The following is a 446,394-nucleotide window of genomic DNA, read 5'->3' on the forward strand; positions in this document are numbered from 1 at the left end:
TCATAAGGTTCTGAAAGGAGCTCTCAGCTCTACACCGCCGAGGCCATGGGGCTCGGCGGTGTCGTGTCTGGCGTCCAGAAGCAGAGGGAGGAGCGATGGGGCGTTCTTGGGCAATGTTTGGACAAAAATAAAAATATAGATATTTTTAAGGATGGTCAGCATCTCCCCCCGGCCCATGGAGACCCAGTCATGAGCTTGCTGTTCCGGTTTTCTTTCGTCGCCATGCTGCTGCCCGCTGCATCATCGACTCTGGCCAAGCGACCTGAGTTATTTACCAAACGGGTGGTTAATCACCCGGGACCCGACATCTACAAGGTGTCGCGATGACACGAGAAGACGGAGCGCCGAGCCATGGTGTCGAGGGAGTTGTTCCGGGCAGCCCGCGAGAGCGCCTGAAGGGCTTGGTGCAGGAGTACCATCAGCCGTTCGAGCCAGAAAAACAGGCGGCCTGAATGAACTCAGAGGCGACAGATTCCTTGACAACTACCGCTGTGGATATCGACCTCCCCTGTGAGGACGAGATGCCCGACCGCTACTGGACCATGCCCGCCAAGCAGATCAGGCTCACGCCCCGCCGGCTCAGCGATACCCGGCAACGTGAGCTCTACCGGGATCACGTTCACGGCATCGCCTTTCGCGTGCTGGGCGGGGTGTTCGCGCGCCTGCCCGCTGTGCAGGAGGCGAAGATCTCCGGCTATCGCCAGATCACCGACCCGGCCACCGGCGGCGAGCGCGACCAGTACTTGTTCAGCGTCACGGTCACTCGCGAGCAGTGGAGCAGGATCCACTTCGACAGGCTGGACCAGGTAGACCTGGTAGCGGCCATGGAGGCTTTCACCCTGCGCCGCGACATGACCAAGACCGGCATTTTCCGTGACATCGAGCCGTTCAAGCTGGTGTAGAACGGCACCAGTCTTTGGATCAGTTCAGGTCCACCGCGCAGCGCTTGAGGTCCTCCAGGCGGCACTGCGTCAGCGCGGCCTGATGGGTGGCCTGCAGAACAACGCGCGGCGCCCGTCCCGCCGCGAACGCTTCCTGCCAGCGGCCAGCGCAGAGGCACCACCGGTCGCCCGGCCGGAGACCGGGAAAGCCAAACTCGGGACGGGGTGTCGAGAGATCGTTGCCCTGCTGCTGAGTGAAAGCGAGGAACTCCGCGGTCATCTCTGCGCAGACGGCGTGTACCCCCAGGTCGTCTGGCCCCACCCGGCAGCAGCCGTCGCGGTAGAACCCTGTGACCGGGTCTTGGCCGCAGGGCTCCAGGGGCTGGCCCAGTACGTTGAGGGCGTCGGTCGTGTCCTGCATGGCGTCACCTCCTGAGTGCCTCGGCGCTTTGGACATACGAACAAACTATGCTGCCCGTCGCTGTCGGGCAACCACCGCGGTTCCGGCGCATGGCCCGCCGCGCTTCCCGTCCGGAGGCCCCTGTCTGGATACGTGGCGACGGCAGCCGGCGGGCGCCTTCTATGGTGTGAGGGCGACGTCCCGGGAGAGCCGCGGCGAGTGCGTTCAGCGCAGCCGCGGCAGCTCGTCCCAGCGCGTGGTCCAGCGCGGCGTGCGGTTGGCGCAGCGCAGCTGCCAGGCGGCCCTGGGCGAGGCGCGCCCGAAGGTGACGGTGCCGCGCCCCATCCGCTGGTTGAGCGTATCCAGCGTTGCCATCAGGCGCTCGCGGCGCTCGCGCCTGGCCTGGCTTTCCGGCGTGTCGAGCAGCGAGAACTGGGCCCGGTTGGCATCCACCAGGTCGACCAGCATCACGCCGGCCTTCATGAAGCGGTAGCGGGGCCGGTAGATGGCCGCGAACGCCTGGCTGGACGCCTGCAGGATGTCGCGGCTGTCGTCGGTGGGGCAGGGCAGTTCCACCACGGCGCCGGGGGAGTACTGGGGCAGGTCGGGGCGATGGCGATTGGTCTTGAGGAAAACGTAGACGGCTCGGGCCAGGCTGCCCTGCCCGCGCAGTTTCTCGGCGCTGCGCTGGGCAAACTGCCGGATGGCCTGGTGAATCTCCTCGCGGCTGTCGGTCATCCTTCCGAATGAGCGCGACGTCATGATGCGCTGACGAGACTCGCCAGGGTCCTGCATCTCGAGGCAGGGAGTGCCCTTCAGTTCCAGGCAGGTACGCTCCAGGGTGACCGAGAAGCGCCGGCGAACCCGCTTGGGGTCGGCCTGAGCGAGATCCCAGGCGCTGTGAACGCCCATCAGCGCCAGACGCTCCGCCAGCCGGCGACCGACGCCCCACACATCGCCCAGCTCGACCTGACGCAGCAGCGGCTCGTATATCGCGCCGTCGGGCCTCAGCACGCAGACGCCGCCATGGCGTAAGGCGCCATCGTCCGGCAGTGTCTTGGCCGCGCGGTTGGCCAGCTTGGCTCTATACTCCAGAGTGGACTCTTTCTCATCAAAGCTACTGTAGTACAGTCATCGGACATGTGCAGGTAGCAACAGTATTCTTGGCTCTGGGGAGGTAACCGTTTATGCCGGTTTATCGAGTCCTGCATGCCGAAGGTTGCTATCCCTTTCATGTGGTGGATCGCGATGGGTTACCGCACCCGGAGCTGACCCTCTATGCCTGCCTGTCCGTGCGTCATCATGCATCGCTGACGGCAAGAGCCTACACGAGGGAAGTGGTCTCCTTTGCTTCCTGGGCGGCAGATCATCCCGTCGTGCTTCGACAGGGTTGGCAGTTGCTTGGTCCACCTACTCAGGTGCGGGCACTGTTGGCTTTCTTCCTCGCTTCGGAAATGAAGTGCATCGTGGCGTTGGGTCGAGATCGCTGCGGATTCGAAACCCGTCGGATCGAACCGACTTGGCAGACTGGCCGGCGCCTGGAACGGCTCCTGGCGGCGCTGAGATCGTTCTACACGGTACTGCATGAGCACGGTCGCTATCACCATGGCAATCCGATGGATGCCGACGGTGCCCGCCGATACATCGAGGAGGAGCGCCGCCGGCAACTCCAGGTGTTTGTCGATGCCCATGGTCGAATGCCCATGCCGGCTGACAGTGGCGTAGACGGCGTTCGAGAGATGCGCCTTTCCGCCAGTTACTTCCGGCTGAAGGGGAATCAATGGTTACCCGAGATCCTGGATGAACCGGCCCTGATGAACAGGGTCATGTCAGCTGGTGAGCAGTGGGGGTGGACACTACGCGAAACCGGCCTGGTACGTATCCTTTTTGATACCGGCTGCCGTGTGCACGAGGCTTGTCAACTCAGCGTGGCGGACTGGGTGCAGAGTGGTTTTATGCGAGAGATGTTGTCGATCAGCAAGGGAAGTCATGGACGCCGAGTGAAAAGGCTGTTCATTACCGACCGCACGGCCAAGGTCCTGCGACACTATGTGGACGAGCAGCGTGCTCGGCTAGATCCCCGAGGGTATGGGCTGGCGGAACTCACTACACTGCCTGTGGAAGCTCTTCATCACCTTCCGCTGTTCCTGACTCGACGTGGCACATCAATGAACCCGGACCACTTCCGCCGCGACTATTGGGCACCGGCTCTCAACGCCGCCGGCCTACAAGTGCGTTGCCATCAGGTCCGCCACTGGTTCGTGACACAGGCGCTCAACGACATCCACCAGCGTGCCCGATCCGCTGAGGAACTGCTGAGCCTGCGTGGTGCCCTACGTGAACTCATGGCCTGGAAAAGCGACATGCTGCCAATCTATGACCAAGCTATCTGCCGACATAATCTGCCGGAGCTGGCTCATCGCATTCATGCTCGCATCGAACGTGAGCACCGGCATGATCGCGCTCGCCGTTCCCAGCCGGCTTCTCCCCCCGAGTCACTTACCGAGAGCCAGCGAATGTTAGATGAGATGCTGAAACCATGACGCCGCCGGCCCGGCAACACCGCGCCAATCCGGAGCATCGGCGGCTTACGATACGTGCCGAGCTTGATCGTCGACGCGAGCGGGGTGAGGCCTTCGTGAATCGGGAGGTGATGGCGGTTACCGGCTACGATCGCAAGACGATCAGTGGCGTTACCCAGCGTTATGTTCGTGACCTGGCAGCGGAGTTGCTGCAGACGGTGGTCGAGAACCGAGAGGCTCATGAACGCTGGGTACGTGACTACCGCACCTTTCGCCCCTTTATTACGCGCACAACAAGTGGTCCGGTGCTGTTCCGACGCTTTGTGCGGCTGGTCATCGAACAACTGCATCGCGAGAACACGTTGATGACGGTGAACGCAGTTGAAGCCATTACGGGAGGGCGAAGACGGATCCTCAATGAGGAGTTGGTTCTCTGGGAGCAGGAGACCGGTCATCAGGTAGCGCGCACGGTTGCCTGGAAATCTCTCGACACCTACGGTACCACCGTCCTCGTGGGCGAAAATCATGCGCTGAACCAGCGAAACGAATCGATCACGGCGGAACTGGACCGTCGTCGCCGGCTCGGCACTCCCTTCAAGCTGGCCGATATCAGCCGGTGCCTCGGGTACAGCGTAGCCACCGTGTCGGGGTATTCGCGCCATTACGTGGCAGCATTGGCCGATGAACTCCTGAGCACCCCGGTCGACAGTCGTGAGGCCTATGAGGGCTGGCGTCGGGACTTCAATACCTTTCGCTATTCGCTTCCCAATACGCGGCGTTCACGTGAAGTGCTCACGCGGCTCACACGTCTGACCATTGAGCACCTACACCGCGAGGGACATACGGTAGCCTACAGCGAGGTACTGCGGATTTCCGAGCACAATGATCGTCACATTAAACAAGAAATCCGGCGTTGGGAAGAAGAGACGGGGCATCAGGCCAGGCCATTGCGGGTATGGAAGGAGATCACTCTGGAGATGGTGCTTGACAGAGTAACACCGGCACTCCACCACCTGCCGCTGACCTTTCTGGAATCACCGACCATGGGGCGGCCCTTCAATGAGTCCCAGCGCCGAATGATCCACTCCATTTCGCAACCGAAACTACGGGATGTGGCATTCTTCGTCATGACCTTCGCCGATGGCAACCGACGTAACGACATCACCTTCTTTGCCAGCATGTCGCGCTATCTAAAACGGTTGGAACTTGCAGATATCGATGAGCTGGACCCCGAGGCGTTCTATCAAAGATACCATGATGGTGAGGTATTGCCGGAAGAGGGTACGCCCAAGCGCGGCCGATTTCTGCAGACCTATTTCCGCTTGCTGCGCAAACAAGAGGATTACCTACTCAAGTTGACACCCGAGCAGCGCCGGGCCGTAGCGCCTTGGAAACTCATTGCTCTGAAGGATGACCACTTCTGGCACCGCTCCACTATTCATAGAGAAGTAAGAGCCGAGCAGAGGATGCGCCGTAAGGCCGCTACCGCCGTTGTACATGATCGCTTCTATCTGCTCCGTGATATAGCCGAGCGTCGATGCATTCAGGTCGAGCGACTGTACACAGCCTTCCGAGATGCCATTGCCCATCATGAACGGAAGGGAGAGGCCCTGCCGATATCATTCTCGATCACCGATGAGACGGTATCGGCCTCAGGCCGCACTCGACCGACACAGCAGCATTTCAGGCTCTGGGACGCAGCGACATTGCGTTCTGTGCATGAGCCCGTGGCAGAAGACTTCTACTATCATCAGGATCAGCGTCAGCGCATGCGTGCGGCGGTATGCGACCAGGCAGGTTACTTCCTGAGCTATGAGGGCGGCCATGCCCGTGATGACGCTGATGCTGTAGAGCCCTATTGGTTCATCGAACTGCTGCAGGCGAATGTGCTGCGCTCTCAGGTTGTCGATCCTGATTTTCTGACGCGAAATGGCTACTCGAGAAGCTCATTTCAGCTCCCTCCACAATCGACTTGGGGAGCATCAACCAATAACTGGTTGGAACGTATCTCGCGAGATATTGGCATGCTCTTTATTCCACTTGATGCGCTCAAGCTTGGCGCTCTCGTCGGGCATGCGGCCATTCAGATCATGACCAAGACCGGGGCTCGCATGAACGAGTTCCTGCAAATCAGGTTGAGTCAGGAGCATCTATCACGAGTGCTGCTCGCCAAGGGCCGTGAAGCGATCGCCTTTCGCGCAATTCCCAAGGGACGCCGGGCAGAAGAGCCCTACTATATTGACGAGCGCTGCATGAGAGCGCTACACGCTTGGTGGAAGTTCCAGCGAGAGCGGGAGCAGAGCCTGGAGACCATCCCTGCTACTAGGAATTTGCGGCATAAACTTCGACCGGCGCCCTACTTATGGCAGCACGCCGGAAGACATTTCAGCCATAAGGACATCAATGCGACGATGTCCATCATGCTGCACGGTATCTCGCTGCAAACGCCTGACGGTGAGGCCGTGCGGGTCACTTCCCACCTGCTGCGTCACGGCTTTGCCACGGAGATGCGGGCGTTGAACACGCCTGTGGATGTGATCGCACTCCTCATGAAGCAGCGAGATATACGAGTGACCGAATACTATTCCCAGCCGACGCCGGCCAGGCTGGTGGAGCTGCAACGGAAGATCTTTGAAAGCCGTGTGGACCTGTCCCGTACCCACATACGATCCCCAGCGCAAATCCGGCGGCAGGTCGAAGCCGCGCAGGAGCAGGTGGGTGCACTGATCCCGGTTATCGGTGGACGTTGCACAGTGGCCAGTCAGTGTCCCATCAAGTTCGCCTGCATCGGCTGTGCCGGGAATGCGCCCGACTGGCGCAAGCGTGACCAAGTCATCATCTACCGGCAGGCCTGTGCGCAGATGGCGGAAATGGCGGAAGCACAGAATCTGCCCGCTGAAGAGCGCAAGGCAAAGGAAGCCATGGCGAGCTGCAATGATGTGCTGGCCGAGATGGAACTTCTTGAGCGAGCTGATCAGGCGGCAGCAGACCCCGTCATACTGACCATCGGGAGGAAGGAGGGATGACGCGACAATCCAGTAAGGCACGTTCCGAGGCTGCAATGGCCGGTTTGAAACGCAGTCATCAGCAACGTCGCAATCGAAGCGTGGCGATCGTGCGTCAAGCAATCAGCCGGCTACAGGAGACCGGCAGTCCTGTGACGCTGGGACGGATTGCGAGAATGTCGCGTGAACTCTCCGATACGGGAATGGGGATTTCCGAATCCACCATTCTTCGAAATCCTGAATGCTGCCAATTATACGAGGAAGCTGCTCAACCCGTTCGAAGGCGGCGTACCATTGGACGCCTACTGAACAGCGATGTGGAAAGACCCACCGATGCGGAGCGGCGACGTATGCATTATTTGATGCGCCTGACAAAGGCTGAGCTGGCCGCTCGCATTCTCGCTGTTGAGCGGAAGCTGGCTTTATCGGAAAAATCGAATGGCGTCCTGCGCGATCAGATTCTTCGGGAAAACTTGGGTCTATAATCACCTTTTCAATACGGGTATCCGGATTATCTGGTTGGTATGCGAGAGAGAAAGGTGGCCGACAAACTCAACCCACAACGGATTAGCTGGTTGATGGCTCGCTCAGTACGCTCACTTGCTAGAGAGCAGATACTTCACCAAACAGGCGATGCCCAGGACCAGCAGCAATAGTAGGGCAATTCCGATCACTGGCATTATCCAGCCCATCGCCCCCATCATCCCGCAATCGGGTAGTGTCGTGTTCATCGTGACAGAGCTCCCTGTGGTGTCCATGCCCAAAACCCGTGGTGCCGCCGCCCAGTGGCACCACGGTCGCGCTCATATCGTTCACCCGGCACAGCAGGACAACTGCGTCACATCCTTGGTGAAAGTCTGGGCACAGAGCTTGAGCCCTTCCACCATGGTCAGGTAGGGAAATAGCTCATTGGCGATGTCGTGTACGGTCATGCGTGCGCGTAGCGCCATCACCGCCGTCTGGATCAGCTCACCGGCTTCCCCCGCCACCGCCTGCACCCCCAGCAACCGGCCCGAGTCGCGTTCGGCCACCAGCTTGATGAAACCACCGGTGTCGAAATTCACCAGCGCACGCGGCACGTTTTCCAGGTCCAGCTCGCGGGTATCGACGCTGAAGCCTTGCTCGATGGCCTCGGCTTCCGTCAGGCCGACGGTGGCCACCTGGGGGTCGGTGAAGATCACCGCCGGCATGGCGCTCAGGTCCAGGGTGGCTTCGCCCCCGGTCATGTTGACGGCAGCCCGGCTGCCCCCGGCGGCGGCGACATAGACGAACTCCGGCTGATCGGTGCAGTCACCGGCGGCATAGAGCCCCGGCACCGTGGTGTGCAGATGCTCATCGACCAGAATCGCCCCACGTGCGGTTTCCACGCCGAGGCTCGCCAGGTTCAGGGCCTCGGTATTGGGTGTCCGTCCGGTGGCCACCAGCAGTTGATCCGCCCGCAAGGTGCCGGCGTTGGTGTCGACAATGAATTCATTGTCGGTGTAGTCCACGCGGCTCGCCTGGGTCTGCTTGAGGACCTCGATGCTCTCGCGGCGAAACGCCGCCTCCACCGCATCCCCTACCGCCGGGTCTTCCTGGGAGAGCAGGCGGCTGCGGGCCAGCACCGTGACCCGGCTGCCCAGCCGGGCGAAGGCCTGGGCCAGTTCCAGGGCCACCACCGAGGCGCCGATCACAATCAGCCGCTCGGGAAGGGTGTCCAGGGCCAGCGCACTGGTAGAGGTCAGGTAGGGGGTGTCGGCAAGACCCGGGATCGGCGGTACTGCCGGTCGGGCGCCAGTACCGATTAAGGCGCGGTCGAAGTGGACGACCTGCTCGCCGCCCTCGTTCAGCTTGACCATCAGGCTATGGGCATCGATAAACCGGGCCTCGCCGTGCAGGACCGTGATGGCCGGGTGGTCGCGCAGAATCCCCTCGTACTTGGCGTCACGCAGTTCCTCGACACGTCGCTGCTGCTGCTCGAGCAGCTTGGCCCGATCCACCACCGGCGCCTGGGCGCTCAGGCCTGCATCGAAGGGACTTTCCGTACGCAAGTGGGCAATATGGGCCGCGCGAATCATGATCTTCGAAGGCACACAGCCTGTATTGACACAGGTACCGCCGACGGTGCCGCGTTCGATCAGGGTGATCCGGGCGCCGCGCTCGGCGGCTTTCAGGGCCGCCGCCATGGCGGCGCCGCCGCTGCCGATCACCGCGATGTGCGGGGCGTCTTCATCACGGCCCTTGGACACCGATGCGCCTGCCGGGGAAGTGGGCCCACTGTTGGCCAGTCGAGCTTGGTAGCCAAGTCGGGTCACGGCAAACGTCAACGCCGAGGCCGGTGTCTCCGGATCAACGGCTACCGATGCCGTCCCCTGAGGATAGGATACCTCCACCGACTGCACGCCGGGCAGCTTCTCCAGGGCTTCCCTGACATGATCCGCACAGCGGTCACAGGTCATGCCACTCACGTTGAGTTCAATCATCACGTTTCTCCGAGTCTTCATTAGTAAAGCCGGCATCCTGCTTCCGCTTGTGGTATCGCGCGTAGAGAGGTAAGCCGATGGCCAGGGCGGCAAACAGCAGGTAATCGAGATAGCCTGCCAACGCGGCCAGGCCCGCCGTACCGAATAGCACCAGGGCGATTGGCGCGGCGCAACACAGCACCATCAACCCGGTGCCAAGCACGACGCTTAAAAATTTCTGCGAATCTTTCACGCTTATTCCTTCACCGTGGCGGGCAAGCTCGTAAACAACTCACCCGATGACCGCGATGTGCAGCTGCTTGATGTCACTCAGGGGGCGTATTCCTTGATTTGATAGAGCCGTTGTCACAACAGGCGTCGAACTGCTTCTTACGCCAAATCGCATAAATGGTCAGGCCGATGAAGAAGGCCAGGGCCGGCAATAACACAACGTCGAGATAGCCCGTCAGCCCCGCCAGGCCCACCGTGCCAAGCAGGATCACCAGGATCGGCGTAAAGCAGCACAATGCCACCAGGACGGTGCCGATCACGCTCACGCGCAGCAGGGGCTTGGGATTCTTCATGATCACTCTCGATCCGCTTGCGAGGATGTCGGGGTTGATGGATACCCAGCGTTGATGGTGGCCTCGGTCAATGCCTCCACCGACGTTCGGGCGTCGTCAAAGGTGACCACGGCCTCGAGATCCGCGTAGCTCACGTCGACTTGCGAGACGCCGTCCACCTTGTTGAGGGCGGCCTTGACGGTGATCGGGCAGGCGGCACAGGTCATGCCCGGCACCGACAGCGTCACGGTCTGCAGGGCCGCTAAGGCGGGCGTGCTGAGCAGGGCGAGTAGCGCGATGAAGGCGAAACGAGCTTTCATGGTAGATCTCCTTTTAATAGAACAGGGGCAAGATGTAGGGGAATACCAGGGCGATTAGCACCAGCAGCGATACGAGCCAGAAGATCGCCTTGTAGCCCGTCCTGACCCGTGGCACGGCACACACCTCTCCCGGCTGGCACTTTTCCACTGGCCGAAAGACGCGACGCCAGGCGAAGAACATCGCCACCAGCGCGACGCCGATAAAGAGCGGGCGATAGGGCTCCAACGCCGCCAGATTGCTGATCCAGGCGCCGGAAACGCCCAGCGTGATCAGCACCAGCGGGCCGAGGCAACACGCCGAGGCCAGGAGGGCCGCGACTCCTCCGGCGGCCAGGGGCCCTCGCCCCGTTTTAGATGTCCGCATTGACGATTCTCCTTTCGGGATGGGGGGAGCTACGATAAGGTTACTTCCGTAGCTTGGTACGGAGTCAAGCATCATGAAGAGACATGCAGATAAAGTGGCGGACACCATGACCATTGGCGGCCTGGCCAAGGCGGCCGGCGTCAATGTCGAGACAATCCGCTATTACCAGCGACGAGGGCTATTATCGGAGCCCGAACGCCCTCCCGGAGGTATTCGACGCTATAGTGCCGCCGATATCGACAGGTTGACGTTCGTGAAAACGGCGCAGCAGCTGGGCTTTAGTCTGGATGAGATCAGTGACCTACTTCGGCTGGAAGATGGCGCCCACTGTCAAGAAGCCAGTGCTCTCGCAGAGCACAAGTTAGGGGACGTTCGCGAGAAGATCGACAGGCTTGAAAGAATTGAGAAGGTGCTGAGCGAAATGGTCGACAGATGCCATGCACAACAAGGCAATATCACTTGCCCGCTAATTGCGTCATTGCATGAAGGGCTCAGAGAAGCAGAAGACCCAAGGGAGTAACTCACCTTCAGTTCGTTGAAAACAACGCGGTCAAAGAGTCGCGATCATCTATGGACCATGTCGACAAGGAAAGTTTGCATGACTAGCTTGCCTGACAACATCCTTCACCTTCCCGAGTACCACGTCCTAGGCACCAAGATGGAAGAGCATGATCTCCACTACCAGGTCGAAGCTCCTGAGCCTCTAGCTTGCGAGGAATGCGGCGTTGAGAGTGAGTTTGTCAGGTTCGGCAAGCGCGATGTGGCCTATCGCGACCTACCCATCCACGGAAAGCGGGTCACCCTCTGGGTGGTCCGTCGCCGCTACACCTGCCGGGCGTGTGGAAGGACGTTCCGGCCAGCTCTTCCGGAAATGGTAGACGATCACCGCATGACGCGGAGGCTTTACAACCACGTCGAGAAGGAAGCCTTCAATCACCCCTACGCCTACGTGGCTGATACCACGGGCCTCGACGAGAAGACTGTCCGCGAGATATTCAAGAAGAAGGCTGAGTTCCTGGCAGCCTGGCATCGTTTCGAGACACCCCGCTGCCTGGGGATCGACGAGCTGTACCTGAACCGCCGCTACCGCTGCATCCTGACCAACCTGGAGGAGCGTACCCTACTGGACCTGCTGCCCGGTCGCCAGCAGGACGCGGTGACGAGGCGCCTCATGAGCATGACCGAGCGCCACCAGGTCGAGATCGTCAGCATGGATATGTGGAAACCCTACCGCCGTGCTGTCCAGGCGGTACTGCCGCAGGCTCGCATTGTGGTCGATAAGTTCCATGTGGTGCGGATGGCCAACGAAGCCCTGGAGAAGGTGCGTAAGGGACTCAGGAAGGATCTGAAGCCAAACCAGCGGCGGACCCTCAAGGGCGATAGGAAGATCCTGCTGAAGCGTGCCCACGACGTTTCAGATCGCGAGCGGCTTATCATGGAGACATGGACAGGGGCCTTCCCTCAGCTCCTGGCGGCCTACGAGCACAAGGAGCGGTTCTACCACATCTGGGACAGCACCACCCGGCGTGATGCCGAAAAGGCGCTGGCCCGCTGGATTGACGACATTCCACAGGGGCAGAAAGAGGTGTGGAAGGATCTCGTCAGCGCCGTCAGCGGATGGCGCGAGGAGGTGCTGGCCTACTTCGAAACCGACACCCCAATCACCAACGCCTTCACGGAGTCGATCAATCGGCTGGCCAAGGACAAGAACCGCGATGGCCGGGGCTACTCATTCGAGGTGATGCGGGCCCGGATGCTCTACACCACCAAGCACAAGAAGAAGGTGCCGCAGATCAAGGAATCCCCCTTCCTGGGCAAGGCCACCATGACCTACAGCATGGGTCTTCCCGAGCCTGAGAAAAACTACGGCGTCGATCTATCAACCTTCTGGGAGAGTTAAGGGTTCGAAGGAGCAAGGGGGCTCCATCTACCACTTAATCCGGATACCCTTCAATACTTAGACCCCACAGCTACTCACTTTGCATCGGAAATGAGGCTCCCTCGCTTTCTTCCGCCTGATGACGTTGTTGCTCTGGCGTCCATAGCGTCTTGAGGTAATTAATTACGGAGCGGATCTCGGCAGGGGTGAGCACGTCCTCGAAGGCCGGCATGGTCAGTCGTTCGGTCTCGTTCCAGGGGTCGCGCCACCCTTCGGAGACCATCCGATACAGCATGGCATCGGAGTGCTTCCAGGTATGCCCTTCTGGCCCATGTGGTGGGGCCGGCAACTCACCCATCGCATTGGGTCGCTGCCAGTTCGGCATCCCCTCGCCATCGATGCCGTGGCAGCTGGCACAATGCTGCTGGTAAATCTGCTCCCCCTCTATCGGCTGAGAGGCATCGTGCGAAAGAGGGGCATCATCCGCCATGGCCTGCCCGGCAGTACTTAACAGCAGCCAGGTTGTGACGAGGACCCCGCGGTTACGCATCGGGAATCGCCCTCCAGTTCCGGCCTTGGTCATTACTGCGCACGAGTTCCCCCACGCGATCCAAACCATAGAGGGTACCTTCTGGCGCCAGAGTGATCGCGACGAGTTCAGGAGCGTCGCCTTCTATCCGTAGCCACGCCTTGCCACCATTGTCGCTGACCCACAGGCCTCGATCCGTGGCCACATAGACACGTTCGGGCTCGTCGAACTCGTAGGCCACATCGTAGACGGTATCGGCATCGAGCTCTCCGGTCGGTCGCCAGCCGCAAAAGCAATCCATCGACAGGCGCACCGCATCGTCAGACACCGCATAGAGCCAACCGGTCTGCATGCTGCCCTCCATATCGGAGTGGACGAGCCGGCGAACAGGTTGGACAGGGCCGCTATCCTTCTTCCGCCATGATTCGCCGGCATCGTCACTTTGGTAGATGCCGTCGTCAGCGATCTTGGCGTAGAGCGTCTCGACTTGATGTCGGTGGGCACTGAAAGCGATGACGTTCCGGCTGGGCAGGCCCTCATCGACCCGGTACCAGCTGTCGCCATTGTCGTCGCTACGCTGCACTCCAATCGATGGGCCGGCGATATAAAGCGTCTGCTCAGCGGCAGCCGGCGCCACCACCAACTGCCCGGTCCTTACGGCCTCGGGCAACGGGATGGCCTGCCAGGAGTCGCCACCGTTCGTGCTTTCAAACAGCTGGCTGGAATTCACCTTGAGCAGACGAGCTCCGGTCAGGTCATACTCCAGCGCCGGCAAGACATCTTCGGCCGCTGCGGCCACGGAGGCGATGCCAAGGCCGATGATGGCCCCGCTCGTGATTGATAGGGTATGCCAGAAGCGACTCATCATTTTTTTCATATCACTATTTCCCTGGATAACGGTTAGCCGATGGCACCTAAGGCGGGAAAGGTGCGCAATAGCCAATACGAGAGCTCGGTCAGTTTTCCGGTCATCATCAAGATGCCCATCAGGATCATGATCAGTCCTGCCGCCAGGTGCATGGCTCGGCCCCAGCGGCGCAAGAATTTCTGGTGGTGCAAGAAGCGATCGAGCGAAACGGCGCTCAGCAGGAAGGGCACCCCCAGGCCTAGCGAATAAATGCCGAGTAACGCCATGCCGCTCGAAGCATTGGCCGTCGAGGCGCTGACGGTCAGGATGGCGCCCAGGATCGGGCCAATACAGGGGGTCCAGCCGAAGGCGAACGCCACGCCCAGCAGATACGCCGCACTACGCCCGCCACCCTCTGCCTTGAGCCGGCCGATAAAGCGCCACTCTCGCTGTAGCCCATGCAGCGGGATGAGGCCGGTCATGAAGGCACCAAACAGGATGACGATGATACCGCCGACCAGATTGGCTTCCTGGCGATAGGCCAGCAGCAAGCGACCGATGGCCGTGGCACTGGCGCCCAGCATCAGGAAGACCGTAGAGAACCCCAGCACGAACCATATCGACTGGGTCAACACCCGGAACCGTTCGCGCCGGTCCGCTTCCTGTAGCTGCCCCAGCGAGCGGCCGGCGACGAAGGAGAGGTACCCGGGTACGAGCGGCAAGACACAGGGCGACGCGAATGAGATCAGGCCTGCCAGAAACGCCGTGATCAGGCCGATGTTGGCGACTTCCCACATCCCTCCTTATCCCCCTCCTTATCCCGCGGCTAGGCTTGAAGCTTGGACAGGGGGTGCTCTGATGATGACACCTGCTGGTCAGCTTCGTGGGGAATAGCGGCTTCCGCTTGCTTGGGCGCTGCCGGATAGGCTTCTACCTCGGCTTGTATTTCAGAGGATTCCGCCTTGGCCTGTACGTTGGAGACTTCGCCCTGGTCGGTCGCTTTCCCTTTCTTGTCCTGGCATTTCATCATGCACAGCCCCAGCCCACACATGATGAGGCAGGGCAGTAGGCTCACCAGCAGGGGGGCGATACCCAACAGGACCAGTTGCTCCCAGCCCATGGCCAGGCCAGCGAGAACTCCCAAGGCAGTAGGTAGCCCAGAGCAACGTCGAGGTCAATAGCCCTTCCCTCCCCAGAATCGGTATGCCAAAAGCAAGCCTAGGAACCTACCGTTCCATGCGGCAAGGTGGGGCTATAAACGCAACGCCAATGGTCATGTAGAGCGCTATAGATCCTGGATCAGCCACGACCGAATACCCAGTGTCACGAGACCGACAAGACTCGCCTTGTCGTTGTCATAGTCTGCGCAGCGCGATTTCTGCGTAGATCCCCTTGTAATCAGTATCATGCGTTTTATCCGGCTCCGGCCTGGGATTCAGGGCTACTATTCGATCGCTGGGATCATTCAGCAGGCCGCGAAGCTGTTCATAATCGAAGCTCCAGCCCTCGGCCTTGCGCTGGTTGAGGCGTGTGACGGTCTCTACCAACGTGGACATGCTGTGCCCCTCTCCCTCCAGAGGCGAGAATGCCTGAATCAGCGGTTGCCCTTCATACCAGCCGATCTTGATGGGCTGGTTGACGATTTGGACCTGGGTGCCGGCGGGCACGCGGTCGAAAATCGACTCGATGTCCCCAGGGAACATGCGAATACAGCCACGGCTGGCACGCATGCCGATACCATCCGGCTGGTTGGTGCCATGGATCAAGTAGCCATCGAATCCAAGGATAATGGCATGGTCTCCCAGCGGATTGTCCGGGCCTGGGGGCACTACACTGGGTGCCTCTTCACCGCGTGCCCTGGCTTCACGCTGCACCGACTCGGGGGGATACCAGGCGGGGTTCTTGATATTCATGGTGGTCTTGGTCACCCCGAGGGGGGTATCGAAGCCCTCGCGACCGATGCCGATAGGATAGGTCTCGACACGTGGTGTCTCGTCGTCATCCACCTCGGGATAGTAATATAGGCGCAGCTCGGCGATGTTGATGACGATGCCAGTGCGCTCTCCGGCGGGCAGGATGAAGCGCCCGGGTATGGTCACCTCGGTACCCTCGCCGGGAATCCAGATGCTCACGTCCGGGTTGGCGCGCACGATCTCCCTGTACCCCAGGTTGTGTCGCCTGGCGATATCGAGCAGGGTATCTTCTCGATCCTCCACCGTTATGCGGTAGGTGTCGCCGATCACATTGCCTTCCTCAGGCAATGGATAGTGGCCGCGGGGCCACTCGTTCTCCTCCTGGGCCTGAGCAACGCCGATGAGCGCGAGCCAGCCTGCCAGCACTCCCACCAGTGTGCGTGTTCGGAGTTGCCACAACGAAGCTTCCCCCGCCGTACCTGAGTGAGGTTTCGACAACGCCATCATCCTCTCCCTTTTCGGCTGGACCCTTATCATCCAGACCGATGTGTGTTGAATCGCCATCCAAGCAGCACCAGTAAGGCGGCCAACAGCCAGGTCGGCCAGCTACCGGTTCGGGTGAACGGCGTGTTTCCCACCATGGGCATCACCTCGCCGCGAAGGCTCGTCGCCTGGAACTGTGGTGCGCGGGCCGTGACGCGGCCCTGAGGATCGACGATGGCGGTCACGCCGTTGCTGGTGGCGCGGATCAGGTACCGGCCGTTCTCCAGGGCGCGAAGGCGGGCCATCTGCAGATGCTGCAGGGGGCCGATGGAACGGCCGAACCAGGTGTCGTTGGAGACCGTCAGCAGTAGCTCAGCATCGCGCGCCTGCTCGGCGACCCGGTCGGCATAGATGATCTCGTAGCAGATGGCGTTGCCGATGGTGGTCCCGGCGGCGTGGATCGGCCCCTGAGCCTCGGGCCCGGGCGTCATGGTTGGCATGGGCAGGTCGAAGAAGGCAATGGTACCGGCGAGCAGACGATCAAGCGGCAAGTATTCGCCGAAGGGCACCAGGCGCGCCTTACGATACTGGCCCTCGGCGTTCCCCAGGCCGATCACGCTGTTGTAGTAGTCGCCTCCGTCGCGCTGCAGAATGCCGGTGAGCAGGGCGGTGTCGGGCGCGAGATTGGACTGCACCCGCTCGAGGATCGGTCGCGCCTCTTGCTCGAACATCGGCAGGGCCGCCTCGGGCCAGACAACCAGGTCGAGGTCGCCGGACTGGGCAAGGGTCAACACCGTGTAGATACTGGCCGCCTCGCGCTGGCCCTCGGGCGTCCATTTGATCGCCTGATCCAGGTTGCCCTGCAGCAAGGCGACCCGCAGCGGCTCGCCGGCCGGGGAGGTCCACTGGGCCGGCAGGGCCAGGGGAGTCAACCAAAGAGCGGCGATGGGCACTATGGCCCACCAGCGTCGGCGCAGAAACTCCACGCCCAGGGTGCCGGTCAGCGCAGTGATCAGCGATAGCAGGTAGACCCCACCGACCGGAGCCCAGGCCGCCAATGGCGAGTCTACCTGGGAGGTGCCCAGCAGCAGCCAGGGAAACCCGGTAAACAGCCAGGTGCGCAGCCATTCGCTCAGCACCCAGACGCCGGCGAAGCTGAGGAAGGCCAGCCGCCGGCCCGTTATGCGACGATAGAACCAGAAGGGCACGGCAAAGAACAGCGCCAGGCCGGCCACGAACAGACCGGTGAGGAAGAGCGCTAGGGGCGCCCCGGTATAGCCATAGTCGTGGATCGCGACGAAGACCCAGGAGGTCCCCGAGCCGAACAGGCCTACCCCATAGCACCAGCCGCGAAGGGCGGCCTGAGAGGGTGTCAGAGCATGGATGCCGACATAGACGAGGGCCACCGCTATCGGGCCCAGCCACCACAGCGCGAAGGGCGCGGCGCTCAGGGTGGTCAGCCCTCCGGCGACCAGGGCCAGCAAACAGCCGAGAGCCGGCGTGACCCGTCCGGCAAGCGTCTTGTGCGGGACTGACAGGTTGTCTGCAACCATGCCGTCACTCAGACAATCTGGAGGAGGGACGCTCACGCAAGGTCGTAATGGCGAAGGCCACTACGCCCAGGAACAGAGCGATATCCGCCAGGTTGAAGGCGGGCCAATGCCATTCACGCCAGTAAACGTCCAGGTAGTCCACCACATACCCTCGTGCCAGGCGGTCGATGCCATTACCCAACGCGCCACCCAGCATCAAGCTGTACCCCAGCGCCTCCAGACGGGGCCTGGGCCGGCACAACAGGATGGTCAGAACGATAGCCACCATCCCCGTCAGGCCCAGGAAAAGATAGCGCTGCCAGCCACCCGCATCGGCGAGGAAGCTGAAGGCTGCCCCCGTGTTCCACCAGTGACCCCAGTTGAAGAATGGGGTCAGCGGGACGGTCTGGCCATACGGCATCAGCGCCTGCACCAGCCACTTGATGACTTGGTCGGCCAGGCCGACCAGGCCCGCCAGGGCCAACCAGTACGGGCCCTGACGCGCCATCGCTATCCGTTTCGTTCTCATGACGTGGCTTCCTGGTAGCGCGGGCTTGCCGAGCCACTCGTGGCGGTGACGGGCGAGAAGCGATAGCCCAGCAGCCGCATGGCGTTCAGGGTCACCAACACGGTGGCGCCGGTATCCGCCATCACCGCGATCCACATGCCGGTAATGCCCAATGCCGTGGTCACCAGGAAGATGGCCTTCAGACCCAGCGCCAGGGCGACGTTGGTCTTGACGTTGCGCAGCGTGGCCCGAGACAGGTCAATCAGCTCGGCGATGCCGGTGACGCGGTTCTTGAGCAGGGCCGCATCCGCCGTTTCCAGTGCCACGTCGGTGCCGCCCCCCATGGCGATGCCGACATCGGCTGCTGCCAGCGCCGGGGCATCGTTGATCCCGTCACCCACCTTCCCTACAGGCCCCCGGCCGGCGGCCTGCCACGCCTGCACGCGCCGGGCCTTGTCCTCGGGCATCAGCTCGCCATACGCCTCGATGCCGAGAGAGCCACCGATGGCAGCGGCGGTACGTGCATTGTCACCGCTGAGCATCACCGCCTGCACGCCCAGGCGTGACAGCGCCGTCAGCCCCTCCTGGGCGTCCTCACGCGGCTCATCGCGTACTGCGATCAGCCCCAGCGGACGCTCGCTCTCGACCAGCAGGGCGAGACTCTTGCCGGCGTGTTCCAACTCGGCGATCCGGGCGCTCAGATCGTCATCGAGTGCAGCCTGCTCTGTCAGTTGCCGGGGGGAGACCAAGCTCAGCTCACGCCCCTCGACCTGACCAGCGACGCCACGTCCCGAAAGGGCTCGGTTGCCGTTCGTCTGGGGGATGGAAAGGCCCAGCTGCTGTGCATGCGAGAAGATGGCGGTGGCGATGGGATGACTGGAGTCACGTTCCAGCGCGGCGGCCAGCCTCAGGATCTCCTGCGCGCCCTGGCCGGTGGCCCAATCCTCCACGTCGGTGACCTTGGGGGTACCGGCGGTGAGGGTGCCGGTCTTGTCCAGCGCCACCGTTCGGAGCTTACCCAGCTGTTCGAGCACCGCGCCGCCCTTGATCAGCAGCCCACGGCGGGCGCCCGCCGAGAGGCCGGCAGCGATCGCCGCGGGGGTCGAGATCACCAGGGCACAAGGACAGGCGATCAACAGCAGGGCCAGGGCGCGATAGACCGATTCCGACCAGGCCATGGTCGAGACCAGCGGCGGCACCACCGCCATCAGCAGGGCGAGCCCCACCACCGCCGGCATGTAGTAGAAAGCGAAGCGATCGATGAAGCGGGCCACCGGTGCCTTGGCGGCCTGGGCCTCCTCCACCAGGCGGATGACCCGGGCGATGGTGTTGTCCTCGGCACCGCGGGTTACCTCCACTTCCAGGGCGGCATCGAGGTTGACCGTGCCGGCGAAGATGTCGTCACCCGGGGCACGCGAGCGGGGCACGGACTCCCCATTGATCGGTGACTCATCCACATCGGACTCGCCGGTCAGGATACGCCCATCGCAGGGGACGCGGTCGCCCGGTCGCACCAGGACTCGCTGCCCGGGCGTAAGCGTGGCGGCCGAGACCTCCCGGATTTCCCCATCCTCCATCAGCCTCGCCGTGGACGGGGTGAGGTCCGCGAGGGCCGAAATGCTGCGTCGCGCCCTTGAGGCGGCCACCCCCTCCAGCAATTCGCCCACGGCGAACAGGAAGACCACCACCGCCGCCTCGGCGGCGGCATCGATGGCCAGGGCGCCCAGGGCGGCGATGCTCATCAGCATCTCGATGGTGAAGGGGTTGCGCATCTTCAGCGCGCCCCAGGCACTCTGTGCGATGGGCACCAGCCCCACCAGGGTGGCGGCGACGAAGGGCCAGTTGCCCAGGGCCGGCCAGGTCAGGCGGAGAACGAAGGCCAGAGTCAGCAGGCCCCCGGTGACGATTACCAGGCGTCCCTTGGCGGTCTGCCACCAAGAGGCTGGGGAGGCATCCGACTTACCTCCCTCATCCTCGCCGGCAAGGCGGTAACCGAGCTCGTTAAGGGTCCGCTCGATCGCCTCATGAGAGGACCTCGTGCTCTGCTGAGGGTGAATCGTCACCGATCCGGTGACCGAGCTGGCCGACACCTCCTCGATGCCCTCCAGGCGGCCCAGCGCAGCTTCGACCTTGCGCTCGCACCCACCACAGTCCATGCCTTCCACCCGTAGCGTCGAGGCTGTGGCCGTGGCTATGGGTGCTGAATTCTTCATGGTGACACTCCTGGCGATGCGTTATCCTTTGCAGTATAAACCTTATAGCAACTATAGATTCAAGCCATACGGGAGGAACATCAGGATGCCGGAGATTAGCCCTGCCATCGGCATCGGCGAGCTGGCACGGCGCGCCGGCTGCAAGCCTGAAACGGTGCGCTACTATGAGCGCATCGGGTTGGTGGGCGATGCGTCGCGCACCGTGGGTGGGCAGCGACGCTACGGCGAGGAGGCTGTCAGGCGGTTGACCTTCATTCGCCATGCCCGGGACTTCGGCTTCTCGGTGGATGCGGTGCGTGAACTGCTGGCCATGTCAGACCAACCCGACATGCCGTGTCAGGAGGTCGACGCCATTGCCAAGCACCACCTGGAGGAGATCGAGGCGCGGCTGCAGCGGCTCTCCGCTCTGCGTGACGAGCTCAGACGGATGGTGAGCCAGTGTGCCGGGGGGAAGGTCGAAAGCTGCCGGATCATTGAAGTGTTGGGCGATCATCAGCTTTGTATCAGCGACCAGGCCCACGGAGGCGCTCACGATCTGGGGTAGGCGCCTGGACGGGTCGGCATGCTAGCCCAGCGAGACATCCAGGAACAGCATGAGTACCAATCCCACCGAGAGCCCCAGCGTCGCCTTGTTCTGGTGGCCGCTTCGGTGGGTCTCGGGAATGATCTCATGGCTGATGACATAGAGCATGGCGCCGGCGGCGAAGGCCAGCCCCCAGGGGAGCAGCACTTGCGACATGCTGACGACTCCCGCTCCCAGCAGGCCACCTAACGGCTCGACCAGCCCGGTGAGGGAGGCAATGGTCCAGGATCGCCAGCGTGAATACCCCTCACCCAGCAATGCCACTGCCACCGCCAGGCCTTCCGGCGCATTCTGCAGGCCGATACCGATAGCAAGGGGAAGTCCCCCTTCGCTTCCCCCTGCTCCGAAGGCCACACCCACCGCCAGACCCTCTGGCAGGTTGTGGATCGTGATGGCGAAGATGAATAACCAGATTCGGCGCAGCGATGCAGCCTCCGGCCCTTCACGCCCCTGTTCGAAATGTTCGTGGGGGAGTCGCTCATTCAGCAGGGCGACCAGTCCGATCCCCATCAGTATCGACGCGCAGGCAATGGCGGCAGGCAAGACGCTACCGCCATAGCGCAGTCCAGAGGCTTCCAGGGAGGGAATGATCAGTGAAAAGAAGGACGCCGCCAGCATGACACCGGCGGCGAATCCGAGTGCCAGGTCGCGAACGGCACGATCGGGCGCCTTGCTGATCAGGACAGGTAGCGCTCCGATGGCGGTCATCGAACCGGCGGCAAGACTACCCAGGAACCCCAGTGTGACCGGAGAGACACCTTCCATAGACCCTTCCCTTCTGGAGGATTGGTACTGCAGGGAATGTTGTGTCACACGACAATAGCCATTACATGGCCACCGATGCGTGTCATACAACAAGCCTGCCTGTCGGCCTATCGATTATCCAAGGCGACCAGACCGGACGTACCGATGGCTTTTTGCAGACGACCACGAGCCTCGAAGAGCACGCTTCGATAATCCTGGGGTGCCGGTGACTCCCCCAGAATGATGCGCTGCCCCTCCTCCAGAGGATCGACAGGTCGGTCACCCACTCTCACTTCGTAGTGCAGGTTGGGACCCGTGGTGAGTCCGGAGGCCCCGACTTCCCCCAGCGTGTCGCCGGCATTGATGACGTCCCCGACCGACAGACCGGAGGCGAAGCGGCTGAGATGCGTATAGCGGCTGAGGGTGCCCATCTCGTGCTCTACCTCCACGACACGACCATAACCTCCACGGCGACCGATGAAGGAGACCCGCCCCGGCGCCGTCGCCATGACCGGGGTGCCGCGAGGCGCGGCAAGGTCGACGCCGTCATGACGACGTACCCCCCCGTATACGGGATGGCGTCGATTGCCGAAGGCGGACGTCAGGCGTGCGCCGACCACCGGGAACCGCTTCGTCTCCACAAGGCTACCGTCCTTGTAGAGCATCACGGTGGCTCTCTGGTCCGCTGGCCATACCATCTCCAGTCGTGCCGACTGGTCAGCCAACCCCATATAGGTCAGACGGGGAGGCCCAACTCGCGTGCCATCCTCTCGGCGATCCTCTTCCCACAGTAACTGCAGGCGCTCCGCGCCCGAAATATCTCGGGCTGTGTCCATGAGTCCGCCTAACAGCACCTCGAGGTCCACGGCGAAACGCGTGGGTATCCCCTCTGCCGCCAAGGCGGCATAGAGTGACGTTTCGACGTCCACTTCACGGCCCAGAGTCAGGGTGTCGAGACGAGGCGGGACAATCCGCGTCGACGGCCGCTCCCCAAGCGTGACGACGTATTGAATACCCGAATCACGCTCGATGGTCACCGACACCGGCTGTCCGGTCGTCAGAGAGGTGAAAGTGAGACGGTCTCCAGGCCGCAAGCGTCTCGGGTCGAACCTCTCCGCCAGCGATTTCGACGCTTGGGTGCGCGTGTCGGAATCCGCGCCAAGCTGCTGCAGCAATGCATTCAGGGTATCCCCTGGTGCCACGGTTAGCTCTTGGGCGACGCGCTCGGGCGGCTGAACAGCCGAGGGTGATGATCCCTCCTGCGGGATAGCTTGTGCCCTGGCCGATGTCGGCTCGCTCGGTGATAGCGAGGCATTGTCTTGCCAATGGGCTTCGGCCAGCAGAGGGCCCAGCCCCATCAACCCTACCAGCATCCAGCGTCGCGTCATGACGCATCGTCCTCGCCAGAGGCCTCGGTCACCTCACGATTGACGGCGTCGACCAGCTCCTGCATGCCGAAGGGGTCCACCAGCTCGCCATTGACGAAAAAGGTCGGCGTCTGGCGGATCTGATTGGCCTTGACGTCAGCCTTGTCCTGGTCGAAGACCGCTTGTACCTCGGGTGAATCAAGTTGTTCCTCTGCTGCAGCTCTATCTAGACCGGCCTGGCTGGCGATATCCAGAATAGCAGCTTCATCGAAGCTGCCATGAGCCGCCCACTGGCTCTGGCGGGCCAGCAACGCCTCCAGCACCGGCTGGAAGACGTCCTGGTGCCTGGCGACTTCCAGCACGCGAATGGCGGTTTCGGACACTTCTCCGTGGAAGGGCGTGTAGCGCACCACCAGCCGCACCTGGTCGGGGTACTCTTCCAGGATGCGCTTGGTCAGCGGGTAGAAGGCACGGCAGGCCTCACAGGCCGGGTCGAAGAACTCCACGATGGTCACCGGTGCTTCTTCCGGCCCCAGAATAGGCGAGTGTGAGCGCACCAGAGAGTTTTCGACCTGAGCTCCATCCTGGTTGGCCGCCTCGGCGCCCATGCCCAACAGCGAGGGTCTCGATACGATCACGATGATGGCGATCAGCATCAACGCACCGGCCAGGATAAAAGTCGCTTTTTTGTACATTTACTTCTCCAATTCAAATGGTTAAGCGAAAAGCACGACGAGAGGACTGCTGAGTGGATCTCAACCGCTGATGGGTGCCCAAGTCGGCGAATAGTGGCGTGTTATCCATGCCCATAAAGATTGGCTCCCTGATGCGCATGATCAATATGCTCGAATTCCAAGCTGGAGTGGCCAATGTCAAAGCGTGCTTTGATATCCGCCTTGATCGCCTCGAGCTGCTGCCAGCCTTCTTCCGTCGTCACCACGTGGCAGTCAAGTGCGGCGGTATTCTCCTGCATTTGCCATAGGTGAACATGATGCACATCCTCAACCCCTTCGACGCTACGCAGGGCATCAATGACTGATTGACCATCGACATCGGGTGGCGAGCTCAGCATCAGTGTCCGGATGGGGCCACCTATCTCCGTAAAGGCAAGATAGAGAATATAGAGTGCAATACTGATCGTAATCGCGGGGTCTACCCAGCGCATGTCGTATAGCAGAATCAGCGAGCCGCCAATGATCACAGCGATGGACGCAAACGCATCAGACAGGTTGTGCAGGAAGAGAGCCCGAATGTTGACGCTATGTTTTTGCATCGACCAGGTGAGCAAGGCCGTTAGCGCATCGACAAGAAGAGCGACAATGCCGATGATGACGACTATCCAGCCCTGAATCTCTGGCGGGTCGATCATGCGCATCACGCCTTCATAAATTAGATAAAACCCAACGAGAATGAGGGTCGTGTAGTTGATCAGCGCTGCGACAATCTCGATTCGCCCATAGCCGAACGTCATCTGAGAGTCTGGCGGCCGTCTCGCGATCTTGCGGGCAGCAAATGCAATGATAAGGGCAGCCATGTCGGAAAGTTATGCAGCGCATCCGCGATCAGCGCGAGGCTTCCCGCCAGGATACCCCCAACGATCTGAGCAACAGTCAATATCCCGTTGGCCCAGATGGCGATGCTCATCCGACGGTCACCAGAGGTGGGGTCAAGATGGGGATGATCGTGATGATGTCCCATGCGTCATCCTAGTGTCACCTGATGACCCAGCAGTATAAAACCTATAGCAACTCAAGATTCAAGCCCGAATTCTAATGAAGACCGAGCCGGGGCTAGGCGTATGGAACTTTGCGTAGTGGGCGCCGTACCAAACACGGTTACCATGTTCCATGCCCCGGAAGGAGCCCATTTTGATACCCAAGCCGCACTCGCACGCCTGGCTGATGAGCCTAGCTTTACTATTGATGGTGACGCCAGCCCTCGCCGAGCCACGACTGCCAGACTTCACGGAGCTGGTCGACAAGGCCGCGCCGGCCGTCGTCAACATCTCGACCTCCCGGGAAGTCGAGATGTCCATGACGTCCTCTCGGCAGTTTGGGGGGCAGGAGATACCGGAGGTCTTCCGTGAGTTCAATGGTGACTGACCGCGACTGAGCAAGATCACTGTTTCCCTACCTGACCATGGTGGAGTGGCTCAATCTCTGCGCTCAGACTTTCCCCAAGGACGTGACGCAGTTGTCCTGCTGTGCCGGGTGAACGGCCAGGACAGGATACTCTATTGAATATCACTACTTGCACAAGTCAGGAAACAGACTTGATCGAGCTTCCAGCCAGGTTTGCTTTTCTACGGATAAGGCCAGGGTACGCGTCGGCGCAATCCCCACGCTGACCGGAATGTGCGTGAAGCGCCGTACCTTGGTGAACAGCTCCTGGGCGTGACGGTGCATCTGCTCCGGGGCAAAGCCGTCGAAGCGCACGAACATCTCGTCGATGGAGTAGGGCTCCACCCCGGCAGAGAACTCCTCTAGCACCTGCTGCACCCGGGAGGACATATCCCCGTAGAGCTCATAGTTCGACGACAGCAGCGCTATGCGCCGCTGACGGAGCAGCGGCTGCAGCTCGAAGGCCGGCGTGCCCATGGCCACGCCCAGCGCCTTGAGCTCGTTGGAGCGGGCGATCACGCAGCCATCGTTGTTGGAGAGCACGCCCACGGGCACGCCCTCAAGCCGCGGCTGGAAGGCCCGCTCGCAGCTGACGTAGAAGTTATTGCAGTCGATCAGTCCGATCATGGGCCCGGCCCCGGCTAGACGGCGTACTCGTGAACCACCGCGCGTACCACGCCCCAGGCCTGGCACTCCAGGTCCGCGGCGGGGATGGGGCGGTAGGCGGGGTTCGCCGAGGTGAAGTAGGGGCGGTTGCCGATCAGCTCGTAGCGTTTCACCACCAGCTCCCCCTCCACCGTGGCGACCAGGATGTGCCCGGGGCGCGGCTCGATGGCGCTATCCACCACCAGCAGATCGCCCTCCGCGATGCCCAGCGCCTCCATGCTGTCGCCGGTGACGGTCATGAAGAAGGTCGAAGAGGGGCGCTTCACCAGCCGCTCGTTGAGATCCAGGGTGCGCCCCTCGTAGTCCTGGGCCGGGCTCGGAAAGCCCGACAGCCCGGCCCGCGTCAGGGGTAGAGGGAAGGGCAAGGGCTGCGCCGGCGGCGCCGGCTCGGCGGGGATGAGCTTGGCGTGTGGCATGGTGGGCTCCTTTCGATACCTGATATTCATACAGTATCGACCAGGAGGCCCGGCCTGCCAAGCCCATGCGCTACGAAGTGTGCCGCCGGCGGCCCGCTGTCACGCCAGCTGCCGCCACAGTGCGGCTGCCAGTACCCCGCCGGCGATGGCCGGCAGGGGTTTCCTGAGCGTCAGCATGATCACGGCGGTGGTGAGAAGGGCCAGGCGCGCGGCGTTGTCGCCGGTCACCGCCAGGGGAGCGAGCAGGGCCACCAGCACCGAGCCGGACATGGCGTGGATGAATTGCCGCACCCGGTAGCCGATGGGCACGAAGGACATCACGAAGACGCCGCCCCAGCGGGTCGCCAGGGTCACCGCGCCCATGGCCAAGATGATGAGCAGGGCTCCCAGGCCGCCGGTCTCGAGGCTCATTCGCGCTTCCCCCACACCAGGCCCACCAGGCCGCCGGCAAGGGCGCCCACCACCACATGGCTGTTCTCCGGCAGGTGGTAGAAGGCGACCAGCGAGGCGCCGGCGGCCACCGCCCAGATCAGCAGCATGCGCAGGTTCTTCTCGCCGCCCACCACCATGGCGAGCAGAAAGCAGCCCATCACCATGTCGAGCCCCAGGCTGGCGGGGTCCTGCACGGCACCGCCCACGTGCAGGCCCAGCCAGGTGCCGAGCACCCAGAAGCCCCACAGGGCAATGCCGCCGCCCAGCAGCAGGCCCAGCCCCGGCTGGCCGCGGCCGAAGGCCTGCATGGCCATGGCCCAGTTGGCGTCGGAAGCGACCACCATGATGCCGTAGCGCCGGGCCGGCGAGAGCGGCTCCAGCCAGGGGTAGAGGGTAGCGCCCATCAGCAGGTGGCGAGCATTGATGGCAAAGACCGTCACCAGCAGGGTGAAGACGGGAATCTGCGGTCCCCAGAGCTCGAGGGCGGCGAACTGGGAGGCACCGGCGAAGACCAGGGTGCTCATCAGCACGATCTCCAGGCCGCCAAGCCCCACCTGAGCCGCCGCCAGCCCGAAGGCGATGCCGAACACGATCACGAACAGCGATAGCGGCAGCAGCGTCTTGAACCCCTCCCATACCAGCGCCCGGTCCAGGCGGTATGGGCTCGTTTCCCTGGTCGTCATGTCATGCTCCCTTGTGCCCGATCGTTCGGCGCTGCCGATACAGTGAATCCGCCAGTTCGCCATGCCCTGCGGAGGGAATCAAGTCTGCCCTGGGCAGGTGGGCGGTGCTCAGGGGGCCATCGGCGCGCAAGACGCTAGTCGCTTGTCCCGCCGCTTCCGAATCGGGCCCGGTGCTGGCTGGGTGAAAGGCCCGTGTGCTTGATGAACATCTTGCGAAAGGCGCTGGTGTCCTCGTAGCCCACCGTCAGGGCGACCTGTTCCACGCTGTCACGGCGGTTTTCCAGCAGCTCCCTGGCGCGCTGCAGGCGAAGCTGCTGGAGGTATTCGCCGGGGCCGAACCCGGTGGCCTGTCGGAAGCGGCGCATCAGGGTACGTTCGCCGAGGCCCGCGGTGGCGGCCATCTCGGCGGTGGTCTGGCGGCGGGTGAAATGTGCGTGCAGGTGGTGCTGGAGCCGCAGGATCGCGCGGTCGCCGTGGGCCATCTCGGGAGTAAAGGCGCGGTAGTAGCGCTGCTGGCGCTCGCCGGTGTCGATGACCAGGAAGCGGCCCAGCGACTGCACCACGGAGGGCGGCACGTGGCGTGCAACCAGGTGCAGTCCGAGGTCCATCCAGGCCATGACGCCGCCTGCCGTCACCAGATCGGCCTCCGGCACCAGCAGCGCGTCGGTATCCAGGGCGAGGTGAGGGTAGTGGGCCCGAAACTGTGCTTCGAGCTGCCAGTGGGTGGTGGCCCGGCGTCCCTCGAGCAGGCCGGCCTGGGCGAGAAGGAAGGCGCCCGCGCAGACGGAGCAGACCACCGTGCCGGCGGCGTGCCACTCACGCAGCGTCCGGCAGAGTTGGGGCTGGGCGCTCAGGTAGGCGTCACCCTCCAGGATCGGCGGCACGATGGCGATCTCGGGTCGCACGGTGGGCGTGCTGTCCGTCGGCAGCAGCTCCACGGCGAAGCTCACCCCGGGCGTTGACTGCAGCTCCTGCAGGATGCGGTTGGCGGTACCGAACAGGTCCTGCAGCCCATAGAGAGCCGATTGGGCGCTGCCCGGCAGGGTCGGGATCGCGATCCGGATGCGGCGGGGCCGCGTGTCATTTCTTGCCTGCATTGTGTCACTCCTGCCACCCGACCCCATGGCCGGGGCCTGCCATGATGCAGTCTCCATTCCCTGAGGAGAACTCCCCATGAGCCAGACCGCCCTGATGATCGTGGACCTGCAGAACGACTACTTCCCCGCCGGCAAGTGGCCGCTGGTGGGCATCGAGCAGGCTGTCGACAATGCCGCCGGCGTGCTCGCCCACTTCCGCGAGCGGTCGCTGCCCATCGTGCATATCCGCCACGAGTTCCCCTCCGAGGAGGCGCCCTTCTTCGTGCCGGGGAGCGAGGGAGCGCGCATCCATGCCTCCATGGCGCCGCAGGAGTCCGGAAGCGAAGCCGTGATCCTCAAGAACAGCGTCAACGCCTTCCTGGGCACCTCGCTGCATGAGCACCTGCAGGAGCAGGGCATCGAGCAGCTGGTGGTCGTCGGTGCCATGAGTCATATGTGCATTGATGCCGCCACCCGGGCCGCTTCCGACCTGGGCTATTCGGTCACGGTGCTGCAGGACGCCTGCGCGACCCACGACCAGGAGTTCAACGGCCAGACGGTGCCGGCCGCCCAGGTGCACGCGGCCTTCATGGCCGGGCTCGGCTTCGCCTATGCCGAGGTCACCGATACCGCCGCCTGGATCGATCGGCACAGGTAATGTCGTTGGGGAAAAGCCGTAGATACCCCACGATACTGGATGCTGTTCGCGGCGCTGCGCCGCTCACGGCACCAGCCACTGCCCCGCCCAGCCGTCGGCGCGCTCGAAGCGGGCGCGCCGATGGTGGGCGCGACCCAGGTGCAGGGCGTCGATGGCGCTGACGGTGAGGCGCAGCCGCGCGAACGCGGCCGGGTCGGGCGTCTTGGTATAGGCCAGCGCTTCGGGGATCGGCCGGCCCGGCGTGGCGGTGCTGCTATAGGCATAGCGAGAGGGCTCGGGCACGCTTGCCCAGACGTCGGCGACTCCGGGTCCCGTCTCGATGGCGACCTCGGCCTCGATGCGGATCTGCAGGTGGGCCGCGGCGTCCCAGACGTGCAGCGCCGCCAGGGGGTTGGCCCTGAGCTCGGCCACCTTGGCCGAGTGCCGGTCGGTGTAGAGCGACAGGGTGCCGGCTGCGGCATCGGCGCCGCGCAGCACCACGGTCCGCGCCTGGGGCCGGCCGGTGGCGTCCACGGTGGCGAGGGTAGGGTGGCGCGCCGGGGCGCGCCGGTCGTGCACGCCGCGGGTGAGCCGGGTCCAGATCTGGGCGTGCAGCGAGTCTATCTCGGCGGCCCAGGGGTGGGGGTCAGTCGTCATGGCGCTCTCCGCCGGTGTTCTTCTGTGCGTGGGCGATCTGCTGCATCTCGTCGGCGGCGCGCTGCAGCACTCCGGCCATCTGTGCCATGGGGCCGAGCCGGGCATCGGTGTAGATCATGCCCAGGCGGCTGTCGGGGCTGTCCGGGTCGAGGTGCCGGCGAAACTGTCGCGCCTCGACCGCCTCCTCTTCCAGCTCGGCCGCCATGCGGCCCAGGGCGCGCACCAGCGCCTGCGCCTGAGCCACGCTTTCCCGGGTCGCGTCGGCGCGCTCCCGCCAGGCGATGCGCACGGTTTCGGCGTGCGTGCCGGTGGGCGGCAGCGGCGGCAGCGCTTCGGCCAGCGAGCCTCGCAGCGCCTCGAGCCCCGCGGCGGACTCCCTGAGCTGCATGATGTCCTCCGGCTGCAGGCCGTGGCGCCCCAGCGACCGGGCGATTGCCGTCAGGCTGTGGTGAAAGATCTCCAGCTTCTGCAGGGCGTCAAGCACGGCGTCGGCTTCGATGGAGACGGTCTTCGTCGCACTCACATGACCTCCGATGGTCTTCTGTTATTCTGCTGGTGACTGCTCTTCCACCCAGGAGCCGAGATGCCGATCTACACCAATATCGAAGACCTCAAGCGCCACTACGCGCGGCGCACGCCCAGGATGTTCTACGACTACGCGGAGTCCGGCAGCTGGACCGAGCAGACCTTCCGTGAAAATACCAGCGACTTCCAGCACATTCACCTGAAGCAGCGCGTGGCGGTCGATATGTCCGGACGCACCACGCAGAGCCGGATGATCGGCGAAGAGGTGGCCATGCCGGTGGCGCTGGCGCCGGTGGGGCTGACCGGCATGCAGTCCGCCGACGGCGAGATCAAGGCGGCCCGAGCCGCCGAGGCCTTCGGGGTGCCCTTCACGCTCTCCACCATGTCGATCTGCTCGATCGAGGATGTGGCCGAGCACACCACCCGGCCCTTCTGGTTCCAGGTCTATACGCTCAAGGATGACGACTTCATGCGTCGCCTGATCGAGCGTGCCCGGGCGGCCGGCTGCTCGGCGATCGTGGTCACGGTGGATCTTCAGGTGCTCGGCCAGCGCCACAAGGACATCAAGAACGGCCTCTCGGCGCCGCCCAAGCTGACGCCGCGATCGATCGCCAACCTGGCCACTAAGATCCCCTGGGGGCTGGAGATGCTGCGCACCAAGCGTCGCTCCTTCGGCAACATCGTCGGCCATGCCAGGGGCGTCACCGACCCGTCGTCACTCTCGGCCTGGACGGCCGAGGCGTTCGATGTCTCCCTGGACTGGAAGCGCATCGCGCAGTTCAAGGAGTGGTGGGGCGGCAAGCTGATCATCAAGGGCATCATGACGCCCGAGGATGCGCGGCACGCCGTGGAGGTCGGCGCCGATGCCATCGTCGTCTCCAACCACGGCGGCCGCCAGCTCGACGGCGCCGTGAGCTCCATTCGCATGCTGCCGTCGATCATGGACGCCGTGGGTGGTGAGGTGGAGGTGCATCTCGACTCCGGCATCCGCTCCGGCCAGGACGTGCTCAAGGCGCTGGCCCTGGGGGCCCAGGGTACCTACATCGGCCGGGCCTTCACCTATGGGCTTGGGGCGGCGGGCGAGGCGGGCGTGACCCGGGCGCTGGAGATCATCCACAAGGAGCTCGATGTCAGCATGGCGCTGTGCGGCGAAACCGACGTGACGCAGCTGGGGGCGCATAACCTCTATGTCCCCCGGGGCTTCGGCGACCCCACCGTCAGGCTCTGACGGCCGGCCGCCCATCCGCTCGGCGCAGACGCAGACGCCGACGCCGACGCCGACGTTGGCGTTGCGCCGGCGCAGCTACATGCCGAGCAGGGTGGGCACCAGCAGCACCCCCACGATATTGCCCGAAGGGATCCGGAAGGCGGCGTCGATGCCGATCAGGCGTTCCTTAACAATCGTCAGGTGCTGCATCGCACTGTGGGGTCTCACCTGTAAAGCAGAAGTTTTGTGATCCACTATGAATTAAATTGATGTTGGGCATGAAATTCTTAAGCTTTACTCATGATTATCTGGGCTTGATACTCTCTTCCATTGACTTGGATTCATGTCTCAGTAATCAGGATGGTGTATCCCGATGGAAAGCGATTTTACATTTTCTGTTAAGAGTATTCGTTTCGATGAGAATTATCGGCCTTCGGATAATACTCGTATCACTACCAACTTTGCCAACCTGGCTAGAGGCACGAAGCGCGAAGAGAATTTGCACAACACCTTGAGGATGATTGACAATCGCTTCAATGCTTTGGCGGATTGGGACAACCCTTGGGGAGACCGCTATGCCGTCGAGCTTGATATCATTTCTGTTGAGTTGGCCATGGGTGCTGCCTCGAAGAGTGGTGCCCTTCCTATTATCGAGATCTTGAAGACGAATATCATTGATAAGAAGAGCAATGAGAGGATTGAGGGCATTGCAGGGAACAACTTTTCCTCTTATGTGCGAGACTACGACTTCAGTCTGCTGCTGCAGGAGCACAATAAGCATCAGGAGGCATTCAGCGTTCCGGAAGATTTCGGCGTTTTACATGGTAAGCTGTTCCAGGCCTTCGTGAATTCTGATACCTACAAGGAGTACTTCAAGAAGCCCCCTGTCATCTGTATCAGTGTGTCGAGCACCAAGACCTATCACCGGACAGAAAACCATCATCCCGTGCTGGGCGTCGAGTACCTGCAGGAAGAGCGCTCACTGACTGATGAATATTTCAATAAGATGGGGATGAAGGTCCGCTACTTCATGCCTCCGGGTAGCGTGGCGCCTTTGGCCTTCTATTTTCAGGGTGACCTGCTGGTTGACTACACCAACCTTGAACTTATCAGCACCATCAGCACCATGGATACTTTTCAGAAAATATATCGCCCGGAAATCTACAATGCCAACTCGGTGGCGGGGAAATGCTACCAGCCAAGCCTGGAGAGGCAGGACTACTCGGTGACCAAGGTCGATTATGACCGGGAGGAGCGTAGTCGGCTGGCGACCGAGCAGGGCAAGTTCGTTGAAGAGAACTTCATCAAGCCCTACCGCGCTGTTCTTGAGAAGTGGTCGGCTAACTATGCCCTTTGACTGCGACTGCGCCCTTTGACTCTGCCCTTTGACTGCGCCCTTTGATTCATCCATCAGCGAGATTTTCCATCATGGCAACATTGCTACCCACCTCGACCGCCGGCAGTCTCCCCAAGCCGTCCTGGCTTGCACAGCCGGAGGTGCTGTGGTCGCCCTGGAAGCTGCAGGGTGAGGAGCTGACGGAAGGCAAGCAGGACGCCCTGCGTCTGGCCTTGCATGAACAGCAGCACGCGGGCATCGACATCGTCAGCGACGGCGAGCAGTCGCGCCAACATTTTGTCACGACCTTTATCGAACACCTCAATGGGGTCGACTTCGAGAAGCGCGAAACCGTCAGGATTCGCGACCGCTACGACGCCAGCGTTCCCTCGGTCGTCGGTGAGGTGTCTCGCCAGAAGCCGGTGTTCGTTGATGACGCCAGATTCCTGCGTGAGCAAACCACGCAACCCATCAAGTGGGCGCTGCCTGGCCCCATGACCATGATCGACACCCTGTATGATGGTCACTATAAAAGCCGGGAAAAGCTCGCCTGGGAGTTTGCCAAGATTCTCAACCAGGAGGCGCGAGAGCTGGAGGAGGCCGGGGTTGATATCATCCAGTTCGATGAGCCAGCCTTTAACGTGTTCTTCGATGAGGTGAATGACTGGGGGATCGCCACCCTGGAGAAGGCGATCGAGGGGCTGAAGTGCGAGACGGCCGTGCATATTTGCTACGGCTATGGCATCAAGGCAAATACGGACTGGAAAAGCACGCTCGGCACGGAATGGCGTCAGTACGAAGAAGTCTTTCCCAAGCTGCAACAGTCCAATATCGATATCGTCTCGCTGGAGTGTCACAACTCTCGCGTTCCCATGGAGCTCATTGAGCTTATCCGGGACAAGAAGGTCATGGTGGGAGCGATCGATGTCGCCACCCATGCCATCGAAACGCCGGAAGAGGTGGCCAACACCCTGCGCAAGGCACTTCAGTTTGTCGACGCCGAGAATTTGTATCCTTGCACGAACTGCGGCATGGCGCCTTTGCCTCGCCAGGTGGCCAGGGCCAAGCTGGAGGCATTGAGCGCCGGGGCAGAAATGGTGCGAAGGGAGCTCGCAAGATCAGCCTCCCCAAGGCTGGCGCCTAGCCTATAAGGTGTTCTGGTGTCAGGCATGCCGCGCCGACCAGCGACCGCGGCATGGCTAAGTCTTCTCACCCCCTGACCGGCCCTTCGGCCTCCACCTTCGCCTGGTCCCGGGCGAGCTCCTCGCGCAGGCTGCGTGCCCGGTAGTAGAAGGTCACGAAGGTGGAGGTGATAACGATGAACAGCGAGTACATCACCGGAATCAGCAGCATCTGCTGCTGGGTCTCGCCGGCAAACGACAGGGTAACGATCAGCACCGCCAACGGCCCATTCTGGATGCCGGTCTCCAGCGACACGGTGCGCGCCTTCTGCGGATTGAGCCGCACCGCGCGGCTGAACCAGTAACCGATCAGGAAGCCACACAGGCCCAGCCCCACCGAGGCCAGGTAGACCTCGGGGCCGGTGGTCATCAGCAGCTGCCAGTTGCGCGGCACCCAGGTCGCGATCAGGAAGACGATTACCACCACCCCGAGGATGCCGCCCATCAGCTCGGTGCAGGCGCCGACGTTGGCGTTGCGCCGGCGCAGCCACATGCCGAGCAGGGTCGGCACCAGCAGCACGCCGAGCACCGCCACGATATTGCCCGAGGGGATCCGGAAGGCGGCGTCGATGCCGCTGGTGTAGAAGGTCAGCACCAGGGGCACCATGACCACCGCCAGCAGGGTCGAGCAGACCGTCATCAGGATGGAGAGCCCGAGCAGGCTCTTCGAGAAGTAGGCGAAGATGTTGGAGGTGGTGCCGCCGGGCACGCAGCCCATCAGGATCAGGCTGACCGCCTGGATGGGGGGCAGCTGCAGGGCGCGGCCGATCAGGAAGGCGAGCAGCGGCATGAAGAGGTACTGGGAGGCAAAGCCGATGCCGATCGCCTGGGGGTGGCGCAGGGCGATGCGGAAGTCCTTGAAGGTCAGCGACGACCCCATGCCCAGCATGATCACGGCCATCATGATGGCCAGCAGGGTCTCCTCGAGTGGGCTCAGCATGATGGTCTCCCGTCAGTGGCGGCGTGCGGATGATCCTTGAGGTACTGGGCGCGCAGGTCCTTGCGCAGCACCTTGCCGATGGGGCTCTTGGGCAGCTCGTCGACGAAGGCGATCTGCTTGGGCACCTTGTAGCGGGCCAGCTGCTGCCGGCAGTGGGCCTTCACCGCGTCGCGGTCGAGCTCGCCGCGGGTGACGATATAGGCGCGCACCGCCTCGCCGGTGTCCAGGTCGGGCACGCCGATCACCCCCACCTCGTGCACGGCGTCGAGCAGGGCGATGCAGTCCTCCACCTCGTTGGGGTAGACGTTGAAGCCGCTGACCAGGATCAGGTCCTTCTTGCGGTCGACGATGCGCAGGTAGCCGTCCGCGTCCATGGCGGCCACATCCCCGGTGTAGAGCCAGCCGTCGCGCAGGGCCTCGGCGGTGGCCTCGGGCTGCTGCCAGTAGCCCTGCATCACCTGGGGGCCCCGGGCGGTGAGCTCTCCAGGCTCCCCCTGGGCCACCGGCGCGCCGGCGTCATCGACCAGGCGGACCTCGGTGCCGGGTACCGGAATGCCGATGCTGCCCGGCTTGCGCGTCCCCACCAGGGGGTTGAAGCTGATCACCGGCGAGCTCTCGGTGAGGCCGTAACCCTCCACCAGCGGGGTGCCGGTGATGGCCTCCCAGCGCTCGGCCACGGCGGCGTGCAGTGCCGTGCCGCCGGCCGCTGCGGCGCGCAGCTTGCGTGGCGGGTAGAGGGTGAACCACTCCTCGTTGAGCAGGGCATTGAAGAGGGTATTCACCCCGCTGATCCAGCTCACGGGGTAGTTCTCGATGGCCCGCTGCAGGTTCTGGATCGGCCGCGGGTTGGGCACCAGGACGTTGTGGGCGCCGTGCTTGAAGAAGGCGAGCAGGTTCACCGAAAAGGCGAAGATATGATAGAGCGGCAGGGCGGTAAGCACGCACTCCTCGCCGTCGCCGATATGCGAGCCGGCCATCGCCTCGATCTGGGCCACGTTGGCGAGCAGGTTGCCGTGGCTGAGCATGGCCCCCTTGGCGATGCCGGTGGTGCCGCCGGTGTACTGCAGCGCGGCGAGGCTCTCCGGGGCCAGGTCGCGCCAGTAGTCGGGCACGCTGATGCCCTGTGCCTGGCCCAGCCGCCGGCCCTCGGCCAGCGCCTCACCGAGGGGAGTCGCCTTGACCGGGCAGGGCGGGATCACCCGGTTCCAGTAGCGGAGCACCGCCTGCACCACGTGGCGCACCACGGGCGGGAAGAACTGGGCGAGGCTTGCCACCACCACATGGCGGATGGCGGTGTGTGGCAGCACCTCGGGGAGCTTGTCGACGAACATATCGACGATCACCAGCGCTTCGGCGCCGCTGTCGTGAAACTGGTGAATCATCTCGCCGGCCGCGTAGAGCGGGTTGGTGTTCACCAGCACGCAGCCCGCCTTGAGGATCCCGAACACCACCACCGGGTAGCTCAGGCAGTTGGGCAGCTGCACCGCGACCCGGCTGCCGGGGGCGAGACCCAGGCCCTCGCGCAGATAGAGGGCGAAGGCGTCGGAGGCCGCGTCGACCTGGGCATAGCTGAGCGCGCCGTTCATGCCGTTGGGCATGCAGCTGGTAAAGGCGCGCCGCTCGGCGAAGCGCTCGGCGCTGTCGCTGATCAGCACCGCCAGGTTGGCGTGTTCCGGGGGCGGCAGCTTGGCCGATATGCCGTCGCGGTAGTGACGCGTCCAGGGGTGAGGGGGCTGGCGGCGAGGGGTGGCGGCATCCTGCGATGACTCCATGGGGTTCCTCCCTGGGGGTCGCTTATTATTTTAGTTCTTTCTTGTTTCTTGATAGCGGGTATCGGCCGCCACTGCACCCCCCTTTTCTCGCCGCCTGGCGCACGCTCTTTCCACGCCTCGGTGGCACTGCCTCTGCCGGTGGAGACTTGCAGGGGAGTGGCGTGAGTCGACAGGGCGTGTCGGACTGCTAGGCTTGAGCAACTCAGCCGCGCATCCTACGCATCGACGCGAAGCGTGATGCGCTAGTCAAGCGGCGAGCCTTGGCGAACGCCAAGGCGAACAGTGGATAGATACCAGGTAATGGCTTAGGCTTTCTCCATGACTCGCACCATGATTCGCACGGACAAGTGGCCACTACACGCCACGACGCAGCAGCGACATCTGATGCGCTTGACGCTGGCGGAGTACCGTCAGTTCTGCCGTGCGTTGTCGGTGGTGATCCTGGCCAACTGGCCATCGCTGCAGCAGGCCCCGAGCGTTGCCGCTGCCGTCGAGCGGCTGATGCACCCGATCAAGAAGAACCCCTCGCCTCGCCACCACTACTTCGCCAAGCGTTTCTACAAGTTCCCGTCCTACCTGCGCCGAGCCGCCATCGAGTTCGTCAAGGGTCAGGTATCGAGCTACCTGACCCGCTATCGGGCCTGGCAGGCGGGAGATCGCCAGCGGAAACAGGCCAAGTCGCCGCACTTCAACCCCGTCGCCGGCTGCTATCCGGTGATGTATCGCGGGCAGCTGGTCAAGTTCGACGCTGAGTTCACCACCGCCAGCCTGAAGCTGTGGGATGGCAAGGAGTGGTTGTGGCATGACGTGGCGATCAAGGCGGTGCGTCAGCGCCATCGTCTTGGCACGGTGAAGTCGCCCACCCTGGTGCTCAACCGGCACTGCCACCTGGCGGTGCCAGTAGAAATCACGCCAGGCAGTCTCCCCGATCAACAGCGCGTCTGCGCCGTGGACGTGGGGATCAATACGCTGGCCACGGCCAGCATCGTGACACCGGACGGCACTGTCGCGGCGCGTGGATTCTTCCACCCCGCCGCGGACATAGACCGTCGTGACAAGCGCGCCACGCTGATTCGCCGCAAGGCGCGCAAGACCGCCAAGCTCTCGAAAGGGTTCGGGCGGACGTGGTATCGCAAGGCCCAGCACATCAACAAGGACATCGCCCAGCAGACCTCCCGTCGACTGGTCGACTTCGCGCTGGCACAGGGCGCCAATGTGATCGTGCTGGAGGACTTGAAAGGCTGGCGACCCAGGGCGGGCAGAAAGCGGTCGGGGCTGCGCCAGCGCTTCCATCAGTGGCTGCATCGCCGGCTGGCCACGCTGATCGAGCAGAAGATGGCCGAGGCCGGTGGTCGGGTTGTCTACGTCTATGCCCGGGGCACTTCTTCCTGGGCGTTCGACGGCTCGGGCCGCGTCAAGCGGGACAAGGTGCAATACGAACTAGCCACCTTCCCGAGTGGCAAGCAGTACAACGCCGACCTCAACGCCAGCTACAACATCGGTGCCCGCTATTGGGCTTGGAAATACAAGCTGACCCACCGCAAGGATGGGCAGTTGTCAGCGGGCAGAAGCTCCCCTGGCAAACCGAGAACACCGGTCACGCTCTCAACGCTTTGGCGGCGAGAGCCTGAAGCCCCGCATCGATGCGTCGCATGATGCGTGGGAGTGTTCACGAGCTGAACCCACAAGAATCCAAGGATTTACCATGTTGTTGAGTCGCAGCACGATATCAGGACTGGCGCTTCTGGCGATGGCCGGTGCTCCCGCCCTTGCTCATGCTGAGCCCGACGAGTGGGGGGATCATCGTCTGGTACCGAGGATCGAGGGGAGCGAGCTGCTCTCCTATGAGTTCGCCGAGTTCGAGCGTGTCGAGCTGACCTTCGGGCCTCGTGAAGACGGCGAGTATCCGGAGGCGCGGGCGCTGGAAGGCGAGCATACCCAGCTGCTCTACCTGCTGCGTAGACCGGAGGTGAGCCCACTGCAGGTCAAGCGCGCCTACCGCCAGGGGCTGGAGGACGCCGGCTTCGAGATCGAGTTTGCCGGCAGCGGCCGCGACGAGCTCGGTCGCCGCTTTCATCGCTTCGATACCTTCGACCGCAGCCGGCCCAGCGGGACCAGCGTGCACGATTATGGCTGGTCGAGCAGTGAAAGTGACAGGCACTTCCTGGCCGCTCGCCATGCCGAGGAAGAGGTCTTCGTGAATGCCTATATCCACGAGAATCGGCGCGATGGGGGCGAGCCCGTGCTGCGCGTTGACGTGGTGGAGAAGCCCGAGGAAGCCCCCACTTTGGGTGTCGTGGCCCCTGAGCCAGGAGAGCTGCCGCAGGAGCGTGATGAGATAGTGGCCGCGCACGACGCTGAAGAGCTGAGTGCTGCCGAGATAGAGGAGGGCATCGTTGCGGAAGGCAGAGTCGCGGTGCGCGATACCCTCTTCGAGTTCGACAGCGCCGAGATCATCGACGAATCCGCCGATGCCCTGGCCACCATCGCCGAGGTGCTGGATGAGAATCGCGACCTGGAGCTGCTGATCGTCGGTCACACCGACAACGTGGGCGATTTCGAGTACAACCTCAACCTCTCCATGGAGCGTGCCCAGGCGGTATCCGACTGGCTCGAGGAACGCCACGACCTGGACGGCGAGCGCCTGCAGGCCGCCGGTGCGGGCATGATGGCGCCGGTGGCCACCAACCGTGACGAGGAAGGCCGCGAGCAGAATCGGCGGGTCGAGCTGGTGGAGCTGTGAGCCAACCGGCCCTGCCGTGATGGCCTCGGGCCCCGGCTGGCAACCTCACGAGACATCCCACCCCGCGGCCCATACCGAGGGCTCCAGGCTGAGCCGGCCCACCACCTTCTCCACCAGGGAGTCGTTGCGGCCGCTGGACATAAGCCGGGCGCTGACCACCACCGCCTGGCGCTCCTCCAGGTTCTCGCTCTCCAGGCGCTGCAGCTGCATGGCGTCGCCGAGCAGGCCCTGCAGCATCAGGGCGCGGATATGCGCCTCTTCGCTCTCCCGGCAGGTCACGCTGATCTCATAGGTCCAGTCCACCTCGTCCGGGCTTGCCTCCAGCGGCTGGCGGTTGATCAGCACCGACAGCGGCCGCAGCAGGATATTCACGCCGAGAATGCACAGCGTGACCATGATGGCGGCGGCATAGAAGTCGGCGCCGGCCAGCACGCCGATGGCGGCGGAGCACCAGAGGGTGGCGGCGGTATTGAGGCCGCGAATGTTGGCGCCCTCCTTCATGATCACCCCGGCGCCCAGAAAGCCGATGCCCGAGACCACCTGAGCCGCCATGCGGGTGGGGCTGATCTCGTCGGCCACCATCATCGACATCAGGGTGAAGCTGGCTGCCCCCAGCGAGACCAGGGCGTTGGTGCGCAGGCCCGCCATGCGCTGGCGCCACTGGCGCTCTATGCCCACCAGGGCGCCCAGCACGGCGGCCAGGGCCAGCGGTAGCATCAGCTGAAGCTGCATCATCAGTGTCATCTCGAACTCTCCTGTTCGGCCGGCCCTCAGGCCGGCAGACCCAGCATGGCCGTGGCCAGGGCAAAATAGAGCACCACGCCGACGATGTCGGCGAGGGAGGTCACCAGCGGGGCCGAGGCGGTGGCGGGGTCCAGGCCCAGCCGCTCGAGCCCGAGCGGCAGCAGCATGCCGATGAGGCTGCCCATCAGCACCACCAGCACCATGCTGATGGCCACCACGCTGGCGATCTCGGGCCCGGCGCGCAGGGTGCCGATCCCCAGGATGCAGAGCGCCATGGTGAGGCCCAGCGCCAGGGCCACGGCGACCTCGCGGCCCAGCAGTCGGGCCCAGTCGCTTCGGCGCACCTCACCGGTGGCCATGCCGCGGACCATCAGGGTGGCGGCCTGGGCGCCGGCGTTGCCGCTGCTGTCCACCAGCAGGGGCAGGAAGAAGACCAGGGCGATATAGGCCTCGATGGTGGCCTCGAAGTGGGCGATACCGGCGCCGGCGAAGATGTTGGCGAACACCAGCAGCACCAGCCAGCCCACCCGCTTGCGGTAGAGCTCGAAGGGCCTGGCCGTGCGCACCGAGCCCTCCAGCCTGGCGATGGACATGCCCTTGTGCATGTCCTCGGTGGCCTCCTCCTCGGCCACGGTCATGGCGTCGTCGTAGGTGACGATACCCACCAGGCGCCCGTCTGCCTCCACCACCGGCAGGGCCAGCAGGTCGTAGCGCGAGATCATCTCCGCCACGCCTTCCTGGGGCGCGGCGACCTCCAACGTCAGGACGTCGCGGGTCAGGTAGCCGGCGAGGGGGGCGCTTGGCCTGGCGAGGATCAGCTTGCGCAGGGAGATGGTGCCGACCAGCTGCCCCGACTCGTCGAGGGCATAGACCTGGTAGATGGTCTCGGCCTCATCGGAGTGCTGCTGCAGCACCTCCAGCACCTCCTGAACGGTGGCGGTCTCGGGCACCGCGACGCACTGAGGCGTCATCAGCGCGCCTGCGGTGCCCTCCGGGTAGCTCGCCAGGCGCTCGAGCTCGCGCTGCTCTTCCGCCGTCAGGTAGCGCAGCAGGCCCTGGCGACGCCCCGCCTCGACCTGCCTGAAGAGATCGGCCCGGGCGCCCGGTGCGAGGCTCTCCAGCAGGTCGCCGAGCTCCTCCTCGGTCATCAGCTCGGCGAGGCGTCGCTGGCGCTCCGGCGGCAGCTCGGTAAAGGTGGCCGCCCGGGCCGCGGCGCCGAGAAAGCTCAGCAGCGCCAGGGCGGCATAGGGCATCTCGTCGCGGCAGATCTCGGCCAGGTCGACGGGATGCAGCTGGCTCACGCAGGCGCGAATGGCCTCGGCATCGCTGGCCCGCATGGCCTGCTGGAGCCGCTCCTGAGGGCTTGCCTTGTGCGCTGTCATGACGGCCTCAGCCCGGCAGGCCCAGCACCGCGGTAGCGATGGCGAAGTAGATCAGCACGCCCACGCCGTCGGCGATGGAGGTCACCAGCGGGGCGGAGGCGGTGGCCGGGTCGAAGCGCAGGCGCTGCAGCAGGAAGGGCAGCAGCATGCCGATCAGGCTGCCCATGATCACGATCAGCACCATGCTCATGGCCACCACCATGGCGATCTCGGTGCCGGCGCGGAAGATCCCCACCACGGAAACGGCCAGCGCCATGGTCAGGCCGAGGCCGATGGCGACCGCTACCTCGCGGCCCAGCAGCTTGGCCCAGTCTCGGGTTCGCACGTCGCCGGTGGCCATGCCGCGTACCATCAGGGTCGCCGCCTGGGAGCCGGCGTTGCCGCCGCTGTCCACCAGCAGGGGCAGGAAGAAGACCAGGGCGATATAGGCCTCGATGGTCTCCTCGAAGTAGGCGATGCCGGCGCCGGAGAAGATGTTGGCGAAGACCAGCAGCACCAGCCAGACGATGCGCTTGCGGTAGAGATCGAACAGGCTGGCGTTGCGCAGGCTGCCCTCGATCTTGCCCACCGAGACACCCTTGTGCATGTCCTCGGTGGCCTCCTCCTCGGCCACGTCCATGGCGTCGTCATAGGTCACGATGCCCACCAGGCGGTCGCCGCCGTTGGTCACCGGCAGGGCCATCAGGTCATAGCGCGAGATCAGCTTGGCCACCTCTTCCTGAGGGGTCTCCACCTTGGCCACCACCAGCTCCTCGGTCATCAGGCTCGCCAGGGTGTCCTTGGGGTTGGCCAGGATCATCTCGCGCAGCGACAGGGTGCCCTGCAGGCGGCCCTCGTCGTCCACGCAGTAGATCTGGTAGATGGTCTCGGCGTTGGGGCCGGTGCGGCGCACCTTCTCCAGCGCCGTCGCCACGTCCGCCTCGGCGGGCACGGCCACGTACTCGGAGGTCATCAGGGCCCCGGCGGTGCCTTCCTCGTAGCTGGCCAGCTTGCGGATGTCCTCGCGCTCGGCGTGGGCCAGGCGGCGCAGCAGGCCCTGCTGGCGGCCTTCATCGAGCATGTTGAAGAGGTCGGCACGCTCGTCGGCATTCATGAAGTGCATCAGCTCGGCGAGGGTGGCGTCCTCCATCTCGGCGGCAAGCGCACTCTGGGTCTCCTCCTCCAGGTAGCCGAAGGCGCTGGCCCGCTGCTCCATGGGCAGGTAGTCCAGCAGGGAGACGGTGGTGTCCTCCTGCTCGTGCTGGATGAACTCGGCCAGGTCGGCGAGCTGCATCTCGGCGACCAGGTGGCGGATGGCGTCGGTGTCCTGACGCTGAAGGGCGCTGCGCAGGGAGGCAGCGAGAACGGCATAGCTCATGGTATGGCTCCTTGGCGCGCGTCGCTGTGGGCGCGCAGGAGCCACGGCCTAGCGGATAGGCAGGGGCAGGCTCCGGCGCACCACGACGTTCGACGCGGCGCGTTCGATCAGATTATCGGTCGTGTAGTGGCGACTCGGAGGTTCCATTGATTCCTCAAAGGGGTTTCGCTGCCATGCAGCAGCAGGGCGCATATTAGCGGGCGACTTGACCCAGGTAAAGTTTCATGGAGAGCCCTGGCGCGACGGCATCGTCGGTGAGTGCCTGCGCGCTTGTCGATCGACCCGCCCAGCATTCACGGCGCCTCTGGGAAGAGATCCACCGCCACCGGGTCATGGTCCGAGGAGCGGAAGGCGTCGGGCCGGATGAGCCCTGCGGCGCTCTCCGGGCCGTCGTAGCCGAGGAAGGGGGGCTCGTCGGCGTTGATGGGCCAGGGGTGCACCGCCGCCACGGCCGCGGCCAGTTCGGGGCTCGCCAGGGCGTGGTCCAGGTAGCCCGATTCGCCGCGGAAGACGTAGGTGTAGCGCTGCTCCGGCGGCAGCTCCCGGGCGATCAGGTCGACCAGGCCGGTATCGGTCAGGGTGCGGATCGGGTCCTCGGCGCCATAGGCGTTGAGGTCGCCGACCAGCAGCAGCTTCTCGCTTCCCTTGGTGGCGAGCCGCTCGAGGAAGGCCGCCATGGCTTGCGCCTGGGCCACCCGGCGCTCGTTCCAGCAGCCCTGGCCGCGGTCGATATCGCCCCGGGCGGGGCAGCCGGTCTTGGACTTGAAGTGGGCGGTCACCACGCCGAAGGGCTCTCCGCCCTCCTGGCCGCGGAAGAAGGCCGCCAGCGGCGGGCGATGGTGCACCGGGTCATTGTCGGCATGGAGCTCGCTGATGGCCTCTACCCGGTCCGGCCGATAGATGAGGGCGAGCTTGATGGCATCGGAGCCGCGGTCGGCGCTGCCGCCCACCGCCCGGTAGCTCACGCCGGTGCGCAGGCTCAGCTGCTCGACCAGGTCGGCCAGCGCCCCCGGAGTGTTCTGAACCTCCACCAGTGCCAGGATATCGGCACTCAGCCCCGCCACCGCGGCGGCGAGCTTGGCCCGCTGGCGCTCCAGCTCCTCGGCGTTGGCCGCGCCGCGCTGGCCCAGGGTGGTGAAGTAGTTCTCGACGTTGAAGGCCGCCACCCGCAGCCGCTCTCCCGGCTCGTCCAGCGGCGCCGGGCGCGGGTTGGCATCCAAGAAGCGCGGTGTCTCGGTGGGGTGCAGGCGCCAGGCGTCGAAGGCGTGGGTCAGCACCCCGGTCAGCCCCGCGACCCGGCTGCCGACGCGTCGGGTGCCGTCGTCGTTCAGGTAGGGAATGGGGCTCGGGAAGGCACGGTAGCTGCCGTCGTCGAGCATCAAGACGGCGCGCTCCTGGTCATGGTCCGGCGCATTGGTAGGGCGGAAGAGCCGCTCATTGGCGAGCCTCAGGGAGCCATAGCGCCCCAGCTCGTAGTTGCCGGTAACGGTGAGGGGCTCAGGGAAGGCGACCAGCCGCCCCTCCAGCCGGGAGAGCGCCTCCTCGTCCAGGGGCCAGGCCAGCGCCTCGGGCTCCGGCAGTTGGTCGCGGGCGCAGATCTCGACGCGCTCGACCCGCTGCAGCTGAATCTGCCCGCGGTATTCGCCGGTGCGGGCGTGGAGCTGGACGTGCTTGCCCGGCACGAGGCGTTCGGCGTCACGCTCGGTGGCCCCGGGCATGTAGACGAAGAGCCCCACCGGGCCCTGCTCGGTGGCCTGCTGCAGGTAGAAACCGTTGAGGCGGTCGCGGCCCAGGAAGGCGCCGGTCACCACGCCCTCGGCCACCACCGACTCGCCCTCGGGCAGGGCCTGGGTGTCGCCTATCCCCTTGATGGTGGCCAGGTCGGCGCTGGAGGTCTCGGGGCAGCTGGCCGCCGCCGGCGCGGCCGAAAGCATCAGGGCCAGCAGGCCGGAGAAGAGGGCGGTCAGGGCGGGGGACTTGGGCATGAGATAACGCCAGCAGGGTGTTGAGGGGAGAAGAGTATGCCTCGCCGCGGCGCCATGGGCACGCCGGTCGACACCGGCAGGGCGCTGTGCTGTCGGGTGGCTGCTGGAGTAGCACTGGGCAGTCTGCGTATCATGGGGCCGCGTTTGCCGGCATGCGCCGGCGCTGCCTCATGAACCCGAAAATACGCCGGGAGCCAAGGTGCAAGAGAGCCTGGGAGTCTTCAATCTGCTGCTGGTGGCCGTGGGCGGAGCCCTGGGCGGCATGGGCCGCCTGGCGGTCACCAACCTCTTCAGCCACTGGCTGGGGACGCGCTTTCCCTGGGGCACCCTGGCGGTCAATCTGAGCGGCGCCCTGGTGGCGGGCTGGTGGGCCGCACGGCTGGGGATTCCCACCACCCTGGATCTCTCCTCGGCCTGGCTGGCGCTGGTGGTGGGGCTGCTGGGCGGCTACACCACCGTCTCCTCCTTCAGCCTGCAGACCCTGACCCTCTGGCAGAGCGGCCATCCGCGCCGCGCCGTGGCCAACGTGCTGGCCACCTGCCTGGCGGGCCTGGCCATGGCGGCGCTCGGCTGGTGGCTGGCGGGAGGTGGCGCATGAGTCGGCGCTACTCTGCTCTGGTGCCCTACGCGGCGGTGGGGCTCGGCAGCGCTCTGGGTAGCCTGCTGCGCTATCTGGTCTCGCTGAGCTCTCTGACGCTTTTCGGCTCGCTCTTCCCCTGGGGAACCCTGGCGGTCAATGTCGTCGGCTCCTGGCTGATCGCCTGGCTGGCCACCCTGGGCGGACGCTACGCCCACGGCCGCGTGGCGCGCTGGCAGCCCTTTCTGGTGGCCGGCTTCTGCGGCGGCTTTACCACCTTCTCGCTGTTCAGCCTCGAGACCCTGCACCTGCTCACCCTCGGCCGCCCCTGGCTGGCCGCGGCCTACGTGTCCATAAGCCTGCCGCTCTGGTTCGCCGCCGCCTGGCACGGGCAGCGGGTGGCTCATCGAATGGCGCGCTAGCGCGGCTTGTACTGGGTGGGGCAGTGGGCCCGCTCCACTCCGGCCGGGCGCAGCGCCCGGTGCTTGGTGGCACGTCCGGTAACGCGCTGACGCCAGCGTCGGAAGGCGGCCGGCTTCAGCGCGCGGCGCATGATCGCCACGGTATCGGCCTCGCTCAGGCCGAACTGCGTCTCGATCGCCTCGAAGGGAGTGCGATCCTCCCAGGCCATCTCGATCAGGCGCGAGCGCTCGTCGGCAGGCAGCCGGCGGTAGCGCTCGAGAGCAGAGCGGCGCATGGGGACTCCTTGTGCGGTCGGCGTATGGAAAGGGGGCTGGCGGAGGCTGAGACAGCGCCGGGGAGCAAAGGCTCCCCGGCGGATGGCGTCTCGGAGGCGGTACCGGGCCGCCGGCACTCAAAAGAACTGGCGCACCCCGACAAAGGCGCGGCGCCCCGGCTCGCTGCCCAGCTGGTCATCGATGCTGGCGTTGAAGAGGTTGTCGACCCCGCCGAACAGCTCGGTGTTGCCCAGGGGCGGTGGCAGGGTCAGGCGCTCAGGCGCCTGCGCCGTTCCATCAGGTGCCGGATCAGCAGGCCCGCCAGGTAGAGCAGGGCGGCGCAGAGCACGATGGTGGCGCCGGCCGGCAGGTCGCCGGCATAGGCGGTTGCCAGCCCCACGCTCACCGCCAGCAGGGCCGCACCGCAGGCGGCAAGCATCATGCCGGGCAGGCGGGCCGTACCCAGCCGGGCGGTGGCGGCCGGCAGGGTGACCAGCGCCATGACCATCACCAGCCCCACGGTGTGGACCAGCACCACGACCGCCAGCGCCACCACGATCAGAAAGCAGGCGTAGAGCAGGCCGGTGGGCACGCCTCGCAGGGCGGCGAATTCCGGGTCGAACAGGGTGGCCGCCAGCGGTCGATAGCTCAGCCACAGCAGCCCCAGCATGAGCGCGTTGAGGCCCAGCATCAGCATGACCTGGTCGCGGGTGGCCATCAGCAGGCTGCCCAGCAGGTAGCTCATCAGATTGACGCTGTAGCCGGGGGCCTGGGCCAGGGCGATGATGCCGACGGCCATGCCCACCGCCCAGAGGGCGCCGATCAGCATGTCCTCGTTCTCCCGGATGCGCAGGCTGGCAAAGGCGATCAGCAGCGCCGAGGCCACGGCCGCCAGCAGGGCGCCGAGCAGCGGCGGGGCGCCCAGCCAGTGGGCGATGCCCAGGCCGCCCAGCACGCTATGGGCAATGCCGCCGGCCATGAAAGCGAGGCGCCGTGAGACCACCAGCGGGCCGACCACGCCGCTGGCCACGGCGCTCGCCAGGCCGGCCAGCATCACGATCTGCAGGAAGGGGTAGTGCCAGAGGGCTTGCAGGAAGGTCATCGGTGGCCGGCCTCCCGGTGCGCAGTCGGATGAGCGGTCGGGTGAATGTCGGGTAGCGTCAAGGAGCGTCGCGACAGGCAGCGCTCCACGTGGAGCAGTTCGCCCAGATGGGGCCAGGCCTGCTCGAGGTCGTGGGTGACCATGAGAATCGGCAGCCGCTGCGCCAGCGCCGCCAGGGTGGCCATCAGGGCGTCGCCGCCGGCTCGGTCCAGGTGGGCGCAGGGCTCGTCGAGCAGCAGCATGTCGGGATTCGCCGCCAGGGCCCGGGCAATCAGCATGCGCTGACGCTGGCCGCCGGAGAGCGAGCGCGGCGTGCGCCCCTGCAGCTCGGTGATCTGCAGGGCGGCGAGCGCCTCATCGATGCGGGCGTGGTCGTTCCTTCCCAGGCGGCGCCACCAGCGCGCATCGAGGCGGCCCTGGGCGACGATGTCGCGCACGCTGAGCGGCGTGTCCGCCTGCAGGGTGGGGTGCTGGGCCACGTAGCCGAGCCGGTGGCGCTGCTGTGACACCGTGCCGCCCAGCAGCTCGATGTTGCCGCGGGAGGGTGTCAGCAGGCCGGCGATCAGGCGCAGCAGGGTGCTCTTGCCGCCGCCGTTGGGGCCGCTGATCGCCACCAGGCGCGGGGCGTCCAGGCAGTAGCTGACGTCGCTGAGTATCGGCGTGCCGTCGGCATAGCCGAAGGCGACCCGCTCCAGGCGCAGCAGCGGCGGGGTTAGAGCCACCTTGCCAGCTCCTCGGCAATATGGCGCATGTTGTCCAGCACGTCCTCGGCCAGGGGGTCGATGGCGACGACTTCCGCGCCCACCGCATCGGCGACCGCTCGCGCCACCTCCTGGTTGAACTGGCGCTGCACGAAGATGACGCGTACCTCCTCGGCGAGGGCCGTCTCGATGGTGGCCTGCAGCGCCCTGGGGCCGGGCTCGCGGCCGTCCACCTCGATGGGAATCTGACGCAGCCCGTAGTCCCGGGCCAGGTAGCCCCAGGCCGGATGAAAGACCATGAAGGCGCGACCTTCGACGCCGCTCAGCGTCTCGGCCATGTCGCGGTCCAGCGCCTCCAGCGCTGCGACATGGCGCGCCGCTCCGGCCCGAAACTGCTCGGCATGTTCCGGCAGCAGCCGAGTCAGGGCGTCGCGCACGCTACGGGTCTGTTCGATCATGCGGCGCGGGCTGACCCAGATATGCCGATCCAGGCGCTCCGGGTTCAGCGTCATGCCGTCGGGTACGGCGTGCAGGTGCTGGGCGATCGGCAGCAGCTCGATCCCCTCACGGGTATCTACGAAGGTGACCTGCGGGTGCGCCTGCTTCAGGCGCGGCAGCCAGGTGTCCTCGAAGGGCACGCCGATGGAGAAGTAGGCCAGCGCGTCGTTCAGCCGAGTCATCTGGCGGGGGCCGGGTTCGAAGGTGGCCGGGCTCTGGCCCGGTGGTACCAGCACCTCGACACGGGCCAGGTCGCCGGCCACGGCCTCGACCATGGACTTCTGGGGCAGGATGCTGACGAACAGCGTATGGGGTGCGGCGGCGGCCGGCACGGCGAGTGCCAGCAGGCAAGCGGCCAGCAGCAGGCCGCCCAGGCTGCGCCGTCGAAGCATCGAGGCGCGTTGGAAATGGTGGCGCATGGCGGAGCCCGTCCCTGATGTCGTGGGTAATTACATGAGTAATTACGTTATAACATAACGACATTGCGGCGGGAGGGCGGCAGGTTGCCGCAGCGCGCGACGGCGTGCGCTGCGGCTCGGCGAGTCAAGGCGGACGGCCGGATTAACCGACGTCGTTGCCCAGGGACTTGAGCCTGTCGGGGCTGAGGGCCAGGTCGTCGTTGCGATTGACGCCCACGCCTCGCTCGATGATGCCGCGGGCGATCGCCTGGGCCTCTTCCAGGGAGTGCATCTGATAGGTGCCGCACTGGTGCTCGTTGAGCTCCGGAATGTCCTCCATGCGCTTGACCTCCAGCACGTCGCGCATGGCGGCCAGCCAGGCGTCGGCGACGCTCTGCTCGCTCGGGCTGCCCAGCAGGCTCATGTAGAAGCCGGTGCGGCAGCCCATGGGCGAGATGTCGATGATCTCGACGCTGTCGCCGTTCAGATGCTGGCGCATGAAGCCGGCAAACAGATGCTCCAGGGTATGGATGCCCTTTTCGCCCATCATGTCCTCGTTGGGCTTGTTGAAGCGCAGGTCGAAGACGGTGATGACGTCGCCGGAGGGGGAGCGCATGGTCTTGGCAACGCGCACCGCCGGGGCATTCATGATGGTGTGGTCTACGGTAAAGCTGTCGAGAAGCGGCATGTCGACTCCTGCAGGTCAGGGGGAAGGGCGCGGCGGCACGGGCCGCGCCCGGTGCCTGCATGGTATCTCGCCGCGCCGCCTGTTCGCCAGCGCCGGACGTTTGACGAAGGGCCGGCGCTGGACTATCGTAACGTCATTACATGGAGTTTTGGAATGAAGGCAGCGCAAGGAATGGAGAAAACGCAGGGAATGGAAAAAACGCAGGGAATGGAGAGACAGCATGGACACCTGTGACGCCCACGACCATCGCTCGGCCCCGCCCCGCTCGGTGCCCGACGAGCAGCGCCTGGCCCGCACGGCGGGGCTCTTCAAGGCGCTGGGCGACCCCGCCAGGCTGGCGCTGCTGTACCAGCTTCGAGAGGGCGAACGCTGCGTCGGCGACCTGGTGGCGGAGGGCCAGAAGCTCTCCACCGTGTCCGCCAGACTTCAAACCCTGTTGAATGCCAGGCTGGTGGTCAGGCGTCGCGATGCCAAGCACCTTTTCTATCGCCTGGCGGACCAGCATGTTGTCGAGCTTATCGAGAACGCCTTGGCGCATGCTGACGAGCTGACGTCCGCGGGTTCGGGTCAGGCCCACCCGAGCGACGTCTAGCCCCCGAGAAGTGACTACCCCAGGAGGTCACCATGAGCTGCAAGATTCATCACGATCATCCCCATGAGCACGGCCCGGACTGCGGCCATACCCGCATCGTGCACAACGGCCACGTCGACTATCTCCACGATGGCCATCTGCATCACCCCCACGATGACCACGTGGATGAGCACGTCATCGAGGTGTCCGACAAGAACCCCGATGCCTGCACGCCGCACCATCAGTGCCAGGGCCATGACCCCGACCACGTGCACGGCCCGGGATGCGGCCACGAGCCGGTACCGCACGGCGATCACATCGACTATCTGGTGGACGGCCACCTGCACCATCCGCACGGCGACCACTGCGACGATCACGGGCCGATCGACGTCGTGCGCTGATCGCCGCTGACGGCTCGCCCCGGTGAGCCGTCAGGCCCGTCACCTCCCGACACCCCCCGGCGCTTGCGCCGGGGGGTGTTGCGTCAAGGGATCTCCAGAAAGGCCATGGGCGCTCCCTGAGGGCGTCCGACCAGCGCCTCGTCGCGGACCACTGCCTGGCCGCGTACCACGGTGGCGATCGGCCAGCCGGTCACCGCCTGGCCATGGTAGGGCGTCCAGCCACTGACGCTGGCGATCCAGTCGTTGGTGATGGTGCGCCGGGCGGCCAGGTCCACCAGGGTGAGGTCGGCGTCGAAGCCCGGCGCGATGCGCCCCTTGCCCTCGATGCCGAACACCCGGGCCGGCCCGGCGCTGGTCAGGTCCACCAGCCGCTGCAGGCTGAGCCGGCCCTGATGCACGTGGTCGAGCATGACGGGCACCAGGGTCTGCACGCCGGTCATGCCGCTGGGAGAGTCCGGGTAGGGCCTGGCCTTCTCCTCGCGGGTGTGGGGGGCGTGGTCGCTGCCGATCATATCCACCACGCCGTCGCGAATCGCCTGCCACAGCCTCCGGCGGTGGGCCTCGTCGCGCACCGGCGGGTTCATCTGGGCGAGGCTGCCCAGGCGCTGATAGCACGCCGGGGCGCACAGCGTCAGGTGGTGGGGCGTTACCTCGACGCTGACGCGGCGCTTGTGGCGGGCCAGATAGGCCATCTCGTCGGCGGTGGAGACATGCAGCACGTGAAGTCGGCGGCCGCTCTCGGCGGCCATCTCCACGATGCGCCGGGTGGCCATCAGCGCGCTCTGCGGATCCCGCCAGCGGGGGTGGTCGCAGACGTCGCCGCTGGCCTCCACCAGGGCGCGGCGCTCGCGCAGCCGCGCCTCGTCCTCGGCGTGCACCGCCAGGCGGCGCCGGCCGTGGCTCAGGATGCGCCGCAGCACGGTGTCGTCGTCGGCCAGCAGGTCGCCGAAGGAGCTGCCCATGAACACCTTGACGCCGGCACAGCCCGGCAGCCGCTCCAGTTCGGCGAGGCGTTCGGCGTTGACCGCCGACCCGCCCATGTAGAAGGCGTGGTCGCACCAGGCGCGGCCGCGGGCGCGGTCGAACTTGGCCGCGAGGTCTTCCGGGGTCAGGGTCAGGGGAGCGGTGTTGGGCATCTCGAAGACGCCGGTGACGCCGCCCAGCACGGCGCCGCGGGTGCCCGCTTCCAGGGTCTCCTTGTGGGTCAGGCCCGGTTCGCGGAAGTGCACCTGGGTATCGATCACGCCGGGCAGCACGTGCAGGCCGGCGGCTTCCAGAGTGCTCTCGGCGGACCAGTGGCCGCGCAGCTCGCCCAGGGCCACGATGCGCCCGCCGAGGCAGGCGAGGTCCAGACGCTGGATGCCGGAGGGCGTGACCACCTCTCCGTCGAGCACCAGCAGGTCGGCGTGGCGATGGGCCAGGCGCGCGTCGAGGTCGTCGGTCGAGCTCATGCGGAAGCCTCCGCGGCGCTTGCCGAAGCGCGCAGGCGCGCCAGGCGAGCCGCCTGGTCGCGGCGCCGAGCCCCCCGGTCGGGGGCCTGGCACTCGGCCTGGAGCCGGGCGATGGCCTCCTCCACGTCCAGGGTGCCGAGATCGCTGCCGTCCCGGTGGCGCAGGGTCACGCGGCCCTCGGCCGCCTCCCGGCCGCCGACGATCAGCAGGAAGGGCGTCCGCTGCAGGGTCTGCTCGCGGATCTTGTAGCCGATCTTCTCGTTGCGCACGTCGGCCTCGGCGCGCAGCCCGGCGCCGCACAGCGCCTCGCAAAGCGCCTCGGCGTAGCCCGCCTGGGCCTCGGTGATCGACATCACCACCGCCTGCTGCGGCGCCAGCCAGGCGGGCAGCTTGCCGGCGTGATGCTCGATCAGGATGCCGAGGAAGCGCTCCAGGGAGCCGAACAGCGCGCGGTGCAGCAGCACGGGGCGCTGGCGCTGGCCCTGTTCGTCCACGTAGTCGAGCCCGAAGCGCTCGGGCAGGTTCATGTCCACCTGCAGGGTGCCGCACTGCCAGTCGCGGCCGATGGCGTCGCGCAGCACGAACTCCAGCTTGGGCCCGTAGAAGGCGCCCTCGCCGGGGTTGAGCTCGTAGGCCAGCGCCATCGTCTCCAGGGCGTCGGTCAAGGCCCCCTCCAGGCGGTCCCAGACGGCCTCGCTGCCCATGCGATTCTCCGGCCGGGTGGAGAGCTTGAGGCGCACCTCCTCGAAGCCGAACTCCCGGTAGATATCGAGCACCAGCGCCACCACCCGGCGGCACTCCGCGTTCATCTGCTCCGGCGTGCAGTAGATATGGGCGTCGTCCTGGGTGAAGTGGCGCACCCGCAGCAGGCCGTGCAGGGCGCCGGAGGGCTCGTAGCGGTGGACCTTGCCGAACTCGCCCATGCGGATGGGCAGGTCGCGGTAGCTCTTCAGGCCGTGGCGGTAGAGCAGCACGCTGCCGGGGCAGTTCATCGGCTTGAGGGCCAGGGAGCGACCATCCTCCGTCTGGGTGGTGTACATGTGCTCCTGATAGTTCTGCCAGTGGCCCGAGGTCTCCCAGAGGCCGCGGTCCATGATGTCCGGCGTGTTCACCTCCACGTAGCCGCCGGCGGCCTGGCGGCGGCGCATGTAGGCGATCAGGGTCTGCAGCACGGTCCAGCCGCCGGGGTGCCAGAACACCGCGCCGGGGGCCTCCTCCTGGAAGTGAAAGAGCCCCAGCTGGCGGCCCAGGCGGCGGTGGTCGCGCTTCTCCGCCTCCTCCAGGCGCTTGAGGTAGGCCTTGAGGGCCTTGCGGTCGGCCCAGGCGGTGCCGTAGAGACGCTGCAGCTGGGCGTTGCGGGCATCGCCCCGCCAGTAGGCGCCGGAGAGCTTGGTCAGCCGGAAGTGCTTGAGAAAGCGGGTGTTGGGCACGTGGGGGCCGCGGCACATGTCCACGTACTCCTGGTGAAAGTAGAGCCCCAGGGTGGCTTCGTCGGTCATCTCCTCGATCAGCCGCCGCTTGTAGCTCTCGCCGCGCTCGCGGAAGATCCGCAGGGCCTCTTCCCGGGGCACCCGCCGCTTGATGACGTCGTACTCCTGGGCGATCAGCGCCTTCATGCGCGCCTCGATGGCCGCCTGATCCTCCGGCGTGAAGGGGCGCTCGAAGGCGATATCGTAGTAGAAGCCGTCGTCGATGACCGGGCCGATCACCATCTCGGCATCGGGGTAGAGCTGCTTGACGGCGTGGCCCACCAGGTGGGCGCAGGAGTGGCGGATGATCGCCAGCCCTTCGGGGTCGTCTGGCGTGATCACCTGCACCCGGGCGTCCCGGGTGATGGGGTCGCAGGCGTCCACCAGCTCGCCGTCCACGCGGCCGGCCAGCGCCTGGCGGGCCAGGCCGGGGCCGATGGCGGCGGCGATCTCCGCCACGCTGGTGGGGGACGCCAGCGTCAGCTCGCGCTCGTCCGGCAGGGTGATGGTGAGGGTGTCGCCGGCGGCGGGGGAGGGCGTCTCGGTCATGGCGTCGTTCTCATGGGGTTCTCGGGGAGATGGGGCGCAGGAGATAGGGCGCAGGAAATAGAGATCAGGCGCTGCCGGTGGCGAGGGTCAGCGGCGCCCAGCGGGGACCTTCGGGCGTGTCGCGCACCTCGGCACCCAGCTCGGCCAGGGCGTCGCGCAGGGCGTCGGCGCGGGCGAAGTCGCGCTGCCGTCGTGCGCTTTCGCGTTCGGCGACCAGCGCCTCGATGCGCGCCACCGGCAGGTCGGAGCGCCGGGGCGACAGCGCCGCCAGGGCCTCGGCGGGGGGCTGTTGCAGCAGGCCCAGTAGCCTGGCCGAGGCCAGCACGGCACCCTTGGCGCGGGCGCGCCCGGCGTCGTCGGCGGCGGCCTTCAGGTCATCCACCAGCCGCTGCAGGCGGGTCAGCGCCTCGGCAACGTTGAGGTCCCGGCGCAGCGCCGCCGTAAGCTCGGCATCCGGCGGCGTCGCGGGGTCCGCCTCGAGCCCCTCCACCTCGGAAAGCGCCCGATAGTGGTCGATCAGGGTGCGGCGGGCGCGCATCAGGCGCTCGCTGTTCCAGTCCAGGGGGCGGCGGTAGTGGGTGGCGAGCAGGGCCAGGCGCACCGCCTCCCCAGGGGCCTGGTCGAGCAGGTCGCGCACCAGCAGCACGTTGCCCAGCGACTTCGACATCTTCTGGCCGTCCACGGTGACGAAGCTGTTGTGCACCCAGGTATGGCAGTAGCGGGCGCCGTGGGCGCAGGTGCCCTGGGCGATCTCGTTCTCGTGGTGGGGAAAGATCAGGTCCTGGCCGCCGCCGTGGATGTCGATGGTGTGGCCCAGGTGCTCGCCGATCATGGCGGTGCACTCCACGTGCCAGCCGGGGCGTCCGCGCCCCCAGGGGCTCTCCCAGCCCGGCTGCTCGGGCGCGGAGGGCTTCCACAGCACGAAGTCCAGCGGGTCGCGCTTGTAGGGCGCCACCTCCACCCGGGCCCCGGCCAGCATCTCCTCGGGGCGGCGCCCGGAGAGCTGGCCGTACTCGGCGAAGGAGCCGACCTGGAAGAGCACGTGCCCCTCGGCCTCGTAGGCGTGGCCGCGCTCGATCAGGGTCTCGATCAGCGCGATGATCTCGGGCATGTGCTCGGTGACCCTGGGCTCGAGGTCCGGCGGCAGCACGCCCAGCGCCCGCATGTCCTCGTGGTAGGCGTCGATATAGCGTTCGGTGATGGTGTGGATCGGCACCCCGGCGTCGGCCGCCGCGGCGTTGATCTTGTCGTCCACGTCGGTGAAGTTGCGCGCATAGACCACCTGTGAATAGTCCTGGCGCAGCACCCGCGCCAGCAGGTCGAAGACCACCGCCGGGCGGGCGTTGCCGATATGGGCGTAGTTGTAGACCGTGGGGCCGCAGACGTAGAGGGTCACGCGGTCCGGCCGTTCGGTGCGCAGCGTCTCGCGGCGGCGAGTCAGGGTGTTGAAGAGTTGCATCGTGCTCCCATGGGTGGCGTTGGCGTTACCGGCTCGGCGGCGCGGTGATGACCTCCACCGCGTCGTCGCGAATGGCGTTGTAGAAGCAGTTGGGGCGGCCGGTGTGGCAGGCGGGCCCCTGCTGGTCGACCCGCAGCAGCACCGCATCGCCGTCGCAGTCCAGCCGTGCCTCGACCAGTCGCTGGCGGTGCCCGGAGCTCTCGCCCTTGCGCCACAGGGTCTGCCGCGAACGCGACCAGTAGCAGACGCGCCCGGTGGTCAGTGTCTCCAGCAGCGCCTCGCGGTTCATCCAGGCCAGCATCAGCACCTCGCCGCTGTCGTGCTGCTGGGCGATGGCGGTGATCAGGCCGTCGGCGTTCCAGGGAATGGCGGCCACCACTTCGGCCAGCGCATGGCGCTCGCCGCGCTCGGCCTGCTCCAGCTGCAGCCAGATACTCATCACGTCTCCTGCCAGTTCCACTGGCTGCGCGCCACGGCGTCGTGGGCGTGCAGGCTCTCGGCGTGCACCACGCGCAGGGAGAAGCCCTCGAGGCCGGGCTGGTCGCGCAGGGCGTGGTGCAGGCGCCGGGCGGCATCCTCGCAGAACATCAGGTTCTGGCCGTTGGCCAGGGCGAAGGCCTGCTCGTCCACGCGCTTCACGGCGGTCTGCAGGGCGGTGCCCAGCGCCTGCTCCACGCGGTCGACCAGCGCCAGCAGCGGCAGCGCCGCCTGGCCGGCGTCGAGGCGCACGGCCAGGTGCGCCTGGCTGCGCTGGCTGTGGGGCGTGGCCAGCACGCCCTGGTCGCTGCCCAGCCAGGCCCTGACCGACTCGCGGGTCACCGGCATCTCGGTAAAGTCCTCGTCGAAGGCCTGCTGGATCAGCTGGCGGGCCAGGGCCGCCGAGCAGGGGCAGGTGGAGGAGTAGCCCACGCTCAGCTCGAGGATGGCGTGCAGGCCCTGGGCATCACGGCGGCAGCGCAGGGTAAAGGGGTAGGTCTTCCAGCCCGACAGGGGGCTGATCAGCGCCGGGCGGCGCAGCAGCGCTTCCCCCTCCAGGTCGAGAAAGGCGCGCTTGGCGAGCCCCTCGTGGCTCTCCAGAAAGGCGTCGAGCACCGCGGCCACCCGGGGCAGCGAAAGCTCCTGATCTTCCAACTCGGCCAGCGCCAGGTAGAGGCGCGACATATGGATGCCGCGGGCGGTGGGATCATCGAGGCTGACGCCCGCCGAGGCGCGGCCGGCGATGGCCTGGCCGGCCACCTTGAGCGGCAGGGCGATGCCCTCCATGCCCACCCAGCTCAGGGTGCCGAGGCGGGTGGAGGGCGAGGCCGCGATATCTTCCAGAGGTTGCTTGTTCATGAAGGGCTCATTCGGTGATTGCGGCTGTAAATGTTATAACATAACATTTTGCATCGACCGATCACCAGTCAAAGGCCTACCCGAGGTACACCATGTCGCGTCACGCCAGCTCGCTTCCTTCGTCTGCCGATCCGGCCGGCGGTTTCCACCGGCTGAGAGGTTTCCTGACCCGCCACCGATGGCGGCTGGGCGGTCTGGCGCTGCTGGTCATCGTGGCCGCGCTGCTGATGCAGCTGGGCGTGATGCGCGGCCTGAGCCTGCAGATCCTGGCCTGGCAGCGCGAGCTTCACCGGGCGCTCACCCTGGCGGTGAGCGGCTGGTCCGAGACGCCCAGCTGGGCCACCGCCGGCTGGCTGCTGGCGCTGAGCTTCGGCTATGGGGTCTTCCATGCCGCCGGTCCCGGCCACGGCAAGGCGGTGCTCTCCACCTACCTGGTCTCCCAGGGGGGTGGCCTCAAGCGCGCCCTGGGGCTCTCGTTCAGCGCTGCCCTGCTGCAGGGCATGATGGCCATCGCCATGGTGCTGGTGCTGGTGCAGGGCCTGGGCTGGCTGACGCGCCGGGCCGTGGGCAGCGTGGCGAGCCTGGAGCTGGCGAGCTTTCTGATGGTGGCGCTGCTGGGGGCCTGGCTCTGCCTGAGGGCCTGGCGGCTGCTGCGGCGCACGAAGGCCAGCGGCGATCACGGCCAGCAGGATCACCGCCACGCCCACCGCCACGCTCACCACCATGATCACGACCACCAGGGGGCTCACGGCCATGCGCACGCTCGCCGCCATGCCCATGCCCATGACCACAGCCACGCCCATGACCACAGCCATGAACATAGCCATACGCATGATCACGGCCACGCTACGCATGATCACGGCCACGCCCATGGGCACGCTCACGGCCATCAGCACGATGGTTGTGGCTGCGGGTCGCGCCACCATATCGCCCCGGAGGAGGTCGGCAACTGGCGCACGGCGCTGGCCACGGTGGTGGTGATCGGCCTGCGCCCCTGCACCGGCGCGGTGCTGATGATGGGGGCGGCCAGCCTCTTGGGCCATGCGGCCCTGGGGGCCGCGGCGGTCATGGTGATGGCGCTGGGCACGGCGATGACGGTCTCGGCCCTGGCGCTGGCCAGCGTGCTGGCCCGGGACTGGGTCATGCGCCACTACGGCCGCTTCGCCGGCGGCGGTGGCGCGGCGCGCCTGGGGCGGCTAAGCGGCTGGCTGGCCATGGGAGGCGGCCTGGCGATTCTGTGGCTCGGCGCCTCGCTGGCCTGGCAGGTCGGCAGCGCGCCGACGGGCGGACTGCCGCTGCTCTCCTGAAGGTGCCGGGACGCCGCGTTGACGCCTAGATGGCTTATATTGTTATGATATAACGTATATATAACCAGAGGAAGCAAGCAAGTGATCAAGAAGAACGTAAAGGGAACCCTCGCCGGCCTGACCACGGCCGCGCTGATCATGCCGACGCTGGCAATGGCAGAGAGCGGCGGAGAGCGCGACTGGGACATCGATGTCTCGCTGATTCTGGAGGGCTTCTATTTCAACGAAGTCTCCAGCGGCAACCAGACGCCGGCAGGCTTCTCGGACCACGACCACGGTCATGACCACGGGCACGATCACGACCACAGCCTGAGCGATGGTTTCAATCTCGGGCACTCCGAGCTGGTGATCGAGTCGCGCCTCGGCGACCTGCTGGACGGCACCCTGCTGATCGGCTTCGACGAGGACCATATCGAGGTCGAGGAGGCCTATCTGGTCACGCGGGCGCTGCCGGCCGGCTTCCAGCTCAAGGGCGGTAAGTTCCTCTCCGACGTGGGCTACATGAACAGCCGACATCCCCACGACTGGGACTTTGCCGACCGGCCGCTGGTCAACCGCTTCCTGTTCGGCGATCACGGCCTGCAGGAGACAGGGCTGCAGGCCAGCTGGGTGGCGCCGACGCGCACCTTCACGCGCTTCGGCGTAGAGGTGCTGCAGGGCGATAACGGCAGCTTCAACCGCTTTATGGCCGCGGGCGGCGGCCACGGCAATGGCCACGACCACGATCATGGAGGCGGGCACGACCACGGCCACGATCATGGAAACGGCCACGACCACGGCCATGATCATGGAGGCGGGCACGACCACGGCCACGACCATGGAGGCGGGCACGACCACGGCCATGACCATGGAAGCGGGCACGACCACGACCACGACCACGACCACGGCCATGGACACGGCGGCGCGCCTTACTCGCAGCAGAGCGCACCGCGCCTGTTTACGGCCTTCGTCAAGACGGGTCCCGACCTCGGCCCGGACCATGCCCTGCAGCTGGGGGCCTCCACCGGCTATAACCGTCAGGTCTCACGCGTGGAAGACCATGGGCATCACGCCCATGCCCTGGAGGGCGATGCCTGGTTTGCCGGCCTGGACCTGGCCTACCGCTACGACGCCGGCCGCGCCTATGGCCAGGGCGACTGGCGTGTGACCAGCGAATATTTCCACGTCTGGCGCAATCTCGACGAGCACGTCGAGCACGGCAGCTGGGAGAAGCGGGAGAGCCACCGCGAGCGCCAGGACGGCATGTACCTCGAGGCGGTCTACGGGGTAGCGCCTCGCTGGCAGGCGGGCCTGCGCACCGAGGCGCTGGGCCTGACCAACAAGGTGGTCGACTTTCACCCCACCGAGGTCGAGTCCCTGAGCACCTCTTATCGGCACAGCGCCCAGGTGACCTTCCGCCCGGTGGAGCCGGTGTTCCTGCGCGCCCAGCTGAGTCAGAACGACTTCGCGGCCGCCGGCGGGGAGCGCGATCGCGGGCTGGAGCTGATGTTCCAGGTCAATGTGGCACTTGGCGCTCACGGCGCCCACCGCTTCTAAGGAGTATTAGATGCGATTCATGCGCAATCGCGGCGTCGGGGCCCTGGCCCTGGCGCTCCTGCTGAGCCTGCCGCTGCCGGCCCTGGCGGCGCTGAACATCGTGGCGACCACGGCAAGCCTCGGGATGCTGGCCAACGAGGTGGGGGGTGAGCAGGTGTCGGTCACGGTGCTGGCTGCGCCGGACCGCGATGCCCACTACCTGGACGCGCGCCCGAGCTTCATGGCGGCGCTGCGCCGTGCCGATATGCTGCTGGAGGTCGGCGCCGGGCTGGAGGAAGGCTGGCTGCCCGCCGCCCAGCGTGGCGCCGCCAATCCGGCGGTCAACAGCGGCCGGGAAACGCACTTCGTCGGTGCCAGCATCCTGCCGCTGCGGCGCTCCATCACCATGGATGGCCCGAACGTGGGGCACGTGCATGCCGAAGGCAACCCTCACTTCAACGTGGATCCCATGCGCATGGCGTCGCTGGGCGAGGCGCTGGCGCGGCGGCTGGCGCGTCTCGACCCGGCCCATGCCGAGGCGTATCACGCGCGTGCCGGCGCCCTGGCGGAGACCCTGCGCGAGCAGACCCGGCAGCTGGCCGAGGGCGTGGCCGAGCAGCGCATCGTGGTCTACCACGAGGACCTCGACTACCTGGAAGAGTGGCTGCCCGTGGAGGTCGTCGGCTATCTCGAGCCGGCGCCGGGCATTCCGCCCAGCGCCCGCCACCTGGGCGAGCTGGTCGGCAAGCTGCAGGGCACCGAGGGGCGCGTTCTCTATGCCAGCTTCCAGCCTGCCAAGGGGGCGGAGTTCCTGCAGCGTCAGCTGGGCTGGCCGGCGACCAGCGTAGCGCTGGAGCCGCAGACGCCGACGCTTGAGGGCTATCTGGCCCTGATGCGGGACTGGGTCGATGCGCTGGACGCGCGCTGAATGGCCAGCGGCAGCGAGGTCGTGGCGCTGGAGCGTGCCTCGCTGGGCGTTGCTCGGGCTCTGGTCGGCCCTCTGAGCCTGAGGGTCTCGGCGGGAGCCCGGCTCGCCATCACCGGCCCCAACGGCAGCGGCAAGTCGCTGCTGCTCAAGGCGATTGCCGGCCAGGCGACGCTGTTTTCGGGTCGCCTGCGCTGCGCTCCGGGGCTGACGCTGATGCTGCTGGCCCAGGAAAGCGCCCGGCGCGAGCCCTGGCCGCTTTCCGGCCACGACTGGTTCGCCGCCATGGAGGTGGTGCCGCCCGCGCTGCCGCGCCTGGCAGCGCTGCTGCCCAGGCGGCTGGATACCCTCAGCGGCGGGCAGTGGCAGCTGCTGCGGCTGGCGGCGGCGCTGTCGCCGCCGCCCGGCGCGGAAGGGCGGGTGCCCCACCTGGTCATGCTGGACGAGCCGGCCAACCATCTGGATCACGCCGTCAAGGAAGCCGCCGTGGAGCTGATGACGGCGCTGGACCCGGGCGTCACGCTGCTGATGACCGGCCACGACAGCGGCATGATCGAGGCCTGTGGCGCGACCGCTCTGCCTCTGGAGGCCTGCCTGGATGCCGCCTGACCTTCTCTGGCTGCCGCTGCTGGCCGGCACCGGCATGACCCTGCTGCTCGCCCTTGCCGGCGTCGGCCTCTTTCTGAAGGGCTCCGCCTGGCAGGCCCTGGCGCTCAGCCAGTGGGCCGCCGTGGGCGGCGTGGCGGCATCGGCGCTGACCTGGCCGGTGCTGCCCCTGGCGCTGGGAGTGAGCGGGGGTATGATGTGGCTGCTGCGCCTGCAGCGACAGGGCGAGCATGCGGCGCTGGCCAGCTTTCTGGCTGGCCTGGCCCTGGTGACGCTGCTGGCGGCCAACGCTCCCCAGGCGAGCCTGGCAGCGGCCCGCTGGGCCGAGGGTCAGCTCTACTTCGTGGCGCCGGCCGACGCCTGGGCGGTTGTCGGGCTGACGCTGTTCTCCCTGCCGCTGCTCCGGCCCCTCAAGCGCATCTGGTTGCGCTCACAGCTGCTGCCCAACCTGGCCTCCTGGGCGGTGCCAGGCCTGCCCATGCGCCTGGCGGAGGCGGTGTGGCTGGTCGCCGTGATCGTCATGGGCGCCATGGTGTTTGGCGTGCCGGCCGCGCTGTCGACGCTGCTGTTTCCCGCCTGGATCAGCGCGCTGCGGGCGCGCCACCTGCAGCACTGCCTGCTTCACGCCGTGCTGCTGGCGCTGGTCGCCTTTATGCTGGCCTGGTGGCTCAGCCTCTGGCTGGACCAGCCCTTCGCCCCCGTGCTGATCGTGACCCACGTGGCGGCGGGCATCACGCTATGGGCGCTGCGCTCCGTTCCCTCTTCAACTCGACGATCAACCCCATGACATCGACTGTGACAGGCTCCGCTTCAATTCCGTCTCGCGCCACTGCGCCCACGTGGCGGCGGGCATCACGCTATGGGCGCTGCGCTCCGTTCCCTCTTCAACTCGACGATCAACCCCATGACATCGACTGTGACAGGCTCCGCTTCAATTCCGTCTCGCGCCACTGCGCCTTCCGCCGATGCCGGCGCCTCGCGCACGGCCTCGCCGATCTTCCGCACCATCGAGGCCCTGCAGGGCAGCCAGCCCTGGGGCAGCTTTCTCGATGCGGGCACCGGCTACAACTCGCTGCGCTGGGTCTCCTCGCTTGAGACCGAGCGCTGGGCCGCAGTCACCGCCTCGGCCGGCATGGCGCGCACCGCCAAGAAGGCGGCGGGGGAGCGCATGCGCCCTCAGGACCGCGTGCTGGTGGCCAACTGGATCGCTCCCGAGCTGTTCTACGGGGAGTGCTTCGACACGGTGCTGCTGGACTACTTTATCGGCGCCATCGAGGGCTTTGCGCCCTACTGGCAGGAGCAGGTGCTGACGCGCCTGAGGCCCCACGTAAAGGGCAGGCTCTATATCGTTGGCACCGAGCCCTATGTTCTGGATGCCCCCGATACCCGGGAGGGGCGCATCGTTCAGGCCATCGGCAGGCTGCGCGACGCCTGTCTGCTGATGGGCAACGGGCGCCCCTACCGGGAGTATCCGGCCTCCTGGGTGCTGCGCCAGCTCGGCATTGCCGGCTTTCGCGTGCTCGAGGTGCGCCAGTTTCCCATCCGCTACCGGGAGCGCTTCGTCAATTCGCAGCTCGACATGTGCCTGAAGCAGCTGGATCAGCTGAAGGACCCGGCGCTGGCCGAGGCGCTCCGGGGGCGCATCGAAGCGCTGCGCGCCGAGGCGCTACCCCTGGCGCGCAGCGAGACGGGGCTGCCCTGCGGTGCCGACTATGTGATCGCCGCCGAGCCTCTGGGGCCTGAACACCATGCGCTGCCGGCAGCGCAGTCTCGGTCGGTTGACTCGCCGTCGGCGGCCCTCGAAGAGGGTGCCGCCGACCGATAGGCGGCACTCAGGCTGTCCAGAGGGCGGTGCGGCAGGTCATGGCGAGTGCGGCGCCCGAAAGAATTCGAACAGCCGGGTCACGGCTTCGGGCGCCACGCCATTGGTGATAAAGACGAAGCGCGAGACCCCGTCCGGGCAGGCCGCCATTGGCAGTGTCACCGGGGAGTGGAAGATATGCTGCACGCCGTGCAGGGCCAGGGGCTGCGCCTGCCCCGCCACGTTTACGATGGCTTTGACGCGCAGCATCTTGTCGCCCAGCAGGCTCATCAGCAGATCCAGCCAGTCCTCCAGCACCTCGGGGGCGATGGGCGCCTCCACGCTGAAGCAGAAGGAGCGGATCTGCTCGCCGTGCCGGCTGAGCGGGGCCGTGGCCGCAGGCGCCAGCAGCGGGGCGGAGGCCTCGGCGGGCGTCGGGGTCAGCCCCGGCTGGAGCGACACCTGAGCGTAGGAGGCCGCACCCAGCCAGCCCTCGGCCTGCTGGCCCGCCCTGCCCGCGGCGGGCAGGCGCCGCGCGGTCAACCGCTCGGCGTCCAGCTCGCCCTGGCGCACGTCGAGCTGTTCGGCGGCGGGGTTGACCTCGGTGAGTCGCTCGCGCAGCCGGGCCAGGCGGTCGTCGTCGACAAGATCGGCCTTGGTGATCAGCAGGCAGTCGGCGATGGCGGCCTGGCGCTGGGATTCCCGGTGGGCGTTGAGGGTCGAGAGGCCGTTGGCCGCATCTACCAGGCAGGCCACGCCGTCCAGGCGAAAGCGCTGGGCGAGCCAGTGGTCGGTCATCAACGTCTGCAGGATGGGCGCCGGATCGGCCAGGCCGGTGGTCTCGATGAGCATCCGCGAGATCGGCCGGCCCCCGTCGCGCGCAATCGCCTCCCAGGCCTGCTGGACGCTCTTGCTCAGGTCGCCGCGGATGGTGCAGCAGAGACAGCCGCTGCTCATCTCCACCACGCTGTGCTCGTCGCCCTCGGCGACCAGCCGGTGGTCGAGGCCGATATCGCCGAACTCGTTGATCACCACCAGCGCATCGCGCATGGCGGGCTGGCGCACCAGGCGGTTGAGCAGGGTGGTCTTGCCGCTGCCGAGAAAGCCGGTCAGCACCGTGACCGGCGTAAGGTCTGCGTCGCGCATGGCTTACTCCCAGGCGGGGAAGGGGTCGGGCAGCGCCTGCCAGGCCTCCTTGCCGGCGAGCAGCTCCTCTTCGCTGAGCAGGCAGGCGTCCAGGGCCTGGCGGATGCGCGCCTCGTCGAGGTTCTGGCCGATGAAGACCAGCTCCTGGCGCATGTCGCCGAAGGGCTCCTGCCACTTGTCGAGGATGGCGGCGCGATAGTCGGGGTCCTCCGGCCAGCGCGACTCGGGTACCGCCTTCCAGAACATGCCGGCAAAGCCGTAGTGGGCGATGCCGCCGGCCTGGCTCCACTGGCCGGCGAACTGCGGTCGGGTGGCCAGCCAGAAGAAGCCCTTGGAGCGCAGCAGCTTGCCGCCGAACCAGTCGCCATGCAGCAGCTCGAAGAACTTCTGCGGGTGGAAGGGGCGCCGGGCGTGGTAGGCGAAGCTCGAGATGCCGTACTCCTCGGTCTCCGGCACGTGCTCGCCGCGCAGCTCCTTGAGCCAGCCCGGCGCCTGCTGGGCGCGCTCGAAGCTGAAGCGGCCGGTGTCGAGCACCTTCTCCAGCGGCACCTGGCCGTGGGTGATGGGGATCAGCTCGGCCTCGGGGTTGAGCGAGCGCAGCACCGCGGCGAGCTCGTCGAGCTGGGCGAAGGTGAGCAGGTCGCTCTTGCTGATCAGCAGCACGTCGCAGAACTCGATCTGGTCCACCAGCAGGTCGGCGACGTTGCGCTCGTCCTCCTCGCCGAGGCTCTCGCCCGCCTCGGCCAGGGACTGCGCCTCGCGGTACTGGGTAAGGAAGTTGGCGCCGTCGACCACGGTGACCATGGTGTCGAGGCGAGCGACGTCCGAGAGGCTGCGACCCTCTTCGTCGGCGAAGGTGAAGGTCTCGGCCACCGGCAGCGGTTCGGAGATCCCGGTGGATTCGATCACCAGGGTGTCGAAGTGCCCCTCTTCGGCGAGCCGGCGCACCTCCACGAGAAGGTCTTCGCGCAGGGTGCAGCAGATGCAGCCGTTGCTCATCTCCACCAGCCGCTCCTCGGCGCGGTTGAGGGTCACCTCCTCGTCGCCGGGGGTGCCGCGCACCAGGGCGGCATCGATGTTGACCTCGCTCATGTCGTTGACGATGACCGCCACCCGGCGGCCCTCGCGGTTGGCGAGAATATGATTGAGCAGGGTGGTCTTGCCGGCGCCCAGGAAACCGGAGAGCACGGTCACCGGCAGGGGCGTGTGCAGGGATGTCATCAGCCTTCACCTCGGGTCTTGCGGTAGTGGTTCTCGCGCTGTTCCTGGCGCTCCTTGGCCTCCAGGCAGAGCTTGGCGGTGGGGCGCAGCAGCAGCCTGGGGAGACCGATCGGCTCGCCGGTCTCCTCGCAATAGCCGTAGTCGTCCGCGTCGATGCGGCGCAGGGCCGCCTCGATGTTGGCCAGCAGGCGGGTCTCGCGGTCGGCCTGGCGCAGCTGCAGGCGCAGCTCCTCCTCGAAGGCCGCCTGGTCCAGCTCGTCGCTGTCGCGCTCATGGGAGGCCATGGCGGCGCGCACCTCGCGCAGGTGTTCTTCCACCTGCGCCTTCTCCTCGAGCAGTCGCTCGCGAAAAAAGGCCAGCTGCTCGTCGTTCATGTAGTCGTCGTCGGGCATCGCCAGCAGGCGCGCCTCTTCGGGGGTATAGGGCATGGTGGTCTCTTGCTGGCGTCAGGCGGGGTCGATGGTCAGCAGCAGGCGCTTCTGCCCCTCGGTCAGCGCGGGGCTGCGGTGCACCAGGGCGCGCTGTTCGTTGCCCTCCCAGCCGCCCCCCTTGAGCAGGGCCAGGTCGCCCGCCACGAGCCGCTGGATGGCTCCGGGGTCGCGCACGATCTCGGGCTTCTCCGCCGAGGGGGCGCCCAGGCCTTCGCGGTTGACGGCCTCCTCGGGAAGCCATTCGCTGCCCGGGCCGTGATAGGTGGTCACCAGGCGCACCGGCAGGTTGTCGACGTGGAAGCGCGGGCACATGGCGGCGTCCAGCAGGCGCAGGCGGATGCCCACCGTGTCGGTATCGAACAGGTAGGCCATGGCCTCGGCCAGCAGCTGGACGTCCTCCACCAGCGCCTCGGCCGCCTCGGCGGCGGGCAGCCGCTTGAGCAGGTCGGCGCGCAGGTCGTCGCCGGGCTGGCCTAGCCAGGCCAGCTGCCAGGCACGCTCGGCCTGGCACTGGGCCAGAACGCTCTGCTGCAGCGCCGCCGAGAGGCGCCGGCGCATCACGGCGATGTTGATATCGTCCTCGAAGATGCGCGGCAGGACGTCGATCTCGTCACCCAGGGCCAGGTGGCGGGCCAGTTCCGTATCGGAAAGGGGAGCGGAGAGGGCGGGCAACGACATGCAGGATCTCCCGTGGGGTTCTGAGAATGTTATAACATATCTATTGGGGCGGCCGTTGTCATCTCCAGTCGTTATTCAAGGGAAAGCAAAACTGGGGCTCAGCGCTCCACCCAGCCGCGGCTGATCAGCGGGGCGAACAGCAGGTGATATAGCCTTCTTGCCACATGGTGATAGAAGGGCAGGATCAGCCAGCCGCGGCTGATGCCGACCAGCGCGGCCACGCCGGTGGCCAGCAGCAGGGCGCCCAGCATGTCCTGGGGGAAGTGCACACCCAGATAGACCCTCGACCAGGCGACCGGCAGGGCCAGCAGTAGCAGGTAGCGGCCGATGCGCCGGGTGCCGCCGTGAAGCATCAGGCTGAAGGCCATGGTCAGCATGATGGTGGCATGGTTGCTGGGGAAGGCCGCCGTGGGCGCGTGCTCCAGAAAGGTCTGCCCCACCGGTACCATGAAGGGGCGCGGCGTGTGCCAGAGGGCGCCGATCAGCCAGCTGGCTGCCAGAGCCAGCAGGGTAGCGATGAAGGCTTCGAGCAGCGGGCGCTTCAGGCGGTCGCTGCCGCGCAGCCAGCCGATGACCAGCAGGGCGGGCACCAGCCAGATCAGGTAGACGGCGAAAACCTCCGCCATCAGCAGCAGGCGAGGGTCGCTGTCGGGAGCGGCGTTGAGGTAAGCGAACAGGGCGAGGTTCAACGAGTTATTGTCCATGAGGCAGGGGTCTTGTGACAGAAACATGACGGCGTGCCCGGACTCTATCGGGGTTTGCCCCCTGTGCCTACACCGTTGGCCCCGTTTTCTTCGGTGTAAATGCCTCTCCGGCCAGGGTGACCAGGTTGCCGAGGGCCGGGGAGTCGTTGCCTGTGCGCCAGGCCAGCCAGAGCGGCATGTCGCAGCGGGCCAGCTCCTCAATCTCCAGGAAGCGAATTCCCGGCATGGGCAGGCAGGCGCTGGCGGCGGGCACGATGGCGACCCCCAGGCCGGCGGCCACCATGCTCAGGATGGCGGTGTTGTCGGCGCCGAACTGGACGATCCGGGGGTGAAAATCGAGGCGCTGGAAGTGGGCCATGACCCTGTCATAGTAGACCGGCGAGACGCTGCGAAAGCCCCAGATGAAGTCCGCCTGTTCGAGCTCATGGAGGCGCCGGGGCGGTGAGGTAGCCCAGGATGACGGGGTGGGCACTGCCAGGATCAGGTGGTCGTTCTGCAGCTGCCGGGTCTCGAGGCCGTGCTGCTCGGCGCTGTCCAGGTAGAGGATGCCGGCATCCAGGGTACCTTCGCGCAGCCGCTCGAGCTGGGGGCCGGAGAGCAGCGGAAAGACCTCGAAGCCCACCTGGGGGTAGCGCTGCCGGTAGCGGTGCATCAGCCCGGCCACTTCCGGCATCCAGAGGTGGGTCACCGTGACCCCGAGGCTCAGCTTGCCGGTCATGCCGCTGCCCAGCGCCGAGAGTCGCGCCTTGATCTGGGTGCGGCGGTCCAGCAGCGCTACCGCCTCCTCGTAGAGCGCCTGACCCGCCACCGTCAGGCGCACGCCTCGGGCATGCCGCTCCAGCAGCCGGGTCTCCAGGTCCTCCTCCAATAGTCGTAGCTGGCGGGTCAGTGCGGGCTGGGCCACGTGCACGCGGTGGCTGGCGGCGGAGATCGAACCGGTCTCTGCAATCGCAATGAAATAGCTGAGTTGGCGGAATTCCATGGGGCTCACGGCATCGGGCGGAGAGGGCTGCCACTCTACCCATATCAATTCAGCATGTCAGCTATGCAAAAGCTATATTTTTTCTATCGAAAGGGGCGTTTCATAGTGGGAGAACAACCCATAACAAGCCTCGCCCCGTGCGAGCCGGACGACCCCTGGACCTTCGCGATGACCAAGACCTATCACCTTTTGACGGGACTGCACTTTGCCCTGTGCACCCTGGCCATGATCTGGCCCGGCGCCCTGATCGCCAACCGTATCGAGCCCACTGTGCTGGGGCTCCCCTTCCTGTTCTTCTGGTACATCCTCTGGATGCTGGTGCTCTTTGCCGGCATGTGGGTGGCCTTCGTGGTCCGTCACGGAGGTGGCCGCCATGACTGATTCGCTGATCGTCGTCGGTATCACTCTGACCTATCTCCTCGGTGTGCTCTGGGTCGGCCTGCGCGCCCGGGGCCAGGAGAACTCCAGCCTCGAGGGCTATGTGGCCGGGGGACGCCACGTCGGCGTGGTGATCCTCTTCTTTATCCTCGGCGCCGAGATCTTCTCCGCCTTCGCCTTCCTGGGCGCACCCGGCTGGGCCTATCAGCACGGCGCACCGGCCTTCTATATCCTTGCCTACCTGTCGCTGGTGCCCATCACCATCTGGGCCATGGGGCCGCGGGTGGCCTCCCTGGGGCGCCAGAAGGGCTATCTGACCCAGGGCGACATGATCGCCGACCACTACCAGAGCAGGTCGCTGGGTATCCTGGCCGGGGTCATCGGCGTGCTGGCGCTGGTGCCCTACCTGACCATCCAGATCGCCGGCGCCGGCCTGCTGTTCCAGGCGGCCACCGACGGCCTGATTCCCTTCTGGCTCGGCGCCCTGCTGGCCTTCGTGGTGGTGGCGGCCTATGTCTTCACCAGCGGCCTCAACGGCATCGGCTGGACCAACCTGATCCAGGGCATCATGATGATCGCCATCGCCTGGTTCCTCGGCCTGTCGATCTCCGAGCGCCTCTATGGCGGGGTGGGCGAGATGTTCAGCCAGATCCAGCTGACCATGCCCGAGTCCCTGACCATGCCCGGGGCCACCGGCATGAACTGGGGCTACTTCAGCACCGCCGTGCTGGTCAGCGCCTTCGGTGGCGCCATGTGGCCGCACCTCTTCATGAAGTTCTACTCCGCCGACAGCGGCAGGACCCTGCGCAAGGTCAGCGTCTTCTATCCTCTCTACGCCTACCTGCTGGTGCCGCTGCTGTTCATCGGTTTCGCCGGCATCCTGGTGTTCGCCGATGAGCCCCTGGTGCGCTCCGATACCGTGCTGCTGCGCATGGTCATGGACGTGGCCAACTTCTCGCCCTGGGTGATCGGGCTGATGCTCTCCGGTGCCCTGGCGGCGGCCATGTCCACCGGGGCCAACCTGGCGCATACCGCGGCGATCGTGCTGGTGCGCGATGTGATGAGCCCGACGGTCATGAAGGGGGCGAGCGAGCAGAGCGTCGTCAAGGCGACCCGCTGGAGCGTGCTCGGGCTGTCGCTGATCGCCTACCTCTTCGCCCTGGCCAATCCCGCTTCCCTGGTGCTGCTGCTGCTGGGGGCCTATGGGCTGATCGTCCAGCTCTTCCCCATGGTGCTCGGTGCGCTCTTCCTGCCGCAGCTGCGCCGCGCCAGCGTGATGGCCGGTGCCCTGGTGGGCAGCCTGGCCTACCTGCTGATGGATTTCGTCTGGAGCTCGCCGCTGGGCTGGCACGCCGGCGTCTGGGCCATGCTGCTCAACGTGGCGGTGGTGGGGGCCTGGCAGCTGCTGGGTCGCACGTCTCGGGACGGCCAGGCCCTGGCCGGCAAGAGCGTCTAAGGCAAAGGAGGCCAAGATGACAATGCAACTCGACACGCCCCGCCTTGCACACCCTGATCGCCGGGCCGCCATCGGCGGCCAGGTGGAGGCCGCCTTCGAGAGGGTGCAGGCGCTCTATCGTCAGCTTCACCAGTTTCCGGAGCTGCCCTTCCAGGAGCACGAGACCAGCGCTCGCCTGGCCGAGGCCCTGGAGGCCCTGGGCTATGCGGTGACTCGCGGCGTCGGCGGCACCGGGGTGGTGGCCCTGCTCAGGAACGGCGAGGGTCCCACCGTGATGCTGCGCGGCGACATGGACGCGCTGCCGATCGAGGAGAAGACCGGGCTCGACTATGCCAGCGTGCAGACCGCGGAGAGCAACAGCGGTCAGGTGCCCCTGATGCACGCCTGCGGCCACGACCTGCACAGCAGCTGCATCGTGGGAGCGGCGGCGGTGATGGCCGGGCTTCGGGAGCAGTGGTCCGGTACCCTGATGCTGATCTGCCAGCCCGCCGAGGAGATCTTCGGCGGCGCTCGGGCGATGCTCGACGACGGCCTCTACGAGCGCTTCGCACGGCCCGATGTGATCCTCGGCCAGCACAACATGCCGGCGCTTGCCGGCACCGTCGGGCACATCGCCGGCGGCGCCATGGCCGCCTGCACCAACCTGGCGGTGACCATCCACGGCGCCGGTGGCCACGGCTCTATGCCGGCCCAGGCAGTGGATCCGGTGGTGATCGCCGCCCACGTGGTGACCCGCCTGCAGAGCATCGTCTCCCGGGAGGTGCCGCCGGAGGAGACCGTGGTGGTGACCGTCGGCAAGCTGCATGCCGGCACCCAGGCCAACATCATCCCCCACGCGGCGGAGCTGGAGATCAACGTGCGCAGCTTCGACAACGCCCTGCACGCCCGGGTGGTCGAGAGCATCGAGCGCATCATCCGCGCCGAGTGCGAGGCGGGGCGCTCGCCCAGGCCCCCAGAGTTCCGGGTGCTCAACGAGACCATCGCCCTGCACAACGATGCCGCGGCGGTGGAGCAGGTGCGTCGCGCCCATGCCGAGCAGTTCGGCGAGGCGAACCTCTATGCCATGCCGCGCCTCAACGGCAGCGAAGACTTCCCCCTCTTCGGCAGCGCCGAGGCCGGCGGCTTCGGCGGTGACGATATTCCCTATGTCTACTGGTTTATCGGCGCCACGCCGGCCGAACGCTGGGCCGAGACGCCGGGAGCGAGCGTCTCCGAGAAGATGCGCCACCTGGAGATGCCCCATTCGCCCTACTACTTCCCGGGCAACGCAGTGACCCTGCGCACCGGCATGGCGGCCATGGCCGCGGGGGCGCTGGCCTGGCTGGCGCCCTGAGGGACGCCAGGCAGCCACTCGGCTCCGACAACGCAGAAGGCCGCCCCTCGGGGCGGCCTTCCTGCGTCAGGGCTTCGGCACCCTCAGCACTCGATGGCGCTGACGGCCAGGCCCCCCGTGGAGGTCTCCTTGTACTTGGCCTGCATGTCGGCGCCGGTGTCGCGCATGGTGCGGATCACCTTGTCCAGGGAGATGAAGTGCTCACCATCACCGCGCAGCGCCATCTGGGCGGCGTTGATCGCCTTCACCGAGGCGATGGCGTTGCGCTCGATGCAGGGCACCTGCACCAGGCCGCCCACCGGATCGCAGGTCAGCCCCAGGTTGTGCTCCAGCCCGATCTCGGCGGCGTTCTCCACCTGGTCGATGGTGCCGCCCATCACCTCGGTGAGGCCGGCGGCGGCCATGGCGCAGGCGGAGCCCACCTCGCCCTGACAGCCCACCTCGGCGCCTGAGATCGAAGCGTTCTTCTTGCACAGGATGCCCACGGCGCCGGCAGCGAGCAGGAAGTTCACCACGTCGCGCTCGCAGGCGCCTTTCCGGAACTGCATGTAGTACTGCAGCACCGCCGGGATGATCCCCGCCGCGCCGTTGGTGGGGGCGGTGACCATGCGCCCGCCGGCGGCATTCTCCTCGTTGACGGCGAGCGCATAGAGGTTGACCCAGTCCATGGCCGACATCGTCGAGGCGATCAGCGAGTGGTCGTCCTCGCTGGCCAGCATCCGCTGGTAGAGCGCCCTGGCGCGGCGCTTGACCTTGAGCCCGCCGGGCAGGGTGCCCTCGGCCTCCATGCCCTTGACGATGCACGCCTGCATCGCCGTCCAGATCGTCAGCAGGCCTTCGCGAATCTCGGCTTCGCTGCGCCACGCCTTCTCGTTCTCCAGCATCAGCTCGCTGATGCCGAGGCCGCTCCTGCGACACATGGCCAGCAGCTCGTCGGCGCTCTGGAAGTCGTAGGGCAGGGTGGCGGTGTCGGTATCGAGCTTCCCCGCGGCGGCCTGGGCCTCGTCGATGACGAAGCCGCCCCCCAGCGAGTAGTAGGTGTTGCGATGGAGCTCGCCGCCATGGCCGTGGGCGATCAGGCGCATGGCGTTGGGGTGGTGGGGCAGGCTCTCCTCCTGCAGCTGCAGGTCTCGGGCCCAGAGGAAGGGCACGCTGTGGCGGCCGTCCAGGCGCAGCGCCTCGGCCTCCAGGAGCTCCTCGATGCAGGGGGCGATGAGCGCCGGGTCGATACGATCGGGCCGCTCGCCCATCAGCCCCATCAGCACGGCGCGGTCGGTACCGTGGCCGATGCCGGTGGCGGAGAGCGAGCCGAACAGCTGCACCTCGACGCGGGCGACTCGCTCGAGCAGGTCACCCGCCTTGAGCTCGCCGATGAAGTCGTGGGCGGCCCGCATGGGGCCGACGGTGTGCGAGCTCGAGGGCCCGATACCGATCTTGAAGAGGTCGAAAACGCTGATAGCCATGGGGCGTCTCCTGCGTACGGCTTGTTGTTGCGGGGCCTGGGCAGGCGGTCGGTGCCGGCGGGCGCGGGAGCGCCTGCCGGGCCGTAGCGTTACTTGCCGCGAAAGTAGCCGGGCGCGACGAAGGGCATCTTGCTGACCGTCATGGGCAGGCGCTTGCCGCGCACCTCGGCATGGACGGTGGTGCCGAGCTCGGCATGGGCCACGTCGACGTAGCCCATGGCCACCGGCTTGCCGACGCTGGGGCCGAAGCCGCCGGAGGTCACCACGCCGATCTCGTTGCCGGCCGCGTCGAAGAGCCTGGCGCCTTCGCGCACCGGGGCGCGGCCTTCGCCGAGTAGGCCGACCCGCTTGCGGCGGTGATCCTTGGCCTCCACCTGGTGCAGGATCGCCTCGGCGCCCGGGAAGCCGCCGGGGCGTTCGCCGCCGCGACGGCGCGGCTTGCCGATGGCCCAGATCAGGCCGGCCTCCACTGGCGTGGTCTCGGCGTCGATATCGTGGCCATAAAGGCAGAGCCCCGCCTCGAGGCGCAGGGAGTCCCGGGCACCGAGGCCGATCGCTTCCACTTCCGGCTCGTCGAGCAGGCGCCTGGCCAGGGCTTCGGTCTGGTCGGCGGCCATCGAGATCTCGAAGCCATCCTCACCGGTGTAGCCGCTGCGGCTGATCCAGACGGGAATGCCGTCGATCTCGAAGTGGCCGTGCTGCATGAAGACCATCTCGCAGGCGGCGGGGCAGAGGCGCTCCATCACCGCGGCGGTCTGCGGGCCCTGCAGGGCGAGCAGGCCGCGGTCCAGCACCTCGATCTCGTGGCCGGCGGGCAGGTTGGCGCGCAGGTGAGCGACGTCCTGCTCCTTGCAGGCGGCGTTGACCACCAGGTAGAGGTGGTCGCCGGCGTTGACCACCATCAGGTCGTCGAGGATGCCGCCGGCCTCGCTGGTGAAGATGGCGTAGCGCTGCCAGCCTTCGGCGAGGCCCAGGATATCCGCCGGCACCAGGGTCTCGAGCGCCTTGGCGGGCTCCGGGCCGCGCAGCAGCAGCTGACCCATATGGGAGACGTCGAAGAGGCCGGAGGCGGTGCGGGTGTGCTCGTGCTCCTTCTTGACGCCTAGCGGATACTGCACCGGCATCTCGTAGCCGGCAAAGGGCACCAGCTTGGCGCCCAGGGCCAGGTGCAGGTCGTGGAGGGGAGTGCGGTTCAGTTCGCTCATGGGGAGTCTCCGGTCACGGCGGGAAGGGGCGGCCTGCCACAAGCATAGCGGTCGGGGCCTGGATGGTGACTAGAGTAGACGAAGTTTCCTATAAGAAACAATGGGGCCGTGAAAAATCGCCCGTCCTCCCCGGAGAGAGAGCGGGCTGTGGGGCATGAAAGGTGAATTCGACGGGCTCCGGCAAGGAATTCGGGGGGAGCTGTCGGAGCGTCACTTTCCTATTGGAAACGCGGGGCTTGGTGCTGGACTAGGAGGTCAGCGGCCCGCCGTTGATCGCCGAGAGGGCCTCGTTGGCCTCGAGGAGCTGCGCCTCGATGCCGGTGACTCCCATGCCCTCCAGGCGAGCGGTGTGCATCCGGCAGTAGGCCTCGGCGTCCGCCCGGGTGGCGAAGAGATAGACACCGCCGGCGCGTCCGGCCTGCTGGTCTTCCGTCCAGATCTTCCACAGCAGGCCCGGCTCGTCGTTGATGGAGCGGGCCAGCGGGGTCATGGCCTCGACCATGGCGTCGCCGAAGGGGCCGTCGAAGGGGAAGTGCACCTGAAGAATCGTGGCCATGGGGGCCTCCTTGTCGAGAGTGTCGGGGTCAGCCTGGGCCCAGTATCGGTCTTTCGGAGACGAGAGGCGAGTGCTCCAACGACGCGGGGCCTGCCCAAAGGCAGGCCCCGCTGGCTCGTGCAGCAGCGGACCGGCTAGAGCCGGCTGGCCACGGCGTCGAGGAAGCCGTGCATGTCGACCAGGGTCTCGCTGGCCGGATCCTGGGTCTTGCCCTTGAGGTCGCCGGTGATGATGCCGGCGTCCACGGTATCGATCAGCGCCGCCTTGAGGGCATGGGCGTAGTCGATCAGGGCGTCGTTCTCGTCGCGCTCGCCCAGGGCCTCCAGGGCGTTGGCCACGGCGAAGAGCAGGGCGGAGGAGTTGAAGTGCGCCTCCTGGCCGTCGGTCTCCAGGTACTTCAGGTAGAGGTCGTGGGCGGTGCCGTGGGGCGCCTCGAAGAGCATGGTGCCCTCCTTGCTCTCGATGATCGAGCTGGCGGTGGCCAGGCTGCCCCCCAGGGCGGCGGAGATATCGGAGAAGATGTCGCCGTCCAGGTTCTGGGCCGGGTAGAGGGCGTTGCGGGGCGGGTCGGTGATCATCTTGATGAGCTGGCTGGAGGGCCGCATGATCATGAACGACGGCGGCGGGGTGCCGGTCTCGGCGAGCTCGCGACGCACGTCGGTGATCGCCGTGCTGAAGACCTCGTCATACTCCATGTACTCGCGCTTGAGGCCGAAGTAGACCTCCTTCTCCTTGCGCGAGGCGTCGCGGAAGACCTGCAGCACCCAGTCCTTGATCGCCGCCTGGTCGTTGGACATCAGCAGGATGGGGTCGCCCTTCCTGACCCGGCGGGCGTACTTCTCCTCGCCGTCGACGATCACCTTGAGGATGCCGTCCTCCTCGGCGGGAGCATTGAAGCTGCCGTACTGGTCGCCGCCGCCGGCGCTCATGCGTGAGATGGAGACCTGGGCCTTGCGATCCGGGATGCCGTAGACCTTGAGCTGCTCCACCAGCTTGTAGAGCTTGCGGCCGGTGGTATTGTCCGGCACGCCCCAGATGGCCCGCTCCGGCGGGTTGGCCACCAGGCGCGCCGCCTGGGCATCGATCAGCTCGTAGAAGTACTTCAGCCCCAGCGACTCGACCTGTTCGCGGTAGTGCCGATCGAAGATGCCCTCGATGGCGGCGCGCATCACGCCGTCATAGCCGGCGATCACGGTGTCCTTGAGGCCCAGATAGATATCGCGCCGCTCGTCGATGGCGCGCTGGAAGAAGCGGTGCGCCCAGGCCTTGACCGCTTCCAGGTCATTGGTGGCCAGCAGCCAGGGATCGCCCTTGTTGACCTCGCGGCGGTGCAGCTCCACCGGGTCGCCGCTTTCGCCCACGAACATCAGCTTGACCACGCCGGTGGCCCGGGAGAGCTCGTTGAAGCTGTCCTTGATGCCGCCGCTCTCCATGGTGTCCACCACGATATCGCGGCCGATCCACTCCGGGCGCTTCACCTTGAGGTTGCGAAACTCGATGTCTTCCCGGGTGATATTGCCGCCGATGCCCTTGCGGATGGCGCCGTTGGGCGACTTGGTGGCCAGCGGATGAAGGCGGCTGCTGTCGACCTCGGGGTGCTTGGCGAGCAGCTCGCCGAGCTGGGTGCGGTTGACCGTCATGCCGGCGTTCTTGATCCCCACGCCGTGCTGCTTGAGCGCCTCGATCGCATCGACGATCACCTGTCCGTTGGTGACCAGGCGGTTCTCTGCCGAAAGGTCGATCTCTACCAGCGGGATCTCCAGCCGGGATGTCACGAAGGTCTCGAGGATCTTCTCGAAGGCCACCTGGGCCATCTCGTCGCCGTGCAGGATGACGAGAGGGGCATCGACATGGATTTTGCGGCTCATCACTCTTCCTTGTTTTCCAGGGATCACTCTGTGGTAATCGGTGCGCTGATCGGCAGTCTCCAAGGGTACGCTCGAGGTGCGTCGGGCGCTACGCGCAGAAAGCAGTAGGGCGAAGGGCTCGAGGCTAGGCTATCTGCGGCGGGGCGAGCGGCGCTCGTCCGGGTGCACCTCGTTGGCGGGCAGCACCGGATCATAGCCCTCGGCGCGCAGCGCCTCGATCACCTCCCGGGTATGTTCGCTGCCCAGGGTCTCGAGCGTCGCCTCCACCTCGGTGGCGCGCAGGGAGATATCGGTGAAGGTGCGCTGATGGGCGATCTGGATCACGTTGGCGCACTGCTCGGCCAGCAGCCGGGTCAGCTCCGCGAGTGCTCCCGGCACGTCGGGTATCGCCACCCGCACGCGCACGATGCGCCCGCTGCGCACCAGGCCGCGCTGAATGACCGAAGAGAGCGCCAGCATGTCGATATTGCCGCCGCAGAGGATCAGTCCCACCTTGCGCCCCCGGTAGCGCTCCGGGTCGGCGAGCACCGCGGCCAGGCCGGCGGCGCCGGCGCCCTCCACCACCGTCTTCTCGATCTCCAGCAGCAGCAGGATGGCGCGCTCGATCTCGGGCTCGTCCACCAGCACGATGTCGCTGACCCTGTCGCGCACGATGGGCAGGGTCAGCCGGCCGGGCTGCTTGACGGCGATCCCCTCGGCCAGGGTGGCGTGGCCGCAGTGGACCTGCTGGCCGGCCAGGGCCTGCTTCATGGCGGGGAAGCGCTGGGTCTGCACCCCCACCACCTCGATGCCAGGCCTGAGCTCGGTGGCGGCGATGGCGTTGCCCGCGATCAGCCCGCCGCCGCCGATGGGAATCACCAGGGTGTCGAGGTCCGGTGTGTCCTGCAGCATCTCGAGTGCGATGGTGCCCTGGCCCGCGATGATGCGCTCGTCGTCGTAGGGGTGGACGAACACCAGGTCGCGCTCCTCGGCCAGGCGTCTGGCGTAGTCGCCGGCCTCGGCAACGCCCTCTCCCTCCAGGTGCACCTCGGCGCCGAGGGCGCGGGTGTTGCTCACCTTGAGGTTCGGGGTGTGACGGGGCATGACGATGGTGGCGCGAATACCCAGCCGGGCGGCGTGGTAGGCCACCGCCTGGGCGTGGTTGCCGGCGGACATGGCGATGACGCCCCGGGCCCGCTCCTCGTCACTGAGGCTCAGCAGGTGGTTCAGCGCGCCGCGCTCCTTGAAGGCGGCGGTGAACTGGTGATTCTCGAACTTGAGGTAGAGCTCGCAGCCGGCGATACGGGACAGCGTCCGGGAGTGCAGGCAGGGGGTGCGCTCCACGCTGCCATGCAGGCGAGTGGCGGCGGTGCGGATATCGTCGAGGGTTACGCTCATCGGTGGCCATCCTGGTGCTTGTTGTTGTAGGGAACCTGGGGATTAGGGGTGGGCGGCCTCGTCGATTGAGTCGACCACGCGCCGTGCCAGGTCGAAGACATGGGGGTCGTCGACCTCCAGTTCGCGGAGAGCCTCGGCCAGGTTGAGCAGGTAGTCGCGGTTGGGGCCGCTGGGGCCGTGGGCCCGGGCGATCTGCTCGGCGATGGCATCCGGCGGAGCGTCGCCGAGGAAGGCGGCGTTCTCCTCGTCGGCCAGGTAGATCAGCCCCTCGGTGCGGCCACCGGCCGCGTCGTCGAAGCAGAGGCTCACCACCTCGCGCAGGTAGCCATTCTTCTCGCGCACATCCAGGGGTGCCAGCACCTCGGGGGTGATGCGATAGGCCATGCCATGGCAGAGGGCGGCCGGGTCGCGCACCAGGGTGGCCACGCGCCCGGGGGCCTCCGGGGTGCCTCGGTGGTCATGGGAGCCCTGCCAGAAGCGGCGCGACCAGCCGTGGATATGGGCCGGGCGCCGCTCGAGATAGGGAAAGTCGGCCTTCCAGATCAGCGAGCCGTAGCCGAACAGCCAGATCTGGTCGTGGCCGTCGAAGTGGGTCATCTGGCGATTGAGGGCGGTGGTGTCCAGGGCCATGGTCGTCGTGCAATTGGTGGTGGGCGGAAGGCCCCATGATGCGTCTCGGGGTGGCGAAAGTCTAAGGGGAGAAGGGGCGCGACGCGGCCGTGCGGGTGCGGTAGGCTGGCGGCCTGTTCATTTTCTGCTGATGGAGCCCGTCCCATGACCGTGATGATACTCGGCCTGTTGATCTTCCTCGGAGTGCACTCGGTGCGCATCGTCGCCGACGACTGGCGCGCTGCGCAGATCGAGCGCCTGGGGGCGCTGCCCTGGAAGGCGGCCTATTCGGTGGTGTCGATCATCGGCCTGGCCCTGGCGATCTGGGGCTATGGCCAGATGCGCCTCGACCCGACCTGGGTCTGGTTCCCGCCGGTGGGGCTGCGCCACGCCGTCTCGCTGCTGATGATTCCCGCCTTCATCCTGCTGGTGGCGGCCTATGTGCCGGGCAACCACCTCAAGGTGAAGCTGGGCCACCCTATGATCATCGCCGTGAAGCTGTGGGCCTTCTCCCACCTGCTGGCCAATGGGCGCCTGGGGGATATCGTCTTCTTCGGCGCCTTCCTGCTCTGGGCGGTGTTCGACTTCCGCTCAGCCAGGCGTCGCCCGGCCCCTGCAATACAGGCGCCCAGCATGGCGCGCACCGCCATCGCCGTGGTGGCGGGCCTGGTGGCCTACTATCTGTTCGCCTTCCACCTGCACGTCTGGGTCACCGGCGTGCCGGTGATGTAGGAGGGCCCGGCGCTGGCGGCATGGCGCTCTCACCAGACCTGCTCCAGCACCGCCAGGGCCTCGCCGATCACCGGCTCCTCGCCGCGGCGCCGCCGCCAGACGAAGCAGAGCGCGCAGGGCAGCCGCACCCCTTCGACTACCGTCAGGCCGCGCTCCTGACGCTCGGCCATGGCCAGCGCATCCCGGGCCAGGCTCAGCCCCACGCCGGCTCGCACCAGGTCGAGCATGCACGCTTCCTGATCCACCCGGGCCACGCCCCGGGGCGTTACGCCGAGGGGCGCCAGCGCCCCGTTGAGCAGTCGGTGGTGCACGGAGTCCGACGGCGTGACGATCCAGGGCTGTCGGGCGAGCTGGCGCCAGCCGCACCCCGACAGGCGGCTGCCCCAGCCGGCGGGGGCGATCACCTGATAGTCGAAATGGGTCAGCTCCCGACAGGCGATCTCGTCGTCGGCCTCGCCGGGGCCCTCCCCGGGCGGGGCCAGATAGAAGCCGACGTCGAGTTCGTCGCGGCGCAGGCGCGCCAGCACGCTGCCGCTCATGCCGTGGGAGAGCTCGGTCTCGAGCTGGGGTGCGCGCTCCACCAGGCGGCGCAGGAAGGCCCCCAGGCGGATGAACTCCGGGTCGACGATGGTGCCGATCCGCAGCCGCCCGCGCAGGGTGCTGTGCAGGGTGCCGGCCTGCTGCTCGAAGGCGGCCATGGCGGCCAGGGCCTTCTCGGCGGCGGGCAGCAGCGCCTGGCCGTCGTCGCTCAACGCGAGCCCCCGGGCATGGCGGTGGAAGAGCCGCAGGTCGAGGCGGGCCTGAAGCTGCTTGAGCTTGAGGCTCACCGCTGGCTGGGTCAGGTGCAGCCGTTCGGCGGCCCGGGAGACGCTGCCCTCTCGGGCCACGGTGACGAAGGTGCGCAGGGTGGGCAGGTCGGTCATGGGAAGATCCGGGCGAAGTGATATCAGTAAAATTTATATCTTGCTTTTGAAACTCTCAATTGATTCTCGCGCCCGTCGCGCTAGTCTCGGAGCTTACTGGCGCCTCCGGCGCCCCCTGATGCCCCACTAACAAGACATCGCGAGGTCCCCTCCATGAGCACTGCCAGCATCGCACATTATATCAATGGGCAAATGGCCGAAGGCCTCTCCGGCCAGAGCCAGCCGGTGACCAACCCGGCCACCGGTGAGGTCTCGGGCCGGGTGGCCCTGGCGGGCGGCGCCGACGTGGAGGCCGCCGTGGCGGCCGCTTCCGCGGCCTTTCCGGCCTGGGCCGATACCCCGCCGATCCGTCGCGCCCGGGTGATGTTCCGGTTCCTGGAGCTGCTCAACGCCCACAAGGATGAACTCGCGGAGGCGATCACCCGGGAGCACGGCAAGGTCTTCACCGACGCCCAGGGCGAGGTGGCCCGCGGTATCGATATCGTCGAGTTCGCCTGCGGCATTCCGCAGCTGCTCAAGGGGGACTACACCGAGCAGGTCAGTGGCGGCATCGACAACTGGACCCTACGCCAGCCGCTGGGCGTCGTCGCCGGCATCACGCCCTTCAACTTCCCGGCCATGGTGCCCATGTGGATGTTCCCGGTGGCCATCGCCTGCGGCAACACCTTCATCCTCAAGCCGAGCCCGCTGGATCCCAGCGCCTCGCTGCTGATCGCCGATCTGCTCAAGCGGGCCGGGCTGCCCGACGGCGTCTTCAACGTGGTGCAGGGCGACAAGGAGAGCGTCGAGGCGCTGATCGACCACCCCGAGGTGCAGGCGCTGTCGTTTGTCGGCTCCACCCCCATCGCCAACCTGATCTACGAGCGCGGCGCCCGCTACGGCAAGCGCGTCCAGGCACTCGGCGGCGCCAAGAACCACATGGTGGTGATGCCCGATGCCGACCTCGACAAGGCCGTCGACGCCCTGGTCGGCGCCGCCTACGGCAGTGCCGGGGAGCGCTGCATGGCGATCAGCGTGGCGGTGCTGGTGGGCGACGTGGCCGATGAGATCGTGCCGCGCCTGGCCGAGCGCGCCCGGGCCCTGAAGGTCAAGAACGGCATGGAGCTCGACGCCGAGATGGGCCCCATCGTCACCCGTCAGGCCCATGAGCGCATCACCGGCTATATCGAGAAGGGCGTTGCCGAGGGTGCCGAACTCGTCGTGGACGGCCGCGACTTCGATGCGGCGAACGCCGGGGAGGGCTGCGAGGAGGGCTTCTGGATGGGCGGTTCGCTGTTCGACCGCGTCACCCCGGAGATGACCATCTACAAGGAGGAGATCTTCGGCCCGGTGCTGGCCTGCGTGCGGGTGCCCGACATCGCCACCGCCATCCGCCTGATCAACGAGCATGAGTTCGGCAACGGCGTGAGCTGCTTCACCGAGAGCGGCAGCGTGGCCCGGGAGTTCGGCCGGCGCATCCAGGTGGGCATGGTGGGCATCAACGTGCCGATCCCGGTGCCCATGGCCTGGCACGGCTTCGGCGGTTGGAAGCGCTCGATGTTCGGCGACACCCACGCCTACGGCGAGGAGGGCGTACGCTTCTACACCAGGCAGAAGTCGATCATGCAACGCTGGTCCGACTCCATCCGCGGCGGCGCCGAGTTCGCCATGCCGACCCACAAGTAGGAGAGGGAGCGCACGCCATGACACAACAACAATTCGACTATATCGTGGTGGGGGCAGGCACCGCCGGCTGCCTGCTGGCCAACCGCCTGAGCGCCGACCCGGCCAACCGGGTGCTGCTCATCGAGGCGGGCGGGCGCGACAACTACCACTGGATCCATATCCCGGTGGGTTACCTCTACTGCATCGACAACCCCCGCACCGACTGGCGCTTTCGCACCGAGCCCGATGCCGGGCTCAACGGCCGCTCGCTGATCTACCCCCGGGGCAAGACCCTGGGCGGCTGCTCCAGCATCAACGGCATGCTCTACATTCGTGGCCAGGCCCGGGACTACGACCACTGGGCCGAGCTCACCGGCGAGGAGGCCTGGCGCTGGGAGAACTGTCTGGCGGACTTCATGAGGCACGAGGACCATCACCGCCTGGACGCCGGCGGCGACGCCGACGCTGGCCACCGCGACTTCCACGGCCACGGCGGCGAGTGGCGGGTGGAGAAGCAGCGCCTGAGTTGGCAGGTGCTCGACGACTTTGCCACCGCGGCGGTGGAGGCGGGCATCCCGCGCACCGAGGACTTCAACCGCGGCGACAACGAAGGGGTGGGCTACTTCGAGGTCAACCAGCGTGCCGGCTGGCGCTGGAACACCGCCAAGGCCTTCCTGCGCGGCGTCGAGAAACGCGAGAACCTGACTCTCTGGCACTCCAGCCAGGTGCTGGGGCTCGAGGTGGCGCCCGACGGCGAGGGCGGCGAGCCCCGCTGCAGGGGGGTGCGGGTCGAGCGCGGGGGCGAGGAGCTGACCGCCCTCGCCGGGCGGGAGGTGATCCTCTCCGCCGGGGCCATCGGCTCGCCCCAGCTGCTGCAGCTCTCCGGCATCGGCCCGGCGGACCTGCTGGCCGAGCATGAGATTCCCGTGGTCGCCGACCTGCCCGGCGTGGGGGAGAACCTCCAGGACCACCTGCAGATCCGCTCGGTCTACAAGGTAAGCGGAGCCAAGACCCTCAACACCATGACCGGCAGCCTGGTGGGAAAGGCGAAGATCGGCCTGGAGTACGCGCTGAAGCGCACGGGCCCCATGAGCATGGCGCCCTCCCAGCTCTGCGCCTTCACTCGCAGCGCCGAGGCCTTCGAGCATCCCAATATCGAGTACCACGTCCAGCCGCTCAGTCTGCCCGCCTTCGGCCAGCCCCTGGACACCTTCCCGGCGATCACGGCCAGCGTCTGCAACCTCAACCCCACCAGCCGCGGCACGGTGCGCATCACCAGCCGCGACCCGCGCCGGGCGCCGGCCATCGCGCCCAACTACCTGAGCACCCCGGAGGATCGCCAGGTGGCGGCAGACTCCCTGCGGGTCACTCGGCGCATTGCCGCCCAGCCGGCCTTTGCCAGGTACCAGCCGGAAGAGGTCAAGCCCGGCGTCGAGTTCCAGAGCGACGAGGAGCTGGCGCGGCTCGCCGGGGATATCGGCACCACCATCTTCCATCCGGTGGGCACCACGAAGATGGGCCGGGCCGACGACCCCATGGTGGTGGTGGACCCGCACCTGCGGGTGCGCGGGGTGGCCGGGCTCAGGGTGGTGGATGCCGGGGTGATGCCCACCATCACCAGCGGCAACACCAACTCGCCGACGCTGATGATCGCCGAGAAGGCCGCGGCCTGGATCCTGGCCGGGGAGTAACTTTCTCGTCATCGACGCAAAATAGTATTTGACCTGCGACCGCGAAGGGCGCAAGCTGTGCGCAGTTGGTTAGCAAGTCGAACATCGCAAGTGGTCATCGAAACGCTCTAGTGTCGATTTCCCGGTGAAAGGTTTCTTGTTCTACCCACTGCAACTCGGGTATTTCCCGGAAAATCAAACGCTATTTGAGGAATTCGATAATGGCTACCGGTACTGTCAAGTGGTTCAACGACACCAAGGGCTTCGGCTTCATTTCTCCGGACGACAACGGTGACGACCTGTTCGCTCACTTCTCCGAGATCCAGGCTGACGGCTTCAAGACCCTGCAAGACGGCCAGAAGGTTTCCTTCGACGTCACCCAGGGCAAGAAAGGCCTCCAGGCTTCCAACATCAAGGTCATCGGCTAATCGCCAGCTGACACTGATGTGACTCCCTCGGGAGTACGAGAGGGCCCGCCACGTGCGGGCCCTCTTGCGTGTGCGCCATTTGGCCGGGGAGGGGGCACCGGGGAGCCGGCTCAGCAAAAATCCGCGTGAACCCTCGCCCACTCGCCCGCTAGGGCGGTGAGCAGTCACGCAGGAAGGTAGGATCGTTATGGCTATTTGTGGAATAAGGGAAGTTCTACAAAGAACTTTTTAGAATAATCGGTGGGCGGCAGAATAGGGGCACTCTCGTTGACCGGATACCTGCCATGCCCCTGGACGCCTGGATCTCCCTCGCCGTCGTGCTTGCGGTCTTCCCCCTGATGGCCTTCAGCCGCCTGGGGCCGGACGTGGTATTGCTGGGAGCGGTGGTGGTGCTGCTGACGCTCGGCATCCTCGAGCCGGCCCAGGCCCTGGGCGGCTTCGCCAGCACCGGGCTCTTCACCGTGGCCTTCATGTATGTGCTGGTGACCGCCATTCGGCAGACCGGCGGCATCGACCTGATCATCCGTCACGTACTCGGCCTGCCGCGCCGCGAGAGCGGCGCGCTGCTGCGCCTGCTGCTGCCGGTGGCGGCCCTGAGCGGCTTTCTCAACAACACCCCGGTGGTGGCCACCTATATCCCCGCGGTGCTGAGCTGGAGTCGCCGCGTGCGCGTGCCGGCCCACCGCCTGCTGATGCCGCTCAGCTTCGCCTCGATTCTGGGCGGCACCATCACCCTGTTCGGCACCAGCACCAACCTGGTCGTGCACGGCCTGCTGGTGGACCGTTCGCCCGAGCTTACCATGGGACTCTTCGATCTCGCCTGGGTGGGCGTGCCGGTGGCGCTGATCGGCCTCGTTTATCTGATCCTGCTGGGGCCGCGGCTGCTGCCGGCGCGTCGCGGTGCCGCGGCGGCCTTCGAGAACCCCCGCGAATTCACCATCGAGATGGAGGTCGACCCGGCGGGCCCCCTGGTCAATCGCACGGTGGAGGAGGCGGGGCTGCGTCACCTCCAGGAGCTGTTCCTGGTGGAGATCGAGCGCGACGGCAACGTGGTCAGCGTGGTGGGGCCCGGCGAACGGCTCAAGGGCGGCGACCGGCTGGTGTTCGCCGGCACCAGCGAGGGGGCGGTGGAGCTGCAGCAGGTGCGCGGCCTGGTGCCCTCTCGTCACGGCGAGTCGAGCCTGGCGAAGGACTTCAAGGAGCGGCGCCTGGTGGAGGCGGTGGTGTCGGGCCAGTGCCAGTTCGTGGGGCAGCGCATCCGCGATGGCCACTTCCGCACCCTCTACGGCGCCGCCGTGCTGGCGGTGTGCCGCGGCGGTGAGCGAGTGGCGGGCAACCTCGGCCAGGTGCGCCTGCAGCCCGCCGACGTGCTGCTGCTGGAGGCGCGGCCGCCCTTCATCGAGCGCCATCGCCAGTCGCGTGACTTCCTGCTGATCAGCCAGCTCAATGGCGCGGCGCGCCCGATCCACGAGAAGGCCTGGCTGGCCTGGGGCATCCTGGCAGGCGTGGTCGCCCTGGCGAGCCTCGGGGTGATGAGCATGATGAACGCCGCCATGCTGGGGGCGGCGCTGGTGCTGCTGACCGGCTGCTGCACCGTCGAGGCCGCCAAGCGCGGGCTGGATACCCAGGTGCTGCTCACCATCGCCGCCTCTTTCGGCCTGGGCGCGGCGCTGCAGAGCTCCGGGGCCGCTGCTTTCCTGGCGGACGCCGCCCTGGGGCTGGCCGACGGCAATCCCCTGCTGCTGCTGATCGGCACCTATCTGCTGGTGGCGCTGCTGACCGAGCTGGTCACCAACAACGCCGCCGCGGTGATCACCTTTCCGGTGGTGATGGCCAGTGCCGAAAGCCTGGGGGTGAACCCGATGCCCTTCGTGGTGGCGGTGATGTTCGCCGCCTCGGCGAGCTTCCTGACCCCGATCGGCTACCAGACCAACCTGATGGTGCACGGACCCGGCGGCTACCGTTTCGGCGACTTCCTGCGCGTGGGGGGCGGGCTCAACCTGATCACCGCCGCGGTGGCCCTGACGCTGATTCCCCTCATCTGGCCCTTCTGACGGGGTGGGCATCTCGCCGTCAGCATCTCGCCGTCAACCGGGCTTTGCGGTAGGGTGAGGCCTTTTCCCCGCGAGAGAGAGTCCCATGAGCCAACCCGGTGAGCTGATCATCGAGCCCCGAAGCGGCAAGCCCGCCGACGCCTGCGTCTTCATCCTGCACGGCCTGGGCGCCGATGGCAGCGACTTCGAGCCCCTGGTGCCGGCGCTTTCACTGCCCGCCGACGCCAGCGTGCGCTTCATCCTGCCCCATGCGCCGCGCCTGCCGGTGACCATCAACGGCGGCATGGTGATGCCGGCCTGGTACGACATCCTCGAGATGAACCTGGGGCGCCGGGTCGATGAGCCCCAGCTCAAGGCCTCCGCCGAGCGCATCCAGGGCCTGGTCCGCGAGCAGATCGGCCACGGCATCGACAGCCGCCGGATCATCCTGGCCGGCTTCTCCCAGGGCGGGGCGGTGGCCTACCAGGCGGCGCTCTCCTTCGAACAGCCCCTGGGCGGCCTGCTGGCCATGTCCACCTACTTCGCCACCGCCGAGTCCATCGAGCTGGCCGAGGCCAATCGCGGTTTGCCCATCGAGGTGCACCACGGCAGCTTCGACCCCGTGGTGCCCGAGGCGCTGGGTCGCGCCGGCTTCGACAAGGTGAAGGCGCTGGGCTACCCGGCCAGCTATCGCCAGTACCCCATGGCCCATGCGGTCTGCCCCCAGCAGGTGGGCGATATCGGCAGCTGGCTCGGCGAGTGCCTGGCCCGCTGAGGGTTCTGTCAAGCTCGCTGAGGGCTCTGTCAAGCTCGCTGAGGGCTCTCTCTGCCCTCTGGCCCGCTGAGGGCTCTCCCAATGTCGCCTCGACAGCCGCGGGGCGGCTCGGCAAACTGAATGACCGATATTTCCAGCACGCCTGCAGGACACGACACCATGAGCAGATCCCCCTTCGCCAACCTTCCCGACGCCCAGGGCTACTTCGGCCGCTTCGGCGGCCAGCTGATTCCACCCGAGCTCAAGGTGGTCATGGACGAGATCGACGCCGCCTACGAGGAGATCCGCGTTCGTGATGACTTCCAGCAGGAGCTGGCCAGCCTGTTTGCCGACTATGTGGGGCGGCCCAGCCCGATCTTTCACGCCCGGCGCCTCTCCGAGAAGCTGGGCGGGGCCCAGATCCACCTCAAGCGCGAGGATCTCAACCATACCGGCGCCCACAAGATCAATCACTGCCTGGGCGAGGCGCTGCTGGCCAAGTTCATGGGCAAGACCAAGGTGATCGCCGAGACCGGCGCCGGTCAGCACGGCGTGGCCCTGGCCACCGCCTGTGCCCTGGTGGGCATCCCCTGCGAGATCCACATGGGCCAGGTGGATATCGAGAAGGAGCACCCCAACGTCACCAAGATGAAGATCCTGGGCTGCACCCTGGTTCCGGTCACCCGGGGCACCGCGACCCTCAAGGACGCCGTGGATAGCGCCTTCGAGGAGTACCTCAAGGACCCGCAGAACTTCATCTACGCCATCGGCTCGGTGGTGGGGCCGCACCCCTTCCCGAAGATGGTGCGCGACTTCCAGTCGGTCATCGGCCGCGAGTCCCGCGAGCAGTTCCTGGCGCGCCACGGTCGCCTGCCCGACCACGTCACCGCCTGCGTGGGCGGCGGCTCCAACGCCATGGGCATGTTCACCGCCTTCCTCGAGGATGAGTCCGTGCACCTGGTGGGCGTGGAGCCCGCCGGCGAGGGCCTCGATACCCAGCGCCACTCCGCCACCCTGACCCTGGGCAAGCCCGGTGAGATCCACGGCATGGCCTGCTATGTGCTGGAGGACGAGGCCGGCAACCCCATGCCGGTGCACTCCATCGCCTCGGGGCTCGACTATCCCGGCGTGGGCCCCCAGCACAGCTACCTCAAGGAGATCGGCCGGGTCGATTACCAGAGCGCCAGCGACGACGAGTGCCTCGAGGCCTTCCTGACGCTCTCCCGGGTGGAAGGCATCATCCCTGCCCTGGAGAGCGCCCACGCCGTGGCCTGGGCCATGCGTGAGGCGCCCAAGCTGCCGGCGGACCAGCACATCCTGGTCAACCTCTCCGGCCGCGGCGACAAGGACGCCGATTACGTGGCGAACAAGCTCGGCCTGTGAGTGGATGCGCTATCGATCTGCGTAGCAGCACCGCTCGGCCTGTGAGCGGGGGAGTGCGCGATATCCTTGCCGGCAGGGCGGAGGCGCCTTGAGCCTGCTGCACGCCTGGAGCCTGACGGGGCTGCTGCTGCTGCTGGCGGCCGCCTGCCTGCTCGACCGCCGGCTGCGCCGCGCCTGCCTGGCCTTCGTGGCCTTCGCCCTGGTGATGTCCATCGCCTGGTGGCAGCTGGGGGCGCCCTGGCTGGCCGCCGCGGAGGCGCTGCTCGGGGCGCTGCTCACCGGCGCGGCCTTGCTCCATGCGCTGGGACGGGCCGGCGACGTGCCGCGCCTGCCATCCCGCGACGAGTCGCCGCCCGCGTCGGGGGGCGCTGCGCTGCGCCTGCTGGGGGTGCTGGCCTGGCTGGCACTGGCCGGCCTGGCGGCCAGCTGGCTGCTGGGCGGACGCGGGCTGGTGCCGCCCCGGGCGGCGCTGGCCTCCCTGGTGCCGGCGGGGCTCGCGGTGATGGCGCTGGGCCTCTGGGCCTTCGCCCGCCACCGCCATCTGCTGCGCCAGCTGCTCGCCTTCAATGTGCTCGGCTCCGGGGTCTTCCTGCTGCTGGCCGGACTCGCCGGCACCGCGCCCGAGGTCCAGGGGCTGATCCTGGTGGGCCTGGTGGTGGCGCTGGTCGGCTCGGTGCTGGGGGCGCTGCTGCTGCGTCGCCTCCACGCCCTGGCGGGGCAGGTGAGCCTCGAATCCGAAGGTGAGCCATGAGCGCCTGGCCCAGTGTGCTGCTCTGGGTGACGCTGCTGGCGCCCCTGCCGCTGGGGCTGCTGGCGCTGCGCCATCCGCCGCGGCAGATGCGCCGGGTGGTGCCGGCGGGGGCCCTGCTGCCGCTGATGACCCTGCTGCTGCTGCCGGGCCTGGGGGAGGGGGCCCAACAGGGTTCGCTGAGCCTGGGGGGGCTGGCGCTGCAGTGGCGCCTGGATCCCCTGGCGGCGCTGCTGCTGCTGCTCACTCAGCTGGTGCTGCTGGCCAGCGCTACCTATGCGGTGGGACACCGCCGCGCGGCGCTGCCGGAGGTCGACGCCCATGCCCGCTTCTGGCCGCTGCTGGGCGGCCTGGCGGTAGCCCTGGGGCTGATCTGGGTCGCCGCCGACCTGCTGCTGCTCTACGTGGGGCTCGAGCTGATGGGGCTCACCGCCGTGGGCATGATGCTGCTGCCCGGCAAGGCGGAGGCGATTCGCGCCGGCCTGCGCTATCTGCTCTTTGCCCTGGTGGGCTCCCTGGCCTGGCTGCTTGGCGTGGCCCTGCTGCTGGGCGCCTGGGGCACGCTCTCCCTGGCCGAGCTCGCCGCCGTGGCCGAGCCCGATGCGGTCACCCGCATCGCCATGGCCCTGCTGGCCGCGGGGCTGCTGCTCAAGGCGGCGATCTTCCCCCTTCACGGCTGGCTGGCGCCGGTGCACGCCAGCGCCTGGACCCCGGTCAGCGCGGTGCACGGCGCCCTGGTGGTCAAGGGCTCCTTCTTTATTCTGATCCTGCTGTGGCGCCTGCTGCTGCCCGAGGCGGTGACCGCGGCCTGGGCGCTGGGCCTGCTGGGGGCGGCGGCGGTGCTCTGGGGCGGGCTCAAGGCGTGGCGCGCCGACACCCTCAAGCAGGTGGTGGCCTGGTCCACGGTGGGCCAGCTGGGCTATCTCATGCTGGCCTTTCCGCTGCTGGCCGGTGTGGCGGCATCGGCGGCGGCCCTGGCCTGGCAGGCCACCTGGCTGCAGCTGGCCGGCCACGCTCTGGCCAAGGCGGCGATGTTCATGGCCGCCGGCAACCTGATGCTCTCCACCGGGGCCAGTCGTCTTGAGGAGCTGGCCGGGACCAGCCGTCGCCTGCCCCTGGCGCTGATGACCTTCGGCGTGGCCGCCGTCACCCTGATGGGGCTGCCGCCCAGCGCCGGCTTTACCGCCAAGTGGCTGCTGCTGCAGGCTTCCCTGGAGGCGGGGCAGTGGCTCTGGGCGGTGGTGCTGGTGCTCGGCACCCTGCTCACCGCCGCCTATGTGTTCCGGGTGCTGCGCTGCTCCTTCGTGGAGGAGGCACCGCGCCACGAGTTCCAGGTGCTGCCTCGGGGCACGGATCTCGTCCCGCTGCTGCTGGCCCTGGCTGCCGTGGGGCTGGGGCTGGTGGCCCAGTGGCCCCTGGCACTGCTGCGTGAGGGAGGGGTGCCATGAGCGCGGCCTTCTTCCCGGTGGCCACCCTGGCCACCTCGCTCGCGGCGGCGGCGATCATCTTCCTGCTGCCGGAGGGGGCCTTTCGCGCTCGCACCGGGCTCAACCTGGCCGCCGCCCTGCTCAAGATCGGCCTGGTGGCCTGGATGGTGCGCGGGCTCAGCCAGGGCCACGCCTACGCCGTGGAGTTCCCGGTGCTGGAGGGGCTGGCCTTCGTGCTGCGGGCCGATGCGCTGGGCATCATGTTCGCCGGGCTCTCCTCGCTGCTCTGGCTCTTCACCACCATCTACGCCATCGGCTACCTGGAGGACTCGCCCAATCGGCGGCGTTTCTTCGGCTTCTTCAGCCTCTGCGTGGCCAGCACCCTGGGGATCAGCCTGGCCGGCAACCTCTTCACCTTCCTGATCTTCTACGAGCTGCTGACCCTCTCCACCTATCCGCTGGTGGCCCACCGGGGCAATCCGAAGGCGCTGGCGGCGGCTACCCTCTATCTGCGCTTCACCCTCACCGCGGGACTGGTGCTGATGATCGGTATGGTGGCGCTGCACGCCCTGGCCGGGGATATCCGCTTCGGCCAGCGGGAGATCCTCGCCGAGTTCGGCGCCGAGCAGCGCGGCACCCTGATCGCCATCTTCTGGGTGCTGATCGCAGGCCTCGGGGTCAAGGCGGCCCTGGTGCCGCTGCACGGCTGGCTGCCGCGTGCCATGGTGGCGCCGGCGCCGGTCAGTGCCCTGCTGCACGCGGTGGCGGTGGTCAAGGCTGGCGCCTTCGGCATCGTGCGGCTGGTCTATGACGTCTACGGCGCCGAGCTCAGTCACTCCCTGGGTCTGCTCACCGGCCTCGCCGCCGTCGCCACCGTCACCATCCTCTACGGCTCACTGCGCGCCCTGGCCCAGGTGGAGCTCAAGCCGCGGCTCGCCTTCTCCACGGTGAGCCAGGTGAGCTATGTCGTGCTGGGCATCGGGCTCTTCGGCCCCCTGGGCACCATCGCCGCGCTCTCCCACCTGCTGCATCAGGGGCTGATGAAGATCACCCTGTTCTTCTGCGCCGGCAACTACGCCGAGGAGCTCGGTATCCACCGCATCGACGAGCTCGACGGGGCGGGGCGGCGCATGCCGCTGACCAGCGTCGCCTTTACCCTCGGCGCCCTGGGCATGATCGGCGTGCCACCCCTGGTAGGTTTCCTGAGCAAGTGGTACCTGGGCACCGGCGCCGTCCAGGCCGGCATGCCCTGGGTGATCGCGGTGCTGATGGTCAGCAGCCTGCTCAACGCCGCCTACTTCCTGCCGATCCTCTACCGGCTCTGGTTCCGGCCCGGCCCCGACCACGGCGTCGGCACCTGGCCCGCGGAGCGCCATCTGGGCCGCCTCGAGACCAGCGCCTGGCTACTGCTGCCGGTGGTGGCCACGGCGCTGTTCAGCGTGCTGGCAGGACTCTTCGCCGGGCTGCCCTACACGCCGCTGGAGTGGGCGACCCGGGTGGCTAACCTGGAGTATCTGCCATGAGCCAGGAGATCTTCGCCGCCCTGATGATCGCTGCGCTGCTCTGGCCGCTGCTGCTGATGCTGCGCGAACCGCTGATGGCGGCCCTGGTCGGGCGTGGCGAGGCGCGCTTTCCCCTTGACCCGCTATGGGCCACGGCACCGCTGCCGGCCCTGGCCCTGGCCCTGCTGGGCGGCGACGGCAGCCTCACGCTGTCGGCCTGGCTGCTGGGCGGCGTCTGGGTGCTGGACGAGCCGCGCCGGGTGCTGCTGGGCTTTACCGGGCTGCTCTGGCTGCTCGCCGGCTGGTATGCCCGGGGCTATCTGGCCGGCGACGGCGAGCGGGCCGTTGCCGGCAACGACAGGGCGGCGTCTCGCCTGGCCCGCTTTGCGCTGCTCTGGCCGCTGACCCTCACCGGCAACCTGCTGCTGCTGCTGGCGGAGGATATCGCCAGCTTCTACCTGGGCTTCGCGGTGATGACCTTCGCCGCCTATGGCCTGGTGATTCACTCCGGCACCCGAGATGCCCTGACCGGCGGTCGCGCCTACCTGATCATGGCGGTACTCGGGGAGGGGCTGATCCTGGGGGGCCTGCTGTGGGGCGCCGGCAGCCTGGGCACCCTGACCCTGGGCGGCCTGCGAGAGGGGCTCGTCAACCTGGAGCACGGCGTCTGGATCGGTCTGCTTTTGTGGCTCGGTTTCGGCGTGAAGGCGGGGGTCGCGGGCCTGCACCTCTGGCTGCCCCTGGCCCATCCGGTAGCGCCTACCCCGGCCAGCGCCGTGCTGAGCGGCGCCATGGTCAAGGCCGGGGTGGTGGGCTGGATGGCGACCCTGCCGCTGGGGGAGCCGGCGGCGGCGCAAGGCTTCGTCGAGCTGGGGCGCGCCATGCTCGCGGTGGGGCTCGCCGGCGCCCTGGGCGCGGCCCTGGTGGGGGTCTGTCAGCGCCATCCCAAGGCGGTGCTGGCCTACTCCAGCGTCAGCCAGCTCGGCATGCTCGCCGCTCTGGTGGGGGCGGGGCTCACCGCGCCTGGCCTGTGGCCGGCGCTGGCGCCCGCGGTGGTGCTCTTCGCCGCCCACCATGGCCTCACCAAGGGGGCGCTCTTTCTCGGCGTAGGCATCGGCGAGCACCCTCCGCGGCTGCCGGCCTGGGCCCTGGCGCTGCTGCTGGCGCTGCCGGCCCTCTCCCTGGCCGGGGCGCTGGGCTCAGGGCTCGCCACCAAGTGGACCTTCAAGGCGGCGCTCTACGATGGGGGGCATTCGGGGCTGGTGGCCTGGCTCTCCCTGGCCGCGGTGGGCACTACCCTGCTGATGGCGCGGACCCTCTGGTGCCAGTGGCAGGGGGAGCGTCAGGCACGACACAACGGCCTGATGCCGCTCTCCGCCCCCATGCCACTGGCCTGGCTGCTGCTCCTGGCAAGCGGGCTGCTCCTGCCGGCCTGGCTGCCGCTGCTCGGCGCGGAGGGGGGCTCGCCGCCGCGTGAAGAGCTGGCGGGCCTCTGGTGGCCCCTGCTGGCGGGCCTGGCCCTGGTGCTGCCGGCGATCTGGCTCACTCGGCGGGGCGTGTCGCTGGCCTGGCATCGACCGCCGCCGGGCGATCTCTGGTGGCCGCTCTCCCGGGCAGCGGGGCGCCTGGTGGAGGCGGCCCGGGCCGGGGGCGAGCGGCTGGCCGCGATCAAGGGAGGCTGGGTAGCCTGGTGGATGGAGCTTGAGCGTTCGGGGACCGCGGCGCTGGATGCGCTGGGGGAGGGTGAGAGCTGGCTGCGTCGCCACGCCGCCCTGCTGACCATGGCGGTGGCCATCGGCCTGGCCCTGGTGCTGCTGTTCGGCGCCGCCTGAGTTCCTTGCTCCTCAGATCCCTCGGGCCCCGGGCGAACGCGGGTAGCAGGGTGGCGTTCCGGTCACGTCACAGCAGCTCCTCGCCGGCCAGGGCCAGCCGTGAGCGCTCCACGCTCTTCAGGGTCACATGGCCGGCGTGGGGCCAGTCGCGGAAGCGCTGGACCACCGCCGCCATGCCGCAAGTGTTGGCGGTGAGGTAGGGGGTGTCGATCTGGCCGACGTTGCCCAGGCAGACGATCTTGGTGTTGCGCCCGGCCCGGGTGACCAGGGACTTGAGCTGCTTGGGGGTGAAGTTCTGGGCCTCGTCGATGATCAGGAAGGTGTCGTTCAGGGTGCGACCGCGCATGAAGCCCGGGGCGCGGATCTGCACCCGGGAGCCGAGCAGCTGGCGGGTGGCGCCGTTGTCCCAGCTGGAGCCGCCATCCTCGTCGCGCAGCAGGTTGTCCATGTTGTCGTGGAAGGCGCCCATCCAGGGTGACATCTTCTCCTCCTCGGTGCCGGGCAGGAAGCCGATATCCTCGCTCATGGAGATGGGGGCCCGGGTGAAGACGATGCGCTCGAAGCGCTTGCTGTCCAGGGTCTGCTGGAAGGCCGCGGCCAGGGTCATGAAGGTCTTGCCGGTGCCGGCGCTGCCGGCGATGGTGACCAGGTCGATGTCGTCGTCCATCAGCAGGTTGAGGGCGAAGTTCTGGCGGCAGTCGCTGGCATGCACCCCCCAGACGCTGGCGCCGTGGCGGTAGTTGGTGAGCAGCGCCAGCTGGGCGCGGCGGGGGCCCACCTCGCGCACCACGGCCTCGAAGCCGGCCTCGCAGTCACCGTCGGCCACCAGCATGCCGGGGTGCCAGTCGGCGGGGATCTCGCCGCCGAGATGGTAGGTCACGCGGCGCTCGTCGCGTTCCACGTTGACCTCCAGGGCCAGGCCGTTCCAGAGCTCGCTGCCGGCGTCCGGGTAGACGCGCACTCCCTCCAGCATGGCGTCGCTGTCATCGAAGACCCGGTCGGTCAGGTAGTCCTCCACCGGCACGCCCAGGGCGGCGGCCTTGACCCTCAGGTTGATGTCCTTGGTGATCAGGATCACCGAGGCATCCTGGCGCTCTCGGCAGAGCCGGCAGGTCTCGGCGAGAATGCGGTTGTCGGGGCTGTCGTCGAGACCGGTACGGGGCTCCAGGTCCGTGTAGCAGAGCAGCCGCAGGCGTCCCTCGGGGCCGTTCAGGCGCACAATGGGAATGCCGTCGCGGATCTGTTCGAGTCCGACGTTGGCGGTGAGGTCCGAGAGGGTGCGGCTGACCTGGCGGGCGGTGCGGGCGATCTCGCGAGCGCCATTCTTGTGCTTGTCGAGCTCCTCGAGCACGGTCATGGGGATGACCACCTCGTGCTCATCGAACTGGTAGAGGGCGGCTGGGTCGTGGAGCAGGACGTTGGTGTCCAGCACGTAGAGACGGGTGGCCTTCTTGTCGATGCGTACCATCGCGCAGCTCTCCTTTGGTCGCGAGATGGACGTCATGTGACGTCCCTATGTCGACACTGTCAGCGCACGATGTCAGGAAAGTGACAGGGCCGACGGTGTCGTGCGGCGCTGATCCTCCCTCCTGTTGCCTTGGACAGACGGCGGGGCAGCGAGTGCCCCACCCGTTTCCCGAGCATGGTCCGCGCCCCCGGAGCTGGCAAGATGCGTCTCTCGCGAAGTCTCAACGCAGGCCGCCTATTCGGTATCTCGATAGACGCTCTCGACGTCCAGGGTGGAGCGGCTGCCCAGCGCTTCGAAGTGCTCGGCGAGCCAGCCATCGGCGGTGCGCCGTCCCGCGTCGCGCAGGTGGCAGAGGAAGGGCCACTCGGCGTTCATCTTGCTCGAGACCGAGAGCTTGCTCAGGGTCTCGTCGCCGGCGATGCGGTGGAAGAGGGTGCCGGCATAGCAGCCGATATCCACGCCCTGGTCGCCGAGCAGGCGCTGCAGCATGGCGATCATGCGGACCTCCTTGATCAGCGAGGCGTTGAAGGTGATCTCGTTCAGGCGGTTCATGATCGCCGCGGCGCTGGTGGGCAGCTCCTCCCGGTAGATGGGGTTGATCTGCACGATGACGATGTCCCGGGTGCCGCAGTGCTCCATCAGCGGCATCAGCGAGGGGTTGCCCATGTAGCCGCCGTCCCAGTAGGCCTCACCGTCGATCTCCACCGCCTGGAAGACCGTGGGCAGACAGGCCGAGGCCATCACCGCATCCACGCTCATCTCCTCCCGGGTAAAGATGCGCTGCTTGCCGCTGCGCACGTTGGTGGCGGTGACAAACAGCTTGAGGTCGGGGCAGCGACGCACCCGCTCGAAGTCGACCCGCTCCTCCAGGATGTCGCGCAGCGGATTGAGATTGAAGGGGTTGAACTGGTAGGGGGAGACCAGTCGGCTCATCAGGTCCATGGCGATGTAGCCGGGGGAGTGGTCGAGGCTCCAGTTGCCGGTGAGCATGTCCAACGGGGTACGCCTGATCGGGCTGGTCATGCCGGCGCGGCTCACCGCCTGCCAGAAGTCGTGGAGGGCCTGGCGAGCGGTGTCGCGGTCGCCCCGGGTGAGGGCGTCGGCCATCACCACGCCGTTCATGGCCCCGGCGCTGGTGCCGCTGATGCCCTCGATCTCGATGCGTGAGTCCTCCAGCAGGCGGTCCATCACGCCCCAGGTAAAGGCGCCGTGGGCGCCGCCGCCCTGCAGGGCCAGGTCGATTCGTTTGATATCGCTCATCGTCGTCCTCCCGATCTGTCGGACCAGCATACCGGCCCGGCTGCCCGGCAGCCACGCAACTGATAGCGTGTTAACATTTGATGTTCACCCCTGCACGCGCTCTGCCTCGATGGGCACAGTGGGGCCGCAGGCGGACCACTTTCCGGATGGGGGCGACATGACACTCTTGCGCGGCTTTCTCTGGCTGCTCGGTTTCCAACTGCTCGGCCAGCTGGTCGTCGAAGCGCTGGCGCTCCCGGTCTCCCACGCCATGGCGGGGCTCCTGCTGCTGCTGGCCTGGCTGCTGGTGAATCGAGGGCTCAGCGAGAGCGTCGCCACGGCGAGCCAGGCGCTGATACCGCTGCTCGCCATGCTGATCATGCCCGGGGTGGTGGGGGTGTTCTTCGTGATCGACGAGTTCGCCGGCCACTGGACGGCGGTGGTGGCGGCGCTGGTGGTAGGCACCTTCCTGAGCGTGCTGACCACGCTGTGGCTGATGCGGCGTTTCATGCCGAGGGAAGACAAGGGGCGGGACGCAGGGAGCCGCCCGGCATGAACGCACTCCATGCCTCGCTGCTGCACACCCCGGTGCTCGCCGTTGCCCTGACCCTGGCGGCCTACCTCGCCGGCATGGCGATGTTCGAGCGCATGGGCCGGCCGAGCTGGTGCCCGGGGGTGCTGATCGGCGCCGTGCTAACGGCGGCAGGCCTGTGGCTGCTGCGCCTCGATGTTGCCGACTACCAGCGCCACGTGGCCGCGCTGACCCTGCTGCTGGGCCCCGCCACCGTGGCGCTGGCGGTGCCGCTCTATCAGCAGCGCCGGCATATCGTCGCCCTGTGGCGGCCGATTCTCTGCTGCCTGCCCCCGGCCGCGCTGCTGGCCGCGCTCTATGCCGTCCTGATCGCCTGGCTGCTGGGGGCGCCGCCCATCGTGCTGGCCTCGCTGGCCCCCAAGTCGGTCACCGCCCCGCTGAGCATCGGCATCGTGGAGCAGATCGGCGGCTCGGTCTCGCTGATGCTGGGCGGGCTGCTGATCACCGGGGTGCTGACCACCCTCTGCGTCTCGCTGCTGGCCCGCCTGCTCAACATCACCGACCCGCGCATCCTCGGCTTCGCGCTGGGGGTGAACGGCCATGCCATCGGCATCGTGCGCGCCTTCGAGCTCGGCCCCACTGCCGGCGCCTTCGCCTCGCTCGGCATGAGCCTGACGGGGATCTTCACCGCGCTGTTTCTGCCGCTGGCCTGGCGGCTGCTGGGGCTGTAGAGCGCCCCAGGCCAGGGAGAGTTGCTGCCTTACACGTCATCCCAGCCGCAGTCTGCCAAGTGGCGCAAGAAATAGATTACCAAACAGCGCGTAAAGCATCGCCCAATCGGGCGGTGATACAAGCGCGCACCGCGAAGCGGTGCTGAATGGATACTGCCTCGAAACCCTGATATCTTTCCAGTATGACAAAGCGTGCCTACAAAGAACGGTTCTACCCCACCCCCGAGCAGGCGGTGCTGCTGGCGCAGTCGTTCGGATGTACCCGTTTTGTCTGGAACAATACGCTGGCCTATCGCACCGAGGCCTATCAGCAGCGCGGCGAGCCGGTGTCGCACGCCGCCGCAGAAAAGCGCCTGGTCGCGCTCAAGGCCGACTATCCCTGGTTGAAGGATGTCTCTAGCGTGATCCTGCAGCAGACGCTGCGCGATCAAAAGGCGGCCTTCGACAATTTTTTCAACCCCAAACTCAAGGCGCGCTATCCGCGCTTCAAGCGCAAGGACGGCCGGCAGTCGATCCGGCTGACCAAGGCGGCATTTCGCTACCGCGATGGCGAGATCACCATCGCCAAGACCACGGCGCCGCTGCCGATCCGCTGGAGCCGCCCGCTGCCCAGCGAACCCTCCAGCATCACGATTTCGCGGGATCGTGCCGGCCGCTATTTCATCAGCTGCCTGTGCGAGCTCGAGCCGGAGACGCTGCCGGTCACGCCGAAGAGGGTAGGCATCGATCTCGGTCTGACCGACCTGTTCATCACCAGCGAGGGCATGAAGTCGGGCAACCCGCGTCATCTCAAACGCTATGAGGCCAAGCTGGCCTATCTGCAACGCCGGTTGTCGAAAAAGCAGAAAGGCTCGCGCAACCGCCACAAGCTGCGCCAGAAAGTGGCGCGGCTACATGCCAGGATCGCGGACTGCCGCCGCGACGCCCTCCACAAGGCGACCCGCACGCTGATTAACGAAAACCAAGTGCTGTGTGTCGAGTCGCTCAATATCGTGGGCATGCTCAAGAACCGTTCCTTGGCCAAGGCCATCAGCGATGCCGGCTGGGGTGAATTCTTGCGCCAGCTTGAGTACAAGGCCGCCTGGGCGGGCCGGCAGCTGGTGAAAGTCAGCCAGTGGCTGCCCAGCAGCAAGCGGTGCCACGGCTGCGGGCACCAGGTCGAGAAGCTCCCTCTCTCCCGGCGCCACTGGCACTGTGAGCGCTGCGGCCAGGCGATCGACCGTGATATCAACGCGGCCAGAAATATCCGAACCGCCGGGCTGGCGGGGTTAGCCTGTGGAGCGACTGGAGCGGGGGCCGCGGCCTAGTGAAGGCGTGTCGAAGCAGGAAGGTTCTGGGGGTGACCTCAGAACCCTCGCCCAAAGCGCGAAGCGTGGCGGGCGGGGAGTGTCAGATAGCGTAAGCCATCGCCCACGCCGATGCGACCAAGGTCAATTTCCCGGCCTGACCGCATGGATTTACACGGAAGAAGGCGGTAGGTTGACGCTAAGCGGGCTGAAGCACAGGCCTAATGCCGAATCTTTTTCTTGAGAAAAAACTCTGGATGCCTCGATGACTGAATCGGATTCCTGCGTAATCCGATGATGGCATGCAGGTGGCTTGTAACCGCCAGGGAGGGGGCTGGTGACCCGCATCCTCTGGCGGTAGCGTGCCTGAACGCCTCGATTTTCCTTATCCCAGAGGGCTCCGCACGCCGGCAAAGCCCTTGCCCAGCACATGCGTATAGATCTGGGTGGTTTCCACACTCTTGTGCCCCAGCAATTCCTGAACGGTGCGGATATCCGTTCCCTGGCTCAGCAATTGAGTGGCGAAGCTGTGTCGCAGAGTATGGCAGGAGCCGGGACGCGGTAGCGATGCGGCTCGCATGGCGTGCCTGACCGCCCTTTGCACTGCCGATGGGTGAATATGGTGGAGAACCACCTTGCCATCCATATCGCAGCAGGGGCGGGTGGCAGGAAAAAGCCACTGCCAAGCCAAGGAGATGCCGGCATTCGGGTACTTGCGATCCAGCGCGTGGGGGAGTGTCACCGGTACGCGGCCATGATGCAGGCGATAGTCAAGTTGCTGTTTGGATGTGGAGATTTGATGCTGCAAGGCAGGAATATACAGGTGGCAGGGAGCAGGGTGGTTCTGTCCTTGTCGCCCTTGCCGGCTCTCACCGTAATCACCTGACGCTCGAAATCGATATCCCGGACACGTAGGCGGCATGTTTCGATGAGCCGCAGCCCTGAGCCGTACATCAAAGTCCCCATCAGATACATTGAACCGGAAAGGTGGCCCAGTACGCGCATCACTTCCTCGTGGGATAGCACTACCGGCAATCGGCGTGGGCGCTTGGCGCGTGAGAATTCACCGATCTCTCCCAAGGGCTGCTCGAGAACATGGCGATAGAGAAAGACGATAGCATTCAGCGCCTGGTTCTGCGTGGCGGCTGCCACCTGGCGCTCCACCGCAAGGTGCTCCAGGAAGGCTCGCACCTCGGAACCGCCCATGCTGGCAGGGTGGCGCACGCCATGAAAGCGAATGAAGTAGCGTATCCAGTAGCAGTAGGTCTTCTCGGTACGTGGGCTGTAGCGCTTTACCCGCATGGTAGTCTTCACCCGGTCCATCAGCTTCGGTGGCTTGTTATTCGCATCCATACGGCGTCTCCTTCGTAGCATGGATATGCATACAGTATTATTGGTTCCGGCAAAACGCGCAAGCGCGCGAATTCTGGATAGGTGGCCGAGCTATACTTAGATGCTAGAAAAATCAATGAGTTGGAAGAAATGAAGCGCGTCAGATAATATTGTTGAACGCGCAGAGGTGTTCATCCAATATCAGGACGCGCAGTCCAATCACTGCAATCACTGTTAGCTTTAATGGAAGCACCAATGAATACAATTCAGTTATTTAGTCATCTATCAAATATAGTCACGGTCATTGCATTTCTGTTCGCTGCTTACCAGTTTTTCTTATGGAGGAAGCAGCAACGGTATAGCCTTGAGATCGAGTCATTATTAAATATGGAGGACTTGTTTGAGATTTACGTTGCAGCTCTCATGAGGGTTCATGGTTATTTTGATAAGGCCAATAAGCTTGCCATCGAAGCGAAAGATAAAGCGGTAGAGGACAGGCGAAATCTTGACGAATACTTACGTGGTCGCTTCAGAGATATGATTTCGGAGTCCGCTAGAGAGATCAATGAGCAATCGACAAGTTACAGTCTAGCTCGCTATAGAGTAATAAGGCTAAATTTTGATATAGATACAAAGAATGAGCTTGATCCAGAATGGTTAAGAGATAAGTTTGACGAGTTTCTTCAACGAAACAATTCGCTAGAAGAAGTTGCTGGAGAGATTTCGAAGATAAAGAAGGTCGCTTACGAAGAATTCAAGATCCTTAGAAGTTCGATCTAAGCTAACAATCGCAGGCACAGCGACGGCTTTTCCATTGCGGCTGCGCCTCCATTACAAAGCCGCGCGTGCTGCGGGCGTTAGTTTTCCAGGAGTAAACATGGCAACACCCGAATGGAATTCAATTGATAATTACACTATGGATGAGAAGGATTATTATTGCGCATTCCTTGATATTCTAGGATATAAAGAAAAGTCCGAAATGTACTTCGGCGGAATGTACAATTTACATGGAAGATTTAAGAGAGCACTTACTCAGTCGCTATCTATCATAGAAATCAGTTCAATACTTATTAATGTTAATGATTTAGATGTGAAATTCTTTTCTGATAGCGTGATAATCTCTTTGCCTAAAGAAGATTCAAATCGTGATAGCCTTTTTGGAATGCTATTTTTCTGTAGGGTATTATCAGCTCACTTAAGTTATGAGGGTCTTTATCTAAGGGGAGGGCTTTCTTTTGGCCCGCACATGGATGAAATTGATGAGGAATATGGATTTTCATTTCTATCGTCAATTGCTCTTCAGAAAGCCTATATTTTAGAAAGTAAAAAGGCCATATACCCTAGAATTCTTATTGATCCTAGTGTAGTGCCATTGCTAACAAGGGATGCTCAAACACTAATTGCTAAAGACCATGATGAATATTTCATTCACTTCTCTCCGCAGCTTATAAATTTGAATGGAGAAAATGCGGATATTGTTTTATTAGAAATGGAAGATATCTATAAACTAAGAATGGAACTAAAAGAACAAAAAGTCATAGATAAATACACATGGATTTTAGACTATTACTACTGGACGCTCACTCAAAGTAAAAACATTGACATTGAAAAGTTCTCAAAATTTGAGACAACGAAATTCAAGAGCTTTTCCTCTTACTAATTTGAGATCGAAAACTAACAAGTTGCTACACTCGGAAAAATTACTCGCTACGCTCCTAATTTTCCGGTGAGCAAGGCGTTAGGCGTAAGTTAAGGACTCAATTGTGAGAATTGATTATCTTGAGGATGCACCGGATTTTATTCCGTTACTTGCTCGTGAAATGGCGGAGCACTGGAGCAGCATTATCCCTGGAGAATGCTATGAGCGACGGTATGAGAAGCTAATTTCCCACCAGAATCGCGATCAGCTACCACTCGCATGGGTAGCGCATGAAAATGGTGTTCTGTTGGGTACAAGTGCTTTGAGAGTTTGTGACTTGGAAGGGAGAGAAGACTTAACCCCTTGGCTTGCAGGTATCTTTGTCATGCCGGATTACAGAGGCCGTGGAATCGCAGCTAAACTTTGCGAAGTTGCAGAAAGGAAGGCGTGGGAATGGGGAGTTGCAAGATTATATCTGCACACTCCTGATCAGCAAGGGCTCTATCGAAAACTAGGGTGGAGTAGTTTAGAACTAGAGGATTGGAATGGGGTTCAGACAGAAATTATGGTCAAAGATCGCGAAGCCTAATCACTGTTATGCGTAAAGGAGGAGAGATGCATCAAGTAGCCGCTCAATGGATCGTAGGGTTACTAAGGGATAGAAATATACCCTTCTTAATTTGTGGTGGGCTCGCCGCAAAGGGGTATGGCTCTGAGCGAGACCTGTATGACATCGACCTTTTCGTCCCTGGCGAGTACTTTTCAACAGTCGTTCAGGCCGGTCAGGAGTTTGTATCCAAGGCTGCCGCTCACCGCCAAGAGGAAGGCTGGGATCTAATTTATGTCCAGTTCAAGTATGAAGGCGTTAAAGTAGAGGTAGGCAACGCTGACGGTCCGAAAATATTTGATACCGGAAATGAAAAGTGGGTTCCGATAAATATAGATTTTTCTCGCTATGAGACCGTGCATTTGTTGGGTCTTGAGCTCCCTCTTATGCTGCGGGATGATCTGATACGGTATAAGTCTGCGCTCTCACGGCCGGTAGATATCGAGGATATTCGTGATATCTGTGAGAGCGCATAACCAAGCCATGCACCGGATGCCAAAACCTCCGCTTCACTCCGGTTTTGTCACCGGTGATAGCGGCGTTATGTCCGGATGCTTCTTTCAACTTGAGTGCAGGTAAGAAAAAGTGAGTGAAATTTTCCGTCGGGAAAAGCGTTCTATGATTGTTGCCATGATTGGCAGCGTATTAATGGGGGTGGCTGGCGTTGCAGCAGGCCTCTTGGGTAATTCAGCTGCCATCATGATGGATGGGCTTTTTTCCACAATTGCATTTATTTTTGCCTTTCTTGGTTTGCGAGTTAGTCAAAGACTTAAGAATAGTCCTGATAACGTGCGACCGATGGGGTATGCAGCTGAGGAATCCTTGTTCACGACGTTTAGATCTCTGACAATTCTCGGCTTGATAATTTTCGCTGCAGGCTCTGCAGCCATCTCTATATACGCCTATTTCGCTTATGGCGAGGTTTCTGGTCTAGTGTTTGGTCCTATCTTGATATATTTCTTCGTAATTGGAGTCTTGTGTGTCTTTCTTTGGGCATTTCACTACCGAAACTGGGTGTTGAGCGGTCGACGCAGTGACATCTTACGCCTAGAAGCCAAAGCAGCCGCATTTGATGGTTTGCTCACCGGGATTGTTGCTGTGGGTTTTGTCGTAGTTTACTTCTTCCAGGATGGAATTATTGCCCCTATTGTACCTATTGCAGACTCCTTGATTGTGTTGATTCGTAACTGTTTAGCTCACGCCGCCTGATCCGTGGCTGTAGGCTGCATGAAGGATGGCACATCACCCGCAAACAGTTGCTCCAGTGCGGTATGCGCCGCCACCCCTTGCTTGACGGCGGTCGAGAGGAAGCTGCGCATCCGGCAGAAGATCTCCGCCCCCTCCCAGGAGCGGAAGCAGCCCGAGATTTTCTGCTGGACCTTGGTCATTCGCAGATCGCGTTCCCCCTGGTTGTTGGTGAAGGGAGCGGCAGGGTCGTCGAGGAAGCGCAACACGTCGTCCTCGTACGCCTGGAGGCGTTCCAGGAGGTTGCGCGACTTGGTGCGCTTGGCCCGGCCTCGCGTTCCAGGTGGCGGTTTCACCGGCGGGGGGCACTCGGCGTCCCCTTTCGCCAGGCAATCTCGATAGCGCTGCCGCCAGGCTCGGGTCTCATCGGCCGAGAGGCAGCCGTCGGCCACCTCCACGGCGCGATGCATCTCCAACAACAGGTCATGCAAGGCCTTGGCCCATGCCTGGCCATCGTTCTCCCAGGCCGCTGTCAGCTCCCGAAGGTGGTGCGCATTACAGAGCGCGTGCCGGCAATCCGGATAGCGGTAGTAGGGCTTCCAGTGATCATGCACCAGCACGCCACGCACGAAGGGCAATACGCCGATGGCGTCCATCGCTTCCTGGCCGCGCTTGGGGTGCGGGGCCAACCAGGTCAGGGCCTCGTTGGAGGCGCTGTGTAGCCAGTAGCGTTTGCCACCGACCTGCATTCCGGTTTCATCGGCATGGACGGTGGCTGCTTCACGTAGCGCCGGGATCACCCACTCGGCGAACGCCTCGGCCCGCTGGTAGGCCTCCTGGTTGAAGGCGAACAGGGTGCCGGTGCTCAGCGACAGGCCGCACTGCGAGGTGAGCAACTCGCGGATACGCGCATAGGGCAACAGCTGATACTGGGAGAGATAGACGACATGCGCCTTGAGGCGAGGGCCATACTGGATGGGGCGAGTCACGCCCTCGGGGAATGGCGCCACGTAGCGTTGCCCCTGATCATCTTCGAGGACCTCAGCCTGATATTCGGTGACCACGGCCTGGATTACGATGTCCTGCACTTGGCGCGTTTCGACGCCGACCGGGCGGTAAGAACGCCCCTTGGGGAGTTGCCGACGATCGACACGGAGCTTGACCACCTCGTCGGGGTCCGTCACCGGCGCCAACGTCTTACCCTCATGCCCTGGCTGTCCGCCGGGGCGCCGCTCGCCTTTGGCGCGCGAGCGGCGCTGGCGATTGGGATCCTGGGACGGTGGCTTGCTGCTGTTGCGGCTACTGGTGGCCAGGCGATCGGCCATGAGCTTGACCAGCAACATCAGCACATCGATGGCCGCACGCAGCGACGGAGAGACCGTCTGGTCTTCCTTGAGCTGCTGTCGGACCCGCTCCAGAGCCTCGTCGACGTTGATATCGCTGATGGTCATGTCACCGCATAGATATGCCGAAGGATTAGGCACACTATGCCAGAAAAATCAGGTGGTTGGCGACAGGCTATCCGCAACCACCTGAATAGTTACGTTGATTCTTTGTCTGGCTGTCGTAGGTCAGTTCTGGAATGATTTTAAGGTCGGTGTCGGAGAGCTGGTTGGAGCTACTGCTCAGCCAAGTGAAGTTGCTGCCGCTCGTCGAGCTGCCCGCCCTGTCTTGAAGGAGTCGGCAGGTCGCGTACAGGATTTCACTGTTATAAAAATGGGGCGAACCTATGTGGTTACCATCTACTACAACCCTATGAGTAAGGTATTGGCATCCGAGGTTGACACGCTTCAGGATAAGTTGACCCAGGCTATACATCGTGTTTTGCAAGGCGCTGAGGTGTTCGTGCTAATTTCTGAACGATCACGGGCCGGTTGAAGTGTTTGCCCTTGTTGGCTCTATGAAGGGCAAGAATTGCTGCGGAAATTGACATAACAATCGGCTGCACTGCGACCGCTTTTCCGCCGCTTCAAACCGGCGCGTGAGACGGGCGTTATATCGCAAGGAGAGTGAAGTGTTTGAGGTGGTAAGGGCTGTTTTTTCTAATGATTTAAGAGATGTTCTTGATCTGTATAATGAGTATGTTAACAGCACCTTGGTAGATCTTTCTTTCCAAGGCAATGATCAGGAATTTAGGTTCTTCGCAGACTGGCGTGAAAACGAAGTACTCTTAGGCGAAGGCGGGATAGAGAAACGGCGGTAAATCCGAGTAAGCTGATGTTCACCACAAACGTCTGCTCACGGATACCGCCGTTGCCATGGATGCTACCCCGCTCTGCCTGTTCTGGAAAGGTTTCACCGTCGCCCATCACGAATTCCTGGATGAGCAAACGCTACGGCTCCAGTTGGCGCCTGATGACCGAGTCCCTCCCGTCTGCAGCGGCTGTGACCACGCCTGCTTCCTCGTCCATGACGTGCATCAGCGTCGCGTCCGAGAGGCGCCGTTGCTGATCTACCGGGTGGAGCTGGAGGTGCCGGTACGTCGCCTGCGCTGCCCCGTCTGTGGCCCGACACGCGAGCGCATTGACTGGTTGCCGGGCCGTTCACCAGTGACCACCACATTGCGCCAGTGGGTGGAGCGGTTGGTCACGTTGCTGCCGATCCGGCATGTCGCCGACTTGGTCGGCCTGCACTGGCATACCGTCAAGACCATCGACAAGCAGCGCCTTCAGCGTGACTTGCCGGCGCCGGATCCGACGCGGCTGCGCCGCCTGATGATGGACGAGTTCGCCCTCCACAAGGGACACCGCTACGCCACGGTGATTGCTTGTGCCGACACCCAGCAGGTGGTGTGGGTCGGCGAGGGCCGCTCCCGTGAGGCGATCCGCCCGTTCTTCGAATGGTTGGGTGATGCGCGACAGCAGATCGAGGCCGTCGCCATGGACATGAACGCGTCATTCGATCTCGAAGTGAAGGCTCAGTGTCCCAACGCCGAGGTGGTCTACGACCGCTTCCATGTGGTGGCCAAGTACGGGCGTGAGGTGATGGACCGGGTGCGCGTCGATCAGGCCAATCAGCTACGCGACGACAAGGCGGCCCGCAAGGTGATCAAGGGCAGCCGCTGGCTGCTGCTGCGCAACCAGGACAACCTCAAGCCTGAGCAGGCGGTGAAGCTGGAAGAGCTGCTGGCTGCCAATGCCTCACTGACCAAGGTCTATCTACTCAAGGACCAGCTCAAGACACTGTGGTTTGCCGAGGACGAGGCGACGGCACGCAGCGGTTGGCAAGAGTGGGCCGGTATGGCGTTGGGCAGCGGCATCGACGCCTTGATGCGCTTCACCAAGAAGCTGGAGCCCTACCTGGATGGCATCGTGTCCAGTGCTCGCCACCACCTGAACACCAGCGTGCTGGAAGGTATGAACAACCGAATCAAGGTCATCAAACGGATGGCCTATGGGTACCGCGACACGGAATATTTCTTCCTGAAGATCCGTGCCGCGTTTCCCGGCAAAGTGCGATGAACCGGAATTTAACCACTTGCCTGAAAATTACAGCTCTGAAGAGTCAAAGATTTTTTTGGTGAAAGAAGGCAGTAAGCCTGTTGGGTGTGCTGCATTTCGGAGATTGGATGAGTCTGTCTGTGAAATGAAGCGAGTTTATATCCAACCAAGTGTTCGTGGCCACAATCTAGGTAAGCTGCTAGTTGATAGAGTGTTGCAAGAGGCTGTTATCAGTGGCTACAGTAAAATTTGTTTAGATGTTCTTCCAGAGTTCAAAACTGCATTGAAATTATACAGGTCATATGGATTTGTTGAGCATCCACCCGTAACGAACAATCCAGTTCCAGGAACACACTTTTTAGGTTTGGGTTTAGAGCAATATAACCAAGCATTGCAGAGGACAAGCCGCTGAATGCAGCGTTATGTGGCTTAAGGAGTTTCGGTATGGCATTCAGCGAATCAGAAAAAACAGCTCTACTTGAAGTGAAGGGTGTTGGACCTACAGTAGTTAAGCGTTTTGAAGAAATAGGTATAGATTCTTTTTCTGAATTGGCGAGCTATGAGCCAAAAGAAATTGCTGAAAGAGTTGCGTCTATGCTCAGGAAAACTTGTTGGAAGAATAGTCCCCAGGCGTTGTTGGCAGTTGAGGCCGCAATAGAAAGAGCAAGGCAAGGTTTGTAAATAGCGGTGCGCTCACATAACAATCGGCTGTTGTCGCCCCTTCGGGGCTGGGACGGCCTTTCCGCCGCTTTGCGGCTGCAAGTCCGCCCCAAAGCCGGGCGTTAACCACCCCTGTCGATTTCGGGCAGCTCCGTTCGACATTAGATTGCCACTCACAGCAATCACCCACAGAAGGGAGCTGATCATGAAGCATATGGCGAAGAACACGATCTGCCTTTGGTACGATGGCGCCGCTGAGGAAGCCGCACGATTTTATGCCGAGACCTTCCCCGATTCATCGCTCGACGCGGTGCACCGGGCCCCTGGGGATTACCCAGCGGGGGAGGAGGGGAGCGTCTTGACGGTAGAGTTCACCGTGCTGGGCGTGGCGTGCCTCGGGCTGAACGGCGGGCCTGCCTTCCAGCATAGCGAAGCGTTCTCGTTTCAGGTGGCGACCGAAGACCAGGAGGAGACGGATCGCTACTGGAACGCCATCGTCGGCAATGGCGGCCAGGAGAGCCAATGCGGGTGGGCTTACCCAAAGCCGCCGACGCTTTTCATGCGTCGGCGGCTTTTTTCTTTCCAGAAGACCGAATCCTCACGCCTCGATCCACACCTCATCGCCCTTGAAGCTCACCTGCCAGGTGCGCAGGGTGACGGCTTCGTCCTCCAGGCACTGGCCGTCTTCCAGGCGGAAGTGCTGCTTGTAGATCGGCGAGGCGACCACCGGCTGGCCCTTGAGGTCGCCGATGATGCCGCGGGCGATGACGTTGGCGCTGGAGAAGGGGTCGTGGTGGTCGATGGCGTAGAGTTCCTGGGCGTGGCCGGGCAGGTAGAAAACGGCGACTTGTGCGGGGCCTTCCGGAGTTTCCACCCAGGCGGCTACGCCGGAGTAGGGCACCAGGTCGGCGCGGGTGCAGAGGGGTTGCCAGGTCTGGGTCATGGTCTTGGCTGCTGCGTTGGCGGTTGTCATAAGAGATTCCTAGCAATGGTGTCGGGAAATCGGCGAGCGAGATGAAGCGGGCGTCGCTACGTCGCTAAGCGCGCGGCGGATCGAAGGCGAGACATAACGTGGGGTTAGGCGAGCCTTCGGGGTGCCGCGCAACAACGCGATTCACTCGCGCAGCCATTTCCGTTACGCAGGGCGGAACTGGCCGCGTTCGGTGGTAGTGATGATGTCCGGGTCCGGGCGGGCGTCGTTGACGAAGCTTCTGAAGCGCTTGAGTTTCTCCGGGTCGCTGATGGCATTGGCCCATTCGCACTCGTAGGTGTCGACCACGGTCTGCATCTGGCGCTCCAGCTCCTCGCCTATCCCTAAGCTGTCCTCGAGGATCACCTCCTTGAGGTAGTCCAGGCCGCCTTCCAGGTTCTCGCGCCATACCGAAGTGCGCTGCAGGCGGTCGGCGGTGCGGATGTAGAACATCAGGAAGCGGTCGATAGTGCGGTAGAGCGCTTCGTCGTCGAGGTCGGTGGCGAACAGCTCGGCGTGGCGCGGGCGCATGCCGCCGTTGCCGCAGACGTACAGGTTCCAGCCGTTCTCGGTGGCGATCACGCCGATGTCCTTGCTCTGGGCCTCGGCGCACTCTCGGGTGCAGCCGGACACCCCGAACTTGATCTTGTGCGGCGCGCGCAGGCCCTTGTAGCGGTGCTCGAGCCGGATCGCCATGCCCACGCTGTCCTGCACGCCGTAGCGGCACCAGGTGCTGCCCACGCAGGACTTCACCGTGCGCAGCGACTTGCCGTAGGCGTGGCCGGTCTCGAAGCCGGCCTCGATCAGCTCGCCCCAGATTGCCGGCAGGTCCTCCAGGCGGGCCCCGAACAGGTCGATGCGCTGGCCGCCGGTCACCTTGGTGTAGAGGCCATACCTCTGCGCCACCTGGCCCAGCACTACCAGCTTGTCGGGGGTGATCTCGCCGCCCGGCACGCGGGGAACGACGGAGTAGGTGCCGTTCTTCTGCATGTTGGCCATGAAGGTGTCGTTGGTGTCCTGCAGCGGGATATGGGCCGCGTCGGTGATCGGCTCGTTGAAACAGGAGGCGAGTATCGAGGCCACCGCCGGCTTGCAGATATCGCAGCCCAGGCCGTGGGTGTCGGCGTTGCCGTGCTTCTCCATCAGCTCGCGGAAAGTCTTGATGCCCTCCACCCGCACGATGTCGTAGAGCTCCTGGCGGGTATGGGAGAAGTGCTCGCAGATCGACTTGTCGACCTCCACCCCGCGGCTCTCCAGCTCGTGGTCCACCAGAGTCTTGAGCAGGGCGGCGCAGCCGCCGCAGCCGGTGCTGGCGCGGGTGGAGCCCTTCACGGCGCCGAGGTCCACGGCGCCGGCGTCGATGGTGGCGCAGACGTCGCCCTTGGTGACGTTGTGGCAGGAGCAGATCATGGCGGTGTCGGGCAGGGCGTCCGGCCCCAGGGCGGGGGCGGCGTCGCCGCCGGCCGGCAGGATCAGCGAGGCCGGGTCCTCGGGCAGCTCGATGCGGTTGGCGTAGTACTGCAGCAGGGTGTCGTAGACGCTGTTGTCGCCCACCAGCATGGCGCCCACCAGGCGCCTGCCGTCGCTGGAGACCACCAGCTTGCGGTACTGCTGCTTGATGGGATCGAGGAAGCGGAACTGGCGCGCGCCGGGGGTGCGGTCGCCGTGGGCGTCGCCGATGGCGCCCACGTCCACGCCCATCAGCTTGAGCTTGGTGCTCATGTCGGCGCCCTTGAAGGGCTCATCGCCCTCCAGCAGGGTGGCGGCGGCGGCCTTGGCCATCTGGTAGCCGGGGGCCACCAGGCCGAAGATGCTGCCCTGCCACAGCGCTACCTCGCCCACGGCGAGAATCGCCGGGTCGCTGGTCAGGCAGCGGTCGTCGATCACCACGCCGCCGCGCTCGCCGAGCGTCAGACCGCTGTCCCGGGCCAGCTCGTCCCGGGGGCGAATGCCGGCGGAGAAGACGATCAGGTCGGTCTCCAGCACCTTGTCGTCCTGGAACACCATGCGGTGGCGGCTGGCCTCGCCGTCGACGATCGCCTGGGTGGCGCGGCCGGTGAGCACCTGTACGCCCATGGCTTCGATCTTCTCGCGCAAGAGCTCGCCGCCTTCGCTGTCCACCTGCATCGGCATCAGGCGCGGAGCGAACTCCACCACGGCGGTGTCGAGGTTGAGCCCGCGCAGGGCGCCCGCCGCCTCCAGGCCGAGCAGGCCGCCGCCCACCACTACGCCGGTGGTGGCGGTCTCGGCGGCCGCGCGGATGGCGTCGAGGTCCTCCAGGGTGCGGTAGACCAGGCAGCCCTCCCGCTCGTTGCCGGGAATCGGCGGCACGAAGGGGGTGGAGCCGGTAGCCAGCACCAGGCGGTCGTAGGGGGTGCGCCCCTGGTCGGTGACCACTTCGCCTTTGTTGCGGTCGATGGCGACCACTGCCTCGGCAAGGCGCAGCTCGATGCCGTGTTCGGCGTAGTAGTCGCTGGTGGAGAGGGCGAGGGAGTCGGCGTCGCGCCCGCTGAAGTACTCGGAGAGGTGCACCCGGTCGTAGGCTAAGTGGCGCTCCTCGCCGAATACGGTGATCCGATAGCGCTCGGTGGCGCCGCGCTCGACCAACTGCTCGACCAGGTGGTGGCCGACCATGCCGTTGCCGATGATGATCAGTTGCGGTTTAGCGGGCGTGTTCATGCGGCCTCCTTCGCGGGGCTGTGCGGTGAGTCAGTGGCAGTGTCGGCGGCGGCGTCGAGCCGCACCCGGGCGTCGGCGGCGCCGAGCAGCAGCGCGGCGCGCCCGGCGCTGAGGTCGCGCCCGGCCAGGGCCTGCTCGAAGTACCAGGGGCCGGCGGCGGTGTCGCCGTAGAGCACGGCGCCCTCCAGGCGGCCGTCTTTCAGCAGCAGGCGGCGGTAGTCGCCCTGCTGGGGGTCGTGATAGGCGAGCACCTCGTGGCCCGCCTCGGGCTCGGTGGGCCCGAAGGCGTAGAGCGCAACGCCGCTGACCTTGAGCTTGGTGGCGCAGGGGGTGTCGACGTAGCCCGCCACCGTCTCGCCGGCCAGATGGGCGGCGAGCACCTCGACCTGGCGCCAGATGGGCTCCACCAGGCCGAAGGTCTGGCCCTCGAACTCGCAGCACTCGCCCAGGGCGTGAATGGCCGGATCGCTGGTGGTGAGCCAGGCGTCGACCACGATGCCGCGGTTGACCTCGAGCCCGGCCGCGCGGGCAAGCGACACCTTGGGCAGGATGCCGATGGCCACCACCACGCAGTCGGCAGGCAGGCGGGTGCCGTCGGTCAGCAGGGCGGCGCACACCCGGCCCTGGTCGTCAGGCTCCAGGCGCTCGAGCCGGGCGTCGGTGTGGATGTCGAGCCCGCGGCCGCGCAGCGCGTTTTCGAGCAGCCGGGCGGCGATGAGGTCGAGCTGGCGATTCATCAGGCGGTCGTCGCGCTGCAGCAGGCTCACCCGCAGGCCGCCCTGTCCTCGTTTACGTAGCCCCTCGGCGGCCTCCAGGCCCAGCAGGCCGCCGCCGATCACCACGGCGTTGCCGCCCTCGTCGGCCCGATGCTGGCCGAAGCGCATCAGGGCCTCGGCGTCGCGGAGGTCGCGAAACACCTCCACGCCGGGCAGCTCGAGCCCCGGCACCGGGGGGCGGGCCGGGCGGGAGCCGGTGGCCAGCACCAGGCGGTCGTAGTCGAGGGTGCGGCCGGCATCGGTGGTCAGGCGCCGTGCGGCGCGGTCGATGTCAGTGACCCGCTCGCCGAGGATCAGCTCGATGCCCTGCTCGGCGTACCAGTCGCCGTCATGCAGGGTCAGGGCCTCGCGTGCCATCTCGCCGGCCAGCAGCGGGGAGAGCAGGATACGGTTGTAGGCCGGCTCCGGCTCGTCGCCGATCACGGTGATGTGCGCCGGGCGGCCCGGTTTGCCAGCCAGGGCCTCCACCAGGCGGTGGCCGGCCATGCCGTTGCCGATGATGACCAGATGGTCCGTCACGGCAGAGTGAGAGGTCGCGGGCATGGCGTTCTCCTCCGGGAATATGAAAACGCAAAGGGCGCCTCGACCGCGTCTGGTGAGAGACGGGTGCGAGGCGCCCTTGCCTGAATGATGGTTGGTCGGCGATCCACTTTGACCGCTGCCATACACCAACTAACAAGAAGCTCGCCAGCTTGCCTGTTATTGGAAAAATAAGACGTTAAATCAGCTGGCTACATACATGTGGGAGTCGGCTGGCTCGGCCGCTGCGCCGTCGGGGGGTTCGCCGCGGTGGTGCAGGGCGAGGCCGTTATGCACCGGTTTGCAGCAGCCTCCCCGCCGGTGCGCCATAACCCCTCGCCGATGCGCCATAAAAGGTAGGAGCGTCTCCCGGCGCCCGCCACCGTCCAGGGAGCCGCCCGAATGCAGGGGGGGAGGCGCCGATCTGCCACGGGCTGCTGGCAGCGCTCTGGCATCCTGACTGCGTAGTTGGCATCTTGGTTGCATGGGCTGATGGCACAGAATGCGCTATCCGCTGCGTCAACAGGCGGATGCCCCGGGGCAACGACGCCCGCCACTTTCCGGTTCGCCGGGGAGTGGCGGGCGTTTGCGTTCCGGGCCAGTGGAAGCTCATGAACACCGGAGACTGTCATGCCTCATATCACCCGCCATATCACCACGACCTGCCCCTACTGCGGCGTTGGCTGCGGCATCAGGGCGACGCTGGAGGGCAAGCGCATCACCGCCGTCGAGGGGGATAGCGGCCACCCCGCCAACTACGGCCGGCTCTGCGTCAAGGGCTCGGCCCTGCACGAGACCCTGGGCGAGCAGGGCCGGCTCACCCGGCCGCGGGTCGACGGCGTGGAGGTCGAGTGGGAGACGGCCCTTGCCACCGTGGCCGAGCGGCTGGCGGCCACCCGGGCGCGCCATGGGCGGGAGAGCGTGGCGGCCTATCTCTCCGGTCAGCTGCTCACCGAGGACTACTACGTCGCCAACAAGCTCTTCAAGGGGTTTCTCGGCACCCCGCACCTGGATACCAACTCGCGGCTCTGCATGGCCTCGGCGGTGGCCGCCTACAAGCGCAGCTTCGGCGCCGACGCCGTGCCCTGTAGCTACGAGGATCTGGAAGAGGCCGAGCTGGTGGTGCTGGTGGGCTCCAACCTGGCCTGGAACCATCCGGTGCTCTACCAGCGCCTCAAGGTGGCCAAGGCCCGCAATCCGCTGATGCGGGTGGTGGTGATCGATCCCAGGGTCACCGACAGCTGCGAGATCGCCGACCTCTACCTGGGCCTTCGCCCCGGCAGCGACGCGCGGCTGTTCAACGGCCTGCTGGCCTGGATGGCCGACAAGGGTCGGCTGGACCGAGTCTATCTGGCGCGCCACACCCTGGGCCTCGAGGAGGCGCTGGCCGCGGCCGGGGAAGACGACGTCTCGGTGGCCGCGGTGGCCGCCGACTGCGACATCGACCCGGAGCGCCTGGAGACCTTCTACTACTGGTTCGCCAGCCAGCTGCACGTGGTGACCCTCTACTCCCAGGGGGTCAACCAGTCGAGCAGCGGCACCGACAAGGGCAATGCCATCATCAACTGCCACCTGGCCGGCGGCAAGCTCGGCCTGCCCGGCGCGGGGCCCTTCTCCATCACCGGCCAGCCCAACGCCATGGGCGGCCGCGAAGTGGGCGGGTTGGCTAACCAGCTGGCCGCCCACATGGACTACGACAGCCCCGGGGCCCGCGATCGGGTCACCTGCTTCTGGGCCACCGCCACGCTCACGCCGACCCTCCCCGAGGCCCCCGGCCACAAGGCGGTGGCGCTGTTCGAGGCGATCGAGCGCGGCGAGGTGCAGGCGGTGTGGATCATGGCCACCAACCCGGCGGTGAGCCTGCCCCGTGCCGACCGGGTGCGGGCAGCGCTCGAGCAGTGCCCGCTGGTGATCGTCTCCGAGTGCGTCGCCGACACCGACCTGCTGGCCTACGCCGACATCGTGCTGCCGGCATCCTCCTGGTCGGAGAAGGACGGCACCGTGACCAACTCCGAGCGGCGCATCTCCCGCCAGCGCGGCCTGCTGCAGCCGCCGGGGGAGGCGCGCCACGACTGGTGGATCATCTGCGAGGTGGCCCGCCGGCTGGGCTACGGTGAGGCCTTCGCCTACGCGCACCCGGCGGAGATCTTCGACGAGCACGCCCGGCTCTCCGGCTTCGAGAACCTTCCCGGCACCCCGGGGGAGCGGCTGTTCGATATCTCCGGGCTGGCCGGGCTCGACCGCGCAGCCTATGACGCCCTGTCGCCCACCCAGTGGCCGGTCAATGCCGCGGCGCCGCACGGCAGGGCACGGCTCTTCGAGGAGGGCCGCTTCGCCACCCCGGACGGCCTGGCCCGGCTGGTGGCGGTGCGCCCGCGAGCCCCCGAGCAGAGGCTCTCCGCGTCGCGGCCGCTGCGCCTCAATACCGGGCGTATCCGCGACCAGTGGCACACCATGACCCGGTCCGCCCGGGCGCCGCGGCTGATGAACCACCGCGCCGAGCCCTTTATCGAGGTCCATCCCGACGATGCCGCGAGACTTGGTGTCAGCGACCAGCAGCTGGCGCGGCTGCGTGGCGCCGGGGGCGACTATGTGGGGCGGGTGCGGCTCGCCAAGGGGCAGCGCCGTGGCGAGGTGTTCGCGCCCATGCACTGGAGCGACAGCTTCAGCGCCAATGCCCGGGTGGGGCGCCTGCTGGAGGCCCATCTCGATCCCGTCTCCGGCCAGCCCGAGTCAAAGCATGGCGCCGTGGCCCTGGCGCCGCTGCCGGTGGCCTGGGAGGCGACGCTGCTGGTGGCGCCCGCGCTGGTCGGCGAGGTCGACTGGCGTGCCGATACCGCCTACTGGGCGCGCATCCCCCTGGCCCATGGCCAGCGCTGGCAGCTGGCCGGCGCACCCGAAAGCGCTGACCGCGACTGGCTGGCCTGGGCTCAGCGTGCGCTGCCGGTGGCAGCGGCGCTGTGGCTCGATGACCCCGACGGCGGGCGCCTGCGTGCCGCCGGCATCGAGGGCGGTCGGCTGCGCTGGTGGCTGATGGTGGGGCCGCCCGGCGAGCTGCCGGGGCTCGCCTGGCTCGACGAGCGCTTCGCCGAGGCGGCCCGGGGCGAGGCCCTGTCCGCCGCACGCCGGCGCCGCCTGCTGGCCGGCTGCGACGACGGTGCCGCCGACGCTGGCCCCGTGGTGTGCAGCTGCCACCAGGTGGGCCGCGCCACGATTCTGAGGGCGATCCGCGACGGCGACGACAGCGTCGAGGCCCTGGGGGCGCGGCTGGCCTGTGGCACCCAGTGCGGCAGCTGCATTCCCGAACTCAAATCCCTGATCGAAGACACCCAGGAGGAGAAGGTCCATGAGCGCCTTGCCCCGCAACCCGACGTTATCGATGTCGCCTGACGCCTCCCGAGCCTCCGGCAGTCTCCTGGCGCGCCTGGCCGAAGGGGCCGGACGCTGGCTTATCGGCATGGCGCGCCGTGACGCTGCGCTACCGAGCGAGAGCGGCCGCCGGCCGGCCCCTGTCTATCTGGTGGGGGCCGGCAGCGGGGATGTGGAGCTGCTTACCCTGAAGGCCGCTCGCCTGCTGCAGGAGGCCGATGCGGTGGTTTACGATCGGCTGGTGGGCGAGGAGGTGCTGGCGCTGATTCCCGCCGGCCGGGAGCGTTACGACGTGGGCAAGGCGCGCGGCCACCACAGCGTGCCCCAGGCCGAGATCGGTGCGTTGCTGGTGCGCCTGGCCAGACAGGGCAAGTCGGTGGTGCGCCTCAAGGGGGGCGATCCGGGCGTGTTCGGCCGCATGGGCGAGGAGCTCGCCGCCCTGGCCGAGGCCGGCGTGGCAGCCGAGATCGTGCCCGGCATCACCGCGGCCTCGGCGGCCTGTGCTGCCATGGGCATTCCGCTCACCGACAGGGCCCATGCCCAGCAGCTGCGCCTGGTGACTGCCCAGCTCTGTCGTGGCGATGACGAACCCGACTGGTCCACCCTGGCGCGTCGGGACGAGACGCTGATCATCTATATGGGGCTGGCCAGGATCGACGCCATCTGCCGCGGCCTGCGAAGGGCCGGCCTTCCCGATGACTGGCCGGTCATGCTGGTGGCCAACGCCAGCCTGCCCGAGCAGGCGTCGCTGGTGGGCACCCTGGCCGACATGCCGGCCAGGCTTGCCGCCGAGCCGCTGCCTTCGCCCTGCCTGGTCGTGGTGGGCAGCGTGGTCTCGATGGGGGAGGCATCGCCTGCCCGGCGCAACGGCTGCGGTAATCTCGCACCGCTATCCTGACACGGGCCCAGGGCCTTGGGTCATGACCCGGGGCCCGGCGCCTTGAGCAGCTCGGCCAGGTCGAGAATGGCCCGCGCCAGGTCGGCCATGCTGCGGCTCTGATCCATGGCCGTCTTGCGCATATAGCGGTAGGCCTGTTCCTCGGTAAGGCGCTGGCTCGCCATGATCACGCCCTTGGCGCGCTCGATCAGCTTGCGCTCGCGCAGCGCCTTGCGGGTGCTCTCGAGCTCATGGCCAAGGCTCTGCAGGCGGTCTGCCTGCGTGCGCACCAGGTCGAGCAGCGAGCGGTTGAGGGGAGAGGCGAGGGCGGCGGTAGTGGCCTGGCCGTCAAGCACGTCGGGCGCGGCGAGGGGCGCGGCATCGAGCCTGGCGGTGTCGGAGGGGGCGGGAGGCGAGGGGGGAGGCTGCCGGAGAGTGCTCAGGCGCTCGGCACACAGGGCCATCAGCTCCTCCCCGAGCCGCTTCTCGACCTGGTACATGGCGTCGATGCGCCGGGTGGTCAGCTCGTACCAGACTTCGCCCAGACGTGCGGCGTCGCGGCTCTGGCCTGCCGCTGCCTCGGGGTGCATGGCCAGCCGGCGAAGCTGCGGCAGTGGTCCTTCGTCGTCGTTGGCCAGGAGGCTTGCCCAGTGCTCGCAGGCGTCGGGAGAGGCAAATTCCAGAAAGGTCGTGAAGCAGCCGGCCTGGGCGTCGGCCAGGCGGGTCAGCAGCGCGCGATGGGCGTCATCGAAGTGGCCCGCGGTAAAGCCCTGGGCGCCGCAGGCGCGCTCCTGACCCGCGAGCTCCTTGCCCTTGAGCAGATGGCAGAGCGCCACCATGGCCACCGTGATGCGGGTATCGCCGTGGGCGTCGACGGTGTCGAATACCAGGCCCAGCAGGGCGCCGATCAGCCGGTTGTAGGCGGCGGTGGAGGCATCGGGGTCCAGCGCTCGGGCCGCCACGGCGCGCCGCAGCTTCGTGAGCTCCTCCAGCGCGCCCCCGACGTCCGCGGCGCGGTAGAGCAGAGAGGCCGCCGGGCTTGTGGCCCCCTCCGCCTCGGCGAGCAGGGACAGATGACTCCCCATGCTCGCCTCGGCGGCCTGGCTATCGGCAATGCGTGCCGCGCGGTCCGCCGTGAAGCGACGGCCGTCCGAGGCGAGGTAGATGGCGCTGGTGCCGCGCTCGCGCTGCAGGGTGTGGATCAGGCGGCCGGCAGCGACGATCAGCTCGGCGGTGGCGGCGAGCCGCTCCAGGGCGCCGCGCTCGCAGCGCCTTGCGGCCAGCAGAAGTGGATGTGACGGCGTCATGGCAGCCTCCTCCCGATATGCTGACCGCCGCCCGTCGGGGCGGCGGCAATGAGTATAGGACCCTGGTGCTGTGGTGATGCGCAGCCGTCGACCCGCATCAGCGCAGCGACAGAGCGCCGGCACCGGTCTCCTCGCCCACGGCGTCCCGGTAGGCCCTGGCTTCCTCGGCCTCGGTCGCGTCTGAGAAGCGCACCAGCAGGGCGCAGGAGGCCAGCACCAGCACGGTCAGCCCCAGGTAGAAGAGTCCCTGCTGGTAGGTGATCGACTCGCTGCGAAACAGAAAGGCGGCGGCTACCGCGCCGACGTTGCCGCCGGCGCCGACGATACCCGCCACGGCGCCCAGCGCCTTCTTGTTGATGAAGGGCACCACGCCGTAGGTGGCGCCCTCCGCCATCTGCACGAAGAGGCTGAAGACCAGCATGATGCCGATGGCATAGGAGAGCACATGCATCTGCGAGAAGGCCACCAGGGCGATGCCCTCGCAGATCAGGGCGATGAAGAGCCAGCGTACGCGGCCCTTGAGACCGCCGTTTCTGGCGAAGAGATCGGAGAAGACGCCGCCCAGGGTGCGGGCGAAGATGTTCATCAGCCCGAACAGGCCGGCGAGCATCCCGGCCGTGGCCAGGGTCAGGTCGAAATGGTCGAAGAAGTAGATGGCGGCGATGTTGTTGATGGTGAGCTCGACGCCGAAGCAGATGGCATAGACCACGAAAAGGGCCCAGACGCGGATATCCTTGGCGGCGGCCATGAAGCTCTGGCCCGCGCCGTTCTCGCCGCTGGCGGGCGGCAGCTCGCCCCGGGCCCGCAGCTCATCGAAGTTGCCGTCGGGGGCATCCTGGGTGAACAGCCAGTAGCCGATGCCGGTGATGAACATCACCACCCCCGGCACCACCATGGCCAGCCGCCAGCCGAGGGTCTCGCTGACCCCTAGCATCAGGATCCCGGAGAAGATCAGCGGCATCAGGATCTGGGTGGTGCCGCCGCCCAGGTTGCCCCAGCCGGCGCTGGTGGCGTTGGCGGTGCCCACCACGTTGGGGGCGAACATCATGGTGGTGTGGTACTGGGTGATCACGAAGGCGGCGCCGATGGCACCGATGGCCAGGCGTGCCAGCAGGAAGGTCTCGAAGCTGTTGGCGAAACCGATGCCCATCACCGGGATCGAGCCGAGCAGCAGCAGGCCGGTATAGGTCTTGCGCGGCCCGATGCGGTCGCAGAGCACGCCGATGGCCAGGCGCACGATAACGGTGATCAGCACCGAGGCGATGATGGTGTTGCCGATCTGGGTCTGGGTCAGGCTGAGGTCCTCGCGAACCACCGCCATCAGCGGGGCGATGCCGAACCAGCCGAAGAAGCAGATATGGAAGGCGAACCAGGAGAAGTGGAACGCACGCATCTGGGGAGTACTGAGATCCAACAAGCGGATCCTGTTGGCCTTGCCGCGAATATCCATGGTGGGGGCCTCTCTGACGTCACACTGAAGTGTTCAGGACAAGCCCTTCGCCATTGAAGGAAAGGTTCGACGCACTCGTGCTCCCGGAGCCTGGTCCACGCCCACCTTGTTGCCATGAGCCCTGCAAGCAGGCTGCCAGAATGATGAAAGAGCTGACTGGGCAGGGGGTTGGAGAGGTATGCCGGATTGTACGGAGAAGGGGAGTGAGAAAGATGCCGGCAGAAAAAACGGGGCCGGGCCCCGTCATGGTGCGCGATATCCCCGGCATGCCCGGGGATGGTGCCGAATCAGCGCATGGCCAGCTGGCTATCGTCGCGGTCGCAGGCGAGGAAGGCGGAGCCCTCCAGCCACTCCTGGTCCGGGTAGTAGACGAACAGGTACTGCTCCTCCTTGATGCTGTCGATCAGCGGGTAGGTGACGTCGCGGCTGACCGCGGGGCAGCCGTGGCTGCGGCCCAGTCTGCCGGTCTGCTCGATGAAGGATTCACTCACGTAGTCGGCGCCGTGGATGACGATGGCGCGCTGGTAGGCCAGGTCGTTGATGCCGTTCTCGAGCCCCTCCAGGCGCAGCGAGTAGCCGTTGCGGCCGTAGTAGGTGTTCATGGTGCGAAAGAGCCCGAGACTCGACTGATAGCTCTCCGGGATATTCGAGAAGGTGGTGGCCATGGCGTCGCCGGAGCCGCGACCGTGGGAGACCAGCTCCTCGAAGAGCAGCTCGTTACGGGGCAGGTCGAAGACCCAGAGTCGCGGCTCGCTGGAGGGTCGGGAGTAGTCGATCACCGCCAGGCGCTCGGCATCGGGGTCGGCGCAGGCCAGGGCGTTGGCGGCCAGCGAAAGCACCTGGGGGTCGGCGCCCGGAGCCAGGCGGGTCAGCCGCTGATCCAGCGTCTGCCCCTTGAGGACCTCGGGGTGCAGGGCCTGGGCGAGGAAGGTGTCGGCCTGGGCCTGGGTACTGGCCAGCAGGGCGGCGCCGGCAAGCAGGGAGAGCGTCAATCTTGGCATGGGAAACGGAACCCTCATCGACATGGGAAGTGTTTGAGGGGCGCGCTTCCCTGTGGCCCCGCCTCGGCAGCTATTATGAAGAGTGAAGCAGGGAAAGCCAATTCAGCTTTAAACGATAAAAGGAGTCGAATATGCGGCGATTTGTCGCCATCCTCGCGTTCCTAGCGGTGATGCTCTCGCCGCTTGCCTTCGCCGAGCAGCGCGAGACGGTCCGGCAGGCCCCCCTGGAGGCCGAGATCGCCCGGCAGCTGGCCGATGCGCCGGAGGTGCTGCGCCGCTTCTATGCGACCCGGGCCTATCGCCCCGCCTGGGCCGAGCGCCAGCGGGTGGCGGCCTTTGCCGAGGCGCTGCAGACCCTGGAGGGGGATGGTCTCGACCCTCGCGACTATCGCGCCGACGCGCTCGCGGCCGAGCAGCGCCGGCTCAAGGAGGGCGGCGCCGAGGCCGAGGCGTTGGCCCGCTTCGACCTGCAGGCCTCCGAGGCGCTGCTGACGGCGCTGCGCCACTTGCAGCGCGGGCGACTCGACCCCCGGCAGGTCGATCCGCGCTGGGAGATTCCCCTGGAGGCACCGCCTCTGGACCTCGCCGCCATCTCCCGTGCCGTGGACGGTGAGCGTTTCGACCAGGCCTTCGGCGAGGCGCGGCCACCCTATGCGCCCTACGAGCGGCTGCGCAGCGGGCTGGCCCGCTATCGCAATATCGAGCGGCTGGGCGGCTGGCCTGGGCTGCCCGACACGCCTCGGGTGCTGCGGGCAGGAGACGTGGACGACGCCGTAGCGCAGCTGCGCCGGCGGCTGGCCATGGAGGGGGAGCTCGAGGTGATGGCGGCCGACACCGACGCCTTCCCCGGGGCCGAGCTGCAGAGCCCGGACCCGCGGCGTTTCGATACCGCGCTGGAAGCGGCGGTGAAGCGCTTCCAGCGCCGCCACCTGCTGGAGGTAGACGGCGTGGTGGGCCCCCAGACCCGAGCGGCACTGAACGTGCCGGTGGCGGCGCGCATCGACCAGATCCGGGTCAACCTGGAGCGCGCCCGCTGGCTGCTGCACGGCCTGCCCGAGGCCTTCGTGCTGGTGGATATCGCCGGCTATCGGCTCAGCTACTTCCGCCCCAACGGCGAGATCTGGCAATCGCGCATCGTGGTGGGGCAGCCCTATCGGCGTACGCCATCGCTGCGCTCCGAGATCACCCATATGACCGTCAACCCGACCTGGACGGTGCCGCCTACCATCCTGCGCGAGGATGTACTGCCCAGGGTGAGGCGGGATCCAAGCTACCTGCAGAGCCAGAACATGCGCGTGCTGACCCCCTCGGGGCAGCGCCTCGACCCCTGGCAGGTGGACTGGTACAACCCCGGCAACGTGATGATCCGCCAGGATCCGGGGCCCCAGAATGCCCTGGGGCAGGTGGTGATCCGCTTCCCCAACGACCACCTGGTCTATCTGCACGATACGCCTGCCCAGGGGCTCTTTGCCCGGGAGCAGCGCGCCTTCAGCTCCGGCTGCATCCGCGTGGAGGGGGTGCTGGCGTTCGCCCAGCTGCTGTTCGACGATACCGGCAGCGGCCAGGACGTGCGCGCCCTGATCGCCAGCGGCCAGACCCGCAACGTCTCCCTGGGCCGGCCCATGCCGGTGATCCTGCACTACTGGACGGTGCACCCGGACGAGAATGGCCAGCTGGTGTTTCGCCCGGACATCTACGAGCGCGATGATGCCCTGCTGCGGGCGCTCGACCGCCCGCTGGCGCTATAGCGGCGAGTAGTAGGCGTCACTCGTAGCCCTTCGCCTGCAGCCGGAAGAGCCGGGCGTAGCGCCCGTTGGCGGCCATCAGGCTCGCGTGGTCGCCCTGCTCGAGGATCTCGCCGCCGTCGATGACCAGTATCTGGTCGGCGGCGCGCACCGTGGAGAAGCGGTGGGAGATCAGGATGGTCATCTTGTCGCGGCTGTGCTCGCGGAAGTCGGCAAACACCGCCGCCTCAGCGGCGGCGTCCATGGCCGCGGTGGGCTCATCCAGTACCAGGATGTCGGCGCTCTCCCGCATATAGGCCCGCGACAGGGCGATCTTCTGCCACTGGCCGCCGGAGAGCTCCTGGCCCCCCTTGAACCAGCGCCCCAGCTGGGTGTGGTAGCCCCCGGGCATGTCGGCGATGAAGTCGTCGGCCAGCCCTCGGCGCGCCGCCTCCTGCCAGCGCGCCTCATCCTCGAAGGCCGCCACGTCGCCGGCGCCCAGGTTCTCGCCGACCTTGAGCTGGTAGCGTACGAAGTCCTGGAAGATCACCCCGATGCGCCGGCGCAGGGCGCCGACGTCCCACTCGGCAAGGTCGCTGCCGTCGAGCAGGATGCGCCCCTCGCCGGGCTCGTAGAGGCGGGTAAGCAGCTTGATCAGGGTGGTCTTGCCCGAGCCGTTGGCGCCCACCAGGGCGAGGCTCTGCCCCGGCCTCAGATGAAGGCCGATGCCCGAAAGCGCGGGCCTGTCGGCGCCGGGGTAGGTGAAGCCGACGTTCTCGAAGCGAATGCCGTCGCCGGGGCGCGCGCCCTCGGTGAGGGTGCCGGCCTGGGGCGCCACCGGCTGCTCCAGGTACTCATAAAGGTTGGAGAGGTAGAGGTTGTCCTCGTACATGCCGCTTACCGAGGTGAGGCTCGCCGAGAGCGCCGCCTGGCCCTGCTTGAAGACCATCAGGTACATGGTCATCTCGCCCAGGGTGAGCTGTCCGCCCACCGTCTCCACCACCACCCAGGCGTAGGCGCCGTAGAAGGCCAGGGTGCCCAGCAGGCCGAGGCCGAAGCCCCAGCTCTCGCGGCGAATGGTCAGGCGGCGGTCCTCGCCGTAGAGGGTGTCGAAGATCTTCCGGTAGCGGTCTAGCAGCAGCGGCTCCAGGCCGAACAGCTTGACCTCCTTGATGCTGTCCTCCCGGGCCAGCACCGTCTCCAGGTACATCTGCATGCGGGTCTGGGGGGAGCGCCAGCGGAACAGCCGAAAGGCGTCGCCTGAGAACTTGGCCTCGGAGAGGAACACCGGCAGGGCGCCGATCACCAGGATCAGCAGCGCCCAGGGGGAGAACTGCACCAGCAGCACCCCGAAGCTCACCAGGGAGATGCCGTTCTGGGCGAGGCCGAAGGTCTTGTTGACCAGCCCCAGCGGGCGGATCGAGGCCTCGCGGCGGGCCCGGGTCAGCTTGTCATAGAACTCCGAGTCTTCGAACTGGGTCAGGCTCAGGGTGCCGGCCTTCTCGAGGATCATGACGTTGACCTTCTGGCCGAGCAGGGCGCGCAGCAGCGACTGCTGGGCCGAGAGGCCACGCTGGGCCATGGCGATGGCGGCGATCACTCCGGCCTCGGCTAGCACGTAGCGCAGCACCGGCCAGGCGCTCTCGAGGGTGAGGGCCTCGCCGGTCTCGCGGTGATAGGCCATGGCGTCCACCACGGAATCGACGATCAGCTGGCCGATCCAGGCCGCCACCGCAGGCAGCACGCCGGCGATCAGGGTGCAGACCGCCAGGCCGATGGTCAGCGGCCGCGAGGTCTGCCACACCAGTGTCAGGGCGCGGCGGCTGTAGCGGAAGACGCCGAAGAAGGCGGCCAGGCGGCTACTGGGGGGAGGGGCGGGCTGGGCGCGGCGCATATGGGGCGAGGACACCGGGGCTCTCCGTGTCGGACTCTGGGTTCAGGCGGAACAGAACCGCAGCGCCCCGCTCGGGGCGGGGCGCTGCGCGGGTGGCGGGGGCGGCGGGATCAGCCTTCGTCGTCGTTGTCGTCGCGACGGCTGGCCACCACCGGGCCGGTCTGACCGCTCTCCAGGGCGGCCAGCAGAGGCTCCGCCTGGCGCTGGAAGGCCATTAGCCTCTCGCCGGTGAGGCTCTTGTTCTCCGGCAGATCCACGGTCATGGCATTGACCTGGGTGTTGTTCACCAGCACCTCGTAGTGCAGGTGGGGGCCGGTGCTGCGCCCGGTGTTGCCGGAAAGCGCGATGCGCTCGCCCATCTCGACCCGATCGCCGCGGCTGACCAGCGGACGCGACAGGTGCAGGTAGCGGGTCTGATAGCCGTTGTCGTGGCGGATCACCACGTAGCGTCCGGCGATGGGGTGGTTGGCGACCTTCTCCACGCGGCCATCGGCCGGGGCGATGATCGGCGTGCCGATGGGCATGGCGAAGTCGGTGCCGCGATGGGGGCTCACGCGGCCGGTGACCGGATGCCGACGGTTCGGGTTGAAGGGGGAGCTGATGCGGTAGCTGCCCTCGAAGGGGTAGCGGGCGAAGGCAGGGTCAAGGCTGCCGCCGTCCGGCGTATAGAAGTTGTTGTCGGCGGCGTTGCGCACCAGGGTCAGGTCCAGTCGCTCGCCCTCATAGTGTACGGCGAGCACCCGGGGGTCGAAGCTGGAGCCGTCGATGATGTCCGACTCCACCAGCACCTGAAAGCTGTCGCCGCGGCGGGTGTCGCGGCGAAAATCTATCTTCTTGCCCAGTACCCGGGTCAGCTCGCTGATCTCGGCGCTGGAGAGACCGGTGGCCTGGGCGGAGCGAGCGAAGCTGCCGCTGACGGTACCGGCGAACAGCCGCTGAGTGGCCTCCCCGGCGCGCTCGATGGTGGCGACCTCGAAACTCTCGTCGGTGCGCTCGACCAGGAAGCCTTCGCGGGCATTGCGCATCATGCGCAGGGAAAGCAGACGGTCCTGCTGGTCGAGCTGGTACTCGAAGGTGTTGCCGGCGCGCCAGTGGGTCAAGGCGCGAGGCGAGGGGACGTCGTCGAGCAGGCGCAACACCTCGCTGTAACCGAGCCCCAGGTGGTTCTGGGCCACCACGGCGAAGGTATCACCCTGCTGTACGGTGTAGTTCTGCCAGCGCGGAGTGTAGGGCTCGTCGGCCTGGATCTCCCTGTCCAGCAGAACCAGGTCGCCATCAAAGAGGCCCAGCTCATCATCGGACACCGGGTCGTAAGAGGTGGCATCGGCTACCAGGGTGCCGTCGTGGTCGAGCATGCCGCTGCCGATGGTGCCCACCACCACCGCCATATGCACGGCGCCCTGGTCGAGCGGCGAGCGAGGGGCGTGCTGCGGGTTGGCCACAGGGGCCGAGCCGGCGGGGCGGGTCAGCGCCAGGGGTAGGGTGGCATCAGCGGCGGCGCTGGCGCTGTCGATCAGGTCCAGGGCGTCGCCTTCGACGAGCCTGGCCAAAGGAACATGGCTACGGGTGGCATCGAGGGCCTGGCTGGCCATTTCGATGGCATCGCCCACGGGACCGCGTTGGAAACTGAGCGAGGGGAGGCCGGGGGTGGCATCGAGCTCGAGGGGGACAATAACGGTGTCCAGCGTGCGGTGCTCGCGCTGGACATCCTGGTAGGTCGTAACGATCTTCTGTGCGCCCAGCACGGTGACCATGGTGGCAACCGGCAACAGTAACAGCTTGTGCGTGCGGGGCAGCGAATGGAGGATTCGCAGCATGGGGTAAAGGCCAGTGAATAGATGAAAAAGCGAAAAAGGCACCAGAACCTTAACCTATGCCGTATGGTGTGCCTAGCCTGTACATACGCACAGCAAGACCCCACCCTGCCGGTGCAGGGCGGGGTGCAGGTACCAGAACGGCGTTTTCTAACTATCCATTGGGCCCGGGGCCGCAGGAAAAATCAACCCCTGCCAAAGGGCCAAAGGGCTAGCCGGCGAAGGTGCCGTCGCGGTAGTCCCGCAGCGCCTGCTCGAGCTCTGCCTGGCTGTTCATCACGAAGGGGCCGTAATGGGCAATGGACTCACCGTGGGGCCTGCCCTGCAGCAGCAGCGCTTCGCCGCCTTCCGCGCTGGCCAGTGCCAGGCGGTCACCGGTGCCGAGCCGCGCCAGGTGGCCCGCCGGCACCAGGGCGTCACCGACCTGCAGTTCGCCGGCAAAGACGTAGGCGAGAAGGGTCGGCGCCTCGCTCTCGAGCTCGAGCCTGCCTCCCGCCGCCAGCCTGGCATGGGCGACGCCGGCGCTGCCGGCCAGGGCGTTGAGGGGACCGTCGACGCGCTCGCCATCGCTGCGGATCCAGGTGCCACCCAGGACGATCAGCTCGGCACCGTCGCCGGCCAGCTGCGGCATTTCACCGCTGCGCACATCCCGATAGTCCGGCTGGCTCATCTTCTCGCTGGCCGCCAGGTTGAGCCACAGCTGGAAGCCGTGGAGGCCCTGGCTGTCGGTGAGCGGCATCTCGGAGTGGATGATGCCGCGGCCGGTGTGCATCCACTGGGCATCGCCGGCACGGATGGTGCTGGAGTGGCCCAGATGGTCCTCGTGGGTCAGCCCGCCGTGGATCACATAGGTCAGGGTCTGGATACCGCGATGGGGGTGGGGCGGGAAGCCGCCCAGATAGTCATCCGGGCGGTCGGAGCCCAGCTCGTCGAGCATCAGGAAGGGGTCCAGGCCGCCGCCGAAGTCATGGATGCGCTGGATCTTGACGCCGTCGCCATCCTGGCTAGGCTGGCTGCGCTGAAGGCGGTCGACCTGGCGAAGAAGGGGAGATGTCATGATGGGGACCTCTGGCTGTCGTGAGGGCTTTTTTATAAAGCGATATCTGGCATTCTAGGTCGGTTTTTTCGAAGATTAAGCGCATTCTTTCGCTTTGTTCATTCGAGGAGGTCGAAATGTCCCGCGTCACCCTGGCCCAGTGGCAGATGCTGGCGGCGGTGGTCGATCACGGCGGCTTTGCCCGCGCCGCCGAGGCGATTCACAAGAGCCCCTCCACCCTCAACCATGCGGTACACAAGCTCGAGGAGCTGCTCGGCGTCCAGGTGCTGGAGCCCGTGGGCCGCCAGGTGCGCCTGACCGAGGCCGGAGAGCTGCTGCTGCGCCGCGCCCGTCAGCTGATCGAGAGCGCGGCGGCCCTGGAGGACGTGGCCGGGCGTCTGGCCGAGGGGCTCGAGGCCGAGGTGGTGCTGGCCGTGGATCAGGTCTTTCCCACCGATGCTCTCGCCCGCGCCCTGGATGACTTCTCCGAGGCTTACCCCTATGTGCGGGTGCAGCTGCACGAAACGGTGCTCAACGGCGGCATCGAGATGCTCTACGACGGCAGCGCGGATCTCGTGATCTCCGGCCTCTCGGCCCAGGGCTTCCTGGGCGAACCCCTGGTCAGCGTGCGCTTCCTGGCCGTGGCCCACCCCGACCACCCCCTGCATGGCCTGGAGCGCGAGCTGGATCTGCGCGACCTGATCCAGCACCGCCAGCTGGTGGTGCGCGACTCGGCCCTGCGCCAGTCCATGGATGCCGGCTGGCTCAAGGCGGAGCAGCGCTGGACGGTCAGCCACCTGGAAACCTCCGTCGACATGGTGAAGCGGGGCCTGGGCTTCGCCTGGCTGCCGGAGACGCGTATCCAGGCGGCGCTGGCGGCCGGAGAGCTCAGGCGGCTGCCCCTGGCGGCCGGCGGTATTCGCGAGATCCCGGTGCAGCTGATCCACCGCGACCGCGACCGCGCCGGCCCCGCCACCCGGGCCCTGGCCGAGGCGCTGATCCGGGAGGCCGCCGGCTGCTCTCGAGAAGATTCGGCTGCGTCGAATGGTTGAGCCCAGAATATGCGCTTAACAATCGACGGCTTCGTATTAGGCTAAGGGGAAAGCAAGCAACCGGCGGCAGCGCCGCCCCGCACCAGGAGATTCCCATGGGCCTGTTGATCGACGGCAAGTGGCACGACCAGTGGTATGACACCGACAAGCACGGCGGCGAGTTCGTGCGCGAATCCGCCCAGCTGCGCGACTGGGTGACCCGGGACGGCGGCGTGGGGCCGGCAGGCCAGCCGGGGCTGCCCGCCGAGGCGGGGCGCTACCACCTCTATGTCTCCCTGGCCTGCCCCTGGGCCCATCGCACCATGATCCTGCGCAAGCTCAAGGGACTCGAGGGTCTGGTGGGCAGCTCCCACGTCAGCCCGCTGATGCTCGACCAGGGGTGGACCTATCACGTGGGCGAGGGCGCCAGCGGCGACCCGGTCAACGGCGTCGAGTACCACCATCAGCTCTATACCCTGACCGATCCGCGCTACACCGGTCGTGTCACGGTGCCGGCACTGTGGGACAAGGCCCAGGGGCGCATCGTCAACAACGAGTCCGCCGACCTGCTGCGGATGTTCAACGACGCCTTCGATGAGCTGACCGGCAACCGCCTGGACTTCTACCCCGAGCCCCTGCGCGAGACCATCGACGCGGTCAACGCCGACGTCTACGACCATATCAACAACGGGGTCTACAAGTCGGGCTTCGCCACCGACCAGAAGGTGTATGAAAAGCACGTGGTGGCGCTCTTCGAGGCGCTGGATCGCATGGAGGCGCGGCTGGCCGAGCACCGCTACCTGGCCGGCGAGTGGCTCACCGAGGCGGACATCCGCCTCTTCACCACCCTGGTGCGCTTCGACGCCGTCTACCATGGCCACTTCAAGTGCAACCTGCGCCGCATCGAGGACTACCCGAACCTCTCGAACTACCTGCGCGAGCTCTACCAGTGGCCGGGCATTGCCGAGACGGTCAACCTCGACCATATCAAGCGCCACTACTACTACAGCCACGACACCATCAACCCGACCCGCATCGTGCCCCACGGCCCGCTGCTGGAGCTCGAGCGCCCCCACGACCGCGAGCGCCTGCCCGGCTGGGGCATCCGCGAGAAGGGTTAAGGGTTCTTCGCCAGCCAGCGGTCCAGAGCGTTGGCGAACTCGCGGCGGTCGCCATCGGAGTAGCCCTTGGGTCCGCCGGTGTGTTCGCCGCTGGAGCGCATCGTCTCCATAAAGTCCCTCATCTGTACCCGCGCCTTGATATTGCCCTTGTCGAGCATCTCACCGCGGGTGGTCATGACCGCGGCGCCTTTTTCGATGGCCTCCAGGGCTAGCGGCAGGTCGGAGGTGATCAGCAGGTCCCCCGGCTGGAGGCGCTCGACGATCTCGTTATCGGCGGCATCGAAGCCATGGCTTACCGCAAGCCCCTTGACCCAGCGCGAAGGCGGCAGCGGCACCGCGTGGTTGGCCACGAACCAGGCGGCGGTCGAGGTACGTTCGGCGGCGCGCACGATGATGTCGCGGGCCACCCTGGGGCAGGCGTCGGCGTCGACCCAAAGCGTCGGCATGGGGAGTCTCCGGCAGGCGGTGGTGTAAGGGACGCGGCGAAACCGCTGGCCACGGCAGGGGGAGGATGGTAGCATGCGCTCTCCTCGCATGTGTTGACCCCACCATCATGTACGACGCCACCGCCGCCGGTCCTCGACCGAACTGAAGGCGGATGGGCGCCACAACGCCAGCCCCAGCGACACTGCTGCTGCGCTGACCGCGTTCGAAGTGTGTAGATGGCGCGCCACCGAGATCCCGCCAGCCTGGCGAGATCGGCGCAAACGGTCGCCACAGAGGTCCATGACGCCATCGGTGATGGCATGGACCTGATGCCAGGTGCGACCGGCGTCCCCGACTCCGATGTCCCGTGCTGCTGCCCCTGAAGGGCGCTGCGCGCCTGACCGTTTTGCTGCGTCAGGGACGCCAATGAATTTTTGCCGGTGACCCCGGCCTACCAAGGTGTGATTGATGACCCCGACTTCTGTCGCCTCGCCGAGCTTCGGCGACCTCGCTCTGCTGCCCGCCGTTCTTTCTGCCGTCGAGACCCTGGGCTACGAGACGCCCTCTCCGATCCAGATCCAGACCATTCCGGCCCTGCTGGAAGGGCGTGACATGCTGGGCCAGGCCCAGACCGGCACCGGCAAGACCGCTGCCTTCGCCCTGCCGCTGCTCTCCCGGCTCGAGCTGAGCCGCCGCGAGGCCCAGGTGCTGGTGATGGCGCCGACCCGCGAGCTGGCCCAGCAGGTGGCCGTCTCCTTCAGCAAGTACGGCCAGAACCTTCAGGGCCTGGAAGTGGCGGTCCTGTGCGGCGGCCAGGAGTATCGCGAGCAGCTGGGCGCCCTGAAGCGTGGCGCCCAGGTCGTGGTGGGCACCCCCGGCCGGATCATCGATCACCTGGATCGCGGCAGCCTCAAGCTCGACGGGCTTTCCGCCCTGGTGCTGGACGAGGCCGACGAGATGCTGCGCATGGGCTTCATCGACGACGTCAAGCGTGTCGTCGCCGATACCCCGAAGGAAGCCCAGCGGGTCTTCTTCTCGGCGACCCTGCCGACCGAGATCGAGCGCATCGTCAACCGCTACCTGGTGGACCCGGTGAAGGTGGCCATCGAGTCGCGCACCACCACCGGCGAGAACATCGAGCAGCGCCTGGTGCGCGTCGATGGCGGTGCCAAGCTGGAGGCGCTGTCGCGCATCCTCGAGGTCGAGCCGGTAGATGCCGCCATCGTCTTCGTGCGCACCCGGGCCGCCTGTACCACCCTGATGGAGCAGCTCTCCGCCCGCGGCGTCAACGTGGCCAGCCTCTCCGGCGACCTGGACCAGAGCCTGCGCGAGCGCACCATTCAGCGCCTCAAGCGCGGCAAGGTCGACGTGCTGATCGCCACCGACGTGGCCGCCCGCGGCCTCGACGTGCCGCGCATCACCCACGTCTTCAATTACGACCTGCCCCAGGACTCCGAGGCCTATACCCACCGCATCGGCCGTACCGGCCGGGCCGGGCGTACCGGCATCTCGATCACCTTCGTGGGCTTCCGTGAAGGCCGCAAGGTGGGCTGGATCGAGCAGGCCACCGGCCAGAAGATGAGCGAGATGGAGGTGCCCGACGAGGCCGCCATCCGCGCCCATCGCGACGAGGTCTTCCACCAGAAGGTGATCGCCGCCCTGACCGCCGGTGCCGAGGAGCAGCGTGCCCTGGTCGGCCGCCTGGTCGAGGAGGGCTACGACCCCATCGAGCTGGCCTGCGCCTTCGCCCGCCTGGCTCGCGCCGACGAGGCCCCCATCGGCCGCATGCAGGCACCGCGCAAGGAGGCCCGCAACGACCGCGCCTCCCGCGACGGCAAGCCGCCGCGCCGCGAGCGGGGCCCGAGCGAAGGCATGACCCGCTACCGCGTCTCCGTGGGCCACAAGGATGGCGTCAAGCCCGGCCAGCTGGTCGGAGCGCTGGCCAACGAGGGTGGCATCGAGGGCTCGCGCATCGGCCGCATCGATATCCGCCCCTCCTTCTCCGTGGTGGAGCTGCCGAGCTCGCTGCCGGCCAGCATCCTGGCCAAGATGGCCCGCGCTCGGGTTGCCGGCCGTCCTCTGGAGATCAGTGAGGACCGCGGTGCCCCCGAGCGTGCGCCCCGTCGTCGTCGCGACGACGGCGACGCGCCGGTTCGCCGCCCCTCCCGCGCCTGAGGCGCCGGCTGCCGCCCGCCAGGCGGCGCCAACCCCCACCGACAGGTCGGAGCTCTGCTCCGGCCTGTTGTCGTTGGGGCCCCTGAAGCGGGCCCCTGAAGTGCTGTCGGCAAGGAGGAAGTGTGATGTGGAAGCGGCTGCCGTTTCGCCTGCGCGGCTACCTGATCACCGTGACCGGGGTGCTGCTGCTCTCACCGGATGCGCTGCTGGTCAAGGACACCACGGTGGATGTGGCCACCTTCATGTTTTGGCGTGGCCTGCTGCTGGGAGCGGTGCTGCTGCTGATCGCTGCGCTGCGCTACCGTGAGCGCCTGCCCGGGGCCATTCGTGCCTGCGGGCCGGCGGCCCTGTGGTGCCCCCTGGCCTTCGCGGCCAGCGCTTGGGCCTTCGTGGGCGCCACGCGGCTGACCACCGCCGGCAACGTGCTGGTGATGCTCAACCTGGCGCCCCTAGCGGCGGGGCTGATCGGCATGCTGCTGTTCGGCCAGCGGCTGCGCCGCCAGACCTGGGTAGTGATCGCGGTCTGCGTGGTCGGGGCGAGCCTGATGGCCGCCGGCGAGGTGGGGCAGGGCAGCCTGCTGGGCCTGGCCGTGGCGCTGATCATTCCGATCGCCATCGCCGTGAACACCACGGTGGCCAGCGCCCAGCGCGGCAGCGGTACCCGGGGGCTCGACACTACGGTGGTGCTGCCCCTGGGCTGCCTGGCCATGCTGGTGCCGGCGGCGCTGATGGGCGGCGCCCAACTGCCCGATCCCGAGGACCTGCAGCGCCTGGCGCTGATGGGGATGATCCTGCCGCTGGCCTACTTCCTGATCCAGACCGGCGCGCGCTATCTGCCCGGCGCCGAGGTCAGCCTGGTGATGCTGGTCGAGACCCTGGCCGGCACCCTGCTGGTGTGGTGGTGGGTCGGCGAGGTGCCGGCGGCGCTCGCCTTCCTGGGGGGCGGCATGATCGTCGTCGCCATGCTGGCGAGCTCCCTGCGCGACCTCTATCGGCAGCGCCGCAAGGCCGCCGAGGGCGCCCCGGACGCCCGCCGCCTGCGCGACGAAGCGGCGGAGGAGAGCATCGAGCGCGGTGAACCCGCCCCGCCGGTGGGCGAACGCCACTGATCCTGGGGATAGCTCAGCTCGGCGAGTCGCTTGCCACCGCCGCGGCGAAGCGCACCAGCAGCGAGCTCGCCTCGGGGGTGGCGGTGACGCCGGCGAGCAGCGCCTCCGGGTCCTGGCCCTGGTCGCGCAGCTTGTCGACCTGGTGGGCCAGGTAGGCGCGCATCACCTCTGCGGTGAACTCCGGGTGGAACTGCACGCTCCACTGGCGGGGGCCGTAGCGCAGGGCCTGGTAGGCATCGTGGGCGTTGTGAGCCAGCACCACGGCGCCTGGCGGGGCCTCGAGCACCGATTGGGCGTGGGTCAGCTGGGCGGGGAAGCGCTCGGGCAGCTGGCCGAGCAGGACATCCTCGCGGCCGGCCCGGGTGAGCGTGACCTCATGGGTGCCGGACTCGCGCCCCGCAGGATGGTAATCGCTGACCCCGCCCAGGGCCGCCGCCAGCAGCTGGTGGCCGTAGCAGACTCCGAGGATCGCCAGGTTGCGCTCCATCGCCTCCCGCAGCCAGGGCTTCAGGGCCTCGCTCCAGGGTTCGGCGTCGCTGACCATGGCGTGGGAGCCGGTGATATAGAGGCCGTCGACCTCCTCGAGGGAGGGCAGCGGCTCGATGCGGGCGTCGAACACCGCGGCCTCGAAGCCGGCGGCGGCCAGGGCCTTCTGGAACAGCGTCTCGAAGTCGCCGTGGGCTTCCACCACGTCGGGGAAGGCGTCGCCGGTCTTGACGATCAGCAGTCTGGGCATGGGGATATCCTCTTCCTGGATCAGGCGCGGCGCAGCCGCTCGCCGAGAGCGACCATGAAGCGGGCGCCGGCCTCGAGCTGCTCGATGTCGATGTATTCGTCGGGCTGGTGGGCCTGGCCGATGCTGCCGGGTCCGCAGATCACCGTGGGCAGCCCCCGGCGCTGGAACTGGCCCGCCTCGGTGGCGTAGGCCACGGCCCCGGCGGGGCGCTCGCCCAGCAGCGCATGGCAGAGCGCCAGCACCTCGGCATTGTTGTCGTCGGCCAGCGCCGGCACCGTCTCGTTGAGCGCTTCGGTGACGATGGAGGCCTCCGGGGCGCGGTCGCGCATCTCGGCCTCGAGCTCGGCGGCCCGGGCGTTGACTCGGCCTACCAGCTCCTCGAAGCGGTCCGACGGCAGATGGCGGATCTCCCACTCGAAGGTGCACTCCCGGGCCATGATGTTGATCGCCGTGCCGCCCTGGATCTTCCCCACGTGCAGGCTGGAGTGCACCACGTTGAAGGCCTCGTCCACGCGCCCCTCGGCGCGCAGCTCGGCCATCACCTCCTCGATATAGGTGACCAGCTTGGCTGCCACATGGATCGCCGAGACTCCCTGATTGACCTGGCTGGAGTGGCTGGCACGGCCGGTGACGGTGGTGCGCAGGTTGGTGGCCCCCTTGTGGGCCACCACCGGGTGCATCAGGGTCGGCTCGCCGACGATCACCGCGGCGGGCAGCGGGTGGTCGGCCATGAGCCGCTCGATCATGCGCGGCGCGCCGATGCAGCCCACCTCCTCGTCATAGGAGAGCGCTAGCCAGATCGGCTTCTCCAGGTCGAGCGCCACCCAGCGCGGCACCTCGGCCAGGGCGCAGGCGATGAAGCCTTTCATGTCGCAGGTGCCGCGGCCGTAGAGGCGGCCGTCGCCCTTGTCCACCAGGGTGAAGGGGTCGCTGGACCAGGGCTGGCCGTCCACCGGCACCACGTCGGTATGGCCGGAGAGCACCACGCCGCCGGCCAGGTCCGGGCCGATGCGCGCTAGCAGGTTGGCCTTCCTGCCATCGTCGCTCTCCACCCGCCAGTGGGGCACGCCGTGCTCGTCGAGAAAGGCCTCGACGAAGGCGATCAGGTCGAGGTTGGTGTCCCGGGAAACAGTGGGAAAGCCCACCAGGCGTTCAAGCATCTCGGCGGCGGTCATGGCGCGCTCCTTGGTGACGTTTCGGGAAATCCTATCACGCCCGCGGGGCAGGCCGGCGGCCTGCGCGTCATAGCGCCGGGCTGATCATCAGCGAGGCCACCAACATCTCGCCCACCGCCCGCGGCTATGCCTATACCCCGGGTATCTGGACCGACGAGCAGGAGGCCGGCTGGAAGGAGGTCGTCGAGGCCGTTCACGCCAAGGGTGGACGCATCGCCCTGCAGCTGTGGCACGTGGGGCGCGTCTCCCACGAGCTGGTGCAGCCCGACGGCCAGCCGCCCGTGGCACCGAGTGCCCTCAAGGGCGAGGGGGCCGAGTGCTTCGTCGAGTTCGAGGACGGCACGGCGGGGCCGCACCCCACCAGCACCCCGCGGGCGCTTGAGACCGAGGAGATCCCCGGCATCGTCGAGGACTATCGCCAGGCCGCCATTCGCGCCAAGCGGGCGGGCTTCGACATGGTGGAGGTGCACGCGGCCAACGCCTATCTGCTCAATCAGTTCCTGGCCACTGGCACCAACCTGCGCACCGACCGCTACGGCGGCTCGCTCGAGAACCGCGCGCGCTTCCCGCTGGAGGTGGTCGATGCGGTCGCCGAGGTGTTTGGCCCCGCTCGGGTGGGCATCCGCCTTACCCCCTTCCTCGAACTCTTCGGCCTCACCGACGATGAGCCGGAAGCGATGGCCTTCTACCTGGCCGGAGAGCTCGAGCGCCGAGGCCTGGCCTACCTCCACTTCAACGAGCCCGACTTCGCGGGGGCTGATATCACCTATCCGGAGGGCTTCCGTGAGCAGATGCGGCGGCGCTTCAGCGGCCGCCTGATCTACTGCGGCAGCTATGACGCCGAGCGCGCCCAGGCCCGCCTGGACGACAACACCGCCGACGCCGTGGCCTTCGGCCGCCCTTTCCTCGCCAACCCCGACCTGCCCGAGCGCTTCCGCCTGGGGGCCGCCCTCAACGAGCCCGACCCCAGCACCTTCTACGGCGGCGCCGAGCAGGGCTACACCGACTACCCCCTCCTCGACAACGGCCATGACCGGCTCGGCTGAGTCGGCATCTGCCCCTGGAAGTCACAAGCCCGGCCGGCGAGCCGGGCTTTTTGTCGGTAGGGAGGAGCATTGTCATGCTCACGGCATCGACATATCCCCGAGACATGTTCAAGAAACGCGATTTTTTCGACACGTCCGGGCGACATGTCGATGGCATCGACATGTCCCGAGGACATGTTTAAGAAAGACGATTTTTTCGACACGTTCTCTGGATATGTTGATGCCATCGACATAAGCTGACGACGTGTCGATTCTTCAGGAATAAGTGAACATGAGCTGGCGCCCCGACCACCCCTACAACGGCCTGCCGCCGCTGCCCCCTGCAGAAGAGCTCGAGACGCCGGCTGTGCTCAAGGCCTGCATTCCGGCTCGGGCGGCACTGGCGGAGCTGAAGCAGGCCGGTGAGCTGCTGCCCAATCAGGGACTGCTCATCAACCTGCTGCCTCTGCTGGAAGCCCGCGACAGTTCCGAGATCGAGAACATCGTCACCACCACCGACAGACTCTTTCAGTTTGCCCAGGAAGATACCCACGCCGACCCTGCCACCAAGGAGGCGCTGCGCTATCGCACGGCGCTGAGCCATGGCTACCGAGAGCTGGCCAGGCGACCTCTGTGTACCAACACGGCAGTGGAGATCTGCAGCACCATCAAGGGCGTCGATATGGAGATTCGTCGGGTGCCGGGCACCACCCTGGCCAACCAGGCGACCGGCGAGGTGATCTATACCCCGCCAATGGGGGAGGGGACGCTGCGTGAGCTGCTGGCGAACTGGGAGCGTTATCTCCATGAGGAGGATGGTGTCGACCCCCTGATCAAGATGGCTGTGTCTCACTACCAGTTCGAGGCGATCCACCCTTTCACCGACGGCAATGGGCGTACGGGCCGGGTGCTGAACATCCTTTACCTGATCGAGCAGCGGCTGCTGTCGCTGCCCATCCTCTACCTCAGTCGCTATATCGTGCTTCACAAGCCCGACTACTACCGTCTGCTACTGGCAGTGACCCGTGAAGGGGAGTGGCAGGAGTGGCTGCTTTATATGCTCAAGGCAGTCGAGTACACCGCCCGCTGGACTACCGACAAGATTGCGGCGACCCGCACCCTGATCGAGGATACGGCCCGCCATATCCAGCAGCAGCTGCCTAGGGTCTACAGCCACGAGCTGGTGCAGGTGATCTTCGAGCAGCCCTACTGTCGCATCAACAACCTGGTGGAACGGGACATAGCCAAGCGGCAGACCGCCTCCAGCTATCTGCAGCAGCTGTGCGAGATCAATGTGCTTGAGGAGATCCGCGCCGGGCGCGAAAAGCTCTTCGTTCATCCCAAGCTGGTTCGCCTGATGACCGAAGACAGTAACGAGACGACCCCGTACGCACAGGATCCTCTATGACCCAGAACGACATCGTCCAGAAGCTGTGGAACCTCGGCGATGTGCTGCGCGAAGACGGCGGGGCGAGCCTTGGAGATAGAAAATCTGCGTGAATGGTGAGGAGACACCAATGCTGAATCGATCAGCGCTATTACTGCGCTACAAGGCTCCGGCTGTGCAGTGGATCAACGACGCCGACCCCTCTCCGGGTGGCACGTCGATCACCGAGGAGGAGGTCAATCGCGACCGCACCGTCTATCTGGTCAGCGATGCAGTCGCGGAGTCGCCTTCGGAGGTGAGGCGGTGGGTCAAGGCCAACTGGCGCAACCTCTTCGAGTCGGAGCTGGAAGGCTGGTACACCGAGCCATCGCTATGGCCGAAGCGCACCCTGAAGCGCTTCGATGAGTGGTTCGAGGTCGAATGCCACAGCGTGATGATCGATACGCTCGGTACGCCCATCGAGGATGATGAGGCGTCAGACTGATCGGGAGGCACCATGAAGCCCTTCTCCATCCTGATGATCCGGCTGCTGGGTCTCTATCTCTTCCTGAAGACCTTGTTCTCGGTGCTGCCGGCGCTGCTGGGCCCAAATGTCGGGGAGTTCTGGTCAGCCGAGCTGCTGCCGATGCTGCTGGCAACCGTAGGCGTGCCCTTGGTGGGCGGCGTATTGCTGTGGTGCTTCGCCGGCCGCCTGGCGGAGCGGCTGCATGGCGCTGGAGGGGTAGATGAAAAGGCCGACGTTCGGGTCGGGGATGATGACCTGGTGCGTGCCGGCACCTTCCTGATCGGTACCTATCTGGTGGTGCGGCATATCGGCATGCTGGTGGGGGTGTACTCGTCCTCGGGTGCCGTGGCCTACGACGCACTGGTTGTCGTGGTGGCGGGCCTTTGCATGATGCTGGGTGGAGGCTCTCTTGCCGCGCTCTACCGCAGGGTCAAGTTTCTTGGAGCTGGCCGGTAGCGAAGGGCCAAAGTGGCCGGATCGAGTCGAGCGATGTGTGGAGCGACTATCAGTAGTGATAGCGCAGCTGAGCGATCAGCACGGCATCCTCGTTGATCGTGTAGACGAGCCGGTGTTCATCGTTGATGCGCCGGGACCAGTAGCCGGCAAGGCCGTGTTTCAGGGGTTCAGGCTTGCCGATGCCCTCGAAGGGAGTGCGCTGAATCTCCTTGATCAGCTGGTTGATTCGGCGCAGCACCTTCTTGTCTGCCTTTTGCCAGTAGAGATACTCCTCCCAGGCGTGCTCCGAGAACGTCAGCTTCATTCCTCGATAAGCTCCCGCTCTAGACCGCCCCTTTCCTCGAGCTGTGCAATGGATTCAAGAAGACGCCGGGCGTTCTTCGGCGAGCGCAGCAGGTAGGCGGTTTCCTGAAGGGCCTCGTAGTCCTCCAGCGAGATCATCACCACCGAAGGCGCCTTGCTGCGGGTAATGATCAGCGGCGCATGGTCGTCACAGACCTGCTGCATGGTCTGGGCCAGTTGACTGCGTGCGGCTGTGTAGCTGATGGCTTCCATCATTATGTCCTGTACGATATTCTGTGCTGTACAGAATATCGTACCTACTTCAGGTTGGCAACTCACATCGGCGCTGCCTGACGGTGCCATGACTGTCTTTGGACCGCCGAGCCTCACGCCCCGCGCTGGTGCAGCCGTCGGCTCAGGCGCGCCAGAATGGAGACCTCGCCGCGCAGCCAGGGGCCGAGCAGGCGCATGGAGAGCGGGATGAACAGGAACACCATCACTGGGGTGAGCGCGAGGGTGCTGACCAGCACCTTGGGCAGCATCGGCAGCCCCGCTAGCAGGCCGCCGAACAGCGCCTGAAACAGCAGCGAGACCGGGAAGAAGGCGAGCCAGATGGCGATGGCCTGCTTCCAGCGCGGCGGCGTCTGGCCGGTGGCGTCCTGGAACCAGCCGTCCAGCCCGGTGGCGCGGTGCTCCTGGGGAGCGACGAAGAGCCCCTCGCCGCGGGCCAGCCAGGCGCGGCGCGAGGCGGAGTGCTCCCAGGCCGCCAGGGTGTCGGCATCGCGGAAGCGGAAGATGATCTGGTACTCGTCGTCACCGGGCGGCGGGGCCAGCACGCCGGAGCCCAGGTAGCCGCTGAAGTCGGCGGCCAGCGCGCGGCCCTCCTCCAGCCAGGTGGTGAAATCGGCGTAGCGGCCGCGGGAGACGCGTCGGGCCACCATCAGGGTCAGGGGGGCAGGGGACATCGTGTATCTCCTTGTTCAGGGCGCCAGGGTAGGGCGCCGGAGTCATGCGGGCCGGGTAGGCCCTTGCCATGAACTAAGCAACAAGTATACCAGCAGGCGGCGTGGCGTAGCGGCTCGTGCCGAGGCAGGCTGGGTTGGGCCCGTGCGGGTGCCAGGTCGAGTTGGAGCCGCGGTCAGCGGATGGCATGCTTAGGCCCCGCCGATCAAGGCCTGCTTCGGCAGCAGGGCCCCGGCTATTCGGGGCGGTACGGATGGATCTTTGGACAGGTAACAATGCCCATGAAAGAAAAGGAAGTCGCTCAGCGCCCCGATCTCCGGCCGTGGCTGCGCTACTGGCGAAACTCGCTGGCCGATGCCGAGAGCGGGCGAGGCGCCCTGACGCGTCGAGAGCTGGAGCAGAGCCTCCCGGTCGGCAGGGAAGCCTACCGGCAGGGCCGGCTGGCGCCGGAGGTAGTGGGGCGGCTGTTTTCCGGTGAGGCGGAGTCGGTCGAGCTGCTGCGGGTAGTGCTGCGCCCGGCCGTCTACATGGCGCTGCTGGAGCATGGCCAGGGGCGGCGGGCGCTGTTTCCGGAGGTCATGACGCCGCTGATCTGCGTGCTCTGGGTCACCCGTGAAGGCCGCCTCATTCCGGCGGAGCCTCCGGTGATTCCCCGTGACCTCCTGGGCCCCCAGGCGGATGATCGCTTCACGCTGAACAACGTCGTCGAGCAGGATCGCTTCCTGACCCTGGAAATGCCGCGGGTCTGGTCGGCGCAGGAGGCAAAGGGGCTGCTGGAAGAGCCGGAGGAGACCTGGGCGCCGCTCTGGCATGGCTACTACGAGGTATCGCGCCGCCTTTTCGAGCAGCTGGTGCCGCCGGAGCGGCTGAAGGCGCATTTCGTCAGCGCCGACCAGGCCCGTCTGCTCAAGGTCGAAGAATCGGTGACCGGGGCGAGCCAGCACATCCTCAACCTCTACGATTGGCTCGATGGCGCGAACCCGGCGCTACCGCTGCTGGAAACCTATGCGCTGTCATCTCGGCAGAACCACCGCCCCTGCGTCGATGCGCTGGCGACGCTGGACGCTCGCCTGGGCCACGCCAACTCCGCCTATCCCACTGCGGTGGCGCAGCGGGACGCCCTGGCCCAGGCGATGGCCATGGAGGAGGGCGAGATCCTGGCGGTCAATGGCCCGCCCGGCACCGGCAAGACCACTTTCGTGCTGGATGTGGTGGCCTCGCTATGGGTTCAGGCCGCGCTGGCGGAGGGGGAGCCGCCGCTGATCATCGCGGCTTCCACCAACAACCAGGCGGTGACCAATATCCTGACGGCCTTTGCCAAGGACTTCGAGGAGACCGACCATCCCCTGAGCGGTCGCTGGCTGCCCGACATCCATAGCTACGGCGGCTACTATCCCGCTCCCAGCCGTGAGGCCGAGGCAGCCAGGCACTATCAGACGCCGGCTTTTTATCGCGACAGCGAGCGCCCCGAGTCGACCGAGCATGCCGAAAGCGAATTTCTGCGAACGGCTCGCCGGGCTCTCGAGGAGGACAGCCTGGAGAGCGTCAGAGCGGTACGTCAGCGTCTGCATGCCGAGCTGTCTCGTGTGCACGCCCGGCTGGACGGCATCCGTTCGCAGTGGCAGCGCCTGCAAGACCTGGAAGAGGCGCTGGGTCCCGACGCCGAGGCCGATCAGCGGCAGGATCAACAGTCGCTTGAGGCGCTGCAGGCCGCGCTGGCAGAGGTCCAGGAGGATGCGCGGCGCTGGAAAGATTTCCGTGCCGAGGAGCCGCTGTGGCTCTCGATGCTGAGCCTGCTGCCACCGATAGCGCGCCAGCGGCGCCTGCGTCGCGAACTGTTCATCGAGGCGTCGCTGAGTGCCCGGAGCCATGACATCCTCGGGGCCGCCGCGGGCGATGCCCCCGAGCGGGCGCTGGCGAGGTGGTTGGCTAGCCAGCAGCAGGAGGTGGCGCGCTGTCAGGCGCGGCTCGACGAGCGTCTGGCGCAGCTGGAGGCTCGGGACCTTGCAGCAGAGGCGCTGCGCGCCGAGCTTCCCGACCCGGCGGCGAGCGACAGCCTGGAGGCCATCGACCGCTCGCTTGACACCACGCTGCGTTTTCGGCTGTTTCAACTGGCGGTTCACTACTGGGAGGCGCGCTGGCTGGAGGCGTGTCGCGAGCAGGGCAAGGAGCTGGCCGAGCAGGCGGCCAGCGGCAGGGAAAGAAGGGGGCTTGCCACGGTGCGGCCGCGCTGGCGGCGGCGCATGATGCTGACGCCCTGCATCGTCTCTACCCTGCACTCGCTGCCGTCTCATATGACCCACAGCGTCTTCGAGGGAGAGGGGCAGTTTCGCACCGAGTATCTGGTCAACGAGATCGACCTGTTGATCATCGACGAGGCGGGGCAGGTGTCGCCGGAGGTGGCCGGTGCCTCCCTGGCGCTGGCCAGGCGCGCGCTGGTGATCGGTGATGTGCATCAGATTCCACCGGTGGCGACCCAGCTCAAGTCGGTGGATGTCGGCAACCTGTCGCACCAGGGCCTGCTGACCTCGCTCTCCGACTATGGTGCCCTGCGCGAGACCGGGCGTAGCGTGGTGGATGGCAGCGCCATGCGTATCGCCCAGGTGGCCAGCCGCTACCGCTATCTGGAGGAGGCCGAGCCGGGCATGTTCCTGCGTGAACACCGGCGCTGTCTGAGCGAGATCATCGCCTACTGCAATGACCTCTGCTATGCAGGGCTGCTGCTGCCGAAGCGCACCACCCCGGCCACGGACCCCGAGCTGCCGCCCTTCGCCTACGTCCACGTGGATGGTCGCGTCGAGACGGCGCCATCGGGAAGCCGCTGCAACCGGCTGGAAGCCGAGACCCTGGCCGAGTGGCTGGCCGTTCAGCGCAGCACGCTAGAGGCTCGCCATGGCCTGCCGCTCGGCCAGATCGTGGGCGTGATCACCCCCTTCAAGGCCCAGGTGGAGCAGATCCAGCAGGCGTGTCGCGAGCGGGACATTCCGGTGGGCCAGGAAGAGAACGCCGTGACGGTGGGGACCGTCCATGCCCTGCAGGGAGCCGAACGCCCGGTGGTTCTGTTCTCTGCCGTCTACTCACGGCACGAGGATGGCGGATTCATCGATCGTGATCCTGCGATGCTCAACGTGGCAGTCTCGCGGGCCAAGGACAGCTTTCTGGTCTTTGCGGACATGGACGTCGTCGCCTCGGCCCCGCCGGGCTCGCCACGTCGCCTGCTGAGCCGCTATCTGCTGGCGCGCGAGGCGAATGCGCTGGCTTTCGCCATCGACAGGGCCAGGCCGGACCTGCTGGTCCAGTGTCGCGAGCCCCAGGTGCTTACCGACGCGGAACAGCACGATGCCTGCCTTCACCGTCTGCTGGAGGAGGCCCGAGCTCGGGTGGTGCTGGTCTCGCCCTGGGTATCGCTCAACCGGCTGGAGGAGAGCGGCCTCCTGCAACAGCTCGGTGCCGCTGCCGGCCGCGGCGTCGAGGTGGCTCTCTACACCGACCACCACTTCAATACCACCGTCAACAACCGCCCCTGCCCGGACAGAACCGCCCGTTTTGCGACCTGTCGCGAGGCGCTGGAGGCACATGGCGTGGCGGTCAAGGTCGTGCATCGCGTACACAGCAAGCTGGTCATGGCCGATGATCGTTTCATCTGCGTCGGCTCCTACAACTGGGGCAGTGCCGTGCGCCAGGGGAAGTATCGCAATATGGAAACGTCCATCCTCTACAGCGGTCAGCTCAGCGATGAGATTCGCCTGCAGCGCGAGGCCCTGGAGGGGCGCCTGCATCCCAAGTATCCCATCAAGGCGGATACGGCTACCTCTTGATGGTTTCAAGGCTCGGCTCGCCGTCGCGTCGAGCCGAGCCGCGGCAGACCATCTATATGCCGATGCGCATCAATGGCAGAATGATCATCCAGGTAAATGCCCGTTAGCCGACAAAACCCTTGAGACTAAAGGCTAATTCCCTGATATTAATTTCTGAAAATAGAAAAAATCCCCGATAATCAACTGTGTTTCCTATCGTATACTCCCTCGCATCCTGGCAGGTGGGTGGCCCTCTGCTGCTCATCCGCCGCTGTTCTGCACCGCGGCAGCTCATAACGCTGACCTGAAACAGTTCATGGCTTCCGATCGCCCCTGGGCGCCGGGGCCTGTTGCATTGCGAGGTATCGAGACCATGAGTAAACAGCCCTTCCTGATCGCCATGACCTTCATGTCGATCATCATCGGCGGCGGCTTCGCCTCCGGTCAGGAGGTCCTGCAGTTCTTCACCGGCTACGGCCTGATCGGCGTGGCCGGCACCCTGGTCAGCGGGCTGCTGTTCGCCTTCCTGGGCATGCAGATCGCGCGCATGAGCTCGAGCCTGCAGGCGCGCTCTCACAAGGAGGTGCTGGCGGCGCTCTTCGGTCGTCGGGCGGGGCTTGCCATCGACCTGGTGCTCTCCTTCTTCCTGTTCGGCGTGGGCGTTGTGATGCTGGCCGGCAGCGGCTCCATCTTCGCCCAGCAGTACGGCATGCCGCCGCTGTTCGGCGGCGTGCTGCTCAGCGTGCTGGTGGTCGCCACCCTCTGCCTGCGGGTGCGCGGCATCATCAACCTGATCAGCGCCATCATGCCGGTACTGCTGCTGCTGGTGATGACCATCACCGTCTACTCCTTCTTCGCCAGCGACGCCTCCCTGGAGTCGCTGAACACCGCCTCGGGCGAGTTCGCCACCATCAGCGATGGCTGGCCGGTGTCGCACTGGTTCATCGGCGCGCTGCTCTACGCCTCCTTCAATATCGCCGTGGGCTTCCCCATGCTGTCGGTGATCGGCGGGCTGACCTCGGACACCCGCCAGGCGGCGCTGGGCGGCATCCTCGGCGGCGTGGGCCTGGGCGTGCTGATCTTCCTGCTCAATATTGGCCTCTTTGCTAACCTCGACCGACTGGTGGGCGTCGAGATGCCGTCGCTGATGCTGGCCAGTGCGCTCTCGCCGGCGGTGGCCCTGGCCATGTCCCTGGCGCTGATCTGCATGATCTACAGCACCGCCGTGGGCATGTTCTTCGCCTTTACCGCCCGCTTCGCCACCCCCGAGACCTCGCGCTTCAAGGTGCTGAGCGTGATCTTCACCGCGGTGGGCCTGCTGCTCAGCCAGTTCGGCTTCAGCGCGCTGATCGGTACCGTCTACCCGATGCTGGGCGTGGTGGGCCTGATCCTGATCCTTGCCCTGGGTTACCGCTGGCACACCGCCCGTCGCGAGGCGAGGATGCGTCTGGCGCGCTCCAGCTACTGAGCGCGTGGCGGCCGGGGGGCTAAGCTGTAAGGGATCTCACACGGCGGAGTCCCCCCATGCTGGAGCTCTATCTGCTGCGCCATGCCAAGGCGAAACGCGAAGGTGAGAAGCTGCCCGACGCCGAACGGCCCCTGAGCCAGCGAGGCCGGTGCCAGGCGGCGGCCATGGCGCCGGCGCTGATGCGCTGGGGGGCGCTGGAAGGCGAGGTGGTCTCGAGCCCCGCCCGGCGCACCCGGGAGACCCTCGAGGCGATGGCCGAGGCGCTGCCCGAGGGCATCCCGGCCCCGGTGGCCCACTTCGACGAGGCGCTCTACACTTTCGACGGCGAGGCGCTGCGCGCCTGGCTGCAGGGGCTACCCGAGGGCAGCCGGCGGCTGCTGGTGGTGGGGCACAACCCGGCGCTGCTGGAGCTGGCCCGCTGGCTCAGCCCCGTGGCGCCCGATTCCCTGCCCACCGGCGGACTGCTGCATCTCCGCCTGCCCGGCGAGTCCTGGCAGGCGCTGAAAAAGCACGCCGCCGAGGAGCTGGCGTGCCTGATTCCAGAGCAGGCCAGCCATGCGCTCTTCCAGCGCCGGGCGCCGGCGCCCCCGGAGCTGCGCAAGGCCGACCTGGCCGGCCGCCTCCAGGGGCAGCTCGGCCATCTCTATCGGCTGGTTCGGGCGCTGGAGCCCGGCGTGATGGCCGGCATGGATCCCGAGTTTCTGCACCAGTACCGCGTCAACCTGCGCCGCAGCCGGGCGATCGGCGAGGCCGTGCTGGCCACCGTCCGGCAAGCCGGGAACGGGAAGGCGCCCGGGCTGAAGAAGCGGCTGAAGGCGCTCAAGCAGCGTGCCCAGGCCACCAGTGACCTGCGCGATCTCGATGTCTTCCTGGAGAGCCTGGCGCAGGCGCCACCGCCGCTTCAGGCGAGCACTCGGCGTGCGCTTCACGACTGGCTGAACGAGCGGGCCCGGGAGCAGCACGAGTGTCTCTGCCGGCAGCTGGGTCAGCCCGACTACGCCGCCGACATGCAGGCCTGGCAGGCGTTCCTCGACGGCGACGGCTTTTGGCAGGCGCTTGCCCGGCTCTCTGCGCCGCGGGTCGAGGCGGTGCTGGACGAGCGCATCCTTGGCCACGATAGCGACCTGGCCGCCCTCACGCCTGACGCCCCGGATGAGGCCTTCCACGACCTGCGCAAGGCGGTGAAGCGCATCCGCTACCTGGCCGAGCTGGATCCGAAGCGCCACCGCCGTTTCCTCAAGGGGCTCAAGCAGCGCCAGACCCTGCTCGGTGAGTTCCAGGACCTCTGCACCCGCCAGGCCTGGATCGCGGCCTTCGCTGCCGGTTCGCCCAAGGCCCTGCGGCGCCGGCAGGAGTGTGACGCCTGGTGCGCCGCGCTGGAGGCGCAGAAGCGAGCCCTGCGGGAGCAGATCATGGCGCTGGCACCGCTACGCGAGCCGGGCCCCGCCGCCCGCTGATTCACCCCCTGGCGTCACCTGTGCGGCGTGGCTTCTGGGTTATTCCCGCTCGTCCCGGGTCGAGCGCAGCAGCACCCGGTCCATGCCCCGGGTGCTCAGCACCCGCTTCAGGGCGGCGAAGAGATGAGTGGGCAGGGTGACCGCATAGCGGGGCCTGGGGCGCGGGTGCTCCAGGGCGTGGACCAGCTTGGCCACTACCGCCTCCGGGCCCAGGGTGAAGGCGGCCTTGCCCTCGGTGCTGGCCAGCCGCGCCTCCACCTTGCGGTAGGTCTCGGCGTGGGCGCTGCGCTCGGTATCGATATGGGCCCGGAAGGCGCGGTGGGCGTTCGCGCGAAAGCGGCTGGTGATGGGGCCGGGCTGGATCAGGCTGACGTGGATGCCGCTTCCCGAAAGCTCCTGGCGCAGGGTATCGGTGAGCCCCTCCAGGGCGAACTTGGAGCAGATGTAGGCGCCGCGGTAGGGCAGGGCGGCGAACCCCAGCACCGAGCTGTTCTGTACGATGCGCCCGTGTCCCTGGGCGCGCATCATCGGCAGCACCCGGGTGGTGAGCTCGTGGGTGCCGAGCAGGTTGGTCTCGAGCTGCTGCCTCAGCGTCTCCCGGGAGAGGTCCTCCACCGCCCCGGGCTGGCCGTAGGCGCCGTTGTTAAAGAGCGCGGTCAGCCGCCCATCGGTGCGTTCCGCGACCTCGGCCACCGCCGCCTCGATGGAGGCGCTGCTGTCCAGGTCCAGCACCAGCGCCTCCAGGCCCTCTTCCTTCAGCCGGGCCACGTCTGCCTCCTTTCTGGCGGTGGCAAATACCCGCCAGCCTCGCGCCGCCATGGCGTGGGCCGCGGCGTGGCCGATCCCGCTGGAGCAGCCGGTGATCAGCAGGCTGCGCGCCGCTCCGGCTTCGTTATCCGTCATTCGTTTCTCCTGGTGATCTTGGCAACTGTATATGTCTTGGCGTTGGAGGGCGGGCGTTACGGGCCGCCCTGCAGCATCTCCCGGGTCGCCTCCATCACCCGGCCATCCACGGTGCGCTGGACCTTGTCCTCGATCTCGCCGAGCAGCGCCTCCACCTTGGGGCCCTCGTTGGCCACCGCCACGAAGGTCCACTCGCTCGCCTCCAGCCGGTCGTGCTCGCCGCTCTCGCAAACCGCCACCGCCGGGTTGCGCCCGAAGCGCTCGTGCAGGCCGCCCATGCGCTGGCGCTTCTCCTTCAGCGAGCGGCAGCCGGGCAGCGAGATATGCAGCGTGAGAATCCCCATATGCATCCTGACCCCTCCTTCGCCCTTTTCCTGACCTGGATCATTTCCCCGTCTCGCCCGGGTGTCTACCCTTCTCTGTCACAACATATGGTGCCTTATAGAAGAAAGGACACCATATATAGATAATCGGCCAGTGAGGGAACACCCATGCAACGCCAGCCGACCGGCGCCGTCAACGTCGCTTCGACGGTCAACGAATACCTGCAGCGCGCCGACTGGCGCGTCAACGCCAACGCCAACCAGGGCTACTCCCTGGGCGGGCTGATCCTCAACGCCTCGGGCAAGCTGATCGCCAACTACTGGCTGGATGAAGTCTATCCCGCCGCGGTAGGCGAGGCCCACCGGGAGGGCGATCTGCATATCCACGACCTGGACATGCTCAGCGGCTACTGCGCCGGCTGGTCGCTGCGCCAGCTGCTGATCGAGGGCTTCAACGGCGTGCCGGGCCGGGCGGAGAGCGCGCCGCCCCGGCACCTCACCAGTGCCCTGGGGCAGATGGTCAACTTCCTTGGCACCCTGCAGAACGAGTGGGCCGGCGCCCAGGCGTTCAGCTCCTTCGATACCTACCTGGCCCCCTTCGTGCGCCGCGACGCCCTCGACTACCCGGCGGTGAAGCAGGCGGTGCAGGAGTTCATCTACAACCTCAACGTGCCGTCGCGCTGGGGCAGCCAGACCCCCTTCACCAACCTCACCTTCGACTGGACCTGCCCGGCGGACCTGCGCGACCAGGTGCCGATCATCGGCGGCGCGGAGCAGCCCTTCACCTACGGCGAGCTGCAGGCCGAGATGGAGCTGCTCAACCGCGCCTACCTGGAGGTGATGGAGGAGGGCGACTGCCAGGGGCGGGTGTTCACCTTCCCGATCCCCACCTACAACATCACCCCGGACTTCCCCTGGGAGAGCGACAACGCCGAGCGGCTCTTCGCGCTCACCGCCAAGTACGGGCTGCCCTACTTCCAGAACTTCCTCAACTCGGACCTGGAGCCGCACATGGTGCGCTCCATGTGCTGCCGGCTGCAGCTCGACCTCAGCGAGCTGCTCAAGCGCGGCAACGGCCTGTTCGGCAGCGCCGAGCAGACCGGCTCGCTGGGCGTGGTGACCATCAACTGCGCGCGCCTGGGCTACCGCTTCGCCGGCGACCGCACGGGGCTCTTCCAGGAGCTGGACCGGCTGCTCGCGCTCGGCCGCGACAGCCTGGAGATCAAGCGCGGCTGCATCCAGCAATGGATGGATGACGGCCTCTACCCCTACAGCCGCCGCTACCTGGGCACCCTGCGCAACCACTTCTCCACCCTGGGGGTGAACGGCCTCAACGAGATGGTGCGCAACTTCTTCGAGGACCGCTTCGATATCGCCAACCCCGAGGGGCAGCAGCTGGCCATCGAGCTGCTGGAGCAGGTGCGCGAGCGGATGCGCGAGTTCCAGGCGGCCACCGGTCACCTCTACAACCTGGAGGCGACCCCGGCGGAGGGCACCACCTACCGCTTTGCCAAGGAAGACCAGAAGCGCTACCCCGGCATCCTCCAGGCGGGCACTCCGGATTCTCCCTACTACACCAACTCCAGCCAGCTGCCGGTGGGCTATACCGACGACCCCTTCGAGGCGCTGCTGCACCAGGAACCGCTGCAGACCCGCTACACCGGCGGCACCGTGCTGCACCTCTATATGGGGGAGCGGCTCTCGTCGCCTGCGGCCTGCCGCAAGCTGGTGCAGACCGCGCTCTCCCGCTTCCGCCTGCCCTATCTCACCGTGACGCCGACCTTCTCGATCTGCCCGGTGCACGGCTACCTGGCCGGCGAACATGAGTTCTGCCCGAAGTGCGATGACGCCCTTCTGGCAAAGCATGCTCGGGCCGATGCCACGGCCTGAGGCCTTTCCCCGCAATACCACCAACCGAAGAGGAGCATCCCATGCGTCATAGCGTCGAGAGCCTGCCCACCGAAGCGCGCCAGCGCTGCGAGGTCTGGACCCGGGTGATGGGCTATCACCGCCCCGTCAGCCAGTTCAACCGCGGCAAGCAGTCCGAGCACCGTGAGCGGCGCCACTTCAGCGAGCAGGCCGCCACCCCCTGACCCACCGCCACACAGAGCGCCCTCCATGCCAGAGCGACAGGGGGCGCTCGGCCGGATGACCGCCATGCCCCATCCCGAATTTAACCGGCCACGACTGCCCGTGGCCGGCCTCACCCCCATGACCACCCTGGACTACCCGGACCACTTGGCCTGCGTGGTGTTTCTGCAGGGCTGCCCGCTGCGCTGCGGCTACTGCCACAACCCCGGGATGCTCGAACCACGCCGCGCCGAACCCGGCGAGTGGGCCGAGGTGGAAGCCTTCCTGACCAGGCGCCAGGGGCTGCTCGACGGCATCGTCTTCAGCGGCGGCGAGCCCACCCTGCACGCAGACCTGCCCGCGGCTGTCGCCCGAGCGCAAGCGCTCGGCTTCAAGACGGGGCTGCATACCGCCGGGGTCTACCCGCGGCGCCTGGCCGAGACGCTGCCGCACCTGGCGTGGGTAGGGCTCGACGTGAAGGGTCCGGCGGCGCGCTTCGATGTCATCGTCGGCCGCCCCGGCCTTGCCGCCGCCCACGCCGAGAGCCTCGAGCTGCTCTTGAGAAGCGGCATCGCCTTCGAGTGCCGCACCACCGTTCACTGGCGGGATTTCGACCTCGAGAGCCTGCGCCGCCTGGCCCTCGACCTCGCCGAAAGGGGCGTGACCCGCTACGCCCTGCAGGTGGCCCGCCCCGGCCGCTGCCTCGACCCCGCCTATGGCCGGCCGGTGCCCGGCGCCCCGACGCTCGGCGAACTGGACGCGCTGGTCGAGACCCTGGCACCGGCCTTCGAGCGTCTTGAACTGAGGGCGTAAGCCAAAGACGACACTGCCTTGTAAGCCTTTGCCCACTGGTGCTCAGGGCACTTTGGTGCCAGGCTGCTAGGTTACAGATTGTTGCCGGCACGCCGTCGCCCAAAGAGCGGCAGGCCAGAGCCGCCAGCGACGGTTGCGCAGGCCCGGGAACGATCAAGGCTTCTCGCTCATCTCCAGGCTCCCTGCAGGAGCCCGATTTATCGGGCGAATATCCTATCGCCCCAAGCGGAATCACCTTTGTGGGTCGCCGCATCCGGTGCTTAAATGGTGGATGAATCAATGATTAGAGTGGCTGCTATGAAGAGAATGGTGCAGGCAACATGGCCTGTCTGCATGCTAATGGCAACATTACTCCTAAGCGGCTGTGGCGCAGTCAGCGGAGCCGATGAGAAAGTCTTCATGAAGCATCGAGAAGCAGACTCGCTCGAACGCCAATACCTTTTTCTGGCAAGCTATCTTGGTTCTGAGAAGCCATGCTTCTTGATTCACCCCGAAAGCTTGGCAGTGGCGCCGTTTAACCCTGCCGGGACAAGGGCAAGCTTTCTCAGAAGCACATGTTTTAGCCACGTGGCCGACTATGCTGGTAACGAAACACTGTGCCAACATGTGCGCTCAGTGAGTACCTTTCTATATTCGGGCGACAGGTTGAATGCTGAGCGCTGCAGAGAGGCGGCGTCATCTCCAAGCCACGTGCGCATGAGCGGTAGCCTGGACGTATCGAAGATTGTCGCCCTGGCGGGCCACTCTTACAGCGACATTGACAGCTTTTTTGTATCGGCAGGAGTTTTTCCAACGATCAATGAAGCGGAGCAGGCACGCCGGCATGACCCCGCCCGCTACTGGAATGAAGTAAGGTTCGAGTTTCTGCTTTCCCGTGATTTTTTCGACTCTATAGGCGAGCTGCCCGGGTTCGGGAATCACCATGATCTAGCTGATATGGCCGCGGTACGCTGGTCTCAATGACCGCTCCTGCCGCAAGCGGTTGCGTGCTGCCCAGATGTCGGGTCCCGGGTGACTGGCCACCCGGGACCCGATACCTATCGATATAGAACATGTGCCCAAAGTACTCCTCATGCTGCTTCGAGGGCGCAAGACGTGGGCGAGCTCCGAGTGGCAGTGGGGGAGGCGTCAGGGATGCGGGCGCGGCCGCCAGCCGCCCTGGCGAATGGCCTCGCAGCCGGCCACCTCGGGGTTGTAGAGATAGAGCCAGGCGGGCCCGAAGGCGGTGGGGTGGATGGCGCGGTCGTAGAGCCCCAGGTGGGGCAGGCGCGGCCGGTAGTCTTCCAGCCGGTCGAGGCCGGCCAGCAGCCGGGCGTCCACCTCGAAGACCTCGATTTCCACGCCGCGGGAGGGCTCGAGCTTGGCGCCGGGGTAGGGGCCAAGGTCGTAGAGGGTCACGTCGGCCAGGCGGTCGCTGCCCAGGAACTCGGCGCCGGCGAGCCAGTGGTGATTGCGCAAGCCGCGCTTGAGGGTGCCGTAGACGGCCACCAGCGGCGTGCGGGTGATAGCGATGGCGGGCGCGGTCATGGTGGCGGATCTCCACGGGGCAGAGCTGGGACTCTATGGTAGCCATTCTCCGTTTCCTTATCACCGTCGAGGGAAAGGGGGCAGCGCCACGCTGTCGTCATCGCTAGCCTGACGGGCGGCCCCATGCCAGAATCGGGGGCTGATCTGGACACCGAGCCGCTCGGCACAGGGCGGCTGCAAAGAGAAGAGGACACCATGCCCGAGTACCGTTCCCGCACCACCACCGCCGGCCGCAACATGGCCGGCGCCCGCGCCCTGTGGCGCGCCACCGGCATGAAGGATGACGACTTCCACAAGCCGATCATCGCCGTGGCCAACTCCTTCACCCAGTTCGTGCCCGGCCACGTGCACCTGAAGGACATGGGGCAGCTGGTGGCCCGCGAGATCGAGAAGGCCGGCGGGGTGGCCAAGGAGTTCAACACCATCGCCGTGGACGACGGCATCGCCATGGGCCACGACGGCATGCTCTATTCGCTGCCGAGCCGCGACCTGATCGCCGACAGCGTCGAGTACATGGTCAACGCTCACTGCGCCGACGCCCTGGTCTGTATCTCCAACTGCGACAAGATCACCCCCGGGATGCTCAACGCCGCCATGCGCCTGAACATTCCGGTGATCTTCGTCTCCGGCGGGCCCATGGAGGCGGGCAAGACCAAGCTGCTCGACCACGGCCTCGACCTGGTGGACGCCATGGTGATGGCCGCCGACGACAGCGTCGACGACGAGACCCTGGCCGAGGTGGAGCGCAGCGCCTGCCCCACCTGCGGCAGCTGCTCCGGCATGTTCACCGCCAACTCCATGAACTGCCTGATGGAAGCCCTGGGCCTGGCGCTGCCCGGCAACGGCACCGTGGTGGCCACCCATGCCGATCGTCGCCGTCTCTTCGAGAATGCCGGCCATCGCATCGTCGAGCTGGCCAAGCGCGTCTACGAGGGCGACGAGGCGCATCTGCTACCCCGGGCCATCGGCTCCAAGGCGGCCTTCAAGAACGCCATGACCCTGGATATCGCCATGGGCGGTTCCACCAACACCATCCTGCACCTGCTGGCCGCCGCCCAGGAGGCCGAGGTCGACTTCACCATGGAGGATATCGACCGTCTGTCGCGGGAGGTGCCGCAGCTCTGCAAGGTGGCCCCCAATACCCAGAAGTACCATATCGAGGACGTGCATCGCGCCGGCGGCATCATGGCGATCCTCGGCGAGCTCGATCGCGCCGGGGTGCTGGATACCCGAGTGCCCACCGTCTACGGCGACTCCCTGAAGGCCGCCCTGGATGAGTGGGACATCATGCGCAACCCCAGCCCCGAGGTGGTGGAGTTCTACAAGGCGGGCCCCGGCGGCGTGCCCACCCAGGTGGCCTTCTCCCAGGCGGCCCGCTGGCCGAGCCTCGACGGCGACCGCGCCACCGGCTGCATCCGCGACCTGGAGCACGCCTTCTCCCGGGAGGGAGGCCTGGCCGTGCTCAAGGGCAATATCGCCCTGGACGGCTGCGTGGTGAAGACCGCCGGCGTCGACGACTCCATCCTGGTCTTCGAGGGCACCGCCCACGTGGTGGAGTCCCAGGACCAGGCGGTGGCCGACATCCTCGAGGGCAAGGTGAAGGAGGGCGACGTCGTCGTCATCCGCTACGAAGGGCCCAAGGGCGGGCCGGGCATGCAGGAGATGCTCTACCCGACCTCCTACCTGAAGTCCAAGGGGCTCGGCAAGGCGTGTGCGCTGCTCACCGACGGGCGCTTCTCCGGTGGCACCTCCGGGCTCTCCATCGGCCACGTCTCCCCCGAGGCGGCCGCCGGCGGCGCCATCGGCCTGGTGGAGCAGGGGGACATCATCCAGATCGATATCCCCAACCGCACCATCAACGTCAAGCTCAGCGACGAGACGCTTGCCGAGCGCCGCGCGGCCATGGAGGCGAAAGGCGCTGACGCCTGGAAGCCCGCCGCGCCGCGGCCGCGCAAGGTGACGCCGGCGCTCAAGGCCTACGCCATGCTCGCCACCTCCGCCGACAAGGGCGCGGTGCGCGACCTCTCCAAGCTCGATTGACTCTGACTGAGCTCGACCGGCTGAGTCCGGCCGAGCTCACGCGTCGAGGGCGAGCCACTGCTGTGCATGAGCCGAATGGGACTACCATTCGGCTCATTTCGTGAGCCTGGCCGATATGTTGCCCGACTCGAGGTCGGCCCCCGCCTACCAGAAGCCGGTGCCGCTGTCGCGCTGGGCGAGCAGCTTGTCCCGGGCGATAAAGAGCGCGGCGATGGCCCGGGCCTCGTGGAAGTCCTCCCGGGCGAGCAGGGCGGGCAGCTCGAAGAGCCCGTGGGTCTCGACGATCAGCGGTTCGGGCTCGTCGCCGGGCAGGCGCCTGGGGTAGAGGTCGGTGGCCAGCAGCACCTGCATGCGGTGGCGCATGTAGTTGGGGGCCAGCGACAGCTCCACCAGCGGTTCGATGCTGTGGGCGCCGAAGCCGCACTCCTCCATCAGCTCGCGGTTGGCGGCGGTGACGATATCCTCGCCGGGATCCACCAGCCCCTTGGGCAGGGTCAGCACATAGTCCTCGAAGCCCGCCGCATATTCTCGGATCAGCAGCACATGCTCCGGGTCGGGCATGGCGACGATCATCACCGCGCCGCTGTCGCTGCCGGTCAGTCGTTCGAAGGTGCGCTCTTCGCCGTTGGAGAAGCGCAGGTCCAGGGACTCGACGTGAAACAGGCGGCTTCTGGCCACCGACTGGCGGGCAAGGACCTCGGGCTTCTGCGGCCAGTGCGAATCGGGCCTCGGGGGGGTAGACATGGTCGCTCCGTTTCTGGGGGTGAGGGCGCCTGCTACAATACCACCCCCTGCAAGCCACCACCCGGGAATCCCGATGATCGACTGGCGCGCCATCGATACCGTCCTGCTCGACATGGACGGCACCCTGCTGGATCTGCACTTCGACAGCCACTTCTGGCTGGAGCACCTGCCCCGGCGCTACGTGGAGCTGCACCAGCTCGACGAGGCCACCCAGGAGGTGGTGCGTTCCAAGGTGCTCCACGAGCAGGGCACCCTCAACTGGTACAGCCTGGCCTACTGGAGCCGGGAGCTCGACCTGGATATCGTCGCCCTCAAGCGCGAGGTGCAGCACCTGATCGGCCTGCGCAGCGACGCCCTCGACTTCCTCAAGTGGCTCCGGCAGGCCCACCCGCGGGTGGTGCTGGCCACCAACGCCGACCGGGAGAGCCTCGAGCTCAAGCTGCCGCTGACCGGCCTCGAGGAGTACCTGGACGTCATCGTCTCCTCGGCGGATCTCGGCGTGCCCAAGGAGGTCCAGGCGTTCTGGCCCGCCCTCCAGGCGGTGGAGCCCTTCGACCCGGCCCGGACCCTCTTCATCGATGACAACCCTCGGGTGCTCGCCAGCGCTCGGGAGTTCGGCATCCGCCATCTGCTGGGGATCAAGCAGCCCGACAGCACCCGCCCCGAGCGGGAGCTCGAGGAGTTCGTGGCCCTGGATCGCTTCGCGGCCATCCTGCCCGGCAACCTGCCGCCTGGGCAGGGGCCCGGGGCGCCGAACAAGGGCGCCCAGGGAGGTGGTCATGGCCAGGGAGGTGGTCATGGATAGCGTCAGGCTCGACAAGTGGCTCTGGGCGGCGCGCTTCTTCAAGACCCGGGGCCTCGCCAAGAAGGCCATCGAGGGTGGCAAGGTGCACTACAACGGCGCCCGGGCCAAGACCAGCAAGACCGTCGAGCTGGGAGCACTGATTCGCGTGCCCCAGGGGTGGGACATTCTCGAGGTGGAGGTGGTGGCGCTCTCCGATCAGCGCCGCGGCGCCCCCGAGGCCCGTGCCCTCTACCGGGAAACCGAGGAGAGCGCGACGCGCCGCGAGCGCGAGGCCGAGGCGAGGCGCCTCACCAATCAGGCCATGCAGCACCCCCTCAAGCGCCCCGACAAGAAGCAGCGGCGGGATATCCAGCGTTTCCAGCGTCGGCAGTCCGACGACTAGCCTGCCTGCCGACGACCAACAGAGAGTGATGATGAGCGATCAGATCCAGCGTTTTCTCTTCGACAATACCAACGTGCGCGGCGAGCTCGTGACCCTCGAGCGGGCCTATGCCGAGGTGCTCGACCGCCATGACTATCCGCCGGTGGTCAATCGCCTGCTGGGCGAGCTGCTCGCCGCGGTGGCGCTGCTCACCGATACGGTCAAGCTCGACGGCACCCTGAGCATCGAGGTGCGCGGCAGCGGCGCCCTGTCGCTGCTGATGGCCGAGTCCAATCCCGGCGGCGAGCTGCGCGCCATCGCCCGCCTGGCCGAGGACGCCCCCATGCCGGCCGACGATGCGGGTTTCCTCGAGCTGCTCGGCGAGGGGCGGATCATGATCACCCTGGACCCCCGGGAGGGGCACCGCTACCAGGGCATCGTGGCCCTAGACCACGACACCCTGGCCGGCTGCCTGGCCGCCTACTTCGTGCAGTCCGAGCAGCTGCCTACCCGGCTGTGGCTGGCCGCTGACGGGGTGCGTGCCGGCGGCCTGCTGCTGCAGCGCATGCCCGACGAGTCCCAGAACCAGGACCACGACGCCTGGGATCGCACCGTGGTCCTGGCCGAGACGGTCAAGGAGGAGGAGCTGCTGGCGCTCGGGCCCGAGGCGCTGCTGCACCGCCTCTACCACGAGGAGACGGTACGGATCTTCGACCCCAAGGCGCTGCGCTTCGGCTGCACCTGCTCCCGGGAGCGCATCGCCGGCTCCCTGGTCACCCTGGGAGAGGCCGAACTGCGCCAGGTGCTGGCCGAGCACGGCAGCATCGATACCCAGTGCCACTTCTGCCACACCTGCTACCACTTCACAGAGGCCGATGTGGAGGCGCTGTTGGCCGGTGACGATACCCCGCCCCCGGTCCTGCACTGAAACAGACGCTTGATTTGCTGCGCCGCACCATCAACGTGTAGTGAACGGTCTTCATGTTGTAGAAAAACTACATGATTTTCGCCTAAAAACGGCGTTCCCCGCGGCGGCGCTTTTTGACATAATGGCGCCGCTTTTTTCGGCTCGATCGCCTCGCCAGAAGACGGGATACCCGCAGCGGCGATCGATGGCAGGCATCCGCTGCGTCGCTAACGGCGCCCGGCACACGAGAGAGAATCGGCCGCAAGGCCCAGGAACCGACATGACCACAACCCAAGCTCCCAAAGCCCACGTCAACCTCAGCAGCGCCGAGCTCATCGAGCGTGCGGTGGCCACCGGCGAGGGCCGCCTGGCTGCCAACGGGGCCCTGGTGGTGAACACCGGTGAGCGTACCGGCCGTTCTCCCAAGGACCGCTTCATCGTCGATGAGCCGTCCACCAGCGGCCAGATCGACTGGGGCAGCGTGAACCGCCCCTTCGACGCCGAGAAGTTCAGCGCCCTCTGGGGCCGCGTCGAGGACTACCTGCTGGGTCGTGAGCATTATGTGTCGGAGCTCCACGTGGGCAGCGACCCGACCTACTACCTGCCGGTGCGCGTGCAGACCGAGACCGCCTGGCAGAACCTGTTCGGCCGCACCATGTTCGTTCGCCCGGAGGCCTACAACCCCTCCGCCAAGGATGAGTGGACCATCATCAACGCCGCCGGCTTCCAGTGCGACCCGGCCCGCGATGGCACCAACTCCGACGGCACCGTGATCATCAACTTCGCCGAGCGCAAGGTGCTGATCGCCGGCATGCGTTACGCCGGCGAGATGAAGAAGGCGATGTTCTCCGTCCAGAACTTCCTGCTGCCCGCCGCCGACGTGCTGCCCATGCACTGCTCCGCCAACGTGGGCGAGGATGGCGAGACCTGCCTCTTCTTCGGCCTCTCCGGCACCGGCAAGACCACTCTCTCCGCCGACCAGGCCCGCTACCTCATCGGTGACGACGAGCACGCCTGGGGCCCGGGCACCGTCTTCAACATCGAGGGCGGCTGCTACGCCAAGTGCATCGACCTCTCCGAGAAGAACGAGCCGGTCATCTGGAACGCCATCAAGTTCGGCACCGTGCTGGAGAACGTGGTCCTCGACGACCGTCGCGAGCCGGATTACGCCGACGACAGCCTGACCCAGAACTCCCGTGCCGCCTACCCGCTGGAGCACGTCGAGAAGCGCGTCCCCGAGAACCGCGCCGGTGAGCCCAACGCCATCGTCTTCCTGACCTGCGACATGAGCGGCGTGCTGCCCCCGGTCTCCGTGCTCTCCAAGGAGGCCGCGGCCTACCACTTCCTCTCCGGCTATACCGCCAAGGTGGGCTCCACCGAGATGGGCTCCGCCGAGGGTCTCTCCTCCACCTTCTCCACCTGCTTCGGCGCTCCCTTCTTCCCGCGCCCGGCCCGCGAGTACGCGGACCTGCTGATCAAGCGCGTGGCCGAGAAGGACGCCCAGGTCTACCTGGTCAACACCGGCTGGACCGGTGGTTCCTACGGTGAAGGCGGCTCGCGCTTCTCCATCCCGACCACCCGCGCCATCATCAGCGCCATCCAGACCGGCGTGCTGCGCGAAGTCGAGACCAAGCGCATCGACGGCCTCAACCTGGAAGTGCCGGTAGCCGTGCCGGGCGTGGACTCCAGCCTGCTCGACCCGCGCGAGACCTGGGAAGACAAGGACGCCTACGACCGCAAGCGCCAGGACCTGGCCGAGCAGTTCGTCGACAACTTCAAGAAGTTCGACGGCGTCAGCGAAGCGATCGTCAAGGCGGGCCCCAGCCTTACCTGATCGCGCCGCCCGGGCCCCTGCGGGGCCCTCGGCTCGCATGAAAGAACCCGGCACCGCCTTGGCGGTGCCGGGTTCTTTCGTATGCCGGGTGGCCTGAAACCTCCATGTAGGAGCCGGATTCATCCGGCGATCGGGCTCACGACATCGCCGACGTGTCGGACCACCGATAAATCGGGCTCCTACGAGGTGGGTGGTCCGCAATTATTTCCGGCGATTGGGGGCTCACCCCTTCAGGTCGGGGAAGTCCTCCTCCCGGAACTCCAGCGCCCCGCGCTCGTCGCTGGCCTTCTGCGCCTCGGCCTGGCGCAGCTCCACCCGGCGGATCTTGCCCGAGATGGTCTTGGGCAGGTCGGCGAACTCCAGGCGGCGGATGCGCTTGTAGGGGGCCAGCCGCTCCCGGGCAAAGGCGAGGATGTCCCGGGCGAGCTCGGCGCTGGGCTCATGGCCGGCGGCGGGGATGATATAGGCCTTGGGCACCGAGGTGCGCACCGGATCGGGGCTCGGCACGATGGCCGCCTCGCCCACCGCAGGATGCTCGATCAGCACGCTCTCCAGCTCGAAGGGGCTGATGCGGTAGTCGGAGGCCTTGAAGACATCGTCGGCCCGGCCCACGTAGGTGATATAGCCCTGCTCATCCACGCTGGCCACGTCGCCGGTGCGGTAGTAGCCCCCCTGCATGGCCGCCGCGGTGCGCTCCGGGTCGTTGGCATAGCCCACCATCAGCCCCGCCGGTCGCGCCTCGCCCAGGGCCAGGGCCACTTCCCCTTCGCTTGCCGGCTGGTCCTCGGCGTTAAGCATCACCACCCGATAGCCGGGCAGGGGACGTCCCATAGAGCCCGCCTTGAGGGGCTGGCCCGGGGAGTTGCCGATCTGGGCGGTGGTCTCGGTCTGGCCGAAGCCGTCCCGGATGGTGAGGCCCCAGGCCCGGCGCACCTGCTCGATCACCTCGGGGTTGAGGGGCTCGCCGGCGGCCACTGCCTCGCGCAGGGCGACCCGGTGGGCGGCGAGATCCTGCTGGATCAGCAGTCGCCACACCGTGGGCGGCGCGCAGAGGGTGGTGATCGCGTAGTCCGTCAGCACCTTCAGCAGGGCGGCGGCGTCGAAGCGCGCATAGTTGTAGAGGAAGACGCAGGCGCCGGCGTTCCAGGGGGCGAAGAAGCAGCTCCAGGCGTGCTTGGCCCAGCCCGGCGAGCTGATATTGAGGTGGCGATCCCCCTTCTGCAGGCCGATCCAGTAGAGGGTGGAGAGGTGGCCCACCGGGTAGGACTGGTGGGTATGGGTGACCAGCTTGGGCCTTGAGGTGGTGCCCGAGGTGAAGTAGAGCAGCATGGGGTCGTCGGCGGGGGTCGGCCCGTCCGGAGTGAAGGCGTCGCTTTCGCCGTGGGAGTCGGCGAAGTCGTGCCACCCCTCGGCGGCGCCCCCCACGGCGATGCGCGTCAGGGCGTCCTCGCGGCCGGCAAACTTCTCCAGGTGCTCATGGCCGATCACCAGGTGCTTGACCTGGCCGCGGCTGATGCGGTCCTCGAGGTCTTCGGGGGTCAGCAGGGTGGTGGCGGGAATGATCACCGCGCCCAGCTTGATGGCGGCGAGCATCACCTCCCACAGGGGCACCTCGTTGCCCAGCATCAGCAGCACCCGGTCGCCGCGGGCCACGCCCAGGGCGCGCAGCCAGTTGGCGACCTGGTTGGAGCGCCGGGACATCTCGGCGAAGCTCAATCGCGCCTCCCGGCCATCCTCCTCGACGATCCACAGCGCCGGGGCGTCGTTGTTCCGGGCCATGACGTCGAAGTAGTCCAGCGCCCAGTTGAACTCGGTAAAGGTGGGCCAGCGGAAGTCGCGGTAGGCGGTGTCGTAGTCTTCGCGGTGGGCCTGCAGGAAGTCCCGGGCGGCGAGGAAGCGCTCCAGCGCCGGTGAGCTCGACGGTGTTGGCATGTTCCATCCCTTCTTGTTGTTGGTTGGCGGTGCGAAAGGTGATGAGGGTGAAACTCTAGCCAGATTTCGGCGCGCCTGTCCAAGACCCGAGCAAGCGCTTGGACTAAAGTTGCCTGCCGCCGGCGGCCCCTCTGCGGGGGCCGCCGCGCGTGGCTCGCCCCGGCGTTTGTGATACCTTGTCGCGATCGTTTTTCGAGCATCAGTGAAGGGGTTACATGGACGCCACCAACCGCATCATCTCGCGCCTCGCCGAGGAGCTTTCCGTACGTCCGGAGCAGGTCACGGCCACGGTGGAGCTGCTCGACGGCGGGGCCACCGTGCCCTTCATCGCCCGCTACCGCAAGGAGGTGACCGGCGGCCTCGATGACACCCAGCTGCGCGCGCTCCACGAGCGCCTGGGCTACCTGCGCGAGCTGGAGGAGCGGCGCGCCGCGGTGCTCGCCGCCATCGAGGAGCAGGGCAAGCTCACCGCCGAGCTCGAGGGGCTGATCCGGGCCGCCGACACCAAGCAGCGCCTGGAAGACCTCTACCTGCCCTACAAGAAGAAGCGCCGCACCAAGGCCCAGATCGCTCGCGAGGCGGGCCTCGAGCCCCTGGCCGATGCCCTGCTGGCCGACCCGACCCTGGACCCGGAAACCGAGGCGGCCCGCTATCTTCGTCCCGCGGAAGGTGACATCCCCGCGGTGGAGGACGCCAAGGCGGCCCTGGACGGCGCCCGCCAGATCCTGATGGAGCGCTTCGCCGAGGACGCCGAGCTGGTGGGCAGCCTGCGCGAGCGGCTCTGGCAGGAGGGCGAGCTCAGCGCCCGGGTGATTCCCGGCAAGGAGGGGGAGGGCGCCAAGTTCTCCGACTACTTCGAGCACGACGAGAAGCTCGCCAGGACGCCGTCGCACCGGGCGCTCGCCATGTTCCGCGGCCGCAACGAAGGGGTGCTGACCCTGGCCATCAAGCTGCCCGGCGAGGACGAGGCACCGCTCCATCCGGCCCAGGTGGCCATCGCCCGCCACTTTTCGATCCGCGACGAGGGCCGCGCCGCCGACAAGTGGCTGCGCGACGTGGTGCGCTGGACCTGGCGGGTCAAGCTCTACACCCACCTGGAGACCGAGCTGCTGGGCCGCCTGCGCGAGTCCGCGGAGCTCGCCGCCATCGAGGTGTTCGCCGCCAACCTCAAAGACCTGCTGCTGGCCGCCCCGGCGGGGCAGAAGGCGACGCTCGCCATCGACCCGGGCCTGCGCACCGGCTGCAAGGTGGCGGTGGTAGATGCCACCGGCCAGTTCCTGGCCCACGCCACCATCTACCCCCATGCGCCCCGCAACGCCTGGGACGCCTCGCTGGCCGAGCTCGCCCGCCTCGTCGAGGCGCACGACGTGGCGCTGATCGCCGTGGGCAACGGCACCGCCAGCCGCGAGACCGACCGCCTGGCCGGCGACCTGGTCAAGGCCTTTGCGGGTAAACGTCAGCTCGCCAAGGTGATGGTCAGCGAGGCGGGGGCCTCGGTCTACTCCGCCTCCGAATACGCCTCCCGGGAGCTGCCGGACCTCGACGTCACCATCCGCGGCGCCGTCTCCATCGCCCGGCGCCTGCAGGACCCGCTGGCCGAGCTGGTTAAGATCGAGCCCAAGTCCATCGGCGTGGGCCAGTACCAGCACGACGTCTCCCAGGTGCAGCTCTCGAGAAGCCTGGAGGCGGTGATCGAGGACTGCGTGAACGCCGTGGGGGTGGATCTCAACACCGCCTCCAGCGCCCTGCTCTCCCGGGTGGCCGGGCTCTCCCCGGCGCTGGCCGAGGCGGTCGTCGCGCGGCGCAACGCCGAGGGGCCCTTCGCCAGCCGCAAGGAGCTGCTGGAGGTGAGCCGGCTAGGCCCCAAGACCTTCGAGCAGTGCGCCGGCTTCCTGCGCATCATGAACGGCGCCAACCCCCTGGACGCCAGCGCCGTCCACCCCGAGGCCTACCCCCTGGTGGAGCGTATCGCCGAGAGGAGCGGGCGTCCGCTGGCCAGCCTGATCGGCGACAGCGCCACCCTGAAGGCGCTCAGGCCCGCCGATTTCGCCGACGAGCGCTTCGGGGTGCCCACCGTCACCGATATTCTCAAGGAGCTGGACAAGCCGGGCCGCGACCCGCGCCCGGAGTTCAAGGCCGCCGAGTTCCGCGAGGGGGTCGAGACCCTCAAGGATCTCGAGCCCGGCATGGTGCTGGAGGGCAGCGTCACCAACGTCACCCACTTCGGCGCCTTCGTGGATATCGGCGTCCACCAGGATGGCCTGGTGCATATCTCGGCGCTCTCCCACACCTTCGTCGAGGACCCGCGCAGCGTGGTCAAGGCCGGCGATATCGTCAAGGTCAAGGTGATGAGCGTCGATATTCCCCGGGCGCGCATCGGTCTCTCCATGCGTCTGGACGACCAGCCGGGGGAGGAGGGCGAGGCGCCCCGCCGCGGCGGCGAGCGCCAGGCCCGGGGTGGCAAGCCCCCCCGCAAGGGTGGCGGCCAGGGCAGTGGTCAGCGTGGCGCAGGCGGCCAGGAGGCCCCCGTGGGCGCGCTGGGCGCGGCTCTGCTCAAGGCCAGGAAGGGGCGCTGATGCTCTTCGACCTTTGAATAAGTGCCCTCGGGCACCATAATCTGCTTCCTTTACGGGCGCCTCGGGCGCCCCTATCACCGAGCGAGGCGCCGGCGGCGTCTTCCACCACAAGGGGTGTTACCTTGTCCGACTCACTCGCCACCCTCATCACGCGCCTCGAAGGCGCCGCCCGTCAGGGGCAGTTCAGCCGCCTGCGCCGCGGCCTCGAGAAGGAGGGGCTGCGCGTCGACGGCGCGGGGCGCATCGCCCAGACCCCGCACCCGGCGGCGCTGGGCTCCAAGCTGACCCACCCGCATATCACCACCGACTACTCCGAGGCGCTGCTGGAGTACATCACGCCGGTCTACTGCCGGCCCGCCGATGCCATGGCGTTTCTCGGCGACCTGCACCGCTTCACCTACCGCTATCTGGGCGACGAGCTGATCTGGCCGGCCAGCATGCCCTCAAGGCTTGCCGGTAACGACAGCATCCCCATCGCCGACTACGGCCCCTCCAACGTGGGCACCATGAAGCGGGTCTACCGCCAGGGCCTGGACGTGCGCTACGGGCGGATCATGCAGGCCATCGCCGGGGTGCACTACAACGTCTCGCTGCCCGACGATCTCTGGGCGCTGCTGCGCCTGATCGACGGCGCCGAAGCGACGCCGATGAACGACTACCGCTCGGCGCGCTACTTCGGCCTGATCCGCAACTTCCGCCGCCACAGCTGGCTGCTGCTCTATCTCTTCGGCGCCTCCCCGGCCCTGGATCGTAGCTTCCTGCCGGATGGCCGGGTGCCCGACAAGCTCGAGCCCCACGGCGAGGAGACCCTGGTCTCCCGCTACGCTACCAGCCTGCGCATGTCGGACCTGGGCTACCAGAACAAGGTGCAGGAGCAGCTCAAGATCTGCTTCAATTCCCTCTCCAACTATGTGAATACGCTGCGTCACGCCATCTCTACCCCCTGGCCCGCCTACCAGGCGAAGGGCGTGCAGGAAGGCGGCGAGTGGCGTCAGCTCAACGCCAATATCCTGCAGATCGAGAACGAGTACTACAGCGATATTCGCCCCAAGCGGGTCGCCCGCCACGACGAGACGCCGAGCCAGGCCCTGGAGGCCCGGGGAGTGGAGTACATCGAGGTGCGCTGCCTGGACCTCAACCCGCTGCTCCCCTTCGGCGTGGACGAGACCCAGATCCGCTTCGTGGACGCCTTCGTGATGTGGTGCCTGCTCAGCGAGAGCCCCTGGATCCCCGACGCCGAGTGCGAGAGCCTCGACGACAACCGTCGCCGGGTGGTGGAGCGCGGCCGGGACCCCGAGCTCAGGCTCTGCGACGGCAACCGCGGGCGCAGCGTAGCGGACTGGGGCGGCGAGATCCTGGCCGAGATGGGCCGGGTGGCCGAGCTCCTCGACCGCCTGGAGGAGGGCGCGCCCCACGCCGCCGCCGTGGCCGCCATGGCCCCGCGCCTGGCGGATCCCGCCCTGACCCCCTCCGGTCAGCTGCTGGCCCGGCTCGAGGAGAGCGGCGAGGAGTTCAGCGACGTCATGCTGGCCATCGCTCGGGAGCAGGCGGAGCGGCTGCGCGCCGAGCCCATGGACCCGGCCCGGGAGGCGCTCTTCCACGAGCTGGTGGCGACCTCGCAGCGCCAGCAGGCGGAGATCGAGGCCGGCGACGGCTGCTCCTTCGACGACTTCCTGGCCGACTACTTCGAGCGCGCCCGGGAGTCGCGTCTCGCCGGCCTCGCCGCGGCGGAGCGGGCGCCATGAGGACGCATCTCGCGCGCCTCGGAGTGCGCCACTGGAGCCTTGCAGGCCTCGCCTTCTGCGTGCTGATGATGGCCGTGGCCCTGGGGCTCGAGCATATCGCCGGCCTCGAGCCCTGCCCGCTCTGCATCTTCCAGCGGGTGGCGGTGCTTTCGGCCGCCGCGGTCTTCGCGGTGGCGGCGATCCACAACCCCGAAGGGCGAGTCGGGGCGGGCCTCTACGGCGTTCTGGGCCTGGCCGCGGTGGCCGGCGGCATCGGGGTGGCAGGCCGACACCTCTGGCTGCAGTCGCTGCCCCCGGAGGAGGTGCCGAGCTGCGGGCCGGGGCTCGACTACATGATGGAGCTGCTGCCCTGGCGTGACGTGGTGGCCATGGTGCTCTCCGGCTCCGGCGAGTGTGCCGAGATCGATTTCCTGTTCCTCGGCATCTCCCTGCCGGGCTGGACCCTGATCGGCTTTGTGGTGCTGGCACTCGCGCCGCTAGGCATCCTGCTCTCGGCCTTTCGCGAGCGGGGCTGAACGCTCCTCCCCCGGGGATTGACACCGTCGGCGCCAGGGGCGAGTCTGGTCTCCCGGCCGGGGCGTCCTGAGCGCCTGGCCTTGGATAACGAGCTCTGGATCGCGAGCTCTGAAAAGCAAGGGAGGCCCCCATGCTGGAAGATTGCAAGAGCGCCCTGGAGCGCTGGGGCGGCGTGCACAAGCTGATCGACCGCTGGCTCGACGAGCGCCGCGAGCTGCTGGTTCACTTCGTGGAGCTCAAGGAGGCCTGCGACGCCGAGCTCGAGGCGGTGAGCAAGGCGCAGATCGACCGCTTCAGCGAGCTTTTGATGGACTACATCAGCGCCGGTCACTTCGAGATCTACCCCCAGCTGCGCGAGGAGGCCAAGGCCTTCGAGGACGAAGCCGCCCTGGAGCTCGCCGACCGCCTGCTGGCGCGGCTGGAGATGTCCACCGAGCTGGTGCTCTCCTTCGATGCCGAATACGAGAGCCCCGGCCGGGTGCGCCAGAACCTCGGCCGGCTGCCCGCCTGGCTAGAGCGCCTGGCCCACGGCCTCACCGAACGCTTCTCCCTCGAGGACCAGCTGATCGGTCGCGTCCACTCCGCCCACGCCCCCGATGCCGCCCGGCAAGAGGCCGCCGCCCGCTCAGGTGTCTGAACCGCGGCGCTCGAAGCGTCCCCCCAGCACCAGCAGGCAGGGGGTAAGCAGCAGCGTCAGGCCGGTGGCGAAGGTGAGCCCGCCGGCGATGGCGCTGGAGAGCTGGGTCCACCACTGGGCCGAGGGGGCGCCCAGCCCCAGGCTCGGCGCGAAGAGGTTGACGTTGACCCCGAGCACCATGGGCATGAGGCCCAGCACCGTGGTGATGGCCGTCAGCAGCACCGGCCGCAGGCGCAGGCCGCCCGCCTCCAGGGCCGCCTCCCCGGGGGAGAGCCCCTCCCGGCGCAGCTGATTGTAGGTGTCGATCAGCACGATATTGTTGTTCACCACGATGCCCGCCAGGGCGATGATCCCCATCCCCACCATGACGATGCCGAAGGGCTGGCCGTTGACCAGCAGCCCCAGCAGCACGCCGGCGGTGGAGAAGACGATGGCTGAGAGCACCAGCCCCGCCTGATAGAGGCTGTTGAACTGGGTCACGAGTATCAGCGCCATCAGCGCCACGGCGACCAGGAAGGCGGTGGTCAGAAAGCGGCTCGCCTCCTGCTGGTCCTGCTGTTCGCCGGCCACCTTGACCATCACCCCCTCCGGCGGCGCCCCCGCCGTCTCCAGCAGGGCGCGCAGCCGCTCGTCGGCCCGGTAGCCCTCCGCCACGTCGGCCTCCAGGGTCACCGCGCGGCGCCCGTCGATGCGGTGCAGGGTGCCCACCTTGGGCGCCGGTAGCAGCGCCACGAAGTGGGCGATCGGCACTTGGCCCCGGGGCGTATTGAGGGTCAGCTGGCCCAGCTGCTCAAGTGAGCGGTAGCCATCCGGAAGGCGCACCCGGATATCCACCTCGTCGCTCACCTCGGCGGGGCGGTAGCTCGCCACCTGCAGGCCGGTGGTCAGCAGCTGCACGGCGCTGCCCACGGACGCCACGTCGGCGCCGAAGCGCGCCGCCGCCTCGCGGTCCACCATCACCCGCCACTCCACCCCGGGCAGGCTGCGGTCATCCTCGATATCGCGAAAGCCGCCCAGCTCGCCCATCCGTGCGCGCAGCGCCTCCACGACGTCATCGGCGGCGGCGGGGTCATGGGCGCTGATCTCCAGCACGATGGGCTTGCCTTCGCCGGGGCCCATCTCCTGCTCCCGGAACTCCAGGGCCAGGCCGGGCAGGTCGGCGGCTCGCTCGCGCATCTCGGTGAAGATCTCGGCCACCGGGCGGCGCCGGTGCCAGTCGATCAGCTGGAACTGCAGCACGCCGATCACGTCGCTGCCGAGCTGCTGGTTGGGCACCGCGAAGGAGCGCGCATAGAGCGCCTCCACCTCGCTCATGCCGGCCAGGCGCGCCTCCACCCGCCGCACCACGGCATCCTTCTCGGCGGCGGAGAAGTCCCCCCGGGCCCGCACCAGCACCTGGGCGCTGTCCGGCTCCACGGCGGGGAAGAACTCCACTCCGTGGTTGAAGCGGGCGTAGGCGGTGTAGATCAGCGCCAGCAGCAGCAGGGCGAAGAGCAGGGTCAGCCCGGGCCAGGCCAGCAGCCGGGCGAGCAGGGCGCGATAGAGCCGCCCGCCGGCGGTGATGTGGTTCTGGTCGACCTCGCGGCGCGAGGCGCGCACCCCGAAGACGCCGCCCAGGGTGGGCAGGAAGACCAGCGCCATGGCCAGCGACGCCAGCAGGCAGAGGATCACCGTGGCCGGCAGGTACTTCATGAATTCGCCTACCACCCCGGGCCAGAACAGCAGCGGCACGAACACCGCCAGGGTGGTGGCGGTGGAGGCGATCACCGGCCAGCTCATGCGCGCGGCGGCGTTGACCCAGGCCTCCCGCGGCTCCTGCCCTTCGCGGAGGTGGCGGTCGGCCAGCTCCGAGACCACGATGGCGCCGTCCACCAGCATGCCGGCGACGAGAATCAGCGCGAAGAGCACTACGATATTGAGGGTGTAGCCCAGGCTCCAGATCAGCAGGATGCCGGTGAGAAAGGCCCCGGGGATGGTCAGCCCCACCATCAGGGCGCTGCGCACCCCCATGGCGGCGAGTATCACCACCAGCACCATCACCACGGCGGTGAGCACGTTGTTGAGCAGCTCGTCGAGCATCTCCTCCACCATCTGGGACTGGTCGGTGATGGTGGTCACCTCCAGCCCCTCGGGGAGCAGTTCTCGGGCCTCCTCGAGCAGCCCCTGGACCTGCTCGATGGTGGCGATGATATTGGCCCCGGCGCGCTTGGAGATCTCCAGCACCAGGGCCGGCTGGCCGTCGATGCGGGCGAAGCCCTCCGGGTCCTTGAAGCCGGGACGAATCCAGGCCACGTCGCCGAAGGTGACGACGCGGTCGCCGTCCACCTTCACCGGCATCGCCATCACATCCTCCAGGCGCTCGATCACCCCGGGTACCTTGAGCGCCAGGCGCCCGGCGCCGGTGTCCAGGCTGCCCGCCGCCACCAGGCGGTTGTTGCGGGTGACCAGGTCGAAGAGTCGGTCGAAGTCGACCCCGTAGCTGTCCAGCACCAGGGGGTCGACGACGATCTCGAGGAGCTCCTCGCGGTCGCCGCCGATATCCACCTCCAGCACCTCGCCGATGCCCTCGATCTCCTCCTTGAGCCGGCGGGCCACGGCCAGCCGCTGGCGCTCTTCCAGGGGGCCGGAGAGGCCGACGGTCAGCACCGGGAAGAGCCCCACGTTGACCTCCATCACCCGCGGCTCGTCCGCCTCCTGGGGCAGCTCGGCCCGGGCGATATCGACCTTCTCGCGCACGTCGCTGAGGGCCTGGTCCGGATCGAAGCCGGCGTCGAACTCCAGGGTCACGGCGGCGTGGCCTTCGCTTGCCTGGGAGGTCAGCTTGCGCACCCCCTCGATGCTGCGCAGCTCCTGCTCCATGGGGCGCACCAGCAGCCGCTCGCCATCCTCGGGGCTGACCCCCTCCAGGGAGAGCGAGACATAGATGATGGGGATGGTAACGTCGGGGTTGGCCTCCTTGGGGATCGCCTGCCAGGCGGCGGCGCCGGCCAGCAGCAGGGCGGCCAGCAGCAGCAGGGTGGTGCGGGAGCGATCCAGGGCGGCTGCGATCAGGGTGCGCATTTCAGGGCGACCCCTCGGCGCTGGTCGCGGCGACGGGGGTGACCCGCTCCCCCCGGGGCCACCAGGCCGCCGCCCAGGGTGATCAGGCGCACCCGCTCGGGCAGGCCGGCGACCCGCGCCTCCTGGGGGGTGCTGTCCACCAGGGTGACCGCCGTTAGCACCACCCGGTCCTCGCCGTCCAGGTGCTTCACCGCCAGGCGGCCGTCGTCGTCCAGCTCCAGCAGGGCGGGGGAGAGCCGCTGCACCTCCCGCTCCGGCAGGGTGATCACCAGGGTGGCGCTGGCGCCGGCGAGGCGCCGCCCCTCGGGGTTGGCGACCCGGGCCTCCACCGGGAAGCTGCGGGTCTGATCCTCGGCGCGGCGGCCCACCAGGCTGACCTCTCCCTCGAGCCGCGTGCCGTCCAGCAGGCGCAGCTCCGCGGGCAGGCCGGCCTCGAGCGCGTGGGCGTCGCGCTGGGGCGCCCAGGCCCTGGCCACCAGATGGCGGTCATCCACCAGCCGGCCGAAGGTCTCGCCGGCCTGGAGCAGCTCGCCGAGCTCCACGTCCAGGTGGTCGAGCACGCCTTCGAAGGGGGCGGTGGGGCGGGTGTCGTCGAGCTGGCGGCGCAGGCTCGCCACCTCGGCGGCCGCCCTGGCGGCGCCGCTCTGCAGGCGCAGGTAGTCGGTATTGGAGAGCAGCTCCCGGCGGCGCAGGTCGTCGGCGCCGGCGAGCTCGGCTCGGGCCAGGGTCAGCTCCGCCTCGGCCTGCTCGAGCCTGGCCGGCAGCTCGTCCCGGGCCAGGCCCAGCAGCACCGTGCCCGCCTCGATGCGTTCCCCCTCCGCCACCGGCAGCGCCTCCACGCGGCCCGCCTGGCGGGTGCGCAGGGTCAGCTCCTGGTCGGCGGTGAGGTGGCCCTGGAGCACCAGTCGCGGGCTGTGGGGCTCGGCCTGGCGCTCGCTCACCTCCACCCTGGTGGGCTCAGGCTCGGCGGCGGGTTCGCTCTCGGGGGGCGCCTCCTGAAAACGCTGCAGATCGCCCAGGGCCAGCCAGGCGGCCAGGGTCAGGGTAATGGCGATGGCGAGCAGCGGGGGCAGGGGAGGGAGGCGTCGACGGGGCATGCGGTGTGATCCATCAGCGGGCATGAGACGCCAGCATAGCATCCGGCCCTCGTCCTACGTCGCATTGAGTTTTGTGCGGCGCAGGCATACCATCTTGCCGGTTTGATTTCAGGCCCGGCGGTTCGCCCGGCGGGTCCGTCCTCACGGCGACACCCCGTGCGTTGACAACCAAGGAGCATCCATGAAACAGCCCGTCCGTATTGCCATCACCGGCGCTGCCGGCCAGATCAGCTACTCCCTCGCCTTCCGCATCGCCTCCGGCGACATGCTGGGCAAGGACCAGCCGGTCATCCTGCAGCTGCTCGAGATCACCCCGGCCATGGAAGCCCTCAAGGGTGTGGTGATGGAGCTGAACGACTGTGCCTTCCCGCTGGTGCAGGACATCGTCGCCACCGACGATGCCAACGTCGCCTTCAAGGACGCCGACTTCGCCCTGCTGGTCGGCGCGCGTCCTCGCGGCCCGGGCATGGAGCGCAAGGACCTGCTGGAAGCCAACGCGGCCATCTTCTCCGTGCAGGGCAAGGCCCTGAACGACAACGCCAGCCGCGACGTCAAGGTGCTGGTGGTGGGCAACCCGGCCAACACCAACGCCCTGATCGCCTCCTGCAACGCGCCGGACCTGGATCCCAAGCAGTTCACCGCCATGACTCGCCTGGACCACAACCGCGCCCTGACCCAGCTGGCCCAGAAGACCGGCAAGCACGTCACCGACGTCGAGAGCATGATCATCTGGGGCAACCACAGCGCCACCCAGTACCCCGACATCGCCCACTGCAAGGTCGACGGCAAGCCCGCCGCCGAGCTGGTCGAGCGTGACTGGTACGAGAACACCTTCATTCCGGACGTGCAGCAGCGCGGTGCCGCCATCATCAAGGCCCGCGGCGCCTCCTCCGCGGCCTCCGCGGCCTCTTCCGCCATCGATCACATGCGCGACTGGGCGCTGGGCACCAACGGCCAGATCGTCAGCATGGCGATCCCCTCCGACGGCAGCTACGGCGTCGAGCCGGGTATCATCTACTCCTACCCGGTCACCTGCGAAGGCGGCAAGTACGAGATCGTGCAGGGTCTGGAAGTCGACGAGTTCAGCCGTGGCAAGATGAAGGCCACCGAAGACGAGCTGCGCGAAGAGCGCGCCGCCGTCGAGCATCTGCTGGGCTGAACCCCGGCCATGAGCTTTAAGCTGTAAGCTTTAAGCCGTAAGAAAAACCCCGCCAGGCCATGCCTGAGCGGGGTTTTCAGTTTTGCGGTTCAAGGCTCGCAGCGACGCTTTAACGGCTTACGGCTTACGGCTTACGGCTTACGGCTTCCAGCTTAGCGCAGGCTGATGATCCGCCAGCCGCGGGCCTCGGCCACCTCGCGCAGGGTAGGGTCGGGGTCCACCGCCACCGGGTGGTCGACCTTCTCCAGCAGCGGCAGGTCGTTGTGGGAGTCGCTGTAGAACCAGGCGTCGTCCAGGGTCAGCTCCTTGTCGGCCAGCCACTCCTCCAGGCGCTGGACCTTGCCCTCCTGGAAGCTCGGGATGCCCTTCACCCGGCCGGTGTAGCGGCCGTCCACCACCTCGGGCTCCACGGCGATTAGGTCGTCGATGCCCAGCCGCTCGGCGATGGGGCCGGTGATGAAGCGGTTGGTGGCGGTGATGATCAGCAGGGTATCGCCGCGGCTGCGGTGGCGGGCCACCAGCTCCTCGCCCCTGGGCAGGATGTGCGGCTCGATCTTGCTGGCCATGAACTGCTGGTGCCAGGCGGCCAGCTGCTCGGGGCTGTTCTCGGCCAGCGGCTTCAGGGCGATGGCGAGGTAGGCGAGGATATCCAGGGTGCCGGCCTCGTAGGCGGCCATATGCTGGTCATTGGCCTCGCGGTAGGCCACCGGGTCCACGGCGCCCTGCTCGAGCAGGAACTCCCCCCAGGCGTGATCGCTGTCGGTCGACAGCAGCGTGTTGTCCAGGTCGAAGATGGCCAGGCTCACGATGACTCCCATGAGTTAGAAAAATGAGATGTGCACGTCGGGTCGAAAGCCGGCGATTATCGCAGAAGCCGACGCTGGCTGCGACCCGGGCCGGCGGCTTGGCCGCAAGGCGTATTGATGCGCTTCATCGGCTTGTGGAAGAATGTCGTCAATACTGGTTTCTACAAGGTGAAGTCCGTGATCGACGCTGACGGCTTTCGCCCCAACGTTGGCATCATCATCGCCAACGAGCAGGGGCAGCTGCTCTGGGCGCGTCGTGTAGGGCAGAATGCGTGGCAGTTTCCCCAGGGAGGCATCAAGGCGAACGAGACACCGAAACAGGCACTTTTTCGCGAACTGTTCGAGGAGATCGGCCTGACCGCCGACGACGTCGAGATTCTTGCCTGCACCCGGGGTTGGCTACGCTACCGCCTGCCGCGACGCATGATTCGTACCAACTCGAGGCCGGTCTGTATCGGCCAGAAGCAGAAGTGGTTCCTGCTGCGCATACGCTGCCAGGAGAGCCAGATCTGCATGGATGGCACCCCCAAGCCGGAGTTCGACGGCTGGCGCTGGGTCAGCTACTGGTACCCCCTGGGTCAGGTGGTACCCTTCAAGCGTGAGGTCTACCGGCGTGCGCTCAGGGAGCTCTCGCCCCGGGCCCAGCGGCTGGCCCTGGGGCACGGCTGAACGACCGGGGCCGAGCACCAGGGCCGGCGGCGAGGAACCTCGCGCCGGCCAGGCAGTCACGATAATAATTCATCAGAATGGAAGACGGCACGCCCATGCTCGAGGTCCTGCGCCGCATCACACAGGAAGTTACCGGGGCCCGCAGCCTGGACGCGGCGCTTGCCACCATGGTGCGGCGCATCCGCAAGGCCATGGAAACCGACGTCTGCTCCTTCTACCTCTACGACGAGGAGATCGAGCGGCTGGTGCTGATGGAGACCATCGGCCTGCGCACCCAGGCGGTGGGCCGCGTGGCGCTGCCGGTGGGCGAGGGGCTGGTGGGCCTGGTGGCCAGCCGTGAGGAGCCCCTCAACCTCGAGGATGCCCAGGCGCATCCGCAGTTCCGCTACTTCGAAGCGACCGGCGAGGAGCGCTACTCCAGTTTCCTTGGCGTGCCCATCATCCATCAGCGCCGCATGCTCGGCGTGCTGGTGGTGCAGCAGGCCGAGAAGCGCCGCTACGGCGAGGAGGACGAGGCCTTCCTGGTGACCATGGCGGCTCAGCTTGCCGGCGTGCTGGCCCATGCGCTGGCCACCGGCAACCTGACCCGCCCGAGCCTGCAGGGGCAGGTGCAGTTCAAGGGGGTGGCCGCCTCCCCGGGCATGGCCATCGGCGAGGCGGTGGTGATCGCCCCGCCCGCCGACCTGGATAGCGTCCCCGACCTGATTCCCACCGACGTCGACTACGAGATCACCCGCCTCAAGGAGGCGATCGGCCGCGTGCGCGAGGAGCTGCGTGCCGCCGCCGAGCGCCTGGCCAACCGGGTCTCGGCCCAGGAGCTGGCGCTCTTCGAGGTCTACCAGCAGATGCTCAGCGAGGCGGCGCTCTCCCAGGAGGTGGAGAAGCGCATCCGCGAGGGGCAGTGGGCGCCCGGCGCCCTGGCCGACGTGGTCAAGCGCCACGTCCAGTACCTGGAGCGGGTCGACGACGACTACCTGCGCGAGCGCTCCGCCGACGTGCGTGACCTGGGGCGCCGCGTGCTGGCGCACCTGCAGGAGGAGACCCCCCAGACCCCGGAGGTCTTCCCCGAGAGCACCATCCTGGTCGGCGACGAGATCAGCGTGGCGCTGCTCGGCGAGGTGCCCCGGGAGAAGCTGGCCGGCCTGGTCTCGGTGCGCGGCTCCAGCACCTCCCACGTGGCGATTCTCGCCCGGGCCATGGGCATTCCCACGGTGCTCGGCATGGTCGACCTGCCGCTGCCGAGGCTCTCCGGCGCCCGGGTGATCCTGGATGGCCACCGCGGGCGGCTCTTCGTGCGCCCCGGCGAGGAGCGGATTACCCACTACCAGGCCATGATCGACGAGGAGCGGGCCCTGGCCGAGGTGCTCGAGCACGAGCAGGACCTGCCCAGCCGCACCCCGGACGGCCACGACATGCCGCTGATGGTCAACACCGGCCTTGCCGTGGATGCCGTGGCTTCCCTCAAGAATCGTGTCAGCGGGGTGGGGCTCTACCGCACCGAGGTGCCCTTCATGGTCACCGAGCGCTTCCCCGGGGAGCAGGAGCAGACCCGTCTCTATCGCGATCAGCTCGAGAGCTTCGCGCCGCTGCCGGTGGTGATGCGCACCCTGGATATCGGCGGCGACAAGGACCTGCCCTACTTCCCCATCGAGGAGGCCAACCCCTTCCTCGGCTGGCGGGGTATCCGCGTGACCCTCGACCACCCCGAGGTGCTGATGGTGCAGCTGCGCGCCATGCTGCGCGCCTCCCAGGGCATGGGCAATCTCCAGGTGCTGCTGCCCATGATCACCAACGTCGACGAGGTCGACGACGCCCTCAAGCTGCTCGATCGCGCCATCGTCGAGCTCGACGAGGAGGGGGTGAAGGTCTCGCGTCCGCGGGTCGGGGTGATGATCGAGGTGCCGGCGACCCTCTACCAGCTGGATGCCCTGGCCCGGCGCGCCGACTTCTTCTCGGTGGGCAGCAACGACCTGACCCAGTACCTGCTGGCGGTGGATCGCAACAACCCCCGGGTCGCCGACCTCTACGACGCCTGCCACCCGGCGGTGCTCTCCGCCATGGCGACCCTGGCGCGAGAGTCGCGACGGCTCAAGATGCCGATCTCGGTGTGTGGCGAGCTGGCAGGCGACCCGGCCGGTGCCCTGCTGCTGATGGGCATGGGCTTCGACGCCCTCTCCATGAACGCCCCCAGCCTGCCCAAGGTGCGCGCCGCCATTCGCCGCGTGCCGCTGCAGAGCGCCCGGGAGCTGGTGGAGGAGACCCTGCGTCTCGACACCCCCGGCGAGGTTCGCCGTCATCTGGGCAACCGCCTGGACGGCTGGGACCTGGCCCACCTGCTGCCGCCGCGGGATTGACGGCGACAGTGTAGGAGCCCGATTTATCGGCGATTGGCCTATCGGGCGATCCTGACCCGATGGCTGCTCTCCCCCAGCGCCACTCCACGCGGCCCGAAGCGTCGCTCGCCGATCTCGATATGCCCGCTGGCATGCCAGCTCACCCAGGTCATGGCCCGGGTGCCGTAGTGCTCTCCCAGGATAAAGGCGGAGGAGAGCATGCGCTCCATCTCCACTCCCACGCCGGTCTGTGGCAGCTGTTCGTCATCGGCCCGGCGCGGGTCGGCCATGGCCGCCAGGGCATCCTCGGGCCAGCGGCCGTGGCGCAGGCTGGCGGCGAGCCCCTGGCGCACCTCGATCAGCTTCGGCCAGGGGGTATTGAGGCTGGCATTGGAGAGGCCGTGTAGGCCCGGCGAGACCTCCCGCAGGGTGACGCCGTCGAGCCCACGGTGCAGATGCCAGAGCCGTTCGCCGTCGCCGGCCAGCAGGTTGAAGCCGGCGTAGCGCTCGGCCTCGCCCATGGCCAGGCGGTCGAGCCAGGCGGGCAGGTCGGGGCAGGTGAGGGCGTGGTGGACCAGCTCCCCGCGGCTGGGGGCGCCGTCGGGCACCCGGAGGCGCGGCTCGCGGACGTTGGTCACCGCGGCGAGGCGGCCCCGGCGATGCACGGCCAGCCAGCTGCCGCCGGCCTCCAGGTCGCGGCCGCCCAGGATATCGGGGGAGGCGTCCCAGGGAGCCAGGGGGGCAGCAGGGCGGGCGTGGAACTCGTCGCGGTTGGCGACCAGTCGCAGCGGCCATTCGCTGCCGGGGCGATGGTCAAAGGTGATCAGGCACATGGCGGCAGCTTAGCGGCTTCCCCGAAGCCGGGGAAGCGTCCGGGGGCCGGGACGCCGCGCTGCGCCATGACAGGCGCGCGCGCCCGGCGTACACTCGTGCGTCAATCTCGTGACTTGGCCAGGGATGACAATGCGAGTCGATAATGGCCGCCAGCGGCGGCTTCCCGTTCCACTGCGCTGGGCGCTGCTGATCCAGCTAGCCTTGCTGCTGGCCGGCCTCGCCCTGCTGGCGCTGGGTGCCGGCCCCGGCTGGCTGTTGCTGCTGCTGGCGCTGTCGCTTGGCAGTGTCGCCGTGGCGGCCTGGGTTCTCCCGGCCGAGCCTCCGGTGCCCCTGACGCCCGCCATCGGCCCGCGGCTGCCGACGCCGGCCGCGGCGCCGCCCGCGCCTACCGGAAGCGGCGATGAGCAGCTGCGCCGCCGCCTGCAGAGCCTGGAGGAGGATCTGGTCCGCTGCGACCAGCGCGTCGGCCGCCTGGCCGCCGGGCGGGCCCGCGCCCGTGAGGAGTCGCGGCTCAAGTCCGACTACCTGACCCTGCTGGGCCGGGAGCTGAGCCCCCTGCGGGAGCAGGTGGAGGCGCTGCTGCAGGAGCCCGCCGATGCCGCGCCCCGCAGCCGGCGCGCCACTCTCGAGGAGCTGCGCGACCGCCTGGGGGATCTCGAGGTGCTGCTCGAGGGGATCGCCGGTTCGGAGCCGCCCCCCGCAGCCGCTGTCACTGCCGCTGCTGCCCCCGCGGCTGCTCCGGCGCCGTCCGTGCGGCGGGGCAGGCGCCTGCTGATCGTCGACGACGGCCCCGTCAACCTGATGCTGGCCCGGCAGGTGCTGGAACGCGAGGGTTACGAGGTGCGAACCGCCACTTCCGGCGCCGAGGCGCTGGCCTGCCTGGAGCAGGTGCCCTTCGACCTGGTGCTGATGGATATCTTCATGCCCGGCATGGATGGCGTGGAGACCAGCCGCCGCTGGCGCGACGTGGAGATCGAGCGCTACCCCGGCAAGCGCAGCGTCCTAGTGGCCCTGACCGCCAACGCCAGCGCCGAGGACCGCAAGCGCTTCGTCGCCGCGGGCCTTGACGACTACCTGGCCAAGCCCTACCGCCCCCAGCAGCTGATCGACCTGGTCAACCGCTGGCTGCCCCCGTCCCGTGAGGAAGTCCCCCACCCATGAGCATGCTGCCCATCCTTCTTGGCTACCTGGCGCTGGGCGCCGCCGCCGGCACCATGGCCGGCCTGTTCGGCGTCGGCGGTGGCCTGATCATCGTCCCCGCCCTGGTGTTTGCCTTCGGCCTGCAGGGCGTGGCCCCGGAGGTCACCATGCACCTGGCGGTGGGCACGTCCCTTGCCACCATCGTGGTGACCGGTGCCTCCTCCGCCTGGGCGCACTACCAGAAGGGCAGCATCCATCGCGAGTGGTTCCTGGCCCTGCTGCCCGGGCTGCTGCTGGGCGCCATCGGCGGTGTCTTCGTGGCGGGAGCGCTCTCCGGCGGCGTGCTGGGCACCCTGTTCGGCCTCTTCGTGCTGGCGGTGGCCGTGCGCATGGTGCTCGACCGCGGCCCGGTGCCCGGCAGCGTGGCGCCTGGCCGCGGCGGCATGGCGGTTGCCGGCGGCGTGATCGGCGGCGTCTCAGCGCTGTTCGGCATCGGCGGCGGCACCCTCTGCGTGCCCTGGCTGACCCGCTGCGGCGCCGAGATGACCCGGGCCGTGGGCACCTCTGCCGCCTGCGGCATTCCCATCGCCCTGTTCGGCGCCGCCACCTTCGCCGTGGTCGGCTGGGGCAATGCCCAGCTGCCCGCCGGCGCCACCGGCTTCGTGATGTGGCCCGCCTTCCTCGGCATCGTGCTGGCCAGCGTGCCCTTTGCCCGCCTGGGCGCGCGCCTGGCCCACCGTCTGCCTGCCCGGGTGCTCAAGCTCGCCTTCGCCGCGCTGCTGACCCTGGTCGGCCTGCGTTTTCTTCTGTAGGAGCCCCCATGCTGAACTACCCCGACATCGACCCGGTTGCCATTTCCCTGGGTCCCTTCCAGGTCCACTGGTATGGCCTGATGTACGTGATCGGCTTCGTGGCCGCCTGGTTCCTGGGGCGCCGCCGCGCCGCGCGCATCGGCCTCACCCACGACGACATCGGCGACCTGCTCTTCTACTGCGCCATCGGCGTGGTGGTGGGCGGCCGGCTCGGCTATGCGCTCTTCTACGGCCTGGGCCAGTGGGCCGGCGATCCGCTGTGGATCCTGCGGGTCTGGGACGGCGGCATGAGCTTCCACGGCGGCCTCGCCGGCGTGCTGCTCGCCTCCTGGTGGTTCGCCCGCAAGAAGAGGCTGGCCTACTTTACCCTGACCGACTTCGTGGCCCCCCTGGTGCCCATCGGCCTCGGCGCTGGGCGCATCGGTAACTTCATCAACCGCGAGCTGCCGGGCCGCGTCACCGAGCTGCCCTGGGGCATGCCGTTCCCGGGCCTCGGGCCCGAGCCGCGCCACCCCTCGGCGCTCTATGAGGCGGTGCTGGAAGGGGCGGTGCTCTTCGTGGTGCTCTGGTTCGTCTCCGCGAAACCCCGCGCCCGCGGCCTGGTCTCAGGGCTCTTCCTCACCCTCTATGGAGTCTTCCGCTTCGCGGTGGAGTTCGTACGCCTGCCCGACGCCCATATCGGCTTCATCGCCTTCGGCTGGGTGACCATGGGCATGCTCCTGACCCTGCCGATGATCATCGCCGGCCTGGCGCTTATCGCCTGGTCGCGCAGCCAGCCGGTGGATGCTCGCTCCGCCCCGTAGGAGCCCGATTTATCGGTGGTCCGACACGTCGGCGATTGGTGCCCACTAACGATGAGAGAGGCAGGAGATATGCGACTAACGCCAGAGCAGGTTGCCATCATCAAACAAGCCGCCGTTGAGGTCTTCGGTGACGAGGTCATCGTGAAGCTCTTCGGATCACGCCTGGATGACGCCGTGCGGGGCGGAGACATTGACCTGCTGGTGGAGAGCTCGGACCTCATCGAGAACAGGATGGACAAGATGCTGACCTTGACGGCGCGTCTGCAGCTTCGCCTCGGTGATCAACCGATTGATATCCTTGTGGTCGATCCATCCACGCCCTTGAACCCCGTGCATCGCCATGCCATTCAGACAGGTCAAGCGCTATGACTGATGACTCGCAGCCGCTGCTTCCCATTGATCGTTTTCTCTGGACCCTCGATATCGTTGAGCGTGAGGGGAGGCACCTTCGCTATAGCTGGAAAAGCCTGTTCGCCAGCGGGAGTAATCTCGGGGCCGACTGGGTCGCTTCTCTCGAGCAGCACCCAGAGGAGGCGATAAGGCTCGAGGCCTTTGTATCGCGCTTCAGTCGAATGCAGGACACCATTGCCGATAAGCTGATTCCGCGCTGGCTGCAGAGCCTTGCCGAGCGCACCGGCAGCCAGATCGAGAACCTGAATCGTGCTGAGCGGCTGGGCGTATTGGAAAGCACGGAGCAGTGGCTGGCTGCCCGCAAGCTTCGTAACCAGCTGGTTCACGAGTATATGCAGGACCCTAATGCCTTTGCCGCCGCGCTGGCCGCGGCTAGGGAGTACTCCCTGATGTTGATGGCGACCTACAATCGTATACGTGGCTATGCCGAACGGCGCATGGCTCTTGAAGCGGAGCTGCCCGAGTCTCTGGTACTGCCCAACCAGCATCCCCAACGGTAAGTGGGCCAGACCCCGAAAGTCATCGCCGAATAAATTCGGCTCCTACAGGGCGGTTGCATTAGCCCATCCCCGTAAGAGCCCGATTTATCGGGCGATTCCATCGCGCAGCGATGGCGGGGGCGGTGGTCTCCTCCATCCTGAATAAATTTGGCTCCTACGGCTGGGTTAGGCGTTACCCTCATTGTAGGAGCCCGATTTATCGGTGGTCCGACACGTCGGCGATCCGCCCATCGCTGGCCTGGCGGCGATCCGGTAGAATCCTGCCCCTGCACACACTTGCCAGAGAACGCCGTGACCGACCCGACCCTTCCCGCCCTCGAACAGCCCTATCTCGACCTGATGCGCCAGGTGCTCGACCACGGCGTGGAGCGCTCCGACCGCACCGGGGTGGGCACCCGCTCGATCTTCGGCCACCAGATGCGTTTCGACCTGGCCCGCGGCTTTCCGCTCGTGACCACCAAGAAGCTGCACACCCGCTCGATCTTCCATGAACTGCTGTGGTTCCTGGCCGGCGATACCAACATCGCCTACCTCAAGGAGAACGGCGTCAGCATCTGGGACGAGTGGGCCGACGAGAAGGGCGATCTCGGCCCCGTCTACGGCTACCAGTGGCGCAGCTGGCCCGACCCCCGCGGCGGCCACGTCGACCAGATCGCCGGGCTGATGGAGCAGATCCGCGAGAACCCCCAGTCCCGGCGGCTGATCGTTTCCGCCTGGAACCCGGCGCTGGTGGATGAGATGGCCCTGCCGCCCTGCCACTGCCTGTTCCAGTTCTACGTGGCCGAGGGGCGACTCTCCTGCCAGCTCTATCAGCGCAGCGCCGACATCTTCCTGGGCGTGCCCTTCAATATCGCCAGCTACGCCCTGCTGACCCGGATGATCGCCCAGGTGGCGGGCCTCGAGCCGGGGGAGTTCATCCACACCCTGGGGGATGCTCACCTCTACCTGAACCACCTGGAGCAGGCCGAGCTGCAGCTCTCACGCACCCCGCGCCCGGCGCCGCGCCTGGTGCTCGACCCCGAGGTAAAGGACCTCTTCGACTTCCGCTTCGAGCATATCGCCATCGAGGGCTACGACCCCCACCCCCATATCAAGGCCGCCGTGGCGGTGTAAGCAGAGAGAGGCCAATGAACGAGACTCTGATCCCCGTGGCGATGATCGCCGCCATGGACCGCAACCGGGTGATCGGCGTGGATAACCAGCTGCCCTGGTACCTGCCCGAGGACCTCAAGTTCTTCAAGCGCATGACCCAGGCCAAGCCCCTGGTGATGGGGCGCAAGACCTTCCAGTCCATCGGTCGCCCGCTGCCCGGGCGGCTCAATATCGTGGTGACCCGCGACTCTAATTTTAACCGTGGGGACTTTCACCACGGCGGCATTCGCGTCTGCCACGACCTGGCTTCTGCCCTGGCCCTGGCCGACCAGCAGGCCACCATCGATGGCGTCGAGGAGATCATGGTGATGGGTGGCGCCGAGATCTATGCTCAGGCCCTGGAGCACGCCAGCCGTCTCTACCTCACCGAGGTGGATATCGAGGTGGAGGGTGACGCCCGCTTCCCCGAACTCGACATGGACGAGTGGGAAGAGGCGCAGCGCGTGCCGGGAACCCCGAGCGAAGGCCAGCCCGCCTACGACTTCGTGGAGTATCGTCGCCGCTAGACGACATTTGTCATGGGGCAGCATCTGGCACAGACTGGCCGGCACGGCCTCGCTGTCTGGCTCATGCGTGGAGGAGAACGGTTTGATCGAGGAACGCTCAATTCGCCTGCTGGATGCCCTGGAGGGGCGCACCGATACCCTGCTCGGCCTGCTGCAGCGGGAGCGCGACGCGCGCCTGAGTCTGGAGCAGCGCCTGGCCGAGCTGGAGGCCGCCCACCGCGAGCTCGGCGAGAAGCATCTCGAGCTGGTTGAGGAGAGCCGCGAGCTTGTAGAAGAAAACCGCGAACTCGACGCGCAGAATCGTGAGCTGGAAGAGCACAATCGCCGCCTTCACGAACGCCTGAACCATCAGGCAGAAGGGCAGGGCGCAGGCTTCCCGCGTCCCGCCCGCCGCTCCCAGGGCCTCTCCGCGCTGATCGGCCGACCAGCTACCAGCAACGATGCAGGAGCTCGACTTGTCGAGCGATCAGCGGAGGGCACCGACGCCGGTACTAATGCCGACGGCAATACCCAATCGCCGATGTGTCGGACCACGGATAAATCCGGCTCCTACAACGCCGCCGAGGCCACCAACACCGCGGCCGCCACCTCCGCTGCTGCCACCACCGCCACCGATGTAGGAGCCCGATTTATCGGCGATCATGAGAAAGCCCCGGATCGTGCAGAAGCCCCATCCCCTCATGCGCTCCTCGCCGAGTGGTACCAGCGCTACCCTGGCGCCTTCTTCAAGGGTCACACCCGCCCGCTCAAGGTGGGCATCCACGAGGCCCTGGCCGAGCAGGAGCCCTGGCCCGAGAAGCTGGTGCGCCGGGCGCTCGCCTGCTACGTGAACCTGCCGCGCTATCTCAAAGCGGTGCGCGAGGGGGCCGAGCGCATCGGTCTGGATGGCAAGCCCGCCGGCCAGGTGGATGCCAAGGCCGCCGAGCACGCCAAAAAGAAGCTGGAGCGCCTCCAGGCCGAAGGGCGCGGCAAGGGGAGGGCGGCGCCGGTCCAGCCAAGGCGAGCCGCTGGCAAGGGCAAGCCCGGCCGTGGCAAGACAGCGGGCCGGGGAGCCGCCGGCAAGGGGCCGGCGAGCAAGGCACCCGCTGCCCAGGCGGCGCCTGGCGCCGAGCCCCCCCAGCCCGCCCGGTCGGCCCCCGCCACCCTGGAGGAGAAGCTGGCGGCGCTGGTCGCCAAGCACCGCCAGCAGTGAGCCCTCGGGCCTCGCGCCCGCTTGTCCTGGCCCCGCCTGCCCGGCATGATGTACCGCGTCGCCCCGCGCAGCTGGGCGACTCGCTACGCAGAGGAAAGTTCCGCCGGAAGGGTGCAGCCTGAAGGGAAACAGTGTTTTTTCTTGTTGCGTTCCCCCGGTTCCCGGTATAGAGTTCTTCTTGCGAGCATTGGACTATAACAAGGCTTCGCCTAGGCATGCCGCCGAGCAGCCGCCTCCCGGGAGGGGAGCCGGTCAGCCAGAGAAGAGTACGCCAGGCAAGCCGGCTGCAGCGACCGCCCCGCGGTCCGCAGGTAAACGATCGAAACAGACTGCTAGTCAAAGGAACCAATGATGAAAAAGACTCTGTTAGCGACTGCTATCGCCGGCGCCCTGGGCGTCTCCGCTGCCGCCCAGGCCGCCACTGTTTATGACCAGGACGGCACCCGTCTGGACCTCTATGGCCGCATCGCGCTGGGTATCTCCGGTGGCGGTGACGAAGTGAACGCCGATGGTGAAAAAATCAACGGCTCCGAGTTCCGCGACGTCTACTCCCGCTTCGGCCTGCGCGGCACCCAGCAGCTCTCCTCCGACCTGGCCGCCTTCGGTAACTTCGAGCTGCGCCCGCGCCTTGACGAAGTCAACCGTGATGGTCAGCAGGTCCGCAACAGCTTCCTGGGTCTGCGCAGCAACCAGTTCGGTACCGTTCAGGCCGGTAACTTCGACAGCTTCTATCTGGACACCGTGGCTGCGCCCTTCGATGTCTACATCGACCGTGGCCTCGAGCTGACCGGCGGTAGCCACCAGGCCCGTGGCGACTCCATCGGCTATATCTCCCCGAACCTGGAAGGCTTCCAGGTCTACCTGATGGGTAAGCACTACACCGGCAACGGTGAAGAAGCTGGCTCTCCGGGCAGCAACTCTTCTGCCTGGAACACTGCCGGTGGCGCCGTCTATGAAGTCGACGCCCTGCGCCTGGCTCTGGGCTACGCCGAAGATCGCGCCCGCACCGGCGGCGTCGGCGAGAACATCTACGGCGGCTCCGCTGTCTTCGAGTTCATGCCCGGCTTCTCCGGTCGTCTGGCCTACGAGTACCAGTCCGACAACGAAGACAAGATCGGCGTCGGCATGACCTATGCCATCAACGAGTGGGCCTTCAACCTGGACTACTACCGTATCGAAGCCCAGGGTAACCTCAAGCGCGATCTGGAAGCAGACGGTGAGAGCACCAGCCGCAACGCCTGGGCCGCCGGCGCCTACTACAAGGTCTCCAGCAACTTCGACGTCTTCGCCGAGCTGCATGAAGCAGACGAAGGCACCATCGTCAGCGGTGACACTTCCCCGGGCGACGTTGGTGACAATCTGCGTCGTGTCCGCGACAACGTCTACTGGCTGGTTGGCGCTCGCTACCACTTCTAATCGCCCCTTCGGCATTAGAAACAGCGAACCGATCTAGCGGTACACAGAAGCCGGCCCCAAGGGGCCGGCTTTCTTGTGTGCGGGCATGCAGTAAAGCCAGCTGCCGGCTGCGGCCCTCTTGTCCCCTTTTTCCTGAGTTCCCTTCTCCGGGGCGCTCCTCTCTGGCCGATATCCTGCCAGGCTTTTCATCATGAAAAGCCCCGGCGCATGGCCGGGGCGAAGAGATCGAATTTCTGCTTGTACTGGAACCGCTTGAAAGGGTGGCGGCGCATCCCGCGCCGCCACGGGCCGGGCTCAGAAGTTGTACTGCACCATGCCCTGGACGCGCACGGCATCGCCCTTGTCCCCATCGACCTGCTTGCGGCTGTGGTAGCCGGCTTCCACGCCGTAGGTGACGTTGCGAATCGGTGACCAGATGTAGTTGAGGAAGACGCCTTCGAACTTCTCGTTGGCAGTGGCGGCCATGGCGCCATCGGCGACGGCGTCGTCCAGGTCCACGGTGGAGATGCCGTAGCCGAGGCTGACGTTGCCGGGGCCTGCTGCCACGCTCACGCCGGCGGTGCCGCCGGTGCCTTTGATGGTCTCCAGGTTACCGCTGCCGTCCACGTAGGCGGGGGTGCCGACCGGAGCGAGGTACTGGTAGGCGCCGATGCCGTCACCATGGACGATGGAGCCGCGCAGGGTGACATCCGGGGTGACCTTGGCGCTGGCTTCAAGCGCCAGGCCCCAGCCTGTAGTGCTGTCCTTCTGGGAGGCGACGACGTCGTCGAACTCCAGGTAGCGCAGCACGCCGGAGGCGGCGTAGCTAAAGTCGCCGGCGCCACCCTGGAAGCGCAGGGTCAGGTCGGGAAGGCGTGACTTGGAAGCGGCCGAGTCTACTGAGCCGCCAAGGTTTTCGGGATCCTCGAGGGCCACGGAGAAACCTTCAACGGTATAGCGCAGCTGGGCCTGGCGTGCCACGTTGGCCTGGCCCGGCTGGCCGTTGAAGTCGATGGTGGGATTCATGCCCAGGAAGCCACCGAAGTTGGTCCAGGTCTGGCCGGCCAGCAGGCCGTTCCACTCGCCGTAGGCGTGGCGCAGACGAAACTCGCCGCCACCGCTGCCGTAGAAGTCGCCCTCGATCATGGTCTTGATTTCGCTGCCGCCCGCCGGAGTGGCGGTGGTAAAGCCCAGGCGGCTCTGAAAGGCATGCAGGTCGGTGTGACCATCGGAGCCCGGCTCACCATCAAGGCGAATGGCGTTACGATTGATGGCATTGCCCAGCTTGTCATCGACGTCATAGATCAGGTCGAGCTTGGCGTAGCCGTAGATATTGGCGGTGGTGTCCCCTGCCTCGATGGTATAGGCCTGAGCGGCGCCGGAAACGGCCAGGGCCAGGGCGGAGGCGGTGAAGATCGATGCGTTCTTTTTGATTGACACGTGCTGTTCCTTGTTATGCGTATGGCGCCATTCAAGGGCGCTCTATTGTGGTTATTGGTGCTTTCTCGCAGATACGCTTACGTAAACGTCATCACCCGGTCGGCGTAGGAGATGGCTTACGCACCGTAGGAAATTATCCAGCCCTACCGTTGATGACAATCACGCGACGGCCAAATTGGACGAAAGGAGTAGAGCTCAGGAGGAACTTTTCCCGGGCCTGCTCGGAGGCAGGGCGTCGATCTTGCCCCTGCCGTGGCATGATGGACTAAGCTGACTCAGGTCAATAAAGCCATACCAAGCTGCCAAGGATGCGCGCATGACCACCACCCAAGATCCCCAGCGCCGGCCGGGTGAGCTGCACTGCGAGGGCTGCTCGCTCCACTCGTCCTGCATGACCCGCGTGCTCTCCCAGGGGGCGCTGGAGGCCTTCGATGAGATCATCCAGCAGCCGCAGCCGCTCAAGCGCGGCCAGGCGCTGGTGCAGCAGGGGCAGCCCTTTCGCAGCCTCTACCTGGTGCGTACCGGCAGTTTCAAGCAGGTGGTGCGCCAGGCCGGGCGCCAGGACGAGCAGGTGGAGCACTTCTTCCTGCCCAGCGAGGCGGTGGGGCTCGAGGCCATCGGCGAGACGCACTGTCCCGCCTCGGTGGTGGCTCTCGAGACCTCCTTCGTCTGCGAGCTGCCCTTCGAGGCGTTCGAGGCCCTGGCTCAGCGCCACGAGTCGCTGCGCGGCGAGCTGATGCGCAGCATGAGCCGGGAGCTTCGCGGCGATCAGCGCCAGTTCTGCCTGCTCTCCGGGCGCACCGCCGAACAGCGCCAGGCGGGCTTCCTGCTGGGGCTCTCTCAGCGCTTCCACCTCCGGGGCTACTCCCGCTATCGCTTCCAGCTGGCCATGTCCCGGGCCGATATCGGCAGCCATCTGGGCCTGGCCCTGGAGACGGTGAGCCGGGTGATGGGTCGCTTCCAGCGTCAGGGGCTGATCAAGGTGGCCGGGCGTGAGCTGACCATCCGCTCCCTGGAGGGGCTTGAGGACCTGGGGGAGGCCCCCTGACATGACACACCGGCACCGACCTGTCGATGATCGCTCCTCTGCGTGATGCGAGGGTTAAGGCGCAGTCAACGACGCTGAGGCATACTTAGCCAATACTTCTGCCACCCTCCGGGAGGCTTCTTGACCGGCTGGCTGAACCTTTCCCTTCGCCTTCGACTGCTTATCGGTATCGGCCTTGGCTGGCTGGTGCTGGTGGTGGCGCTGCTTGGCTACAGCCATCTGAGCGGAAGCTCACTCGCCCGCCATGAAAATCTGGTGCATCTGGAGTATGAGGCGCAGCTGGTGGCGGATCAGCTCTCACGGGAGCTGGTCGAGCGTAAGCGTACTCTTGCCCTCCTGGCTGAGGGACTGGCCATCGACGACCCCGGACTCGAGTCGCGGCTGCGTGAGCAGCGGCCACTGCTGGCGCTGTTCGACCGTCTGATGGTTTTTGATGCCGAGGGGCGCCCGGTGGCCGACTGGCCCCCCTTCCCCGAGGGCGGGCCCCATATCGGGAGCCGAGCCTACTTCCAGCATGTAAAGGCGTTCCGCCGCCCCTGGGTCAGCGAGCCTTTCCGTGGCAGGGAGACAAGGATAGATCAGGTCATGGTGATCCAGCCGCTGCTCGGCGAGCAGGGGGAGTTTCTTGGCATCCTCGGCGCCAATACCAGTCTGCGCGACGGTCAGGCTTACCTCAATCTGCGCGGTCGGCGCCTGGGCGAAGCGGGCCATGTGCTGCTGGCGACCGCGGAAGGCCAGGTCATCAGCCACCCCGACGAGAGCAGGCTGATGCGGAGGCTGCCAGAGGCCGATACTCACCTGCTGATCGACCAGGCGCTACTTGGCTGGGAGGGCAGCGGTGAGGGGGCTACCCTCGATGGCCGACCGGCGCTGGCCGCTTTCCGGCAGGTGTGGCCGGCCAGCTGGGTGGTCGGCGTCTTCCTGCCGATGGAGCAGGTTCAGGCGCCGATCCGCCGCTACGCCCGGGAGCTTCGCTGGGTCGGCATCGGCAGCGTGGCGCTGATGCTGCCGCTGCTCTGGTGGCTGCTGGGGCTGGGGCTGCGTCCGCTGCATCGGCTCGAGCGGCAGATCGCCCGGGTAGGGCAGGGCAAGGCGCAGCGGCTGGAGCTGAGGACCGGCATGGTGGAGCTGCGTCAGGTTGCCGATGCCTTCAATCGACTGGAGACGAGCCGGCGCGAGGCGATCGAGTCCCTGGAATCGCGGGAAGCCTTCCTCAAGGCGGTGCTGGCCTCCTCCCCGGTCGGCATGTTCCTCACCGACCCCCAGGGGCAGGTTACCTACATCAACCCCGTTCTCACTCGACTCACCGGCATCGGCCTGGTGGAGTACAGCCCGCTGACCTGGCTGCGCCGGATGCATCCTGAGGACCGCAGCGCCTATCTCGCCGGCTGGCGGGAGGCCCTGCGCCAGGGGGGAGGCCTTACCGAGAGCTATCGCCTGCGCGGTGCCGAGGGCGGCTGGCGCTGGCTGGAAGTGCACGCTAGCCCCGTGAGCGGCGGCGGCGGGGTGCTAGGCTACGTGGGCCTGACGCAGGACATTACCGAGCGCCAGGAGCGCGAGCGGCGCCAGCGCTGGGAGGCCGAGCATGATGCCTTGACGCGCTGCCTCAATCGGCGCGGCTTTGGGCGGCGGCTGGAGACGGCCTGTGAGTTCTCCCGGCGTCGGACGGACCATTCGCTGGCGCTGGTATTGCTCGACCTCGACCACTTCAAGGAGGTCAACGACAGCGCCGGCCACGCGCTGGGTGATGAGCTGCTGCAGCAGGTGTCGGAGGTGCTGGAAGAGGCGGTGCGGGATGAAGACGCCGTGGCGCGCCTGGGCGGCGACGAGTTTGCGCTGCTGCTGGGCGATGCGTCTGACGCCGTGGCCCTGGAGGTGGCCGAGCGGGTGCGGGCGCGGCTGGCCGCCCTCGACTTCTCCCACGACGGCCGGCGCTTCCGGGTCAGCGCCAGTATCGGGGTAGCGATGTTCCAGAGTGATGATGACGACAGAACCCTGATGGCCCGGGCCGACAAGGCCAGCTATGCGGCGAAGCAGGGCGGGCGCAATCGAGTGGTGATGGCCCGCGGCGCACCGGCTGACCTGGCCGAGAGCTGAGGCCTCGAGTGAGCCTCAGCGTCCCGTGGGGAGTCGTCTAAGCGGTGATCAGCACGCCGCCGCCGGCCAGCAACGCTACCACCGCCCAGGCCGGCAGCTTCCAGACGCTGAGCAGCAGGAAACCGGTCAGCGCCAGGGCAAACTCCCGGGGACCGAGAATGGCGCTAGTCCAGACCGGCTGGTAGAGCGCTGCGCCCAGGATGCCCACGACTGCCGCATTGGCGCCGCGCATCAGCGCCTGGGCGCTGTCCCAGCGGCGAAAGCGGTTCCAGTGGGGCAGTACCGCCACCAGCAGCAGTAGGCCTGGCAGAAAGATCATCGCCAGGGCCAGAGCGGCCGTGAACAGCCCCCCGCCCAGGGGGGCCATCACGGCACCCAGGTAAGCGGCGAAGGTGAAGAGTGGGCCGGGTACGGCCTGGGCGGCGCCGTAGCCCGCCAGGAAGTCGTCGGGGCTGACCCAGCCGGACTGCACCACCTCCGCCTCCAGCAGCGGCAGCACCACGTGGCCGCCGCCGAACACCAGGGCGCCGGCGCGGTAGAAGGCGTCCATCACCGCCAGCGTCGTCGAGGGGGTGGCCCAGGCCAGCAGCGGCAGGCCGATCAGCAGTGCCGCGAAGGCCGCGCCTGCCAGGTACCCGGCTCGGGGGGAAACCGGTAGCGTCAGCAGCGCCGTCTCGGTCTCGGTTTGGGCGCGGCAGAGCGCCATGCCGGCCAGGGCGCCGATGACGATGGCCGCCACCTGGCCCAGGGGGCCGCTCACCAGCACCACGGTGAAGACCGCGGCCAGGGCGATGCCGGCGCGCTGCCGGTCGGGGCAGAGGCTTTTCGCCATGCCCCACACCGCGTGGGCGACGATGGCCACGGCGGTGACCTTGAGCCCGTGGATGATGCCCTGGCTGACCGGGCCCTCTAGCAGGGCGGCGCCCAGGGCGAAGAGCACCAGCACGATGGCCGAGGGGAGGGTGAAGGCCGCCCAGGCCGCCAGCGCCCCCCAGGGGCCGCCGCGCATCAGCCCCAGGGCGAAGCCCACCTGGCTGCTGGCGGGGCCGGGGAGGAACTGGCAGAGCGCTACCAGGTCGGCGTAGGCCTTCTCGGTGAGCCAGCGGCGGCGCTCCACGAACTCGGTGCGAAAGTAGCCGAGGTGGGCGATGGGGCCGCCGAAGGAGGTCAGGCCGAGCAGCAGGAAGGCGTGAAAGACCTCCCGGACGTGGCCTCGGGTGGCGGGGGTGTCGGACATGAGGTGGGCTCCTGAAACCGTCGTGCAGGGCTGCCACCCTGAGCAAGAGAGATGACAGCGTCATGACAGCGGAGCATAGCGGAAGAGGAGGTCGGGCCGTAGGGCCACTCACTCTGCGGGGTTGAGCCGCGGGTGGGTCTCCTCGCCCCAGGCCATGACCAGGGCGCCCGAGAGGAACATGGCGACGGCCACGAACCAGAAGCCTGCGGTGACGGCGCCGGTAAGGTGGGCCACCAGGCCGAAGGCCAGGGCGCCGATGCCGTAGCCCAGGTCGCGCCAGAAGCGGTAGATGCCGATGGCGGAGCTGCGCCAGCTGGGGTGGGAGATATCCGCCACCGCCGCGCTCAGGTTGGGGTAGAGCAGCGCCATGCCGAAGCCGGTGACGGCGGCCGAGAAGGACCACCAGACCACGCCGCTGCCCAGCAGCGTCAGGGCCACGCCCCCGCCGCAGAGCCACATGCCCCAGACGATGGGCCGGAGGCGGCCGATATGGTCCGAGAGCCGCCCGGTCACGAACTGGGAACCGCCCCATGTGAAGCCGTAGATCCCCACGATCCAGCCGATGGCACCGAGCCCGAGCCCCTGCTGGTAGAGGAACACCGGATAGAAGACCCACACCAGGGCGTCGACGAACTTCTCTACCAGACCCGCCTGGCAGAAGGCCGCCATGCGCCGATCCCTCCAGCTCATCAGCGCGAACATCTCGCCGGTGGTGGGGGTGTCCGAGACCAGACGCGAGATCCTGGCCCTCGGCCCATTGTGGTGGCCGCTGGCGTGGCGCGCGCTCTCGGCCCTGGCCCAAGCATGCGTCTCGCGGATCGACGTCAGGGTCAGCGCGATGGCGAGTGCGATCACTGCGGCACCGAAGACGAAGAGCCCCAGCCGCGGACCGAGCCCCATGGCCAGGTAGCCGGTGACGATCCCCGCCACGGCCACCCCCACGTATCCCGAAAACTCGTTCATGCCCATGGTGAAGCCGCGCTCGTCGGCCCGGGTGATGTCCATCTTGGCGGTCTGGGTCATCGACCAGCAGAGCCCCTGGTTGATGCCCAGCAGCACGGTGGCGGCGACGATCCAGCCCCAGGAGGGGGCGTACAGCACCATGAACGGAATCGGGATGGCCGATAGCCAGCCTAACAGCAGTACCTGCTTGCGCCCGATGCGTTCTGAGAGCCGTCCCGCTACGAAGTTCAGGGAGCCCTTGACGAAGCCGAAAGCCACCACGAAGGCGGTGAGCATCATGAAGGAGCCCTCGGCGACGCCGAACTCGGACTCCGCCAGTGCCGGCACCACGGTGCGCAGCATGCCGATGGTCAGGCCGACCAGGAACACCTGGCCCAGCTGGTGGCTGAACTGGTGAAGGTTTTCACGGATACCGTGGCGGTAGTGCTCATGGGACGGAGCGGGGGATGTCATCGGGCCCTCGTATAATTATCATTCAATAGATTAATTGAATGATGGTAATGGAAGCCACACCCTGTCAAGGGGCACAATGGGCGCCTGGCAGGCAGGAGAGCGTAGATGACCGATCAACAGCAGCTACTGGATATCCTGGCTCAGGTCGCCCGCGCCCTGGGCAACGGCCACCGCCTGGCGCTGCTCGAGCGCCTGGCCCAGGGCGAGGCGCCGGTGGAGACCCTGGCCGCTACCGCCGGGCTCACGGTGGGCAACGCCTCCCAGCACCTGCAGCAGCTGCGCCGTGCGGGGCTCGTTACCGCGACCCGGGCCGGCAAGCAGATGATCTACCGGCTCACCGACGAGCGGATCGTCACCCTGATGGGGCTGCTTCGGGAGGTGGCCGAGACCAATCTGGCGGAGATGGAGCGCCTGGTGGGCCGGCTCTTCGCCGATGACGATGCGGACGGGGCCCTGGAGGCGGTCTCCCGGGAGGCGCTGCTGGCAGGGCTTGCAGAGGGCCGGGTGGCGCTGCTGGACGTGCGGCCCGAGGACGAGTTCGCCGCCGGCCACCTGCCCGAGGCGATCAACATCCCCTTGGCGCAGCTGGATGCGATGCTGGAGCGGCTGCCAAGGGACCGGGAGATCGTCGCCTACTGCCGCGGGCCCTACTGTGCGCTCTCCCACGAGGCGGTGCAGCGGCTGCGGCAGCTGGGCTACCCGGTGCGTCGCTTCGAAGAGGGCTTTCCGGAGTGGAAGGCGGCGGGGCTGCCGGTGGTATAGGGGGTGGCTTTGCCAACGAGAACGGCCACCGCGGCAACAAGTTGCCGGGTGGCCGTCATGGAGTCGGTGGCGCCCCCTTCAGGATTCGAACCTGAGACCTTCCCCTTAGGAGGGGGACGCTCTATCCAGCTGAGCTAAGGGGGCAGCGCGGGGCGCATTATAGGGAAAGTCGGCGCCGAGATAAACCGCAGGCGTCGAGGAGCGGGGCTGCGTAACCTTGCCGCACCGTTGGCCTCGGCCGTTCGTTGCCAGCCCCGGCAAGCGTATAGTAGGCCCCGCTTCATTTTCCTGTCCCGGACCTCCCCATGCTCAAGCGCCTGCTTCCCCTGTTGATTCTCGCCCTCGGCATCGCCGGTTTCATGGCCCTGCGCCTGACCCGCCCCGAGCCGCCCCCGGCCCAGCCCGAGGAGCGCAGCTGGCGGGTGGAGGCCATGGCGGTGGCCCCCGCCGAGCGGGTGCCGGTGCTGCCGCTCTTCGGCGAGCTGGTGGCACCGGAGCGGGTGCGCCTGGTGGCGCCTGTCGCCGCCCGGGTCGCCGAGCGCCCGGTGCGCGATGGCCAGCGGGTGGAGGCGGGCGAGCTGCTGGTGGCCCTGGATGACGCCGACCTGCTGCCGCCGCTCCATCAGGCCGAGGCGGAGGTGGCCGACCTGGAGGCCCAGGTGGAGAACGAGCGCATCCGCCACGCCAACGACCGCACCGCCCTGGCCCGGGAAAGGGAGATCCTGGCCAGTGCCAACCGCCAGCTGGAGCGCAACAGCTCCCTGGCCCAGCGCAACCTGGCCTCCCAGACCGACCTGGATAGCGCCCGGGACGCGGTGGCCCGGGCCCAGCTCAGCGTGACCACCCGGGAGAGCGCGGTGGCCGAGCATCCGTCGCGGCTGGCCAGCCTGGAGGCGCGGCTGGCCCGCGCCCGTGCCGCCCTGGCCAGCGCCCGGCGTGACGCCGAGCGGGGCCGGGTGGTGGCGCCCTTCGACGGGGTGGTCAGCGAGGTGCAGGTGGCGCCGGGGGACCAGGTGGCGGCCCGGGCGGCGCTGCTTTCGCTCTATCCGGTGGGGGGGCTGGAGCTGCGCGCCCGGGTGCCGAGCCGCTTCCAGAACGAGCTCGCCGAGAGCCTGGCCCGGGGCGAGGCCCTGTCAGCCGTGGCCGAGGAGGGGGGGCAGCGCTTCTTGCTGTCGCGGCTGGCCGGCGACAGCGACCCTTCCGGCACCGAGGCGATTCTGACTCTTGAGGGGGAGGCCGGCGGGCTGCGCCCCGGGGCCCTGGTGGCGGTGCTGCTCAGGCGCCCCACGGTGGCCGATGCCCTGGCGGTGCCCTTCAGCGCCCTGCACGGCAGCGACCTGCTCTATCGCATCGATGAGGATTCCCGCCTCGAGCGAGCGCGGGTGGAGCGGCTGGGCGAGACCCTGGGGCCCGACGGCGAGCGCTGGCTGCTGGTGCGCGCGCCGGGCCTCGCCGAGGGGGACCGGGTGATCGCCACTCACCTGCCCAACGCCATGCAGGGGCTCAGGGTCGAGGTCGCTGAAGAGATGGCCGAGGAGCCGACCCCATGAGGCGGCGCGGCGGGGTGATCGGCTTCTTCGTCCACCACAAGGTGGCCGCCAACCTGGTGATGCTGGTGATGTTGCTGGCGGGGGCGCTTGGCATCGCGCGCATGAACATCCAGTTCTTCCCCACCTTCGCCCTGGACGTGGTCAGCGTGCGGGTGGTGTGGTCCGGGGCCTCCGCGGAGGATATCGAGCAGGGCATCACCAACCCCCTGGAGCAGCGCCTGCGCAGCCTCGACGGACTCAAGCGCATGACCTCCACCTCCGCCCAGGGCATCGCCAATATCACCCTGGAGTTCCAGGAGGGCTCGGACCCGGTGCTGGCACTGGACGACGTGCGCCAGCAGGTGGGCAGCTTTACCAACCTGCCGGCGGACGCCGAGGCCCCGGAGGTGTCGCGGCTGGCCCGCTACGAGCCGGTGGCCCGGCTGCTGGTCCACGGCGACCTGGCCCCGGCGGAGCTGCGCCAGCTGGCCCAGCGGTTCGAGGACGAGCTGCTGCTGGCCGGCATCGACCGGGTGGAGATCACCGGTCTGCCGGCCCAGCAGATCAGCATCGAGGTGCCGGCGGAGCGCCTCCAGGGCCTGGGGCTCTCCCTCGGCGATATCGCCGCCCGGGTGGAGGGTATGTCCCGTGACCTGCCGGCGGGGCTGCTGGGCCAGCGCGATAGCGCCCGGGAGCTGCGCTCCCTCGAGCAGCGTCGCGATGCGCTGGGCTTCGAGAGCCTGCCGATCCTCAGCGGCGACCGGGTGCAGCTGCGCCTGGGCGATATCGCGGTGATCCGCCAGGAGCCCCGGGAGGGGCAGGTGGAGCTCGCCTACCGCGGCCAGCCGGCGGCGGAGCTGATCCTGCAGCGCGCCGAGGCGGGCAACTCCCTGGCCGCGGCCCGGGTGCTGGCGGGCTGGGTGGAGGAGACCCGGCCGACCCTGCCGCCGGGGGTGGAGATGGAGGTCTACGACGAGTCCTGGCAGCTGATCGACGACCGCATCTCGCTGCTGCTGGTCAACGGCGCCAGCGGCCTGCTGCTGGTGGTGATCCTGCTCTACTTCTTCCTGCCGGCCCGGGTGGCGCTGTGGGTGGCCATCGGCATTCCCACCGCCTTCATGGCGGCCCTGGGCGTGTTCTGGGGCATCGGTGGCTCCATCAACATGATGTCGCTGTTCGCGCTGATTATGGCGCTGGGGGTGATCGTCGATGACGCCATCGTGGTGGGGGAGGACGCCGACGCCCACTACCGGGCCGGGGAAGCGCCGCGCCACGCCTCGGCGGGGGCGGCCCGGCGCATGCTGTGGCCGGTGGTGGCCTCGTCGCTGACCACGGTGGCGGCCTTCATGCCGCTCCTGATGGTGGGTGGCGTGATCGGCAACATCCTCGGCGATATCCCGGTGATCATGATCTGCGTGCTGATCGCCTCGCTGCTGGAGTGCTTCGTGGTGCTGCCGGCCCACCTGCGCAACGCCTTCGTGCCGAGCGGGAAGGGGAAGTCCGGCCAGGCACAGGCGCAGCGCCCGCGCGGCATCTCCCGGCTGCGGGAGGGCTTCGAGGCGCGCTTCGATGCCTTCCGCCAGGGCCCCTTCCGGCGCTTCTCGGCGCTGACCCTGCGCCATCGCGGCGCCACCGTGGCCGCGGCCCTGGCCGTGACCCTGGTCACCGCGGGGCTGCTGGCCGGCGGGCGCATGGGCTTCAACTTCTTCCCGGCGCCGGAGTCCAGCGTGGTCTACGCCAACGCCGGTTTCGTGGCCGGCACCGACCGCGCCCGGGTGGCCGAGTTCATCGACCACCTGCAGGTGACCCTGGAGGAGACCGACGAGGCGCTGGGGGGCGGCCTGGTCCGGGTGGCGGTATCGCGCTACGGCACCACCCTGGAGGGGGGCTCCCCCGGGCGCACCGCCGATGACGTGGGCTCGCTGATGATCGAACTGATCTCGCCGGATCACCGGGAGGTGCGCAACGCCGCCTTTATCCGCGCCTGGCGGGAGCGCATCCGGGAGCCGGCGGGGCTGGAGTCGCTCAATATCAACGAGCGCGCCGCCGGCCCGCCGGGGCGCGACGTCAACGTGCGCCTGACCGGAGAGGATGCGCTGTCGCTGCGCCTGGCCGCCGATACCCTGGCCCAGGCCATGGCGGGGCTGCCCGGGGTGCTCGATACCGAGGACGACATGCCCTGGGGCCGCGAGCAGCTGGTCTATCGGGTCAACGCCTATGGCGAGGCCCTGGGCCTGACCACCGCCGAGCTGGGGCGCCAGCTGCGCACCGCCTTCGACGGCCAGATCGTGCAGATTCACCAGGCCGGGGCCGACGAGATCGAGGTGCGGGTGCAGCTGCCCCGGGCGCAGCGCGAGCGGCTGGCCACCCTGGAGTCCCTGGCGGTGAGCCTCCCCGATGGCCGCCAGGTGCCGCTGGCCCAGGTGATGGCCCTGGACCACCGACAGGGCTTCGAGGCGCTGCGCCACGCCGATGGCCAGCTGGCGGTGGAGGTCACCGCCGAGCTCGACACCTCGGTGACCTCGGCGGAGCAGGTGCTGGAGAGCCTCTCCTCCGAGCTGCTGCCCTCCCTGGCCCGGGAGCACCACCTGCACTACAGCTTCGAGGGGCGCGCCGCCGACCAGCGCGAGACCCTGGCCGACATGCGCCTGGGCCTGATGGTGGGGGTGGCGCTGATGTACGGGGTGCTGACCTGGGTGTTCGCTTCCTGGAGCCTGCCGCTGATCGTCATGGCGATCATCCCCTTCTCTCTGGTGGGAGCGCTGCTGGGCCACTGGGCCCTAGGCATCGACCTGACGATTCTCTCGCTGTTCGGCCTCTTCGGGCTCTCCGGCATCGTGGTCAACAACGCCATCATCCTGGTGAGCTTCTATCGGGAGCAGCGTGAGCGAGGACTCGCCATCGACGAGGCGCTCAACGAGGCGGTGGTGCAGCGGGTGAGGGCGGTGCTGCTCACCTCCCTGACCACCATCGGCGGGCTTCTGCCGCTGCTCTTCGAGACCTCTCTGCAGGCGCAGTTCCTGATTCCCATGGCCACCTCCATCGCCTTTGGCCTCGGCGGCTCCACCTTCCTGGTGCTGCTGGTCACCCCGGCGCTGCTCTCCTGGCTGGAGCACGGTCGGGAACGGCTGGCTCGGCGGCGGGCAGTGACAGCCCCGGGCGCGGAGGGCTAGGCTGGAGCCTCGACCAGCCAAGCGCAGGAGGGGAGGCAGACCATGGACGTTGGCGACTATCGGGCCCATGACGCCCTGGGGCTGGCGGCGCTGATTCGCGCCGGCGAGGTGAGCCGGGAAGAGGTGCTGGCTGCCGCCTGCACGGCGATCGAGGCGGACAACCCCGCCCTCGGGGCGGTGGTGCGCACCCGCTTCGAGCGCGCCGCCGAGGAGGCGCGCGCCCTGGACGCCGGCGCCCCCTTCGCCGGGGTGCCCACCCTGACCAAGGACCTGCTGATGGCCATCGGCGGCGAGCCGCTGGCCTTCGGCAGCGCGGCAATGGCCGAGTGGCGTGCCCCCGAGGACTCGAGCCTGGTGCGGCGCGTTCGCGAGGCCGGCTTCGCGATTCTCGGCCAGACCGCCACCCCGGAGCTGGGGCTGATGGGCATCACCGAGCCGAAGGCCTTTCCCCATCCGATCAACCCCTGGGCGCCGACCCACTCCCCGGGGGGCTCCAGCGGCGGGTCGGCCGCGGCGGTGGCCGGAGGCCTGGTGCCCCTGGCCTTGGCCGGCGACGGCGGCGGCTCCATTCGCATCCCCGCGAGCCACTGCGGCCTCTTTGGCCTCAAGCCCTCCCGGGGCAGGGTGCCCCTGGGCCCCATGTTCGGCGAGGTATGGCAGGGGGCGGTGGTGGAGCACGCCCTGACCCGCAGCGTGCGCGACAGCGCCGCCCTGCTGGATGCCACCAACGGCATGGACGAGGGGAGCCCCTGGCCGCTGCCCCGGGAGGCGGGCTTCCTGGCGGCGCTGGAGCGCCCGCCTGAGGGGCTGCGGGTGGCGGTCTCCCTGGGCGAGCCCCTGGGGGCGCCCCTGGGCACCCGCCTGGACCCCGAGGTGCGCCGCGCCGTGGAGCAGGCCGCCGCGCGCCTGGAGGGGCTGGGCCATCATGTGGAGTGGGCCGACCCGCCGGTAGACGGCGAGGCCCTGGCCGACAGCTACCTCACCCTCTATCTTGGCCACCTGGCGGCAGATCTCGCCTGGATCAGCGAGCAGACCGGCGTGCCGGTGGCCCGGCTTGCCCTGGAGCCCTCTACGCGCGCCATCGGCCGCCTGGGGCGCTGCCTGCCGGCCCGGGACTACGAGAGCGCCAAGCGCTACTGGAACCAGGCGGCCCGGGAGATGGCGGCCTTCCATCGCCGCTTCGATATGCTCCTGATGCCGGTGGCCGCCACCCCGGCCCCCCGACGCGGTGAGCTCTACCCCTCGGCGGCTCGGGAGCGGCTGATGTCACTGCTGGCCATTCCCGGCAGCGCCCACCTGGCGCTCAGGGCGGGGATGCTCAAGCGCCTGGCGGCGGACTCGCTGCGTCGCACTCCCTACACCCAGCTGGCCAACCTCACCGGCCAGCCGGCCATGTCGCTGCCGCTGCATATCACCCCCGAGGGGCTGCCGGTGGGCGTCCAGGTGCTCGGCCCCATGGGCGACGAGAAGCGCCTGCTGGCCCTGGCCGCCCGGCTCGAGGCCGAGGTGGCCTGGGGCCGCCATCTGCCCCGGCCGCCAAGCCGTTAAGTTCAGGTAGAATGCCCGCCGACATTGCCGACGTGTGCCCCATGCCCAAGACTCCTGAGACCCCGACACCCTCTGCGTCGTTCCTGTCCGCCGCGGGCGATCGCCACTTCGACGGCCTGGCCGACAAGTTCGCCGCCAGCCTCTACGGCGGCGTACGGGGTGAGCTGCGCCTGGCGCTGCTCGACCAGCTGCTGCCGGAAATGCTCGAGCTTTACGGCCAGCCGCTGCTCGACGTGGGGGGCGGCCTGGGGCAGCTGGCGGGCTGGTTCGCCGAGCGCGGCCACGCCGTGACCCTGGCCGAGCCCTCCGGCGAGATGCTGGCCCGGGCCGGCGACTTCCTCGAGGGGCAAGAGGTCCGCCTGATCCAGGCCCCGCTCCAGGCGCTGCCCGAGCAGGCGCCGGGCCCCTGGTCGCTGATCGCCTGCCATGCGGTGCTGGAGTGGCTGGGCGATCCGCGCGCGGCCCTCGCTACCCTGTCGGGCCTGCTGGCCCCCGGCGGGCAGCTCTCGCTAATGGTCTTCAACCGCGACGCCCTGCGCTTCTCCAACGTGGTGAAGGGCAACCTGGAAAAGGCCCTGGCCGATCGTCTGGAGGGCAGGGGTGAGCGCCTGCGCCTGACGCCGATCTCGCCGCTGACCCATGCCCAGGTCGAGGCCTGGAGCGCCGAGTGCGGGCTTGCGATCCGCGGGGTGGCCGGCATCCGCATCTTCAACGACTACCTGCGCCAGCCGCCGCAGAGCGACGCCGACCGCGAGGCGCTGCTGGCCCTGGAGCGCCGCTACTGCCGGGTCGACCCCCACTGGCGCCTGGGGCGCTACCTGCTCTACACCCTGGTGCGCCCCGCCACCTCTCCCGAGACCCGGCCCCCTTTGCCAGACACAGACAAGGAGTCCCAAGCGTGACCCACGAGACTTCGGCGCCCGCTTCAGGCGCTGCCCAGACGCCCACCTGCCAGCTGCTGGCGCGCCAGGCGGCCGACTACCGCGGCTGGTGGTGGGTGGCCCCGCCCCGGGACCCCTGGCTGGAGTCGGGGCAGGGCGTGGCCATCAGCGCCGATCTGGCGGTGCGCGCGGCCTGGCAGGCCGCCGGGCGTCCCGCGCACTCTCCCTTCCAGCCTCTGCCCCTCGACCCCCAGCCGGCCGGCGATGAAGAGGCGCCGAAGGGGGCCGTGCTGTTCTGGCCCAAGAGCCATGCCCTGGGGGAGTGGTGGCTGCTGTGGCTCTGCGCGACCCTGCCCGAGGGCACGCCGCTGCAGCTGGTGGGGGAGAACCAGGGGGGCATCAAACGGGTGCTCAAGGTGCTGGCGGCGCTGGGGCTCGGCTGTCGCAAGCTCGACAGCGCCCGGCGCTGCTCGCTCTTCGAGACGCGGCTGGGCCCCGTGGGGATCGACCCGGACGCGGCCTGGACGGCCTTCGAAGTCGAGCCGGACGGCGAGCGCCTGCTTCTGGCCAGCCATCCCGGGGTCTTCGGCCACGGCAAGCTCGACGATGGCACCCGGCTGCTGCTGGAGACCCTGCGCGGGGCGCTGCCGGCAGGCGATGTTTTAGATATGGGCTGCGGCGACGGCATCCTGGCCGCCTGGCTGGCGCGCCGCGGGGCGGCGGTCACGGCGGTGGACGTCAACGCCTTCGCGGTGGAGGCGACCCGGCGGACCCTGGCGGCCAACGCCTTGGCCGGCGAGGCTTTGTCTGGAGAAGCCCTGTCTGGAGAAACGCTGGAAAGCGACGTCTACTCGGCGCTGGCGGGGCGCACCTTCGATACCATCGTCAGCAACCCCCCCTTCCACCAGGAGCGGGCCATCGACTACGGCCCCGCGGCGCGGCTGATCCTCGAGGCGCCGGCGCACCTCAAGCCCGGCGGCCAGCTTTTCCTGGTGGCCAACGCCTTCCTGCCCTATCCGGATCTCCTCGAGCGCGCCTTCGGCGGCTTCGAGATCCTCGCCGATGACCGCCGCTTCCGGGTCTACCGGGCTATTTCCCCGGGTCGCGATAGTCGATCTCGGTGATCACGTAGGTGGTCTCCCCGCCCGGGGCGGCCACCGTCACCTCCTCGTCCAGGGGCTTGCCGAGCAGGGCCTTGGCCAGCGGGGAGTCGACGCTGATCCAGCGCTTCGCCGGGTCGATCTCGTCGTGTCCGACGATGCGAATCCTCATCTCCTCGCCGTCCTCGTCCTCCAGGGTCACGAAGGCGCCGAAGTATACCTTTCCGGTGTCCGCCGGCAGGCGATCCACCACCGTCAGCTCGTCGAGCCGCTTGGTCAGGTAGCGGATCCGGGCGATCACCCGGTTGAGCTCCTTCTTGTTGTAGGTGTAGTCGGCGTTCTCCGAACGGTCGCCCAGGGCGGCGGCCTCGCCCACCTTGGCGGAGAGCGCCGGGCGCTTGACCCGGGAGAGATGGTCGAGGATGCCGCGCAGCCGCTCGGCGCCCTCGGCGGTGATCAGATGGCTCTTGGGTTCCTGGCGCGGATCCTTGGCCGGGTCGCGCCAGCGGGTCATGTTGCGGCCTTTCATTGGGTACCTCGGTGATAGGGCTTTGGCGGGGAACATACGCCAAGCGGGGCGCAGGGCCAAGGAGTGAGGGGTGAGGGGTGAGGGGTGAGGGGTGAGGGGTGAGGGGTGAGGGGTGAGGGGTGAGGGGTGGCGAGTCATTCAAACGTTCGTTACATTGCGGGGTGGGTATACCCAACAACCACACAAGAGCCCGTAAGGAGTTTCGCCATGTTTCGACGTCGTCTGCTGAGCACTGCCAAGGGCTTGAGCCTGAGCCTGGGGCTGAGTCTTGGCCTCGCCGCCCTGCCGCTGGCCGCGGCTCACGCCTGGGAAAACCGGGTCGAGGGCATGAAGAACCAGTGGGAGCGCCTGATCACCGAGCAGGCGGAGGGCCAGCGCAGCGGCGGCCTGAGGTCGCTTGCCGGCCAGGCCGAACGGCTGGTGGCCGAGCACCCCGACCAGGCCATGCCGCTGGTGTGGCAGGGCATCATCGAGGCCTCCTATGCCCGGGAGCGCAGCGGCCTGGGGGCGCTCTCCAGCGCGCGCAGCGCCCGTGATGCCCTGGAGCGCGCCATCGAGCTCGACCCCGACGGTGCCAACGGCTCCGCCTACGTGACCCTGGGTGCCCTCTACGACCGCGCGCCGGGCCGCCCGGTGGGCTTCGGCAACAGCGACACCGCCGAGCGCATGTTCCAGCGCGCGCTCTCCATTCGTCCCGACGGTATCGACGTCAACTTCTACTACGCCGCCTTCCTGGAGGACGAGGGGCGCATCGACGAGGCCCGGGAGCACGCCCGCCGCGCCGTGGAAGGGGAAGCCCGCCCCGACCGCGAAGCCTCCGACGAGGCCCTGCGCGAGGAGGCCCGGGAGCTCTTCGAACGGCTCTAGTGCGCGCCCAGGTAGGCCTCACTCCTCTTTGGGGTCAGGCACTTAAGCCAATTTAGGGTCTGACCCCAAAGCAGGGTAAGGGGGCGCAGCTTGGCATCCGCGCTTCCGGTCACGATAATGGGATCTTTTACGCGACCGGAGAGCGCCATGAGTGACTCCCCCGAGGCCCCGAGCCTCGCCGCGGCGCCCTTTACCCGCGCCGACGTGGAGCTGGTGGAGCGCCGCTGCCTGCATCAGGGCTTCTTTCGCCTGGAGGCGCTGCAGCTTCGCCACCGCCTCTTCGAAGGGGGCTGGAGCGGCACCATGACCCGCGAGGTGCATCGTCGTCACGACGCCGTGGGCGTGCTGCTCTACGACGTGGAGCGCGATGCCGTGGTGCTGGTGGAGCAGTTCCGCGCCGGCGCCCTGGAGGATCCCGCTTCCCCCTGGAAGCTCGAGGTGGTGGCGGGCCTGGTGGAGGAGGGCGAGTCCCCCGCCGAGGTGGCCCGTCGCGAGGCCATGGAGGAGGCGGGCGCCCGGGTGGAGACGCTGATTCCGCTGCATGCCTACTACCCGAGCCCCGGCGCCTGCGACGAGCGGGTCAGCCTCTTCTGCGGCCTGCTGGACAGCGAGGGACTCGGCGGCGTGCACGGCCTGGACGAGGAGCACGAAGATATCCGCGTGCATGTGCTACCGTTTGCCAGGGCCTGGGAACTCCTGCAGGCCGGAAGACTCGACAATGCCATGTGTCTGATCGCCCTCTACTGGCTGGCGGGTGAGCGGGCATCACTGAGAGCGAGGAGATAGTTTGGGGAGCGAGAGCGTGCGCAGAGACGGTGTGCAGCGAAATGCCTATGTGACCGACCTGAGAAGCCTGCAGAGCGAGTGCAGCATCAACTACCTGCGCCTGCTTCGCCTGCTGGGTGACATGGAGGCCGGCGAGAGCCGGGAGGTCGAGCTGATCAGCGACGGCCGCTGGCTGGGCGTGCTGCGCCTGGAGCTGCTGGAGCGGGCGCCCTATACCAGCATGGTGCGGGTCACCCAGAGCGGCGTGCTCGACTCGCTGATCGAGGCCCCGCGCATGCGGGTCCACCTCTATCACGACGTGCGCATGGCCGAGGTCACCGACTTCCAGCGCCAGCGCCACTTCGACGGCCGCTACCGCTACCCCAATGCGCGCATGCATCAGCCCGACGAGAAGCTGCAGCTCAACCGCTTCCTCGGCGAGTGGCTGGAGCACGGCCTGGCCCACGGCCACTCCCTCGACCACCCCCTCGACTCTCCCGTGATCCGCTGACCCTGAGGCCCCTTTGCGATGATGCGACTGATCCAGATCAGTGACTGCCACCTGCACGCCGACCCCGCCGCCCGGGCCCGGGCGGGTTTCCCGCTGCGCCAGCTGGAGGCGGTGGTGGCCGCGGTCAACGGCGAGCGCCCCGATATGGTGCTGGTGACCGGCGATATCAGCAACGACGAGACCCCGGCCTCCTACCAGCTGGCGGCCCGCACCCTGAACCGCCTCGCGGCCCCCTGGTTCTGGCTGCCGGGCAACCACGACGATCCGGCGCTGATGGCGGAGACCCGGGAGCTCCTCGAGGAGCTCGATATCGGCGCCTGGCGCATCCTGATGCTGGATACCACGGTGAGCGGTCAGCCCCACGGCGAGCTTGGGGCCGAACGCCTGGCGGCGCTGGCGGCCTGCCTGGAGGAGGACGACCGGCCGACCTTGCTGGCCATGCACCATCCGCCGCTGCCGGTGGGCTCGGCCTGGATCGATGCGCTCGGGCTCAAGGATCGCGAGGCCTTCTGGCAGGCGCTCTCCGCCTACGGCCAGGTGCGAGGCATCCTCTGCGGCCATATCCATCAGGCCTTCGCCAGCCATCAGCGCCTCGAGCAGGGGGAAGTCGCGGTGTTCGGCTGCCCCTCTACCACCGACCAGTTCCTGGCCGGCGCCGAGACCTTCGCCATCGACGAGGCCTCGCGTCCCGGCTACCGGGTGCTCGACCTGCGCGAAGGCGATTTCACGACCTGGGTCGAGCGCGTCGATCTGTGATGATTGAGAATAGACGGTCTTTGGGTATAAAAAGAGTCCTATTAATTCTTTTGGGTTATTAATAATCCGGCGTTAATCTGGTCCGCATGATTTCCATGCCACCGTCATGCGAGGTAGCCGGGCCATGACCACTCTTCATGCCGCCACCGCTGTGTCCTCCCCCGGGGCCGCCGAGCGCCCTGCGCTGTCGCCGCAGCGGCTGACCCATCTGCAGCAGCTCGAAGCCGAGTCGATTCATATCATCCGCGAGGTCGTCGCCGAGTTCGGCAACCCGGTGATGCTCTACTCCATCGGCAAGGACTCCGCGGTCATGCTGCACCTGGCGCGCAAGGCCTTCTATCCCGGGCCGCCGCCCTTTCCGCTGCTCCACGTGGACACCACCTGGAAGTTTCGCGAGATGATCGCCTTTCGCGACCGCATGGCCGAAGAGGCGGGCATGGAGCTGCTGGTGCATACCAACGAGGAGGGGCGGGCCGCCGGCATCAACCCCTTCGACCACGGCTCCAGCGGCTACACCGACGTGATGAAGACCCAGGCCCTCAAGCAGGCCCTGGATAAGTACGGCTTCGATGCCGCCTTCGGCGGGGCGCGCCGCGACGAGGAGGCGAGCCGCGCCAAGGAGCGCGTCTTCTCCTTCCGCGACCGCTATCACCGCTGGGACCCCAAGAACCAGCGCCCGGAGCTCTGGAACCTCTACAACGCCCGGGTCAGCAAGGGCGAGTCGATCCGCGCCTTTCCGCTCTCCAACTGGACCGAGCTGGATATCTGGCAGTACATCTATCTGGAGTCCATTCCCATCGTGCCCCTCTACTTCAGCGCCCCGCGCCCGGTGGTGGAGCGCGACGGCATGCTGGTGATGGTCGACGACGAGCGCCTGCCCCTGGCCGAGGGCGAGGTGCCCGAGGAGCGCTCGGTGCGCTTCCGCACCCTGGGCTGCTACCCGCTCACCGGGGCGGTGGAGTCCACCGCCGCCACCCTGCCCGAGATCATCCAGGAGATGTTGCTGACCCGCACCAGCGAGCGCAGCGGCCGCGCCATCGACCACGACCAGGCCGGCTCCATGGAGAAGAAGAAGCGCGAGGGGTACTTCTAGGCGCGCAGCGCCTAGAAGAGCCGTAAGTCCTAAGCTGTAAGTACTCTGAACAGTTTGCAGAGGTGACGGCGATGAATTTCGAAAAGCTGCAGGTGTGGAAGCGCTCGGCCAGGCTGTCGGCAGAGCTCTACAAGGCGATGCGGGACCTCAGGGACTTTGGTTTCAAGGATCAGATTACGAGGTCCGGTCTGTCCGTACCCAGCAATATCGCGGAAGGAATGACGCGCTCTACCACCAGGGACAAGCGGCATTTTCTGATTATCGCGAGAAGTTCATGCTCTGAACTGCGCACACAGGTCTACATCGGCATGGATATCGACTACATAGATGCCCAGCAGGGGCGACATTGGCTGCAGGAGACACGGGAGATTTCTTCCATGCTGCAGGGCCTGATCACCTCGCTGGACAATGAAGACTTTGCTGCAAGCTAGGGCTGGTTTTACTTACGGCTTACGGCTTACGGCTTATAGCTAAAGGGTTTGGTATGTCACACCAATCGACTCTGATCGCCGACAATATCGAGCAGTACCTGCACGAGCACGAGAACAAGGACCTGCTGCGCTTCATCACCTGCGGCAGCGTCGACGACGGCAAGTCGACCCTGATCGGGCGGCTGCTGCACGACTCCAAGATGATCTTCGACGACCAGCTCGCCGCCATCACTCGTGATTCGAAGAAGGTGGGCACCACCGGCGAGGAGGTGGATCTCGCCCTGCTGGTGGACGGCCTGCAGTCGGAGCGGGAGCAGGGGATCACCATCGACGTGGCCTACCGCTTCTTCTCCACCGACAGGCGCAAGTTCATCATCGCCGACACCCCCGGCCACGAGCAGTACACCCGCAACATGGCCACCGGGGCCTCCACGGCGAGCCTCGCCATCATCCTGGTCGATGCCCGCCACGGGGTGCAGACCCAGACCCGGCGCCACAGCTTCATCGCCGACCTGCTGGGCATCCAGCACCTGGTGGTGGCGGTCAACAAGATGGACCTCGTCGACTACTCCCAGGCGCGCTTCGACGAGATCGTCGAGGAGTACCAGGCCATCGCCGACAGGCTCCAGGCCCGGGACATCCGCTTCGTGCCGCTCTCGGCGCTCAAGGGCGATAACGTGGTCAACCGGAGCGAGGCCCTCGACTGGTATCGGGTGGAGGGACAGCCCGGCCCGACCCTGCTGGAGCTGCTCGAGAGCGTCGAGGTGAGCCGCGACCGCAACCTGACCGACCTGCGCCTGCCGGTGCAGATCGTCAACCGTCCCAACCTCGACTTCCGAGGCTATGCCGGGACTCTTGAGGCGGGTGTGCTGCGCCCGGGCCAGGCGGTCAAGGTGCTGCCCTCGGGCAGCCGCTCCAGCATTGAGCGCATCGTGACCTGGGACGGCGACCTGGAGGAGGCCTGGCCGGGCCAGGCGATCACCGTGACCCTGAGTGATGAGATCGATATCTCCCGGGGCGACTGGATCGTGGCGGCGGACGCCGAGGTGGCCATGTCCCACGCCTTCGAGGCGGATATCGTCTGGATGCACGAAAAGCCCCTCGAGCCGGGCCGCCAGGTCGATATCCGCCTGGCCGGGCGCTCGGTGGCGGGGCAGGTGGAGGAGATCCTGTACCAGGTGGACGTCAACACCCTGGAGCGCCACCCAGCCGAGGGCCTCGCGCTCAACGCCATCGCCCGCTGCCGGGTGGGGCTCACCGCCGAGGTCCCCCTGGACGAGTATGCGAAGAGCCCCGGTACCGGCAGCTTCATCGTCATCGATCGGCTGACCAACGCCACCCTGGGGGCGGGCATGATCCGCGCCGTGGTGGAAGGCGAGTCGGCGAGTACCACCGAGGTGGACTGGGCCGGCTTCGAACTGGAGCTCAATGCCCTGGTGCGCAGGTACTTCCCCCACTGGGAGGCGAAGGATATTCGCAAGCTTCTCTGACGCCGCCGCGCTGTTCCCTGAGACGCCTCGACCCCGGACCATGCCCGGGGTCGAGGCGTTCTGGAGCGGCGCGGGCCGTCAGCGCGCCAGCACCAGAGCGGGGGGCTCGCCGGCCGCCACCCTGGCCTCATGGAGCTCGGCGCCGAAGACCCGGGCCAGGCGGCCTGCGCCCAGCACCTCCCCCGGCGGGCCGGCGGCGATCCGCCGGCCCTGCTGCATCAGCCATACCCGGTGGGCGTAGCGCGCCGCCAGATTGAGGTCGTGAAGGACGCAGACCACGGCGAGGCCGCGCTGGTCGGCGAGGCGCCGGAGCAGGCGCATCAGACGCTGCTGCTGGCCGATATCCAGGGCGCTGGTGGGCTCGTCGAGCAGCAGCAGGCTGCCGGGGTCGCCGCCGTCGAGCTGGCAGAGTGCCCGGGCCACCATGCAGCGCTGGGCCTCGCCGCCCGACAGGCCGGTGAGGGTGCGCTCGGCAAGGGCGGTGAGGTCGAGCTCGGCCAGGCTCTCGGCTACCTGGGCAGGCCCCGCCTCGCTGCCCAGCGCCACCAGCTCCCGCACGGTCCAATCGAAGCTGGGCCGCACCTGCTGAGCCACCAGGGCGCGCCGCCGCGCCAGCGCCTCCGGCAGCCAGTCGGCGAGGGGGCGCGCGTCGAGGCAGACGCGTCCCTGCTCCGGCGGGCGAAAGCCGGAGAGCAGGCCGAGCAGGGTGCTCTTGCCCGCGCCGTTGGGTCCCACGATGGCCACCAGCTCGCCGGGCGCCAGGGCGTCGCTCAGGGGGGCGAGCGCCGGGACGGTGGTGAAGCCGGCACCTTCCAGGGTCAGCATGAGCGCCTCCGCTGCATCAGCAGCCACAGGAAATAGGGGCCGCCCAGCAGGCTGGTGAGCAGGCCCACCGGGATCTCGGCGGGGCTTGCCAGGGTGCGAGCCAGGGTGTCGGCCACCAGCAGCAGCAGGGCGCCGCCCAGCATGGAGGCGGGGAGCAGCAGGCGGTGGCCGGGACCCAGCCAGAGCCGCAGGCAGTGCGGCACCAGCAGGCCGAGAAAGCCGATGATGCCGGCCAGCGCCACGCAGACGCCTACCCCCAGGGTGGTGGCCAGCACCACCCGGCGCTTGAGCGCCGGCGCGTCGAGGCCGGCGCCGTGGGCGGTCAGCTCGCCGAGCTGCAGCAGGTCGAGCCCCCGGGCGCAGCGGCAGAGCCACCAGAGCGCCGGCGGAATGCAGAGCAGCGCGCCGAGGGCCGCAGGCCACAGGGCATGGGCCAGGCTGCCCATGCCCCACAGGCTGAGCTGGCGCAGCTGTTCGTCGCTGGCCAAGAAGGCGAGCAGTCCACCGAAGGCGCCGGCCAGGGTGTTGATGGCGAGCCCCGCCAGGAGCAGGGTGAAGAGGGCCTCCTGGCCCGGGCCGCCGCGCCCCAGGCGAAACACCACCAGGCAGACCGCCAGGGCGCCGAGAAAGCCGGCGGCGAACTGGCCGTAGAGCCCCAGGGGCCCCGAGGCGTCGAAGAGCACGATCCACAGCGCCACGGCGAGGCCCGCACCGCTGGCCAGCCCCAGCAGGCTGGGGTCGGCCAGGGGGTTGCGAAAGAGTCCCTGCATGGCCGCGCCGCTGCCGGCCAGCATGGCGCCTACCAGGGTGGCCAGCAGCAGCCGCGGCAGGCGCAGCTGCCACCACACCTGCCAGTCCAGAGGCGTGGGCCAGTCGCCCAGCAGCAGGCGGGGCGAGAGACCGAGGCTGCCGCTGAAGGCGGCCAGCAGCCAGGCGGCCAGCAGGGCGAGCACAAGCCCGTTCAGCGCCTGCCGGTCGGGAAAACCGGAGTGACGGCCGATCATGGGGGCGTGCTCCCTGCGCTGCCCGGGATATCCGGGGCCATGGCCTGGTGCTCCAGGGCCTCGTAGAGGGCCAGCAGGGTCGCCGGGGTGCGCGGGCCGAAGCCGAGCAGCGCCTGGTCATCGAAGACCACCAGGCGCCGCGCCTGGCCCGCCGGAGTCATGGCCAGCCCCGGCAGACGCCACAGGGCCGATTCGCCGCCGAGCCCCTCCAGGCCGCCGCGGGTGGCGATCACCACCTCCGGGGCCTGGCGAATCAGCGCCTCGGCGCCCACCGGCTTGTAGCCCGACATCTCGGCGAAGGCGTTGGTGACCCCCACGGCGTCCATCATCGCCTGGGCGGCGGTGTCGCGTCCGGCGACCCGGGGCGTCATGCCGCCGTGACCGAGCAGGAAGAGGGCGCGCAGGGGCGGCAGGGGCGGCAGCGCCGCCAGCTCGGCGATCTCTTCCTGAAGTGCCTCGGCCAGGGCGCTGCCTCGGTCGACGATGGCCGGGTCGTCGCCCAGCGCCGCGGCCACCTGGCGCACCTTGGCGGGAATGGCCTCCAGGCGCGGCGGCGCGTCGATGCGTGACACCGCAACGCCGCTGGCTTCGAGCTGCGCCAGCACCTCCCGGGGACCGGCGGCACGCGCCACCAGCAGGTGCGCCGGGCGCAGGGAGAGCACCCCCTCGGCGGCCAGCTGGCGCAGATAGCCCACCGAGGGCAGCGCCTCCAGGCGCTCGGGGTAGGTGCTGGTGTCGTCGCGCCCCACCAGGCGCTCGGCGGCGCCGAGCGCGGCGGTGATCTCGGCCACGTCGCCGCCGATCACCACCGTGCGCGGCGGGTCGGCGGTGCCGGTCAGCGGCCAGGCGGCCAGCAGCACCCCCAGCAGCACGGCCTTCATGCGGCTACCTCCCGGCCGGCGAGCTCCTCCAGCAGGCAGCGCCAGTCGGCGCGCTCCGGCTCCCCCTCCCGGCGCCGGGCGTAGAGCTGCAGCAGCAGCTCGCCATCGGCGCCGAAGGCCTCGAGGCTGGTGACGCCGCCGTCCCGGTTGGGCTTGCGTACCACCCAGGCGTTGGCGATGGCGTCATCCTTGAGGTGCAGGGTGAAGTCGCTGCCGAAGAGATTGAGCCAGCCGCCGCGACGCTCGGGAGCGGGCAGGGTGCCGCTGCGGATCTGCACCCCGCCGGGGCTGGCCACGAACAGCATCAGCGGCAGCCGTCGCTCGGCGGCGCGCACCAGGGCCGCCTCGATCATGCCGGCGGGCAGGCGGTGGGTAAAGCGCCCTTCCATCAGTGCGTTGGCTTCGTGGCGCTCCAGGCCGTGCCGGCGCAGCAGGGTGAAGAACTGGTGAACGTCGCGCATCCTGCCCCAGTCGTGGGCCAGGCCCGGGGCCTCGGGCAGCGGACGCGAGGCGGCGGGGGAGAGACCGGTGAAGCAGGGCGCCCGGGTGTCGGCGCCGGCCGCCAGGGCGTGCCAGCCGTCGGGCAGTTCGGGCGCCAGGGAGAACGCCTTGTGGAGCGCTCGACCGTGGCGGTCGAAGACCTGCAGGCTGTGGCGCCGGGCCGGGGTGCCGTCGGCGTCCGGCAGCTCGTCCTGGATCAGGCAGGCCCAGTGCCAGCGCTGCAGGTGCAGGCGCAGGTCCAGGCCGCCCGGGTCCAGCAGCAGCCCCGCGCTGGCCTCGCCGGCAACGGGATAGCGGCCGCTCTGTTCGAGCACGGCGGCGCTGGAGCGGGTCAGGGCCTTGACGCGCCCCAGGGTATGCAGGCGGCCGGCCAGTTCGGCGGGGGGCAGCGGCAGCGTGACGACGTCGCGGCCCAGCCGTGCGGCCTGCAGCTCCCCTTCGCTGATTCCCAGGCGCTGGGCGATCTCGATGGCCGGCAGCCGGGGCGAAGCGCGGCGGGCGGCGTCGAAGGCGTCGAGGATGGAGCGGACGGTGGCGGATAGCGGGGTAGCAGATACGGTCATGTGAGGCTCCTTTTCAGTGGGGCGGCCCGGGTCACCACTGCAGGCTGACGTTGGCCATTACGCTGCGGCCGTCGCCGAGGCTGCCGTCCGGCCGGTACCAGGTCTTGTCGGCGACGTTGCCAAGGCGCAGCGACGTGGAGAGAGACGGCGTGGCCTGCCAGGCCAGCTGCAGGTCATGCAGGCCATAGCCGGGCTGTTGGCCGTCGTCGCCCTTGGCGTAGGCGTCGGCAAAGCGGCCGCGCCAGCCGAGGGTCAGATCGCCCTGGGCGAGGTGCAGGTCGGCGCCGGCCAGGGCCTCGAGGGGCGTCAGGCGGCCCAGGGCGTCACCGCTCTCGCGGTCGCGGCCGCTCACCTCGGAGAGTCCCAGGAAGGCGTCGATGGGCAGGCTCCCGGGGCGCCACGCCAGACGGGCGTCATAGCCCCAGAGGTGGGCGCTGCTGACGTTGGCGGCGCGGGTGGTGCCGGCCATGAGGTCCACTTCGGTGTCGATGAAGTCGTCGGCACGGGTGTCGTAGTAGCTGGCGCGCAGCTCCCAGTCGCCCAGGCGCCAGGCCAGGCCGCTCTCCCAGGTGCGGCTGGTCTCGGGGGCCAGATCGGGGTTGGGCACCCAGAAATTGTCCGGGGCGCAGAAGAAGGGGCCGGCGCAGAAGCCGGCGAAGTGGCGCTCGTCGGCGTAGAGCTCGGAGAGGGTGGGCGCCCGGAAGGCCTCGGCGTAGCCGCTGTAGAGCATCAGGTGGCGGCTCGGCAGCCAGCTCAGCCGCAGCCGCGGGGAGACGCGCCCCTTGTCACTGCGCCGCCCCTGGCTGTCTTCCGCGCGATAGTGGTCGTAGCGGGCGCCGAGGCCCAGTTCGAAGCGCCCGGGGCCTCCCGCGGCCAGGTGCTCACCGGCGCCCAGGGTGCTGTCCAGGTAGAGGGCGGCGGTATCGATATCGGCCCGGGGGAAGCCGGAGGCGCTGCCCGATGGGCGCTGCTCGGCGCGGTTGGCCTCGGCGCCCAGCGCCAGGGTGTGATCGAACCCGCCGTGATCGAACCGACGATAGCCGTCGCTCTGCACGCCCAGGCGCTGCAGGCGGCGCCCGGCGTCGCTGTCGGTACCCGTGTCGTCGATCTGCTGGCGGCTCAGCGTCAGGCGGCTGTCCAACCGGGTGACGGGGTCGGGCGTCCAGGCATGGCCCAGCTGCAGGTTGTCGCTGCGGGTGGTGCGGTCGCGCAGCGCGTCGTCCGCGGCGCCGAGCTGCTGGGGGTTGGCGGGCTGAGTGCTTGCCTCCCGATAGTGCTGCCAGCTGGCGAAGAGGCGCTGGTCGGGAGCGAAGGCCCAGCTCCCCTTGGCCAGCAGGCTGTCGAGGCTGGCGTCGTCCGGGGCCGTCTCGCCGCCGGCGCGGCGGATATCGCCGGATTCGCTGCGGCCGATGGCGACCAGGCCGTCGACGTCGCCCCGCTCGGTGTCGCGCCTGCCGAACAGGCTGAGGGTGGCGCCGAGCTCGTCGCTGGCGCTGGCGCCGCGCAGGGAGAGGCGCCCTCCGGCGCTCTCGCCCGGCGCCAGCAGATCCGCGGCCTCCACCGTCTCGAAGCTGACGACCCCGCCCATGGCATTGCTGCCATAGAGGCTGGAGAGGGCGCCGCGGGCGATCTGGACCTCGTTGAGCAGCGCCGGGTCGAGAAAGACGTTGCCCAGGTGGCCGGTGTTAATGTCCTGGCGCACGCCGTCGAGACGCACCAGCACGCCCTGGCGGCCGAATCCCCGCAGGCTGAGGGTCTGGCCGTTGCGCCTGCCCTGGCCGGCGACGCCGAGCCCGGGCTGGCTGCCCAGCAGGTCCTCGAGCCGGGTAGCGGTCGCCAGGGTGGGGTCCCGACGGTCGAGCACGTCGATGATCATGGGCGCGCGGAAGGTGTCGGTGGGCAGGCGAGCGTCGGTGATCGCCATGGGCGTCAGCGCCTGGGCGCTGCGGTCGGCCGCTTCCTGCCCGAAGGCGGTCGCGACGGGGGAGGCGTCGAGGGGAGAGAAGGAGAGCAGCGCCAGGGCGCCGCTGCAGCACAGTGCTCGCTTCATGTCCTGAGAGTTCCTGTATCAGGCGATGGGCGGCTGGCTGGGTGGCGTGGGCTACCTGGCTGGCGCTATGTGATGATCGTGAGGGTGTTAACCGGTAAGAATCAGCTTGCCGTTGCGGGTCTCGCGCAGCTGATAGAGGCGGCCTCTGTGTTCGATCAGCAGCTGACCCTCCGAGCCGAGCAGCCTGCGGCTGTCGACGCTGGCGGGTGACGGGGGCTCGGGCGCCGGACGTACGCGGGTTCGGTGAGTGGCTTGGGACGTCATGCTGGGTACGCTCGGGTAATGTGATTGTTTATTAAACGCGAATAATTATTGTTTATATCCTGCGTCGGGTCAAGTCGGGGGAGCGCGGAGCGCCTTCGGATGTCAAAATGCCACCGAAACCGAGGAGGTGAACCGACGTGCTGATACTGCTGATCGCCCTGCTGCTGGCCATCTTCCTGCTGCCCAACGTCTGGGCCCAGTGGGTCATCAAGCGTCACGCCCGCGGGCGCGATGACTACCCGGGCACCGGGGCGGAGCTGGCCGACCACCTGCTGCGCCGGCTGGGCATCGAGGGGGTCAAGGTGGAGCCCACCGACCACGGCGACCACTACGACCCCGAGGCGCGTCGGGTGCGGCTCTCGCCGGAGGTCTACGGCGGGCGCTCGCTTACCGCGGTGACGGTGGCGGCCCACGAGGTGGGCCACGCCATCCAGCACCACCAGGGCTATGCGCCGCTGCTGGCCCGCTCGCGGCTGGTGGCGGTGGCCCAGAAGGCCGAGAAGCTTGGCGCCGTGCTGATGATGGCCGCTCCCTTCCTGTTCGTGCTCACTCGCCTGCCCGGGGGGCTGGCCATCGTGGTGGCCGCGGCGGTGATCAGCTTCGGCACCGCGGCGCTGGTGCACCTGGTGACCCTGCCGGTGGAGTTCGACGCCAGTTTCCAGCGGGCCCTGCCGCTGCTCAAGGAGTACATTCCCCCCTACGACATGCCCGGCGCCCGCCACGTGCTGACCGCCTGCGCCTTCACCTATGTGGCGGCCTCACTGGCCAGCATCCTCAACCTGGGGCGCTGGCTGGTGATCCTGCGGCGTTGACATCCGGATGCTCGGGTGTAATAACTATGTTATTACTTCATGATGTCTGTCAGGAGGCGCGTTGTCGGGGGTAGCTTTGCTGGGAGGCGCTTTGTCGGAATGAGGCGTGACGTGAGGACACATCTTAGAAAGATCGGAAACTCGAAAGGAATACTGATTCCGGCTGCCATGCTGGCCGAGCTGGAGATCAGCGATGAAGTCGAGATTTATCTGGAGGGGCAGCGGCTGGTGGTGGAGCCGGTCAAGCAGCCGCGTCGTCACTGGTTCGACGGTTATGATGCCAGCCGCGACGATGCGGTCTGGGGCGAGCTGGTCGAAGCAGAAGCCGATGAGGATGAGTGGCAGTGGTAGGCCGCGATATCCACCGCGGGGAGGTCTACTGGGTCAACCTCGACCCCACGGTGGGCACCGAGATTCGCAAGACACGTCCTGCGCTTATCATCTCGCCGGATGATATGAATGCGGTGCTCCCCAGGGTGATAGTGGCGCCGGTGACCAGCAAGGGGCAGCCCCTGGGCTGCCGGCCGACCCTGATCTTTCAGGACAAACCGGCACGGATACTGCTCGATCAGCTGCGCTGCATCGACAAGCGGCGGATTCTCGGCAAGATGGGAGATATCCCGCCATCAATCTGGCATGCCACCCTGCTGGAGATGTTCCAGTAGTGAATCCTCATCTGGGCCGATTGGCAATGACCACCGCGCGGCGCGGGGCGGGGTAGCCCTCCCGGGTCTTCGTCGGGTCCTCGGGGGCGAGGAAGTCGGCGAGCGACTGGAAGGTCATCCACTCGGTGGCGCGCTGCTCGTCCGTGGTGGTCACCGCCTCGTCCACCACCCGCACGTCGCTAAAGCCGCAGCGCCGGAGCCACTGGCAGAGCGCGGCGGATGACGGCAGGAAGTAGACGTTGGGCATGGCGGCGTAGCGCTCCCCAGGCAGCAGCACGGTGGTCTCGTCGCCTTCCACCACCAGGGTCTCCAGCACCAGCTCGCCGCCGGGGCGCAGGGCCTCCTTGAGCTGGTTCAGGTGCTCCAGAGGGGAGGGGCGGTGGTAGAGCACCCCCATGGAGAAGACCGTATCGAAGAAGCCGAGGCCCTCGGGGACCTCCTCGATGCCCACCGGCAGGAAGTGGGTGCGGCCGCCGTCGGCGTCGCCCACGAAGTGGCGCACCGCCTGGAACTGCCAGAAGAAGCGCGGCGAGGGGTCGATCACCAGCACGAAGGCCGCGCCGGCCCCTGCCATGCGCCAGCCGTGGTAGCCGCTGCCGCCGCCCACGTCCAGTACCTTCCTGCCGGCCAGCGGCGCCAGGTGGGGCGCTACGCGCTGCCACTTCCAGTCGGAGCGCCACTCGGTATCGATGTGAATGCCGCCAAGCCGGTAGGGCCCCTTGCGCCAGGGGGCGAGCTTTCTCAGCAGATTCTCGGCCTGGCGGCGCTGGCTCGCGGTGAGGTCGAGCTCGACCTCGAGGGTGTCGGCGTCGAGCCTTACCTCGCGTTGATCCGGCAGGAGTGGCAGCTTGGCTACCGCCTTCTCCCAGGCGGGCAGGTCGCCGTAGCGGCGACGGTCGAGCCCTTTGGTGAGCTGCTCGGGCAGCCGGGCCAACCAGGTGTCGAGGCCCTGATCGAGGAAGGCCCGGTAGAGGGCGCGGTGTTCGGCGGGAATCGGCATGCCTACTCCTCCCGCGGCGCCGGGGCGTCGGCGTCCTTGAAGGCTGGGTCCTTGAACGCCACGAGGGACGCGAAGTTGAGGAACTGGAACCAGGTGTGGCTGCGGGCGAAGCCGGCGCCTGCCAGGCGGGCGTGGTGGGCCGCCAGGGTGTCCGGCACCAGGACGTTCTCAAGCGCCGTGCGCTTCTGGCTGATCTCCAGATCGCTGTAGCCGTTGGCGCGCTTGAAGTCGTGGTAGCGCTCCACCAGCCAGGCGTTCTCCTGCTCGTCCTCTGCGCGGATCTTCTCCGAGAGCACCAGCACGCCGCCGGGCTCCAGCGCTTCGAAGAGCCGGGCGATGACCGCCTCGCGATCCGCCGGGGGCAGGAACTGCAGGGTGAAGTTGAGCACGATCATGCCGGCGGGAGCGTAGTCGAGGGTGCGGATATCGCCCTCGATCACCTCCATGGCGTGGTCGGGGCACTCGGCGGCCAGGGTCTCCCGGGCCCGGGCCACCATCGCCGGGGAGAGATCCACGCCCGTGTAGCGAAAGGCGTCCGGGGAGAGCTGACCGGCCAGCGCCAGGCCGCCGGCGCCCAGCGAACACCCCAGGTCATAGACCCGGGCGCCGTGGCGCAGGTGGCGGCGGGCGATCAGCCCCAGCATGCCCAGTATCTGCCCGTAGCCGGGCACCGAGCGGCGGATCATGTCCGGGAAGCAGGCCACCACCCGCTCGTCGAAGGAGAAGCGTGCGACCCGGTCCAGGGGTGTGGAAAAGATCGCGTCACGGTAAGATGCGTCACTCATGATCGGGCCAGAAAAGCGGGAACGGGCGCCATTCTACGCCCGGCTCGGCGGGTCTGCATCCGCGGTTTTGAAGGACGAGTCAAGGACGGGGCAAGGAGAAGAGATGATCGACCAGACTGCCGCCTGGGGGGCGCTTGCCGCCCACGCCGAGCAAGCGCGCCGGGTCCACCTGCGCGAGCGCTTTGCCAGCGAGCCGGAGCGCCAGGCGCGCTTCACCCGCAGCGCCGCCGGCCTCACCCTGGACCTCTCCAAGCAGCGCTGGTCCGAGGAGACCCTGGCGCTGCTGCTGGCGCTGGCCGAGGAGGCGGATGTCCCCGGGGCGATCAAGCGGCTGCTGGGGGGCGAGCGGGTCAACGTCAGCGAGGATCGCCCCGCGCTGCACACCGCCCTGCGCCTGCCGGCGTCCGCGTCGCTGGTGGTAGAGGGCGAGGACCTGGTGCCCGGGGTGCATGACACCCTGGCGCGCATGGAGACCATGGTGGAGCGCTTTCATACCGGCCAGTGGCGCGGCGCCACCGGCAGGGCCATCCGTCACGTGGTCAACCTCGGCGTCGGTGGCTCGGACCTGGGCCCGCTGATGGTGACCCATGCGCTCTCCGACTACCGCCTGCGCGACGTCCATCGGGTGGAGGTGCACTTCGCCTCCACCATGGACGGCTCCCAGCTCGCCGACTGCCTGGCGCGCCTCGACCCCGAGACCACCCTCTTCGTGCTTTCCTCGAAGTCCTTCACCACCATCGATACCCTCTCCAATGCGCGAACCGCACGGGACTGGCTGATGTCGCGCCTGGAGGACGAGGAGGGGGTCGATGCCGAGCTGGTGATGCGTCAGCACTTCATCGGCGTTTCGGCCAGCCCCGAGAAGATGGCCGAGTGGGGCATCGCCCCCGACCATCAGCTGGCCTTCTGGGAGTGGGTCGGCGGTCGCTACTCCCTGTGGGGCGGCATCGGCCTGCCCATCGCCCTGGTGGTGGGCATGCAGGGCTTTCGGGAGCTGCTGGCCGGGGCCCACGCCCTGGACGAGCACTTTCGCACCGCGCCGCTGGCCGACAACCTGCCGGTGCTGCTGGCCCTGGCGGGGATCTGGAACGTCAACTTCCTGGATATCCGCGCCCACTCCATCCTGCCCTACGACGGTCGGCTCGAGTACTTCGCCGCCTACCTCGAGCAGCTCGAGATGGAGTCCAACGGCAAGTCGGTGACCGCCGACGGCCGCGAGGTGGGCTACGCCACCTGCCCGGTGCTCTGGGGGCAGCTGGGTCCCAACGCCCAGCACGCCTTCTATCAGCTGCTGCACCAGGGCACCCAGGCGGTGGAGTGCGACTTCATCGCGCCGCTGCGGCGCTATGACGAGGTGGCCGACGACGCCACCCGCCGGCATCTCAAGGGGCAGCACCGCCTGACCCTGGCCAACTGCTTCGCCCAGTCCCGGGTGCTGATGCTGGGCGACGACGCCATCGACGACGAGGGACCGCGCCCCGGCCACAAGCGCTATCGTGGCAACCAGCCCTCCACCACCCTGCTGCTCGACGAGCTGACCCCGGCCACCCTGGGGGCCCTGATCGCCCTCTACGAGCACAAGGTCTACGTCCAGGCCACGCTCTGGGGGATCAACCCCTTCGACCAGTGGGGCGTGGAGCTGGGCAAGCAGATCGCCGGCGAGACCCAGCGCATCCTCGAGGAGCGTCGGGGCCTCGAGGGCATGGACGCCTCCACCCGAGCGCTGATCGAGGCGGCCTGGGCCGCCGACGGTAACGGCGGTCGAGGCGTGTGATGCTGGCTGTTTGTACAGGTTTTGCGCTATGCTGAGCGCCCCCTGGCGGGTGGCGCCGGCCAGCGGGGTGCTCTACCTGCACGGCTTCAACAGCGGCACGGGCTCGCCCAAGGCGGTGTGGATGCGCGAGGCCTGCGCCCACCTGGGTCTGCCTTGCGTGACGCCCCAGCTGCCGCACCGGCCCGCCGAGGCCCTGGCCCTGGCCGAGTCGCGGCTCGCCGAGCTCGGCCCCGCGCCGCTCGTGGCCGGCAGCTCCCTGGGGGGCTTTCTGGCCACCTGCCTGGCGGAGCGCCACGGCCTGCCCGCGGCGCTGATCAACCCGGCGGTGGCGCCGGCGCGTCTGGTGGCGGACTGGGTCGACGAGGTCTTCGTCAACGCGCACACCGGCGAGCGCTTCACGGTGGGCAGGGCGCACCTGGCCGAGCTCGAGGCCCTGACGCCCGAGCGGATCACCGCCCCGGCGCGCTACCTGCTGCTGCTGGGAAGCGCCGACGAGGTGCTCGACCCGGCGGCCGCCTTTGCCCTCTACCGCGGTGCGCGCACCCTGCTGCACCCGGGGGCCGACCACGGCTTCGCGGTGCTGGCCCGGCACCTGCCGGCACTGCTGGCCCACGGCGGCCACGCCCTGCCGGCCGCCTGGCAGCCACGATCACACAAGGAACCGGACGACCCATGACGCAATACAGTGCCAGCTCGATCGAGGTGCTATCCGGCCTGGAGCCGGTGCGCAAGCGCCCGGGCATGTATACCGACACCAGCCGCCCCAACCACCTGGTTCAGGAGGTGGTGGACAACAGCGTCGACGAGGCGCTGGCGGGCCACGCTTCGTCGATCAGCGTGCGGCTCTTCGAGGATGGCGGCATCGAGGTGGCCGACGACGGCCGCGGCATGCCCATCGATATCCACCCGGAGCACGGCGTCTCCGGGGTGGAGCTGATCCTCACCCGGCTCCACGCCGGCGGCAAGTTCTCCAACGCCAGCTACAAGTTCTCCGGCGGCCTGCACGGCGTCGGCGTCTCGGTGGTCAACGCCCTCTCGCGGCGCCTGGAGGTGGAGGTGCTGCGCGACGGCAGCCGCCACGCCGTGGCCTTCGAGCACGGCGAGCCGGTGTCCCATCTCTCGGTGATCGGCAGCGTGGGCAAGCGCAATACCGGCACCGTGCTGCGCTTCTGGCCGGAGACGAGCTACTTCGACAGCCCGCGTCTGGCGGTGGGGCGGCTCAAGCACCTGCTGCGGGCCAAGGCGGTGCTCTGCCCGGGGCTGAAGGTCACCCTGATGGAGGCCGACGGCACCCAGAGCGAGTGGCAGTACGAGGATGGCCTGCGCGACTACCTGGCCCAGGCCACCGACGGCTATGAGGTGCTCCCCCAGTCGCCCTTCGTCGGCCACTTCGCCGACGACGAGCAGGGGGTGGACTGGGCGATCCAGTGGCTCCCCGAGGGGGGCGAGTCGCTGATGGAGAGCTACGTCAACCTGATCCCCACCCCCCAGGGCGGCACCCATGTCAACGGCCTGCGCGCCGGCCTGCTCGAGGCGCTGCGCGAGTTCTGCGAGTACCGAAGCCTGCTGCCCCGGGGCGTCAAGCTCACCGCCGAGGATCTCTGGGAGCGGGTCGCCTACGTGCTCTCGGTCAAGATGCTCGACCCCCAGTTCGCCGGCCAGACCAAGGAGCGGCTCTCCTCGCGCACCGTGGCGGGCTTCGTCTCCGGGGTGGTCAAGGACGCCTTCTCGCTGTGGCTCAACCACCACGTGGACCAGGCCGAGGCGCTCGCCGAGCTGGTGATCAGCGCCGCCCAGCGCCGCCAGAAGAGCGCCAGGAAGGTGGCGCGCAAGAAGGTCACCGCAGGCCCCGCGCTGCCCGGCAAGCTGGCCGACTGCTCCGGCCAGGACCCGGCCACCAGCGAGCTCTTCCTGGTGGAGGGGGACTCCGCCGGCGGCAGCGCCAAGCAGGCGCGCAACCGCGAGAGCCAGGCGATCCTGCCCCTGCGCGGCAAGATATTGAACACCTGGGAGGTGGAGTCCCACGACATCTACGGCTCCCAGGAGGTCCACGACATCGCCGTGGCCATCGGCATGGACCCGGCCAGCGACGACCTGACCAAGCTGCGCTACCACAAGATCTGCATCCTCGCCGACGCCGACTCCGACGGCCTGCATATCGCCACCCTGCTGTGTGCGCTCTTCGTGCGCCACTTCCCGGCGCTGGTGGATGCCGGCCACGTCTATGTGGCGATGCCGCCGCTCTACCGCATCGATCTCGGCAAGGAGGTCTTCTACGCCCTGGACGAGAGCGAGAAGGCGGCGATCCTGCGCCGGCTCGAGGGCAAGCGCGGCACCGTGAACGTCCAGCGCTTCAAGGGCCTGGGCGAGATGAGCCCGCTGCAGCTGCGCGAGACCACCATGGCGGTGGAGACCCGCCGCCTGGTGCAGCTCACCCGCGAAGAGGGCGACGGCACCATGGAGATGATGGACATGCTGCTGGCCAAGAAGCGCGCCTCCGACCGCAAGAGCTGGCTCGAGGACTACGGCAACCTCGCTGACATAGAGGTCTGAACCCCTTATGACCATGGATATCCAGGTAGCGGAGGGCGACGTCGAGCGCCTCTCGCTGCGCGAATACACCGAGAAGGCGTACCTCGACTACTCGATGTACGTCATCCTCGACCGGGCGCTGCCCCATATCGGCGACGGCATGAAGCCGGTACAGCGGCGCATCGTCTACGCCATGCGCGAACTGGCGCTCAATGCCAACGCCAAGTACAAGAAGTCGGCGCGCACCGTCGGCGACGTGCTGGGCAAGTTTCACCCCCACGGCGACAGCGCCTGCTACGAGGCCATGGTGCTGATGGCCCAGCCCTTCAGCTACCGCTACCCGCTGGTGGACGGCCAGGGCAACTGGGGCAGCCCCGACGATCCCAAGTCTTTCGCCGCCATGCGCTACACCGAGGCGCGGCTCTCCAGGTTCAGTGAAGTGCTGCTGGCCGAGCTGGGCCAGGGCACCGTGGACTGGACCCCCAACTTCGACGGCACCATGAACGAACCCGTGGTGCTGCCGGCGCGCCTGCCCCATGTGCTGCTCAACGGCGGCACCGGCATCGCCGTGGGCATGGCGACGGACATCCCGCCCCACAATGTCCACGAGGTGGTGGAGGCGACCTGCCACCTGCTGCGCCACCCCGAGGCCACTACCGCGGACCTGGTTGCGCACCTGCCGGCGCCGGACTTCCCCACCGCGGCGGAGATCATCACGCCGCCTAGTGATCTGCGCAAGCTCTACGAGAGCGGGCGGGGCTCGGTGAAGCTGCGCGCCCGCTACGTCATGGAGGAGGGCAGCATCGTGGTCACCGCGCTGCCCTACCAGGTGAGCGGGGCCAAGATCCTCGAGCAGATCGCCGCCCAGATGCAGGCCAAGAAGCTGCCCATGGTGGCCGACCTGCGCGACGAGTCGACCCACGAGGAGCCCACCCGCCTGGTGATCGAGCCGCGCTCCAACCGCGTCGACATCGAGGCGCTGATGGCGCACCTTTTCGCCACCACCGACCTCGAGAAGAACATCCGCGTCAACATGAACGTGATCGGCCTGGACGGCCGGCCGCGGGTGATGCCGCTGCCCGACCTGCTCGGCGAGTGGCTGCGCTTTCGCCGCGCCACGGTGCGCCGGCGCCTGGAGCACCGCCTGGGCAAGGTGGAGGATCGCCTGCACCTGCTCGAGGGCCTGCTGATCGCCTACCTCAATATCGACGAGGTGATCCGCATCATCCGCGAGGAGGATGCGCCCAAGCCGGCCCTGATGGAGGCCTTCGGGCTCTCCGAGCGCCAGGCCGAGGCGATCCTCGAGCTGCGCCTGCGCCAGCTGGCCAAGCTCGAGGAGATGAAGATCCGCGGCGAGCAGGAGGAGCTCGAGGCGGAGCGCAAGCGGCTCCGGGAGCTGCTTGGCAACGAGGTGGCGCTCACCGACCTGATCGAGGAGGAGCTGCGCGAGGCCGGCGAGGCCCACGGCGACGAGCGCCGCTCGCCCATCGTCGAGCGCGAGGAGGCCCGGGCGCTCTCCGAGGTGGAGCTGGTGGGCGCCGACCCCATCACCGTGGTGCTCTCCGAGAAGGGCTGGATCCGCAGCGCCAAGGGGCACGAGATCGACCCGGCGGGGCTCTCCTACAAGGCCGGCGACCGCTTCGCCCTGGCCGCTCGGGGGAAGACCAACCAGCCCCTGGTGCTGCTCGACGACACCGGCCGCGCCTACACCCTGCAGGCCCACAACCTGCCCAGCGCCCGGGGCCAGGGCGAGCCCGTCACCAGCCGCGTCAACGTGGTGGCCGGCGCCCATATGGCCGGGGTGATGCTGGCGCCGCCCACGGCGCGCTTCCTGCTCGCCTCCGACGGCGGCTACGGCTTCGTGGCACCGCTCGAGGCCCTGGTGGGCAAGAACAGGTCCGGCAAGGCGGCGCTCACGGTGCCCAAGGGGTGCAACGTGCTGCCGCCGGTGGCGGTGCCGGAGGGGGAGGGGACCCTGGTGGCGGCGGTCTCCAACGAGGGGCGCCTGCTGGTCTTCGAGCTGTCACAGCTGCCCGAGATGGCCAAGGGCAAGGGCAACAAGATGATCGACATCCCCGGGCCCAGGGCCGCTCGCCGCGAGGAGCTGGTGCGCGACCTGGTCGTGCTGCCGGCCGGCGCCAGCCTGGTGGTGCATGCCGGCAAGCGCCATCTCACCCTCAAGCCCGACGATCTCGCGTATTATCGCGGCGAGCGCGGCCGCCGCGGCAGCAAGCTGCCCCGGGGCCTGCAGAAGGTTGACCGCCTGGAGGTTTCTGAATGACACGACGAGTACTGATCCGCGCCACCGGCGCGGCGCGCCCGGGCCAGCTGGCCGGGCTGGGCAGGGCGCTGGCCGCAAGCGGCGCGCGCCTTTTGGATATCAACCAGAGCGTGACCTTCGGCATGCTCTCCCTGGAGGCGCTGGTGGGGCTCGAGCAGGAGGCCGATCTCGAAGGGGCCCTGGCCGCCGCCGGCGACGCCCTCGCCCTGGACGTGCAGGCGATTCAAGTGGGGGCAGAGGAGTACCAGCGCTGGAGCAGCCAGGCGAGCCAGCCGCGGCTGATCCTGACCCTGCTGGCGCCCCACCTGCCCGCCGGCATCCTGGCCGAGGTGGGCTCACTCACCGCCGAGCACGGCCTCACCGTGGAGCTGATCCACCGCCTCTCCGGCCGCGAGCCCCTGGACGGCGGCGTGCCCGGCGAGCGCGATGCCATCCGGGGCGCCTGCGTGGAGTGCTGGCTGCGCGGCGAGGAGGTCGACCTCGACGCCCTGCGCGAGAAGGCGCTGGCGCTGGGCGCCATGCACGGCGTCGATATCGCCATCCAGGAGGACTCCATCTGGCGCCGGCACCGCCGCCTGGTCTGCTTCGACATGGACTCCACCCTGATCCAGGCCGAGGTGATCGACGAGCTGGCCCGCCGCCACGGCGTCTATGATGAGGTGGCCGAGGTCACCGAGCGCGCCATGCGCGGCGAGCTCGACTTCCAGCAGAGCTTTCGCGAGCGCATGGCCAAGCTCAAGGGCCTCGACGAGTCGGTGCTGGCCGAAATCGCCGAGTCGCTGCCGCTGATGGATGGCGTGGAGCGGCTGATGGCCCAGCTCAAGCGGCTGGGGTATCGCACGGCGATCCTCTCCGGGGGCTTCACCTACTTCGCCCGCCACCTGCAGCGGAAGCTCGGCTTCGACGAGATCCACGCCAACGAGCTTTTGATCGAGAACGGCAAGGTCACCGGCGAAGTGCGCGAGCCGATCCTCGACGCCGAGCGCAAGGCGCAGCTGCTGCGCGAGATCGCCGAGCGCGAGGGGCTCGCCCTGGAGCAGACCATCGCCGTGGGCGACGGGGCCAACGACCTCAAGATGCTGGCCGCCGCGGGGCTCGGCATCGCCTTTCGCGCCAAGCCGCTGGTGCGCGCCCAGGCCAGCCACTCCATCTCGACGCTCGGCCTCGATGCGGTGCTCTACCTGATCGGCTATCGCCAGGTGGACCTGGAGGAGCAGGGGGAGTGAGCGCGTCCTTCGATCTCTGGCGCGACCGCTTCGAGCGGCTGCGCACCAACAAGGCCTTCGAGCTGACGGTGATCACCATCATCGTGGTCTCGGCGCTCTTGATCGGCGCCAAGACCTACGAGGAGGAGGTGAGCCGCTTCCAGGAGGTGATGCTGTGGCTAGACGTGGCGGTCACGGTCTTCTTCCTGGTGGAGATCCTGATTCGCATGGCGGCGGAGAAGCGCCTGCGGGACTTCTTCCGCAAGGGCTGGAACATCTTCGACTTCATCATCGTCACCGCTAGCCTGATCCCCATGGACGACTCGGAGATGGTGCTGCTGGCGCGCCTGCTGCGCATCTTCCGGGTGCTGCGTCTGGTGTCGATGATCCCCGAGCTGCGCCTGCTGATCGCCGCCCTGTTCAAGTCGATCCCGCGCATGGGCTATGTGGCGCTCTTGATGTTCATCATCTTCTACATCTACGGCGCCATCGGCAGCTTCCTGTTCGCCAGCGTCGACGAGCAGCTGTGGGGCAATATCTCGCTGGCCATGCTGACGCTCTTCCAGGTGGCCACCTTCGAGAGCTGGGCCACGGCGGTGCTCTACCCGACCATGGAGCACTACCCCTACGCCTGGATCTACTTTTTGACCTTCATCTTCCTCAACGCCTTCATCTTCCTCAACATGATGATCGGCATCGTGCTCGACGTGATGCAGAAGGAGAGCCTGGCCATCGAGCTGGAGACCGGAGAGGGGGAGGCCGCGGAACTTCACGGACTGCGCGACGACGTGCGCGAACTGCGCGCTCAGCTGTCGCGGATGGAGTCGCTGCTGGAGCGCAGGAGTTGACAAAGGGGCTCGAGACTGATTCTCTAGAGGGCATGAACATGACTGCTTACGACCTCGCCCTCGACCTACGACTACTAGCCCGCGTCTGAATAGCGTGCGGCGATGCCCCCTGTGCATCGCAACAGTCAGGTCGAAAACGAGGTTGTAGCATGTCCACCACCCCCTGCAGTTTCAGCATGAATGCCCCCTTTGTCGCCCGTGCCGGCCGCAGCGCTGGCACCCGTGCGACCTCTGCCTTCTGCCTCGACGCCCCGACAGGCCCATGCCCGTCGGGGCGCCGTCGTTTGCATACCGCCCACTGATTCGATTGCCCAACCGCCGCCCAGGGAGAACGCCGCCATGATGCTCGACAACCCCGCTTCCAAGTATCGCCCCTTCGTTGCCGTGGACCTGCCCGACCGCCAGTGGCCTAACCGCCGCATCGAGCAGCCGCCGATCTGGACCAGCGTCGACCTGCGCGACGGCAACCAGTCGCTGATCGATCCCATGGATCAGGAGCGCAAGCAGCGCTTCTTCGACCTGCTGGTCAAGATCGGCTTCAAGGAGATCGAGGTGGGCTTCCCCTCGGCCTCCCAGACCGATTTCGACTTCGTGCGCTCCCTGATCGAGGGCGACCGCATTCCCGATGACGTCACCATCCAGGTGCTGACCCAGGCCCGCGATCACCTGATCGACCGCACCTTCGAGTCCCTCAAGGGGGCGAAGAACGCCATCGTCCACGTCTACAACGCCACCGACCCGGTCTTCCGCCGCGTGGTGTTCAACGTGACGAAGGAGGAGTGCATCGGCATCGCCGTGGACGCCACCGCCCGCATCCGGCAGCGCATGGCGGAGGCCCCGGAGACGAACTGGACCTTCCAGTACTCCCCGGAGCTCTTCACCACCAGCGAGATGGACTTCGCCAAGGAGGTGGTCGAGGCGGTGATGGCGGCCTACGGTGCCACCGCCGAGAAGCCGATGATCGTCAACCTGCCGGCTACCGTGGAGGCGGCGTCGCCCAACAACTACGCCGACCAGGTGGAGTGGTTCTGCCGCCACGTGAAGAACCGCGATGCCCTGATCGTCAGCGTGCACCCCCACAACGACCGCGGCACCGGGGTGGCCGCCGCCGAGCTGACTCTGATGGCGGGCGCCGACCGCGTCGAGGGCACCCTCTTCGGCAACGGCGAGCGCACCGGCAACGTCGATATCGTGACGCTTGCCATGAACATGTACACCCAGGGCGTGCACCCGGGCCTGGACTTCTCCAACATCACGCCGATCATGCGCGAAGTGGAGTACTGCAACCAGCTGCCGGTGCATCCGCGCCACCCCTACGTGGGCGACCTGGTCTTCACCGCCTTCTCCGGCTCCCACCAGGATGCCATCAAGAAGGGCATGGCGGAGCGCCGCGCCAACCCGGATGCCGTCTGGGAGGTGCCCTACCTGCCCATCGACCCCCTGGACGTGGGCCGCAGCTACGAGGCGGTGATCCGCGTCAACAGCCAGTCCGGCAAGGGCGGCGTCTCCTACCTGCTGGAGCAGGAGCACGGCATCGAGCTGCCGCGCCGCCTCTCCATCGAGTTCAGCCAGGTGGTGCAGGAGGTGGCCGACCGCACCGGCAAGGAGATCACCTCCCAGATGATCTACCAGGCCTTCGCCGACGAGTATCTGGAGCAGACCTCGCCCTATGCGCTGGTCAGCCACCGCCTCTCCTCGGAGCCGGAGAGCCCAGTGGTGACCCTGGAGGCGACCATCGAGGAGCGCGGCGAGCGCCGCACCATCCAGGGCCAGGGCAACGGCCCGCTGGCGGCCTACATCAAGGCGCTGGCCGCCGCCGGCCACGACGTGGAGATCATCGACTACCACGAGCACTCCCGCGGCCAGGGCTCCGACGCCGAGGCGATCGCCTACGTGGAGGTGCGCATCGCCGGCGAGGCGGTGTTCGGCGTCGGCACCGACGAGAGCATCACCAGCGCCTCCATGAAGGCGGTGATGAGCGCCATCAACCGCAAGGTCTCGACCCAGGCCCCAGCGGCCAATGTGACTGCGGAGTCACTGGCGTGATACGCCTCCTGCTGTAGGAGCCCAATTCATTGGGCGATGGAGGCCGGAGGCCTCCCCGGCGCCAATCGCCCGACAAGTCGGGCTCCTACAAGGGCGTCTTGCTCCCTTCGCCGGGGATCTCCCTGACCAGCCGCGGCATCAGAAACCCCGGCAGCACTTCCCGGAGGCCCGCGACCAGCTCGCGGGCTTCTTCGTCCGGCACGTCGAAGTGGGCCGCGCCGGCCACCGGGTCGAGCACGTGGAGGTAGTAGGGCAGCACCCCCGCTTCGAAGAGCCTCTCCGAGAGCGCCGCCAGGGCGTCTACCGAATCGTTGACCCCGCGCAGCAGCACGCTCTGGTTGAGCAGGGTGACGCCGGCAGCCCTGAGCCGGGCGCAGGCGTCGATCACGGCGTCGTCGATCTCCTGGGCGTGGTTGATATGCAGCACCACCACCTTCTGCAGCCGGGTACTGCCGAGCCAGTCGAGCAGGGCGGCGTCGATGCGGTCCGGGATCATCACCGGCAGGCGGGTATGGATCCGCAGCCGCCTGAGGTGGGGGATGGCCGCCAGGCGCTCGACCAGCCAGGCGAGCTGGCGGTCGCTGGCGGCCAGGGGGTCGCCGCCGGAGAGGATCGCTTCAACGATTGTGGGGTCGCGTCTCAGATGGTCGAGGCTTGACTCCCACTGGGCCCGGGAGGGGGCGTTCTCGGCGTAGGGAAAGTGGCGGCGGAAGCAGTAGCGGCAGTTGACCGCGCAGGCGGGACTGGTGATCAAGAGCACGCGTCCACGGTACTTGTGGATCAGCCCCTTCGCTGGAGTATGGGCGGCCTCCTCGAGGGGGTCGGCCACATAGCCTGGGGTCGGCAGGAGCTCCTCGCCCAGGGGCAGCACCTGGCGCAGCAGGGGGTCGGTCGGGTCACCCGGGCGCATGCGGGCCAGGAAGGCCTCGGGAACCCGCACCTCGAAGAGCCCATGGCCCGCCTCGGCGCCGGGCCGCCAGGCGGGATCCAGGCCCAGGCGACGGCACAGCTCGGCGGGGTCGCGAATGGCGCCGGCCAGCTGGGCCTGCCAGGCGGGCGGTAGCGCCAGCGGTTCGGCCTCGTCGTGACGCTGCAAAAGGGCGGGGCTTCGGGTTATCATGCGGAACACCAGTCAATGCGGACGACGCCCGGCGACATGCCTGGCCTCGTCGAACTATCGTTTCCCAGCGCGCCCCGGGGTCCGGCGGCGCGCTTGAACATGGGTGAGAGAAGATGGCGAACTATTCTACCAACGAATTCAAGGGCGGTCTGAAGGTGATGCTGGACGGCGATCCCTGCTCGATCGTCGAGAACGAGTTCGTGAAGCCCGGCAAGGGCCAGGCGTTCAACCGCGTCAAGCTGCGCAACCTGATCACCGGCCGCGTCTGGGAGCGCACCTTCAAGTCCGGCGAGAGCCTGGAAGGCGCCGACGTGATGGACCTGGACATGGAGTACCTCTACACCGACGGTGAGATGTGGCACTTCATGAAGACCGACGGCTCCTTCGAGCAGTACGCGGTGGAGAAGAAGGCCCTGGGCGACACCATCAAGTGGCTCAAGGAGCAGGTGGTCTACACCGTGACCCTGTGGAACGACAACGCCATCAGCGTGACCCCGCCCAACTTCATCGAGCTCGAGGTGGTCGAGACCGACCCGGGCCTCAAGGGCGACACCGCCCAGGGCGGCTCCAAGCCGGCGACCCTCTCCTCCGGCGCCGTGGTTCGCGTGCCGCTCTTTATCAACCAGGGCGAAGTCTTGAAGGTTGACACGCGCTCCGGCGAGTACGTCTCCCGCGCCTGAGCCCGGCTTCGCCGGGAGCTGTAAGTTATGAGCTGTAAGCTCTAAGAAAAACCAGGTTTGTGGCAGTTTCTTGGCTTACGGCTTACGGCTCTAAAGGCCACGTCGGATCGGCGTGGCCTTCATGGTTCTGGAGAGCGTTTCATGGCCATTGACTGGCGCCCCACGGCGACGATCGCGACCCTGCGCGACCGGGCGCGGCTGCTGGCCGAGGTGCGGGTCTTCTTCGCCGAGCGCGGCGTGCTGGAGGTGGAGACGCCCGTGCTGGGCCACGGCGGCAGCACCGACCTGCATCTGGCCTCGCTCTCGGCCCGGGCGACCACGCCGGCGGGACGCGAGCGGCTCTGGCTGCAGACCTCGCCGGAGTTCGCCATGAAGCGGCTGCTGGCGGCGGGGGCCGGGCCCATCTTCCAGCTGGCGCGCTGCTTCCGCGACGGCGAGGTGGGGCGGCGCCACAACCTCGAGTTCACCATGCTGGAGTGGTACCGCCCCGGCTTCACCCTCGATGCGCTGATCGAGGAGACGGCCGCCCTGGTGCACCGGCTGCTGGGTCGAGAGCCGGGGGATAAGGCGGTACCGCTGCGCCGTCGCCGCTACCGGGCGCTGTTTCGCGAGGCGTTGGCCATCGATCCCTTCACCGCGCCCCTGGCCGAGCTGCGCCGGCTGGCCGAAGAGAAGGGCGGGCTCGCCATGCATGACGCCCCCCGCGACGACTGCCTCGACCTGCTGATGAGTCTCGTGATCGAGCCGGGGCTTGGCCGCGAGGGGGTCGAGGTGGTGGTGGACTACCCGGCCAGCCAGGCGGCCCTGGCCCGGCGTCACCGCGACCCGGAGGACGGCGAGTGGGTGGCCTCGCGCTTCGAGCTCTACCTCGAGGGGCTGGAGCTCGCCAACGGCTACGACGAGCTGACCGACGCCGCCGAGCAGGCGGCGCGCTTCGAGGAGGACAACACCGCCCGGCGGGCGGCGGGGCTGCCGGAGGTGGACATCGACCGGCGCCTGGTGGCGGCGCTTGAGCACGGTATGCCCGAGGGGAGTGGCGTGGCCCTGGGCATCGACCGGCTGATCCAGCTGGCCCTGGGCAAGGCCAGCGTGGCGGAGGTGATGGCCTTCGCCACGCCGCGCTGCTAGAACGCTCCCAGCGACTGCCCCATCTGCACCTTGGCGCCGGGCTCGAGGCCGTCGGCGAAGGCCACAGGCTCCGCGAAGGCCATCACCACCGTGGAGCCGAGCTTGAAGCGGCCCATCTCCGCGCCGCGTTCCAGATGCACCGGCGTGTCGAAGCGGATGCGCTGCACGCCGCCCCGGGGCAGCGGGGTGATCTGCCCGGCCCACACCGTCTCGATGGCGGCGACGATCATCGCCCCCACCAGCACCATCACCATGGGGCCCTGCTCGGTGTCGAAGTGGCACACCAGGCGCTCGTTGCGGGCGAAGAGGTTGGGCACGTGCTCGGTGGTGGCGGCGTTCACCGAGAAGAGCCGCCCCGGCACGTAGACCATCTCGGTCAGGGTGCCGGCCAGGGGCATATGCACCCGGTGGTAGTCGCTCGGGGAGAGGTAGATGGTGGCGAAGCTGCCGCCCAGGTAGCGGCGGGCGGCGTCGCCGTCACCGCCCAGCAGGTCCATGGCCGAGAAGCGGTGGCCCTTGGCCTGGACCAGCTGGCCGGCTTCGAGGGGGCCGAACTGGGAGAGCCTGCCGTCGGCGGGGCTCAAGATCCCCTCGCCGAGGGGGCGGGCATCCGCCTTCAGCTCCCGGGTGAAGAAGTCGTTGAAGGTGGCGTAGGCCGTCGGGTCGGGGTTGGCCGCCTCGTTCATGTCGACCCTGAACTGACGAATGAAGCGCCGTATCAGGGCATTCTTCAGCCAGGGGGTGCGGCATTCAGCGAGGCGCCCCACCAGCCGCGAGAGCAGGTGGTGGGGCAGGGGGTACTGGATCAGGGCAAAGAGCTTGGCGAGTGACAAGGGCGTTCCTGTTGCTGTGCGTTGAAGGCTATTTCTCGATGGGGGTGTCGTCGCGGTTGCCCCACTCCTTCCAGGAGCCGGCGTAGCCGCGGATCTTCTCGAAGCCCAGGGCGCGGCCGACGAGCCAGGTGAAGCCGCTTCTGTGGTGGCTCTGGCAGTGGGTGGCCACCTCCATGTCGGGCGTCAGGCCCAGCGCCTCGAGCTCGGTGATCAGCTCGGCGTAGTCGCGGATGCGCAGCTGGCGCTCCGGGTCCATGGCGCGGGTCCACTCCATGTTCACGGCGCCGGGGATATGGCCCAGCTGGCGGTTGTCACCCTTCTCGCCGCGGTACTCCTCGGGGGAGCGGGCGTCCCAGATGGCGAAGCCCTTCTCGCCCAGGCGCTCCTGGAGCTCGATGCGGTCGATCAGTACCTCGGGCCTGAGCACTTCCGCCTCATAGTCGCTGGGCGTGGGGGCGGTGGACTCGGTGGCGACCGGCTGGCCGGCGGCGCGCCAGGCGTGGATGCCGCCGTTGAGGTAGGAGTAGCGGGTGTGGCCGATCAGCTCCAGGGTCCAGAGCAGGCGCCCGGCCCAGCCGCCGCCCTCGTCGTCGTAGGCCACCACGTGGGTGTCGCGGGTGAGGCCGAGCTCGCTGAAGAGCGCGGAGAGCTGCTCCACCGTGGGCTCCCGGCAGGGCACCTCGCCCTCGCCGCGCATCAGGCGCCCCTTGTCGAGGAAGATGGCACCGGGCACGTGGCCCTCGGTGTAGCTCTCGCCCTTGAGCGGCACATCGATGATCAGCAGCGACGGATCATCCAGGTGCTCGGCGAGCCGTTCCGGCTCGACGATCAGCGGCAGCAGGTTGGCTTCGGAACTCATGGGGCTCTCCTTTCCTTGTTCTGAGAATCAGGCCTTGTTCTGGCAATCAGGCAGTCGGGTGATCAGGACTCGAGCGATTCGACGATGCGCCGATAGCTGGCGAAGCGCTCCGGGTGGATCTCGCCGCGCTCCACCGCCTCGAGCAGCGCGCAGCCCGGCTCATGGCGGTGGCGGCAGTCGCGGAAGCGGCAGCGGCCGAGGAAGTCCCGGAACTCGATGAAGCCTTCCGCCACCTGCTGCTCGTCCAGGTGGCCGAGGCCGAACTCGCGGATCCCGGGGGAGTCGATCAGCTCGGCGGACTCGGCGTCGGGCAGCGGATAGAGCCGCGCCGTGGTCGTGGTATGGGTGCCCTTGCGCGAGTCCTTCGACAGCGCGCCGATGCGAAGTTCCTCGTCGGGCAGCAGGCGGTCGATCAAGGACGACTTGCCCACGCCGCTCTGGCCCACGAACACCGAGGTGCGCCCAGCCAGGCGAGCGTGCAGGGCGTCGAGGCCGTCCTCGCGCTCGGTGGTGGTGGTCACCACCGGGTAGCCCAGCCCCTCGTAGCGGCGCAGCAGCGCCAGCAGCTCGCCGCCACCCTCGGGCAGCAGGTCGATCTTGTTGAGCACCAGCACCGGCGCGATGCCCGTGGCCTCGGCGGCAATCAGGTAGCGGTCGATCAGGTTGGGGTGGGGCTCGGGCTCCACGGCGAAGACGATCAGGATCTGGTCGATGTTGGCCGCCACCGGCTTGAGCTGGCCGCGGGCGTCGGGGCGCTCCAGCACGCTGTCGCGCTCGCCACGGGCCACCACCACGCCTTCCACCACTCGGCCATCGGGGTCCTCCCGGCCACGCCAGATCACCCGGTCGCCGGTGACAAGCCCTTCGAGGTTGGCGCGCAGGTGGCAGCGCACCGCCTCGTCGCTATCCTCGGGGCGCACGTCCAGGGTGCGGCCGAAGTGGGCGGTCACCCGCCCGGGGCGCTCCTGGCCGTACTCACCGGCGGCCAGTTTCTCGCTCTCACGGGCATCGCGCTTGGCGGCGCGCTCGGCGCGCTCGGCCTGGATCTTCTCGATGCGCCAGCGCTGCTGGCGGCTAAGCTTGCGTTTGCTCATGGGGGCCTGATGCTCGGTACAATACCCGTATTGTACTCATCCACCGCGCCGGCTGTCGCGAAAACCGCGCCGGCGCCCGCAGCCAAGGCAGACTCATGGCCCAGAATGACGACAGGCAGGACCCCCGCCAGCAGCGGCTGGTATGGATCGATCTGGAAATGACCGGACTCGACCCGGAGAAGGAGCGCATCATCGAGGTGGCGACCCTGGTCACCGACGCTGAGCTCAACGTCGTGGCCGAGGGGCCGGTGATCGCGGTGAGCCAGCCGGAGAGCCTGCTCGACGCCATGGACGCCTGGTGCACGAAGACCCACGGCGAGTCGGGGCTGACCGCCCGGGTCAAGGCGAGCGGCGTCGAGACCGCCGAAGCGGAGCGGCTGACCCTCGAGTTCCTGCGCGAGCATGTGACGCCCGGCAGCTCGCCCATGTGCGGCAACAGCGTGCACCAGGATCGCCGTTTCCTGGAACGCGAGATGCCCGAACTGCTGGCCTTCTTCCACTACCGCAACCTGGATGTCTCGACCCTCAAGGAGCTGGCCAAGCGTTGGAACCCCGGCGCCATGGCGGGCTTCCAGAAGCGCAACGTCCACCTGGCCATGGATGACATCAAGGAGTCCATCGCCGAGCTTGCCCACTACCGCGAGACCTTCCTGCGCCTGCCGGGCCAGGAGAGCGACGAGGAGGAGTAGGTCAGCCGCTGGCGATCAGCGCCTGGCGCTTCTCTCGCTGGCGGGCCAGCGCCCAGCGCACGTGTTCGCGGACCAGATCGGAGGGGTAGGGCAGCCGTGCCCTGAGGGCGGCCTCCACGGCCTCGCTCCAGGGGGCGTTGCCGAGCCCCACGGCGAGGTTGCGCAGCCAGCGGGCGTAGCCGATGCGGCGTATGGGGCTGCCGGCGGTCTTCTCCAGGAACTCCTCCTCGCCCCAGGCGAAGAGCGCCAGCAGGCTGGCGCGGTCCAGGTCGTGGCGCGGCGCGAAGTCGGGCTCCTGGCTCACCCGGGCAAAGCGGGTGAAGGGGCAGACCAGCTGGCAGTCGTCGCAGCCGAACACTCGGTTGCCCATGGCCTCCCGGTAGCGCTCGGGGATGGCGCCATGCAGCTCGATGGTGAGGTAGGAGATGCAGGCCCGGGCATCCACCACCCGGTCCTCGACGATGGCGTCGGTGGGACAGGCGGTGCGGCAGGCGCTGCAGCTGCCGCAGTGCTCGCTCTCGAAGGGCGGGTCCACCGGCAGCGGCAGGTCGGTGTAGAGCTCACCCAGGAAGAAGAGCGAGCCCGCCTTCGGGTTGAGCAGCATGGCGTTCTTGCCGAACCAGCCGAGTCCCGCCTTGCGGGCCAGCGCCCGCTCCATCACCGGCGCGGAGTCCACGAAGGCGCGATAGCCGAAGGGCCCCACCTCGGCCTCGATCCATTTCGCCAGCGTCGCCAGGCGCTTGCGCATCAGCTTGTGGTAGTCGCGGCCGGTGGCGTAGCGCGACACATAGGCGCGCTCGGGCTGGCCCAGCACCTTGGCGGTCTCCACCTCCGCGGGCAGGTAGTCCAGGCGCACACTGATCACCCGGATCGTACCCGGCTCCAGCTCGGCGGGGCGGGTGCGCTTGGTGCCATGCTTGGCCATGAAGCCCATCTCGCCGTGGTAGCCGGCGGCCAGCCAGCGCTCGAGGCGCGCCTCGTCCTCGGCCAGGTCCACGTCGGTGATGCCCAGCTGCTGAAAGCCGAGCTCGCGGCCCCAGGCCTTGATGCGCTCGGCCAGGGGATAAAGGTGGGCGTCGGCGGGGGCAGACGGGTCGGACATGATCGCGGAAACACCATGCAGGGAGGCCTCGCCACTTGGCGCAGGCCGGGAAGGCTTTACACTATTCGTCAGTCGATACCGCCATGGTAAAGCATTGCCCCTCGGGAGACACCGCATGACCGCCACCAGCGTCCATCCCGCGCCGCCGCTGCGCCCCCTCTATCGCGCCGAGCAGGTGCGCGAGCTCGACCGACGCACCATCGCCGGCGGCATCCAGGGCTTCGCCCTGATGCAGCGGGCCAGCGCAGCCGCCTGGCAGCGGCTGCGTGAGCGCTGGCCCGAGGCGCGCGCGCTCACGGTGCTCTGCGGCGCCGGCAACAACGGCGGCGACGGCCATGTGCTGGCGGCCCTGGCCGCCGCGGAAGGGCTCGCCGTGCAGCGTATCCTGCTCAAGGGCATCGACGAGCTCGCAGGCGACGCCCGCCTGGCCGCCGAGATGGCCACGGCGGCGGGCGTCGGCGCCGAGCCCTGGGCGCCCGGCATGGCCTTCACCGGCGAGCTGGTGGTGGATGCGCTGCTCGGCACCGGGCTTGCCGGCGAGGTGCGCGGCGCCTTCCGGGAGGCGATCGCGGCGGTCAACGCCAGCGGCCTGCCCGTATACGCCATCGATATCCCCTCCGGGCTGCATGCCGATACCGGCGTCGTGCTGGGCGAGGCGGTGCGGGCCAGCGCCACGGTCACCTTTATCGGTGACAAGCTGGGGCTGCATACCGGGGCGGCGGCGGAGCACGTCGGCGAGCTGGCCTTTCGGTCGCTCGGGGTGGACGCCCTGGCCGAGACGGACCTGGTGCCCGCCGCCCGGCTGCTCGACGAGTCCCTGCTCGAGGCCTGGCTGCCTCCCCGGCCCCGCAGCGCCCACAAGGGCGACTGCGGCCATGCGCTGATCCTGGGCGGGGCGCCGGGCTTTGGCGGGGCGGCCTTGCTGGCCGCCGAGGCCTGCGCCCGGCTGGGCGCCGGCAAGGTGAGCCTGGCCACCGCCCCCGAGCACGTTACGGCGAGCCTGGTGCGACGCCCGGAGGTGATGGCCCACGGGGTGCGCGGCGCGTCGGATCTCGGCACGCTGCCTGCCCTGGCCGACGTGCTGGTGGTGGGCCCGGGCCTGGGGCAGGGAAGCTGGGGGCAGGCCATGCTGCAGGCGGCACTCGAGGCCGAGCGGCCGCTGGTGGTGGATGCCGACGCTCTCAACCTGCTGGCCGAGCGCTTCTCCGGCACGCGCCGCGACAACTGGATCCTGACGCCACACCCCGGAGAGGCCGCCCGGCTGCTGGGCGGCTCCGCCGCCGAGGTCGAGGCGGACCGCCCCGCCGCGGCCCTGGCCCTGCGCGAGCGCTTCGGTGGCGTGGTGGTGCTCAAGGGGGCCGGGACCCTGGTGGCCGGGCCCGAGGGCCTCGTGGTCTGCCCCTTCGGCAACCCGGGAATGGCCAGCGGCGGCATGGGCGATTCGCTCTCCGGCATGCTTGGGGCCCTGCTGGCCCAGGGCCTGCCCCTGGAGGCCGCCGCCCGGCTCGGTGTGCTGGTGCACGCCCTGGCCGCGGATCTCGCCGCCGCGAACGCCGGGGAGCGTGGTCTGCTGGCCGGTGATCTGGCATCCTATGCGCGAATTCTGGTCAATCCGACTATCAGCGGGACAATGGGGCGGTGACGATGCGGCTGCGACTCGATGATGAAGCGCGTCAGGTGACCCTGGGCGAGTGCCTGGGGCGGGCCCTGGAGGGGCGTGGGCGAGTCTACCTCGAGGGGGAGCTGGGGGCCGGCAAGACCACCCTGACCCGCGGGGTGCTGCGCGCCTATGGCCACGCCGGAGCGGTCAAGAGCCCCACCTATACCCTGGTGGAGCCCTATGAGCTCGAGAACGCCCGGATTCACCATTTCGACCTCTATCGGCTGGGTGACCCCGAGGAGCTGGAGTTTATCGGCGGCCGCGACCTCTTCGACGATGACGCCCTCTGCCTGGTGGAGTGGCCCAGCCGCGGCGAGGGCTGGCTGCCCGAGCCCGACCTGCGGATCACCCTGACCCTGGCCGGCCCTGGCCGCCTGGCTCGCCTCGAGGCCGTAAGCGAGCTCGGCGAGCGGGTCATGGCGAGGCTCGCGGCGATGCCCGCCCTGGCCGGCTGCGCCGACACCGCGGAGGAGGGCGAGACGCCACGATGATCAAGCGGATGCTGCGCGGCCTTCTGGTCGCAACCCTGCTGTGGCTGCCTCTGACCGGGCTGCAGGCCGCCGAGGTGGAGAACGTGCGCCTCTGGGCGGCCCCGGACCATGCCCGCCTGGTCTTCGACCTCTCCGGGCCGGCCAGCGCCAGCGTCTTCGGGCTGGACAGCCCCAGGCGCCTGGTGGTCGACCTCGATGACAGCCGCATGGCTGCGGACGTCGCCGGCATCGACCTCTCCGGCAGCGCCATCAGCCGCATTCGCACCGGGGTGCGGGACGGTGGCGGCCTGCGCGTGGTGCTCGAGCTCGAGCGCGAGGTGGAGCCGCGCCATTTCAGCCTGGCACCCAACGACCAGTACGGCCATCGCCTGGTGGTGGACCTCGAGTACCCCGGCGAGAGCGCCGTCCAGGATCCCATCGACCCCATCGAGGCGATGCTCCGCGAGCAGGAGATCGCCGCCAATCGGGCCCGGGCCGAGTCCGGGAGTGAGCCGGAGCGGGTGGTGCCGGAGGCGGCGGTGGCGCTGCAGCAGGCTCAGCCCCACCCCAGGCGCGATATCATCATCGCCATCGACCCCGGCCACGGCGGCGAGGACCCGGGGGCCATCGGCCCCGGCGGCACCCGCGAGAAGGACGTGGTGATGGAGATCTCCCGGCGCCTGCAGCGGCTGGTGGATGAGGCCGAAGGCTTCCGGGCCGTCATGATCCGCGACGGCGACTACTATGTGGGACTGCGCCAGCGCACCCAGATCGCCCGGGAGCAGAAGGCCGACTTCTTCGTCTCCATCCATGCCGACGCCTTTACCAGCCCGCGCCCCCAGGGCAGTTCGGTTTATGCCCTCTCCCAGCGCGGTGCCACCTCGGAGACCGCCCAGTGGCTGGCGGAGAGCGAGAACCGCGCCGACCTGATCGGCGGCGTGGATGGCAACCTCTCCCTGCGCGACAAGGACGAGGTGCTGCGCGGCGTGCTGCTCGACCTCACCATGACCGCCACCCTCAACGACTCCCTCTCCATCGGCGGCCAGGTGCTCGACCAGCTGGGGCGGGTCAATCGCCTGCATCGCAACCGGGTGGAGCAGGCCGGCTTCATGGTCCTCAAGTCGCCGGATATCCCCTCGCTGCTGATCGAGGCGGGGTTCATCTCCAACCCCGACGAGGAGCGTCGCCTGCGCGATCCGAGCCACCAGCAGAACCTGGCCCGGGCGATCTTCGCCGGCCTTCAGGACCACTTCCGCCGCAACCCGCCGCCGGCCAGCCTGCTGGCCTGGCAGCGCGACAACAACCGCAGCACCGGCGGCAACGAGTATCGGATCCAGCCCGGCGATACGCTCTCGCAGATCGCCGCTCGCCACAACGTTTCGACGAGCCGCCTCAAGCAGGCCAACGAGCTCAACGGCGACGTGATCCGCGTGGGCCAGGTGCTGCGCATTCCCCGTTCCTGAGCGTCCAGCGTGCATGGAGAGATATGTCTGAACAGCGCCGTATCCGGGTCCTTGACCCGCGTCTTGCCAACCAGATCGCCGCCGGCGAGGTGGTGGAGCGCCCGGCCTCGGTGGTCAAGGAGCTGGTGGAAAACGCCATCGACGCCGGCAGCACGCGTATCGAGGTGGAGCTGGAGGCGGGCGGTGCCCGGCTGATCCGGGTGCGTGACGACGGCAGCGGCATCGCCGAGGAGGACCTCCCCCTCGCCCTGTCGCGCCACGCCACCAGCAAGATCCTCTCCCTGGAGGAGCTCGAGGGGGTGGCGAGCCTCGGCTTTCGCGGCGAGGCGCTCGCCTCGATCAGCTCGGTCTCGCGTCTGGAGCTGACCTCCAATGCCGCCGATGACCCCACCGCCGGCTGGCGGGTGGTGGCCGAGGGGCGCAACATGGAGCCCCGGGTCAGCCCGGCACCGCACCCCAGGGGCACCTCGGTGACGGTGCGCGACCTCTTCTTCAACACGCCGGCCCGGCGCAAGTTCCTGCGCACCGAGAAGACCGAGTTCAGCCACGTGGAGGAGGCCTTCCGCCGCCAGGCGCTCTCCCGCTACGACATCGGCTGGATCCTGCGCCACAACCAGAAGACCCTCCACCAGCTGCGTCCCGGGGACGACCAGGCCAGCCGTGAGCGACGCATCGCCTCGCTGCTCGGCAAAGCGTTCCTGGAGAACGCCCTGCACCTGGACCTTGCGGCTTCCGGCCTGCGTCTCTGGGGCTGGGTGGGGCTGCCCACCCACTCCCGGGCCCAGGCCGACCAGCAGTACTTCTTCGTCAACGGACGCGTGGTGCGCGACCGCCTGGTGGCCCATGCGGTGCGCCAGGCCTACCGCGACGTGCTCTTCGCTGGCCGTCATCCGGTCTTCGTGCTCTACCTGGAGGTGGATCCCACGGTGGTGGACGTCAACGTCCATCCCACCAAGCACGAGGTGCGCTTCCGGGATGGCCGCCTGGTCCACGACTTCCTCTTCTCCAGCCTGCATCGGGCCCTGGGGGAGGCGAGGGCCGGCCAGCCGGGGACGGGCCAGTCGGATGAGCTGCCGGCTGGCGATGGCGCCGAGGCCGATGGCGGTGAGCCCCAAGAGGCAGGGCAGGTGCGGGAACGCGACGCCCGCTGGGAGCAGCAGCCCATGGCGCTGCCGGGACGGGAGGAGGGCGAGCGGGTGACGCCGGATCGCGTCCGCGCCTTCATGGAGGGCTACCGCAGCCTGCATCCGAGCCACGAGGAGACGCTGCTGACGCCCCAGCCTGCGGCGCCCCGGGCCGAGGGGAGCGGTGTCGGCGGCAGCGCCGCCGGGGTGGCCCTGGCCGAGCGCCAGGCGGTGCAGGCCGCCCGTCGTCCGTCGCTGCCCGAGGCCGATGACACCCGGGCGCCGCCGCTGGGCTACGCCATCGCCCAGCTCCACGGCGTCTATATCCTCGCCCAGAGCGAGCGTGGCCTGATCCTGGTGGACATGCACGCCGCCCACGAGCGCATCGTCTACGAGCGCATGAAGACCCAGGTACACGGCGGGCGGCTGGATGCCCAGCCGCTGCTGGTGCCGGTGTCGCTGGCCGCCAGCGCCGCCGAGGTGGCCACCGCCGAGGCGGAGCGCGACGCCTTCGCCCGCTTCGGCGTGGAGCTCGACGTGGCCGGCCCCGAGACCCTGCTGGTGCGCCAGCTGCCGGCGCTGCTCGCCGACGCCGACGTGGAGCCGCTGGTGCGCGACATGCTCGCCGACCTGGAGCGCTACGGCCGCTCCGACCGCCTCGAGGCCCATGTCAACGAGCTGCTTTCCACCATGGCTTGCCATGGCAGCGTGCGCGCCAATCGTCAGCTGACGACTGCCGAGATGAACGCCCTGCTGCGCGACATGGAGCGCACCGAGCGCAGCGGCCAGTGCAACCACGGCCGCCCCACCTGGACCGAGATGAGCATGAAGGACCTGGACCGGCTCTTCATGAGGGGGCAGTAGTTCGATGCCGGATACCCGCCCTCCCGCCATCCTGCTGGTGGGGCCCACCGCCGCCGGCAAGACCGAGCTGGCCATCGCCCTCCACGAGCGGCTCGGTTGCGAGCTGATCAGCGTCGACTCCGCCATGGTCTACCGCGGCATGGATATCGGCAGCGCCAAGCCCTCCGCGGAAGAGCTCGCCCGGGCCCCCCACCGGCTGATCGACATCCGCGACCCCGCCGAGCCCTACTCGGCGGCGGAGTTCCGCGCGGACGCCCTGCGCGATATGCGACAGATCAGCGCAGCCGGCGGGGTGCCGCTGCTGGTGGGCGGCACCATGATGTATCTCCGGCAGCTGCTGCACGGGGTGGCCAACCTGCCCTCCTCGGACCCGGCGGTGCGCGCCGAGCTGGCCGCCGAGGCGCGCGCCCGGGGGCTCGCTGCCCTGCACGCCGAGCTCGCCCGGGTCGATCCGGCCTCGGCGGCGCGCATCCATCCCAACGACCCTCAGCGGCTGATGCGGGCGCTGGAGGTCTATCGCCTCAGCGGTCGGTCGCTCAGCGAGCTGTGGGCCGAGCAGCGAGCGGAAACCTTTCCCTGGCGTACGCTGTCGATAGGGCTCGCACCCTCGGATCGCAGCGTACTCCACCAGCGTATCGCCCGGCGTTTCGATGCCATGCTGGAGGCGGGCTTTCTCGATGAGGTGGCGGCGCTGCGCTCCCGCGGCGACCTCTCCCTCGACCTGCCGTCGATGAAGAGCGTCGGCTACCGCCAGGCCTGGGAGTACCTCGACGGCGAGCATGACCTCGAGACCCTGCGCCATCGCGGCATCGTCGCCACCCGCCAGCTGGCCAAGCGTCAGCTGACCTGGATGCGCAGCTGGGAGGGGCTTGCCTGGGTCGACAGCCTGGGGCCTGACCCCCTGGGCGAAGTGCTGAAACTCGTGCGCAATTTCGGCACTTAGCGTAAGATACGCCTTTCACGAGCCGGGTAGCCGGGCCCCTCGCGGCGTCGGCGATGCCAGTGAGGCAACAGCAGTACGTCACGAAATAACATCAACCCCAGAGACAATTTCAGGGAGAGCAACATGTCCAAAGGGCAGTCCCTTCAAGATCCGTACCTGAACATTCTGCGCAAGGAGCGCATCCCGGTATCGATCTTCCTGGTTAACGGCATCAAGCTGCAGGGCCAGATCGAATCCTTCGACCAGTTTGTCATTCTGCTGCGCAACACCGTGAGCCAGATGGTCTACAAGCACGCCATCTCCACCGTGGTGCCGTCGCGCAACGTGCGCCTTCCGGCCCAGGATCCTGCCGCGCAGCAGGAAACCCAGTGAGGTAGTGATTGTTTTTCGAACGTCCCGACGCCGGTGAAACGGCCGTACTCGTCCATGTGGATTTCCAGGACGAAAAGGAGCGCGAGGATGCGGGCGAGTTCCTCGAACTCGTTCGCTCCTCCGGTGCCGACCCTGCCACGCTGCTGACCGGCAGCCGCAGTCGTCCCGATCCGCGCACCTTCGTGGGCTCCGGCAAGGTGGAAGAGCTGCGCGACGCGCTCAAGGTCCACGGCGCCGAGCTTGTCCTCTTCAACCACGCCCTGAGCCCGTCCCAGGAGCGCAACCTCGAGCGCGAGCTCAAGTGCCGCGTGCTCGACCGCACCGGCCTGATCCTCGATATCTTCGCCCAGCGGGCGCGCACCCACGAGGGCAAGCTGCAGGTGGAGCTGGCCCAGCTCGAGTACATGTCCACTCGGCTGGTGCGCGGCTGGACTCACCTGGAGCGACAGAAGGGCGGTATCGGCCTGCGCGGCCCGGGTGAGACTCAGCTCGAGACCGACCGGCGCCTGCTGCGGGCGCGCATCAAGGCGATCCACAAGCGCCTCGACAAGGTGCGCGTCCAGCGCGAGCAGAATCGGCGCTCCCGGGCCCGGGCCGAGATTCCCAGCGTCTCGCTGGTGGGCTACACCAACGCCGGCAAGTCAACGCTGTTCAACGCCCTGACCGCTTCCGAGGTCTATGCGGCCGACCAGCTCTTCGCTACCCTCGACCCCACGCTGCGGCGCCTGGAGATCGAGGACGTGGGGCCGGTGGTGCTGGCCGACACGGTCGGCTTCATCCGCCACCTGCCCCACAAGCTGGTGGAGGCGTTTCGCGCGACCCTGCAGGAGGCCGCCGAGGCCACCCTGCTGGTGCACGTGATCGACGCCGCCGACCCGGACCGTGAGCTCAACGTCGAGCAGGTCGAGTCGGTGCTCCATGAGATCGGCGCCCTGGAGGTGCCGATGCTCAAGGTAATGAACAAGATCGACCTGCTCGACAGCGCCCCGCGCATCGAGCGCGACGGCGAGGGCCGCCCCGAAGTGGTGTGGCTCTCGGCCAAGGAAGGGAAGGGGCTCGAGCTGCTGGCCGAGGCCCTGGCCGAGCGGCTGGCGGAAGACGTGCTCGAATTTTCCCTCAGCCTGGCCCCGGCGCAGGGCAAGCTGCGCGCGGCGCTCCACGAGCTGGGGGCGGTGCGCGATGAGACCTTCGACGAGGAGGGGCTCACCCGGCTGCAGGTCAGGCTGCCGCGCCGCGACTTCCTGCAGCTGATGGCGCGGCTCGGCGAGCGCGCCGACGACTACCTCCCGGCCGCGCTGCAGGAGCGCGAGGCCTGGGAGGAGACGCTTCAGGAAGGCAGGTAGGCGCCGGCAGGCGGACGACGATAACGACAAGGTCGACGGGCGCCCCGCTCCCGGCAGGGGTGCCGACAGGATCGCAACCGAGGCCCCGACCGGCTTGCCGGCCGGGGCAGCAACGCACTATGGAGAAGACCTATGGCCTGGAATGAGCCTGGTGGTGGCGGTAACCAGCACGACCCCTGGAGTGGTGGTGGCCGACGCGGCGGTGGCAGTGGCGGCGGCAACGGCGGCGGTGGCAACCGCGGCGGCAACCAGGGCCCCCCCGACCTCGATGAAGCCCTGAAGAAGTTTCAGGACAAGCTCAACGGCATGCTCGGCGGCCGCGGCGGCAAGGGCGGCGGCAAGGGTGGCAAGGGCGGTGGCGGCAAGCCCCGCAACGTCTTTGCGCTCCCGGGCCTGCTGATCATCGTGGCGCTGGCCATCTGGGCGGCGTCCGGTTTCTACCTGGTGGACCAGTCCGAGCGGGGCGTGGTGCTGCGCTTCGGCAAGTTCCAGGAGGTGGTCAGCCCAGGCCTGCACTGGAACCCGCCGCTGATCGACGACGTGCGCATGGTCAATGTGACCCGGGTGCGCTCCCTGACCCAGACCCAGTCGATGCTGACCCGCGACGAGAACATCGTCGAGGTCGAGATCTCGGCTCAGTATCAGGTCTCCAACCCCCGCGACTTCGTGCTTAACGTGCGCAACCCCCAGCTCTCCATAGAGAACGCGCTGGATTCGGCACTGCGTCACGTGGTCGGCGGCACCGACATGATCGAGATCCTGACCTCGGGTCGTGAGATCCTCGGCAGCTCGGTGTCCAGCCGTCTGCAGTCCTACCTGGACAGCTACGGTACCGGCATTCGCCTGCAGACCATCAACATCGAGTCCACCTCGGCCCCCGCGCCGGTCATCGACGCCTTCGACGACGTGATCCGGGCCCGCGAGGATCGTCAGCGGACCATCAACCAGGGCATGGCCTACGCCAATGCCATCATCCCCGAAGCCCAGGGTCAGGCACAGCGCCTGGTCGAGCAGGGCCAGGGTTACCGCGAGTCGGTGGTGGCGGAAGCGCGCGGTCAGGCCAACCGCTTCAACGCGCTGCTCTCCCAGTACCAGCAGTCGCCGGCGGTCATGCGCGAGCGCCTCTATCTGGATGCCATCGCCGAGGTCTTCGGCAGCACGCCCAAGGTGCTGGTGGACGTGGCCTCCGACAGCCCGCTGATGTACCTGCCCCTCGACCAGATGGGCAACGGCGGCAGCGGTACCTCGTCCTCCGGCGAGCGCCTGGGCGAGCAGGGCGAGCTCGACCCGCGGGTGCTGGAGCGCCTGCGCTCCGGTCAGACCGGCACGAGCTCCAGCAGCAACAGTGGAATCCGCAGGGAGGGCCGCTAAATGATCAATAATCGTTCCCTGCTCATCGTCGGCGGCCTGGCCGCAGTGGCCTGGCTGGCCAGCAACAGCCTCTACGTGGTCGACGAGACCGAGCGCGCCGTCAAGCTGCGCTTCGGTGAGGTCATCGAGGAGAACATCCAGCCGGGCCTGCACTTCAAGGTGCCGATCACCCAGACGGTGCGCAAGTTCGACACCCGGGTGCTGACCCTGGATACCGACACCAGCCGCTACCTGACCCTGGAGCAGAAGGCGGTGATCGTGGACTCCTACGTCAAGTGGCAGGTGGTCAACCCCACCCGCTACTACGAGGCCACTGCCGGCGACGAGATGATGGCGATCCGCCTGATCCAGCCGCGGGTCGACGAGAGCCTGCGTAACGAGTTCGGCCGCCTGGATCTTCAGCAGATCATCGCCGAGCGCCGTGACGACCTGATGATCGGGCCGACCCAGGACCTCGATGCCCTGCTGCGCGAGGAGCTCGGCGTCGCCATCGTCGACGTGCGCGTCAAGCGGATCGACCTGCCCGACGACGTCTCCGCGGCGGTCTTCGACCGCATGCGCTCCGAGCGTGAGCGGGAGGCCCGCGAGTGGCGCGCCCAGGGTCAGGAAGAGGCCGAGCGGATTCGCGCCAATGCCGACCGCCGCCGCCAGGTGCTGCTGGCCCAGGCCACCGAGCGGGCCGAGACCCTGCGCGGTGAGGGCGATGCCGAGGCCGCGGCGATCTTCTCGGAGTCCTACTCCCAGGACCAGGAGTTCTTCGCCTTCTGGCGCAGCCTGAACGCCTACCGCGAGAGCTTCCAGGGCGACGGCAACATGCTGGTGCTGGACCCCTCCAGCGACTTCTTCCGCTACCTGAAGAGCGCCATGCCCGACAACGGGCAGTAACGGCGAAAGCGCCGGGGTTCATCCCCGGCGCAAACGTGGTAGACTCCCGCAACCGGGCGTGGCCCGGTTTTTTTGTGGCCGTCTATCGCCAGATCTCGCGCGCAAGACCTCGCGAGTCCTGTCGCGCCTGGATGCTCGCCGACGCTTCGGTTCGAGCGTCTTTTCCACGGCCTTTTCACTGCCTTGCAGGATGATTCACATGACCATCGCTGACCGCTGGCTGCTGCCCGACGGCATGGACGAGGTGCTGCCGCCTCAGGCAAGCCGCATGGAGGAGCTGCGCCGCGCGCTGCTCGACCTCTACCACCGCTGGGGCTACGACCAGGTGATGCCGCCGACGGCGGAGTTTCTCGACTCCCTGCTCACCGGCACCGGCTCCGACCTGGCGCTGCAGACCTTCAAGCTCACCGACCAGCTGACCGGCCGCATGATGGGCGTCAGCGCCGACGTCACCCCCCAGGTGGCGCGCATGGACGCCCATTCGCTCAAGCGCCAGGGGCCGGTGCGGCTCTGCTACTGCACCAATGTGCTGCGGGCCACCGCCGACCAGCATCAGGGGGGGCGCAGCCCGGTACAGGTCGGGGTCGAGCTGTTCGGCCATGCCGGCATCGAGGCGGACCTCGAGATCCTGCATCTGGCGCTGGCCAGCCTGACCGCCGCCGGCGCCGGCGAGATTCACCTGGCGCTGGGCCATATCGGCATCTACCGCAGCCTGGTGGAGGCCGCGGGCCTCGCGGGCGACGCCGAGCGGGCCCTCTTCGAGGCCCTGGAGCTCAAGAGCCCGGGCGCCATCGCCGAGCGGGTCGCCGAGAGCGTCGCGGACCCGACCCTGGCGGAGATGTTCCTGGCCCTGGGGCGGCTGCACGGCGGCGCCGAGGTGCTCGAGGAGGCCCGGGAGGCCTTCGCCGAGGCACCCGCCGCGGTAGGCGCGGCCCTCGAGCAGCTGCGCGCCCTGCATCAGGGCGTGGCGGCCAGCCACCCCGAGGTGGAGGCCTATTTCGATCTGGGCGAGCTACGCGGTTACGCCTACCATACCGGCATGATGTTCGCCGCCTATGTGCCCGGCTACGGCCAGGCGCTGGCCAAGGGCGGCCGCTATGACGACACCGGGCGCGCCTTCGGCCGCGCCCGCCCGGCCACCGGCTTCTCCATGGACCTCAAGCAGCTGGCGGGGCTCTCTCCCGCGCTGCCGCCCCGTGAGGGCATCTGGGCCCCGGCGGAGGGAGAGGGGCTGGCAGAAGCGGTGATGACGCTGCGCGGACAGGGCGAGCGGGTAGTCCAGGCGCTGCCGGGGCAGCGCACCGGGCCCGCCGAGCACCGCTGCGATCGCGAACTGGTGTTCACCGATGGCCACTGGCAGGCCGTGGCACTGTAGACTGGGTTAAACCTTGGGCGCGACGGCCAGCCGGCGCGCGGCAACGAGAGACGAGAGAGCAATGGGCAAGAACGTAGTGGTACTGGGCACCCAGTGGGGTGACGAGGGCAAGGGCAAGGTCGTCGACCTGCTGACCGAATCCGCCGCCGCCGTGGTGCGCTTCCAGGGCGGCCACAACGCCGGCCATACCCTGGTGATCGACGGTGAGAAGACCGTCCTGCACCTGATTCCCTCCGGCATCCTGCGCAAGGACAAGACCTGCGTCATCGGCAACGGCGTGGTGCTCTCGCCCGAGGCGCTGATCAAGGAGATCCGCGAGCTTGAGGAGAAGGGCGTGCCGGTGCGCGAGCGCCTGCGGCTCTCCCCGGCCTGCCCGCTGATCCTGCCCTACCACGTGCGCCTGGACCAGGCCCGCGAGAAGGCGCGTGGCGTGGCCAAGATCGGCACCACCGGCCGCGGCATCGGCCCGGCCTACGAGGACAAGGTCGCCCGCCGCGGCCTGCGCCTGGGCGACATGCTGCACCGCGAGCGCTTCGCCTCCAAGCTCGGCGAGGTGCTGGACTACCACAACTTCGTGCTGGTCAACTACCACGGCGAGAAGCCGGTGGACTTCCAGGAGGTGCTCGACGAGGCCATGCAGATGGCCGATGAGCTGCGCCCCATGGTCTGCGACACCGTGGGCCTGGTCCACGACTACCGCAAGGCGGGCGAGAACATCCTCTTCGAGGGCGCCCAGGGCTCGCTGCTGGACATCGACCACGGCACCTACCCCTTCGTGACCAGCTCCAACACCACCGCCGGCGGTACCGCCACCGGTTCCGGCGTCGGCCCGCTCTACCTGGACTACGTGCTGGGCATCACCAAGGCCTACACCACCCGGGTCGGCTCCGGCCCCTTCCCCACCGAGCTCTTCGATGACCACGGCCGTCACCTGGCCGAGAAGGGGCACGAGTTCGGTGCCACCACCGGCCGCCCGCGGCGCTGCGGCTGGTTCGACGCTGTGGCCCTGCGCCATGCGGTGCAGATCAACTCGGTCTCGGGCATCTGCCTGACCAAGCTCGACGTCCTCGACGGTCTCGAGAACATCCGCGTCTGCGTGGGGTACCGCAGCAAGGATGGCGAGGTGCTCGACACCCCGGTGGACTCCGAGGGCTACGAGGCCATCGAGCCGCTCTACGAGGACCTGCCGGGCTGGAGCGAGTCGACCCTGGGCGCCCAGCGCGTCGAGGACCTGCCGGCCAACGCCCGCGCCTATATCCGCTACCTGGAGGAGAAGGTGGGCGTCAGCATCGACATCATCTCCACCGGCCCGGATCGCAACGAGACCATCGTGCTGCGCAACCCCTTCGAGGGCTGAGCGCCGCCGGTCCCCGGCCGCCTGAGGCTGGTCCGCAGGCAGGAAGCAGAAGGCCCCGCACAGGCGGGGCCTTCTGCTTTCCGTTAGCTGCCGCTTTCCGTCAGAAGTCGATGCCGCGGCGGGCCTGCACGCCTGAGTTGAAGGCGTGGCGCACCTCCTGCATCTCGGTGACGCTATCGGCCAGGGCAAGGAGCTCACGGTGGGCGTTGCGCCCGGTGACGATCACGCTCTGCTCCGGCGGGCGGTTCTCGAGGGCGCGCTTCACCGTCTCGATATCCAGGTAGCCGAACTTGAGCATATAGGTGATCTCGTCGAGCACCACCAGGAAGACCTCGGGGTCGGCCAGCATGCGCTCCGCCTCGACCCACACCTCGCGGCAGGCGGCGGTATCGGTCTCGCGGTTCTGGGTCTCCCAGGTGAAGCCGGTGCCCATGATGGCGACCTCGAGGTTGGGGTCTTCCACCAGCTGCTCCCGCTCGCCGCACTCCCACTGCCCCTTGATGAACTGCACCACTCCTACCTTGTAGCCGTAGCCCAGGGCGCGGGTCACCGTGCCCCAGGCCGCGGTGGTCTTGCCCTTGCCGTTGCCGGTAAAGACCAGCAGCAGGCCGCGCTGCTCGGTGGCGGCGGCGACCTTCTCGTCCACGTGGGCCTTGAGTTTCTGCATCGCCTGCTGGTGGCGGGTATCGCGATCGCTCATCTTGGGTCCATTTCTGTACAGGGTTTGTCGAAGACCTGAGTCTACGCGAGAGCGCTCGCGGCGTCAGCTCCGGTTCATCTGTCCTGGCGCACCTGGGCCTCCATACGCGAGAGGAAGACCCCCATGATGCGCTCATAGAGGGCGCGGCCCAGCACCGCATCCTCGATGCCGGCGTCGACGTTGGGGTTGTCGTTGACCTCGATCACCACCACCCGCTCGCCGGACTGCTTGAGGTCGACCCCGTAGAAGCCGTCGCCGATCAGCCGGCAGGCCCTGAGCGCGGCCTTGATCACCGCCGGCGGCACCTCGGCCGGGTCGTGGGTGGAGAAGCCGCCGCTCTTCACCCGAGCACCGGAGTGGTCATAGATCTGCCAGTGGCCCCGGGCCATGAAGTAGCGGCTGGCGAACAGCACCTGGCCGTCCAGCACGCCGATGCGCCAGTCATATTCGGTGGGCAGCCACTCCTGGAGCAGCAGCAGGGCGGAGTCGCGAAAGAGGCGGGCGGACTCGCGCTCCAGCTGAGCGAGATCCGCGACCTTGACCACCCCTCGGGAGAAGGCGCCGTCCGGCACCTTGAGCACCAGCGGGAAGTCGAGCCGCCCGAGCCGCTCGGCCAGGGGGCGTCGATCGCCGCGCTGCAGCAGCACCCCCTCCGGTGCCGGCACGCCTCGGGCCCGCAGCAGGGCGTGCAGGTAGACCTTGTTGGTGCAGCGCAGGATATCCCGGGGCGAGTCGATCACCACCAGCCCTTCGTGCTCGGCGCGGCGGGCCAGGCGGTAGGTGTGGTGGTCCAGCGCCGTGGTCTCGCGGATGAAGAGAGCGTCGAACTCGGCCAGCCGCCCGGCGTCGCGGCGGGTGATCAGCGACACGTCGATGCCCTGCCGGCGCCCGGCGCGGATAAAGGCCTTGAGCGCCCCGCGGTTGCTGGGGGGCATGGCTTCCCCGGGATCCACCAGGATCGCCAGGTCGAAGCGGTAGCGGCGCCTCGCCTTGGGGGTGCGCCACACCTGGCGGGAGTGGCGGTTGAGCGCGCTGGCAAAGAGGTCCTGCTCGTCGGCGGCCAGGTCGCGCAGGCGCAGCGGCTTCAGGCGCGCCAGCCGCCACAGGTCGTGGCGGCGCACCAGCCTGGCTTCCAGCAGCGGGCAGGGGAGGCGCTCGAAGAGCCGGCGGGCCAGCCGCTCCAGGCCGGGCTTCCGGCACTCGCCGAACATCACCCTCAGGGTCAGGGTGTCGCCGGTCAACGCCCCCTCCCGGGCCAGCTCGCCGAGCAGCGGAGCCAGGGTGTCGAGCTGCAGGTCGATCAGCGCCTTGCGGGAGAGCTCGTTGAGGGTCTCCACCGTGGGCAGCACCCGCTGGCCCCGGGCCTGGGCCAGCAGCGAGACATAGTAGCCGCTGCCCAGGTAGTCGAGCTCGCCGCAGAGGTTGAGCACGTGGGTGGCGCGGTCCTGATGCGCCTCGGTAACCCGGTGACGGCGGTCCTGGGCCAGGAAGTCGGCGGCGCTGATCAGGTCCTCGGAGGGGTAGTAGGGCTGCCAGTCATCGAGGCGGTCGACGACGATTCGCAAGGGGCACATGGTGGCTGTCCGGAACGGAGGGAAAGAAGCGCTGCTGAGGAGGCTCAGCATGGGCCAGACGAGGGCGGCAGACAATCGCCCAGGACGGTGAAAAGATTTCATGATCCTGGAAGGTGACTTTAGCCGGGAGCCTGAGCAGAATCGGCGCGATTGCCATCAGGAGCCCCCCATGACTATCCGCCTGCGTCCGGCCACCTCCCGGGATCTGGACGCCCTCTACCGGCTCGAGCAGAGCGCCTTCGAGGGCGACCGCTTCTCTCGCCGTCAGCTGTGGCACCTGCTCAATCGCGCCCATGCGGTGACCTGGGTGATTGAGCAGCCCGAGCGCCCCGAAGCGCACAGGCCGGCAGCGCTGCTGGGCTACGGCACCCTGCTGTTTCGGCAAGGCAGCCGACGGGCGCGCCTCTACTCCTTCTGCGTGCATCCCGACGCCCGCGGCGGTGGCCTGGGGCGCCGGCTGCTCGAGGCGCTGGCCGAGGCCGCCGGGGAGCGGGGCGTCGAGCGGCTGGGCCTGGAGGTGCGCGCCGACAACCGCGTGGCCCTGGGCCTCTATCGACGCATGGGCTTTCGCCTCGAGCGCTGGCTGCCGGAGTACTACGAGGACGGCTGTGCCGCCTGGCAGATGGTCAAGGCGCTGGAAGCGGGCGCGGTGGCCTGCGCGGGCTGATAGAATGGCCGGCGTCTTCCATCACTACTGCCAGGAGCCGTCATGCCCTCCTTCGATATCGTCTCGGAGTTCGACAAGCACGAAGCCAGCAACGCCGTGGATCAGGCCAATCGCGAGGTTCAGTCCCGCTTCGACTTCAAGGGCGTCGACGCCAGCTTTGCCCTGGAGGGCGACAGCGTGAAGCTCGAGGCCGAGGTGGACTTCCAGCTCAAGCAGATGCTCGACGTGCTGCGTAACAAGCTGATCGCTCGCGGCATCGACCCGCGCTGCCTGGACGTCCAGGAGCCGGTGCTCTCCGGGGTCAAGGCCCGCCAGGAGGCACAGCTCAAGCAGGGCCTGGAGCAGAAGGAGGCCAAGGACATAGTCAAACGCATCAAGGAGAGCAAGCTCAAGGTCCAGGCTCAGATCCAGGGCGAGAAGGTGCGCGTCACCGGCAAGAAGCGCGACGACCTCCAGGCGGTGATGGCGCTGCTGCGCGGCGAGGAGGGACCCGACCTGCCGCTGCAGTTCGACAACTTCCGCGACTGAGCTGCGCGCCATCGCCCGGCTACTCGAGGCCCGCCCAGGCGGGCCTCGCTGCGTCTGGCGCCGGGCCGACCATGACCCCCATAGGCAATGGCGATTGGCGCGCCGGGCGCGACTGGGCTTCAATGAAGGCTGAGACGCTACCGGAGGCTGTGCCATGTCATCCATCCGCCGCCTGGCCTTCCTGCTGATTGCCTGGCTGAGCTTCGGCCTCGGCGTGATCGGCGTCTTCGTGCCGCTGATGCCGACCACCTGCTTCATGCTGCTGGCGGTATGGGCCGCCTCCAGGGGTTCGCCGCGCTTCGCCCTCTGGATTCGCGAGCATCCGCGCTTCGGCCCCACCGTGGTGGCCTGGGAGGGGGAGCGCGCCATTCCCCGTCATGCCAAGTACCTGGCCGCCGGCATGCTGGCCTTCTCCATGCTGGTGCTGGCGCTTACCGTCAGCCTGCTGTGGCTCAAGCTCTCCCTGATCGGCGGGCTGACCCTGCTGGGGCTGTGGATCATCACCCGCCCGGAACCCGCGCTGGTCCGGCAGTAAGCGCGCTTCGGGCAGTGCTTGGGGCGGGACTTTTGAGCAGGGCGTGGGGCAGGGCTTTGAGCTAGGGGTGGCGGGCGCCGTACAATGGTGGCCATTTCCGACAGGAGCATCCCGAATGTCCGATCCCCAGGCGATCCATCTCAGCGACTACCGTCCTCCCGCCTATCGCGTGACCCGCACCGAGCTGACCTTCGACCTGGACCCCGCCGCCACCCGGGTCAAGGCGCGCCTGCATCTGGAACGCCATCCCGAACGGGAGTCCGGCCTGCCGCTTCGCCTCGACGGCGAGCAGCTCGGCCTCAAGGCCATTGCCATCGACGGTGAGCCCCTGGAGGCGGACGAGTATGAGGTCGACGCCGCCGGCCTGACCGTGCATAGGGTGCCCGAGCGCTTTCACCTCGACACCGAGGTGGAGATCGCCCCCGAGGCCAATACCGCCCTGGAGGGGCTCTATCAGTCCAGCGGCATGTACTGCACCCAGTGCGAGGCCGAGGGCTTCCGGCGCATCACCTTCTACCCGGATCGCCCCGACGTCATGGCCACCTTCAGCACCACGGTGATCGGCGACGCCGGCCGCGAGCCGGTGCTGCTCTCCAACGGCAACCCGGTGGAACGCGGCCAGCTGCCGGGCGGTCGCCACTTCGTCACCTGGGAAGACCCGCACCCCAAGCCCAGCTACCTCTTCGCCCTGGTGGCCGGCGACCTGAAGAAGGTCGAGGACACCTTCACTACCATGAGCGGGCGGGAGGTGACCCTGCAGATCTGGGTGGAGGAGGAGAACCTCGGCAAGACCGACCACGCCATGGCCTCGCTGAAGCGCGCCATGAAGTGGGACGAGGAGGCCTACGGCCGCGAGTATGACCTCGACCTCTTCATGATCGTGGCGGTCAACGACTTCAACATGGGCGCCATGGAGAACAAGGGGCTCAATATCTTCAACTCGGCGGCGGTGCTGACCCACCCCCATACCGCCACCGACGCCGCCTTCCAGCGGGTCGAGAGCATCGTGGCCCACGAATACTTCCACAACTGGTCCGGCAACCGGGTCACCTGCCGCGACTGGTTCCAGCTCTCCCTGAAGGAGGGCTTCACGGTGTTCCGCGACCAGTGCTTCTCCGCCGACACCAACTCGGCTCCGGTCAAGCGCATCGAGGACGTCTCCTTCTTCCGCACCGCCCAGTTCGCCGAGGATGCGGGCCCCACCGCCCACCCGGTGCGCCCGGACCGCTATATCGAGATCACCAACTTCTACACCCTGACCATCTACGAGAAGGGGGCCGAGGTGGTGCGCATGCTGGCCAACCTGGTGGGCGAGGAGACCTTCCGGCGCGGCAGCGATCTCTACTTCGAACGCTTCGACGGCCAGGCGGTGACCATCGAGGACTTCGTGGGCTGCATGGCCGAGGCCTCGGGCCTCGACCTGGAGCAGTTCATGCGCTGGTATGACCAGGCCGGCACCCCGGAGATCGACGCCTTCGGCGAGTACGACTACGCCCGGGGCGAGTACCGCCTGCGGCTGGCCCAGCGCACCCCGGCGACCCCGGGGCAGTCCGACAAGCAGCCGCTGCATATCCCGGTCCGCCTGGGCCTCGTCGGCACCAAGAGCGGTCGCGACCTGCCGCTGACCCTGGACGGCGAGTCGCTGGGCAGCGATGCGGTGATTCACCTGCGCGAGGCGGAGCAGGAGTTCCTCTTCACCGACGTGGCCGAGGCCCCGGTGCCGTCGCTATTGCGCGGCTTCTCGGCCCCGGTGAAGCTGCGCTTCCCTTACGGCCGCGAGGATCTCGCCTTCCTGCTGGCCAACGACTCCGACGGCTTCAACCGCTGGGATGCCGGTCAGCGCCTGGCCATGCTGGCCCTGGACGACCTGATCGCCGCCCATCGCAACGGCGTCGAGAAGGTGATGGACAGCCGGGTGGTGGAGGCCTTCCGCGGCCTGCTTGCCGCCGAGAGCGACGACAGGGCGGTGCTGGCCGAGATGCTGACGCTGCCCAGCGAGGCCTACATCGCCGAGCAGCAGCCCCTGGTGGACGTGGACGCCATCCATGCGGCGCGCACCTTCGTCAAGCAGGGGCTGGCCACGGCGCTGCGCGACGACTTCCTGCGGGTCTATCGCGACAACCAGCAGGGTGAGGCCTATGCGCCGACCCCGGAACAGATCGCCCGGCGCAGCCTGAAGAACGTGGCGCTCTCCTATCTGATGGCCATCGAGGACGAGGAGGGCATCGAGCTTGCCCGGGAGCAGTTCGCGGCGGACCACAGCATGACCGACGTGCGCCACGCCCTGACCCTGCTCACCCACAGCAGCCGCGACGAGCTCAGCGAGCCAGCGCTCAGGGCCTTCGGCGAGAAGTGGGCCCACGACCCCCTGGTGATGGATCAGTGGTTCGCCATCCAGGTGACCCGCCCGCAGCCCGATGCGCTGGACCGGGTCAAGTTCCTGATGGAGCACCCGGCCTTCTCCCTGAAGAACCCCAACCGGGTGCGGGCGCTGATCGGCACCTTCGCCGGCCAGAACCGGGTCAACTTCCACCGCCTCGACGGTGCGGGCTACCGCCTGCTGGCCGACGTGGTGATCGAGCTCAACCGCCTCAACCCGGAGATCGCCGCGCGCCTGATCACGCCGCTGACCCGCTGGGCGCGCTTCGACGAGCAGCGCCAGGCGCTGATGAAGGCCGAGCTCGAGCGCATCCGCGCCGAGAAGCTCTCGCCGAATGTCTATGAGGTCGTCGAGAAGGCCCTCGCGTGATCCGAAAGTAACTTGCAGGTATCAACCAAAGCGCCGCCCCTTGGGGCGGCGCTTTGCGTCAGGCGGCAATCAATAAATCAGCCAGCTCAGCACGACGAAGCCCAGCAATAGCCAGATCAGGGTGGCGAGGATCGCCCGGCGCATCAGCGCCCGAAAGCCCTTCCAGAGCAGCCAGAGCCCGATCACCAGCACCACCAGGCTGATCAGCGACGGCGAGATGCCCAGCGCCCCGGAGAGGCCGTCCAGGAAGCCCCGGGCGGCACTGCCGATATTGGCAAAGAAGCCGGTCAGCAGGTCGACCACGAAGCGGATGACCTGCCCCAGCGTCTGGCCGATCCAGGTGAAGAACTCTTCCATCTCCTCGAGGGCTCCGCTACTCGATCAGGTCCATGACGGTGCCCACGATATCGTCCATGGTCACCAAGCCCAGCAGGCGGTTGTCCTCGAGCACCAGCACGCGCTTGACGATGCTGTCGGTCATCAGCCGCGCCACGTGGCGCACGTCCAGGGACTCGCCGACGCCGATGGCCGGCTTGGCGCAGACGTCGTAGACGTTGATCAGATCGATATCGCCGTTCTCGGCGACGATGGTCTTGAGGATATTGGTGTAGGTGATCAGGCCCCAGGCGTCATGGGGGTCCTGCTGCTCCACCACCAGGCACTTGAGGTTGTGCTTCTTCATCAGCGCCAGGGCGTCGCGCAGGGTGGCGAAGGGTGACACCGTCACCACGTCGCGCATCATGATGTCCTTGACCAGCATTGTCTCTCTCCATTGGGTGAGGGATGTGAGGCGCGCTCAGATCTCGTGGCGGATGCGCTCTTCGAAGCGCTTGACCTGCGCCATGTCGATACCGCCCAGGTGTTCGATGGGCAGGGTCATCACCAGCCCCTTGGAGTCCTCTCCCGTGGGGTTGACGACCCGGCGGATCGCCTTGAGCACCTTGAGCGACAGCCCCTTCTCCAGGGTCAGCAGCATGACGCTCTGGCTGCCCTCGAAGGTCAGGCCGAAGAAGGTCTTCTTGCGCTCGCCGCCGATGCCGCGGCCGGACATCAGGGTCATGCCCACGGCGCCGGCCTCGGTGGCGGCATCGATGCACTCTTGCTCAAGCTCTTCTGGCACGATGGCCACCAGCAGGGAAAACTTCATGGTCGCTTCTCTCTCCAGTGGGCCACCCGTTCCATCAGGATGGCATAGCTCATCACGGTCACGATAGGGAAGATCGAGGCGAAGGCGATGAGGCCAAAGCCGTCGATCAGCACGCTACGCCCCTCGATCTGGCCGGCCAGGCCGATACCCAGCGCCGTGACCAGGGGGACGGTGACTTCCGAGGTAGTTACCCCGCCCAGGTCGAAGGCCAGGGCCACGATATAGCGGGGGGCCAGGGCGGTCAGCACAATCACCAGCAGGTAGCCGCCGATGATGTAGTGGTGGATGGAGTCGCCGCTGATGATGCGGTGGACGCCGATGGTGATGCCGATGGCGACGCCCACGGCGACCAGCAGGCGGATGGCGTTGCCCTGGATCTTGCCGGCGGCGGCCTCCTCGGCCTGCTGACCCACGGCGATCAGCGCCGGCTCCGCCATGGTGGTGGCGAAGCCGATGGCGAAGGCGAAGAGATAGACCCACAGCCAGGTGTCGAAGGTGATCAGCTGTTCGGCCATGCGCTGGCCGATGGGGAAGAGCCCGAGCTTCAGGCCCACCACGAAGGCGTAGAGGCCGATGATCACCAGGGCGAAGCCCACGCCGACCTTGACGGGGCTGGCCAGGGGGCGGCGCAGCACCGCGTACTGGAAGAAGAGAATCACCAGGATGATCGGCAGCACGTCGCGCAGCATGCCGAACAGATCGAGGATCATCACCAGGGGGCCGGAGGGCTTCTCCACGTCGCTGCCGGCGGCCACCAGGGCGGCGCCGTTGGCGATATCGCCCGGGTCGGCGTAGACCAGGATCCCGTAGAGCTGCACGCTGATCATCGGCACCATCACGGCCAGCGCCACCAGACCGAAGCCGTCGATCAGGGGGTTGCGTCCGCGAATGGAGGAGGCCAGGCCGATGCCCAGGGCGGCGATCAGCGGCACCGTGACGATATTGGTGGTGACCCCGCCGGAGTCGTAGGCGAGCCCGACGATCTCCTCCGGGGCGAAGAAGGTCACCAGCACCACGGTGACGTAGCCGGTGATCATGTACCAGTGGAGGGGGTGGCCGAGGATCACCCGCAGCACCCCCAGGGCCATCACCAGGCCCACCGAGGTGGCGACGATCAGGCGCAGGGTGAGGGCGTCGATGCGCCCCTCGCTGATCTCGTAGGCCTGCTCGGCCACGGCGATCAGGGCGGGCTCGGCCACCACCGCCGAGAAGCCGATGGCGAAGCCGAAGGCCATCAGCAGCGGCATGGAGCCGCGTCTCGCGAACTGGTTGGCGAGGCGCTTGCCCACCGGGAAGATGCTCAGCTCGAGGCCCTGCAGGAAGAGTGCCACCCCGACGGCCACGATCAGCAGGCCGATGGCGATGCTCAGACCGCCGTCGGGCCACTCCCGGAACAGCAGAGCCTGAAAGGCCACCACGACCACGATGATCGGCATCAGGTTGCGCAGGGCATGAAGAAAGGCGTGGGCGAAGTCCCTGAGTTGCTCGGCCAAGTTCGGCTCCCTGAATCGTCTCGTCGATCATCCCGATGGCGACCCCGGCGCGGTGGCCTGCTAGCCTTCTAGCTGTCGCTGCCGGGCCGGGGAGCCACGATCATAGCATCAACCCCTTGCCTCGACATGACGTTCCCGGTGCCCGGTCGCTTGATATGGGTCAAGCCTGCCGGATTCACAGCCCTATTTCGACAAGGAGTCGAACATGTCTCTCTCGATGATCCTGCCGCTGGTGGTGATCGGCCTGCTGGTGGTCTACGCGGTCTCGGTCTACAACCGCCTGGTGGCGCTGAAGAACCGCTTCGAGAACGCCTTCGCCCAGATCGAGGTGCAGCTCAAGCGGCGCTACGACCTGATTCCCAACCTGGTGGAGACCGCCCGAGCCTATATGAGCCACGAGCGCGAGACCCTGCAGGCGGTGACCGAGGCGCGCAACGGCGCCCTGGCAGGGCTGCAGAACGCCGCGGCCCACCCCGGTGATCCCGGGGCCATGGCGCAGCTGGCCGGGGCCGAGGGAGCCCTGGGCTCGGCCCTGGGGCGGCTCAACGTGGTGATGGAGGCCTACCCGGACCTCAAGGCCTCGGAGAACATGCGCCAGCTCAGCGAGACCCTCACCAGCACCGAGAACCGCGTCGCCTTCGCTCGCCAGGCCTTCAACGATGCGGTGATGCAGTACAACACCTACAAGCAGAGCTTTCCGCCGGTGGTGATGGCCGCCTCCTTCGGCCACAAGCAGGATGCGGCGCTGCTGGAGTTCGAGGATAGCGCCCAGATCCAGGCGGCACCGAAGGTGAGTTTCTGATGGTCGGCTTCTGAGCGGGAGGCGCGAATGGACTTCTTTACCGCCCAGGATCGCGCCCGGCGCCTGACAGGCCGCCTGGTGCTTCTGCTGCTGCTGGCCGTGGTCGGGCTGGTGCTCGCCGCCAGCGTCCTGGTGGCCCTGCTGGTGGTGCTGATGGACGGCCAGACGGGCGGCAGCGACCCGCTGGGGCGAGCCCTGGACCCTGTGCTGTTCGCCTGGGTAGCGCTGGGCGTGATGGCCGTGGTGCTGGGCGGCGCCGTGCTGCGCCACCGGCAGCTGCGTGCCGGCGGCAGCGCGGTGGCCGAGGCCCTGGGAGGGCGCGCGCTCAACGCCGATACCCGCAACGAGCGCGAGCGGGTGCTGCTCAACGTGGTGGAGGAGATGGCCATCGCCTCGGGCATGCCGGTGCCGGCGGTCTACCTGCTCGACGACGACGCCATCAATGCCTTCGCCGCCGGCTACGATCCCCAGGATGCCGCCATCGGCGTGACCCGGGGGGCCATCGAGCACCTCGACCGCGATCAGCTCCAGGGGGTCATCGCCCACGAGTTCAGCCATATCCTCCACGGCGACATGCGTCTCAACCTGCGCCTGGTGGCGCTGCTTCACGGCATCCTGGTGATCGGCCTGATCGGCCGGCTGCTGCTGCGCGGGGCCGCCGCCGGCGGCCGCGGCCGGGCCTCGCGCCGCGGTGGCGGCGCCCAGGTAGCGCTGGTGGCCGGGGGCGCGGGGTTGATGCTGGTGGGCTATGCGGGGACCCTCTGCGGCAACCTGATCAAGGCGGCGGTGAGCCGGCAGCGTGAGTTCCTGGCCGACGCCAGTGCCGTCCAGTACACCCGCAACCCCGAAGGGATCGGAGGGGCACTCCAGACCCTGGCCGCCTACCGGCTGGGCTCACGGCTGATGTCGCCCCAGGCCGCGGAGTTCAGCCACCTCTATTTCGGCAGCGGCGTGCGCGCTCTGAGCGGCTGGACCGCCACCCATCCGCCGCTGGAGGCGCGTATCCGGCGGGTGCTGCCGCGCTGGGACGGCACCCTGCCCGAGCCCTTTGCGCCGACGCCGAGGGCGCCGCAGGGGGACGCCGCCTCGGCGTCGTCCCAGTCCCGGGGCGGCGTGCTCGGAGGAGGCGTGCTCGGGGGAAGCGGGGGAGGAGGGGCCGGCGGTGCCCTGGCCGGGGCCGCCATCGCGGGGGCGGTGGTGGCCAGCGTCGGTCAGCCCGACCCGGAGGCGCTGGCCCGGGCCCGGCGTCGGCTGGCGGGGCTCGACGAGCGCCTGGTGGTGGCGGCCCACGACCCCTTCGCGGCCCGGGCGCTGGTCTACGGCATCCTGATGGGCGTCGACCCGGCCAGCCGCGAGGCCCAGCGTCGGGTGCTGGCCAACCAGGCGCTGCCGGAGGTGCTGCGCGAACTCGACGCCCTCGACGCGCCCCTGGCGGCCCTCGCTGCCGGAGACCGGCTGCCCCTGATCGAGCTGGCGCTGCCGGTGCTGCGTCAGCTATCGGCGGCGCAGTTCGCCCGCTTTCGCCAGTGCCTGGCCGGCCTGATGGCGGCGGAGACGACCCCGGGCGCCCTGCAGTGGGCGCTGCATCGGCTAGTGTTGGCCGGCGTGGAGGGGGAGCGCCGGGCGCGGCGAGACCGGCCTCTGCGGGACCTGGCGGGTCCGCTGTCGCTGCTGCTCTCCACCCTGGCGCGGGCCGGCCGGGGCGATGCGGACTACCTGATCGAGTCCCTGGCCCAGGCCGGACGCGCCCTGGGCGTGGCGCTGGACCCGGTGCGCGAGCCCTCCAGCGCGGCGGAGCTGGACTGGGCCATGGAGCGGCTGGCCCGTCTGGCGGAGGCCGAGCGCCCGGCGCTCCTGGCCGCCATGGTCTGCTGCGTGGAGCAGGATGGCCATATTGCTCCGGAGGAGGCCGAGCTGCTGCGGGCGGTGGCCTGGAGCCTGGGCTGCCCGCTGCCGCTGCGGGAGGAGTAGCGCCCGGGGCCACGGCGACCTTGCGAGTGGCGGATGGCTCTGGTGGAATGTTTCACCCTGAATTCAGACGTGCGGGAGCATGCACATGCATAACAGACACTGGAAGCCCGCCCTGCTGGCGACGCTGATGGCCCTGGGCCTGACCGCCTGCGGCAACGGCGATGAGCCGGCGCCGCCGGCTACCGAGGCCCCTGCGGCCGAGCCCGCCGCCCAGGAGGAGAGTGCAGCGCCTGTCGAGGAGTCGGAGGCGCTGGAGGACGAGCTGCCCGCCGAGGAGCAGGCTGGCCTGGTGGATGAGGCGGCCGAGGAGGAGGCGCCCGTGGTGCCCGACCCCGAGGCGGTGCCGGAGGAGATACCCGAGGCCGACACCCTGGGAGAGTCCCCCGCCAGCACCCTGGACGAGGGCGCCGCCCTGCCCGGCGAGACCACCCGGGACGAGATCGACGCCATGCTCGAGGAGACCGAGCGACGCTTCGAGGAGGCCCAGCGGCGCATCGAGGAGCAGTTCGAGGAGGCCGAGGAGGAGGCCGCCGTGCCCGAGCCCCTGGAGGGCGATGAGGGCTTCGATGCCGGCATGGAGTTCGACTCGGGCCTCGATGACGAGGCGCTGGGCACCGGTGGGCCCACCAGCACCGATATCGACGCCATCATCGAGGAGCAGGAGCGCCGCTTCGAGGAGGCCCAGCGCCGCCTGCAGGAGCAGTTCGACGAGGTGGAGCAGGAGCTGCCCGAGTTCGAACCCATGGAGTTCGACGATATCGAACTCGAGCCCATGGAGCTCGATGATCCCTGAGCGCCCTCTGCCGCAGGACCCGCGTGCAGAGCAGGCACAAAAAAGGCCCACCGCGAGGTGGGCCTTCCTGTTGCGCTGGCGACGCGGAAGCCGCGTGGCCGGCCGCGGGCCGAATCAGTCGGCGACGCGGATGTTGGAGGCCTGAAGGCCCTTCTTGCCCTGGGTGACCTCGAAGGTGACCTTCTGGCCGTCCTGCAGGGTCTTGAAGCCTTCAGCCTGAATCTCGGAGAAGTGAGCGAACAGGTCATCGCCGCCGTCGTCCGGAGAGATGAAGCCGTAGCCCTTGGTGTCGTTGAACCACTTGACAGTGCCAGTTGCCATTGTCGATTTCCTTAACATACTTTAATGGTCGTGCCGGGCTCGCCGAGGCGAAGGCCCGAGGTGCGTGGGCAGTACAAGGAAGAAGTGCGCGCCCTGTGTTTCGAGAAATCGAAGTACAACCGACGACTTGTTTCTTGCTGACCTACGCTGCGGTGGGTGATCGAACGTTGCGGTTCGAGCCCCGCGATAGAGCCGCCCTGAAGGCGTTTCCATCGACCGCAGGGTCACTGTAGATCGAATCCCGCCGGGCAGCAAGCCCGCCTCCCCACCCAAAGGTAGCGTCCGCGCCATGTTCATCGATGCCCAGTTCTGGCCCTTTCTGGTGGCCATCACCCTGCTCTCCGTCACGCCCGGGGTGGATACCCTGCTGGTGATCCGCAACACCGCTCGGGGCGGGGTGCGTGACGGCGTGCTGACCAGCCTGGCGATCTGCTGCGGGCTCTTCGTCCACGCCGCGGTGTCGGCGCTGGGGATCTCGCTGATCCTGCTGCAGTCGGCCTGGGCCTTCCAGCTGCTCAAGCTGGCCGGGGCGGCCTACCTGATCTGGCTCGGCCTGCAGGGCCTGCTGGCGGCGCGACGGGGCCAGGGGCTGCCGGTGGCCGGCGTGGCCGGCGAGCGCCGCCCCGTGCCGATGTGGCGGCCGCTGCGCGAGGGGTTGCTCTCCAACGTGCTCAACCCCAAGACGGTGGTCTTCTACATGGCCTTCCTGCCGCAGTTCATTGCCCCCGGCGACCCGGCGCTGGCCAAGTCGCTGTTCCTGGCCGGGGTGCACTTCCTGATCGCCAACCTCTGGCAGATCGGCGTGGCGCTGATGGTGGGCAGCGCCGGGCGCCTGCTGGCCAGCCGCCTCTTCTCCCGGGCGCTGAACGGGGTGACCGGGGCGGTGCTGGTCGCCTTCGGCATCAAGCTGGCCCTTGAGCGGCCCCCGGCCTGAGCCATCGGGCACGGCCACAGCGAGACCGCCCCGGCCGTGGCCGGGGCGGTCTGTTCGGGCGTTGCGGGCGCCGCGGCGTCAGTTCCTGGCCAGCAGCGAGCGGTCGTAGCGCACCGTCTTCTCGGTGGGGCTGAGCATGGAGACCCCCTGGCTCGAGCCGCCGTTGGCCAGGCTCTCGAAGATCGCCCGGTAGCTGAGCACCGCCTGCACGTAGAGGCGGGTCTCGCGGAAGGGGATGCTCTCCACGAAGAGGTCGAACTCCTCCGGGGCATCGGCGAGCCAGCGGTCGACCCGGCCGGGGCCGGCGTTGTAGGCCGCGGCGGCGGCGATCCGGTTGCCCCGGTAGCGGTCCAGCATGTCGCGGATATAGGTGCTGCCCAGGCGGATGTTGAGCTCGGGGTCGAGCACCCCGTAGGGGCCCGGGTCGCTGATGCCGAGCTGGCGAGCGAGCTGGGTGGCGGTGCCCGGCATCACCTGCATCAGGCCCCGGGCGCCGGCGGGGGAGACCGCCTCGGGGTTGTAGGCGCTCTCGCGGCGGGCGATGCCCATCAGCAGGTAGGGGTCGACCCCCGTCATGCGCCCCCAGTGCAGGAAGTGCTCGCGGTAGGCCTCCGGGAAGCGCCACTCCAGGGCATCCCACATGCGGCCGGTGATGGTGGTCTGGACCAGCTTGGCGTGCCAGCCGCGGCGCTGGGCGTAGTCGGCGAGGGCTCGGGCCTCGCGCGCCGTGGCTCGTTCCACCGCGCCATACCACTCGCTGGCGGCGAGTCCCGGCTCGTTGATGCGCAGCAGCGCTTCGGTGCGCTGCACGGCGGGCCAGCGCGCCACCTGGTCGCGGAAGCTCTCGTCGAAGCCGTTGCGCTCCAGGTTGAGGGCGTAGGGCTGTCCCAGGCGGTCGGCGGCGGCGAAGCCGAAGAAGCTGCGCCCCTCGGCGGCGCGGGCATAGGCCTCCCGGGCCCGGGCGTCATCGCCCAGCTGCTCCTGGGCGCGCCCGGCCCAGTAGTGCCAGCGCGTGTCGTCACGGGTATCGGGCTCCATCCGCGACAGCCACTCCAGCACGCCGCGCCAGTCGCGCTCGCCGAGGGCCGCGCGCACGCGCAGCTCCAGCAGGTCGGCGTCGCTGCGCTCGGCCAGGGACTGGTCCACCCAGCCCCGGTTGTGGCGGATATCGCGCACCAGGGAGTAGAAGATCAGGTCGCGCTCGATACCGGCCCGGTGCTCGCGCTCGATGGGCAGGTGGGGGCCAATCTTGCGCCACGCCTCCAGGGCCGCCTCGGTGTCGGCCCGGGTGAAGCCGTGCATGGCGGCGGCGAAGAGCGGCCCGCTGGCCCGACACTCCGGGCCGAGACAGGCGGGCACTCGCGTGACCGCGGCGAAATCACCGCCGAGCTGCTCCATGGCGGCGCGGGCTCCCTCCCAGCGGCTGCCGAGCTGGCGCCCCAGGAAGCTTGCCAGGCCGCTTTCGCCCGCCTGCCAGGCCAGCATCTTGCGCTCCCAGATCTGCTGTTCGCCGATCACCCCCTGGCTGCGCAGGGTGCCGAAGAGGGTGTCGCAGGCGTCGGGCTGGGAGCGGCCCACCATCCACAGGGAAAGCCCCCCTTCGGCCGCGGCGGCGGGGTCGCTGCCCAGCTTGGCCGTGTAGTAGTAGCACTGGCGGGCGGTACCGGCGGGCTCGCCGTCGGCCACGGCGAGCAGGCTGTCGTAGCGGCCGGCATGGCCGTACTGGGCGATGGCCTGGCCGCGCAGCCATTCGCCCAGGGGAGAGTCGGCGTGGCGGTCGATGAAGCCGAGCACCTGGCGGGGCTCCAGCTGCGGCAGGCGGCTGCGCAGGCGGTGGTACTCCACGTAGCCGGCCAGGGGGTGTGCCTCGATGGCGCCGAAGTCGACGCCTTCCCACTGCTGGTTGCGGGCCGCCTCCAGGGCGTCGCGCATGGCGCGGTCGTCGGCCTGGGCCTGGACGAGGGGCAGCGACAGCGCCAGAGCGGTCAGCAGGGTCGCGATGCGACGGGCCCCGCTGCGCCGGGCGCTGAACGGCAGGGCGGAGTGGCGTAGGCGCATGGCAGCGTCTCCGAAGGTGGGGGCGATAGCCCATATCGTGGCCCATTGCGAAGCGCCTGGGTAGAGGGGAAAACGTAACGGAAGGTGGTCCAGCGTTGAGGGGGCGCCTTGTGCGGCGGCGGGAGCGCGACTAGTCTGGGATGGCTTTCAAACGCTTGTTGGAATTCCAGGAGGCCATCGGCGTGACGCCCACTTTCGATCGATCCCCCGCGACCTGGCGGCGCGCCCTGTCGCGCTTCGTTCAGGTCATTCCCCACACCCGCGAGCTGGGCCTCGAGGTGGTCGAGGTGGGGCCCGAGGCGGTCCGCATGCGCCTGCCCTGGAGCGACGACCTGCTGGGAGATGCCTCCCGGGGCCTGGTCCACGGCGGCGTGCTCATCATGCTGCTGGATACCGTCTGCGGCAGCGCCGTGCTGCGTGGGCTGCCGGCCCCCGAGGTGTGCCCGACCCTGGACCTGCGCCTGGACCACTACCGTCCGGCGGTGGCGGGGCAGGCGCTCTTCGCCGAGGCCCGGGTGGTCAGGGTCACCGAGTCGGTGGTCTTTACCGAGGGCTGGGCCTGGCAGGAGGAGGGACGTCCGGTGGCTCGGGGCATCGGCAACTTCGTGCGGCTGGGGCCGCGCAATACCCCGCCCGGCTTCGCCGAGGCGCTGTTTGCCGACGAGGAGGTGGGCGGTGATGCCTGAAGGATTCGACAGCGTGGCGTGGCTTTCGCGCACCCGGGCCGAGGGAGACCTCGCCGCCTGGCTGGCGCTGGTGCCCTATGCCCGGCGCATCGGGGTTGACGTGGAGCCGGACTCGGAGGGAAACGGCCTGCGCTTTCGCCTGGCCCCCCAGCAGGACAATATCGGCAACGTCCTGCTGCCGGCGCTGCACGGCGGCGTGGTGGCGGCCTTCATGGAAACCGCCGCCACCCTGGAGCTGATGCTGGCGGCCCGGGAGCCTCGCCTGCCGCGCATCGTGGACCTCTCCATCGACTACCTGCGCACCGCCCGGGTGGCGCCCACCTTCGCCCGCTGTTCGCTGCTGCGTGAGGGACGGCGTCTGGCCAACGTAAGGGTCTGCGCCTGGCAGGAGTCGGAGACGATGCCGGTGGCCACCGCCAGGCTGCATTTCGTGCTGGGGGAGCCGGGGGCCAGGGGGGAGTAGGGCAGGAAAGTGAGCGGGTGGCCGGCGAGGGTTGAAAAGCGCTCCGGGGGCCCCATATCGACGCCAGTGATCAACCGGGCGGCATCCGCCGCCGCTGAACATGTCGATGAGGGTCCGACCACCATGACCACCGCCACGCATGAAGAAACCCTTGGCTTCCAGACCGAGGTCAAGCAGCTGCTGCACCTGATGATCCACTCCCTGTACTCCAACAGGGAGATCTTCCTGCGCGAGCTGATCTCCAACGCCGCCGATGCCTGCGACAAGCTGCGCTATGCGGCGCTGGACAACGACGCCCTCTATGAAGGCGACAGCGAGCTGCGCATCGAGATCGAACACGACGCCGAGGCGGGCACCGTCACCGTGCGCGACAACGGCATCGGCATGAGCCGCGACGAGGTGATCGCGAACCTCGGCACCATCGCCCGCTCCGGCACCGCCGAGTTCCTCAAGCAGCTCTCCGGCGAGCAGCAGAAGGACGCTCGACTGATCGGCCAGTTCGGCGTCGGCTTCTACTCCGGCTTTATCGTGGCCGACGAGGTGAGCGTGCGCACCCGCAAGGCGGGCAGCTCGGCCGGTGACGGCGTGGAGTGGCGCTCGAAGGGCGAGGGCGAGTTCACCGTGGCCGATATCGAGCGCGAGGTCCACGGCACCGAGATCGTCCTGCACCTGAAGGAGGACGCCCGGGAGTTTGCCGACGACTTCCGCCTCAAGAGCCTGGTGCGCAAGTACTCCGACCATATCGAGGTGCCGGTACGCATGCCCCGGGTCGAGAAGGCCCGGGAGGAGGAGGGCAAGGAGATCGAGGGCAGCGAGCCCCTCTCCTGGGAGACCGTCAACGAGGCCACCGCCCTCTGGACCCGTCCCAAGGGCGAGATCTCCGACGAGGAGTATCAGGCCTTCTACAAGCACGTGGCCCACGACTTCTCCGACCCCCTGACCTGGAGCCACAACAAGGTCGAGGGCAAGCTCGACTACACCAGCCTGCTCTACGTGCCGGGCCGTGCGCCCTTCGACCTCTACGAGCGCGACGGCGCCCGGGGCGTGAAACTCTACGTGCAGCGCGTCTTCATCATGGACGATGCCGAGCAGTTCCTGCCCCTCTACCTGCGCTTCATCAAGGGGGTGCTGGACACCCGAGACCTGTCGCTCAACGTCTCCCGGGAGCTGCTCCAGCAGGATCCCAAGGTCGAGAAGATCAAGTCTGCCCTCACCAAGCGCGCCCTGGACATGCTCAAGAAGCTGGCCAAGGACAAGGAGGCCTACCAGACGTTCTGGAACACCTTCGGCGCGGTGCTCAAGGAGGGACCGGCGGAGGACTTCGCCAACCGCGAGAAGATCGCCGGCCTGCTGCGCTTCTCCACCACCCATACCGACAGCGCCACCCAGGACCAGTCCCTGGCCGACTACGTCGAGCGCATGAAGGAAGGGCAGCAGAAGATCTACTACATCGTGGCCGACGGCTTCAATGCGGCCAAGTCCAGCCCTCACCTGGAGATCTTCCGCAAGAAGGGCATCGAGGTGCTGCTGCTCCACGACCGCGTCGACGAGTGGCTGATGAGCCACCTTCACGAGTTCGAGGGCAAGTCCTTCGTGGACGTGGCCAAGGGCGAGCTCGACCTCGGTGACATCGAAGGCGAGGAGGAGAAGAAGGCCCAGGAGGAGACCGCCAAGGCCAAGGAGGCGCTGGTCAAGCGGGTCAGGGAGGCCCTGGGGGACGAGGTCCAGGAGGTCAAGGTGACCCACCGGCTGACCGATTCCCCGGCCTGCGTGGTGCTGCCCGAGCATGAGATGGGCTTCCAGATGCGCCGCATCATGGAGGCCGCCGGCCAGACGCTCCCCGAGGTCAAGCCGATTCTGGAGCTCAACCCCGAGCACCCCCTGGTGGCGCGTCTTGAGGAGGCCGAGGGCGATGGCTTTGGCGATCTGGCGCGGGTGCTGCTGGACCAGGCGGTCATCGCCGAGGGCGGCCATCTGGATGACCCCGCCGCCTACGTCAAGCGGCTCAACGCCCTGCTGACCGCCTGAGCCTGCGCGGCTGAGGAGCAACCATGGCGCCACCCTTCGGGGTGGCGCCGTCGTTTGGGGGTGCGGCGGGGCGCCGCAGGACCGAAAGTCCAACCGGACGGGCGCTCGTTCGTGGCCTAGTCTGAAGGCAGGCGGCGGCTGCCGCCGCCGGCAGGCCATCGAACGGGAGAGTGACGTGAAGATTGGAGCCCCGAGGGAGCGAGCGAAGGGGGAGGCGCGGGTGGCACTGACCCCCGAAAGCGCCATCCAGATCCAGAAGCTGGGCCACGAGTGCCTGGTCGAGGCCGGTGCCGGTGCGGCCGCCGGCTTCGACGACCAGGCCTACCGGGACGCCGGCGTCAGAGTGGTCGACGGCGCCGAGGCGCTGTGGGCCGAGGCCGAGGTGGTCATCAAGGTGCGCGAGCCGGACGAGGAGGAGGCCGGCCTGCTGCGGGAGGGGCAGACCCTGGCCAGCTTCTTCTGGCCGGCCCAGAACGAGGCGCTGCTGGAGGCGTGCCGGGCCAGGGGCGCCAGCGTGGTGGCCATGGACATGGTGCCGCGCATCTCCCGGGCCCAGAAGATGGATGCGCTGTCGTCCATGGCCAATATCGCCGGCTATCGCGCGGTGATCGAGGCCGGCAACCACTTCGGGCGCTTCTTCACCGGCCAGGTGACCGCGGCGGGCAAGGTGCCGCCGGCGAAGGTGCTGGTGATCGGTGCCGGGGTGGCGGGGCTCGCCGCCATCGGCACCGCTGTCAGCCTGGGCGCCATGGTGCGCGCCTTCGACGTGCGTCCCGAGGTGGCCGAGCAGATCGAGTCCATGGGCGCCGAGTTCCTCTTCCTCGACTTCGAGGAGAGCCAGGATGGGGCCGAGACCGGCGGCTATGCGGCGCCCTCCAGCCCCGAGTTTCGCGAGAAGCAGCTGGCCTGTTTCCGGGAGCAGGCCCCCGACATCGATATCGTTATCACCACGGCGCTGATTCCCGGCCGGCCGGCGCCCAAGCTGTGGCTCGAGGAGATGGTCGCGGCCATGAAGCCCGGCTCGGTGATCGTCGACCTGGCCGCCGAGAAGGGCGGCAACTGCGACCTGACCCGCCCCGACGAGCGGGTGATGAGCGACAACGGCGTGGTGGTGATCGGCTACACCGACTTCCCCTCGCGCATGGCCACCCAGGCCTCGCTGCTCTATGCCACCAACGTGCGTCACCTGCTGACCGACCTGACGCCGGGCAAGGATGGCGCCATCGTCCACGACATGGAGGATGACGTCATCCGCGGCGCCACCGTGACCCACGGCGGCGAGATCACCTTCCCGCCGCCGCCCCCCAGGGTGAAGGCCATCGCCGCGGCGAAGCCCAAGCCCAGGGAGAAGGCGCCGACCCGCGAGGAGAAGCGGGCGGCGGAGCTCGCCGAGTTCAAGGCGGGGACGCGGCGCCAGGTGACGATGCTCGGGGTGGGCGGCGCGCTGATGCTGCTGCTCGGCCAGATCGCCCCGGCCTCCTTCATGCAGCACTTCATCGTCTTCGTGCTGGCCTGCTTCGTGGGCTTCCAGGTGATCTGGAACGTCAGCCATTCGCTGCACACCCCGCTGATGGCGCTGACCAACGCCATCTCGGGGATCATCATCCTCGGCGCCATCCTGCAGATCGGCTCCGGCAGCGGCCTCGTGGTGCTCATGGCGGCCGTCTCGGTGCTGATCGCCACCATCAATATCGTGGGCGGCTTCGTGGTGACGCGTCGCATGCTGGCCATGTTCCAGAAGTCCTGAGCCCGGAGAGACAAGATGCTGAGTCAAGGATTCGTGTCCGCCGCGGCGATCGCGGCAAGCGTGCTCTTCATCCTCTCCCTGGGGGGGCTGAGCAACCAGGAGAAGGCCAAGCGGGCGGTGTGGTACGGCATCGTCGGCATGGCGGTGGCGGTGCTCTTCACCGCCTTCGGGCCGGGCATCGGCGGCTACGGCTGGATGCTGCCCATGGTGCTGATCGGCGCCGTGGTCGGCTGGGTCGTCGCCAAGCGGGTGGCCATGACCGAGATGCCCCAGCTGGTGGCGGCGCTGCACAGCTTCGTGGGCCTGGCGGCGGTGTTCGTGGCCTGGAGCGCCGACCTGGAGCGGCGCCGGGTGCTGGCGGCCCGGGCCGCCGAGGCCTCCACCGAGGGCTTCTCGGCCTTTGCCGCCCTGGTGGCCACCAAGGCCCCGGATGAGCTCACCTTCCTGCAGCTGGAGGTGGTGTTCGCCATCTTCATCGGCGCGGTGACCTTCACCGGTTCGGTGATCGCCTACGGCAAGCTGGCCGGCAAGGTGGAGGGCAAGCCCCGCCAGCTGCCGGGGGGGCACAGGCTCAATGCCGGCGCCGCGGCACTCTCCCTGCTGCTGGCCGTGCTCTACCTCAACGGTGCCGGCTTCTGGACCCTGCTGGTGCTGGCGGCGCTGTCGTTCTTTATCGGCTACCACCTGATCATGGGCATCGGCGGTGCCGATATGCCGGTGGTGGTGTCGATGCTCAACAGCTACTCCGGCTGGGCGGCGGCGGCCATCGGCTTCACCCTCTCCAACGACCTGCTGATCGTCACCGGGGCCCTGGTGGGCTCCAGCGGTGCCATCCTCTCCTACATCATGTGCAAGGCGATGAACCGCAACTTCGTCAGCGTGATCCTGGGCGGCTTCGGCGGCGTCAGCGGCCCTGCCGCCGAGATCGAGGGGGAGCAGGTGGCCATCGATGCCGCCGGGGTGGCGGCGACGCTCAACAACGCCGACAGCGTCATCATCGTGCCGGGCTACGGGATGGCGGTGGCCCAGGCCCAGAACGCGGTGAGCGAACTGGTGCGCAAGCTGCGTGCGTCGGGCAAGGAGGTACGCTTCGCCATTCACCCGGTGGCCGGTCGCCTGCCGGGCCACATGAACGTGCTGCTGGCCGAGGCCCGGGTGCCCTACGACATCGTCATGGAGATGGAGGAGATCAACGACGATTTTCCGCGTACCGACGTGGCGATCGTCATCGGCTCCAACGATATCGTCAACCCGGCCGCTCAGGAGGACCCCGCCAGCCCCATCGCCGGCATGCCGGTGCTGGAGGTGTGGAAGTCCCGGGTGGTGTTCGTCTGCAAGCGCGGCCAGGGGACCGGCTACTCCGGCATCGAGAACCCGCTCTTCTACAAGGAGAATACCCGGATGCTCTACGGGGATGCCCGGGAGAGCATCGACTCGCTGCTCTCCCATATCGACTAGGGGGTCGCCAGCGGCGCGGGGCCCGAATCGGCTGCCGATTCGGGCCCCTTTTTCGCTACAATCGTGGCTCCATTCACCCAAGCAGGGCCGACCATGGCAGAGCAACAGATCAAGGTGGCAGTGCTGGGCGGCGGCAGCTTCGGCACCGCCCTGGCCAGCATTGCCGCCGATAACGGCGCCCGGGTGCGCCAGTGGCTGCGCGACCCGGCCCTGGTCGAGCAGATCAACCGCGAGCATCGCAACGGCCGCTACCTGCCCGACTACTCGATCAATCCGGCGGTGGTGGCCTCGAGTGACATGGCCGAGGTGCTGCCCGGCGCCGAGCTGGTGCTGGTGGCTATTCCCTCCAAGGCCTTTCGGGAGGTAGTACGCCAGGCTCGCCCGCACCTGAATCCGGCGCAGATCCTGGTCAGCACCACCAAGGGCATCCAGGAGGAGGGCTTCAAGCTGATGAGCCAGATCCTCGAGGAGGAGACCGGCTTTCCCCATATCGGCGTCATCTCCGGGCCCAACCTGGCCTCCGAGATCGCCCAGAAGCAGCTCACCGCCACGGTGATCGCCAGCGCCGACCCGGAGACCCGCACCCGGGTACAGACGGCGCTGGGCTGCGACTACTTCCGGGTCTATGCCAGCAACGACCGCCATGGGGTGGAGCTGGGCGGGGCGCTGAAGAACATCTACGCCATCGCCGCCGGCATGGCCGCCGCGCTGGGCATGGGCGAGAACACCCGCAGCATGCTGATGACCCGGGCGCTGGCCGAGATGAGCCGCTTTGCGGTGGACCAGGGGGCCAACCCCATGACCTTCCTGGGGCTCGCCGGGGTGGGCGACCTGATCGTGACCTGCTCCTCGGCCCTCTCGCGCAACTACCGGGTCGGCTACGCCCTGGGCGAGGGCAAGACCCTCGACGAGGCGGTGGAGGCCCTGGGTCAGGTGGCCGAGGGGGTCAATACCGTGCGCCTGGTGCGCGACAAGGCCCGGGAAGATGGCGTCTACATGCCGTTGGCCGAGGGGCTCTACCAGGTGCTCTTCAAGGGGGTGCCGGCCAAGGAGATGGCGCGCATGCTGATGCTCGGCGAGCAGAGCAGCGACGTGGAGTTCATCCTCCCTCGGGAGGCGGTGCAGCAGGCCCATCGGGAGACCGGGGGGCGGCATGGCTGAGCCGCTCTTGATCATGCGCCACGGCGAAGCGGGCCCGGGGGCGCCGGACGCCGAGCGCGAACTCACCGCCCGGGGGCGCCGGGAGGCCGAGCGGATGGCCGCCTGGCTGGCCGAGCGGGAGGACCTTGCCGGGCTGCGCCTGCTGGCGAGCCCCTATCGGCGCGCCCGGCAGACCGCCGCCATCGTCGGCCAGGCGCTGGGGCTCGAGGCGGAGGCGCTCTCCCTCATCACGCCGGATGACCCGCCTCGGGGGGTGGCCGACTGGCTGCTCGAGCAGCCAGGGGGGCCGCTGCTGCTGGTCAGCCATATGCCCCTGGTGGGCGCGCTTGCCGGCCTGCTGGTGGAAGGCCGCGCTGACCGCGGGCTCGGCTTTCCCACCGCGGCCGTCGCCGAACTCGAGGCCGACGTCTGGGCCGCCGGCTGCGCCCGGCTGGTGGGTTTCACCGCGCCTTCTGATCTGAACTAGATCAACCCCGCCACCTTGAGGGCGAAGGCCCCGACGGTGACGGTCAGGCTGGCCATCAGGGTGGTCAGGGCGATGATGTTGGCGCTCAGCACCGCGTTGCCGCCCATGGCCTTGGCCATCACGAAGGCCGCCGCCGCCGTGGGGCTGGCGAAGAAGAGGAACATCACCCCCAGTTCACGCCCCTGGAAGCCCGCCAGCCAGGCCGCGCCGGTGGCGAGTATCGGCACCGTGACCATCTTCAGCAGGCTGGCGCTGGTGGCCAGGCGCCCCGAGGAGCGAATCGCCTCCAGGGAGAGGGTGGCGCCGATGCAGATCAGCGCCAGCGGCAGCGTCAGGGAGGCGAAGTAGTCGCCTGAGGTCATCAGCCAGCCCGGCAGTCGCAGCTCCAGGGCGGCCACGGGGACGGCGGCTACCACGGCAAGGATCAGCGGGTTGCGTGCGATATGCGAGAGGATGCTGCGCCAGTCGGCGCGCTGACCCGCCTGGTAGGTGGCCAGTGCCACCACCGAGAGGGCGTTGTAGGTGAGGATCACCACCCCGAGCAGCAGGCCGCCCATCGAGAGGCCGTAGTCGCCATACATGCCGGCGGCCAGCGCCAGCCCGACGATGCCGCAGTTGCCGCGGAAGGCGCCCTGGATATAGACCCCGCGCTCCGCCTGGGGCACCCGGAGCCGTGCCCAGCCCCAGCAGAACAGGAAGCTGCCCAGGGTGGCCAGGGCGAAGAAGCCCAGCAGCCGTGGGTTGAGGGTGGCGTCCAGGTCGGCGCGAATGATGCTTAAAAATATCAGCGCCGGCATGGTGCCGCGGAACACCAGCTGGGAGGCGGTGGTGACGAAGGCGCCGTCGATCCAGCCGGCGCGCCTGAGCCCCAGGCCGATGAACACCATGGCGAATACCGGCAGGGTCACTTCCAGGGTCTGGAAGAAGAGGGCGGATAGCTCCAAGGGGTGCTGCTCCTAGCGGGCCAGCCAGAGGCCGACGACGATGGCGGCAGCGACCGCGGTAAAGAAGAGTCGGTTGCGCAGGCGGGTATCACGGGGTGGCTTGGGCGGCGGGTTCACGGAGGCTCCGGCGTTGGCTGGGGTGTAGAATGGGTTGGTATTCCATGGTAATCCCGTTAGCCTGCTACTGCCACACGGGCCCTCGGCGGCCCGACCATCACGGATGATCCCATGCGCCCATCGTCACGCCTGCCCCGCCTGCTCTTCGCCCACGCCAACGGCTTTCCCGGCTCCAGCTATCGCAGCTTCCTCGGCCCCCTGGCCGAGCGCTTCGATCTCCATCCGCTGGATCGCATCGGCCACCACCCGGACTTCCCGGTGGGCCACAACTGGCTGGCCCTGCGCGACGAGCTGCTGCATACCCTTGAGGCGCTGGACGAGCCGGTGGTGGGCGTGGGCCACTCCATGGGCGGCGTGCTCATGGCCATGGCCGCCGAGGCGGCCCCCGAGCGCTTTCGCTGCGTGGTGATGCTCGACCCGCCGCTGATGCTTGGGCTGGACGCCTGGGCCATGAAGGCCGCCAAGCGCTTCGGCTTCATCGACAGGGTGACGCCGGCCGGCCAGAGCCAGGGGCGCCGTGCCGTCTGGCCCGACCGAGACGCCATGCGCCACGCGCTGCGCCGGCGCCGCCTCTTTCGCCGCTTCACCCCTGAGGCCCTGGACGACTACGTGGCGGGCGGCACTCGGCTGCTCGACGACGGCCAGGCGGCGCTGCTCTATGATCCCGGCATCGAGGTGGCGGTCTTCCGCCATCTGCCGGACCATCTGGGCGACCTGCCCAGGCGCCTGCGGGTGCCCTTCGCGCTGCTCGCCGGCGCCGACTCCGACCTGCTGACCCCGCGCCGGCGACGGAGGCTGGAGCGTCACGGCGTGCCGGTGAGTCTGGTGCCGGGCACCCACATGTTTCCCATGGAGCATCCCGACGAGGCCCGTCGGATCCTGCTCGAGACCCTCGATCGGCTGCTGGAGGCCCGATGACTGCTCCCGCTGAGATGACTGTTCCCGCTGAGATGAATGAGCCCGCTGCCCTGCGGCTGGCCGGAGGGCGCCTGGCGGCGCTGGCCTGGGGCGAGGCCGGGGCTCCGGTCTGGCTGGCCCTGCACGGCTGGCTCGACAACGCCGCCAGCTTCAGCCGCCTGGCGCCGCTGCTGGCAGAGCGCCTGGGCATCCGGGTGGTGGCGCTCGAGTTTGCCGGCCATGGCCACTCCGAGCACTCCCCGGGCGACTACGCCCTCTGGGACTACTGCCATGACGTGCTCGACGCCGCGGACGAGCTCGGCCTCGTGCGGCTGACGCTGCTGGGCCACTCCATGGGGGCCGGCGTCGCCTGTCTGACCGCGGCGGCGCTGCCGGAGCGGCTGGCGCAGCTGGTGCTGATCGACGGCCTGGGCGCGGTGACCACCGAGGCCGCACGCGCCCCCGAGCAGCTGCGCCGAGGGCTGATGGCCCACCGCCGTGGCGCCTCGCCGGCGCCGCACTACCCGGATCGCGAGACCGCGGTGGCGGCCCGAGTGGCGGGCGGCGCCACGCCTATCGACGCCGACACCGCGTCGCCCCTGGTGGCACGCAACCTTCAGGCCCTGCCGGACGGCCGCGTCGGGCTGCGCACCGACAGCCGCCTGCTGCGGCCCTCACCGGTGCGCCTCTGTCCCGAGCAGGCCCTGGCCTTCCTCGGGGCGATTCGCGCACCGACCCTGCTGGTGGAGGGAGAGACGGGGATCCTCGGCGAGAGCGAGCGGGCGCGTCTGGCGCGCGGCGCGCTGCCAGGGCTCGAGCGTCGGGTACTGCCGGGAGGGCACCACCTGCATCTGGAGGCGGGCGCGGTGGAGGCGGTCGCCGCGGCGATCGTCACCTGGCGGGAGCAGAGCGCAGCGGCAGCCGAGGTCGAGGAGCCGGGGCCATGAGCGATACGACAAGAGAAGGCAAACGGGTGGCTCTGGTGCTGGGCAGCGGCGGTGCCCGGGGCTACGCCCATATCGGCGTGATCGAGGCGCTGGAAGCCCGGGGCTATCGGGTGGTGGCCATCTCCGGCTGCTCCATGGGGGCCCTGGTGGGCGGTGTCTATGCCGCCGGTCAGCTCAAGGGGTACCGGGACTGGGTCTGCCAGCTGGACTACTTCGACGTGCTCAGGCTGGTGGATGTGACCTGGAGCCCCATGGGCGCCATGCGCGCCAGCAAGGTCATGGAGAAGCTGGCCTCCCTGGTGGGCGACGTGCGCATCGAGGAGCTGCCGATTCCGGTTACCACCGTGGCCACCGACCTGACTGGCCAGCGGGAGGTGTGGTTCCAGAGCGGTTCGCTGCTCGAGGCGGTCCGTGCCTCCATCGCGGTGCCCGGGGTGATCACCCCGGTGCACCGGGGCGATCAGGTGCTGGTGGACGGCGGCCTGCTCAATCCGCTGCCGATCATTCCCACCGTCTCCGCCCACGCCGACTTCGTGCTGGCGGTCAACGTCACCGCCCACAGCCCGCGGCCGGTCACCCTGGAGGAGCTGCTGCCTCCGGAGCAGGCGGAGCAGGAGCGCGCCCGGGAACGGGAGCGCGACGCCGGGGCCATGGACTTCGGCGGCTGGATGGACGAGGTGCGCCAGGCCGCCGGGCGCTGGTTCAACGGCCTGGGCGGCGACGAGGCGGCGGATGGCGACGGCCAGGGTGAGGAGGGCTCCCGCCGTCGACAGTGGGGCCGGCTGGATATGGTGCTGGAGTCCTTCGATATCACCCAGGCGGCGCTGGCCAAGTACAAGGTGGCCGGCTATCCGCCTGACGTGCTGATCGAGGTGCCCAAGACGGTGTGCGGCGCCTACGAGTTTCATCGCGCCGAAGCGCTGATCACCCTGGGGCGCCACCTGGCCGTGGAGGCCCTGGACCGCTTCGAGGGGCGCGACCACCCCGGCTGGGGCGGGCGCGGCATCGTGGTGGAGCCGCTGCAGGCCGAGGGCCTGATGCCGGGCGAGCCCGAGCCGGGCAGCTGAGGGCTCAGACCTGAATGGTACTTACTTAAGGTGCGCCAGGGAAAGCCTGGTCATCCGGGAAGCAGTGTCAAACAGCTGAAAGGATGAAATGAAACCCAGTGGGTGCAAGTCCCACCCGGCCAAGGCTAGCCACCAGCCGGTAGCGAGTGTTGCGTGGTGTCGGGCAACCGCCGCTGCGAAGCGTACACAGCGAGTGAGCAGGCCGTGTGATAGAGCCCCGAAATTGTGAAACGTGGCTGCCGACATTGTCTTAAGAATGGAAGGCAAAACGTCTCCGCCTTATGGCTTGGCGGATGCGGGCCGCCGGGGTCGAAGAGCAGGGCATGTTCATATAGGGGTTTCCCAGGAACCTGGGAGGCCCGTCCTTCTCCTCCGAAAACCAGGACGACAGGCATGGGGCTGCCTGCCGAGAAAGCTCCCGGTCCGGTGCTGTCGTGCCTGACGGTACCGGAAGCAAACAGCAGGCACTCAGGGGGTACGGCCAGGCGACGACAAGGAGCCAGCCGGATGGAGGGGCGGGAGTCGGAGTCGCTCATAGTACCCGGGAAGGTGGGGAACCGACTCGACGGGACCCACTGGAGGGAAGGGGCGGCCAATCATCAGAACTGCACGAGGGCAACATGACAGGTGCACAGGAACCTGAGGTCATGTCCACGAAACAAGTGCGGATAGCAGCACTGGCAGAGTGCTTCCCGCAGCGTGCCTTCACGTCACTGGCGCATCATATCGATGCCCAGTGGCTGAAGACGGCCTACCTGATGACGCGCCGTGATGGCGCCGTCGGGATTGATGGCCAGACGGCGGACGACTTCGCGCGCGACTTCGAGGCCAATATCCAGCGGTTGCTGGAAGCGGCCAAGAGTGGTTGCTACCGGGCGCCGCCAGTGCGGCGTGTCCATATCCCCAAGGGAGATGGGCGCACCACACGGCCGATCGGCATCCCCACCTTCGAAGACAAGGTCCTGCAGCGTGCTGTAGTGGCCCTGCTGGAGCCGCTCTACGAGTACGACTTTCTGGACGGCTCGTACGGCTTCCGGCCGGGACGCTCGGCGCACCAGGCGATCGAGACGGTGAGGGAGAGCTTGATGTCGATGGGAGGTGGCTGGGTCATTGACCTGGACATCCAAGCCTTCTTCGACACGATCGACCATCGGCACCTGCGTGAGTTTCTGCAGCAACGAGTGAAGGACGGTGTCGTCCTCCGCCTGATCGGTAAGTGGCTCAAGGCCGGAGTCCTGGAGGCCGGGCAGTGGCAGAAAGGTGAGGTAGGAAGCCCGCAAGGGGGTGTGATATCCCCCTTACTGGCGAATATCTACCTGCACTATGTGCTGGACGAGTGGTTTGAGAAAGACGTCAAGCCACGCCTGCGTGGACGCGCGTTCGAGGTAAGGTTTGCCGACGACGCCGTGCTCGCCTTCAGCAACGAAGCCGAAGCCCGCAAGGTGCTGGAGGTACTGCCCAGGCGTTTTGCACGCTTCGGCCTTACCCTGCACCCCGCCAAGACCCGACTGGTACGGTTTCAGCCACACGGTGGACAGCGCGCCGAGACCTTCGACTTCCTGGGCTTCACCCACTACTGGGGGAAGTCCCGGCGCGGTTACTGGGTTATCAAGCAGAAGACGGCCAAGGATCGACTCAAGCGAGCCTTGAGGCACCTGTCGGTCTGGTGCCGGGCGAATCGGCACCAGCCCCTTCTGATCCAGCATCGCCACCTATGTCGGAAGGTCAAGGGGCACTTTGCCTACTATGGCATCACAGGCAATTATGAAGCGCTGAAAGCGCTTGTGGATCAGGCCCGACGGATCTGGGTCAAATGGCTGAGACGTCGCTCTCAACGGGGAGGCTTCTCGTGGGATAAAGCCAACCTGCTGCTCAAGCGCCTGCCGTTACCCAAGGCAAGGATTGTGCACCAACGAACCCTTCAGCGAAGCTGGTGATTGAAGAGCCGGATGCGTTAATCGCGCACGTCCGGCTCTGTGGGGGGCCGGGTCGAGTAATCGCCCGGTCTACCCGACCTTTTTCGGATGACCGTGTTGGCGAATCTGTTCACGTGCTTCGTGGCGGGGCATTTGCAATAACCGGTGGGGTCGAGGTCGCCGCTTGATGGCTCTTGGCTCCAACCGATCCGGTCGTTGACCCACCCGAATCGTCGTCATCTGCTGCATCACACGCTGGTACTCTGCCTCTGTTAGAGGCGAACATGGCGCTATCTGCCTAAAAAGCTGCACACTGTGCTTGAAACTGACCTGGTGTGGCAAGCAGTCCGCCCACTTGCTGGAGACGGCCATCACCCGACGGACCAGGTTGTACGCCAGCAGATACACCCAGACTTCCTTCTCCACCATGGCGGGCGTCTTGCAGCGCAACACCTCCATCCCCAGCGTCGTCTTGATGTCGCGGAAACTCAGCTCGATCTGCCAGCGACCCTTGTAGAGGGCTTGCAGTTGCTGTCGGGGGCGTGCTTCGCCGAGCATAGCGTCGTGATGAGGATCGTACCGCCTACCGCCAGCTCCCGCACTGGCAGGCTTTCAGGCAAGGCATTAAAAGCCTCCTGGCTCATCCACGCGTGGCGCGCCTTGGGCTTCTGCCAGGTCGCTATATGATCCTTCTTCCCCAGTGGCGTGCCGGCCTGAAAGTCGGTCTTCCGGGCGAAATGCTGGCGCATCACGACATCGACGCCGCGAGATGCCAGTTCCGCGATGAGGGCATAGGCGGGGAAGTAGCGGTCGGCGATGACAATGTCGCCTGGCTCAAAGGTGTCGAGCATCCCCCGCAGCAACGCATGTTCGCCGGTTCCCTTGCCTTTGACTGGCCCCATGGCGGCGTTGAGCACCGCGCCACTGCTCAGGTCCATGATGGCTACCAGCCGGGCGACCGGGAACCCGAGGCCAGGTGTCTGGCTGGTTTGTTGAGGGAACTGCTGCTGGTTCTCTGGCGTATCCGGCATCGACACGGTCGTCCCGTCAATCAGCTTGATGGGCCGGCCCTGCCACGTCCACCGAGAGGGAACGTCCTTGGCCAGCGAACGACCCAAGTACCGCGCCAGGTCAGCCACCACCGTCCCCGGCAAGCGCTGGCGAGCGCGGCAGTAAGCGCCGGTGCGAACACTCCCGGGACGCTCTCGGTTCAGCATGAGGCGATTGACGGCCTGCTGGCAGGAGCCATCAGCATCCAGCACCTGCGACACAAAGGTTTCCAGGGTGGCCGTCGGTGGGAAGAGTCGGTGCCGGTCAGTGGCCAGCGCCTCATCGAGCCCTGACGAGGCACCGGCCGCATGGAGCTGAGCACGCAGCTCGGTGAGGTCCGGGCGGCGGATACGCTGTGAGACGCGGCGCTGTTGGCATTGGTGAAGCAGATCAGTAGGATAGGTCATGAAAGCAGGCGTTGGATTGGCGGTTTGTGTGTGGTTTTGCGACTTACACAATACCTCATCCCTCGCCTGTTTTCATTTATATCAAGGAGTTACGCTTCCTCTATTCCTTAAGTAAGTGCCATTCGGCTCAGACCTCGCCGCGGCGGCGCAGCAGCACGTAGAGGGCGCCGGTGCCGCCGTCGCCGTCGGTGGCCGAGCAGAAGGCCAGCACGCCGGGCCACTCGCGCAGCCAGGCGTTGACGTGGCTCTTGATCACCGGATAGTCGCTGATGGTCCCCCAGGCCTTGCCGTGAACCACCAGTACGCAGCGCTGGCGGGCCGCCGCGGCCTCGCGCATAAAGGCCTCCAGCTCGGCTCTGGCCTCCTCCAGCGTGTAGCCGTGCAGGTCGAGCCCCGCCTCCCAGGCAAATTCACCGCGCTTGAGCCGGCTGCGCTCCCGCCAGGGCAGGTCGGGGAGGGCGAACTCCAGGTACTCCGAGGGGCGCACCGCCTCGACCCGGCCGTCGGAGGTGCGGCCGGTGCCGCCGGTCTCGTTGGCCGACTGGGCGGCGGCGCGGCGGGCCTCGGCGGCCGGGTCATCGCGACGCGGGCGGCCGGGGTCGGCGCGGTTGGTGCGCAGGGGGCGCACGCCGGCCTCGCGCAGCGCCTGGCGGAAGGCGCTGATATCGTCATCGTCCGGGTGGTGTCGGCTCATGGCGGTAGCGGCCTGTTGCGTCGGGGGCTGCCCAGTATAGCGAGTGCAGCGTGGCTGTGAACCGCTGCGGCGGTTACAATCTGGCCTCCATGCCGACGACCACAGGACGCCACGTGTCCCTTCGCAACGACTCCTCGACCCTCACGCTCTCCGATGACGAACTGCGCGATGGCCTCGTGACCCTGCGCGACTGCCTGCGCTGGGCGGCCAGCGAGTTCCACCTGGCCGGACTCTTTCACGGCCACGGCACCGACTCGCCCTGGGACGAGGCGGTGGCGCTGACCCTGGGGGCCCTGCACCTGCCCTGGAACGTCGACCCGGCGGTGCTGGATGCGCGCCTGCTGCCCATGGAGCGGAGCCGCATCGTGGCCCTGGTGCGCGAGCGGGTGACCACCCGTCGCCCGCTCCCCTACCTGCTGGGGGAAGCCTTCTTCGCCGGTTTCCCCTTCGACGTGGACGAGCGGGTGCTGATTCCCCGCTCGCCCATCGCCGAGCTGGTCGAGCATGGCTTTGCCGCCTGGTTCCCCGAGGAGCCGCCGGCCCGGGTGCTCGACCTCTGCACCGGCTCCGGCTGCATCGGCATCGCCGCGGCGCTGCATCTGCCCACCTGCGAGGTGGATCTCGGCGATATCAGCGAGGAGGCCCTGGCCGTGGCGCGCCAGAACATCAGTCGCCACGACCTGGGGGAGCGGGTGCGCGCCGTGCACTCCGACCTCTTCGCCGGGCTGCCCGGCCGCTATGACCTGATCGTCTCCAATCCGCCCTATGTGGACGCCCGGGACCTGGCCACCATGCCCGCCGAGTTCCGCCACGAGCCGGCTCTCGCCCTGGGCGCCGGTGCCGACGGTCTGGATATCGTGCGACGCATCCTGCGCGAGGCCCGCGATCATCTCACCGAGCGCGGCGTGCTGATCGTCGAGGTCGGCAACTCCGACCGCCATCTGGAGGCCGCCTTCCCCGAGGTGCCCTTCCTGTGGCTCGAGTTCGAGCGCGGCGGCCAGGGCGTCTTCGCCCTCACCGCCGATGAACTCGATGCCCATGCGGCGTCCTTCGCCTGATCCACCTCGCCTTCGTTTCGCCACCCCGTCTAGGAGAAGCGCCCATGTCCGGCAACACCTTCGGCAAGCTGTTTACCGTCACCACCTTCGGCGAGAGCCATGGCCCCGCCCTTGGCGCCATCGTCGACGGCTGTCCCCCGGGGCTGCCGCTCACCGAGGCCGACCTGCAGCGCGACCTGGACCGCCGCCGCCCCGGCACCTCCCGCCACACCACCCAGCGCCGGGAGCCCGACCGGGTCAAGATCCTCTCCGGGGTCTTCGAGGGGGTGACCACCGGCACCGCCATCGGCCTTTTGATCGAGAATACCGACCAGCGCTCCAAGGATTACGGCAACATCAAGGACCAGTTCCGCCCGGCCCACGCCGACTACAGCTACCACCACAAGTACGGGGTGCGCGACTACCGGGGCGGCGGTCGCTCCAGCGCCCGGGAGACCGCCATGCGCGTGGCCGCCGGCGCCATCGCCAAGCAGTACCTGGCCAGCCAGGGCATTGCCGTGCGCGGCTACATGAGCCAGCTTGGCCCCATCGCGATCGACTTCAAGCAGTGGGAGGCGGTGGAGCAGAACGCCTTCTTCTGCCCCGACCCGGAGCGCGTCGCCGAGCTCGAGGCCTACATGGATCAGCTGCGCCGGGACCAGGACTCGGTGGGGGCGAAGATCACCGTGGTGGCCGAGGGGGTTTCCCCCGGTCTCGGCGAGCCGGTCTTCGACCGTCTGGATGCCGAGCTGGCCCACGGCCTGATGAGCATCAACGCGGTGAAGGGGGTGGAGATCGGTGACGGCTTCGCCAGCGTGGCCCAGCGTGGCAGCGAACACCGCGACGAGATGACCCCCGAGGGCTTTCTCTCCAACCACGCCGGCGGCGTGCTGGGCGGCATCTCCAGCGGCCAGGCCATCGTCGCCCACCTGGCCCTCAAGCCCACCTCCAGTATCACCACCCCGGGGCGCTCCATCGACGTCCATGGCAACCCCGTGGAGGTGATCACCAAGGGGCGTCACGACCCCTGCGTGGGCATCCGCGCCACCCCCATCGCCGAGGCGATGATGGCGCTGACCCTGATGGACCATCTGCTGCGCCACCGCGCCCAGAACGCGGACGTCAGCGTGGCGACGCCCGTCCTGCGCTGAAAGGGAAAGCGTTGAGGCTGCGGCTGACGGGGCTGCTACACTGGCTGCAAGTTCCCATGGACAGGACATCGTCATGAAGATCAACGTCGAGTTCGACCTCACTCCCGAAGAGTTTCGCCAGGCCCTGGGCCTGCCCGATGTGGCGGTATTCCAGCAGCAGGTTCTGGAGCAGATCCAGAAGCAGATGGAGTCCGGCGTGGAGGGCTATGACCCCATGAGCCTGATGCAGCCCTTCCTGCAGCAGTCGGGCATGGGTCAAGGGCTGACCCAGGGGCTCTCCCAGGGCCTCTCCCAGGGGCTCTCCAGCTTCGGTACCTATCAGCAGATGATGCTCGACATGCTCAAGCAGGCCGGCCAGAGCGCCGCCCAAGGCAAGTCCGAAGCAAGCCCTGACGACGCCGGCGCCAGCAGCAAGGCCTCCGGCCGCAGCACGGCGAAGAAGGGAGCGGCCAGCGCCAGCTCCCGGGCCAAGCGCAACGGCTAGGCCGATATTCGCCTTTCATCGTCTTGCAACCTTTGGCATGGCAGACTAGGCTTTGTGCAGTGCAACATGGCGGCGGGCGCTTCCCGCACGCCCTGAGTTACAACATGAGGACGCCCCCATGCAGGACAAGATGATCGAAGCCTTCAACGAGCAGACCCGTCAGTTCTTCGAGCCGATGCGCAAGCTCAACTCCCTGATGCTGGACAACATGGAAAAGCTGACCCAGTACCAGATGGAGTCCATGAAGCGCTACAGCCAGCTCGGCACCGAGCGCCTGCGCGATGCCAGCGAAGTGGCCGATGCCGACTCCCTCCAGGAGTTCAGCGCCCGCCAGGCCGAGGTGATGAACCAGCTCTCCCAGCAGATGCTGGAAGACGCCAAGGCGCTCTCAGAGATGAGCCTGGAGTTCAAGGCCGAGCTCGAGAAGCTCTTCGCCGAGCAGGCCAAGGTGGTCGAGCAGGCCCAGAAGGGCGCAGCGCCCGCCAAGGATGAGCCGGCCAAGGCGCAGTCCACCCGGGGCGGCAGCAAGAGCTGATTGCCAGACCGGTCTCAAGCCGGCGGCCCCGCCGGGGCCGCTGACCGAGCCGCCACGCCTCTCAGGAAGGCGCGGCGGCCCGTCTCATTCGTAGCAGGCGTGGCAGGCGCCGCGCGCGTCAGGAGGGGTCAATGCAGCCAGGGGTTGAAGCACCGACACAGGCCGAGCTCGAGGCGTGGAACGCCCAGCTCAAGGAGATTGGCGAGGAGTACCGCGCCCTGATGGGCGATCTGCTGGAGCGCATCGTGCCCAGCGACGCCGCGGGCTCCGTCTATGGCGACATGCGCGAGAGCTTCCAGGCCGCCGCCGAGGCGCTGATGGGGAACCCGCCCCAGCTGTGGCAGGCCCAGGCACAGCTGATGCAGGACCAGTTCCAGCTCTGGCAGCACGGCCTGCGGGCGCTGTCCGGCGAGCCGGTGGAGCCGCTGGTGACGCCCGGACGCGGCGATCGCCGCTTCCAGGACGAGGCCTGGCGCCAGGATCCCTACTACCAGGCGATCATGCAGCAGTACCTGCTCTTCTCGCGCATGGTGGAGCAGCTGATCGAGGGGCTCGAGCTGCCCGACGATCAGAAGCAGCGCCTCGGCTTCTATGCCCGCCAGCTGGTCAACGCCATGGCGCCGACCAACTTCGTCACTACCAACCCCGAGGTGATGCGCAAGACCCTCGAGACCCGCGGGCAGAACCTGGTCGATGGCCTTAACCGGCTGCGCCAGGACCTGGATAACTCCGCCGAGGGCCTCAACGTCACCATGACCGATCGCAGCGCCTTCGAGGTGGGTCGCAATATCGCCGTGACCCCTGGCTCGGTGGTCTACGAGAATGAGCTGATCCAGCTGATCCAGTACGCGCCGACCACCGAAAAGGTCTTCAAGACGCCGCTGCTGGTCATTCCGCCCTGGATCAACAAGTACTACATCCTCGACCTGCGCGAGGACAACTCCTTCGTCAAGTGGCTGGTGGCCCAGGGACACACCGTCTTCCTGACCTCCTGGCGCAACCCCGGCCCCGAGCAGCGCGACCTGACCTGGGCCGACTACATGCAGCTGGGCCCCATCGCCGCCATGGAGGCGATCGAGCAGGCCACGGGCGAGAAGTCGGTGAACCTGCTGAGCTACTGCGTCGGCGGCACCCTGGCGGCCTCCACCGTGGCCTTCCTGACCAGCACCCGTCGCGGGCGCAAGGTGAAGTCGGCCACCTACATGACCACCCTGCAGGACTTCCGCGACCCGGGCGAGATCGGCGTCTTCCTCAACGAGCCGGTGCTCCAGGGCATCGAGGCCAAGATGGAGCGCGACGGCTACCTGGACGGCCGCGTCATGGCCTTCAGCTTCAACCTGCTGCGTGAGAACGACCTCTTCTGGTCCTTCTATATCAGCAACTACCTGAAGGGTGACGTGCCGGCCCCCTTCGACCTGCTCTACTGGAACACCGACGGCACCAACCTGCCGGCGGGCACCCACGGCTGGTACCTGCGTCACATGTACCTGGAGAACCGCCTGGTGGAGCCCGGCGGGATCGAGCTCGACGGCGTCAAGATCGACCTGCGCAAGGTCTCCACGCCGAGCTACTTCCTCTCCACCCGGGAGGACCATATCGCCAAGTGGAACAGCACCTACTACGGGGCGCTGCTGCCCAAGGGGCCGGTCAAGTTCGTGCTGGGGGGCTCCGGCCATATCGCCGGGGTGGTCAACCCGCCCCACAAGAACAAGTACGGCTACTGGACCAACGATGCCCTGCCGGAGACCCATGAGGAGTGGCTGGCCGGTGCCGAGCAGCAGGAAGGCTCCTGGTGGCCCCACTGGCAGGCGTGGATGACCGAGAACGGCTACGCCGACCCGGCAGCCGAGAAGATGGTCCCCGCTCGCCAGCCCGGCGACGGCGAACTCGAGATCATCGAGCCGGCTCCCGGTCGCTACGTCAGGATGACCATTCCCGAGGTGCTGGGCGAGATCCCGACTTCGTCGAAAGCCTGAAGCTGTAAGCTGTAAGAAGAAGCGCCCAGCCGAGTCATCGGCTGGGCGCTTCTTGTTGGGTTCAGCGCAGAGTGGCGTGCCTCCATCGCCCAATGAATTGGGCTCCTACGCGGCGGGGCGGCGGCGCAGCCGCAGCCCCGGCAGCACCAGCAGGGCGGCGAGCAGCCAGGCGGGCCAGCTGCCGGTGCGGGTGAAGGGGGTGAGGCCCGCCATGGGGCGCACCTCGCCGGTGATGCTGGTCATCTCGAACTGGGGCGCCCGGGCGGTGACGCGCCCCTGGGGGTCGACGATCACGGTCACCCCGTTGCTGGTGGCGCGCACCAGGTAGCGGCCGTTCTCGAGCGCCCGCAGCCGGGCCATCTGCAGGTGCTGTAATGGGCCGATGGACTCGCCGAACCAGGTGTCATTGGAGACCGTCATCAGCAGGGCGCTGTTTCGGGCGCGCTCGGCCACCAGGTCGGCGTAGATGATCTCGTAGCAGATGGCGTTGCCGATGGTGGTGCCGGCGGCGACCATCGGCGCCTGGCCCGAGGGTCCCGGGGTCATGGCGGGCATCGGCAGGTCGAAGAAGGCGATGGTGCCCCGCAGCAGGCTCTCCAGGGGCAGGTACTCGCCGAAGGGCACCAGGTGCTCCTTGCGGTACTCCCCCTCGGCGTTGCCGAGGCCGATCACGCTGTTGAAGTAGCGTCCCTGGGCCTCGCGCTGGAGAATGCCGGTGATCAGGGCGGCATCGGGGGAGAGGTTGGACTGCACGCGCTCGAGGATCGGCCGCGCCTGATCCTCGAACATCGGCAGCGCCGCCTCGGGCCAGACGATCAGGTCGAGATCGTCGGGCTGGTTGCGAGTCAGCTCGGCGTAGCGGTTGGCCGCCTCGCGCTGCCCCTCCGGGGTCCATTTGATCAGCTGGTCCAGATTGCCCTGCAGCAGGGCGACCCGCAGCGGCTCGCCGGCGGGCTGGGTCCACTGGGTCGGCAGCGCCAGGGGGGCGAGCCAGAGAGCGGCTACCGGGGCGGCGGCCCACCAGCGCCGGGCCAGGAACTCCACCAGCAGGGTGCCGGTGAGGGCGGTGATTAGCGACAGCAGGTAGACGCCGCCCACCGGGGCCCAGGGAGCCAGGGGGGAGTCCACGTGAGCGGAGCCCAGCAGCAGCCAGGGAAAGCCGGTGAAGAGCCAGGTGCGCAGCCACTCGCCGAGCACCCAGGCGCCGGCAAAGGTGAGGAAGGCCAGCCGCGCCCCGGTGAGCCGGCGATAGAGCCACAGGGTGACGGCCAGGAAGAGCGCCATGCTGGCCACGAACAGCGCGGTGAGAAACACCGCCAGGGGCACGCCGGTATAGCCGTAGTCATGGATCGAGACGTAGACCCAGGAGGCGCCGGAGCCGAACAGCCCGATGCCGTAGCACCAGCCGCGCAGGGCGGCCTGTCCGGGTGTCAGGGTGTGAATACCCAGGTAGACCAGCCCCACGGCCACGGGGCCGAGCCACCACAGCTCGAAGGGCGAGGCGGTGAGGGTCGTCAGTACCCCGGCGGCCAGCGCCAGCAGGCAGCCCAGGAGCGGAGAGAGTCGCAGCTCGGACATGATGACTTTCCGTGTCGGGTTCGGTTGACAGAAATGCCGTGTCAGGCGCGGAGGGCTCAGCCCTCATCCTGCCCGCCGGCGGGCTCGGCTTCCAGCAGGCGGATGCGGCGATTGTCGGCGTTGAGCACGGTGAAGCGCCAGCCGCCGATCTCGGTGTGCTCGCCGCGCCCGGGGAGGTGGCCGAAGCGCTGCATCACCAGTCCCCCCAGGGTATCGAACTCCTCGTCGGAGAAGCGGGTCGCGAAGCGCTCGTTGAAGTCCTCGATGGGGGTCAGGGCGCGGATGGCGTAGCGGCCATCGCCCAGCTCGCGGATATCCTCCTCCTCGTCGGCGTCGTGCTCGTCCTCGATCTCGCCGACGATCTCCTCGAGGATGTCCTCGATGGTGACGATGCCGGCGGTGCCCCCATATTCGTCCACCACGACCGCCATATGGTTGTGGGTGTCCTGGAACTCCTTGAGCAGGCTGTTGAGCCGCTTGGACTCCGGCACGAAGAGCGCCGGGCGCACCACCTCCTCGAGGCGGAAGGGGCGGGTGCTCTCCTGGCCTCGCTGCAGCAGGGGCAGGAGGTCCTTGGCCAGCAGAATCCCCTTGACCTCGTCGAGGTTCTCGCCGATCACCGGGTAGCGGGAGTGGCCGGTCTCCAGGATCAGCGACAGATACTCCTCCAGGGGCTGGTCGAGGCCGATGGCGGTGACCTGGGAGCGGGGAATCAGCACCTCGCGCACCTGCTGGTCGCTGATCTGCAGGGCGCCCTCGATGATCATCATGGCGTCCTGCTCGAGCTTCAGGCGGCTGGCCGCCTGGCGCAGGAAGGCGAGCAGTTCGTCGCGGGAGCTGGGTTCATCGCTGTCGCTGGACAGCGCGCCCAGCAGCTTGTCCAGCCAGGATCGGCCGCCCTGGCCGCTCGATCGGTCGTCGCTCATGGGTCGGGTCTCTTGTCCTCGGGATCGCGATGGGAGGCAGGCTGGGTGACGAGATAGGGGTCGGCGATGTCGAACTCGGCGAGGATCTCGCGTTCGAGCCGCTCCATCGCCTCGGCCTCCTCATCCTCGATATGGTCATGGCCGAGCAGGTGCAGGGTGCCGTGGACCACCATGTGAGCGTAGTGATCGGCGAGCGCCTTGTCCTGCTCGGCGGCCTCGGCTACCACCACCGGATGGCAGATCACCAGGTCGCCCAGTAGCGGCAGCGCCACCCCGGGCGGGCTCTCGAAGGGGAAGGAGAGCACATTGGTAGGGCGGTCGCGGCCGCGGTAGTCGCGGTTGAGGGCCTGGCTCTCCTCACTGTCCACCAGGCGCACGGTCAGCTCGCTGTCGGCGGCGACGTCGTGGCGGGCGAGCACCGCGGCCACCCAGGCCTCCAGCTCCGCCTGGCCGGGCAGTCCCTCGGCCTCGATGGCCTGCTGGCGATCGACCACCGGGCTCATGAGTCGCCACGCTCGCGATCGAGACGGTCCTGTCGCTCGAGACGCAGGGCCTCGCGCTCCTGGTCTCTGGCGGCCTTGCGGGCGCGCTCGGCGGCTTCCTGCTCGGCCTCGAAGTGGTCGTAGGCCTCGATGATGCGTTGCACCAGGGGGTGGCGCACCACGTCCTTGGCGGCGAAGTGGGTGGTGCCGATGCCGGGGGTGCCCTTGAGCACCTCCATGACCTGGATCAGGCCGGAGCTCTGGCCCCGGGGCAGGTCGACCTGGGTGACGTCCCCGGTGATCACCGCGGTGGAGCCGAAGCCGATGCGGGTGAGGAACATCTTCATCTGCTCGCGAGTGGTGTTCTGGCTCTCGTCGAGGATGATGAAGGCGTTGTTGAGGGTGCGCCCGCGCATATAGGCCAGCGGAGCGATCTCGATCACCTGGCGCTCGATCAGCTTGGCCACCTGCTCGAAGCCGATCATCTCGTAGAGGGCGTCGTAGAGCGGCCGCAGGTAGGGGTCGATCTTCTGGGCCAGGTCGCCGGGGAGGAAGCCGAGCTTCTCGCCGGCCTCCACCGCCGGGCGCACCAGCAGGATGCGGCGCACCTCCTGCTGGTTGAGCGCCTCCACCGCGGCGGCCACGGCCAGGTAGGTCTTGCCGGTGCCCGCCGGGCCGATGCCGAAGTTGATGTCGTGAGCGCGGATGCTCTGCACATAGGCCTGCTGGTTGAGGCCCCGCGGCTTGATCAGGGTGCGCGGGGTGCGCAGCAGCACCTCGTCGCCGCCTTCGCCGCCCTCTTCCTCTTCCAGCGCCTCTAGGCCGGACTCCTGGAGGAAGAGATGCACGGTGTCCGGTTCCAGGTCGCTGGCTTCGGTTTCCCGATAGAGGTGCTCGAGCACGTTGGCGGCGGCCTTGACTCGGGCCATGGGGCCGGCCAGCTGGAAGATGTTGCCGCGGTTGCGCAGGGTGATGCCGAGGCGCGTTTCCACCAGCTTGAGGTGCTCGTCGCGCTGACCGCACAGGTTGGCGAGGCGGCGAGGATCGTTGGGCTCGAGGTTCAGGGTGATGATGCGATTGGCCTGAGAGGATGGCTGGCTCAAGGCTGGCGGGTCCCGTGGAAGATGAATTTAGGGCAGCTTACTGCCCCGACGCGCGCCGGGGCAATACGACGCTGGGAGCGGCCTCAGTAGACCGCCGGGGAGGCGAGCTCGCCGCGCAGGGAGTTGGGCAGCGCCTCGCTGATCTCCACATCGACGAAGAGGCCGATCAGCTCGGTGGGGTTGGGGGCGCGGAAGTTGACCACCCGGTTGTTCTCGGTGCGGCCGGAGAGCTGGCCCGGGTCCTTGGGCGAGAAGCCGGTGACCAGGATCCGCTGGGTGGTGCCCACCATGCGCCGGCTGATCTGCATCGCCTGCTGGTTGATACGCTCCTGAAGGATCGCCAGGCGCTGCTTCTTGACCGCCTCAGGGGTGTCATCCTCGAGGGAGGCCGCCGGGGTGCCCGGGCGTGCCGAGTAGACAAAGCTGAAGGAGTGGTCGAAGCCGATACGATGGATCAGGTCCATGGTGGCGGCGAAATCCTCGTCGCTCTCGCCGGGGAAGCCGACGATAAAGTCCGAGGAGAAGCTGATATCCGGGCGCAGGGCGCGGATGCGCTCCATCTTCTCGATGTACTCGTCGGCGGTATGGCCGCGCTTCATGGCAGAGAGGATCCGGTCGGAGCCGGACTGCACCGGCAGGTGCAGGTGGCTGACCAGCTCCGGAATCTCGCCGAAGGCCTCGATCAGGCTGTCGGAGAACTCCACCGGGTGGGAGGTGGTGAAGCGGATGCGGTCGATGCCCTCCACCGCCGCCACGCAGCCGATCAGCTCGGCCAGGTCGATCTCGTCGCCCAGCTGGTTGAGCCCGCGGTAGGCGTTGACGTTCTGGCCCAGCAGGTTGATCTCGCGCACGCCCTGGTCGGCCAGGTGGATCACCTCGTCCATCACCGCCTCGAAGGGGCGCGAGACCTCCTCGCCGCGGGTGTAGGGCACCACGCAGAAGGTGCAGTACTTGGAGCACCCCTCCATCACCGAGACGAAGGCGGTGGCGCCGTCGGAGCTCGGCTTGGGCAGGTGGTCGAACTTCTCGACCTCCGGGAAGGTGACGTCCACCACCGAGATCTGGTTCTGCTGGCGGGCGTCGAGCATGGAGGGGACCCGGTGCAGGGTCTGGGGGCCGAAGACCATGTCCACATGGGGGCCCGCTTGCGCAGCGCCTCGCCCTCCTGGCTGGCCACGCAGCCGCCCACCCCGATCACCAGGTCGGGGTTGGCCTCCTTGAGCTTCTTCCAGCGTCCCAGCTGGTGGAACACCTTCTCCTGGGCCTTTTCGCGGATGGAGCAGGTGTTGAGCAGGATGACGTCGGCCTCGCGCTCGTCGTCGGTGAGCTCGAGCCGGTGAGATTCGCCGAGCAGATCCGCCATGCGAGCGGAATCGTACTCGTTCATCTGGCAGCCGTGCGTCTTGATGAAGAGTTTCTTCGCCATAGGAGAGAGTGGGCCGTGCCTTGGAAAAGTAGCCGCATATTGTACGCTCCGGCGCGCGGTGGAGCCAGCATGGGCCGTCGGCCCCGGGAGTGTGCTACCCTTGCGCTCTTGTCGGAACACCGTGTCGAGGAACACTCAGCACCATGGCGGCAAAGCCGATCTATCGGGTGGTTTTCCACCAGCAGGGCGAGGTGTGGGAGCTCTACGCTCGCGAAATCTTCCAGAGCGACCTGTGGGGCTTCATCGAGGTGGAGGAGTTCGTCTTCGAGGACGCCTCCAAGCTGGTGGTGGACCCCACGGCGGACAAGCTCAGGCGCACCTTCGAGGGGGTGAGCCGCAGCTACCTGCCGCTCAATGCTATCGTGCGCATCGACGAGGTGGAGCGCGAGGGGCCGCCGCGGGCGGTCAAGAGCGAGGGGCGGGTCACCGAGTTCCCGCGCTCTTTCGCGCCGCCGTCGCCGCCGGAGCGCTGAGGATGTGCTGGTCACGAAATGATCAGTTGGCGCCGAGGGCAGGCCCCATGCTGCCGAGCGGCGCCTTTCCAGCGGTTTTCCCGACACTTGTCCACAGCAGCTGTGGAAAAGCCTCTGCGGATCACGACCCCCTAAAGGGCGGCTGTCTCATCGCGGTGGCGCCGGCAGGAGGCCGGTGCCCGCTTCCGGTCACGCCAGAGTGGAACCCCGCCAGCTTCAGCAGGATGACGGCATGACACGATACGATCTCAAACGACTCTCCCTGGGCCTGGCCCTGGGGCTCCTGACGCTTCCCGTGCAGGCTCAGGAGAGCGACGCGACCCACTGGGTCAGCGACTCCATCACCACCTATGTGCGCAGCGGTCCCACCGACGGCTACCGCATCGTCGGCACCCTCACCGCCGGTGAGCCGGTCACCCTGCTGGAAACCAGCGGGAACTACAGCCGCGTGCAGAACGGCGGCGGCAACACCGTCTGGGTGCTCTCCAGCGAGCTCCAGGAGACCCCCAGCGCCCAGGTGCGCCTGCCCGCGCTCGAACGCCAGGTGGCCGAACTGACCGCCGAGCTCGACGGCATCAACGAGCAGTGGGAGAGCCGCACCGAGGCGCAGCGCGCGACCCTCGAGACCCGCGAGTCGCGTATCGCCGACCTCGAGACGCGCAACCGCGAGCTCGATGCCGAGGCGGAGCAGGCGCGCCAGACCATTCGCCAGCTGCAGGCTCGCCTGGATACCCAAGAGGAGGACCTGCTGATGCGCTACTTCATGTACGGCGGTGGGGTAGCCGGTGCCGGCCTGCTGGTGGGGCTGATCGTGCCACACCTGCCGCGCCGCAAGCGCAAGCGCGACCGCTGGTTCTGAGGAGATGCCCATGGCCAATGAGTGGCTCGAGCGCTGGCGCGAGGGGCGCATCGGCTTCCACCGCGACCGCCCCCATCCCATGCTGGTCAACCACTGGCCGGCCCTTGGGGTCAGGCCCGGCACCAAGGTGCTGGTGCCGCTCTGCGGCAAGAGCCTGGACATGCGCTGGCTGGCCGGCCAGGCCCACCCGGTGCTGGGCATCGAGCTGGCGCCGGAGGCGATCGAGCAGTTCATGGCCGAGGGGAGGGGTGACGACCCGCTATCCCCAGGCCGGCTTCCAGGTCTGCCGACAGGGCAGCGTGGAGCTCTGGTGCGGGGACTTCTTCCATTTCCATATCGAGCAGGCGGCGGAGATCGGCGCCTTCTACGATCGCGCCTCCCTGATTGCCCTGCCGCCGGCCACGCGCCAGCGCTACGCCTTTCACCTGGCCCAGCTGGTGCCGCCGGGCAGCCGCGGCCTGCTGATCAGCCTGGAGCGGGAGCCGGGCGATGAGGGCGGGCCGCCCTTCAGCGTGCTGCCTGACGAGGTGCGCGATCTCTTCACCCCCAACTTCCAGGTCACCCTGCTGGAGCAGGGGGAGCCGGAGCCCGGCCGCGGCTTTCGGGAGAGCGCCTGGGCGCTGGTGCGCCGCGGGCCGCTGGAGTAGCCGTGACCACGACATGCAGCGAGGGCGCCCGCCGGGCGCCCTCGCTGCGTTAGGCGTGCCGCGCCGAGATGGCCGGGCGACCGTGGGGGGCTCAACGCGCCAGCAGCTGGCCCAGCTCCGGGTCCCGGAAAGCACGGTTCAGGCCGTCGGAGAGCAGGTCGTTGACCATGCGGGTATTGGTGTCGCGGTCCGGACGCACCGCATAGCTCTGGGTGCGTCGAGAGGTGTAGGTGCCGGTATAGGTATTGCCGCCGTTGCGCGCCTCGGCCACGAAGACCGCCTCCAGGCGTGCCTCATCGATCACCGGGCGGCTCTGGCCGCGCTCGTAGCCCAGGTGGTCCAGGGTCAGGGTCAGGCTGGGGCGATTCGGGGCGCTCTCGGTGGTGGGGGAGAAACCCATGTCGCGCACTGCGCGCTCGGCCTCCCGCTGCAGGTGGGGGGTCAGCTCATGGGCGTTGACGGTGATGGTGGCGGTGGACATGGCGCTGCCGGTGCGGGTGCCGATCACCTCGCTGTCGCGCCCGTCCACGGCGATCACCGTCACCGCCTGGCCGCTGCCGCTCACCGGCACCTCGGCGCTGCGCTGGGGGCTGAGCTGCAGGTAGTGGGGGCTGGCGCAGGCGGCGAGCAGGCCGGCGGCGAGCAGGCCGGCAGAGAGACGAAGGAGGGCGGTACGAAGGCGATGGGGGCGCGGCATGGTGGGCTCCGGTGCGGCGAATCAGGACAGGCCGACAGTATAGCGGCGTGCGCACCGCGGCTGGAATTCCTGCCCCCGGAGCGGCGGGTCAACGGTACACTGTGGGGAAACGCTTTGGGAGACCACTCATGCTTCGTCATGCTCGCCCGGACGAGATTCCGCTGCTGGCCGATCTCTGGCTCAGGGCGTCGCTGCGCGCCCACGACTTCATCCCCGCTGAGTTCTGGGTGTCCCACCGGGATGCCATGGCCGCCGAGCACCTGCCCGGCGCCGACGAGCTGCTGGTGCTGGAAGCAGAGGGGCGGCTGATCGGCTTCGCCGCCCTCAACGGAGAGCGGCTGGAGGCGCTCTTCATCGACCCCGAGGTCCAGAGCTATGGCTACGGCTCCCGGCTGATGGCGGAGGCCATGGCCCGCCATCGTCGCCTGACGCTCTGCGTCTTCTCCCGCAACGTGCGGGCGGTCTCCTTCTATCGCCGCCTGGGGTTCCGGGAGCTCGAGGAGCGCCTCGAGCCTCTTACCGGCGAGGCCGAGACCCTGATGCTCTGGGAGCGGTGAGCCTCAGGCCGCCCTGGCCAGGGGGCTCAGGGCCGGGGCCGGAGAGGCATCGGGAAATCGGTGCCAGCGCCTGGGGATAGCGAAGAGCCGCTGGCCCCGAGTGAGCCCCAGGCGCTCATAGTCGGCGTGGCGCACGGTGGCAAGCCAGGGCTCGCCCAGCCAGTCCGCGGCCAGCTCCACGCGCACCTCGGCGCCTACCGGGGAGGTGGCTGTCACCGTGACCGGCAGGTGGGCCTCCGGGGTGGGGGCGGAAGCGAGCCGCAGCTCGTGGGGGCGCAGCAGCAGCTCCTCCGAGCCGTCGGGCAGCTCCACCGAGAGGCGCGCCTCGCCGCAGGTGAGGGTGCCGTCGCGCACCTCCCCCTCCAGATGGTTCACGTCGCCCAGGAACTCGAAGACGAAACGGTTGGCCGGTGACCGGTAGACCGCGTCCGGGGTGTCGATCTGCTCGATGCGGCCGTTGCTCATCACCGCCACCCGGTCGGAGAGCTCGAGTGCCTCCTCCTGGTCGTGGGTCACAAAGAGGCTGGTGAAGCCCAGCTCGTCGTGGAGGTGGCGCAGCCAGCGGCGCAGGTCCTGGCGCACCTTGGCGTCGAGTGCCCCGAAGGGTTCGTCGAGCAGCAGCACATCGGGGCGCAGGGCCAGCGCCCGGGCCAGGGAGACCCGCTGCTGCTGGCCGCCGGAGAGCTGGGCCGGATAGCGGTGGGCCAGCTGCTCGAGCTGCACCATCTCCAGCAGGCGGTGGACCCGGGCGCGGATCTCGCCGCTGGTGGGCCGGTTCCTGCGCGGCATCACGGTAAGGCCGAAGGCGACGTTGTCGAACACCGTCATGTGGCGAAACAGCGCGTAGTGCTGGAAGACGAAGCCGATGCGCCGGTCGCGGACGTGGACGTTGGTGACGTCGCGCTCGCCGAAGAGGATGCGCGCGCCGCCGTCCGGGTCGGCGTGCTCGAGGCCGGCGATGATGCGCAGCAGGGTGGTCTTGCCCGAGCCCGAGGGGCCGAGCAGGCCGACCAGCTCGCCGTCGTGGATATCCAGGTTCACCGGCTCCAGCGCTTGGGTGCGCTGGCGACCGCTGCCGAAGTGCTTGCCGATGTTGTGTAGACGAATGCTCATGGGTGGGCCTCCTGGCGCGCGGCGCGCCATTCCAGCGTGGCCTTGGCGGCCAGGGTGAGCAGGGCAATCAGCGCCAGCAGCGATGCGCTGGCGAAGGCCCCCACGGTGTTGTAGTCCTGATAGAGCTGCTCCAGGTGCAGCGGCAGGGTATTGGTCTGGCCGCGGATGGCCCCGGAGACCACCGAGACGGCGCCGAATTCGCCCACCGCCCGGGCGTTGGTCAGGATCACCCCGTAGAGCAGTGCCCAGCGGATATTAGGCAGGGTGACCCGGCGGAAGATGGTCCAGCCCGGCGCGCCCAGGGTCACGGCGGCCTCTTCCTCCCGGGAGCCCTGGGCCTGCATCAGCGGGATCAGCTCCCGGGCCACGAAGGGGCAGGTGACGAAGATGGTGACCAGCAGGATGCCCGGCCAGGCGAACATCAGCTGGATGTCATGGCCGTCGAGCCAGCCGCCCAGCCAGCCGTTGCGCCCGTAGAGCAGCAGGTAGACCAGGCCCGCCACCACCGGCGAGACCGCGAAGGGGATGTCGATCAGGGTCTGCAGCAGGCGGCGGCCGGGAAAGGCAAAGCGGGTCACCAGCCAGGCCAGGGCCACGCCGAACACCAGGCAGACCGGAATGGTCAGCACCGTGATGAAGAGCGTCAGGCCGATGGCCGCTACCGTGTAGCGGTCGCTGACGTTGCTCCAGAAGACGCCCATGCCCTGGGCGAAGGCCTGGGCGAAGATCGCCACCAGCGGCAGCAGCAGGAAGAGCGCGGCCAGGGCGACCGCGGCCAGGATCAGGGTGCGGCGCACCCCGGGAGCATCACCGATACGTTGCATCAGCCGCGTCCTCCGTGCAGTCGCTTGATGAAGCGCCCCTGCCAGACGTTGATGGCCAGCAGCAGCGCCAGCGAGACGAAGAGCACCACCGAGGCGATGGCCGAAGCGCCGGCGTAGTCGTACTCCTGCAGGCGCACGAAGATCATCAGCGCGGTGATCTCGGTCTCATAGGGCATGTTGCCGGCGATGAAGATGATGGCGCCGAACTCGCCCAGCGAGCGCACGAAGGCCAGGCCCGTACCGGTCACCAGCGCCGGCCAGAGGTGGGGCAGGATCACCCGGCGAAAGGCCGTGGCATCGCTGGCACCCAGGGTCAGCGCCGCCTCGTCCACCTCGGCGGGCAGGTCTTCCAGTACCGGCTGCACGGTGCGCACCACGAAGGGAATGCTGGTGAAGGCCATGGCGAGCGCGATGCCCACCCAGGTGTAGGCCACCTCCAGGCCCAGCGGCTCGAGCAGCCGCCCCATCCAGCCGTTGCTGGCGTAGAGGGTGGCCAGAGTGATGCCCGCCACTGCCGTGGGCAGGGCGAAGGGCAGGTCCATCAGCGCATCGAGCAGGCGCTTGCCGGGAAACTCGTAGCGCACCAGCACCCAGGCCAGCAGCAGACCGAAGGCCGCGTTGACCAGCGCCGCCACCGCGGCGGCGCCGATGGTCACCGTATAGCTGGCCACCACCCGGCCGTCGCTGATGATTGCCCAGTACTCGGCGAGGCTCAGCCCGGCCAGCTGACCGAAGAGCCCGGTCATCGGCAGCAGCAGCACCAGCGAGACAAAGGTCAGGCTGATGCCCAGCGACAGGCCGAAGCCGGGCAGCACCCGCTTGGGGGTGCGGCCGATGGCGAAGGGGAGGGCGCGGGTGCTCATGGGCGCAAGGCGTCTCCGTCCGGGGCGTGAAATCAGCGGCGCTGCAGCTGGTCGAGCAGGCCGCCGTTGGCGAAGTGGGCCTCCATGGCCTCCTCCCAGCCGCCGAAGACTTCCTCGACGCGCAAAAGCTCGGTCTCCGGGAACTGGTCGGCGAACTCTTCCACCACGGCCTCGTGGTGCACCCGGTAGTTGAAGCCTGCCAGGGTGCGCTGAGCCTCCTCGCCGTAGAGGTACTCCACGTAGGCCTGGGCCAGGTCGGTGGTGCCGTTGCGCTCGGCGTTGGGGCCGACCACGGCCACCGGGAACTCGGCCAGAATGCTGACCGGGGGCACGATCACTTCGTAGTCGTCGCTGCCGTACTCGCTGCGGATGTTGTTGACCTCGGACTCGAAGCTGATCAGCACGTCGCCGCGACCGCGCTCGATGAAGCTGGTGGTGGCGCCGCGGCCGCCGGTGTCGAACACCGCCACGTTGCGCAGGAAGGTGCGCATGAAGTCGTGGATCTGCTCCTCGTCGCCGTCGAAGTGCTGGTCGGCGAAGCCCCAGGCGGCGAGATAGGTGTAGCGGCCGTTGCCGGAGGTCTTGGGGTTGGGGAAGACCATGCTCACGTCGTCGCGCACCAGGTCATCCCAGCTCTCGATGCCCTTGGGGTTGTCCTTGCGCACCAGGAAGGCGGTGGTGGAGTAGTAGGGCGAGGCGGCGTTGGGCAGCGCCTCCTGCCACGCCTCGTCCACCAGGCCGCCATCGGCCAGGGCCTGAACGTCGGTGACCTGGTTGTAGGTCACCACGTCGGCGCGCAGGCCCTGCAGGATGGCGCGTGCCTGGGCGGAGGAGCCGCCGTGGGACTGGCTGACCGCCACCGTCTCGCCCTGAGTCTCCTGCCAGTGGGCGACGAAGTCGGGGTTGATGGCCGCGAAGAGCTCGCGGGCGATATCGTAAGAGGAGTTGAGCAGCTCCCGCTCGGCGGCGCTGGCCGGGCCGATGAGTCCCGCGCCCAGGGCGATGGCGAGCAGGGAGCGCTGGAAGAGGGGGCGCTGGAAGAGAGGGCGCAGGGTCATGGGGTCACTCCGATAGGCGTTGAGATTGCCAACAAGGTTAAGTCTGCGCATTGGTAATTACAAAGATTTTTTTTATTCTATTTATGAATATGCCTCTGCGGCTCCGCTATGCCCGGCGCTGCCGGATTCGGCGGGCTCTGCTAGAATGCGCGCTTTCGCCAGCGACCCCGGATATCCGCCATGACCGATGCGAACCGCGACTTCCTGATCGCCCCCTCGATTCTCTCCGCCAACTTTGCCCGCCTGGGCGAGGAGGTGGACGACGTGCTGGCCTCGGGGGCCGATATCGTTCACTTCGACGTGATGGACAACCACTATGTGCCCAACCTGACCATCGGCCCCATGGTCTGCGAGGCGCTGCGCAAGCACGGCGTCACCGCGCCCATCGACGTGCACCTGATGGTGCGCCCGGTGGACCGCCTGATCGGCGACTTCATCGACGCCGGCGCCAGCATCATCACCTTCCACCCCGAGGCCTCGGACCATATCGACCGCTCCCTGCAGCTGATCCGTGACGGCGGCTGCCAGGCCGGCCTGGTGTTCAATCCGGCCACGCCGCTCTCCTACCTGGACTACGTGATGGACAAGATCGACATGGTGCTGCTGATGAGCGTCAACCCCGGCTTCGGCGGCCAGTCCTTCCTGCCCGCCACCCTGGACAAGCTGCGCGAGGCGCGCCGCCGCATCGACGCCTCCGGGCGCGATATCCGCCTGGAGGTGGATGGCGGGGTGAAGGTGGACAACATCGCCGAGATCGCCCGGGCCGGCGCCGACACCTTCGTGGCCGGCTCCGCGGTGTTCAAGGCCAGAAACGACGCCGATCCGCACCGCTACGACAGCGTGCTGCGCGACTTCCGCGAGCAGCTGGCCGGGGCCCGCTGAGGCCGTGAGCGAGCAGGAGCCCGCCGGGGAGGCGCCGGTCTGGCACCTCTACCTGCTGGAGACCGCCGCCGGCGCCCTCTATACCGGCATCACCACCGACGTGGAGCGGCGCCTGGCCGAGCACGCCGCCGGCCGCGGCGCCAAGGCCCTGCGTGGCCGCGGCCCCCTGGCCCTGCGCCATCATGAGCCGGTGGGTAGCCGCGGCGAGGCGCTGCGCCTGGAGGCCGAGATCAAGCGCCTCTCGGCGACCCGCAAGCGTTCCTGGCTGGCGGCACGCCGGGCGGTGCAGGACGATCAGTAACCCGGAGGAGCAAGCATGCACCCCATTCTCGACGGCATCGACCTGGTGGCCTTCGACCTGGATGGCACCCTGATCGACTCGGTGCCCGACCTGGCGCTGGCCGTGGACGCGGCCCTGGCCGACCTCGACCTGCCCGCCGCCGGCGAAGCGAGGGTGCGCGACTGGGTGGGCAACGGCTCGCTGGTATTGGTGGAGCGCGCGCTGAGGTTCGCCGCTGATGCTGACGCCGGTGCCGGCGAGGCTGATCCGGCGACAGCCCTGCGAGGGGGCGCTGTGAACCCCTCCCTGGGCGCTACCGATGCCGTCCCTGGCATAGGACCCCCTCTTCGGGCTGTCCCCGGCGCCTCGCCCGATGGCGCCTCGCAAGCTGTCGACACTACCCTGTTGGAGCGCGCGCATTCGGCATTTCTGGCGCACTACGGCCGCGACCCCGGCGCCCATACTCGGCTCTACCCCGGCGTGCGCGAGTGCCTGGACGCCCTGCGCGAGCGCGGCCTGCCGCTGGCCCTGGTCACCAACAAGCCCTTCGCCTTTATCGCCCCGCTGCTGGAAGGGCTGGGCCTGGCCGAGCACTTTGCCCTCTGCCTGGGCGGCGACAGCCTGCCCGAGAAGAAGCCCCACCCGGCGCCGCTCTTGCACCTGGCCAGCTACTTCGACCTGGCCCCGTCGCGCTGTCTGATGGTGGGGGACTCCCGCCACGATATCGCCGCCGGGCGCGCCGCCGGCTTTCGTACCCTGGCGGTGCCCTACGGTTACAACCACGGTGAGCCGGTGCAGGCGAGTGGGCCGGATGGCATGGTTGAATCGCTGGCGGAACTCGTTTAACGTGATTTTGGCTAATGCTATAAGCGCGGCCCAATCAATATGTTATTGCTATAAGAAGCGGAAACGACTCGATGACCAGCCGCACCCTGCCGGACACCCTTGCACCCCGCGGTGACGCCTGCGCCGCACCCTGCCTGCTGCCCCTCCTGCGCGGCGGCTGGCGATGGTGACGCTCCCCTTACAACGCTGACTCGCCCATCGAGCAGCGCCGAGCCGCGGCGCCCCTGCGCCTTCCATCGTCACCCCCATACCCCGAGGACTGCGGGCATGATGACCCCCGAACGCTTCCGTGAGCTGGCCGACGCCGGCTACAACCGTATTCCGGTCACCCGCGAGGTGCTGGCCGATCTCGACACGCCCCTCTCCACCTACCTCAAGCTGGCCAATGCCCCCTGGAGCTTCCTGCTCGAGTCGGTGCAGGGCGGCGAGAAGTGGGGCCGCTACTCCATCATCGGCCTGCCCAGCCGGGAGCGCATCGAGGTGCGCGGCTTCACGGTGAGCCACTTCATCGACGATGAGCTGCAGGGCGCCGGCGAGGTGGAGGATCCGCTGGACTGGATCGAGCAGTTCCAGGCCCGCTTCAAGGTGCCGCGCCTGGACGACCAGCCCCGCTTCGACGGCGGCCTGGTGGGCTACTTCGGCTACGACACCATCCGCTATATCGAGCCGCGGCTGCGCAGCCAGGCCGCCGCCGACAAGCCCGACCCCCTGGGCGTGCCGGATATCCTGCTGATGGTCTGCGACGAGCTGGTGGTATTCGACAACCTCTCCGGGCGGCTGGCGCTCTGGACCCACGCCGACCCCGCCGAGCCGGACGCCTACGGCTGTGCCGTGCAGCGTCTGGAAGAGCTGGAGATTCGCCTGCGCAGCGCCACCCTCAACACCATCAGCCCCGGCACCGGCGGCGCCGCGGTGGAGGAGGGGGACTTCACCTCCGGCTTTACCGAGGCGGGCTTCAAGGCGGCGGTGGAGACCATCAAGGAGTACGTGCTGGCCGGCGACGTCATGCAGTGCGTGCCCTCCCAGCGCATGTCGATTCCCTACCGCGCCGCGCCGCTCGATCTCTATCGGGCCCTGCGCAGCTTGAACCCCTCCCCCTACATGTTCTTCCTGGACCTCGGCGACCACCAGGTGGCCGGCTCCTCGCCGGAGATCCTCACCCGACTGGAGGAGGGCGAAGTTACGGTGCGTCCCATCGCCGGCACCCGCAAGCGCGGGCGCAGCGAGGAGGAGGACCTGGCGCTGGAGGCGGAGCTTTTGGCCGACCCCAAGGAGCGCGCCGAGCACCTGATGCTGATCGATCTGGGCCGCAACGACGTGGGGCGCATCAGCGAGACCGGCACGGTGAAGGTCACCGAGGAGATGGTGGTGGAGCGCTACTCCCACGTCATGCATATCGTCTCCAACGTCACCGGCCGGCTCTCGCCGGGGCTTACCGCCATGGACGCCCTGCGCGCCACCTTCCCGGCGGGCACCGTCTCCGGGGCGCCCAAGATCCGCGCGCTTGAGATCATCGACGAGCTGGAGCCGGTCAAACGCGGCATCTACTCCGGCGCCGTGGGCTATCTCTCCTGGCACGGCAACATGGACACCGCCATCGCCATCCGCACCGCGGTGATCAAGGATGGCCAGCTCCACGTCCAGGCGGGTGCCGGCATCGTCGCCGACTCCGTGCCCGAGATGGAGTGGCAGGAGACCCTCAACAAGGGGCGCGCCCTGTTCCGCGCCGTGGCCATGGCCGAGCGCGGCCTGGACAACCTGGAATAGGCCCTGACGGGCGGGGCGCCTGCCGGGCCTCGCCTGACGCCTACCTTCAGGAGTTGGACGGCGGCCGCTGAATCGATGACGCCGCCTGCCACTCGACCGACTCGACGCTATCGCCGGCGAAGCGTACCAGGTGGGAGGCCACCACCTCGCCGAGCTCCGCCAGTTCGTCCGCCGAGGCCGCGTCGCAGCGCAGGTGCAGGGCGTCGGGCTCGGCGTCGAGCCGGCACTCGCCGATGGAGAAGTGCAGTCGGCCCTGGTGGGCGTCCCACTCGGCGTCGATCTTGTGGCGGAAATGCTTGCATAGCCGCTGGATCAGCCGGCTCGCTTCGGCGGTGGGCACCTGGGCATTTATGGTGGGCATGGAGGGCTCCTTCGGTGAGTGGCTCGGCCGGGCCGGCGGGACTCGAACCAGGGGGGATGGCGCCTTCCGGGGCGCCAAAACAGCAGGAGCGCCATAGGCGCCCCTGCGAGGGTCAGAAGCGATAGCTGGCACTCAGGCGGATATCGCGGCCGGGGTCGGGCAGGCCATGGGCGACATCGCCGGCATCTCCGTAACTGGCATGATCGAAGTACTGCTTGTTGAAGAGGTTGTTGACCCTCAGGGCCAGGGTGAGCTGATCGTCGTCCAGCGGACGCCAGCGGGCATAGACGTTATTGACCCCATAGCCGGCCTTCTCCGGGGAGTCGCTGGCCACCCGGGTCAGCCGCTCGGCGAAGCGGCCCGTCCAACCGAGCTCCAGGCTGTCGGTCGCCAGGTAGTTCAGGTTGGCCACCCAGGTGTCGCCGACGCTGGTGCCGATGGCCATGTCGTCGTCGCTCAGCGGCTCGCCGTCGATCTCGGGCCGGGCCCGGCTGAAGGAGAGCGAGGCGTTCAGGCGATCCCAGTCGTAGCCGATGCTGGTGCTGAAGCCCCGGCTCTTCAGGTTGCCAGGGTTGCCGAGGGTGGCACGGTCGACGATGCCCACCACGTCGTCGATGCGCGTCACGAAGGCTTCCGCGCTCAGGTAGAGGTTGCCATGCTGGTAGCGGGCTCCCACCTCGTAGTTGTCGGCGGTTTCCTTGCGGCGATCCTCGGCGTTGCGGTAGTAGTCGAGGACGAACAGCTCCTTGACCTGGGTGCCGCGGATGGCCCGTGCCCAGCCGCCATAGAGGTTGAGGTTGTCGGTGGCATCAAAGCTCACGCCGAGGTTGGGGCTCAGGCCGGATTCCTTGAAGCGATTGCCGGTCAGTTCCTCGTCCAGCTCGAACCAGTCGTAACGCGCCCCGGCGCTGAGCTGCAGGCGGTCGGTCAACTGGTAGCGATCCTGCAGGAAGAGACCCACCACGCGGCCCTCTTCCCGGTTGGTGCCATAGAGCGGGCTGGCCAGGCTGGCCTCGTCCCGGCGGTAGTCGATGCCGAAGGTCAGGGTGTGGTCGCCGAGGCGGCTACGGTTGCGCAGGTCCCCGCCCTGGGTCTCCATGCTGCCGATATAGTCTCCGAAAGGACCATCGACATGCTCTAGGGAGGCTTCCGTGCGGTACAGCGTCAGGTCCAGATCCAGCCAGTCGTTGGTGAGGGAGTCGAAGCCGTACCTGCCGGTCAGGGTCTCGCGCACCATTTCCTGATCGATTGGGGCGTTGCGGAAGCTGGGGCGCCAGTGGGGGCGATGCAGGCGAAAGGCCTCATCCTCACTGCGATCGTAGCTCAGCGCGACCCGCTGTTCGTCGGTCAGCTGACCGACCAGCTTGACGAGCCCACTCTGCCGGCGGGTACTGGTGAAGGGCTGAGTGTTGCCGTCGGCATCCTCGTAGTCGTCATGATCCGTGTGCGACAGGCTCGCCAGGGCGCTCCAGTGATCGGTCAGGCGGCCATACAGGGAGGCGGAGGTGCGGTACCCCTCTGTGTTGCTGAAGTAGCCGGCGCTCAGGCGCGCGCCGATATTCTGACCGGGACGCAGCAGGTCCTCCGGATCCTTGGTGACGAAGCGGATCGTCCCGCCCAGGGCACCCGGCCCGTTGGTGGCCTCACCGGCACCGGCGATCACCTCGACCCGCTGCAGCAGCTCGGGATCCACGAGCAGGCGCCCCTGATGGTGAAACAGGTAGCCGGACTGGGTGGCGCCATCCACGGAGACATTGAGCTGGGTGTCCTCCAGACCGCGCACATAGATCTTCTGGGCGGCCGGCGCGGCGCCGCCGACCGAGACGTTCGGCTGGTCGGCGAAAATGTCTCTCAGGTCGCTGGCCTGGCGACGCTCCATCGCCTCGGCGTCGACCACCTGGTCGGCGGCCAGGCGCTCGGCGGTTATCTGCAGGGTATCGAGGCTCTGGGCCGACTCGGCCAGGGCCAGGGGGCTGGTGCCGAGCAGGGCGATGGCCAGGCACAAGGGGTGGCGGGGAAAGCGCTGGGCGGGGGGCATGCGAACTCCTCTTCGTGATATGAATTCTCATTTGGGTCGCATTCTTGTTTACCTCGCCGGTGATGTGAATCGCTTTTACAATTGTTACGCCTCGCCGGCGAGGCGCGATGCCGGCAGCCAGAGCGTCATGCGCAGCCCTCCTTCGGGACGGTTTTCGGCGCGGATCCAGCCGCCAGCCGCCGTCAGCTGGCGGCGCGCCAGGGCCAGCCCCAGGCCGTGACCGTCCGGCCGGGTATCACGGGCCTGAGTGGTGCGAAAGAAGGGCTGGAAGATGCGCTCCAGCTGGTCCTCGGGCACCCCCGGGCCCTGGTCCTCCACGGTGAGCCGGTAGCCATCGCCCTTGACGCCGAGGCGCACCCGGACGCTGCCGCCTGCCGGGGTGTAGAGGCAGGCGTTGCGGATCACATTCTCCACCGCCTGGGCCAGTGCGCGGTGACTGCTGCCGCTGATCGCCGCCTGGTCGGGCAGCTCGGCGTCGATCCGGTGGCGGGGGGACTCGTAGCGGGCATCGTCGATCACGCTATCCAGCAGGTCGGTGAGGTCGAGGCTCTCCTGATCGAGGCTGGGGGTCTCGTTCTCCAGCCAGGCCAGGGTCAGGGTGTCCTCCACCAGGCGGCGCATCAGCCGGCACTCGCGGCGGATACGCGGCAGGAAGTGCTGGGTGTCGATGCCTTCCTCCACGCAGCTGACCGCCATGTCGATACGGGTCAGAGGCGTGCGCAGTTCGTGGGAGAGGTCGGCGATCAGCTGGCGCTGGGTGAGGATCAGCTCGCCGGTGCGTTCGGCCATGCGATCGAAGGTGGTGGCCAGGGCGGTCAGCTCGTCGTTGCGCTTGCCCAGCAGGGCGCGCACCCGTACGTCCAGGTGGCCCTCGCTGAACTCCCGGGTAGCTCGCTCCAGCTGGCGCAGCGGGTGCATCAGGTGGCGGTAGATCACCACCGAGAGCAGCACCAGCACCGCCAGCGGCAGGGCCACCTTGAGCAGCAGCTTGGTCTGGGGCAGGTAGCCGCCGGGGCGCATGCGCTGGGGCAGGGTGATCAGGAAGTGGGTGTGGCCATCGGCGAAGGTGAGATCCATGATCGGGTTGTCGGCGAAGTAGAGGTGGATCTTCCACTCCACGTTGCGCCCCAGCCGGAACCCCTCCTGAAACTGCGTCGATAGCGAGCTGCCCGCCAGCGGTCGGACATCGGAGCGAACCACCGCTGCCCAGGTGTCCTCACCGGTCTGTAGCGTGTCCAGCCACTCGGCCAGGGCCCCCTCGTCGCCGGCCGCATGGAGACGCTCTGCGGTGGCCCCCCACTGCTTGAGGGTCTGCTGATGGCGCTCGGCGATAAAGCTCATCTGCTGCTCTGTCTCGGCGCCGAGGAAGGTGATCACCCAGACCAGCGCCAGGGTGCCCAGCGCCAGTGGGCCGCAGAGTTTCCAGAAGAGGCGGCGATTCACAGGAAGCAGTAGCCCTTGCCGTGGACGGTCTGCAGTCGATCCGCCGCCATGCCGGCGCCTACCAGCTTGCGGCGTACCCTGCTCAGGTGCATGTCCAGACTGCGGTCGTAGCGGCTGAACTCCCGCTCCAATACCAGCTGGTAGAGGTAGGGCTTGCTGAGTACCTCGCCCCGATGGAGCAGCAGCACCCAGAGCAGGCGGAACTGGATCGGAGTGAGGCCGATGGCGGTATCGCCGTAGCGCACCGCCAGGTCAGTGCGGTGCAGCTTGAGGGGGCCGATGCTGAGCTCGCTCGTGTCGACGCGCTGGTCGGTGTGGCCCAGGGTGCGGCGCAGCAGGGCCTCGATGCGCAGCTGCAGCTCGGTGAAACCGAAGGGCTTGGGCAGGTAGTCGTCGGCGCCGCGGCGGTAGCCGCGAATGCGCTCCTCCTCGGCGCCGCAGGCGGTGAGCATCATCACCGGGGTCTGGCGGGTCCTGCGCAACCGCTTGAGCACCTCGAAGCCGTCCAGCTTGGGCAGCAGCACGTCGAGCAGGACCAGGTCGAAGGCCTGGCTGAGCGCCGACATCAGGCCGTCTTCGCCCTCGTAGCACTGCTGGGTGCGATAGCCCTTGTCCTCGAGCAGGCGGGCGATCTGGCCATTGAGGGTGCGGTCGTCCTCTATCACCAGGATAGCGGGACGACGGGAGGTGATAGAGGGCACGGGTTATTCGCTATCATTGCAATTGATAAGCGTTATCATATGTCGACCGGTCGAGGTCTGACAAGCCGCGTCCTGCTGAGCGCGGCACTCGCGCCGGGTGCCTTGACAGCTCGCCGCGCCGGCCGCACCATACCAACATGAATATTTCAGAACACACGCATTCAAGCCAGTGGTGGCGCTCCTAAGGTGGGGCGGCCTCCTCGTGTCTTGAATGACGATGCCGCCCGCAGGGCGGCATTTTTGTGTCTGGGTTTCCTGCACGGTCGGCGCAACAATAGCGAGGTCGCACGGGGGATATCCCCGCCTCACCTACGCCTACTGGACACAAGTGAAGAAACAGGAACATAACGCCATGTCCGTGCTGATGATCGACAACTTCGACAGCTTTACCTATAACGTGGTGCAGTATCTGGCCGAGCTGGGGGCCGAGGTGATCACCCACCGCAACGACGCCATCACCCTCGAGCAGATCGAGGCCATGGCGCCGAGCCATCTGGTCATCTCGCCGGGGCCCTGCACCCCCAACGAGGCGGGCATCTCCATGGCGGCCATTCGCCACTTCGCCGGCCGGCTGCCGATACTTGGCATCTGCCTGGGCCACCAGGCCATCGGTCAGGTCTACGGCGGCGAGGTGGTACGCGCCCCCCAGGTGATGCACGGCAAGACCTCGGCCATTCGCCACGCGGGGCTTGGGGTGTTCGAGGGCCTGGACGACCCCCTGGAGGTGACTCGCTACCACTCCCTGGTGGTGGAGCGTGCCACGCTGCCCGACTGCCTGGAGGTGACCGCCTGGACCGCCGACGACGACATCACCCCGGGGCTGATCATGGGCCTGCGCCACCGGGAGCTCGACGTGGAGGGGGTGCAGTTCCACCCGGAGTCGATCCTCACCTGCCAGGGCCACGAGCTCCTGGCCAACTTTCTACAGCGTCGTGCTCAAGCGCCGCTGGGCCGTGCCTGAGTCGAGGAGAGCCATGATGCAGATGCGAGAAGCCCTGGGCGCCCTGATGCGCCGTGAGAACCTCAGCTTCGCCGAGACCCACGAGGTGATGCGCCAGATCATGACCGGAGAGGCCGGCGACGCCCAGATTGCCGCCTTCCTGATGGGCATGGCCATGAAGGGCGAGACCCCCGAGGAGATCAGCGCTGCCGCCCAGGTGATGCGCGAGCTGATGAAGCCGGTACACCTCGACGCCGAGAACGTGGTGGATATCGTCGGCACCGGCGGCGACGGCGCCAACCTCTTCAACGTCTCCACCGCGGCCAGCTTCGTGGTGGCCGCCGCCGGCGGCCACGTGGCCAAGCACGGCAACCGCGGCGTCTCCTCCTCGTCGGGGAGCGCCGACCTCTTCGCTGTGGCCGGCATCCACCTGGACATCGACGCCGAGCAGGTGGCGCGCTGCATCGCCGAGGTGGGCGTGGGCTTCATGTTCGCCCCCAACCACCACCCGGCCATGCGCCATGCGGTGGGGCCGCGTCGGGAGATGGGCGTGCGCACCCTGTTCAATATCCTGGGCCCCCTGACCAACCCCGCCGGCGCCCCCAATCAGGTGCTCGGCGTCTACGCGGCCGAGCTGGTGCCGCTGATGGCCGAGGTGCTGCGCCGCCTGGGCAGCCGCCACGTGCTGGTGGTGCATGCCGAAGACGGCCTGGATGAGATCTCGCCGGCCGCGCCCACCCGGGTGGCCGAGCTGAAGGAGGGCGAGATCACCGAGTACGTGATCACCCCCGAGGAGCTCGGCATCCCGCGTCAGTCCCTGGACCCGCTGCGGGTGCAGTCCGCCGAGGACAGCCTGCGGCTGGTGGAGCAGGCCCTGGTGGGGGAGGGGCCCGGCGCCGACATCGTCGCCCTCAACGCCGGCGCGGCGCTCTACGCCTCGGGCATCGCCGACAGCCTCAAGGAGGGCGTGGCCCTGGCCCAGGACGCCCAGGCCTCCAAGCTGCCCCTGGAGAAGCTAAAGGAGCTGGCCAACTTTACCCGCGTTTTCCTGCAGTGAGCGAGGCCCTCGTTCAGCGCACCCTCTATCAAGGAGTCACACCATGAGCGCATCCCCGGGGGCGACCCCCACCATCCTGACCCGGATTCTCCAGCGCAAGGACGAGGAGGTGGCCGAGCGCTCCCGCGCCGTGCCCGAGGCCGAGCTGCTGCGCCTGGCCGCCGAGCAGAGCGCGCCGCGGGGCTTCGTGGCGGCCATGCAGCGCCTGATCGCCGCCGGTGACCCGGCGGTGATCGCCGAGATCAAGAAGGCCTCTCCCTCCAAGGGGGTGATGCGCGAGGATTTCCGCCCCGCCGAGATCGCCGCGAGCTACGCCAAGGGCGGCGCCGCCTGCCTCTCGGTGCTTACCGATGCCGACTTCTTCCAGGGTCACGAGGACTACCTGATCGAGGCCCGTGACGCCTGCGACCTGCCGGTGATCCGCAAGGACTTCATCACCCACGGCTACCAGGTGAGCGAGGCCCGGGCCATCGGCGCCGACTGCATCCTCCTGATCGTTGCCGCCCTGGACGATGCGCAGATGGCGGACCTCAACCGTCAGGCCATCGAGCTCGGCATGGACGTGCTGGTGGAGGTCCACGACGCTCGGGAGCTCGAGCGGGCGCTCGCCCTCGACCTCTCCCTGGTGGGCATCAACAACCGCGACCTGCACACCTTCGACACCACCCTGGATACCACCCTGCACCTGCTGGCGCGGATTCCCCGGGAGGTGACCGTGGTGACCGAGTCCGGCATCCACAGCCGCGACGACGTGCTGCGCATGCGCGAGCACGACGTCAACGCCTTCCTGGTGGGCGAGGCCTTCATGCGCGAGGCCGACCCCGGCGAGGCGCTGCGCCGGCTGTTCTTCTGAGGCCGTCCGGTGCCGCCTGGGGCCGGCCGCATCGCGAAGGGCTCGAGTAGCGGACGTCAAAAGGCCGGCGGGAAAACCGCCGGCCTTTTGACGCTCTAGCCGCCCCGACGAGCGCTGCTCGCTCGCCGGGGCGCTTTGCCGCTTACTCGTCTTCGGTGAAGGGAAGCGACGAGTGGTGCAGCACGATGCGCAGGTTGCCCTCGTCGTCTAGGTGGTAGCCCCAGCTCTTGTCCACGGTGGTGGTGTTGCCGTCGGCATCCAGGATCGAGACGTTGCCCATGGTCAGCGCCATGTCGCCGCTGATGAAGATGGCGGCGTTGTCGATGGTGACTTCCTGCCAGCCCTTCAGGGCGAAGCCGCTGTCTGCGCTGTATTCGTCGCTGTGGCCGACGAAGTAGGCCAGGGCCCCCTCGGGGGTGGTGCGGAAGGTCTGGGGTGCTTCGGCCAGGGTCGGCTTGAAGAGCACCGCGCCCATGTCGTGGCCGTAGGCGCCGGCGATGATCTCCTCGGCCAGGGCGCGGGCGGCGTCGATGCCCTCTTCCTCGTAGGTGTTGGAGATGGCGACCAGGGCCTCGCCCCAGGCCTGCTGGGCCTCCAGCACCTGCGCCTCGGTGATGTCGCCGCCCATGTGGGTCACTTCGGTGGCGCTGGCCAGGCCGGCGGCGCCGAGGCCCATACCCAGAGCGGTGGCGGTAATCAGTGTCTTGAGCTTCATCATATCTCTCCTTGAAAAGCCGGGAAGTGTCAGAGCGTCTTGTTCTGATGCAGGTCCAGACTAACGCGAATCACCGTTCAAGTAAGGGGGTGCCGGGGTGAAGATTCATGGCCGGGAAGATGAACGCAAGGTGAACGTCACCGGTGAGCCTCGGGAGGGGCCTCCAGCCGATAGCCGAAGCCCCGCTGGGTGGTGATCAGCGAGCCTCCCGGGTGGCCGTCGTCCAGCTTGCGGCGCAGGCGCCGGATATAGACGTTGACGACGTTGGTGAGAGGATCCTCGCTGCTGCCCCAGACGCTGGCGAGGATGCGCTCGCGGCTGAACAGCTTGCCGGGCGAGGCCATCAGCAGTTCGAGAATGGCCAGCTCCTTGGGCGTCAGCTCGATGGCGCGGCCGGCACGGGTCACGCGGCGCTGGTCGCGGTCCAGCTCCAGCTCGCCGACCCGCAGCCGCCGCTGCGGCTCCGCCATGCCGGGGCGGGCGTGGCGCCGAGCGAGGGCGCCGAGCCTGGCCAGCAGCTCTTCGAAGGCGAAAGGCTTGATCAAGTAGTCGTCGGCGCCGGCGTCCAGCCCCGAGACGCGATCCTCGACGCTGTCCAGCGCGGTGAGCATCAGCACCGGGCAGTCGACCCCGGCGGTGCGCAGGCTGCGGCACACCTCGAGCCCGCCGATATCCGGCAGCAGGCGGTCCAGTATCACCACCGGCAGCGGCGAGGACGCCGGCTGGCGTGCCGTTTGTACCAGATGCACCAGCGCCGGCTGCCCTTCGCTGAAGCTCTCCACCCGGTGGCCCTCCGCCGTCAGGCCGCGCTGCAGGAAGTCCCGAATGCGGGGGTCGTCTTCAACGATCACGATGTGCATCGCTCGGCTCCGTGTGGTCATTGGCAATGTGGTCACTGGCAGTGTGGTCAGTGGCAGTGTGAACGGGCAGGCGCAGCAGCGCCTGGCAGCCCCCTTCGGGGAGGTTGTCGAGCTGCAGCTGGCCGCCATGCAGCCGCATCAGCAGCATGGCGATGGCGAGCCCTACCCCCTGGCCGTCCGGGCGGTGGCGGCGCGCCTCCGGGCTGCGATAGCCGCGCTCGAAGATGCGGGCGGCCTCCCGGTCGGGCAGCCCGATGCCCCGGTCGCGAATGCGCAGCTCCCAGACGGCGGTGCCCTGGTGCTCGACCAGGCTGGCCTCGACGTCGACCTGGCCGCCGGGGTGCGAGTACTGCACGGCGTTGTCGAGCAGGATGCCGAACACCTGCTTCAGGCGCTGAGCGTCGCCCAGCAGGAGGGCGCTCTCCAGGTGGGCCACCCGGATGCGGATACCGCGCAGACGCCCGAGGGTGGAGGCCTGGCTGATGGCATCGCGCAGGGGGGACAGAGGGTCAAGCGTGCGGTGCTGTACCTGCCACTCGGCGATATCGCTGCGTGCCATGGTCAAGAGGTCGCTGATGACACCGCTGAGGTGAGCGGCATCGTCGGCGATGCGCTGCAGCGCCTGGCGATACTCCGCTTCGCTGCGGGGCTGGCCGCGCAGGGTGATTTCCGCCTCGCCGCGGATGGAGGTGGCGGGCGTGCGCAGCTCGTGGCTGATGTCCTCCAGTAGCTGCTGGCGCTGCTTCGAGAGCTGGTTGAGCCGGGTCAGCGCCTGCTCCAGCTCGCGGGTGCGGGTGTCGACCAGGTCTTCCAGGTGGCGCTGGCGGTCGCGCTCGGTGCGGCGATGCTGATCCAGTTCGCTGGCCATCTGATTGATATGCGCGGCGATGCGCCCGAACTCGTCCTGCAGGCTGTCGTCGAGGCGGTGGCTCAGCTCACCGCGCTGCAGGGCCTGGGCGCCGCGCAGCAGCTCGCCGATCGGGCGGCGCAGGGCGCGGGCAAAGTGCCAGAAGACCCAGAGGATAATCAGACTGAGCGCCAGGGTGGTCAGTGCGGCCATCAGCATCAGCTGGTGCAGCGAACGGTCGGCCTCGCTGCGCTGCTTGGCCAGCAGGGTGCGCTCGCGGGCCAGGGTGTCGGCCATGGTCAGGCGCAGGTCGCGGCCTTCGAACTGGTTGAAGTCATCCAGCGGGGCATAGTGTGGGCCGCCGGGGTCCTGGCTCTCCAACCGCTGCAGAAAGTCGTCGAACAGGTCGAGCGCCTGCTGACGCTCCGTGATCAGGCTGGCGGGCTGCTCCAGCTCGGTCGGTGCGCCAGTGGCCAGAGTCCGGGTGAGCTGCTGCAGGCCTGCCAGATGGGAGCGCATCTCCTGGAGCAGGGCATCGCGCTGCTCCGGGTCGGCGTCGGCTTCATACTGGGCCCGCGAGAGCCAGGTCTGCAGCCGGTGCTTGCTGTCGGAGAGCGCCAGAAAGCCGGCGTGCAGATCGCTCGAGACGCGCCCGAGCGCCACCTTCTGGCGGGCGCCGTCGATGGCCCAGATGGCAACGCCCCCCTGAATCACCGCCAGCAGGGTTAACGCGAGCAGAGCGACTCCGAGGCGGCGTTCGAACATGGCGGTCTCCAGAGGGGGCGTGGGGGCTGTCGGCGGAGCAGAGGCGCCACGTCGAGAGCGGGTCTCGATGATAATCATGCCGGTGGCGGGAAAGAAGCATGAAAGGCGCTCCCTATGCACGGCGGCAGCGCCGCTAGAAGCTCACCTCCAGCCCGGCATGCAAGGTACGCCCGGGCGCCGGCTCGAAGAAGCGCCCGCCGCTGGCGTTGATGCGCACATTGGCGAAGTGTTCCTCGTCCAGCAGGTTGCGCACCCCCAGATGGGCGCCCAGCCGGGTGCCGGCGCCGCCCAGCGCCCAGCTGTCGCCCAGGCGCAGATTGAGCAGCCAGTGGCTCGCCACCGGCACCTGGTTGGCGTTGTCGGCGTGGAAGCCGCCGGTGTAGAGCGCCTCGGCGCTGGCGAAGCGCTCACCGCTGCCGTACCAGGTGAGGCGGTTGTGCCACTGCCGGCGCGGCAGCCCCGGCAGGCGGTTGTCGGCGAAGTCCCGCTCATCGTCGGCGAAGCGCGAGAAGCGGTAGTCGGCCAGGGTGAGGGCGCTGGTGACCCGCCAGGCCAGGGCCGGGCTCCAGTCCAGCTCCAGCTCGATGCCCTCCCGGGCGGTGCGCCCGGCGTTTTCGTAGAAGGTGCGCCCGTCGCCGGCCTCGAAGGGCACCAGCTCGTCGTCCACCCGCACCGAGAAGGCGGCCAGGTCGTAGCGCAGGCCGCTGGCGAACCGCCCGCGCAGCCCCAGCTCGCGGTTGAGCGCCCGCTGGGGCGCCACCTGGGGGTTGAAGCCGCCGCCGCCGTCGGGTCGGGCGAACTCGGTAAAAGTGGGCGTCTCGTAGGCGGTGCCCAGGTTGGCATAGAGCTGGTGTCCCTCCCGGTAGCGGTAGCTGGCGCCGAGGCTGCCGGTCCACTCCCGGAAGGTGCGTGAGCCGCTGGCGTCGATGCCTTCGGCCTGGAAGCGGTCGTCGATGGCGAGCCGCACCCGGTCGTGGCGCACCCCGGCGGAGAGCTCCAGGGCCTCGGTGACGCCAAGCTCCGCCAGCAGGAAGGCGCCGGTGGCGGTGGCGTTCTGCTGCTCGTCGGCGGTCTCGGCACTGACCGCCCCCTGGGGCGTGACCGCGCGCCGCCCGCGGTCGTCCTCCTGGCGCCCCGTCTCGAGCCCGGCCACGTAGCGCAGCGGCCGCTGGCCCAGGGTCGCCTCCCGGGTCAGATCCAGGCTGGCGCCGTAGTAGCGGCGCCGGTAGTCCACCAGGCTGCTGCCGGGGAAGGGGAGCTGCTGCTCGAAGTCGCGGCGGCTGACGAAGGCGCGGGCGTTGAGCTCGCCGCCGGCGGCGTCGAGATCCTCGTAGTGCAGCCCCAGGAGCTGCTGCTCCACCCGCTGGCCGGCGTTCAGGGCGGCCGCGGCGGGCGCCGCCTGGCGACGGTCCGCCGCTACCTCCTCGGCGGTCAGCCCGCCCGGGTCCTCGGCGGTGGGCAGGTCGAGCAGGTTGACCAGCGCCGAGAGGGTGCGGTCGTCGTCGAGGCGGTAGCCCAGCCGGGCGTTGAGCAGGCGCTTCTCCACCGCGCTCTGCTCCCGGTAGCCCTCGAAATCCAGCGCCGAGAAGCTGACGCTGTGCACCCAGCTGCCGTGCTCGCCGCCCTGGCGCAGGGCCAGCTTGCGGTAGTCGTGGCTGCCGCCCTGCAGGCGCAGCACCGGGGAGCGGCGCATCTCGCTGCCGTCGCCGGTGGTGATATCGAGCACGCCGCCGGCGGCGTTGCCGTAGAGCACCGAGGCGGGGCCGCGGATCACCTCGATGCGCTCGGCGCTGTCCAGGTCCACGGCGTCGATCTGGGCCTGGCCGTCGGGCAGGGTGTAGGGAATGCCGTCGACGCGGATATGGATGCCGCGAATGCCGAAGGGCGCCCGGGCGCCGAAGCCGCGGCTGGCGATGCGCTGGCCCTGGGCGAAGTTGTCGCGATTCTGCAGGAAGAGGCCGGGCACCGGGGCGAGGGCCTCATCGAGGCGCACCCGCTGCTGGCCCTGCTGGATATCCTCGCGGGTGACCGCCGACACCGCCGCCGGGGTGTCGTAGAGCTCCCGGGCCAGGCGCGGCGCGCTGATGGTGATGGTGGGCAGCGTCTCGGCGCTTTCTCCTTCCTCCGCCGCGACCAGCGCCGGCGCGCCCCACGCCGCCAACGCCATGGGCAGGCAGCCCAGCAGCCGTCTTCGTGTCCTGTGCCCCATGCGCAGCTCCTTACCGTTTCGATGCCTGAAACAGTGTGCTCTCAAGCGCCCACCGGCTGCCACCCCGCGATTCATATTTCCCCGTGCCGGCTGCCCCGTGCTGGCATTGAGCCGGATCAAGGCGTTCGCTTTGCAGTTATTTCATGATTTGCTTAGTCTGGTTAGGCTAAGAAGATTGAGACGGCGACGACATAGCACCATCCGGCTATCGCATGGAAGCGGCACCACCCGACCATGCCCGATAGGGGCGGTAGCGTGCCCAGAATCTGCCTAAAGATGCGGAAGGGTGATGGCAACCGGCAAAGGCAACAGGCATTTATACGCTATGCTCCGCACGGCGAAGAAATGCTGAACAGTTATGCACAGGGAGGCGATGGTGCAAATTTGTGAGACGGAGAGGTTGATTGTACGGTCGTTGTCCCTCGGGGACGCTCCTGCATTGACCGAAATTCTTAGCGATCCTGAAGTGATGAAACACTCGGTCCGTGGCGTTTGTGATGAGGCAGCTACTCGCAAATTCATTGAGTGGTGTTTAGCCTGTTACGAGACACACGGCGTAGGGCCATGGGCACTGATCGATAAAAAAGATTCTGCACTTGTTGGCTTCTGCGGTATTGGGCCAGAAATGGTCGCGGATGTCGAGGAAATCAACCTTGGCTATCGACTTGCCGCGCGTTATTGGAATAAAGGTCTGGCGTCTGAAGCGGCCAGAGCGGTTCTGAATTACGCTTTTGGGAAGAAATTGTTTCATTCGGTGGTAGTAATCATAGAGCCTGAGCATGTGGCATCGCTGAAGGTTGCCGAGAAAGCAGGGTTTTCCAGCTTCGCTGTCCTGGAATTCCATGGTCGTACGGTGAGGCTGTACCGACTGACCTCGGAGCAATGGGAAACATTGCATAACAATGCCATGCGCGGGACAAGCGCGTGATGGCTGGCGTTAGTTCAATAAGGAGGCCAACTATGTCGCTAATGACTATTTTACTATTTGTACCAGCATGCTTTGCTTTGAACATGGCGCCTGGGCCCAATAACCTTCTTTCGATGGCGAATGCAAAGCATTATAGCGTCAGGACTGCTTGCTATGCTGGCATTGGTCGGTTGGTCGCATTTGTCGGTATGATCACGCTGGCTGCTACAGGGTTGGCAACAGTATTGTATACGTCGGAAAAACTGTTCCTCGCCATAAAGGTTGCTGGAGGGGTCTATCTACTTTGGTTGGCCTACCAACTATGGATAGCAGATCCAACTGAGGGCGGAAACGAGACGCTGGGAGGGAAAAACCTTTTTCAACTAGCGAGACAGGAATTCTTGCTGGCGGCTGGGAACCCCAAAGCCATCCTGATTTTTACGGCTTTTCTGCCTCAGTTTGTTGATCCAGCGGGTTCGGTTGGATACCAGTTTTTGATTCTAGGTGCGCTATTTTTAATGCTTGAGTGGGTGGCAATAGCTGGGTACGCATTCTTTGGTAAAGCATTACGCCATTGGTTCTCCCGACCTTCTATGCGCCGTCTGTTCAATCGAATTTGTGCCGGACTACTTGGTAGTGCTGGGGTTGGGCTTTTGCTAGCTCGTCGTGAATGAACTAACAAAGCATTTAAATTCGCTCCCTACGGTGGCCGGACGCTCGTTCCTCGCGCCGTTTATTGTGGGCGTTAACTGTACCAAGGAGGTATCCGTGAAAGGGAGTTGTTTGTGTGGGGCCATAAAGTATGAGATTGCCTCACTGGATATGCCGATAATTTTTTGTCACTGCAAAACTTGCCGCAAGGCACATGCTGCGCCTTTTGCACCCACAGCAGGGGTTCTGAGAGAAAGTTTTCGCTGGGTTCGAGGTGAAGAAAAACTTTCCAGCTTTGAATCGAGCCAGGGAAAAATGAGACATTTCTGTTCAGTATGTGGAACGCATTTGGTAGCAGAAAGACCTGGTCAACCTCATGTAATATTGCGTGTGGCCACTTTGGACGAAGATCCGGGAGTTAAGCCAGAAGCTCATATTTGGTCATCACATGATGTTGAGTGGTTGGATTATGAGGGTGTTCCAGTCTTTGAAGAGTGGCAGCCAAAAAGATGACAAGTACCGCTAACAGTTCGCAGAAGTTTGCGGTCTATGGTCGCCTGGCGCTCGTAACTCGCGCCGCTGTGCTGCGGCATTATGTATTAAGGAGTTAGCGGTGAAGAAGTGTGTAATACAGGAAGAAACCACAGGGTGCGGAATTGCGTCTGTTGCCAACATTCTTGGCAAGACCTATTCGGAAATGAAAGCAACGGCAAATGCCATGGGTATCTATGCTGAAGATAAATCGCTTTGGTCTGATGTCCAGTATGTAAGGAAAATGTTATCCCATGCTGGAGTCGAGACATCTTCCGAAGAAATCTCTTTTGAATCTTGGAGTGCACTGCCCGATTTGGCATTGCTGTCCATCAAGCACCACCAGGAAGATGGCAGGAATCTCTGGCACTGGGTCGTTTTCAAGCGTGTAGGTGGTGAGGAGCTTGTTATGGATTCAGCCAGCTACCTGCCATCTAATATTCGAACGGACTTCAATGAGATGCAGCCCAAGTGGTTCATCGAGGTCAAGAATGCATAACAAGGCCATTACATGTGCTCTCTACGTTCGCCTGACGCTCGTGCCTCGTGCCGTTTATGGCGGGGGCTAGCCTGGATAATGCATCAGACATGAAAAAGGCGGCTGAAAATCGGTTATAATTCAAGCTCCTACACAAGAATCAACCGCCTCAGCCGCCATGACAAAATGTACCATGCCGTCCGCCTCCTTTCCACGCTGCAGAGGTCGTCAGATCATCGCCCGTTTTGATGGCGGTGATGTCACTTCTGACGGCGGTATCCTGCTGCTGCGGCAGCTCGATCGCGAGATGGGCCTGACCCGCGCCGTCGCTCGCCGACTCAGCGACGAGCGCGACGCTCAGCGCTGCCTGCACCGCACCGAAACCCTGGTCCGGCAGCGCATGTTCGGCCTGGCACTGGGCTATGAGGATCTCAATGACCACCATGCGTTGCGTCACGACATCGCCCTGCAGACCGCCGTCGATACCGATGGCGTGCTCGCCAGTCAGTCCACCTTGTGCCGCTTCGAGCAGCAAGCTGACCGGGACTGGGCGATCACCATCCACGAGGAGATGATCGAGCAGTTCATCCGCTCGTTCCGGCGGCCACCCAAGAAGCCGCTCTACCTCGACTTCGATGCTACCGACGATCGGGTGCATGGCCAGCAGCTCGGGCGGCACTTCAACGGCTACTACAACCACTACATTTTCCTGCCGCTGTTCGTGTTCTGTGGCGACCAGCTGCTGGTCAGCTACCTGCGTCCGGCCTCGCTGGATGCCGCTCACCACGCCGGTGCCATCCTCGCTCTGCTGGTCCGTCGGCTGCGCCAGGCGTGGCCTGAGGTGAAGATCGTCTTCCGAGGCGACAGCGGCTTCTGCCGTCCGCTGATCCTCAACTGGTGTGACCGCCACGGCGTCGATTACATCATCGGCCTCGCCGGCAACAAGCGCTTGGCCAAGCTGGCTCTGAACATCGACTACGCGTCGGCCATCCGCTTCGAGAAGACCTGGGAGAAGGAGCGTGTCTTCGGCTTCATCGAGTACGCTGCCAAGAGCTGGAAGGAGCGTCGACGAAGGGTGATCGTCAAGTCCGAGACCAGCCGGCGTGGCTTCAACACCCGCTACGTGGTCACCAGCCTGCGCGGCTGCAGCGCCGAGTGGCTCTATGACCACCGCTACTGTGCCCGGGGCGAGATGGAGAACCGCATCAAGGAGCAGCAGTTCCTGTTCTCCGACCGCACCAGCTGCCACGAGTGGTGGCCCAACCAGTACCGGCTACTGCTCTCGGGGCTGGCCTATCTGCTCCTGGAGCGACTGCGTCGGATTTACCTCAAGCGCACCGACTTCGCCCAAGCCCAGGTCAATACCATCCGCCTGAAGCTGCTGAAGATCGGCGCCGTCATCACCCGCAACACGCGCACGATTCGGCTGATGTTGAGCAGCCAGTACCCGGAGCAAGACCTCTTCCTGAAGCTGGCTGGCAAACTGGTGCCTGGGTAGCGCCGCGGCGTGCTGTCCCCGGCACAGAAAACACATGGGGGTTGGGGGCAGTGCGTCCTGAGCGCAGAAAATTGATCAAGAAATAGCCAATCTCAAGCCCGGAGCGCCATCGTCTTCACCGAGCCTGAGATCTGGGAGCCTCTGGCCGGCCAGATGCAATATCCGGGCTAGGCAGTTTCCATCACAGGAGAGACTGAATGGAAATTAAATGCATCTCCGGCTTTGCCTCCATCACCAAAGACCCGGTGGCTAGTGCGTCGCTGTATCAGGATGCGCTGGGTCTGCCGCTGGAGGCGATGGACGAGTATCGCTTTGTGGATCACTTCCCTGGCGCGAATCATTTTGGTGTCTGGCCGCTGGCCATGGCCGCTCAGTCCTGCTTCGGCCAGGATGAATGGCCCGAGAGTGTGCCCGAGCCCACGGCGACGATCGAGTTCGAGCTGGCGGATGCCGCTGCGGTGGAGGCGGCGGTGCAGGAGATGAAAGCCAAGGGGCAGGCGTTTATTCACGAAGCCAGGATGGAACCCTGGGGCCAGACGGTCGCGAGGTTCATGAGCCCCGAGGGCGTCTTGATCGGCCTGAGCTACGCGCCATGGCTGCATGATTGAGCGCCCGGCGGCCGATGCCCGCCCCTAGCGGTTGAACAGCCACATCAGCGCCGATAGGACCACGCTCACCAGAATCATGGTGGTGATCGGAAAGAAGAACGAGAACCCCTCCCGACGCACGGCGATATCCCCCGGCAGCTGGCCGAAGGGCAGCCGGGAGAGCCAGGGCCAGAGCAGGCCCACGGCGATGATGATCAGGCCGATGATGATCAGGGTGCGGTTCATGGCGTCGCCTCCTGTCGCTTGGACCCTTATCAGGTCGGACGGTGCGCCCACCGAAGATCTTCCCCGGTGGGCGCTTGCGGGTGCGGCGGCGCTGGCTCAGCCTACGCGGCGCAGCAGCGCCAGCAGCCCCTGCAGCGGGTGGGGCAGGGCGGTGTCGGAGAAGCGCTTCACCTGGCTGCGGCAGGAGTAGCCGGTGGCCAGCAGGGTCCCCGCGTTGGCCTCGTCCTCCACCACCGGCTGCCAGGACTGGGCGTAGATGGTCTTCGAGGTCTCCAGGTTGCGCGCCTCGTGGCCGTAGGTGCCGGACATGCCGCAGCAGCCGGTGGCCACCAGCTCGAGCTTGAGGCCGAAGGCCGCGAACAGCTGCTGCCACGCCTTGGGGCTGCCCGGGGCGTTGGTCTTCTCGGTGCAGTGGGAGAGCAGCCGGTAGCCCGGATCCTCGATGCCGGCGCCCTCCAGGGTCAGGCCGCCGGGCACCAGGCTGGCCGCGCGGGTCACCAGCCACTCCTGCAGCATCAGCACCTCGGGCACGGCCTCCGGCCCCAGCGCCTTCACGTACTCCTGGCGGTAGGTGAGGGTCATGGCCGGGTCGATGCCCACCAGAGGCACGTCGAACTCCGCCAGGGCGCGCAGCCGCCGGGCCTGCTTGTCGGCGGTGCGCGCAAAGGCGCCCAGAAAGCCCTGTACGTGCAGCGGCTTGCCGTTGGGGGAGAAGGGCGCCACGAAGACCCGGATATCCAGCCGGCTCAGCAGCTCGACGATATCCAGCACCAGGTTGGCTTCGAAGTGGCTGGTGAAGGCGTCCTGCACGATCACCACGCTCCTGGCCTTCTGGGCCTCGGTGAGCCGGCCGAGCGAGACGGGCGTGGCTTCCGCCACGCCCCAGGCGGCCAGGGTCTTGCTCAGGCTGGCCCGGGAGAGCCGCGGACTGTCCACCAGCCCCACGGGGCCCGAGAGCAGGCGGTCCACCAGGCGGTTGCCGATCAGCGCATTGTAGGCGGGCGCCACCCGGGAGAGGGCGGGCAGCACGGACTCGGTGGTGCCGATCAGGTAGTCGCGCACAGGGCGCAGGTAGCGGCCGTGGTAGACCTCCAGGAACTGCGCGCGGGAGTCGGGCACGTTGACCTTGATCGGGCACTGGCCGGCGCAGGACTTGCAGGCCAGACACCCGGCCATGGCGTCGTAGACCTCGTGGGAGAAGTCCGCCTCGCGCTTGCGGCGCAGGGTGTTGAGGGTGCGTTTCGGGAAGCTTCTGACAAAGCCCCAGGCGCCCTCGGCCTTCTTCTTGCGCGACTCCTCGGCCAGATCGACGCCGGCGTCGCCCTGCAGGCGCAGCCACTCGCGGACCAGGCTGGCACGCCCCTTGGGGGAGTGCACCCGGTCCCGGGTCGCCTTCCAGGAGGGACACATGGCGTCGTTGGGGTCGTAGTTGTAGCAGGCGCCGTTGCCGTTGCAGTAGACGGTAGCGGCGTGGGCCTGCCAGGCCCGCTCGTCGATGGTGCGGTCGAGCTGGCCCCGGGTGGGCACGCCGTCGATGGTCAGCAGGCCCGGGTCGACCAGCTTCACGGCCTCCGCCTGCGTGGTGTCAGACGCCTTTCCCGCGGCTTCGGACGGGATAGAAGCAGTACCCGCGGCGTCGGGCGGGATGGAGAGAGGCGTTGCGATCTTGCCGGGGTTGAGCTGGTTATGCGGGTCGAAGGCCGCCTTGACCCGCTGCAGGCTGGGGTAGAGCTCGCCGAAGAAGCTCGGCGCATACTCCGAGCGCACTCCCTTGCCGTGTTCGCCCCACAGCAGGCCGCCGTACTTCTGCGTCAGCTCGGCCACCTCGTCGGAGACCTCGCGGATCAGCCGCTCCTGCTCAGGGTCTTTCATGTCGATGGCCGGGCGCACGTGCAGCACCCCGGCGTCCACGTGGCCGAACATGCCGTAGTCCAGGCCCCGAGCGTCCAGGGCGGCGCGGAACTCGGCAATGAAGTCGGCCAGATGCTCCGGCGGCACCGCGGTGTCTTCCACGAAGGGGATGGGGCGCTTCTCGCCCTTGGCGTTGCCCAGCAGGCCCACGGCGCGCTTGCGCATGGCGTAGACCTTCTGGATCTGCGGCCGGCCCTCGGCGAGGGTAAAGCCCAGGCGCTGAACGCTGGCGTCGCTCTCCAGGTGGCGGCAGAAGGCGGCGACCCGCTCGGCCAGGCGCTCGGGGTCGTCGTCGTTGAACTCCACCAGGTTGATGCCGCGCACCGGGGTGTCGCCGGCGGGGAAGAACGCCGCCACGCTGTCCCAGACGAAGTCCTCCATGGCCAGCATCAGCACCTTGTCGTCCACCGTCTCGATGGAGGTGGGGGACGCCTGTGGCCGACCTTGTGAAGAGCTGCCGCTTGACATCAGGGCCCGAGCGTCGCGCAGGGCATCCATGAAGCCCGCGTAGCGCACGTTGACCAGGGTGGAGTGCTTGGGGATCGGCAGTACGTTGAGCACCGCCTCGTCGAGCAGGCCCAGGGAGCCCTCGGAGCCGCAGAGCAGGCTGTTCATGTCGAGCCGGCCCTGGTCGTCTCTCAAGTGAGCCAGATCGTAGCCGGTCAGGCAGCGGTTGAGAGGCGGGAACTTCTCGGCGATCAGCTCGCCCTGGGTGTCGATGATTTCCCGGGCGGTGCGAAAGGCGCGGCCGGTGGCGTCCTGGCGCTCGCAGAGGGTCTCGAGCTCGGCGTCATCCATCGGGCGGCTCACCAGGCGCTCGCCGCCCAGCAGCAGCACTTCGAGCTCCAGCACGTGGTTGCGGGTCTTGCCGTACTCGCAGCTGCCCTGGCCGCTGGCGTCGGTTGAGATCATGCCGCCGATGGTGGCGCGGTTGGAGGTGGAGAGCTCCGGGGCGAAGAAGAGCCCGTGGGGCTTGAGGGCGGCGTTGAGCTGGTCCTTGACCACCCCGGCCTGGACCCGCACCCGGCGGTTCTCGACGTCGATATCGAGGATTCGGTTCATGTGGCGGGAGACGTCCACCACCAGGCCGTCGGTGAGGGACTGGCCGTTGGTGCCGGTGCCGCCGCCGCGGGGGGTGAGCGCCACCTGGCGGTGCTCCACCTGGCCGGCCAGCCGGGCGATGCGCGCGAGGTCCTCGGCGTGGCGGGGGTAGAGCGCCGCCTGGGGCAGGCGCTGGTAGATGGAGTTGTCGGTGGCGAGCACCGTGCGGTCGGCGTAGTCCGGGGCGATCTCGCCCTCGAAGCCGGCGGCCTTCAGGGCCTCGAGAAAGCGCAGGTAGGGTGCGGCAAGCCCGGGGGCGGTGCCGGCGTCGGTGGTGTCCAGTCGAGCGATCATGGGCATCTTCAAGGGGAAGCGTAAGTGCCCCTACTTTACCGCGAGAGGGCGGTAGGGCGCATCCCGGAGGGGGCGTCCATCAGGGAAAACGCATGAAAAACCGCTCTATGACGGGCTTCGTGGCGCTTTACCAGTAGGAGCTAATGTGGTCATCTAACGACTTTTGCTCATGTATGACCTCATGCTGACACCATCGCTTATGCACCATTTATCGATCGTTCCCGACTTCCGCCAGGCCTGGAAAGTGCAGCATCAGCTGTCGGATATCCTGTTCCTGACGGTCTGTGCAGTGATCTGTGGTGCCGAGGGTTGGGACGAAATCGAGGACTTTGGCCACGCGAAGCTCGATTTTCTCCGTCAGTACGGCGATTTTGAGGCTGGCGTGCCCAGCCATGACACCTTGGCCAGGGTCATGGCCCTGGTGAATGCCGAGCAGTTGCAAAGCGCATTCGCCGAGTGGATGAAGGCCTGTCACGATGTGACGGAGGGCGCGGTGGTGGCCATCGATGGCAAGACGCTGCGAGGGTCGTACTGCCGAGGGAAGGGCAAAGGGGCGATACACATGGTCAGTGCCTTCAGTGCGGCGAATGGCGTGGTGCTGGGCCAGGTCAAGACGGCGGAGAAATCCAACGAGATCACGGCGATTCCCGAGCTACTCAAGCTTCTCAATCTGCAAGGTTGCTTGGTGACGATCGATGCCATGGGTTGCCAAAAGAAGATCGCCACTCAGGTGCTGCGGAAGGGCGCCGATTACCTGTTGTCGGTGAAGGAAAATCAGCCAGCCCTGGCGGATGCCTTCGAGGCAGCGTTTCCCATGCCCAAGGTGGTCAACTTTGAAGGGGATGCGTATGTCACGGACGAGAAGAATCGGGGCCGGCAAGAGACTCGATACCATATTGTCAGCGAGGTTACTGAAGAATTTCAGGAGCTTAGCTATGAATGGCCAGGCCTGAAAACGGTGGGCGTGGTGATGAGTTTCCGCCAGGAAGGCGATGAGGTGCCAGAAGCCCCGATGATCCGCTACTACATCAGCTCTGCCGAGCTGAGCGCCAAGAAGCTCGCCGAAGCGGCTCGCCAGCATTGGTTTGTCGAGAATAAGCTCCACTGGTCCTTGGACGTCGCGCTCCGCGAGGATGCTTGCAAAATCCACCGCGGTCAGGCGGCGGAAAACCTCGCCAGGATGCGCCATATCGCCTTGAATTACCTGAAAGGGGAGAGCCGTTTCAAAGGCGGCATCCGGCGAAAGCAGAAGAAAGCGGCACTGGATGAGACTTACCTCGCAGACATTCTCGCGGTGTAGGGTTTTTCATGCGTTTTCCCTGGGGCGTCCATGGCGCCCCTGCGGCCTTTTGCCTACAATGGGCGGCCTGTTTGACCCCCTATCGTTTTCATCCCCTATCGTCTTCATGACGCCACTACTGCAACGGACCGGATTCCATGCTCGATCCCAAACTGCTGCGCAGCGACCTCGATGCGGTCGCCCAACGACTGGCCAAGCGGGGCTATGCCCTCGATACCGAGCGCCTCGAGGCGCTGGAGTCCCGGCGTCGCGAGCTGCAGGCCGAGACCGAGTCCCTGCAGAACGAGCGCAACACCCGTTCCAAGGCGATCGGCAAGGCCAAGGCCGCCGGCGAGGATATCCAGCCGCTGCTCGACGAGGTCTCCGACCTGGGCGACCGGCTCGATGCCGCCAAGGCGCGCCTGGCCGAGGTGCAGGCCGAGTGGGATGACCTGGTCAGCGGCATTCCCAACCTGCCCCACGAGAGCGTGCCGGAGGGCCGTGACGAGAGCGACAACGTCGAGCTGCACCGCTGGGGCACGCCCCGGGCGTTCGATTTCGAGGTGCGCGACCACGTCGACCTCGGCGCCCTGCAGGGCAAGCTGGACTTCGACCTGGCGGCCAAGCTGACCGGCGCGCGCTTCGCGGTGATGCGTGGCCCCATCGCGCGGCTGCACCGGGCCCTGGCCCAGTTCATGCTGGACAAGCAGACCCTGGAGCACGGCTACGAGGAGTGCTACGTGCCCTACATGGTCAACGAGGCCTCCCTGCGCGGCACCGGGCAGCTGCCCAAGTTCGGCGAGGATCTGTTCCGCCTCGACGACGAGCGCGGCTACCACCTGATCCCCACCTCCGAGGTGCCGCTGACCAACTTCGCCCGGGACGAGATCCTGGAGCACAAGGCGCTGCCCCTGAAGCTCACCGCCCATACCCCCTGCTTTCGCAGCGAGGCGGGCTCCCACGGCCGCGATACCCGCGGCATGATCCGCCAGCACCAGTTCGACAAGGTGGAGATGGTGCAGCTGGTGGCGCCGGAGCAGAGCTACGCGGCCCTGGAGGAGATGCGCGGCCACGCCGAGGCGATCCTGCAGGCCCTCGAGCTGCCCTACCGGGTGGTGACCCTGTGCACCGGCGACATGGGCTTCGGCGCCGCCAAGACCTATGACCTGGAGGTGTGGATCCCCAGCCAGGACGCCTACCGCGAGATCTCCTCGATCTCCAACTGCGAGGAGTTCCAGGCGCGGCGCATGCAGGCGCGCTTCCGTCATCCCGACCAGAAGAAGCCCCAGCTGCTGCATACCCTCAACGGCTCCGGCCTGGCGGTGGGGCGCGCCCTGGTGGCGGTGCTGGAGAACTACCAGAACGCCGACGGCTCGATCACCGTGCCCGAGGCGCTGCGCCCCTATATGGGCGGCGTCGAGGCGATCAACCTCCCGGGCTGACGCGCCCGAGCCTGGGCCACCGGCCCTGACGCGAACCCCCGCCGGCGGCCGCCGGCGGGGGTTGGCTGCGTTCAGGGGAGGCGACGGGAAGGCGACCGACTCACTCGATCTCCCAGTTCACGCTGACCCCGGCCTCGATGTCGATCGTGCCGGGGCGGTACTCGGCCCGGGCGCTCTCGCGGGCGTCGGCGCTCATGGCCATCATGCGCGGCTGGAAGGCCGGCGAGCGAGTCTCGCTGACGCTGGCGACAGGCCCCAGGGTGATGCCCAGGGTCTCGGCCATCAGCTCGGCCTTGTGGCGAGCCCTCTCCAGCGCCTTGACCAGGGCCTCGTCGGTGGCGGCCTCGCGGTCGGCGAGGTCGTAGCTGACGCCGTCCAGGGCATTGACCCCGGCCTCGGTGAGGGCGTCGAGCAGCAGCGGCAGCCGCTCCAGGTCGTCGAGCTTCACCTGGAAGGGGCGCTCCAGGCGAGTGCGCACCAGCGGCTCGCGCTCGCCGTCCTCGCCGCGGCTGCCGGCGAGGTGCTCCGGCTGCACCGCCAGCGAGCCGGCGCTGATGGCATCGCCCTCGAAGCCGGCGCTCTCCAGCGTGTCGATCAGCTCGGCAGCGCGGGCTTCCAGACGCTCCCGCGCTTCGCGCAGCGCCTCCGGGTCGCCGCCGCTCTCGTCTTCTCTGGAAACTGCCGGGGTGCGCTCCCAGAGCCGTGCGCTCAGGGTGGCGCGATCCGGCACCACGGCAAGCGTGGCCTCGGCCTGGACGCTGAGCTGGCGCGGCGTGTCGGCCGCGATAGCCGGTGCGCCCAGTAGCGGGGTGACGATCAGCAGAGTGCCCAGCAGCAGCCGGGCGGGGCGAAGGGATAACATCGGGGCCTCCTTGCGGTCTTGGCGTGGCGGTGTGCCACCCCGCTTCGAGGTGGGCCGACTATAAAGGTTCCCGCGGCGGCCATCATTGTTGCTGGCCCGGCGCGGAGGCATGATGGGGGCTGGCCAGGGAGGACAGGAACTCACGATGTCGGCTAATGAACCGGATGCCCCGAGCATCATTCCGCTCAACCTCATGCTCGGCCTGGCCGCGCTGGTCGTGATCGTGGCCGGCATGAAGGCCGGTGCGAGCCTGCTGGTACCGATGCTGCTGGCCATCTTCATCGCGGTGGTCTGTACCGCGCCGATCCAGTGGCTCAACCGGCTGGGGCTTGGCCTGCGGGCGGCCGTGTGGCTGACCCTGGTGGTGATCGGGGTGCTCTTCTCGCTGGTGGGTCTGCTGCTGGTCAACAGCTTCGGCACCTTCACGGAGGCGCTGCCGGGCATCGAGGAGAAGCTGCAGGCCTACTATGTCGGGCTGCTGGATGGCCTGGCGAGCTTGGGGCTAGCCATCGACCCGGACCGGCTGGCCGGTCTGCTGGACGTCGAGGAGCTGGGCGGCTGGATCCCCACCCTGCTCGGCGAGATCGGCAACCTGCTGGTGCAGAGCACCATCGTGGGCCTGCTGGTGCTGTTCATGCTGTTCGAGATGCTGCACTTTCGCGACAAGGTCTCCCGCGCCCTGGCCAACCCGGCGCCGAGCCTTCAGCGCTTCAGCGAGTTCAGCCAGACCCTCAAGCGCTACCTGGCCGTCAAGACTCTGATCAGCCTGGTCACAGGCGCTCTGGTGTGGGTGGCCTGCCTGCTGGTCGGGGTTGATTTTCCTTTCCTGTGGGCGGTGCTGGCCTTCGCGCTCAACTTCATTCCCAATATCGGCTCGGCCATCGCGGCGATTCCCCCGGTGCTGCTGCTGCTGGTCTCGCCGGAGGGCGGGCTGGTCGATGCCCTGCTGCTCTCTGCGGCCTACCTGGGGATCAACTTCCTGCTGGGCAATATCGTCGAACCAAGAGTGATGGGGCGCGCGCTGGGACTGTCGACCCTGGTGGCCTTCCTGTCGCTGGTGGTGTGGGGCTGGATCTTCGGCACGGTGGGCATGCTGCTCTCGGTGGTGCTGACCATGACGCTCAAGATCGCCCTGGACAGCCATCCCCAGACCCGCTGGATCGCCCACCTGCTGGGCCCGGGCGATGCTGGGCATGGGGGCTCGCCCCAGCGTCCCCTGGCGGAGCGAGTGGCCGAGGAGAAGGAACGGCGCTCGGAGCCGCCCCCGGAGTGAGCGGTGTCGAATCGATGTTCTGTAAACGACAACGCCCCGGCCATTGGCCGGGGCGTTTCGCAGGAGTGAGCGCCGCGATCAGGCGTTCTGGTCGATGAACTGCGTCAGCTGGGACTTGGACTGGGCGCCCACCAGGGAGGCGACCTTGGTGCCGGACTTGAACAGCATGACGGTGGGAACACCGCGCACGCCCTGTTCGGCGGCGATCTCCGGGGCATCGTCCACGTTGATGCTGACGACCTTGAGGTTGCCGTTGCGCTCTTCGGCGACCTCGTCGACCACCGGCGCCATCACCTTGCAGGGACCGCACCAGGGCGCCCAGAACTTGAGCAGAACCGGGGTGTCGGCCTTGAGGACTTCCTGCTCGAAGTTGGCATTGGTGACATCGACGTTGTTGGCCATGGGGTTCTCCAGTTTCGTTGCGCTGCATCGAGCGTATTCATGGCGTGCCTCGGGCACGCCTGGCCGGACGATGTTAGCGGTCGGCCGCGGCGCTGGCAAATGGCGCCTTGGGGGCACTGGCCGATCCGCCCCTCTCTTGTATATACTCTAAAGAGCTTAGTAACCTGTTTCTTATTTCTGTTTGGCATTGCCGGCGCCCGTCACGGGGCGGCTGCCAGGGAGTTTGCCGCCATGAAGCTGCAGCAGCTGCGCTATATCTGGGAAGTGACCCGCCACAACCTCAACGTCTCGGCCACCGCTCAGAGCCTCTACACCTCCCAGCCGGGAATCTCCAAGCAGATCCGCCTGCTGGAGGATGAGCTCGGCGTGGAGATCTTTGCCCGCAGCGGCAAACACCTGACCCGGGTCACGCCGGCAGGTCAGGCCATCGTCGAGCTGGCCGGCGAGGTGCTGCGCCTGACCGAGAACATCAAGGAGGTGGCCCAGGAGTTCAGCGACGAGCGCCGCGGCAGCCTCGCCATCGCCACCACCCACACCCAGGCGCGCTATGCGCTGCCGCCGGTGATTCGCGACTTTACCCGCCGCTACCCGGATGTGGCCCTGCATATGCAGCAGGGCACCCCCAAGCAGATCGCTCAGATGGTCAGCGACGGCCAGGCGGACTTTGCCATCGCCACCGAGTCCCTGGAGCTCTTCAACGACCTGGTGCTGCTGCCCTGCTACCGCTGGAACCGCTGCATCCTGGTGCCCCAGGGGCACCCCCTGGCCGATGAGCCGACGTTGACCCTCGAGGCCCTGGCGCGCCATCCGCTGGTCACCTATGTGTTCGGCTTCACCGGCCGCTCCCAGCTCGACGAGGCCTTCCGCGCCCGTGGGCTCGAGCCCAACGTGGTGCTGACCGCCTCAGATGCCGACGTGATCAAGACCTATGTGCGCCTGGGCATGGGGGTAGGCATCGTCGCCCATATGGCGGTGGACCCGGAGCAGGACGGCGACCTGGTGGCGCTGGACGCCGGGCATCTCTTCGAGAGCTCCACGACCAAGATCGGCATCCGCCGCGGCACCTTCATGCGCGGCTACATGTACGACTTCCTCAGGGGCTTTGCGCCGCACCTGGAGCGGGAGCTGGTAGACGCCGCCCTGGCGGCGGGGCCCCGCCACGAGGCGCCGCTCTTCGAGAAGATCGAGCTGCCGGTGCGCTAGCCGCGTTCGATACCGGCCTCCCGCCGCGGGGGCCGAAACGCCGAAGGGCGCCCTCAGGGGCGCCCTTCTACGTTAAGGGAGCGTCGTCCCGATCACGCCGGGCGGGTAGCCTGCGGCGAGGCGCCAGGCAGGTTGGTGGCGTGCAGGCCGCACTCCTTGCCGGCCTGCTCCTCCCACCACCAGCGTCCCTCGCGCTCGTGCTGGCCGGGCAGGGTGGGACGGGTGCAGGGCTCGCAGCCGATGCTGACGAAGCCGCGCTCATGCAGCGGGTTGTAGGGGACGTCGAACATGCGGATGTAGCTCCACACCTCCTCGCTCGACCAGTGGGTCAGGGGGTTGAGCTTGTAGAGGGGGCTCTCCTCGCTGCCGAAGGCGAGATCACGCTCGGCGATCTGCAGGCTGGAGCGGGTGCCGGGGCTCTGGTCCCGGCGCTGGCCGGTGACCCACATCGGCAGGTCCGCCAGGCGCGCCCGCAGCGGTGCCACCTTGCGGATGCCGCAGCACTCCTGGTGGCCATCCCGGAAGAAGCTGAACAGGCCCTTGGCCTGGACCAGGGCCTGCACCGCCTCGGGGTCGGGAAAGCGCACGTCGATGGCGATGCCGTAGTGCTCGCGCACCCGCTCGATAAAGGCGTAGGTCTCCGGATGCAGGCGGCCGGTATCCAGGGCGAAGACGTGCACGGCCTCCTTTGGCGCCACCTTGAGCGCCAGGTCGATCAGCACCACGTCTTCGGCGCCGGAGAAGGAGAACGTCAGCTCGCCGAAGGCCTGATAGGCGGCGCGCAGGATCTCCTTGGGGGTGTCCCGGTCGTGCTCCAGCACGAAACGGTTGGGGTCGAAGCTCGGCATGGGGCCTCCATCATGAAGTCGCTGGCCGCTACCCTACCAAGCGCACGGGGCTGGCCCCCAATACCGATTTCTTGGGTTTATATGCCTCACTCCTCGCACGAGCAGTCGGCCAGCGCCGCCATCAGGTGGCCGATCTTGTCCAGGGTCTCCTGATGCTCTGCCTCGCCCTCGGAATCGGCCACCAGGCCGCCGCCGCCCCAGAGGTGAAGCCGGCCGGCATCGGCCACTGCGGTGCGGATGGCGATGGAGGTGTCCATGCGGCCGCGCACATCCACATAGCCGAGGCTGCCGCAGTAGGCGCTGCGCCGGCTCGGCTCCAGCTCCTCGATGATCTGCATGGCGCGAACCTTGGGGGCGCCGGTGATGGAGCCGCCGGGAAAGGCGGCGGCGAGCAGCTCCAGGGGCGTGCGCCCCGGGGCCAGCTCACCGGTGACCACGCTGACCAGGTGGTGGACGTTGGCATAGTGCTCCAGGCCGCAGAGCTTGGGAACCCGGACGCTGCCCGGACGGCAGACGCGCCCCAGGTCGTTGCGCAGCAGGTCGACGATCATCACGTTCTCGGCGCGGTCCTTGAGGCTGGCGGCGAGCTCGTCGGCCAGGGCCTGGTCCTCGACGGGGGAGGCCCCTCGGGGGCGAGTGCCCTTGATGGGGCGTGTCTCCACCTGGCCGTCGCGGCACTCGAGGAAGCGCTCCGGCGAGAGCGAGAGGAGCGCCTGCTCCCCCTGGGGGCCTGGCCAGCTCATGTAGCCGGCATAGGGGGTGGGCGTGGCGCTTCGCAGGTGCCGGTAGGCGTCCCAGAGATCGCCGGCATAGGGGGCGCTGAAGCGCTGGGCGAGGTTGATCTGGTAGCAGTCGCCGGCGCGGATATAGCGCTGTACCGCCGCGAACCGCTCCAGGTAGGCCTCCCGGGAGAGCTCGCCGGCGAAGGGGGCGCTGAGCCGAAACTCGCGGCTGGCGGGGATAGAGGCCGCCAGCCAGTCGAGTACCTGGCGCCGCCGCTCGGCGGTAGCGACCAGCCAGGCCTCGCGGCGGTCATGATCCTGGATCAGCGCCCAGTCGTAGAGGCCGACGCGGCTCGCCGGCAGCGACACCGCCGGCCGGGCGCGCTTGCCCACCGGCTCCAGCAGCCGGCCCAGATCATAGCTCCAGTAGCCGATCAGCCCCCCGAGGAAGGGCAGCTCGCTTTCCTGGCTGGCCAGGGGCAGGCGGTCGAGCAGCGCCTGCTGGGCGGCGAAGGGGGAGAGCCCGGCCAGCTCGGGGGCGCCGGTGACGGCGCCCCGCTCATCGATCTCCAGGGTCACCAGGGGGTCGCTGGAGAGAATGTCGAAGCGCCCGCCGGGCGCCTCCGGGCGGCCGCTGTCCAGCAGCACCGCGCCGGGCCGCTGGCGCAGGCGGGAGAAGCGCGGCAGGGGCGTCTCATGGTAGGGCAGGGGAGTGATCTGAAGGGGTGCGTTCATGACCGGGCCTTGCGAAAACAGGCGGACCATTCTAGGCCCCGCCGGGGCGATTGTCCTCAGGAGAGCCGAGGCGCCGGCCATGATATTGTCGACATCTGCAGAAGCGTTCGCCGGGTTGTCTACAACCAAAGGGGGATAGGCTGGGCGTTTCTGCGTATTGACCCCATTATGGGGAGTGGCTACTCTCTCTTCACCAAATGATTGTCGACAATTGCCATGAACTCAGCCGAAACCGAAACGTCGATCCCGGAAGTGCGCACCCTGGCGGAGCGCGTCTTCCAGCAGCTCCAGGATGCGATCGTACGCGGCGAGCTGGCCCCGGGCAGCAAGATCACCGAGCCGGGCCTCTCCCGGACCTACGGGATCTCCCGCGGGCCGCTGCGCGAAGCGATGCGTCGCCTGGAGGCGCACCGCCTGATCGAACGGGTTCCCCATGTGGGCGCGCGGGTGGTCAAGCTCTCCATGCAGGAGCTGCTGGAGCTGTTCGACGTGCGCGAGGCCCTGGAGAGCATGGCGGCGCGACTGGCGGCGAAGCACATGACCGCCGAGGAGATCGCCGGGCTGCGCAAGCTGCTGGCCATGCATGAAGGCCAGGCCGACCTCAGGAAGGGCGAGGCCTACTTCCAGCGCGAGGGCGACCTGGACTTCCACTACCGTATCGTCCAGGGCAGCCATAACCGCATGCTGGTGAACATGCTCTGCGATGACCTTTATTACCTGGTGCGGCTCTACCGCACCCAGTTCAGCGCCAGCGGCTCGCGTCCCCAGCGCGCCTTCGTCGAGCATCACCGGATCGTTGACGCCATCGAGGCCGGCGATGCCGAGCTGGCCGAGCTGCTGATGCGCCGCCACGTCAGCGCCTCGCGGGCCAATGTCGTCGACCGCTATGCGGCCACGCTGCGCCAGCAGGCCGAGACGACATCCTGACCCGAACCGACCCTTTCAGGCCCGAACACCACAGGAGAGACCCCATGACCCAGCAGACTCCCGGCGCCCGCTTCCGTGCCGCCCTCGAGGCCAACCGCCCGCTGTCCATCGTCGGCACCATCAATGCCTACACCGCCATGATGGCCCAGCGCGTCGGCCACCAGGCGATCTATCTCTCCGGCGGCGGCGTGGCCAACGCCTCCTTCGGCCTGCCGGACCTCGGCATGACCACCATGAACGACGTGGTCGAGGACGCCCACCGCATCTGCGGCGCTACCGACCTGCCGCTGCTGGTGGATATCGACACCGGCTGGGGCGGCGCCTTCAATATCGCCCGCACCGTCAAGGAGATGCAGCGTGCGGGCGTGGCCGCCGTGCACATCGAAGACCAGGTCGCCCAGAAGCGCTGCGGCCACCGCCCCAACAAGGCCATCGTCTCCCAGCAGGAGATGGTCGACCGTGTCAAGGCCGCCGCCGATGCCCGCATCGATCCTGACTTCTACCTGATCGCCCGCACCGACGCCTTCCAGAAGGACGGGCTGGATGCCGCCATCGAGCGTGCCCAGGCCTGCATCGCGGCCGGCGCCGACGCCATCTTCGCCGAGGCGGTGCACACCCTGGACGACTACAAGGCGTTCTGCGAGCGCGTTGACGCGCCGATCCTGGCCAATATCACCGAGTTCGGCGCCACGCCGCTGTTCTCACAGCAGGAGCTGGGCGAGGTGGGCTGCCGCATGGTGCTCTACCCGCTCTCCGCCTTCCGGGCCATGAACGCCGCGGCGCTCAAGGTCTACCAGAGCATCCACGCCAACGGCCACCAGCGCGACGTGGTGGAGCTGATGCAGACCCGCGACGAGCTCTACGACTTCCTGAACTACCACAGCTTCGAGCAGAAGCTCGATGCGCTCTTCGCCGAGAAGGGCGGCGACGCCTGAGGCGCGCCCCCCTACGCTATTACGGATACCTTCAAGAGGAGAGAGATCATGGCAGATAAACCCATCGGCGGCGCCGGCCTGCGTGGCCAGAGTGCAGGTACTACCGCCCTGTGCACCGTGGGCAAGACCGGCTCCGGCCTGACCTACCGTGGCTTCGACATCAAGGAGCTGGCGGAGAAGGCGAAGTTCGAGGAGGTGGCCTACCTGCTGCTCAAGGGCAAGCTGCCCAACCAGGCCGAGCTCGACGCCTACATCGCCAAGCTCAAGGGCCTGCGCGGCCTGCCCGCGGCGCTCAAGACCGTGCTCGAGCAGATCCCCAAGGATGCCCACCCCATGGACGTGATGCGCACCGGCGCCTCCATGCTGGGCAACCTGGAGACCGAGCAGAGCTTCGACGAGCAGCAGGACGTCTCCGACCGCCTGCTGGCCGTGCTGCCCTCCATCATCTGCTACTGGTACCGCTTCAGCCACGACGGCGTGCGTATCGAGACCGAGACCGATGACGAGTCCATCGGCGGCCACTTCCTGCACATGCTGCGCGGCGAGCCGGCCTCCGAGCTCCACGCCCGTGTCATGAACGTCTCGCTGATCCTCTACGCCGAGCACGAGTTCAACGCCTCGACCTTCACCGCGCGGGTCTGCGCCTCGACCCTCTCCGACATGCACTCCTGCGTGACCGGCGCCATCGGCTCCCTGCGCGGGCCGCTGCACGGCGGCGCCAACGAGGCGGCCATGGAGATGATCGAGAACTGGACCTCCGCCGAAGAGGCCGAGCAGAAGATCATGGGCATGCTCGAGCGCAAGGAGAAGATCATGGGCTTCGGCCACGCGATCTATCGCGAGTCCGACCCGCGCAACGCCATCATCAAGGAGTGGTCGAAGAAGCTGGCCGAGGACGTGGGCGACACCGTGCTCTATCCGGTTTCCGAGCGCGTCGAGGCGGTGATGTGGCGCGAGAAGAAGCTGTTCTGCAACGCCGACTTCTTCCACGCCAGCGCCTATCACTTCATGGATATCCCCACCAAGCTGTTCACGCCCATCTTCGTGATGTCGCGGGTGACCGGCTGGGCGGCCCATGTCTTCGAGCAGCGCGCCAACAACCGCATCATTCGCCCGAGCGCCGACTACGTTGGCCCGGAGAAGAGCGAGTGGGTGCCCATCGAGCAGCGCGACTGATCGACAGGCGTTCTTCGCCACGCACCCCAGCGGGGCGGCCCTTCGGGGCCGCTTCCCCTGCACTCTCCTCGCCTCGCCCAGCCGTCAGCAAGAGATTTTCGACGCCATGAATACCGAATACCGTAAACCGCTTCCCGGCACCGAGCTGGACTATTTCGACGTGCGTGCGGCCGTCGAGGCGATCCAGCCCGGTGCCTACGACACTCTTCCCTACACCTCCCGGGTGCTCGCCGAGCAGCTGGTGCGTCGCTGCGAGCCAGAGCAGCTCACCGACGCCCTGAAGCAGCTGATCGAGCGCCGTCGGGACATGGACTTTCCCTGGTACCCGGCCCGGGTGGTGTGTCACGACATTCTTGGCCAGACCGCGCTGGTCGACCTGGCCGGCCTGCGCGACGCCATCGCCGAGCAGGGCGGCGACCCCGCCAAGGTCAACCCGGTGGTGCCGACCCAGCTGATCGTCGACCACTCCCTGGCCGTGGAACACGCCGGCTACGAGCCGGACGCCTTCGAGAAGAACCGCGCCATCGAGGATCGTCGCAACGAGGATCGCTTCCACTTCATCGAGTGGACCAAGACCGCCTTCGAGAACGTCGACGTCATCCCCGCCGGCAACGGCATCATGCACCAGATCAACCTGGAGAAGATGTCGCCGGTGGTCCAGGCGCGCGACGGCGTGGCCTTCCCCGACACCTGCGTGGGCACCGACAGCCACACCCCGCACATCGACTGCCTGGGCGTCATCGCCATCGGCGTCGGTGGCCTCGAAGCCGAGACCGTGATGCTGGGCCGCCCCTCCATGATGCGCCTGCCCGACATCGTTGGCGTGGAGCTGACCGGCAAGCCCAAGCCCGGCATCACCGCCACCGATATCGTGCTGGCGATCACCGAGTTTTTGCGCCGCGAGCGCGTGGTCGGCGCCTATCTGGAGTTCTTCGGCGAGGGCGCCAAGAGCCTCACCATCGGCGACCGTGCCACCATCTCCAACATGACCCCGGAGTATGGCGCCACCGCGGCGATGTTCTACATCGACGAGCAGACCATCGACTACCTGACGCTCACCGGCCGCGAGCCGGAGCAGGTGGAGCTGGTGGAGAAGTACGCCAAAGAGACCGGCTTGTGGGCCGACAGCCTGACCAATGCCCAGTATGAGCGGGTGCTGACCTTCGACCTTTCCAGCGTCGAGCGCAACCTGGCCGGCCCCTCCAACCCGCACCGCCGCCTGCCCACCGGCGAGCTCGCCGAGCGCGGCATCGCCGTGAACTACGAGAAGGCCCAGGCGGAGGAGAAGGAAGGCAGGATGCCCGATGGCGCGGTGATCATCGCCGCCATCACCAGCTGCACCAACACCTCCAACCCGCGCAACGTGGTGGGGGCGGGCCTCTTGGCCAAGAAGGCCAACGAGCTCGGTCTGGTCCGCAAGCCCTGGGTGAAGTCCTCCTTCGCGCCGGGTTCCAAGGTCGCACGGCTCTACCTGGAAGAGGCCGGCCTGCTGCCTGAGCTCGAGAAGCTCGGCTTCGGCATCGTCGCCTACGCCTGCACCACCTGCAACGGCATGTCCGGTGCGCTGGACCCCAAGATCCAGCAGGAGATCATCGACCGCGACCTCTACGCCACCGCCGTGCTTTCCGGCAACCGCAACTTCGACGGCCGCATCCACCCCTATGCCAAGCAGGCTTTCCTGGCCTCGCCGGCGCTGGTGGTGGCCTACGCCATCGCCGGTACCGTGCGCTTCGATATCGAGAAGGATGTGCTCGGCACCGACAAGGACGGCAACCCGGTCACCCTCAAGGACCTCTGGCCCTCCGACGAAGAGATCGATGCCATCGTCGGCGAGTATGTGAAGCCGGAGCAGTTCAAGCAGGTCTACATTCCGATGTTCGACCTGGACGCCGCGGACAAGGCCGAGAGCCCGCTCTACGACTGGCGCCCCCAGAGCACCTATATTCGCCGTCCGCCCTACTGGGAGGGCACCATGGCGGCTGCGCGGGAGCTCAAGGGCATGCGCCCCCTGGCGATCCTGCCGGACAACATCACCACCGACCACCTGTCGCCCTCCAATGCCATCATGATGGACAGCGCGGCGGGCGAATACCTGCACAAGATGGGCCTGCCGGAGGAGGACTTCAACTCCTACGCCACCCACCGCGGCGACCACCTCACCGCCCAGCGGGCAACCCTTGCCAACCCCAAGCTCTTCAACGAGATGGTGCGTGACGATAACGGCGAGGTGGTGCAGGGCTCGCTGGCGCGGGTCGAGCCGGAAGGCGAGGTGATGCGCATGTGGGAGGCCATCGAGACCTACATGAACCGCAAGCAGCCGCTGATCATCATCGCCGGCGCCGACTACGGCCAGGGCTCGTCCCGGGACTGGGCGGCCAAGGGCGTGGCGCTGGCCGGGGTCGAGGCGATCGTGGCCGAGGGCTTCGAGCGTATCCACCGCACCAACCTGATCGGCATGGGCGTGATGCCGCTGCAGCTCCAGGAGGGCACTACTCGCCACACCCTGCAGCTCGACGGCACCGAGACCTACGACGTGGAAGGCAAGGCGGAGCCGGGTGCGACGCTGACGCTTGTTATCCACCGCAAGACCGGCGAGGTCGACCGGGTGCCGGTGACCTGCCGCCTGGATACCGCGGAAGAGGTCACCGTCTACTCCGCCGGCGGTGTGCTGCAGCGTTTCGCCAAGGACTTCCTGGAGTCCACGGCTGACGCGACAAGCTGAGGCCGGGCAAACGCCTGATGATGTAGAGCCCCATCGACCCGGCGCCGCAAGGCCCGGGTCGATCTTTACCCCCTTACCTATCAAGGAAGCGACCTTAATGGCTCACGTTCCCCAGATTCGTATTCCCGCCACCTATATGCGCGGTGGCACCAGCAAGGGCGTCTTTTTCCGGCTGGATGACCTCCCCGAGGCGGCGCAGGTGCCCGGTGAGGCCCGCGACCGCCTGCTGATGCGGGTGATCGGCAGCCCCGACCCCTACCAGAAGCAGATCGACGGCATGGGCGGGGCCACCTCCAGCACCAGCAAGACGGTGATTCTCTCGAAGAGCGAGAGCCCCGACCACGACGTGGACTACCTCTTCGGCCAGGTGGCCATCGACAAGGCCTTCGTCGACTGGAGCGGCAACTGCGGCAACCTCTCCGCCGCCGTGGGCCCCTTTGCCGTGGCCAACGGCCTGGTGGACCCGGCGCGCATTCCCGAGAACGGGGTGGTCGAGGTGCGCATCTGGCAGGTCAATATCGGCAAGACCATCGTCTGCCAGGTACCCATCACCGACGGCGAGGTGCAGGAGACCGGCGACTTCGAGCTGGACGGCGTGACCTTTCCGGCGGCCGAGGTGCCGGTGGCCTTCAAGGATCCCGCCGACGGCGAAGGGGCGATCTTCCCCACCGGCAACCTGGTCGATGACCTCGAGGTGCCGGGCGTGGGCACCCTCAAGGCCACGCTGATCAACGCTGGCATTCCCACCGTCTTCGTCAACGCGGAGGAGATCGGCTACACCGGCACCGAGCTGCAGGAGGCGATCAACGGCGACGCCGAGGCGCTGGCGCGCTTCGAGACGATCCGCGCCCACGGCGCGGTGAAGATGGGTCTGATCAAGGACGTGGCCGAGGCGGCCAGCCGCCAGCACACCCCCAAGGTGGCCTTCGTGGCGCCGCCGGCGAGCTACACCTCTTCCAGCGGCAAGGAGGTGCAGGCCGAGTCCATCGACCTGCTGGTGCGGGCGCTCTCCATGGGCAAGCTGCATCACGCCATGATGGGCACCGCCGCGGTGGCCATCGCCTCCGCCGCCGCCATCGAGGGCACCCTGGTCAATCTGGCTGCCGGCGGCGGCAAGCGCAACGCCGTGACCTTCGGCCACCCCTCAGGCTCGCTGCGCGTCGGCGCTGCGGCTAGCCTGGTGGAGGAGCGCTGGGTGATCGACGAGGCGGTGATGAGCCGCAGCGCCCGGGTGCTGATGGAGGGCTTCGTGCGCATTCCCGGCGACAGCTTTTGAGCCTGTCCTCGCCTGGCGGCGAGGCCTTGTGAACAGAGGCGCCCCTGGCCAGACGGCCGGGGGCGCCTTGCTTCATGGCGCGGACACTCTTCTACACTGGGGGTAGCCAATGCCGATGCCGAAGGAGAGCGAGATGAGTACCGTGGAAGCCAATGTGCGTCCGGACTACGACGACGAGCTGCAGAAGATCGCCGACTATGTGCTCGGCTACCGCATCGACAGCCCGGAGGCGTGGAACACCGCACGGCTCTGCCTGATGGATACCCTGGGCTGCGGCCTGCTGGCGCTGCGCTTTCCGGAGTGCACCAAGCACCTGGGTCCCTTGGTGGAGGGTACCCTGGTGCCCCACGGCGCCAGGGTGCCCGGCACCGCCTATCGCCTGGACCCGGTCAAGGCCGCCTGGGATATCGGCTGCATCGTGCGCTGGCTCGACTACAATGACACCTGGCTTGCCGCCGAGTGGGGCCACCCGTCGGATAACCTGGGGGCCATACTGGCGGTGGCCGACCACCTCTCCCAGAGGCGGGTCGCCGAAGGGGAGGCGCCGCTGGTCATGCGCGACGTGCTCGAGGCGATGATCATGGCCCACGAGATCCAGGGGGTGTTGGCCCTGGAGAACAGCTTCAACCGGGTGGGGCTCGACCATGTGGTGCTGGTCAAGGTGGCCTCCACGGCGGTGGCGGCCAGGCTGCTGGGCGCCGATCGCGAGCAGCTGCTCTCCGCGCTCTCCCATGCCTGGGTCGACGGCCAGAGCCTGCGCACCTATCGCCATGCGCCCAACGCCGGCTCGCGCAAGAGCTGGGCCGCCGGGGATGCTGCCTCCCGGGCGGTACGCCTGGCCGATATCGCCCTGCGCGGCGAAATGGGCGTGCCCGGGGCGCTCACCGCGCCCCAGTGGGGCTTCTACGATGTGCTGTTCAGCCATACCAATCGCGACCTCGCCACCAAGCCCGAGGCGGAGCGGCGTTTCCGCTTCCAGCGCGACTTCGGCAGCTATGTGATGGAGAACATCCTCTTCAAGCTCTCCTTCCCGGCGGAGTTCCACGCCCAGACCGCCTGCGAGGCCGCCGTGACCCTGCACCCGGCAGTGAAGGGGCGCCTGGACGAGGTCGAACGCATCGTTATCACCACCCACGAGTCGGCGATTCGCATCATCTCCAAGGAAGGGGCGCTGGCCAATCCGGCGGATCGCGACCACTGCCTGCAGTACATGGTGGCCGTGCCGCTGCTCTTCGGTGAGCTGGCCGCCGAGCACTACGAGGACGACTTCCATGCGGCCCACCCCGAAATCGACGCCCTGCGGGCGAAGATGGAGGTGGTGGAGGAGCCCCGCTACAGCCGCGACTACCTGGACCCCGAGAAGCGCTCCATCGCCAATGCCATCCAGGTCTTCTTCACCGATGGCACCTCGACCGACCAGGTCGCCGTGGAGTACCCCATCGGTCATCGGCGCCGGCGCGAGGAGGGCGTGCCGGTACTGGAGGAGAAGTTTCGTCGTAACCTGGAGACCTGCTTCCCGCGGCCGCGCAGCGCCGGGATCCTGGCGCTATGCCGCGACCAGCAGGCCCTCGAGGCGATGCCGGTTCATCGTTTCATGGGGCTGCTGACGCTCTGATCGCACCGGGCTGGCCATGATCTTGACGCCGTTCATGGCCGGGTCCGGCATCCTCCGCTATATTTTTTCCCGAGGGGCTTGCAAGGCCCCGGGGAAAACCGTAAAGTACGCATCCGCTGCCGGTGACCAGCAAGGTTGCAGGCGGTAATAGGTGGAAGAAGTGATTGATCTGTTTGAGTTTTTTGAAACGCTTCGAAAAACTTTCAGTTGACAATCACCGCAAATTCGCTAGAATATGTGCCACTAAGTCTACAAGGCTCGCTGAGGGCTCTATTCGCAGACGCCTCGGCAGGATGAGGCAGGCGGTCAGCAGAAATCGGTCGGGATGCAGCGCATCGCCAACCACCGCTTGACACGCTGAAGCGAATCGGTAGAATACGCCTTCCTCGCAGGGCGCTGACGACAGGCGGAGAGCTCAAGAGAGCCTGCTCCGGTCGACAGCACAGCGAGACGCTTCACTCCACAGGGTTCGCCCGAGAGTTCGAAGCCGCTCTTTAACAATCGATCAGGTAATTCATGTGGGCGCTTGTCGATGAGTTCGGTGACCAGTCACAGAACCATCAAGGCAAGCGACTCGTCAAGACCTTCGGGTCTTTTGAGAAACGTTTGAACCTTGAGCCAAGTTTGGTGCACTTAATGCACTATATGATCTTAAACTGAAGAGTTTGATCATGGCTCAGATTGAACGCTGGCGGCAGGCCTAACACATGCAAGTCGAGCGGAAACGATGGAAGCTTGCTTCCAGGCGTCGAGCGGCGGACGGGTGAGTAATGCATGGGAATCTGCCCGATAGTGGGGGATAACCTGGGGAAACCCAGGCTAATACCGCATACGTCCTACGGGAGAAAGCAGGGGATCTTCGGACCTTGCGCTATCGGATGAGCCCATGTCGGATTAGCTTGTTGGTGAGGTAATGGCTCACCAAGGCGACGATCCGTAGCTGGTCTGAGAGGATGATCAGCCACATCGGGACTGAGACACGGCCCGAACTCCTACGGGAGGCAGCAGTGGGGAATATTGGACAATGGGCGAAAGCCTGATCCAGCCATGCCGCGTGTGTGAAGAAGGCCCTCGGGTTGTAAAGCACTTTCAGTGGGGAAGAAAGCCTTGGGATTAATACTCCCGAGGAAGGACATCACCCACAGAAGAAGCACCGGCTAACTCCGTGCCAGCAGCCGCGGTAATACGGAGGGTGCGAGCGTTAATCGGAATTACTGGGCGTAAAGCGCGCGTAGGCGGTCTGATAAGCCGGTTGTGAAAGCCCCGGGCTCAACCTGGGAACGGCATCCGGAACTGTCAGGCTAGAGTGCAGGAGAGGAAGGTAGAATTCCCGGTGTAGCGGTGAAATGCGTAGAGATCGGGAGGAATACCAGTGGCGAAGGCGGCCTTCTGGACTGACACTGACGCTGAGGTGCGAAAGCGTGGGTAGCAAACAGGATTAGATACCCTGGTAGTCCACGCCGTAAACGATGTCGACTAGCCGTTGGGGTCCTTGAGACCTTTGTGGCGCAGTTAACGCGATAAGTCGACCGCCTGGGGAGTACGGCCGCAAGGTTAAAACTCAAATGAATTGACGGGGGCCCGCACAAGCGGTGGAGCATGTGGTTTAATTCGATGCAACGCGAAGAACCTTACCTACCCTTGACATCGAGAGAACTTGGCAGAGATGCCTTGGTGCCTTCGGGAACTCTCAGACAGGTGCTGCATGGCTGTCGTCAGCTCGTGTTGTGAAATGTTGGGTTAAGTCCCGTAACGAGCGCAACCCTTGTCCTTATTTGCCAGCGCGTAATGGCGGGAACTCTAAGGAGACTGCCGGTGACAAACCGGAGGAAGGTGGGGACGACGTCAAGTCATCATGGCCCTTACGGGTAGGGCTACACACGTGCTACAATGGACGGTACAAAGGGTTGCAAAGCCGCGAGGTGGAGCTAATCCCATAAAGCTGTTCTCAGTCCGGATCGGAGTCTGCAACTCGACTCCGTGAAGTCGGAATCGCTAGTAATCGTGAATCAGAATGTCACGGTGAATACGTTCCCGGGCCTTGTACACACCGCCCGTCACACCATGGGAGTGGACTGCACCAGAAGTGGTTAGCCTAACTTCGGAGGGCGATCACCACGGTGTGGTTCATGACTGGGGTGAAGTCGTAACAAGGTAGCCGTAGGGGAACCTGCGGCTGGATCACCTCCTTATCGACGACGTCACCGACTCGCGACAAGTGCTCACAATGAATTACCTGATCGACCAGAGCAAAAGACTGTTTGGGTCGCGGACCCAGTGGTTGGAAGCCGGGTCTGTAGCTCAGTTGGTTAGAGCGCACCCCTGATAAGGGTGAGGTCGGCAGTTCAAATCTGCCCAGACCCACCATTTAGCGGGGCCTTAGCTCAGCTGGGAGAGCGCCTGCCTTGCACGCAGGAGGTCAGCGGTTCGATCCCGCTAGGCTCCACCAATTTCCTCTCGGGGAACTTGGTCATGGCTCAGCTGGGAGAGCGCTTGCCGGCACCAGGAGGTCGCGCCGGGGTCGCGTCGGTCCGTCGTCACGGCGACTTCGAGCGAAACGTCGCACCGCCCGCTTGGCTCCACCATCGTCTCCCCTACAGCAGTCTTACCTGATCGGATCTGCAGTCATAAGCCAGCATCGCAGCAAAAGATGTCAGGTTTATGACTGTCGATTGACAGTCGCTCTTTAACAATGTGAATCATGCTGACAAACGTTCCTTCTGGAGTGATCCAGAAGAAACAAGTGATACGTCTCAAGCGTATCCGGCAATGTCGTACGTTATCGCAGACCAGACCCTTTGGGGTTATATGGTCAAGCGATTAAGCGCACACGGTGGATGCCTAGGCAGCCAGAGGCGATGAAAGACGTGGAAGCCTGCGATAAGGCTCGGCGAGGTGGCAAACAACCTGTGACCCGGGCATCTCTGAATGGGGAAACCCACCCAGCACAAGCTGGGTATCCCGCACTGAATACATAGGTGTCGGGAGGCGAACCAGGGGAACTGAAACATCTAAGTACCCTGAGGAAAAGAAATCAACCGAGATTCCCCCAGTAGCGGCGAGCGAACGGGGACCAGCCCTTAAGCATGTGACTGATTAGGCGAACGCGCTGGGAAGCGCGGCCATAGTGGGTGATAGCCCCGTAGTCGAAAATCTGATCATGTGAAATCGAGTAGGTCGGGGCACGTGAAACCTTGACTGAACATGGGGGGACCATCCTCCAAGGCTAAATACTCCTGGCTGACCGATAGTGAACCAGTACCGTGAGGGAAAGGCGAAAAGAACCCCGGAGAGGGGAGTGAAATAGATCCTGAAACCGTGTGCGTACAAGCAGTGGGAGCAGACTCGTTCTGTGACCGCGTACCTTTTGTATAATGGGTCAGCGACTTATTTTCAGTGGCGAGCTTAACCGTATAGGGGAGGCGTAGGGAAACCGAGTCTTAACTGGGCGACCAGTCGCTGGGAATAGACCCGAAACCGGGCGATCTATCCATGAGCAGGTTGAAGGTTGAGTAACATCAACTGGAGGACCGAACCAGGATCTGTTGAAAAAGATTTGGATGACTTGTGGATCGGAGTGAAAGGCTAATCAAGCCCGGAGATAGCTGGTTCTCCTCGAAAGCTATTTAGGTAGCGCCTCACGTATCACCGCCGGGGGTAGAGCACTGTTTCGGCTAGGGGGTCATCCCGACTTACCAACCCGAGGCAAACTCCGAATACCGGTGAGTGCAAGCGTGGGAGACACACAGCGGGTGCTAACGTCCGTTGTGAAAAGGGAAACAACCCAGACCGTCAGCTAAGGTCCCCAAATCCTGGTTAAGTGGGAAACGATGTGGGAAGGCTCAGACAGCTAGGAGGTTGGCTTAGAAGCAGCCATCCTTTAAAGAAAGCGTAATAGCTCACTAGTCGAGTCGGCCTGCGCGGAAGATGTAACGGGGCTCAAACCAGGTACCGAAGCTACGGGTGTGCCTGCATCACTTAAGGCTATTCGATTAACGTCGCGAAGCGACGTTCAAGCGCTCCCCGAACGTTGAGTTGGGTGGGCGGATCATGATGAGTAGGCTTAAGGATGCAGGCACGCGGTAGAGGAGCGTCGTGTAAGCCGATGAAGGTGAGTCGAGAGGCTTGCTGGAGGTATCACGAGTGCGAATGCTGACATGAGTAACGACAAGGGGAGTGAAAAACTCCCCCGCCGGAAGACCAAGGGTTTCTGTTCGACGCTAATCGGAGCAGAGTGAGTCGGCCCCTAAGGCGAGGCCGAAAGGCGTAGTCGATGGGAAACGGGTCAATATTCCCGTACCTCACTGTATTGCGATGGGGGGACGAAGAAGGCTAGGTGAGCCAGGCGTTGGTTGTCCTGGTGAAAGCCAGTAGGCTGGGATCTCAGGCAAATCCGGGATCCTAAGGCCGAGAGGCGAGACGAACTGACTACGGTCAGGAAGTCATCGATGCCACGCTTCCAGGAAAAGCCTCTAAGCTTCAGATACAGTGAGACCGTACCCCAAACCGACACAGGTGGTCAGGTAGAGAATACCAAGGCGCTTGAGAGAACTCGGGTGAAGGAACTAGGCAAAATGGTGCCGTAACTTCGGGAGAAGGCACGCCGCATTAGTGTGAAGGCCCTCGCGGTCGGAGCACGAAGCGGTCGAAGATACCAGGTGGCTGCAACTGTTTATTAAAAACACAGCACTCTGCAAACGCGTAAGCGGACGTATAGGGTGTGACGCCTGCCCGGTGCCGGAAGGTTAATTGATGGTGTTAGCGCAAGCGAAGCTCCTGATCGAAGCCCCGGTAAACGGCGGCCGTAACTATAACGGTCCTAAGGTAGCGAAATTCCTTGTCGGGTAAGTTCCGACCTGCACGAATGGCGTAATGATGGCCACGCTGTCTCCACCCGAGACTCAGTGAAATTGAAATCGCAGTGAAGATGCTGTGTACCCGCGGCTAGACGGAAAGACCCCGTGAACCTTTACTATAGCTTCACACTGGACGCTGATGTTGCTTGTGTAGGATAGCTGGGAGGCTTTGAAACCCGGACGCCAGTTCGGGTGGAGCCAACCTTGAAATACCAGCCTGGCATCATTGGCGTTCTAACTCAGGTCCGTTATCCGGATCGAGGACCGTGTGTGGTGGGTAGTTTGACTGGGGCGGTCTCCTCCCAAAGCGTAACGGAGGAGCACGAAGGTACCCTCAGCACGGTTGGAAATCGTGCATTGAGTGCAAGAGCATAAGGGTGCTTGACTGCGAGACAGACACGTCGAGCAGGTACGAAAGTAGGTTCTAGTGATCCGGTGGTTCTGTATGGAAGGGCCATCGCTCAACGGATAAAAGGTACTCCGGGGATAACAGGCTGATACCGCCCAAGAGTTCACATCGACGGCGGTGTTTGGCACCTCGATGTCGGCTCATCACATCCTGGGGCTGAAGTCGGTCCCAAGGGTATGGCTGTTCGCCATTTAAAGTGGTACGCGAGCTGGGTTTAGAACGTCGTGAGACAGTTCGGTCCCTATCTGCCGTGGGCGTTGGAAGTTTGAGAAGAGCTGCTCCTAGTACGAGAGGACCGGAGTGGACGCACCTCTGGTGTTCCGGTTGTCACGCCAGTGGCATTGCCGGGTAGCTATGTGCGGACAGGATAACCGCTGAAAGCATCTAAGCGGGAAGCCCCCTTCAAGATGAGACTTCCCTGAGGCCTCGAGCCTCCTGAAGGGCCCAGCGAGACCAGCTGGTTGATAGGTCGGATGTGGAAGCGCTGCAAGGCGTTGAGCTAACCGATACTAATGGCCCGTGAGGCTTGACCATATAACACCCAAGGGGTCTGTCGATAACAGACGACGCCGGGTACGCGAGACGTATCTCAGCATGATTCACACCCTTTTCGCCTGACGACCATAGCGTGCGTGAACCACCTGATCCCATGCCGAACTCAGCAGTGAAACCGCTCAGCGCCGATGGTAGTGTGGGGTCTCCCCATGTGAGAGTAGGTCATCGTCAGGCACCTTTTCAGAAACCCCAGCCCTATGGCTGGGGTTTCGTCGTTCTGGGGGTCTCCCCATGGATCCCGCCTGTCGGGAACAGGCGGAAACCGCGTCAGCGGGCCCGTAGGGCGAGTCTCAGGATGAGACGAGTAGAGTCCCGGAGTGCCGGCCCCCGGAGCCCGGTGCGATCATCGTCAGGTACTTATACAGAAAAACCCCGATCATCGTGAGATGGTCGGGGTTTTCGCTTTTTCGTCACCCTGATGGCCCTTGGGCCCGCCCGCCGGGAGCGGGTGGAAGCGGGGTGCGGGGCGCGATTAGACTTTTGGCTATATACCAAGGTATAATGCTTGCCAACGAGATTGACGAAGTGAGAGCCTATCAATGAGCAAGAGCCAAGCAGCCCTCCCCAGCATCTGGGATCAGGTCGACGTCCGCCCCGTCTTCAAGCCGTCCATGAGCGCCCTGTGGAGCGGAATCATGAAGATGGCTGAAGCCCAGTACGCGGCCTATGCGCGCCGTGACCGCCTGCCTCATCTGTGAGTGCAGAGCGACCTGGCAGAACGCGATGAATCCAAAAAAGCCCGGACAACAAGGTCCGGGCTTTTTGCTTGATGGGGCAGGGCGCCAGATGGCGCGTCAGACGACGCCCTGGTCGATCATGGCGTCAGCCACCTTGCGGAAGCCGGCGATATTGGCGCCGAGCACCAGGTTAGTGGGCTCGCCGAACTCCTCGGCGGTATCGGCACACTGCTTGTGAATGTTGGCCATGATCTCCTTGAGCTTGGCATCCACCTTCTCCAGGGGCCACTGCTCCATGCTGCTGTTCTGGGCCATCTCCAGCTGGCTGGTGGCCACGCCGCCGGCGTTGGCCGCCTTGCCGGGGCCGTAGGCGATCTTGGCCTGGAGGAAGAGGTCCACGGCATTGGCGGTGGAGGGCATGTTGGCGCCTTCGCTGATGCAGGTGACGCCGTTGTCCAGCAGCGCCTGGGCGTCGGCGACGGTCAGCTCGTTCTGGGTGGCGCTGGGGAAGGCGGCATCAGCCTTGATGCGCCAGACGGCGTGGCCATCTTCCGGATAGTCGCCGGCCGGGATGTAGCGAGCCTCGGGGTGGGTCGCCAGGTACTCTTCCAGGGAGGCGCGCTTGACCTCCTTGAGTTCCTTGAGCAGGTCCAGATCGATGCCGCGGGCGTCGTGGACGGTGCCGCGGGAGTCGGAGCAGGTCACCGGCTTGGCGCCCAGCTCATAGAGCTTCTCGATGGTGTAGATCGCCACGTTGCCGGCGCCGGAGACCAGGCAGGTCTTGCCTTCGAGCTCCTCGCCGCGGGCTTCCAGCATGTTCTGGGCAAAGTAGACCGCGCCGTAGCCGGTGGCCTCCTTGCGGCCGATGGAGCCGCCCCAGTTGAGGCCCTTGCCGGTCAGCACGCCTTCATAGCGGCTGGTCAGGCGCTTGTACTGGCCATACATGTAGCCGATCTCGCGGGCACCCACGCCGATATCGCCGGCCGGCACGTCGGTGGTCGGTCCGATATGGCGGTAGAGCTCGTTCATGAAGGACTGGCAGAAGCGCATGATCTCGCCGTCCGACTTGCCCTTGGGGTTGAAGTCGGAGCCGCCCTTGCCGCCGCCGATAGGCAGGCCGGTCAGGGCGTTCTTGAAGATCTGCTCGAAGCCCAGGAACTTGATGGTGCCCGAGGTCACGCTGGGGTGGAAGCGCAGGCCGCCCTTGTAGGGGCCCAGGGCGGAGTTGAACTGGACCCGGTAGCCCTTGTTGACCTGGACCTTGCCGGCATCGTCGGTCCAGCAGACACGGAACATGATCTGACGCTCCGGCTCCACGATGCGCTCGATGATGCTGTGATCCAGGTAGTGGGGGCTCTGCAGGAACAGCGGGCGCAGACACTCGAGGACTTCCTCTGCGGCCTGATAGAACTCGGTCTGGGCCGGGCTGCTCTTGCGGAGGCGCTCCAGGGTGTCGTGAACGTAGGGCATCGAGAGATTCCTGTGTAGAAGGGTGTGTTCGTATCCGTCGTTCAGGCGGATAGCCTGGAAGTGATTTCCAATGGATGCCCAATATAAAGCAATGCACCATTATGCATCAACTGTATGGGTTATGCGCTGGTTAGACATTGATATGAAGCGATAACGCTTGAAATTGGCGAAAAAAGGCGCACCAAATCGGAGCAAAAGAAATTCCTCATAAATGGTAAATAAACGGTGGTGGGTTCTCGTCTGCCGATCTGCCCGGCTGGTATGATGGCGCCCACTGTCATCGATTGCGGAGAGCCCCACTTGACCCTGACCACGCCGGCCCTGCTGTTTCCGGCCATTTCCCTGCTGCTGCTTGCCTACACCAACCGCTTTCTGGTGCTCGCCCAGCTGATTCGCAAGCTGGCAGACGAGGAGCGCAACCAGCATCAGGAGGCCAATGCCCGCCAGATCCTGCTGCTGCGCCAGCGCATCTCCCTGACCAAGCGCATGCAGCTTGCCGGCGTGTTCAGCTTTCTGCTCTGCACCCTGTCGATGTTCGCGCTCTTCCTGTCACTGGAGCTGACCGGCATGGTGCTGTTCGGCATCAGCCTGGTCGCGCTCTCGGTCTCGCTCATCTACTCCCTGTGGGAGATCCAGATCTCCACCAATGCGCTCAACGTCCAGCTGCAGGATGTCGAGGCGCAGCTTCGCGCGAGCGGCAAGCACCTCGGGGGTGACGCATGAGCCTGATACCCAGCGAGCTACTCTGCTACTGCCGCCCCGGCTTTGAGCGTGACCTGGCCGAGGAGCTTGCCGACAAGGCGCAGCATGCAGGCTGGTCGGGGACCCCGCTGCATGCGGCGGGAGACGGCTTCGTTCGCTTCGCACTGCCGGAGGGGGAGAGCGCCAATGCTCTCCATCGAGCGCTGCCGCTGCATGGCCTGGTCTTCGCTCGGCAGAGCCTGGTGGCGCTTCCTTCGCTGACTCTGGATCGGGAGGACCGTCTGGGGCCGATCGTCGAGCAGGTGGTGGCCAGCGGCTGGAGCTTCGAAAGCCTGTGGCAGGAGACCCCGGATACCAATGACGGCAAGGCGCTCTCGGGCCTGGCCAAGGCGTTGGCACGCCCCCTGGAGTCGCTGCTCAAGAAGCGCGGCGCCCTGCGTCGCAAGGCGGGTGGGCGCCGCCTGCATCTGCTGTGGAGCGCTGGGGATGTCGTCCAGCTGGGGATGAGCTTTCCGGGCAACCGCAGCGAGCAGCCCGGCGGGATCCGGCGGCTGCGCTTTCCGAAGGCGGCGCCCAGTCGCTCCACGCTGAAGCTCGAGGAGGCGTGGCATGAGTTTGTGCCGCGCTCGGAGTGGGACACGCGCCTGGCAGAGGGGATGCAGGCCGCCGATCTGGGGGCGGCCCCGGGAGGCTGGACCTGGCAGCTGGTGCATCGTGGCATGCACGTCTACGCCATCGATAACGGGCCCATGGACAGGGCGTTGATGGCCACGGGCCAGGTAGAACATCTGCGCGAGGATGGCTTCGTCTGGGAGCCGCCCTACCGGCTCGACTGGCTGGTGTGCGATATCGTCGACAAGCCCGCCCGGGTCCAGGCGATGATGGAGCGCTGGCTGGTGCGGCGCTGGTGCCGCGAGGCGGTGTTCAACCTGAAGCTGCCGATGAAGCGACGCTGGCCCGAGGTGGAAGTCTGCCTGGGGCGCCTGGAGGCGGCGCTTGCCGCGGCAGGCGTGGCGGCCGATATCGCCTGCCGTCACCTCTACCACGATAGGGAAGAGGTGACGGTTCACGTGCGGCTGCGGGACTGAGGTGCGGTTACCCGCCGCTTCAGTGGGTGGTGGGTTCGTAGATGCGAATGCGCTCTTCTTCGGTCAGCAGCGGCAGTACGCGCTGCATGACTCGAGACCGCTCCTCGCTGGTGTACCATTCCTTCCAGGCGCGCAGGTCGCGCCATTTGGTGATCATCAGACGCCGATCGCTGTGGCCCAGCTCAACGAGGCTCTCGCCGCCCACAAAGCCCCTGGCGCCAAGTGACTGGCGCATGGCTTCGCGAGCGGCCTCCTCGTACTCCTGCTCAAGGCCCGGCATGATACGGCGTTCGATAATGATCTTGATCATCTAGCATGCTCCGACTGATGAAACCCGACGACGAGGCCATCGATGGTTGATATCCGTGACGCAATGCCCGAGGCGGCACCCGACTTCCAGGTCGAGCTCGACACCACGGGACTCTACTGCCCCGAGCCCATCATGCTGATGCACAACAAGGTGCGCGACATGCACCCAGGCGAGGTGCTCAAGGTCATCGCCAGCGACCCGGCCACCACGCGGGACGTGCCGAAGTTCTGCCAGTTCCTGGGCCATGAGCTGATTCGCCAGGAGGAGCTCGAGGACAGCTACCTCTACTTTATCCGTTTAGGCTAATCCTGTCCCGGGCCAGCCGGGCTGATTCAGCCCGGCGTCGGCGTCTCCGGCATCACCATCAGCGCCAGGGCCTCGAGGGTCGCGGGGTCCTCGCGACGGATACGGTTGGCGATCTGGCGCTGGAAGAAGTAGACGGCGCGGTGGCGGCTATGGCCGGGGTAGAGGCAGGGGTCGCCGGGAAGGATCGGCGTGTTCTCCACCAGGCGCTCGTCGGCGAGAAGGGCCTCCACGGCGCCGTCGCTGTAGAGCCGCCACCCGAATACCTGCTTGAGCTGCCAGGGGGTGTCGTCGCCGTCCATGCAGAGGGCGTGGGTGCCCTGGCTCTCGGGGATCTGCTGGATCAGGGTGACCTGGTTGGTCTCCTCGTAGTCGAAGTAGGCAGCGGCGTGCTCGAGTTCGAACACCTTGTGCTCGGGGGCCACCTCGAAGAGCTCCTCGGTCTCGGGGTCGCGGTAGCCCACGAAGCTGCCGTGCTCCGGGTCGTCCAGGCGGTGACAAGGGGTCAGCGCCTCCATCCAGGGCACCAGGCCGACCACCTCGCCATCCTCGCGCATGCCCCAGGCGAGCAGGGGCATGCCATAGAGGGTGTCGGGGCTCGAGGCCAGGCGATAGACCATCTCCAGGCCGTCCAGCTCAGGAGCCAGGCGGATCAGGCGTCGGCGGGCAAGCTGACGCTGGCGCATCGTCTCCAGGTCGATGACCCGGGCGGAGCGGGGTGACAGCGGGATTCCCATGACGTTCCTCCACATGCTGCGTGATCACGGCATCGGCGCGGGAGCCTAGCTCCACGGGCCGCTCGGAAGCGCTCTGCGTCACTCTCGTTCACACCAATAGCACAGACGCTCCCGGAGGTTAAGCCCCTGGCACCCTCGGCATGCGTTATCGGCAGCGCTCGGCGTGGGCCTCGCGCAGGGCTCTGTGCTCCTCCAGGGCGCTGCGGAAGGCGGGCAGCGGCGCCCCTGGCTCGGTGGTGGAGAGCCAGCTTTCCCGATAGTGCGCCACCGCCGCGGGGGGCGAGTCGAGGAGGGTGAAGAGGGGCGTCAGCGCTTCGAGCCAGCTGTCGGCCGCCTGCTCCAGGGCCGCCAGCCAGTCGCCAGCCGGGCGCGTCTCGGGGGCGTCGAACCCGGTGGGGAGCGCCGGCGTGCGACAGGCGTCGTGGCGGGCCAGCGCCTGCTGAATCAGCGCCGAGGCCTCCTCCAGGCGCTGGGTGGCCAGCATCAGGGTGCGCAGCAGCTCGGCGCTGTAGGGGCGCGCTCTCAGGGCGCTCAGGTGGGACTCCAGGGCGTCCGGATCGGGCCGCCGGGCGCCTGAGAGGGGGGCGGTGCTCAGTGCGTGCAGGTAGTCGAGGGCATCTTGCTGGGCCGCGGGTGGCGCCAGGGCATCCGGGGGCAGGACGGCGCTGACCCGGGTAAAGTTTCCCGCCCACTCCTCGGAGCCGAACAGGCCGTTCCAGGCGGCGGCGGGGAGCTGCTCGCTCTTGGTGGCGGCGAGGGATTCGAGTCGCGCCAGGTCTGCCTCCCCCAGCCGCTCCGGGACGTCGCTTTCCAGGCAGGCATTGAGTCGTTCCCAGAGGGTCAGCTCGTAGCGCCACTGCTGGCTGGCCGGCGCCACCCGGCCGAGGGCGCTGTTGCGTTCCGCCACCAGGGTGGTGATGTGGCACTCGCGCAGCGCATAAACGTTGAGCAGGCCGGCTCGGGTTTCCGGAATATCCACCAGGCGATCGCGCCGCTCGGGGAAGGCGCCGATATTGTCCGGGGTGGCCGGGGGCGGTGGCGCCAGGTCGAGCTGCGAGGCCAGATGTTGCTGGTAGTCGCGCAGCAGGGCGTCACTCTCGGCGCCACCCTGGCCGCAGGCGGCCAGCAGTGCCCCGGTGCCGGCGAGCAGCAGGGGGGCGAGCCCGCACCTAGTTCGTCTCCAGTCCATGTTGTTCTCCTTCCGCAACCCGTCGGCTGATCCTCTGCAGCCGCATGCCGAGCAGCAGGGCGGCGGCGGTGAGGCCGGCGATCAGTCCCACCCAGTAGCCATGTACCCCCATCGGCTCAATCAGGCCGGTCACCCCGTGGGTGCCCAGCCAGTGGCCGCCGGCCAGCCCCACCAGCCAGTAGGAGGCGAGGGTGATCACCATGATGATGCGGGTGTCCTTGTAGCCGCGCAGGGCGCCGGCCAGGTTCACCTGCAGGGAGTCCGATACCTGGTAGATCATGGCCAGTAAGACCAGCGACAGCGCCAGGCGTTGCACCTCGAGATCATGGGTGTAGAGGCCAATGACCGGTTTGGCGGTCAGCCACAGCAGGGTGCTGTTGAACAGGGCCACCGCGACGCTGACGACGATGCCGAACCAGGCGACCTGCCGGGCATAGACGGGGCGCTGCTGCCCCAGGGTGTTGCCGACCCTCACCGTCAACGCCATGCTCAGGGCCAGCGGCAGCATGAACAGGATGGAGGTGTAGTTGAGGGCGACCTGGTGAGCGGCGACCGTCACCTCGCCCAGGCTGGCGATGAACAGGGCAATCAGCGTGAAGAGCGTCACCTCCACGAAGATCGCCACGCCGATGGGCAGCCCCACGTGCAGCAGCTCGCCGATCAGGCGCCAGCGCGGCGGGGAGGGGGAGTGCCAGAGGGAGACCTCCCGGTAGGCTGGGGCCCGGCGGGTATAGAGCGCCATGGCCAGGCTCATGGTCCACAGCGACAGCGCCGTGGCGATGCCGCAGCCCAGGGCGCCAAGCGCCGGCAGGGCCTGAATCCAGGCGGGCAGCCACTCACCCAGCAGGGCGGTGAGCCCGTCGCCGCCGTAGATCAACACGTAGTTGCTGGGGATGTTCACTCCGAGCCCGATCAGGCTGATCCACAGCGAGGGGCGGGTATGATTCATGCCGTCGGAGAAGGCGCGCAGCGCCTGGAAAAGCGCCGCGCCGGGCATGCCGAAGGCGACCGCTGACAGGTAGGCGGCGGAGCGACTGGCGACCTCCTCGGGAACGTCCATCAGCCTGAAGATCGGCTGAACGGCGAACCAGAGCAGGAGTGCCGCCATGGCGCCCAGCACCAGCGCGACCCATAGTGCCTGGTGGACGTTGGGGCGAATCTCCGCGGTGCGCTGCCCCCCCAGCAGCTGGGCGACGATGGGCGTCAGCCCCATCAGGGTGCCGGTCATGAACAGCATCAGCGGCATCCAGAGGCTGGAGCCCACCGAGACCGCGGCCAGGTCGGTAGCGCTGAGGCGGCCGGTCATCATCACATCGGCCACGCTCATGCCGGCCTGGGCCAGCTGGGCGCCGCAGATGGGCAGGGCCAATACCAGCAGGGGGCGAGTCTCGCGGCGGCTGGTGGCGAGCAGGCGAGAGAAGAGGGTGAACAAGATCAGGCTCCGTACAGGCGGCTGCCGGGAAGAGTGGCAGGCCGGCTATGGTAGCAAGAGATGCCCCCTTTGGCCCGCTGGGTCGGGCGCCTATAATGGTGGCCCCATCGCCTGCGAGGAGCCTGCGTGAATCACCGTCTCGAGGATGTCATCGCCCTGTTCGATGGCCTGTTTCAGTCCAGCTACCGCACCCGGCTGGTCCGCGGCGGCGACGAGCCGCTCTATCTACCCGCCGATGACGACTCGCCCTTCCATCGGGTGATTTTTGCCCGGGGCTTCTACGCCAGTGCCCTGCACGAGATCAGCCACTGGTGCATCGCCGGCGCGCGCCGGCGGCAGCTGGAGGACTACGGCTACTGGTACCTGCCCGACGGGCGCGATACCGCCGAGCAGCGCGACTTCGAGGCGGTGGAGGTGGCGCCCCAGGCGCTGGAGCTGCTCTTCTGCCGTGCCAGCCGGCGTCGCTTCCATGTCAGCGTCGATAATCTGGGCGGGGAAGCGGAGGTGGACCGGGAGGCCTTCCAGGCCCGGGTCACGGCGCGGGCCGAGCGCTTTGAGCGGGAGGGGCTGCCACGGCGGGCCGAGGCCTTCCGGTACGCTCTGCGCGGTTTCTATCGGGAGGGTGCCAGCCTGGAGGCGTCCGTCGAGGCAGGGCGTGGGCGGCTGGTAACGCTGGCAGTACCGGCCTGAGCACAGCGGTGACGCCGCGCGGCCTGCTCCGATGACAATCACCCCGTCATCGGAGCAGGCGTGCAGAGCAGAGATCGACGTGGGGTGAGAGGCCTCAGGGCGCGTGGCGCCTCAGCGGAAAGCCTTGTCCGCGTCGAGGGTGCGAGTCCAGGGGAGGCCGCTGTTCTGCCAGCCGTTGACCAGTCGCATGCCTTCGCGCTCTCCGCTCTCGGCAGGGTCACCCTGGAAGCCATGGGTCACATAGCGGACCGACTCGAAGCCCTGCTCCAGCAGGTAGGCGGCGCTCGGCTCGCCGCGATCGCTGCCGGAGCGGCACATGGTGATGACCATCGCGGAGCGGTCGAGCCCCTTTTCTTCCAGGGCGGCGGCAACCTGCTCCGCGAAGTCCTCGTTCGGCACCATGGCAAAGTGGCCACGCTCCTCGTTCCAGCTCTCGCGATCCGCGATGCGGAAGGGGATATTCCTGTCCACTTCGTTGGTGGCGCCGATGAACATGACTTCCACCGGATCACGCACGTCGATGAAGAGCACGTTATCACGCTCTTCCTGCAGCAGCTCGTAGGTCTCCTGTGCGGAAATCCGGTGCTCTGCGCTGGCGGTGGCGGAGACCAGCAGCGCCGCGGCGCCGCCAAGGATGGCGAGTGACCGTATCATAGTTACCTCTATCGTCTGTCATAGCTGTAAGTGTTCTAACAATATAACAGTATAGCAGTGGCAGGCCCCCTGCCAGGGTATCCACCGTTTCGCTGTGTCCGGCCGCCAGCAGCGCGGGGCGAATCGGCTAGGCTAGAAGCGATATTCCCTGTCGGAGCTCGCCGTGGTGTCACGCCCTTTTGCAGCCTCGCCCTTGCCCCAGGAGACGCGATTTCTCGATGCCCTCGCCCGGGATCAGTGGCCCCTGACCGAAACCGATCTGACTCTCGAGGAGGCGGGGCTCTCCCCCGAGGCGCTGCTGGCGCTCTTCGAGTCCCAGCTGATGAGCCGCCACCTCGACCTCGAGGCCAGGCGCCTCCAGGCTCGCGGCGAGGGCTTCTACACCATCGGCAGCGCCGGCCACGAGGGCAGCGCCGCCGTGGCCCGGGCGCTGCGGGCCAGCGATCCCGCCTTCCTTCACTATCGCGATGCCGCCTTCCTGATCGAGCGTTCCCGCCAGCTGCCGGGCCAGAGCCCTCTGTGGGACCTGCTGCTGAGCTTTGCCGCTTCCGCCGAGGACCCCATCTCCGGCGGGCGCCACAAGGTGCTGGGCTCCAGGGCCCTCAACGTGCCGCCCCAGACCAGCACCATCGCCTCCCACCTGCCCAAGGCGGTGGGGGCGGCCCATGGGCTTGGTCTTGCCGGGCGTCTGGGCGTCGAGGGGACCTGGCCCGCCGACGGCGTGGTGCTGTGCAGCTTCGGCGACGCCTCCTTCAACCACTCCACCGCCCAGGGGGCGATCAACGCCGCCGGCTGGGCCGCCTATCAGGGGCTGCCCCTGCCGCTGGTGCTGCTCTGCGAGGACAACGGCCTGGGCATCTCGGTGCCGACGCCGCCGGGCTGGATCGCAGCGGCCATGGCGGCCCGCCCAGGCATTCACTACCTGGCCTGCGACGGCCTGGACCTGCTGGACACCTGGCGTGCGGCCGGCGAGGCGGTGCGCATCGCGCGCACCCGGCGCCGGCCGGTCTTCCTCCACATGCGCTGCGTACGCCTCTTCGGCCACGCCGGCTCCGACGCCCAGCAGGCCTACCTCAGCCCGGCGCGCATCGAGGCAGATGAGGCCCGGGACCCGCTGCTGTTCGGCGCCGGGCTGCTGCGCCGCCACGGGGTGCTGGATGCCGAGACGCTGGGCGAGCGCTATCGGGCGATCGGCGACGAGGTGGCGCGCCTTGCCGAGGCGGCGATCCGCCGGCCCAGGCTCGCGAGCGCCGAGGCGGTGATGGCCAGCATCCTGCCGCCGCGGCGGCCGGGGCGGATGACGCCCGGTCCGGCGGAGATGGCCGAGGCGCCCCTGACCCTGGCCCAGGGGCTCAACCTGGCCCTGGCGCGGACGCTGGCCCGCCACCCTGGCGCGGTGCTGGCCGGGGAGGATATCGGCCGCAAGGGCGGCGTCTATGGCGTGACCCGGGGGCTGCAGAAACGCTTCGGGGCCCACCGGGTAATCGACACCCTGCTCGACGAGCAGAGCATCCTGGGGCTCGGCATCGGTCTCGGGCAGAATGGCCTGCTGCCCATCGTCGAGATTCAGTTCCTGGCCTACCTGCACAACGCCGAGGATCAGCTGCGCGGGGAGGCGGCCACCCTGAGCTTCTTCTCCAACGGCCAGTACGCCAATCCCATGGTGGTGCGCATCGCCGGGCTCGGCTACCAGAAGGGGTTCGGCGGGCACTTTCACAACGACAACGCCATTGCCGTGCTGCGCGATATTCCGGGGCTGCTGGTGGCCTGTCCGGCCGGCCCCCGGGAGGCGGTGGGGCTGCTGCAGGAGGCGGTGCGCCTGGCCGACGAGGAGCAGCGGGTGGTGGTGTTGCTGGAGCCTATCGCCCGCTATCACGGTCGCGACCTGCTCGAGGAGGGGGACGGGCGCTGGTGCGAGGAGGACCCGGGGCCCGATTTCCGCCTGCCGGTGGGGGAGCTCGGCCGTTGGGGAGAGGGGAGCGAACTGGCCATCCTGACCTACGGCAACGGGGTGCACCTGGCCCGCCAGGCCCTGGCGGAGATCGACCCGGCCGGGGCGCGAGTGCGGATCGTCGCCCTGCGCTGGCTGACCGGCATCGACCACGACGCCGTGCATGACGCCGTGGCCGACTGCGGCCGCGTGCTGATCGTCGACGAGTGTCGCCGCTCGGGGTCGCTGAGCGAGGCGCTGGTCACCGGCCTGGTGGAGCGCGGCGTGGCCGGCGAGCGGCTGTCGCGGCTGACCGCCGAGGACAGCTTCATTCCCCTGGGGCCGGCGGCCACCCTGACGCTGCCCTCCCGGGAGCAGGTCGTGGCCCGAGCCCGGGCGCTGCTGGCGCCCTGAGCCTCAGTCGTCGCCGTGGCCGCCCAGGCGCTGGTGAAGGTGCAGCATCACCTCCACCTCGTGCTCCGGACGCATCGGCTCGAGCCCCAGCTCGCCGAACAGCTCGCCGCGGGCCCGGGCCCAGTCCCCGGGGGAGAGGGCGCCGTAGAGGCTCTCGGCCGGGGCCAGTTCCACGAAGGGGTCGAGGCCGTAGGTGTCGAAGAGCCGCGACAGGGCGGCCTCGTCGTCGCCGACCCCGGCGGTATAGAGGGTGTCGCTGAAGTGGTCGTTCTCCAGCTCCCGGATCACGTCCAGGGGGCTGACCCCCATGCTGTTGAGCTCCTCCAGGCTGTATTCGCCCAGGGAGACCGTCTCGGCATCCAGCCAGTCATCCTCTGGCTGGATCAGGGTGTGCTTGACGCGACCGTCGGGCAGGGTCCAGGCGATGGCCAGCGGCAGGCCGCCGTCGTCGCCGGTCTCCACGGCGATAAAGCCGGGCATATCGGCCATGATCAGTTCTCCTCGTGATTGGGGGGCAGCCGAAAGAAGCGGCGCGCCGTCGCGGTGGTGCCGGCGGCCAGGGCGGCCTCGCTCTCGCCGCGCCAGTGGGCGATCTCGCGGACGATCCACGGCAGCAGCGCCGGCTCGTGGCGCCTGCCCTTGAGTTTGGCAGGTAAGTTGCGCGGCAGCAGGTAGGGACAGTCGGTTTCCACCATCAGCCGTGCCAGCGGAATGTCGCCCACCAGCTCGCGCAGGTGATGGCCCCGGCGCTCGTCGCAGAGCCAGCCGGTCAGGCCGATATGCAGGTCCAGGTCCAGGTAGCCATGCAGGGTATCGCGCTCGGCGGTGAAGCAGTGGACCACGGCGTCGCCGATATCGTCGCGCCAGGCGCGCAGCATCTCGCGCATGCGCCGACCCGCGTCCCGCTCGTGGATAAAGAGCGGCTTGCCGCAGGCGGCGGCGATCTCCAGCTGGGCCTCGAAGGCGCGCTCCTGCTCCGCGGGCGTGGAGAAGTTGCGATTGAAGTCGAGCCCGCACTCGCCCACGGCCACCACCTCGGGCAGGCGCTGCAGGGCCGCCATGGCCGCCGCGAGCTCGCCGTCCCAGCGGCTGGCGTCGTGGGGGTGCACGCCGGCGGTGGCGTGGAGCGAGAGCCCGTCTCCGCCGTGCTCACGACACATCGCCACCGCCTGTTCGGCGTGCTCGCGGTCGGTGCCGGTGAGGATCAGGGTGGTGACGTTGGCCGCCTGGGCGCGGCCGAGCACGGCCGGCAGGTCCCGGGCGAAGCTCTCGTGGGTCAGGTTGGCGCCGATGTCCACCAGGGGCGCCGGCGCGGTGAAGCGCAGCGCCTCGGGGAGGACATCATCGAACTGGGCGGGCTGCTCTGCCAAGGCGGAACTCCTCTGGGGAAGGGGGCGACGGGGCGTCAGAAGGAGGCGCATTGTACCCGCGGCGGCGGCCTCCTGCATGGGGTACACTGGCGCCCCCGGTGAAACGAAGAGGTATTCGCGTGACCCTGCTACGTCTGGAACAGCTGCAACTGGCCTACGGCACCCATGTGCTGCTCGATGGCGCCGACCTGGTGCTGGAGAGGGGCGAGCGCCTGGCCCTGGTGGGGCGCAACGGCACTGGCAAGTCGACCCTGCTGCGCCTGGTGTCCGGCGAGACCTTGCCCGACGGCGGCACCCTCTGGCGGGCGCCGGGGCTCAAGATCGGCGTGCTCGCTCAGGAGCTGCCCGAGGCTGACGGCCAGACCATCTTCGACGTGGTGGCCGGGGGGCTGCCCGAGGCCGGTGCGCTGCTCTCGGAGTATCACCACCTGGTGGGTGAGGCGGAGCCCGACATGCGCCGCATGGCCGAGCTGCAGACGCGCCTGGAGGCCATCGACGGCTGGTCCTTCCACCAGCGCATCGACGTAGTGTTGACCCGCCTGGGGCTGCCCGCCGACGCCGAGATGTCTGCGCTCTCCGGCGGCTGGCGTCGGCGCGTGGCCCTGGCCCGGGCCCTGGTGGCCGAGCCCGACCTGCTGCTGCTGGACGAGCCCACCAACCACCTGGACCTCGATACCATCGCCTGGCTCGAGGAGCAGCTGCTGGCCTTCAACGGCGCGGTCCTCTTCATCACCCACGACCGGGCCTTCCTGTCGCGGCTGGCCACGGCGATTCTCGAGCTGGATCGCGGTCGGCTCGGCCGCTACCCCGGCGACTACGCCAGGTATCAGGCCCAGAAGACTCATGAGCTTGAGGTAGAAGCCCGGGAGCACGCCGAGTTCGACAAGAAGCTCGCCCAGGAGGAAGCCTGGATCCGCCAGGGCATCAAGGCGCGGCGCACCCGCAACGAGGGGCGCGTGCGGGCCCTGGAGCAGCTGCGCCGGGAGCGCAGCGAGCGGCGCGAGCGTCAGGGTACCGCCAACCTGGCCGTGGACGGCGGCGAGCGCAGCGGCAAGCGGGTGGTGGAGCTCTCCCACGTCACCCAGCGCTTCGGCGGCGAGGCGGTGATCCGCGACCTCTCCCTGGAGATCCAGCGCGGCGACCGCATCGGCTTCATCGGGCGCAACGGCGCCGGCAAGACCACCCTGCTCAAGATCCTGCTGGGCGAGCTTGCGCCCACCGAGGGGGAGGTCCGGCTCGGCACCAAGCTGCAGGTGGCCTACTTCGACCAGCTGCGCGCCGGACTCGAGCCCGAGAAGACGGTCTACGACAACGTGGCCCAGGGCAGCGACCGGGTCAGCGTGGGCGGCCGCGACCGCCACGTGATGAGCTACCTGCAGGACTTCCTCTTCAGCCCGGAGCGGGTCCGCCAGCCGGTCAAGGCGCTCTCCGGGGGGGAGTCCAACCGGCTGCTGCTGGCCAAGCTCTTCACCCAGCCGGCCAACGTGCTGGTGCTCGATGAGCCCACCAACGACCTCGACATGGAGACCTTGGAGCTGCTCGAGGAGCTGCTGCTCGACTTCGAGGGCACCCTGCTGCTGGTCTCCCACGATCGTGCCTTCATGGACAACGTGGTGACCAGCGTGCTGGCCTTCGAAGGCGAGGGCCGGGTGCGCGAGTACGTGGGCGGCTACAGCGACTGGGTGCGCCAGGGGGGCAAGCTTCCGCCGGCGCCCTGGGAGGGGGCGGCTCGCCAGCGGGCAGAGCCCGTCGCCGAGGTGGCAGGCGTCGAGGCGACGCCGGAGACAAAAGCCGAGCCTGCCCCGGCGCTGAAGAAGCCCGCCAAGCTCTCCTACAAGCTGCAGCGCGAACTCGACGGCCTGCCCGCCGAGATCGAGCGGCTCGAGGAGGCAGTGGCCGAGTTCGAGGCCAGGGTGGGGGATCCCGGTTTCTACCAGCAGGAGAGCGCGACGGTTACCGCCGTGCTGGAGGAGATGGCGGCCAAACAGGCGATGCTGGACGCCGCCATGGAGCGGTGGATGGAGCTGGAAGCGCTCGCCTCAGGCGACGCCTGAGCGAACGAGAAAGGCGCCCAATGGGCGCCTTGTGACTCAGGAGTGGCCGGGCGCCGTCACTCGGCGCTCTTCTCGCCCTTCTTGCCCACCCGCACGGCGAGGACATCGCACTGGGCGCCGTGGAGCACGCCTGTGGAGGTGGAGCCGAGCAGCAGGGCAAAGCCGTGGCGGCCGTGGGAGCCCACCACGATCAGGTCCACGTCGTTCTCCTCGGCGAAGCGGTGGATCTCGGTGTCGGGCATGCCCACCAGCACATGCTGGTTCTCCCGGGGGACGCGGTCGTCGGCGATCTCTGCCAGACGCTGCTTGGCGTGCTCGTCGAGCTGGTCCTGGATGCTGGTGAGGTCCATGGGGATATCGCCGCCGTAGGCGAAACCCAGGGGTTCCAGGGTGTGCATGATGGAGAGCTTGGCGTTCTGGTTACGCTCGGCGATCTGGGCGGCACGCTCCAGCACCTTGTGGGAATCCTTGGTCAGGTCCACGGCGACCAGGATATGACGGTACTCGTTGCTCATGGGGAGGCTCCTTGCGAGTTGGCAGAGTCGGCAGATGCCTTCACTCTAGGCCGCCTGACCCGGCAAGACAACGACGTGTATCAAGAATCACGCATCAAACCGATCTGGAGACAACGATGACCTGGCTGTTCATCCTCTTTGCCGTGCTGCTGGTGGCCTCGCCGGTGATGTGGCTCAAGCCCAGCCCCAGGCAGCGCCGCATCTCGGCGCTGCGCAACGCCGCCCTCAAGACCGGCCTTGTGGTCAAGCTGGAGAAGCCCCCGCTGCACGGTATCCAGACGGCCATGCCGGCCTACCGCTGGCGCTATCCTCAGGAGCGGCCCGGGCCCGACTTCGTGCTGGTGCGCGACGACCACGCCAGCTCGGCGCTCAAGCCCTTCGTGCACGGCTGGCGCTGGCGGAGGGAGCCGCTGCGGCCACTGCCCGAGGCGCTGGAGGACCGGCTCAAGGGGCTGCTGGAGCGCCTCCCCCAGGATGCCCTGGTGGTGGAGTCCCATCGCCACGCCCTGAGCCTCTGGTGGTGGGAGTCCCAGGACTTTCCGCGCTTCTCTACCTACCTCGAGGACTTCGTGGCGCTGCGCGACGGCCTGGCCGGGCGACCGGACGACGGCGCCGTGACGGTGCCCTTCGGGCAGCCCCCCGGGGGCTAGCCCTGCGCCTCGGCGTCCCTGGCCTGGATGGCCAGGCCGTTATTCTCGATGCGGGAGAGCAGCTCGGAGAGGGTGGTCAGATCCTGCTCGCTCAGCCCCTCGAACATCTCCCGGCGAGCGTCGCGCACCACGGCGTCGATGCGTTCCAGCAGGGGTGTGGCCTCGGCGGTGAGAAAGACCCGTTTGGTGCGCCGGTCCTGGTCGCAGGGGCGGCGCTCCACCAGGCCCTGGCGGGAGAGCTGGTCCAGGGTGCGCACCAGGGAGGGGGCCTCCACGCCGATCGCTCGGGCCAGGTCGCACTGGGGCTGGCCGTCGCCGAGCCGCCACAGGTGGTAGAGCGTCACCCAGCGGGTCTGGGTCAGCCCCAGGGGGGCCAGGCGCTCATCGATGATGGAGCGCCACAGGCGTGGCAGGCGACTGAGCTGAAAACCGATATTCTCGTACATGGGCGTAAGGGTTCCATAAGTTTGGCTCGATTCTGTGAACCCCCAGCGTGGAATGCAAGCCGGCTTATAGTATCACCACGCGCTTCCAACGAGGACTTGACGACTCGGCTTTCGTGAACCAAGCTGTGCGCATTCAAACGGCCGTATGAAATCGGGAGATTCGCGGATGATCTATCAGGGCAATGCCATCACGGTGCAGCGCGGCGACGGCGATATCGCCACGCTCACCTTCGACCTGCAGGACGAGTCGGTCAACAAGCTCTCCAGTGCGGTAGTCACCGAGCTGGAGGAGGCGGTCAAGGCGCTGCAGGCGGAAAGCGGCCTCAAGGGGCTGGTACTGGCCAGCGCCAAGGAAGCCTTCATCGTCGGTGCCGACATCACCGAGTTCCAGGGCATGTTCGGCAAGGGCGGCGACTTCCTGGAGTCGATGCTGATGCGGGTCCACGGGATCTTCAACGCCATCGAGGACCTGCCCTTTCCCACCGTCACCGCTATCAACGGCCTGGCCTTGGGCGGCGGTTGTGAGGTCCTGCTGACCACCGACTTCCGGGTCATGAGCGAGGCGGCCCAGATCGGCCTGCCCGAGACCAAGCTCGGCATCCTGCCCGGCTGGGGCGGCTGCGTGCGCCTGCCGCGCCTGATCGGCGCCGACAACGCCATCGAGTGGATCGCCGGCGGCACCCAGAACAAGGCCGATGCTGCCTTGAAGATGGGGGCCGTGGATGCCGTGGTGCCGGGTGAGCAGCTCGAGGCCGCCGCTCGGGATATCCTGGCCCGGGCCAATGCCGGCGAGCTGGACTACCTGGCTCGCCGCGAGGAGAAGAAGCAGCCGCTCAAGCTGAACCCCATCGAGCAGATGATGGCCTTCGAGACCGCCAAGGGCTACGTGGCCGGCAAGGCGGGGCCGCACTATCCCGCGCCCGTGGAGGCGATCAAGGTGATCCAGAAGGGGGCCGGCGAGGAGCGCGCCAGGGCCCAGGCCATCGAGGCCAAGGCCTTCGCCAAGCTGGCGATGACCGAGGTGGCCTTCAACCTGGTCGGTCTGTTCATGAACGACCAGGTGGTCAAGAAAAAGGGCGGCCAGTACGAGAAGCAGGCGCGTCCGGTCAAGCAGACCGCCGTGCTCGGCGCCGGCATCATGGGCGGCGGTATCGCCTACCAGAGCGCCTCCAAGGGCACCCCGATCCTGATGAAGGACATCAAGGAGGAGGCGATCCAGCTGGGGCTCAAGGAGGCGCGCAAGCTCTTCACCAAGCAGGTGGAGCGCAAGAAGCTGACCCCCGAGCAGATGGCGGAGAAGCTGGCCAACATCCGCCCGACGCTCACCTATGGCGACTTCGGCAACGTCGATCTGGTGGTCGAGGCGGTGGTCGAGAACCCCAAGGTCAAGGGGGCGGTGCTCTCCGAAGTCGAGGGGCTGGTGGGCGAGGAGACCATCCTGGCCTCCAACACCTCCACCATCTCCATCACTCGCCTGGCGCAGAACCTCACGCGTCCCGAGAACTTCTGCGGCATGCACTTCTTCAACCCGGTGCACCGCATGCCGCTGGTGGAGGTGATCCGCGGCGAGAAGACCAGTGATGCCGCCGTGGCCGCTACCGTGGCCTACGCCCGCGCCATGGGCAAGACCCCCATCGTGGTCAACGACTGCCCGGGCTTTCTGGTCAACCGCGTGCTCTTCCCCTACTTCGGCGGCTTCAGCCAGCTGATGGCCCAGGGCGCCGACTTCCAGCGGGTCGACAAGGTCATGGAGAAGTTCGGCTGGCCCATGGGTCCCGCCTACCTGCTCGACGTGGTGGGCATGGATACCGCCGTGCATGCCGGCGAGGTGATGGCCGAAGGCTTCCCCGAGCGGATGGGCAGCCTGGGCGGCAATGGCGAGAAGAGCGCCATCCAGGCGATGTTCGAGAACGACCGCCTGGGCCAGAAGAACGACAGGGGCTTCTATGCCTATGAGGAGGACCGCAAGGGCAAGCCGAAGAAGGTGCGCGACGAGGCGGCCATCGCGCTGGTCAAGGGCGTGGCCAGGGAGAACCGCGAGTTCTCCGACGAAGAGATCATCAGCCGCATGATGGTGCCGCTCTGCCTCGAGGCCGTGCGCTGCCTGGAGGACGACATCGTGGCAAGCCCGGCCGAGGCGGACATGGCGCTGATCTACGGCATCGGCTTCCCCCCCTTCCGCGGCGGCGCGCTGCGCTATATCGACGCCATGGGCGTGGAGGCCTTCGTCAAGCTGGCCGACGACCTCGCCGAGGAGCTGGGCGCGCTTTACGCCCCCACCGAGAAGCTGCGCGAGATGGCTGCTGCCGGCGAGACCTTCTACGCTGCCCCGGCCCAGAGCTGATACCACCGCGACGAACAGGAGAAGCAAGAGATGAGTTTGAACCCGAGAGATATCGTGGTGGTCGACGGCGTGCGTACCGCCATGGCCAAGGCCAAGAACGGCGCCTTCCGCCACGTGCGTGCCGAAAACCTTTCCGCGGCGGTGATGGAGGCGCTTCTCGACCGCAGCGCCGGCCTGGACCCGGCCGAGATCGACGACATCATCTGGGGCTGCGTCAACCAGACCCTGGAGCAGGGCTACAACGTGGGCCGCAATGCCGCCATCATGACGCGCATTCCGCGCAGCGTGCCGGCCCAGACGGTCAACCGGCTGTGCGGCTCCTCCATGAGCGCGCTGCACATCGCCGCGGCCAACATCAAGGCCGGCATGGGCGACGTCTACCTGGTGGGCGGCGTGGAGCACATGGAGCACGTCTCCATGATGCACGGCGTCGACGTCAACCCGTCGGTGAGCAAGCACGCCGCCAAGGCGGCGATGATGATGGGCCTGACCGCCGAGATTCTGGGCAAGATGCACGGCATCTCCCGGGAGGCGCAGGACAAGTTCGGCGTACGTTCCCACCAGCGCGCCCAGGCCGCCATGGAGAAGGGCTACTTCGACAACGAGATCATCGGCGTCGAGGGGCACGACGAGCGCGGCTTCCGGATCATGGTGCAGCGCGACGAGGTGATCCGCGCCGACGCCAGCCTGGAGAAGATGGCCGAGCTCAAGCCGGTCTTCGACCCCAAGAGCGGCACTGTCACCGCCGGCACCTCCTCGGCGCTCTCCGTGGGCGCCTCCGGCATGCTGGTGATGAGCCACGAGCGCGCCCAGGCCCTGGGCCTCGAGCCCATCGCCCGGGTGCTCTCCACCGGCGTGGCGGGCTGTGACGCCTCCATCATGGGCTACGGCCCGGTGCCGGCCTCGCAAAGGGCGCTCAAGGCTGCCGGACTCACCGCCGACGACATCCAGACCGTCGAGCTCAACGAGGCCTTCGCCGCCCAGGGCCTGCCGGTGCTCAAGGACCTCGGCTTCCTGGATGCCATGGAGGACAAGGTCAACCTCAACGGCGGTGCCATCGCACTCGGCCACCCGCTGGGCTGCTCGGGCACGCGCATCAGCACCACCCTGCTCAACGTGATGCAGCAGCGCGACACCACCCTGGGGCTTGCCACCATGTGCATCGGCATGGGGCAGGGCGTGGCCACGGTGTTCGAACGCCTGAAGTAAGCGGCGCTCAGGACCTGCGGCCCTCTCCCTCGGGAGAGGGCCGCTTTCAGTGGGCATTGACCTCCTTTGTGGCAACCCATAAGATGCATTTTTTTTACTTCTTTATATAGCCACTGCGAGGTAGCGCCCATGGGACTGCTCAATAGCCTGCTCAAGAAAGACAAGACAGAAGACAGCACAGCGGAGGAGGGTCAGGCCGTTCAGACCTTCGAGCCTGCGCCGGCAACGGCCGCAGAGACCAGTGCCGAAGCGGCGGCCGGCACCGAGGGGGAGAAGAACGGCAAGCACGGCGCCCCCGGCGTCTGCTGCGGCTCATGCCACTGAGGCGAACCGCCCCTGGCTCTGCCTGGCTGCCACCGGCTACAGGATGCCCGCTTCGAGCCCGGCCGCCAGGTAGAGTCCCAGCTCCTCCACCTGCTCGACGAAGCCCTCCTGCCACTCTCCCCTCAGGGTGAGGGGCTCCTGCACCCACCTCCAGCGAAGTCCTGTCACGATGCTCTCCACGGCGCGGCGAGTGCCGGTGCCATCCTGTCCGGCGCGGATATAGAGCGCGCAGGGAAGGCCCTGTGTCTCCTCCAGCAGCGGGTAGTAGCAGCGGTCGAAGAAATCCTTGAGCGCTCCGCTCATGTAGCCCAGGTTCTCGGTGGTCCCCAGCAGGATGGCATCGCAGTCGCGAACATCCTCGGGGCCGGCATCGAGCGGTGCCTTGATGGTGACCTCAACGCCGGCGACCTCCGGGTGTCGTGCGCCGCGTTCGGCGGCGTCGCGCAGCGCCAGGGTATTGGGAGAGGGGGCATGGGCGACGATCAGCAAGCGCTTGTTCATGTTGACAGCTCCTCGGCTTTTTCCCACGCTGAATCGGCATTTTCTTGCATTAATCAGGAGGATCTACGATGGCATTCGCCTTGTCGAGCATGCGTGTGACCAGCCCTGCCTTCGATGACGGCAGCGGTATCCCCGCCCGGCATACCGGTGAAGGCGAGGATATCTCGCCGGCGCTGGTGTGGCAGGAGGCCCCGGAGGGCACCAAGGGGTTTGCGGTGATCTGCCACGATCCGGACGCCCCGCTGGTGCAGAACGGCACCTATGGCTTCGTGCACTGGGTGCTCTACAACATCCCGGCCTCCGTCACCAGCCTGGAGGAGGCGACCCGGGTCGGTACGCGAGGCAAGAACGACTTCGGCAAGCTGGGCTATGGCGGTCCCATGCCGCCTGAAGGCCACGGCGTGCATCGCTACTACTTCTGGGTGCTGGCGCTGGACAAGCCCACCGACGACCTGCCCGAGGGGCTCAAGCTTCACGACCTGCTGGTGAAGGCCGAGCCTCACCTGCTTGGGATGAACCGCCTGGTGGGCACCTACCGCCGTGGGTGACGCCGGCGTGCCCCGGCCGCCGCTTCTCCGGGTCTACTACGACGCTGTCTGCCCCGGCTGTCGGCGTGATCGCGCCCGCTACGAGCGCTGGGCCGGCGAGCTGGGGGAGGGGGTGCAATGGTGCGACGTGACCGCACATCAGAAGGTGCTGCGTGAGAAGGGCGTCGACCCCGGGGCGGCGCTGCTCTCGCTGCATGTGGAAGAGGAGGACGGGCGCATCAGGGAGGGCATCGATGCCTATATCCTTCTGATGCGCCGCGTTCCCCGCCTGCGGCCCCTGGCCTGGCTGATCGGCCTCCCGGGGCTCAAGCCGGCCCTTCGCAGGCTCTACGATGGCTGGGTCAGGCGCCGCCTGGCCCGGGAGGGACGGCTGCCCTGAGGCCAGCTCCCGGCCACTAGCCGGGTTGGCGCGCTGCCTGCTCCTGGGGCAGCAGGGCGGCGTGGATCATGGCGTTGACCGGCGTGGCCACGGCGGCCTCGCGGCCCAGGCGCACCACGGCGCCGTTCTGGGACTCCAGCTCCGAGGGCAGGCCGGCCATGATGTCGCGCTGCATGGAGGCGGTGCTCGCCTCGGGCAGGGCATCGATGAAGCGCATGGCGCGCTTCACGGCGTCCGCCGGCAGCGCCACGCTTCGGGCCCGGGCCACCGCCTCGATCTCGGCCAGGATCTGCTCGATCATGGCCCGGGTCTCGGGGAGGGAGCGGGTCACGCCGATGGGAGCGCGGGTCACGCTGCCGATGCCGCTCATGGCGCAGATGAACAGGAACTTGCTCCACACCGCCACCTGGATATCGTCGGGAATCTCCGCCGTGACGCCCCTGGCCTGGTCGAAGGCCGCCTTGAGGCGTTCCGCCCGCTTGCTGCGGCGGTTATCGCGCTCGCCGAAGCGTATGAAGGGCGATACGCCGGCATGGCGGATATGGCCGGGAGCCTCCCGCCAGGCGAGGATGCCGCAGAGGCCATCCAGCACATGGGCCTGGCCCAGCTGGCCGGCCAGGATATCAGCGGCCTCCACGCCGTTCTCCAGGGGCACCACGAAGGTATCCGGGCCGATCATCGGACGGATGGCCCGCGCCGCCTCGGCCACCTGCCAGGACTTGACCGCCACCAGCACGGCATCCACTGCGCCCACCTCCGCGGGCTCATCGGTGGCCTTGACCTCGGGCAGGTGGAGGTCGCCCTCGATGCTCGAGACCTTGAGGCCATGGCGGCGCATCTGGGCCAGGTGCTCGCCGCGGGCGATGAAGGTCACATCGTGTCCGGCCTCGGCCAGGCGGGCGCCAAAGTAGCCGCCAACGCCGCCGCTGCCCATGATTGCCAATCGCATTGTCGCTCCCTCGTTTTCGGCTTGAGCCTGCCCCAGCCTACACCGGAACGGCTCGGTCTGGCATCGCCACTTGGTCGGCAGTCAGGGGGCCTGGGTCGGCAGGGGACGTCATGACGCCTGTGTGACCGGCTGATACCATGGGCGCCATCCCTCTTGTGCGCGGCTCCGGGCACTCCCGCCGCCGCCTCGCTTCACGGAAGAGCCCCATGACTCGATCCCGCCCCCAGGCCACCATGGACGACGCCCTCTCGCCGCTCTCGCTCAGGCGCGTGGGCATCGATACCTACCGCGAGAACGTGGCCTACCTGCATCGCGACTGCGACCTCTATCGTGCCGAAGGCTTTCAGGCCCTCTCCAAGGTGGAGGTGCGCGCCAACGGTCAGCGCATCCTGGCCAGTCTCAACGTGGTGGATGACCCCGCCATCGTCGACTGCCAGCAGCTCGGCCTCTCCGAGGACGCCTTCGAGTCCCTGGGCGTCGAGGAGGGGCTACCGGTCAGCGTCTCCCAGGCCGAGCCGCCGGCCTCGATTCCGGCGCTGCACCGCAAGATCAACGGCGAACGGCTGACCCGGGATGATTTCCGGGCGATCGTTCAGGACATCGCCGAGCTGCGCTACTCCAAGATCGAACTGACCGCCTTCGTGGTGGCCTGTGACCTGGGTGAGATGGACCGCGAGGAGATCTATTACCTCAGCGATGCCATGTGCCGCGTCGGGCGCCGCCTCGATTGGCACGAGCATCCGGTGGTGGACAAGCACTGCATCGGTGGCATCCCCGGCAACCGCACCTCCATGCTGGTGGTGCCGATCGTGGCCGCCCACGGCCTGCTCTGTCCCAAGACCTCCTCTCGGGCGATCACTTCGCCGGCGGGCACCTCCGACACCATGGAGATGCTGGCTAACGTCGACCTGCCCTTCGATGAGCTCGAGAAGATCGTGCGGACCCATCGTGGCTGCCTGGCCTGGGGCGGTACCAGCCAGCTCTCCCCGGCCGACGACGTGCTGATTTCGGTGGAGCGGCCGCTCTCCATCGACTCCCCGGGCCAGATGGTGGCCTCGATCCTCTCCAAGAAGGTGGCCGCGGGCTCCACCCACCTGCTGCTGGACATCCCGGTGGGGCCCCATGCCAAGGTGCGCTCCATGCCCGAGGCGCGTCGCCTGCGCAAGCTGTTCGAGTTCGTTGCCGCACGCATGGGACTGACCCTGGACGTGGTGATCACCGACGGCAGCCAGCCCATCGGCCGCGGCATCGGCCCGGTGCTGGAGGCCCGGGATGTGATGCGGGTGCTCACCAACCACCCGGAGGCGCCCATGGACCTGCGTCAGAAGTCCCTGCGCCTGGCCGGGCGCATGCTGGAGTTTGACCCGGACGTGCGCGGCGGCGACGGCTTCGGCATCGCTCGGGACATCCTCGACTCCGGGCGCGCCCTGGAGCGCATGCAGGCGATCATCGATGCCCAGGGGGCCAGGCCCTTCGACCCGGACAACCCGCCCCTGGCGCCTCACGCCTTCGAGGTGGTGGCGCCGGAAGATGGTGTGGTGATCGGTATCGACAACCTCAAGCTGGCGCGCATCGCCAGGCTGGCCGGTGCGCCCAAGGCCGCCGGTGCGGGTATCGACCTGGCCGCCCGCATCGGGGACGAGGTCAAGGCCGGGCAGCCGCTCTATACGGTCTATGCTGCCTTCCGCAACGAGCTGGCCCTGGCCCACCAGTCCAGCGAGCGCGACAGCGGCTTTACCCTGGGTCATCGCGACGAGCTGACCCATCTCAACGTGGAGATGTGACATGGATGCCGCCCTGCTTCATTTTTCCGACGAGGCCGGGCCGGCGCGGCGCCTGGCCGACGCCTGCCGGCTGCCGGCCCTGGTGGTGGAACGCCACCGCTTCCCCGACGCCGAGCTCAAGCTGACCCTGCCACTTGGCGACGAGCGGCCGGTGCCCGCCACCCTGGTGCTCTACCGCAGCCTGGACCGCCCCAACGACAAGCTGGTCGAGCTGCTGCTGCTGGCGCGGCACGCCCGGCGCCTGGGCGTGGCGCGCCTGGTGCTGGTGGCGCCCTACCTGGCCTATATGCGCCAGGATATCGCCTTCCATCCCGGCGAGGTCGTCAGCCAGACCATCATCGGCGGCTTCCTGGCCGAGCTCTTCGATGCGGTGATCACCGTGGACCCCCACCTGCACCGCATCGAGCGCCTGGAGCAGGCGATTCCCCTCGATCATGCCATCGCCCTCTCCGGTGCGCCGCGGCTGGCCGAGCTGATCGCCGGAAAGCGCCCCGAGGCGCTGCTGCTGGGCCCCGACGAGGAGGCGCTGCAGTGGGTCTCCCAGGCCGCCGAGCTGACCGGGCTCGACCATGCGACCTGTCGCAAGGTGCGCCATGGCGATCGCGACGTGGAGATAGCGCTGCCCGATGTCGAGGTGGCTGGACGGCGAGTGGTCCTGATGGATGACGTGGCGAGCTCCGGCCATACCGTGGCCCGTGCCGCCGAGGCCCTGCTGGCGGCGGGGGCGCTTTCGGTGGACCTGGCGCTGACCCACGCCCTCTTTGCCGGAGATGCCCTGGCGGTGATTCATGCTGCCGGGGTGGGGGAGGTGTGGAGCACCGACTGTATCGCCCACGACAGCAATGCCATCGCCATGGCGCCGGTGTTGGCCCAGGCGCTGGATGAGGTGCTGGCCGGCTGAGTCGCCCCGGCGTCCTGTCGATCCTGAAACGCCAGCGGGGCACGAGAGAGTCTCTCGTGCCCCGCTGGCGCTGTTGTGGCCACCCGCCCGGCGAGTGGCGCTGCCGCCGTCAGGCGTAGAGATTGGTCCCGCTGGCGGCCCGCAGGCGCTCCAGGGAGATCACCTGCTGGCCGCGCTCCGGGGTATCGGTGCGAAAGCCGATCTCGAAGCCGCGGTCGGTCAGCTCTTCGATCCAGAACTCTTCACTGGCCATGCCCTCGGCTTCACTGGCGCTGGAAGCATGGAAGAGGCCGCCGCCGAGGTGCATCTCCTGACCGCGGGAGTGGAGGGCGAAGACGTCGACGAGGAAGGATTTCATGGCGCTCACATTGGCTTGGTGTGTGTGGCACCCATCATAGCCAGGCAGTCGGCGAAGCGAGAGCAGATTCGGATTCTGTTGTGACAAGCCCCATGCGTCGGCGACATCATTCCGCGCCGGCATGAGTGATGCCCGAAACGAGGGGCCCCGTAGACGCAGCACGTCGTGCCCGCGGGGCCCCGTGGCGCGGCGCCTAGTCGCCGTGGGTATCAGGCTTGTCCCCGCCCCGGTGGGCAAGGGGGGCTGCCTCGTCCAGGCGGGGGTGGTGGTCCAGGAACTCCCGGTGGGGGTCGGGCAGGGCGTCCAGGGCCTGGAGGCTGTGGGTGATGGCGTGGATCGCCGCCGTCACGTCCCGGGTGTTGCCGGTCTCCGAGATGGTATGCATGTTGCGGATCGGGAAGCCGATGGAGGTGGCCACGCAGTCCACGGCGGCCAGCACGCCGGCCATGCCGTCGGTGCCGGTATCGGCGCCGACGATATCCCGCTGCATGGGGATGCTGTGCTCCCGGGCGGTGGTCTCGATGATCCGGTTGAGCTGCTCGCTGGCGATGGCGCCCACCGAGAGGGTGAAGCCCTTGCCCATCTCCAGCGGCTGCATGCGACGGTCGCCGATGCCCGGGGCCGCCACGTAGTCATGGTTCACGTCCACGGCGATGATGGCGTCGGGCCGGAGCTCGCCGGCCAGCACCCGGCTGCCGAAGCGGCCGATCTCCTCGTAGCTGGCGATGGCGAACATCACCCTGACCTGCTCGGTGCCGCCCGCCTCGGCGATCAGCCGCGCCACCTCGGCGGTGACGAAGCAGCCCAGGCCGTTGTCCAGGTAGGCGCCGTAGAAGGTGTCCGGGCTGAAGCCGTGGCGAATGGGGCGGTTGAAGAGGATGGAGTCGCCCGGGCGCACGCCCAGGTTCTCCACCTGCTGCTTCTTGTTCTCGCCGTGGATCTGCAGGTCCAGGTAGATCTGTTCCTTCTTGATGCCCTTGCTGCCGTCGCGCTGGGCCGGGTCGGAGAAGTGGATGGCGCCCAGGGCTTCCACGGTACCGCCCTCGATGCGCCGGTAGCTGCCGGGCGCCTCGGGGTCCTCGCTGAACAGCGTGACCTCATGGCCGATCAGCACGTTGGGCAGGAAGGCGTCGGTGTTGATCCAGACCTTGCCGTCCTCGCCGATGGAGCGTACCTGCATGCGGATCTTGTCGGCGTGGCCGATCACCATCACCTTGAAGAGGTCGTCGCGGCCCGGGTGGGTATCCAGCACCACGCCCGCATGGCCCTTGAACTGGTGCAGCTGCCACTCCGCGGGGGCGAAGCTCTCGAAGTGGGGCTTGAGCACGCCATAGGTCATGGCCGCCTCCAGGCCCACGGGGCTCGGAGCGGCGAGGATGCGCCGCATCAGCGCGAACTGCGGCTCGGGCATCGGCTCGGTCCAGGGGGTATCGCTCATCGCGTTCTCTCTCGTTGCAGGGTGAGATCATCGTCCCGGAGCTTACCATTCCGGGCGGCTGCGGTCTGTCCGAGGCGTCCTCGATTACCACTCCCGCGACCGGCCGGGCCAGGCTATGCTGAGCCTCCTGGCCCATCGGTGGGCCTCGAGCGAGAAGGAGAGTCAGGCATGTGGTCAAGGGTGTCGGTGAGATTGCCCCTCGGGCTGAGTGTGCTGTTGCTGGGAGGCTGTGCCGGCTCCCCGCCGGCGCCACCCGCCCCGCAACCTGAGGTCACGCCGCCCCCGGAGGTGGTGGTGCCCGGGGTCGGAAGGGAGGAGCAGTACTGGCTGCCGCCGCTGTTTCATGGCGTGGAGGACGAGGTCCACTACTACATCAGCCGCCTGCCGGACCGCCGCTTCGTTACCAGCTATGGCGGGGAGGAGCACCCGCGCCCTTGGTATATCGCCGCGGAGCGGCTCGGGCAGATCGGTGAGCCCGCCATCCCCGCCCTGGCCTCGCGGCTAGACACCCCGGATGAGTACGAGCTGATGCTGGTGCTCTATGCCCTGATGCTCGCCTCCCAGGACCCGGCGCTGATGGCCGCCACCGGCGGCGACTACGTCGCGCTCGGCTCGGTGCTCGATCCGCACGACAACGCCAAGAACCTCGCCCTGGCCCAAGCCTGGTGGCAACGCCACGGCTGGCGCTGGCAGTAGCGTGAACGGTGCTGCATCTGCGCCAGCGGCTTCTTCAGCCGCACCATTGCGCTGCCCAGCGACATCGACGCCGACAAGGCCGAGGTCAAGTAGCCGAGCCCCGGGCGAGGCGGGCGGCCAGCTGGCGCCGCAGCGGCCTGATGGCCAGTGCCACCAGCACGACCAGCGCCACCGCCTCGAGCCACTCCGGCAGCAGCTCCTGCACCTGGTCGACCTGGCGCAGCACATCCAGCTGCCAGCCGCCCAGCAGTGCATCCACCCCCATCCCCAGCAGAAGGGCGCTGATCACGATGCCCGCCAGGTAGGCGGCCAGCGCACGGCCGCCCAGTTCGCGCCGGAACACGCCCAGGGTCGCCAGGCTGGTGACGGGGGCGGCGATCAGGAAGACCAGCACCGTGCCCGGCGAGACACCGGCCAGCAGCAGGCCGGCGGCGATCGGGGTGGCGGCGGTGGCGCACAGGTACATGGGGATGCCGATCAGCGCCATCAGCAGCATGGCCAGGGGGCCGCTGCCCAGGGTGGCGAGAGTGTCGGGGGGCACCAGGGCGATCAGGGCGCCGGCCACCAGCAGCCCGATCAGCAGCCAGCGGCTGATGTCGTCGAGAATGTCGCTGAAGGCGTAGCGCAGGCCCGCGGCGAGACGCCGTGGCAGCGAGGCGGATGCCGCCTTCTTGGCCTCCCCGCTGCAGCCGCTGCTGCAGCCGCAGCTCGAGGTAGCAGGGGCGGGAGGCGGGGTGGTGTCCCGGGTGCGCTCCACCAGCAGCCCGGTGGCGATGGCCGTGAGCACGGCACCAAGCCCACGGGCCAGCGCCATGAAGGGACCCAGCAGGGCATAGGTGATCGCCATGGAGTCGATGCCGATGCCCGGTGTGCCGATCAAAAAGGCGGTGGTCGGGCCCCGCGGCGCGCCCCCGCGATGCAGGGCCAGGGCGGTGGGAATGGCACCGCAGGAGCAGAGCGGCAGCGGGGCGCCGATGACCGCTGCCCGCGCCACGCTGCCGAGGCCGCGGCCGCCGATCCAGCGGGTCAGCCGGGTCTCGTCGAGCAGCGCCTTGATCAGCCCGGCGATGGTCAGCCCTAGCAGCAGCCAGGGGGCGGCCGAGAGGGCAACGGAGAGGGTGGCGGCGACAAGGGGCATGCGGGGGCTCTCCAGTGGCGGCGTTGCCCCATTCTGTCACGGGAGAGGGGGCAGCGCAGTACCTGGCGCCCGGGCCAGGCCCTCGCTTCAGCGCCGTGCCACGCTGCCGAGGCAGGCCGGCAGGCTGTCGTGAAGGGTGCGCGGCACGATGCCCAGATCGCTGAAGGTGCCGACATCCTCGCCGACCAGGGTGTCCTGCTGCATCAGGATCACCTGGTCCCGGGTCAGAGGCGGGGAGGGAAGGGGGCTGAGCAGCAGGGCCGCCAGGCGCCACAGGAAGAAGGGCACCGGCAGCAGGGAACGACGGCACTCCAGGTGGGCGAGGAGCTGTTCGAGGATCTGGCGATAGGTCAGCCGTTCCGGCCCGCCCAGCTCGAACAGGCGGCGCTCCAGGGGGCGTGACCCGCTCAGTCGTACCGCGGCTCTTGCCACGTCATCCACGTGGACCGGCTGGAGGCGCGTCTCGCCGCGACCGAACAGCGGCACTACGGGCAGGCGCGCCAGCCGTACCAGGGCGGCGAGGAAGGCGTCGTCGGGGCCGAACAGCACGCTCGGGCGCAGCAGGATCGCCTTTGGCAGGGCATCCACCACGGCGTGCTCGCCGGCCCCCCGGGCGCGCACATAGGCCGAGGGCGAAGCGGTGCTGGCGCCGATGCCCGAGACGTGGACGAAGCGCGCCACGCCGGCCTCCCGGGCGAGTCGCGCCAGGCAGGCGGCCCCCTCCACGTGGATCGCCTCGAAGGTCAGCCCCGCTCGGGGCCGCTCCACATAGAGGCTGACCGCATTGATGGCGGCGCTGCTGCCCGCCAGGGCGGCGGCCACCTGGTGCTCGTCGCGCAGGTCGCAGGCCAGCGCCTCGACGCTGTCACCCGGCTCCAGCCAGTCGGGCAGCTGCGGGCGGCGGGCGGCGATGCGCACCGGCCGGCCGGCCTCCACCAGCTCGCGCACGATGGCGCCGCCCAGAAAGCCGGTGCCGCCGAATACCGTGGTGAGGCCCTCGCCCATGACGCTTTCCTGTGGTGTCGGAATCCGCCCCTATCCTGCCAGCCTCGGCCTCGGGCGTCATGCCCTCGGCTGGAGACCCGGGGCGCGGCGGTGTAGGCTTGGCGGCTTCCTTCAGCCCTTGTCGGAGCGCGCCATGAGCGATCTTCCCCACTGTCCCGCCTGTGACTCTTCCTTCACCTACGACGACGGCCTGCAGTACGTCTGCCCGGAGTGCGGCCACGAGTGGTCCCGGGAAGCGAACGAGACCGCCGCGGACGACACGCCCCAGGTGCGCGACGCCAACGGCAACCCCCTGGCCGATGGCGACACCGTCACCGTGATCAAGGACCTCAAGGTCAAGGGCTCCTCCCTGGTGGTCAAGGTGGGCACCAAGGTCAAGAATATCCGCCTGGTCGAGGGCGACCACGATATCGACTGCAAGGTCGATGGCATCGGCCCCATGAAGCTGAAGTCCGCGTTTGTTAAAAAAGCATAAGCGTCAAGAAGGCGTGAGCGTCAAAAAAGCATAAGCGTCAAGAAGGCCTAACCGCCAGCAGGGCGTAGACGCCGGGAGGGGGCCGAGCGATAGCGCTCTTCAATGAGAACGATTGTCGTTATTGATGAGATCGGCGGCGAACGTGCCGCCATCCTGCTCGCCTGACGCCGGAAATCGCCCGCTGGGCTTCACATCGAATCCATACAGGACTAAAATGGTCCGCAATCGAGGCGCGGACTTCCTGCGTCCGGGTACTACCGAGGAGGGCAGCATGCTCAAGCTTTCGCGGCTGACTGACTATGCCGCCGTGGTGATGGCGCAGATCGCCCGTCACCCGGAGCAGCCCCAGGCGGCGGCCGAGCTGGCCGAATCGGTACAGCTGCCGCACCCCACGGTCGCCAAGACCCTGAAGATGCTGGTCAAGGCGGGGCTGCTGGAGTCGCGCCGCGGCGCCCAGGGTGGCTACTCCCTGGCGCGGCCGGCCTCACGGATCACCGCCATCGACATCATCACCGCCATCGAGGGTCCGGTGGCCATGACCGAGTGCAGTCACGCCGAGGGCGACTGCGACCTCGCCGCGACCTGTGGGGTAGCCGACAACTGGCAGCGCGTGTCCCTGGCCGTACGCACCCTGCTCGATAGCGTGACCCTGGCCCACCTGGCCGACACCGCGCCGATCAAGCTGCCCGTGCAGCTGCCCATCCAGAGTGTGACCCTGGCCGCCGGCCCGGCCTGAGTCGCCCGACGAATCACCACTGGCGAGCCCGGCTCGCCGGCCCAACCGCCCGGGAGGGGAGACATCATGGCAAGTCAGGAAATGGAACAGCTTGTCCGTCGCGAGTACAAGGAAGGCTTCGTGACCGACATCGAGAGCGATACGCTGCCGCCCGGCCTCGACGAGGGGACCATCGCCTTCATCTCGAAGAAGAAGGGCGAGCCCGAGTGGATGCTGGAGTGGCGCCTGGAGGCCTATCGCAAGTGGCTGAAGATGACGCCCCCCTCCTGGGCCCATCTCGACTATCCGCCCATCGACTACCAGGCGATCTCCTACTTCAGCGCCCCCAAGCGCCCCGAGGATCGCCCCCAGAGCCTCGATGAGGTCGACCCCAAGCTGCTCGAGACCTACGAGAAGCTCGGCATTCCCCTCCACGAGCGGGCGGCGCTCGCCGGCGTGGCGGTGGACGCGGTGTTCGACTCCGTCTCCGTGACCACCACCTTCAAGGAGAAGCTCTACGAGGCGGGGGTGATCTTCTGCTCCATCTCCGAGGCGGTGAAGGACTATCCCGAGCTGGTCAAGCAGTACCTGGGCAGCGTGGTGCCGGTGACCGACAACTACTTCGCCGCGCTCAACTCCGCGGTCTTCACCGATGGCTCCTTCGTCTTCGTGCCCAAGGGCGTCACCTGCCCCATGGAGCTCTCCACCTACTTCCGCATCAACGCCGCCAACACCGGCCAGTTCGAGCGCACCCTGATCATCTGCGAGGAGGGCGCCCAGGTCTCCTACCTGGAGGGCTGCACCGCGCCGATGCGCGACGAGAACCAGCTGCACGCTGCGGTGGTGGAGCTGGTGGCCCTGGACGACGCCTACATCAAGTACTCCACGGTGCAGAACTGGTACCCGGGCGACGAGGACGGCAAGGGCGGCATCTACAACTTCGTCACCAAGCGCGGCGACTGCCGCGGCGACCGTTCGCGGATCAGCTGGACCCAGGTCGAGACCGGCTCCGCGATCACCTGGAAGTACCCCTCCTGCGTGCTGCGCGGCAAGGAGAGCATCGGCGAGTTCTACTCCGTGGCCGTGACCAACGGCCGCCAGCAGGCCGACACCGGCACCAAGATGATCCATATCGGCGAGGGCACCCGCTCCAGCATCATCTCCAAGGGGATCTCCGCCGGCCGCAGCAACCAGTCCTACCGGGGCCTGGTGAAGATCGGCCCGCGGGCCAAGGGGGCGCGCAACTTTACCCAGTGTGACTCCCTGCTGATCGGCGACCAGTGTGGCGCCCACACCTTCCCTTATCAGGAGATCGGCAACAGCACCGCCACCGTGGAGCATGAGGCCACCACCTCCAAGATCGGCGAGGACCAGCTCTTCTACTGCCAGAGCCGCGGGATCTCCGAGGAGGACGCGGTGAGCATGATCGTCAACGGCTTCTGCAAGGACGTCTTCCAGGAGCTGCCGATGGAGTTCGCGGTGGAGGCCGAGGCGCTGCTCAGCGTGACCCTGGAAGGTTCGGTCGGCTAACCCGGTTTTTGCCGAGTTCACATTTTTCAGAATTCAAAGGTATTGAAGATGCTCGAAGTCAAGGATCTGCACGTTACGGTCGAGGGCAAGGAAATCCTCAAGGGCCTCACCCTGACCATCAATGCCGGGGAAGTGCATGCCATCATGGGCCCCAACGGCGCCGGCAAGTCCACCCTCTCGGCGGTGATCGCCGGCAAGGAGGGCTACGAGGTCACCTCCGGCTCCATCACCTTCGAAGGCAAGGACGTGCTGGAGATGGAGGTCGAGGAGCGGGCACTTGCCGGCCTGCTGCTGGGCTTCCAGTACCCGGTGGAGATCCCCGGGGTGAAGAACATCTACCTGCTCAAGGCGGCCCTCAACGCCAAGCGTGCCGCCAATGGCCAGGCCGAGATCCCGGCGCCGGAGTTCCTCAAGCTGGTCAAGGAGAAGACCGCCGAGATGAAGATGGATGCCAGCTTCCTGCAGCGCTCCGTCAACGAGGGCTTCTCCGGCGGCGAGAAGAAGCGCAACGAGATCCTGCAGATGCTGGTGCTGCAGCCCAAGCTGGCCATGCTCGACGAGATCGACTCGGGCCTCGACATCGACGCCATGAAGATCGTGGCCGATGGCGTCAACAGCCTGCGGGCCGCGGATCGCGGCATCCTGCTGGTGACCCACTACCAGCGCCTGCTCGACTACATCGTGCCGGACCATGTGCACGTGCTGGTCGACGGCCGCATCGCCAAGAGCGGCGGCGCCGACCTGGCGCTGGAGCTCGAGTCCCGTGGCTATGACTGGGTGCTGGAGGAGTCCGCCGCATGAGTGATGTGACAAGCGAGGTACAGACCTTTCTCGACCGCCTGGCCGAGCGCAGTGCCCGGCGCCGCGAGGCCCAGGGGCAGGAGCCGACCTGGATCGCCGCCCGGCGCCAGGCCGGCGCGGCCCGCTTCGAGGCCCTGGGCTTCCCGACCCGTCGCGACGAGGCGTGGAAGTACACCGACGTGCGCGCCATCGCCCGGGGTGACTTCGCCCTGGCCGAGGACGCCGAGTTTTCCCCGGCCGCGGCGGCGGCGCTGACGCTGCCCCTCGACGCCTACCGGCTGACCTTCGTCGACGGCCTCTTCTCGGCGGCGCTCTCCCAGCTCGATGGCCTGCCGGACGGCGTGACGGTGACGCCGCTCTCCCGGGCCCTGGAGGAGAACCACGAGGCGGTGGGTGGCCCCCTGGGCCGGCTGACCGGCGTGGAGTTCTCGCCCTTCTCGGCGCTCAATACCGCCTTCGTCGAAGAGGGAGCCGTGGTGCGCCTGGCGCCGGGCACCGTGGTGGAGAAGCCGATCATCCTGCAGTTCCTCTCCCGGGCCGGTGAGCGGGCGGTGATGAGCCATCCGCGGATCCTGGTGGAGGCCGGCGGGCGCAGCGAGGCGACCCTGGTCGAGCACCACGTGGGGGAGGAGGCCGCGGCCAACTTCACCAATCTGGTGGCGGAGGTCATCGTCGACCGCGGGGCGCATCTGACCCACTACAAGCTCCAGGAAGCACCGCTCTCCGACCTGCACGTGGCCAGCATTCACGTGGAGCAGGGGCGCGACAGCACCTACACCTCGTTCAACCTGAACCTGGGCGGCGGCCTGGTGCGCACCGATCTGATCAGCGACCTCAACGGCCAGAATGCCACCTCCAACTTCTATGGCCTCTTCTACGGCCAGGGTCGCCAGCACGTGGACAGCCACACCGTGGCCAACCACAACGCGCCCCACACCTTCTCCAACGAGAACTACAAGGGCATTCTCGATGACCGCGCCCATGGCGTGTTCAACGGCAGGGTGGTGGTGAAGCGCGACAGCCAGAAGATCGAGGGCTTCCAGAGCAACGCCAACCTGCTGCTCTCCGACCGCGCCGAGATCGACGCCAAGCCGGAGCTCGAGATCTACGCCGACGACGTCAAGTGCTCCCACGGCACCACCACCGGTCAGCTCGACCCCGAGGCGATCTACGCCCTGCGTGCCCGCGGCATCGACGAGCAGACGGCCCGCGGCCTGCTCACCCTGGCCTTCGCCGGCGAGGTGCTCGAGGCGGTTGGCCTGGACGCCATTGCCGAGCGCGTGGAGCTCGCCGTGGCCGGCAAGCTGCCCGAGCGTTTCAACCTGGCCGGGCTGGTGGAAGCCGCCGTCGCCCTGGGCGATGAGTGAACCCGACCCCGTTATCCTGAGGAGGAGCCTGCCATGACCAATCTGGCTGCCCGAGTCCCCGAGTCTCCCGTCCTCGACGTGGCGGCGATCCGCGCGGACTTCCCGATCCTGTCCCGCCAGGTGCATGGCAGGCCGCTGGTCTATCTGGACAACGCCGCCACCAGCCAGACCCCGCGGCAGGTGATCGAGGCCTTCGACGCCTACTACAGTGGCTACAACGCCAATATCCATCGCGGGCTGCATACCCTGGCCGACGAGGCCACGGCGGCCTTCGAGGGGACCCGGGAGACGGTGCGCGGCTTCCTGAATGCCGCCGAGCACCGCGAGATCATCTTCACCCGCGGCACCACCGAGGCGATCAACCTGGTGGTCAACAGCTGGGGGCGCGCCAACCTGGGGCCCGGCGACGAGGTGCTGATCTCGCGCCTGGAGCACCACTCCAACATCGTGCCCTGGCAGCTGCTGGCCGCCGAGCTGGGCTTCACCATCAAGGTGATCCCGGTGGATGAGCGCGGCGTGCTGGATCTCGACGCCTATCGGGCGCTGCTCGGCGAGCGCACCCGACTGGTGGCGGTCAACCACGTCTCCAATGCCTTCGGTACCGTCAATCCGGTCAAGGAGATGGCGGCCCTGGCCCACGCCCACGGAGCGCTGATCCTGGTGGACGGCGCCCAGGCCACGCCCCACCAGGAAGTGGATGTGCGTGACATCGACGCCGACTTCTACGCCTTCTCCGGCCACAAGGTCTACGGCCCCACCGGGGTGGGCGTGCTCTATGGCAAGGCGGCGCTGCTCGAGGCGATGCCGCCCTGGCAGGGCGGCGGTGAAATGATCAGGACGGTCTCCTTCGAGACCGGCACCACCTTCGCCGAGATTCCCCACAAGTTCGAGGCCGGCACCCCGGCCATCGCCGAGGTGATCGCTCTGGGCGAGGCGCTGCGCTGGGTCGCCGGCGTCGGCCTCTCGGCCATCGGCGCCTGGGAGGAGCGCCTGCTCCAGCGCGCCACCGCCGCGGTGTCGCGCATCGACGGCCTGCGCATCCTGGGCACGGCCCCGGGCAAGGCGGGGGTGCTCTCCTTCGTGGTCGACGGGGCTCACGCCCAGGATATCGGCCTGCTGATCGATCAGCTGGGGGTGGCGATTCGTACCGGCCACCACTGCGCCCAGCCGCTGCTGGCCCAGTTCGGCGTGGATGCCACCTGTCGGGCCTCCTTTGCCGCCTACAACACCCTGGAAGAGATCGATACCTTCGCCGAGGCGCTCACGCGCGTCATCGGCATGGTGAGATAGGGCCACGGATACAGAGAGAGCCATGAGCGATATCGAGCAGATAGCCAGCCTCGAGAAGGGACAGACTTTGCCCTTGCAGCGCGACGTCGAGGCGATCTCCATCCCCTTCGGCAAGACCGTGACCCTGGCCGAGGACAGCATCGTCAGCGTGATGCAGGCCAAGGGGAGCACGGTGAGCGTCGGCTTCGAGGGACGCCTCTACCTGATCGAGGGCGCCAACCTCGACGCCCTGGGGCTCGAGGCGCTGCCGCGGCCGACCCTTTCCGAGGACGCCTCCGAGGAGGAGATCGAGCAGTTCGTCTGGGACCAGCTGCGCACCTGCTTCGACCCGGAGATTCCGGTCAATATTGTTGATCTGGGCCTGGTCTACGGCTGTCGCATCGAGCGCCTGATCAGCGGTGAGCGCATCGTCACCATTCGCATGACGCTGACCGCTCCCGGCTGCGGCATGGGCGACGTCATCGCCGCCGACGCCCGCAACAAGATCCTCGGCGCTCCCCAGATCAGCAAGGTGCATACCGAGATCGTCTTCGACCCGCCCTGGAGTCGTGAGATGATGAGCGAAGAGGCCCGGCTCGAACTCGGCATGTTCTGACGGCGGCCTGGCCACACGCCCGGGGAGGGCCATGAAGCGAACCGCCTGGAAGGCCCTGCGGGGGCTGCTGATGACCCTGGGGGCCGCCGCGCTGCTGGCGGCCCTGCTGTTCGTGGCGGCCAATCTCTGGGTGCTGGGACGGACCCACTCGCGTATCGAGCACACCCTGCCGCTGTGTGGCGGGGAGCGGGTGGGGATCGTGTTCGGCACCTCCCACTGGACCCGCAGCGGTGTTCGCAATCCCTACTTCGATGCGCGCATGAGCGCCTCGGCCCGGCTGCTGCGGCTGGGCCGCGTCGATCATCTGCTACTCTCCGGCGACAACCGCACCCGTTTCTACAACGAGCCCGTCACCATGTGGCGGGATCTGCGTGGGCGCCAGGTGGCCGATGCCGACATGACCCTGGACTACGCCGGCTTCAGCACCTTCGATACCCTGGTGCGAGCGCGTGATGTCTTCGGCGTGGAGGAGGCGGTGCTGATCACCCAGGCCTGGCATCTGCCCAGGGCGCTCTATATCGCCGATGCCGTGGGGCTGGAGGTCACCGGCTGTGCGGTGCCATCGCCCTCGCGCAGGTTCAGCGGCGAGTGGCGGCTGCAGGCTCGCGAGTGGGTGGCGCGGGTGGCCATCCTGGGAGACCTCTACCTCTGGGGACGGGAGCCGCACTTCCTGGGCCCGCTGGAGCCCCTGGAGGTCGCACCTCCCTTCTGGGAAGCCTGGCTGGTTCCGGAAATGCCCGAGACGCCGGCTCGCTGAGGCGCCGTGCGGGCGCTAGCTCAGCGGCGGCGGGACTTCTGCTGGGCGTAGAGCTCGCGGATCAGCGCCCGGCAGCCCTTCCAGCAGGACTCGATGACCGGCTCGATGGGGTCGGGAAGGGGATGGGTGTAGAGGGTGGAGAGGGCCTGCATCAGCACCCGCTCCTGTTCGAGCAGCTCGTTGACCACCACCTGACTCTCGTTGCCGACGAAGCTCTTCAATCGACTCCACAGCCACATGTAGTCATCCCGCTCCACGTCGGCGTCCCGGGGCAGCATTCGCAGATGCTCCCTGGCCAGCTCCTGTAGCTCGCGCATCGACCGGCTCCTGGCCTCGTAGTGAGGTTTCAGAGTGTCACGCAGGCTGGGACGCAGGCGCTCCAGATTGTCCTGAAAATAGTCGATGCTGTCGGCCAGCGCCTCAAGGACGCTGTCCATCGCCACTTGGCGATTGTCGAGAAACATGAGCGGTCACCTCCTCCGGTGACGCAGATTGTGGCGGGGGAAACACTGTTTTGCTACCCCCGGCGATCAATAATTATGCCCTATTGAGAACTTTTCACCCTGGCTGCGCAATTACCCCTTGGGTTTAGGCGGTGCCTTGCGGCTGGGCGCCGCATTCTTCTCGATATGTTCGATGATCAGCCCGGCGATATCCTTGCCGGTGGCGCTCTCGATGCCCTGCAGTCCGGGGGAGGAGTTGACCTCCATGATCACCGGGCCGTGGTTGGAGCGCAGCAGGTCGACACCGGCCACCCTCAGGCCCATAGCCTTGGCGGCGCGGATCGCCGTGGAGCGCTCCTCCGGGGTGATACGGATCACACTGGCGGTGCCGCCGCGGTGCAGGTTGGAGCGGAACTCCCCTTCGGCGGCCTGGCGCTTCATGGAGGCGACCACCTTGTCGCCGATCACGAAGCAGCGGATATCGGCGCCGCGGGCCTCCTTGATGTACTCCTGCACCATGATATTGGCCTTCATGCCCATGAAGGCCTGGATCACGCTCTCGGCGGCCTGGTTGGTCTCGGCCAGCACCACGCCGATGCCCTGGGTCCCCTCCAGCAGCTTGATCACCAGCGGCGCTCCCTTGACCATGGTGATGAGGTCGGGGATGTCGTCCGGGGAGTGGGCGAAGCCGGTGATCGGCAGGCCCAGCCCCTTCCGGGAGAGCAGCTGCAGCGAGCGCAGCTTGTCCCGGGAGCGGGTGATGGCGACAGAGTCGTTGAGCACATAGGTGCCCATCATCTCGAACTGGCGCAGCACGGCACAGCCGTAGAAGGTCACCGAGGCGCCGATGCGCGGGATCACCGCGTCGAAGGGCTCGAGCTCCTCCCCCTTGAGGTGGATCGAGGGGTGGTGGGCGGCGATGCTCATGTAGCAGCGCAGGGTATCGACCACCCTGACGCTGTGGCCGCGCTGTTCGGCGGCCTCCACCAGCCGGCGAGTGGAGTAGAGGTTGCGGTTGCGTGACAGCAGCGCGATATGCATCGAAGGGCTCCAGTGGCCGTGAGTCTCGGTGTCGTTCGCTTCAGGGTTCGCCGTGCAGGAAGGCGGCGCCGGGCGCCACCAGCAGGCGACGCAGGGCGCGTCGGCCCAGCAGCATGGGGTGGCGCATGTTGCGGCGGTCGGTCAGGGTCAGCTCCACGGGGAACTCCAGCTCGCCCAGGCGCAGGGAGGTCCGGATCACATAGCGCCACTCCTCCTGGCCGTTGGAGCTGCGCACCTTGCGGCGGTCGTGCAGGTGCATGCGAAACACATGGGGGGGCGTGTCCGGGCCGCCGCTGCGGGTGGTGAAGCTGACCCAGAGATGGCCATCCTCCTCGAAGGACTCGATATCCTCGGCGTGAAGCGCCGAGGTGCGCGCCCCGGTGTCCGCCTTGGCGCACAGGCTCAGGTGCATCTCGGGCAGCTCTACCATCTCGCGACGGCCGATCACCGCCTTGGGGGTATAGGGCAGTTCTTTCATGCTTATGGAAATCCTTGCAGGCGTCTCAACGGGTCAGGGCGGCCAGCCGGCGACCGATGGGGGAGTCCGTCGGTGCCTCGCGCAGGGTCATCAGCACCGGCAGCCGCAGCCTGGGGATCAGCGCCAGGTCCCGCGCCACCGTCATGAAGTCGGCGGACTGGCACTCGGCCAGGCGGCCCAGGAAGCGGGGCAGCCGCTCGCCGTGCTCCAGATGGTGCCAGCCTCGTCCGGCCATGGCGGCCAGCAGGTCGGGGCCGCAGGCGTCGGCGTCAGCCAGCAGGGCGTCGTACCAGGCGCCGGCCAGGCGGCCCTCGGCGCCGGCCATGGCGCGCACGCAGGCGCAGAAGCCCTCGATGTCGCCGGCCCTGGCCGCGGCTTCGCCGCGCTCGCGCAACGCCCCGGCCAGCGCGTCGCTGATAGCCACATGTTCCAGACAGTAGCACAGGGAGGCGAGCACCTCGCCCGGCAGCTCGGGCAGCCGAACCGCCAGGCGTGCCTGGTCATCGGCCTCCATGCGCACCGCGAAGTCGGCCAGCCCCTGGAGCCCCAGGGCCTGCCAGTCGAAGCCCTGCTGGCCGCTCAAGTAGGCCTCCGCCGGCTCCAGATGCTCACTGGCGGGACGCCCCAGCGCCAGGGTGGCCCGGGCGTGCAGCATGGCCTGGAAGGACAGGGAGGGAGTGAAGGCGAGCGGGTTGTCCTTCATCAGGTTGTCCACCGCCTCGCCGTCCTCCCGACCGACGCTTTCCACGCTGCGGCCCAGGGTCTCGAGCAGGCGCTGCAGGAAGGCGTCCCGGGGCGCCGGGCTCAGGTGACCCTGCTCATCCAGCGGCAGCGCCAGGAACCAGATGACCGGGTCGGGCATGTCGCCCAGCCGGAACACCAGCCCCAGGCGCGCCTGCCCCTGCCAGGGGGACGGCCAGGGTTGATCGCCGGCCTCGAAGGCCGCCAGGGTCGCGAGCTCGCAGGGCGTGACGCGGCGCCCCAGATGGTAGAGGTTCACCTCGGCGCCGCTGCGCACGAAGAAGTCATGAAGAGTATGGATGGGTTGCATGCTCTCTCCCGTCATCGAACCGTGCACTCTACCTTGGCGGCCTGCCGCTGTCAGCTGCCGAGCACAGTGGAGTCGCAGGGGCGTGGTCAATTCTTGATCGATCGCCGCGAGCCCCCATGAACCGTGGCTCTGCGTCGCCTTTCCAGAGATTATCCACAGCCCCGTTCAGGGAAACTGTGAACTGTGCGCAAGGTATCCCGGGCAGGGTGGGTGGGTGTGGACAATGGGTGGGGTAGCCAGGGGAGGGGGATCATCAGGATAATGGGTGGTACACATCACCGAGGTATTTCTCATGAGCGTTCACCAGGAGCTGGCGGTCGCCCTGCGCGAGCTGGAGGCGACCATGCGCGCCACCAGCCAGTGGCGTATGGAGCCTCCCGAGGCCGCTGCCTTTGCCAGCGTCGAGCCCTTCTGTGCCGACACCATGTCGCTGGCCCAGTGGCTGCGCTTCGTCTTTATCGTGCGTCTGGAGGCGCTGGTGGAGGCCCGTGCGCCGATGCCGGCGAAGTGCGAGGTAGCCCCCGCCGTGGAGGCCTGGCTGGCCGAATCCGGAGCCCGGGCCTGCGAGCGGCAGATGATCGCCGAGGCGGTAGCGCGCATCGACCGGTTGGTCACCGAGGGCTGAACAGGGCCGACGCGCTTCCCCACCAACGCAGGAGGCCCGCCAATGGCGGGCCTCCTGCGTTTCACGAGGGTGTCGCGAGGATCAGAAGCGGTAGCTGATACCGCCCATGATGACCCAGGGATCGATCTTTACGGTGCCTACTTCAGTGCCGTTGAGGCTGGCGTCGGTGTCGATATCGATATACCAGGCGGCGGCGTTGAGCGCCCAGTTGTCATCAATCAGGACGTCCACGCCCACCTGGCCGGCGGCGCCCCAAGAGCTGGAGAGGTCAAGGTCGATGCCATCAATATCAAGCTTCTCGCTGGAGAAGCGGGTGTAGTTGACGCCCACGCCGACGTAGGGCTGCACCAGGGCCGCGGTGCCGCCCAGGGGGTAGTACTGCACGGTCAGGGTCGGGGGCAGGTGCTTGGTAGAAGCCAGGTTCTGGCCGTTCAGGTTGATGTCATGCTCGAAAGGCAGTGCCGCGAGCAGCTCGACGCCGACGTTATCGTGGAAGCGATAGCCCAGGGTGAAGGCGAAGTTGGTGTCATCCTGGACATCTACCGCCAGGTTGCCAAGAGCCGTATCGAGATTACCGTTACCACTCTTGGGCGCTACCTTGGCGACGCCCAGGCGGGTAAAGAAGTCGCCCGCGCCATAGGCCAGTGCCTGGGTGCTGGTGGTAAAGGCGGCGGCGGCCAGGCCGGCGGCGAGCAGGGTGGGGAGGTGCTTGCGCATGGGGCGACTCCTTGACGTTCCGGTTTCAGCGTTTTCGTACAGGCATTCTGTACCTGTCGAGGTTAAGGCAATTTTAATCAGGCCGCCGGGGAACTTTCTTGACGAGCGTCAAGTGAAGCCGAAATGCACAAGGTGGGTGAGGAACCGATAGGGCCCCGCCGGGTCGAGCCCGGCGGGGTCCTTGGTTACCGCCATCGTCCTGCCTGGCGCGACATCAGAACTGGTAGGTGATGCCCCCGCCGATGGTCATGGGGTCGATCTTGGCCTCGCCGATCTTGTCGCCGCCCAGGCGCACATCCGCCGAGACGTCGGCATAGCTGACGAAGCCGTTGAGCATGACGCCCTGGGCCACGGCCAGGTCCACCCCTGCCTGGCCGATAACGCCATAGCTGCGGCGCACGTCGAGCCCGGGCAACTCCTCGCCGGAGAAGCGGGTGTAATTGAGGCCGGCGCCTGCATAAGGCTGGACGCGGGAGTCCATGCCGCCCAGCGGATAGTAGTTGACCAGCAGATTGACCGGCATGCGGTCGACGCTGCCGATAGGGCCTCCGCCCAGTGTCAGGTCATGCTCGACCTTCTCCTGGCCGCTGAGCTCGATGCCGATCTGGTCGGTAAAGAGGTAGCCCAGGCCGTAGTAGAATCCGCGCTCGTCTGAGACATTCAGGCGCAGGTTGTCAGCGGTCAGATCACCATTGTTGGATTTGACGTCGGTCTGGGCGATACCGCCGCGGACAAAGACGTCACCGGCCTGGTAGGCCAGCGCGGCCTGGCTGGCGATCAGGCCGGCGGCGGAGAGCAGGGCAGCGGTGATGAGGCGATGCTGATTCATCAGTGAGACCTCGCGTCGGTCATGGGCGTCAGGGGCCCGGGGAGAAATCTTTTGTTGTACAAGGGTGACTATAGAATATGAGATGGTAGAAGTCTTGAAAAATGTTGCGGCGAGTGAAATGGCCACTGAGTGCGGCCTGTCAGGCAAGAATTGAAGGCTGGCCAGGGGAGGGCTAGGGGGTGCCTGTACAAGAATTGCCGCGTCGCAACGTCGGCGGGTCGCGCATCGGTCGGAAATCGTCTTGACTTGGGGAAGCAGGCCCCTTGGGAGGAACGACCATGCGTATCGCCTCTGCTGTCGTACAGGCCCGGCGGGAGCCGGCGCTCACTCTGCTGGTAGCGGCGGGGCTGGCGGTCTGGCTGCTGCTGCAGCCGGCGCTGATCCAGGGGTTGCCCCTCGGGATGCGCCTGCCGGCGGTGCTGCTGGGTATCTGGGCCCTGGGAGCGGCCTTTGTGCGCCCGCTGGGCCTCTCCCCCGGGCGCCGCTGGCAGCGCCGGCTGGCGACGCCGCCCTGGAGCCTGGTGGCACTGGGGCTGTTTGCCGGCCTGCTGCTGGGTCGCGCACTGCTGGGAGGCTGATGCGAAGAGAGCCTGTTCCCGGGTGCCCTCACCAATAAAAAGAGCTCCCGAAGGAGCTCTTTCTCTACCTCGCTCGGGTCACGATGCCCGGCTGTCACGCTCGATATGCCGATACTCACCGGCGTCGGCCGTCATGCTGCTCACCGCGATGATGGCGACGAGGGAGGCAATGAAGCCGGGGATGATCTCGTACACGCCGGGGCCGCCCATGAATTCGGCGTTCCAGCCAAGCGTGATCCAGAGCATCACGGTGACGGCACCCACGACCATGCCAGCGATGGCGCCGGCGCCGTTGGTGCGCGGCCACATCAGCGACATGATGATCAGCGGGCCGAACGCCGCCCCGAAGCCAGCCCAGGCGTTGCTGACCAGCCCCAGCACCTGAGAGTCCTCGTCGGAGGCGATGATGGCGGCCACCACGCCGACGATCACCACGCAGAGGCGGCCTATCGCGACACTCTCCTTCTCGCTGGCTTCCTTGCGCAGGAAGAGGCGGTAGAAGTCTTCGGTCAGCGACGAGGAGGAGACCAGCAGCTGGCTGGAGATGGTGCTCATGATGGCCGCGAGAAGGGCCGCATAGAGGAAGCCGGTGATCAGCGGGTGGAACAGCAGGTTGGCCAGGATGATGAAGATGGTTTCAGGGTCCTGAACGTCCATCCCGTTGCGGATCGCGTAGGCCCGGCCGAATACGCCGAGGGAGACGGCGCCGATCAGGGAGATAAGCATCCAGCTCATGCCGATGTTGCGGGCAATGGGCACATCCTTCAGCGTGCGAATGGCCATGAAGCGCACGATGATATGGGGCTGGCCGAAGTAGCCGAGCCCCCAGGCCACCGCGGAGAGCCAGCCGACGAAGGTCAGCCCCGCCGTCCAGGAGAGCAGCGTCGGGTCGACCGAGTTGAGGGTCTCGGAGGCCTGGGCGAAGCCGCCGCCGCCTTCCCCGAAGAGCACAACCGCCGGCATGAGCACCAGCGCCAGCATCATGATGCAGCCCTGCACGAAGTCGGTCAGGCTCACGGCCAGGAAGCCGCCGACCACCGTGTAGGCCAGCACCACGCCCAGGGTGATCACGACGCCCATGGCGTAATCGCTCATCCCGCCGAAGTTGTAGATACCGGAGAAGGCGCTCTCGAACAGCTTGCCGCCCGCCACCAGGCCAGACGCCGTATAGACCGCGAAGAAGACGACGATGACGACGGCAGATACCGTGCGCAGGGCGAGTGCCCGGGTCGGGAAGCGGTTGGCCAGAAAGGCCGGAATGGTAATGGCATTACCATAGTGGACCGTCTGTTCCCGCAGGCGAGGTGCGACCAGCGTCCAGTTGAGGAAGGCGCCCACCAGCAGGCCGATACCGATCCAGGCAGAGCCCAGGCCAGAGATGAAGAGCGCGCCGGGCAAGCCCAGCAGCAGCCAGCCGCTCATGTCCGAGGCGCCGGCCGATAGTGCCGCCACCTTGGGACTGAGGGCGCGGCCCCCCAGCATATAGTCTTCCGAGGAAGAGGTGGCTCTCTGCATGGCATAGACGCCGATGGCGATCATGAGCACGAAGTAACCAATCAGGCTGATCCAGACACCAATGGCCATAGAAGTTCTCCAGTTCGTGAGGACGGAGCGGACTCCGTCCGGTGAGCGCCCTCGCGTGAGTCATCACTCGGGCGCCGTCTTGTTGTTGATGACGGCAGGCTGCTGCCGGTCATTCGTCTCCCAGTGCAAGCAGTGAGGCGTTGCCGCCCAGGGCGGCGGTGTTGACGGTCACCGTCTTCTCGGTGGCGAAGCGCAGCAGGTAGTGCGGCCCGCCCGCCTTGGGTCCGGTGCCGGAGAGCCCCAGGCCACCGAAGGGCTGCACGCCCACAACGGCACCGATGATATTGCGGTTCACATAGACGTTACCAACACGAATTTTCTGCGCTATTTCATCGGCAAAGGATTCATTGCGGCTGTGCACGCCGAAGGTTAGGCCGTAACCGCGGCCGTTGATCGAATCGATCACTCGGTCGATCTCGCTGCTCTTGTAGCGGACGATATGCAGGATCGGACCGAACTGCTCCCGCTCCAGGGCCTCGATACCGTCGATCTCGAAGGCCACCGGGGCCACGAAGGTGCCGTGAGCGGTCTCGTGGGTCTCCAGGCGCGTCTCGGCCACCAGCCGGTCCTCGGCCTTGAGCGTCTCGATATGGGCGGTGAGGCCCGCCCGGGCATCCTCGTCGATCACCGGCCCCACATCGGTGCCCAGGTCGCGGGGGTCGCCCACGCGCAGCTCATCCATGGCCCCCTTGAGGATCTCGATGACCCGGTCAGCCACGTCCTCCTGAAGATAGAGCACCCGCAGCGCCGAGCAGCGCTGGCCGGCGCTCTGGAAGGCCGACTGGATGACATCGGCCACCACCTGCTCGGGAAGGGCGGTGGAGTCGACAATCATGGCGTTCATGCCGCCGGTCTCGGCGACCAGCGTCGGCAGGGCGGCGCCCTCGCGGTCGGCCAGGGCGCGGTTGATCACCTGGGCGGTATCGGTGCCGCCGGTAAAGACCACCCCGGTGATGCGGGGGTCGCCGGTGAGCACGCTGCCCACGGTCGGGCCGTCGCCGGGCAGCAGCTGTACCACCTCCCGGGGCATGCCGGCCTCATGCAGCAGCTCGATCACCCGGTGGGCGACGATGGAGGTCTGCTCCGCGGGCTTGGCCAGCACGGTGTTGCCCGCGACAGCGGCGGCCACCACCTGGCCGCAGAAGATCGCCACCGGGAAGTTCCAGGGGCTGATCGCCGCGAAGACCCCCTTGCCGGCGAGCATCAGCCGGTTGGATTCGCCGGTGGGGCCGGGCAGGGCGGTCGCCTCGCCGAAGAGCTCCTCGGCCTTCATGGCGTAGTAGCGGCAGAAGTCCACCGCCTCGCGGATCTCGTCGACGCCGTCGGTCAGCAGCTTGCCGCCCTCACGGGAGCAGAGCGTCATCAGCTCCGCCATATGGGTCTCCATCAGGTCGCCCAGGCGGCGAATGATGGCGGCCCGCTCGGCCACCGGGGTGGCCTGCCAGCGGGGGAAGGCGGCCCAGGCGGCGTCCACGGCGCGGGCAGCCTCGTCGGCGCTGGTCCACTGTACCCGGCCTACCCGCTGGCGCCGGTCGAAGGGGCAGAGCACCTCCTGGCAGCGGGCGGGATCAGCGGGCACTTCGAAGGCGAGCAGCGGCTTGACGCTGTGCTCGCGCTCCATGTGTTTGGCCATGGCCTCCATCAGCGGCTGGTAGTGGCTGCGCACATTGAGGTTCACCCCCCGGGAGTTGCGCCGCTGCTCGCCATAGATCTCCGCGGGCAGCGGGATGCGGGAGTTGGCGTAGCGCGGCTGCTGGCGCAGGGTCTCGGCGGGGTGCACGCAGAGCGACTCCACCGGCACCCTGGGGTCCACCAGCTGGTGGACGAACGACGAGTTGGCGCCGTTCTCCAGCAGGCGGCGAACCAGATACGGAAGCAGGTCCTTGTGGGCGCCCACCGGCGCATAGATGCGGCAGTAGGTGCCCTTGGGCGCCCGGGGCAGGGCGGCGTCGTAGAGGGCCTCGCCCATGCCGTGCAGGCGCTGGAACTCGAAGGGGCGCGAGGCCTCGTTGGCCTGTTCGAGAATGGCGCTGATGGTGTGGGCGTTATGGGTGGCGAACTGCGGGAAGATCCGCCCGCGGGTGGCGTCGGAGAGCAGGAAGCGCGCGCAGACCAGGTAGGCAACGTCGGTGCAGGCCTTGCGCGTGTAGACCGGGTAGCCCTCCACCCCGAGCTGCTGGGACTCCTTGATCTCGCTGTCCCAGTAGGCGCCCTTGACCAGGCGCAGGGGGATCTCGTCGCCCTGCTGGTCGGCCAGGCGGTTGAGGTAGTGCAGCACCGGCAGGGCGCGCTTGGCGTAGGCCTGCACCACCAGCCCGAAGTGGCCCCAGCCCCGAGCCTCCTGGCTCTCGTAGACGGCCCGGAATACCTCCAGGGAGATCTCCAGGCGGTCGACCTCCTCGGCGTCGATGGTCAGGGCGACGTCCCGCTCCCGGGCCATGGCCACCAGCCGCTTGACGCTGTCGACCAGCTCATGGAGTACCTGGTCGCGGCGGCCGAACTCGTAGCGCGGGTGCAGCGCGGAGAGCTTGATGGAGACCGAAGGGGCGGGGGTCCTGTCGGTCAGCGCCTGGCTGGCCTTGCCGACTCGTTCGATGGCGCGGGCGTAGTCGTCGAAGTACTTGCGTGCGTCGCTGCGGGTGCGAGCGGCTTCCCCCAGCATGTCGTAGGAGTAGGTGTAGCCCTTGTCGAAGAGCGGTTGCGAACGCTTGAGCGCCTCGTCGATGTCGCGGCCCAGCACAAACTGCTTGCCCATCACCTTCATGGCCTCGCGCATGGCCCGGCGAATCACGGGTTCACCCATGCGGTTGACCAGCTTGTTGATAAAGCCGGCGGGGCGACCCTCCCTGGGGTGATCCAGGTTGAGCACCCGACCGGTCATCAGCAGGCCCCAGGTCGAGGCGTTGACGAACCAGGAGTCGCTCTGGCCGAGGTGGGACTTCCAGTCGGCGGGGCCCAGCTTGTCCTCGATCAGGGCATCGGCAGTGGCGCGGTCGGGGATGCGCAGCATCGCCTCGGCCAGGCACATCAGCATCAGCCCCTCGTGGGTGTCGAGGCTGTACTCCTGCAGCAGCTGGTCGATGGAGTCCACGGCGGTGTCCATCTCGCGGATCTCGCGGACCAGTTCGGCGGTCTTGCCGGCGATGCGCTGGAAGTCGCGGGTGTCGGCGCTGAGCACCTTGACCAGCTCGGCGACGAAGTCATCTTCATCGATGGCATAGTGCTCGCTTACGCGAGCGAAGAGGGTGTCCAGATCCTGCTGCCAGGTGGCGGTATCCAGCATGGTGGTGGCGTCGAGCATCGGTTTCCCCCGGGAGTCTCGTCAGGCGGAAGGGTGCCGTTTTCCAGGCAGGCGTGATCACTGCGTGAAACGGCCGTACCCCTGACTTTAGGAGCCTAGGGGATGGCGTGCTTGCGGATTTCGCGGGAGTGGCGGCGGATTTCGCGGATTCTGTGGCGTCCCTGTCCGCGAGGGTTAGACTTTAGTCGCTACCTATGCTCGACCCTGGCGGGAAACCCGGTTCAGCGGCCGCGGACGCTCGGCGGGCTGTCGCAGCTGGCTCGGGGGGGCGCCGAAGGCGTTACGGCAGGCGCTGGCAAAGGCGCTCTGACTGCCGAAGCCGGTACGGGCGGCGACCTCCGCCACGGGCAGGCCGGTGGCGGAGAGCAGGTGGCGGGCCGCCTCCAGGCGCCGGCGGCGTACGTATTGCCAGGGCGAGAGGCCGGTCTGCTGTCGAAAGCGCTCCCGGAAGTGGGCCTCGCTCATGCAGGCCTCCCGTGCCAGGTCGCCCACCTGCAGGGGGCTTGCCAGGTGGCGTTCGATAAAGCGGTCGAGGCGTGCCAGGTCCAGGGGGCGGCCCCGGGGCGCCGGTGGGCTACCGCCCAGCCGCTCGTTGAGGCAACCCAGCAGGGTGCCGGCCAGGCGCTCCTGCTGGCCGGTGCCAAGGGGGTGGGGAGCGTGCTCGAGCTCGAGCAGCAGGAAGTCCAGGTAGCGGCGCAGGGGGGCGTCCAGGGCGAAGAAGCGCGGGGCATCGAAGAGGCGCGCCAGTTCATGATGGAGACCGGTGAGGCAGGCCGCCTCACCTGGGAGGTCGAGGATCAGCTGGCGATTCTCGCCGCTCCCGGCGTAGTAGTGCACGTGGTTGGCCGGCACGATGCAGCCCGACAGCGCCGAGATGGCGCCGCCCAGTCCCTCGATCTCGAACTCCGCGCGCCCCTCCAGGCCGATCACGATCTGATGGTAGTCGTGTGCATGGTGGAGGGTGGCGGTATCGAGGGGGATCTGGCGGATGGCGCTCGACATCAGGTCATGCCCGTTTCGGCTGGCGAAGTCCTCAGTCTAGCCTATCGACGCCCCGGGCTCACTCGCCGCGGCGCTGCTGTTCGCGCAGGGCCAGATGGCGGGCGAGGTGGTCGCGCAGGGCCTGGAGCTCTTCCTGCCCGGCGGCATCCAGCAGGGGCTTGCCGCGGCTGACGCGGCCGTGGTTGCCATGCTCGTCCACCAGTCGCTGGGCGCGACGGCGGATGCTGTCCAGGGTCTCGTCGTGGCGGATGGGGTAGCCGATGATGGCATTCCACTCGGTCTCAGTGACCTCGCTGGCCAGGGCGCGGTCGATCAGCGCGAGCAGCTGGGCGGGCTCGGTGCGATAGCGGGGGGTGCCGGAGAGCAGCAGCAGGGCGGTCATGCCGCCGAAGATCAGCAGGCAGACGGCAAAGACAAGCAGGAACAGGGCCATGGGGCGATCACAAAGCTCTGCCACTACCTGTTTTAGGTTGAAGCAGGTAGATCCACGCCAAGTGGGTGTAAGGGTGAAAACTGGGGCGTGGAGCGGGTGAAGGGAATCGAACCCTCGTCTTAAGCTTGGGAAGCTTCTGCTCTACCATTGAGCTACACCCGCTAGGCGGTTTCGATAGTAAAACCAAATGCTTAGCCATGCAAGCCGCGGCGCGGCCTTTTTCGCGTTTGCGCTGCAAGTTGCTGTTTCTTCGGTGTGTTGCCGGGCGAGAGGCGCTCCCGACAATAAAATTTCGACCGCTCCCGAACTTTTCCTCGCAGCACTGTCTGAGTAAGCACAGGCAACAGCGCGATAGCAGTCGCTAACACTGTTGTTCTGGCTCGCAGTTTTTCGATCGATGCTTGGCCGTTTCCCCTAGGGAGGCGGCCTTCTTTTTGGCGGGGTGGCGGGCGGCAGCCGCCCGGCCGGGGCGTCACACGAAAGCGCCCCGCCGTGGCGGGGCGCTGGATCGGTGGTGAAAAGCTCAGTGATTCTGCTTGTGGCGCATGCTGAGGATGGCGTTGAGGACATCGCGGCGGGTGACGATGCCCACCAGGCGCTGCTGCTCCACCACCGGATAGACCTTGGGCTTGTTCTTCAGCATCTCCTGGGCCAGGTCGGTGATGCTCTTGTTGGGCGTGACGGTGAGCACCTCGTGGCGCATCAGCTCCTTGACCAGCGGCGGCTCCTCGTTGAGATAGGTGCTCTCCAGCACCTTGCCGAGCACATCCTGCTCCGAGATGAAGCCGATCAGGTGGTCGTGCTCATCGACCACCGGGACGCCGGGCAGCCGGTGGAGCGAGAGTCCCTCGGCCAGGGTAGATACCGCCGTCTTGGCGGTCACCCGGTAGCAGTCACGGGACATGATCTCGCGAACGGTGGTGGGGGCCTTGTTGGGCATGGCAATTCTCCTTGTGCCGGTTGATCATCAGCCCGTAGCGGTTTCAGCATAGTCCACTCCCGGGCCCCGTTGAGCCTTTCGCTATCAACGCTTGGAGGTGGCGCTGCGTATGGTCGTTCTGGAACCCCCTGGCGCCTTCCTGTCTCAAAATCAAGGCCCGGTATCGATAACCCAGGAGTCTGCCTATGGATGCTCGCGAGTATCGTGCCCGCAAGGGACTCGACGGCGATCGCGAACGTGAACGCCCCACCACCCTCGAAGAGAAGGCCTGGGCGCGCGCTCGGGAGTCGGGCGACCACCGCCCCCGGGCCGGGACGCCCCACGACTGGGAGGAGTGGGAGCGCTACCACGACGAGCTGGCCGAGGATGCTGACTCCCTGGAGCAGAAGATTAACCACGAGGCGCATCAGCGCTTTCTCGAGCATCGGGCCCGGGAGCAGGAAGCGCAGAAGAGCGTGAAACAGTTCGACCCGGGCGCCCCGGCGGAGGCTTCGTTTTCGCCGGCCGAGCCCGTTCCCGCCGGTGCACCCCGTACCGCCCTGCTGGCGCTTGCCGTGCTGATGCCGCCGCTGGCCGTGGGGCTGTCTCGGGCGCCGGCACGCCGCGTCGGGCTTAGCCTGCTGTTGACGCTGCTGGGGTGGCTGCCGGGGGTGATCCACGCCCTGCGCCTGGTCGCTCGGCGCTGAGGTAGCGGTTCGCCGGGGTTGGCAGAGGCGTCCACTGGCGTATAATCGCCGTCAACTCAAAATATCAATGAGGTTGACCGTGGGCTATCTCGTCGGCGTCACCGTACTCTGGGCCTTCTCCTTCTCGCTGATCGGCGTCTATCTGGCCGGCCAGGTGGACAGCTACTTCGCCGTCGCCCTGCGCGTGGCCCTGGCCGCACTGGTCTTCCTGCCCTTCCTGCGCCCCGGCCTGCTGCGCGGGCGCCAGCGCCTGGTGCTGATGGGGCTGGGCGCCGTGCAGCTGGGGCTGATGTATATCTTCTTCTACCAGTCCTTCCTGCTGCTCTCGGTGCCGGAAGTGCTGCTCTTCACCATCTTCACGCCGCTCTACATCACCCTGCTCGATGATGCCCTGTTTGGGCGCTTCACCCCCTTCTACCTGCTGACAGCGGCGCTGGCCGTGGTGGGAGCCGGAGTGATCCGCTACGATGGCCTCGACGGCGGCTTCCTGCTCGGCTTCCTGGTGGTGCAGGGGGCCAACCTCTGCTTCGCCCTGGGCCAGGTGGGCTACCGGCGGCTCTCGGATGAGCTTCCCGCCTCGCTGCCCCGCCACAGCGTCTTCGCCTGGTTCTACCTGGGGGCCTTGGCCGTGGCCCTGCCCGCCTTTGCCCTGCTGGGCAATGCCAGCGCGCTGCCGACGACCGGGGTGCAGTGGGGCGTGCTGCTCTGGCTGGGGCTGGTGGCCTCGGGCGTCGGCTACTTCCTCTGGAACCTGGGGGCGACCCGGGTGGACGCCGGGGCGCTGGCGATCATGAACAACGCCCTGATCCCCGCCGGCCTGCTGGTCAACCTGGTGATCTGGAACCGTGACGCCGACCTCGGGCGCCTGGCGCTGGGCGGGGCGATCATCGCCGGTTCCCTGTGGCTCAACGAGTGGTGGGTGAAGCGCCGCGCGGCCTTGGCCGCCTGAGGCGCGACGCGGCCCGTTTGCCGGGGGGCTGGGCAGTGGCCATAATGGGCCGCTGCAATGCGAGAGGCCCCTGCATGCCATCCGAACAGAGCTCTTCCCCGGAACGCGACGCCAAGACGTCCTTCCGTACCATCGGTCTGATTGGCCGCCTTGGCAGCACCAAGGTGGTCGACACCCTCAAGCGCCTGATCCGCTTCCTGGACGGGCGCGGCCACCATGTCATCATCGAGGATCGCACCGCCACGGTGCTCCTCGACCACGGCCACGTGGAGTCGAGCCGGCGCATGCTCGGCCAGCTCTGCGACCTGGTGATCGTGGTGGGGGGCGACGGCAGCCTGCTGGGGGCGGCCCGCACCCTCTGCCACAGCGGCACCCTGGTACTGGGCGTCAACCGCGGTCGGCTGGGCTTTCTCACCGATATCTCCCCGGATGAACTGGAGGCTCGGGTAGGCGAGGTGCTCGACGGCCACTACGAGGTGGAGGAGCGCTTCCTCCTCGACGCCGAGCTCTATCGCGACGGCACCCTGATGGGCAGCGGCGACGCCCTGAACGAGGTGGTGCTGCACCCCGGCAAGGCGGTGCGGATGATCGAGTTCGAGCTCTTCATCGACGGCCAGTTTGTCTACAGCCAGCGCAGCGACGGCCTGATCATCGCCACGCCCACCGGTTCCACCGCCTATTCGCTCTCCGGCGGCGGCCCCATCATGCACCCCAAGCTCGACGTGGTGACCCTGGTCCCGATGTTCCCCCACACCCTCTCCAGTCGGCCCATCGTCATCGACGCCGCCAGCGAGATCCGTATCCACATCGGCGAGACCAACCAGACCTACCCGCATATCAGCTGCGACGGCCAGACCCGCGCGGTGGCCAAGCCCGACGATGTCCTGGTGATCCGCCGCAAGCCCCAGTGCGTCCAGCTGGTGCATCCGCTGGGACACAACTTCTTCGAGGTCCTGCGCAGCAAGCTGGGCTGGAGCAATCGCCTGGGAGACTGATGTGAGAACGCAGGCGAGATTCGAAGGCTACGACCTGATCGGCGACGTGCACGGCTGCGGCGCCACCCTGGCCGCGCTGCTGGAGAAACTGGGCTACCACCAGCGGGGCGGCGTCTACCGCCACCCCAGGCGCAGGGTCATCTTTCTCGGCGACCTGATCGACCGCGGTCCGCGCATTCGGCTGGCGGTGCAGATCGCCCGGCGCATGGTGGAGGAGGGCGAGGCGCATATCGTCATGGGCAACCATGAGTACAACGCCCTGGCCTACTGCCATCGCGCCCCGGCGGGAATTGGCCGGGAGTGGCTGCGCGAGCACACGCCGCGCAACAACCGCATCATCAACGAGACCCTGGAGCAGTATCGCGACCACCCCCAGGAGTGGGAGGAGGCGCTGGCCTGGTTCCTGGAGATCCCGCTCTTTCTGGAGCGCGACGGCCTGCGGGTGGTGCACGCCTGCTGGGACCAGCCGCTGATCGACGACCTGCGCAGCCGCCATCCGGATGCCTGCATGGACGAGGCCTTCCTGGTGGAGTCCACGGCGCCGGGTACCCGGGCCTTCGAGATCCTCGATCGTCTCACCCGGGGCACCCAGATGCCCCTGCCGCTGGGCACCGAGATCCACTCCGGCGACGGCTTCACCCGGCGCAGCTTCCGCACCCACTTCTGGGCGCAGTCACCGCAGACCTGGGGCGACGTGGTGTTCCAGCCCGACAACCTGCCCGGGGACCTGGAGCTGCGCCCGCTCTCTGCCGAGGATCGCCAACGGTTGGCCTTCTACGGGCCGGACGAGCCGCCGCTCTTCATCGGGCACTACTGGTGCGAGGGGATTCCGGCGCTGCCGGCGCCCAACGTTGCCTGCCTGGACTACAGCGCGGTGAAGTTCGGCCGCCTGGTGGCCTACCGCTGGAGCGGCGAGCGCCAGCTCAACGCGGACCACTTCGTCTGGCTGCGGGTCCCCCGGGAGGAGCAGGTGCGCCCGCGCCCCTGGGAGATCAGCTTCGAATGACGTTTTTACATGACACAAAACTTTACAATATTTTTTGCTCGGTGCCGTGAACTCCTGGCGCCGACCGCCATCAGAGTAGGTGTTCCCTTGAATGATCCCTTGCTCTTATCCGGCGGCCCCCTCCGCCGGATTTTTTATGCGCGCTCCCCGGTCCCGCCCACCCACGCGCACAAGGAGGCGCCATGTACCGCGTGATCCAGCTGCCCCCCGATGCCGATACCCGCGAGCTGCGCCGTGCCCTCTGGGCCCACCGTATCGGCCACCGCATCACCGAGGATGACGAGGGCCAGACCCTCTGGCTGGCGGATCCCCGCCAGCAGGCAGAGATGATGCGGCTGCTGGCCCAGTGGCAGAGCGGCGAGCCGCTGATGCCTGCCCGGGGCCGCACGCGGCGCACCGCCGGGCCGGCGTCCGGCTCGCTGACCCGGGCACTTCGCCAGGCCCCCGTCACCGCGGCCACCCTGGGGCTCTGCCTGCTGGTGTTCGCCGCCATGGCCGTGTTCGGCGATCTGGTCATTGCCCTGCTGGCCATCGTGCCCCTGGGCGTCGCCCCCGGCGGCACCCTGGCCGTGGGCAGCCTGGTCGAGGCGCTGCTGGCCGGCCAGATCTGGCGCCCGCTCTCGCCGGCCTTTCTGCACTTCGGCTGGATGCACCTGATCTTCAACATGCTGTGGCTCTGGTACTTCGGCCGCCAGGTGGAGGCGCTGCAGGGCAGCGGGCGCATGCTGCTGATCCTGCTCGCCGCCGGCGTGGGTGCCAACCTGGCCCAGTACGCCGCCGGTACCGTGCTCTTCGGCGGCATGTCCGGCGTCGATTTCGCCCTGCTCGGCTACGTCTGGCTGATGTCGCGGCGGGCCCCCGGCAGCGGCTTCTTCGTGCCCCAGATGCTGGTGGTCTTCATGCTCGGCTGGATGGTCTTCACCATGACCGACATGGCCGGCGCCGTGGGCTTCGGCAACGTGGCCAACGAGGCGCACCTGGGGGGGCTGGTCGTGGGCCTGGCCCTGGGCTGGTACTATTCCGGGCGAGCACGCCGTCACCATTGAGAGAGTTTCCGATGAGCGATATGACCTTCGAGCGCATGATCCAGCAGATGACCCCGGCCATCTACCAGAGCCTCAAGCAGGCGGTGGAGCTGCGCAAGTGGCCGGACGGCCGCCTGCTGACCCGGGAGCAGACCGAGCTCTGCATGGAGGCGGTGATGCGCTACGAGTTCGAGAATAACGTCCCCGAGGAGCAGCGGGTGGGCTACCTGCAGCAGCGCACCTGCGGCGGGGCCAGCAGCGGCGCCGGCGTGGACCCGGCACTGGCGGGGCTTGCCAAGGACGCCGGCCGTGACTGACGCCATCGCCGCGGCCGCCGAGGTCACCGGCTGCCTGACCAAGATGGCCATCGCGCCGGGGCAGGGCGGTGAGCCCGCCCGCTATACCCTGCGCGCCGGCGAGGCGCGCCTCGAGCTCAACGAGCGCCTGGGGCGGCCGCTTTCGCTTGCCTGGAGCGGTGCCATCGCCTGCACCCACTGCGGCCGGGCCACCAAGAAGAGCTTCGCCCAGGGCCACTGCTACCCCTGCTTCAAGAAGCTCGCCCAGTGCGACACCTGCATCATGAAGCCGGAAACCTGCCACTTCTTCGCCGGCACCTGCCGCGAGCCCGAGTGGGGCGAGCGCCACTGCTTCCAGCCCCATATCGTCTATCTGGCCAACGCCTCCGGCCTCAAGGTCGGCATCACCCGAGGCACCCAGGTCCCGACCCGCTGGCTCGACCAGGGCGCCGTGCAGGCGCTGCCCATGTTCGAGGTGGATACCCGCCAGCAGTCGGGCTTCGTGGAGACGCTGTTCAAGGAGGAGGTCTCCGACCGCACCAACTGGCGGGCCATGCTCAAGGGTGACACCGCCGAGCTGGACCTGCCCGCCGAGCGCGACCGCCTGCTGGCGCGCCTGGAGGGCGGCCTGGCCAACCTGCGCGAGCGTTTCGGGGAAGACGCCATCCGCCTGCTCGACGCGCCGCCGGTGGCCCTGGACTACCCGGTGCTCGAATACCCCACCAAGGTGGTCTCCCACAACCTCGACAAGACCCCCGAGATCGGCGGTACCCTGCTCGGCCTCAAGGGGCAGTACCTGATCCTCGATACCGGCGTGATCAACCTGCGCAAGTACACCGGCTACGAGGTCCGGGTCGCCGCCTGAGCCCTCGGCTATCCTGTCGGCAGGGCCGGTTTGGACGGCCGAGAGGAGAATGACCATGACCGAGACCATGCGCGCCATGCGCCTGCACGCCCCGGGTCAGCCTCTGGTGCTGGAGGAGGTGCCGAGGCCCGCGCCCGGCCCAGGGGAGCTTCAGCTGCGGGTGCTGGCCTGCGGGGTCTGCCGCACCGACCTCCACGTGGTGGATGGCGAACTGCCCGACCCGCGTCTGCCCCTGGTGCCCGGCCACGAGATCATCGGCGAGGTCACCGCCCTGGGGGAGGGAGTGACCGGGGTGGCGCTGGGTGAGCGCCTCGGCGTGCCCTGGCTGGGCTGGACCTGCGGCGAGTGTGCCCCCTGCCTTCGCGGCGAGGAGAACCTCTGCGAGCGGGCCGAGTTCACCGGCTACACCCGGGGCGGCGGATACGCGGAATACTGCGTGGCCGACGCCCGCTACGCTTTTCCCGTCCAGGGCGACGACGCCCAGGCGAGTGCACCCCTGCTCTGCGCCGGGCTGATCGGCTACCGCACCTGGCGCCTGGCCGGCGGCGAGGCCCCACGGCGGCTCGGCATCTACGGCTTCGGTGCCGCCGCCCATATCCTGATCCAGCTGGCGCTGGCCCGCGGCCAGCGGGTCTTCGCCTTCACCCGTCCCGGCGACGCCGAGGCCCAGGCCTTCGCCCGGCGGCTCGGCGCCGAGTGGGCCGGGGGCAGCGACGAGGCGCCGCCGGAGGCGCTGGATGCGGCCCTGCTCTTCGCCCCGGTGGGGGAGCTGGTCCCCGCGGCGCTCTCCCATGTGCGCCCCGGCGGCACCGTGGTCTCCGGCGGCATCCACATGTCGGACATTCCGAGCTTCCCCTACCGGCTGCTCTGGGAGGAGCGCTCGGTGAAGTCGGTGGCCAACCTCACCCGCCGGGACGGCGAGGCGTTCCTGGCCCTGGCGCCGCAGGTGCCGATCCGCACCGAGACCCGCGCCTACCCCCTGGATCAGGCCAACCGCGCCCTCGATGACCTCCGCGAGGGGAGGCTCTCCGGTGCCGCGGTGCTGATCCCCTGACCTTTCCGCCAACTCTGCTAAGATGGCCGGCCCCTTCGCCTGCCGATCCAAGGAGTGGCCTGCGTGAGCGTCATCCCCGATTTCCTGCCTTCTCTCGATAGCCTGGCGGCCCAGCAGGCCGCGCAGCGCCTGGACCGCCTGACCAAGCCGCCGGGCAGCCTGGGCCGCCTGGAGAGACTCGCCGTGGAGCTGGCCGCCATTCAGGGCCAGGCGCTGCCGCAGGTTTCGCCACCGGCCATGCTGGTGTTCGCCGCGGACCACGGCGTGGCCGCCGAGGGCGTCTCCGCCTTTCCTGCCGAGGTGACCGCCCAGATGGTGGCCAATTTCGCCGCCGGCGGGGCCGCCATCAACGTCTTTGCCCGCCAGCATGGGGCCCATCTCGAGGTGATCGACGTGGGCGTGGCCACCCCCCTGCCCGAGGGCACGGCCGACTCCCCGCGGCTGATCGACGAGCGGGTTCGCCTCGGCACGGCCAATATGCTGAACGAGGACGCCATGAGCCGCGACGAGGCGCTGGCGGCGATGGCCGCGGGTCGGCGCGCCGCCGAGCGGGCCGCGGCGGCGGGGTGCCGCAGCCTGATCGTCGGCGAGATGGGTATCGCCAACACCACCGCCAGCAGCGCCCTGCTGGCCGCCCTGACCGGTGCGTCGGTCGAGGGGCTGGTGGGCCCCGGTACCGGCCTGGACGCGGCGGGTCTGGCCCACAAGCGCGACGTGATCGAGCGTACCCTGGCCGCGCGGCGCCCCGACCCGGCGGACCCGCTGGAGGCCCTGGCCAGGGTGGGCGGCCTGGAGATTGCCGCCATGGCGGGGGCCTTCCTGGGCGGTGCGACCCACCGCCTGCCGCTGATCGTCGATGGCTTTATCGCCACGGTGGCGGCGCTGGTGGCCTGCCGGCTGCGGCCGAGCCTGCGCGACTACCTGCTCTTCGGTCACCGCTCCCGGGAGCCTGGCCATGAGGGGGCCCTGGCCGCCCTGGAGGCCCGCCCGCTGGTCGACTTCGAGCTGCGCCTGGGCGAGGGCACCGGGGCGGCGCTGGCCTTTCCGCTGCTCGACTCGGCCTGCCGCCTGCTGGCGGAGATGGCCACCTTCGACGATATCGGCATCGACCCCGCCCCATGAGGCCCGGTCCCACCCAGTTCGCCTTCGGCCCAGGGCTTACCCTCGATGCCGCCGCCGACTGCGTATACCTGGCCGCCCCGCGCCCGCTCTGGACCCTGAGCAGCGCCCTGGTGGGCGGCGGCTTCGGCTGGCGACGCCACTTCTGCAACTTCCATGTGGACAAGGACTATGCCGGCAGCGCGCCGGCGGCGGATCTCGCCGCCTGGCTGGCGGCGCGGGGGCTGCCGGAGGGCGAGAGCCTGGCCATGATGACCGCGGTGCGCCTCGAGCACCTGCGGGTGGAGGTAGGGGCGGGCGTGCTGGTGGCGGTGACCGCCGGGGCCGGCAACGCCGTGGATATCGTCGCCCCCCTGGCCGGCGATCCGCGCCCGGTAGGCACCATCAATACGCTGGTCATGATCGATGGCCACCTGACCGATGGCGGCCTGGTCAACGCCTGCCTGTCGGCCAGCGAGGCCAAGGTGCGCGCCCTGCACTCCCTCGGCGTGCTCGACCCCTATAGCGGCACGCCGGCCAGCGGCACCTCCACCGACTGCCTGGCGGTTGCCGCGACCCAGGCGGGCCCCGTGACCCCCTATGCCGGCTCGGGGACGCGGCTCGGTCGCGAGCTGGGCCAGGCGGTCTACCGGGCCACCCGCGAGGCGCTGCTGGCCTCCCGGGAGTGGCGCCGGCGCCAGGAGGAGGCCGCCCATGGCTGAACCGCTGTCGCTTGCGCTGCTGGGCCTGGTGCTTGCCGCCGTGGCTCTGGACCTGGCCATCGGCGACCCCCGCCGCCTGCCCCACCCGGTGGTGGGCATGGGGGCGGTGATCGCCCGGCTGGAGAAGGCCTGGAACCATGGCACTCCCCGGGCGCGCCAAATCCGCGGCGCGCTGATGGCGGCCCTGGTGGTACTGGGCACCTGGCTGCTGGCCTGGGCCGCCATCGCGCTGCTGGCGCGGCTTCACCCCTGGCTGGGCTGGCTGGCGGAGTGGTGGCTGCTGGCCAGCTGCCTGGCCATCCGGGGCCTGCGCGATGCCGCCCTGGCGGTGGCCGCTCCGCTGGCCCGAGGCGACCTCCCCGCGGCGCGTCGCGCGCTTGCCATGATCGTCGGCCGCGACACCGAGGCGCTGGACGAGGGGGAGGTGACCCGGGGGGCGGTGGAGACGGTGGCCGAGAACACGGTGGACGGCATCACCGCACCGCTGCTCTTCGCCCTGCTGGGGGGCGCCCCCCTGGCGGTGGCCTACAAGGCGGTCAACACCCTGGACTCCATGGTGGGCTACCGCAGCGAGCGCTACCTTCACTTCGGCCGGGCCTCGGCGCGGCTGGATGACGCCGCCAACTGGCTGCCGGCCCGGCTCACCGCCCTGACCCTCTGGCTGGGTGCGTGCTGCCTGGCGCGGCGGGAGCGCGGGCTGCGCCTCCGGGGGGCGCTGGCCGCCACCCGCCGCGAGGCCCCCCGCCACCCCAGCCCCAACAGCGGCTGGCCCGAGGCCATGGTGGCCAACCTGCTGGGCGTTCAGCTCGGCGGCACCAACCGCTACCGCGGCGAGGTCTCCGAGCGCGCCCGCCTGGGCACGCCCGGGGAGCCGCTGCGCTGCGCCCATATCGGCGCGGCCATTCGCCTGATGCACGGCGGCTGGCTGGGTTTTCTGGCGCTGCTGGCGCTGGCGGTGCTGCTCATGGAGGCCCTGCCATGAGCGCCCCGGGCCGCGGCCTGTCCGTCGGCGGCTGGCCCCTGCACGGCGGCCAGCCCGGCCCCCTGCTGGCGCGCTTCGGCCTGGATGCGACGACGCCGGTGCTGGACGTCAGCGCCAACCTCAACCCCCTGGGGCCGCCGGCCTGGCTCCACGACTGGCTGAACTCGCGGCTCGCCGAGGCCGGGGCGCTTGCCCGCTACCCCGATCCCGACTACCGCGAGGCGCGTGAGGCCATCGCCGCCCATGAGGGCGTGGCACCGGAGCAGGTGCTGCTGACCAACGGCGGCGCCGAGGCGATCTTCCTGGCCGCGGCCCTGCAGGCTCGGGAGCGGCCCGGGGCGCCGGCGGCGATCGTCGAGCCCACCTTCGCCGAGTATGCCCGAGCCTGTGCGGCCCAGGGGCTGCCGGCGGTGACGCTGCCGCTGACGCCGCCGGACTTTCGCCTCGATGTCGAGGCCATCGCCGCGGGGCTGGGTGAGGCGCGGCTGCTCTGGCTCTGCCGTCCCAATAACCCCACCGCCACCCTGGTGCCCCGGGCCGAGGTGGAACGCCTGCTGGCGCTGACCGCATCGCGGGGCTGCCGGCTGGTGGTGGACGAGGCCTTCGTGGATTTCATCGGCGACGAGGGCGGGCAGGGGGAAAACAAGGAGGCGCTGACGCCGCTGCTCGCCGACCATCCGCACCTGCTGCTGCTGCGCTCGCTGACCAAGCAGTTCACACTGCCGGGGCTGCGCCTGGGCTATCTGCTCGGCGCGCCCGAGACGGTGGCGGCGGCCCGGGCCTGCCAGCCCGCCTGGAGCGTCAATGCCCTGGCGGCGGCCCTGGTGGCGCCCCTGCTGGCGGACCGCGATTTCCAGGCGGCGACCCGGGCCTGGCTCGCCGCCGAGCGGCCCCGGCTGCGGGCGGGCCTCGAGGCTCTGGGGCTTGCGGTGGTGCCGAGCCACGCCAACTTCTTTCTGGTGCGCCACCCGGCGGGCCGCGAGGCCACGCGGAACCTGCTGCCGGCGCTGCTGCGCCGCGGCGTGCTGGCCCGTCACACCGAGGGCTTTGCGGGCCTCGACGGCGGCTGGCTGCGCCTGGCTCTGGGTGACGCCTCGGCCAACGCCCGTCTGCTGGCGGCGCTTGGCGATGCCCTGGGCGATATGGCCGATATGGCCGATATAGTTCGGTCGGAGGTGCGCCGATGATCACCTTCGTCAGCGGCGGTGCCCGCTCCGGCAAGAGCCGCTACGCCGAGGTGCTGCTCTGCCGCTGGCACGCCCGGCGCGGCGGCCGACGCTGGTACCTGGCCACGGCTCGGGCCTCGGACGCCGAAATGGCCGCGCGCATCGCCCGCCACCGCCGGGAGCGCGGGGCGGGGTGGCACACCCTGGAGGTGCCGCTGGCCCTCGACGCGGCCCTGGCCGAAGTGAGCGATGGCGACAGCGTGCTGCTGGACTGCCTGACCCTCTGGGCCAGCCAGTGGCGCTACGGCGGCGGCGGCAGCGACGCCGAGGGCGAAGCGCTGCTGGCCGATTGCCTGGCGGCGGCCCGGGCGCGGGGGATCGCCCTGGTGGTGGTCTCCAACGACCTCAACGAGGACCTTCCCCCGGAGGACGCCGAGACCCGGCGCTATATCGCCTTCCTGCAGCGGCTGCATCGGCGCCTGGCCCGGGAGGCCGACCGGGTGGTGGAGGTAGTGGCCGGCCTGCCCATCGACTGGAAGCCTATCGACGACCACGACCCGGAGACGCTCCGATGAGAGAGGCCCTTTACGGGCTCGCGCTGGCCCTGCAGTTCCTGACCCGGATTCCCCTGCCCGTCGCCTGCCCCTGGAACGCCGCCACCTGCCGCTGGGCGCTGCGCTGCTTTCCGCTGGCGGGTCTGGTGATCGGTGCGGCCCTGGCGGCCCTGGCCATACTGGGCCAGGGGCTGCCCACCCCCTTGCTTGCCCTTGCGCTGCTCAGCCTCTGGGTGGCGCTCTCCGGGGGGCTGCATCTGGATGGCGTGATGGATATCGCCGACGCCCTGGGCAGCAATGCGCCCCTGGAGAAGCGCTGGGCGATCATGAAGGACAGCCAGGTGGGCAGCTTCGCCATCCTCGCCCTGGTCTTTCTGCTGGCCTGGAAGGGGGCGCTGATCTGGGCCCTGCTGGAGGCCGGGGCGAGCCCCTGGCTGTGGCTGGCGCTGCCGGCGCTTGCGCGCTTCGGGGCGCTCTTGCTGCTGCGCCTGGCCCCCCTGGCGCGGCGCAAGGGGCTCGCCTGGACCTGGCGCCAGCACCTGGCAAGGCGTGACCTGGGCCTGGCGCTGCTGGTGCTGCTGCCGCTCTTCGGCTTCGTGCCCGGCGGCGCCTGGCTGCTCGGCGCCCTCTGCGTCTTTCTGTTTCTGTATGGCCTCGCCATGGTGCGAGCCTTTACCGGCATCAACGGGGATATCGTGGGTGCCGCCATCGAAGGAGGAGAACTATGGCTGCTGCTTATCGCCTGGAGCTGGTGGTGGTTCGCCATGGCGTGACCGCCTGGAACCTTGAGCGCCGCTACCAGGGCCAGCGGGATATTCCGCTGCTGCTGCCCGACGCCGTGCCAGGGCTCGATCGCCTGCGCGACCACCTGGCGAACGAGGCCTTCGACGCCCTCTACTGCAGCGACCTGACCCGCTGCCGCCAGACCCTTGACCATATCGGGGCAGGACGGGCCTGGGAGGCGAGCTTCGATGCCCGGCTGCGTGAGCTGGACTTCGGCGATTACGAGGGGCGCACCTGGGAAGAACTCAAGGATGACCCGCGCTATCGCGCCTGGGTCGACAGCGCCGGCCGCCAGGCGCCCCCCGGCGGCGAATCCGCCGATGCCCTCTGGGCGCGCCTGGAGGCCTGGCTCGGGGAGGTGCTCCAGCGGGCCGCCGAGCGGGGGCAGCGCCGGGTGCTGGCGGTGAGCCACGGCGGTGCCATCCGCGAGCTGCGTCGTCGCCTCGAGGGCACCGACTTCTGGGAGGGCGTGGTGGGGCAGGCCGAGGGCCGGCGCTTCGAGATCGAGAGCCAGGGAGGAGAGTGGCAATGCAGAGCCTCATCGGCGGTGCCTGCTCGGGCCGACGCCGGCTAGCGCTGGAGCGCTTTCCCAACGCCCGCTGGCATCGGCTGGCGGCGAGGGAGGACGCCGCCGCTTGCCTGGAAGCCCAGGGAGGGGGAGAGGTTCTGGTGGTCGACGGCATCGCCGACTGGCTCGCCGCCGCCCTGGCCGAAACCCCGGACGACGATACCCTGCGCGATACCTGGCTGGGCCTGCTCGACGGCCTCGCCGCTGCCCCCGGCGAGGCGGTGCTGATCCTCGATGAGATGGGGCGTGGGATCGTGCCCATGGACCCGATGGCACGGCGGCTGCGGGACCACAACGGCTGGCTGGTCCAGGCCGCGGCGGCGCGCAGCCGGGTGGTCTGCTACCTGCGTCATGGCCTCTGCAAGCAGCTGAAATAAAAGTGTTTTAAATGGATGTTTTAGCGTCTTGCGTTGACCCCGACGCGGTGCCTTGCTAGCTTGTGCGCACTCTAAGGTGCCCCAGGCGCGTCACAGCGCCGGGGTGAAACGGGAAGTCGGTGCCCGGTGCTCTGCCAGAGCGCTCGCCATTCCGACGCTGCCCCCGCAACGGTGATCGAGACAAGAGCGGCCGTGATGCCACTGTGCCAAGGCACGGGAAGGCGGTCGCTTTGAAGGTCCGGCAGTGATGCTGCCGCCCTTCGCTCGTCAGCCCGGAGACCGGCCTTTGAGCGCATGCCGAACCGCGGAGGGCGGTTTCGGGCAGGGCAGCTGCCACTCGCCTGGCCGCACTCCCGCCTGACATCTCCCTCGCCTCGGCCAAGAACAGACCCGCATCGTACGGGTTGGTACGACAAGCAAGGGACATCCATGACCATCGCTCACACCTCCCGTGGCCTGGCGGCCTTCGCCTTGGCCGCGCTGCCGCTGGCAATTGCCGCCGCCGAACCCCAGCCCGAGACCGCCGCCGAGGCGACCCGTCTCAACCCCATGGTGGTGACCGCCGCCCTGGCGCCGCGCACCGCCAACGAGACGCTCGCCTCCGTGACCCTGCTCGACGAGGCCACCCTGCGCCGCCAGGACCCGACGAGCCTCACCGACCTCTTTCGCGGCCAGCCCGGGGTGGACGTGGTCACCAACGGCAGCTTCGGCAAGTCCAGCAGCGTCTATCTCCGCGGTACCGGTAATGAATCGGCAGCGCTGATGATCGATGGCATTCGCCTGCGCTCTGCCACCGCCGGTGGCGCAGCCTGGCACTACCTTGATCCGCGCATGTTCGAGCGTGCCGAGATCGTGCGCGGCCCGCGCGGCAGCCTCTATGGCGCCGACGCCGTCGGCGGGGTGGTGCAGCTCTTTACCCCGGAAGGCGAGGAGGGGGATCCCCAGCCGCGCGTTTCGGTAGGCGGCGGCTCCTTCAACACCCAGCGCTACAGCGCCAGCCTCTCCGGCGGCAGCGGTGGAACCCGCTACTACGTCGCCGGCAGTCGTTTAGACACCGACGGTACCCCGGTGCGCGAGGGGGGGGACGACAAGGGCTACGACAATACCTCGGGGGTGATGCGGCTCGCCCACACCTTCGAGAACGACGCCGAGCTCGGTGTGCTGGCGCTGCGCGCCCGGGGCAGCAACGAATACGATGGCGGCGAGATGGACTTCGTGCAGCAGGTGGCCGGGGTCTATGGAGAGATTCCCGTCAGCGAAACGTGGCGCAGCCGCCTGACGCTGAGTGAATCCCGGGATGAGTTGGACAATCATCAGGAAGCCTCCCAGTGGGAGCCGGCGGGCACGTCGGTACTCGATACCCGCACCCGCACGGCCCGCTGGCAGAACACCCTGGCGTTCGGCTTGCACGAGCTGGTGGCCGGCGCCGAGTACAGCGAAGACCGGGTCTCGGGCACCACGGATTTCGATGAGAGCAGCCGTGACAATATGGCCGTTTTCGCTCAGGGGCTGCTCGACTTTGCCCCCTTCGCGCTGCAGGCCGCCCTGCGCTATGACGACAACGAGGCCTACGGCGAGGAGGTCACCGGCAGCCTGGCGCTGGGCTATGACCTGGATGATTCCCATACGCTGCGTGCCAGCGTCGGCACCGCCTTCCGCGCGCCGACCTTCAACGACCTTTTCTGGCCGAACTCGGGCAATCCCGATCTCAATGCGGAGACGTCCGAGACGGTCGAAGTCGGTCTGCGTGGCAGCTATCAGTCCTGGTACTGGGACCTGGCGGCCTACCAGACCGATCTCGATGACATGATCGCCTGGGCGCCCACCGACAGCGGCCTCTGGGCGCCGCAGAACATCGCCGAGGCCCGTATCCGCGGTATCGAGCTCTCGGCAGGGGCACAGATCGATGACTGGACGCTCGCGGCAGCGCTGACCTGGCTCGACCCGGAAAATCGCAGCGGCGCCAATGCGGGCAACCGCATCCAGCGCCGTGCCGGTCAGAGTGCGCGCTTCGACGTCGACCGCGAACTGGGCGACTGGTCGCTGGGCGGCTCCTGGATCCTGCAGGGCGACCGCTACGACGATGCGGCCAACGAGGATCGCATCAGCGGCTTCGGGCTGGTCAACCTGCGCGCCGGCTGGGCGTTCGCGCCCATGTGGTCGGCCCGCCTGACGGTCGAGAATGCCTTCGACAAGGAGTACGAGACCGCTCGTGACTACATCAACGCCGGCCGCGCGGCCTTCGTCAGTGTTCACTTCGGCCAGTAGCGGCCGCCTCGGCGGGGCCCTTGGCCCCGCTGTCGCTGCCAGTTCGCTGCTGGCGCTGTCCGGGCCGGTGGTCGCCGAGGCGCGCGCCGGTTCGCTCTGCGCCATCGACGACCGCGACCGGGAGGTGTGCCTCGAGCAGCCCGCCGAGCGCATCGCCGCGCTTTCGCCCGGTGCCACGGAGCTGGTCTACGCCGCCGGGGCGGGGGAGAAGGTGGTGGCGGTGGTGGCCTACAGCGACTACCCGCCCGAGGCGCGCCAGGTCCAGTCGGTGGGCAGCCATACCCGCATGGACCTGGAAACCCTGGTGACCCTTTCCCCCGACCTGGTGATCGGCTGGAAGACCGGCAACCCGCCCGAGCAGCTGGAGACCCTCGAGGGGCTGGGCATGCCGGTGTTCTACATCGAACCGCGCGACTTCGAGGGCGTGTCCAGCGCCATCGAGCGCCTGGCGCGGCTGGCCGATACCCGCGAGGAGGGGGACCGTGTCGCCGCCGAGTTCCGCGACGGCATGGCGGCGTTGGCCGAGCGCTACGCCGACGCCGAGCCGGTCTCGGTCTTCTACCAGGTATGGGACGAGCCGCTGATGACCATCAACGACGAGCACCTGATCGGCCAGGTGGTGGCGATGTGCGGCGGGGTCAACGTCTTCGGCGAGCTGTCGCGGCTGGTGCCGCGCATCGACGACGAGTCGGTGCTGGCCGCCGACCCTGAGGCGATACTCGCCGGCGGCATGGGCGAGGAGAATCGCGACTGGCTGACCCACTGGGAGCAGTACCCGAGCCTGACCGCCATCCAACGCGACAACCTCTACTTCGTGCCGCCGTCGCTGATCCAGCGTCCCACGCCGCGACTGCTGGAAGGCAGCCGCCTGTTCTGCGAGCGTCTCGACCATGCCCGCGACAAGCGCTGAGGCCGGCATGGCCACCCCCCGACGCTCGCTATGGTCGCCGCTGGTCGCGCTGGCCCTGCTGGGTCTGGCGGCGCTGCTGCTCTCGGTCACGGTGGGCAGCGCCGCCCTGTCGCTCTCCGACGTCTGGGCGGTCGCCCGCGGCGAGGGGAGCCCCCTGGCCCGCACCCTGATCCTCGACCTGCGCGTGCCGCGCTCGCTCTCGGCCTTCGCCGTGGGCGGCCTGCTCGCCGTGGCCGGGGCGCTGATGCAGGTGCTGCTGCGCAATCCCCTGGCGGACCCCTACGTGCTGGGGCTCTCCGGCGGCGCCTCGGTGGGGGCGCTGGCGGCGATGCTGGCGGGGCTGGGCGGGGCGGTGATCACCGGCTCCGCCTTCGCCGGGGCCTTTCTCTCCACGCTGCTGGTCTTCGGCCTGGCCCACGGCACCGGCAGCTGGACACCCTCGCGGCTGCTGCTCACCGGGGTGGTGGTGGCCGCCGGCTGGGGGGCGGTGATCACCCTGATGCTGGCGATAAGCCCCGCCGAGCGGCTGCCCGGCATGCTCTACTGGCTGATGGGGGATCTCTCCTACTCCCGCACGCCCTGGCCGCCGCTGGCGCTGCTGCTGCTCATCTGCCTGCTGCTGCTGCCGCTGGGGCGCAGCCTCAACGTCATGGCGCGCGGCCCGCTGCAGGCGGCGGCCCTGGGGGTCAGGGTCCGTCCGCTGGAGTGGACCATCTACCTCGTCGCCAGCGTGCTCACCGCCACCGCGGTGACCACCGCCGGCAGCATCGGCTTCGTCGGCCTGGTGGTGCCGCACATGCTGCGCCTGGTGCTGGGCAACGACCAGCGCCTGATCCTGCCGGCCTGCGCCCTGGCCGGGGGCACCCTGCTGGTGCTGGCCGACGCCCTGGCGCGCACCCTGATCGCCCCGGAGCAGCTGCCGGTGGGGGTGATCACCGCGCTGCTCGGCGTACCCACCTTCCTCTACCTGCTCTACCGGAGCCGCTGATGAGCCGCCTCGAGACCCGCGAGCTGGTAATCGACGTGCCGGAGCGGCGCGACGGCCGGGCGCTGACGCTAAGCGTCGAGCCGGGGCAGGTGTGGGGCGTGCTGGGCCCCAACGGCGCCGGCAAGACCACGCTGCTGCACACCCTGGCCGGGCTGCGTGCCCCTCGCCGTGGCCAGGTACTGATCGATGGCAGCCCGCTGGCGGCGCTGGGCCGGCGCCAGGTGGCGCGCACCCTGGGCCTGGTGTTCCAGGAGCGCCACGACGGCTTTCCCGCCACGGTGCGCGAGACCGCGCTGATCGGCCGGCATCCGTGGCTCTCGGCCTGGCAGATGGAGGGCGGCGAGGACCTGCGCCTGGCCGAGGCGGCCCTCGAGCGGCTCGACGTGGCGCACCTGGCCGAGCGGCTGGTCAGCACCCTCTCGGGCGGTGAGCGCCAGCGCCTGGCCGTCGCCACGGTGCTGACCCAGGCGCCGCAGATCTGGCTCGCCGACGAGCCCACCAACCATCTCGACCTGCACCACCAGAGCGCGGTGATTGCCCTGCTCGCCGGCGAGGCCGCCGAGGGTCGCGCGGTGATGATGTGCCTGCACGATCTCAACCTGGCGGCGCGCTGGTGCGACCACCTGCTGCTGCTCTATCCCGACGGCGAGGCGTGCTGGGGGCCGGCAAGGCAGATGCTGGTGCCCGCCGCCCTGGAGCGGCTCTACGGCCAGCGCCTGGCCACCGCCGAGATCGACGGCGCCCCCGTTTTCGTACCCGTGAGGTGATATGACGACTTCGACGATTCGCGGCGAGGCCCATGCCGCTCTGATCACCGCCCCCGGCTCCGGCCAGGGCAAATCCATGGTCACCGCGGCGCTGGCGCGGCTGCATCGCAATGCCGGCCGCAGGGTGAGGGTATTCAAGCACGGCCCCGACTACCTCGACCCCATGGTGCAGGAGGTGGCCTCGGGCCAGCCGGTCTACCAGCTTCACCCCTGGATGACCGGCGAGGCCGAGTGCCGCTGGCGCCTGGCCGAGGCCGCCGCCGAGGCGGACCTGATCCTGGTGGAGGGCTCCATGGGGCTCTTCGACGGCGACCCTTCCAGCGCCGACCTGGCCATCCTGGCCGGGCTGCCGGCGCTGCCGGTGATCGACGCCTGGGGCATGGCCCAGACCTTCGGCGCCGTGGCCCAGGGGCTGGCCAACTACCATCCCGAGCTCGCCATCCACGAGGTGATCGCCAACCGCGTGGGCAGCCCCGGCCACGGCCGGCTGCTGGCCGAGAGCATGCCGGCGGGGCTCTCGCTGCTCGGCGCCATTCCCCGCCACGCGGCGATGAAGATTCCCGACCGCCACCTGGGGCTGGTGCAGGCCGGCGAACTGGCAGGGCTCGACGCCCAGCTCGACGCCGCCGCCGAGGTGCTCAAGGAGGCGGGCCTCGACCGCCTGCCGGCCAGGGTGACGCTCGAGGCCGAGGCCCCCGAGCCGCCGCCGCGGCTGCTCGAGGGCGTGCGCATCGGCGTGGCCCGCGACGACGCCTTCGCCTTTCTCTACCGCGCCAATCTCGACCTGCTCACCCGGATGGGCGCCGAGCTCGCCTTCTTCTCGCCGCTGGCCGACAGCGAGCTGCCCGGCTGCGACGCCCTGTGGCTGCCCGGCGGCTACCCGGAGCTGCACGGCGAAAAATTCGCCGCCAACGCGCCGATGCTCGCCGCGATTCGCGCCCATCACGGCGCCGGCCGGCCGATCCTGGCCGAGTGCGGCGGGCTGATGGCATGCATGGACACCCTGGTGGACGGTGAAGGGCACGCGCACGCCATGCTGGGGCTGATGCCCGGCACCGCCCGCATGGCCGGCAAGCTCAGCGCCCTGGGCCTGCAGAGCCTGACCACGGACGCCGGCGAGCTGCGCGGTCACACCTACCACCACTCGCGGCTGGAGACGCCGCTGGCACCGGCCGCCCATGCCCGCCGCCTGGCCGGCAGCCCCGCCGAGCCGGTCTTCGTGGTGGGCAGGCTGGTGGCCAGCTACTTCCACGGCTACTTCCCCTCGGCGCCGGCCCTTGCCGCCGCCATCTTCCGCGGCGAACCGCTGCGCTTCACCCAGGATCAGGAGTGAGGAGACCCCCATGCGCGACAACGCCAAGGATCCCCAGCGCCATGCCCGGCGCATGGCGGCCAAGCAGAAGATCATGCAGGCGCGCATCGCCGGCGCCCAGAAGGAGCAGGGCCTGCTGCTGGTGCTCACCGGCCCCGGCAAGGGCAAGAGCAGCTCCGGCTTCGGCATGCTGGCCAGGGCGCTCGGCCACGGCATGAAGGTGGGGGTGGTGCAGTTCATCAAGGGCACGCGGGAGACAGGCGAGGAGGCCTTCTTCCGCCAGGTGCCGGGCGTCGAGTACCACGTGATGGGTGAGGGCTTCACCTGGGACACTCAGGACCGCGAGCGTGACATTCGCGCCGCCGAGGCGGCCTGGGAGGTGGCCCGGCGGATGCTCGCTGACTCGAGCTTCGACCTGGTGCTGCTCGACGAGCTCAATATCGCCCTGCGCTACGACTACCTGGACCTCGACCGGGTGCTCGACGACCTGCAGGCGCGGCCGGCCATGCAGCACGCGGTGGTCACCGGCCGCTACGCCCCCGAGCAGCTGATCGAGCTGGCCGACACCGTCACCGAGATGAAGGTGGTCAAGCACGCTTTCAAGGAGCAGGGAGTAAAGGCCCAGAAGGGCATCGAACTTTGAGCTGCACCCTGATGATCCAGGGCACCACCTCGGATGCCGGCAAGAGCACGGTGGTGGCGGGGCTGTGCCGTGTGCTGGCGCGGCGTGGGGTCTCGGTGGCGCCCTTCAAACCGCAGAACATGGCGCTCAACAGCGCGGTGACCGCGGACGGCGGCGAGATCGGCCGCTCCACGGCGCTGCAGGCGCTGGCGGCGGGGGTGGAGGCGCACAGCGACATGAACCCGGTGCTGCTCAAGCCCGAGAGCGACCGCGGCGCCCAGGTGATCCTGCGCGGCCGGGTACACGGCCATATGGACGCCCTGGACTATCACGCCTTCAAGCGCACCGCCCGGGAGAGCGTGCTGGCGGCCTGGCAGGCGCTGTCGGCGCGCCATGACGTGATCATCGCCGAGGGAGCGGGGAGCCCCGCGGAGATCAACCTGCGCGAGAATGATATCGCCAACATGGGCTTCGCCGAAATGGTCGACTGCCCGGTGCTGCTGGTCGGCGATATCGACCGGGGTGGGGTCTTCGCTCAGCTGGTGGGCACCCTCGCGCTGCTCAGCGAGAGCGAGCGCTCACGCACCCGGGGCTTTATCGTCAATCGTTTTCGCGGCGACATCGCCCTGCTCGAGCCGGGGCTCGACTGGCTGGAGTCCCATACCGGCAAGCCGGTGCTGGGCACGCTGCCCTACCTGCAGGGGCTGCTGCTGGACGCCGAGGACAGCCTGGGTCTCTCCGGCCGCCAGTCGGGCGAACCGGCGCTCCGGGTGGCGGTGCCGGCGCTGCCGCGCATCAGCAACCATAACGATTTCGATCCGCTGCGGCTGCATCCCCGGGTCGAGCTCACCTTCGTGGGCCCGAACCGCTCCATCCCGCCCGCCGATCTGATCATCCTGCCCGGCAGCAAGAGCACCCGAAGCGATCTCGCCTGGCTGCGCGACCAGGGCTGGGAGGCCGCCATCCGGCGCCATCTGCGCTACGGCGGCCGGGTGCTCGGCATCTGCGGCGGCTTCCAGATGCTCGGTCATGCGATTCACGACCCCGAGGGCCTGGAGGGGCCGGCGGGCTCCAGCGAGGGGCTGGGGCTGCTCGAGTTCGAGACGCGGATGGTGGCGGGCAAGCAGCTGCGTAACGTGAGCGGACGCTTGCTAGCCGAGGACGTGCCGATCGCCGGCTACGAGATCCATCACGGGGTGAGCGAGGGACCTGCTCTCAAGCGGCCGCTTTGCGAGCTGGAAGGCCGGCTCGACGGCGCCGTCAGCGCCGATGGCCGGGTCTTGGGCACCTACCTGCACGGGCTCTTCGACCGGCCCGAGGCTTGCGCGGCGCTGCTCGCCCGCTGCGGGTTGGAGGGGGCAGAGGCGGCGGTGGATTACGACGCCCACCGCCAGCGGGAACTCGACCGGCTGGCCGACTGCCTGGAAGCGCACCTCGATATCGCCGCCATCGAGGGGCTGCTGGGCCGCTAAGGCGGGGCGTCTCGCGGGGGCCTGGTCCGCTATCCCTGCTCCACGTAGGCGCCCATGGCGCGCATCCGCGACTCGAAGCTTGCCACGTTGTCCACCAGATCGTCGGGGCCGAAGGCCACGCACTCTGCCAGCAGCACCTCGATCAGGGTGATGGCGGAGAGTATCGACGGGAAGAAGTGCGGGGTGGCGTTGGCCACCGGGAAGGTGATGGTGGCCCCCGGTACCAGCGGCGAGCGCATGGTGTCGGTGACCACGATGGCGTCGACCCCCGCCGCCCGGGTGATCTCCAGCGCCCGCATGGTCTCGGCGCAGTAGGGCTCGAAGCCGAAGGCCACCACCACGTCCCCCTCGCCGAAGGGGGCAAGCTCGGTCAAGAGCCCCCCCTCCTGGCCGCGGATCAGCTGGATATTGGGCATGGCGATGCGCCCCACGTAGGCGAAGTGGTAGGCGCAGGCGAAGGTGTCCCGAAATCCCACCACGGCGATCTTCTCCGCGGCCAGCAGCCGCCGGGCCGCGTCGCGCACCCGCTGCTGGTTGTCGGCGGTGAAGAGCCGGCCGATGTTATCGAAGGCCGCATCGCCCACGTCGAGAAACACCTGGTCGTCGGTCTGGCTGGCCAGGCTGCGCAGCTGGCTGGCACGCCCGGAGAGCTCGACGGGGCCTGCCTGTACCGCCGACTGGAACACCTCCCGGAACTGCTCGTAGCTCTCGAAGCCCAGGCGCTTGGCCAGCCGCACCAGGGTCGAGGCGGTCACTTCGGCGGCGCTGGCCGACTTGCGGATCGACTGAAAGGCGATCTCCACCGGGTGCTCGAGCACATAGCCGGCGGCCAGCTTGAGCTGGGGGCTGAGTTCGGGATAGGCCTCGGCGAGCTGCCGGTTTACCGCATCCAGCCGGGCAGGGCCGCTGTCGGTGTCCGGCGCTGCCGAATCGCGTGATTCCTGTTCCAGCACGGTCGTCTCCTGGGTTGGGTGTCGCAGCGGGCGCCATTGTACCCGATGGATGGCGGGGTGAAATGACACAATCGTTTCCCCGTGGAAAACAATGTGGCACGCACGTGTTGACGCTCATGAGACCTTTGGCTAGGATGCGCCTCACAACAAGCGTTCTGTCCTTTCGTTGATAATGACACGTTTGTTTCTCAGGCGAGATGCTGTTGCCGCCGCTTATGCAGCATGCCGCCGCCGCTCTGTTCGTTATTCGTGTTCGTTATTCTTAAGAGTGCCCTTCCCCATGAGCCAAGCCGAGTACGAGACCCTGATCCTCCGCCGCCACGGCCAGGTCCAGGAGATCCGCTTCAACCGCCCCCATCGCCTCAACGCCGTCACCGAGGCGCTCTATGCAGAGCTCAATGACGCCCTGACCCGCGCCGAGGCGGATGGTGAAGTGCGCGTGGTGGTGCTGACCGGCGAAGGGCGCGCCTTCTGCGTGGGGGCCGACCTCAAGGAGCACAAGCAGGGGCGCACCGCCTTCGATCGCCGCCAGTACCTGCAGGGGGAGCAGATCGTCTGCAAGCGCCTGATGCAGATGCAGACGCCGGTGATCGCCGCGGTGAACGGCTTTGCCCTGGGTGCCGGTGCCGAGCTTGCCCTGGCCGCGGACTTCATGCTGATGGCAGACAGCGCCCAGATCGGCCTGCCCGAGGTCTCCATCGGCAACTTTTTGGGCGGCGGCGTGACCTGGCTGCTGCCGCGCCTGGTGGGGCTGGCCAAGGCCCGGGAGCTGGTGTTTCTGGGCGAGCGCATCGACGGCGCCGAAGCCGTGCGCATCGGCCTGGCCAACCGCCACTACCCCGACGAGGGCTTTTTTGACGCCGCCCTCGCCTTCGCCGAGAAGGTGGCCAGCAAGGCGCCGCTCTCCATGGCGCTGGCCAAGGAGCAGCTCACCTTCTCCGGCGAGCGCACCCTGGACGCCTGCCTGACCGCCGAGCTCGAGGGGATGACCTTCGTCGGCACGACCCGGGACTGGCAGGAAGGCGTCGACGCCTTCGCCGAGAAGCGCACGCCGCGCTTCCAGGGCAAGTAGGCCTGTATTCCCCGGGCCTCGCTCACTCTTGGCGCCTAACTCTTAACCCCTAACTCCTAACTCTTTACCGCCCACTCTTCATTCGCCCCCGAAGGCAAGGTCAGCCAGTACATGAATCCCATCGAAGGACATCTCCCCACCCGCAGTCCGCTCCACGACATCCTGGCCCCCGGCGGCATCGCCGTGGTGGGCGCTTCCGCCGACCCCACCAAGCGGGGCTACAAGGCGATGGTCGGCCTGATCAAGGATGGCTACCGGGGCGAGATCTACCCGGTCAACCCCAAGGCGGACATGATCCTCGGGGTCAAGGCCTGGCCCTCGGTCACCGCCATCCCCGGCAATCCGGCGCTGGCGCTGATCTGTACCCCGGCGGCCACGGTGCCGGGGCTGATTGCCGAGTGCGGGCGCCGCGGCATCAAGGGGGCGGTGATACTCGCCAGCGGCTTCGCCGAGATCGGTGAGGAGGGGGCGGCACTCGAGCGCGAGATGATGGAGAAGGCCCGCGCCCACGGCGTGCGCATCATCGGCCCCAACACCTCGGGCCTTTTCAACCTGCACCACAGGATCAACCTGCTCTCGCTGGACAACGTCAAGCCCGGCGGCGTGGGTATCATCTCCCAGTCCGGCAACATGCTGCTGTCGCTGGCGCTCGAGGCCCAGCACAACGGCAATGTGGGCTTCTCCACCTATGTGGGGCCCGGCAACCAGAGCGACATCGGCTTCAACGACTACCTGCGCTATCTGGGCGAGGACGAGAACACCCGCGTCGCCACCCTCTACGTGGAGGGCTTCCGCGACGGGCGCAAGTTCCTCGACGTTGCCCGCGAGGTGACCGCCATGAAGCCGGTGGTGGTCTACAAGTCCGGCTCCACCGAGGCAGGCCAGAAGGCGGCGAGCTCCCATACCGGGGCGCTGGCCGGCAGCTATGCCATGACCGTGGACCTGCTCAAGCAGTCCGGGGTCAGCGTGGTGCAGCACTCCGACGAGATCCTGCCGGTGGCCGAGGGGCTAGGCCTCTTGCAGAAGGCCCGCGGCAAGCGGGTGGCGGTGATCTCCGACGGCGGCGGCCAGGCGACCATCGCCTCCGACCGCCTGGCCGAGGCGGGCCTCGAGCTCGCCGAGCTCTCCGAGGCGACCCGTCAGAAGCTGCGCGACGTGCTCTTTCCCCAGGCCTCCACCGTCAACCCGGTGGACGTGGCCGGCTCTACCGACGCCAATCCGTCGCTCTTGGCCACCTGCATGGAGATCGTCGCCGCCGACGACAATGTCGACAGCGTCTTCCTGGTGGGCATGTTCGGCGGCTACAGCATCCGCTTCGCAGAGTCCCTGCTGGGTGACGAGATGCGCGGCGCCGAGGCCATGGTGGATCTCTCCCGCGCCACCACCAAGCCGCTGGTGATCTACAGCCTCTATACCCCCATCAAACCGCCGGCGCTGCGCCGCCTGCACGAGGCGGGCCTGCCCATCTATGCCTCCATCGAGCACTCCGTGCGGGTGCTGGCGGCCCTGGGCGAGCGCGGCCAGTACCTGGCCCAGGTGGAGCGCCAGAGCCGCGAGCGCAGCGTCGAGCCGCTCCCCGAGCTCACCGCCATGTTCGAGCGTGCCCGGGGCGAGGGCCGCGACCTCTTCGAGTATGAGGCCAAGCGGGTCCTGCGCGACCACGGCATCGAGGTGCCCCTGGAGCTGGTGGTGCGCGACGAGGCGGAGCTGGCCGAGGCCGCAGGGCAGTTCGGTGAGACGCCGCTGGCCATGAAGGTGGTCTCCAAGGATATCCTGCACAAGTCCGACGCCGGCGGCGTGAAGCTCAACGTGGTGGGCGAGGCCGCCATGCGGGAGGCCCGGGAAGCGATCCTGGCGTCCTGCCGGGAGTATGACGCCGATGCCGAGATCGAGGGCATCCTGGTCACCCCCATGGCGAAGAAGGGCGTCGAGGTGATCCTCGGGGTGATCCGCGACCCCATCTTCGGTCCGGTGCTGATGTTCGGTCTCGGCGGCATCTTCGTGGAGATCCTCGAGGACGTCGCCTTCCGGGCCATTCCGCTCTCGCGTCGCGACGCCGAGGAGATGGTGGAGCAGATCAAGGCGAAGAAGATTCTCGGCGGCGTGCGCGGCGAGAAGGCGGTAGACAAGGCCGCCCTGGTGGACCTGCTGCTCAAGGTGTCGCGCATCGTCGAGGCCTATCCCGGGCTCTCCGAGCTCGACCTCAACCCGGTGATCGTCAACGCCGACGGCTATGCCGTGGTGGACGCGCGGGTTATCGTGGAACGCGAACATTCAGACAACACGTCAGCCGACAAGGAAGCCCACTGATGAGCCAGACAGCAACCCAGCCCAGCCTTCCCCAGCTCACCGACGCCCGCCTGACCCTCGAGGGTCGGGTGGCCACCCTGACCCTGGCGCGCCACGACGTGCGTAACGCCCTGACCGGCACTGCCCTTACCGACGACATCGTCGCCGTGGCGGAGTGGGTCAACGCCTGCGATGCCGTCTCGGTGCTGGTGATCACCGGCGCGGGCAGCGCCTTCTCCGCCGGCGGCAACGTCAAGGACATGGCGGAGCGCGGCGGCGACTTCGCCGGCGACGTGGCCGAGGTCTCGGCCCGCTACCGCCGCGGCATCCAGCGCATCCCGCTGGCCCTGCAGGCGGTGGAGGTGCCGATCATCGCCGCGGTCAACGGCCCGGCCATCGGCGCCGGCTTCGATCTGGCCAACATGGCCGATATCCGTATCGCCTCGAAGAAGGCCAAGTTCGGCGAGACCTTCCTCAATCTGGGGATCATCCCCGGTGACGGCGGCGCCTGGTTCATGCAGCGCCTGATCGGCTACCAGCGCGCCTTCGAGCTGACCCTCTCCGGGCGGGTGATCGACGCCGAGGAGGCGAAGGAGTACGGCATCGTGCTGGAGGTGACCGAGCCCGAGGCGCTGATGGAGACGGCAGGCGAGCTCGCCGCCCGCATCGCCGCCCAGCCGCCGAAGGCCACGCGTCTTACCAAGCGCCTGATGAAGATGGCCCAGCGCACCGAGCTCAAGGACTTCCTCGACCTCTGCGCGGTCTTCCAGGGCATGTGCCACAACGAGCCCGAGCACCTCGACGCCGTCAACGCCATGCTGGAGAAGATGGCGAAATAGCGAGCCTGGCGGCACCTGGCGCCTTTTTCCCGTGTCGCTCGCGACGCCCGGCTTCGGCCGGGCGTCGTCGTGTCGGAAGGGGAAAGATCGCTGCCCGCGCAGAAAACACTTGTCGGCGGGCGGCCCGGCTGGCGATGCTGAAGCCTCTGATACGCACAGGGAGGTGACGGGCCATGGCAGAGAGCACCCTGGTCTTTATCGTGCTCGGGCTGACGCTGGCGGCGTTCGTCTGGGGACGCTTTCGCTACGACCTGGTGGCGCTCGCCGCGCTGCTCGGTTCGGTGATGCTGGGGCTGGTGCCGGGCGAGGAGGCCTTCCTGGGCTTCGGCCACCCCGCGGTGATCACGGTGGCGGCGGTGCTGGTGCTCAGCCGAGCTTTCGAACGCTCAGGCGTGGTGGACGTCATCGCCGACCAGGTGTTCAAGGTGGGGGAGCGACTCTTCCTGCAGCTGGCGGCCCTGACCGGCACCGTGGTGGTGCTCTCCGGCTTCATGAACAACGTGGGCGCCCTGGCGCTGCTGCTGCCGGTGGCCATGCGCCTGGCAAGGGAGCACGACACCTCGCCGTCGCTGCTGCTGATGCCGCTGGCCTTCGGTTCGCTGCTGGGGGGGCTCACCACCCTGATCGGCACCCCCCCAAATATCATCATTGCCAGCTATCGCGGCTCGGTCACCGGCGAGAACTTTGGCCTCTTCTCCTTTACGCCGGTGGGCGCCGCGGTGGCCCTGGCGGGGTTCGCCTTTATCCTGCTGATCGGCTGGCGGCTGGTGCCCCTGCGCGCGGGCAAGGCCTCCACCGAGGCGATGTTCGATACCGCCAACTACCTGGTGGAGCTGCGCGTCGGGGAGGAGGCGAAGGCCAACGGCCTGACCCTGCGCGAGCTGCAGCAGGAGCTCGAGGAGACCATTCCGGTGCTCGCCGTGGTGCGTGACGACAAGCGCCGCGCCGGCCACGCCTTCTTCGGCACCCTCCGGGAGGGGGATATCCTGCTGCTGGAGGCGGGTCCCGATGAGATGAAGCTGCTGGAGGACAAGGCGGGCCTCAGCCTGGGCAAGGACGCCGAGGATGAGGAAAAGGAGGCTGAGGAGAAGGCGGCCAAGGAGAAGGACACCGAGGAGCAGCGCAAGGCAGAGAAGGACAGGGCCGACGAGAGTGACCGCGAGCGCTCGACGCAGGAAAAGTTCGAGGAACAGGAGCGCGACAGGGAGGAGGCGAAAAAGGAGAAGCAGGAGAAAAAAGAGAAGCAGGAAGAGAAGAGCGGCGTGGATACCGAGGGCCTGCAGCTGGTGGAGGCGGTGGTGCGCAACGACTCCATGATGGTCAACCACACCGTGACCCAGCTGCGCCTGCACAACCAGTTCGGCCTGCATCTGGTGGCGGTGGCCCGGGATGGCGGGCGCCTCAAGCAGCGCCTGCGCGAGATCCGCTTTCGCCCCGGCGACGTGCTGCTGCTGCAGGGGGGCGAGAGCGAACTCGCCGAGAGCCTGGCCACCCTGGGCTGCCTGCCGCTCGCCAGCCGCAACCTGACCCTCGGCCAGCCGCGTATGCTGCTGGCCTCCATCGGCATCTTCGCAGCGGCGATCGTGGCCATCCTGCTGGGGCTGCTGCCGGCGGCGGTGGCGCTCTCGAGTGCGGCGCTGGTCTCGCTGCTGGTGGGGGTGCTGCCCCTGCGCGAAGGCTATCAGGCCATCGACGGGCCGGTGGTCGTGCTGCTCGGCGCCATGATCCCGGTGGGCCAGGCGCTGGAGAGCAGCGGCGGGGCGGCGCTGATCGCCGAGGCCATGCTGGTGTGGGGCGTCCAGTGGCCGGCGGTGGTGACCCTGATCGGGCTCTTCGTGCTGACCATGATGCTCTCCGACGTGATCAACAACGCGGCGGCGGCGGTGCTGATGGCGCCCATTGCGGTGAGCCTGGCCAACGGTTTCGAGGCCTCTGTGGACCCCTTCCTGATGGCGGTGGCGGTGAGTGCCTCCTGCGCCTTCCTGACGCCCATCGGCCACCAGTCCAATACCCTGGTGATGGGCCCCGGCGGCTATCGCTTCGGCGACTACTGGCGCATGGGGCTGCCGCTGGAGATCGTGGTGGTGGCGGTGGCCATTCCCATGATACTGCTGGTCTGGCCGCTGTAAACGAAACGCCCCGGCGCTGGGCCGGGGCGTGGGGAGTGGCAGCGTCAGGCCGCCTGGTGGCGCAGCACCTTGGACTTGTCGGTGACGAAGGCGTCGTACTCGAAGTCGTCCACGGTGAGCAGCTCCAGCACCCGAGCCTCGCGCTCGCGCATGAAGGCGGCGTCGTCGGCCGAGATCAGCCCGGCCTCCAGCGCGGCTTCCACCCGCTGCTCGGGATGCAGCGCATCGGCGGGCAGCTCGCCCTTGGCGAAGGCCTTGTTGACCGTGCGGTAGAGGCCCTCGGCGCGCTCCTGGGTCGCCAGCAGGGCGTTGTACTGGGCCAGCGGGTTCTCCTGCACGCCGTCGTCGGCCTGCCAGGTCTCGGCAAGGAGCTTCTGGCGCAGGGCGCTGTCACGGGAGACCGCCTGGGCGATGCTGCGGGCCAGGTCGTCGTGGGGCCGCTTGAAGCGCTTGCCCCGGGGCATGACCGCCAGGCGCAGCACGCCGGCCAGGGCCCGGTTGGGCAGGTTGTCGAGCAGTTCGTCCAGGGCCTGCTCGGCGCGACCCAGCAGCCACTGGCAGGCGTAGTGGAAGAGGGCAGCCTCACCCTCGACCTTGTCGCCCTCGTGCCACTGCTTGATCACCATGGAGGCGAGGTAGAGGTTGGAGAGCACATCGCCCAGTCGTGCCGAGAGCATCTCGCGCTGCTTGAGGGTGGAGCCGAGACTCGCCATGGCGGCATCGGCGCAGAGCCCGAAGCCGGCGGAGAGCCGCGCGATCTCCTGGGCGTAGCGACTGGCCTCGCCATCGAAGGGGACAGACGGCTTGCCAATGCCCAGGCCCTGGGTGAAGGCCCGGGCGGCATTGCCGAAGATCAGGCCGGTATGGCCGAAGAAGGCCTTGTCGAAGGCCTGGATATCATCGGCGTCCTTGGCGGCCAGCTCCTCGAGCACGTAGGGATGGCAGCGGATGGCGCCCTGGCCGAAGATCATCAGGTTGCGGGTCATGATGTTGGCGCCTTCCACGGTGATCGCCACCGGGTTGGCGCTGTAGCCGATCGCCAGGTAGTTGCGCGGCCCCAGAGTCACCGCCTTGCCGCCGTGGATGTCCATGGCGTCGCCGAGGATGACCCGCTGGAACTCGGTGAGCTGGCTCTTGAGGATCGCCGAGGGCACCGCCGGCTTCTCGCCGCGGTCGATGGTGTTGGCGGTCTGGTAGACCGCCGCCTGGGCGATATAGCCCAGCGCCGTCATGCGTGCCAGGGGCTCCTGGATGCCCTCCATCTCGGCCACGGGCACGTTGAACTGGCGGCGGATGCGGGCGAAGCCGCCGCTCCAGCCGATGGCGTAGCGGGCGGTGCCGGTGGCGCCGGAGGGGAGGGTGATGCAGCGGCCCACCGAGAGGCACTCCACCAGCATCCGCCAGCCCTGGCCGATCATCGCCTCGCCGCCGATGATGGTATCCAGCGGTACGAAGACATCCTTGCCCTTGATCGGGCCGTTCAGGAAGGGGCTGCCGATGGGGTGGTGGCGGCGGCCGATCTCCATCCCTGCGGTGTCGCGGGGAATCAGCGCCAGGGTGATGCCGCGATCCTCCTCGTCGCCCAGCAGCTTCTCGGGGTCGAAGAGGCGGAAGGCCAGGCCCACCACGGTGGCGATGGGGGCCAGGGTGATCCAGCGCTTCTCGAAGTTGAGGCGCACGCCGAGCACCTCCTTGCCGTCGATGGTCTGCTTGCAGACCACGCCGGTGTCGGGCAGCGAGGTGGCGTCACTGCCGGCACGCGGGCCGGTGAGGCCGAAGCAGGGGATCTCGCGGCCGTCGGCGAGCCGCGGCAGGTAGTGGTTCTTCTGCTCGTCGGTGCCGTACTTGAGCAGCAGCTCACCCGGCCCAAGGGAGTTGGGCACGCCCACGGTGACCATCAGGGTCTCGTTGACCGAGAGCTTCTGCAGCACCAGGGACTGCGCCTTGGCGGAGAAGCCCAGGCCCCCATACGCCTTCGGGATGATCATGCCGAAGTAGCGCTCCTGCTTGAGGTGGTCCCAGAGCTCCTGGGGCAGGTCGGCGCGCTCCTTGGCGATCTCCCAGGCGTTGCACATGCCGGCGGCCACGGAGCACTGGTTGTCGATAAAGGCGCGCTCCTCGTCGCTGAGGCCGTCATCCTTGGCATCCAGCAGTGCCTGCCAGTTGGGCTTGCCGGTGAAGAGTTCGCCGTCCCAGGCCACGCTGCCGGCCTCCAGGGCGGTGCGCTCGGTGTCGGAGACCTTGGGCGAGACCTTCTTGAACAGGGCGAAGAGACGCGGGGTCAGCCACTTGCCGCGCAGGGCCGGCAGGCCGGCCACCGCTACGGCGATGGCGCCGGCCAGCAGCAGCAGGCCCAGCAGTGTGGAGGCGAGGAGCAGGCTTGCCAGGCCGGTAACGGCGAGCACCGCCAGGGCGGGCAGGGCGCCCGCCTCGCGGCGCATCACCGCCAGCAGGCCGACGACGGCCACGAGCAGCAGGATCAGGGTGAGCATGAAAAGACTCCGGTTGTTGTGGAAGGTTCTTGGATGAGACAGCGCATTCGAACGAATGTTTGAATTCTTGCAGACTAGCCGAGTTCCCTGCAAGCGGCCAGTGCGCAGGATCTGCCAGCCAGGGGTTGCCAACTGGGCTCGGCATGGGCATAATGCGCCCCGTTGATTGGCGCAAGCCGCGCCTCTCAGCCTTGGCTACGTAGCTCAGCTGGTTAGAGCACATCACTCATAATGATGGGGTCCCCTGTTCAAATCAGGGCGTAGCCACCAGATATCGAACGCCCGCCCGGCCTCCATGGCCCGGCGGGCGTTCTGCATTTCGGTGCTGGACCATCTACCTTTCGGCGCTGGGCCATCCGGGCCTTGACCTTCACAAGCGAATCCGTATACTACGCCCCGTGTTCGACGCCGTTCCCGGATAGCTCAGTTGGTAGAGCAAGTGACTGTTAATCACTGGGTCGCAGGTTCGAGTCCTGCTCCGGGAGCCAAGATCGCATCGAGCACGCTGCTGAAGGCCGAGATTCCTCGATAGCTCAGTTGGTAGAGCAAGTGACTGTTAATCACTGGGTCGCAGGTTCGAGCCCTGCTCGAGGAGCCATCGGCTCATATGTTTCGTTCCCGGATAGCTCAGTTGGTAGAGCAAGTGACTGTTAATCACTGGGTCGCAGGTTCGAGTCCTGCTCCGGGAGCCATCTCCTAGTCATCTCACTCTCTCTTTTCTGTTATCGTCCCTGCCGGGCGAATTTTTGCGTGTCTGTCAATCCTGTGTTGCCCGCCTGTCGGGGATTCGGCGTGTCCTACTGCCCGTTTGTCGGACATGAAAACGCCGCCCCGAAGGGCGGCGCGTTGGGCTTTCGGTGCCGGCGATATCAGTTGCGCTGGGCGTAGCGGTAGCCGGGGTCCAGCAGGGCGTAGTCGAGCAGGATATGGGCGGCCTCCTGCACCTGGACCTGCTCCACCGGCTCTTCGTCGCTCTCCTCATCGCGGGCGTCAATCCACTCCTCGAGCAGGTCCAGGCCAAGCGCCTGGCGGCGCGTGTTCTCCAGGGCGAGCTGCTCGGCCTCCTGCTCCTCGACCTCCCGCTGGCGCTGCTCGCGGTTCAGGCTGACGCTGACGGTCTGCTCGCGCAGGCGACGGTTGAGCTCTGCCTGCTCGGTCAGGTAGCGAAAGTTCGGGTGCTCGGCGGCGCGAGTACGGTGGCGGTCCTTGATCGCCTCCAGGTGGCGCCACGGCTCGCCGTAGTGGCGATACTGCACCGAGCGCACGGTATCCCAGTCCAGGGCGTTGTCCAGGCTGCTTTCGCCGATCAGCTCCGGGTCGATCAGGCTCGGGAAAATGATGTCCGGCTCCACGCCGCGGTGCTGGGTGCTGTCGCCGGAGATGCGGTAGAACTTGGCGCGGGTCAGCTTGATCTGGCCGTGGCTCAGGTCGTTGAGGGTCTGCACCGTGCCCTTGCCGAACGTCGGCGTGCCCAGCACCAGGCCGCGGCCGTAATCCTGGATGGCGCCGGCGAAGATCTCCGAGGCGGAGGCGGACAGGCGATTGACCAGCACGCCCAGGGGGCCGTCATAGAGGGTGCCGGCCTCGGTGTCGCCGTAGAGGCTGATACGGCCCCGGGCGTCACGCACCTGCACGGTGGGGCCGCGGTCGATAAAGAGGCCGATCAGCGAGTTGGCCTCCTGCAGGGCGCCACCGCCGTTATTGCGCAGGTCGAGCACAATGCCCTCCACGCCCTCTTCCTTGAGGCGCTCGACCTCCCGGGCCACGTCTCGGGTGGTGCTGCGGAAGTCTTCCTCACCCGCCTGCCAGGCATCGAAGTCCACGTAGAAGGTGGGGATCTTGATGACGCCGATGCGGTGCATGCCGTCATCCCGCTCGATCTCGATCACCTTGCCCTGAGCTGCCTGATCCTCCAGGTTCACGGTGTCCCGGGTGATCTCGACGACCCGCGACCGGGTCATGTCCACCGCCTGGGCGGGCACCACGTCAAGGCGCACCACCGAGCCCTTGGGGCCGCGAATCAGGTCTACCACGTTGTCCAGGCGCATGCCCACTACGTTGACCATCTCGCCCTCTTCCTGGCCGACGGCGATGATGCGGTCGGCGGGTTCCAGCACGCCGGCGCGGTCGGCGGGGCCGCCGGGCACCAGGCTTGCGACCTTCACGTACTCGCCGTCGGACTGCAGCATGGCGCCGATGCCCTCCAGTGAGAGGCGCATCTGGATATCGAAGGACTCGCCCTGGCGGGGGGAGAGGTAGCCGCTATGGGGGTCGATGCTGCTGGTGACCGCCGCCATGAAGAGGCCGAAGATGTCCTCCTCGTTGGTCTGGCGAACCCGGCTGAGCTGCCCCTCGTAGCGCTGACGCAGGTTGGTCTCAACCTGGTCATCGTCCTGGCCGCTGATGGCAAGCGTGAGGGCGGCGTTCTTGAGGCGCTTGAACCAGAGCTCATCGAGCTCCTCGATGCTCTCGGCCCAAGGGGCCTCGTCACGGTCGAGCTCGAGGCGCATGTCGCTGTCGTAGGTGAAGTTCAGCCCCTCGTCGAGCCGTTCCAGCAGCCATTCGAAGCGTGACTCGGCGCGCTCGTGATAGCGGTGGTAAAGCGCGTAGATATCGTTAAGGTCGCCATCGAAGAGGGCGTCGTCGATGCGCGCTTCCAGGTGGCGGAAGTCGTCGACATCCTCGGCCAGCAGGAAGGCGCGTTGGCCGTCCAGGACCGACAGATAGCGCTCGAAGGCCTGGTGCGACCAGGCGTCATCCAGGCTGATGTCGGCGTAGTGGCCATAGCGCAGCGATTCGGCGACCTCGACGGCCGCCTGACGCTGGGCGTCGGTGGGTTGCGGCTGCGCCAGGGCAACCCCGGCAACCAGCAGCAGGCCGACCAGAGCGGCGGCTGGACGTGCCAGGTGGGCAAGCAGGCTCATCGATGAAGCACTCCCGGTTTCATGTACACTCTAGTTCCCTTGACCCTTTTCGGGCCCGCGAGTTGCGCGGACCGAAGGAGTATTGTAGCAGCTTCCCCCGTCATCCCATGACACCTGTTAGTCAGTAGAGGATCTCATGTCCCAGGACGACCTCATCGAGCGCCTGCTCGAATTTCTGCGCCGTTCGCCCACCCCCTGGCATGCCGTCGGCAGCATGGCCGCCCGCCTCGAGGCGGCGGGCTTCCGTCGCCTGGACGAGCGTGACGGCTGGCGGCTCTCGCCCGGCGAGCGCGTCTATGTGACCCGCAACGACTCCTCCATCGTTGCCCTGCAGCTGCCCGAAGGGGAGCTCGCCGCGCTGCGCATGATCGGCGCCCACACCGATAGCCCTGGCCTGCGCCTCAAGCCCAGCGCTGCCCAGACCAGTGCCGGCTGGCTGCAGCTCGGCGTCGAGACCTATGGCGGTATGCTGCTGGCCCCCTGGTTTGACCGAGACCTGGGGTTGGCGGGGCGCCTCCATGTGCGACATCCCGACGGTCGCCTCCAGGGGCTCCTGCTCAGCGTCGACCGTCCGGTGGCGATCATTCCGAGCCTGGCCATTCACCTGGATCGCGACGTCAATCAGGGGCGGCCGATCAACGCCCAGACCGAGATGGCGCCGGTCTTCCTGCAAGGGGGGGGGAAGGCCGACCTGGAGCGCCTGCTCAAGGGCTGGGTCGCCGAGCAGCACGGTCTTGACGGGGTGGAGATTCTCGACTTCGAACTGGGCTTTCATGACATGCAGCCCCCGGCTCGCGTTGGCGTTGAGGGCGAGCTGATCGCCAGTGCGCGGCTCGATAACCTGCTCTCCTGCTTTATCGGCCTGGAGGCCCTGCTCTCCTCGGATGGTAAGCAGGGTGCCCTGCTGGTCGCCAACGACCACGAAGAGGTGGGCAGTGCCAGCGCCTGCGGGGCTCAGGGGCCCTTCCTCGGCGACGTGTTGCGTCGGGTCAATGAGCAGCTCGGCGGGGGAGGGGAGGAGTCCTTCATTCGCCTGGTTCAGGCGTCGCGGATGATCTCCTGCGATAACGCCCATGCGCTGCACCCCAACTTCACCGACAAGCACGACGCCGCCCACGGGCCGGCGCTCAACGGCGGGCCGGTGATCAAGGTCAACGCCAACCAGCGCTACGCCACCAACAGTGCTACTGCGGCCATGTTCCGGGATCTGTGTCGCGAGGCGGGGGTGCCGGTGCAGACTTTCGTGACTCGTGCCGACATGGGCTGCGGCAGCACCATCGGGCCGATCACCGCCACCGAGCTTGGGGTGCCGACACTGGACGTGGGGGCGCCCCAGTGGGCCATGCACTCCATTCGTGAGACGGCGGGTGTGCGGGACGTGGAATATCTGACCCGTGCGCTCGTCGCCTTCTGCAATCGCGCTGACCTGGCGTGAGCCTGTCCGGCCAGGCAGGATGCGCCGCTGGTCGAGCGCATACAAAAAACCCGGCGCCTGAGGCGCCGGGTTTTGCGGTTCTGGTGGCTACGCCCTGATTTGAACAGGGGACCCCATCATTATGAGTGATGTGCTCTAACCAGCTGAGCTACGTAGCCAGCGGCGCGTACTTTATCCCCCGCCGCAGGTCGTGTCAACTCCCTGATGGCAAAGGGTTCACGTTCGAAAAACCGCCTTCGCGAGGTGCTTGACACCCGTCGAGTGGCTCAGTAACATACGCGCCACCTCGACGAGCCGAGACATTGCGTCCCATTCGTCTAGTGGTCTAGGACACCGCCCTTTCACGGCGGGAACAGGGGTTCGAACCCCCTATGGGACGCCACTCGACTCATCAAGGTGCCGGAGTGCAAGAAAACGCGGGAATAGCTCAGTGGTAGAGCACAACCTTGCCAAGGTTGGGGTCGCGAGTTCGAATCTCGTTTCCCGCTCCATCTACCCTTAGGTAGGCGGAATCAGCTTTAAACGGCTTACTGCGTCCCATTCGTCTAGTGGTCCAGGACACCGCCCTTTCACGGCGGGAACAGGGGTTCGAACCCCCTATGGGACGCCACTTCTCCGGTAGCAACAGGCAGTGCGATCAAGCGGGAATAGCTCAGTGGTAGAGCACAACCTTGCCAAGGTTGGGGTCGCGAGTTCGAATCTCGTTTCCCGCTCCATCTACCGTTAGGTAGGCGGAACAGAGCAGGTAGGAGGGTCGCGAGCTGGAACGCCAGCCCGGTCGAATCTCGTTTCCCGCTCCATGCGTCCCATTCGTCTAGTGGTCTAGGACACCGCCCTTTCACGGCGGGAACAGGGGTTCGAACCCCCTATGGGACGCCACTTCGCAACTGCAGGCGGTACTCGACAAGCGGGAATAGCTCAGTGGTAGAGCACAACCTTGCCAAGGTTGGGGTCGCGAGTTCGAATCTCGTTTCCCGCTCCATGTCGGTCTGCGTCAAGCCAAGCTTGCGGTCACGATCCGGTGCGCCGGCCCGATGGATCGCCAGCCCGGCCGAATCTCGTTTCCCGCTTCATATCGTCAACCCCATCGTTCTTTTTAGATGCTTGCTCCTGTGCAGGCGTTTTTGCGTGTCCGGCTCCCGTGGCCGTCCTCGCCCAGCGCCTTGAATCCGCAGGCGCCTGCCCCCATATCCTCATGCCTTTGCGGCATGACCGCCGCTTCCCCTGACCAGCATCAAGGATTGCGCATGGCCGAACCGGCTCTGTCCATCCGTGGCCTCACCAAGGTCTACGGTAATGGCTTCCAGGCCCTCAAGGGCATCGACCTCGACGTCGCCGAAGGAGATTTCTTCGCGCTGCTGGGCCCCAACGGCGCCGGCAAGTCCACCACCCTCGGCGTGGTCTGCTCCCTGGTGCAGAAGAGCGCCGGAGAGGTCTCGATCTTCGGCATCGACATCGATCGTGACTTTGCCCGGGCCAAGTACCACCTGGGCGTGGTGCCCCAGGAGTTCAACTTCAACCAGTTCGAGAAAGTGATCGATATCGTGCTGGCCCAGGCGGGCTACTACGGCATGACCCGCCGGGAGGCGCTGCCCCGGGCCGAGGAGCTGTTGCGCGACCTCGGCCTCTGGGACAAGCGCAATGGCAGCGCTCGCATGCTCTCCGGCGGCATGAAGCGCCGCCTGATGATCGCCCGAGCTCTGATGCACCGGCCGAAGCTGCTGATCCTGGACGAACCCACCGCTGGCGTCGACATCGAGCTGCGCCGCAGCATGTGGGAGTACATGCGCCGCATCAACCGCGAGGAGGGCACCACCATCATCCTCACCACCCACTACCTGGAGGAGGCCGAGAGCCTCTGTCGCAACGTGGCGATCATCAACCACGGCGAGATCGTGCGCAACACCGGCGTGCGGGAACTGCTCGCCGAGCTCGACACCGAGACCTTCCTGCTCGACCTGGCCGCCCCCCTGGCGGCGCCGCCGGAGGTCCCCGGCTTCGAGGTGAGCCAGGTGGAGCCGGCCCAGCTGGCACTGGTGGTCCATCGGGGGCAGCGCATCAACGACGCCTTCAGCGCCCTCTCCGCGCAGGGGCTCGAGGTGGTCTCCATGCGCAACCGCGCCAACCGCCTCGAGGAGATGTTCGTCTCCATGGTGGAGCAGGGCAATGACGCCCGCGACAAGGCCGCCGCCGGCGCGGAGGTACGCTCATGAACGCCATGCAGACCGCTATCGCCCTCTGGACCCTGGTGGTCAAGGAGATCAAGCGCTTCACGCGTATCTGGCCGCAGACCCTGCTGCCGCCCTCCATCACCATGACCATGTACTTCATCATCTTCGGCAGCCTGATCGGCTCGCGCATCGGCGAGATGGACGGCTTCAGCTACATGGACTTCATCGTGCCGGGGCTGATCATGATGTCGGTGATCACCAACAGCTACTCCAACGTGGCCTCGAGCTTCTTCTCCAACAAGTTCCAGCGCTCCATCGAGGAGATGATGGTCTCGCCGATGCCCAACTGGGTGATTCTCTCCGGCTTCGTGCTGGGGGGCATGGCCCGGGGGCTCGGCGTGGGGCTGATCGTCACCATCGTGTCGCTCTTCTTCACCCGCATCAGCATCGCCCATCCGCTGCTGACCATCGGCGTGGTGGTGCTGACCTCGGCGCTCTTCTCCATCGGTGGCTTCATCAATGCGCTGCTGGCCAACAAGTTCGATGATGTCTCCATCGTGCCGACCTTCATTCTCACGCCGCTGACCTATCTGGGCGGGGTCTTCTACTCCATCTCGCTGCTGCCCGCCTTCTGGCAGGGCGCCTCGATGCTCAACCCCATCCTCTACATGGTCAACGTCTTCCGCTACGGCTTCCTCGGCGTCTCCGATATCCCGGTGGGCTGGGCGCTGGCCGCCGTCGTCGCCTTCATCGCCGTGTTGTTCAGCATCGCCCTGTGGATGCTGGAGCGCGGCAAGGGAATCCGTTCATGAACCAACATCGCCCCGAGACCCTCGAACACGCTCCCCTGGGTCGGGAGTCCGCCTATCCGCAGCGCTACGACGCCGCGCTGCTCTACCCGATTCCCCGGGCCGCCAATCGGGCGCCCCTGGGCATCGGCGAGGGCGCGCTGCCCTTCGTCGGCGAGGACGAGTGGCACGCCTTCGAGACCAGCTGGCTCAATGCCCGGGGCAAGCCGGTGGTGGCCGTGGCGCGTTTCCGGCTGCCCGCGGACTCGGCGAACCTGATCGAGTCCAAGTCCTGGAAGCTCTACCTGAACGGCTTCAACCAGACCCGCTTCGAGAGCCGCGAGGCGGTGGCCGAGATCCTCAAGCGCGACCTCGCCGCGGCGGCCGGCGCGCCGGTGGCGGTCGAGCTGTTCGCCGTCGATGACGAGGCGCTCACCCCCCGCTCCCTGCCCGGAGAGTGCCTGGATGATCTCGATATCGAGGTCGACCGCTACACCCCCAGCGCCGAGCTGCTGACGGTGGGCGATGAGATCGTCGAGGAGACCCTCTATTCGCACCTGCTCAAGTCCAACTGCCCGGTCACCGGCCAGCCCGACTGGGGCAGCGTGCTGATCCGCTACCGCGGGCCCAGGCTCGACCGCGAGGGACTGCTGCGCTACCTGATTGGCTATCGCCAGCACCAGGACTTCCACGAGCACTGCGTGGAGCACATCTTCATGGACCTGCTCGAGCGCGCCCGCCCCGAGCGGCTGCTGGTGCTGGCCCGCTATGTGCGCCGGGGCGGGCTTGATATCAGCCCCTGGCGGGGCACCCCCGGCGAGCGCCCGCCGGAGCCCCTGCGCCTGGCCCGCCAGTAGCGCCGGCCAGGCGCCTTGGGTAGAGTGCCGTTAACTCACGCTAACAGGAGCACGACATGGATGCGATGACGCTGCTGCACGAACGCAGCTCCATGGGCAAGCTGATGGGCCCGCCGCCGACGCCCGAGCAGCTCGAGGCGATCTACCGCGCGGCCCTGCGCGCCCCGGACCACAAGGAGCTGCGCCCCTGGCGCTTCGTCGAGTTCAGCGGGGAGGGCCGTGAGCGTCTGGGCGAGCTGTTCGCCGAGGCGGAGTATCGCGAGGATCCCCATGTGGGGGATACCGCCCTGGACGCCGCTCGCAAGAAGCCGCTGCGGGCCCCCATGGTGATCGCGGTGATCGCCAGGGTGACCCCGGATGTGCCCAAGGTGCCGCGGATCGAGCAGGTGATCTCCGCCGGTTGCGCCGCCCACGCCATCCTGCTGGCCGCCCATGCCCAGGGGCTCGGGGCCATGTGGCGCAGCGGCAAGTACGCCTTCGACCCCACGGTCCGCAAGGGCCTGGGGCTCGACGAGGAGGATGAGGTGGTAGCCTTCATCTATCTCGGCCAGCTGGGCGGGCGACACAAGCCCATTCCCGAGCATGATATCGACGCCTTCGTTGAACGCTGGCGCTGAGGGGGGATAGATGCGCGAGATCGGCAAGCCCCACCCGCGGCTCCCGCTGCCCGCCGAGGGCCAGGAGGATGATCCGCAGCGCTTCCTGGCCTGGCTCGGCGAGGCGATTCCCATGGTCGAGCACCTGGGCATCCGCGAGATGCGCCGGGACGGCCAGCGTCTCGTCTGGCAGCTGGCGCTGACGCCCAGCCTCAACGACAAGGGCACCGGCTTCGGCGGAGCCCTCACCGCCCAGGCCACCCTGCTGGGCTGGTGCTGGACGACCCTCTGGCTGCGTCGCCGGGGGCTTGCTCGGGACGTGGTGGTGGCCGAGGCCAGCCAGCGCTTCCTGGCGCCGGTCACCGGCGACTATCGCTTCGAGTGCGAGCCGGAAGCGGAGGAGGGGCCCGAGAACCTCGCACTGCAGCTGGCCCAGAAGGGGCGGGGGCGTATCACCCTGGTCCAGCGGCTCTGGTGCGGCGAGGTGCTCTGCCTGGAGGCTCGCAGCAATTACGCGGTGTTAGCGGCTTCTTCTTGATCCCAGGTCGGGTAGTGCTGGAATCCGCCTGGCTCAGGCGAGCTGGCTGCGCGAACACGCTGCCGTCACTTCCAGGGCTTCCTCTATGCGCGGCCCGTCCCGGTCGGCGAGCTCCTCCCTCCGGGGAAAAAGCGGCTTGCAATCGAACACTTAAGGCGATAACATATGCGCCGTTCTTGAGCGAAAGGCCTCGCGCCTCCAGCCCATGAGCCACAACGTGGAGGGGTGTCCGAGTGGTCGAAGGAGCACGCCTGGAAAGTGTGTAAGTCGAAAGGCTTCGAGGGTTCGAATCCCTCCCCCTCCGCCACGAATATCGAAAAAGCCGCTGAGAAATCAGCGGCTTTTTCTTTGGTGCGCCAGGCATGGCGCGTAGCACCGATAGGTGCTGTTCCCGAGGGTGGTGCCTCGGGATGACTTGGGGGTGAAAGTCCCCTGCGGACCCTGATAGCGGGAACCGCTAGCCGAACAGCAAGGGTGTCCGCCGCGAGGCGGAATCTGAAGGAAGCTGAAGGCAAACTCCCGGCCTGACGGACAGAAATCGCATACGAGGCTGTCGCACCTGGGCGAGGGCGCCAAGTTACCCGAAGCCCGATAGCTATCCGGAAGGGGCGGCAGTAAATGCGGCGGGTAGATGGGAGGAAGGTCGCGCGTCTTACCCTGGGAGGTCTGGTGGTCTGCCACGGTGCTACCGGCGCCGAGAGGCGGCGGGATGGGCCACCAGACGTCAGCAGAGGCCATAGTAAGTGTCGACTCACCCCGACACCAAGGGCCGAACATGAAGAACCGCGAGTAGGCGATGATGTCTCGAGGATCGATCATGAAGGCAGAAAGTGGCGCTGATACCGCCACCCACCCAGAGGGGCAGGGGCAGTACCCCGGGTCCCGGCCGGTGGGCGTCGAGACGGTCCCGGCGTCGTCATCGTGGACGAAAGCGGAGCCCGCCCCGCTCATGGAAGCCGTGGTAGAGAAGGCCAACATGGCGCGGGCTTACCGAAGGGTGGTCGCCAACAAGGGGGCGCCGGGTGCCGATGGCATGACGGTCCACCAGTTGGCCGACCACCTGAAGGAATGCTGGCCAACGCTGTGCGAACGGCTACTGGCCGGTGAGTACCACCCCAGCCCGATCCGAGCCGTCGAGATCCCCAAGCCCAAGGGCGGAACGCGACAGCTCGGCATCCCCACGGTTACCGACCGGCTGATTCAGCAGGCTCTGCTTCAGGTGCTGACGCCGATCTTCGATCCGGAATTCTCCGCATCGAGTTACGGCTATCGCCCTGGGCGCAGTGCCCAGCAGGCCGTCTCGGCGATGAAGTCCCATGTCACTGCCGGCCACCGCTGGGTGGTCGACCTCGACCTGGAAGCCTTCTTCGACCGGGTAAACCACGACCTGCTGATGGCGCGGGTCGCGCGCCGCATCCGCGACAAGCGAGCATTGCGCCTGATCCGACGCTATCTGGAAGCCGGGATGTTCCAGGACGGCCTGGCCGCGCCACGCCGGCAGGGCACGCCCCAGGGCGGGCCACTCAGCCCGCTGCTGGCCAATATCCTGCTGGATGACGTGGATAAGGAGCTGGAACGCCGCGGTCACCGCTTCTGCCGCTACGCCGATGACATGCAGGTGTATGTCAGGAGTCGGCGAGCGGGCGAGCGCGTCATGGCCAGTCTGAGTGATTTTCTCGAGAGCTCGCTCAGGCTGACGGTCAATGGCGACAAGAGTGCGGTGGACCGACCCTGGAACCGGGGGTACCTGGGTTACACGCTGACCCGGCACAAGTTGCCGAAGCTGACGCTGGCCAAGGCCAGCCTGCAGCGCCTGATGCAGCGTGTCCGCGAGATCCTCAAGCGCGGCAGGGGGCGCAACATACGGCGAGTCATTGAGGAGCTGGCCCCCGTCCTGCGGGGCTGGGCCAATTACTTCCGCCTTGTCGATGTAAGGCACCCCCTGGAAGTGCTGGATCAATGGATACGCCGTCGACTGCGCTGCGTGATCTGGCGGCAGTGGAAGCGCCCATGGACCCGGCGGCGCAAGCTACTGGCGCTGGGCCTGGGCGACAAGCGTGCCTGGAAATCAGCGGGGAATGGGCGAGGTCCCTGGTGGAACGCCGGCGCCTCGCACATGAATCAGGCTTTGCCACGGAAATGGTTCGAGCAGCAGGGCCTGATCTCGGTACTCGATACGGTCAAGAGGGCTTAGTCGTTCTTCGTGAACCGCCGTGGTACGGAACCGTATGCCCGGTGGTGTGAGAGGACGGGGGAGGCGACTCCCCCTCCTACTCGATCCTGGAAAAGGTCGGGGGTCGCCCTCTGCGGTGCTGCTCACGCCAGCATGCCTGACTCGTCCAGCCCGTGGCGGTGTCGCTCGAAGGCCTGGGCCATCTTGAGATCGTAGCGGTTCCTGGCGTAGGCGGGGCCGTTGTAGCGACGTGCGAAGCGGTCCCACTGCTGATGGCGCAGCGACGAGAGCAATACCGTGTCCTTCTGGATGAAGCGCACGAAGGCGTCGAGGTGCGCCCGCTCCCCCCGGTGCATGCACTCCACATAGTGCCGGGCGCTGTCGTACTCCAGGTGCTGCCAGTGAAAACCCATGATCTGGAAGAGTCCCCAGGAGGCGGACTCCAGTGCGCTGTCGTGGTGGATCTGCTGGGCGCGCTCCAGGCGCTCGTACTCTCTGACGCCCCCCGCGTAGCCCCCCGGTGAAGTGTTGACCAGATCGGGGGCGCTGGCGACATAGGGGGCTGGGTCGATGCCGTGGTGGCGGAGCCGGCGCGCCATGATATGGCGTTCGAAGAGGATGGCCGGCCTGCCGTTGGAGAAGAAGCCGCTCCCCCGGGACTCCACCTCGTTGACCGCCATCACTGCGGCTACCGGCACCTTCAGTTCATCGGCGGCCCACTCCAGGTCCCGCTGGCCCAGCAGGCGATCATCGGCAGGGCGCGGGTTCGGCCGGTGCCCGTGCTGGTCGCTGTCCTCCTGACGGGCCTCGTCCAGCACTGCCTCTGTCTTGGGGCCCGCCAGGCCGTCCACCACCAGCCCGCTGCGCTTCTGGAAGGCGCGCACCGCCTGCTCGGTCAGGGGGCCGAACTGACCATCCACCGTCAGTGAAAAGCCTGCGGCGTTGAGGCGCTGCTGCAGTGCGCGCACCTCATCCCCCGAATCACCTCGGCGCAATACAAGGTCTCGCCGAGGAACGAAATCCACTTCGGAGTACCAGTCGGACATGATGAGTCCTCCTGCCGTTTCCTGAACGATAGTGAGCGGAGTGGCAGGGCGCCAGTGCGGAGATCGGGGGGCAGCTCACCGGCAGGCTTGCGTTGCTCACGCCGCGGCATGGCGCCTGGCCGAATCGCTACGCGGGTCTCCGGCGTCGCTTTAGCTGCCCGGCCAACGTTGGGTGCATTTGGGCCCCCGGGAAGATTGGGGGTAAGCTGACCGGGATGCCGAAGGAGAGGTATCCCATTCACCGTTCGGAGACGCCCCATGCTGTCACGCCCCCTCTTTGCCGCTGCCCTGCTGGCCCTGCCGCTCACCGCCATGGCGGAGACCCCCAATATCACCCCCGGGCTTTGGGAGTTCACCAGCACCACCTCGGTGACCGGCGAGATCCCGATTCCCGACCAGACCGACACCCACCAGGAGTGCATCGCCCAAGGCGACCTCGAGGATCCGGACTTCCAGTTCCTCGAGTTGGAGGAGGGCTGTGAGCTGCTCGAGCACAACGTCTCTGCCGATGGCATCGACTACCGGATGATCTGTCGAGAAGAGGGCGGCGAGGCCAACATCAACGGCCGCATGGACTTCCTGCGCGAGCGCCTCGAGGGCAGCGTCGATGTCACTGTCCAGTCGCCCATGGGCGAGATGCAGATGAATACCGTGGTGGAAGGCGCCCATATCGGCGACTGCTGATTTGCCCTCATCCGGTCGGCCTGAGTGCCGGCCGGCCCATCTCGTCAAGGGTCAGCTGACGCTGTCGCACTGCCGGAGCCTCCAGGGCGACATGGCTGGCGATCACCAGCAGCCCCTGCCCCTGGCGGCGCAGCAGGCACTCGACCACCCGCGCCCGGGTGGCGGCGTCCAGCCCCGCCAGGGGCTCATCCAGCAGCAGCACGGGCCGGCGCGCCAGCAGCAGCGCACCGCGCAGCCAGTGGCGCTGAGGGGCGGGGCAGCGGGCGAGCCGCTGCCGCGGGGTGGGCGACTCAGTCGCCGCGCTCATGGTCCTCTCCGGCGCTTTCGCCTTCATAGCCGTTGAGCTCCAGCCACATGGCGTTGAGGATGCCGAGGGCGGCGGCCAGGGTGACGCCGAGAATCCAGGCGAAGTACCACATCGTCGTAATCTCCTTTCAGGCCGGGCTCAGTAGAGCGCCTTGTCGGTGTCGCGGATGTACTGCTCGTTGAGCCGGCCGCGCATCACCCAGTAGCTCCAGGCGGTGTAGGCGAGCACCAGGGGCACGAAGATCAGCACGACCACGAACATGATCATCAGCGTCATGTAGCTGGCGGTGGCGTCCCACATGGTCAGGCTGTGGGCCGGGTTGAGCGACGAGGGCATCACGAAGGGGAACATGGTGACGCCGGTGGTGACGATCACCATGGCCATGGCCAGCGAAGAGCTGACGAAGGCCAGCACGTGGCGCCCCGCCTTCATGGTCAGCGAGCAGAGCACGAAGCCCGCAAGGCCCAGCAGCGGCAGCAGCCAGAGCGCCGGGAAGCGCGCATAGTTGGCCATCCAGCCGCCGGCGCTCGCCTCCACCAGCTTGGCGGTGGTGGCGTTGTGGCCCTGGGTGTCGATGACGCTGGTCACCTGGTAGCCGTCCACGCCGAACATCAGCCAGACCCCCGCCACCAGGAAGAGCCCCGCGCAGACCAGGGCGGTCAGGGTGCCGATGGCGGCGCTGCGGGCGCGCAGCTCGCCCTCGGTCTTCATCTGCAGCCAGGCGGCGCCATGGGTGACAAACATCAGCAGGCTGAGCAGCCCGGCCAGCAGCGCGAAGGGGTTGAGCAGGCCGAGCAGTCCGCCCTGGTAGTCCAGGCGCAGGATGTCGTCGAACTGGAAGGGCACGCCCTGCAGCAGGTTGCCGAAGGCGACGCCGAAGATCAGCGCCGGCACCGCCGAGCCGATGGTCAGCATCCAGTCCCAGCGGCTGCGCCACACGGGGCTGTCGAGCTTGGAGCGGTAGTCGAAGGCCAGCGGGCGCAGGAAGAGCGCGAACAGGGTCAGCATCAGCGCCAGGTAGAAGCCGTTGAAGGCGGCGGCGTAGACCGGCGGCCAGGCGGCGAAGAGCGCGCCGCCGGCGGTGATCAGCCACACCTGGTTGCCGTCCCAGTGGGGCGCCATGGAGTTGATCATCACCCGGCGCTCCTCGTCGTTGTGGCCCACCACCTTGAGCAGGCTGGCCACCCCCATGTCGAAGCCGTCGGTGACCGCGAACCCGATCAGCAGCACGCCGATCAGCACCCACCAGATGAATCTGAGCGTTTCGTAGTCCATGTCATGCCTCCTGAGGCTTGCTTGCCAGCGCGGTGTCGGGCGCATCGAGGTCGTCCGGGCCGGCGTGATAGCCGCTGCCGGAGGGCCCCTTGCGAGCGAAGTGCTGCATCAGCCAGATCTCGATGACCACGAAGATGGTGTAGAGCACGGCGATGGCGATCAGGGTGAAGAGCACCTGGTTGACCGTCAGGTGGGAGACGGCGATATGGATCGGCAGGATCTCGCCGATGGCCCAGGGCTGGCGACCATATTCGGCGACGAACCAGCCGGCCTCGGAGGCGATCCAGGGCAGCGGCAGGCTGAACAGGGCGAAACGCAGCAGCCAGGGGGACGCCTCGGGCTGGCGGCGTACGCTGTGCCAGAAGGCCAGCACGAAGAGCACCAGCATGATGAAGCCGGCGGCCACCATGAGGCGGAAGGTCCAGAACAGCGGCCACACCTTGGGCACCGAGGCCTCCACGGCGCGCTCGATCTCGGCGGCGGTGGCATTGGGCACGTCGTCGGTATAGGCGCTGAGCAGCAGGCCGTAGCCCAGGTCGCCGCGCACCTCCTCGAAGCGGGCCGCGTCGGCCTCGCTGCCCTCGCCGCGACGCAGGCGGTACATCAGCTCATAGGCCTCCTGGCCGGTGATGATGCGCTCGCGGTGCTGCTCCTTGAGCTCGCGAATGCCGGTCACCTCCTGGTCCAGAGAGCGAGTGGCGATCAGCCCCAGGGCGGCGGGAATATGGATGGCGAAGTCGGTGCGCTGCTCCGCCTCGTTGGGCAGCCCCACCAGGGTGAAGGCGGCGGGCGCCGGCTGGGTCTCCCACTCCGCCTCGATGGCGGCCAGCTTGACCTGCTGCACGTCGCCCAGCTCGTAGCCGGACTCGTCGCCCAGCACGATCACCGACAGCACGGCGGCCAGGCCGAAGGCGGAGGCGATGGCGAAGCTGCGCCGGGCGAAGGCGACCTCGCGGCCCTTGAGCAGGTACCAGCTGGAGATGGCCAGCACGAAGACGGCACCGGTGACGTAGCCGGCGGAGACGGTGTGCACGAACTTGACCTGAGCCACCGGGCTGAGCAGCACCTCGCTGAAGCTGGTCAGCTCCATGCGCATGGTCTCGAGGTTGAACTCGGAACCGATGGGGTACTGCATCCAGCCGTTGGCGACCAGGATCCAGAGCGCGGAGAGGTTGGTGGCCAGGGCCATCAGCCAGGTGACGGCGAGGTGCTTCTGCTTCGACATGCGGTCCCAGCCGAAGAAGAAGAGCCCCACCAGAGTCGACTCCAGGAAGAAGGCCATCAGCGCCTCGATGGCCAGCGGCGCCCCGAAGATGTCGCCCACATAGTGGGAGTAGTAGGACCAGTTGGTCCCGAACTGGAACTCCATGGCGATGCCGGTGGTGACCCCCAGGGCGAAGTTGATGCCGAACAGCTTGCCCCAGAACTTGGTCATTTCGCGATAGATGGTCTTGCCGGTCATCACGTAGACCGTCTCCATCATCGCCAGCAGGATCGAGAGACCCAGCGTGAGTGGTACGAACAGGAAATGCACCATCGCCGTGAAGGCGAACTGCAACCTGGATAGTTCAACGATGTCCATGTGCGACTCCGTGAGATGGGCGGATATCACGGCAGGCTTGCCTGCGGGTATGGGTGCTGCCACGGCCAATATAGGCAAGCCCTGTCCGCAGAAAATTGACATGAATCAATTTTGTTAAGTCGCATAACCTGCTGATGTGGAAGAAGAAATATAGGTTATGGCTCTGAGGAGGGTGAAAGCTTAATATTCATATAATGTTTTGTGAGCGCAAGGTGCTTGAAAAGATTGGCAAATTTAAGCCCGTATTTTGATGTATCTTTTATGCCTTTTTGGGTGGTCTATGCCGCGTTGAAGAGGAGGAATTCGAGGCATTTCGAGCCTGCGGTCTGGTGTCGCAGCGACGGGTTTGGAGGCAAAAAAAGGCCACCCCGCAGGGTGGCCTTGTGCCTGATGGCAGAGCGATCATCGACTAGCGTCCGGCTTGGCTCGCCTCCATCTCCTCCTCCAGGCGGCGCTTGACGTCGCCGGGGGAGCCGGTGTGGCGGGCCAGCAGGTCATAGGCCACCGGCACGATAAAGAGCGTGAAGAGGGTGGCGGCGGCGACCCCGGAGAGGATCACGGTGCCGATCACCATGCGCGACTCCGAGCCCGCGCCGCTGCCGACGATCAGCGGGATGGCGCCTGCCATGGTGGTCACGGCGGTCATCAGGATGGGGCGTAGGCGGGTCACCGCGGCGTCCACCAGGGCGTCACGGAAGGCCAGCCCCTGGTCGCGCAGCTGGTTGGCGAACTCCACGATCAGGATGCCGTTCTTGGCGGCCAGCCCGATCAGCATGACCAGCCCTACCTGGCTGTAGATGTTCAGCGACTGGCCGGTAACGAAGAGCCCCAGCATGGCGCCGCTCATGGCCAGGGGCACGGTGAGCATGATCACGAAGGGGTGCACGAAGCTCTCGAACTGGGCGGCCAGTACCAGGAAGACCACCAGGGCGCCGAGGATCAGCAGGAAGGTGGTGGCGCCGCTGGCCTGCTGGAAGTCCCGGGAGGCACCGCTCACATCGGTCTGGACCTGGGGCGGTAACACCTCGGCGGCGGCGTTCTCCAGATACTCCAGCGCCTCCCCCAGGGAGTAGCCGTCGGCCAGGTTGGCCTCGATGGTGATGGAGCGCAGGCGGTTGAAGCGGTTGAGGGTGCTGGCGCCGGCGAAGTCGGTGAGGGTCACCAGACTCGCCAGGGGGATCAGCTCGCCCGAGCGCGCCGAGCGCACCTGGATATTGTCCAGGGCCCTCGGGCTCGCCTGGCTGGCGCGGTCGCCTTCGACGATGACGTCATACTCCTGGCCGTTATCCAGGTAGCGGGTCACGTTGCGCCCGCCCAGCAGCACCTCCAGGGTGCGGCCGATCTCGGTGACGGTGACGCCGAGGTCGGCGGCGCGCTCGTAATCGATATCGACCCGCAGCTGGGGCTGGGTCTCCCGGTAGTTGCTGTCCAGCCCGATCAGCCGCGGGTTGTCCTCACGGATATGCGCCATCAGGGTGTCGCGCCACTCGGCCAGCTCCTCGTAGGTGCCGCCGCCCAGCACGAACTCCACCGGCTTGGCGATGCGCTGGCCGAAGCCCTGGCGCATCACCGGAAAGGCCTGGACGCCGGGAAGGCCGGCCAGCTCGGCGCGCACGTCGTCCATGATCGACCAGGCGTCGCGGCGGCTTCCCCAGTCGGCCAGGCCGATGATGCCGAAGCCGTTGTTGAAGTTCTCGATATTGCCGAAGCCGCGTGGCGCGCGGATCACCACCCGCTCCATGTCGCCGCTCTCCACCATGGGCTCGAGGCGCGCCTCGATCTCGTTCATGTAGTCCATGATGTAGTCGAAGGTGGCCCCCTCGGGGCCGTTGACCAGGATGATGAAGCTGCCGCGATCCTCCTGCGGGGTATACTCGCTGGGCAGCAGGTCGGCAAGCCAGACGGTGACGGCGATCAGCCCCACGAAGACCGCCAGCACCGCCAGGCGCGCCTTGAGGACCCACTCGAGGAGAGTGCGATAGAGGCGCTGGGTCAGCTCCAGCAGCCACTGCACGGCCCGGGCGACACGGCTGTCATCCTGGGCAGGTTTGAGGATCTTGGAGGCCATCATCGGGGTCAGCGACAGCGCCAGTACGCTGGAGATGGCCACGGCGGCGGCCATGGTCAGGGCGAACTCCGAGAAGAGCCGGCCCACGTTGCCCTGAAGGAAGGCCAGCGGCACGAAGACCGCCACCAGCACCAGGGTGGTGGCGATCACCGCAAAGGCGATCTGCCGTGTCCCCTTGAAGGCCGCCACCAGGGGCGTTTCGCCATAGTCGTGCATGCGGCGGTGAATGTTCTCCAGCACCACGATGGCGTCGTCGACGATCAGGCCGATGGCCAGCACCAGGGCCAGCAGGGTCAGCAGGTTGATGGAGAAGCCCATGAGCGCCAGGGCCATGAAGGCGCCGATGATCGCCACCGGCACCGTCACCGCGGGAATCAGGGTGGTGCGTACATTGCCGAGGAACATGAAGATCACCACCACCACCAGCCCCATGGCGATGAAGAGCGTCATCACCACCTGCTCGATGGCGCCGGCCACGAACACCGAGGCGTCGTAGTTGAGGGAGAGCGACATTCCCTCCGGCAGGCTCGCCTGGACCCGCTCGAGCTCCGCCTGCACGCCGCGGGAGACCTCCAGCACGTTGGCGGTGGACTGCTTCATGATGCCCAGGCCCACCATGGGCACGCCGTTGGCGCGGAACACCGAGCGGTCCTCCACCGAGCCGATCTCCACCCGGGCGACGT

At 67.5% G+C, this 446,394-nt stretch carries 412 protein-coding genes, 16 tRNA genes, 3 rRNA genes, 5 pseudogenes and 1 riboswitch (2 of these 437 cut by a window edge); of the genes and pseudogenes, 259 read left to right on the plus strand and 177 right to left on the minus strand.

The features are described from left to right. The 3 genes from gabT to NHL60_RS05095 form a co-directional block, all read left to right on the plus strand. A protein-coding gene (gabT, locus tag NHL60_RS05085) for a 4-aminobutyrate--2-oxoglutarate transaminase (protein WP_253449770.1) crosses the window boundary here: on the plus strand, window positions 1–6 show its 3' end. 1,326 nt of this gene lie to the left of the window's left edge; the window shows 6 of its 1,332 coding nt (coding positions 1,327–1,332); its start codon lies off the left edge, out of view; its stop codon occupies window positions 4–6. Window positions 7–189: 183 nt separating this feature from the next. After that, the gene (locus NHL60_RS05090) at window positions 190–327 is read left to right on the plus strand and encodes a hypothetical protein (protein ID WP_253449773.1); all 138 of its coding nucleotides are present in this window, start codon (window positions 190–192) and stop codon (window positions 325–327) included. Window positions 328–476: 149 nt separating this feature from the next. Further along, complete coding sequence (locus tag NHL60_RS05095) at window positions 477–902, plus strand: hypothetical protein (RefSeq protein ID WP_253449776.1); 426 nt, start codon at window positions 477–479, stop codon at window positions 900–902. 19 nt (window positions 903–921) lie between these two features. On the opposite strand, the gene NHL60_RS05100 is transcribed toward NHL60_RS05095, so the two are convergent. Both NHL60_RS05100 and NHL60_RS05105 read right to left on the minus strand, forming a co-directional pair. Further along, window positions 922–1,302 (minus strand): DUF2237 family protein, encoded by a 381-nt coding sequence (locus NHL60_RS05100; protein ID WP_253449779.1) that lies wholly within the window; start codon window positions 1,300–1,302, stop codon window positions 922–924. Between the two features lie 204 nt (window positions 1,303–1,506). Next, on the minus strand, window positions 1,507–2,295 hold the full coding sequence (locus tag NHL60_RS05105; protein ID WP_253449782.1) for a DUF4113 domain-containing protein: 789 nt from the start codon (window positions 2,293–2,295) through the stop codon (window positions 1,507–1,509). 173 nt (window positions 2,296–2,468) lie between these two features. Between NHL60_RS05105 and NHL60_RS05110 the strand changes: the two genes are divergently transcribed. The 3 genes from NHL60_RS05110 to NHL60_RS05120 all read left to right on the plus strand — a co-directional run bounded on the left by NHL60_RS05110 (window position 2,469) and on the right by NHL60_RS05120 (window position 7,293). Then, window positions 2,469–3,824 (plus strand): site-specific integrase, encoded by a 1,356-nt coding sequence (locus NHL60_RS05110; RefSeq protein ID WP_086511096.1) that lies wholly within the window; start codon window positions 2,469–2,471, stop codon window positions 3,822–3,824. A gap of 95 nt (window positions 3,825–3,919) precedes the next feature. After that, the gene (locus NHL60_RS05115) at window positions 3,920–6,829 is read left to right on the plus strand and encodes a site-specific integrase (RefSeq protein WP_160113392.1); all 2,910 of its coding nucleotides are present in this window, start codon (window positions 3,920–3,922) and stop codon (window positions 6,827–6,829) included. Then, window positions 6,826–7,293, plus strand: coding sequence for a hypothetical protein (locus tag NHL60_RS05120; RefSeq protein ID WP_140162521.1), 468 nt, complete (start codon window positions 6,826–6,828; stop codon window positions 7,291–7,293). Before NHL60_RS05115 ends, NHL60_RS05120 begins: the two co-directional genes overlap by 4 nt. A gap of 111 nt (window positions 7,294–7,404) precedes the next feature. On the opposite strand, the gene NHL60_RS19555 is transcribed toward NHL60_RS05120, so the two are convergent. The 6 genes from NHL60_RS19555 to merT all read right to left on the minus strand — a co-directional run bounded on the left by NHL60_RS19555 (window position 7,405) and on the right by merT (window position 10,496). Continuing rightward, the gene (locus tag NHL60_RS19555; protein ID WP_008957399.1) at window positions 7,405–7,539 is read right to left on the minus strand and encodes a hypothetical protein; all 135 of its coding nucleotides are present in this window, start codon (window positions 7,537–7,539) and stop codon (window positions 7,405–7,407) included. An 81-nt stretch (window positions 7,540–7,620) separates the two neighbouring features. Beyond that, window positions 7,621–9,270: a mercury(II) reductase gene (gene merA, locus NHL60_RS05125; protein ID WP_082051506.1), complete on the minus strand. Its 1,650-nt coding sequence runs from the start codon at window positions 9,268–9,270 to the stop codon at window positions 7,621–7,623. Continuing rightward, window positions 9,263–9,502, minus strand: coding sequence for a mercury resistance system transport protein MerF (merF, locus tag NHL60_RS05130; protein WP_027965777.1), 240 nt, complete (start codon window positions 9,500–9,502; stop codon window positions 9,263–9,265). Before merF (NHL60_RS05130) ends, merA begins: the two co-directional genes overlap by 8 nt. Window positions 9,503–9,575: 73 nt before the next feature. After that, window positions 9,576–9,833 (minus strand): mercury resistance system transport protein MerF, encoded by a 258-nt coding sequence (gene merF, locus NHL60_RS05135; RefSeq protein WP_033988342.1) that lies wholly within the window; start codon window positions 9,831–9,833, stop codon window positions 9,576–9,578. A gap of 2 nt (window positions 9,834–9,835) precedes the next feature. Next, on the minus strand, window positions 9,836–10,132 hold the full coding sequence (gene merP / locus NHL60_RS05140; protein WP_022519794.1) for a mercury resistance system periplasmic binding protein MerP: 297 nt from the start codon (window positions 10,130–10,132) through the stop codon (window positions 9,836–9,838). A gap of 13 nt (window positions 10,133–10,145) precedes the next feature. Continuing rightward, on the minus strand, window positions 10,146–10,496 hold the full coding sequence (merT, locus tag NHL60_RS05145; RefSeq protein ID WP_027965778.1) for a mercuric ion transporter MerT: 351 nt from the start codon (window positions 10,494–10,496) through the stop codon (window positions 10,146–10,148). Between the two features lie 73 nt (window positions 10,497–10,569). Here merT and merR point away from each other — a divergent pair, with 73 nt between their 5' ends. Together merR and NHL60_RS05155 are read left to right on the plus strand one after the other, a co-directional pair. After that, on the plus strand, window positions 10,570–11,016 hold the full coding sequence (merR, locus tag NHL60_RS05150) for an Hg(II)-responsive transcriptional regulator (RefSeq protein ID WP_006911920.1): 447 nt from the start codon (window positions 10,570–10,572) through the stop codon (window positions 11,014–11,016). 78 nt (window positions 11,017–11,094) lie between these two features. Then, entirely contained in the window at window positions 11,095–12,396 is a 1,302-nt protein-coding gene (locus NHL60_RS05155) for an ISL3 family transposase (RefSeq protein ID WP_033988338.1), read from the plus strand. A 70-nt stretch (window positions 12,397–12,466) separates the two neighbouring features. Here the strand turns inward: NHL60_RS05155 and NHL60_RS05160 are convergent, their stop codons facing one another. From NHL60_RS05160 to NHL60_RS05195, 8 genes are all read right to left on the minus strand, one after another. After that, window positions 12,467–12,925 carry a cytochrome c gene (locus tag NHL60_RS05160; protein WP_176342808.1) on the minus strand — a complete coding sequence of 153 codons (459 nt, stop codon included), beginning with the start codon at window positions 12,923–12,925 and terminating at the stop codon, window positions 12,467–12,469. Then, on the minus strand, window positions 12,918–13,781 hold the full coding sequence (locus tag NHL60_RS05165; protein ID WP_086509365.1) for a YCF48-related protein: 864 nt from the start codon (window positions 13,779–13,781) through the stop codon (window positions 12,918–12,920). Before NHL60_RS05165 ends, NHL60_RS05160 begins: the two co-directional genes overlap by 8 nt. 23 nt (window positions 13,782–13,804) lie before the next feature. Then, on the minus strand, window positions 13,805–14,548 hold the full coding sequence (locus NHL60_RS05170; RefSeq protein WP_086509366.1) for a cytochrome c biogenesis CcdA family protein: 744 nt from the start codon (window positions 14,546–14,548) through the stop codon (window positions 13,805–13,807). A gap of 29 nt (window positions 14,549–14,577) precedes the next feature. Further along, window positions 14,578–14,871: a hypothetical protein gene (locus tag NHL60_RS05175; protein ID WP_086509367.1), complete on the minus strand. Its 294-nt coding sequence runs from the start codon at window positions 14,869–14,871 to the stop codon at window positions 14,578–14,580. A 235-nt stretch (window positions 14,872–15,106) separates the two neighbouring features. Beyond that, the gene (locus tag NHL60_RS05180) at window positions 15,107–16,168 is read right to left on the minus strand and encodes a L,D-transpeptidase family protein (protein ID WP_086509368.1); all 1,062 of its coding nucleotides are present in this window, start codon (window positions 16,166–16,168) and stop codon (window positions 15,107–15,109) included. Window positions 16,169–16,197: 29 nt separating this feature from the next. Next, the gene (gene lnt, locus NHL60_RS05185; protein ID WP_086509369.1) at window positions 16,198–17,700 is read right to left on the minus strand and encodes an apolipoprotein N-acyltransferase; all 1,503 of its coding nucleotides are present in this window, start codon (window positions 17,698–17,700) and stop codon (window positions 16,198–16,200) included. Between the two features lie 4 nt (window positions 17,701–17,704). Further along, window positions 17,705–18,208, minus strand: coding sequence for a signal peptidase II (gene lspA, locus NHL60_RS05190; RefSeq protein WP_086509370.1), 504 nt, complete (start codon window positions 18,206–18,208; stop codon window positions 17,705–17,707). After that, window positions 18,205–20,400, minus strand: coding sequence for a heavy metal translocating P-type ATPase (locus NHL60_RS05195; RefSeq protein ID WP_086509371.1), 2,196 nt, complete (start codon window positions 20,398–20,400; stop codon window positions 18,205–18,207). Before NHL60_RS05195 ends, lspA begins: the two co-directional genes overlap by 4 nt. An 85-nt stretch (window positions 20,401–20,485) precedes the next feature. Here NHL60_RS05195 and NHL60_RS05200 point away from each other — a divergent pair, with 85 nt between their 5' ends. Next, complete coding sequence (locus tag NHL60_RS05200; protein WP_086509372.1) at window positions 20,486–20,944, plus strand: helix-turn-helix domain-containing protein; 459 nt, start codon at window positions 20,486–20,488, stop codon at window positions 20,942–20,944. A gap of 21 nt (window positions 20,945–20,965) precedes the next feature. Here NHL60_RS05200 and NHL60_RS05205 read toward each other — a convergent pair whose 3' ends face one another. From NHL60_RS05205 to NHL60_RS05220, 4 genes and pseudogenes are all read right to left on the minus strand, one after another. Beyond that, window positions 20,966–21,748 (minus strand): ZIP family metal transporter, encoded by a 783-nt coding sequence (locus NHL60_RS05205; protein WP_086509373.1) that lies wholly within the window; start codon window positions 21,746–21,748, stop codon window positions 20,966–20,968. 107 nt (window positions 21,749–21,855) lie between these two features. Next, window positions 21,856–23,115, minus strand: a complete 1,260-nt coding sequence (locus tag NHL60_RS05210) for a M23 family metallopeptidase (RefSeq protein WP_200825301.1) — start codon at window positions 23,113–23,115, stop codon at window positions 21,856–21,858. After that, window positions 23,112–23,789: a thioredoxin domain-containing protein gene (locus NHL60_RS05215; RefSeq protein WP_086509374.1), complete on the minus strand. Its 678-nt coding sequence runs from the start codon at window positions 23,787–23,789 to the stop codon at window positions 23,112–23,114. The genes NHL60_RS05210 and NHL60_RS05215 overlap by 4 nt, the downstream gene beginning before the upstream one ends. Before the next feature lie 101 nt (window positions 23,790–23,890). Next, a pseudogene (locus tag NHL60_RS05220) lies at window positions 23,891–24,792 on the minus strand (cation diffusion facilitator family transporter). A 170-nt stretch (window positions 24,793–24,962) separates the two neighbouring features. Between NHL60_RS05220 and NHL60_RS05230 the strand changes: the two are divergent. Beyond that, window positions 24,963–25,196, plus strand: a complete 234-nt coding sequence (locus NHL60_RS05230; RefSeq protein ID WP_086509375.1) for a S1C family serine protease — start codon at window positions 24,963–24,965, stop codon at window positions 25,194–25,196. A gap of 144 nt (window positions 25,197–25,340) precedes the next feature. Here the strand turns inward: NHL60_RS05230 and NHL60_RS05235 are convergent, their stop codons facing one another. The 5 genes from NHL60_RS05235 to NHL60_RS05255 form a co-directional block, all read right to left on the minus strand. Next, window positions 25,341–25,841, minus strand: coding sequence for a hypothetical protein (locus tag NHL60_RS05235; RefSeq protein ID WP_367399345.1), 501 nt, complete (start codon window positions 25,839–25,841; stop codon window positions 25,341–25,343). Window positions 25,842–25,855: 14 nt separating this feature from the next. Beyond that, a complete protein-coding gene (locus NHL60_RS05240) occupies window positions 25,856–26,296 on the minus strand; it encodes a LexA family transcriptional regulator (RefSeq protein WP_253449785.1) in 441 nt (146 codons plus the stop codon). Between the two features lie 99 nt (window positions 26,297–26,395). Next, entirely contained in the window at window positions 26,396–26,707 is a 312-nt protein-coding gene (locus tag NHL60_RS05245; protein ID WP_253449788.1) for an AzlD family protein, read from the minus strand. Beyond that, window positions 26,704–27,411, minus strand: coding sequence for an AzlC family ABC transporter permease (locus NHL60_RS05250; RefSeq protein WP_253449791.1), 708 nt, complete (start codon window positions 27,409–27,411; stop codon window positions 26,704–26,706). Before NHL60_RS05250 ends, NHL60_RS05245 begins: the two co-directional genes overlap by 4 nt. 134 nt (window positions 27,412–27,545) lie before the next feature. Further along, entirely contained in the window at window positions 27,546–28,508 is a 963-nt protein-coding gene (locus NHL60_RS05255) for a GlxA family transcriptional regulator (RefSeq protein ID WP_253449794.1), read from the minus strand. A gap of 76 nt (window positions 28,509–28,584) precedes the next feature. Between NHL60_RS05255 and NHL60_RS05260 the strand changes: the two genes are divergently transcribed. Further along, a complete protein-coding gene (locus NHL60_RS05260) occupies window positions 28,585–29,145 on the plus strand; it encodes a cysteine hydrolase family protein (RefSeq protein ID WP_253449797.1) in 561 nt (186 codons plus the stop codon). A gap of 63 nt (window positions 29,146–29,208) precedes the next feature. Here the strand turns inward: NHL60_RS05260 and NHL60_RS05265 are convergent, their stop codons facing one another. Together NHL60_RS05265 and NHL60_RS05270 are read right to left on the minus strand one after the other, a co-directional pair. Next, the gene (locus NHL60_RS05265; RefSeq protein ID WP_253449800.1) at window positions 29,209–29,781 is read right to left on the minus strand and encodes a pyridoxamine 5'-phosphate oxidase family protein; all 573 of its coding nucleotides are present in this window, start codon (window positions 29,779–29,781) and stop codon (window positions 29,209–29,211) included. Next, the gene (locus tag NHL60_RS05270) at window positions 29,771–30,304 is read right to left on the minus strand and encodes a hypothetical protein (protein WP_253449803.1); all 534 of its coding nucleotides are present in this window, start codon (window positions 30,302–30,304) and stop codon (window positions 29,771–29,773) included. Before NHL60_RS05270 ends, NHL60_RS05265 begins: the two co-directional genes overlap by 11 nt. Before the next feature lie 60 nt (window positions 30,305–30,364). Between NHL60_RS05270 and NHL60_RS05275 the strand changes: the two genes are divergently transcribed. From NHL60_RS05275 to NHL60_RS05285, 3 genes are all read left to right on the plus strand, one after another. Continuing rightward, on the plus strand, window positions 30,365–31,534 hold the full coding sequence (locus tag NHL60_RS05275) for an alpha-hydroxy acid oxidase (RefSeq protein ID WP_253449806.1): 1,170 nt from the start codon (window positions 30,365–30,367) through the stop codon (window positions 31,532–31,534). A gap of 352 nt (window positions 31,535–31,886) precedes the next feature. After that, window positions 31,887–32,870 carry a DUF1852 domain-containing protein gene (locus tag NHL60_RS05280; protein WP_253449809.1) on the plus strand — a complete coding sequence of 328 codons (984 nt, stop codon included), beginning with the start codon at window positions 31,887–31,889 and terminating at the stop codon, window positions 32,868–32,870. A gap of 71 nt (window positions 32,871–32,941) precedes the next feature. Then, window positions 32,942–34,000, plus strand: a complete 1,059-nt coding sequence (locus NHL60_RS05285) for a methionine synthase (protein ID WP_253449812.1) — start codon at window positions 32,942–32,944, stop codon at window positions 33,998–34,000. Between the two features lie 58 nt (window positions 34,001–34,058). On the opposite strand, the gene NHL60_RS05290 is transcribed toward NHL60_RS05285, so the two are convergent. Both NHL60_RS05290 and NHL60_RS05295 read right to left on the minus strand, forming a co-directional pair. Beyond that, on the minus strand, window positions 34,059–34,970 hold the full coding sequence (locus tag NHL60_RS05290; protein WP_253449815.1) for a bile acid:sodium symporter: 912 nt from the start codon (window positions 34,968–34,970) through the stop codon (window positions 34,059–34,061). Beyond that, window positions 34,964–36,742 (minus strand): AMP-binding protein, encoded by a 1,779-nt coding sequence (locus NHL60_RS05295; protein WP_253449818.1) that lies wholly within the window; start codon window positions 36,740–36,742, stop codon window positions 34,964–34,966. The genes NHL60_RS05290 and NHL60_RS05295 overlap by 7 nt, the downstream gene beginning before the upstream one ends. Before the next feature lie 318 nt (window positions 36,743–37,060). On the opposite strand from NHL60_RS05295, the gene NHL60_RS05300 reads away from it, so the two are divergent. Then, window positions 37,061–38,398 carry an RNA-guided endonuclease TnpB family protein gene (locus NHL60_RS05300; protein ID WP_253449821.1) on the plus strand — a complete coding sequence of 446 codons (1,338 nt, stop codon included), beginning with the start codon at window positions 37,061–37,063 and terminating at the stop codon, window positions 38,396–38,398. A gap of 94 nt (window positions 38,399–38,492) precedes the next feature. After that, window positions 38,493–39,485: an OmpA family protein gene (locus tag NHL60_RS05305; RefSeq protein ID WP_253449824.1), complete on the plus strand. Its 993-nt coding sequence runs from the start codon at window positions 38,493–38,495 to the stop codon at window positions 39,483–39,485. Between the two features lie 45 nt (window positions 39,486–39,530). Here NHL60_RS05305 and NHL60_RS05310 read toward each other — a convergent pair whose 3' ends face one another. The 4 genes from NHL60_RS05310 to NHL60_RS05325 all read right to left on the minus strand — a co-directional run bounded on the left by NHL60_RS05310 (window position 39,531) and on the right by NHL60_RS05325 (window position 44,953). Then, window positions 39,531–40,229, minus strand: a complete 699-nt coding sequence (locus NHL60_RS05310) for an MgtC/SapB family protein (protein ID WP_253449826.1) — start codon at window positions 40,227–40,229, stop codon at window positions 39,531–39,533. Between the two features lie 26 nt (window positions 40,230–40,255). Then, a complete protein-coding gene (mgtE, locus tag NHL60_RS05315; RefSeq protein ID WP_253449828.1) occupies window positions 40,256–41,611 on the minus strand; it encodes a magnesium transporter in 1,356 nt (451 codons plus the stop codon). Window positions 41,612–41,618: 7 nt separating this feature from the next. Beyond that, a complete protein-coding gene (gene mgtE, locus NHL60_RS05320; protein ID WP_253449830.1) occupies window positions 41,619–42,968 on the minus strand; it encodes a magnesium transporter in 1,350 nt (449 codons plus the stop codon). 293 nt (window positions 42,969–43,261) lie between these two features. Next, window positions 43,262–44,953 carry an ExeM/NucH family extracellular endonuclease gene (locus tag NHL60_RS05325; RefSeq protein ID WP_253449832.1) on the minus strand — a complete coding sequence of 564 codons (1,692 nt, stop codon included), beginning with the start codon at window positions 44,951–44,953 and terminating at the stop codon, window positions 43,262–43,264. Window positions 44,954–45,152: 199 nt separating this feature from the next. Here NHL60_RS05325 and crcB point away from each other — a divergent pair, with 199 nt between their 5' ends. Further along, on the plus strand, window positions 45,153–45,551 hold the full coding sequence (crcB, locus tag NHL60_RS05330) for a fluoride efflux transporter CrcB (protein WP_253449834.1): 399 nt from the start codon (window positions 45,153–45,155) through the stop codon (window positions 45,549–45,551). Then, window positions 45,548–45,952 (plus strand): CrcB family protein, encoded by a 405-nt coding sequence (locus tag NHL60_RS05335; RefSeq protein ID WP_253449836.1) that lies wholly within the window; start codon window positions 45,548–45,550, stop codon window positions 45,950–45,952. Before crcB ends, NHL60_RS05335 begins: the two co-directional genes overlap by 4 nt. Here NHL60_RS05335 and NHL60_RS05340 read toward each other — a convergent pair. The 5 genes from NHL60_RS05340 to luxS form a co-directional block, all read right to left on the minus strand. Beyond that, entirely contained in the window at window positions 45,949–46,227 is a 279-nt protein-coding gene (locus tag NHL60_RS05340) for a TIGR03643 family protein (protein WP_253449839.1), read from the minus strand. The genes NHL60_RS05335 and NHL60_RS05340 overlap by 4 nt on opposite strands. A 248-nt stretch (window positions 46,228–46,475) precedes the next feature. After that, complete coding sequence (locus NHL60_RS05345) at window positions 46,476–47,309, minus strand: metal ABC transporter permease (RefSeq protein WP_253449842.1); 834 nt, start codon at window positions 47,307–47,309, stop codon at window positions 46,476–46,478. Then, complete coding sequence (locus NHL60_RS05350) at window positions 47,306–48,031, minus strand: metal ABC transporter ATP-binding protein (protein WP_253449845.1); 726 nt, start codon at window positions 48,029–48,031, stop codon at window positions 47,306–47,308. The genes NHL60_RS05345 and NHL60_RS05350 overlap by 4 nt, the downstream gene beginning before the upstream one ends. After that, window positions 48,022–48,927 (minus strand): zinc ABC transporter substrate-binding protein, encoded by a 906-nt coding sequence (locus NHL60_RS05355; protein WP_253449848.1) that lies wholly within the window; start codon window positions 48,925–48,927, stop codon window positions 48,022–48,024. The genes NHL60_RS05350 and NHL60_RS05355 overlap by 10 nt, the downstream gene beginning before the upstream one ends. Window positions 48,928–49,069: 142 nt before the next feature. Continuing rightward, window positions 49,070–49,594: an S-ribosylhomocysteine lyase gene (gene luxS, locus NHL60_RS05360; RefSeq protein ID WP_253449851.1), complete on the minus strand. Its 525-nt coding sequence runs from the start codon at window positions 49,592–49,594 to the stop codon at window positions 49,070–49,072. A 220-nt stretch (window positions 49,595–49,814) separates the two neighbouring features. Between luxS and NHL60_RS05365 the strand changes: the two genes are divergently transcribed. Together NHL60_RS05365 and NHL60_RS05370 are read left to right on the plus strand one after the other, a co-directional pair. Continuing rightward, window positions 49,815–50,186 carry a helix-turn-helix transcriptional regulator gene (locus tag NHL60_RS05365; protein ID WP_253449854.1) on the plus strand — a complete coding sequence of 124 codons (372 nt, stop codon included), beginning with the start codon at window positions 49,815–49,817 and terminating at the stop codon, window positions 50,184–50,186. Window positions 50,187–50,218: 32 nt separating this feature from the next. Continuing rightward, window positions 50,219–50,566: a hypothetical protein gene (locus NHL60_RS05370; protein WP_253449857.1), complete on the plus strand. Its 348-nt coding sequence runs from the start codon at window positions 50,219–50,221 to the stop codon at window positions 50,564–50,566. 83 nt (window positions 50,567–50,649) lie between these two features. Here NHL60_RS05370 and NHL60_RS05375 read toward each other — a convergent pair whose 3' ends face one another. The 5 genes from NHL60_RS05375 to folE2 form a co-directional block, all read right to left on the minus strand. Continuing rightward, window positions 50,650–52,017 carry a dihydroorotase gene (locus NHL60_RS05375; RefSeq protein WP_253449859.1) on the minus strand — a complete coding sequence of 456 codons (1,368 nt, stop codon included), beginning with the start codon at window positions 52,015–52,017 and terminating at the stop codon, window positions 50,650–50,652. Then, complete coding sequence (gene thrS, locus NHL60_RS05380) at window positions 52,014–54,035, minus strand: threonine--tRNA ligase (RefSeq protein WP_253449862.1); 2,022 nt, start codon at window positions 54,033–54,035, stop codon at window positions 52,014–52,016. The genes NHL60_RS05375 and thrS overlap by 4 nt, the downstream gene beginning before the upstream one ends. Window positions 54,036–54,099: 64 nt before the next feature. Further along, window positions 54,100–55,494: a cysteine--tRNA ligase gene (gene cysS, locus NHL60_RS05385; RefSeq protein WP_253449865.1), complete on the minus strand. Its 1,395-nt coding sequence runs from the start codon at window positions 55,492–55,494 to the stop codon at window positions 54,100–54,102. Window positions 55,495–55,519: 25 nt separating this feature from the next. Continuing rightward, window positions 55,520–55,933 carry a phosphoribosyl-AMP cyclohydrolase gene (gene hisI, locus NHL60_RS05390; RefSeq protein ID WP_253449868.1) on the minus strand — a complete coding sequence of 138 codons (414 nt, stop codon included), beginning with the start codon at window positions 55,931–55,933 and terminating at the stop codon, window positions 55,520–55,522. Continuing rightward, a complete protein-coding gene (gene folE2, locus NHL60_RS05395) occupies window positions 55,933–56,829 on the minus strand; it encodes a GTP cyclohydrolase FolE2 (protein ID WP_253449871.1) in 897 nt (298 codons plus the stop codon). Before folE2 ends, hisI begins: the two co-directional genes overlap by 1 nt. A gap of 92 nt (window positions 56,830–56,921) precedes the next feature. Here folE2 and NHL60_RS05400 point away from each other — a divergent pair, with 92 nt between their 5' ends. From NHL60_RS05400 to NHL60_RS05425, 6 genes are all read left to right on the plus strand, one after another. After that, the gene (locus tag NHL60_RS05400; protein ID WP_253449874.1) at window positions 56,922–58,136 is read left to right on the plus strand and encodes a nickel/cobalt transporter; all 1,215 of its coding nucleotides are present in this window, start codon (window positions 56,922–56,924) and stop codon (window positions 58,134–58,136) included. Window positions 58,137–58,217: 81 nt separating this feature from the next. Next, on the plus strand, window positions 58,218–59,672 hold the full coding sequence (locus NHL60_RS05405; protein ID WP_253449877.1) for a hypothetical protein: 1,455 nt from the start codon (window positions 58,218–58,220) through the stop codon (window positions 59,670–59,672). A gap of 10 nt (window positions 59,673–59,682) precedes the next feature. Next, entirely contained in the window at window positions 59,683–60,579 is an 897-nt protein-coding gene (locus NHL60_RS05410; RefSeq protein WP_253449879.1) for a metal ABC transporter substrate-binding protein, read from the plus strand. Then, the gene (locus NHL60_RS05415; protein ID WP_253449882.1) at window positions 60,580–61,185 is read left to right on the plus strand and encodes an ATP-binding cassette domain-containing protein; all 606 of its coding nucleotides are present in this window, start codon (window positions 60,580–60,582) and stop codon (window positions 61,183–61,185) included. After that, window positions 61,175–61,969 carry a metal ABC transporter permease gene (locus tag NHL60_RS05420; RefSeq protein ID WP_253449885.1) on the plus strand — a complete coding sequence of 265 codons (795 nt, stop codon included), beginning with the start codon at window positions 61,175–61,177 and terminating at the stop codon, window positions 61,967–61,969. Before NHL60_RS05415 ends, NHL60_RS05420 begins: the two co-directional genes overlap by 11 nt. A gap of 117 nt (window positions 61,970–62,086) precedes the next feature. Then, complete coding sequence (locus tag NHL60_RS05425; protein ID WP_253449888.1) at window positions 62,087–63,007, plus strand: class I SAM-dependent methyltransferase; 921 nt, start codon at window positions 62,087–62,089, stop codon at window positions 63,005–63,007. A gap of 36 nt (window positions 63,008–63,043) precedes the next feature. On the opposite strand, the gene NHL60_RS05430 is transcribed toward NHL60_RS05425, so the two are convergent. The 6 genes from NHL60_RS05430 to NHL60_RS05455 form a co-directional block, all read right to left on the minus strand. Beyond that, a complete protein-coding gene (locus tag NHL60_RS05430; RefSeq protein ID WP_253449891.1) occupies window positions 63,044–64,129 on the minus strand; it encodes a GTP-binding protein in 1,086 nt (361 codons plus the stop codon). 3 nt (window positions 64,130–64,132) lie between these two features. Continuing rightward, window positions 64,133–65,350, minus strand: a complete 1,218-nt coding sequence (gene zigA, locus NHL60_RS05435) for a zinc metallochaperone GTPase ZigA (RefSeq protein WP_253449894.1) — start codon at window positions 65,348–65,350, stop codon at window positions 64,133–64,135. After that, window positions 65,350–65,778, minus strand: coding sequence for a TraR/DksA C4-type zinc finger protein (locus tag NHL60_RS05440; RefSeq protein ID WP_253449897.1), 429 nt, complete (start codon window positions 65,776–65,778; stop codon window positions 65,350–65,352). The genes zigA and NHL60_RS05440 overlap by 1 nt, the downstream gene beginning before the upstream one ends. An 18-nt stretch (window positions 65,779–65,796) precedes the next feature. Next, a complete protein-coding gene (locus NHL60_RS05445) occupies window positions 65,797–66,459 on the minus strand; it encodes a DUF1826 domain-containing protein (protein WP_253449900.1) in 663 nt (220 codons plus the stop codon). Between the two features lie 98 nt (window positions 66,460–66,557). After that, entirely contained in the window at window positions 66,558–67,163 is a 606-nt protein-coding gene (locus tag NHL60_RS05450) for a phosphatase PAP2 family protein (protein ID WP_253449903.1), read from the minus strand. Window positions 67,164–67,230: 67 nt separating this feature from the next. After that, on the minus strand, window positions 67,231–68,145 hold the full coding sequence (locus NHL60_RS05455) for a LysR family transcriptional regulator (protein WP_253449906.1): 915 nt from the start codon (window positions 68,143–68,145) through the stop codon (window positions 67,231–67,233). Window positions 68,146–68,313: 168 nt separating this feature from the next. Between NHL60_RS05455 and NHL60_RS05460 the strand changes: the two genes are divergently transcribed. From NHL60_RS05460 to NHL60_RS05470, 3 genes are read left to right on the plus strand one after another with little or no spacing between them, the layout of a single operon-like run. Beyond that, entirely contained in the window at window positions 68,314–68,526 is a 213-nt protein-coding gene (locus tag NHL60_RS05460; RefSeq protein WP_253449909.1) for a DUF3311 domain-containing protein, read from the plus strand. Further along, complete coding sequence (locus NHL60_RS05465; RefSeq protein WP_253449912.1) at window positions 68,519–69,979, plus strand: sodium:solute symporter; 1,461 nt, start codon at window positions 68,519–68,521, stop codon at window positions 69,977–69,979. The genes NHL60_RS05460 and NHL60_RS05465 overlap by 8 nt, the downstream gene beginning before the upstream one ends. A 16-nt stretch (window positions 69,980–69,995) precedes the next feature. After that, on the plus strand, window positions 69,996–71,312 hold the full coding sequence (locus tag NHL60_RS05470) for an amidohydrolase (protein ID WP_253449915.1): 1,317 nt from the start codon (window positions 69,996–69,998) through the stop codon (window positions 71,310–71,312). Between the two features lie 83 nt (window positions 71,313–71,395). Here the strand turns inward: NHL60_RS05470 and NHL60_RS05475 are convergent, their stop codons facing one another. The 6 genes from NHL60_RS05475 to NHL60_RS05500 all read right to left on the minus strand — a co-directional run bounded on the left by NHL60_RS05475 (window position 71,396) and on the right by NHL60_RS05500 (window position 78,411). Next, window positions 71,396–72,775, minus strand: a complete 1,380-nt coding sequence (locus NHL60_RS05475; RefSeq protein ID WP_253449919.1) for an L-serine ammonia-lyase — start codon at window positions 72,773–72,775, stop codon at window positions 71,396–71,398. An 89-nt stretch (window positions 72,776–72,864) separates the two neighbouring features. Further along, the gene (gene gcvT, locus NHL60_RS05480; RefSeq protein ID WP_253449922.1) at window positions 72,865–73,980 is read right to left on the minus strand and encodes a glycine cleavage system aminomethyltransferase GcvT; all 1,116 of its coding nucleotides are present in this window, start codon (window positions 73,978–73,980) and stop codon (window positions 72,865–72,867) included. A 247-nt stretch (window positions 73,981–74,227) separates the two neighbouring features. Continuing rightward, complete coding sequence (locus NHL60_RS05485) at window positions 74,228–74,536, minus strand: monooxygenase (RefSeq protein WP_253449925.1); 309 nt, start codon at window positions 74,534–74,536, stop codon at window positions 74,228–74,230. Between the two features lie 134 nt (window positions 74,537–74,670). Next, complete coding sequence (locus tag NHL60_RS05490) at window positions 74,671–76,404, minus strand: isocitrate/isopropylmalate family dehydrogenase (protein ID WP_253449928.1); 1,734 nt, start codon at window positions 76,402–76,404, stop codon at window positions 74,671–74,673. Window positions 76,405–76,533: 129 nt separating this feature from the next. Next, on the minus strand, window positions 76,534–77,781 hold the full coding sequence (locus NHL60_RS05495) for a threonine ammonia-lyase (RefSeq protein WP_253449931.1): 1,248 nt from the start codon (window positions 77,779–77,781) through the stop codon (window positions 76,534–76,536). Between the two features lie 42 nt (window positions 77,782–77,823). Continuing rightward, window positions 77,824–78,411 (minus strand): gamma-glutamylcyclotransferase, encoded by a 588-nt coding sequence (locus NHL60_RS05500; RefSeq protein ID WP_253449934.1) that lies wholly within the window; start codon window positions 78,409–78,411, stop codon window positions 77,824–77,826. 144 nt (window positions 78,412–78,555) lie between these two features. On the opposite strand from NHL60_RS05500, the gene NHL60_RS05505 reads away from it, so the two are divergent. Further along, window positions 78,556–79,122, plus strand: a complete 567-nt coding sequence (locus NHL60_RS05505; protein ID WP_253449938.1) for an NnrU family protein — start codon at window positions 78,556–78,558, stop codon at window positions 79,120–79,122. A 29-nt stretch (window positions 79,123–79,151) separates the two neighbouring features. Here NHL60_RS05505 and NHL60_RS05510 read toward each other — a convergent pair whose 3' ends face one another. Beyond that, window positions 79,152–80,045, minus strand: coding sequence for a LysR family transcriptional regulator (locus NHL60_RS05510; RefSeq protein WP_253449941.1), 894 nt, complete (start codon window positions 80,043–80,045; stop codon window positions 79,152–79,154). A gap of 153 nt (window positions 80,046–80,198) precedes the next feature. On the opposite strand from NHL60_RS05510, the gene NHL60_RS05515 reads away from it, so the two are divergent. The 10 genes from NHL60_RS05515 to NHL60_RS05560 all read left to right on the plus strand — a co-directional run bounded on the left by NHL60_RS05515 (window position 80,199) and on the right by NHL60_RS05560 (window position 93,466). Then, window positions 80,199–81,710 (plus strand): CoA-acylating methylmalonate-semialdehyde dehydrogenase, encoded by a 1,512-nt coding sequence (locus tag NHL60_RS05515; protein WP_253449944.1) that lies wholly within the window; start codon window positions 80,199–80,201, stop codon window positions 81,708–81,710. Between the two features lie 17 nt (window positions 81,711–81,727). Then, complete coding sequence (locus NHL60_RS05520; protein ID WP_253449947.1) at window positions 81,728–83,380, plus strand: GMC family oxidoreductase; 1,653 nt, start codon at window positions 81,728–81,730, stop codon at window positions 83,378–83,380. Window positions 83,381–83,580: 200 nt separating this feature from the next. After that, window positions 83,581–83,787 (plus strand): cold-shock protein, encoded by a 207-nt coding sequence (locus NHL60_RS05525; RefSeq protein ID WP_010629501.1) that lies wholly within the window; start codon window positions 83,581–83,583, stop codon window positions 83,785–83,787. Between the two features lie 284 nt (window positions 83,788–84,071). Next, a complete protein-coding gene (locus NHL60_RS05530) occupies window positions 84,072–85,841 on the plus strand; it encodes an SLC13 family permease (protein WP_253449949.1) in 1,770 nt (589 codons plus the stop codon). 85 nt (window positions 85,842–85,926) lie between these two features. Next, on the plus strand, window positions 85,927–86,595 hold the full coding sequence (locus tag NHL60_RS05535) for an alpha/beta hydrolase (RefSeq protein WP_253449952.1): 669 nt from the start codon (window positions 85,927–85,929) through the stop codon (window positions 86,593–86,595). Between the two features lie 159 nt (window positions 86,596–86,754). Further along, entirely contained in the window at window positions 86,755–87,957 is a 1,203-nt protein-coding gene (trpB, locus tag NHL60_RS05540) for a tryptophan synthase subunit beta (protein WP_253449956.1), read from the plus strand. 88 nt (window positions 87,958–88,045) lie between these two features. Beyond that, window positions 88,046–88,708, plus strand: coding sequence for a hydrogenase subunit MbhD domain-containing protein (locus tag NHL60_RS05545; protein ID WP_253449959.1), 663 nt, complete (start codon window positions 88,046–88,048; stop codon window positions 88,706–88,708). Beyond that, window positions 88,705–90,153 carry a complex I subunit 5 family protein gene (locus tag NHL60_RS05550; protein WP_253449962.1) on the plus strand — a complete coding sequence of 483 codons (1,449 nt, stop codon included), beginning with the start codon at window positions 88,705–88,707 and terminating at the stop codon, window positions 90,151–90,153. The genes NHL60_RS05545 and NHL60_RS05550 overlap by 4 nt, the downstream gene beginning before the upstream one ends. Beyond that, a complete protein-coding gene (locus tag NHL60_RS05555) occupies window positions 90,150–91,655 on the plus strand; it encodes a complex I subunit 5 family protein (protein ID WP_253449965.1) in 1,506 nt (501 codons plus the stop codon). Before NHL60_RS05550 ends, NHL60_RS05555 begins: the two co-directional genes overlap by 4 nt. Then, entirely contained in the window at window positions 91,652–93,466 is a 1,815-nt protein-coding gene (locus NHL60_RS05560; protein WP_253449968.1) for a proton-conducting transporter membrane subunit, read from the plus strand. The genes NHL60_RS05555 and NHL60_RS05560 overlap by 4 nt, the downstream gene beginning before the upstream one ends. Before the next feature lie 67 nt (window positions 93,467–93,533). Here NHL60_RS05560 and NHL60_RS05565 read toward each other — a convergent pair whose 3' ends face one another. Together NHL60_RS05565 and NHL60_RS05570 are read right to left on the minus strand one after the other, a co-directional pair. Next, on the minus strand, window positions 93,534–94,934 hold the full coding sequence (locus tag NHL60_RS05565) for a PhoH family protein (RefSeq protein ID WP_253449971.1): 1,401 nt from the start codon (window positions 94,932–94,934) through the stop codon (window positions 93,534–93,536). Window positions 94,935–95,168: 234 nt separating this feature from the next. After that, complete coding sequence (locus NHL60_RS05570; RefSeq protein ID WP_253449974.1) at window positions 95,169–96,194, minus strand: patatin-like phospholipase family protein; 1,026 nt, start codon at window positions 96,192–96,194, stop codon at window positions 95,169–95,171. 157 nt (window positions 96,195–96,351) lie between these two features. Here NHL60_RS05570 and NHL60_RS05575 point away from each other — a divergent pair, with 157 nt between their 5' ends. From NHL60_RS05575 to NHL60_RS05585, 3 genes are all read left to right on the plus strand, one after another. Next, a complete protein-coding gene (locus NHL60_RS05575; RefSeq protein WP_253449977.1) occupies window positions 96,352–96,729 on the plus strand; it encodes a CidA/LrgA family protein in 378 nt (125 codons plus the stop codon). Next, a complete protein-coding gene (locus tag NHL60_RS05580) occupies window positions 96,726–97,436 on the plus strand; it encodes an LrgB family protein (RefSeq protein ID WP_253449979.1) in 711 nt (236 codons plus the stop codon). Before NHL60_RS05575 ends, NHL60_RS05580 begins: the two co-directional genes overlap by 4 nt. Window positions 97,437–97,618: 182 nt before the next feature. Further along, on the plus strand, window positions 97,619–98,743 hold the full coding sequence (locus tag NHL60_RS05585; RefSeq protein ID WP_253449982.1) for a transposase: 1,125 nt from the start codon (window positions 97,619–97,621) through the stop codon (window positions 98,741–98,743). Window positions 98,744–99,107: 364 nt separating this feature from the next. Here the strand turns inward: NHL60_RS05585 and NHL60_RS19660 are convergent, their stop codons facing one another. Beyond that, window positions 99,108–99,368: a tyrosine-type recombinase/integrase gene (locus NHL60_RS19660; RefSeq protein WP_367399354.1), complete on the minus strand. Its 261-nt coding sequence runs from the start codon at window positions 99,366–99,368 to the stop codon at window positions 99,108–99,110. A gap of 92 nt (window positions 99,369–99,460) precedes the next feature. Further along, a complete protein-coding gene (locus NHL60_RS05595) occupies window positions 99,461–100,075 on the minus strand; it encodes a phage integrase N-terminal SAM-like domain-containing protein (protein ID WP_253449988.1) in 615 nt (204 codons plus the stop codon). A gap of 234 nt (window positions 100,076–100,309) precedes the next feature. On the opposite strand from NHL60_RS05595, the gene NHL60_RS05600 reads away from it, so the two are divergent. The 5 genes from NHL60_RS05600 (at window position 100,310) to NHL60_RS05620 (ending at window position 103,509) form a co-directional block, all read left to right on the plus strand. Beyond that, window positions 100,310–100,834: a hypothetical protein gene (locus NHL60_RS05600; RefSeq protein ID WP_253449991.1), complete on the plus strand. Its 525-nt coding sequence runs from the start codon at window positions 100,310–100,312 to the stop codon at window positions 100,832–100,834. Between the two features lie 97 nt (window positions 100,835–100,931). Continuing rightward, window positions 100,932–101,714 (plus strand): hypothetical protein, encoded by a 783-nt coding sequence (locus NHL60_RS05605; RefSeq protein WP_253449994.1) that lies wholly within the window; start codon window positions 100,932–100,934, stop codon window positions 101,712–101,714. A 103-nt stretch (window positions 101,715–101,817) separates the two neighbouring features. After that, complete coding sequence (locus tag NHL60_RS05610) at window positions 101,818–102,282, plus strand: GNAT family N-acetyltransferase (protein WP_253449998.1); 465 nt, start codon at window positions 101,818–101,820, stop codon at window positions 102,280–102,282. A 26-nt stretch (window positions 102,283–102,308) separates the two neighbouring features. Then, window positions 102,309–102,776: a hypothetical protein gene (locus NHL60_RS05615; protein ID WP_253450001.1), complete on the plus strand. Its 468-nt coding sequence runs from the start codon at window positions 102,309–102,311 to the stop codon at window positions 102,774–102,776. Window positions 102,777–102,885: 109 nt separating this feature from the next. Continuing rightward, window positions 102,886–103,509, plus strand: coding sequence for a cation transporter (locus NHL60_RS05620; RefSeq protein ID WP_253450003.1), 624 nt, complete (start codon window positions 102,886–102,888; stop codon window positions 103,507–103,509). Here the strand turns inward: NHL60_RS05620 and NHL60_RS05625 are convergent. Next, complete coding sequence (locus NHL60_RS05625) at window positions 103,497–104,936, minus strand: IS66 family transposase (protein WP_218314611.1); 1,440 nt, start codon at window positions 104,934–104,936, stop codon at window positions 103,497–103,499. The two genes, NHL60_RS05620 and NHL60_RS05625, sit on opposite strands and share 13 nt — an antisense overlap. 563 nt (window positions 104,937–105,499) lie before the next feature. Between NHL60_RS05625 and NHL60_RS05630 the strand changes: the two genes are divergently transcribed. From NHL60_RS05630 to NHL60_RS05650, 5 genes and pseudogenes are all read left to right on the plus strand, one after another. Beyond that, window positions 105,500–105,688 (plus strand): hypothetical protein, encoded by a 189-nt coding sequence (locus NHL60_RS05630; protein ID WP_253450006.1) that lies wholly within the window; start codon window positions 105,500–105,502, stop codon window positions 105,686–105,688. Between the two features lie 55 nt (window positions 105,689–105,743). After that, entirely contained in the window at window positions 105,744–106,946 is a 1,203-nt protein-coding gene (locus tag NHL60_RS05635; protein WP_253448729.1) for an ISL3 family transposase, read from the plus strand. Next, entirely contained in the window at window positions 106,918–107,337 is a 420-nt protein-coding gene (locus NHL60_RS05640; RefSeq protein ID WP_367399346.1) for a GNAT family N-acetyltransferase, read from the plus strand. The genes NHL60_RS05635 and NHL60_RS05640 overlap by 29 nt, the downstream gene beginning before the upstream one ends. 32 nt (window positions 107,338–107,369) lie before the next feature. Then, window positions 107,370–107,606: a helix-hairpin-helix domain-containing protein gene (locus NHL60_RS05645; protein ID WP_253450012.1), complete on the plus strand. Its 237-nt coding sequence runs from the start codon at window positions 107,370–107,372 to the stop codon at window positions 107,604–107,606. A gap of 193 nt (window positions 107,607–107,799) precedes the next feature. Continuing rightward, window positions 107,800–108,108 (plus strand): annotated as a pseudogene (locus NHL60_RS05650) (VOC family protein); the annotation flags it as partial. A gap of 75 nt (window positions 108,109–108,183) precedes the next feature. Here NHL60_RS05650 and nirD read toward each other — a convergent pair. The 3 genes from nirD to NHL60_RS05665 form a co-directional block, all read right to left on the minus strand. Next, on the minus strand, window positions 108,184–108,558 hold the full coding sequence (nirD, locus tag NHL60_RS05655; RefSeq protein WP_253450015.1) for a nitrite reductase small subunit NirD: 375 nt from the start codon (window positions 108,556–108,558) through the stop codon (window positions 108,184–108,186). A 162-nt stretch (window positions 108,559–108,720) separates the two neighbouring features. Continuing rightward, window positions 108,721–111,234 carry a nitrite reductase large subunit NirB gene (nirB, locus tag NHL60_RS05660; RefSeq protein ID WP_253450019.1) on the minus strand — a complete coding sequence of 838 codons (2,514 nt, stop codon included), beginning with the start codon at window positions 111,232–111,234 and terminating at the stop codon, window positions 108,721–108,723. Then, window positions 111,231–112,553 (minus strand): NAD(P)/FAD-dependent oxidoreductase, encoded by a 1,323-nt coding sequence (locus NHL60_RS05665; RefSeq protein WP_253450021.1) that lies wholly within the window; start codon window positions 112,551–112,553, stop codon window positions 111,231–111,233. The genes nirB and NHL60_RS05665 overlap by 4 nt, the downstream gene beginning before the upstream one ends. A 606-nt stretch (window positions 112,554–113,159) precedes the next feature. Between NHL60_RS05665 and NHL60_RS05670 the strand changes: the two genes are divergently transcribed. Further along, window positions 113,160–115,919 (plus strand): nitrate reductase, encoded by a 2,760-nt coding sequence (locus NHL60_RS05670; RefSeq protein ID WP_253450024.1) that lies wholly within the window; start codon window positions 113,160–113,162, stop codon window positions 115,917–115,919. A gap of 67 nt (window positions 115,920–115,986) precedes the next feature. Then, on the plus strand, window positions 115,987–116,796 hold the full coding sequence (cobA, locus tag NHL60_RS05675; RefSeq protein WP_253452025.1) for a uroporphyrinogen-III C-methyltransferase: 810 nt from the start codon (window positions 115,987–115,989) through the stop codon (window positions 116,794–116,796). 20 nt (window positions 116,797–116,816) lie between these two features. Here the strand turns inward: cobA and NHL60_RS05680 are convergent, their stop codons facing one another. The 3 genes from NHL60_RS05680 to NHL60_RS05690 form a co-directional block, all read right to left on the minus strand. Beyond that, window positions 116,817–118,082, minus strand: coding sequence for a nitrate regulatory protein (locus tag NHL60_RS05680; RefSeq protein ID WP_253450027.1), 1,266 nt, complete (start codon window positions 118,080–118,082; stop codon window positions 116,817–116,819). Window positions 118,083–118,179: 97 nt separating this feature from the next. Beyond that, on the minus strand, window positions 118,180–119,532 hold the full coding sequence (locus NHL60_RS05685; RefSeq protein WP_253450030.1) for a NarK family nitrate/nitrite MFS transporter: 1,353 nt from the start codon (window positions 119,530–119,532) through the stop codon (window positions 118,180–118,182). Window positions 119,533–119,819: 287 nt separating this feature from the next. Then, complete coding sequence (locus NHL60_RS05690) at window positions 119,820–120,533, minus strand: murein L,D-transpeptidase catalytic domain family protein (protein ID WP_253450033.1); 714 nt, start codon at window positions 120,531–120,533, stop codon at window positions 119,820–119,822. 131 nt (window positions 120,534–120,664) lie between these two features. Between NHL60_RS05690 and NHL60_RS05695 the strand changes: the two genes are divergently transcribed. Further along, entirely contained in the window at window positions 120,665–122,281 is a 1,617-nt protein-coding gene (locus NHL60_RS05695; protein ID WP_253450036.1) for a murein L,D-transpeptidase, read from the plus strand. A gap of 16 nt (window positions 122,282–122,297) precedes the next feature. On the opposite strand, the gene NHL60_RS05700 is transcribed toward NHL60_RS05695, so the two are convergent. The 3 genes from NHL60_RS05700 to NHL60_RS05710 all read right to left on the minus strand — a co-directional run bounded on the left by NHL60_RS05700 (window position 122,298) and on the right by NHL60_RS05710 (window position 127,022). Continuing rightward, complete coding sequence (locus tag NHL60_RS05700) at window positions 122,298–124,151, minus strand: ABC transporter ATP-binding protein (RefSeq protein WP_253452028.1); 1,854 nt, start codon at window positions 124,149–124,151, stop codon at window positions 122,298–122,300. A gap of 110 nt (window positions 124,152–124,261) precedes the next feature. After that, complete coding sequence (locus NHL60_RS05705) at window positions 124,262–125,968, minus strand: peptidoglycan DD-metalloendopeptidase family protein (protein WP_253450040.1); 1,707 nt, start codon at window positions 125,966–125,968, stop codon at window positions 124,262–124,264. A gap of 208 nt (window positions 125,969–126,176) precedes the next feature. Continuing rightward, window positions 126,177–127,022, minus strand: a complete 846-nt coding sequence (locus NHL60_RS05710) for a pirin family protein (protein ID WP_253450043.1) — start codon at window positions 127,020–127,022, stop codon at window positions 126,177–126,179. A gap of 116 nt (window positions 127,023–127,138) precedes the next feature. On the opposite strand from NHL60_RS05710, the gene NHL60_RS05715 reads away from it, so the two are divergent. Both NHL60_RS05715 and NHL60_RS05720 read left to right on the plus strand, forming a co-directional pair. Beyond that, complete coding sequence (locus tag NHL60_RS05715; protein WP_253450046.1) at window positions 127,139–128,053, plus strand: LysR family transcriptional regulator; 915 nt, start codon at window positions 127,139–127,141, stop codon at window positions 128,051–128,053. A gap of 95 nt (window positions 128,054–128,148) precedes the next feature. After that, the gene (locus NHL60_RS05720) at window positions 128,149–129,153 is read left to right on the plus strand and encodes a glutathione S-transferase family protein (protein ID WP_253450049.1); all 1,005 of its coding nucleotides are present in this window, start codon (window positions 128,149–128,151) and stop codon (window positions 129,151–129,153) included. On the opposite strand, the gene NHL60_RS05725 is transcribed toward NHL60_RS05720, so the two are convergent. Continuing rightward, window positions 129,150–129,599, minus strand: coding sequence for a YaiI/YqxD family protein (locus NHL60_RS05725; protein ID WP_253450052.1), 450 nt, complete (start codon window positions 129,597–129,599; stop codon window positions 129,150–129,152). The genes NHL60_RS05720 and NHL60_RS05725 overlap by 4 nt on opposite strands. A 448-nt stretch (window positions 129,600–130,047) precedes the next feature. On the opposite strand from NHL60_RS05725, the gene NHL60_RS05730 reads away from it, so the two are divergent. After that, window positions 130,048–131,754, plus strand: a complete 1,707-nt coding sequence (locus NHL60_RS05730) for a DEAD/DEAH box helicase (protein WP_253450056.1) — start codon at window positions 130,048–130,050, stop codon at window positions 131,752–131,754. Between the two features lie 125 nt (window positions 131,755–131,879). Further along, window positions 131,880–132,863 (plus strand): DMT family transporter, encoded by a 984-nt coding sequence (locus NHL60_RS05735; RefSeq protein WP_253450059.1) that lies wholly within the window; start codon window positions 131,880–131,882, stop codon window positions 132,861–132,863. A gap of 13 nt (window positions 132,864–132,876) precedes the next feature. Here the strand turns inward: NHL60_RS05735 and NHL60_RS05740 are convergent, their stop codons facing one another. Together NHL60_RS05740 and argE are read right to left on the minus strand one after the other, a co-directional pair. After that, the gene (locus NHL60_RS05740; RefSeq protein WP_253450062.1) at window positions 132,877–133,599 is read right to left on the minus strand and encodes a glutamine amidotransferase; all 723 of its coding nucleotides are present in this window, start codon (window positions 133,597–133,599) and stop codon (window positions 132,877–132,879) included. A 20-nt stretch (window positions 133,600–133,619) separates the two neighbouring features. Continuing rightward, complete coding sequence (gene argE / locus NHL60_RS05745) at window positions 133,620–134,774, minus strand: acetylornithine deacetylase (RefSeq protein ID WP_253450065.1); 1,155 nt, start codon at window positions 134,772–134,774, stop codon at window positions 133,620–133,622. A gap of 74 nt (window positions 134,775–134,848) precedes the next feature. Between argE and NHL60_RS05750 the strand changes: the two are divergent. The 4 genes and pseudogenes from NHL60_RS05750 to NHL60_RS05765 form a co-directional block, all read left to right on the plus strand. After that, window positions 134,849–135,820: pseudogene (locus NHL60_RS05750) on the plus strand (alkene reductase); the annotation flags it as partial. Window positions 135,821–136,091: 271 nt separating this feature from the next. Beyond that, complete coding sequence (gene fic, locus NHL60_RS05755; RefSeq protein ID WP_253450068.1) at window positions 136,092–137,207, plus strand: protein adenylyltransferase Fic; 1,116 nt, start codon at window positions 136,092–136,094, stop codon at window positions 137,205–137,207. A 109-nt stretch (window positions 137,208–137,316) separates the two neighbouring features. Continuing rightward, window positions 137,317–137,670: a hypothetical protein gene (locus NHL60_RS05760; RefSeq protein ID WP_253450071.1), complete on the plus strand. Its 354-nt coding sequence runs from the start codon at window positions 137,317–137,319 to the stop codon at window positions 137,668–137,670. Window positions 137,671–137,682: 12 nt separating this feature from the next. Beyond that, window positions 137,683–138,147: a hypothetical protein gene (locus tag NHL60_RS05765; RefSeq protein ID WP_253450073.1), complete on the plus strand. Its 465-nt coding sequence runs from the start codon at window positions 137,683–137,685 to the stop codon at window positions 138,145–138,147. 49 nt (window positions 138,148–138,196) lie between these two features. On the opposite strand, the gene NHL60_RS05770 is transcribed toward NHL60_RS05765, so the two are convergent. From NHL60_RS05770 to NHL60_RS05780, 3 genes are all read right to left on the minus strand, one after another. Further along, on the minus strand, window positions 138,197–138,451 hold the full coding sequence (locus NHL60_RS05770; RefSeq protein ID WP_253450076.1) for a Txe/YoeB family addiction module toxin: 255 nt from the start codon (window positions 138,449–138,451) through the stop codon (window positions 138,197–138,199). Then, complete coding sequence (locus NHL60_RS05775) at window positions 138,448–138,702, minus strand: type II toxin-antitoxin system Phd/YefM family antitoxin (protein WP_253450079.1); 255 nt, start codon at window positions 138,700–138,702, stop codon at window positions 138,448–138,450. Before NHL60_RS05775 ends, NHL60_RS05770 begins: the two co-directional genes overlap by 4 nt. A 113-nt stretch (window positions 138,703–138,815) precedes the next feature. Then, entirely contained in the window at window positions 138,816–139,394 is a 579-nt protein-coding gene (locus tag NHL60_RS05780) for an antibiotic biosynthesis monooxygenase (protein ID WP_253450082.1), read from the minus strand. A gap of 279 nt (window positions 139,395–139,673) precedes the next feature. Between NHL60_RS05780 and NHL60_RS05785 the strand changes: the two genes are divergently transcribed. From NHL60_RS05785 to NHL60_RS05795, 3 genes are all read left to right on the plus strand, one after another. Continuing rightward, a complete protein-coding gene (locus tag NHL60_RS05785; protein ID WP_253450085.1) occupies window positions 139,674–143,210 on the plus strand; it encodes an AAA domain-containing protein in 3,537 nt (1,178 codons plus the stop codon). A 352-nt stretch (window positions 143,211–143,562) separates the two neighbouring features. Then, entirely contained in the window at window positions 143,563–144,657 is a 1,095-nt protein-coding gene (locus NHL60_RS05790) for a hypothetical protein (protein ID WP_253450088.1), read from the plus strand. Between the two features lie 56 nt (window positions 144,658–144,713). Beyond that, the gene (locus tag NHL60_RS05795) at window positions 144,714–146,114 is read left to right on the plus strand and encodes a CHAD domain-containing protein (protein ID WP_253450091.1); all 1,401 of its coding nucleotides are present in this window, start codon (window positions 144,714–144,716) and stop codon (window positions 146,112–146,114) included. A 39-nt stretch (window positions 146,115–146,153) separates the two neighbouring features. On the opposite strand, the gene NHL60_RS05800 is transcribed toward NHL60_RS05795, so the two are convergent. Together NHL60_RS05800 and NHL60_RS05805 are read right to left on the minus strand one after the other, a co-directional pair. Beyond that, complete coding sequence (locus NHL60_RS05800; RefSeq protein WP_253450093.1) at window positions 146,154–147,017, minus strand: SDR family oxidoreductase; 864 nt, start codon at window positions 147,015–147,017, stop codon at window positions 146,154–146,156. A gap of 56 nt (window positions 147,018–147,073) precedes the next feature. Continuing rightward, window positions 147,074–147,367, minus strand: coding sequence for a DUF503 domain-containing protein (locus NHL60_RS05805; RefSeq protein ID WP_119023280.1), 294 nt, complete (start codon window positions 147,365–147,367; stop codon window positions 147,074–147,076). A gap of 141 nt (window positions 147,368–147,508) precedes the next feature. Between NHL60_RS05805 and NHL60_RS05810 the strand changes: the two genes are divergently transcribed. The 4 genes from NHL60_RS05810 (at window position 147,509) to NHL60_RS05825 (ending at window position 151,186) form a co-directional block, all read left to right on the plus strand. Further along, on the plus strand, window positions 147,509–149,230 hold the full coding sequence (locus NHL60_RS05810; protein WP_253450096.1) for a ribonucleoside triphosphate reductase: 1,722 nt from the start codon (window positions 147,509–147,511) through the stop codon (window positions 149,228–149,230). 41 nt (window positions 149,231–149,271) lie between these two features. Further along, window positions 149,272–149,433 (plus strand): anaerobic ribonucleoside-triphosphate reductase, encoded by a 162-nt coding sequence (gene nrdD / locus NHL60_RS05815; RefSeq protein ID WP_110070778.1) that lies wholly within the window; start codon window positions 149,272–149,274, stop codon window positions 149,431–149,433. Between the two features lie 25 nt (window positions 149,434–149,458). Beyond that, on the plus strand, window positions 149,459–150,223 hold the full coding sequence (locus tag NHL60_RS05820) for an anaerobic ribonucleoside-triphosphate reductase activating protein (RefSeq protein WP_253450099.1): 765 nt from the start codon (window positions 149,459–149,461) through the stop codon (window positions 150,221–150,223). A 264-nt stretch (window positions 150,224–150,487) separates the two neighbouring features. Beyond that, window positions 150,488–151,186, plus strand: a complete 699-nt coding sequence (locus NHL60_RS05825; protein ID WP_253450102.1) for a hypothetical protein — start codon at window positions 150,488–150,490, stop codon at window positions 151,184–151,186. Between the two features lie 165 nt (window positions 151,187–151,351). Here the strand turns inward: NHL60_RS05825 and NHL60_RS05830 are convergent, their stop codons facing one another. Further along, window positions 151,352–151,750, minus strand: a complete 399-nt coding sequence (locus NHL60_RS05830; protein WP_253450105.1) for a gamma-glutamylcyclotransferase — start codon at window positions 151,748–151,750, stop codon at window positions 151,352–151,354. Window positions 151,751–151,945: 195 nt separating this feature from the next. On the opposite strand from NHL60_RS05830, the gene ilvD reads away from it, so the two are divergent. Further along, window positions 151,946–153,790, plus strand: coding sequence for a dihydroxy-acid dehydratase (gene ilvD, locus NHL60_RS05835; RefSeq protein ID WP_253450108.1), 1,845 nt, complete (start codon window positions 151,946–151,948; stop codon window positions 153,788–153,790). Window positions 153,791–153,934: 144 nt separating this feature from the next. Here the strand turns inward: ilvD and nudE are convergent, their stop codons facing one another. Next, window positions 153,935–154,534 (minus strand): ADP compounds hydrolase NudE, encoded by a 600-nt coding sequence (gene nudE / locus NHL60_RS05840; RefSeq protein WP_253450111.1) that lies wholly within the window; start codon window positions 154,532–154,534, stop codon window positions 153,935–153,937. Between the two features lie 73 nt (window positions 154,535–154,607). Between nudE and yrfG the strand changes: the two genes are divergently transcribed. The 4 genes from yrfG (at window position 154,608) to NHL60_RS05860 (ending at window position 158,441) form a co-directional block, all read left to right on the plus strand. Continuing rightward, window positions 154,608–155,339, plus strand: a complete 732-nt coding sequence (gene yrfG / locus NHL60_RS05845; RefSeq protein ID WP_253450114.1) for a GMP/IMP nucleotidase — start codon at window positions 154,608–154,610, stop codon at window positions 155,337–155,339. Then, a complete protein-coding gene (gene hslR / locus NHL60_RS05850; protein WP_253452030.1) occupies window positions 155,332–155,721 on the plus strand; it encodes a ribosome-associated heat shock protein Hsp15 in 390 nt (129 codons plus the stop codon). Before yrfG ends, hslR begins: the two co-directional genes overlap by 8 nt. Window positions 155,722–155,752: 31 nt before the next feature. Continuing rightward, window positions 155,753–156,628, plus strand: a complete 876-nt coding sequence (gene hslO / locus NHL60_RS05855; RefSeq protein ID WP_253450117.1) for an Hsp33 family molecular chaperone HslO — start codon at window positions 155,753–155,755, stop codon at window positions 156,626–156,628. A 259-nt stretch (window positions 156,629–156,887) separates the two neighbouring features. Next, the gene (locus NHL60_RS05860) at window positions 156,888–158,441 is read left to right on the plus strand and encodes a phosphoenolpyruvate carboxykinase (RefSeq protein WP_253450120.1); all 1,554 of its coding nucleotides are present in this window, start codon (window positions 156,888–156,890) and stop codon (window positions 158,439–158,441) included. Between the two features lie 222 nt (window positions 158,442–158,663). On the opposite strand, the gene NHL60_RS05865 is transcribed toward NHL60_RS05860, so the two are convergent. Next, entirely contained in the window at window positions 158,664–160,373 is a 1,710-nt protein-coding gene (locus NHL60_RS05865; RefSeq protein ID WP_253450121.1) for an AMP-binding protein, read from the minus strand. A gap of 215 nt (window positions 160,374–160,588) precedes the next feature. Between NHL60_RS05865 and NHL60_RS05870 the strand changes: the two genes are divergently transcribed. The 4 genes from NHL60_RS05870 to rsd all read left to right on the plus strand — a co-directional run bounded on the left by NHL60_RS05870 (window position 160,589) and on the right by rsd (window position 165,847). Next, the gene (locus tag NHL60_RS05870; RefSeq protein WP_253450124.1) at window positions 160,589–162,949 is read left to right on the plus strand and encodes a Tex family protein; all 2,361 of its coding nucleotides are present in this window, start codon (window positions 160,589–160,591) and stop codon (window positions 162,947–162,949) included. Between the two features lie 122 nt (window positions 162,950–163,071). Then, a complete protein-coding gene (gene gshA / locus NHL60_RS05875) occupies window positions 163,072–164,694 on the plus strand; it encodes a glutamate--cysteine ligase (protein ID WP_253450127.1) in 1,623 nt (540 codons plus the stop codon). Then, window positions 164,691–165,209, plus strand: coding sequence for a disulfide bond formation protein B (locus NHL60_RS05880; RefSeq protein WP_253450129.1), 519 nt, complete (start codon window positions 164,691–164,693; stop codon window positions 165,207–165,209). Before gshA ends, NHL60_RS05880 begins: the two co-directional genes overlap by 4 nt. A gap of 131 nt (window positions 165,210–165,340) precedes the next feature. Then, window positions 165,341–165,847, plus strand: a complete 507-nt coding sequence (gene rsd, locus NHL60_RS05885; RefSeq protein WP_253450132.1) for a sigma D regulator — start codon at window positions 165,341–165,343, stop codon at window positions 165,845–165,847. Here rsd and NHL60_RS05890 read toward each other — a convergent pair. Then, window positions 165,836–168,907, minus strand: a complete 3,072-nt coding sequence (locus NHL60_RS05890; protein ID WP_253450135.1) for an efflux RND transporter permease subunit — start codon at window positions 168,905–168,907, stop codon at window positions 165,836–165,838. The genes rsd and NHL60_RS05890 overlap by 12 nt on opposite strands. After that, window positions 168,895–170,004, minus strand: a complete 1,110-nt coding sequence (locus NHL60_RS05895; RefSeq protein ID WP_253450138.1) for an efflux RND transporter periplasmic adaptor subunit — start codon at window positions 170,002–170,004, stop codon at window positions 168,895–168,897. Before NHL60_RS05895 ends, NHL60_RS05890 begins: the two co-directional genes overlap by 13 nt. A 181-nt stretch (window positions 170,005–170,185) precedes the next feature. On the opposite strand from NHL60_RS05895, the gene NHL60_RS05900 reads away from it, so the two are divergent. Next, window positions 170,186–171,163: a malate dehydrogenase gene (locus tag NHL60_RS05900; RefSeq protein ID WP_253450141.1), complete on the plus strand. Its 978-nt coding sequence runs from the start codon at window positions 170,186–170,188 to the stop codon at window positions 171,161–171,163. Window positions 171,164–171,315: 152 nt separating this feature from the next. Here the strand turns inward: NHL60_RS05900 and NHL60_RS05905 are convergent, their stop codons facing one another. Next, a complete protein-coding gene (locus NHL60_RS05905) occupies window positions 171,316–171,969 on the minus strand; it encodes an HAD family phosphatase (RefSeq protein WP_253450144.1) in 654 nt (217 codons plus the stop codon). A gap of 177 nt (window positions 171,970–172,146) precedes the next feature. Between NHL60_RS05905 and NHL60_RS05910 the strand changes: the two genes are divergently transcribed. Then, the gene (locus NHL60_RS05910) at window positions 172,147–172,638 is read left to right on the plus strand and encodes an RNA pyrophosphohydrolase (protein ID WP_253450146.1); all 492 of its coding nucleotides are present in this window, start codon (window positions 172,147–172,149) and stop codon (window positions 172,636–172,638) included. A 95-nt stretch (window positions 172,639–172,733) separates the two neighbouring features. Next, complete coding sequence (ptsP, locus tag NHL60_RS05915) at window positions 172,734–174,992, plus strand: phosphoenolpyruvate--protein phosphotransferase (RefSeq protein WP_253450150.1); 2,259 nt, start codon at window positions 172,734–172,736, stop codon at window positions 174,990–174,992. Window positions 174,993–175,030: 38 nt separating this feature from the next. Here the strand turns inward: ptsP and NHL60_RS05920 are convergent, their stop codons facing one another. After that, window positions 175,031–175,804 carry an NRDE family protein gene (locus NHL60_RS05920; RefSeq protein WP_253450153.1) on the minus strand — a complete coding sequence of 258 codons (774 nt, stop codon included), beginning with the start codon at window positions 175,802–175,804 and terminating at the stop codon, window positions 175,031–175,033. 130 nt (window positions 175,805–175,934) lie between these two features. Here NHL60_RS05920 and NHL60_RS05925 point away from each other — a divergent pair, with 130 nt between their 5' ends. From NHL60_RS05925 to NHL60_RS05965, 9 genes are all read left to right on the plus strand, one after another. After that, the gene (locus tag NHL60_RS05925; protein WP_253450156.1) at window positions 175,935–176,966 is read left to right on the plus strand and encodes a response regulator; all 1,032 of its coding nucleotides are present in this window, start codon (window positions 175,935–175,937) and stop codon (window positions 176,964–176,966) included. Continuing rightward, the gene (locus NHL60_RS05930) at window positions 176,963–177,757 is read left to right on the plus strand and encodes a sulfite exporter TauE/SafE family protein (RefSeq protein WP_253450160.1); all 795 of its coding nucleotides are present in this window, start codon (window positions 176,963–176,965) and stop codon (window positions 177,755–177,757) included. Before NHL60_RS05925 ends, NHL60_RS05930 begins: the two co-directional genes overlap by 4 nt. Window positions 177,758–177,765: 8 nt before the next feature. Continuing rightward, entirely contained in the window at window positions 177,766–178,560 is a 795-nt protein-coding gene (gene lgt, locus NHL60_RS05935; protein WP_253450163.1) for a prolipoprotein diacylglyceryl transferase, read from the plus strand. 69 nt (window positions 178,561–178,629) lie between these two features. After that, window positions 178,630–178,929, plus strand: a complete 300-nt coding sequence (locus NHL60_RS05940; RefSeq protein ID WP_253450166.1) for a nucleotidyltransferase domain-containing protein — start codon at window positions 178,630–178,632, stop codon at window positions 178,927–178,929. Further along, window positions 178,926–179,471, plus strand: coding sequence for a hypothetical protein (locus NHL60_RS05945; RefSeq protein WP_253450169.1), 546 nt, complete (start codon window positions 178,926–178,928; stop codon window positions 179,469–179,471). Before NHL60_RS05940 ends, NHL60_RS05945 begins: the two co-directional genes overlap by 4 nt. A 339-nt stretch (window positions 179,472–179,810) precedes the next feature. Further along, window positions 179,811–180,584: a thymidylate synthase gene (locus NHL60_RS05950; RefSeq protein WP_253452034.1), complete on the plus strand. Its 774-nt coding sequence runs from the start codon at window positions 179,811–179,813 to the stop codon at window positions 180,582–180,584. Window positions 180,585–180,598: 14 nt separating this feature from the next. After that, the gene (locus tag NHL60_RS05955; protein ID WP_253450172.1) at window positions 180,599–181,129 is read left to right on the plus strand and encodes a dihydrofolate reductase; all 531 of its coding nucleotides are present in this window, start codon (window positions 180,599–180,601) and stop codon (window positions 181,127–181,129) included. Between the two features lie 82 nt (window positions 181,130–181,211). Continuing rightward, window positions 181,212–182,321, plus strand: a complete 1,110-nt coding sequence (locus NHL60_RS05960; RefSeq protein WP_253450175.1) for a ProQ/FINO family protein — start codon at window positions 181,212–181,214, stop codon at window positions 182,319–182,321. 351 nt (window positions 182,322–182,672) lie between these two features. Next, window positions 182,673–183,737: a porin gene (locus NHL60_RS05965; RefSeq protein WP_253450178.1), complete on the plus strand. Its 1,065-nt coding sequence runs from the start codon at window positions 182,673–182,675 to the stop codon at window positions 183,735–183,737. 294 nt (window positions 183,738–184,031) lie between these two features. Here the strand turns inward: NHL60_RS05965 and NHL60_RS05970 are convergent, their stop codons facing one another. Beyond that, on the minus strand, window positions 184,032–185,156 hold the full coding sequence (locus NHL60_RS05970) for a DcaP family trimeric outer membrane transporter (protein WP_253450181.1): 1,125 nt from the start codon (window positions 185,154–185,156) through the stop codon (window positions 184,032–184,034). Window positions 185,157–185,472: 316 nt separating this feature from the next. Between NHL60_RS05970 and NHL60_RS05975 the strand changes: the two genes are divergently transcribed. Beyond that, complete coding sequence (locus NHL60_RS05975; RefSeq protein ID WP_253450184.1) at window positions 185,473–186,204, plus strand: helix-turn-helix domain-containing protein; 732 nt, start codon at window positions 185,473–185,475, stop codon at window positions 186,202–186,204. A gap of 120 nt (window positions 186,205–186,324) precedes the next feature. Beyond that, entirely contained in the window at window positions 186,325–188,301 is a 1,977-nt protein-coding gene (locus NHL60_RS05980) for a diguanylate cyclase (protein ID WP_253450187.1), read from the plus strand. A 37-nt stretch (window positions 188,302–188,338) separates the two neighbouring features. Here the strand turns inward: NHL60_RS05980 and chrA are convergent, their stop codons facing one another. After that, window positions 188,339–189,538, minus strand: coding sequence for a chromate efflux transporter (gene chrA / locus NHL60_RS05985; RefSeq protein WP_253450190.1), 1,200 nt, complete (start codon window positions 189,536–189,538; stop codon window positions 188,339–188,341). A gap of 108 nt (window positions 189,539–189,646) precedes the next feature. Further along, window positions 189,647–190,954: an MFS transporter gene (locus tag NHL60_RS05990; protein ID WP_253450193.1), complete on the minus strand. Its 1,308-nt coding sequence runs from the start codon at window positions 190,952–190,954 to the stop codon at window positions 189,647–189,649. A gap of 105 nt (window positions 190,955–191,059) precedes the next feature. Between NHL60_RS05990 and NHL60_RS05995 the strand changes: the two genes are divergently transcribed. Further along, window positions 191,060–191,716: a metalloregulator ArsR/SmtB family transcription factor gene (locus tag NHL60_RS05995; protein WP_253450196.1), complete on the plus strand. Its 657-nt coding sequence runs from the start codon at window positions 191,060–191,062 to the stop codon at window positions 191,714–191,716. Between the two features lie 67 nt (window positions 191,717–191,783). Here NHL60_RS05995 and NHL60_RS06000 read toward each other — a convergent pair. Continuing rightward, a tRNA-Arg gene (locus NHL60_RS06000) sits at window positions 191,784–191,860 on the minus strand. Between the two features lie 161 nt (window positions 191,861–192,021). Here NHL60_RS06000 and NHL60_RS19560 point away from each other — a divergent pair. The 5 genes from NHL60_RS19560 to NHL60_RS06030 are packed head-to-tail and all read left to right on the plus strand — an operon-like array spanning window position 192,022 to window position 199,971. Beyond that, complete coding sequence (locus NHL60_RS19560) at window positions 192,022–193,266, plus strand: efflux RND transporter periplasmic adaptor subunit (RefSeq protein WP_301271095.1); 1,245 nt, start codon at window positions 192,022–192,024, stop codon at window positions 193,264–193,266. Beyond that, on the plus strand, window positions 193,263–196,418 hold the full coding sequence (locus tag NHL60_RS06015) for an efflux RND transporter permease subunit (protein WP_253450198.1): 3,156 nt from the start codon (window positions 193,263–193,265) through the stop codon (window positions 196,416–196,418). Before NHL60_RS19560 ends, NHL60_RS06015 begins: the two co-directional genes overlap by 4 nt. Window positions 196,419–196,460: 42 nt before the next feature. Then, window positions 196,461–197,966, plus strand: a complete 1,506-nt coding sequence (locus NHL60_RS06020) for an amidase (protein WP_253450201.1) — start codon at window positions 196,461–196,463, stop codon at window positions 197,964–197,966. A gap of 41 nt (window positions 197,967–198,007) precedes the next feature. Continuing rightward, a complete protein-coding gene (locus tag NHL60_RS06025) occupies window positions 198,008–198,868 on the plus strand; it encodes a methyltransferase domain-containing protein (protein ID WP_253450204.1) in 861 nt (286 codons plus the stop codon). Continuing rightward, window positions 198,865–199,971, plus strand: a complete 1,107-nt coding sequence (locus NHL60_RS06030) for a class I SAM-dependent methyltransferase (RefSeq protein WP_253450207.1) — start codon at window positions 198,865–198,867, stop codon at window positions 199,969–199,971. Before NHL60_RS06025 ends, NHL60_RS06030 begins: the two co-directional genes overlap by 4 nt. Here NHL60_RS06030 and greB read toward each other — a convergent pair. Further along, window positions 199,937–200,476, minus strand: coding sequence for a transcription elongation factor GreB (greB, locus tag NHL60_RS06035; protein ID WP_253450210.1), 540 nt, complete (start codon window positions 200,474–200,476; stop codon window positions 199,937–199,939). The two genes, NHL60_RS06030 and greB, sit on opposite strands and share 35 nt — an antisense overlap. Before the next feature lie 207 nt (window positions 200,477–200,683). Between greB and NHL60_RS06040 the strand changes: the two genes are divergently transcribed. The 7 genes from NHL60_RS06040 to cysN all read left to right on the plus strand — a co-directional run bounded on the left by NHL60_RS06040 (window position 200,684) and on the right by cysN (window position 206,389). Next, the gene (locus NHL60_RS06040; protein ID WP_253450212.1) at window positions 200,684–201,343 is read left to right on the plus strand and encodes a hypothetical protein; all 660 of its coding nucleotides are present in this window, start codon (window positions 200,684–200,686) and stop codon (window positions 201,341–201,343) included. A 147-nt stretch (window positions 201,344–201,490) separates the two neighbouring features. After that, the gene (locus NHL60_RS06045) at window positions 201,491–202,129 is read left to right on the plus strand and encodes an NUDIX domain-containing protein (RefSeq protein WP_253450215.1); all 639 of its coding nucleotides are present in this window, start codon (window positions 201,491–201,493) and stop codon (window positions 202,127–202,129) included. 31 nt (window positions 202,130–202,160) lie between these two features. Continuing rightward, window positions 202,161–202,619 (plus strand): DUF1249 domain-containing protein, encoded by a 459-nt coding sequence (locus NHL60_RS06050; RefSeq protein ID WP_253452041.1) that lies wholly within the window; start codon window positions 202,161–202,163, stop codon window positions 202,617–202,619. A 21-nt stretch (window positions 202,620–202,640) separates the two neighbouring features. Further along, on the plus strand, window positions 202,641–203,375 hold the full coding sequence (locus NHL60_RS06055; protein WP_253452043.1) for a phosphodiesterase: 735 nt from the start codon (window positions 202,641–202,643) through the stop codon (window positions 203,373–203,375). A 124-nt stretch (window positions 203,376–203,499) separates the two neighbouring features. Then, window positions 203,500–204,468 carry a sulfate adenylyltransferase subunit CysD gene (gene cysD / locus NHL60_RS06060; RefSeq protein WP_253450218.1) on the plus strand — a complete coding sequence of 323 codons (969 nt, stop codon included), beginning with the start codon at window positions 203,500–203,502 and terminating at the stop codon, window positions 204,466–204,468. Window positions 204,469–204,539: 71 nt separating this feature from the next. Then, on the plus strand, window positions 204,540–204,899 hold the full coding sequence (locus NHL60_RS06065) for a four helix bundle protein (RefSeq protein ID WP_253450221.1): 360 nt from the start codon (window positions 204,540–204,542) through the stop codon (window positions 204,897–204,899). 53 nt (window positions 204,900–204,952) lie between these two features. Continuing rightward, window positions 204,953–206,389, plus strand: coding sequence for a sulfate adenylyltransferase subunit CysN (gene cysN / locus NHL60_RS06070; RefSeq protein ID WP_253450224.1), 1,437 nt, complete (start codon window positions 204,953–204,955; stop codon window positions 206,387–206,389). Window positions 206,390–206,467: 78 nt separating this feature from the next. On the opposite strand, the gene NHL60_RS06075 is transcribed toward cysN, so the two are convergent. From NHL60_RS06075 to hemP, 6 genes are all read right to left on the minus strand, one after another. Next, window positions 206,468–207,214, minus strand: coding sequence for an ATP-binding cassette domain-containing protein (locus tag NHL60_RS06075; RefSeq protein ID WP_253450227.1), 747 nt, complete (start codon window positions 207,212–207,214; stop codon window positions 206,468–206,470). Next, complete coding sequence (locus tag NHL60_RS06080) at window positions 207,208–208,218, minus strand: iron ABC transporter permease (protein WP_253450230.1); 1,011 nt, start codon at window positions 208,216–208,218, stop codon at window positions 207,208–207,210. Before NHL60_RS06080 ends, NHL60_RS06075 begins: the two co-directional genes overlap by 7 nt. After that, on the minus strand, window positions 208,215–209,099 hold the full coding sequence (locus NHL60_RS06085) for a hemin ABC transporter substrate-binding protein (protein ID WP_253450233.1): 885 nt from the start codon (window positions 209,097–209,099) through the stop codon (window positions 208,215–208,217). The genes NHL60_RS06080 and NHL60_RS06085 overlap by 4 nt, the downstream gene beginning before the upstream one ends. After that, the gene (locus NHL60_RS06090; protein ID WP_253450236.1) at window positions 209,096–210,163 is read right to left on the minus strand and encodes a ChuX/HutX family heme-like substrate-binding protein; all 1,068 of its coding nucleotides are present in this window, start codon (window positions 210,161–210,163) and stop codon (window positions 209,096–209,098) included. The genes NHL60_RS06085 and NHL60_RS06090 overlap by 4 nt, the downstream gene beginning before the upstream one ends. 31 nt (window positions 210,164–210,194) lie before the next feature. Then, window positions 210,195–212,213, minus strand: a complete 2,019-nt coding sequence (locus NHL60_RS06095; protein ID WP_253450238.1) for a TonB-dependent receptor — start codon at window positions 212,211–212,213, stop codon at window positions 210,195–210,197. A gap of 87 nt (window positions 212,214–212,300) precedes the next feature. Further along, window positions 212,301–212,477 (minus strand): hemin uptake protein HemP, encoded by a 177-nt coding sequence (gene hemP / locus NHL60_RS06100; RefSeq protein ID WP_253450241.1) that lies wholly within the window; start codon window positions 212,475–212,477, stop codon window positions 212,301–212,303. Between the two features lie 137 nt (window positions 212,478–212,614). Between hemP and NHL60_RS06105 the strand changes: the two genes are divergently transcribed. The 3 genes from NHL60_RS06105 (at window position 212,615) to NHL60_RS06115 (ending at window position 213,954) form a co-directional block, all read left to right on the plus strand. Continuing rightward, window positions 212,615–213,289: a zinc metallopeptidase gene (locus NHL60_RS06105; RefSeq protein ID WP_253450244.1), complete on the plus strand. Its 675-nt coding sequence runs from the start codon at window positions 212,615–212,617 to the stop codon at window positions 213,287–213,289. 99 nt (window positions 213,290–213,388) lie between these two features. Then, window positions 213,389–213,640 carry an AbrB/MazE/SpoVT family DNA-binding domain-containing protein gene (locus NHL60_RS06110; RefSeq protein ID WP_301271096.1) on the plus strand — a complete coding sequence of 84 codons (252 nt, stop codon included), beginning with the start codon at window positions 213,389–213,391 and terminating at the stop codon, window positions 213,638–213,640. Next, complete coding sequence (locus tag NHL60_RS06115; protein ID WP_253450250.1) at window positions 213,628–213,954, plus strand: type II toxin-antitoxin system PemK/MazF family toxin; 327 nt, start codon at window positions 213,628–213,630, stop codon at window positions 213,952–213,954. Before NHL60_RS06110 ends, NHL60_RS06115 begins: the two co-directional genes overlap by 13 nt. A 7-nt stretch (window positions 213,955–213,961) precedes the next feature. Here the strand turns inward: NHL60_RS06115 and cmoB are convergent, their stop codons facing one another. Together cmoB and cmoA are read right to left on the minus strand one after the other, a co-directional pair. Further along, entirely contained in the window at window positions 213,962–214,954 is a 993-nt protein-coding gene (gene cmoB, locus NHL60_RS06120) for a tRNA 5-methoxyuridine(34)/uridine 5-oxyacetic acid(34) synthase CmoB (RefSeq protein WP_253450253.1), read from the minus strand. Between the two features lie 2 nt (window positions 214,955–214,956). Further along, the gene (gene cmoA / locus NHL60_RS06125) at window positions 214,957–215,739 is read right to left on the minus strand and encodes a carboxy-S-adenosyl-L-methionine synthase CmoA (RefSeq protein ID WP_253450256.1); all 783 of its coding nucleotides are present in this window, start codon (window positions 215,737–215,739) and stop codon (window positions 214,957–214,959) included. A gap of 103 nt (window positions 215,740–215,842) precedes the next feature. On the opposite strand from cmoA, the gene pgi reads away from it, so the two are divergent. The 7 genes from pgi to leuA all read left to right on the plus strand — a co-directional run bounded on the left by pgi (window position 215,843) and on the right by leuA (window position 226,425). Then, window positions 215,843–217,513: a glucose-6-phosphate isomerase gene (pgi, locus tag NHL60_RS06130; RefSeq protein WP_253450259.1), complete on the plus strand. Its 1,671-nt coding sequence runs from the start codon at window positions 215,843–215,845 to the stop codon at window positions 217,511–217,513. A gap of 28 nt (window positions 217,514–217,541) precedes the next feature. Next, window positions 217,542–218,189, plus strand: a complete 648-nt coding sequence (locus tag NHL60_RS06135) for a YqiA/YcfP family alpha/beta fold hydrolase (protein WP_253450262.1) — start codon at window positions 217,542–217,544, stop codon at window positions 218,187–218,189. After that, the gene (gene parE, locus NHL60_RS06140; RefSeq protein WP_253450265.1) at window positions 218,186–220,066 is read left to right on the plus strand and encodes a DNA topoisomerase IV subunit B; all 1,881 of its coding nucleotides are present in this window, start codon (window positions 218,186–218,188) and stop codon (window positions 220,064–220,066) included. Before NHL60_RS06135 ends, parE begins: the two co-directional genes overlap by 4 nt. 7 nt (window positions 220,067–220,073) lie before the next feature. Continuing rightward, window positions 220,074–222,326, plus strand: a complete 2,253-nt coding sequence (gene parC, locus NHL60_RS06145) for a DNA topoisomerase IV subunit A (protein WP_253450268.1) — start codon at window positions 220,074–220,076, stop codon at window positions 222,324–222,326. Then, window positions 222,323–223,552 carry a phosphoserine phosphatase SerB gene (gene serB, locus NHL60_RS06150; protein WP_253450271.1) on the plus strand — a complete coding sequence of 410 codons (1,230 nt, stop codon included), beginning with the start codon at window positions 222,323–222,325 and terminating at the stop codon, window positions 223,550–223,552. Before parC ends, serB begins: the two co-directional genes overlap by 4 nt. Continuing rightward, on the plus strand, window positions 223,549–224,379 hold the full coding sequence (locus NHL60_RS06155; RefSeq protein ID WP_253450273.1) for an ion transporter: 831 nt from the start codon (window positions 223,549–223,551) through the stop codon (window positions 224,377–224,379). The genes serB and NHL60_RS06155 overlap by 4 nt, the downstream gene beginning before the upstream one ends. Window positions 224,380–224,718: 339 nt before the next feature. After that, the gene (gene leuA, locus NHL60_RS06160; protein WP_253450276.1) at window positions 224,719–226,425 is read left to right on the plus strand and encodes a 2-isopropylmalate synthase; all 1,707 of its coding nucleotides are present in this window, start codon (window positions 224,719–224,721) and stop codon (window positions 226,423–226,425) included. A gap of 85 nt (window positions 226,426–226,510) precedes the next feature. Here leuA and epmB read toward each other — a convergent pair whose 3' ends face one another. Beyond that, entirely contained in the window at window positions 226,511–227,545 is a 1,035-nt protein-coding gene (gene epmB / locus NHL60_RS06165; RefSeq protein WP_253450279.1) for an EF-P beta-lysylation protein EpmB, read from the minus strand. Between the two features lie 113 nt (window positions 227,546–227,658). Here epmB and efp point away from each other — a divergent pair, with 113 nt between their 5' ends. Next, window positions 227,659–228,225: an elongation factor P gene (gene efp / locus NHL60_RS06170; RefSeq protein ID WP_253450282.1), complete on the plus strand. Its 567-nt coding sequence runs from the start codon at window positions 227,659–227,661 to the stop codon at window positions 228,223–228,225. Between the two features lie 141 nt (window positions 228,226–228,366). Further along, a complete protein-coding gene (gene epmA, locus NHL60_RS06175) occupies window positions 228,367–229,353 on the plus strand; it encodes an EF-P lysine aminoacylase EpmA (RefSeq protein WP_253450285.1) in 987 nt (328 codons plus the stop codon). Here the strand turns inward: epmA and asd are convergent. The 3 genes from asd to rsgA form a co-directional block, all read right to left on the minus strand. After that, the gene (gene asd, locus NHL60_RS06180; protein ID WP_253450288.1) at window positions 229,350–230,186 is read right to left on the minus strand and encodes an archaetidylserine decarboxylase; all 837 of its coding nucleotides are present in this window, start codon (window positions 230,184–230,186) and stop codon (window positions 229,350–229,352) included. The two genes, epmA and asd, sit on opposite strands and share 4 nt — an antisense overlap. Before the next feature lie 28 nt (window positions 230,187–230,214). Then, on the minus strand, window positions 230,215–231,045 hold the full coding sequence (locus NHL60_RS06185; protein WP_253450290.1) for a sulfurtransferase: 831 nt from the start codon (window positions 231,043–231,045) through the stop codon (window positions 230,215–230,217). A gap of 62 nt (window positions 231,046–231,107) precedes the next feature. Next, entirely contained in the window at window positions 231,108–232,139 is a 1,032-nt protein-coding gene (gene rsgA, locus NHL60_RS06190; RefSeq protein ID WP_253450294.1) for a small ribosomal subunit biogenesis GTPase RsgA, read from the minus strand. A gap of 95 nt (window positions 232,140–232,234) precedes the next feature. On the opposite strand from rsgA, the gene orn reads away from it, so the two are divergent. Next, entirely contained in the window at window positions 232,235–232,828 is a 594-nt protein-coding gene (gene orn / locus NHL60_RS06195) for an oligoribonuclease (protein WP_253450296.1), read from the plus strand. 1 nt (window position 232,829) lies between these two features. Here the strand turns inward: orn and queG are convergent, their stop codons facing one another. Continuing rightward, window positions 232,830–233,930: a tRNA epoxyqueuosine(34) reductase QueG gene (gene queG / locus NHL60_RS06200; RefSeq protein ID WP_253450298.1), complete on the minus strand. Its 1,101-nt coding sequence runs from the start codon at window positions 233,928–233,930 to the stop codon at window positions 232,830–232,832. A 115-nt stretch (window positions 233,931–234,045) separates the two neighbouring features. Between queG and NHL60_RS06205 the strand changes: the two genes are divergently transcribed. From NHL60_RS06205 to NHL60_RS06255, 11 genes are all read left to right on the plus strand, one after another. Then, window positions 234,046–235,572: an NAD(P)H-hydrate dehydratase gene (locus NHL60_RS06205; protein WP_253450300.1), complete on the plus strand. Its 1,527-nt coding sequence runs from the start codon at window positions 234,046–234,048 to the stop codon at window positions 235,570–235,572. A gap of 2 nt (window positions 235,573–235,574) precedes the next feature. Beyond that, a complete protein-coding gene (tsaE, locus tag NHL60_RS06210; protein WP_253450303.1) occupies window positions 235,575–236,081 on the plus strand; it encodes a tRNA (adenosine(37)-N6)-threonylcarbamoyltransferase complex ATPase subunit type 1 TsaE in 507 nt (168 codons plus the stop codon). 8 nt (window positions 236,082–236,089) lie between these two features. Then, window positions 236,090–237,523: an N-acetylmuramoyl-L-alanine amidase gene (locus NHL60_RS06215; protein WP_253452045.1), complete on the plus strand. Its 1,434-nt coding sequence runs from the start codon at window positions 236,090–236,092 to the stop codon at window positions 237,521–237,523. A gap of 23 nt (window positions 237,524–237,546) precedes the next feature. Continuing rightward, on the plus strand, window positions 237,547–239,511 hold the full coding sequence (gene mutL, locus NHL60_RS06220) for a DNA mismatch repair endonuclease MutL (RefSeq protein ID WP_253450305.1): 1,965 nt from the start codon (window positions 237,547–237,549) through the stop codon (window positions 239,509–239,511). A gap of 4 nt (window positions 239,512–239,515) precedes the next feature. Continuing rightward, window positions 239,516–240,454 carry a tRNA (adenosine(37)-N6)-dimethylallyltransferase MiaA gene (miaA, locus tag NHL60_RS06225; RefSeq protein WP_253450307.1) on the plus strand — a complete coding sequence of 313 codons (939 nt, stop codon included), beginning with the start codon at window positions 239,516–239,518 and terminating at the stop codon, window positions 240,452–240,454. 123 nt (window positions 240,455–240,577) lie between these two features. Further along, window positions 240,578–240,826 carry an RNA chaperone Hfq gene (gene hfq / locus NHL60_RS06230; RefSeq protein ID WP_253450309.1) on the plus strand — a complete coding sequence of 83 codons (249 nt, stop codon included), beginning with the start codon at window positions 240,578–240,580 and terminating at the stop codon, window positions 240,824–240,826. An 8-nt stretch (window positions 240,827–240,834) separates the two neighbouring features. Beyond that, the gene (hflX, locus tag NHL60_RS06235) at window positions 240,835–242,169 is read left to right on the plus strand and encodes a ribosome rescue GTPase HflX (protein ID WP_253450313.1); all 1,335 of its coding nucleotides are present in this window, start codon (window positions 240,835–240,837) and stop codon (window positions 242,167–242,169) included. Window positions 242,170–242,301: 132 nt separating this feature from the next. Beyond that, entirely contained in the window at window positions 242,302–243,540 is a 1,239-nt protein-coding gene (hflK, locus tag NHL60_RS06240) for an FtsH protease activity modulator HflK (RefSeq protein ID WP_253450316.1), read from the plus strand. Beyond that, complete coding sequence (gene hflC, locus NHL60_RS06245) at window positions 243,541–244,425, plus strand: protease modulator HflC (RefSeq protein WP_253450320.1); 885 nt, start codon at window positions 243,541–243,543, stop codon at window positions 244,423–244,425. Between the two features lie 199 nt (window positions 244,426–244,624). Then, complete coding sequence (locus NHL60_RS06250; protein WP_253450325.1) at window positions 244,625–245,800, plus strand: ATP phosphoribosyltransferase regulatory subunit; 1,176 nt, start codon at window positions 244,625–244,627, stop codon at window positions 245,798–245,800. Window positions 245,801–245,861: 61 nt separating this feature from the next. Continuing rightward, window positions 245,862–247,157 (plus strand): adenylosuccinate synthase, encoded by a 1,296-nt coding sequence (locus tag NHL60_RS06255; protein WP_253450328.1) that lies wholly within the window; start codon window positions 245,862–245,864, stop codon window positions 247,155–247,157. Window positions 247,158–247,257: 100 nt separating this feature from the next. Here the strand turns inward: NHL60_RS06255 and cobO (NHL60_RS06260) are convergent, their stop codons facing one another. Further along, the gene (gene cobO, locus NHL60_RS06260) at window positions 247,258–247,857 is read right to left on the minus strand and encodes a cob(I)yrinic acid a,c-diamide adenosyltransferase (protein WP_253450331.1); all 600 of its coding nucleotides are present in this window, start codon (window positions 247,855–247,857) and stop codon (window positions 247,258–247,260) included. Between the two features lie 74 nt (window positions 247,858–247,931). Beyond that, a complete protein-coding gene (locus tag NHL60_RS06265; RefSeq protein ID WP_253450334.1) occupies window positions 247,932–249,431 on the minus strand; it encodes a RimK family protein in 1,500 nt (499 codons plus the stop codon). A gap of 169 nt (window positions 249,432–249,600) precedes the next feature. On the opposite strand from NHL60_RS06265, the gene NHL60_RS06270 reads away from it, so the two are divergent. The 4 genes from NHL60_RS06270 (at window position 249,601) to pepN (ending at window position 253,910) form a co-directional block, all read left to right on the plus strand. Then, a complete protein-coding gene (locus NHL60_RS06270; RefSeq protein ID WP_253450337.1) occupies window positions 249,601–250,098 on the plus strand; it encodes a GNAT family N-acetyltransferase in 498 nt (165 codons plus the stop codon). Between the two features lie 42 nt (window positions 250,099–250,140). Further along, entirely contained in the window at window positions 250,141–250,626 is a 486-nt protein-coding gene (locus NHL60_RS06275) for a YajQ family cyclic di-GMP-binding protein (protein ID WP_253450339.1), read from the plus strand. 154 nt (window positions 250,627–250,780) lie between these two features. Next, a complete protein-coding gene (locus NHL60_RS06280; RefSeq protein ID WP_253450343.1) occupies window positions 250,781–251,161 on the plus strand; it encodes a YbaN family protein in 381 nt (126 codons plus the stop codon). 115 nt (window positions 251,162–251,276) lie between these two features. Beyond that, on the plus strand, window positions 251,277–253,910 hold the full coding sequence (gene pepN / locus NHL60_RS06285; RefSeq protein WP_253450346.1) for an aminopeptidase N: 2,634 nt from the start codon (window positions 251,277–251,279) through the stop codon (window positions 253,908–253,910). 69 nt (window positions 253,911–253,979) lie between these two features. Here pepN and NHL60_RS06290 read toward each other — a convergent pair whose 3' ends face one another. From NHL60_RS06290 to NHL60_RS19665, 4 genes are read right to left on the minus strand one after another with little or no spacing between them, the layout of a single operon-like run. Continuing rightward, window positions 253,980–254,267 carry a hypothetical protein gene (locus NHL60_RS06290; RefSeq protein ID WP_253450349.1) on the minus strand — a complete coding sequence of 96 codons (288 nt, stop codon included), beginning with the start codon at window positions 254,265–254,267 and terminating at the stop codon, window positions 253,980–253,982. 16 nt (window positions 254,268–254,283) lie between these two features. Next, the gene (locus NHL60_RS06295; RefSeq protein ID WP_110069344.1) at window positions 254,284–254,670 is read right to left on the minus strand and encodes a CBS domain-containing protein; all 387 of its coding nucleotides are present in this window, start codon (window positions 254,668–254,670) and stop codon (window positions 254,284–254,286) included. A 36-nt stretch (window positions 254,671–254,706) separates the two neighbouring features. Then, window positions 254,707–255,057 (minus strand): transcriptional regulator, encoded by a 351-nt coding sequence (locus tag NHL60_RS06300; protein WP_110069345.1) that lies wholly within the window; start codon window positions 255,055–255,057, stop codon window positions 254,707–254,709. Beyond that, complete coding sequence (locus NHL60_RS19665; protein WP_309637304.1) at window positions 255,054–256,550, minus strand: DUF1538 domain-containing protein; 1,497 nt, start codon at window positions 256,548–256,550, stop codon at window positions 255,054–255,056. Before NHL60_RS19665 ends, NHL60_RS06300 begins: the two co-directional genes overlap by 4 nt. A gap of 205 nt (window positions 256,551–256,755) precedes the next feature. Between NHL60_RS19665 and NHL60_RS06315 the strand changes: the two genes are divergently transcribed. The 3 genes from NHL60_RS06315 (at window position 256,756) to NHL60_RS06325 (ending at window position 260,116) form a co-directional block, all read left to right on the plus strand. Then, window positions 256,756–257,352, plus strand: coding sequence for a LemA family protein (locus NHL60_RS06315; protein ID WP_253450352.1), 597 nt, complete (start codon window positions 256,756–256,758; stop codon window positions 257,350–257,352). A gap of 27 nt (window positions 257,353–257,379) precedes the next feature. Further along, window positions 257,380–259,323 (plus strand): M48 family metallopeptidase, encoded by a 1,944-nt coding sequence (locus tag NHL60_RS06320; RefSeq protein WP_253450355.1) that lies wholly within the window; start codon window positions 257,380–257,382, stop codon window positions 259,321–259,323. 85 nt (window positions 259,324–259,408) lie between these two features. Next, a complete protein-coding gene (locus tag NHL60_RS06325) occupies window positions 259,409–260,116 on the plus strand; it encodes a hypothetical protein (RefSeq protein ID WP_253450358.1) in 708 nt (235 codons plus the stop codon). 114 nt (window positions 260,117–260,230) lie between these two features. On the opposite strand, the gene NHL60_RS06330 is transcribed toward NHL60_RS06325, so the two are convergent. Beyond that, a complete protein-coding gene (locus NHL60_RS06330) occupies window positions 260,231–260,437 on the minus strand; it encodes a cold-shock protein (protein ID WP_253450361.1) in 207 nt (68 codons plus the stop codon). Window positions 260,438–260,726: 289 nt separating this feature from the next. Here NHL60_RS06330 and NHL60_RS06335 point away from each other — a divergent pair, with 289 nt between their 5' ends. Then, window positions 260,727–261,371, plus strand: a complete 645-nt coding sequence (locus NHL60_RS06335; protein WP_253450364.1) for a LysE family translocator — start codon at window positions 260,727–260,729, stop codon at window positions 261,369–261,371. A 78-nt stretch (window positions 261,372–261,449) separates the two neighbouring features. Here the strand turns inward: NHL60_RS06335 and NHL60_RS06340 are convergent, their stop codons facing one another. Next, window positions 261,450–263,429 carry a transglycosylase SLT domain-containing protein gene (locus NHL60_RS06340; RefSeq protein ID WP_253450367.1) on the minus strand — a complete coding sequence of 660 codons (1,980 nt, stop codon included), beginning with the start codon at window positions 263,427–263,429 and terminating at the stop codon, window positions 261,450–261,452. A gap of 182 nt (window positions 263,430–263,611) precedes the next feature. Here NHL60_RS06340 and NHL60_RS06345 point away from each other — a divergent pair, with 182 nt between their 5' ends. The 7 genes from NHL60_RS06345 to sixA all read left to right on the plus strand — a co-directional run bounded on the left by NHL60_RS06345 (window position 263,612) and on the right by sixA (window position 271,438). Further along, window positions 263,612–264,115 (plus strand): PaaI family thioesterase, encoded by a 504-nt coding sequence (locus NHL60_RS06345; RefSeq protein ID WP_253450370.1) that lies wholly within the window; start codon window positions 263,612–263,614, stop codon window positions 264,113–264,115. Next, window positions 264,108–264,578, plus strand: coding sequence for a PaaI family thioesterase (locus tag NHL60_RS06350; RefSeq protein ID WP_253450373.1), 471 nt, complete (start codon window positions 264,108–264,110; stop codon window positions 264,576–264,578). Before NHL60_RS06345 ends, NHL60_RS06350 begins: the two co-directional genes overlap by 8 nt. Before the next feature lie 123 nt (window positions 264,579–264,701). Then, window positions 264,702–266,606 (plus strand): molecular chaperone HtpG, encoded by a 1,905-nt coding sequence (htpG, locus tag NHL60_RS06355; protein ID WP_253450376.1) that lies wholly within the window; start codon window positions 264,702–264,704, stop codon window positions 266,604–266,606. Window positions 266,607–266,781: 175 nt separating this feature from the next. Then, window positions 266,782–268,353, plus strand: a complete 1,572-nt coding sequence (locus NHL60_RS06360; RefSeq protein WP_253450379.1) for a Re/Si-specific NAD(P)(+) transhydrogenase subunit alpha — start codon at window positions 266,782–266,784, stop codon at window positions 268,351–268,353. A gap of 15 nt (window positions 268,354–268,368) precedes the next feature. Next, on the plus strand, window positions 268,369–269,811 hold the full coding sequence (locus NHL60_RS06365; RefSeq protein WP_253450381.1) for an NAD(P)(+) transhydrogenase (Re/Si-specific) subunit beta: 1,443 nt from the start codon (window positions 268,369–268,371) through the stop codon (window positions 269,809–269,811). A 93-nt stretch (window positions 269,812–269,904) separates the two neighbouring features. Then, complete coding sequence (locus NHL60_RS06370; protein WP_253450384.1) at window positions 269,905–270,972, plus strand: NAD(P)H-dependent glycerol-3-phosphate dehydrogenase; 1,068 nt, start codon at window positions 269,905–269,907, stop codon at window positions 270,970–270,972. Beyond that, window positions 270,965–271,438 (plus strand): phosphohistidine phosphatase SixA, encoded by a 474-nt coding sequence (gene sixA, locus NHL60_RS06375; protein WP_253450386.1) that lies wholly within the window; start codon window positions 270,965–270,967, stop codon window positions 271,436–271,438. Before NHL60_RS06370 ends, sixA begins: the two co-directional genes overlap by 8 nt. On the opposite strand, the gene NHL60_RS06380 is transcribed toward sixA, so the two are convergent. Beyond that, window positions 271,435–272,382, minus strand: a complete 948-nt coding sequence (locus tag NHL60_RS06380) for an AEC family transporter (RefSeq protein ID WP_253450388.1) — start codon at window positions 272,380–272,382, stop codon at window positions 271,435–271,437. The two genes, sixA and NHL60_RS06380, sit on opposite strands and share 4 nt — an antisense overlap. Before the next feature lie 228 nt (window positions 272,383–272,610). On the opposite strand from NHL60_RS06380, the gene NHL60_RS06385 reads away from it, so the two are divergent. The 4 genes from NHL60_RS06385 (at window position 272,611) to ltrA (NHL60_RS06400) (ending at window position 277,347) form a co-directional block, all read left to right on the plus strand. After that, on the plus strand, window positions 272,611–273,417 hold the full coding sequence (locus NHL60_RS06385; RefSeq protein WP_253450391.1) for an alpha/beta fold hydrolase: 807 nt from the start codon (window positions 272,611–272,613) through the stop codon (window positions 273,415–273,417). Next, window positions 273,414–274,343, plus strand: a complete 930-nt coding sequence (locus tag NHL60_RS06390) for an alpha/beta fold hydrolase (protein WP_253450394.1) — start codon at window positions 273,414–273,416, stop codon at window positions 274,341–274,343. Before NHL60_RS06385 ends, NHL60_RS06390 begins: the two co-directional genes overlap by 4 nt. After that, the gene (locus NHL60_RS06395) at window positions 274,340–275,410 is read left to right on the plus strand and encodes a patatin-like phospholipase family protein (RefSeq protein WP_253450397.1); all 1,071 of its coding nucleotides are present in this window, start codon (window positions 274,340–274,342) and stop codon (window positions 275,408–275,410) included. Before NHL60_RS06390 ends, NHL60_RS06395 begins: the two co-directional genes overlap by 4 nt. A 647-nt stretch (window positions 275,411–276,057) precedes the next feature. Next, window positions 276,058–277,347, plus strand: coding sequence for a group II intron reverse transcriptase/maturase (ltrA, locus tag NHL60_RS06400; RefSeq protein ID WP_253445189.1), 1,290 nt, complete (start codon window positions 276,058–276,060; stop codon window positions 277,345–277,347). 69 nt (window positions 277,348–277,416) lie between these two features. Here the strand turns inward: ltrA (NHL60_RS06400) and NHL60_RS06405 are convergent, their stop codons facing one another. The 3 genes from NHL60_RS06405 to NHL60_RS06415 all read right to left on the minus strand — a co-directional run bounded on the left by NHL60_RS06405 (window position 277,417) and on the right by NHL60_RS06415 (window position 279,477). Further along, window positions 277,417–277,884: a transposase gene (locus NHL60_RS06405; protein ID WP_253450400.1), complete on the minus strand. Its 468-nt coding sequence runs from the start codon at window positions 277,882–277,884 to the stop codon at window positions 277,417–277,419. After that, entirely contained in the window at window positions 277,815–278,783 is a 969-nt protein-coding gene (locus NHL60_RS06410) for an IS4 family transposase (RefSeq protein ID WP_253443268.1), read from the minus strand. Before NHL60_RS06410 ends, NHL60_RS06405 begins: the two co-directional genes overlap by 70 nt. 127 nt (window positions 278,784–278,910) lie before the next feature. Next, complete coding sequence (locus NHL60_RS06415) at window positions 278,911–279,477, minus strand: Smr/MutS family protein (RefSeq protein WP_253450403.1); 567 nt, start codon at window positions 279,475–279,477, stop codon at window positions 278,911–278,913. An 89-nt stretch (window positions 279,478–279,566) separates the two neighbouring features. Here NHL60_RS06415 and prmB point away from each other — a divergent pair, with 89 nt between their 5' ends. The 5 genes from prmB (at window position 279,567) to phaC (ending at window position 284,660) form a co-directional block, all read left to right on the plus strand. Beyond that, complete coding sequence (prmB, locus tag NHL60_RS06420; protein WP_253450406.1) at window positions 279,567–280,535, plus strand: 50S ribosomal protein L3 N(5)-glutamine methyltransferase; 969 nt, start codon at window positions 279,567–279,569, stop codon at window positions 280,533–280,535. Between the two features lie 44 nt (window positions 280,536–280,579). Beyond that, entirely contained in the window at window positions 280,580–281,665 is a 1,086-nt protein-coding gene (gene aroC / locus NHL60_RS06425; protein ID WP_253450408.1) for a chorismate synthase, read from the plus strand. Between the two features lie 73 nt (window positions 281,666–281,738). After that, complete coding sequence (locus NHL60_RS06430) at window positions 281,739–282,149, plus strand: hypothetical protein (protein ID WP_253450410.1); 411 nt, start codon at window positions 281,739–281,741, stop codon at window positions 282,147–282,149. Between the two features lie 118 nt (window positions 282,150–282,267). Continuing rightward, the gene (locus NHL60_RS06435; RefSeq protein ID WP_253450412.1) at window positions 282,268–282,684 is read left to right on the plus strand and encodes a phasin family protein; all 417 of its coding nucleotides are present in this window, start codon (window positions 282,268–282,270) and stop codon (window positions 282,682–282,684) included. Between the two features lie 131 nt (window positions 282,685–282,815). Beyond that, window positions 282,816–284,660 carry a class I poly(R)-hydroxyalkanoic acid synthase gene (gene phaC / locus NHL60_RS06440; protein WP_253450415.1) on the plus strand — a complete coding sequence of 615 codons (1,845 nt, stop codon included), beginning with the start codon at window positions 282,816–282,818 and terminating at the stop codon, window positions 284,658–284,660. 105 nt (window positions 284,661–284,765) lie between these two features. On the opposite strand, the gene lnt (NHL60_RS06445) is transcribed toward phaC, so the two are convergent. The 5 genes and pseudogenes from lnt (NHL60_RS06445) to miaB form a co-directional block, all read right to left on the minus strand. After that, window positions 284,766–286,238: an apolipoprotein N-acyltransferase gene (gene lnt, locus NHL60_RS06445; protein ID WP_253450418.1), complete on the minus strand. Its 1,473-nt coding sequence runs from the start codon at window positions 286,236–286,238 to the stop codon at window positions 284,766–284,768. 56 nt (window positions 286,239–286,294) lie between these two features. Then, window positions 286,295–287,164 carry an HlyC/CorC family transporter gene (locus NHL60_RS06450; protein WP_253450421.1) on the minus strand — a complete coding sequence of 290 codons (870 nt, stop codon included), beginning with the start codon at window positions 287,162–287,164 and terminating at the stop codon, window positions 286,295–286,297. Continuing rightward, the gene (gene ybeY / locus NHL60_RS06455; protein WP_253450424.1) at window positions 287,161–287,667 is read right to left on the minus strand and encodes an rRNA maturation RNase YbeY; all 507 of its coding nucleotides are present in this window, start codon (window positions 287,665–287,667) and stop codon (window positions 287,161–287,163) included. Before ybeY ends, NHL60_RS06450 begins: the two co-directional genes overlap by 4 nt. Then, window positions 287,664–288,749, minus strand: coding sequence for a PhoH family protein (locus tag NHL60_RS06460; RefSeq protein WP_253450427.1), 1,086 nt, complete (start codon window positions 288,747–288,749; stop codon window positions 287,664–287,666). Before NHL60_RS06460 ends, ybeY begins: the two co-directional genes overlap by 4 nt. An 83-nt stretch (window positions 288,750–288,832) precedes the next feature. Beyond that, window positions 288,833–290,175 (minus strand): annotated as a pseudogene (gene miaB / locus NHL60_RS06465) (tRNA (N6-isopentenyl adenosine(37)-C2)-methylthiotransferase MiaB). A gap of 143 nt (window positions 290,176–290,318) precedes the next feature. Here miaB and NHL60_RS06470 point away from each other — a divergent pair. The 3 genes and pseudogenes from NHL60_RS06470 (at window position 290,319) to NHL60_RS06480 (ending at window position 292,154) form a co-directional block, all read left to right on the plus strand. After that, window positions 290,319–290,648, plus strand: coding sequence for a DUF1820 family protein (locus NHL60_RS06470; protein ID WP_253450430.1), 330 nt, complete (start codon window positions 290,319–290,321; stop codon window positions 290,646–290,648). A 232-nt stretch (window positions 290,649–290,880) separates the two neighbouring features. Beyond that, window positions 290,881–291,507, plus strand: coding sequence for a TIGR04211 family SH3 domain-containing protein (locus NHL60_RS06475; protein WP_253450434.1), 627 nt, complete (start codon window positions 290,881–290,883; stop codon window positions 291,505–291,507). Between the two features lie 10 nt (window positions 291,508–291,517). Further along, window positions 291,518–292,154: pseudogene (locus NHL60_RS06480) on the plus strand (thiopurine S-methyltransferase). 91 nt (window positions 292,155–292,245) lie between these two features. Here the strand turns inward: NHL60_RS06480 and NHL60_RS06485 are convergent. Next, a complete protein-coding gene (locus NHL60_RS06485) occupies window positions 292,246–292,851 on the minus strand; it encodes a YajG family lipoprotein (RefSeq protein WP_253450437.1) in 606 nt (201 codons plus the stop codon). Between the two features lie 128 nt (window positions 292,852–292,979). On the opposite strand from NHL60_RS06485, the gene NHL60_RS06490 reads away from it, so the two are divergent. Beyond that, window positions 292,980–293,408: a GNAT family N-acetyltransferase gene (locus tag NHL60_RS06490; protein WP_253450440.1), complete on the plus strand. Its 429-nt coding sequence runs from the start codon at window positions 292,980–292,982 to the stop codon at window positions 293,406–293,408. A gap of 3 nt (window positions 293,409–293,411) precedes the next feature. Here NHL60_RS06490 and NHL60_RS06495 read toward each other — a convergent pair whose 3' ends face one another. The 4 genes from NHL60_RS06495 to cysP are packed head-to-tail and all read right to left on the minus strand — an operon-like array spanning window position 293,412 to window position 297,266. Continuing rightward, window positions 293,412–294,521 (minus strand): sulfate/molybdate ABC transporter ATP-binding protein, encoded by a 1,110-nt coding sequence (locus NHL60_RS06495; RefSeq protein WP_253450443.1) that lies wholly within the window; start codon window positions 294,519–294,521, stop codon window positions 293,412–293,414. After that, the gene (gene cysW / locus NHL60_RS06500) at window positions 294,518–295,345 is read right to left on the minus strand and encodes a sulfate ABC transporter permease subunit CysW (RefSeq protein WP_253450446.1); all 828 of its coding nucleotides are present in this window, start codon (window positions 295,343–295,345) and stop codon (window positions 294,518–294,520) included. Before cysW ends, NHL60_RS06495 begins: the two co-directional genes overlap by 4 nt. After that, window positions 295,345–296,208, minus strand: coding sequence for a sulfate ABC transporter permease subunit CysT (gene cysT, locus NHL60_RS06505; RefSeq protein ID WP_253450449.1), 864 nt, complete (start codon window positions 296,206–296,208; stop codon window positions 295,345–295,347). The genes cysW and cysT overlap by 1 nt, the downstream gene beginning before the upstream one ends. 32 nt (window positions 296,209–296,240) lie before the next feature. Further along, entirely contained in the window at window positions 296,241–297,266 is a 1,026-nt protein-coding gene (gene cysP, locus NHL60_RS06510; protein WP_253450452.1) for a thiosulfate ABC transporter substrate-binding protein CysP, read from the minus strand. 180 nt (window positions 297,267–297,446) lie between these two features. On the opposite strand from cysP, the gene rpe reads away from it, so the two are divergent. From rpe to trpE, 4 genes are all read left to right on the plus strand, one after another. After that, window positions 297,447–298,148: a ribulose-phosphate 3-epimerase gene (gene rpe, locus NHL60_RS06515; RefSeq protein ID WP_253450455.1), complete on the plus strand. Its 702-nt coding sequence runs from the start codon at window positions 297,447–297,449 to the stop codon at window positions 298,146–298,148. Window positions 298,149–298,152: 4 nt separating this feature from the next. Then, entirely contained in the window at window positions 298,153–298,449 is a 297-nt protein-coding gene (locus tag NHL60_RS06520; RefSeq protein WP_253450458.1) for a GIY-YIG nuclease family protein, read from the plus strand. A 15-nt stretch (window positions 298,450–298,464) separates the two neighbouring features. Further along, complete coding sequence (gene gph / locus NHL60_RS06525; protein ID WP_253450461.1) at window positions 298,465–299,274, plus strand: phosphoglycolate phosphatase; 810 nt, start codon at window positions 298,465–298,467, stop codon at window positions 299,272–299,274. 270 nt (window positions 299,275–299,544) lie between these two features. Beyond that, window positions 299,545–301,041, plus strand: a complete 1,497-nt coding sequence (gene trpE, locus NHL60_RS06530) for an anthranilate synthase component I (RefSeq protein ID WP_253452050.1) — start codon at window positions 299,545–299,547, stop codon at window positions 301,039–301,041. 46 nt (window positions 301,042–301,087) lie between these two features. Here the strand turns inward: trpE and NHL60_RS06535 are convergent, their stop codons facing one another. From NHL60_RS06535 to NHL60_RS06550, 4 genes are all read right to left on the minus strand, one after another. After that, the gene (locus NHL60_RS06535) at window positions 301,088–301,402 is read right to left on the minus strand and encodes a DUF2218 domain-containing protein (protein WP_253450464.1); all 315 of its coding nucleotides are present in this window, start codon (window positions 301,400–301,402) and stop codon (window positions 301,088–301,090) included. Between the two features lie 112 nt (window positions 301,403–301,514). Then, window positions 301,515–303,440: a TonB-dependent receptor gene (locus NHL60_RS06540; RefSeq protein ID WP_253450466.1), complete on the minus strand. Its 1,926-nt coding sequence runs from the start codon at window positions 303,438–303,440 to the stop codon at window positions 301,515–301,517. Between the two features lie 84 nt (window positions 303,441–303,524). Continuing rightward, the gene (locus tag NHL60_RS06545) at window positions 303,525–304,883 is read right to left on the minus strand and encodes a sensor histidine kinase (RefSeq protein WP_253450468.1); all 1,359 of its coding nucleotides are present in this window, start codon (window positions 304,881–304,883) and stop codon (window positions 303,525–303,527) included. Then, a complete protein-coding gene (locus NHL60_RS06550; RefSeq protein ID WP_253450470.1) occupies window positions 304,880–305,584 on the minus strand; it encodes a response regulator transcription factor in 705 nt (234 codons plus the stop codon). Before NHL60_RS06550 ends, NHL60_RS06545 begins: the two co-directional genes overlap by 4 nt. A 352-nt stretch (window positions 305,585–305,936) precedes the next feature. Between NHL60_RS06550 and NHL60_RS06555 the strand changes: the two genes are divergently transcribed. Genes NHL60_RS06555 through trpC form a run of 3 tightly spaced genes read left to right on the plus strand, consistent with a single transcriptional unit; the run spans window position 305,937 to window position 308,434 of the window. Then, complete coding sequence (locus NHL60_RS06555) at window positions 305,937–306,545, plus strand: aminodeoxychorismate/anthranilate synthase component II (RefSeq protein WP_253450471.1); 609 nt, start codon at window positions 305,937–305,939, stop codon at window positions 306,543–306,545. Between the two features lie 16 nt (window positions 306,546–306,561). Then, window positions 306,562–307,581 (plus strand): anthranilate phosphoribosyltransferase, encoded by a 1,020-nt coding sequence (trpD, locus tag NHL60_RS06560; protein ID WP_253450473.1) that lies wholly within the window; start codon window positions 306,562–306,564, stop codon window positions 307,579–307,581. A gap of 43 nt (window positions 307,582–307,624) precedes the next feature. Next, window positions 307,625–308,434: an indole-3-glycerol phosphate synthase TrpC gene (gene trpC, locus NHL60_RS06565; protein WP_253450475.1), complete on the plus strand. Its 810-nt coding sequence runs from the start codon at window positions 307,625–307,627 to the stop codon at window positions 308,432–308,434. Window positions 308,435–308,576: 142 nt separating this feature from the next. Here trpC and NHL60_RS06570 read toward each other — a convergent pair whose 3' ends face one another. The 4 genes from NHL60_RS06570 to NHL60_RS06585 all read right to left on the minus strand — a co-directional run bounded on the left by NHL60_RS06570 (window position 308,577) and on the right by NHL60_RS06585 (window position 313,830). Next, window positions 308,577–309,149 (minus strand): phosphoribosyl-AMP cyclohydrolase, encoded by a 573-nt coding sequence (locus NHL60_RS06570; protein ID WP_253450477.1) that lies wholly within the window; start codon window positions 309,147–309,149, stop codon window positions 308,577–308,579. Window positions 309,150–309,286: 137 nt separating this feature from the next. Continuing rightward, complete coding sequence (locus NHL60_RS06575) at window positions 309,287–310,009, minus strand: response regulator transcription factor (RefSeq protein WP_169958835.1); 723 nt, start codon at window positions 310,007–310,009, stop codon at window positions 309,287–309,289. After that, window positions 309,990–311,621 (minus strand): cell wall metabolism sensor histidine kinase WalK, encoded by a 1,632-nt coding sequence (locus NHL60_RS06580; protein WP_253450478.1) that lies wholly within the window; start codon window positions 311,619–311,621, stop codon window positions 309,990–309,992. The genes NHL60_RS06575 and NHL60_RS06580 overlap by 20 nt, the downstream gene beginning before the upstream one ends. 133 nt (window positions 311,622–311,754) lie before the next feature. After that, window positions 311,755–313,830, minus strand: coding sequence for a TonB-dependent receptor (locus NHL60_RS06585; RefSeq protein ID WP_301271097.1), 2,076 nt, complete (start codon window positions 313,828–313,830; stop codon window positions 311,755–311,757). Window positions 313,831–314,203: 373 nt separating this feature from the next. On the opposite strand from NHL60_RS06585, the gene NHL60_RS06590 reads away from it, so the two are divergent. From NHL60_RS06590 to NHL60_RS06615, 6 genes are all read left to right on the plus strand, one after another. Next, a complete protein-coding gene (locus NHL60_RS06590) occupies window positions 314,204–314,758 on the plus strand; it encodes a GNAT family N-acetyltransferase (protein WP_301271098.1) in 555 nt (184 codons plus the stop codon). 32 nt (window positions 314,759–314,790) lie between these two features. Further along, on the plus strand, window positions 314,791–315,411 hold the full coding sequence (locus NHL60_RS06595; protein WP_253450484.1) for a LysE family translocator: 621 nt from the start codon (window positions 314,791–314,793) through the stop codon (window positions 315,409–315,411). A 94-nt stretch (window positions 315,412–315,505) separates the two neighbouring features. Continuing rightward, complete coding sequence (locus NHL60_RS06600; RefSeq protein ID WP_253450486.1) at window positions 315,506–315,901, plus strand: GFA family protein; 396 nt, start codon at window positions 315,506–315,508, stop codon at window positions 315,899–315,901. Between the two features lie 100 nt (window positions 315,902–316,001). After that, window positions 316,002–316,418, plus strand: coding sequence for a hypothetical protein (locus tag NHL60_RS06605; protein WP_253450489.1), 417 nt, complete (start codon window positions 316,002–316,004; stop codon window positions 316,416–316,418). Between the two features lie 172 nt (window positions 316,419–316,590). Further along, a complete protein-coding gene (locus NHL60_RS06610) occupies window positions 316,591–317,895 on the plus strand; it encodes an IS1380 family transposase (RefSeq protein WP_253445583.1) in 1,305 nt (434 codons plus the stop codon). A gap of 197 nt (window positions 317,896–318,092) precedes the next feature. Next, complete coding sequence (locus NHL60_RS06615; protein ID WP_253450491.1) at window positions 318,093–318,503, plus strand: VOC family protein; 411 nt, start codon at window positions 318,093–318,095, stop codon at window positions 318,501–318,503. Window positions 318,504–318,527: 24 nt separating this feature from the next. Here NHL60_RS06615 and NHL60_RS06620 read toward each other — a convergent pair whose 3' ends face one another. Continuing rightward, a complete protein-coding gene (locus NHL60_RS06620; RefSeq protein WP_253450494.1) occupies window positions 318,528–318,728 on the minus strand; it encodes a DUF2905 domain-containing protein in 201 nt (66 codons plus the stop codon). A 96-nt stretch (window positions 318,729–318,824) separates the two neighbouring features. Next, window positions 318,825–322,034: an FAD-binding and (Fe-S)-binding domain-containing protein gene (locus NHL60_RS06625; protein ID WP_253450497.1), complete on the minus strand. Its 3,210-nt coding sequence runs from the start codon at window positions 322,032–322,034 to the stop codon at window positions 318,825–318,827. Between the two features lie 181 nt (window positions 322,035–322,215). Here NHL60_RS06625 and NHL60_RS06630 point away from each other — a divergent pair, with 181 nt between their 5' ends. Continuing rightward, window positions 322,216–323,334 (plus strand): ISAs1 family transposase, encoded by a 1,119-nt coding sequence (locus tag NHL60_RS06630; protein ID WP_253452053.1) that lies wholly within the window; start codon window positions 322,216–322,218, stop codon window positions 323,332–323,334. 137 nt (window positions 323,335–323,471) lie between these two features. After that, window positions 323,472–324,755, plus strand: a complete 1,284-nt coding sequence (serS, locus tag NHL60_RS06635) for a serine--tRNA ligase (protein WP_253450499.1) — start codon at window positions 323,472–323,474, stop codon at window positions 324,753–324,755. 100 nt (window positions 324,756–324,855) lie between these two features. On the opposite strand, the gene NHL60_RS06640 is transcribed toward serS, so the two are convergent. Further along, the gene (locus NHL60_RS06640; RefSeq protein WP_253450503.1) at window positions 324,856–325,617 is read right to left on the minus strand and encodes an SIMPL domain-containing protein; all 762 of its coding nucleotides are present in this window, start codon (window positions 325,615–325,617) and stop codon (window positions 324,856–324,858) included. A gap of 145 nt (window positions 325,618–325,762) precedes the next feature. Here NHL60_RS06640 and NHL60_RS06645 point away from each other — a divergent pair, with 145 nt between their 5' ends. Next, window positions 325,763–326,890: an AI-2E family transporter gene (locus tag NHL60_RS06645; RefSeq protein ID WP_253450506.1), complete on the plus strand. Its 1,128-nt coding sequence runs from the start codon at window positions 325,763–325,765 to the stop codon at window positions 326,888–326,890. 78 nt (window positions 326,891–326,968) lie between these two features. On the opposite strand, the gene trxA is transcribed toward NHL60_RS06645, so the two are convergent. Continuing rightward, window positions 326,969–327,292, minus strand: a complete 324-nt coding sequence (gene trxA / locus NHL60_RS06650; RefSeq protein ID WP_253450509.1) for a thioredoxin — start codon at window positions 327,290–327,292, stop codon at window positions 326,969–326,971. A gap of 231 nt (window positions 327,293–327,523) precedes the next feature. Here trxA and cysB point away from each other — a divergent pair, with 231 nt between their 5' ends. After that, window positions 327,524–328,495 carry an HTH-type transcriptional regulator CysB gene (gene cysB / locus NHL60_RS06655; RefSeq protein ID WP_253450512.1) on the plus strand — a complete coding sequence of 324 codons (972 nt, stop codon included), beginning with the start codon at window positions 327,524–327,526 and terminating at the stop codon, window positions 328,493–328,495. Between the two features lie 92 nt (window positions 328,496–328,587). Here the strand turns inward: cysB and NHL60_RS06660 are convergent, their stop codons facing one another. Both NHL60_RS06660 and pabB read right to left on the minus strand, forming a co-directional pair. Continuing rightward, window positions 328,588–329,343, minus strand: coding sequence for a phosphoadenylyl-sulfate reductase (locus NHL60_RS06660; RefSeq protein WP_253450514.1), 756 nt, complete (start codon window positions 329,341–329,343; stop codon window positions 328,588–328,590). 86 nt (window positions 329,344–329,429) lie between these two features. Beyond that, window positions 329,430–330,800, minus strand: a complete 1,371-nt coding sequence (pabB, locus tag NHL60_RS06665; RefSeq protein WP_253450517.1) for an aminodeoxychorismate synthase component I — start codon at window positions 330,798–330,800, stop codon at window positions 329,430–329,432. A gap of 216 nt (window positions 330,801–331,016) precedes the next feature. On the opposite strand from pabB, the gene NHL60_RS06670 reads away from it, so the two are divergent. From NHL60_RS06670 to NHL60_RS06725, 12 genes are all read left to right on the plus strand, one after another. After that, on the plus strand, window positions 331,017–331,727 hold the full coding sequence (locus NHL60_RS06670) for a GntR family transcriptional regulator (protein ID WP_253450521.1): 711 nt from the start codon (window positions 331,017–331,019) through the stop codon (window positions 331,725–331,727). Window positions 331,728–331,771: 44 nt separating this feature from the next. Then, a complete protein-coding gene (prpB, locus tag NHL60_RS06675) occupies window positions 331,772–332,662 on the plus strand; it encodes a methylisocitrate lyase (RefSeq protein ID WP_253450524.1) in 891 nt (296 codons plus the stop codon). Window positions 332,663–332,710: 48 nt separating this feature from the next. Beyond that, entirely contained in the window at window positions 332,711–333,838 is a 1,128-nt protein-coding gene (prpC, locus tag NHL60_RS06680) for a 2-methylcitrate synthase (RefSeq protein WP_253450527.1), read from the plus strand. Window positions 333,839–333,944: 106 nt separating this feature from the next. After that, window positions 333,945–336,560 (plus strand): Fe/S-dependent 2-methylisocitrate dehydratase AcnD, encoded by a 2,616-nt coding sequence (gene acnD / locus NHL60_RS06685; protein ID WP_253450530.1) that lies wholly within the window; start codon window positions 333,945–333,947, stop codon window positions 336,558–336,560. A gap of 97 nt (window positions 336,561–336,657) precedes the next feature. Continuing rightward, the gene (prpF, locus tag NHL60_RS06690) at window positions 336,658–337,836 is read left to right on the plus strand and encodes a 2-methylaconitate cis-trans isomerase PrpF (protein ID WP_253450533.1); all 1,179 of its coding nucleotides are present in this window, start codon (window positions 336,658–336,660) and stop codon (window positions 337,834–337,836) included. Window positions 337,837–337,969: 133 nt separating this feature from the next. After that, a complete protein-coding gene (locus NHL60_RS06695; protein WP_253450536.1) occupies window positions 337,970–339,451 on the plus strand; it encodes a bifunctional 2-methylcitrate dehydratase/aconitate hydratase in 1,482 nt (493 codons plus the stop codon). A gap of 653 nt (window positions 339,452–340,104) precedes the next feature. After that, window positions 340,105–341,643, plus strand: a 16S ribosomal RNA gene (locus NHL60_RS06700). 98 nt (window positions 341,644–341,741) lie between these two features. Next, window positions 341,742–341,818: transfer RNA gene (locus tag NHL60_RS06705), tRNA-Ile, on the plus strand. 6 nt (window positions 341,819–341,824) lie between these two features. Further along, window positions 341,825–341,900, plus strand: a tRNA-Ala gene (locus NHL60_RS06710). Between the two features lie 361 nt (window positions 341,901–342,261). Beyond that, a 23S ribosomal RNA gene (locus tag NHL60_RS06715) occupies window positions 342,262–345,250 on the plus strand. Window positions 345,251–345,329: 79 nt separating this feature from the next. Beyond that, window positions 345,330–345,445: ribosomal RNA gene (gene rrf / locus NHL60_RS06720) — 5S ribosomal RNA — on the plus strand. The 16S, 23S and 5S rRNA genes sit together here with 2 tRNA genes alongside, the layout of an rRNA operon. A 365-nt stretch (window positions 345,446–345,810) precedes the next feature. Continuing rightward, window positions 345,811–345,969 (plus strand): hypothetical protein, encoded by a 159-nt coding sequence (locus tag NHL60_RS06725; protein WP_253450539.1) that lies wholly within the window; start codon window positions 345,811–345,813, stop codon window positions 345,967–345,969. A gap of 96 nt (window positions 345,970–346,065) precedes the next feature. On the opposite strand, the gene gdhA is transcribed toward NHL60_RS06725, so the two are convergent. Then, on the minus strand, window positions 346,066–347,418 hold the full coding sequence (gene gdhA / locus NHL60_RS06730; RefSeq protein WP_253450542.1) for an NADP-specific glutamate dehydrogenase: 1,353 nt from the start codon (window positions 347,416–347,418) through the stop codon (window positions 346,066–346,068). A 300-nt stretch (window positions 347,419–347,718) separates the two neighbouring features. Between gdhA and NHL60_RS06735 the strand changes: the two genes are divergently transcribed. After that, complete coding sequence (locus NHL60_RS06735) at window positions 347,719–348,141, plus strand: DUF2721 domain-containing protein (protein WP_253450545.1); 423 nt, start codon at window positions 347,719–347,721, stop codon at window positions 348,139–348,141. Further along, complete coding sequence (gene rlmM, locus NHL60_RS06740) at window positions 348,138–349,208, plus strand: 23S rRNA (cytidine(2498)-2'-O)-methyltransferase RlmM (RefSeq protein ID WP_253450548.1); 1,071 nt, start codon at window positions 348,138–348,140, stop codon at window positions 349,206–349,208. The genes NHL60_RS06735 and rlmM overlap by 4 nt, the downstream gene beginning before the upstream one ends. A gap of 19 nt (window positions 349,209–349,227) precedes the next feature. Here rlmM and NHL60_RS06745 read toward each other — a convergent pair whose 3' ends face one another. After that, a complete protein-coding gene (locus NHL60_RS06745; protein WP_253450551.1) occupies window positions 349,228–349,518 on the minus strand; it encodes an antibiotic biosynthesis monooxygenase in 291 nt (96 codons plus the stop codon). 42 nt (window positions 349,519–349,560) lie between these two features. Between NHL60_RS06745 and tusA the strand changes: the two genes are divergently transcribed. Beyond that, window positions 349,561–349,824 (plus strand): sulfurtransferase TusA, encoded by a 264-nt coding sequence (tusA, locus tag NHL60_RS06750; RefSeq protein WP_253450554.1) that lies wholly within the window; start codon window positions 349,561–349,563, stop codon window positions 349,822–349,824. A 26-nt stretch (window positions 349,825–349,850) separates the two neighbouring features. Here tusA and NHL60_RS06755 read toward each other — a convergent pair whose 3' ends face one another. The 3 genes from NHL60_RS06755 to NHL60_RS06765 form a co-directional block, all read right to left on the minus strand. Further along, window positions 349,851–350,558 carry a hypothetical protein gene (locus tag NHL60_RS06755; protein ID WP_253450557.1) on the minus strand — a complete coding sequence of 236 codons (708 nt, stop codon included), beginning with the start codon at window positions 350,556–350,558 and terminating at the stop codon, window positions 349,851–349,853. Window positions 350,559–350,703: 145 nt separating this feature from the next. Next, window positions 350,704–351,747 carry a DUF3080 family protein gene (locus NHL60_RS06760; RefSeq protein WP_253450559.1) on the minus strand — a complete coding sequence of 348 codons (1,044 nt, stop codon included), beginning with the start codon at window positions 351,745–351,747 and terminating at the stop codon, window positions 350,704–350,706. Then, window positions 351,728–353,179, minus strand: coding sequence for an MATE family efflux transporter (locus NHL60_RS06765; protein ID WP_253450562.1), 1,452 nt, complete (start codon window positions 353,177–353,179; stop codon window positions 351,728–351,730). The genes NHL60_RS06760 and NHL60_RS06765 overlap by 20 nt, the downstream gene beginning before the upstream one ends. Window positions 353,180–353,305: 126 nt before the next feature. Between NHL60_RS06765 and NHL60_RS06770 the strand changes: the two genes are divergently transcribed. Further along, entirely contained in the window at window positions 353,306–353,869 is a 564-nt protein-coding gene (locus NHL60_RS06770) for an elongation factor P hydroxylase (protein ID WP_253450565.1), read from the plus strand. Between the two features lie 111 nt (window positions 353,870–353,980). On the opposite strand, the gene NHL60_RS06775 is transcribed toward NHL60_RS06770, so the two are convergent. Further along, the gene (locus NHL60_RS06775; RefSeq protein ID WP_253450569.1) at window positions 353,981–354,523 is read right to left on the minus strand and encodes a rhodanese-like domain-containing protein; all 543 of its coding nucleotides are present in this window, start codon (window positions 354,521–354,523) and stop codon (window positions 353,981–353,983) included. Between the two features lie 166 nt (window positions 354,524–354,689). Here NHL60_RS06775 and NHL60_RS06780 point away from each other — a divergent pair, with 166 nt between their 5' ends. Continuing rightward, window positions 354,690–356,867, plus strand: coding sequence for an alpha-ketoacid dehydrogenase subunit alpha/beta (locus NHL60_RS06780; protein ID WP_253450572.1), 2,178 nt, complete (start codon window positions 354,690–354,692; stop codon window positions 356,865–356,867). A 3-nt stretch (window positions 356,868–356,870) separates the two neighbouring features. Here the strand turns inward: NHL60_RS06780 and NHL60_RS06785 are convergent, their stop codons facing one another. Both NHL60_RS06785 and NHL60_RS06790 read right to left on the minus strand, forming a co-directional pair. Further along, window positions 356,871–357,356 carry a hypothetical protein gene (locus NHL60_RS06785; RefSeq protein ID WP_253450575.1) on the minus strand — a complete coding sequence of 162 codons (486 nt, stop codon included), beginning with the start codon at window positions 357,354–357,356 and terminating at the stop codon, window positions 356,871–356,873. Window positions 357,357–357,358: 2 nt separating this feature from the next. After that, window positions 357,359–358,237 (minus strand): TatD family hydrolase, encoded by an 879-nt coding sequence (locus NHL60_RS06790; RefSeq protein ID WP_253450578.1) that lies wholly within the window; start codon window positions 358,235–358,237, stop codon window positions 357,359–357,361. 119 nt (window positions 358,238–358,356) lie between these two features. Between NHL60_RS06790 and NHL60_RS06795 the strand changes: the two genes are divergently transcribed. Beyond that, the gene (locus NHL60_RS06795) at window positions 358,357–360,291 is read left to right on the plus strand and encodes an ATP-binding cassette domain-containing protein (protein WP_253450581.1); all 1,935 of its coding nucleotides are present in this window, start codon (window positions 358,357–358,359) and stop codon (window positions 360,289–360,291) included. A 56-nt stretch (window positions 360,292–360,347) separates the two neighbouring features. Here the strand turns inward: NHL60_RS06795 and NHL60_RS06800 are convergent, their stop codons facing one another. After that, entirely contained in the window at window positions 360,348–360,806 is a 459-nt protein-coding gene (locus NHL60_RS06800) for a universal stress protein (protein WP_253450584.1), read from the minus strand. 116 nt (window positions 360,807–360,922) lie between these two features. On the opposite strand from NHL60_RS06800, the gene NHL60_RS06805 reads away from it, so the two are divergent. Continuing rightward, entirely contained in the window at window positions 360,923–361,456 is a 534-nt protein-coding gene (locus tag NHL60_RS06805) for a preprotein translocase subunit YajC (protein ID WP_253450587.1), read from the plus strand. Here the strand turns inward: NHL60_RS06805 and slyA are convergent. Further along, window positions 361,453–361,902, minus strand: a complete 450-nt coding sequence (slyA, locus tag NHL60_RS06810; protein WP_253450590.1) for a transcriptional regulator SlyA — start codon at window positions 361,900–361,902, stop codon at window positions 361,453–361,455. The genes NHL60_RS06805 and slyA overlap by 4 nt on opposite strands. A 166-nt stretch (window positions 361,903–362,068) precedes the next feature. Here slyA and fadB point away from each other — a divergent pair, with 166 nt between their 5' ends. From fadB to NHL60_RS06825, 3 genes are all read left to right on the plus strand, one after another. Further along, entirely contained in the window at window positions 362,069–364,246 is a 2,178-nt protein-coding gene (gene fadB, locus NHL60_RS06815) for a fatty acid oxidation complex subunit alpha FadB (protein WP_253450593.1), read from the plus strand. A gap of 30 nt (window positions 364,247–364,276) precedes the next feature. Then, complete coding sequence (fadA, locus tag NHL60_RS06820; protein WP_253450596.1) at window positions 364,277–365,455, plus strand: acetyl-CoA C-acyltransferase FadA; 1,179 nt, start codon at window positions 364,277–364,279, stop codon at window positions 365,453–365,455. Between the two features lie 129 nt (window positions 365,456–365,584). Next, complete coding sequence (locus NHL60_RS06825; protein WP_253450599.1) at window positions 365,585–365,779, plus strand: CCGSCS motif protein; 195 nt, start codon at window positions 365,585–365,587, stop codon at window positions 365,777–365,779. 36 nt (window positions 365,780–365,815) lie between these two features. Here the strand turns inward: NHL60_RS06825 and NHL60_RS06830 are convergent, their stop codons facing one another. Continuing rightward, a complete protein-coding gene (locus tag NHL60_RS06830) occupies window positions 365,816–366,280 on the minus strand; it encodes a flavodoxin family protein (protein WP_253450602.1) in 465 nt (154 codons plus the stop codon). A 68-nt stretch (window positions 366,281–366,348) separates the two neighbouring features. Here NHL60_RS06830 and NHL60_RS06835 point away from each other — a divergent pair, with 68 nt between their 5' ends. Continuing rightward, window positions 366,349–366,828, plus strand: coding sequence for a YbhB/YbcL family Raf kinase inhibitor-like protein (locus NHL60_RS06835; RefSeq protein ID WP_253450603.1), 480 nt, complete (start codon window positions 366,349–366,351; stop codon window positions 366,826–366,828). Beyond that, entirely contained in the window at window positions 366,821–367,207 is a 387-nt protein-coding gene (locus NHL60_RS06840) for a thiol-disulfide oxidoreductase DCC family protein (protein WP_253450605.1), read from the plus strand. The genes NHL60_RS06835 and NHL60_RS06840 overlap by 8 nt, the downstream gene beginning before the upstream one ends. Before the next feature lie 16 nt (window positions 367,208–367,223). Here NHL60_RS06840 and NHL60_RS06845 read toward each other — a convergent pair whose 3' ends face one another. Then, on the minus strand, window positions 367,224–368,156 hold the full coding sequence (locus NHL60_RS06845) for a 2-dehydropantoate 2-reductase (protein ID WP_253450607.1): 933 nt from the start codon (window positions 368,154–368,156) through the stop codon (window positions 367,224–367,226). A 206-nt stretch (window positions 368,157–368,362) separates the two neighbouring features. Between NHL60_RS06845 and NHL60_RS06850 the strand changes: the two genes are divergently transcribed. Next, window positions 368,363–369,940 carry a thymidine phosphorylase family protein gene (locus NHL60_RS06850; protein ID WP_253450609.1) on the plus strand — a complete coding sequence of 526 codons (1,578 nt, stop codon included), beginning with the start codon at window positions 368,363–368,365 and terminating at the stop codon, window positions 369,938–369,940. A 1-nt stretch (window position 369,941) separates the two neighbouring features. Further along, window positions 369,942–370,841 carry a ribose-phosphate diphosphokinase gene (locus tag NHL60_RS06855; RefSeq protein WP_253450611.1) on the plus strand — a complete coding sequence of 300 codons (900 nt, stop codon included), beginning with the start codon at window positions 369,942–369,944 and terminating at the stop codon, window positions 370,839–370,841. Window positions 370,842–370,950: 109 nt separating this feature from the next. Here the strand turns inward: NHL60_RS06855 and NHL60_RS06860 are convergent, their stop codons facing one another. Together NHL60_RS06860 and NHL60_RS06865 are read right to left on the minus strand one after the other, a co-directional pair. After that, entirely contained in the window at window positions 370,951–371,199 is a 249-nt protein-coding gene (locus NHL60_RS06860; protein WP_253450613.1) for a hypothetical protein, read from the minus strand. A 193-nt stretch (window positions 371,200–371,392) separates the two neighbouring features. Continuing rightward, a complete protein-coding gene (locus tag NHL60_RS06865) occupies window positions 371,393–372,637 on the minus strand; it encodes a M20/M25/M40 family metallo-hydrolase (RefSeq protein ID WP_253450615.1) in 1,245 nt (414 codons plus the stop codon). Window positions 372,638–372,805: 168 nt separating this feature from the next. Here NHL60_RS06865 and NHL60_RS06870 point away from each other — a divergent pair, with 168 nt between their 5' ends. After that, window positions 372,806–373,333, plus strand: coding sequence for a hypothetical protein (locus NHL60_RS06870; RefSeq protein ID WP_253450618.1), 528 nt, complete (start codon window positions 372,806–372,808; stop codon window positions 373,331–373,333). Between the two features lie 85 nt (window positions 373,334–373,418). Here the strand turns inward: NHL60_RS06870 and NHL60_RS06875 are convergent, their stop codons facing one another. Together NHL60_RS06875 and NHL60_RS06880 are read right to left on the minus strand one after the other, a co-directional pair. Beyond that, a complete protein-coding gene (locus NHL60_RS06875; protein WP_253450621.1) occupies window positions 373,419–374,471 on the minus strand; it encodes an SO_0444 family Cu/Zn efflux transporter in 1,053 nt (350 codons plus the stop codon). 87 nt (window positions 374,472–374,558) lie between these two features. Next, the gene (locus NHL60_RS06880) at window positions 374,559–375,476 is read right to left on the minus strand and encodes a complex I NDUFA9 subunit family protein (protein ID WP_253450624.1); all 918 of its coding nucleotides are present in this window, start codon (window positions 375,474–375,476) and stop codon (window positions 374,559–374,561) included. Between the two features lie 133 nt (window positions 375,477–375,609). Here NHL60_RS06880 and NHL60_RS06885 point away from each other — a divergent pair, with 133 nt between their 5' ends. The 8 genes from NHL60_RS06885 to NHL60_RS06920 all read left to right on the plus strand — a co-directional run bounded on the left by NHL60_RS06885 (window position 375,610) and on the right by NHL60_RS06920 (window position 383,006). Next, on the plus strand, window positions 375,610–375,951 hold the full coding sequence (locus tag NHL60_RS06885) for a zinc ribbon domain-containing protein YjdM (RefSeq protein WP_253450627.1): 342 nt from the start codon (window positions 375,610–375,612) through the stop codon (window positions 375,949–375,951). Between the two features lie 271 nt (window positions 375,952–376,222). After that, a complete protein-coding gene (locus NHL60_RS06890; RefSeq protein ID WP_253452056.1) occupies window positions 376,223–376,687 on the plus strand; it encodes an SUF system Fe-S cluster assembly regulator in 465 nt (154 codons plus the stop codon). 66 nt (window positions 376,688–376,753) lie between these two features. Continuing rightward, a complete protein-coding gene (gene sufB / locus NHL60_RS06895; RefSeq protein ID WP_253450630.1) occupies window positions 376,754–378,196 on the plus strand; it encodes a Fe-S cluster assembly protein SufB in 1,443 nt (480 codons plus the stop codon). Between the two features lie 48 nt (window positions 378,197–378,244). Then, window positions 378,245–378,997 (plus strand): Fe-S cluster assembly ATPase SufC, encoded by a 753-nt coding sequence (gene sufC, locus NHL60_RS06900; RefSeq protein WP_253450633.1) that lies wholly within the window; start codon window positions 378,245–378,247, stop codon window positions 378,995–378,997. Next, window positions 378,994–380,364 carry a Fe-S cluster assembly protein SufD gene (gene sufD, locus NHL60_RS06905; protein ID WP_253450636.1) on the plus strand — a complete coding sequence of 457 codons (1,371 nt, stop codon included), beginning with the start codon at window positions 378,994–378,996 and terminating at the stop codon, window positions 380,362–380,364. Before sufC ends, sufD begins: the two co-directional genes overlap by 4 nt. Window positions 380,365–380,397: 33 nt before the next feature. Next, window positions 380,398–381,654 (plus strand): cysteine desulfurase, encoded by a 1,257-nt coding sequence (locus tag NHL60_RS06910; RefSeq protein WP_253450639.1) that lies wholly within the window; start codon window positions 380,398–380,400, stop codon window positions 381,652–381,654. Window positions 381,655–381,676: 22 nt separating this feature from the next. Further along, window positions 381,677–382,249 carry a putative Fe-S cluster assembly protein SufT gene (gene sufT / locus NHL60_RS06915; protein WP_253450642.1) on the plus strand — a complete coding sequence of 191 codons (573 nt, stop codon included), beginning with the start codon at window positions 381,677–381,679 and terminating at the stop codon, window positions 382,247–382,249. 31 nt (window positions 382,250–382,280) lie between these two features. Beyond that, window positions 382,281–383,006 carry a vancomycin high temperature exclusion protein gene (locus NHL60_RS06920; protein WP_253450645.1) on the plus strand — a complete coding sequence of 242 codons (726 nt, stop codon included), beginning with the start codon at window positions 382,281–382,283 and terminating at the stop codon, window positions 383,004–383,006. A 20-nt stretch (window positions 383,007–383,026) separates the two neighbouring features. Here NHL60_RS06920 and NHL60_RS06925 read toward each other — a convergent pair whose 3' ends face one another. The 4 genes from NHL60_RS06925 to NHL60_RS06940 form a co-directional block, all read right to left on the minus strand. Then, entirely contained in the window at window positions 383,027–383,470 is a 444-nt protein-coding gene (locus NHL60_RS06925) for a hypothetical protein (RefSeq protein WP_253450648.1), read from the minus strand. 111 nt (window positions 383,471–383,581) lie between these two features. Further along, the gene (gene rimK, locus NHL60_RS06930) at window positions 383,582–384,490 is read right to left on the minus strand and encodes a 30S ribosomal protein S6--L-glutamate ligase (protein ID WP_253450651.1); all 909 of its coding nucleotides are present in this window, start codon (window positions 384,488–384,490) and stop codon (window positions 383,582–383,584) included. Between the two features lie 40 nt (window positions 384,491–384,530). After that, on the minus strand, window positions 384,531–384,968 hold the full coding sequence (locus NHL60_RS06935) for a RimK/LysX family protein (protein WP_253450654.1): 438 nt from the start codon (window positions 384,966–384,968) through the stop codon (window positions 384,531–384,533). Window positions 384,969–384,993: 25 nt separating this feature from the next. Further along, window positions 384,994–386,019, minus strand: a complete 1,026-nt coding sequence (locus tag NHL60_RS06940) for a DUF3549 family protein (protein WP_253450657.1) — start codon at window positions 386,017–386,019, stop codon at window positions 384,994–384,996. Between the two features lie 292 nt (window positions 386,020–386,311). Here NHL60_RS06940 and NHL60_RS06945 point away from each other — a divergent pair, with 292 nt between their 5' ends. Further along, complete coding sequence (locus tag NHL60_RS06945; protein ID WP_253450660.1) at window positions 386,312–386,644, plus strand: YqcC family protein; 333 nt, start codon at window positions 386,312–386,314, stop codon at window positions 386,642–386,644. Window positions 386,645–386,725: 81 nt separating this feature from the next. On the opposite strand, the gene NHL60_RS06950 is transcribed toward NHL60_RS06945, so the two are convergent. Together NHL60_RS06950 and NHL60_RS06955 are read right to left on the minus strand one after the other, a co-directional pair. Beyond that, the gene (locus NHL60_RS06950) at window positions 386,726–387,361 is read right to left on the minus strand and encodes an OmpW family protein (protein WP_253450663.1); all 636 of its coding nucleotides are present in this window, start codon (window positions 387,359–387,361) and stop codon (window positions 386,726–386,728) included. Window positions 387,362–387,575: 214 nt separating this feature from the next. Further along, on the minus strand, window positions 387,576–388,190 hold the full coding sequence (locus tag NHL60_RS06955) for an OmpW family protein (RefSeq protein WP_253450667.1): 615 nt from the start codon (window positions 388,188–388,190) through the stop codon (window positions 387,576–387,578). 278 nt (window positions 388,191–388,468) lie between these two features. Between NHL60_RS06955 and NHL60_RS06960 the strand changes: the two genes are divergently transcribed. Then, the gene (locus NHL60_RS06960) at window positions 388,469–388,768 is read left to right on the plus strand and encodes a cyd operon YbgE family protein (protein ID WP_253450670.1); all 300 of its coding nucleotides are present in this window, start codon (window positions 388,469–388,471) and stop codon (window positions 388,766–388,768) included. Between the two features lie 78 nt (window positions 388,769–388,846). Here the strand turns inward: NHL60_RS06960 and putP are convergent, their stop codons facing one another. From putP to NHL60_RS06990, 6 genes are all read right to left on the minus strand, one after another. Next, complete coding sequence (gene putP, locus NHL60_RS06965; RefSeq protein WP_253450673.1) at window positions 388,847–390,352, minus strand: sodium/proline symporter PutP; 1,506 nt, start codon at window positions 390,350–390,352, stop codon at window positions 388,847–388,849. 109 nt (window positions 390,353–390,461) lie between these two features. Next, window positions 390,462–393,653 (minus strand): bifunctional proline dehydrogenase/L-glutamate gamma-semialdehyde dehydrogenase PutA, encoded by a 3,192-nt coding sequence (gene putA / locus NHL60_RS06970; protein WP_253450676.1) that lies wholly within the window; start codon window positions 393,651–393,653, stop codon window positions 390,462–390,464. Window positions 393,654–393,845: 192 nt separating this feature from the next. Then, entirely contained in the window at window positions 393,846–394,655 is an 810-nt protein-coding gene (locus tag NHL60_RS06975; RefSeq protein ID WP_253450680.1) for an AraC family transcriptional regulator, read from the minus strand. A gap of 58 nt (window positions 394,656–394,713) precedes the next feature. Beyond that, window positions 394,714–395,088, minus strand: a complete 375-nt coding sequence (locus NHL60_RS06980; RefSeq protein ID WP_253450683.1) for a hypothetical protein — start codon at window positions 395,086–395,088, stop codon at window positions 394,714–394,716. 88 nt (window positions 395,089–395,176) lie between these two features. Continuing rightward, a tRNA-Gly gene (locus tag NHL60_RS06985) sits at window positions 395,177–395,250 on the minus strand. Window positions 395,251–395,611: 361 nt separating this feature from the next. Continuing rightward, window positions 395,612–396,028, minus strand: a complete 417-nt coding sequence (locus NHL60_RS06990; RefSeq protein ID WP_253450685.1) for a CBS domain-containing protein — start codon at window positions 396,026–396,028, stop codon at window positions 395,612–395,614. 185 nt (window positions 396,029–396,213) lie between these two features. On the opposite strand from NHL60_RS06990, the gene NHL60_RS06995 reads away from it, so the two are divergent. The 23 genes from NHL60_RS06995 to NHL60_RS07105 all read left to right on the plus strand — a co-directional run bounded on the left by NHL60_RS06995 (window position 396,214) and on the right by NHL60_RS07105 (window position 417,493). Beyond that, complete coding sequence (locus NHL60_RS06995; protein ID WP_253450688.1) at window positions 396,214–396,714, plus strand: YqaE/Pmp3 family membrane protein; 501 nt, start codon at window positions 396,214–396,216, stop codon at window positions 396,712–396,714. A 79-nt stretch (window positions 396,715–396,793) separates the two neighbouring features. After that, complete coding sequence (locus NHL60_RS07000) at window positions 396,794–397,663, plus strand: EamA family transporter (protein ID WP_253450691.1); 870 nt, start codon at window positions 396,794–396,796, stop codon at window positions 397,661–397,663. A gap of 74 nt (window positions 397,664–397,737) precedes the next feature. Further along, entirely contained in the window at window positions 397,738–398,658 is a 921-nt protein-coding gene (locus NHL60_RS07005) for an NAD(+) kinase (RefSeq protein WP_253450694.1), read from the plus strand. Window position 398,659: 1 nt separating this feature from the next. Then, a complete protein-coding gene (locus NHL60_RS07010; RefSeq protein ID WP_253450697.1) occupies window positions 398,660–399,664 on the plus strand; it encodes a metallophosphoesterase in 1,005 nt (334 codons plus the stop codon). 182 nt (window positions 399,665–399,846) lie between these two features. After that, window positions 399,847–400,710 (plus strand): rhomboid family intramembrane serine protease, encoded by an 864-nt coding sequence (locus NHL60_RS07015; protein WP_253450699.1) that lies wholly within the window; start codon window positions 399,847–399,849, stop codon window positions 400,708–400,710. An 11-nt stretch (window positions 400,711–400,721) separates the two neighbouring features. Then, entirely contained in the window at window positions 400,722–401,006 is a 285-nt protein-coding gene (locus NHL60_RS07020) for a YeaC family protein (protein WP_253450702.1), read from the plus strand. Further along, window positions 400,999–401,850 carry a DUF2797 domain-containing protein gene (locus tag NHL60_RS07025; protein ID WP_253450705.1) on the plus strand — a complete coding sequence of 284 codons (852 nt, stop codon included), beginning with the start codon at window positions 400,999–401,001 and terminating at the stop codon, window positions 401,848–401,850. The genes NHL60_RS07020 and NHL60_RS07025 overlap by 8 nt, the downstream gene beginning before the upstream one ends. Before the next feature lie 55 nt (window positions 401,851–401,905). Continuing rightward, window positions 401,906–402,904 carry a zinc-dependent alcohol dehydrogenase family protein gene (locus NHL60_RS07030; RefSeq protein WP_253450708.1) on the plus strand — a complete coding sequence of 333 codons (999 nt, stop codon included), beginning with the start codon at window positions 401,906–401,908 and terminating at the stop codon, window positions 402,902–402,904. Between the two features lie 72 nt (window positions 402,905–402,976). Continuing rightward, a complete protein-coding gene (cobT, locus tag NHL60_RS07035; protein WP_253452058.1) occupies window positions 402,977–404,026 on the plus strand; it encodes a nicotinate-nucleotide--dimethylbenzimidazole phosphoribosyltransferase in 1,050 nt (349 codons plus the stop codon). Beyond that, window positions 404,023–404,724 carry an adenosylcobinamide amidohydrolase gene (locus tag NHL60_RS07040; RefSeq protein ID WP_253450711.1) on the plus strand — a complete coding sequence of 234 codons (702 nt, stop codon included), beginning with the start codon at window positions 404,023–404,025 and terminating at the stop codon, window positions 404,722–404,724. The genes cobT and NHL60_RS07040 overlap by 4 nt, the downstream gene beginning before the upstream one ends. Next, complete coding sequence (gene cbiB / locus NHL60_RS07045; RefSeq protein WP_253450714.1) at window positions 404,717–405,706, plus strand: adenosylcobinamide-phosphate synthase CbiB; 990 nt, start codon at window positions 404,717–404,719, stop codon at window positions 405,704–405,706. The genes NHL60_RS07040 and cbiB overlap by 8 nt, the downstream gene beginning before the upstream one ends. Further along, entirely contained in the window at window positions 405,703–406,893 is a 1,191-nt protein-coding gene (cobD, locus tag NHL60_RS07050) for a threonine-phosphate decarboxylase CobD (RefSeq protein WP_253450717.1), read from the plus strand. The genes cbiB and cobD overlap by 4 nt, the downstream gene beginning before the upstream one ends. Continuing rightward, window positions 406,890–407,447 (plus strand): bifunctional adenosylcobinamide kinase/adenosylcobinamide-phosphate guanylyltransferase, encoded by a 558-nt coding sequence (locus NHL60_RS07055; RefSeq protein ID WP_253450719.1) that lies wholly within the window; start codon window positions 406,890–406,892, stop codon window positions 407,445–407,447. Before cobD ends, NHL60_RS07055 begins: the two co-directional genes overlap by 4 nt. Then, window positions 407,444–408,199: an adenosylcobinamide-GDP ribazoletransferase gene (locus tag NHL60_RS07060; RefSeq protein WP_253450722.1), complete on the plus strand. Its 756-nt coding sequence runs from the start codon at window positions 407,444–407,446 to the stop codon at window positions 408,197–408,199. Before NHL60_RS07055 ends, NHL60_RS07060 begins: the two co-directional genes overlap by 4 nt. Then, window positions 408,151–408,783 (plus strand): histidine phosphatase family protein, encoded by a 633-nt coding sequence (locus tag NHL60_RS07065; RefSeq protein WP_253450726.1) that lies wholly within the window; start codon window positions 408,151–408,153, stop codon window positions 408,781–408,783. Before NHL60_RS07060 ends, NHL60_RS07065 begins: the two co-directional genes overlap by 49 nt. Then, on the plus strand, window positions 408,738–409,154 hold the full coding sequence (locus tag NHL60_RS07070) for a bifunctional adenosylcobinamide kinase/adenosylcobinamide-phosphate guanylyltransferase (protein WP_253450729.1): 417 nt from the start codon (window positions 408,738–408,740) through the stop codon (window positions 409,152–409,154). The genes NHL60_RS07065 and NHL60_RS07070 overlap by 46 nt, the downstream gene beginning before the upstream one ends. Window positions 409,155–409,211: 57 nt before the next feature. After that, a riboswitch (cobalamin riboswitch) is annotated at window positions 409,212–409,457 on the plus strand. Between the two features lie 126 nt (window positions 409,458–409,583). Next, a complete protein-coding gene (locus tag NHL60_RS07075) occupies window positions 409,584–411,422 on the plus strand; it encodes a TonB-dependent receptor (protein ID WP_253450733.1) in 1,839 nt (612 codons plus the stop codon). After that, window positions 411,403–412,332, plus strand: a complete 930-nt coding sequence (locus NHL60_RS07080; protein WP_253450735.1) for a cobalamin-binding protein — start codon at window positions 411,403–411,405, stop codon at window positions 412,330–412,332. Before NHL60_RS07075 ends, NHL60_RS07080 begins: the two co-directional genes overlap by 20 nt. A 7-nt stretch (window positions 412,333–412,339) precedes the next feature. Then, the gene (locus NHL60_RS07085) at window positions 412,340–413,320 is read left to right on the plus strand and encodes an iron ABC transporter permease (RefSeq protein ID WP_253450739.1); all 981 of its coding nucleotides are present in this window, start codon (window positions 412,340–412,342) and stop codon (window positions 413,318–413,320) included. Beyond that, window positions 413,320–414,087, plus strand: coding sequence for an ABC transporter ATP-binding protein (locus NHL60_RS07090; RefSeq protein WP_253450742.1), 768 nt, complete (start codon window positions 413,320–413,322; stop codon window positions 414,085–414,087). Before NHL60_RS07085 ends, NHL60_RS07090 begins: the two co-directional genes overlap by 1 nt. 1 nt (window position 414,088) lies before the next feature. Next, a complete protein-coding gene (locus NHL60_RS07095; protein WP_253450745.1) occupies window positions 414,089–415,420 on the plus strand; it encodes a cobyrinate a,c-diamide synthase in 1,332 nt (443 codons plus the stop codon). A 10-nt stretch (window positions 415,421–415,430) separates the two neighbouring features. Then, entirely contained in the window at window positions 415,431–416,042 is a 612-nt protein-coding gene (cobO, locus tag NHL60_RS07100) for a cob(I)yrinic acid a,c-diamide adenosyltransferase (RefSeq protein ID WP_253450749.1), read from the plus strand. An 11-nt stretch (window positions 416,043–416,053) separates the two neighbouring features. Continuing rightward, window positions 416,054–417,493, plus strand: coding sequence for a cobyric acid synthase (locus tag NHL60_RS07105; RefSeq protein ID WP_253452061.1), 1,440 nt, complete (start codon window positions 416,054–416,056; stop codon window positions 417,491–417,493). A 29-nt stretch (window positions 417,494–417,522) separates the two neighbouring features. Here NHL60_RS07105 and NHL60_RS07110 read toward each other — a convergent pair whose 3' ends face one another. Continuing rightward, the gene (locus NHL60_RS07110; protein ID WP_253450752.1) at window positions 417,523–418,446 is read right to left on the minus strand and encodes a MurR/RpiR family transcriptional regulator; all 924 of its coding nucleotides are present in this window, start codon (window positions 418,444–418,446) and stop codon (window positions 417,523–417,525) included. Window positions 418,447–418,726: 280 nt separating this feature from the next. On the opposite strand from NHL60_RS07110, the gene NHL60_RS07115 reads away from it, so the two are divergent. From NHL60_RS07115 to NHL60_RS07130, 4 genes are all read left to right on the plus strand, one after another. After that, window positions 418,727–419,518, plus strand: a complete 792-nt coding sequence (locus NHL60_RS07115) for an enoyl-CoA hydratase/isomerase family protein (protein WP_253450755.1) — start codon at window positions 418,727–418,729, stop codon at window positions 419,516–419,518. Between the two features lie 111 nt (window positions 419,519–419,629). After that, window positions 419,630–421,828 (plus strand): acetate--CoA ligase family protein, encoded by a 2,199-nt coding sequence (locus NHL60_RS07120; protein WP_253450758.1) that lies wholly within the window; start codon window positions 419,630–419,632, stop codon window positions 421,826–421,828. After that, window positions 421,828–422,646 carry an enoyl-CoA hydratase-related protein gene (locus tag NHL60_RS07125; protein ID WP_253450761.1) on the plus strand — a complete coding sequence of 273 codons (819 nt, stop codon included), beginning with the start codon at window positions 421,828–421,830 and terminating at the stop codon, window positions 422,644–422,646. Before NHL60_RS07120 ends, NHL60_RS07125 begins: the two co-directional genes overlap by 1 nt. A 173-nt stretch (window positions 422,647–422,819) precedes the next feature. Further along, window positions 422,820–424,775, plus strand: coding sequence for an SLC13 family permease (locus NHL60_RS07130; protein WP_253450764.1), 1,956 nt, complete (start codon window positions 422,820–422,822; stop codon window positions 424,773–424,775). A gap of 44 nt (window positions 424,776–424,819) precedes the next feature. On the opposite strand, the gene NHL60_RS07135 is transcribed toward NHL60_RS07130, so the two are convergent. After that, entirely contained in the window at window positions 424,820–427,267 is a 2,448-nt protein-coding gene (locus tag NHL60_RS07135; RefSeq protein ID WP_253450767.1) for an acyl-CoA dehydrogenase, read from the minus strand. A gap of 193 nt (window positions 427,268–427,460) precedes the next feature. Between NHL60_RS07135 and NHL60_RS07140 the strand changes: the two genes are divergently transcribed. The 4 genes from NHL60_RS07140 (at window position 427,461) to NHL60_RS07155 (ending at window position 427,959) form a co-directional block, all read left to right on the plus strand. Further along, window positions 427,461–427,537: transfer RNA gene (locus NHL60_RS07140), tRNA-Met, on the plus strand. Window positions 427,538–427,679: 142 nt separating this feature from the next. Next, window positions 427,680–427,755: transfer RNA gene (locus NHL60_RS07145), tRNA-Asn, on the plus strand. Window positions 427,756–427,789: 34 nt separating this feature from the next. After that, a tRNA-Asn gene (locus NHL60_RS07150) sits at window positions 427,790–427,865 on the plus strand. Between the two features lie 18 nt (window positions 427,866–427,883). Further along, a tRNA-Asn gene (locus tag NHL60_RS07155) sits at window positions 427,884–427,959 on the plus strand. 177 nt (window positions 427,960–428,136) lie between these two features. Here NHL60_RS07155 and NHL60_RS07160 read toward each other — a convergent pair. Then, window positions 428,137–430,191, minus strand: a complete 2,055-nt coding sequence (locus NHL60_RS07160; RefSeq protein ID WP_253450770.1) for a carboxy terminal-processing peptidase — start codon at window positions 430,189–430,191, stop codon at window positions 428,137–428,139. A 136-nt stretch (window positions 430,192–430,327) separates the two neighbouring features. Between NHL60_RS07160 and NHL60_RS07165 the strand changes: the two genes are divergently transcribed. After that, window positions 430,328–431,626 (plus strand): M18 family aminopeptidase, encoded by a 1,299-nt coding sequence (locus NHL60_RS07165; protein WP_253450773.1) that lies wholly within the window; start codon window positions 430,328–430,330, stop codon window positions 431,624–431,626. A gap of 81 nt (window positions 431,627–431,707) precedes the next feature. Here NHL60_RS07165 and NHL60_RS07170 read toward each other — a convergent pair. Continuing rightward, window positions 431,708–431,784 (minus strand) — tRNA-Met (locus tag NHL60_RS07170). 148 nt (window positions 431,785–431,932) lie between these two features. Here NHL60_RS07170 and NHL60_RS07175 point away from each other — a divergent pair. The 13 genes from NHL60_RS07175 to ltrA (NHL60_RS07235) all read left to right on the plus strand — a co-directional run bounded on the left by NHL60_RS07175 (window position 431,933) and on the right by ltrA (NHL60_RS07235) (window position 438,770). After that, window positions 431,933–432,008: transfer RNA gene (locus NHL60_RS07175), tRNA-Glu, on the plus strand. A gap of 34 nt (window positions 432,009–432,042) precedes the next feature. Further along, a tRNA-Gly gene (locus tag NHL60_RS07180) sits at window positions 432,043–432,117 on the plus strand. Between the two features lie 43 nt (window positions 432,118–432,160). Then, window positions 432,161–432,236: transfer RNA gene (locus NHL60_RS07185), tRNA-Glu, on the plus strand. Window positions 432,237–432,267: 31 nt separating this feature from the next. Then, window positions 432,268–432,342 (plus strand) — tRNA-Gly (locus NHL60_RS07190). A gap of 87 nt (window positions 432,343–432,429) precedes the next feature. Further along, window positions 432,430–432,505 (plus strand) — tRNA-Glu (locus tag NHL60_RS07195). 28 nt (window positions 432,506–432,533) lie between these two features. Then, window positions 432,534–432,608: transfer RNA gene (locus NHL60_RS07200), tRNA-Gly, on the plus strand. A gap of 265 nt (window positions 432,609–432,873) precedes the next feature. Beyond that, window positions 432,874–433,839: an ABC transporter ATP-binding protein gene (locus tag NHL60_RS07205; RefSeq protein ID WP_253450776.1), complete on the plus strand. Its 966-nt coding sequence runs from the start codon at window positions 432,874–432,876 to the stop codon at window positions 433,837–433,839. Beyond that, window positions 433,836–434,609 (plus strand): ABC transporter permease, encoded by a 774-nt coding sequence (locus tag NHL60_RS07210; RefSeq protein ID WP_253450779.1) that lies wholly within the window; start codon window positions 433,836–433,838, stop codon window positions 434,607–434,609. Before NHL60_RS07205 ends, NHL60_RS07210 begins: the two co-directional genes overlap by 4 nt. Next, entirely contained in the window at window positions 434,606–435,442 is an 837-nt protein-coding gene (gene queF / locus NHL60_RS07215) for an NADPH-dependent 7-cyano-7-deazaguanine reductase QueF (protein WP_253450781.1), read from the plus strand. Before NHL60_RS07210 ends, queF begins: the two co-directional genes overlap by 4 nt. A gap of 56 nt (window positions 435,443–435,498) precedes the next feature. After that, window positions 435,499–436,059 carry a nitroreductase family protein gene (locus tag NHL60_RS07220; RefSeq protein WP_253450784.1) on the plus strand — a complete coding sequence of 187 codons (561 nt, stop codon included), beginning with the start codon at window positions 435,499–435,501 and terminating at the stop codon, window positions 436,057–436,059. Window positions 436,060–436,069: 10 nt separating this feature from the next. After that, the gene (locus tag NHL60_RS07225) at window positions 436,070–436,576 is read left to right on the plus strand and encodes a YiiD C-terminal domain-containing protein (protein ID WP_253450787.1); all 507 of its coding nucleotides are present in this window, start codon (window positions 436,070–436,072) and stop codon (window positions 436,574–436,576) included. A gap of 219 nt (window positions 436,577–436,795) precedes the next feature. Continuing rightward, window positions 436,796–436,883 (plus strand) — tRNA-Ser (locus NHL60_RS07230). Window positions 436,884–437,393: 510 nt separating this feature from the next. Further along, window positions 437,394–438,770: a group II intron reverse transcriptase/maturase gene (ltrA, locus tag NHL60_RS07235; protein ID WP_253446530.1), complete on the plus strand. Its 1,377-nt coding sequence runs from the start codon at window positions 437,394–437,396 to the stop codon at window positions 438,768–438,770. Between the two features lie 122 nt (window positions 438,771–438,892). Here ltrA (NHL60_RS07235) and NHL60_RS07240 read toward each other — a convergent pair whose 3' ends face one another. After that, the gene (locus NHL60_RS07240; protein ID WP_253450790.1) at window positions 438,893–439,795 is read right to left on the minus strand and encodes an N-acetylmuramidase family protein; all 903 of its coding nucleotides are present in this window, start codon (window positions 439,793–439,795) and stop codon (window positions 438,893–438,895) included. 258 nt (window positions 439,796–440,053) lie between these two features. Here NHL60_RS07240 and NHL60_RS07245 point away from each other — a divergent pair, with 258 nt between their 5' ends. Next, window positions 440,054–440,479, plus strand: a complete 426-nt coding sequence (locus NHL60_RS07245; RefSeq protein ID WP_253450793.1) for a DUF3617 family protein — start codon at window positions 440,054–440,056, stop codon at window positions 440,477–440,479. Window positions 440,480–440,486: 7 nt separating this feature from the next. On the opposite strand, the gene NHL60_RS07250 is transcribed toward NHL60_RS07245, so the two are convergent. The 5 genes from NHL60_RS07250 to NHL60_RS07270 all read right to left on the minus strand — a co-directional run. Beyond that, window positions 440,487–440,786: an ABC transporter ATP-binding protein gene (locus NHL60_RS07250; protein ID WP_253450797.1), complete on the minus strand. Its 300-nt coding sequence runs from the start codon at window positions 440,784–440,786 to the stop codon at window positions 440,487–440,489. Then, window positions 440,770–440,898 (minus strand): cytochrome bd-I oxidase subunit CydX, encoded by a 129-nt coding sequence (gene cydX / locus NHL60_RS07255; RefSeq protein ID WP_253450800.1) that lies wholly within the window; start codon window positions 440,896–440,898, stop codon window positions 440,770–440,772. Before cydX ends, NHL60_RS07250 begins: the two co-directional genes overlap by 17 nt. A gap of 26 nt (window positions 440,899–440,924) precedes the next feature. Then, a complete protein-coding gene (gene cydB, locus NHL60_RS07260; protein WP_253450803.1) occupies window positions 440,925–442,061 on the minus strand; it encodes a cytochrome d ubiquinol oxidase subunit II in 1,137 nt (378 codons plus the stop codon). Between the two features lies 1 nt (window position 442,062). After that, on the minus strand, window positions 442,063–443,643 hold the full coding sequence (locus NHL60_RS07265; protein WP_253450805.1) for a cytochrome ubiquinol oxidase subunit I: 1,581 nt from the start codon (window positions 443,641–443,643) through the stop codon (window positions 442,063–442,065). Window positions 443,644–444,052: 409 nt separating this feature from the next. Continuing rightward, window positions 444,053–446,394 carry the 3' portion of an efflux RND transporter permease subunit gene (locus NHL60_RS07270; RefSeq protein ID WP_253450809.1) on the minus strand. Its footprint extends 772 nt past the window's final position, so the window shows 2,342 of its 3,114 coding nt (coding positions 773–3,114); its start codon lies beyond the right edge, outside the window; the stop codon is at window positions 444,053–444,055.

It is taken from the genome of Halomonas sp. Y3 (genome assembly GCF_024137965.1).
GTDB lineage: Bacteria > Pseudomonadota > Gammaproteobacteria > Pseudomonadales > Halomonadaceae > Halomonas > Halomonas mongoliensis.

Excerpts from the sequence above, each read along its gene's own strand:
- NHL60_RS05090 (WP_253449773.1), top strand. The coding sequence starts at position 190 with ATGAGCTTGCTGTTCCGGTTTTCTTTCGTCGCCATGCTGCTGCCCGCT.
- NHL60_RS05100 (WP_253449779.1), bottom strand. The coding sequence starts at position 1,302 with ATGCAGGACACGACCGACGCCCTCAACGTACTGGGCCAGCCCCTGGAG.
- NHL60_RS05110 (WP_086511096.1), top strand. The coding sequence starts at position 2,469 with ATGCCGGTTTATCGAGTCCTGCATGCCGAAGGTTGCTATCCCTTTCAT.
- NHL60_RS05120 (WP_140162521.1), top strand. The coding sequence starts at position 6,826 with ATGACGCGACAATCCAGTAAGGCACGTTCCGAGGCTGCAATGGCCGGT.
- NHL60_RS19555 (WP_008957399.1), bottom strand. The coding sequence starts at position 7,539 with ATGAACACGACACTACCCGATTGCGGGATGATGGGGGCGATGGGCTGG.
- merA (WP_082051506.1), bottom strand. The coding sequence starts at position 9,270 with ATGATTGAACTCAACGTGAGTGGCATGACCTGTGACCGCTGTGCGGAT.
- merF (WP_033988342.1), bottom strand. The coding sequence starts at position 9,833 with ATGAAGAATCCCAAGCCCCTGCTGCGCGTGAGCGTGATCGGCACCGTC.
- merP (WP_022519794.1), bottom strand. The coding sequence starts at position 10,132 with ATGAAAGCTCGTTTCGCCTTCATCGCGCTACTCGCCCTGCTCAGCACG.
- merT (WP_027965778.1), bottom strand. The coding sequence starts at position 10,496 with ATGCGGACATCTAAAACGGGGCGAGGGCCCCTGGCCGCCGGAGGAGTC.
- merR (WP_006911920.1), top strand. The coding sequence starts at position 10,570 with ATGAAGAGACATGCAGATAAAGTGGCGGACACCATGACCATTGGCGGC.
- NHL60_RS05155 (WP_033988338.1), top strand. The coding sequence starts at position 11,095 with ATGACTAGCTTGCCTGACAACATCCTTCACCTTCCCGAGTACCACGTC.
- NHL60_RS05160 (WP_176342808.1), bottom strand. The coding sequence starts at position 12,925 with ATGCGTAACCGCGGGGTCCTCGTCACAACCTGGCTGCTGTTAAGTACT.
- NHL60_RS05165 (WP_086509365.1), bottom strand. The coding sequence starts at position 13,781 with ATGAAAAAAATGATGAGTCGCTTCTGGCATACCCTATCAATCACGAGC.
- NHL60_RS05170 (WP_086509366.1), bottom strand. The coding sequence starts at position 14,548 with ATGTGGGAAGTCGCCAACATCGGCCTGATCACGGCGTTTCTGGCAGGC.
- NHL60_RS05175 (WP_086509367.1), bottom strand. The coding sequence starts at position 14,871 with ATGGGCTGGGAGCAACTGGTCCTGTTGGGTATCGCCCCCCTGCTGGTG.
- NHL60_RS05180 (WP_086509368.1), bottom strand. The coding sequence starts at position 16,168 with ATGGCGTTGTCGAAACCTCACTCAGGTACGGCGGGGGAAGCTTCGTTG.
- lnt (WP_086509369.1), bottom strand. The coding sequence starts at position 17,700 with ATGGTTGCAGACAACCTGTCAGTCCCGCACAAGACGCTTGCCGGACGG.
- lspA (WP_086509370.1), bottom strand. The coding sequence starts at position 18,208 with ATGAGAACGAAACGGATAGCGATGGCGCGTCAGGGCCCGTACTGGTTG.
- NHL60_RS05195 (WP_086509371.1), bottom strand. The coding sequence starts at position 20,400 with ATGAAGAATTCAGCACCCATAGCCACGGCCACAGCCTCGACGCTACGG.
- NHL60_RS05200 (WP_086509372.1), top strand. The coding sequence starts at position 20,486 with ATGCCGGAGATTAGCCCTGCCATCGGCATCGGCGAGCTGGCACGGCGC.
- NHL60_RS05205 (WP_086509373.1), bottom strand. The coding sequence starts at position 21,748 with ATGGAAGGTGTCTCTCCGGTCACACTGGGGTTCCTGGGTAGTCTTGCC.
- NHL60_RS05210 (WP_200825301.1), bottom strand. The coding sequence starts at position 23,115 with ATGACGCGACGCTGGATGCTGGTAGGGTTGATGGGGCTGGGCCCTCTG.
- NHL60_RS05215 (WP_086509374.1), bottom strand. The coding sequence starts at position 23,789 with ATGTACAAAAAAGCGACTTTTATCCTGGCCGGTGCGTTGATGCTGATC.
- NHL60_RS05235 (WP_367399345.1), bottom strand. The coding sequence starts at position 25,841 with ATGATCGGACTGATCGACTGCAATAACTTCTACGTCAGCTGCGAGCGG.
- NHL60_RS05240 (WP_253449785.1), bottom strand. The coding sequence starts at position 26,296 with ATGCCACACGCCAAGCTCATCCCCGCCGAGCCGGCGCCGCCGGCGCAG.
- NHL60_RS05245 (WP_253449788.1), bottom strand. The coding sequence starts at position 26,707 with ATGAGCCTCGAGACCGGCGGCCTGGGAGCCCTGCTCATCATCTTGGCC.
- NHL60_RS05250 (WP_253449791.1), bottom strand. The coding sequence starts at position 27,411 with ATGACGACCAGGGAAACGAGCCCATACCGCCTGGACCGGGCGCTGGTA.
- NHL60_RS05255 (WP_253449794.1), bottom strand. The coding sequence starts at position 28,508 with ATGCAGGCAAGAAATGACACGCGGCCCCGCCGCATCCGGATCGCGATC.
- NHL60_RS05260 (WP_253449797.1), top strand. The coding sequence starts at position 28,585 with ATGAGCCAGACCGCCCTGATGATCGTGGACCTGCAGAACGACTACTTC.
- NHL60_RS05265 (WP_253449800.1), bottom strand. The coding sequence starts at position 29,781 with ATGACGACTGACCCCCACCCCTGGGCCGCCGAGATAGACTCGCTGCAC.
- NHL60_RS05275 (WP_253449806.1), top strand. The coding sequence starts at position 30,365 with ATGCCGATCTACACCAATATCGAAGACCTCAAGCGCCACTACGCGCGG.
- NHL60_RS05280 (WP_253449809.1), top strand. The coding sequence starts at position 31,887 with ATGGAAAGCGATTTTACATTTTCTGTTAAGAGTATTCGTTTCGATGAG.
- NHL60_RS05285 (WP_253449812.1), top strand. The coding sequence starts at position 32,942 with ATGGCAACATTGCTACCCACCTCGACCGCCGGCAGTCTCCCCAAGCCG.
- NHL60_RS05290 (WP_253449815.1), bottom strand. The coding sequence starts at position 34,970 with ATGCTGAGCCCACTCGAGGAGACCCTGCTGGCCATCATGATGGCCGTG.
- NHL60_RS05295 (WP_253449818.1), bottom strand. The coding sequence starts at position 36,742 with ATGGAGTCATCGCAGGATGCCGCCACCCCTCGCCGCCAGCCCCCTCAC.
- NHL60_RS05300 (WP_253449821.1), top strand. The coding sequence starts at position 37,061 with ATGACTCGCACCATGATTCGCACGGACAAGTGGCCACTACACGCCACG.
- NHL60_RS05305 (WP_253449824.1), top strand. The coding sequence starts at position 38,493 with ATGGCCGGTGCTCCCGCCCTTGCTCATGCTGAGCCCGACGAGTGGGGG.
- NHL60_RS05310 (WP_253449826.1), bottom strand. The coding sequence starts at position 40,229 with ATGACACTGATGATGCAGCTTCAGCTGATGCTACCGCTGGCCCTGGCC.
- mgtE (WP_253449828.1), bottom strand. The coding sequence starts at position 41,611 with ATGACAGCGCACAAGGCAAGCCCTCAGGAGCGGCTCCAGCAGGCCATG.
- mgtE (WP_253449830.1), bottom strand. The coding sequence starts at position 42,968 with ATGAGCTATGCCGTTCTCGCTGCCTCCCTGCGCAGCGCCCTTCAGCGT.
- NHL60_RS05325 (WP_253449832.1), bottom strand. The coding sequence starts at position 44,953 with ATGCCCAAGTCCCCCGCCCTGACCGCCCTCTTCTCCGGCCTGCTGGCC.
- NHL60_RS05335 (WP_253449836.1), top strand. The coding sequence starts at position 45,548 with ATGAGTCGGCGCTACTCTGCTCTGGTGCCCTACGCGGCGGTGGGGCTC.
- NHL60_RS05340 (WP_253449839.1), bottom strand. The coding sequence starts at position 46,227 with ATGCGCCGCTCTGCTCTCGAGCGCTACCGCCGGCTGCCTGCCGACGAG.
- NHL60_RS05345 (WP_253449842.1), bottom strand. The coding sequence starts at position 47,309 with ATGACCTTCCTGCAAGCCCTCTGGCACTACCCCTTCCTGCAGATCGTG.
- NHL60_RS05355 (WP_253449848.1), bottom strand. The coding sequence starts at position 48,927 with ATGCGCCACCATTTCCAACGCGCCTCGATGCTTCGACGGCGCAGCCTG.
- luxS (WP_253449851.1), bottom strand. The coding sequence starts at position 49,594 with ATGCCGCTTCTCGACAGCTTTACCGTAGACCACACCATCATGAATGCC.
- NHL60_RS05365 (WP_253449854.1), top strand. The coding sequence starts at position 49,815 with ATGGACACCTGTGACGCCCACGACCATCGCTCGGCCCCGCCCCGCTCG.
- NHL60_RS05370 (WP_253449857.1), top strand. The coding sequence starts at position 50,219 with ATGAGCTGCAAGATTCATCACGATCATCCCCATGAGCACGGCCCGGAC.
- NHL60_RS05375 (WP_253449859.1), bottom strand. The coding sequence starts at position 52,017 with ATGAGCTCGACCGACGACCTCGACGCGCGCCTGGCCCATCGCCACGCC.
- thrS (WP_253449862.1), bottom strand. The coding sequence starts at position 54,035 with ATGACCGAGACGCCCTCCCCCGCCGCCGGCGACACCCTCACCATCACC.
- cysS (WP_253449865.1), bottom strand. The coding sequence starts at position 55,494 with ATGCAACTCTTCAACACCCTGACTCGCCGCCGCGAGACGCTGCGCACC.
- hisI (WP_253449868.1), bottom strand. The coding sequence starts at position 55,933 with ATGAGTATCTGGCTGCAGCTGGAGCAGGCCGAGCGCGGCGAGCGCCAT.
- folE2 (WP_253449871.1), bottom strand. The coding sequence starts at position 56,829 with ATGAACAAGCAACCTCTGGAAGATATCGCGGCCTCGCCCTCCACCCGC.
- NHL60_RS05400 (WP_253449874.1), top strand. The coding sequence starts at position 56,922 with ATGTCGCGTCACGCCAGCTCGCTTCCTTCGTCTGCCGATCCGGCCGGC.
- NHL60_RS05410 (WP_253449879.1), top strand. The coding sequence starts at position 59,683 with ATGCGATTCATGCGCAATCGCGGCGTCGGGGCCCTGGCCCTGGCGCTC.
- NHL60_RS05415 (WP_253449882.1), top strand. The coding sequence starts at position 60,580 with ATGGCCAGCGGCAGCGAGGTCGTGGCGCTGGAGCGTGCCTCGCTGGGC.
- NHL60_RS05420 (WP_253449885.1), top strand. The coding sequence starts at position 61,175 with ATGCCGCCTGACCTTCTCTGGCTGCCGCTGCTGGCCGGCACCGGCATG.
- NHL60_RS05425 (WP_253449888.1), top strand. The coding sequence starts at position 62,087 with ATGACATCGACTGTGACAGGCTCCGCTTCAATTCCGTCTCGCGCCACT.
- NHL60_RS05430 (WP_253449891.1), bottom strand. The coding sequence starts at position 64,129 with ATGCGCGACGCAGACCTTACGCCGGTCACGGTGCTGACCGGCTTTCTC.
- zigA (WP_253449894.1), bottom strand. The coding sequence starts at position 65,350 with ATGACATCCCTGCACACGCCCCTGCCGGTGACCGTGCTCTCCGGTTTC.
- NHL60_RS05440 (WP_253449897.1), bottom strand. The coding sequence starts at position 65,778 with ATGCCCTATACCCCCGAAGAGGCGCGCCTGCTGGCGATGCCCGACGAC.
- NHL60_RS05445 (WP_253449900.1), bottom strand. The coding sequence starts at position 66,459 with ATGTCGTTGCCCGCCCTCTCCGCTCCCCTTTCCGATACGGAACTGGCC.
- NHL60_RS05450 (WP_253449903.1), bottom strand. The coding sequence starts at position 67,163 with ATGGACAATAACTCGTTGAACCTCGCCCTGTTCGCTTACCTCAACGCC.
- NHL60_RS05455 (WP_253449906.1), bottom strand. The coding sequence starts at position 68,145 with ATGGAATTCCGCCAACTCAGCTATTTCATTGCGATTGCAGAGACCGGT.
- NHL60_RS05460 (WP_253449909.1), top strand. The coding sequence starts at position 68,314 with ATGACCAAGACCTATCACCTTTTGACGGGACTGCACTTTGCCCTGTGC.
- NHL60_RS05465 (WP_253449912.1), top strand. The coding sequence starts at position 68,519 with ATGACTGATTCGCTGATCGTCGTCGGTATCACTCTGACCTATCTCCTC.
- NHL60_RS05470 (WP_253449915.1), top strand. The coding sequence starts at position 69,996 with ATGACAATGCAACTCGACACGCCCCGCCTTGCACACCCTGATCGCCGG.
- NHL60_RS05475 (WP_253449919.1), bottom strand. The coding sequence starts at position 72,775 with ATGGCTATCAGCGTTTTCGACCTCTTCAAGATCGGTATCGGGCCCTCG.
- gcvT (WP_253449922.1), bottom strand. The coding sequence starts at position 73,980 with ATGAGCGAACTGAACCGCACTCCCCTCCACGACCTGCACCTGGCCCTG.
- NHL60_RS05485 (WP_253449925.1), bottom strand. The coding sequence starts at position 74,536 with ATGGCCACGATTCTTCAGGTGCACTTCCCCTTCGACGGCCCCTTCGGC.
- NHL60_RS05490 (WP_253449928.1), bottom strand. The coding sequence starts at position 76,404 with ATGAGCCGCAAAATCCATGTCGATGCCCCTCTCGTCATCCTGCACGGC.
- NHL60_RS05495 (WP_253449931.1), bottom strand. The coding sequence starts at position 77,781 with ATGAGCGTAACCCTCGACGATATCCGCACCGCCGCCACTCGCCTGCAT.
- NHL60_RS05500 (WP_253449934.1), bottom strand. The coding sequence starts at position 78,411 with ATGGCCCTGGACACCACCGCCCTCAATCGCCAGATGACCCACTTCGAC.
- NHL60_RS05505 (WP_253449938.1), top strand. The coding sequence starts at position 78,556 with ATGACCGTGATGATACTCGGCCTGTTGATCTTCCTCGGAGTGCACTCG.
- NHL60_RS05510 (WP_253449941.1), bottom strand. The coding sequence starts at position 80,045 with ATGACCGACCTGCCCACCCTGCGCACCTTCGTCACCGTGGCCCGAGAG.
- NHL60_RS05515 (WP_253449944.1), top strand. The coding sequence starts at position 80,199 with ATGAGCACTGCCAGCATCGCACATTATATCAATGGGCAAATGGCCGAA.
- NHL60_RS05520 (WP_253449947.1), top strand. The coding sequence starts at position 81,728 with ATGACACAACAACAATTCGACTATATCGTGGTGGGGGCAGGCACCGCC.
- NHL60_RS05525 (WP_010629501.1), top strand. The coding sequence starts at position 83,581 with ATGGCTACCGGTACTGTCAAGTGGTTCAACGACACCAAGGGCTTCGGC.
- NHL60_RS05530 (WP_253449949.1), top strand. The coding sequence starts at position 84,072 with ATGCCCCTGGACGCCTGGATCTCCCTCGCCGTCGTGCTTGCGGTCTTC.
- NHL60_RS05535 (WP_253449952.1), top strand. The coding sequence starts at position 85,927 with ATGAGCCAACCCGGTGAGCTGATCATCGAGCCCCGAAGCGGCAAGCCC.
- trpB (WP_253449956.1), top strand. The coding sequence starts at position 86,755 with ATGAGCAGATCCCCCTTCGCCAACCTTCCCGACGCCCAGGGCTACTTC.
- NHL60_RS05550 (WP_253449962.1), top strand. The coding sequence starts at position 88,705 with ATGAGCGCCTGGCCCAGTGTGCTGCTCTGGGTGACGCTGCTGGCGCCC.
- NHL60_RS05555 (WP_253449965.1), top strand. The coding sequence starts at position 90,150 with ATGAGCGCGGCCTTCTTCCCGGTGGCCACCCTGGCCACCTCGCTCGCG.
- NHL60_RS05560 (WP_253449968.1), top strand. The coding sequence starts at position 91,652 with ATGAGCCAGGAGATCTTCGCCGCCCTGATGATCGCTGCGCTGCTCTGG.
- NHL60_RS05565 (WP_253449971.1), bottom strand. The coding sequence starts at position 94,934 with ATGGTACGCATCGACAAGAAGGCCACCCGTCTCTACGTGCTGGACACC.
- NHL60_RS05570 (WP_253449974.1), bottom strand. The coding sequence starts at position 96,194 with ATGAGCGATATCAAACGAATCGACCTGGCCCTGCAGGGCGGCGGCGCC.
- NHL60_RS05575 (WP_253449977.1), top strand. The coding sequence starts at position 96,352 with ATGACACTCTTGCGCGGCTTTCTCTGGCTGCTCGGTTTCCAACTGCTC.
- NHL60_RS05580 (WP_253449979.1), top strand. The coding sequence starts at position 96,726 with ATGAACGCACTCCATGCCTCGCTGCTGCACACCCCGGTGCTCGCCGTT.
- NHL60_RS05585 (WP_253449982.1), top strand. The coding sequence starts at position 97,619 with ATGACAAAGCGTGCCTACAAAGAACGGTTCTACCCCACCCCCGAGCAG.
- NHL60_RS19660 (WP_367399354.1), bottom strand. The coding sequence starts at position 99,368 with ATGGATGGCAAGGTGGTTCTCCACCATATTCACCCATCGGCAGTGCAA.
- NHL60_RS05595 (WP_253449988.1), bottom strand. The coding sequence starts at position 100,075 with ATGGATGCGAATAACAAGCCACCGAAGCTGATGGACCGGGTGAAGACT.
- NHL60_RS05600 (WP_253449991.1), top strand. The coding sequence starts at position 100,310 with ATGAATACAATTCAGTTATTTAGTCATCTATCAAATATAGTCACGGTC.
- NHL60_RS05605 (WP_253449994.1), top strand. The coding sequence starts at position 100,932 with ATGGCAACACCCGAATGGAATTCAATTGATAATTACACTATGGATGAG.
- NHL60_RS05615 (WP_253450001.1), top strand. The coding sequence starts at position 102,309 with ATGCATCAAGTAGCCGCTCAATGGATCGTAGGGTTACTAAGGGATAGA.
- NHL60_RS05625 (WP_218314611.1), bottom strand. The coding sequence starts at position 104,936 with ATGACCATCAGCGATATCAACGTCGACGAGGCTCTGGAGCGGGTCCGA.
- NHL60_RS05635 (WP_253448729.1), top strand. The coding sequence starts at position 105,744 with ATGGATGCTACCCCGCTCTGCCTGTTCTGGAAAGGTTTCACCGTCGCC.
- NHL60_RS05645 (WP_253450012.1), top strand. The coding sequence starts at position 107,370 with ATGGCATTCAGCGAATCAGAAAAAACAGCTCTACTTGAAGTGAAGGGT.
- nirD (WP_253450015.1), bottom strand. The coding sequence starts at position 108,558 with ATGACAACCGCCAACGCAGCAGCCAAGACCATGACCCAGACCTGGCAA.
- nirB (WP_253450019.1), bottom strand. The coding sequence starts at position 111,234 with ATGAACACGCCCGCTAAACCGCAACTGATCATCATCGGCAACGGCATG.
- NHL60_RS05665 (WP_253450021.1), bottom strand. The coding sequence starts at position 112,553 with ATGCCCGCGACCTCTCACTCTGCCGTGACGGACCATCTGGTCATCATC.
- NHL60_RS05670 (WP_253450024.1), top strand. The coding sequence starts at position 113,160 with ATGCCTCATATCACCCGCCATATCACCACGACCTGCCCCTACTGCGGC.
- cobA (WP_253452025.1), top strand. The coding sequence starts at position 115,987 with ATGGCGCGCCGTGACGCTGCGCTACCGAGCGAGAGCGGCCGCCGGCCG.
- NHL60_RS05680 (WP_253450027.1), bottom strand. The coding sequence starts at position 118,082 with ATGACGCCGTCACATCCACTTCTGCTGGCCGCAAGGCGCTGCGAGCGC.
- NHL60_RS05685 (WP_253450030.1), bottom strand. The coding sequence starts at position 119,532 with ATGGATATTCGCGGCAAGGCCAACAGGATCCGCTTGTTGGATCTCAGT.
- NHL60_RS05690 (WP_253450033.1), bottom strand. The coding sequence starts at position 120,533 with ATGCCAAGATTGACGCTCTCCCTGCTTGCCGGCGCCGCCCTGCTGGCC.
- NHL60_RS05695 (WP_253450036.1), top strand. The coding sequence starts at position 120,665 with ATGCGGCGATTTGTCGCCATCCTCGCGTTCCTAGCGGTGATGCTCTCG.
- NHL60_RS05700 (WP_253452028.1), bottom strand. The coding sequence starts at position 124,151 with ATGCGCCGCGCCCAGCCCGCCCCTCCCCCCAGTAGCCGCCTGGCCGCC.
- NHL60_RS05705 (WP_253450040.1), bottom strand. The coding sequence starts at position 125,968 with ATGCTGCGAATCCTCCATTCGCTGCCCCGCACGCACAAGCTGTTACTG.
- NHL60_RS05710 (WP_253450043.1), bottom strand. The coding sequence starts at position 127,022 with ATGACATCTCCCCTTCTTCGCCAGGTCGACCGCCTTCAGCGCAGCCAG.
- NHL60_RS05715 (WP_253450046.1), top strand. The coding sequence starts at position 127,139 with ATGTCCCGCGTCACCCTGGCCCAGTGGCAGATGCTGGCGGCGGTGGTC.
- NHL60_RS05720 (WP_253450049.1), top strand. The coding sequence starts at position 128,149 with ATGGGCCTGTTGATCGACGGCAAGTGGCACGACCAGTGGTATGACACC.
- NHL60_RS05725 (WP_253450052.1), bottom strand. The coding sequence starts at position 129,599 with ATGCCGACGCTTTGGGTCGACGCCGACGCCTGCCCCAGGGTGGCCCGC.
- NHL60_RS05730 (WP_253450056.1), top strand. The coding sequence starts at position 130,048 with ATGACCCCGACTTCTGTCGCCTCGCCGAGCTTCGGCGACCTCGCTCTG.
- NHL60_RS05735 (WP_253450059.1), top strand. The coding sequence starts at position 131,880 with ATGTGGAAGCGGCTGCCGTTTCGCCTGCGCGGCTACCTGATCACCGTG.
- NHL60_RS05740 (WP_253450062.1), bottom strand. The coding sequence starts at position 133,599 with ATGCCCAGACTGCTGATCGTCAAGACCGGCGACGCCTTCCCCGACGTG.
- argE (WP_253450065.1), bottom strand. The coding sequence starts at position 134,774 with ATGACCGCCGCCGAGATGCTTGAACGCCTGGTGGGCTTTCCCACTGTT.
- fic (WP_253450068.1), top strand. The coding sequence starts at position 136,092 with ATGAGCTGGCGCCCCGACCACCCCTACAACGGCCTGCCGCCGCTGCCC.
- NHL60_RS05760 (WP_253450071.1), top strand. The coding sequence starts at position 137,317 with ATGCTGAATCGATCAGCGCTATTACTGCGCTACAAGGCTCCGGCTGTG.
- NHL60_RS05765 (WP_253450073.1), top strand. The coding sequence starts at position 137,683 with ATGAAGCCCTTCTCCATCCTGATGATCCGGCTGCTGGGTCTCTATCTC.
- NHL60_RS05770 (WP_253450076.1), bottom strand. The coding sequence starts at position 138,451 with ATGAAGCTGACGTTCTCGGAGCACGCCTGGGAGGAGTATCTCTACTGG.
- NHL60_RS05775 (WP_253450079.1), bottom strand. The coding sequence starts at position 138,702 with ATGGAAGCCATCAGCTACACAGCCGCACGCAGTCAACTGGCCCAGACC.
- NHL60_RS05780 (WP_253450082.1), bottom strand. The coding sequence starts at position 139,394 with ATGTCCCCTGCCCCCCTGACCCTGATGGTGGCCCGACGCGTCTCCCGC.
- NHL60_RS05785 (WP_253450085.1), top strand. The coding sequence starts at position 139,674 with ATGAAAGAAAAGGAAGTCGCTCAGCGCCCCGATCTCCGGCCGTGGCTG.
- NHL60_RS05790 (WP_253450088.1), top strand. The coding sequence starts at position 143,563 with ATGAGTAAACAGCCCTTCCTGATCGCCATGACCTTCATGTCGATCATC.
- NHL60_RS05795 (WP_253450091.1), top strand. The coding sequence starts at position 144,714 with ATGCTGGAGCTCTATCTGCTGCGCCATGCCAAGGCGAAACGCGAAGGT.
- NHL60_RS05800 (WP_253450093.1), bottom strand. The coding sequence starts at position 147,017 with ATGACGGATAACGAAGCCGGAGCGGCGCGCAGCCTGCTGATCACCGGC.
- NHL60_RS05805 (WP_119023280.1), bottom strand. The coding sequence starts at position 147,367 with ATGCATATGGGGATTCTCACGCTGCATATCTCGCTGCCCGGCTGCCGC.
- NHL60_RS05810 (WP_253450096.1), top strand. The coding sequence starts at position 147,509 with ATGCAACGCCAGCCGACCGGCGCCGTCAACGTCGCTTCGACGGTCAAC.
- nrdD (WP_110070778.1), top strand. The coding sequence starts at position 149,272 with ATGCGTCATAGCGTCGAGAGCCTGCCCACCGAAGCGCGCCAGCGCTGC.
- NHL60_RS05820 (WP_253450099.1), top strand. The coding sequence starts at position 149,459 with ATGCCAGAGCGACAGGGGGCGCTCGGCCGGATGACCGCCATGCCCCAT.
- NHL60_RS05825 (WP_253450102.1), top strand. The coding sequence starts at position 150,488 with ATGGTGGATGAATCAATGATTAGAGTGGCTGCTATGAAGAGAATGGTG.
- NHL60_RS05830 (WP_253450105.1), bottom strand. The coding sequence starts at position 151,750 with ATGACCGCGCCCGCCATCGCTATCACCCGCACGCCGCTGGTGGCCGTC.
- ilvD (WP_253450108.1), top strand. The coding sequence starts at position 151,946 with ATGCCCGAGTACCGTTCCCGCACCACCACCGCCGGCCGCAACATGGCC.
- nudE (WP_253450111.1), bottom strand. The coding sequence starts at position 154,534 with ATGTCTACCCCCCCGAGGCCCGATTCGCACTGGCCGCAGAAGCCCGAG.
- yrfG (WP_253450114.1), top strand. The coding sequence starts at position 154,608 with ATGATCGACTGGCGCGCCATCGATACCGTCCTGCTCGACATGGACGGC.
- hslR (WP_253452030.1), top strand. The coding sequence starts at position 155,332 with ATGGATAGCGTCAGGCTCGACAAGTGGCTCTGGGCGGCGCGCTTCTTC.
- hslO (WP_253450117.1), top strand. The coding sequence starts at position 155,753 with ATGAGCGATCAGATCCAGCGTTTTCTCTTCGACAATACCAACGTGCGC.
- NHL60_RS05860 (WP_253450120.1), top strand. The coding sequence starts at position 156,888 with ATGACCACAACCCAAGCTCCCAAAGCCCACGTCAACCTCAGCAGCGCC.
- NHL60_RS05865 (WP_253450121.1), bottom strand. The coding sequence starts at position 160,373 with ATGCCAACACCGTCGAGCTCACCGGCGCTGGAGCGCTTCCTCGCCGCC.
- NHL60_RS05870 (WP_253450124.1), top strand. The coding sequence starts at position 160,589 with ATGGACGCCACCAACCGCATCATCTCGCGCCTCGCCGAGGAGCTTTCC.
- NHL60_RS05880 (WP_253450129.1), top strand. The coding sequence starts at position 164,691 with ATGAGGACGCATCTCGCGCGCCTCGGAGTGCGCCACTGGAGCCTTGCA.
- rsd (WP_253450132.1), top strand. The coding sequence starts at position 165,341 with ATGCTGGAAGATTGCAAGAGCGCCCTGGAGCGCTGGGGCGGCGTGCAC.
- NHL60_RS05890 (WP_253450135.1), bottom strand. The coding sequence starts at position 168,907 with ATGCGCACCCTGATCGCAGCCGCCCTGGATCGCTCCCGCACCACCCTG.
- NHL60_RS05895 (WP_253450138.1), bottom strand. The coding sequence starts at position 170,004 with ATGCCCCGTCGACGCCTCCCTCCCCTGCCCCCGCTGCTCGCCATCGCC.
- NHL60_RS05900 (WP_253450141.1), top strand. The coding sequence starts at position 170,186 with ATGAAACAGCCCGTCCGTATTGCCATCACCGGCGCTGCCGGCCAGATC.
- ptsP (WP_253450150.1), top strand. The coding sequence starts at position 172,734 with ATGCTCGAGGTCCTGCGCCGCATCACACAGGAAGTTACCGGGGCCCGC.
- NHL60_RS05920 (WP_253450153.1), bottom strand. The coding sequence starts at position 175,804 with ATGTGCCTGATCACCTTTGACCATCGCCCCGGCAGCGAATGGCCGCTG.
- NHL60_RS05925 (WP_253450156.1), top strand. The coding sequence starts at position 175,935 with ATGCGAGTCGATAATGGCCGCCAGCGGCGGCTTCCCGTTCCACTGCGC.
- NHL60_RS05930 (WP_253450160.1), top strand. The coding sequence starts at position 176,963 with ATGAGCATGCTGCCCATCCTTCTTGGCTACCTGGCGCTGGGCGCCGCC.
- lgt (WP_253450163.1), top strand. The coding sequence starts at position 177,766 with ATGCTGAACTACCCCGACATCGACCCGGTTGCCATTTCCCTGGGTCCC.
- NHL60_RS05940 (WP_253450166.1), top strand. The coding sequence starts at position 178,630 with ATGCGACTAACGCCAGAGCAGGTTGCCATCATCAAACAAGCCGCCGTT.
- NHL60_RS05945 (WP_253450169.1), top strand. The coding sequence starts at position 178,926 with ATGACTGATGACTCGCAGCCGCTGCTTCCCATTGATCGTTTTCTCTGG.
- NHL60_RS05950 (WP_253452034.1), top strand. The coding sequence starts at position 179,811 with ATGCGCCAGGTGCTCGACCACGGCGTGGAGCGCTCCGACCGCACCGGG.
- NHL60_RS05955 (WP_253450172.1), top strand. The coding sequence starts at position 180,599 with ATGAACGAGACTCTGATCCCCGTGGCGATGATCGCCGCCATGGACCGC.
- NHL60_RS05965 (WP_253450178.1), top strand. The coding sequence starts at position 182,673 with ATGAAAAAGACTCTGTTAGCGACTGCTATCGCCGGCGCCCTGGGCGTC.
- NHL60_RS05975 (WP_253450184.1), top strand. The coding sequence starts at position 185,473 with ATGACCACCACCCAAGATCCCCAGCGCCGGCCGGGTGAGCTGCACTGC.
- chrA (WP_253450190.1), bottom strand. The coding sequence starts at position 189,538 with ATGTCCGACACCCCCGCCACCCGAGGCCACGTCCGGGAGGTCTTTCAC.
- NHL60_RS05990 (WP_253450193.1), bottom strand. The coding sequence starts at position 190,954 with ATGACATCCCCCGCTCCGTCCCATGAGCACTACCGCCACGGTATCCGT.
- NHL60_RS05995 (WP_253450196.1), top strand. The coding sequence starts at position 191,060 with ATGACCGATCAACAGCAGCTACTGGATATCCTGGCTCAGGTCGCCCGC.
- NHL60_RS19560 (WP_301271095.1), top strand. The coding sequence starts at position 192,022 with ATGCTCAAGCGCCTGCTTCCCCTGTTGATTCTCGCCCTCGGCATCGCC.
- NHL60_RS06015 (WP_253450198.1), top strand. The coding sequence starts at position 193,263 with ATGAGGCGGCGCGGCGGGGTGATCGGCTTCTTCGTCCACCACAAGGTG.
- NHL60_RS06020 (WP_253450201.1), top strand. The coding sequence starts at position 196,461 with ATGGACGTTGGCGACTATCGGGCCCATGACGCCCTGGGGCTGGCGGCG.
- NHL60_RS06025 (WP_253450204.1), top strand. The coding sequence starts at position 198,008 with ATGCCCAAGACTCCTGAGACCCCGACACCCTCTGCGTCGTTCCTGTCC.
- greB (WP_253450210.1), bottom strand. The coding sequence starts at position 200,476 with ATGAAAGGCCGCAACATGACCCGCTGGCGCGACCCGGCCAAGGATCCG.
- NHL60_RS06040 (WP_253450212.1), top strand. The coding sequence starts at position 200,684 with ATGTTTCGACGTCGTCTGCTGAGCACTGCCAAGGGCTTGAGCCTGAGC.
- NHL60_RS06045 (WP_253450215.1), top strand. The coding sequence starts at position 201,491 with ATGAGTGACTCCCCCGAGGCCCCGAGCCTCGCCGCGGCGCCCTTTACC.
- NHL60_RS06055 (WP_253452043.1), top strand. The coding sequence starts at position 202,641 with ATGCGACTGATCCAGATCAGTGACTGCCACCTGCACGCCGACCCCGCC.
- cysD (WP_253450218.1), top strand. The coding sequence starts at position 203,500 with ATGACCACTCTTCATGCCGCCACCGCTGTGTCCTCCCCCGGGGCCGCC.
- NHL60_RS06065 (WP_253450221.1), top strand. The coding sequence starts at position 204,540 with ATGAATTTCGAAAAGCTGCAGGTGTGGAAGCGCTCGGCCAGGCTGTCG.
- cysN (WP_253450224.1), top strand. The coding sequence starts at position 204,953 with ATGTCACACCAATCGACTCTGATCGCCGACAATATCGAGCAGTACCTG.
- NHL60_RS06075 (WP_253450227.1), bottom strand. The coding sequence starts at position 207,214 with ATGCTGACCCTGGAAGGTGCCGGCTTCACCACCGTCCCGGCGCTCGCC.
- NHL60_RS06080 (WP_253450230.1), bottom strand. The coding sequence starts at position 208,218 with ATGATCGGCCGTCACTCCGGTTTTCCCGACCGGCAGGCGCTGAACGGG.
- NHL60_RS06085 (WP_253450233.1), bottom strand. The coding sequence starts at position 209,099 with ATGAAGGCCGTGCTGCTGGGGGTGCTGCTGGCCGCCTGGCCGCTGACC.
- NHL60_RS06090 (WP_253450236.1), bottom strand. The coding sequence starts at position 210,163 with ATGACCGTATCTGCTACCCCGCTATCCGCCACCGTCCGCTCCATCCTC.
- NHL60_RS06095 (WP_253450238.1), bottom strand. The coding sequence starts at position 212,213 with ATGAAGCGAGCACTGTGCTGCAGCGGCGCCCTGGCGCTGCTCTCCTTC.
- hemP (WP_253450241.1), bottom strand. The coding sequence starts at position 212,477 with ATGACGTCCCAAGCCACTCACCGAACCCGCGTACGTCCGGCGCCCGAG.
- NHL60_RS06110 (WP_301271096.1), top strand. The coding sequence starts at position 213,389 with ATGAGGCGTGACGTGAGGACACATCTTAGAAAGATCGGAAACTCGAAA.
- cmoB (WP_253450253.1), bottom strand. The coding sequence starts at position 214,954 with ATGCCGATTCCCGCCGAACACCGCGCCCTCTACCGGGCCTTCCTCGAT.
- cmoA (WP_253450256.1), bottom strand. The coding sequence starts at position 215,739 with ATGAGTGACGCATCTTACCGTGACGCGATCTTTTCCACACCCCTGGAC.
- pgi (WP_253450259.1), top strand. The coding sequence starts at position 215,843 with ATGATCGACCAGACTGCCGCCTGGGGGGCGCTTGCCGCCCACGCCGAG.
- NHL60_RS06135 (WP_253450262.1), top strand. The coding sequence starts at position 217,542 with ATGCTGAGCGCCCCCTGGCGGGTGGCGCCGGCCAGCGGGGTGCTCTAC.
- parE (WP_253450265.1), top strand. The coding sequence starts at position 218,186 with ATGACGCAATACAGTGCCAGCTCGATCGAGGTGCTATCCGGCCTGGAG.
- parC (WP_253450268.1), top strand. The coding sequence starts at position 220,074 with ATGACCATGGATATCCAGGTAGCGGAGGGCGACGTCGAGCGCCTCTCG.
- serB (WP_253450271.1), top strand. The coding sequence starts at position 222,323 with ATGACACGACGAGTACTGATCCGCGCCACCGGCGCGGCGCGCCCGGGC.
- leuA (WP_253450276.1), top strand. The coding sequence starts at position 224,719 with ATGATGCTCGACAACCCCGCTTCCAAGTATCGCCCCTTCGTTGCCGTG.
- epmB (WP_253450279.1), bottom strand. The coding sequence starts at position 227,545 with ATGATAACCCGAAGCCCCGCCCTTTTGCAGCGTCACGACGAGGCCGAA.
- efp (WP_253450282.1), top strand. The coding sequence starts at position 227,659 with ATGGCGAACTATTCTACCAACGAATTCAAGGGCGGTCTGAAGGTGATG.
- epmA (WP_253450285.1), top strand. The coding sequence starts at position 228,367 with ATGGCCATTGACTGGCGCCCCACGGCGACGATCGCGACCCTGCGCGAC.
- NHL60_RS06185 (WP_253450290.1), bottom strand. The coding sequence starts at position 231,045 with ATGAGTTCCGAAGCCAACCTGCTGCCGCTGATCGTCGAGCCGGAACGG.
- rsgA (WP_253450294.1), bottom strand. The coding sequence starts at position 232,139 with ATGAGCAAACGCAAGCTTAGCCGCCAGCAGCGCTGGCGCATCGAGAAG.
- orn (WP_253450296.1), top strand. The coding sequence starts at position 232,235 with ATGGCCCAGAATGACGACAGGCAGGACCCCCGCCAGCAGCGGCTGGTA.
- queG (WP_253450298.1), bottom strand. The coding sequence starts at position 233,930 with ATGTCCGACCCGTCTGCCCCCGCCGACGCCCACCTTTATCCCCTGGCC.
- NHL60_RS06205 (WP_253450300.1), top strand. The coding sequence starts at position 234,046 with ATGACCGCCACCAGCGTCCATCCCGCGCCGCCGCTGCGCCCCCTCTAT.
- tsaE (WP_253450303.1), top strand. The coding sequence starts at position 235,575 with ATGCGGCTGCGACTCGATGATGAAGCGCGTCAGGTGACCCTGGGCGAG.
- NHL60_RS06215 (WP_253452045.1), top strand. The coding sequence starts at position 236,090 with ATGCTGCGCGGCCTTCTGGTCGCAACCCTGCTGTGGCTGCCTCTGACC.
- mutL (WP_253450305.1), top strand. The coding sequence starts at position 237,547 with ATGTCTGAACAGCGCCGTATCCGGGTCCTTGACCCGCGTCTTGCCAAC.
- miaA (WP_253450307.1), top strand. The coding sequence starts at position 239,516 with ATGCCGGATACCCGCCCTCCCGCCATCCTGCTGGTGGGGCCCACCGCC.
- hfq (WP_253450309.1), top strand. The coding sequence starts at position 240,578 with ATGTCCAAAGGGCAGTCCCTTCAAGATCCGTACCTGAACATTCTGCGC.
- hflK (WP_253450316.1), top strand. The coding sequence starts at position 242,302 with ATGGCCTGGAATGAGCCTGGTGGTGGCGGTAACCAGCACGACCCCTGG.
- hflC (WP_253450320.1), top strand. The coding sequence starts at position 243,541 with ATGATCAATAATCGTTCCCTGCTCATCGTCGGCGGCCTGGCCGCAGTG.
- NHL60_RS06250 (WP_253450325.1), top strand. The coding sequence starts at position 244,625 with ATGACCATCGCTGACCGCTGGCTGCTGCCCGACGGCATGGACGAGGTG.
- NHL60_RS06255 (WP_253450328.1), top strand. The coding sequence starts at position 245,862 with ATGGGCAAGAACGTAGTGGTACTGGGCACCCAGTGGGGTGACGAGGGC.
- cobO (WP_253450331.1), bottom strand. The coding sequence starts at position 247,857 with ATGAGCGATCGCGATACCCGCCACCAGCAGGCGATGCAGAAACTCAAG.
- NHL60_RS06265 (WP_253450334.1), bottom strand. The coding sequence starts at position 249,431 with ATGTGCCCCTTGCGAATCGTCGTCGACCGCCTCGATGACTGGCAGCCC.
- NHL60_RS06270 (WP_253450337.1), top strand. The coding sequence starts at position 249,601 with ATGACTATCCGCCTGCGTCCGGCCACCTCCCGGGATCTGGACGCCCTC.
- NHL60_RS06275 (WP_253450339.1), top strand. The coding sequence starts at position 250,141 with ATGCCCTCCTTCGATATCGTCTCGGAGTTCGACAAGCACGAAGCCAGC.
- NHL60_RS06280 (WP_253450343.1), top strand. The coding sequence starts at position 250,781 with ATGTCATCCATCCGCCGCCTGGCCTTCCTGCTGATTGCCTGGCTGAGC.
- pepN (WP_253450346.1), top strand. The coding sequence starts at position 251,277 with ATGTCCGATCCCCAGGCGATCCATCTCAGCGACTACCGTCCTCCCGCC.
- NHL60_RS06290 (WP_253450349.1), bottom strand. The coding sequence starts at position 254,267 with ATGGAAGAGTTCTTCACCTGGATCGGCCAGACGCTGGGGCAGGTCATC.
- NHL60_RS06295 (WP_110069344.1), bottom strand. The coding sequence starts at position 254,670 with ATGCTGGTCAAGGACATCATGATGCGCGACGTGGTGACGGTGTCACCC.
- NHL60_RS06300 (WP_110069345.1), bottom strand. The coding sequence starts at position 255,057 with ATGAAGTTTTCCCTGCTGGTGGCCATCGTGCCAGAAGAGCTTGAGCAA.
- NHL60_RS06315 (WP_253450352.1), top strand. The coding sequence starts at position 256,756 with ATGTCTCTCTCGATGATCCTGCCGCTGGTGGTGATCGGCCTGCTGGTG.
- NHL60_RS06320 (WP_253450355.1), top strand. The coding sequence starts at position 257,380 with ATGGACTTCTTTACCGCCCAGGATCGCGCCCGGCGCCTGACAGGCCGC.
- NHL60_RS06325 (WP_253450358.1), top strand. The coding sequence starts at position 259,409 with ATGCATAACAGACACTGGAAGCCCGCCCTGCTGGCGACGCTGATGGCC.
- NHL60_RS06330 (WP_253450361.1), bottom strand. The coding sequence starts at position 260,437 with ATGGCAACTGGCACTGTCAAGTGGTTCAACGACACCAAGGGCTACGGC.
- NHL60_RS06335 (WP_253450364.1), top strand. The coding sequence starts at position 260,727 with ATGTTCATCGATGCCCAGTTCTGGCCCTTTCTGGTGGCCATCACCCTG.
- NHL60_RS06340 (WP_253450367.1), bottom strand. The coding sequence starts at position 263,429 with ATGCGCCTACGCCACTCCGCCCTGCCGTTCAGCGCCCGGCGCAGCGGG.
- NHL60_RS06350 (WP_253450373.1), top strand. The coding sequence starts at position 264,108 with ATGCCTGAAGGATTCGACAGCGTGGCGTGGCTTTCGCGCACCCGGGCC.
- htpG (WP_253450376.1), top strand. The coding sequence starts at position 264,702 with ATGACCACCGCCACGCATGAAGAAACCCTTGGCTTCCAGACCGAGGTC.
- NHL60_RS06365 (WP_253450381.1), top strand. The coding sequence starts at position 268,369 with ATGCTGAGTCAAGGATTCGTGTCCGCCGCGGCGATCGCGGCAAGCGTG.
- NHL60_RS06370 (WP_253450384.1), top strand. The coding sequence starts at position 269,905 with ATGGCAGAGCAACAGATCAAGGTGGCAGTGCTGGGCGGCGGCAGCTTC.
- sixA (WP_253450386.1), top strand. The coding sequence starts at position 270,965 with ATGGCTGAGCCGCTCTTGATCATGCGCCACGGCGAAGCGGGCCCGGGG.
- NHL60_RS06385 (WP_253450391.1), top strand. The coding sequence starts at position 272,611 with ATGCGCCCATCGTCACGCCTGCCCCGCCTGCTCTTCGCCCACGCCAAC.
- NHL60_RS06390 (WP_253450394.1), top strand. The coding sequence starts at position 273,414 with ATGACTGCTCCCGCTGAGATGACTGTTCCCGCTGAGATGAATGAGCCC.
- NHL60_RS06395 (WP_253450397.1), top strand. The coding sequence starts at position 274,340 with ATGAGCGATACGACAAGAGAAGGCAAACGGGTGGCTCTGGTGCTGGGC.
- ltrA (WP_253445189.1), top strand. The coding sequence starts at position 276,058 with ATGTCCACGAAACAAGTGCGGATAGCAGCACTGGCAGAGTGCTTCCCG.
- NHL60_RS06405 (WP_253450400.1), bottom strand. The coding sequence starts at position 277,884 with ATGCTCGGCGAAGCACGCCCCCGACAGCAACTGCAAGCCCTCTACAAG.
- NHL60_RS06410 (WP_253443268.1), bottom strand. The coding sequence starts at position 278,783 with ATGACCTATCCTACTGATCTGCTTCACCAATGCCAACAGCGCCGCGTC.
- NHL60_RS06415 (WP_253450403.1), bottom strand. The coding sequence starts at position 279,477 with ATGAGCCGACACCACCCGGACGATGACGATATCAGCGCCTTCCGCCAG.
- prmB (WP_253450406.1), top strand. The coding sequence starts at position 279,567 with ATGCCGACGACCACAGGACGCCACGTGTCCCTTCGCAACGACTCCTCG.
- aroC (WP_253450408.1), top strand. The coding sequence starts at position 280,580 with ATGTCCGGCAACACCTTCGGCAAGCTGTTTACCGTCACCACCTTCGGC.
- NHL60_RS06430 (WP_253450410.1), top strand. The coding sequence starts at position 281,739 with ATGAAGATCAACGTCGAGTTCGACCTCACTCCCGAAGAGTTTCGCCAG.
- NHL60_RS06435 (WP_253450412.1), top strand. The coding sequence starts at position 282,268 with ATGCAGGACAAGATGATCGAAGCCTTCAACGAGCAGACCCGTCAGTTC.
- phaC (WP_253450415.1), top strand. The coding sequence starts at position 282,816 with ATGCAGCCAGGGGTTGAAGCACCGACACAGGCCGAGCTCGAGGCGTGG.
- lnt (WP_253450418.1), bottom strand. The coding sequence starts at position 286,238 with ATGTCCGAGCTGCGACTCTCTCCGCTCCTGGGCTGCCTGCTGGCGCTG.
- NHL60_RS06450 (WP_253450421.1), bottom strand. The coding sequence starts at position 287,164 with ATGAGCGACGACCGATCGAGCGGCCAGGGCGGCCGATCCTGGCTGGAC.
- ybeY (WP_253450424.1), bottom strand. The coding sequence starts at position 287,667 with ATGAGCCCGGTGGTCGATCGCCAGCAGGCCATCGAGGCCGAGGGACTG.
- NHL60_RS06470 (WP_253450430.1), top strand. The coding sequence starts at position 290,319 with ATGGCGGCAAAGCCGATCTATCGGGTGGTTTTCCACCAGCAGGGCGAG.
- NHL60_RS06475 (WP_253450434.1), top strand. The coding sequence starts at position 290,881 with ATGACACGATACGATCTCAAACGACTCTCCCTGGGCCTGGCCCTGGGG.
- NHL60_RS06485 (WP_253450437.1), bottom strand. The coding sequence starts at position 292,851 with ATGCCGCGCCCCCATCGCCTTCGTACCGCCCTCCTTCGTCTCTCTGCC.
- NHL60_RS06490 (WP_253450440.1), top strand. The coding sequence starts at position 292,980 with ATGCTTCGTCATGCTCGCCCGGACGAGATTCCGCTGCTGGCCGATCTC.
- NHL60_RS06495 (WP_253450443.1), bottom strand. The coding sequence starts at position 294,521 with ATGAGCATTCGTCTACACAACATCGGCAAGCACTTCGGCAGCGGTCGC.
- cysW (WP_253450446.1), bottom strand. The coding sequence starts at position 295,345 with ATGCAACGTATCGGTGATGCTCCCGGGGTGCGCCGCACCCTGATCCTG.
- cysT (WP_253450449.1), bottom strand. The coding sequence starts at position 296,208 with ATGAGCACCCGCGCCCTCCCCTTCGCCATCGGCCGCACCCCCAAGCGG.
- cysP (WP_253450452.1), bottom strand. The coding sequence starts at position 297,266 with ATGACCCTGCGCCCTCTCTTCCAGCGCCCCCTCTTCCAGCGCTCCCTG.
- rpe (WP_253450455.1), top strand. The coding sequence starts at position 297,447 with ATGACCGATGCGAACCGCGACTTCCTGATCGCCCCCTCGATTCTCTCC.
- gph (WP_253450461.1), top strand. The coding sequence starts at position 298,465 with ATGCACCCCATTCTCGACGGCATCGACCTGGTGGCCTTCGACCTGGAT.
- trpE (WP_253452050.1), top strand. The coding sequence starts at position 299,545 with ATGACCCCCGAACGCTTCCGTGAGCTGGCCGACGCCGGCTACAACCGT.
- NHL60_RS06535 (WP_253450464.1), bottom strand. The coding sequence starts at position 301,402 with ATGCCCACCATAAATGCCCAGGTGCCCACCGCCGAAGCGAGCCGGCTG.
- NHL60_RS06540 (WP_253450466.1), bottom strand. The coding sequence starts at position 303,440 with ATGCCCCCCGCCCAGCGCTTTCCCCGCCACCCCTTGTGCCTGGCCATC.
- NHL60_RS06555 (WP_253450471.1), top strand. The coding sequence starts at position 305,937 with ATGTCCGTGCTGATGATCGACAACTTCGACAGCTTTACCTATAACGTG.
- trpD (WP_253450473.1), top strand. The coding sequence starts at position 306,562 with ATGCAGATGCGAGAAGCCCTGGGCGCCCTGATGCGCCGTGAGAACCTC.
- trpC (WP_253450475.1), top strand. The coding sequence starts at position 307,625 with ATGAGCGCATCCCCGGGGGCGACCCCCACCATCCTGACCCGGATTCTC.
- NHL60_RS06570 (WP_253450477.1), bottom strand. The coding sequence starts at position 309,149 with ATGAAGCTCAAGACACTGATTACCGCCACCGCTCTGGGTATGGGCCTC.
- NHL60_RS06575 (WP_169958835.1), bottom strand. The coding sequence starts at position 310,009 with ATGCACATCGTGATCGTTGAAGACGACCCCCGCATTCGGGACTTCCTG.
- NHL60_RS06580 (WP_253450478.1), bottom strand. The coding sequence starts at position 311,621 with ATGTTCGAACGCCGCCTCGGAGTCGCTCTGCTCGCGTTAACCCTGCTG.
- NHL60_RS06585 (WP_301271097.1), bottom strand. The coding sequence starts at position 313,830 with ATGGGGCACAGGACACGAAGACGGCTGCTGGGCTGCCTGCCCATGGCG.
- NHL60_RS06590 (WP_301271098.1), top strand. The coding sequence starts at position 314,204 with ATGGTGCAAATTTGTGAGACGGAGAGGTTGATTGTACGGTCGTTGTCC.
- NHL60_RS06595 (WP_253450484.1), top strand. The coding sequence starts at position 314,791 with ATGTCGCTAATGACTATTTTACTATTTGTACCAGCATGCTTTGCTTTG.
- NHL60_RS06610 (WP_253445583.1), top strand. The coding sequence starts at position 316,591 with ATGCCGTCCGCCTCCTTTCCACGCTGCAGAGGTCGTCAGATCATCGCC.
- NHL60_RS06615 (WP_253450491.1), top strand. The coding sequence starts at position 318,093 with ATGGAAATTAAATGCATCTCCGGCTTTGCCTCCATCACCAAAGACCCG.
- NHL60_RS06620 (WP_253450494.1), bottom strand. The coding sequence starts at position 318,728 with ATGAACCGCACCCTGATCATCATCGGCCTGATCATCATCGCCGTGGGC.
- NHL60_RS06625 (WP_253450497.1), bottom strand. The coding sequence starts at position 322,034 with ATGATCGCTCGACTGGACACCACCGACGCCGGCACCGCCCCCGGGCTT.
- NHL60_RS06630 (WP_253452053.1), top strand. The coding sequence starts at position 322,216 with ATGCTGACACCATCGCTTATGCACCATTTATCGATCGTTCCCGACTTC.
- serS (WP_253450499.1), top strand. The coding sequence starts at position 323,472 with ATGCTCGATCCCAAACTGCTGCGCAGCGACCTCGATGCGGTCGCCCAA.
- NHL60_RS06640 (WP_253450503.1), bottom strand. The coding sequence starts at position 325,617 with ATGTTATCCCTTCGCCCCGCCCGGCTGCTGCTGGGCACTCTGCTGATC.
- NHL60_RS06645 (WP_253450506.1), top strand. The coding sequence starts at position 325,763 with ATGTCGGCTAATGAACCGGATGCCCCGAGCATCATTCCGCTCAACCTC.
- trxA (WP_253450509.1), bottom strand. The coding sequence starts at position 327,292 with ATGGCCAACAACGTCGATGTCACCAATGCCAACTTCGAGCAGGAAGTC.
- cysB (WP_253450512.1), top strand. The coding sequence starts at position 327,524 with ATGAAGCTGCAGCAGCTGCGCTATATCTGGGAAGTGACCCGCCACAAC.
- NHL60_RS06660 (WP_253450514.1), bottom strand. The coding sequence starts at position 329,343 with ATGCCGAGCTTCGACCCCAACCGTTTCGTGCTGGAGCACGACCGGGAC.
- pabB (WP_253450517.1), bottom strand. The coding sequence starts at position 330,800 with ATGAACGCACCCCTTCAGATCACTCCCCTGCCCTACCATGAGACGCCC.
- NHL60_RS06670 (WP_253450521.1), top strand. The coding sequence starts at position 331,017 with ATGAACTCAGCCGAAACCGAAACGTCGATCCCGGAAGTGCGCACCCTG.
- prpB (WP_253450524.1), top strand. The coding sequence starts at position 331,772 with ATGACCCAGCAGACTCCCGGCGCCCGCTTCCGTGCCGCCCTCGAGGCC.
- prpC (WP_253450527.1), top strand. The coding sequence starts at position 332,711 with ATGGCAGATAAACCCATCGGCGGCGCCGGCCTGCGTGGCCAGAGTGCA.
- acnD (WP_253450530.1), top strand. The coding sequence starts at position 333,945 with ATGAATACCGAATACCGTAAACCGCTTCCCGGCACCGAGCTGGACTAT.
- prpF (WP_253450533.1), top strand. The coding sequence starts at position 336,658 with ATGGCTCACGTTCCCCAGATTCGTATTCCCGCCACCTATATGCGCGGT.
- NHL60_RS06695 (WP_253450536.1), top strand. The coding sequence starts at position 337,970 with ATGAGTACCGTGGAAGCCAATGTGCGTCCGGACTACGACGACGAGCTG.
- NHL60_RS06725 (WP_253450539.1), top strand. The coding sequence starts at position 345,811 with ATGAGCAAGAGCCAAGCAGCCCTCCCCAGCATCTGGGATCAGGTCGAC.
- gdhA (WP_253450542.1), bottom strand. The coding sequence starts at position 347,418 with ATGCCCTACGTTCACGACACCCTGGAGCGCCTCCGCAAGAGCAGCCCG.
- rlmM (WP_253450548.1), top strand. The coding sequence starts at position 348,138 with ATGAGCCTGATACCCAGCGAGCTACTCTGCTACTGCCGCCCCGGCTTT.
- NHL60_RS06745 (WP_253450551.1), bottom strand. The coding sequence starts at position 349,518 with ATGATCAAGATCATTATCGAACGCCGTATCATGCCGGGCCTTGAGCAG.
- tusA (WP_253450554.1), top strand. The coding sequence starts at position 349,561 with ATGGTTGATATCCGTGACGCAATGCCCGAGGCGGCACCCGACTTCCAG.
- NHL60_RS06755 (WP_253450557.1), bottom strand. The coding sequence starts at position 350,558 with ATGGGAATCCCGCTGTCACCCCGCTCCGCCCGGGTCATCGACCTGGAG.
- NHL60_RS06760 (WP_253450559.1), bottom strand. The coding sequence starts at position 351,747 with ATGGACTGGAGACGAACTAGGTGCGGGCTCGCCCCCCTGCTGCTCGCC.
- NHL60_RS06775 (WP_253450569.1), bottom strand. The coding sequence starts at position 354,523 with ATGATACGGTCACTCGCCATCCTTGGCGGCGCCGCGGCGCTGCTGGTC.
- NHL60_RS06785 (WP_253450575.1), bottom strand. The coding sequence starts at position 357,356 with ATGGCCGATATGCCCGGCTTTATCGCCGTGGAGACCGGCGACGACGGC.
- NHL60_RS06800 (WP_253450584.1), bottom strand. The coding sequence starts at position 360,806 with ATGAGCAACGAGTACCGTCATATCCTGGTCGCCGTGGACCTGACCAAG.
- NHL60_RS06805 (WP_253450587.1), top strand. The coding sequence starts at position 360,923 with ATGACCTGGCTGTTCATCCTCTTTGCCGTGCTGCTGGTGGCCTCGCCG.
- slyA (WP_253450590.1), bottom strand. The coding sequence starts at position 361,902 with ATGTACGAGAATATCGGTTTTCAGCTCAGTCGCCTGCCACGCCTGTGG.
- fadB (WP_253450593.1), top strand. The coding sequence starts at position 362,069 with ATGATCTATCAGGGCAATGCCATCACGGTGCAGCGCGGCGACGGCGAT.
- fadA (WP_253450596.1), top strand. The coding sequence starts at position 364,277 with ATGAGTTTGAACCCGAGAGATATCGTGGTGGTCGACGGCGTGCGTACC.
- NHL60_RS06825 (WP_253450599.1), top strand. The coding sequence starts at position 365,585 with ATGGGACTGCTCAATAGCCTGCTCAAGAAAGACAAGACAGAAGACAGC.
- NHL60_RS06830 (WP_253450602.1), bottom strand. The coding sequence starts at position 366,280 with ATGAACAAGCGCTTGCTGATCGTCGCCCATGCCCCCTCTCCCAATACC.
- NHL60_RS06835 (WP_253450603.1), top strand. The coding sequence starts at position 366,349 with ATGGCATTCGCCTTGTCGAGCATGCGTGTGACCAGCCCTGCCTTCGAT.
- NHL60_RS06845 (WP_253450607.1), bottom strand. The coding sequence starts at position 368,156 with ATGCGATTGGCAATCATGGGCAGCGGCGGCGTTGGCGGCTACTTTGGC.
- NHL60_RS06850 (WP_253450609.1), top strand. The coding sequence starts at position 368,363 with ATGACTCGATCCCGCCCCCAGGCCACCATGGACGACGCCCTCTCGCCG.
- NHL60_RS06855 (WP_253450611.1), top strand. The coding sequence starts at position 369,942 with ATGGATGCCGCCCTGCTTCATTTTTCCGACGAGGCCGGGCCGGCGCGG.
- NHL60_RS06860 (WP_253450613.1), bottom strand. The coding sequence starts at position 371,199 with ATGAAATCCTTCCTCGTCGACGTCTTCGCCCTCCACTCCCGCGGTCAG.
- NHL60_RS06865 (WP_253450615.1), bottom strand. The coding sequence starts at position 372,637 with ATGAGCGATACCCCCTGGACCGAGCCGATGCCCGAGCCGCAGTTCGCG.
- NHL60_RS06870 (WP_253450618.1), top strand. The coding sequence starts at position 372,806 with ATGTGGTCAAGGGTGTCGGTGAGATTGCCCCTCGGGCTGAGTGTGCTG.
- NHL60_RS06875 (WP_253450621.1), bottom strand. The coding sequence starts at position 374,471 with ATGCCCCTTGTCGCCGCCACCCTCTCCGTTGCCCTCTCGGCCGCCCCC.
- NHL60_RS06880 (WP_253450624.1), bottom strand. The coding sequence starts at position 375,476 with ATGGGCGAGGGCCTCACCACGGTATTCGGCGGCACCGGCTTTCTGGGC.
- NHL60_RS06885 (WP_253450627.1), top strand. The coding sequence starts at position 375,610 with ATGAGCGATCTTCCCCACTGTCCCGCCTGTGACTCTTCCTTCACCTAC.
- NHL60_RS06890 (WP_253452056.1), top strand. The coding sequence starts at position 376,223 with ATGCTCAAGCTTTCGCGGCTGACTGACTATGCCGCCGTGGTGATGGCG.
- sufB (WP_253450630.1), top strand. The coding sequence starts at position 376,754 with ATGGCAAGTCAGGAAATGGAACAGCTTGTCCGTCGCGAGTACAAGGAA.
- sufC (WP_253450633.1), top strand. The coding sequence starts at position 378,245 with ATGCTCGAAGTCAAGGATCTGCACGTTACGGTCGAGGGCAAGGAAATC.
- sufD (WP_253450636.1), top strand. The coding sequence starts at position 378,994 with ATGAGTGATGTGACAAGCGAGGTACAGACCTTTCTCGACCGCCTGGCC.
- NHL60_RS06910 (WP_253450639.1), top strand. The coding sequence starts at position 380,398 with ATGACCAATCTGGCTGCCCGAGTCCCCGAGTCTCCCGTCCTCGACGTG.
- sufT (WP_253450642.1), top strand. The coding sequence starts at position 381,677 with ATGAGCGATATCGAGCAGATAGCCAGCCTCGAGAAGGGACAGACTTTG.
- NHL60_RS06920 (WP_253450645.1), top strand. The coding sequence starts at position 382,281 with ATGAAGCGAACCGCCTGGAAGGCCCTGCGGGGGCTGCTGATGACCCTG.
- NHL60_RS06925 (WP_253450648.1), bottom strand. The coding sequence starts at position 383,470 with ATGTTTCTCGACAATCGCCAAGTGGCGATGGACAGCGTCCTTGAGGCG.
- rimK (WP_253450651.1), bottom strand. The coding sequence starts at position 384,490 with ATGCATATCGCGCTGCTGTCACGCAACCGCAACCTCTACTCCACTCGC.
- NHL60_RS06935 (WP_253450654.1), bottom strand. The coding sequence starts at position 384,968 with ATGAAAGAACTGCCCTATACCCCCAAGGCGGTGATCGGCCGTCGCGAG.
- NHL60_RS06940 (WP_253450657.1), bottom strand. The coding sequence starts at position 386,019 with ATGCAACCCATCCATACTCTTCATGACTTCTTCGTGCGCAGCGGCGCC.
- NHL60_RS06945 (WP_253450660.1), top strand. The coding sequence starts at position 386,312 with ATGAGCGTTCACCAGGAGCTGGCGGTCGCCCTGCGCGAGCTGGAGGCG.
- NHL60_RS06950 (WP_253450663.1), bottom strand. The coding sequence starts at position 387,361 with ATGCGCAAGCACCTCCCCACCCTGCTCGCCGCCGGCCTGGCCGCCGCC.
- NHL60_RS06955 (WP_253450667.1), bottom strand. The coding sequence starts at position 388,190 with ATGAATCAGCATCGCCTCATCACCGCTGCCCTGCTCTCCGCCGCCGGC.
- NHL60_RS06960 (WP_253450670.1), top strand. The coding sequence starts at position 388,469 with ATGCGTATCGCCTCTGCTGTCGTACAGGCCCGGCGGGAGCCGGCGCTC.
- putP (WP_253450673.1), bottom strand. The coding sequence starts at position 390,352 with ATGGCCATTGGTGTCTGGATCAGCCTGATTGGTTACTTCGTGCTCATG.
- putA (WP_253450676.1), bottom strand. The coding sequence starts at position 393,653 with ATGCTCGACGCCACCACCATGCTGGATACCGCCACCTGGCAGCAGGAT.
- NHL60_RS06975 (WP_253450680.1), bottom strand. The coding sequence starts at position 394,655 with ATGTCGAGCGCCATCCGCCAGATCCCCCTCGATACCGCCACCCTCCAC.
- NHL60_RS06980 (WP_253450683.1), bottom strand. The coding sequence starts at position 395,088 with ATGGCCCTGTTCCTGCTTGTCTTTGCCGTCTGCCTGCTGATCTTCGGC.
- NHL60_RS06990 (WP_253450685.1), bottom strand. The coding sequence starts at position 396,028 with ATGCCCAACAAGGCCCCCACCACCGTTCGCGAGATCATGTCCCGTGAC.
- NHL60_RS06995 (WP_253450688.1), top strand. The coding sequence starts at position 396,214 with ATGGATGCTCGCGAGTATCGTGCCCGCAAGGGACTCGACGGCGATCGC.
- NHL60_RS07005 (WP_253450694.1), top strand. The coding sequence starts at position 397,738 with ATGCCATCCGAACAGAGCTCTTCCCCGGAACGCGACGCCAAGACGTCC.
- NHL60_RS07015 (WP_253450699.1), top strand. The coding sequence starts at position 399,847 with ATGTACCGCGTGATCCAGCTGCCCCCCGATGCCGATACCCGCGAGCTG.
- NHL60_RS07020 (WP_253450702.1), top strand. The coding sequence starts at position 400,722 with ATGAGCGATATGACCTTCGAGCGCATGATCCAGCAGATGACCCCGGCC.
- NHL60_RS07030 (WP_253450708.1), top strand. The coding sequence starts at position 401,906 with ATGACCGAGACCATGCGCGCCATGCGCCTGCACGCCCCGGGTCAGCCT.
- NHL60_RS07040 (WP_253450711.1), top strand. The coding sequence starts at position 404,023 with ATGAGGCCCGGTCCCACCCAGTTCGCCTTCGGCCCAGGGCTTACCCTC.
- cbiB (WP_253450714.1), top strand. The coding sequence starts at position 404,717 with ATGGCTGAACCGCTGTCGCTTGCGCTGCTGGGCCTGGTGCTTGCCGCC.
- cobD (WP_253450717.1), top strand. The coding sequence starts at position 405,703 with ATGAGCGCCCCGGGCCGCGGCCTGTCCGTCGGCGGCTGGCCCCTGCAC.
- NHL60_RS07055 (WP_253450719.1), top strand. The coding sequence starts at position 406,890 with ATGATCACCTTCGTCAGCGGCGGTGCCCGCTCCGGCAAGAGCCGCTAC.
- NHL60_RS07060 (WP_253450722.1), top strand. The coding sequence starts at position 407,444 with ATGAGAGAGGCCCTTTACGGGCTCGCGCTGGCCCTGCAGTTCCTGACC.
- NHL60_RS07065 (WP_253450726.1), top strand. The coding sequence starts at position 408,151 with ATGGCTGCTGCTTATCGCCTGGAGCTGGTGGTGGTTCGCCATGGCGTG.
- NHL60_RS07070 (WP_253450729.1), top strand. The coding sequence starts at position 408,738 with ATGCAGAGCCTCATCGGCGGTGCCTGCTCGGGCCGACGCCGGCTAGCG.
- NHL60_RS07075 (WP_253450733.1), top strand. The coding sequence starts at position 409,584 with ATGACCATCGCTCACACCTCCCGTGGCCTGGCGGCCTTCGCCTTGGCC.
- NHL60_RS07085 (WP_253450739.1), top strand. The coding sequence starts at position 412,340 with ATGGCCACCCCCCGACGCTCGCTATGGTCGCCGCTGGTCGCGCTGGCC.
- NHL60_RS07090 (WP_253450742.1), top strand. The coding sequence starts at position 413,320 with ATGAGCCGCCTCGAGACCCGCGAGCTGGTAATCGACGTGCCGGAGCGG.
- NHL60_RS07095 (WP_253450745.1), top strand. The coding sequence starts at position 414,089 with ATGACGACTTCGACGATTCGCGGCGAGGCCCATGCCGCTCTGATCACC.
- cobO (WP_253450749.1), top strand. The coding sequence starts at position 415,431 with ATGCGCGACAACGCCAAGGATCCCCAGCGCCATGCCCGGCGCATGGCG.
- NHL60_RS07105 (WP_253452061.1), top strand. The coding sequence starts at position 416,054 with ATGATCCAGGGCACCACCTCGGATGCCGGCAAGAGCACGGTGGTGGCG.
- NHL60_RS07115 (WP_253450755.1), top strand. The coding sequence starts at position 418,727 with ATGAGCCAAGCCGAGTACGAGACCCTGATCCTCCGCCGCCACGGCCAG.
- NHL60_RS07120 (WP_253450758.1), top strand. The coding sequence starts at position 419,630 with ATGAATCCCATCGAAGGACATCTCCCCACCCGCAGTCCGCTCCACGAC.
- NHL60_RS07125 (WP_253450761.1), top strand. The coding sequence starts at position 421,828 with ATGAGCCAGACAGCAACCCAGCCCAGCCTTCCCCAGCTCACCGACGCC.
- NHL60_RS07130 (WP_253450764.1), top strand. The coding sequence starts at position 422,820 with ATGGCAGAGAGCACCCTGGTCTTTATCGTGCTCGGGCTGACGCTGGCG.
- NHL60_RS07135 (WP_253450767.1), bottom strand. The coding sequence starts at position 427,267 with ATGCTCACCCTGATCCTGCTGCTCGTGGCCGTCGTCGGCCTGCTGGCG.
- NHL60_RS07160 (WP_253450770.1), bottom strand. The coding sequence starts at position 430,191 with ATGAGCCTGCTTGCCCACCTGGCACGTCCAGCCGCCGCTCTGGTCGGC.
- NHL60_RS07165 (WP_253450773.1), top strand. The coding sequence starts at position 430,328 with ATGTCCCAGGACGACCTCATCGAGCGCCTGCTCGAATTTCTGCGCCGT.
- NHL60_RS07205 (WP_253450776.1), top strand. The coding sequence starts at position 432,874 with ATGGCCGAACCGGCTCTGTCCATCCGTGGCCTCACCAAGGTCTACGGT.
- NHL60_RS07210 (WP_253450779.1), top strand. The coding sequence starts at position 433,836 with ATGAACGCCATGCAGACCGCTATCGCCCTCTGGACCCTGGTGGTCAAG.
- queF (WP_253450781.1), top strand. The coding sequence starts at position 434,606 with ATGAACCAACATCGCCCCGAGACCCTCGAACACGCTCCCCTGGGTCGG.
- NHL60_RS07220 (WP_253450784.1), top strand. The coding sequence starts at position 435,499 with ATGGATGCGATGACGCTGCTGCACGAACGCAGCTCCATGGGCAAGCTG.
- NHL60_RS07225 (WP_253450787.1), top strand. The coding sequence starts at position 436,070 with ATGCGCGAGATCGGCAAGCCCCACCCGCGGCTCCCGCTGCCCGCCGAG.
- ltrA (WP_253446530.1), top strand. The coding sequence starts at position 437,394 with ATGAAGGCAGAAAGTGGCGCTGATACCGCCACCCACCCAGAGGGGCAG.
- NHL60_RS07240 (WP_253450790.1), bottom strand. The coding sequence starts at position 439,795 with ATGTCCGACTGGTACTCCGAAGTGGATTTCGTTCCTCGGCGAGACCTT.
- NHL60_RS07245 (WP_253450793.1), top strand. The coding sequence starts at position 440,054 with ATGCTGTCACGCCCCCTCTTTGCCGCTGCCCTGCTGGCCCTGCCGCTC.
- NHL60_RS07250 (WP_253450797.1), bottom strand. The coding sequence starts at position 440,786 with ATGAGCGCGGCGACTGAGTCGCCCACCCCGCGGCAGCGGCTCGCCCGC.
- cydX (WP_253450800.1), bottom strand. The coding sequence starts at position 440,898 with ATGTGGTACTTCGCCTGGATTCTCGGCGTCACCCTGGCCGCCGCCCTC.
- cydB (WP_253450803.1), bottom strand. The coding sequence starts at position 442,061 with ATGGACTACGAAACGCTCAGATTCATCTGGTGGGTGCTGATCGGCGTG.
- NHL60_RS07265 (WP_253450805.1), bottom strand. The coding sequence starts at position 443,643 with ATGGACATCGTTGAACTATCCAGGTTGCAGTTCGCCTTCACGGCGATG.